Raw genomic sequence first — 441,933 nt, forward strand, 5'->3', positions numbered from 1 at the left:
CCGACCCAACGAAAAGATCGCCACGGGCCGCACCCTTGATTGCCGACCCGCTGTCGTCTGCAATGAGTGTTCGCGCAAGGGAGGCGATGACGTCATTCCGATCAGTGCCTTCTTGCAGCTTTAGCGCAGGGGCAGAAACGAAAACCGGCAAACCGAAGGGGACAAACCCTGGGTCCGCTGCCAGACTGCGCCCTGCAACAAGCTGCAAGTTTGCAGAGCCTATCGGCCCATCCTCAGGCCGCTCCTTTTCAACTTCACGAAAGAAAATGAAAGAGCGGTTCTCACGAAACAGATCGTCTCGCTGGTCCGGGTTCTCGTGCAACCAATCCCGCAAACCCGACATTGTCAGCTGTTCAGGCGTTCCCTCTCCACGCTTCACCAATACACGGGCAATGGAGGTGTAGGGGTGCCCGGTTTTGCCTGCATAGCCAACACGCATCACAGAACCATCTGGCAAGCGTAACCTGGAAGATCCCTGAACATGCACAAAAAAGGCATCAACCGGATCTTTCAGCCACACCAATTCCAGCTTTTCATCATCCAGCGCCCCATCCATAATTGCGGAGCGATCAGGCATCGGAACAAGACCATTCGCGGTTTTACGCCCATGACTGATGTCTTCAGGCCAACCCTTCGGGCGGTTGCCGTCGTTCACGGCGACCACGCCATCCGGCTTTGCCAAAAGTGGGGCAGGGTAATCGGGGTGCGGGTCACGCGAGGCAAGGAGTTCAGGTTCGAAGTAGCCGGTCAAAAATCCAGAGCGCTTGAACCTGTAGGGCATAAAAGACTGTTCAAAAAACTGGCGCGCTGCCCTTTTCGAACCAACCTGTTTCAGTGCTGCGTGGGCTTGCTGGCATACGGCTTTGGTCGGCAACAGAAACCGCTCGTCGAACGTTGGCTCTCTCTCACAAAAGCGCACAAATGCGGAAAGGGCGGCGACATGATCGTCGTCCGCCCAGCCGTTAATGTCAGCAAAGGTGATTTTTTTTACGGAGCCCTTTACCGCCATTGCCTCTCCGGTCCCGGACAAGACTGCCGCCAAGAGTGAAACTGCGGCCGAAACAACTCGGCCCCAACGGATCATTCAGCAGATTCAGTTGCCACAAGTTTCCAGTTCGGATCTCGGGACCCTGTGTCACGTGCAAAGGTCCAGATGTCGATGACTTCGGAGACCTTGTTCGGGTCCCCATCAACGACTTCGCCGTCCTTGTCGCACGTTGCGGAAATCAGCTGGCTTTGGACCTTGACGGTGACCTGTGCCGTACCGTCCTTCAGGGCAGCTTCGACGATTTCCGCCTTGTCGATGCCAACAAATGTGGATTCGATGACTTCGTCGCGCTTTTCACGTTCATCTATCGCCATGATGAACCCGTCAAAGACATCCTTCGACAAAAGCTGCTTAAGCGTTTTCCGGTCACCTTCCGCGAAGGCTGTCACAATCATCTCGTAGGCTGCGCTTGCGCCCTCAATAAACTCACGAGGTTCAAAAGTACGATCCACAGACAGGATCTGCTTCAGGGCCTCATTAAGCGCTGTACCTTGAGGGGCCAGCTTGTCGATGACGACTTCGCCATTTTCTTCTGGCTCACGAATGCCTGTCTCTTGATAGGATTCTTGACCGGGCATCGGGATGACGTTGTCAGACTGGCTTTTGCCGCCCTGTGAGGACTGTCCGGCATCGTCTTGCTTGGAGTAGGGATCAAACGGTGGCCGCTCGTTTCCGGTTCGTTTTCCAAGCACCGATTTCAATCGGAAGAGGATGAACACTGCCAAGCCTAGGAAAATGATGTTGTAGACGTCGAAAATTTCATTCATTTCGTGTTACCGGCTCGATGATGGTGGCAGTTTGCGGTGGCGGTCGACAAGTCTGCCGAAACCATAGCCCCGCACTGCAAACATTGCTAGGTATGTAGGCGTTCTTCAACCAGTATCCAGCGCCAAGAGCAAGCAGGTTTTTGCGTCTACGCCCATTTCCCGACACTCTCGGGCCTCGAAATCGCGTCCAGAACCACCTAGGTTAGGACCATCATACCAGACGACGGAGTCACTGTGGGACTTTATATACTCGGTGCCATCATCCTTTTGCCCTTGCTGGAGATTGCGGTTTTCATAGCAGTCGGACAAGCGATTGGCATTTTGCCAACCGTTTTGCTGACAGTTTTTACCGCTGTGACCGGAACCTTGATGTTGCGCCAGCAAGGACTGTCCCTGGTTATGCGCATGCAGGCCGAGCTGGGCGAGGGGCGGGCGCCGGAAGCCGAAATCATGCACGGTGCATTGGTTGTCATGGCAAGCATTTTGTTGCTGCTTCCCGGTTTTGTAACTGACGGCATAGGTTTGTTGCTGTTCGTGCCGCCAATTCGCGAAGCTCTAATCCGCTTTATCCTGTCCCGCTCCAACGTCACCATCATTAATGGAGGCAATCAGCGAAACTCATACCCGGTCGTTGACCTCGACGAAGCGGACTGGTCGACCAAGGATGCTCCAAATACAGAAGAAGCTGGCCCAAAACCGGGGCAGGAGAGGATCAGCCCGTGGTCTGCGCCAGATGGCGGCTCCAAAAACTGATCGCTTAACGTGCGCAGCATTAAATAAGACAACCATTCCGTATTTTTTGGGATAATTAACCATCCCGCTTAACGGTTCCCAATGAATATGTAGGTTAGTTTCCCCATCTGAGCGTTCATAGGATGGGCAATGAACCAGAGATCAACACGGATAGACTGGGTCGATACGGCAAAGGGCATATGCATTGTCTTTGTCGTGATGATGCATTCTGTTCTCGGTGTTGAGGCAGACGCTGGAACAACAGGCTGGATGCACGCCATTGTGGCATTTGCCGCCCCCTTCCGTATGCCGGATTTCTTTCTGATCTCCGGACTTTTCCTTTCCAATGTCATCAAGAGGGACTGGACCCTCTATCTGGACAGGAAAGTCATCCACTTCGCTTATTTTTATGTTCTTTGGATGAGCATTCAATTTGCTGTGAAAGCGCCGGTTTTTGCCGCTGACATGGGGTGGGCAGGGGCCCTTCAGTTTTATCTGGCCAGTTTCATTCAGCCATTCGGCACGCTTTGGTTCATCTATATGCTGCCGATCTTCTTTGTTGTGTGCAAATTCGCCCATGACAAAGGCGTGCCCTGGCAAATCATGTTGGCTGGTGGTGCGGTGCTTCAAATTGCGCCAATTCACACAGGCTATCTTCTGGTCGACGAATTTGCCTCCCGCTTTGTCTACTTCTACGCCGGTTACATCTTTGCGCCGCACATCTTCAAGCTCGCGGATTGGGCGCGCGAACGGCTTACGCTGAGCCTTGGCCTGCTCGGCCTTTGGGGCCTCATCAACGGCGGGTTGGTTTTTGCCGGACTGTCAGGTCTACCCGTAATCTCATTGGCATTGGGTGCTGCAGGCGCGGGCGCAATCATTCTGGCCAGCACGTTGATTGTGCAATCCGGGACAATGGGTTTCCTGCGCCACTTTGGAGAAAACTCCATCGTGATCTATCTGGCGTTCTTTTTCCCGATGGCCGTGTCGCGCATCGTTCTTCTCAAGCTCGGCATTCTGGATATCGGGACCACATCCCTGATCGTGACAATCACTGCTGTTGTAAGCCCCATGATCCTGCTCTGGCTCATCAACAAGGTGGGCTTTGGCCAGTTCTTGTTCACTCGCCCCAGATGGGCTTATCTCAAGGGCACATTCACCCGAAAACACAGCCCGGCTTCTTCCCGATGACGTTACCGCCACTTTTCAAGCCTCTCCTTTCAAGTGATTGAGAATGAATGATGTGATTGAAAAAATTGAGAGCTTTCGCGGCCAGGCCGAGCAGGGGCGTGTGGATGCCCATGCTATTTCCTGGTTTGCGACCCAGCTGCTCAGTCGGGCGGATGTCGCTGCCAACGCAAACTTGCGGTTTGACCTTATCGCTCTGGCCAATATGGCCGTGGACAGTGGGCAAGTGCTGGACCGGTTTGAGCTTATTTTGACGCTCAACAGACTTGCCTTTTGGTACGCTGCTGAAGCCGTAGCCGCACCGGACCTGCAGTTTGCCAAATAAATTTGCTCACGCCGCCTAAACCCTCTTCCAAAGCGCGGACACTGCGGGCATGATCCGCGCCATGTCGACACAAAACGCTTCCCCCGCTCTCACTGAAAATGACCATCTGATCCTCGTCGATGGCTCCACTTTCATTTTCCGCGCCTACCACGCTTTGCCGCCGCTGACACGTAAATCGGACGGGCTTCCGGTTGGTGCCGTTTCCGGCTTTTGCAACATGCTTTGGAAGCTGTTGCAGGAAGGCCTCACGCCGGAAAAGGGGGACGAGCCAACGCATTTTGCGGTGATTTTTGATCACTCGTCAAAAACCTTTCGATCTGACATTTATCCAGAATACAAGGCACAGCGCCCGGAACCGCCAGAAGATCTGGTTCCCCAGTTTGGCCTGATCCGGCAAGCAACACGCTCCTTTTCTGTCCATTGTATTGAGCAAGAAGGCTTTGAGGCCGACGACCTCATTGCCACCTATGCGCGGCAAGCCTCCGACATGGGGGCCCGTGTGACCATTGTGTCCGGCGACAAGGACTTGATGCAGCTGATCAATTCCAAGGTTGGAATGATCGATACGATGAAAACAAGACCTTTGGCGAGGCCGAGGTCTTTGAAAAATTCGGTGTTGGACCGGACAAGGTCATCGAGGTGCAATCGCTTGCAGGTGACAGTGTCGACAACGTGCCGGGCGTTCCAGGCATTGGCCTCAAAACCGCAGCGCTGCTCATCAACGAATTTGGCGATCTGGAAACCCTGCTGGAAAAGGCTGAAACCATCAAGCAAAAGAAGCGCCGGGAAAACCTGATCGAATTTGCCGAGCAGGCTCGTGTTTCAAAACAGCTGGTCACCCTCAAGCAGGACGTGCCGGTGGAACTGCCGGTTACTGATCTGCAGGTTTCCGACATCGATGGCCCCAAGGCTGTGGGTTTCCTAAAGGCCATGGGGTTCACAACGCTGACCAAACGGGTGGCCGAGACAACGGACGCTGAAGCCGCCAACATCGAGCCGGACGACTTCGAGGTTCCGGGCTGGGATGTTCCGGACCACAAGGGGCGCATGGCTGAAAAGGCGGCGCCCAGCACACCAGCCCAGTCAACTGAAGGCGCTGCCGACACTGGCGATATGATGACCCCGCAAGCGCTTGCCGACGCCCGTGCGGAAAAAGCCGCAACGTCTGCAATCGATACGAGTGCTTATGAACAGGTCTTGTCGGCGGACCGTTTGAAGGAGTGGGTCGCCGAGGCCTATGAAGTTGGCTATGTGGCTTTTGACACCGAAACAACGTCCCTTAATGCCATGCAGGCCGAGCTGGTTGGCATCTCGCTTTCCACCTCAACCGGTAAGGCCTGTTACATTCCTTTAGCGCATATTGATGGTGAAGGGGACCTGTTAGGCGGCGGTGCCTTGATTGAAGGGCAAATCCCGCTCAAAGACGCGCTGGCCATTCTCAAACCGATGCTGGAAGACCCGGCAGTTCTGAAGATTGCCCAGAACCTGAAATATGATTGGCTGGTCATGACCCACTATGGGGTCAATGTCACTTCTTATGATGACACGATGCTCCTTTCCTACACCGTGGATGCGGGCAAGGGCGGCAATGGTATGGACGAGCTCTCAGAGCGATGGCTTGGCCACAAGCCGATCCCCTTCAAGGAAGTATGTGGATCGGGCAAGTCGATGATCACCTTTGACAAGGTGCCTCTCGATAAGGCAACTGCCTATGCTGCGGAAGACGCCGATGTCACATTGCGGCTCTGGCAGGTCTTGAAACCACGGCTAGCCTCTGACCGTATGGCGACGGTTTATGAGACGCTGGAACGCCCTATGGTACCGGTTCTGGCGCGCATGGAACAACGCGGGATTGCCGTTGACCGGCAAATGCTCTCTCGCCTTTCCGGGGACTTTGCCCAAGGTATGGCTGGGCTGGAAGCGGAAATCCACGAGCTTGCCGGTGAAAGCTTCAACATCGGCTCTCCAAAGCAGCTCGGCGACATCCTGTTTGGCAAAATGGGGCTTCCCGGCGGCAAGAAAACCAAAACCGGGGCCTGGTCAACATCAGCCTCGGTTTTGGAAGATCTGGCTGCCGAAGGTCACACGCTGCCTTCCAAGATCGTGGAGTGGCGACAGCTTTCCAAACTGAAGTCGACCTATTCCGACGCATTGCCCGGCTACATCCACCCGGACACCAAGCGTGTGCACACCTCATACGCCTTGGCCGCCACCACAACGGGCCGGCTGTCTTCATCTGAGCCGAACTTGCAGAACATTCCGGTTCGCACCGCTGCCGGGCGCAAGATCCGGCAGGCGTTTGTGGCCGAAAAGGGCATGAAGCTGATTTCGGCTGACTACAGCCAAATTGAACTGCGCGTACTGGCGCATATGGCAGATATTCCGCAGCTCAAGAAAGCGTTTGAAGAGGGCCTCGACATTCACGCGATGACGGCGAGCGAGATGTTTGGCACTCCGATTGAGGGCATGGACCCGATGGTCCGTCGTCAGGCCAAGGCAATCAATTTCGGCATTATCTACGGTATTTCCGCGTTTGGCCTTGCAGCCCAGCTCGGCATATCGCGTGGTGAGGCCAGCGACTACATCAAAACCTATTTTGAGCGTTTTCCGGGTATCAAGGAGTATATGGAAGCGACCAAGAAGCAGGTTCACGCGACCGGATATGTGACGACCATTTTTGGCCGCAAGGCGCATTATCCGGATGTGAACACCAAGAACCCGAATATGCGCAACTTTTACGAGCGCGCAGCCATCAACGCTCCCATTCAGGGGTCAGCCGCCGATATCCTGCGCCGAGCCATGGTGCGGATGGAGGATCGCCTGTTGTCCTCAAAGCTTGATGCACAAATGCTGCTGCAAGTGCACGACGAGCTTATTTTTGAAGTACCGGAAGTTCAGGTGGACGCCACAATCCCGCTCATCAAGGACGTCATGGAAAACGCATGCGACCCGGTGCTGAAACTCTCCGTTCCCTTGCAAGTGGACGCCAGAGCCGCCGACAATTGGGACGAAGCGCACTAATAGAAAAGAGCGCTGGTGAAGCGCTCTGATCATTCGCTTGTTTCGGAAAAGCGCGACTAGCTACCCTGCTGTCGTGCCACCGCATCAGATTGCTCTTTCTTTTTAGCCTCAATTTCCGCCCGAACTGAGGACAAATCACCCTTCGGCGTCTTCGGATCTTTCGGGTTGGTCGGTACAAGCTCGATCAAGACCGGGTTAGGATAATGATCTCGTGATGCGCCCGAAATTGCATCGACACCTATACCGATCACACCACCTACCAATACGTTTCCAGCCATGCCCGCCGCTCCCTTGCCAGAAACGCTGCTTGTGACCGCGACGACCTTCTTCACGTAACCAGTCTTGCTAGCAATGACGTCAAAAGACTCTTTACGCGGCATTTTCAGAATGCACGGTGATTGAGTGCAGGTTCGACCGTTTGATGTAATCACCTGAGCATCTTCAGGCGAATAATAGATCTTCACATCGTCTTGAGTGCCCCGAGTTACGGTTGCGCACCCGACCAGTGCCATTGCGGTACCAATTGACAAAACTAACTTGAGCAAAACGCCCCCCTTAAAAAGTGCAGCTGCTGCTGCCTGCCAAGCATTAACGTTGAGTTAAGCTCAATGGACTTGCTCCAAAACGAGTAGATTTGACAATAAATCAAACCGTGTAACTCTACTTACATGCACGCAATTTTCCGGAATCAAAAAGTGAATTTGTTCCATATTTGTTCTTGACATAAGGCGGTGGCATGTTAACGTTTTTGCAACTTTTACGGGAGCTGCAGGGATGGTAAGCCGGGTAACGACTGTCGCCTTTCAAGGCATTGAAGCTGTGCCTGTTGATGTACAGGTTCAGGTCGGGCCGGGGATGGTTGCCTTTACGATTGTCGGTTTGCCGGACAAAGCTGTCGGAGAAAGCCGGGAACGGGTACGCGGCGCACTCCATGCGTCCGGGCTGGCTCTGCCTGCCAAAAGGGTGACCGTGAACTTAGCCCCGGCAGACTTGCCGAAGGAAGGTTCGCATTATGACCTTCCCATCGCTCTCGGCGTCATGGCTGCCATTGGCGCGATTCCTGCCGATCAGCTGAGTCAATATGTTGTCTTGGGCGAACTGGGCCTCGATGGCGATCTTGCTCCAGTGACAGGCGTTCTTCCCGCCGCAATGGGCGCCAACGGCCTTGGCAAGAGTCTTATTTGTCCGAAGGCGTGTGGCAGCGAGGCAGCATGGGCCGACCCGGATATGGATATTCTGGCACCACAATCGCTCATTCAACTCGCCAATCATTTTCAGGGAACACAGGTCTTGTCCCGCCCAAGCGCCAAATTGCGCGGCCCGGCGACCGATTTGCCGGATCTCGGCGATGTTAAGGGACAGGAAAGTGCCAAACGGGCGTTGGAGATCGCTGCAGCTGGCGGCCACAATCTTCTGATGGTGGGACCATCGGGAGCCGGAAAATCGATGTTGGCCAGCCGCCTTCCCTCCATACTTCAACCGTTGGAGCCGAGAGAATTGCTTGAGGTTTCCATGATTACCTCACTGGCGGGAGAGCTTGCAGACGGGCGTTTGACGGATCGTCGCCCCTTTCGCGCACCGCATCATTCTGCGTCCATGGCAGCTCTTGTCGGCGGCGGAATAAAAGCCAAACCCGGTGAGGTTTCCCTTGCCCATAACGGCGTTCTTTTCCTGGACGAGTTGCCCGAGTTTAATCCGCAAGTTCTGGACAGTTTGCGACAGCCACTGGAAACAGGAGAAGCTGTTATTGCGCGGGCCAATCACCGGGTCAGCTATCCGGCCCGCATCCAATTGATCGCCGCCATGAACCCCTGCCGCTGTGGCCATGCAGGCGAGCCCGGCCATCAGTGTCGCCGCGGCCATAAGTGTCAGTCCGACTATCAAGCGCGCCTGTCCGGCCCATTGCTCGATCGGATTGATCTTCGCATTGAAGTGCCAGCGGTTACCGCGCGGGATTTGATCAATCCGGGTTCACAAGAAACATCGAAAAGTGTCGCAGCGCGGGTTGCAAGGGCAAGACGCATACAGGAAGACCGGTTTCGGGAACGAGGGCTTTCGGGGCGAACGAATGCCCATACACCGGCTGGGCATCTGGAAGACCTCGTCCCTCTCGATCAACCAGCCCGCGCCTTTCTTTCCGATGCAGCAGATACTTTGGCCTTGAGTGCCCGCGGATATCACCGGGTTTTAAAACTGGCGCGCACCCTTGCCGATCTGGATGACGTTGAAACTGTCGGCCGGATCCATATCGCTGAGGCGCTCAGTTTGCGCGGCGAAACCCTTTTCCGACAGGCGGCATGACCAAATAAACTTGGCGAACCACAAGCGGAAAGCACACCTTGTGGGTTTCTGACCGTGGCTCTTTTTCAAAGTGCAACGGTTTTTCAAAGATTTAAGCGCACAATCACAGCAGTATCGACTGTTGTGAGTAACGGAATTGAGTCTTCAGTCCAAAAAGTCGCCACCGCAAATGGATGCGGATCACAGCTCTGCGCGTCCTTCGGACGCCGAATTGTCGAGCCCGTCACAATCGTCACCTGGTCCATCTGAATTCCCGATCCAGATTGACCCGATCGGCTCATCAGAAGCACCAGATGCATTTGCCGAGCGCGAAACTGTCTCACCAAAACTGATCAACGTTTTGGCCATTGTCGGCATGATTGGAGGTACAATTGCCGCTTTTCTCCTCCTGAGCGCACCCTCTCCCTTGCGGCTTATGGCCGTCACCGCTGCCTTTTTTGCCGGCGGTCTCGCTGTTTGGCGCTTGATGGATGATGACCTTTTGCGCAAATCACGGGACCGCGAGGCGGATCAGGAAAAAATAAAACGGCTTTTGGACCGCTGCGAGGAATTGGAAGACCGTTTGTGGGAACGCCGCGAATCCGATGAACGGCAAGCCAGCATTCTTTCGACACTCGGCGATGTTATCATCCGCCGCGACACGTTGGGAAAGGTTGTCTATGCAAACGCAGCCGCCCGCGAGATCTTCGGAGAAAAAGACTCACCCAAAATAGGTGAAGCCTTTTCTTTGAGCGGATTGGCGGTTTTTGACGACTTCTCCTTTAATGAGGACCAACAACCTTCTGCGGCTATGGGTTTCGGCGACCTTCACCTGACCACCGTCGAAGGAGAACGCTGGTTCTCGCGCTTTGATAGCCCGGTTCGCGATGCCATTTCACAGGAACCGCTGGTTCAAACGGTCCTTCGGGATGTGACCGACAGGCGAATCATTGAAGAGGAACTGCTGGCGGCCCGCCATTCGGCAGAAAGTTCAAACGAAGCCAAATCACGTTTCCTTGCAACGGTCAGCCACGAAATCCGCACACCCCTGAATGGCATTCTGGGCATGGCTGCCTTACTGCGTGATACACGCCTGACCAAGGAACAGATCGCCTATATCGAAGCCCTTGAAACGTCCGGCGAAACATTGTTGTTCCTGATTGATGAAGTTCTTGACTTCTCCAAGGTGGAAGCTGGCAAGCTGGATATCCAAACAGCGCCGACGCGTTTGTCCTCGCTCGCCGATAGCGTCGTTGAACTCCTTGCGCCAAAAGCTCACGCCAAATCCCTTGAAATCGGCACACGGATCGACCCTCGTCTGCCGGAAACCGTTACTCTGGATGCAACGCGCGTTCGACAGATCCTATTTAATCTGGCAGGAAACGGGGTCAAATTCACCGACACAGGCGGTGTTTCGATTGAAGTTGACGGTGTCGAAAACGGATCGGACGGCAGTCTTCTGGTCATTCAGGTCCGTGATACCGGCATTGGCTTCAATGATGCGGAAGCCGAGCGCCTGTTTGAAGAGTTTGAACAGGTGGATCATGGTCCGGCCCGCAAGTTTGGTGGAACCGGACTTGGTCTGGCAATTGCCCAACGCCTGACGCAGCTGATGGGCGGCCAGATTCGCGCTGCAGCGGTTGCAGGAGGCGGAGCGCTTTTTGAAGTGGTGTTGCCTATCCCGGAAATGCTAGCGGAAGGCCCACTTGAAACGCTGTTGCCCTATTGCGGAAAACACATTCTCCTGATCGGCTCAAAAGGTGTCGAATACCAACTGCTTGAGGACCGTTTGACACAAGAAGGTGCGGATGTGGACATTCGGGCACCTGGGGCGGGCGACCTTGAGGAATTGTTGGCGCGGACGGATCTGGTTTTGGTGAGCAACGCCAGCGTTGATGACAGCGGGGCGTGGATTGCAACAGCACGGCTGGCCGGGTGCACAGCACCAGCTGTGGTCATGATCTCCCCGCCTGAGCGTGAACGTCTCAATCGGCTGCGTGAAGCGGGGTATGGTGCCTATCTGATCCGCCCTGTCAGAACGGATACGCTCAGCCATGTCGTCGTTGGTCTTCTGGACGATCCGGAGGCTGATCGCCTTTGGGATACAGATGCGCAGTATCACAGCAAGAACAAGTCTGACGCGTCAGACCGTTTGCCTCAACGCCCCCTAAAAATGCTCGTTGCCGAAGACAATGACATCAATCGGCTCCTGTGTGAGGCGCTCCTGCGCAAACTTGGCCATGAAGCGGTCATGGTCGCTGATGGTGAAGCCGCAGTAGTCGCTGCTGCAAAGGAAGACTTTGATTTGATCCTGACGGACCTTCACATGCCCGGCCTTGATGGCCTTGAGGCTGTTCGCCAAATCCGCCGTCAGGAGCAGGAAAACGGCAAAGCCCCGGTTCCCTTCGTGATTGTCTCTGCTGATGTGATGGAAGATGCGCGGGAAAAGGCCCTAGAGGTTGGTGCGCTTGGTTACATTACTAAGCCGCTCACGGAACACGCCATACAGACCACGCTTTCCAAGGTTGCAGCAGCTCGGTCTGCTTAGGGTCAGGATCCTAAATCCACGGCCAATTCGTTCATTTCCAAGGTCGCGCGAATACGCACTGAGGCTTTGATGACTGTCATTGTTCTGTCGGAATTTTATGGTTTACAGATCTTTAATCTGAAAGCTGTCGTGGCTATGTGTTGTGGCAAATCAGATCTTTCCGGGCTATCAAGAGCCCCGATGCTTTTGAATGTGAAGCGACTGAGAAAAGGAACCGGTTGTCATGATGCGGTCGGGTATGTTTTCACCTAGAAAATTGGTTCAAAAACTCTCCCCCACAGCACGTTTCAAGACTGCGGCATCACATGCCCTTGAGGATCAAACACAATCCGTTTCAAAACCTGGCTTGAGCTTTGGACGTATTGGTTCGCTGGAAGTACGCCTCGCCAAAAACACCAAGGAAATCCGGAAAGCCCAACGCCTTCGCTATCAGGTGTTTTATGAGGAAATGTCCGCGATTGCCGATGCACAAACATTGGCAACACAGCGGGACACCGATCCATATGACGCGTTTTGCGACCATATGCTGGTTGTGGATCACTCATCCATGAAGCGGAACAAACTGGGCCGCCTCAAGCCTGAGATCGTTGGAACCTATCGCTTGCTCAGACAGGACGTCGCCGACCGCCATGGGGGGTTTTACACTGCCAGTGAATTTGACATTCAACCCCTGATCGACGCCAACCCGGGCAAGCGCATTCTGGAACTAGGACGCTCTTGTGTGCTGAAGCCCTACCGGAACAAGAAAACCGTAGAATTGCTCTGGCATGGTATCTGGTCGTATGTCCTAACCCACAATATCGACGTGATGCTGGGCTGTGCTTCCATTGAAGGCACAGATCCGCAAACTCTGGCGACACAACTTTCCTTCCTGCATCACAATGCCAGCGCACCTGACATGTGGCAGGTTTCTGCCTTGCCGGAAAAATATGTAGACATGAACCTGCTACCAGCTGATCAGCTGAACCCGAAAGAAGCGCTGAGGGCCCTTCCGCCGCTGGTAAAGGGCTATCTTCGTCTAGGCGCCTTCATCGGTGACGGAGCTGTGATCGACCATCAGTTTGGTACCACCGATGTTCTGATTATCCTGCCGGTCTCAGAGCTCAATTCACGCTATGTAAATTACTATGGTGCTGACGCCAGCCGGTACACGAGTTGACGGCAAGCGGCGGCCTTTCGCGAAAACCGGCTCATACCAGATGTTTAGGCCTGATCTGTAGGTTGCGGGCCGTCATAGCCTTCCACAATGATCAGGTCGGCCACGGACACGGGTTGGCGCAAGGCAAGCGCCTTGGCGTATTCCGGTGATTTGTAACACGCCAATGCCTTCTCATAGCTTTCGAACTCAATCACAACATTGCGTTGCCGCGGCGACCCTTCCATTGACGTGAAATCTCCGCCGCGCACCACAAAACGTGCACCATATTTGGCGAAAGCTTCAGCATTGGCCGACACGTAGGCCTTGTAGCCTTCGGCATCCGACACATCGACCCGTCCGATCCAATATCCTTTGGCCATTTTTTCTCCCATCTTGAAGTTGCCTAACAGGCGTCAAGACATCACCCTTAACGCCCCGTTAAATCGCCGTATTCTATTGTCACATTCGGGGACACCGGCAATTTTGCTGATTTCTTGGTATTGGGTAAATCGGAACATCGATGGCTAGCAAGAGGAAACGGGGTCAAAAGATCGAACCGTCCTTTGACGGCTCGGGAAAAGGCGCATTAAACCTGCGCCCGACCGCACGCGACCGCGCCACAAGCGATCCTAAAACGCCAAAGAAGTCTGCGAACAAATCGCCAAAATCCGCGAAATCAAAAAGGACGGCGACCTCGGCCAAAGGGCGAGGCGGAGCCAAGGGCAGATCGGGTGCCAATCGCCGCCAGAAAAAGAAAACCTCTCAGCGGTCTTCTGGCTTTTTCGGCAAGCTTATTCGCAAGAGTGTTTATTGGGGCGCTGTTCTTGGAATTTGGGCCGGCATCTTCGTGGTTGGCCTTGTTGGCTATTATGCAGCCTATTTGCCGCCGAAATCCGAGTGGGCCGTTCCAGATCGCCCCCCCAATATCAAGATCGTTTCAGCCAGCGGTGAGTTGATTGGAAACCGCGGCGATACAGGCGGCGAAGCCGTTCGCCTTGAACAACTTCCCCCTTATCTACCCAATGCCGTGATTGCCATTGAGGATCGCCGCTTCCGCTCTCACTTTGGGCTAGACCCGGTTGGCCTTGCGCGCGCGCTCTATACGAACCTGACCTCCGGCAGATTGGTGCAAGGGGGGTCGACCCTAACCCAACAGCTCGCCAAGAACCTGTTTTTGGAGCCTGACCGCACCCTCAAACGGAAAATTCAGGAGCTGGTTTTGGCGTTTTGGCTAGAAGCAGAATTTTCCAAAGACGAGATTATGGAGATGTATCTGAACCGGGTTTATCTCGGCGCGGGTGCCTATGGGGTCGATGCAGCGTCACGGCGCTATTTCGGCAAATCGGCTCGTCTTGTCACGGTTTCAGAAGCTGCCATTCTGGCCGGGCTGCTGAAAGCCCCTTCACGTTTTTCGCCTGCACGTAACCCGGATCTTGCCGAGGAGCGGGCGCAACTGGTTCTCGCAGCCATGAGTCAGGAGGGCTATGTCACTCCCTCCGAGGCGCAGACCGCCATTGCCTCGCCTGCAACTGTAGTGACCCGCCACACAACAGCGGCCAAGAATTATGCCGCTGACTGGGTGATGGATGTGCTGCCGAAATATATTGGCGCCATCGACACGGACATCATCGTGGACACCACGATCGACCTGAACCTTCAAAAAGCAGCCGAAACAGCGCTTCGCAACGGAATTGCGACGAACCGAGAGAAGCTTGGGGTCTCGCAAGGCGCGATTGTTACTCTGGACACGGCGGGCGCTGTCAAAGCTCTTGTTGGCGGCGTTGATTATGGCCGAAGCCAATTCAACCGTGCCATTCAGGCAAAACGTCAACCCGGCTCGGCCTTCAAACCGTTTGTGTATCTGACGGCCCTTGAGCATGGGATGACGCCCCAAACTGTTCGCCAAGACCGTCCGGTCAAGTTCGGCAATTGGTCGCCAAAGAACTACACGAAAGAGTATTATGGCGATGTCAGCCTGACGCGCGCTCTGGCTCTTTCCCTGAATACAGTGGCAGCACGACTTGCCTATGAGGTTGGAACAGACAGCGTCATTGAGACCGCCAAGCGACTTGGGGTCAACTCCGAGATGACCCGAAACCTGTCACTGTCCCTCGGCACCTCAGAAGTTACACCGCTGGAAATCGCCAGCGCCTATGTTCCGTTTTCAAACGGCGGCTATGGCGTCATCCCGCATGTCATTCGCCAGATTCGGACAATCGACGGCAAAGTCCTCTATGCGCGAACCGGAGACGGGCGCGGACGCGTCATTTCCCGTGAACATGTCGGGCAAATGAACGTCATGATGAGCCAGACGCTTACGACAGGCACAGCCCAAAAGGCAAAGCTTGCCAGCGGGCGGGCAGCCGGTGGCAAGACCGGCACTAGCCAAAACTTCCGCGATGCCTGGTTCATTGGCTACACTGGCAATCTGACAACGGCCGTGTGGCTTGGAAACGACGATAACTCTCCAACGAAGAAGGCAACAGGCGGAAGCCTTCCAGCTGAAATCTGGAGAGAGACCATGGACAGGGCACATGAAGGCTTGCCCGTTGCAGATCTTCCGGGCGTTGGAAGCACCGGCATGGTGGTGGCAACGCCCAAACCGCGTGCACCGCGCCCAACAGCGTCAGTTGGCGCGCGCGGCGACTGGGTGCCCCCGCAAGCTGGTGACGGCTCAGGCGGACCAATGAACCTCTTTAAAAGCCTGTTCGGCGGTTAGAAAAACGTCCATCTTGGTTGCAACGTCGGTGATCAGCCGTAAGCGTGCAGATGTGCACCGTTGGTTTTCAGCCACTCACGAGCATGGCGTGTGTGCGGGGCAAGCTCTTCGCAAATCCGCCAGAACCGGGCCGAGTGGTTCATTTCCGCCAGATGCGCGACCTCATGAGCGGCCACATAATCCAAAATTTCAGGCGGCGCCAGAACAAGCCGCCACGAGAAGGATAGCCGTCCATTTGAAGCACAGGAACCCCAGCGGCTTTTTGTATCGCGAATGCTGATCGCAGAGAATTTTCGCCCCAGGGTCTCAGAATGCTGCGTGCAAGCGAGAGTCAGATCCTTGCGCGCTTCTTCTTTGAGATAGTTGGTCAGTTTCCGCGAAATATGCTCCGGCGCACCCGGAACATGAAGCTCGGGCATTGGTCCGTTTTCAGAGGACCTCACCGAAATCAATCCTCTTAAACCACCCAAAGCAATGATCTGATGACCTTCGCCGCGCAATGGAATAATGCTGCCGTCTTCAAAAGGAACGGAGTCCGGTTTCTGGTTTAATCGGCTGACCAACCACTCCAGATGTTGACGGGCAAATTGTTCGGCACGTTTCAAGTCACCAGACTTGGGAACCGTCATGATGGGGCCGGACTGGTCTGTCGGGATACGCAGAAGATACCGCCGCGCTCTTGCATCTTTGCGCAATCGGATATGCACATCTCCGTCGTCAGATGACAGCGTCAGCCGCTCCGGCAATGGTGTGCGTTTGGCCCTCATTCGCATGGATGTCTGACTTTCGAATCCCCGTCTATGTTTTCAAGATACAAGTGAGTTTTAAAATTTCAGCCCCAAAACGGACGAAAGCGGCGCTAAAGCGCCGCTTTCGGTCCAAGTTCACTGATTTTTCAATCAGATCACGAGTCTTCTGGAGCCGGGCCGCGTCCACGGTTGTTCATGAACCGATCAAATTCCTCTTGATCGCGCGCACGGCGCAAGTCTTTCAGGAAGTCGTCGAATTCATTGCGCATGGCTTCCAGACGGGCACGCTCTTCTTCAAGGCGTTTGATTTCCTTATCACGGTACTCGTCAAAAGCGGCGTTTCCAGTCCGCGCATAGGCACCACTTGCCATCTGATCTACTGCTCCCTTGAATGGGCTGCTCCGCCACTGAGACTTGGCATCACGTGCCATGTCCTGAAAACGATCGCCCCACAAAATATAAGCCAACATGGCAAGGCCGAGCGGCCAGAACACCACGAAACCAAGGACCATCAGACCAATGGTCATCGGGGTCCATGCAGGCTTGATCATGCAACTTGCTGACGTTGTCATAGTCCTATCCGTAAGTTGACATCTACAGCTATCACGTGGGGGTTCACGGCTTCGTGTTCAAGTTTAAGTCGGAAATATTTTGAACGCTCTGGCTGTTCTGCGCGCAATAAAAAACCCCGCCAGACCGGCGGAGGTTTGTTTTATCAGCAGCAAATTTTGGCTGTTCAAGCCGTTTCGCCGGAGAGCTTTTTCGCTTGATCCAGCCAATTGTCCCGCATCATGCGGCCCCGGAAATCCAGCTTGGTATCAAGGGCTTCAATCTGCTTGTCCGTCAGACCCGCGATCTGCCAATAATGAAATATGCCTGCTTCATTGAGGGATTTTTCCAGCTTCGGACCAACGCCCGAAATTGCCTTCAAATCATCTACCGCACCCTGCGGTTTATCGAGCATAATTTTCTCAATCGGATCAGCCGTTTTTTTGGCTAACGGCGCTTTGGCCTTCACTGTGGCCGCTTTTTTTGCGGGCGCTGGCTTGGCACCGGAGGCTGTTTTCGCTGGCTCAGATTTGGGCGGGCTGCTTTTTGCAGGAGCGGCTTTTGCTGCAACAGCGGGTTTCGCAGTTTTCGGCTTTTTGGCAATCTCACGATGCGTCTTGATGAAATCAAGAACTCGAGGTGCGATCTCCGAGCGCCAACGTGAACCGTTAAACACGCCGTAGTGACCAACACCTGGTTGCGTGTAATGCGCCTTTTTGTCGTCCGACAAATTGCTACAGAGCTTGTGCGCGGCCTCTGTTTGACCACCACCGGTGATGTCGTCCTTCTCACCTTCCACCGTCAAAAGCGCTGTTCGGGTGATCTTGGAGCAATCGACCAGTTGGTCGTGATGTTTCATCGTTCCCTTTGGCAAGGAATGCTCAATGAACACCGTTCGCACCGTTTGCAGGTAAAATTCAGCCGTCAGATCCATGACAGCCAGATATTCATCATAGAAATCGCGATGCTTTTCTGCACTGTCGCCATCACCTTCAATGAGGTGCTGGAAGAACTCACGGTGTGCCGATACGTGCCGGTCAAGGTTCATGCCCATGAACCCGGACAGCTGCAGGAAGCCGGGATACACATCTCGCATGAACCCCGGATGCGGGAACGGCACCTTCATGATGACGTTGCTCTCGAACCAGTCCATACCCTTGGATACAGCGAGATTGTTCACAGCCGTTGGCGCTACACGCGTGTCAATCGGTCCGCCCATCAGCGTCATTGTGGCTGGAATGTAAGGATCGTTGCGTCCTTCCATGGCCGCAACAGCTGCAAGCACCGGAACGGAGGGCTGACACACGCCAATGACGTGCGAGTTCGGGCCGAGGAATTGCAGCATCCCGATGACGTAATCGATATAGTCATCCAGATCGAATTTGCCGTCCTGCAACGGCACCATGCGCGCATCCACCCAATCGGTGATGTAAACCTCGGCATGGGGCAGGAGCGTTTCCACGGTTCCCCGCAACAGAGTTGCATAGTGGCCCGACATTGGGGCAACGACCAGAATTTTCGGATCATTCCGGTCCCCGACCGACCCACGTTCAAAATGAATCAGATCGCAGAACGGGCGTTTCCAGACGACGTTCTCGCTGACAGGAACTGTCTGTCCGCCAACCACAGTCTCATTGAGACCGAACTCAGGTTTGCCGTATCGCCGAGTAACCCTCTCCAGCACCTCACAGCTTGCTGCAATGGAGCGACCATAGCCGGTGTGGCTCAGTGGGTTGAGCGGATTTTGAAAGTAAAGCCGTGTCATATCCGCAGCAGCCCGCACCGGGCCCATGGCGGCATGATTTAATTCGTAAAGGTGATAATACGGCACGCGTCTTGCTCCTTAGCACCTGTCCCGAACGCTTTCTGATCACTCGCCGTGATGTATCCGCGACCGATCAGGAAACGTTTTGCATTGCACCAGCATAGGCAAATGTTTGAGTGCGCTGCAATACCGCTTATTGGCTAAGACGAAACAATATGCTGTTCCCAAGCAAACTTAGCTAAGATCATGCAGATATTCGGGAAACTTATGCACTCTACCTATTGTTATTTCTCTATATATAACAACAAGGTAAAGAATTTTCTCTCATGAGTGCAACTTTGTCAGGCAGCGAGGTCAGCAACAACTGCATCCAGAACCATAAACCCATCTCTGGTTGCACGAACGCGAGTTTCGTCGATTTTTTCTACCATACCGTGCTCGATCAATGCCGAGAGCCGACGCGGATCTATTGCTCTGCAGGCGATTTTTTCATAACGCTGCAGATCAATACCCTCAGTCAGACGCAAGCCCATCAGCAGGAACTCATCGCCTTGTTCCTCCTCCGACAGACCCTGGTCTTCAACCTTGCCATGACCATGCGTCTCAACATTTTCCAGCCATGTTTCCGGATGGCGTTCGATGGCGGTTGCCAGTTTGCTGGCCCCAACCGTGATGCGACCATGGGCGCCAGGGCCTACCCCAACATAGTCCCCATATCGCCAGTAGACCTGATTGTGCCGACATTCAGCACCAGGCCGGGCATGATTTGATACCTCATAAGCTGGAAGCCCATGCGCGGTGGTGATGTCCTGCGTCAGAGCATAAAACTCTGCCCCGACATCTGGTTCCGGCACGACAAGCTTTCCGGCATGGTAGAGCGTGTAGAATGGAGTGCCTGGCTCAATTGTCAGCTGGTAGAGCGACAAATGATCGGCGGCCAGATCAAGGGCCTGTTGCAGTTCGGCCCGCCAATCCTCTAACGACTGGTCCGGACGGGCATAAATCAGATCAAACGAGAGGCGCGGGAACGTGCTTCGGGCTGTTTCAATTGCCTTTAACGCTGTTTTGACGTCATGAAGGCGGCCCAGCAGCTTCAAATCACGGTCATGGAGCGATTGCACGCCCAAAGAGACCCGGTTGACGCCAGCAGCGCGATAGCCACGAAATCTCTCAGATTCCACACTCGACGGATTAGCCTCAAGGGAGATCTCAACCTCATCATCAATCGACCAAAGCCCGGAGACTTTGCTCAAGATGCGCTCAACGGTTTGTGGTTTCATCAGGGATGGTGTGCCACCCCCAAAGAAAATCGACTGGACCGTCTTGCCTTTGGTGAGGTCTGCAAAATGCGTCAGCTCGCGCTCAAACGCTGCTGCAAAACGGTCCTGATCGACGGCCTGGTGCCGCACATGGGAGTTGAAGTCACAATAAGGGCACTTGGCTGCACAAAACGGCCAATGAATATAGATCCCGAACCCGCCATCCGGCGCAGTGCCCTTTGTGTTCATTACCCCTCCAGACACGCCTTGGCGAACATCTGGAATGCGCGGGCGCGGTGAGAAAGTGCCGGCTCGGTTCTGGACCAGCCATGTTTTTCTTCACTCGTCATCTCGCCAAATGTGCGCTCATGGCCATCGGGTCGGAAAACCGGATCGTAGCCAAACCCCTTGTCGCCGCGCGGGGGCCACACGATTTCGCCCTCTACTTCACCGCGGAACTGTTCCATATGCCCATCCGGCCAGACAAGCGCCAGAACAGCCACAAATGATGACCGGCGTTGTTCTGGTGAGGTTGCACCCTTTTCCTGCAGCTTTTCTTCCACATTGCGCATTGCCATGGAAAAGTCCTTATCCGGACCGGCCCAGCGCGCTGAGTAGATGCCCGGCGCCCCATCGAGTGCAGCAACGCAGAACCCGCTGTCATCGGCAAGCGCGGGCAGATTTGCGACCTCAGCAGCAGCGCGTGCCTTCAGTTCGGCATTTGCTTCAAACGTCGTTCCGGTTTCTTCCGGTTCCGGCAGGTCTAGATCTCCCGCCGAGACCACATCAAACCCGAAAGGTGCAAGCAGTTCGTTGATTTCGCGGATTTTGCCCTTGTTGTGACTGGCCACAACAAGGCGCCCCGGTTCAAGTTTGCGATGGCTCATGCGGGAATGCCTTTTGAACGCGCCTTACAGGATTGACATTTTTTGAAGGTCAACCAGACGACCGATGCCTGCCTTGGCCAGACCCATCAATTGGCCGAATTCTTCTTCAGAGAATGGCGCACCTTCAGCTGTGCCCTGAATTTCGACAATCCCGCCAGAACCCGTCATCACAAAGTTGGCATCGGTTTCAGCGGTGCTGTCTTCTGCATAGTCCAGATCGAGCACCGGCGTGCCGTCATGAATGCCGCAGGAAATTGCTGCGATGTGGTCTTTGAGGACATCCTTTTTGACCATATCCCGCGCTTTCATCCACTCGATGCAGTCGCGTAGGGCGACCCAAGAGCCGGTGATTGCCGCTGTGCGTGTTCCGCCATCAGCTTGAATGACATCACAATCCACGCTTATTTGGCACTCACCCAAGGCTTCAAGATCTACAACAGCCCGCAGGGAGCGACCGATCAGACGCTGAATTTCCTGTGTGCGGCCTGATTGCTTGCCAGCGCTTGCTTCCCGGCGCATACGGTCACCGGTTGCCCGTGGCAGCATGCCGTATTCAGCGGTCACCCAGCCACGCTGCTGACCACGCAACCACGGCGGCACGCGCTCTTCCAAACTGGCGGTACAAAGGACATGTGTATCCCCAAACTTGACCAGGCAGGAGCCTTCTGCATGCTTCGAAACTCCTCGCTCAAGAGTTACGGCACGGAGTTCATCGTTGGCGCGTTTAGAAGGACGCATGATCTGTTTCCTGATTTGGACTGGTCAAAACGGCAACGCAAATTCGCTGCCCTGTGGACGCGTTGTAGCCTTGTGACCCCTGCAACGTAAAGCGCCGCTTGCATGCTACGGAGAAATTGTCCCTATATCTTATAAGGTCAGCTATCACGCGGAGTGTCCAAAGGTGAGTCTCGTAGACCTCGACAAACGTTCCCGGGAGATTTTCCGGTCAATTGTAGAATCTTACATGGAAACCGGAGAGCCGGTCGGATCCAGAAATGTGTCTCGAAACCTCGGCGTTACCCTGTCACCGGCTTCGGTTCGCAATGTCATGTCCGATCTGGAGCATATGGGCCTTTTGCACTCGCCCCACACAAGCGCAGGGCGCCTGCCAACAGAAATTGGGCTCAGGTTCTTTGTCGATTCCCTTCTTGAAGTGGGCGATTTGTCCCCGGATGAGCGCACACAAATTGAAGCACAGGTCCGCGCTTCCCAGGAGGCAAGTACGGTTGAACAGGTTCTGACAGAAGCAAGCCAAATGCTCTCAGGCTTATCTGCCGGGGCCGGCGTTGTTCTAACCCACAAAACCGATATGCGCCTGAAACACATAGAGTTCGTTCGAATTGAACCGCTCAAAGCGCTGGCGGTGCTCGTTGGCGAAGATGGAACCGTTGAAAACCGGATCATTGATCTTCCGCCCGGCCTTCCCGCATCTGCTCTTGTGGAAGCGAGCAATTATCTGAACGCCCATTTGCAGGGACGGTCAATCAATGATGTGAAGCTTGAACTGGAAAAGGTAAAGGCTGCGGGTGAGGCCGAGCTTGATCAACTCAGCCGCAAGGTTGTCGATGCGGGACTTGCCGTTTGGAGCGGAGACAACGGAGATGATGCGGGGACATTGATTGTCCGGGGACGCTCTAACCTTTTAACGGATGTGGAAGCCGCCGAAGATCTGGAGCGCATTCGGCTGTTGTTTGATGATCTGGAAAGCAAGCGCGACTTTATCCAACTGCTTGGTCTGGCTGAAAGTGGAGAAGGGGTGCGGATTTTCATTGGCTCGGAAAACAACCTGTTTTCGCTGTCGGGTTCGTCTTTGGTGGTGTCACCTTACCGGGATCAAAATCAGCGGATTGTCGGTGTTCTGGGTGTTATCGGCCCAACCCGGTTAAACTATGCCCGCGTGATCCCGATGGTGGACTACACGGCGCGCATGGTCAGTCGCATATTGCGGTGATATGACTGCGGTTTATTTTCGCTCCCAAAGCTCAGACAACACATGGAGTTTTCATGCTCTCACCAGCTGAACTGGAACGTTATGCACGCCACATCATCATGCAAGATATTGGTGGGGCAGGGCAGCAAAAACTCAAACAGGCCCGTGTTCTAGTTATTGGCGCCGGAGGGTTGGGCGCGCCAGTCTTGCAATATCTGGCAGCAGCAGGGGTTGGAACTCTTGGCATTGTGGATGACGACACGGTGTCACTCTCGAACCTTCAGCGACAGGTCATTCATGACACGGACCAGTTGAGCGAACCCAAGGTGGCGAGCGCCGCGGAGGCTATTGCCCGTCTTAATCCGAATGTGAAGGTGGAACCACACCTCACGCGCATTGCAGGCCACAATGCGATGTCGCTAATCTCAGACTATGACATCGTTGCCGACGGGTCTGACAATTTCGACACCCGTTACCTTGTTTCTGATGCTTGCTATTTTGCCAAAAAGCCACTGGTAACGGCGGCTGTCGGCCAGTTTGACGGATCAATCACAACCTTGCGCCCGTTTGAGGCAACGACGGACGGCACTCCTAATCCCACCTACCGGTGCCTTTTTCCGAACAAACCCAAGGATGGTCACCTGCCAACTTGTGCAGAAGCAGGCGTTCTGGGTGCGCTGACGGGAATTTTGGGCACCATGCAGGCCATGGAAATCATCAAGGAAATCGTCGGATTTGGCGAAAATCTGGTTGGCCGCTTCATCATGTTTGACGCCAAAAGCTTTCGAATGGAAACCATCCGCTACAAGCATTCGAAAAAGAACCCGCTGAGTGGCGATGCGCCGAAGTCCTGGCCTGAAATGCTGGAACTGGAGAGTTCGTAGATCGACCTTCTGAACCACTGAATACGACGCGCACATTGGCGCGCCGCATAAGCATTGAATATCTAGCGAATTCTGGCATGACCCATAGTCACAGAATGACGCTTGCACCAAATCAGAACATGGGATGCGCCTTTGAAGCCTCTCGGCTTCTTGATCCGGTAGGTTTGCCCACCCTTGTTTCTCTTCAGCTTGCCACCCACCACAATTGGTTTTCTCGTCCCGTTTGCCAGTGCAATAAACGGATCCGGCCCGCCACTGAACGAGAAATTTCGACCAAGCGTCACGGTGATCGTGTTCCCGTTATCCTTGATCGAAACACTTCCAGACGTCCTGTATCGATTGGCACCCTTGAAAGATCCGCGAACAGATTCACTGGCGCTGGAACGATTGCTTTCCGTGGAACCGGGGCGGACCCAGTGCCCTAAAGCGGGCTGAACTGCCATTGCTGCAATGAGCGCTGCCAACAGGAAAAGCTTTTTCATGCTTATGTCCTCCAAAAACTAACGTCAGGACATTTGCAATCGGCGATCAGGCAAAACAAGGACCACAGCGCTCTTTGCCAAACACTTCTGTTAACAGTGCCGTGATCAAAAAGAAAAGGGCTGCAAACCCGCTGGGTTGCAGCCCTTTTTGTCGATAACCAAACAGCTTAGTTCGGCTTTTGCTCGCCTTCGCCAGCTGCAGCTTGTTGCGCCATGTTCTGGCGGTAGAGTTGCGCAAAATCGATCGGGTCCAGCAGAAGCGGCGGGAAGCCACCATTGCGTGTTGCTTCGGCCAGAATATTCCGTGCAAACGGGAAAATCATGCGTGGGCACTCGATCATCACAAACGGATGCATATGTTCGGTCGGCACACCAGTGATGCGGAAGAGACCTGCGTAAACCAGCTCAACGTTGAACATGACCATGTCCGGACGCTCGGCCTTGGCAGTCAAGGTCAGCGTTACTTCAAACTGACCTTCACCAATCTGCTGCGCACCAACATTGACATTGATGTCAAGCTTCGGTTGCTCGCCTTGCTGCAGGGAGCGCGGTGCATTCGGATTTTCGAAAGACAGATCCTTGATGTACTGGCCAAGGATGTGCATGCCCGGTGCTGCGCCTTCGCCTTCCTGCGCTGCTGCGCCCGTCTCGTTCGTGTCAGTCATGGTGTCCCATTTCATTTCGCGGTCCAATATTGAGCGACCCGGCCAATATCACGTTCGGGTCCTCGGCCAGCAGCCCGCAGACACTGCCAACCCCTTGTGACGAGGTGGCTAGCATTTAGCGGCTCCCGACACAAGACAAACAGCCTTGCCAGCCGTTCCATAGAACGCCAAAACTACCGATATGTTACAAAGAACAGCTTCCAACAGCTTCCTGGAGAACAGGCGGCTAAAACTCGACACATTGGTTCGCTTGCGTTGGCTTGCCGTTGCGGGACAAACGGCGGCCCTTCTGGTGGTCAATGTCGGCCTCGGGTACCCTTTGCCGATTGCGTTTGCCTTTTCGCTGATTGCGCTTTCAGCATGGATCAATGTGATCCTGAAATTACGATGGCCGTCGTCTTTGCGCCTGTCTGAGAGGGCAGCAACCGCCCAGCTGGCTTACGACATTGTGCAAATGAGCGGCCTGTTGTTCCTGACCGGCGGGCTGGGCAATCCGTTTGCCTTCTTGTTGCTGGCCCCGGTTATGGTGTCAGCCACCGCCCTTTCTGCGCAAAAGACAATCATGCTCGGCTCCTTGGCGACGGCTTTTGCCAGCTTTTTGGCTGTTTATCACTTACCACTGCCTTGGCCGAGCGGGTCAGAATTCCAGCTGCACCCGGTCTATTCCATCGGGATCTGGATTGCACTTGTTTCCTCTCTGGCCTTTATGGCGTCCTATGCCTTTCGTGTAGCGGAGGAAGCACGGCAACTTGCGGACGCGCTGGCCGCAACAGAACTGGTACTGGCACGCGAACAACACCTGAACGCTCTCGATGGCCTCGCGACCGCCGCAGCTCATGAGCTTGGAACGCCTTTGGCGACCATCTATCTGGCCTCCAAGGAACTGCGGGATGAGTTTGAAAGCGGCGACCACCGGGGAGAGGATATCGAGCTTATCCACTCACAAGCCGAACGTTGCCGAAAGATCCTCAAGCAGCTGACCTCGCTTTCAAGCGACGAAGACCAGACCTACCAGCGCATGCCTGTTTCCCAATTGGTGGAGGAAGTTGTGGCTCCCCATAGGATGTTATCGTCCGGCATAGTCATCCAATCCTCAGGACAGGGCCATGAGCCTATCGGAACCCGCAATGCGGCCATTCAATATGGACTGGGCAACATACTGGAAAATGCAGTCGATTTCGCTCGCCACACGGTCAAGGTCACTGCGGTTTGGGATGAAAGGAACGTTGCAATCTCCATTATCGATGACGGGCCCGGTTTTGCCCAGGAGGTCATTGGCAAAATCGGAGACCCGTATGTCTCCAACCGCGGCGGAAAATTGTCCAAGATAAAGGCCTCTGGCGGGCTGGGGCTCGGATTTTTCATTGCCAAAACCTTGCTGGAGCGAACAGGTGCGAAAGTTGGCCTGCAAAACAGGCCAGCGCCTGAGCGTGGAGCGCATGTGCGTGTCACTTGGCCGCGCTCCGCCTTTGAAATGACCATTGGTGTGGACGAAACTGATCCTGCGGCCCTATAAGTACGTAGAAACATGCACAGGCAAAGTTTCGCCGGTTTTGGCGGGACGTCTACCTATCAAACATGAAAATCGGAACGACCGGCATGACTGACGCAAATCCGGCCCTGAGCGAGATGGACGAGAAGAGCCTTTTGATCGTCGATGACGACAAGCCTTTTCAACAGCGCCTGGCTCGGGCGATGGAAAAACGCGGATTTGAAGTGAGCACCGCTGATGGTGTTCGCGAAGCTGTTTCGGTCGTCAACGCCGCCTCTCCTGCCTTTGCTGTGGTCGACATGCGGCTGGAAGATGGCAATGGTCTGGATGTGATTGAAGCAATCCGCCAGCGCCGCCCCGAGTGTCGGGCTGTTATCCTGACGGGATACGGAAACATCGCCACTGCCGTCACAGCTGTTAAGCTCGGTGCTGTTGACTATCTCGCCAAGCCAGCTGACCCGGATGACATCATCGCTGCGCTGGCCCGAAAGCCGGAAGACAAGGCTCCCCCCCCGGAAAACCCCATGTCAGCCGACAGAGTTCGCTGGGAGCACATTCAACGGGTTTTCGAACTGTGTGATCGCAATGTTTCTGAAACAGCCCGCCGTTTGAACATGCATCGGCGGACCCTTCAACGCATTCTTGCCAAAAGAGCCCCGCGTTAGCACGCTTGGCCCTTGCCCTTTCTTCGCCATTTTGCGTAGGTACGGGCTAGGGAATCAGGTTTGCATAAATGGGCGACGTTTGGATGAAGGCTGGAAACGAGATCGTACGTTCTGCGAGACGATTTGTTCCGATTGCATTATTGGCCACTGCCGGATGCCTGAGCGCTCCCATCGCCAATGCTCAAACTGCACCAGAAACAGTTCGGATCAATGTCGATCCGCCTTCTCCCGGTATACGATCGGTTTTGATCGACAAGAAATATCGCCCGATTATCAATCGGGACAAGGACGGCGTCATCATCGACACGCTCGGCAGCAGTGACAAACTGCCTCCTTGCGATGTGAAACTGGAAGTGACGCTTGAAAACAGCCGCGTCCTGCACCGAAACGCTCATCTATGCAGTGGAGATACGCTGACAGTTGACGTGGAACTGGACGGAAAACCCGGGCAAGCGCGCGTTATCCGCGGCACCGGCGGCGTAGTTTCTGGAAGCCAAACACCGGATACGCCCACAACGCAGGCCGAGACAAGCAGCACTCCCTCTAGCCAGCAAAGCGAAACATCCGCACTCACTCCTGTCACACCGGATCAGGAAAACAGCACGCTCAAGCCACTGGAACGGGCTGAAACACCTATAGACGCTCCCGGTCCACTGATCAAACCGGGTTGTCTTCATTGGATCCTGCCCAGACCGGCGTCGCCGTCACATCCGGTTTCTTGCCCTCAACCCCATCTGACGCGCGGACTTGGGATGCCACAACCGGTACAGGGCCAGGATCTCCGTCCAAACTTTTTCATTCAGGCGCCGGCACAAACGACATAGATTTTGCAGCCCAATGCGACACGCAGTCCGGGGTCGCCACCATTACCCTGCGCCGGACATCGAACGACATTCGGTCAGGGCTTTCCCACCCGGTCCGCATTTCGACTGAAACCTCGACATGGAGCCATTCGGCGATTGGATCGACGGCCAACAACCCTTATGGCCTCTCATTTCCGGAAATCGTCCTCACCATGACCGATCCACTTTGGCAGGGCTTGATCAAGGACTCGACGGTCCGCGTCGAAGTGGAGGGGCTACCGGCCTATGTCATTTCACTAAAGGGCAGCGCGACACCGGTTCGGCTCTTCGTCGCCGCATGTTCTGAAGCGCAAACAATTGTCGGGGAAGAGAACACCCTTCCAGGAGCCACCGCTGATGCCGGTGATCTCGCCTGCTCGCAAGCCGGAAATGTGTTCTCAGCCGAAGGGACGCGTCCGGGTCAAATCATCTTCCGAAACAGCTCAAACTCTGCCGTTGATGTGAACTGGGTCGACTATTATGGCGGCGAACGGCCTTATGCCCGGCTTGAGCCGGGCCAAATTCTCGAACAGCAAACCTATGTGTCTCATGCCTGGATCGTACGTGGAACACAAGGACAGTGCCGCGGGATCTATGTGAGCCGGACACCGTATCGGGAAGTGGTCATTCAAGATGCTGCCCAATCTGCGCCATCGCAATGGGATACGCCTGCGCCATCCGGCTTTGGAAATCCGGTCCCACCTGCCGATGTTGGAGGCTCTGTGAGCCAATCCACCGCCACCGGCCGCCGGACTGTCGCCAACTACCTCTGCACGGCCGGAGTTGATCTCAATGTCGTTTATGAGGCAGATGGAACGACAGCAACGGTGGCTGAAATCGGCTACCGCGCCATCACCTTGCAAAATCTGAATGCTGCTTCCGGATTTCACTATTCTGGCGAAGGCCACACATTAAAGGGGCAGGTGAATAATCTGACTTGGAGCCGTCCTGGATTGCGTGAAGTGTTTTGCTCCCGTCGCTGATAAGGTCACACAAAGGATTTGCTACCAAATTCGCCGCCCAAATGTTACAGCGTCAAAAAACGCCATGTAACTCTAACTAACGTGAATTATTCACCCTTGTGACTTTTCACTTGTTACTATGTTTTTTATCAAGGCAACTTTTTGCTAGAAGCGAAATTTTTTATTTTTACTGTATTTATTAAGCTCTAAGTTTAATACTCACGTAACCGCACAAAGTTTAGTTCCCCATCAGGGTTTCACCGGGGACTAAACATGACCTATAAAAACTGGCCATTGTCGTGGAAGATCTGCCTTCCAGTCATCACCATTCTGTTTTTCACCGTATCGCTGTCCGTCTTCAGCTTGAACACGCTTCACGGATCTATGCATCAGGAACGGCTGAACCAGATCAAACACGTTTCGGATAGCGCAAAGTCGATTGCGGCACACTATCAGCGTCTGGAAGCGTCTGGAGACATGACGAAATCGGAGGCGCAAAATGCCGCTTTGGCCACGATCAAGGCCATGCGCTATGAGGGCTCGAACTATGTATATGTTCTTGCCTATGATGGGACTGTGCTTGCACATGCCAAAGATGATGTCATCGGCAAAAACCTGATGGGCGCCAAGGACCCTGACGGTATTACGTTCATCAAATCCCTCATCGAAAAGGCCCAAACGCAAAGTGAAACGGCCATCGTCTACAAATGGCCGCGAGCTGGAGACAGCCAACCTGTTGAGAAAAACGGTTGGGGCACGAACTTCAAGCCATGGGGCTGGGTGCTTGGCACCGGTGTTTATGTTGATGACATTCATGCCGCCTACTGGAACGAGGCACTTGTGCTTCTCATACTCATGGTGACCGGCACAGTTATCGCACTTTCAATTGCCCTATGGGCTGTGCGCAGCACCGTGAAGCCTTTGAAGACCTTTGTTCGGAACATCAATGCACTCGCCAATGGCAACGTCGAGATTGTGCTTGAAGACGACACCAGGACCGACGAAATCGGCCAAATGGCAGCGTCCATGAAGGTCTTCCATGCAAATGAACTGAAGCGCAAGGAACTGGAACAAGAGCAGGAATCCCTTCGAAACCGGGACATCGAAAAAGCCAACTACATTCGCCAGCTTGGCGCGGATTTTGACCTGCAAATCGTTAATCTGGTCTCCGAGTTCGAAACCTCTGTTTCCACCTTGCGCGAAGCCTCCACCGACATGGTCAATGGTGCGCAAAACACAAACGCGGAGAGCAACAAAGTATCTGCGGCCTCCCTTAAGGCGTCCGGTAACGCTGAGGCTGTTGCTGCTGCCGCAGAAGAGCTTTCCTCTTCGGTTCTGGAAATCGGTCGTCAGGTTCAATCCTCCAGCGAGATTGCAGAACAGGCAACTCAAGACGCACGTTCAACAAGTGAACGGATGGCAAGCCTGTCTCAGGCGGCAGAGCGCATTGGAGAGGTTGTCATTCTCATTCAAACGATCGCCGAGCAGACCAACCTGTTGGCACTCAACGCAACCATAGAGGCAGCCCGTGCAGGAGAGGCTGGCAAAGGGTTCGCCGTTGTGGCTGCGGAAGTAAAGGAGCTGGCGACACAGACCTCCAAGGCGACGGAAGAAATCTCCAGCCAGATCAATGCGATCCAGAGTGAAACCCGCGACACTGTACAAGCCATTTCATCAGTCGAAAGCATTGTCGAGAAGATGAACGAAATCGCTCGGTCCATCGCGGATTCTGTCGAAGAACAGAAACTGGCGACACAGGAAATTGCAGAAAATGCAACGCTAGCCTCACAAGGCACCAGCCAAGTTACGGAAAGCATCCAGTCGGTCTCGAGCGTGACGGAAGACACGCAAAAAACCGCGCTCGACTTGAGCGACTCAGCCCGCCAGCTGGATGATATCGCCAACACCCTGAAGGCTCAGGTGCATCACTTCAGCGGTGAGATCCGCTCAAGCTCGGCAGCCTAAACTTTCCGGAGAGCCACCTTTGCAATCCGGTGGCTCCGATCCTTTGTCAGGATCAGATCAGCCCGTGGCCGGGTCGGGAGAATGTTTTCCCGAAGGTTCAACAGGTTGATTTCACGCCAAATCCGGAGCGCTGTTTCCAGCGCTTCGGCATCATCAATCCGGGAGTACCGGTGAAAATAGGAACTGGGATCGCGGAATGCCGTTTCGCGCAGGCGCATGAAGCGCTCGACATACCAGTCTTCCAAAAGCTGTTCATCCGCATCAATATAGACTGAAAAGTCAAAGAAATCGGAGACAAAAGGCACGGCACGGCCATCTTTCGGCAGCTCGCGGGTCTGCAGGACATTCAGCCCTTCAACAATCAAAATATCCGGCTTGTCGACGGTGACCGTATGCCCCGGCATCACATCATAATAAAAATGCGAATAGACCGGCGCCTTCACATAGCGCTTGCCAGCTTTGATGTCGGACAAGAACTTCAAAAGGCGTGGGCGATCAAAACTCTCCGGAAAGCCCTTTTTGCCCATCAAGCCTTCTTGTTCCAAAACTAAATTTGGATGCAGAAAGCCATCCGTGGTGATCAAATCAACCTTGGGGCTGGCAGGCCAACGGGCCAGAAGCTCTCGCAAGACACGAGAGGTTGTTGATTTGCCGACCGACACAGACCCAGCAACACCAATGATGAACGGGATCTTGCCACCCTTGGCGTTCAGGAATTTTTGTGTTGCCCGATGGAGCCCAAAGGTGGACTCCGCATAAAAGGCCAAAAGTCGGGACAAGGGCAGGTAGATTTTCTCGACCTGATCCATGGACATGGGATCGTTGAGACCCTGAAGCTGCGTCACCTCGGATGCCGACAAGGTCATCGGCGTGTCAGCACGCAGACGAGACCACTGCTTGTCGTCAAAGACGCGGTACGGCGACAGGTCCATATCCTGCTTCATGGCAACTGCTTGATCCATGACGGCTTTACCCCGTGGCACGCACAGGCCGCTCCCTAATCGGTTGGCCTTTGCGCCTTTTCTTCCAATCCGGTTTGCGCTGTTCGCCGCTCCAACTCCGCCATGACATTGGCAAGCGGAACATTCGTTGCTTTCAGCACGACCAACAAGTGATAGAGAACATCCGCCGCTTCACCTGTCAGCTCTTCTTTATCGTCCTGCACGGCGGCAATGGCAGCTTCCACAGCTTCCTCACCCAGCTTTTGGGCGCATTTGGCAACACCCTTGCCGATCAGCTTGCGCGTGTAGGACTTTTCATCATCGCTGACAGCACGCGTGGCAATAATGGCGTCGAGATCGGACAGTGTGAAGTTCGTCATTGGTCGAGTGCCCCCTGAGCTGCGGCCCTAAAAAGTGAACTTAAGGGTCGAGCCGCACGGGCAAACCAGCCTCGCGCATATGCTGTTTGGTTTCCTGGATCGAATATTCCCCAAAGTGGAATATCGACGCGGCCAGAACAGCCGTTGCATGTCCGTCACGGATCCCTTCGACCATGTGATCGAGGGTTCCGACACCGCCGGACGCGATAACCGGCACTGGAACAGCGTCTGCAATTGCCTGTGTCAGTGCCAGATTATACCCGGACTTGGTGCCGTCGCGGTCCATCGAGGTTACCAGCAACTCGCCAGCACCGAGGTCCACAACCTTTTTGGCAAATTCTACAGCATCAATTCCGGTCGGCGTGCGGCCACCATGTGTGAAAATTTCAAACTTATCCGGCTCACCCGGTGCATTGACCTGCTTGGCATCAATGGACACGACGATGCACTGGGACCCGAATTTTTCAGCCGCTTCGCGCACAAAATCAGGATTTTTGACCGCAGCTGTGTTGATGGACACCTTGTCCGCCCCAGCCAACAATAGCTTGCGAATATCCTCAACGGCTCGAACACCCCCGCCAACGGTGACAGGCATGAAGCAGGCTTCCGCCGTCCGTCGCACGACGTCATAGATTGTGTCGCGGCCTTCATGGCTGGCCGTGATATCCAGAAAACACAGCTCGTCTGCGCCTGCTGCGTCATAGGCCTTGGCAGCTTCCACCGGGTCACCGGCATCAACCAGATCGACGAAATTGACGCCCTTGACGACACGGCCATCCTTGACATCAAGACAGGGAATAATGCGGGCTTTGAGGCTCATGATGCTGCCTTTCGCGCTTGGCGGATCAGATCCATGGCTTCAGCCGGATCAAGACGTCCATCATAAAGCGCTCGACCTGAAATCGCACCTTCGAGGATCGCACAGTCCGGTTCCAGGAGGCGTTTAACGTCGTCAATGGAGGCAAGACCGCCAGAGGCGATCACCGGAATGGATACAGCGTTGGCGAGTTCCAGCGTTGAAGGAATGTTTAAGCCTTTCAAGACGCCATCACGATCAATGTCGGTGTAGATAATCGCCGAAACGCCCGCGTCTTCAAACTTCTTGGCAAGATCAATAGCCGTCAACTCGGAAGTTTCCGCCCAGCCTTCCACCGCGACATACCCGCCTTTGGCGTCGATGCCGACAGCAACTTTGCCCGGAAATTTCTTGCAGGCTTCTTTGACGAGTTCCGGATCACGCACGGCCACAGTTCCAAGGATCACTCGCGTGATGCCCTTGTTGAGCCAGGCCTCGATATGGTCCAGCGTGCGGATGCCGCCGCCCAGTTGGACTGGGTTCTTCCTGGCCGACAGGATTGCCTCAACTGCTGCGCCATTGACGCTTTCACCGGCAAAAGCTCCGTTCAGATCCACCACATGGAGCCATTCAAAGCCCTGATCTTCAAAGGTCTTTGCCTGAGCACCCGGGTCATCGTTGAATACGGTCGCCTGGTCCATATCGCCCAATTTCAGGCGGACGCACTGGCCATCCTTGAGATCAATTGCCGGAAACAGGATCATGCTTTTTTCTTTTCTACTCATGGTGCCCAGTCAAGGAAATTTGCAATCAGGGCAAGGCCCAGACGCTGGCTTTTTTCCGGGTGGAACTGGGTGCCCACCATGTTGTCTTTCGCCACCATTGCGGTGAAGGTGCCGCCGTAGTCAAAACGCGCCAGCCGGTCTTCCTCATTCGTGCAGGCAAAGTGATAGGAATGCACGAAATAGGCATGCAGGCCCTTGTCTCCGGTCTCAATGCCTTTGAGGATCGGATGCGCTGCATTGGACACGTTGATCGTGTTCCACCCCATATGCGGAATTTTCAAGTCCGGATTGTCAGGGGTCATGGCCGTGACATCGCCAGCAATCCAGCCAAGGCCATCGCTTGTTTCAAACTCCAACCCGCGTTCAGCCATCAACTGCATGCCAACGCAGATGCCTAGAAACGGTTTGCCCTGGCGGCGAACCGTTTCCTCAAGCGCATCCGCCATGCCATCAACTGCCCACAGACCGCGCTTGCAATCTGCAAAGGCGCCGACGCCCGGAAGGACAATTCTGTCTGCTCTGGCAACGCGGTCGGGGTCGGATGTGACCACAACATCCGGAGAACTGGCATGAGAACGGGCCGCCCGTTCGAACGCCTTGGCTGCAGAGCGCAAATTGCCCGAGCCATAATCGATGATTGCTACTGTCATTGACGTCTATCCGGCCCAAGGGAGAGGCCGACAACCTTTTCTGTTCCAACACGTGGAATTATCGGATTGGGTTTTGTAGGAGTGGCCTGCTCAGGAACCCGCATCGGCTGAGGCGATGCCATGCCCAGCGCTGCATGTTGCAGCACGCGCGCTTCGGCCTCTTCAGCACTGGCAGCGACCACATGGTGCACCACTTTCCAGCCCTGACGCTCAAGGGACCAGCGGCGCAGATTTTGCGCTTCAAAGCCCAAAAACAGTGAGATGACAAAGGTAACGGCGACTGTGGCAGCGCCGCCTACCTGAATTGCGATGACTTCAAGCACCAGTGTCACCGCCAGATAGCCCAAAAACAGCATCCAAAGGCGGTGATACAAAATCCAGAGGATCGAAAAGGCGAACGCGCAAAAACTGAACTTGTCTGGCACCAGAACGAGACGGTCCACATCCGAACCTGTTCGGACTTTTCCTCCCGCTTCCGGAGGAACCATGGCGAGGAATGTTGTCATCGGCCTAGCCGCCCAATTGCCCTTTTGTCGTCGGTATCCGGTCTGCCTGACGCGGGTCGATCTCCACAGCCGTGCGCAAGGTCCGCGCCACAGCCTTGAAGCAGGTCTCTGCAATATGGTGGCAGTTTGACCCGTAAAGATTGGCAATGTGAAGGGTAATTCCTGCGTTCATTGTGAATGCGCGGAAAAACTCTTCAAAAAGCTCGGTGTCGAAGTCACCAATCTTGTCGCGATCAAAAGTCACATCCCACACAAGAAAGGGGCGCCCGGAGACATCAACTGCGCAGCGGGTGAGCGCCTCATCCATTGCAAGGTGTGTGTCCGCATAGCGTGTGATCCCGGCCATATCACCCAGCGCCTCGCGCAAGGCTTGACCAAGCGCAATGCCGGTGTCTTCAACGGTGTGGTGGAAGTCAATATGGGTGTCCCCATCCGCCCGAACCTTGATGTCGATCAGGGAATGGCGTGCCAGCTGGTCGAGCATATGATCGAAGAAGCCGACACCGGTCTGGATGTCATATGTCCCCGTTCCGTCAAGGTTCACCTCGACAGAAATTTTGGTTTCCTTCGTATTGCGCTCAACGGATGCTGTCCGCATGCCAAATAACCTCCAGCCTTGGCTGCTTCGAACCATAAGCAGTCCCTGCAGCGGCGACGTTGTAGCAGGCCGGTTCGGTTATGGGAATAGGTCGCAACGTCAATGAGTTCGCCAAAGACTTGGCCGCTCTAGGCCTTGGCCACTGGCTCTTGCTGCGTTCCTTTGCTATGTCGGCTTGGATTTTTCGTGAAAAGGGTGTCCCCATGTCCAGCAGTCGCTTCGCTCCGACCTCTGCCGTAGATCGGCTTGTCCTTCCTCTGGACGTCCCAACGGTCGATGACGCCCGTGCCCTTGTGAGCGCAACAAAAGGCACGGTTGGCGTTTATAAGATTGGCATGGAACTGCAATTTGCCGGTGGACTTGAGTTTGCCCGCGAATTGGCCGCAGACGGACACAAGATCTTTTTGGACGTCAAACTGCACGACATTGACAACACCATCACGCAGGCTGTGCGCAACGTTGCCAAAATGGGCATGACCTTCATGACTATTCACGCCTATCCGAAAACCATGCGGGCGGCGGTTAAGGCGATCACAGAAGATGGCGTTGAGGACCTTTGCCTCTTGGGTGTGACCGTTCTGACCTCCATGAGCGAAGGTGATCTGCTTGATGCAGGCTACAAGGGACCGATTTCCGATGTGGTGGAGGACCGTGCCAAGGATGCCCGGGCGTGTGGTATGGGCGGCATTGTCTGCGCGGCAACGGAATCTGCTTCAATGCGCAAGGTGCTTGGCGATGAGCTCGTGATTGTGACGCCGGGAATTCGGCCAACAGGAAGCGCGGCCGGAGACCAACAACGGATCATGACACCAGCAGATGCGATCATCGCGGGCAGTGATTATCTCGTCGTCGGGCGCCCAATCTCCAAGGCGGACAATCCCCGTAAAGCCGCAGAAGCGATTGTTCAGGAGATCGAGGCAGCGCTTTAACGCTGCCCCTTTTACTTAAAGCGAAATTGCCGCAGATCAGGCTGCAGCGCCCGTTCCATCATTCTTGGATCGCAGCACCATACCGAACAGATCGCGTGGATCATCCGGATCGGCCAGCATGTCCAGTTTCTCAAAATGGCCGGTTTTCGGCAGAAGATCGCGCACAAACCGCAGGGCCGAGAAATCCTCGATGGCAAAGCCGACGCTGTCGAACAGGGTGATCTGGTCGTCTGATGTGCGACCCGCAGCCTTTCCTGCATAAACTTCCCAAAGCTCTGTCACCGGATGATCCCGGTCAAGCTGCTGAACTTCCCCTTCAATGAAGGTTTGTTCCAGAAATTCTACGAAAATGTCAGAGCGCAAAAGGATGTCCTTGTGCAGCTCTGTCTTGCCCGGACAATCTCCGCCCACTGCATTGATGTGAATGCCGGAGCCAACCATGTTGTCAGTCAAAATGGTCGCGTATTTCTTGTCTGCCGTCACCGTGGTGACAATTTGCGCGCCTTCGATAGCATCTTCCGGCGTTTTGCAGATGGTTACATCAAGGCCGGTGTTTGCGAGATTGCGGGCCAGACGCACACTTGCATCGGGATCAATGTCATAGGCGCGAATGTCCGTAATACCGAGCATGGACTTGAACGCGAGACATTGGAAATCCGATTGAGCGCCATTTCCGATAATGGCCATCGTCTTGGAACCTTTCGGAGCCAGATACTTGGCTGCAAGAGCGGAGTTGGCTGCCGTTCGGAGAGCAGTAAGAATGGTCATCTCGGTGAACAGAACCGGATATCCGGTTGAGAGCTCGGACAGAACACCGAAACCAGTGACTGTCTGACGACCGTCCTTGGTGTTGTCCGGATGGCCGTTGACGTATTTAAAGCCAAAGGTCTCACCGTCGCTTGTTGGCATCAACTCGATGACACCCTGCGGGGCATGGGCCGGGATGCGGGGCTTCTTGTCGAAGCTCTCCCATCTGAGGAAATCTTCTTCGATGTATTCGGCAATTCCGGTCATGAACGGCTCAACCCCGTAGGAGTGAACGTTCTTCATCATGTTGTCGACGCTGACAAATGGCACATAGGCGAGTTCAGATGGCTCAAGGGCCTTGGACTTGGTTGTCATGATCAAAAGCTCCGTGTCGGGCGGTCGAAAACCTTGCGGCCAAAGAGGCTGGCGGTCAGATCCACCATCAGGCGGGCAGTCTTGCCGCGGTCATCGAGAAATGGATTGAGTTCAACAAGGTCGAGGGATGTGACGAGGCCACTGTCATGAAGCATTTCCATGACCAGATGCGCCTCACGGAACGTTGCACCGCCAGGAACCGTTGTTCCGACCGCCGGTGCAATCGACGGATCAAGGAAATCAACGTCCAAACTGACGTGCAGAAGACCGTTGTTTCTGGCTACGCGATCAAGAAACGGTTGCAGCAGGGCCGCGATGCCGTGTTCATCAATGCGGCGCATATCGTCAACACCCGCCCCAGCCTCCAGCAGGAACTTGTGCTCCTGCGGGTCAATTGACCTAACACCGAGAATTTCCACATGGCTCGGGTCAACAACATGTTCCAACGGCTTGCCGAGCAGCACATCGAACCCCTTCAAACCGCAAGCATAGGCCAGCGGTGTCCCATGGAGGTTCCCGCTTTCAGTTGTCTCAAGGCTGTGAAAGTCCGAGTGAGCATCCAGCCACAGGACATAGAGCGGACGGTCGAGCTCGGCTGCAGCTGCGGCCTGTCCGGGCACAGTTCCAAGGGCCAGAGCGTGATCGCCGCCCATATAAATCGGGAACTCTCCGCTCACACCGATTTTCCGGGCTGTTTCAAAGAGAACTCGCGTCCAACCTGCGATTTCTTCCAGATGATGAACAGCCGGGTTTTTACATGTCAGTGGGCCAGTTTGCGGGCAAACGAGGTTCCCGTCGTCATGAACCGTGTGGCCCAAGTCTTCGAGATTCTTTTCCAGACCAGCGGTCCGATAGGCATCCGGCCCCATAAGGCATCCACGCCGGCCCGCGCCTTCATCGACCGGTGCCCCAACCAGCCGTACCGTCCGTTTTGTCACCAGGTGACCTCCTTGGGAGAACAAAGAAGTCTATGATCTCTTTCAAAACTGGCGGTGTAAATCGGCAGACTTGACCAATCAGACAGTCCTTTTTATCATTTCGGGCAGGCATAACTGACAATTTGGTCAACATGGACGATCTGGACTACCAACTCCTCGCTCTTTTGCGCACCGATGGACGCCGGTCGATTTCTGATTTGGCAAAGGACCTGAATGCGGCGAGAGCCACTGTCAGAAGCCGGATGGAGCGGCTGATTGAGTCGGGTGAAATTCTGGGTTTCACTGCCATTTTGCGAGACGATTGGCGGGATCTCCCGATCCGCGCTGTGACGCTTGTCGAAGTCGCCGGACGAAATACAGAACCCGTCACCAAGATGTTGAGCGCCATGACGGAGGTCAGGGCCATTCATTCCACGAATGGCAAGTGGGATCTCGTGCTTGATATCGCGACCCGGGACCTCAGCGCTTTTGATGAAGCACTGAACCGCATTCGCCTGATTGAAGGCATCGCCAACACCGAAACCAATTTGTTGCTGAACACGCGCAAAAGTCCAGTTGGTGCAGTAAACCATTTCACTGATCTGCGCGCTTGAGCCTGTCGCTCGCAAATCGGGTAGCACCTTGCCGCCGCTGCGTTTAGGGTCTTAAAAGAGCAAAACAGCAGGCTGGCATGACCAAAGCAATCAACCCCGAAACGCTGGACAATGGTCCGACCAAAATCTCTGTCGGGCCGGAAGCAGAAGCAGACTACAAGATTGTTCGGCAAACGCTGGAACGGATCACCAGAGACTGGCGCGCCCAACCAAGCCTTGAAGAGCTTGCCGGGGAGGTAGGCCTGCAGCCAATCCAGTTGCAACGCGTGTTTTCGCGCTGGGCGGGGCTTACACCAAAGCAATTTCTGCAAGCCATTACACTCGACTATGCCAAATCGCTTTTACGTGACTCAGCTAGTGTCTTGGATACGAGTTTTGAGGTCGGGCTTTCAGGGCCAGCACGCCTTCATGACCTATTTGTAACTCATGAAGCCATGACACCAGGTGCTTATCGCACGCGCGGTTCCGGCCTGACGGTTTTTTATGGCTTTCATCCGTGCCCGTTTGGCTCCGTCCTCATTATGGCGACTGACAAGGGCCTTGCAGGTCTCGCCTTTGCTGATCTCGGCGAGGAAACGGATGCTTTTGAAGACATGGCCTCCAGATGGCCAGCTGCAGCATATGTTGAAGATATGGCCCAGACAGCACCCTATGCCAAACGCGTGTTTGAACCGGGAAACTGGCAGCAAGACCAGCCGTTGAACGTTGTTTTGATCGGAACCGACTTCGAAATCCGGGTCTGGCAGACCCTGTTACGCATTCCCATGGGCCGGGTAACCACCTATTCGGACATTGCGGAGCATATTGGCAAGCCGTCCGCCTCTCGAGCGGTTGGAACTGCGGTCGGGAAAAACCCGATATCCTTTGTGGTTCCCTGTCATCGGGTTCTTGGGCGACAGGGAGACTTGTGCGGGTATCACTGGGGTCTGACCCGCAAACGGGCTATTCTTGGATGGGAGGCGGGTCTGTCTGCGCCTGTTCTGGAAACCGTTTAGAAGACAGGACGCTAGTGAATTGGTCCGGGCGGCATTGGGTACTCGGACATCACCGTCCAGCCAAAGGATACCATGTTTTGACCTGCAAGGTCCGTCACCGTACCTGTGCTGAGAAAGTCCACGGTTTTCGGCGGAAACGGTTGACCGGTCAAACCAGTATGGAGCCCTGACATCACCTTTGCGGTTGTCTCGGTCCAGGCAATCATGTCGAGCGGAACTACAAGCGCTGCACCACCGTCAAAGCGAAGGGCAACCGGAAAACCAGCGACCATGCGAAATTGGCTCAACTGTGCCTCTGTCCGGTTATAGGTCTCTGTCAGGACAATCCGCCGCAACTGAATGTAGGCGTCTTCACGGGTTTGAGCTGCTGCAGCCTGAGCCACAAGCAGTTCACGCCCCTTGACGTTTGCAATGGCCTGCAGGCGGTAGGCAAAGACGATCCGTTCGGTTGGTGTGTAGTTTCGGTTCGACAAAAATCCGCTAATATCTCCTTCGTTTGCACCAGCGTGTCTCAGCGCGGGCGCTGCCCGTTCGTGCAGTTCGCTCGGCGTGCTGTCGACAATCAAAGTCCGTAAGCTTTCCGCTGTTCCGACAAACGAGGAAATCGCACCACCGGGGATCAACGCGGTAATCGCTGTCACTGTCCATTTTCCGATGGTCGTCACGCTGGCGGTTTCCGTCAATTTCGCAGAAAGCGGAGCGTAGGTCGTGTAAGGATCAACACCGATCTCGACAGCCAGCTCACGGCGTGTGCGATCTGTCCCCGTCACTGCCTTGGCCAGATCTTCCGGCGATCCACCCTTTCCTGTGACCGTGTTTTCAACCCCCTGTGCCAGTCGCCCAAACACGCGCCCAACACCGGTTACCGTGCTTTTGGCCGTTCCAATCGGATCTTCAACAGTGCTTTTGACAAAATCAGCTGGCCGTTTTGCTGCTTCCTTTAACCCTTCTAGGAAGGACTGATCTGCCTTCAATCCATCAAGCGCCGTCAGAGCCTTGACCTCGGACAGGCGCAGCTTCAACAACCCATCCCCAACCACACGCTCTATGCCTTGGACGGTCTGAACCTCAAAAACCCTTAAAAATCCCTCGCTATGGACTTTGGATTCCACGAGGTAACCTGGCCCGACTTCCTTGCCATGGAGGATTGCGGCGGCAGTTTGTACCGGCGGGCGCTCATAATCCTGACCCGTTGCAGGCACCGCCAAAGCCAGTGACACAGCACAAAATCCAGCGGTAATACGAGGTAAGGACATGAAAACACTCCGCAACATCACTCAACCAATGCTGCGAAGATAGGCATTTAGGCCGTGATTAGCGAGGGGGCATGTCATTCATTTTCAGAATATCGCCAGCCAGATAAAGCGACCCACAAATCAGCACCCTTGGGCTTTCTCCATCTCGCTCTGCACAGCTTCGAATGTCGGCAAATGCATCATCCAACGACGGAAACGGTGTTGCCTCCAACCCTGCCGTTCTGGCGTGATCTGCCAAGAGAAGCGGATCAACTCCATTGGATGATGAACGGATAGGAACCGTTGCAACATGGCGTGCAAGGCCCTCGTAGGGGCGGAAATAGCCGACCGGATCCTTCGTATTGAGCATTCCGGACACCAGATAAAGCGGCTTCGGGCTTTGTTCTTCGCGATCGCCCATAAATGCCGAAATAGAAACGGCAGCATCCGGATTGTGACCACCATCCAGCCAGACTTCTGCACCTTCCGGCAACAGGTCAAGCACCCGCCCGCTCGTCAGGGATTGCAGACGACCGGGCCATTCGATTGACCGCAGTGCCTTGGCCGCAGCCTCTTCACCAGGCCAAAATCCAGCGGCTTTCAGCGCTGCGATTGCCATGGCTGCATTGGAAACCTGATGCGCGCCGACCAAATTGGGCAAGGGGAGATCGAACAGGCCGTCTTCATCCTGAAATGCCAGTCGCCCCTGATCGGCATAGGCCATGTAATCCTGACCATATAGTTTCAGAGGGATCCTCAAGCGCGCCACTGCCATTTCCATGATTGGCAAGGCTTCATCTTGCTGCGGACCAATCACAGCTGGGCAAGCGGGTTTTAATATTCCAGCCTTTTCAAGCGCAATTCCAGCCAGTGTGGGGCCGAGATAATCCTGATGGTCCATTGAGACCGGCGTGATGACACAAGCCGCAGGATTTTCGATCACGTTGGTGGCATCAAGCCGCCCGCCCAATCCAACTTCAAGCAAAACCACATCCGCCGGATTTTCTGAAAAGAGCAGGAGTGCGGCAGCGGTGGTGACCTCGAAAAAGGTGATTTCCTCTCCCGCATTGGCTGTTTCGCAGCGCAGGAGGGCATCTTTCAGCTTTTCATCGGAGACGATCTGACCATCCGTGCCAAGACGGATGCGTTCGTTGAATTTAACGAGGTGAGGGGAGGTGTAGACATGACATCGCTTGCCGCCTGCCTCCAGAAGCGCTCGCATTATGGCAGTCACAGAGCCCTTGCCGTTGGTTCCGGCAATATGAATGACCGGGGGCAAGGACTTTTCCGGAGAGCCCAGCGCCAATAACAGACGCTCCATTCGCTCTAGGGTCAGATCAATTTCGCTTGGATGAAGGGAAAGCAGGCGATCAAGTATCTCGGAGACCTGGTCCATACGCTCTCACTCTACTCAATCACGCGGGTTGCAGGACGATGCCCCGTCCTGCGCCTCTTGTTGGGCTCGGCCTTTGGGGAGATCAGGCCTTTTCTTTGTTATCTTCGCTTTCGGCCGGTTCCGCTGATGCTTCAGGTGCGTCTTCAGCTGTATCCGTTACGCCCTCGTCCGCTGCTTCCACCTCTTCGGCTTCTTCTTCGACAACGCTCGGCAGCTCAATCTCACGCTTCAACAGTATGCCGCAGATTTTTGTAATCGTGTCTTTGAGTTCATGACGGCTGACCACCATGTCGACCATGCCATGATCCAGCAGATACTCAGCGCTTTGAAAGCCTTCTGGAAGCTTTTCACGAATGGTCTGCTCAATCACACGGCGACCGGCAAAGCCGATCTGCGCGCCCGGCTCAGCAATATGAACATCGCCCAGCATCGCATAGGAGGCCGAAACGCCGCCAGTTGTCGGATTGGTCAGAACAACGATGTAGGGCAGGCCTGCTTCGCGAAGCATCTGAACGCCGACAGTCGTGCGCGGCATTTGCATCAGGGACAAAATCCCTTCCTGCATGCGGGCACCGCCTGATGCGGCAAACAGGACAAAGGGCGTTTGATGCTCAGCGGCCTTCTGCATGCCGGTCAGGATCGCTTCTCCGGCTGCCATGCCTAGAGACCCGCCCATGAATGCAAAATCCTGAACGGCGGCTGTCATCGCCATGCCATTTACATTGCCCTTGGCAACAAGCACAGCGTCCGTCTCTCCAGTCTTGGAGCGGTTTTCTTTCAAACGGTCCGTGTAGCGCTTTGTGTCCCGGAACTTGAGCGGATCTGCATGGGCTTCCGGTGTTTCAATCCGCTCATAAGCTGCATCATCAAAGAACGTGTCCAACCGCTTCTTGGCCGGGATCTTCATGTGATGTCCAGAGTTCGGCACAACCCAATGATTGGCTTCCAGATCGCGATGGAAAACCATCTCGCCCGTTTCCGGGCATTTGATCCAGAGGTTTTCCGGAACTTCACGCTTCTTCAGAAGATCGCGAATTTTCGGCCGAACGAGGGAGTTGATCCAGTTCACGGGGAGCCTGTCCGTTTATTGAGTTCGAGTATACGGGTTCAAATAGAAGTGGCGTTGTCTCACGAGCTGCGCGCGCGAGCAACACCCCCTGCCAAATCGGAAACCAATGTGGTTACCGCAGAAACAGTCTTATCCGTTGCAATTCCGGCATCATCAAGGCTGTCCTTGATCGCATTGACCAAGACGGAGCCAACAACCACGCCGTCAGCACCCTTGCCGATTTCAGCGGCTTGATCAGCGGTCTTCACACCAAAGCCGACAGCCACCGGAAGGTCTGTGTGGCCCTTGATGCGATTTACAGCCGTCGCCACGCGCGATGTGTCGGCAATGGCAGAACCCGTAATGCCGGTCACAGAAACGTAATAGACAAAGCCGGATGTATTGGCGAGAACTGCAGGAAGGCGCTTGTCGTCCGTCGTCGGCGTGGCAAGGCGAATGAAATTGATGCCAGCTTCCAGCGCGGGAATGCAGAGCTCGTCGTCTGCCTCCGGCGGGATATCAACGATGATCAGGCCGTCAACGCCTGCGTCCTTGGCTTCCTTCACGAAAACCTTCGGGTCGCGAACGTAGATTGGATTATAATATCCCATCAGCACGATAGGGGTGTCGTTGTCCTTCTTGCGAAAGTCACGCACCATCTGAAGCGTTTTGGCCATTGTCTGACCCGCTTTGAGCGCACGCTGCGTGGCAAGCTGGATCGGCACACCTTCGGCCATGGGATCGGAAAACGGCATGCCAAGTTCAATGACATCAGCGCCAGCTGCCGGAAGGGCGTCAAGCACATCCTGAGAGGTCTTGAGATCCGGATCACCTGCCGTGATAAAGGTCACAAGCGCTGGCCGTCCAGCTTCTGCACAGGCCTTGAACCGGCGATCAATCCGCGTTTCCGTCATTCCAATCCACCCTTGAGAGATCAGGAACTGTCCGTTCCATGCTGCAAGGGATGTAGGGGGCCAGTGTTCCTGCTGTCAATGCGCCTTTGACGGCTGCATGTAATTTTCAGCAAGATCAATCCCTGCATTGCGCATTTTTTGACCAATCAGGCGTCGAAAACGCGCTGATAAACGGTTCGGGCGATGTGATCGCGTTCAAGGCCCATTTCAGCAAGCTGTTCGTCGTTCAATGCCGAAAGTTCTTCATAAAGGGCGCTGGCAGCGCGGGCGCGGCCATAATCTTCAATTATGCGGTGAAGGGAATGGCCGAAGGAGACCGCTGCGTTCGAGAAGACCTCGAACAGCGAAACGCTATGTGTCGCAGCCATTTTATTAGCTCCAGTTCTGTCAAAAAGGTCGATGACCGTCTTTGTCATCTGCACTCAGAAAATAAGCTTCCTTGTGCACCGCAACAACTCACGGGTTCAGGTGGCTGTGTTGCGTCTTCGACATACCTGTTGCCTGCGCGGCCTTGAGAGAATGAACCTCTGGCCCAACAAAAAAGGCCGCCACGTGCACATGGCGACCTTTCAAATTCAGTGTGATCCACACCTTACAAATCAAACCCAAGCATGTTGCCAACGGCGAAGACATCCTTGTCGCCACGGCCACACAGATTCATGACAATGATCTGGTCTTTGTCCATTTTAGGCGCAAGTTTTGCGACATGAGCCAATGCATGGGACGGCTCAAGAGCCGGAATGATACCTTCCACCTTGGTGAGCATCTGGAACGCTTCCAGTGCTTCATCGTCCATGATCGGCACATAATTCACACGGCCAATATCTTTCAGCCAAGAGTGTTCAGGTCCAATGCCCGGGTAATCAAGGCCGGCCGAAATGGAGTGGCCTTCGAGAATTTGCCCGTCGTCATCCTGCAAAAGAAAGGTGCGGTTACCATGCAAGACGCCAGGCTTTCCAGCTGCAAGTGAGGCACAGTGTTCGTCGCCGTCCAGGCCGTGACCACCAGCTTCGACACCATAAATCTCAACGCCCTTGTCATCGAGGAATGGATGGAACATGCCAATAGCGTTGGAACCGCCGCCAACAGCGGCAACAAGTGCATCCGGAAGACGTCCTTCAGCTTCCATAATCTGTTCGCGCAGTTCTTGCCCAATGACGGACTGGAAGTCGCGGACCATTTCCGGGTAGGGGTGCGGGCCAGCTGCAGTGCCGATCAGGTAGTAGGTGCTATCAACATTAGTCACCCAGTCACGCAGAGCTTCGTTCATCGCATCCTTGAGCGTGCCAGCCCCGGCGGTGACAGGCACAATCTCAGCTCCCAGCAATTTCATGCGGAAGACGTTTGGCTTTTGCCGCTCAACATCCGTTGCGCCCATATAGACTACGCACGGAAGCCCGAAGCGGGCACACACTGTAGCGGTCGCAACCCCATGCTGCCCAGCGCCAGTTTCTGCAATAATCCGTGTCTTGCCCATGCGCTTGGCAAGAAGAATCTGCCCAAGGCAGTTGTTGATCTTGTGTGATCCGGTGTGGTTCAGCTCATCGCGCTTGAAGTAGATTTTCGCGCCGCCGAGATGCTCAGTCAGGCGTTCGGCGAAATAAAGCGGAGACGGGCGTCCGGTATAATGGGTGTTGAGGTTTTCAACTTCCGCATGGAACGCCGGATCCTTCTTGGAGTCGTCATAGGCCTTTTCAAGATCCAGAATAAGCGGCATGAGCGTCTCGGCGACATACCGGCCACCAAAAATGCCGAAATGTCCCCGTTCGTCCGGACCAGTCCGAATGCTGTTTGCCATCGTGGTCATCGCCACTCAACTCCCTGACATATCAGCGTCTCTGACCGCAGCCATGAACGCCTTGATTAATTTCTCGTCCTTCACGCCAGGTTCGCGTTCGACCCCGGAGGACACATCCACCGCCTTGGCACCACTTTGCCGGATTGCCTCAACGACGTTATCCGGGTTTAGCCCCCCCGAAAGCATGAAGGGCTTCTTGAGGTCAAGGTCTTTCAGCAGGGTCCAGTCATAGGAAACGCCGTTTCCGCCCGGAAGCTCCGACCCTATTGGTGGTTTGGCATCAAAGAGAAGCCAGTCTGCAACAATAGCGTAGTAATCGCCTTGTTCCAGATCTGCCCTTTCGGAAACGGCCACAGCCTTCATGATTTTTGTATCATGCATCACCTTGACGGCAGCGCAGGCTTCCGGCGGTTCCGAGCCGTGCAGCTGAATAATGTCCGGGCCAACCAATTCCTTGATCCGCGACAATCCGTCCAGATCCATGTTGACGGTAACAGCTACAATTTCCGCCTTGCCGCGGGCCATGTCGGCCAATTTGCAGGCTTCTGTCAGGCTGACATGGCGAGGGCTTTTTGGAAAGAACATCAAGCCGATCATGTTGGCCCCCGCTTCGAGGGCCGCTTCCATGGTTGCTTCGGTTTTCAGTCCGCAGATTTTTACCTTGGTATGGGTCATATCAAGTCACGTTGTAAGCAGCGATGGCGGCCATGTTGACGATGTCGCTGTCCTTGGCGCCCATGGGAATGATCTGCACCGGTTTGTCGAGACCCACCAGAAGCGGTCCGATGACGGTCGATCCACCAAGTTCCTGCAGCATCTTGGTGGAAATAGATGCAGAGTGGAATGCTGGCATCACCAAAACGTTTGCCGGCCCTGAGAGACGGCAAAACGGATAAACCGACATCTTATCGAGGTTGAGGGCAACATCGGCTGCCATTTCGCCATCATATTCAAAGTCTACGCGGCGGCGATCCAGAATACGAACAGCTTCCTGAACCTTTTCCGAGCGCTCGCCCTTTGGATGCCCAAAGGTGGAATAGGCCAGCATCGCGACTCGTGGCTCGTAACCAAGACGGCGTGCAACGTGGGCTGCTTCCTCGGCAATGTCAGCCAGCTCCTCAGAGGTTGGCATATCGATGACAGCCGTGTCGGCAATCAGAACCGTCCGGCCACGCGATAGGGCCAGCGATACACCAATCATCCGGTGACCTGGCTTCACATCAAGACAGGCGCGCACCGTGTCGAGGGCCACGGAATAGTTTCGTGTAAGACCGGTGACCATCGCATCTGCATCACCGCGGGCCACCATAATGGCCGCCCAGTAGTTCCGGTCATTATTGACCATGCGCTGACAGTCACGCTGGAGATAGCCCCGGCGCTGCAAACGCCCATAGAGATAGGCTGCATAATCCTTGCTTCGATCCGACAAGCGCGCATTTTGGATAGATATGCCCGGACGGTCGACATCAACACCAGCATGTTGAGCAGCTTCACGCACTTCATCTTCGCGGCCAATCAGAATGGCCTCGCCAAGGCTCTGGTTCACAAAGCTCGCTGCTGCGCGAATAACCGCTTCTTCCTCGCCTTCGGCAAAGACAACACGTTTTGGCTGCTGGCGCACCTTTGAGAAAATGCGCTGGAGGGTTCCAGCCACGGGGTCTCGGCGGGCCGACAATTCATGGCGATATTGATCCATATCGACAATCGGGCGCTGGGCCACACCGCTGTCCATGGCCGCTTGGGCTACAGCTGGCGGAATGGCGTGGATGAGGCGCGGATCAAACGGAACCGGGATAATATATTCTGGCCCGAATTTCGGACGTTTTCCGCGATAGGCTGCGGCCACTTCATCCGGAACTTCTTCACGCGCCAACTGGGCCAGAGCCTCGGCGCAAGCGACCTTCATCGCGTCATTGATCGTGGTTGCCCGAACATCCAGCGCGCCGCGGAAGATGTAGGGAAACCCGAGAACGTTGTTGACCTGGTTCGGATAATCGGACCGCCCCGTTGCGACGATGGCATCATCGCGCACTTCAGCTGCTTCTTCCGGGGTAATTTCAGGGTCCGGGTTTGCCATGGCAAAAATAATCGGGTTCGGAGCCATTGCCCGGAGCATGTCTGGTGTGAGTGCCCCCTTGACTGACACGCCGAAGAAGACATCCGCCCCCTTCACCGCATCATAAAGCGAGCGGTCATCGGTCTCGATGGCATGAGCCGACTTCCACTGGTTCATGCCTTCCGGGCGGCCTTTGTAAATCACGCCCTTTGTGTCGCACAAAGTAACGTTTTCATGCGGAACACCCATCGCCTTGACCAGTTCGATACAGGCGATGCCGGCCGCACCCGCGCCATTACAGACAATCTTGGTGTCTTTCATGTCGCGGCCCGTCAGGTGAAGGGCATTGATCAATCCGGCTGCTGCAATAATGGCTGTTCCATGCTGATCGTCATGAAAAACCGGAATATCCATCAACTCACGCAGACGCTGTTCGATGATGAAGCAATCTGGTGCTTTGATGTCTTCCAGATTGATGCCACCGAAGGATGGGCCGAGATAGCGGACGGAATTGATGAACTCTTCGACTTCCTGGGTATCGACTTCCAGATCAATGGAATCCACGTCAGCAAAACGTTTGAAGAGAACCGACTTGCCTTCCATCACAGGTTTGGAGGCCAGAGCGCCCAGATTGCCAAGCCCCAAAATGGCCGATCCGTTGGAAATCACGGCGACCAGATTGCCACGAGTTGTGTAATCGAATGCGCGGCTAGGGTCTTCAGCAATGGCCCGTACCGGCACCGCCACCCCCGGCGAATAGGCGAGCGACAGATCCCGCTGCGTTGCCATGGGTTTGGTCGGGGTGATTTCCAGCTTACCGGGACGCCCGTCCTGGTGGAAATTCAAGGCTTCCTGATCAGTGAAGCTAACGGCGGTTTTCGAGGTGTCCTTGGAGGCCATGGATGCAGCGATTCCTTGCTTGGCATTATTTGCGACAGGAGGGCCGACCTTATCCCCTGAAAATTCGGCACTCAAGCAATGATCTCTCATACCTAATGTGAAAGCTGTCGCATCGTTTGCTAGGTTCGCGCCATGTCACAGGCGAGCGTCAAGAAAGCCCAGCCGGCGGACTCCAAAGTCACGCCGATGATGGCTCAATACATTGAGATTAAAACTGCCAACCCGGACAGCTTGCTGTTCTACCGGATGGGCGACTTTTATGAACTCTTCTTTCATGATGCGGAGGTTGCGGCGCAAGCGCTTGGCATCACGCTGACCAAACGCGGCAAGCATCAGGGCGCGGATATCCCGATGTGTGGTGTGCCGGTACACGCTGCTGACGATTACTTGCAAAAACTGATTTCGCTGGGCCACCGGGTTTCCGTATGCGAGCAAACCGAAGATCCGGCTGAGGCGAAAAAACGCGGATCCAAATCGGTGGTTCGCCGCGATGTCGTGCGCCTTGTTACTCCCGGAACCCTGACTGAGGACCGACTTCTGGATGCTGGTGCCAATAACTTTCTGGCAGCGCTCTCCAGATTGAAAGCAGGCTCGCAAGAAGGGGATGCCATTTACGGCCTTGCCTGGATCGACATGTCCACCGGCAGCTTTCAGGTGTCTGAAACCGATCATCAACGCTTATCTGCCGATCTGGCCCAAATTGCTCCCCGTGAACTGATCCTTGCTGACAATCTGCTTCAGGAAACAGAACTTCGCCAATTGGTGGAGCTGACCGGCAGTGCGTTGTCTCCAGTTCCTCGGGCCTTTTTTGACGGTTCCACCGCGGCGGATCGACTGGCGCATTATTTCGGTGTGAAGACGCTCGACGGTTTCGGAACGTTTTCGCGTGCAGAACTGACAGCAGCCTCCGGCATCCTTGCGTATATCGAAAAGACCCAGCTTGGCGAACGCCCGCCCCTGGACCCGCCAACACGAGAAGCCGGGTCTGGCAGAATGCTGATCGATCCGGCGACACGGGCCAATCTGGAACTGTCCCGGACCCTTTCTGGTGAAAAACAAGGCAGTCTGCTCACCACGATCGACAGAACGGTCACTGGTGGCGGTGCCCGCCTTTTGGCCAGCAGATTGGCCGGGCCACTCATCCGACCTGACATTATCAATCAACGCCATGATTCCGTGGATTTCTTTTTGAACAACGAAATCATGCGCGAGCACTTGCGCCAAACTCTTAAAGGCGCACCGGATATGGCTCGCGCCCTGTCCCGCATTGCCCTTCAAAGGGGCGGGCCCCGTGATATCCTTTCCATTGCACAAGGTCTGGAAGCTGCTCAGTCTCTTTTAGACATGACCGGGCAGGGTGGGAACATCCCGACCGAGCTGGCCGCAGCACGCACCAGTTTGGAAAAGGCTCCGCATGCGCTGGGCGCAGAGCTTATGGTTGCCATCAAAGAAGACCCGCCGCTATTAAAGCGGGATGGCGGATTTGTCGCCAGCGGCTATGACGCAAACCTTGATGAATTACGGGCTTTGCGTGATGAGAGCCGAAAGGTCATTGCGCAGCTCCAGGCAAACTATTCTGAGCAACTCGGCCTTCGTTCGCTCAAGATCAAGCACAACAACGTGCTTGGCTGGTTCATCGAAACCCCGACCGCTCAGGCTGACAAACTGCAGGATGACCCAGCGCGGTTCATTCACCGGCAAACCATGGCCGGAGCAATGCGGTTCACAACAACCGAATTGGCCGACCTTGAATCCAAAATTGCGAGCGCCGGTGAACGGTCCATGGCAATCGAGCTGGAGGTCTTTGACCGGCTCACGTCTGAAATTGTGTCCGCAGGTGATGCGATCAAGGCTGCTGCCCACGGCCTCAGCGTGCTCGATGTTTCTGCAGCCCTTGCAAAATTGGCGCAGGATGAGAACCACTCCCGCCCCCTCATCGATGAAAGCCGCGCCTTTGACATCAAAGGCGGTCGCCACCCCGTGGTGGAGCGCGCCCTCAAACACTCTGGCGGCGACAGCTTCGTTGCCAATGACGCGAACCTTGGTCCGCAGGCCGATAGGGAAAGCGGCTGCATCTGGCTGATTACCGGGCCCAACATGGCCGGTAAGTCCACATTCTTGCGTCAAAACGCCTTGATTGCTGTGATGGCTCAGATGGGTGCATTTGTGCCAGCAACCTCAGCTCATATCGGTATTGTCGACCGGCTGTTTTCCCGTGTTGGGGCAGCTGACGATCTGGCGCGCGGGCGCTCGACCTTTATGGTTGAGATGGTCGAAACGGCTGCAATCCTCAATCAGGCAGGGGATCGATCCCTAGTCATTCTGGACGAAATTGGGCGGGGCACGGCAACCTTTGACGGGCTTTCAATCGCTTGGGCCACAATTGAGCACCTGCATGAGGTCAACAAATCCCGAGCCTTGTTTGCCACCCACTATCATGAACTAACGGCACTGTCTCAAAAGTTGGACCGGCTCACAAATGCGACAGTCTCGGTCAAAGAATGGGACGGAGAGGTGATTTTTCTGCACGAGATTGTTCCAGGTGCAGCGGACCGGTCTTATGGCATTCAGGTCGCCAAACTTGCGGGGCTGCCGGCAAGCGTGGTCGAGCGCTCCCAACAGGTTCTCAGCCAGTTGGAAGAACAGGACCGACAATCGCCCTCACAAAGCCTAATTGACGAACTGCCACTCTTTGCTGCTGTTCCAACACCTCAAACGGCGAAAAGCCCTGAGCAGCCGGATCCCTTGTCTGAAGAGCTTTCGATCCTTGATCCCGATGATATGACACCGCGCGAAGCGTTAGATGCCCTTTACCGGCTCAAGGCAATTAGAGCAAAGGCGTCCGCTATTTAAACAGATGACAAGATGGGATTAGCAACGTAGGGTTTATGCCTATTCCATTTTCAGGCGATTTCCATGCGTGTTTTGACCGGGCTTCCAAAGCAGGTTGCCCTTATTTGTTGTCTTCAGCTTTTCTATAGCGCTTGTCTTTCCATGCTTGTCCCCTTGATGAGCTTTTTCATCGTGGAAGGCTTAGGGTCAGAGCCATGGCAAGCCGGGCTTTATCCCGGCATCTTGTTGCCGCTGACGCTTGTTGCAAACCGATGGATTGGGGAGAAGCTGGATCAAAATGCCCTCGTTCGTCGCTTTCTCCTCCTTTCCGCTTTTGCCATTCTAGTTGCCGCGCTGTCGCTGACCCAGGTCTCCAGTTTGCTTGCCCTCATTCTGGTGGTTATCCCGTTCATGGTTCTGGCGAACACCGGAGCAGGCACGGTCTTCACCTTTGCCCGGTTCTTTGCCGAAAGCCGATCGTTCGATATAGACAAGACAAATGCCTGGGTTCGAATGACCGTTTCTCTTGGCTGGATGATCGGACCGGCGCTCTCCTACATAATCGTTGATCAGTCAGGATTTGACGCAGCATTTCTCACAGCCTTTGGGCTGGGGCTGGTCTATCTGGTGTTGTGCTGGATTGTTGTTCCAGGTGATTTTCACAAGGCACAAAACCAGTCACAGAAAAAAGATAAGGGCGGGGTCAATATAGGCCTGCTTGTTGCTGGCCTGGCGTGTGTTGGTTTCACAGCAACAAACTCACTGTTTGTGTCGTCCATGCCGCTGTTTTTTGTCACGGAAACCGGTCTGCCAACCTCTACACCTGGTCTGGCCCTTGCCGTAAAGTGTTTTATGGAAGTGGTCGTGATTTTCGTATCGGTACCACTTGCCAGAAGAATTGGCCCGAGACCGGTCCTGATGATTTCAGCAGCAATGGCCAGCGGCAGCATGTTTCTGTTTGCGCAGGTAGAAACCGTCTTTCAGGTCGTCTTGGTCTCAATCGTAGAGGGCGTTTATTACGGCCTGTTTGCCGGGGTCGCCATTACATTTGTCCAAAGTTTTGCGCCGGACCGGCCTGGGCGAGCAACGGCTGTTTACATGAACAGCCTGTTTTTGGGAGGCCTGATTGGAAGTGTCTCAATGGGATTTATCGCCAGTGCAACAGACTACAAGACTGTTCTTTATGTAGCCAGTATCTCTTCTTTGTTCGCTCTGGTCATTTTGGTTGGGACCAAACGGGTCACGCTAAAACCAGCGTGATTTCATACTCCTCCGGCCTTTGCTGTGGCCAGCGCATTTGCGATAGCGCCGGCAAAGCTTGTGCGGTCATCCGGGTTCAGGAAGCTTCCGATATCGACGGCCTGTCCTCGGTTCATCAATGAGATTTTTGTCACACCCTCATCTTCCAGCTTGGTGATGGAAAGGCGAACCCAGGCTGGATTAAACCTGTACTCTTGCCGGCGCTTGCCCGGCCCAACCTTGCGGATCAAAATTTCGGTCCGCGAGACACAAACTTCCTCGAAACTGCGTCCAGACGCATAGTTCCAGCGAAACGCCAGATAAATCAGCAGCATATCCAGCCCGAAGAAACCCAGAACCGGCCATGCGCCAACCATCAAAAACAGCATTCCCGATACAAAACTGATGGCCCCAAGGCATAACATCAGGATCAGAAAGCCGTTTTGGTCAAGGGATCGGTAAGGCGTCAGGATCGCAGAAAAGAAGGGCGTATCCGGATCTACTCCCAATCCGTCAATATGTTTCGCATTGTCCTCGTTCATGGAGACGGATTATAGAGTGGGTATGGAGAAAACAAAGACCCCACCTCGCACAAACGCTGCGGCAAAAAAGGCTGGCAAGCCCAAACCTCGCAAGAAGGCGCCCTCGGTTGATAATCCCGGGAAGGTTTTGAAACGGTCGCGCTACTCCAAAGCGGAAACTGCAGAGATCTTCCAGCGTTTTCACGCGGACAACCCTGAGCCGGAAGGTGAGCTGGACTATGTGAACGCCTATACGCTTCTGGTTGCTGTGGTTTTATCGGCTCAGGCAACAGATGTGGGGGTGAACCGGGCAACAAAAAACCTGTTCCAGATCGCTGATACACCAGCGAAGATGGTCGCACTGGGCGAAGACCGGGTTCGCGAAGAAATACGGACCATCGGTCTCTTCAAGACGAAAGCCAAAAACGTCATTTTGCTGTCAGAGCAACTCATACGTGATCATGGAGGCGAGGTTCCAGAAGATCGTGAGGCGCTGGAAAAACTCCCCGGTGTCGGACGAAAAACGGCAAATGTGGTGCTAAACATCTTCTTTGGGTATCCAACCATAGCCGTCGACACTCACCTGTTCAGGCTTTCAAACCGGATTGGCATGGCTCCTGGAAAAACACCGCTGGATGTTGAAAAAGCGCTAGAAAAAGTCATTCCCCAAGAGTTCAGCCAGCATGCGCACCATTGGCTGATCCTGCATGGTCGTTACATCTGCAAAGCCCGCAAACCGGAATGTCGTCGCTGCGTTATTTACGATCTCTGCCGCAGCCCCGAACGTGAGCCATTTGACTCCATCCCGGAAGTTGCTGCGAAAACCGCTGCCAAAGTTACACGGGCTACAGGGTGAGTTTGGGATGATCGCAACGCCATCAGACACAGATCGGCTGCGTTTCCGCGAGCCGGAAACCGACGATGCACCCTTTTATCTGAGACTGATGAATGACCCGGCCTATCACCACTTTATCGGTGACAAAGGCATTCGCGATGAAGCGGCGATGCGGGCCTACATCCTTGAAACCTTGCGGCCGAGCTTTGAAACACACGGGTTTGGGCTCTGGCTGATCGAGCGGCTTGATACGGGCAAGCCTTGCGGGATGTGCGGGCTTGTCAACCGTGAGGGTTTCTCTCAGTCAGACCTTGGTTATGCATTATTGGAAGATGCCCGCGGGCAGGGCCTTGGGCTGGAAGCGGCCTGATCCGTGCTTGCATTTGCGGCGGAGAAGCTGAAGCTCACCGCTGTTCCAGCCTATACGCATCCTGAAAACAATCGGTCCGGGCAGCTGCTCAAAAAACTTGGATTTCTCCATGTGGGCCAAATTGCATGGACATCAACAGGTGATACCGCCGAACGCTATGAATGGCACGCGGCATAAGCCTAGATTGAGAAGGCCACGAATGTGAGAGTCAGGACTTCGGTCGGACGCGCACGACAACATCTACACGCACAACTTCCATGCCTTCAGGAGCTTGCGGAACGCGGTCAATTCCAACACCTTCACCTGGAATATCGACCACCTTGTTTTCCCCTTCTATAAAGAAGTGGTGGTGATCGGTGACATTCGTGTCGAAATAGGTTTTGGTTCCGTCAATCGCGACTTCGCGCAAAAGACCAGCCTGAGTGAACTGGTGCAACGTGTTGTAGACCGTTGCCAAAGACACGGGCACATTCGCACCAACCGCTTCTTCATGAAGATGTTCGGCGGAGATGTGACGATCTCCCTTGGAGTAAAGAAGTTCAGCCAATGACATCCGTTGGCGCGTCGGGCGCAAACCGGCATTTCGCAACATGTTGGATACGTCGGTATACTGAACGTGTATCGGCGTAGATGCTGTCATGTCAGGCCTTTATTGGTCTTCGGATCAGGTTGAGCAATCATCAGAGGCAAATTCCCCTGCAGGTTGTCCCAGCCGTCTAGTCTATAAATGCCATTTCTTGCATGCAAAATGCAAGTTTTTCGTCGAAACCCCACCCCAACTGCGCTGAAATGCCGTATTTAGCCATCGCAATTGTGATTAGAACGCACAAACGGAGCGTGATCAGCGCCGCTAACACTTTCAGTGACGTTTCCCCTGTGGTAGGAAGTCGGCCAGTCACAAGGATCAAAAACACGGACTGTCGCGCCTTTGAGCAAAACAGGCTCCTGAGACAAAACGGATATTGAATGACCGAGCGTCGCTCCAGCTACGATTACGAGGATCTCCTCTCTTGCGCCCGCGGTGAATTGTTTGGCCCGGGAAATGCCCAGCTTCCACTTCCGCCCATGCTGATGTTCGACCGGATAACGGACATTTCAGAAACCGGTGGCGAATACGACAAGGGTTATGCGCGCGCTGAATTTGAAATCAAGCCGGATCACTGGTTCTTCCCGTGCCACTTTCAGGGCAATCCGATTATGCCGGGCTGCCTTGGATTGGATGCACTGTGGCAGCTGACCGGTTTCCATCTCGGTTGGCAGGGGTTGCCGGGTAAAGGCATGGCGCTTTCGACCGGAGAAGTGAAGTTCAAGGGCATGGTCACTCCAGAGACCAAACTCGTTGAATACGGCATCGACTTTAAACGGGTCATGAAAGGACGCCTGGTTCTCGGGATTGCCGACGGTTGGATGAAGGCTGACGGCGAACAGATTTATAAGGCCACAGACCTGCGCGTTGGCCTTTCGACCGGCTGAACCATTTCGTTTCAGACAGAGAATTCTGCCGGCGCTTCCTTCAAAAGCGCCGGTTTGTCTATTATTTGAGCTTGGCCGCATACGAAAAGTTCGGCTCAAACCAACATATGGGAGACCGCAATGAGACGCGTTGTCGTCACCGGGATCGGGATCGTTTCCTCCATCGGCGCAAATGCAGACGAAGTTCTGACCAGCCTGAAAGAAGGCAAGTCGGGCATCAGTTTTGCGCCGGATTATGCAGAACATGGCTTCCGAAGCCAGGTTCACGGCATGCCAAATGTTGACATTGCCTCCCTCGTTGACAAACGCCAACTGCGTTTCATGGGTGACGGTGCTGCCTATAATTACATCGCCATGGAACAGGCGCTCAAGGACAGTGGTCTTGAAGACAAGGACGTCTCCAACGAGCGGACCGGTCTGATCATGGGCTCTGGCGGCCCGTCCACCAAAAACCTGTTTCAGGCGCATAAAATCGTCGTGGAGAAGGGCTCACCAAAGCGCATGGGGCCATTCATGGTCACACGCGGCATGAGCTCGACCAACTCTGCGTGTCTGGCGACCCCTTTCAAGATCAAGGGGATCAACTACTCCATTACGTCGGCTTGCTCCACATCTGCACATTGTATAGGTGCAGCCACTGAACAAATCCAGTTCGGCAAACAAGACGTGATGTTTGCCGGTGGCGGTGAAGAACTTGATTGGACACTGTCCTGCCTGTTCGATGCCATGGGCGCCATGTCTTCCAAATATAATGGCACTCCAGAGACAGCATCCCGCGCTTATGATGCAACGCGCGATGGTTTTGTGATTGCCGGCGGCGGCGGTGTGGTTGTTCTGGAGGAGCTGGAACACGCCAAGGCGCGCGGGGCAAAAATCTACGCGGAAGTCACCGGATATGCAGCCAACTCTGATGGCTACGATATGGTGGCCCCGTCCGGTGAAGGCGGCGAACGCTGCATGCGCCTTGCCACCAGCACACTGGGTGATCGCAAAGTCAGCTACATCAACACCCACGGCACATCGACGCCAGTTGGCGATGTTGGCGAAATTGAAGCCATTCGCCGGGTGTTTGGGGAAGACCAGCCTAAAGCCTCTTCAACAAAGTCGCTGACCGGTCACAGCCTTGGCGCGACCGGTGTTCAGGAAGCAATCTACTGCCTCCTAATGCTCGAAAACGACTTCATGACCGCTTCTGCAAACATCAATGAGCTTGATCCTGCCATCAAGCCGGAAGAAATCGTAACGGAGCGGATTGATAACGCCGGTCTCGACTCGGTGCTTTCCAACAGCTTCGGTTTCGGCGGAACGAATGCGTCCCTCGTTCTGTCGCGATACCTGGGCTAAGGAGACCTAAATGTCAGACTTGATGAAGGGCAAACGCGGCCTGATCATGGGCGTGGCGAACAATCACTCCATCGCATGGGGAATTGCCGATACGCTGGCAAGCCAAGGCGCAGAACTTGCCTTTACCTATCAAGGTGAAGCCTTTGGCAAGCGGGTTAAACCGCTTGCTGAATCCGTTGGCTCAGACATCTTGCTGCCTTGCGATGTTGAGGACGAAGCTTCTCTTGATGACGTGTTTGATACACTGAAATCAAAGTGGGGCTCAATCGACTTTCTGGTTCACGCCATTGCGTTTTCCGACAAGACAGAGCTTCGCGGAAAATATGCGGAAACGTCGAAAGACAACTTCGTCCGCACCATGCTGATTTCCTGTTACTCGTTCACCGATATTGCGCGCCGCGCCGCGGAAATCATGCCGAATGGCGGGTCCTTGATTACCCTGACCTATGGTGGGTCCACGCGGGTTATGCCGAACTACAATGTCATGGGTGTTGCCAAGGCCGCTCTTGAAAGCTCTGTTCGCTACCTGGCCGTCGACTATGGGGATCAGAACATTCGCGTAAACGCTCTGTCAGCTGGCCCGGTTCGCACTTTGGCTGGTTCTGGCGTTTCCGATGCGCGCCTCATGTTCAACTTCCAGAAGCGCAATTCTCCGCTTTGCCGCACCGTCTCTCTGGAAGAGATCGGAGGCACAGGCCTTTATCTTCTTTCAGACCTCTCCGGCGGTGTGACCGGTGAAGTTCATTTCGTAGATAGCGGTTACAACATTATGTCGATGCCGCGCATCGAAGAACTCAAAGCTCAAGAAGGGGCATCCGATTAAGGATTGTCTTCTTGGGGTCAAAAGCAAAGGGCGGCCCATCAGGACCGCCCTTTTTTCAGGTCTGGAGGAATATTCGATAACTTATTCGAACAACTCATCCGGATAGACGCCAAAAAGCCGCGTTTGATCGAGCCAGCCTTCGAATCCCTCGCCCTGCACCTTGCACCAACCGCCGGAACACTCGGTCACTGTAGCCAATACAAACGGATCAAGTTCTGCAACGATGATGGCATCAGACTTCGACCGTTGCCGCAAAGGTGTCCGATTGCTCTTTTCCCATGGCGTGACAAGGGCAGTGCGCCGTCCGGACAGGAGGGAGTGAAACACCCAACCTTCCTTGCCTTCCCAATCTCGAATACGACGCCAGTTGTCAAATTCCTGAATAATTTCAACCGGCAATCCGGATTTTACAAATGTCCAGGCAATGTCATGTTCCCGTGACGGACCAAGCCGAACATTCACCCGATCCGACTTCAAACTGACAAAGCGAGGAAGCGGATACCCGGAGGGGCCGGTCTTTGTTGCTTGTGCCTGTGCGAGTTCGGGAACAAACAAAAGCAGGGACAAACACAGCCCGGCGAGGAGTTTCATGACTGACTTAGAGGTCGACCCAATCATATTATTCGCTTGTCCAATTGTTCTGCAGGCGTTTCTCTTGCACAAAGCTTTATTGAAAGCCGTCTCAAAAAACCAGCATGCACTCTGCAGGTCCTCGTGACCAGCCAGGTAATCCCAAGCGTCCACTTGTTTCTACGCGCTCATCTGGTAAGGAAAAGCAACGATCCGTGTTTGGCGGGCCGGTGATTGAAATCATGGCGGGGCCAGCCCCGAGAGAAGACAAAGGCGTGAAGCATGGTGAAAAAGAAGCCCGTCGTCGTCGTCACTCGTAAACTACCCGATGTCGTTGAAACGCGCATGCGGGAGTTGTTCGAGACCCGGCTCAATGAAACCGACCGGCCCTTTACACAGGCTGAATTGGTGGAAGCCGTGCGGACAGCCGATGTGCTAGTGCCAACTGTGACTGACCGGATTGATTCTTCGGTCCTCGCGCAGGCAGGCCCGAACCTGAAACTGATTTCAAACTTCGGCAACGGTGTCGACAACATTGACGTTGTCACTGCGAACAATCGTGGCATTAACGTAACCAACACGCCGGGTGTGTTGACCGAAGATACAGCCGACATGACCATGGCTCTGATCCTCTCGGTGCCGCGTCGTTTGGCCGCCGGTATCAAGGCCCTTGAAACAGACGAATGGTCCGGCTGGTCGCCGACATGGATGCTGGGGCACCGGATCTGGGGCAAACGTCTTGGGGTCATTGGCATGGGCCGGATCGGTCAGGCTGTTGCCCGCCGGGCGAAGGCCTTCGGAATGTCGATCCACTATCACAACCGCCGCCGGGTTCCATCCGACATCGAAGAGTCTCTCGAGGCCACTTACTGGGAGAGCCTCGACCAAATGTTGGCGCGGATGGACGTGGTGTCCATCCACTGTCCGCATACGCCGGGAACATTCCACCTGCTATCTGCGCGACGCTTGAAGCTCCTGAAAAAAGACGCCTATGTCGTGAACACAGCTCGTGGTGAAGTCATTGATGAAAATGCCTTGATCCGCATGCTTGAAAGCGGTGACCTGGCAGGGGCCGGGCTGGATGTTTTTGAACACGAGCCGGCGGTTAATCCAAAGCTTACAAAGCTCGAAAACGTTGTGCTTCTGCCTCACATGGGGTCTGCCACGATTGAGGGCCGTATCGAAATGGGCGAGAAGGTTATCATTAATATCAAGACCTTCATGGACGGGCACCGTCCACCAGACCGTGTTCTGCCATCCATGCTGTGACCAATAAATCACAGTCGATAATCCGAAGCCGTGGGTCTGAGCCTCGCGGCTTTTTTTTCAAGAGCCGTATTTGTTCCAGATGGCGTTCTCACCCATGCCTTCGATAAAGGCTTTGTGAGCTGCAAATTCTGCCTCAGAAATCGGACGGGTGAGGGGCGACGGGCGCTGCTTTGCGTTGAAATTACCCAATTCTCCCGGTTCTGCAGCAGAACCGCCGGAAGACGCAGTCTGGGCATCCTCGTCGGCAGTCAATCCAAGTGCGGTCTGGCGCCCGCCGATCAGCTCCAGATAAACTTCGGCGAGGATTTCCGCATCCAGCAACGCGCCGTGTTTGACACGTTTAGAGTTATCGATGCCATAACGCGAACATAGCGCATCGAGGGAATTGGGCCCGGTCGGATGTTTGCGGCGTGCAAGGTCGAGCGTATCGAGGACCTGGTCATTGGAAATGATGCGACGACCAGAACGCTCGAGTTCCATATTAATGAAACCCATATCAAACGCAGCGTTGTGAATGACGAGGGTGGCATCTCCGACAAAATCCAGAAATTCATCTGCGACTTGATCAAAAAGCTGTTTGTCGGACAAAAACTCTTCTGAAAGGCCGTGAACGCGGAAGGCTTCCTCCGGCATGTCCCGCTGGGGGTTGATATAGACGTGATAGGACTTGCCTGTTGGAATGTGGTTCCACAGCTCGACGCCACCTATTTCAACCAACCGGTCGCCGCCGCGCGGGTTCAGTCCTGTCGTTTCCGTATCGAAGGAAATCTCACGCATTCTTTGCCTCGCTTGTCTGTTCTCCCACTTTGCCGTGTTGGTTTGGAGAAGCAAGACTGCACCCGCGTTTTCCAGAATCGGATTGACCAGTGGATGCTAACCCATCCCTGCAATCGCTCGGACAACGGAGGCGACGCTGCGGCGGGTCATGTCCAGACTATACCCGGTCTCAATTACAAAATGCGCCCGTGCACGCTTTTCACTATCTGGCATCTGCTTGGAGCAAATGGCTTCAAACCGCTCTTCACTCATGCCCGGCCGTTCCAGAACCCGTTGTCTTTGAACATCTTTTGGAGCCGAGACGACAACACACACATCGACGCGGACCCCACCGCCCGTTTCGAACAACAATGGAATGTCCAAAAGAACAGCTCTCCGCCGATCCTGTTTGGCAACTTCTAGAAAAGCCTGTTCTTCTTCCCGCACAAGCGGATGGACAATGACCTCAAGTTTTTTCATCGCCTCGGGTTTCCCCAGAACATTTGGGGACAACAATGTCCGATCTACTTTCCCATCTCGGGTGGTTCCGGGGAAGGCGTCTTCAATCATCGGTGCCGCACGACCTGAATAGAGTTTGTGGACCGTGGCATCTGCATCGTGTCCGGGTATTCCGTGATCGGCGAACATCCGGGCGACCGTCGATTTTCCCATACCGATAGATCCAGTGAGGCCAATGCGGATCATGCGGACACACCGAGGTCCTTGAGAATAATCCGGCGGAGTTCATCATCGACCACCGGACGAACACCAAACCATTTTTCAAATCCGGGAACAGCTTGATGGAGCAGCATGCCCAACCCGTCAACCACCGGATTACCCCGTTCTTTGGCAATGCGAAGGAGATCCGTTTCCAATGGAGCGTAGACGATATCAGTAACCAAGGCGGTCGTCGGTAAATTCCCAAGATCAATTTCAAGCGGTGCCTTACCGGTCATTCCCAATGCAGTGGTGTTGACCAAGACATCCGCTTTTCCAAGAGTTTCCCCCAACTGATCCCATGGATGTGCGATTGAACCGGCTCCGAATTCAGACACTATTTTTGAGGCTTTTTCATAGGTCCGATTGAAGATATGCACTTCTGTGAAGTTTCGAGATAAAAGGGCCCAGACAATGGCACGCGTAGCCCCACCAGCCCCCAAAACGATGGCTGTCTTTGCCTGTGTATCCCAACCGGGCTGCATTTGGTCCAGATTGCCCAAGAAGCCAAGACCATCAGTATTGGCACCACAAAGTTCGCCGTTTTCATTCAGCCAAAGTGTATTCGCAGCTCCCATAGCCTTTGCTGCGTCATCGAGATGAACACAGGCCTTTGCGGCGACTTCCTTATGGGGAACAGTCACATTGCAACCAACCAGACCGTTTTTGCCGAAATTTTTGTAAAAGTCTTCAGCTTGCTCCGGCTCAACGCCGCATTTGCCGTAATGCCCTGCTAAACCGTGCTTCTTCAACCAATAGCCATGAATCAGCGGTGACCTGGAATGGGTCACTGGCCATCCGGTGACTGCTGCTTTCGCTTCACTGGTCATCGATCTATAACCTTTTGATTGCGCAACTCTTCAAGAAGCGGAAGAAGCGGAAGTCCAAGAATGGTGAAATAGTCACCTTCAATTTTTTCAAACAGTTGGATTCCCCGGCTTTCCAGCTGATATGCTCCGACACTTGTCAGCGCCACATCGCCGACAGCTGCAAGGTAGCGACCAACAAATTCTGGTCCAAAGGACCGTATGGTCAACCGGGCTACCGATAAATGGCGCCACACTGTTTCGCCGTTTTTGGCGATAACGACAGCAGATAGGAGTTCATGGGTTTTCCCTGAAAACTCAATCAGTTGCCGTCTGGCCACTTCCATATTCTCTGGTTTGGTGTAACGCTCACCTTCATAGGCCAAGATCTGATCTGCCCCGATGACAAGATCATCCGGCCGGCGCTCGCTGACGTCTTGGGCTTTGGCTTCTGCGAGAACCGTGGCCAGATCCTCAGGACAGAATCCTGCCTCCAAAAGAGGTGCTTCAACAGCGCGCTCGTCAACTTGTGCTGGGTCGATATCAAAAGTCAGCCCTGCATTATGCAGGAGATCAGCGCGCACGCGGCTCCCGCTTGCCAGCACCAGGGTCATGCATCACCTCACGTTTTCAAAATTTTAGATCATTCATCCAAGGGCCTGCGCGCTTGGAAGACCTTGAACAAGGTCAGGATTTCTGCAGCTGTTTCTTCAACAGACCGCCGGGTTACGTCAATCAAGGGCCAATTGTTTTCTGAACAGAGCCGCCGAGCCATGGTTATTTCCCGTGCAATTTCCTTCCGATCAATATAGGCTTCATTATAACCTTCTGAATTCAATGATAGAATTCTGTTCTTTCGGATTTGTTGAATCCTCTCAGCCGATGCCACAAGTCCTACGATCAGCGGCTTTTTCAGCTCTTTAACATGGGAAGGCAGTGGAATTTGCGGAACCAATGGAATGTTCGCCGCCTTGATGCCACGGTTTGCGAGGTAGATGCATGTTGGTGTCTTTGAGGTTCTGGATATTCCCAGAAGAACAATATCTGCAGATTCCAGATCATCCCAAATCTGACCATCGTCATGCATCATTGTGTAGTTCAAGGCTTCCATGCGCTTGAAATACTCCGCGTCCAACTCATGCTGCCCGCCGATGCGATGTGTTTGCGTTACGTTGAGATAGGACTGGAAGACCGCGAAGACCGGATCAAGAATGTTGACGAAAGGAACACCCAGTTCCCGGCATTTTTGCTCCAGACGACCGGAAATCTCCTCATCAACAAGGGTGTAGAGCACAATGCCCGGCGCAGCCTCAACTTCCGAGATCACCCGATCTAGCTGTTTATGCGCCCGAACGAGCGGATAAACATGCTCAATCGCCTGCACATTTTCGTATTGCGCGGTGGCTGCGCGCGACACTGTCATCAGCGTTTCACCGGTGGAATCTGACACGAGATGAAGGTGAAAATAGTGTCTCGATTTGCTCACACTCTCATCCCCAGTCCTGTTGATGAATTGGGTCTATCTCGTTCAACACCGCAAAGCCTGCTCAAGATATGCCCGATAACTGAATCTTATGAACAGCATGGGGTTTTCCGATGACTCCACCCGTAACGAATATGGTTGGTTGTTGATTAACATGCAGGTCGAAATATTTCGACAGTTGATCCACACCGAACAAATTCGTTAATGAATGGTTAACACCTCAGCAACCCGTTGCGACAAGATGCTTTTTTGAGTTATCGACTCTTGGGGAGTATATGTTGTCCAGAACTTCAGGAAACTTGTTCTGAGGCGAAGTTGGACGGGAGAGTTTGTGGACAACAATTGATCCCGGCTATTCACGCACAATAAGAATAAACAGACTCAAGAAAGACTCTTTTTGGGTTTGAAGTTGGAAAAGGCAGAGATCTCATGAAATCGGAAGACCGTGCACTCATGCGCGTTTTGGCGGGTGAAAAACTGTGGCCGCCACCAATCTGGATGATGCGCCAAGCCGGTCGATATCTCCCTGAATATCGGGAAGTTCGGAAGAAGGCAGCCAACTTCCTCGAGTTCTGCTATTCACCCGATTTGGCAACAGAAGTCACACTTCAACCTATTCGAAGATACGGCTTTGATGCATCCATCCTGTTCTCGGACATCTTCGTTGTTCCAGATGCAATCGGTTATCCAGTTCGCTTTGAAGAAAGACGTGGTCCTGTTCTTGAACCTCTTTGCACTGAACTCGTCGACAGGCTCGACCAGGAGAGGGCAGAGAAGCATCTGGAACCGGTCATAGAGACGGTTTCCCGTCTTCGGGCGGAGCTTCCCCCTGAGACCACTCTCTTGGGCTTCTGTGGCGCTCCTTGGACCGTTGCATGCTATTCTGTTGCTGGACACACAACCCAAGATCAAGTGGCTGCCCGTGTAGGCGCTTATCGAGATCCTGAGTTGATGGCGAGATTTATCGATCAGCTTGTAACAGCATCTATCCGGTATCTTGTTCGACAGCTTGATGCGGGCGCGGACGCGGTTCAGATTTTCGATACCTGGGCCGGTGTGCTCGATGATGCCGGGTTTGAGCGCTGGTCCATTCAGCCAACACGTGCGATCGTAGATGGCGTCAAGGCGCAGCGCCCGAATGCAAAGATCATCGGGTTCCCGAAAGCATCATCAGCCCGGATGGCAACATACATTGCCCGGACGGGTGTTGATGCGGTTGGATTTGATTGGACGGCTCCGGATCATCTTGCGCTGGAGATCCAAAAGAAAGTTCCAATTCAGGGTAATCTTGACCCCATGCGTTTGGTCGCTGGAGGCAAGGCATTGGACGAAGGGATTGATCATATTCTGCAAACGTTCAATGAGGGTCCGTTCATTTTCAACCTCGGCCACGGTGTAACGCCTGATGCTGATCCTGAGAATGTGGCCCGTATGGTTGAACGCGTGAAGCGGGGGTAAGACGTGGATCTTTACAGTTGGGTCAAGTCTTTGCATGTCATTTCGATCATCGCGTGGATGGCCGGAATGCTCTACCTGCCGCGTCTTTTCGTTTATCACGTGGATGCAGCTGTCGGCTCTGACAAGTCTGAGACCTTCAAGATCATGGAACGCCGGTTGTTGAAGGCAATCATCAATCCGGCGATGATCTCCTCCTGGATATTTGGACTATGGGCGGCCTATGAAATCGGTGCATTTTCACAAGGCTGGTTTCACGCAAAGCTGACTCTGGTTCTCTTGATGTCGGCAGCTCACGGGTATCTCGCTCGGTGCGTGAAGGTTTTTGCGCGAGATGAAAATGAAAAGTCTACCAAGTTTTACCGTATCTTGAATGAAGTTCCGACAGTACTGATGATTGTTATTGTCATACTTGTCATCGGAAAGCCGTTTTAGGCGCTGGTAAAAACACACCTTGTCAAAAACATGCCCCGGATGAACCTTTTCTCCGGGGCTGTTTATTATTCTTTTTACGGACTTGCGAAGAAAACAAAATACGCTTATCGTCGCGACAACTTCCATATGGCGTGCGCTCAGTTTGTCATTGCGCCCCGCCGCTGTCCGAATACAGATCTGACTGGTAGTTCCCTCAGTACACTTTTGTCGGCCAAACCGGTTCCAGGCAGAAGTCCTCCCTAGATACATTATAGATAGAGACGATCCCAACTTGATGCGGGAAATGAAACTCAAAGATCTCAAAGAGAAATCTCCGACCGAGCTGCTTCAATTTGCTGAAGAGCTGGAGGTCGAAAACGCCAGCACAATGCGCAAACAAGAGCTTATGTTTGCCATTTTGAAGAACCTGGCTGCCCAGGATGTGGAAATTATCGGCGAAGGTGTTGTCGAGGTTCTGCAGGACGGGTTCGGGTTCCTGCGGTCACCAGATGCAAACTACCTACCGGGTCCGGATGACATTTATGTTTCTCCGTCTCAAATCCGGCGGTTTTCGCTTCGAACCGGTGACACGGTTGAAGGTCAGATCAGAAGCCCGAAAGATGGCGAACGCTATTTCGCGCTTTTGAAGGTCAACACGATCAATTTCGAAGACCCGGACAAGGCTCGGCACAAAGTTCACTTTGATAACCTGACCCCGCTTTATCCGGATGAACGCTTCAAGATGGAAATTGAAGATCCGACGCGGAAAGACATGTCTGCACGGGTCATCGATATGGTTGCGCCTCTTGGTAAAGGTCAGCGTGGTTTGATTACCGCGCCGCCGCGGACTGGTAAGACCGTCTTTTTGCAGAATGTTGCCCAATCCATCACGACCAACCATCCGGAATGCTATTTGATCGTTTTGCTGATCGATGAACGACCGGAAGAAGTGACAGACATGCAGCGGACAGTGAACGGGGAGGTGGTGTCTTCAACGTTTGATGAACCTGCTGCCCGTCACGTTCAGGTTGCTGAAATGGTCATCGAAAAAGCCAAGCGCCTGGTTGAGCATGGCCGTGATGTTGTGATCCTGCTGGATTCCATCACTCGTCTGGGCCGGGCCTACAACACGGTTGTTCCGTCCTCCGGTAAGGTTTTGACCGGTGGTGTGGATGCAAATGCCCTGCAGCGCCCGAAGCGTTTCTTTGGTGCTGCTCGTAACATTGAAGAAGGTGGCTCGCTCACCATTATTGCGACAGCCTTGATTGATACCGGCAGCCGTATGGACGAAGTCATCTTCGAAGAGTTCAAGGGCACCGGTAACTCCGAAATCATCCTTGATCGTAAGATCTCTGATAAACGGGTCTATCCGGCGATTGATATTCAGCGCTCCGGTACACGTAAGGAAGAGCTGCTGGTTGATCCGGAGAAACTGAAGAAGACCTTTGTTCTACGCCGGATTCTCAATCCGATGGGCACAGTCGATGCAATCGAGTTCCTGCTGGACAAACTGAGGCAGACCAAGTCGAACGACGATTTCTTCGACAGCATGAACACCTGATTAGATTCGGGTCTGTATCAAAAAATTGGTCAGAAAGGCGCAGTACAGACTGCGCCTTTCTTCTTTTCAGTCCGACTGTTTCACGTGAATCGCATTTTCTTTTAATCGGGAGCAAAACAATGATTTCGGCCCCAACAATGGAAACGGATCGATTGATCCTTCGTCCCTGGCAAGAAGATGACTTGGATGATCTGGCTGCTCTCTGCTCAGATCCCGATGTCATGAGACACTTCCCAATGATTATGTCGTATGACCAGTCAAAAGCCTATCTTGAGAAGATTCTGAAAAAGCGAGTTTCGGAGGGATTTTGCATGGATCCTATCATCGTTAAGGAAACGGGAGAATTTGCCGGGTTCGTTGGATTGAACATTCCAGCCTATAAGGAGCCTTTGCCATTTGACCCCTGTGTTGAAATCGGATGGCGCCTGCATAAGAAGGTATGGGGGAAGGGATACGCAACAGAGGCCGCAAATGCCTGGCTTAGATTCGGGTTCGAAACTCTGAACCTTCCCGAAATTGTTGCTTTCACCATTCCCGCGAATACAAGCTCTCAAAGGGTTATGGAGAGGCTTGGAATGATCCGGGATATCGACGGTGATTTTCAACATCCCAATCTGGCATTGGATCACCCGATGTCTCAACATGTGCTCTACCGGTTGTCGGAAAAGGCTTGGCGAACCTCAATGCAGAATGATAGCTGAGATCCTGGAGCGGATTGATTCACGTGAAACACGGCGAAACGGAATCGGATCCGGAATGGTTGAATTCAGCAGACTGAATGATAACGGGCCAAATCATGACTGATACGATTTACGCTTTGTCGAGTGGTGTTGTCCCGTCGGGCGTGGCGGTTATTCGCGTATCTGGGCCGGAAACTCAAGCTGTTGTTCGGTCGCTGTGTGGTGACGTCCCGCCCGTCCGTAAGGCCTCTGTGAGGGTTCTGCGAGATGGGGAAGGGACAGCACTGGACGAAGCGCTTGTGCTTTACTTTGAAGGGCCCGCCAGCTTTACGGGGGAAGATGTTGCGGAGCTTCATTGCCACGGGGGTCGTGCAGTAGTCGCTGCTGTCTTGAATACCCTGGCTGGTTTTCAAGGATGTCGCCCCGCAGAGCCTGGAGAGTTCACGCGTCGTGCATTTGAGAAAGGCCGGTTGGATCTGACAGAGGTCGAAGGCTTGTCGGATTTGATTGCGGCAGAAACCGAGCAGCAGCGCCGTCAGGCACTGCGACAAATGGGTGGAGCGTTGGGTGCGCTCTATGAAGATTGGCGCAAGCGGCTCATCCATATGAGGGCCTTGATCGAGGCAGACTTTGATTTTGCTGATGAAGAAGACGTGCCGGGCAGCGTCGCCGATGAAGTTTGGGCTGAGGCTGACCAATTGGCACGTGATATTGCGGGTCATCTGGAAACATCGAAGAGCGGGGAACGGCTTCGCTCAGGCCTTCAGGTGGTCCTCATGGGTGCCCCCAATGCTGGCAAGTCCAGCCTGCTAAATGCGCTGGCGGGGCGAGACGTTGCTATCGTAACGGAGGAAGCAGGTACAACACGGGATGTGATTGAGGTTCATCTGGATTTGGGCGGTTATCCTGTGACCCTCATTGATACGGCTGGGCTAAGACAGACCGATGGGATAGTCGAGCGCGAGGGTATTCGCCGGGCAGAAGAGCGGGGACGGGGAGCTGATTTGATTTTGTGGGCAGTTGAACCGGAGGGGGTGAAGCCGTCGGATCCTGATAGTGGATTGGATGACAGCATCCGGTCGTCTGTTCCAGTGAGATCTGTGCGAACAAAGCAGGATGAAATTCGTTTCGATATCCGACTCGATCAGTCTGCTGAAGAGATTTTATGCTCCACCAAGGTGGAAGGTGGGATGCGTGATCTCTTGGATTTCCTCACTCGATTCGCACAAGAAACCATTTCGATTTCTGAAGCGCCTTTGGCGACACGAGCGCGTCATCGATATTTTTTGAATGAGGCGCATGCCTGCTTGATCAAGGCAGTGGAATTAAAGCACCTTCCAGAGGAACTAAGGGCGGAAGATCTGCGCCAGGCAGCTGACGCTCTCGGGCGCATCACTGGCCGGATTGATGTTGAAGATTTACTGGATGTGATCTTTCGGGATTTTTGCATCGGAAAATAATCGTTTCTGTTTCACGTGAATCATTGCGATCTCTCGGTCGATTCAGATTCGAAACATGTTTCACGTGAATCATTTTTTGACCATACGGTACCCACGTTCACTGTGTAGGCCGGTTATCTTTGACCAACGGGCTCTCCCATATTATAAGCTTGGTGCAGATAAACCGGTTGCGCTTGTGATTTGGCGCTTAGATCAGAATGATCATTCTTTAGGGCTGGTTTTTATTTTCTGAGATACAGATGATGTCATAGTCGACGAATTGTCGGCAGACTGTTTCTTGTTAAGGGGTGTGGTCTCTTGTTGGATGTGGACCTGTCTTTCGATGTGATCGTGATTGGAGGTGGTCATGCCGGCTGTGAGGCCGCTGCCGCGTCTGCTCGCGTTGGGGCGAAGACTGCCCTGGTCACACACAAGTTTGAAACTATCGGCGTGATGTCTTGCAATCCAGCGATTGGTGGATTGGGGAAGGGGCATCTTGTTCGGGAAATCGATGCCCTTGATGGCTTGATGGGACGGGTCGCCGATAAAGCGGGTATCCAGTTTCGGATGCTCAATCGGCGCAAGGGGCCTGCAGTCCGCGGACCTCGGACGCAGGCAGATCGAAAACTCTATCGCGATGCCATGCAAGCTGAAATCGCTGCACTTGAAAATCTCTCAGTGGTGGAGGGGCAAGCCAATCGGTTCCTTTTCGACGAGGGCAAGGTTGTGGGCTTGCTGCTGTCTGATGGGCGCAAGGTTGAAGCCAAGAGTGTCGTCCTCACCTCTGGAACCTTTTTGCGCGGGCTGATCCATATTGGTGATCAGAAAATCCCGGCGGGTCGATCCGGAGAGGCTCCAGCCTTGGGGTTATCGGAATCGCTCGAAGAAATTGGATTTGATCTCGGCCGTTTGAAGACCGGGACGCCAGCCCGTCTTGATGGTCGAACCATTAAGTGGGAAAAACTTGATGCTCAGCTTGCCGATGAGAACCCGGTTCCGTTCTCAACATTGACAGAGAAGATCACGACCCCGCAGATCGAGTGCCATATCACTCGGACAACGCCCGAAACGCATCGCATTATTCGGGAGAACTTGTCCCGGTCTGCGATGTATTCCGGTGAGATCAAGGGACGGGGGCCTCGCTATTGCCCATCGATTGAAGACAAGATTGTACGGTTTGGTGATCGTGATGGGCATCAGATCTTCCTTGAGCCTGAAGGCTTGGATGATCACACGGTCTATCCGAATGGTATATCCACGTCGCTTCCCGAAGATGCGCAGCTTGCGTTCTTGCGTACGATACCCGGTCTTGAAGAAGTGGAAGTTTTCCAACCAGGCTACGCCATTGAATATGATCACGTTGATCCGCGAGAGTTAAATCCAACTCTGGAAGCTCGGATATGTTCCGGGCTATTTCTGGCAGGTCAGATCAATGGCACCACTGGTTATGAAGAAGCAGGGGCTCAAGGGCTTGTGGCAGGACTTAACGCTGGTTTGAAGGCGCAGGGAATGGAGCCATTTACTGTCGATCGGTCCGAAGGGTATATCGGCGTGATGATTGACGATTTGGTGACGCGAGGCATCACGGAGCCGTATCGGATGTTTACATCTCGTGCGGAGTACAGATTGTCTCTGCGGGCCGACAATGCGGATCAAAGGTTGACGCCGTTGGGGATGAAGATCGGCTGCATAAGTGAAGCGCGTCGAGTCGCTTTCGAAACAAAGATGAAGTCGCTCACCGAGGTGGCTGACCTTTTGAAACGGCTGACAATTACACCTGCCGAAGCCCAACGAAAAGGATTGCCAGTAAATCAAGATGGCATACGGCGCTCGGCGTTTGATCTCCTGTCCTATCCGGACATGAGCTTTGAACAGCTTGCCTCCGTTTGGCCAGAACTGGAAGACATTGACCCTTCGATAGTGGAGCAGGTGTCGAGTGATGCGCTCTATGCTGTTTATCTTGAACGTCAGGCAGCTGACATTGCAGCATTGAAAAAGGACGAGGCTTTAGCCATTCCGGCGGATTTCGATTTCAATGCGCTCACGGGTCTTTCCAACGAAGTGAAGCAAAAGCTTGAAGCGGTTCGACCGGCGACATTGGGTCAGGCTTCGCGCATGGATGGCATAACGCCTGCGGCTTTGACCTTGATTCTTTCGCATTTGAAACGCCTGAAGAACTCGGGAGCAGCGGCCTGATCGTGTCTGTGGAGAATTTGAACAGTCGTGCACAGGATGTGCATAAGTTTGGGGATGTTTCACGTGAAACGTTGGATCGTTTGCAGATCTACGTCGACCTTCTGTTGAAGTGGCAAAAGGCGCAGAACCTTATTGCCCCTTCGACCATCCCCGATGTTTGGGTGCGCCATGTCGCTGACAGTCTGCAGACTCACTGGTCTCTTCCTGGCGCAAAAGTCTGGGTTGATATCGGCAGTGGGGGAGGTTTTCCCGGTGTGGTGACAGCCATCATGCTCGCTGACGTTAAGGATGCCCATGTCCACATGATTGAGAGCAATCAAAAGAAGGCAACCTTCTTGAGAACGGCTCTGCGAGAAACGGGAAGCAATGGAACGGTTCACGCAGGCCGGATCGAATCGGTTGCGAAATCGTGGAAGCATGGGCCAGTTGACGCTGTTTCTGCGCGTGCTCTGGCGTCTTTGAGTAGTCTGCTCTCATTGTCGGAACCATTTTTACAAACAGGAATCCCGGCTGTTTTCCACAAAGGTCAAGATTTCCAACGTGAAGTTGACGAAGCGTCTCACACTTGGAATTTCGATCTGGTAGAAAAGAAGAGTGTCATTGACCCTACCAGCCGGATGCTCGTTCTTTCGAATATTTCGTCCCGGCCAAGTTAGGAAGGTATCGCCAACATGAGCCTGCTTCCCGAAAGCCCAAGAGTATTGGCGCTTGCAAACCAAAAGGGTGGCGTCGGCAAGACGACGACAGCTATCAATCTTGGAACAGCGCTGGCCGCTATTGGCGAGAAAGTCCTGGTTATCGATCTGGACCCGCAGGGCAACGCGTCGACAGGCCTTGGTATTGAGCGCCGGGATCGTGGTCTGTCTACCTATGATGTTCTGAGCGGGGATTGCTCATTGGATGAGGCTGTCAAGGAAACAGCCGTCAACCGGCTCTGGGTAGCGCCTTCGACAATGGACCTTCTTGGTCTTGAGTTGGAAATCGCGTCCAGTTCAGACCGGGCGTTTCGACTGCGCAATGCGGTTCAGCAGTTGACCCGATCCAGATTGTTTCAAGAGGTTGGATTCACTTATGTGTTGGTGGACTGCCCACCGTCTTTGAACTTGCTGACGATCAATGCTCTGGCAGCATCACACTCCATTCTTGTACCGCTGCAGTGTGAGTTCTTCGCGCTTGAAGGTCTTAGCCAGTTGCTCAGCACAGTTGAGCAGGTTCGCAATGCGTTGAACGGCGAGCTGACCATTCATGGCATTGTTCTGACCATGTATGACAGCCGTAACAATCTTTCCAGTCAGGTGGTTACAGATGTGCGCGAGACAATGGGGGATGCTGTCTATGAAACGGTCATTCCTCGAAACGTCCGCATCTCCGAAGCGCCGTCCTATGGAAAACCGGCGCTGCTCTACGATCTGAAATGTGCAGGTAGTCAGGCGTATCTGAAACTGGCATCTGAAATCATACAGCGCGAGCGAGATTTGCGACGGGTTGCAGCCTGATAAGCTGGAAAGTGCAAAATCGATTCGGACCCGAAGCGGATGGAATCTATCCGCTTGAGGGATGACTGTCTTAAGTATCTGAATTAGAAGAATAAAAAGAGTTGAGGTGTGTGATGGCTGACGAAGGTGGAAAGCAGAAACGTCTTGGACGAGGCCTTGCGGCTCTCATTGGGGATGCTTCGACAACGCCAGCAGCACCAGAGACCTCGGACCGGATTCAAAAAGACACTCGGCAAGTGCCAATTGAACACTTGTCGCCGAATCCGCGAAATCCTCGCAAGACATTTACCGAGAAGGACCTGGCAGATCTGTCTGAATCCCTGCGCGCCAAAGGGATTGTCCAACCTATCTTGGTTCGTCCGGCGGCGGGCAAAACAGATCGGTATGAGATCATTGCTGGTGAGCGTCGGTGGCGGGCCGCACAACGTGCAGGGTTGCACGAGGCCCCGATCATCATTCGTGATGTCACCGATCAGGAAGCCCTCGAACTTGCGATTATCGAAAACGTTCAGCGTGCGGACCTGAACCCGATTGAAGAAGCGATGGGTTATGAGCAGCTGACGGCTGAGTTCAAATACAGTCAGGGTGAATTGGCCAAAGTGATCGGTAAAAGCCGCAGTCACGTTGCCAATACGATGCGGCTTTTGAAACTGCCGAACTCGGTTAAAGACTATCTCGCTGAAGGACTTTTGACCGCTGGCCACGCGCGGGCGTTGATCACGGTTGATGATCCGGCGGCATTGGCGGAAATTCTCGTTGAAAAGGGCCTGACGGTCCGCGACGCGGAAAAGCTGGCTCAAGACCCCGAAGCCCTTGCCCGATTGATGGGGAAGGGCAAGGAGGCATCTCCGCGTCCTGAGAAAGATGCCGATACAAAATCGTTGGAAAAGCGGCTGACAGATACGCTCGGTTTGAAAGTGACGCTTGGCCATAAGGCTGGCAAGGAATCCGGCGACTTGAAGATCAAATACACATCGCTCGAGCAGCTTGATGAGATTTGTAAAAAACTGGGCGTTGAAGTCCGGTAACAATTTCGGAAGCGAAAATTTCTAAAAGGGTTGGGTGCTGCCCAGCCCATTTTTTATTGGGGTTCTATCTGCGTCTGGTTGAACGGGCTTTTGCCGCGCGCGCGACGGTCAACAAAGCTTCTGACAAAACGGGTACGCCAAGATTATCGTTCAAACGGGATATTCGCGTTGCATCAGCTAAAATAGACAGGCCTTTTTCAAGATCCTTGGTGGCCCAGATTTGCAGCTGCCGGTCAATTCCCGGCCTGCGGGCAAAGAATATTGGTGGTCGTTGACCGTCGACCACCTGAGATGCTGGCCGGCCTTGATCTACATCAGCGCGCATTCTGTGAAGCAGTTGGAAGTGTTTCAGCGCCTGATTGGCAATGACGGAGGCATTGGCACCAGCTTCCGACAAGCGTTCAAGCCCATGGTCGAGGGTTGCCAGATCTCCAAGGGCTGCTGCATCAATCAGTTCCGATGTTTCAAAAGCTGATGCATCGCCAATGACCGCGGCAATATCGTCGGTCTCTATTCGCTCCTTCCCGAGTGTGTAGAGGCAGAGCTTTTTAAGTTCGCCGCGGCTTGCCATCCGATCACCGCCCAAAAGCGAATGCAGAGCTGCCCGGGCTTCGCGGGAAATTGTGATGTTGGCGGCGCGGGTTTCCTCATCAATCAGCTGATCAATGGTGCGATCCCCGTCGGAATAGCAGGGAATTGCGACGGCACGCTTGTGGCTCTCCACCAGCTTGCGCAACCCGACGCCTTTTTTGACATCTCCCCCTTCTATGACAATCAGCGAAGGCCAATCATCAAGTTTGAGAACGGGATCCAAAGCAGGAGAGAGGTTTTTGCCGCTTGTTTCCTTGATCCAGATAATCCGTCGTCCACCAAACAGGGGTATGGTCAGAAATTCATCGATCAATCGAGTCGGATCAGAAACAATCTCTGATGCGTCAATTTTTGCCAGATTAAATGGATCGCTGTCGCCTTCAGACGCCTTTTTAACGAGCTGTGTAGCGCGTTCTGAGACAAGACCAGTATCCGGGCCGAAGATGAAAATAACGCCACCCCCAGTTGGGGGATTGGCGACAAATCTATCGGCTTCGGAGGCTTTTAGGGCGGTCACAGGTGCTCCCGGGATATTGCGTTACGTCTGCTGCGCGAAAAATCCAGCGAGACGCGCATGAATGTCTTCGGCAACGGATCGCGCAACACGCTCTTCTGCATCTCGGCTGGCGCGCTCATTGGCAAAACGCTGACTGGAGAAGTCAAAAGCGGCGGTTGAGAATGATTTGCCGGTTAGAAGAACCTTGTCGGCGGACATATCTGTCAGAATGAAATGCGCGTTCATTGTCATTGTGTAGGACGCAGGAACGTCTGACAGCTGCTGAACACCAACAGATGCAGTTGAAATGTTGGCTTGAACACGAAGCCGATACTTTTTCTCAGGCGCAGATGTTCCCCGCTCTAACTTGAATGTCAGCTCATTGTAGAGTTCGCGTGCAGCTGGACGGCGTGAAATCCCGCCAATCGAATCCAGCGAAATTGCAGCCAATTCATCTGCAACACCAGCACTTTGGCCTGTCAGGCCACCTCCGGCAGAGCCGTAAAGAGGTCTGATCTGGCAGCTGCCAAGAAGCCCTGCTGTTGCAATGTATCCAAGGACGAGGCCAGTGAAGTGTCGGCGGGAGACAGGTTTAGACGACGACATTGACAATCCTTTGTGGCACCACGATCAGTTTCTCGGGCGCGCGGCCCTCGAGCGATTTTTGAACGAAATCAAGTGCCAAGGTAGCTGCTTCGACCTCGTCTTTGGAAGCCTCTTTTGCAATTGTCAGCTCACCGCGCCGTTTTCCGTTGATCTGGATCGGATATGTGACGCTGTCATCCACAAGCAGAGCTGCTTCCGGGGTTGGCCAGCTCGTTTCGCAGATCAAACCATCTGCACCCAATGCCTGCCAGCACTCTTCGGCCAGGTGCGGCATAACCGGCGCGATGATCTGTACAAGAAAACGAGCGGCTTCATGCAGGGCAGCGCTTCGTCCTGCGTCATTATCCTTGCCGTTCAAAACCTTGCTGATCTGATTAACTAGATCGTAGGAGCGGGCGATGACGCGGTTAAATCCAAGCATCTCCAGATCATGCGTGACAGCATCAAGCGTCTTGTGCGTTGCTTTGCGCAGGTCCAGAGCTGCGCCTGAAGCGTCAGCAGGAGTTCCGGTTTGCTCAATTTCGGAGATGTCGCCGATCAGCCTCCAAACGCGCTGAACGAAGCGCCAAGCGCCCTGAACACCTTCTTCTGTCCAGATGACATCCCGCTCGGGTGGGGAGTCGGACAGCATGAACCAGCGGGCAGTGTCTGCGCCATAGGTGTCGATGATGTCGGTCGGGTCGATTGTGTTCTTTTTCGACTTCGACATCTTTTCAATCGAGCCGATGGCGACAGGCTTTCCAGTTTCGCTGTGAACAGCGGATCGTGCCCCATCAGCTTCTGAGATTGTGATGTCTGCCGGGCTTAGCCACGCGCCATCTTCTGACTTGTAGGTTTCGTGAACCACCATGCCTTGTGTGAACAGACCCTTGAAGGGTTCTTTCAGATCAAGGGCACCGACCTCTTGCATCGCACGGGTAAAGAACCGCGAATACAGGAGGTGAAGGATCGCGTGTTCAATTCCGCCGATGTATTGATCGACAGGGAGCCAGTCGGTCGCTGTTTGTGGCTCGGTTGGCTGGCTACAACGCGGGGCGGTGAAGCGGGCGAAATACCACGAGGAATCAACGAACGTGTCCATGGTATCGGTTTCGCGTTTGGCTGGCTTGCCGCAGTTCGGGCAGGCTACGTCACGCCAGGTCGGATGACGATCCAGCGGGTTACCCGGTTTTTCAAAATCGATGTCGGATGGCAGTTCGACTGGAAGGTTCTCTTCCTTTTCTGGCACCACACCACAGTCGTCACAGTGAACAACCGGGATCGGACACCCCCAATAGCGCTGTCGGGAAATACCCCAATCGCGCAGGCGGTAATTGACCTGACGCTCGCCTTGCGGCGCGTCATCAATAGAGATGGCTTCAAGCTTAGCAGCAACGGCTTCCTTCGCGTCTGCGATCGACAACCCGTTCAGGAAGTCAGAATTGAAGATCGTGCCGTCGTCGGTGTAGGCCTCGTCAGCCACGTCAAAGGTTGCCGGGTCAGCGTCTTTCGGCAAGACAACCGGACGGACCGGCAGACCATACTTGCGGGCAAAGTCCAGATCGCGTTGATCGTGGGCCGGGCAGGCGAAGATTGCGCCGGTGCCGTAATCCATCAGGATGAAATTGGCGACGTAAACCGGCAACTCGATGCTGTCATCCAGAGGGTGTTTGACACGAAGACCAGTGTCTACGCCCTTTTTTTCTGCCTTTTCAATGGCTTCCTCAGATGTGCCGACGCGTCGACATTCATCGATGAAGTCTTTGAGGGCCGGATTGGTTTCAGCCAGTTTGACGGAAATCGGGTGATCCGGAGAGAGGCCCATGAACGATGCACCGAATAAAGTGTCCGGACGGGTCGTGAAGATTTCCAGCGAGGTGTCGCCCGTTGGTGCAGCTTCGGTAAAGGCAAAGCGAACGCGTAGACCTTCTGATCGTCCGATCCAGTTTTTCTGCATCAGGCGAACTTTGTCCGGCCAGCGGTCGAGAGTTTCAATTGCTTCCAAAAGGTCTTCAGAATAATCGGAGATCTTGAAAAACCATTGGGTCAGTTCGCGCTGCTCAACCAAAGCACCAGAGCGCCAGCCGCGTCCGTCGATCACCTGTTCATTCGCCAGAACGGTCATATCGACCGGGTCCCAGTTGACCTTGGACTTTTTCCGGTAAACGAGACCTGCCTCCAAACATTTCAGGAAGAGGTTTTGCTGCTGGGTGTAGTATTCAACATCGCATGTGGCGAACTCCCGGCTCCAATCTAGGGATAGACCCATGGACTTGAGTTGGTCGCGCATGGTTGCGATGTTTTCATAAGTCCAGTCGCGCGGGTGAACCTTGTTTTGCATGGCCGCGTTTTCCGCCGGCATGCCGAACGCGTCCCAACCCATCGGGTGGAGAACGTTGAAACCTTTTGCGCGTTTGTACCGCGCCACAACGTCGCCCATCGCGTAATTGCGCACATGGCCCATATGAATGCGGCCGGACGGGTAGGGGAACATCTCTAGGACATAGTATTTGTCGCGTGGGTCATCGTTGTGCGTAACGAAGACGTCCTTGTCGTTCCAAACCTTCTGCCAGCGCGCTTCCACTTCGCGCGCGTTATACCGTTCCGTTGCCATCAAAAATTGCCGTTTTTCTTGCGCATCACATCCGGGATCTGATGCATTTTTTCCTTTGGTGAGTGACTGTCGGACAGTCACCAGAAATTTGCGTTCCGGTCAACCGAGTTAAGCCGGTCTGACCCATAAAAAGGCCGGAATATCAGGAAGACGGGTCGGGTCTTGCTTTTTTGGCGTGCGCGCCCCAATCAAAGGGAAGACTAACCAACCGAACCCGAGGCACAAGATGAGTGACACAGCAACCGACCGATTGGCCAGCGTTCAAGCAGAGCTTCGCCGCGCAGAAAGTGACGGCAATCGGGAGAATGGCTCTGTGACGTTGATTGCCGTATCTAAAACCTTTGAGGCGAATGATATTCGCCCTGTTTTGGGTGCCGGACAGCGGGTGTTTGGCGAAAACCGTGTCCAAGAGGCCATGGGCAAGTGGCCGGGGCTTCGTGAAGAGTTTGAGGGAGTGGAACTTCATTTGATCGGTCCGCTTCAGTCCAACAAGGCAAAGGAAGCTGTTCAAACCTTCGATGTCATTCACACGGTTGATCGGCAAAAGATCGCGAAGGCACTTAAGGCTGAAATGGATAAGCAGGGCAGGGACCTGCCGTGTTTTGTTCAGGTCAATACCGGTGAAGAGCCGCAAAAAGCCGGGATTTCGCCGAAAGAAACGGATGCTTTTGTAACCTTTTGCCAGAACGACATTCGATTGAACATCGTCGGCTTGATGTGCATTCCGCCGGTTGAAGAGGCTCCGGGGCCGCATTTTGCGCTTCTGGAAGAGATTGCCAAACGCAACAGTTTGAAACAGCTTTCCATGGGAATGTCGTCGGACTACGAGATAGCCGTTGGTTTCGGTGCAACCCATGTACGCGTCGGCTCGGCGATCTTTGGAGCTCGGGACTACCCTTGAGGCAAAAAGGGAGCCTTTTCCTTGACTCTCTGGCCTTCTTGTGGCATCTCGCGCCCACTCCATATGAGTGAGTAGATACATTCGATTGCCGACTGGGACCCGAAAAGGTGTAAAGAGTTCCCGGAGGTTCACACCCGACAGCGCGATGCGCCCTCGGGTGCGATACTGCTTTGTGCATTCGTTTGCGCCAAAGGTGATTTGCTGCTCAAGGAAACCGGGCGTGCCCGGACAACGTTAGGAAGTGTTGATGTTTGAAAGCCTGTCCGATCGATTAAGCGGAATTTTCGACAAGCTCACCGGCCGTGGTGCCTTGTCAGAAAACGACGTGAATGAAGCGCTGCGCGAAATTCGCCGCGCGTTGATCGAGGCGGACGTGGCGCTTCCGGTTGTTCGGTCTTTCACGGACAAGGTGAAACACCGGGCTGTTGGCGCGGAAGTCGTCAAATCAGTAACGCCGGGCCAGATGGTTGTGAAAATTGTTCATGACCAGCTGATCGAAATGCTCGGTGTGGACGGTCAGGCGATTGATCTGAATGCACCGGCGCCTGTTGCCATCATGATGGTGGGTCTTCAGGGCTCTGGTAAGACAACCACAACATCAAAGATTGCTCGTCGCTTAACCCAGCGCGACAAGCGCAAGGTCTTGATGGCCTCGCTTGATACGCGCCGTCCTGCTGCGCAAGAGCAGCTCAAGGTTCTTGGTGAGCAGAACGAGATCGACACGCTGCCAATCATTGAGGGACAGGGGCCGGTTGAGATTGCCAATCGGGCCATGTCTGCGGCCAAGCTCGGTGGATATGATGTTGTCATGCTTGATACGGCGGGTCGGATCCACATCGACGAGCCGTTGATGGTGGAAATGGCTGAGGTCAAGAAGGCCGCTCAGCCTCACGAAATTCTACTGGTTGCCGACGCTCTCACCGGTCAGGACGCAGTGAACCTCGCCAAGAGCTTTGACGAGCGGGTCGGGATTACCGGTATTGCACTCACCCGTATGGATGGTGACGGGCGCGGTGGTGCGGCTCTCTCCATGCAGGCCGTCACAGGTAAACCGGTGAAGTTGATCGGTACCGGCGAAAAATCCGATGCGCTTGAAGATTTCTACCCGAAGCGGATCGCAGACCGCATTTTGGGCATGGGCGACATTGTTTCGCTCGTTGAAAAGGCGTCCGAGGCTATTGATGCGGAAAAAGCCGCAAAGATTGCCAAACGGATGCAAAAGGGTCACTTCGACCTTGATGATCTGGCTGAACAACTCAAACAGATGGAAAAGCTGGGCGGTATGTCTGGCATGATGGGCATGTTGCCGGGTGTCGGCAAGATGAAGAAGCAAATCGACGCGGCTGGCGTTGATGACAAGATGTTCAAGCGGCAGGTTGCCATCATCCAGTCTATGACACCGAGCGAGCGCCGCAAACCTGAGCTTTTGAAGGCCAGCCGCAAAAAACGCGTTGCTGCCGGCTCTGGAGTACAGGTTGCCGAGGTCAACAAGCTTTTGAAAATGCACCGCCAGATGGCGGACATGATGAAAAAAATGGGCAAGGGCAAAGGCATGCTCGGCAAGCTGATGGGCGGCTTGGGCGGTGGAATGCCGGATGTCGATCCGAAGGCTTTGGAAGAAATGGCCAAATCCAGCCAGCTGCCCGGGGGAGGGGAGTTGCCAAAAGGATTGCCTGGTGGACTACCGGGCGGTCTTGGAGGTGCTGGTTTGCCACCTGGGATGCCAGGCCTTCCGGGCCTTGGTGGACCGAAAATGCCAGGAGGGCTCGGTGGTTTGCCGGGCATGGGTAAAGGCAAGAAAAAATGAGTGATGCTGAACAGCGGCTTGGAAGCAGCGCAGCGCTGGAAGAGCTGAAATGTTTGCGCGGCTCTATCGACAATATCGATGCCGCATTGGTGCACATGCTGGCTGAACGCTTCAAGTGCACTCAAAAGGTTGGCCACCTGAAGGCCCAACATGATTTGCCGCCGGCAGACCCGGCGCGCGAGAGGATCCAGATCGAACGGCTTCGCCAATTGGCAAGCGATGCCAATCTCGATCCTGATTTTGCCGAGAAATTTTTGAACTTCATCGTTCGGGAAGTCATCCGGCACCATGAAGCCATTGCTGCGGAAAGCGGCAACTAGAAAACTGGAGAAGACATAATGGCTACGAAAATTCGCCTGGCACGTGGCGGTTCCAAAAAGCGCCCTTACTACCGCATCGTTGTTGCTGACATTCGCGCACCGCGTGATGGCCGTTTCATCGAAAAGGTTGGTTCCTACAACCCGATGCTGCCGAAGGATTCCGAAGACCGCGTCAAGCTGGACGTTGAGCGGATTCAATACTGGCTCGGCAATGGCGCGCAGCCGACCGACCGTGTTCACCGTTTTCTGGACGCCGCTGGCCTCTTGAAGCGTGAGCCGCGCAACAACCCGAAAAAAGCTCAGCTTGGCCGTAAGGCGCAAGAGCGTCTGGATGAGAAAAAAGCAGCTGAAGAAGAAGCTGCAGCAGCAGAATAAGGCCGCAATGTCTGTGGCGATAAACGATTAAGGTCCGCGCAATGAGTGAAACAGACAATTCTCTGGTGCTCATGGCGCGGATCGGCGCAGCGCATGGCATTCGTGGGGAGGTGCGGGTCAAAGCCTTTGGTGATGACCCCCTCTCCTTCACGGACTACGGTGAACTGATTACCAAGTCGGGTGATACAACGTTTGAAGTTGAACGGGCCCGGATTCAAAAAACGGTTGTTGTGACCAAATTCAAGGGCATCAATGATCGCAACGCTGCGGAAGAGCTCAACGGCGTTGAACTCTTTGTCCATCGTGACCAGCTGCCCGAGTTGGAAGATGACGAGTTTTACCACGACGATCTGGTTGGCATGGCGGTCACGGACCTTGAAGGGACTGACCTTGGCAAGGTTGTGATGGTTCAAGATTTCGGTGCAGGTGATCTGCTGGAAGTCAGACCGAAACGCGGACCAACATTTTACATGCCTTTTTCAAAGGCATTCGTGCCGGAAATCGACATCGAGAACCGGGTGGTCAAGGCAGATCTACCGGATGATTATTTTTCTGTTTCGTCGTCGGATGAAGAGCGCTGAACTTCAGAGCGAACCGGCTGAAGGCCCATATTCTCTAGATTGAGTGAAATTGGATCAGACGCCATCGCTTGTCTGACTTCAGAACGCTTCAACGCAATGCCAACGACCACCAGTGCAATCCCGATTGCATTGGCAATCGCGTCATCAACTGATGCGTAATGGTGCGGCAAAAATCCCTGAATAATCTCTCCCCCGACGCCAAGGCCAAAAGAAACGATTGCTGATATGCGCAAACGGCAGCAGAACAGCGTGTGAATGGAGAGCGTCAATAGACCGAAAAAGCCAACATGGACGATCTTGTCATAGGGATGGTCAATTCCGGTGTTGAACACCAGTCCGACCAACACACCAAACGTCATGAGGCTTGCCAGCGGGATCAGGCGAGTGAGCGAAATGTCCAGATAATGTTGATCCACGCGAGACTGGATAAATCTTGGCAATTTGATGCTGATTGCCTTATTCCGGAACAAGAGCACGACACCCTCCTTGGTTGGGTCATGGTGTCATAGCCTGTCATTGATTAACAACTTGTCTTGACGTCCCGGTTTGCGAGGAAATTTGGAGCGTCAATCGTTGCGTTAGTTAATCAAATACAGAGTTTTGGCAAAAATTGCAGGTATAGGAAAGCAGCGGCGATATGGCCTTTCATGCGACCATCTTGACCTTGTATCCGGATATGTTCCCAGGGCCTTTGGGGCACAGTCTGGCCGGTCGTGGGCTTGAGAAGGACTTGTGGTCGCTTGAGGCCCGTCAAATTCGAGATCATGCGACGGATAAACACCGATCTGTCGATGACACGCCTGCTGGGGGTGGTGCTGGAATGGTGCTGCGGGCCGACGTGTTGTCCAAAGCCATCGATGCGTGTAGCGAGGATGCGGATGAGCGCCCCCGCCTCCTGATGAGCCCGCGGGGTCGTCCCTTCACCCAAAAACGGGCTTATGAGCTCGCAAGAGGACCTGGAGCAATCATTGTTTGTGGCCGGTTCGAAGGGATTGATCAGCGGGTGATCGACAGCCGCCAACTGGAAGAAGTTTCGGTTGGAGATTACATTCTCTCAGGTGGAGAAATGGCCGCGCTGACTATGCTTGATGCTATTGTGAGGTTGATCCCCGGCGTTATGGGAAATATGGAAAGCGCCAATACAGAGAGCTTCGAAAATGGGCTGCTGGAACATCCACACTACACACGGCCCACCGTTTTTGAGGATATGGCCATTCCGGATGTCTTGACGTCTGGCAATCATAAGAAAATTGCTGAATGGCGATTGGAACAGTCTGAGCGGTTAACCTGTCAGCGTCGCCCTGATCTTTGGGACGCTTATCTTGATCAGGAAAGCTGAGTCTAGAGCACGTCCAATCAACCTTAAACGTGGTCTGCGCTTCAGCTTGCCGGACAGCGTTCGAATGCCCGAGCTACAGTGAGGTCGATCGGTAGAATGCGTCCAACACTATAAACCCGACCGGATCCATCAGGTAGGCCCTCATCTAGGGAGATGAGCGTCTGAGCGCTTTGTTGATTGATTTCGTTCCGGGAATTTGAACCTTTTCAGGCCCTTAAAGCAAAAGTGGCAGCTGCCAGAGACAGCTGCCACGAAACCGTTGAAAAGTGCTAAAATATAACTTTAACAACAAGTCTCCCAAGCCTGCGATACAACCAACCCTCAGGAGGAAGGGGTTAGTATTCGCGGCTACCGAAATTATTATGCAGGTGTTTTCCTGAATGTCTTCATTAAATAGCGTGAAAAATACTGATCAAATTTCACGCTTGTGCGGGTTTATGCCCGTGTCTACCGCACCAGCAATATCAATTAGCAACCAAAATTCAGTTCTTTGATGAAGCGTGGTCGACGAAATTGAACATCTTCAAGCGTAATTGTTCCGATCAGATCGTTGACCAACAATGGTTTGTAGGTTGATTTGATGGAGACGAGAACAACGGAATCCCCCTCGGGAACGTAAGGCAAACTCAAGCCACCAAGCTGGTCTTTTGTCAGTTCCTTGCCCGACTTATTACTTTGGCTGCACACCAATTGGAGATCTGGCTTATTGTCAAAAGGGTTCCGGATACTCGCCATCACAATGACTGGGTCCGTCTTGTCAGCATATTGGCCCATAATAGCAGAGGTTGTCGCAAGCACGTTTTGGATGTCTTTGCTGGAGAGGTTCTCCTGGAACCGACTAAGGAGATCTGATCCTGCATGAGAAGCTACAGACAGTGCTCTGTTGGCTCGGAAGCCGTCAAACATCACAATTACATTGATAAAAAATACCAGCATTAACGGGAACATGATGGCAAACTCGACGGCCGTTGCTCCACCTTCCCTTAAGATTAGATTTCGGAATGCCCGCAGCATCTCTTAAAACGGCTCGTTCATAAAGGTTGTACTTGAAATAAGCTGGTGCCGGTCACTGTTAGTTTTGGGTAATGCAAGTCCCAATCCGAAACCGGGGGTCAGGATACTGACTGTCATGCAGGCGCGCATGAAAATGATTGTGCTTCCGCCGCCGGGGTTGAAGTCGACTGCTGGCTTAATTGGAACATCCTTGTCATGGCAAACAGCATCAGATGCTGGAAGATCAGTATAACTTGCAACCGGTGTGAGTTCGATCGTCAAATTTGATTGGCAACTCGGAAAGAGCAAAGATACTTTATCACAAATGGACTTCTCAAAATCGCTTGCGGAGAGTGTTCCCTCCCCGAGACCTTCTGAGAATGTTCCGATTTAGATTAGTTTTGATGTTTTCGTTAGCGTGTCGTCCAACAACACCATTCGAGTATAAAGGAGACCAACCTCAAAGGCTAAGAACAATAGCGCAAAAAATACCGGTCCTAGTATCGCGAATTCAATCGCGCTAAAACCTCTTGCGTCAGATCTCAGATCCGGAAGTGTGTTGGCAAGACGGCAAAAGTGCATTGCTTGCCGCTCAGCCAACGATGCGCAAACTTTTGATCGAAGATGCAATAGCCTTGAAGGCAGCACTTAGATCCGAAGACTCAACAAAGTAGTAGTGAGAAGGCGACGTTGCGCAATAGCTTAGCGAAAGATCTGGAAGCGTATTCCGCCTGATTTGGAAGCCGACAGTATAGATTATGATGCCTTTTGCTTTGGCTTGATCACACATTGTTTTCATGTATGCGACAGAATTATGCTTGCTGTTGGCTGGTGAGTTCATATTTCCGCGCGTAGTGACGTATTGAACGTTTCTGCGGGCATTCACTATCCCTCGCCGCATATCCTTCGGATTCAAACCCTTCCAAGGATCTTTCGGGCGGTATTGAGCGGTGATGCCTCCATCTGTCATTAGGACAATGACTTTCTGAGTTTGTTTGTCACTCCAGTCAGTTGGATGGCCCGGCAAAAGGCCGCCGTCCAGGGCTGCAGCCGTTCTCAATTTTGGTGAAAGTGCTTTTGCCTCCCACAATAGACCTATATCCATTCCGGTCCCATCAGACAGTGTCAGGCGATCAACTGCTGCTTTTAACCCGCCCAAATTATTTCTGTTCAGATACATTCGGCTGGCAAAGTTTTCAGGGCACCAAGGATTGGTTTTTCGCCAATAATATAAATGCGGCAGTTGTGCTCTTGAATTTAAGGGAATGTCGTTGAGGTCGAAATCTTCTGGCTTGTATTCGATGCAATGCTTGGCACCAAGAAAACGGTAAAGTTTGCTGGTGATCTGGCTACCTGATCCGTATTCTGACGCTGGTTGACCGTCCATATATCCGCGCGTGGGAAAGTACCGAGACAAGAGCCTAGGACCGGTATTTACGGTGCCGCCGAAGGGAATAAGATTTATTGAAGTATATTTCTTCAAGTCTCCTTCAAGCATCAGATCAAGAAAGTCATGTGACGCCGTCTTCAGCTGTTTAATTCGGTTGCCAGCCATGGAGGAGGAAATGTCGATTACAAGCGATACTTCAGTAAATTTGGCTTCTTGAGCGGCTTCGGCCGACGCTTGAATTGTTGATTGCCGTTGACCGATCAGCGCGAGAAAAGGTGTTTCGACTGTGACGGATGCAGTTACTTCTATGACGCGTGAATCATCAGAGTTTTCAATAACATTGGGCTCGATATCGAGTGATGCCCAATCGCTTCCTTCTGGAACATTCTTTGAAATATAGTCATTGAGCGTTGCATTGAGATCGCCCTTGTTAGACAGGGAGGCTGCTGCAAGTGGAGCAGATTCAACTGCTCGATTTAGTTGTAGTTATGCATTTGAAATGCGAATAAGGTCAACTGTACCACCAGCGAATACAATTAATGGTAGTAGTATAAAGGCTATAATTATGGCAATGTTTCCATTTTTGTCTTTGGGAAAAGAGTTGAAACTTTTTAGTGCTTGTATACGCATCATTCACACCATTTTTTCTTGCTTTTATCTTTCCCGCAACTCGTACTCAATATAAATTTGAAATATTAACGTAGAGGAAATTGAGCCTCGTGGAGGTTTGGGAAATCGGAGATCGGTCCCCTGACAGGGGCAATAAGCTTGCGTACGTTCAAATAAACGCATGACAATTGCTTGAATTTCGCGTAAGAGATCGCCCGGAATGAACGGGATCGGATCTCAATCTGGTCAACACATTCTCCATACATTGATCGACATGGCCCAAGGTCAGCCTGGAATCGACGGTTCTCCGGTTCGGGAAAAGGCTGCTTTGTAATTAAAAAGGGAAATTTGCCATGAATATCATCGAAGAACTCAATGCAGCCGAAATGGCTCGCATCGAAGAACAGCGCAAGCTGCCGGAATTTTCACCAGGTGACACCGTTCGCGTGAACGTTCGTGTTACGGAAGGCAACCGCACACGTACGCAGGCTTACGAAGGCGTTTGCATCGCCCGCTCTGGTGGCGGCATCAATGAGAGCTTCACAGTTCGCAAGATTTCTTACGGCGAAGGTGTTGAGCGTGTGTTCCCGATCTACTCGCCGATGCTGGAAGGTGTTGAAGTGGTCCGTCGCGGTAAGGTTCGCCGCGCGAAGCTTTACTACCTCCGTGACCGCCGTGGTAAGTCTGCTCGTATCGTTGAAGCAACCAACGCTCGTGCAAAGCGCCTGAACGACGAAGTTCGTGCTGATGCAGCGGCTGCAAAAGCTGCCAAGGCTGCTGCCAAAGCGGCTGAAGCAGAAGCTGCTGCTGAGTAAGAATTAAGCGTTTGACGTTTTAAAGGCGGCCTTGGGCCGCCTTTTTCATATGCGTATCAAAGATCATTGATAAAAGCTCAACTGGAAACGCTTGACCAAACGGCTCAGCTTGGGCATTTCATAATCTGACAATAATCAGGCTGTTTGTCAGCCAACAAGGCCCAACCGGACAAGGTTGCAAATGCGCGGGGGAGCTGCATTTGCATTTTTCTAGAAGGGGCACCCGGTTTCAGGAGAGAACCATGGCAACCGCTCGCACGCTTTATGACAAAATTTGGGACGATCATCTGGTTGATATGCAGGAAGACGGCACTGGCCTTCTCTATATTGACCGGCATCTTGTTCATGAAGTGACGAGCCCGCAGGCCTTCGAAGGTTTGCGGATGACCAATCGAAAGGTTCGCCAACCTTCCCGCACCCTTGCCGTTGTGGATCACAATGTTCCGACCACCGACCGATCGAATGGCATTGATGATCCAGAATCTGCCTTGCAGGTTGATACGCTTGCCAAAAACGCAGCCGAGTTCGGGATCGAGTACTACTCTGAACTCGACAACCGCCAAGGTGTTGTTCACATCGTTGGTCCGGAGCAAGGGTTCACCTTGCCCGGCATGACCATCGTCTGCGGTGACAGCCACACGTCTACGCATGGCGCGTTCGGCTCCCTCGCTCATGGCATTGGTACATCTGAGGTTGAGCATGTTCTGGCCACCCAGACCCTGATCCAGAAAAAAGCCAAGAACATGCTGGTTCAGGTGGATGGCGAGCTGCCGGAAGGGGTCAGCGCCAAGGATATTGTGCTGGCAATCATTGGCGAGATTGGAACGGCTGGCGGCACTGGCTACGTGATTGAATATGCAGGTGAAGCTATTCGTGCGCTGTCCATGGAAGGCCGGATGACGGTCTGTAACATGTCGATTGAAGGCGGAGCGCGTGCTGGCTTGATCGCACCGGATGAAAAGACGTTCGAGTATATCAAAGGCCGTCCGAAAGCTCCGACCGGCGAAGCATGGGATCGGGCTGTTGAATACTGGAAGACCCTTCATACTGATGAAGGTGCCGAGTATGACAAGGTCGTACGTCTCGATGCAGCCAATCTGCCGCCGATCGTCAGCTGGGGATCATCTCCGGAGGATGTTGCGTCTGTTCAGGGCGTGGTGCCGAACCCGTCTGACATTTCGGATGAAAACCGTCGCAGCTCCAAGACCCGAGCTCTTGAGTATATGGGGCTAGAGCCTGGGACCAAGATCACAGATATAGCCGTTGACCGCGTATTCATCGGATCTTGCACAAACGGTCGTATTGAAGACCTGCGCGCTGCAGCAGCCATGATCGGTAGCGGCAAGGTGAAGGATAGCGTCAGCGCGATGGTTGTTCCTGGTTCCGGTCTGGTTAAGGAGCAGGCAGAGGCTGAAGGCCTGGATGCTGTCTTCAAGAATGCCGGGTTTGAATGGCGCGAGCCGGGCTGCTCCATGTGTCTTGCCATGAACGCTGACAAGCTGCAGCCAGGCGAGCGTTGTGCCTCAACATCGAACCGGAACTTTGAAGGGCGTCAGGGCTTCAAGGGCCGTACCCACCTTGTGTCTCCGGCAATGGCTGCCGCCGCTGCTATTGCAGGTCACTTCGTTGATATCCGCGAGTGGCAGGTGAACTGATTCGCCTAAAGCGCGAAGTGTTTGGGACGGGCATCTTCTGGGTGCCCGTTTTTTGTTGTGTGCAAGCAATGAAACATCGGAGACTGTGTGAGGGCTCCTTGAGATAAAACAAAGGTTTGCACTGTCTTGACGGCTTTTCCCTGCGGGAGAAGATGAACTGTTGCCTAATATATTTCCGGGCTTCACAAGAGTGTCATCAGACCACTACAATAGTTACGTCACATAAGGGCATAGGGTGTCCATGTGGAAGCCTTATCCCCTACGGTCATGACGTAAGGAGTGGAAGGTGACGATTGCAGTTTCGTCGGGTGCCCATCCCGCATTGGTGCTCAATGCTGACTATCGGCCATTAAGTTACTACCCCCTATCGCTTTGGTCCTGGCAGGACACGATCAAGGCAGTCTTTCTGGACAGGGTCAACATCGTGTCCGAGTATGATGCTGCGGTCCGAAGTCCGAGCTTCGAGTTCCGAATACCCAGTGTCGTATCCCTCAAAACATACGTAAAGCCCAACAGATTTCCTGCCTTCACGCGCTTCAACGTTTTCCTTCGCGACAAATTTCAGTGCCAGTATTGTGGATCAAAGGAAGAGCTGACGTTTGATCACCTCATTCCTCGCTCCAAAGGTGGCCAGACCACTTGGGACAATGTCATTACCGCCTGCTCCCCCTGCAATTTGCGAAAAGCCAATAAATCCTGCAAGCAACTGAATATGTGGCCAATGCATATGCCCTTTCAGCCGACCATTCAGGATTTGCATAATAATGGTCGGGCCTTCCCACCGAATTATCTACACGATAGCTGGCTCGATTTTCTCTATTGGGATACGGAGCTGGAACCGTAGGTACTTGGCATACACCGCCTATGCCGATAGATGTCTCCAATTTGCCGACATATAACCAAATGTGCCTGGCTTAAGCAGCGCGCACTGTGTGTTTGCATCGGGTGTCAGCGATAGCGGCATGAGCACTTTCATTTTTGGTAAACAAAAGAATAAGCTGTAAACGGCAAAAGTGACGTAGCGGGTTCACTCCCTTAAGGGTTGTTTTAAAAGGGTTGGGCTCTTTGAGCCAATTGACAGCTTTTTCAATGTAAAACTGCCATCGCATTATTAACAACTGGAAGAGTAAATTCCGATAGCACGCATAGGTCTCTTGAAGGAGCCCTGTGTCGTGTTCGAAAGCAAAAACTCTTCGTATTTTCATAAGTTTGGTAGTGATGAGCGCGGTTCGCTCCTGCCCCTGGTTGCTGGTGTGTGTCTTATTCTTTTGGTGGTAGCAGGGTCGGCCGTCGACTATGGAAGAGCACTGGGCTATCGCCATAAAATTGCTAATGCGGTCGACGCAGCTGCACTTACCGTGGCAAAGCAGCTTTCAACAACGGTTCTGACTGAAAATCAAATACGGACCGGTCTGAAGAATGCGTTCCGTGCCAATTTGAACGCAGCCGGGATCAATTCACAAGGTATAGACAATCTGGACTTCAAAGTTGATCCGGGTGAAGGGACACTGGATGTTTGGTCTAGCGTAGATATTCAAACCAACTTTATCAAACTCGGCGGAATAGGCCCTGAGAAACTGGAAGTTGGCGCAGCTTCGCAAGTCAATTACTCCCGGTTTGACGTTGAACTGGCACTCGTATTGGACGTCACCGGCTCTATGAGGCCGGACATGAATGCTCTCAAGGAAGCATCAAAATCGATTGTCAATATTCTACTTCCAGACGACAGCAATAGTCGTGAATCAAAAGTAAGAATTTCTTTGGTTCCGTACTCTCAAGGCGTAAATCTTGGAAGTTATGCAACTCGGGTAACAAATGGCGGATCTACTTGGCGCAACTGCGTGAATGAACGGTCCGGGCCACAAAAATTCACAGATGCACCGTATAATTATGCTGGGAGCAGATCAGATTTTTTTCATGGAAAACCAAAGCAATTTGTTTGGGATTATGGGTGGACAGAACAATGGCAAACTCGGCCAGAGGCTTGTCCCAAAACAGCGGTTGAGCCACTAACAGCAGACCGTACGAAACTGCTTCGCGCTATCAGCGGTTTAAAGGACGGCGGTGGAACTGGCGGGCAAACCGGGATTGCGTGGGGTTGGTATACCTTATCACCAAAGTGGAAAAACCTTTGGCCCAGGGACAGTGCACCTGCTACCTACGGAACGGGTTCCCATACGGACGACACCAAGAAATTTGCTCTCATCATGACGGATGGTGACTTCAATGCGGCGTATGGGTGGGACTGCGGTTGTAGAAAAATTCGTGACAAACCACTATACTGTCGTAAAAAATCAAATAAAAAGTCATGGATTGAAAGATACTTTTCTCCTTCAAAAATTAGCCACGCACCTGCACAACGAGCAAAGAAACTGTGCGATGAAATGAAATCCAAAAATATCGAGATATTTACAGTTTACTTCGATACGGGGGGGGCGACTTTTGGTGATGATCTGATGTCTTATTGTGCTAGTGGCTCAAGGAACTACTATAGAGCTGACAACTCAAATGAATTGATACAAGCTTTCTCGAATATTGCTAATGAAATACAGTCTATCTATATCGCTAAATAGTCCTGGTCCACAACAGTGGGGAAACTCTGGAGGTTATTAGGGATCGGTAACTGTAGTTCCTGCATAAAAATATACCTTCTGTTTTTTAACAACTTTTAATTTGTGCTCGGCTATCTCGAGTTTAGAGATTGTGAGATTAGCCGTGAAAATATCGAAATATTTCAATGTATTACGTAAGGTTAAAGAGTGCAGTGCGGGATCGATAATTCCCCTCATTCCGCTCTGGTTTTGCTTGTTGTCGTGGTTGTTGGATCAGGAATTGATCTAACAAGCGCGTTGAATGCAAGAAGCAAGATGGCCAATGCCTTGGACGCTTCTGCCTTAAAACTCGCTGGAAAGTTATCGGTTGCAAAGCTATCGGATGACGAGATCCAAGCTGGCCTTGAGAAGATGTTCACAGCCAACCTTTCGCGGTTTGATCTGAAAGCATCTGCCCTTTCCGAGCTTGAGTTTGAGGTTGATTGGACAAAAGGCATACTTGATGTGTGGTCAGATGTTTCTGTTAAGACACACTTTATCGGGCTGGGGGGCTTAGGGCCTGAAAAGCTTGATGTTGGTGTGACATCCCGCGTTTCCTTTGCCTCTCAGGCATTGGAGTTAGCCCTTGTTCTCGATGTCACCGGTTCCATGGACGGGGACATCTCCAGTCTTAAAGAAGCCAGCCAGCTCTTGTTTGAAGCCCTGGTTCCCGAAAACGCTGGTCGACACGATCAACGGATACGCGTTTCGATTGTGCCCTATTCTCAAGGGGTCAATCTTGGGGCCAAGGCTTGGAAGGTTACAAACCGTCAGTCGGACAGTTCCAATTGTGTTGCGACGAGAGGCGGCCCAAATGCCTTCACCGATGCTTATTACAACTACCGTGGAGCGCGGTCGAACTTCTTCGTTGCACCTGGTGCGCTTGATTATTTTGTAATTCGTCGCGGTTCGAATGTGTCGTGGTATCCGCCGCGGAACAATTGTCCTGAGTCTGAAATCCTTCCGCTGACAAACAGTCGCAAAACGCTTCTGGCTGCTGTTGATGCATTGGAAGCCCAAGGTGGAACAGCAGGCCAAGCTGGCATTGCCTGGGGCTGGAAGGCGTTGTCCTGGACTTGGCATCCATTTTGGCCAAGCGGAAGTGACCCAGCCAAATCTTTTTCATCCCAAGTCGGAAAAGCGGCCGTCATCATGACGGACGGGGATTTCAACGTTCATTACACAGAGCGGTTTAACGCCGGGTGCGCGCCGGTAGAAGAAACTGATGGCGAAGATTCGACCCATGGTGGGAAACGGAACCGCCGGGATAATGACGACGACGATGATGATGATGATGATGATAAAAAAAGAGAACGTGGTGGCCGGTGTTCTGGCGGGACTTACAGCATAGAGGAGTATCTGCCCGGCGCGACAAAGCGTGATGCACCTGCAACCCAAGCCCTCGCGTTGTGTGAAGCAATGAAGGAACAGGACGTCGTTATTTACACCGTCTATTTCGAGACAACTGGCGCCAAGTTTGGCAAGGATCTCATGAAATCTTGTGCAAGTGATCCAGATAAATTCTATCTTGCGGAAGACAGGGATGGTCTAAAAGCGGCGTTTTCAGCAATCGCGATAGACAATCTCTCAATTTATCTCGCCAAATAAAAAGGCGCGGTGTGATCCGCGCCTTTTAGCATTTAGGTATTTGAACTGATTACGCCCGATTCTGCCGGTTATCGATCAAATCGTCGACCACAGCCGGGTCAGCCAGTGTCGAGGTATCGCCGAGGCTGTCAAAGCTGTCTTCCGCGATTTTGCGCAGGATCCGGCGCATAATCTTGCCGGATCGTGTCTTTGGCAGACCCGGAGCAAACTGGATAAGATCCGGTGATGCAATTGGGCCAATTTCAGAGCGGACATGCGTGACGAGCTCTTTTTTCAGCGCGTCGTTTGGTTCTTCACCTTCCATCAGGGTGACATAGGCGTAGATGCCCTGCCCCTTGATATCGTGCGGATAACCAACAACCGCTGCTTCGGAAACCTTTGTATGGGCAACAAGCGCGCTTTCAATTTCCGCAGTTCCCATCCGGTGACCAGAGACGTTGATAACATCGTCAACGCGGCCGGTAATCCAGTAATAGCCGTCTTCATCGCGGCGACAGCCGTCACCGGTGAAGTAATAACCCTTGTAGGTGGAGAAGTAGGTCTGAACGAACCGCTCATGGTCGCCATAAACGGTGCGCATCTGGCCCGGCCAACTGTCGGTCATGACAAGGTTGCCTTCCGTGGCTCCTTCGAGGATCTTGCCTTCCGCATCCACGATTGCCGGCTGTACACCAAAGAACGGACGGGTAGCTGAGCCCGGTTTCAGGTCGGTTGCGCCGGGTAGCGGGGTAATCAGGATGCCGCCTGTTTCGGTCTGCCACCAGGTATCGACAATCGGACACCGGCCTTTGCCAACTACGTTGTAATACCAGGTCCATGCCTCTGGGTTGATCGGCTCGCCCACTGAACCCAATAGACGAAGTGAGTCCAGAGAGCATTTTTCGACATGCTCGTTACCAGCGCCCATCAGCGCACGGATTGCAGTCGGTGCAGTGTAGAAAATGCTGACTTTGTGCTTGTCGCAGACATCCCAGAACCGGCCCGGGGTTGGGTAGGTTGGCACGCCCTCAAACATCAGGGTTGTTGCGCCGTTGGCAAGCGGGCCATAAACGATGTAGCTGTGGCCAGTGACCCAACCCACATCCGCCGTACACCAGTAGACGTCCCCGTCTTGATAATCGAAGACATACTGATGGGTCATGGAGGCATAGACGAGGTAACCACCAGTGGTGTGCAGAACACCCTTCGGTTGGCCGGTTGACCCGGAGGTGTAGAGAATGAACAGCGGATCTTCAGCGTTCATCTCGACCGGTTCGCAGTGATCGGAAACCCGATCTGCTTCTTCGTGGTACCAAACATCACGGCCATCAGCCATGGAGATGTCGCCGCCTGTGCGCTTCACCACGATGACAGTGTCTACGGATACTTTTTCAACTGCCTTGTCGACATTGGCTTTCAACGGCACTTTTCGGCCACCGCGGAGACCTTCGTCCGCAGTAATGACGCACTTGCTTTCACAGCCTTCGAGGCGCTGGGCCAGGCTATCTGGTGAAAACCCGCCAAAGACGATGGAGTGGACAGCGCCGATGCGTGCACAGGCCAGCATCGCGTAGGCTGCTTCGGGGATCATCGGCAAGTAGATGGTGACGCGATCACCCTTCTTGACGCCTTGCGCGTGAAGAACGTTGGCAAAGACATTCACTTCATGATGAAGCTGCTTATAGGTGATAACCTTGCTTTCAGAAGGGTCATCGCCTTCCCAGATAATTGCTGGCTGATCGCCGCGTTTTTCAAGATGGCGATCTACGCAGTTTGCAGAGACGTTCAAGGTCCCATCTTCGAACCACTTAATGTCGACGTTGTGGTAGTCGTAGGAGGTGTTCTTGACCTTGGTGTAAGGCTTGATCCAGTCGACCCGCTTGCCGTGCTCACCCCAAAATGCTTCAGGGTTGTCGACGGACTGCTTGTACATTTCAAGATACTTGGCGTTATCGACGTGTGCTTTCGCAGCAATGTCTGCCGGGACAGGGAATACATTGTCTGACATTAATAAAACCTCCCAGACGGAAAAGACTTGGGCGAGATATCCCGCGATTGTGAAGACAACCGACTACCTCCCAGATTGTCGGCGCCATTATGCGTATGAGGCCTGTCACCGTCCACAAGCCTTTGATCGTACTTTCGTAGTCTTAGTCGTTGGTTGTACGGGACTGCGCGTAAGTGCTTGAATTACTGCACTGTCGGCCAGCTGCCGACCGCTCCGATCACGACCCCCTGAATAAGGAGCACACCAAACCAGTGACCACTGTCAATAATCGTGAGGCTCCAAGGGCGCTTCTGGAACCGGTAGTTGACGACTTGGGTTGCAAGGATGAATCCGGCCCAGACCAGAGTGGCGGAAATCAATCCTGAATGAATTGATGTGCCTCCGGTATGGTAGATCACACCGGCTAGTATGAAGGCCATCAGAAACTGGCAACTGAAGGTCAAGACCATCGTGAATGCTGAGGGTTGAGCGTCATCGGGGCCGAGGCTTGCTGCGCGCATCCAAGCCTTGCTGAAAATCGTGTACCACAGCGCGCCGAACAAGGTGCTGGCTATCGCTCCAAAAAGAGCACCCAGAAGGTTGATACCGTCAAACATCATGAGACAAGAATCCTGAAACTGTGTGTACATATGACACTTATCAGGCATGGGTACGGCTTGTCATGATCCAAGCGAAAGCAGATGAAAAAAGGCCCGCCTAAAGTTCAGACGGGCCTGCTTGCGAACTCGCAACGAAGGAGTTCAAAAGCGGAATGATTAGTTCTTCTTGCGAACAACACCGCCGCGGTCGTTGCCTTTGTTCTCATACTGAGAGTCGGCAGACGCTGAAGAACCGGACGGACGAACGTTGACTTCACAGCCCGGCTTAATGGTGATGCGGCCACCACGGTCAGTACCTGCATTTACGATGCAGTCGTTGTCCATGATGATCTTCGGGTTGGATTTTACTTCGCCGTGCTGGATGATAACGCCACCACGGTCAGTGCCGATGTTGGTGGAATTTTGAGCAGAAGCGGCGGTTGCGAAAGCCATAGAAGATGTGGCGATTGCAGCGATAGCGATTGTTTTAAGTGCAGACATCTGTTTTCCCTGTTTTTCTTCCTTAAACTGCCTTAGTTGCACGGACTCAAATTCCGTAGGGTAGTTCGATAGTTACAAGGCAGTTTGGGTGTGATTCATCTATGATCTTCAACGTTAGGTGAATGGCATTATTATCAATGGTTTTAATAGGTATTGATTATGTGGGTTGATTACTGGGGTGAACTGCTAGTCAAAGCGAGTACGAACAGGGGCTGAAAAGCCCCCATCGTAGAAGGCGCGCCTTTTACTAGCGAAGTCGGATGACACCGCCGCGGTCGGTTCCGGCATTCCGATAATTCGGGTCAGAAACCACCTCGGTTCCGAAAGATGGCGACTTTTCGACTTGCGTCAAAAGTGTGTGCCATTGGCTGCCGTGGTCAGCGTAGATTTTGGATTTGGAATAAGTGTTTTGTGTGCTGGCAGCTTTTGGTGCCGGGATCGAATTGCCTGAAAGGTCGACAATTACGCCGCCGCGGTCAGTTCCAAGATTCACAAGGCCTGCAGCTTGGGTAGCAGTGCCAATTGTTGCCAAAGCGAATGCCAAACCGGCAACTTTCAAAGTGGATTTGATGGTCATGATCTTTTCCTTTCCTCATTGTCCCAGGAGGTCTGCCCCCGGTACCAAATGAGTTGGGAATTGGTCAGAACACGTTCAAATCAACTGGCAGCGAGCCATAATCTCTTTTTCCTCACGTAGCGGTGAGTTGGTCGTGTACTTAGGTTTTGAACACACTTGCTCTTTAATCGTTCGTGAGGGTTGCCACCATTTTTTCATAGGCGGGCCGGTCACGCAGGCGTTTGAAATAGTCATAGACTGCACCTGACTTTGGAAGGTCAAACTTCGCGAACACCGCCCAACCGCCGCAATGTCCGATGATAATGTCAGCGATGGTCATTTGCTCGCCCATGACATAAGGGCCGTCACCGAGCCGAATTTCCAGAACTTCCAGTCCCTTCTGAAACTCATATTTGCAGACTTCCTTTATCTCGGGCACACGAAGGGTTTCGGGGTGGACAAAAGTGTTCTTTGCTGCGGTCCACAGCGCTCCTTCAAGCACATCAACGGCTAATTGGGTGAAGCTATCTTGAAGAGCGCGCTCGCCGGTTCCTGCCGGATAGGTAAACTGCTGATGTTTGTCTGCCAGATAGGTGCAAATTGCAACAGACTCACTCACCACAAACTTGCCGTCCATGAGAACGGGAACCCGCCCCGACGGATTGAGCGAGCGAATGGTCTCAGATTGCGGCATTTGTGGATCGATCTCATATGGCAGACCAAGCTCCTCCAAAAGCCAAATGACCCGCATGGCGCGTGTGCGCGGAAACCCGACGATCTTGTACACTTTACCCTCCCAGTCCTTCTTTACGGAAAATGCTACACTTGATGTGCTGAGATGTCAGGCCGTCATTGGCATGCCTTATTCTCATGTTTCGTAATTGCCACAAAATCAGGTGCTGAGTGCTTGGCAAGGGCAACTGACAACGTTAGCTGGGCCGTGGTTTACGAGAACAAGGTCTGATAGATTCAGATCGTGCTGGTCAGCATGCGCCGGTAGTTCCTTTGCAATTTCGGGTCGTAATCTGCTAGGTTGCTGCAATTGGTTCCAAGTGTTCGATGCCGCGTTTTCCGTTGGGGACAGAGAGTGACATATTTCAGAGTTCAGTCGCCGAAGGCCGTTTTGTTTGCCAGTTTGTTCGGTTTGTTTTGTTTTTTTCTGTCTTCTCCAACAAAGGCGGAGATTGGCGCTCATATCCTCATTGACGCCAAGAGCGGCGATGTCCTTTACGAACGTCAATCAACCCGAAAATGGTACCCGGCATCCCTGACAAAAATCATGACGGCTTATGTCACCTTGAAAGCCGTTCGGGACGAACGGATCACGATGACTTCGCCGGTGGTCCAGTCTAAAAATTCGATTTCTGAGCCCCCCAGCAAGATGGGATTCAAGGTTGGAACACAGCTGACGGTGGATGCGGCGCTAAAGATCATCATGATTAAATCTGCAAATGATGTGGCTGTCGCATTGGGTGAGGCCGTATCAGGCTCGGAAGCGGCTTTCATTGCGGAGATGAACCGCGAGGCCAAGCGTTTGGGTATGAGGAATACGCGGTTTGTTAATCCGCATGGTCTGCCGGACAATGCTCAGGTTTCAACGGCTCGTGACATGGCCCTTTTGGCGCGGGCCTTCTGGTATGACTTTCCTGAAGCAAGGCAGATCTACAAGTATCCGGGGATTAAATTTGGCAGGAAACCACTGCGCTCGGCCAACCGGTTTTTCCTTCAGAGGGTGCCCGGGGCCAACGGTATGAAAACCGGTTACATCTGCAATTCGGGTTACAATGTTGCGGCGACGGTTACACGCCGGGGGCGGACATTGATTGCTGTGGTGCTTGGCGCACGGTCTGGGCTTGAACGTACAGCTTTAACTCGTGAACTGATGGACAAAGGCTTCAAGAAGCGCGGGTCTCGGACAAATGTGGCGTCGCTCACCGGGTCTAGCGGAAATCCGCCAGCTGATGGATATTGTCGCCGGAACAAAAAGCCGGGTGTTGAAGCCATGATGGCGCGGTTTGACATGCAGCCGAAGGCAAAGCGCGGATTTTTGTCGGCGCTGGCGCCCACGGATGATCCGGGGTCCGTTTTAAGGCCGGGAACAGCCGCAGTTAGCAAGAAGAGTCCCGCCAGTGCCATGGATTCAGTGACCCTGCCAAACGGCAAAACAGATTGGAATGCTGTTCTTGACCGAACAATAGGCCCAGAACGACTGGAATACCGACCGATCACTGTGACAACGGGGGTTCCACGGGGCGCTGCTGTTGTCGCACGTTTGCCCGCTGACGATGTTCCGTTGCCGACAACAAAGCCCCGGTTGGCGCAAGCTGCCGTTGTTGCTGATCAGGCTGCTCAAGTTCAGGCCGAAGAAGTAAATCCGCAGGCGGCAGCGCAACCTGCATACGGTTCGTTGTTCAGAAAAGGCAAGGGATTCGCCGTTCCGGTGCCCACACCAAGTCCGCGATAGTCTCCGTAAAACAACCTATGAGATTAAGTTTCAGCTCATCGAAACTAAAAGTATTCTTTTTTGACTTTAAATATATTTTAACTGTTAAAATTAAGAGTGCTTTTACGGAAAAGTATTGTGTCCCGTTCAAAATTTGAGATCAAATCGTATTAATCTCGAAATTCGGTTTATTACCGGGAACAATTCAATACCTGCTGCCAGAAGAGCTGCGATATGCCAGAACCGAAATCTACGGCTACGATTGTTGCCCTTGCTGACCTTGCAGACTTTTCTGCCGATCAGCTCGAGAATGGTCACTCTGTTGATAATGTCATCGCCTTGTTGCGCCGGGCTGCGATAGCTGTCCGTGAAACAGTAGACCTGCCACCGGAAGAATCCGAGTTGGTGGCTGCATTTGAACCGGTTGTTATCAGCAATACGGATGAGATCGAAGAAAGTGCTGCCTCGGCTGAGGATGGCGAAGAGGCGGCAGAAGACGTGACGAAGGAAGCAGAGCCGGTTTCTGCCTGACACGAAGACCACTGGATTTCACGTTCAACAGGCCTTAGGTGAAGACCAATCGTTTTTGGTTCCAGCCGGGATGTGAGTCCATGACCTCCTCAAATACCAACGCGCCGAAAAAACGTGGTCCCAAGCCGCTCATCCCGCTGTCCGTCATTACAGGATTTCTGGGATCTGGCAAAACCACGTTGCTCAATCAAATCCTGCAAGACCCTGAAATGGCCGACACGGCGGTCATTATCAACGAGTTTGGCGAAATCGGGCTGGATCACCTTTTGGTAGATCAGGCGAGCGATGGTGTTCTGGAGCTGTCATCCGGCTGCTTGTGTTGCACCATTCGCGGAGACTTGGTCACAACCCTTGAGGACCTGTTGCGGCGTCTGGACAATGGCCGCATGGAAAAGCTCTCTCGCGTGGTGATTGAGACCACAGGTCTGGCTGACCCTGCGCCAATCCTACATACGATCATGCTGCACCCGTATTTGGCGCTTCGCTATCGTCTGGAAAGTGTTGTGACGCTTGTGGATGCCGTCAATGGTCTGGAGACTCTCTCAGCGCATGAGGAAGCTCGCCGACAAGTGGCAGTCGCTGACCGTTTGGTCCTCACCAAAACCGATTTGCTGGAGGGCAAGCCGATTAACGAAATGCGGCCTCTGTTTGACAGGCTTGCCGGTTTGAATCCGGGCGCTCTTCGTCTTGATGCCCAGCAGGGTGAGGCCACGCCGAAGCGTTTGTTTGATGCCGGTCTGTATGATCCGACAAGCAAAATTCCCGACGTTGCCAAATGGTTGAATGCGGAGGCGTTCGAAGACGGGCATTCTCATGATCACCATCATGGACATCATCACGACCATCATCATGATGTTAATCGGCATGACGATAAGATCCGCGCCTTCACCCTTTCAACGGAACGGCCGATCCCCGCTTCTGGGCTGGAAATGTTTCTGGATTTGCTGAGGTCGGCGCATGGTCCAAAGCTCTTGCGAATGAAAGGGGTCGTTCAGATCTCCGAAGACCCGGACCGTCCGGTTGTCATCCACGGCGTTCAGCATGTGTTTCATCCGCCCGCAACGTTGGAACACTGGCCGGACGGAGATCGCCGCACCCGTATGGTGTTCATTACTTATGATTTGCCGGAAGGCTTTATTCGTCGGTTGTTTGATTCGTTCTCTAACGCTCTTCAACCCGATCTGCCTGATGCCAAGGCGATGACAGACAATCCGTTGGCGATTTCCGGCTTTAAGGGACCGTGAAACTCACGCGTCCGGTTTTTTGCGCAGACGGATCAAGCCTTCCTGTGCCGTGGAGGCTACAAGCTCGCCACTTTCAGTGAACAACATGCCCCGGTTCAGGCCCCTTGAGCCGCCGGACAATGTGCTGTCCGTGGCATAAAGCAGCCACTCATCCGCTTTGATCGGTTTGTGGAACCACATGGAATGATCAAGGCTGGCGGCCTGTATCTTCGGGCTGAAAACGGATGTGCCGTGGGGAAAGAGAGATGTGTCGAGCAAGGTCATGTCCGACGCATAGGCCAGGACACATTGGTGAATGCGCTCATCTGCAGGCAATTCGCCGGTTGCCCGCACCCAGACATACTGCTGGGGGGGGAAGTTTTTCCTTGCTGAAATAGTGCGTGAGATCAATCGGTCTCAATTCAATGGGGCGCTCCCTCTCCCAGTACTTTCGGACATTTTCCGGCGCGACAGACAGGAATTTTTCCTTGAGGTCTGCCTCTGATGGCAGTTGGTCCGGCTTGGGGACGTCCGGCATGTCGATTTGATGCTCCAGCCCTTCCTCGCGCAGCTGGAAGGAGGCGGACATCGAAAAAATCGCCTGGCCGTGCTGAATGGCTACAACCCGACGTGTTGTGAAACTGCCGCCATCGCGGATACGATCCACATCGTAGATGATCGGGACGGACGGATCGCCCGGTCGGAGAAAATATCCGTGCAGGGAGTGAACTTGTCGCTCTTCGACGACGGTTCGGGATGCGGCAACCAAAGCCTGCCCGATCACCTGTCCTCCGAAAACCCGCTGCCAACCCACCTGCGGACTGCGACCACGAAACAGGTTTTCTTCCAGCTTTTCCAGATCCAGAATTTCCAGAAGTGTATCGATGGCTGTGTTCATCTTCGCAATCCCTGCTACATAGACATGAAAGGCAGCGTGTATAACTGATTTGCAATTGGTGCTGCAGTCTTGGACGGGAGTTGACGTTAAAGTCAAGCGCCCATCGGAAAAGGGCTAATTCGCCCGGGAGTTGAGACATGGCGAAACCGAATACCCCTCAACGGGTCTTTGATGTGGTGATTGCCGGCGGCGGATATGTGGGAATGTCCCTGTCGCTCGCGCTCAAAACGGCTGACCGGGAAATGTCTGTTGCTGTTATTGATCCCAAGCCGATGTCCATTCTTGACAAGGATCCGCGCGCTTCTGCCATAGCGGCGGCGGCCAGCCGTCTTCTGGACCAATTGGGGATTTGGGAAGGAATTTACTCAAGTGCGCAACCAGTCAACGAGATGATTGTGACAGACAGTCGCCTTCGTGATGTGGTGCGTCCGGTTTTCCTGACCTTCGATGGTGAAGTGACCGATGGAGAACCCTTCGCGCATATGGTTCCAAATGGCGTGATGCTGCCTGCGCTATATGAAAAGGCGGCTGCTTTGGGTGTCGACTTCATCGCACCAGATAGCGCCACCACATTCAAATCATCCCCTGACGATGTGTCTATCACCTTGTCGAATGGCGAGAGCGTAACGGCAAAGCTGCTCGTCGCCGCTGATGGTGTTCGTTCAAGGCTTCGAGATCTGGCTGGCATCAAAACCGTGCACTGGGACTACGGCCAATCCGGGATTGTAACAACAGTCCGCCATGAACGCCCGCATGGCGGCCGTGCTGAAGAGCATTTCCTGCCAGCAGGTCCATTTGCTGTGCTGCCATTGGCGGGAAACCGGTCGTCGCTGGTCTGGACGGAAAAGACCCTTGATGCCGAGCGCTTGGTTCGGGGTGATGAATTTACCTTCGAGATTGAACTGGAGCGGCGCTTCGGACACCATTTGGGCAAGGTGGAGTTGGATGGTGCGCGCCACGCATATCCTTTGGGCCTGCGACTTGCGCGGGATTTTGTCAAACACCGGTTTGCGCTTGTGGGCGATGCGGCACATGGCATCCATCCAATTGCAGGTCAGGGCTTGAATCTTGGCTTCAAGGATATCGCCGCGTTGGCCGAAGTTCTTGTCGAGGCTCGACGGCTGGGGCAAGACCTTGGCACGTTGGATGTGCTTGAGCGCTATGAGAAGTGGCGGCGGTTTGATACCTTCCAGATGGGTGTCGTTACCGATGTGCTTAATCGGCTGTTTTCAAACGACCTTTCAGTGGTTCGTGCGGTGCGTGATTTCGGTCTTGGGCTGGTTGACCGTATGCCGTCTTTGAAGTCACGCTTCATATCCGAGGCGGCTGGGTTGGCCGGGCCGACACCGCGCCTGTTGTTGGGCGAAGCCATTTAAGGTCGATGCGATGAGGAGCGACATGGCCAAGCAAAATCGCACGATCCTGATCACAGGATGTTCGTCCGGGATTGGGCTTGAAGCTGCGCGATTGCTCCGTGGTCGAAACTGGAGGGTCTTTGCGTCAGCGCGTAAAGAGAGTGATGTTGAGGTCTTGAAAGAGCAAGGCTTTGAAGCGTTTCTTCTCGACTATGAAGATCCGGACAGCATTCGCGAGACAGCTGAGGCGGTTTTGTCCCTTTGTGACGGCAAGCTGGATGCGCTCTTCAACAACGGGGCATATGCTGTTCCCGGCGCGTTGGAGGACATGCCCGTCGACGCGCTGCGGACTCTGTTTGAAGCCAATTTCATTGGTTGGCACGATCTCACCCAACGGGTCATCCCCGCGATGAGAACCGCTGGTGGGGGACGCATCGCTCAGTGCTCATCCGTTTTGGGATTTGTGGCGCTGAAATATCGCGGTGCCTATACGGCATCAAAATTTGCGCTTGAAGGCTACACCGACACGCTCCGGCAGGAGCTGAAGGGATCCGGTATTCATGTCAGTCTGATTGAACCTGGTCCGATAGACACGCGATTTACCCCAAATGCATTGGCCCAGTTTGATAAATGGATCGGTCCGGAAGGTCTGGAACGCTCCGAGCATCGTAAGACTTACGAGAAGCGCCGCATTCGCATGGAGGCTGGAGAGCCGGGGCCGTTTAAACTGCCCTCCTCCGCCGTCGTTAAACGGTTGATTCATGCAGTTGAGGCGAAACGACCTAAGGCGCGCTATTTTGTCACTGTCCCCACAAGTGTGATGGCTGTGGCAAAACGGGTGCTGCCAACGTCGCTCATGGACAGGTTATGTATCCGTGCTGCGGACGCTGAAGAATAAACTCAAGTGGAGCTGCTGATTTTGCACGCTGTGCAGGATCGAAAGCTGAACCAGGAATAAAAATGGCTGCACTCTTCGATATTCTCGTCCCTGTTGGAATGGCTGCTGTTGCCATTGTTCTTATAATGGGCATTTGGAACATGATGCGCGGTGGGTCTGCCAACCGGTCCCAGTCGCTGATGCGCTGGCGCGTCGGTTTGCAGTTTCTGGTGGTTGTCCTTGTCATGTCCGGGCTCTATTTCTTCGGCGGACAATAAACAAACACAACAAATCGACCGTTGAAACGGTGTTTGGATTTCTGGGGGCAGCATGGTCGTTCTGAACAAGATTTATACAAAAACCGGTGATGACGGCACGACGGCTCTCGGGACCGGAGAGCGTCGGCCGAAAAATGATCTTCGGGTGGAAACCTATGGAACGGTTGATGAAACAAACTCAGTCGTTGGGCTGGTCCGCCTCCACACCACTGGACACCTTCACGAAGTCGATGCAGTTTTGAACCGTGTTCAAAATGATCTTTTCGACTTGGGGGCAGATCTGGCAACTCCTGAATCCGATAAGGACCTTGGATACGAGCCTTTGCGGATGACACCTCAGCAAGTCAACGCACTTGAGGAGGCTATTGATACGTTCAACGCTGATCTTGAGCCACTGAGGTCATTCGTTCTGCCCGGTGGAAGTGCAGCATCTGCACATCTTCACTTGGCGCGCACGGTTGCGCGGCGGGCTGAGCGTTTGATGGTCCATTTATCCGAGGTCGAAAAGATCAACTCTTGCGCTGTTCAATACATGAACCGCTTGTCGGACCTCTTTTTCGTGTTGTCGCGTTTTCTGAATGCCAAGGGCGAAGACGACGTGCTATGGGTTCCTGGTAAAAACCGCTAGGGTGACGGCGGTTTCCTGAACCGCTTCTATCCTGGCCTCATGTTTGTTCCATTATACGATCACAATCGTCTTGATCACGTTACACGCCCTTACGTGAATTATGCGTTCATTGGCGTAAATGTGATCATTTTTGCTGTTCTGCAACGCTTTGGTTTGGGTGAAACGGCCACCGCTTCAGCCTATTCTCACGGCTTGGTGCCAAGTGTGTTTTTCGAGATCAAGGAGCTGCCAGCTGAGCTGCAGGTCCTGCCGGATTATGTCTCGATTTTCACCTATGCCTTTCTTCATGGCGATGTCTGGCATTTGGGCGGGAATATGTTGTTCCTCTGGGTGTTCGGCGACAACATCGAAGACGCGCTGGGCCATGTCCGTTACTTTTTCTTCTACCTGCTGTGCGCTGCCGCTGGCGGGTTGTTTTATACCCTCGCCAATTTCGGGTCTGATGTTCCTCTGGTTGGCGCGTCGGGTGCGGTGGCCGGGGTTGTTGGGGCTTATCTCGTCCTGCATCCCAAGGTGATGATTTGGGTGCTTGCCCTTGGTCGTTTCCCTGTGCCAATTCCTGCCGGATTGGTTCTTGGCTTCTGGGTCGGTTATCAGGTTTTCAATGCCGTTTTCGGGCCAGAAAGCCACATTGCTTGGTCGGCACATATTGGAGGAATTCTGGCTGGCTGTTTGCTGGTGGTTTTCATGCGTCGACGGGGCGTTCAATTGTTTGACTGAGGCCAGTTTTGCACTCACTCATACTTCAAGCTTCGGGCTTCTTGGGAGGCGCGATAAAATGAAGCGTTTCCGTTAGGCGATCATTGACACATGCTGCGAGGGTGATTACCGTCCCGCGGCATGCGCTATATTTGGCCGAAAACTGCCGTTTATAACAAGTTGAACTTGTTGAGGTTTCGCCAAATGACGCGGTGCGGCAGGCCCGCCCGACCATCGAAAGGTTGAGACGTAATGAAGATCCTCGTGCCCGTGAAGCGGGTGATTGACTATAACGTAAAGGTCCGTGTGAAGGCGGACGGTTCCGGTGTCGATCTTGCCAATGTCAAGATGTCCATGAACCCGTTTGACGAAATTTCCGTCGAAGAAGCTCTGCGGCTGAAAGAAGCTGGCAAGGCTACGGAAGTGGTTGTGGTTTCCATCGGGCCGAAAAAAGCGACGGAAACGCTGCGCACAGGTCTTGCCATGGGTGCAGATCGGGGCATCTTGGTTGAGACGGATGAAACGGTTGAGCCGCTTGCTGTTGCCAAAATCCTGAAGAGCATTGTTGAAGCGGAAGAGCCGGGTCTTGTCATTGTCGGCAAGCAGGCGATTGATGACGACAGCAATCAGACTGGTCAGATGCTGGCTGCGCTTCTGGGATGGGCTCAAGGTACCTTTGCGTCCAAGGTTGATCTTGGTGATGGCACCGTTGATGTGACCCGCGAAGTTGATGGCGGTCTGCAGACCATCAAGCTCAAGATGCCGGCCATCGTCACCACTGATCTGCGTTTGAACGAGCCGCGTTTTGCGTCTCTACCGAATATCATGAAGGCGAAGAAAAAGCCGATTGATGAAAAAACTCCGGCTGATTTCGGGGTAGATATCACGCCGCGCCTCAGTGTCGTGAAAACGGAAGAGCCGCCGGTCCGTCAGGCTGGTGTGAAGGTTGAGTCCGTTGCCGAGCTGGTTGACAAACTCAAGAACGAGGCTGGCGTCCTTTAAGGGCCCGTCACAGGAGGATAGAACATGACAACACTTCTTGTGGCCGAGCATGCTGGTGGTGCGCTGAATGAGGCAACCGCCAAGGCCCTGACCGCCGCCGTAGCGCTTGGATCTGATGTCCATATTCTGGTTGCTGGCAAAGACGTAAAGCCGGTTGCCGAAGCTGCTGCAAAACTTGACGGCGCTTCCAAGGTTCTGGTTGCCGAAAGTGATGCTCTGGAGCATCAACTCGCCGAACCAATGGCATCGCTGATCGTTGAACTTGCCGCCAATTACGACGCTGTGGTTGCTGCTGCAACTGCGAACGGGAAGAACACGCTACCACGCGTTGCTGCTCTTCTTGATGTGATGCAAGTCTCTGATATCACCGCTGTTGTCGATGGTGAGACATTTGAGCGTCCGATTTACGCCGGTAACGCACTCCAGACTGTGAAGTCCTCTGACCCCAAGAAGGTCATCACCGTTCGTACAGCTAGCTTTGCCGCTGCCGGTGATGGTGGATCGGCTGCGATTGAAGATGTTTCAGCTGGCAGCGGATCAGATCTTTCCTCCTTCGTGGGCGAAGAACTGTCCAAGTCCGACCGTCCGGAACTGGCGTCGGCCAAGATCATCATCTCTGGTGGTCGTGCGCTGGGCTCGGAAGAAAAGTTCCAGGAAGTCATCATGCCGGTCGCGGATGCGCTCGGTGCAGCTGTTGGCGCGTCCCGTGCGGCAGTTGATGCCGGCTATGCTCCGAACGACTGGCAGGTTGGCCAGACCGGTAAGGTTGTAGCTCCTGATCTTTATATTGCTTGCGGCATTTCCGGTGCCATCCAGCACCTTGCAGGCATGAAGGATTCCAAGGTGATCGTTGCGATCAACAAGGACGAGGAAGCCCCGATTTTTCAAGTGGCGGATTATGGCCTTGTGGCGGATCTCTTTGAGGTGCTTCCGGACCTGAAAGCGGCTGTCGAATAAACTGTTCGACGGAGTTATTGAAAATTTTCCTGCAGGCGGACCGGTTTTCGCCTGCAGGTTCTTGTCGTGATGGCAAAGACTTGCCAAAAATACCACGACGGTGATGGTCGTTGGGGCCATCCATCAAGGATCGGATTATGTGGATATGGTGATGGAGATCAAAAAAGTCGGCATTATTGGTGCGGGTCAGATGGGCAATGGTATTGCTCATGTGTGTGCTCTTGCCGGCTATGATGTGGGATTGGGTGACCTGTCCATTGATCGGATTGAATCCGGTCTGGCCTCCATCAATGGCAACATGGCACGTCAGGTGCAAAAGGGCTTGATTACAGAAGAGCAGCGCACCGGCGCTCTGGATCGGATCAAACCGGCCCAGGATCTTGATCTTCTGAGTGATGCAGATTTGGTGATTGAATCTGCGGTCGAGAATGAGTCCGTTAAACGGAAGATTTTCTCTCAGTTGTGCCCGATCCTGAAGCCGGAAGCCATTTTGGCAACCAACACCTCGTCCATCTCCATTACTCGGTTGGCCGCGTCCACGGACCGGCCAGAGCGCTTTATCGGTATTCACTTCATGAACCCGGTTCCGATCATGGAGCTGGTTGAACTGGTGCGCGGAATTGCGACAGAAGATGAAACGTTTGAAGCTTCCAAACAGTTTTGCGACCGTTTGGGCAAGCAAATTGCTGTTGCCGAAGATTTCCCGGCCTTCATGGTCAATCGCATTCTGCTGCCGATGATCAACGAAGCGATCTACACGCTTTACGAAGGTGTGGGATCCGTTGACTCCATCGACAAGGCCATGAAACTGGGTGCAAACCACCCGATGGGCCCGCTGCAACTGGCCGATTTCATAGGCCTCGACACCTGTTTGTCGATCATGCAGGTGCTGTATGAAGGTTTGGCGGATACCAAGTATCGTCCATGCCCGCTTCTGGTGAAATATGTTGAAGCTGGATGGCTTGGCCGGAAGACACAACGCGGTTTCTACGATTATCGCGGCGAAGAGCCGGTTCCGACCCGCTGATCATTTCCTGATGAATCTGGCCCGATACTGCCTGGAAAATGCCTCACCGGCTCCTGATCGGACCGCGTTGGAGGTGGTTGGGCCAGAGGGAATATCGCTTGAAAGCTGGTCTTATGGAGATCTTACGCGAACTATATTGAGCATTGCTCGTGGATTGGAAATGCATGGCTTGTCGCGCGGTGATAGGGTTTTGCTGCGTCTGGGTCATTCAAGCGATTTTCCGCTGATGTTTTTCGGGGCCATTGCTGGTGGTTTTGTCCCGGTTCCGACGTCCGACATGCTGACGTCTCAAGAAGCTGAGCAAATTTATTACGACAGTGGTGCCGCGCTTGTGGTTCACGACGGCAAGACGGCTTTGCCGACAAGCGCATCAGCCCTTTTGGGGCCCGACGACCTTGTAGCGCTTAAATCAGGTGAACCGGATGCATTTGCGGACACTGGTCCGGATGACCCGGCCTTTCTGATTTACACATCTGGTACCAGCGGAACACCGAAAGGCGTTCTTCACGCGCAGCGGGCAGCAGCAGCGCGAGCGCCAATGTATCAGGGATGGTACGGCATAAGCCCATCTGACAGGCTTTTGCATGCCGGTGCGTTCAACTGGACTACACGATGGGTGTGGGGTTGATGGACCCCTGGGCGAATGGGGCGACCAGCCTTGTCTATTCCGGACCCCGCGATCCGGATATCTGGCCTTCCCTGCTTGAAAGACCAAGCAACATTATTTGCTGCCGTCCAAGTCTTTATCGGCGCATCATGAAATATGGCGATGTCAATCGGGACTCCTTTCCAGCGCTGCGTCATGGACTGACCGCCGGTGAAGCGTTGCCCGGTCTTTTGTTTGTGCAATGGCAAGACCGAACGGGCCGTCCGCTTTTTGAAGCGCTCGGCATGAGCGAGATTTCAACTTACATCTCAAGCAGCCCCTCTACACCGCCACGTGCCGGATCGCCCGGGCGACCTCAAGAAGGTCGTAAGGTGGCCATCTTGCGCGAAGAGACGGAGCAGCCGGAAGAGGCTGAAGATGAAGAAATCGGCTTGCTTGCCGTTCATCGGAGTGAGCCGGGTCTCATGCTTTCCTATTGGGAGCGGCCGGATGAAACCAGGAGAGCCTTTTGGGGCGACTGGTTTTTAACTGGCGACAGAGCAACCCGGGATGGCGATGGCTATTACTGGTATGAAGGGCGGACAGATGATGTCATGAACGCCTTTGGATACCGTGTTGCGCCGGAAGAGGTGGAGCGTGTTCTGGCCTCCCATCCCGCGGTCTCTGAAGTGGCAGTGGTAGCGCGTCCTGTTCGGGACGGGGTATCATTGATCACCGCATTTGTGGTGCGAGTCAGGCCGGAATTTGATGATGAAACCGCACTTGCAGAGTTTGCGGTAAAGCATCTGGCCGAATACAAGCGCCCCAAGGTCTATGAGTTCGTTGACGCGCTCCCGCGCACCCCGTCCGGAAAGCTCAAGCGACGGGCGCTTCTTGACCAAGCGTGAGGCGTTAACAGGGAATTAAGATCAGTATGGCAATCTTAAATGGTTCGCTGGAGGGATCGATGTCCGTTGAAAGCCTAGCACTTTCTTATGTCGCTACGCAGCAAGCCCAAACGGGACAGGCGCTGCAGACAGCCATGTTGAAGCAATCTGCTCAACAGGACGCGAACCTTGTTGCCATGCTAGAGGCAGGTGCTCAGAGCCTCGAAGCCACGCAAGCTGCCCCTCCTCCGGGCCTTGGGACGCAAGTGGCTGTAACCGCCTGACACTCGTTTAGATTTACTCACTTGGTGCCTGCGTTTTAATCGGTATTTTTCCCGCAAATACGACCAGCAAGACGCCAATTGTTGCAAACAGACCTCCCAATCCGAAAAAGATGTAAAGGAAGAAACTGGAAATTTCGGGATCGAGATAGGCTTCGGTTGGATCCTTTGGATTCGCATAGGCTAGCACCTTAGACCCGACTTGGTATTGATTGACAATGCTCTGCGCCCAAATTGGACTGTTCGAACTGGTTTGAAACCGGCTGACCGTATCCCGCAGTACTTTTTGTCCGTATACTCTGTAGGAGAATGTAATCAGGGGTCGATACATGACGTCGTTATCAGAGTCGCGAAATCGAATAACTTCGGCGTTCTCGATCATCACTTCTTGTCTGGGCCATTCAGCGACCTTCTTTGTTTCACTGTCGAGAAACCAGGCAACGCCGAATAAGATTGATCCAACGATTGTAAAAATGGCTCCGACAAGGCGAAGGACAAATTTTGGGTCCCCACCATTTTGTGTCGAAACAGACCAGCGTTTTTTAATACGCACGAAAACAGCTCGTAAAAAATAAAAAGAACATGTCGCAACGTAAAGACTGTCACTCTCTGCCCGTCAATCTCTTTTGCTCAACGCCTAAATAATCCAACGACCGCAGCAAGTCCGATCATCACCATGCCGATGCCAATAAAAATATTGTAGGTCAGGCGGCTGCCATAAACCCTTAGATAGGCGTCAGCTGGGTCATCGGGGTTGACATAGGCCTTGTGGGAGGAGCCCGGAGCAAAGCTCTCCCTTTCCTTGTCGGCAACGGGTCTGGAATTTGTCTGGAAGCCGTATGGGGAAAGCCGGGTGCTTTTGTAGCTTTTGCTGTCAACCTGATAGCTGAAACTGACATGCAGCCGGAAGAGATCGGCTCGGTCAGTGTTTCTGATTTCTTCAATTTCAGCCGTCAGGACCTTTGCGTCCACTCGGGGCCAATTCACGATTTTGGTTTCAGTCTGCTGGACTCCAAACGTAAACAGAATGACGAATATGCCGCCAAAGAAAAGGATGAGGCGGGGGATGAGATGCGATTTGGAGGAAGGGGTCCCACGCCGACGGTTGGATGTTGGCATTTGGTGATTGTCCCGGCGGCGGGGTTCGGTGTCTTTGTTGGTTTTTGTCCGACGATGCCAAGGCATTTGGAATCTCTATGGAGTATTTGGGTTTCGTGAGCTGTAGGTGAGTTAGATCACATCTACCCAAGCTTGGATCAGTTTGATGGAGCAGATTTTTCCGGCCAACAAGAAGAAGACCACAGAATGATGCCCGTGCATCATTCGAGGATTTCGACGCAGATGGCCTGGAGAAGGTGCCCAAGCATGCCAGAAGTAACACTCTTCCAGAGATGGAACCATTTGAACTTGGTTTTGTTCGCCCTGACGATGGCGCCTTTGCCTTGTGGTGGGACGCACCACGGCGTCAAACGCGCCATCGTCAGCCCGAACACTCCCAGCGTTCAAACGGCTCAAGGTTGAGTGGAGGTGCTCTAGCCTAAACAACAAGCAAAACAATACGAAAGCCAAATATAGATAAAATTTTATTCAATTATTTTGTATTTGGTATATAAGCAAAAAACTATCAATCTAAATATACGTTACGTCATCATTGTTATTTACGATTCCCCTGAGACACTTAGGTCTAGTAGTATCCAAGAATTGGAGCTCTAAATGACCGAAGCGGTGTCAGGAAACAGAAGTTTCGCCGTTGATTACTCGTCGAGCCGCGAACGAAATTCGAATCCGATCGAACAGATAGAACGATTTCGGACGGAGAGAAAAGAAAATGTCGCAGAAACTGTCGGGCGTCAGGCCGACTTCAGCACGAGCCGGGCAGAAGCCCTCTCCCGTCAGGCTGAGCAGCTGGAAGAGCGCGCGCAGCGTCGCCTCGAGAGCAAAGGTCTCGGACGCAACCTCGATATCACGGTCTGATCGAGGTTTTGCAGCAATGCCATAGGAGTGAAGAGTTATGGCAGGTATTGAAGGAACTGGATCAGCGGCCCAAAGCGCCGCCAATGTTCGCAGCGAACTGGCTACGAATGCAATCCGAGAGCAAAATCAACAGGAGCGTCAAGTCGCATCCCTGCTGGAGAAAGCTCAAGATACAAATGAACAGCAAAAACGCGAGACCCGCGAAATTCCGGGCCTCGGGCGAGCGGTCGATATTTCTGTTTAGTCTTCGGCGCCTCTTGCGAAGACGTTATGGGACTGCTCCGATGGTCCCCTCCAAAACTTTTGCCCTGCATGTCGAACATGCAGGGTTTTTTTAGTTTTCCCGCTGCACGGTCATCGCAGCGGTAATGAGGTCTTTTGCCTCATTGGATGCCCATTCCGCCGGACCGTACATCGTCCCGACTTCACATCCGCTTGGGCCGACCAGAATTGTGGTTGGTAGGCCTGTTGCCCTTGCCTTCGCGCGAAGGTCTTTCAAAATCCCGTTTGAGGAATCGTGATAGTAGGTGAGATCTGTTGCCCCAACTTCTTTCAGAAAGGCTTTTGGCTTTTCCGGCCCGCCCCGGTCCAGATTGATGGCTACAACTTCAAAATCATCACTTCCCATTTCGACTTGAAGCTCATTGAGGGCGGGCATTTCCTTTCGGCATGGCGCGCACCAGGTGGCCCATAAATTGACAAGAACAGTGCGATTGGCAAAGTCAGCCATCCGCACCGGTTCGTCGTTCGCCCCTTTAAAAACCAGTTCATCGAGCTTAAGTGGGTTCTGTGCCGGCAAAAATGCGGCCACTTCGCCCTTGGAAAATGGTTTGGCCGCTTTGGCAGCTGCCAGTTCAACCGTACAGCTTTGCGCATTGCTGATATTGCCACCAGGGGCCGCTATCACGTATACCGCCGCAGCGGCGACAGCAGCACCGGCAAGGCCAGCGATAATCGTTCTGCGTTTTGTGCCAGATCCGGTTTCAGTCGGCTTCGTCATTCTATTTCGTCCTCGCAAGGGGCAGAGGTTAAGGGACAGGGCATGAGCAATCGCATGTGGGGCGGCCGGTTCGCCGAAGGACCAGATGCTATCATGGAGGAGATTAACGCCTCCATCGATTACGATCGCAAATTATATAAGCAAGACATTGACGGCTCGAAAGCCCATGTTCGCATGCTCGCAGACCGGCAAATTGTCGCGTCCGACGATGCCGATAAGATCGTTCAAGGTCTAGACACGATCCTGTCAGAGATCGAAGGCGGCGATTTCAAGTTTTCGCGTGCGCTTGAAGACATTCACATGAATGTTGAAGCACGTCTGGCGGAGCTGATCGGCCCGGCTGCCGGTCGTCTTCACACGGCTCGGTCTCGGAATGACCAGGTGGCCACAGATTTCCGCCTTTGGGTGCGTGATACGCTGGACACACTGGACGAGCAGCTGACCGATCTCATGCAGGCATTGGCTGAAAAGGCCGAAGCGCATGCAGGCGATGTTATGCCAGGCTTCACGCATCTGCAGTCTGCCCAGCCGGTGACTTTTGGTCATCACCTTCTGGCCTATGTGGAAATGTTTGCACGGGACCGCGGCCGCGTGCGCGACGCTCGCAAGCGAATGAATGAGTGTCCGCTTGGTTCGGCTGCGCTTGCTGGAACGTCTTTCCCGATTGACCGCAAAATGACCGCAGAAGCGCTGGGCTTTGATCGCCCGACGGCCAATTCGTTGGACGCGGTATCTGATCGTGATTTCGTTATCGAAGCCTTGTCTGCGGCTTCACTGGTTGCCATGCATTTGTCACGGTTGGCAGAAGAAATCGTCATCTGGTGTTCCGCGCAGTTCGGTTTCGTGAAGCTGTCGGACAAGTTCTCGACTGGCTCATCGATCATGCCGCAGAAGAAAAATCCGGATGCCGCTGAACTCGTTCGGGCAAAAACAGGCCGGATTTATGGTTCGCTGCAGGCACTTCTTGTGATGATGAAGGGTCTGCCGCTGGCCTATTCCAAGGACATGCAGGAAGACAAGGAGCAGGCTTTTGACGGGCTTGCCAGCACGTCTTTGGCTCTCGCTGCCATGACGGGTATGGTCAAGGATCTTGAGCCGGTGACCAAAGCCATGAAGAAAGCTGCCGGGTCCGGTTACTCCACGGCTACGGATCTTGCTGATTGGCTGGTGCGGGTTCTTGGTCTTCCCTTCCGCGATGCCCACCATGTGACGGGAAAGATTGTTGGGCTTGCAGTTGAAAAGGGTGTTGAACTCCACAAGGTCTCATTGGAAGAGATGCAAGAGGTCGAGCCAAAGATCACGCAAGATATCTTTACGGTCTTGTCCGTGGATAAATCTGTTCGCAGCCGGACGAGCTACGGCGGCACATCCCCGGTTAATGTCCGCAAACAGGCGCGCAAGTGGCTCAAGGAGCTGGAAAAGGCCAACAAGGCCTGAGGATGTCAACTTGCAGGCTTGTCGTAACCGGCAAGCCATGCGAGGAGTTGAGCCAAGACATCGGGTTGATCTGTTGAGGAAGTGGCATGTCGGAAAAATTTGGAACGCGGATCGTGTTGGCCTGCGCAGTTGTGGCGGCTTTGGCTGTCTCGGGCTGCGGTCGAAAGGCCCCGCTGGATGTTCCGACAGCCAAGCCGGTTGAAACGGCCCCTGCCACGAACGATGGCCCGGTAACAGCAGAAAGTCAGGTTAATACGCCAGAAGAGCCTGTGACCTCTTCCAACGGCTTTATTCTGGACGCTCTGATCCGCTGAATTTCTGGCGAAGTTAAGCCAAGCCAAGCAGGACACTCTCCGTGCATCATTTCCAATACAAGAACGGCACACTTTTCGCCGAAGACGTCTCGGTTGAGGCAATTGCCGAAGAAGTTGGCACACCGTTCTATTGCTATTCGACCGCTACGCTGACCCGGCACTATGAGGTCTTTTCCTCTGCCTTTGTCGGGATTGATACGCTGGTTTGCTATGCCATGAAGGCAAACTCAAATCAGGCTGTGCTTCGCACCTTGTCCGATCTTGGGGCGGGCATGGATGTTGTCTCTGAAGGGGAACTCCGGCGGGCGCGTGCAGCTGGTGTTCCAGCAGACCGGATCCTGTTTTCCGGTGTCGGCAAGACAGAGGCTGAACAGGCGTATGCGCTGGATGAGGATATCCTGTGCTTCAACGTTGAATCCGAACCGGAACTCGACCAGCTTTCTCGTGTCGCAAGCCAGATAGGCAAGACAGCGCGTGTGTCGCTGCGGATCAATCCAGATGTTGATGCCAAAACGCATGCGAAGATTTCAACGGGCAAGGCCGAGAACAAGTTTGGCATCTCCTGGCGTCGTGCGCGGGAGGTCTATGCCCATGCTGCAAAACTGCCGGGTATTCAGGTGTCCGGCATCGACATGCATATTGGTTCCCAAATCACCGAATTGCAGCCCTTTGATGATGCGTTCGGACGTTTGGGTGAGTTGATTGCCGATCTTCGCTCCGATGGTCATGCAATTGATCACATCGATCTGGGAGGCGGTCTCGGAATTCCTTATGTGGCGGATAATGATCCGCCACCGCATCCGGATGCCTATGCGCAAGTGGTCAAGAAGCATGTCGACAAGCTCGACTGCAAGATCGTCTTCGAACCGGGCCGGTTGATTGCTGGCAATGCGGGCATACTGGTTTCCAAGGTCATTTACCTCAAAGAAGGCGACGACAAGCACTTCTTGATCGTCGATGCCGGGATGAACGACCTCATTCGTCCAACGCTTTATGATGCTTATCATGAGGTTCGCCCCGTTCGCGAACCGGCGGATGATACTCCGCGCATGACAGCCGATGTTGTGGGTCCAGTTTGTGAAACCGGTGATTATCTTGCCCAATTGCGTGAGTTGCCGCGCCTTCAATCGGGTGATTTGATCGCCGTTTATTCCGCTGGTGCTTACGGTGCGGTTCAATCGGGCACCTATAATTCGCGCCCATTGATTCCAGAGGTCCTTGTCAATAAGGACGAGTTTGCGGTCATTCGCCCCCGGCCTTCCCTTGATGAAATGATCGGAATTGACCGGATTCCGGACTGGCTTACGCGATCTTGACTGAATATGAGGGCACTTTTGCTCTCCTTTGCCTTGCCCCCGGCGGCATCATGCCTCACCTTATTGGGTGTGACCGGTGCCGCTGGCCCTTGCGTGTTTCTTGAGGGCTCAGCCCTGACACGTGAGATGGAGACGGTTTTTGACCCGCGAAGCCAACGACCCAGAGATGTCCAAGCCGCGCCTTGATGCGCAATCCATTACGCAGCGCTTGAACCGTATTATCGGCCAAAGCCGGTTGGCATTGTTCGTGGAGCGGCTGTGGCGCGGTGTGTTTCCCGGAATTGTTGTTCTCTCCTTCTTTGTTGGTTTGTCTTGGTTGGGTGTCTGGACCCTTCTGCCGGGATGGCTGCGTGTTCCGATCCTTCTGGCGTTCCTGGTGGGGTTAGTCTGGTCTTTGAAAGGGGTGCGAAGCCTAGCTTGGCCAACCCGCGAAGAGGCACTTGCCCGCATTGAAACAGACAGTGGTGTCGACCACCGGCCCTTGACGTCTTACGAGGACGATTTGTCCTTTGGCGGGAATGATCCGGCCAGCCGCGCGTTGTGGTCACTTCACAAGAAGCGCCTGGAAAACAAACTCGATCAGATGCGGGCCCGTGCTCCGAATCCGAAGGCCTATCGGCTTGACCCGTTTGCGATGAGAACAGTTGCCACAATGCTCTTGGTGGTTGGTTTTTTTGCCGCAGGTAACCAGCATTGGAGCCGTTTGGGAACAGCCTTTGAAAATCCATTCAAAGAGGAAAGCATCCCAACGCGTCTGGATGCATGGGTTACTCCGCCGCTCTATACAGGCGAGCCGCCGGTTTACCTTACAGGCGAAAGCGCAGCCTTGCGTAAGCCGGGCGTGCCAGTCTCCGTGCCTGAAGGGTCCGTTGTTACAGTACGGGCTCAGGGTTATAGCGATCTTCTGGTTGAATTTGCTGATGCTGCGAGTGGTGGTCGCTCTCCGGTGCTTCCGCCGGAGGCAGAAGGTGTCGATGTTGACCGTCCGGATCTTCCCTATGAGGTGGAAGTGACACTTGATGCGTCGGGAACTGTCGATCTGGTTCGGGGAACTGAAATCTACAAGCAGTTTGCGTTTTCTGTTCGCGCTGATGACGCGCCGGAAATCCGCCTGACGGACGATCCGGAAGAACAGCTCAGCGGGGCTTTGAAGTTCTCTTATCTGGTAAAAGACGACTATGGCGTTGTTTCTGCAGAGGGAAAACTCTCACCTGCTCCAGAAGCTCTGCGTAGCGGCAAAACACCGCTTCCACTGGTTGAAGCCCCTCAGTTTCCACTGTCCCTTCCTCCTGTGACCGGGACTGCGAAAACAGGCGAGACCATTCGAGACCTGACATCGCACCCATGGGCTGGGCTTGAAGTTGATCTCGTGTTGTCGGCCCGCGATGAAGCGGATCAGGAAGGAACATCTCCAGCTTATCGCCTGACCTTGCCACAACGTCTCTTTCGAAAGCCGCTTGCCCGGGCCATTGTGGAGCAGCGCCGGGATCTTGCGCTAGATGCAAACAATCATCTTCAGGTGATTACCGCCTTTGATGCCTTGATGCTGGCACCGGAAAGCTTCGGTGTAGAGCCACGTGTCTATCTCGGGATGGATTTTGCCTATCGGCAGGTCATCGCTGCTTCCACGGACGACGAGTTGAAAAACCTGTTGCCCGTTCTGTGGGATTTGGCACTGACAATCGAAGATGGTGACCTTTCAATGGCTGAGCGGGCGCTGCGAGATGCTCAGGAAGCCCTCCGCAAGGCGTTGGAAGAAGGGGCGAGCGACGAGGAGATTGCCCGTCTTACTCAGGAGCTGCGCGAAGCGCTTAATGAGTATATGCAGGCTCTTGCGGAGCAGATGAAGCGCAACCCTCAAGCCATGCAGCCGTTTAACTCCAATCAGCAGTCCATGTCTCAGCAAGATCTGTCGGAAATGTTGGATCGGATTGAGGAACTGGCGCGCACCGGCTCGCGGGACGCTGCGCGGGAGCTGCTTGCCCAGATGCAGCAGATGCTGGAAAATCTGCAGGCTGGCCGTCCGCAGATGATGCCGCCGGACGGCATGGACGGTGAAATGATGGAAATGCTGAATGAACTCAGCGAAATGATCCAGAAGCAACAGCAGCTTATGGATCAGACCCATCAGTTCAATCAGCAACAATCTCCCAATGGGCAGCAACAACAGGGCCAGAACCGCCCGGGCCAGCAAGGTCAGCAGCAACCCGGCCAAGGCAATCAAATGACCGCCGAGCAACTTCAGCAGATGTTGGACCAGCTCCGTCAGGGGCAGGGCAATCTTGCGCAGCAGTTGCAAGAGCTGATGGATCAACTTGGCCAAAATGGTGTCGGTGAAAATCAGGCATTGGGTGAAGCGGGTAAGTCAATGGGTGATGCCCAGCAATCGCTTGGTGACGGCCAAGGCGAGCAGGCGCTTGGTCAGCAGGGGCAGGCATTAGAATCGCTTCGTCAGGGCGCGCAGGGTCTTGCAGAGCAGATGATGGGTCAAGGCAATGGGCCCGGAATGGCCCAAGGCCCGTCTCCACGCGATGAGGATCCACTGGGCCGGCCACGTCGCTCGGAAGGACCGGACTTTGGCAATCGTGTAAAGGTGCCTGATGAGATTGATGTGCAGCGGGCCCGTCGAATTCTAGAAGAGTTGCGCCGCCGGTTCTCTGATCCGAGCCGCCCTCAGATCGAATTGGACTATCTTGAGCGGTTGCTGAAACGTTATTGATGCAGACCGACTTTCCAAGGTCCAGCCAACAAAAAACCCGGCCATTGGCCGGGTGAACCTCTTACCCATCACCGATTGGTGACGGTTCAGGCGTAACGCCGTGTCTCTTCTGGCATATTGCCAGCAAGGGCGACGCGAACTGCCTTGCGAATGTCTGCCAGAGAAAACGGCTTGGTGATGATGTCCTGAACAAGACTGTCCAAACCATTGGCCCGTTCTCTTTGATCGGCAAACCCGGTCATGAGAAGGATTGGAAGATCGGGAAAATCCCGCGCTGAATGCAGAGCCAGCGCAATACCGTCCATCACCGGCATCTTGATGTCAGACAAGAGCAGGTCGAAATTGCCTTTGTTGCGGGTGAGTGCTTCCACGGCCTCGCCGCCGTCCTCGACAGCTTCGACCTGATGGCCATCCAGCTCCAACGCCCGTTTTACAAAGCTGCGAACGGCTTCGTCATCTTCAGTCAGAAGAATGCGTGCCACATTCACTCTCCCTTACTTTCCTCGGCTCCGTCCGTTTCCGGTTGGACCACATACCCGATAAAGGGCAACTGTCTCCAGGCGTGACCCATGTCCATGCCGTATCCAACGACAAACTTGTCCGGACAGGCAAAGCCAACGAAATCGGCAGATATCGCGGCTTTTCGGCGTTCCGGTTTATCCAGCAAGGCTGCGACTTGCACGGACCGGGCACCACGTCCCAACAAACGGTCACGAGCGAACTTGAGTGTTCTGCCTGATTCGAGGATATCATCGACCAAAATGATATCTCTCCCGTTAACATCACTCTCTACATCGCGAAGGACCCGGACTTCTTCGGATCCCACAGTTCCCGCACCGTAACTGGAAAGATGGATAAACTCCATCTCCGGCGCAAGACCTGCACGGTGCATTTCGCGCACCAAATCGGCTGCGAAAATAAAACTGCCCTTCAATACAGCCACAACAAGGAGATTTTGTGGTTCTGTTCGGGCGATTTCTTGAGCAAGGTCAGAAATTCTGGTTGCGATGGTCTGTTCGTCGAAGAGAATATTGATGTTTGGTGTCATGTCACTCGAGTGCGAGTTGGCGTTTGTCGCGATCAATAAATCGGACCTGGATATCGGCGGCACCCGGTGGCGGGTCACTTAAAATAGTTCGAAACCGAGTTTGATCCAATGGGTCAAGTGTCCGTGTCCGTGGTTCTACGGTCCAGGCATAGATCTCCTGTAAATCGGTTCCGCGAATAGACAAGCGAATGGCCGGCAACTGATTGCGTTCGCTCAACAAGTTGCGAATTGTGCCCTCAACAACAAGCACTGGCCTGCCGCCTTCCTGATCGGAAAAGGTTCTCAAGTCTCCAAATTCTAGACCACGAAGATTGATGTCCATGCCAATCATTTCAAAAAAACTGGCAAGATCAGGCGCCTGTTTGACAACCGACCCCCTCATGACGAACACGAGGGCACACAAGACAACGCAACCCACGAGAACAGAAACGCTGCCGATACGCCCGAAATTGATTGCTGCCAGAACCCTTCGCGTTCGCGCAAAACTTTGCTTCTTGAATTTGTCGGGATTGATCTTGATTTTGGGCCGATGGGCGCTGGCTTCTATGTCTTGCCCATCACCTTCTTCCTCGTCATCGGCGTCAAATGCAGCCTCGTCGGCATCCGCATTGGCCGCTTCATTGAAAGCGCCATCATTGGCCGCATCCTCAAATCCGTCATCGGGCGCAGACTGTTCAGCGGCATTGTCCTCCTCCCACGCTGTTTCATCAGCTGATGAGGCGTCTTGCGCGGGCGGATTGGGCTCTGTGTCCTCAACAGGCGGGTCATTTGGAGAGACGAACCAGCGATTGCTGCAGCGCGCGCACTTCACACTCCGCCCTTCGGCTCCGAGGGCTTCAGCCTTGATGTCGTAGGATGTCCCGCATTCCGGACATTTGATCTTCATGTTGAGAAGACCCTTTCCAATTCATCCATTCGGCCCTGGCAATCTTGCCAGTCGGCACGGCTGTCGTCATCAATTTCCGGCATGGTATATGGGCGCAGCTTCAATTGCCATTTGCAGGCTGCCTATAGAAGGACATTTATATGATTAATGAAGCGTTAACGCGAGCGGTTTAGCTTGGCCGCAAATCCAATGGAGAAGAGACGTGATCCGCTTTGAAAATGTCGGATTGAGATATGGAATGGGGCCTGAAATCCTGCGGGATCTCTCGTTTGAGATCGGGCCGCAGTCTTTTCAGTTCCTGACCGGGCCGTCGGGGGCTGGAAAAACCAGTCTGATCCGTCTCTTGTTCATGTCTCTCAAGCCGACACGCGGTTTGATCAAGGTCTTCAACAAGGATCTTAGCCAGATTACCAAGCAGGATATCCAGCCGCTGCGCCGCAAGATTGGTGTGGTTTTTCAGGATTTTCGATTGCTGGATCACCTGACAACTTATGAGAACGTTGCCTTGCCGTTCCGTGTGCTCGGCAAGGAAGAGCATGAATACCGTGCGGATGTGGTTGAGCTATTGAAGTGGGTTGGTCTTGGAGATCGAATGCATGCCATGCCGCCGGTTTTATCTGGCGGAGAAAAACAGCGCGCGGCTATTGCGCGCGCGCTGATTACGCGTCCCGAAGTGTTGTTGGCAGATGAGCCGACCGGTAACGTGGACCCACCACTTGCCAGACGTTTGCTCCGGCTGTTCATTGAGTTGAATAAACTGGGGACATCGGTGGTTATCGCCACGCACGATATCGCATTGTTGGAGCAGGTAAACGCCCGGCGCATGGTTTTGGCCGATGGCCGACTGTCCGTTTTTGATTAGGTTTTAAATGTCAGGCACAAAGCGCACCCCTCCTCCCAAGGGCTCAAAAGGCCCCGCGCGGAAAACGCCCGTGGGCAGCCGATTGGCGTCCGGGGTTCGGCGTGTTGTGCCAAAGAGACACGTTGCAGATGACACAAAGCTGCGCCCGTCTGCCCCCATTGTCCCGCCGCAATCCGTAGCCGGACGCGCCCTGACACTCGTTGTTGCCATCATGTCGTTTTTGGCCTGCCTGACAGTTGGCGCGGTGTCTATTGTCTGGGAGGCTGCGGATGCTTGGCAAAACGATCTGGTCCGGGAAGTGACCATTCAGATTCGCCCGATCGAGGGCGTTGATATGCTCAAGGAAATCGATAAGGCTGTCGCACTGACGCAGGAGTTTCCCGGGATTGGCAGTGTGCATGCGCTTTCCGATGACGAGACGAATGCGCTTCTGCAGCCTTGGTTGGGAGAGGGGCTGGATCTTGACAGTTTGCCAGTTCCTCGCCTCATTCAAATTCAGGTGGATGATCCGGCAGCGCTTGACTTGATCCAACTGCGCGCTGCGCTGTCTGAAAGTGTTATCGGGGCGAGCATTGACGATCACTCTGTTTGGACTTCTCGCCTGTCTGCCATGGCAGGGGCTGTCGTTCTGGGTGGGTTCGGTATTCTGGCCCTCGTCATGGCCTCTATGGTGCTCAGCGTCGTCTTTGCCACGCAGTCGGCCATGGCTGGCAATAAGGACGTGATTTCCGTGCTGCATCTTGTGGGGGCGGAAGACGCGTTTATCGCTCGCGAATTTCAGCGCCACTTTCTTGTACTTGGACTGTTGGGCGGTATATCCGGCGGAATATGTGCGATATTCGGGTTCGTTGTTCTGGATGTTCTGACGCGCGAGAGCATCGGCAACGCCGGATCAGATCAGCTGTCAGCCCTCTTTGGATCGGTATCCGTTTCACTGCCGGGGTATCTCGGGGTTATCGGCGTTGTGTTTGTGGTTGCGGTTCTGACGGCCTTGACGTCTGGCCTCGCAGTTCGCGCAACACTGGCAAAGGCGGATTAGCGGTAAAACTACGACTTGACTCAAATTCCGAACAATCGGGTATCATAGAGCACCATGATTCGAGCGGAGCCTCCCGGGTCTGACGAGTTCAGAACCGACCCCGACCCAAATCACAGCGGTGTCTGCGCCAGCCCTTATGAAGACGCAAGCGGAGCGGCCGCAGCCGGGAAGACCGGCGGCCTGCGAAAAGGATATGTTCCGGGCAGAAAATGCCTTGCGTGCGTGCTTGGATTTATTGTCGTGGTTGGGCTTGTCGTTGGAAGTTTTGCATCATTTGCTGAACGGGTTGCAACGATTGAGACCCCGAGAGACCCTCGGGCGGATGCCATTGTCGTTCTGACAGGTGGCAAGGAACGGATTTCCAAGGCGATGCGGTTGCTTGAGGAAGGCCGCGCGGAGCGGTTGTTGATCTCTGGTGTCCATCCGGGCTCAAGTGCTCGGCAAATTGCGCAGGCAACCTCTTCGGACCTGCCGCTTTTCACCTGTTGTGTTGATCTGGACCGGGCGGCGCTCAACACATTGGGAAATGCAACGGAAACGGCCTCCTGGGTCGCCGAGCACGAGTTTGAGACGCTCTTGGTGGTTACCAGCGCCTATCATTTGCCGAGAGCCGAGCTGGAATTGGCGGAGGTTCTTCCAAATGCAGGGCTTCTGCCCTATCCCGTTTTCTCTTCAGAGCGGGATTTGACTGCTTGGTACAGCAGCTTTGATACGTTGAAGCTTCTCATGCGCGAATATGTGAAGTATACCCTCGCCCGGTTACGCATCACCTATGATCGGTTGATTGGCTAAAGGTCATCACGGGCATATTGGATGTGAGGATGCCACAAGGTTGCCGATAGGCCGAGGTCTCATGCTTCTTCTGCGCTCAGCTCTGTTTCAGGTCCTGTTCTATTCGATCACGCTCATTTACATGATCGTGCTCTCTCCGGTGATGTTGCTTCCTCAGCGCTGGGGCTGGTGGATCCTGCCGTTTTGGATGAACACAATGTTGTTCTTGATGCGCGTTGTGGCGGGGCTCAAGGTCGAGTTTTGCGGTAAGGAGCATGTGACGAACGGTGGTTACATTGTGGCGATGAAGCACCAGTCAGCGTGGGAAACGGTGACTTTGGCGCAGTTCTTCCGGCGGCCAACCTTCATTTTGAAGCGTGAGCTACAGTGGATCCCGCTCTTTGGGTGGTACACTTGGAAGTTCGGTCAGATCCCGATCAATCGCGGCAAAAAATCCGAGGCACTGGCTGCCATGATGGTGTCGGCGAAGAATGCGATTGCGCACAATCGTCAGATCATGATTTTCCCGGAAGGTACGCGCCGGCCTGTGGGGGCTGAGCCGAAGTACAAATACGGTATTGCGCACCTTTACAAGGAACTGAAATGTCCTGTTTTGCCTGTCGCGCATAATGCCGGCGTTTATTGGCCGCGCGCCTCGTTTCTTGTTTATCCGGGAACGGTAGTTGTCGAGTTCTTACCGCCAATTGAGCCCGGTCTTGCAATGGATGAGTTTCATCCAAAGCTTGTCGATATTATTGAGACAGCCAGTGACCGCTTGGTTGAAGAAGCCCGCGCTGCCGGGGCTACTTCCCCGGTGTTGGATCGTGTGCCCACTCCAACTAAACCGACAGAAAGCGCCGCGGGATAATCAGGTCGTTGAATTCTCGGCATTCAGTTTGCGCGCCAACCACGAGACACCTGCATCATCAATGCCCAACTCTTCCAGATGGGCGGCGGTGTTTTGAACGTATTCAGGGTTTTCACCTGATTGTCCGACAGCGCCGCTTACGATTTCCAGCTGGGTTTCGAGCGCCAATGCGCCAGCATATTGGGCATGCTTCCGATCAACGATGTAGGTGAGTGCCTCTACCGTTTCACCCGTATCGAGGCGAACCTTGCGCCATTTCTCAAGGTAAACCATCGTCGCCTGCTCACGCTCGCGCAGATAGGTAATGGTTTCTTCGCGGTCATTAGCGGTGACTTCGAAAGCCATACCGCGGCAGGCCCCTCCCCGATCAAGACCGAAGACGAGGCCGGGGCGTTCCTGTGTGCCACGATGGACCCAAGAATAAACGCACAAGGACCGATGGGCACCGCGTAAAAGGGCTGGCCGCGCATTCACATGCTGAAAACCGGGCTTCCACATCAAAGACCCGTAGCCAAATACCCAAAAATTGCTCATATCACCCCATTCGCTTCCATTCCCTGCGGGACATAGCAACGCCATATTCAAGATGCAATGCCAGTCCCGATGTGTCGCTGATTAGAAAGCAATTTGTCATGACATCCGCTTCCGAGACCCCGATCAAGAAAACCGCCCCACGGATCATGATGCTTGGGATCATTGTCATTATAGGTGTCGGGCTCTGGTCCGGGGCGTGGATGTATGGGCGGACTGTGGTGGCCAACCAGATGGATCAGCAATTGGCTCAGATGGCTGAAAATAATCTGCAAGTTACCTACCGGGAGCGCACAATCAGCGGCTACCCGTTTCGTTATGAAGTTCGGTGCGAAAACGTTGAACTCATAAACGCTTCTGGTCAGCTGATCCAACTTGGCAAGGGACGTGGTGTGGCGCTTGTCTACAATCCATGGCATGTGATTGTGGAAATTGACGGCCCGCTGACCGTTCAAAATGCGGAAGACTCCTCCACCGGTGCCTGGATTTCCGGTTCTTGGGAGTTGGCACAAACCAGCATTCGTTTGGGAAATGACGGACTGCGGCAGTTGGACGTGGTGGTTAGTAAACCTGCTTTTCAAGCTGCCAACCTTGAGGCTCCGGCTGATGTTCGTTCGGACGAGCTGACGTTACATATGCGCAAGGTTCCGGAAACAGACGCTGATCTCGATCTCTATGTGTCTACGAAGCAGTTATCGGGTCAGCTCTTGCCGGACACTCTTCCGCTTTTCGACACTGTGTTTCAGCTTCGTATCGCCAATGGATTTCAGCTGATTGAGGGTGGGAGCGTTGCTGATCTGCCGCGTCTGGAAGATGGCAGCATTCCGTTCCAACTCTCGCGTGTGTCTCTGGCTGATGGGGATAGCAGCCAGATATCGGTGTCTGGCGAGATGCGCCTTCACCGCAATGGCACCTTGTCCGGTGATCTGGAACTGGAAATTCTGGGGCTTGATCAGATCTCGAGCTTGGTCGAGCAGCATGCTCCGGAAGCTGCATCCGTGCCAGCTATCTTAAAGGGAGCGTCTGATGCACTGGGGACTGCGGAAACAGCTGAAAACGGAGTTGAAATCGTTCGGTTGCCGATCACATTGAAAAACGGCAACGCCCGGATCGGGTTTCTTCCGTTAGGGCGATTGCCTGTAATTTCCATTCCGGGACTTTAAGGCCGGGTCGCTTTCCGGCTTACTCCGAAGCAACCCGGTCAATCGGGATCAGGTAACTCTTGCAGTGATCAGGCTCTGCGATTTTCTCATAGAGAGCGACCGCTGGCATGTTCTTGCCCGGAACCAGCCAGCGTAGATGCAGCCAGCCTCGTTTATGCCCCTCGTCGACCAGTGATTCGATCATTTTGCGGCCAATGCCTTGCTGGCGTTGATCCGGGTGAACATAGATGTCGTCCAGCTGGCCGATGCGTAACCCGGTGATCAGCTCTGGCATGTCAAAATAAACCGCAAACCCGATCAAGGCATCGCCCGCAAATGCGCCGATCACTTCGGCATTCTTGTCGTTCAAGATCCGCTCTGCGTAAAACTCGTCCGGCCGGCGGGGTGCACCGCGCTTCAACGCCTGCGCGTTTTCCGCAATAAGTGGCGCGAGCTGATGGGCGTCGTTCATGCCAAGCGTGCGGATATCAATCGTGCTCATGAAAACTCCGAAAGTGTTCGGTCAAACTGTTGGTGTGCAAGATGTCCCAAAAACACCCCGACAATCAAGCCGATAACAAAAGAGCCCTTGCGGAAACCGACTTGGCCCGGCTATGCCGCTTGGGTTCAACAATTTATGAACGCCAAGAGGTGAGCCGCAAATGACCCACGAAGCAGCGCGCTTGCGCGCGACATTGATTGGCCTTACCGCCGTGTTGATGTGGGCCACCTTGGGCTTGTTTGGTGCCGGGTCTGGTGCTGTTCCACCCTTTTTGCTGAATGCATTGTGTTTCGGGTTCTCCGGTATCCTTGCAACGCTTTGGTTGGCCTTTACCGGCAAGTTGCGCCTCATGAAACAGCCGATTGGTGTGATTGCCTTCGGAACAATTGGGCTCTTTGGGTTTCACTTCTTCTATTTCACGGCTATTCGCAACGCGCCACCGGTGGATGCAAACCTGATCAACTACATGTGGCCGCTATTGATCGTTGTATTTTCAGCGTTGCTCCCGGACGAATCTTTGCGGGTTCACCATGTGATTGGAGCTTTATTGGGCCTTGGGGGCGCTGTTCTTTTGATCACCGGTGGTGAAGGTGTGTCGTTTCAAAGCGGAGCTGGTCTGGGGTACGCAGCAGCGGTGACATCCTGTCTGTTCTGGTCCACTTATTCAGTCCTCTCACGGCGGCTTGGGGCGGTTCCAACCGAAGCTGTTGCCGGGTTCTGCCTAATCACGGCAGTCCTCTCAAGTGTTTGCCATTTGGCACTGGAGGAGACGATTTGGCCGAGTGGGTTGGTTGAATGGGGGTCGGTTCTGGCCTTGGCGGCGTTCCCCGTAGGGCTAGCGTTTTTCACCTGGGATGTTGGCATGAAGCGGGGTGATATTCAGGTTCTGGGTGCTGCGGCCTATTCTGCGCCCCTGCTCTCTACGCTTTTGTTGATTGTCTTCGGGTTTGGAGCGTTCACTTGGGTGATTGCAGTGGCCTGCCTCGCAATCACGCTTGGCGCTGTAATCGCAGCCAAGGACATGAATTTCCGAGCAAGAAAAAACAACATGCGCCCGTGAGGCTTGTTTTCGCCCTTCGAATGATTTCGCATTGCAAAAACTTCCTCTAGGGTGCGATTGAGTTTGTTAATCGCAGGACATCCCATGACTGAATTGCTTCGCCCGCGCCGGTCCGCCCTCTATATGCCCGGTTCCAATTCTCGCGCTTTGGAAAAGGCCAAGATGCTGGATGTGGACTGTTTGATCCTTGATCTGGAAGATGCTGTGGCTCCGGATGTGAAGGCAGAAGCCAGGTCGCAAATCAAGGATGCGGTTTCTGCAGGCGGGTACGGCGACCGGGAAGTGGTGATCCGGATCAACGGTCTGGACACAGACTGGGCGGATGATGATCTGAAAATGGCGGTTGAAGCCAATCCGGATGCGATTTTGATCCCGAAAGTTAACGCGCCGTCTGACCTTGAACATGTTTCGCAGAAGCTGAAAGTGCTCGGGCGGAAAGAGGGCCTGAAACTCTGGGCGATGATGGAAACACCCCAGGCCATGCTGAATGCTGCCGCTATCGGTGCATGTGGGCGTGATCCAGCCGTGGGCCTGTCATGCTTTGTGATGGGCACCAATGATTTGGCCAAGGAAACCCGCGCGCAGCTGACACCTGGCCGTGCTGCGATGATGCCTTGGCTGATGACATGTGTAGCAGCCGCGCGTGCCGGTGGGATCGATATTCTGGATGGCGTTTACAACAATTTTCAGGACCTGGACGGGTTTGCGGCTGAATGCGTGCAAGGCGCGGAAATGGGGATGGACGGCAAGACCTTGATCCACCCCAAACAGATTGAAGCTTGCCATACGGCGTTCTCGCCCTCTGAGGCTGAGGTTGAGTGGGCGCGCAAGATCAACGCGATCTTTGATCAACCGGAAAACGCCAGCAAAGGTGCAATTCAGGTGGACGGCAAGATGGTTGAGCGCCTACATGCGGATATGGGATTGCGGGCAATCGCGATTGCAGATGCCATCGCTGCTCGCCAAAGCGCATGACTTAAGAGAGACAGATGAAACTGTACCGGTTCATTACGGGTGTTGATGACAGCGAATTCTGTCACCGGGTCACTCAGGCCCTCAACAAAGGATGGGAGCTCCAAGGCTCTCCTTCCCTTACCTATGATGCCACCCAAGGTCGGACCATTTGCGGTCAGGCCGTGACCAAAGAGGTCGATGGCGCGTATTCGCGGGACATCAAGCTCGGCGATTATTGACGGAAAGAAACCGTGAACGCGTCGAAAACGCGTTCATAAAACTGTGCAGCCACTGCACGGTCACTCGGCCCTTGGGCTGCAAACCGCGCAAGGCCCGGTGCTGCGTTGATCTCCAGCAGAATTGGTTGCCCATCGGCCTTTACGATCATGTCGACACCGGCATAACGCAAGCCAAGGCTGTTTGCAGCTCGTATTGCAGCGTCTTTGATGGTCAGCGGTGTGGGGCCGTCCAGAAGGTGCCCCTTGCCTCCCGAGGACAGATTGGCATTGGAAAGCAGAGCAATGACCTGACCTTTTTCCGGGACGCAATCCAATGACAGGTTCTGGCTAGCAAGGCATGCTGCGCATCTTGGATCGGCCAAAAGGCCCGCATCCAGCTGCTCAATCATGGTTTTGAGACTGTTCACGCCGTCGCCAGTACCTATGGGCGCGGAGCGCTTGATCACACCCAGCACCTCATCCTTCAGAACCAAAACGCGGAAATCTTCGCCGGGTATGGCCTTTTGCAGAAGAAGCAAGCGGTGGCGTTGCAGCAGGCGTGTGCAGGCCGTCTTCAGCTGTTCCGGTGTCTCCAGTCGTTCGACATCCTGGCCTTCCTGCCCAGTGTTGGGCTTCAGGAAAACCGGAAACCCAACCCTTTCGGAGAACTGGATGGCAGAGTTTGATGCGTTCTTTCCGCTTAAAACGACGCCTTCGGGAATGATCAAACCGTCTGATTGAAACAGTTTGAGGCTTGCCGCCTTGTCATCGGCTATTTCTGAAGCGCCGAGGGGGTTCAGGTCAAAATGCGTGCCACGAAAGAACCGTCGCTGACCCGCAGGGTTTTCCACGAGCCCGCTATGGCCATAGTCATCTAGTCTGGTCAGCTTTAAGTCGCGACGGGCGCAATACGCCTCCAACAAAGTCCAGACGAGGGATTGTGGGCGTGGCGGGGTGTTGTCCACTTGCGGCTTAGTTGCCCTGACGCTGGCGCGTGTTGGCCAGATAGTCGATGCGGAAGAGGTCCGGGTTGGTCGGACCGTTGGACACAACGTTATAGACAGCGACAGAAGTGTCGAAACCTTGGGCGTCTGTTACGGTCCATTGCTTGAGTTCGTAGGTATCCGCCTCGAAAATTAGCGTCAGAATGCCGGAATTGAAGGTTGTTTTGTCTTCCAGAACAACGGTGACAAGATCGGATTCCACGATGACATTCTGGATCGTGGCTTCGCTTTGCAGATTGATGTTTTCAGCCAGCAGGAACCGAAGCGGTGTCTGACCGAGTGGCCAGATGTCCTGTGTTGCAAGCTTCCGGTCTTTGACCGAGACTGACTTGCCGTCGGCGATAATGTCCAGTTTGGCAGGAGGACTGTAGTAGAACCGCACCTTACCCGGACGCGCCAGATAAAACTTGCCTTCCGACTGTGATCCGTCGGGTCCAAACTGCACGAAGTCGCCGTGCATTGTCTTCACTGAGTTAAAATAGGTGTTCACGTCGTTGAGGGTTTTTTTCTGCGCGTCCGTCAGGGCAAAGGCCTGAGCGGATAATGCAAGGCAGAGCCCGGCAACAGCAGAAATTTTCGTGGCGGCTTTTGCAAGTGTGCGAAGAGGCATCATTCACCCTGTGATTCGATCCGGTGCCAACGGCTCCTTCATACAGAAGCCGTGTGGCAAAGCTTTGGCAAAATCAAGCAGGTTTGGTTCAGAAATCTTCCTCAACACCGTTTTGAACCAGGATTTCCCGTTTTCCGGCATGATTGGCTGCACTGATGAGGCCTTCCTGCTCCATCCGCTCAATCAGGGAAGCTGCCCGATTGTAGCCAATGGACAGTCGGCGCTGGATGTAAGAGGTAGACGCCTTCTTGTCACGCAGCACAATGGCAACCGCCTTGTCGTATAGGTCGTTGCCGTCGCCACTGCCGCCAGCGGCCGCGCCGCCATCATAGGGGCTTTCGCCGCCGTCTTCCTCTTCCGTCACCGCTTCAAGATATTGCGGCGTGCCCTGCCCCTTCAGGTGTTTGACGATTTCTTCCACTTCATCATCGGAGACAAACGGGCCGTGGACACGCTGGATGCGACCACCACCAGCCATGAACAGCATGTCACCCATTCCAAGAAGCTGTTCAGCGCCCATCTCGCCAAGGATGGTGCGGCTGTCGATCTTGGAGGTCACCTGGAAGGAAATCCGGGTCGGGAAGTTGGCCTTGATTGTACCGGTGATGACGTCAACGGATGGACGTTGAGTTGCCATGATGAGGTGAATACCGGCGGCGCGAGCCATCTGCGCAAGGCGCTGGATGGCCCCTTCAATATCCTTGCCGGCCACCATCATGAGATCAGCCATCTCGTCGACGATCACGACGATATATGGCATTTGCTCAAGCGGCAGTTCCTCTTCCTCGTAAATCGGCTCCCCGGTATCGCGGTCAAATCCGGTCTGCACAGTCCGGGTGAAGTTCTCACCCTTTTCCAGCGCCTGTTTGATGCGCGTGTTGTAACCGTCGATGTTCCGAACGCCCATCTTGGACATTTTCTTGTAGCGCTCTTCCATCTCGCGGACGGTCCATTTCAGCGCAACAACAGCCTTTTTCGGATCAGTAACAACTGGAGTTAGCAGATGCGGAATGCCGTCATAGATCGACAGTTCCAGCATCTTCGGATCAATCATGATCATTTTACACTGGTCCGGATTGAGCCGGTACAGCAGTGACAGGATCATGGTGTTGATGGCAACCGACTTACCAGAACCGGTCGTACCGGCCACCAGCAAGTGGGGCATGCGGGCCAGATCAGCCACTACACCTTCGCCATTGATGGTCTTGCCGAGGCCAAGGGCTAGCTTGGACTTTGATTTCTCAAAATCATGAGAGGCGAGCATCTCACGTAAGTAAACTGTCTCCCGGCGCGCGTTAGGCAGCTCAATCCCGATCGCGTTTTTGCCCGGAATAACTGCCACACGAGCGGAAATTGCGCTCATGGACCGAGCGATATCGTCAGCAAGGCCGATGACGCGGGACGACTTGATGCCTGGGGCCGGTTCCAATTCATAGAGGGTGACAACCGGGCCTGGGCGTACTTCCAGAATTTCGCCACGAACGCCGAAATCTTCCAGAACACCCTCCAGAATGCGAGCATTTTGTTCCAACGCATCTGCCGAAAGTCCGGGTGTTTTGCTACCGGGTTTGGGCTCTGCCAAGAGGCGGAGCGGAGGAAGCTCGTAGTCTTCAGGGGCGCCCAGAAGTGACGGCTGGGCTTCCTGAACGGCCCGCTTGCCTTCCTTTGGACGGGGCGCAGGCGGTACAACCCGGCCTTTTTGCTCAATGTCCGGCTTTGGTCCGGCAATGCCAACCGGGATAGGTGGCTGATTGGCAGCGGCTGGTTGACCCGACACGTGCCCCTTGTCGATCAATAGCTCGTCCGGGTGGAAGGTCTCGCCTTCTTCACCGTAAGGCTCTGTCTCCTGATAGTCTTCTTCATAATCGCCCTGATGGGCTGTACGACGATCTGCTGTTGGTTCTTCGTAATAGTCGCCGAGCCCATCATCTTCTTCCGGCGGCATCAAACGAGCGGCGATGGCGCGTCGAATGGCGTTCAGGCGACCGCCTTTTTTCGGGGCTGGATCGTCTTCGAACTCTTCCTCATAGGTTTCATCCGCGTGATCGTAATCATCTTCATGGTGCGCTTGATCTGTTGTCGGTTGGCCCATCATCCGACGGAAGAATGCCACGATCATCAGGCTCCAGTGGCCAATCCAGCCGATGGTGGCACTGATCAACAAGCCGATACGAGACTCGCCGTCGTCTTCGTCTTCATCAAGGCCGAGATCTTCTTCCAGAGACCGGCCATGACCTTTGGGGGTGGAACGAGAGGATTTGGCAGGTGCATCCACGATGTCACCACTCATCCATCCCGCAGATTTTAAAAGCAGGAAGGCGGCAGGTACACCGAGGCCAAGCACACCCACTATGGTGGCGGCCCCTTCTGTCAGGTTTTGGGTCAGCGCACCGGGTAGCATATGAACGGCGTCGCCGAGGAAGCCGCCAAGGCCTGTCGGCAATGGCCAGCTTTCGGGCACGGGAAGCGCTGCCAGTGCACCGCCGGTTAGGGCTGTGCCAAGGACCCAGAAGAACAGTCGTTTGCTGCGAATGCCGGTTTCCAGACCGGCCAGTAACCGCCAGCCCCAAAAAACAACTGGGACCAGAAAGACCGCCGTTGCAAGACCAATGGTCTGCATCAAAATGTCAGCGACCATCGCACCGGGTGTGCCAAGGGCGTTTTGGGCTGGGTGGCCAGTGGCGTGATTGAGGCTTGGGTCATTCACGGACCAAGTGGCCAGTGCCGCTGCCAGCGCAGCTGCCAGTGCAATAACGCTCAAGCCAGCTGCGCCGACAAGATTTCGGCGCATGAACCGCTTGAGCGGACTTTCAGTATCCATCAGGTCGACGCTGGAGCGTCGGTTTGCTGTGCGTACGGTGCCCGCGCGCTTCATGCTGCACCTCCCAGCCAATCGGCAAGTCGTTCCAAGGCGATAACTGTTTCGTCATAGGGGGCAACGAGGCCCACTCGGATATAATTTCTTCCCGGATTTCTGCCATCCGCCTGATCTAAGGCGAGATAGCTCCCGGGCAGCACTTTCACGCCCTTTTCAGCCCAAAGGGCTTCGGTCACCTTGACCCCGTCTCCCCATTTGGAAACGTTCAGCCAAAGGAAAAAACCGGCTTCCGGAGTGACCGGTCCCAAAATGGGGCCAAGAATACGTTCGGCTGCCTCGAATTTCTCATTATAGAGGCGGCGATTTTCCTCAACATGCGTTTCGTCACCATAGGCGCGCACCGCGATTGCCTGGTGCGGCATGGGTACTTGAGGTGCAGCAAGTCCGCGAAATCTAGACCAGTTGGAGAGAAAATCGGGGTCTCCTGCTGCAAAGCCGCAGCGCAGCCCGGCAAGGTTGGAGCGTTTGGACAGAGAATTCAGAACAATAATGTTTGCAAAACCCTCACCCATGGCCTTGGCTGCCTCAAGAACACCCGGTGGCGGAGTTTTGCGATAGATTTCCGAATAGCATTCGTCTGCGAAGATATAAAAGCGATGCTTGCGTGCGAGTTTGATTAGTCTTTGCCAGTATTTGAGGTTGGCGACCGAGCCTTCCGGATTGGTTGGAGAGGCGATGTAAAAAGCAACGCAGCGGTCAAGAAGGTCTTCGTTCAGGCTGTCGAGGTCGGGCAGAAACCGCCCGTTTGGCGTGGCATCCAAAAACACTGCTGCTGCATCGGCAACATGGGCTGCTGCAGCATAGGTCTGGTAAAACGGGTTGGGGAGAATCACCACCGGGTGATCCATCGGTTTGGCCAATTGATCGCGGGCGGCGATGGCACCGAAGGACAAGCCTTCGCGGGAGCCGTTGAGTGGCAAAACCCCACGCTCGGGGTCAATCATCCCGTCGAGATTATAACGTTTGTCGAGCCAGCCCGCGATCGCCTGCCGAAACTCAGGTGTTCCTGTAATCGCTGGATAGCGGCTGAAATCTGCCAGATTTTCTGCCAAAACCTCACCCAGAAACGACGGCATGGCGTGTTTCGGCTCGCCAATGGTCATGGCGATAGGGGACAGGGCAGGCTCACGCCCGGCCAAAAGGCTTGCAAGGCGCTGAAAGGGATTTGAACTCGGCAGGGCAGCACCGCGCCGATAGGCAATCGAAGTCTGGTCCATGAACTCAGCTTTTACTCAACAACATGCGTACGCGAAGCAAAGAATACCCGGCGTTTGGTTAAATGCTCTTTAACCATGGGGGTGAGCGTGCCGTTTGTTTTGTAAAAGTTGGATCGTCTTTTTTAGCAGGACATACCGTGTCGGCGTCTGCGATCAGAAGTCAACCGTCAGGCCCTTGATTTCCCAATCATCATAACGGGTTGGTTCCAGTCCGCCGCGGCCATCGACTTCCTTTTCCATGGCATTGTGCCGGGCGTCGATGTCCTTGCGCCGAGCTTCAGCTTCTTTCAAGGCGCGCTGGGCAGCAGGTGGTAAATCGTCAAATTTTTTCTTTGGGGCCGCTGATACATCATTCGCAAGGCTCGGTGCGGTTTGAGAATATGCACTGGTCTCGGGAGATTTTGTCTCATCCATCGCGATGGTTCCTCTGCCATATTTTCCTAATCTTGCGAAATGCACCAAACGTCACCAAATTTGGTGTGACATTGCGTTATATAGAGCGCGAACCAGTGAAACGAAACAGGGCACTCGGACACATCCATGAATTACATTCGCACAGGCATGCTTCTTGCCGCGATGACGGCGCTCTTCATGGGAATTGGTTTCATGCTCGGCGGGACTGGCGGCATGATGATCGCGTTTGCCGTGGCAGCCGCGATGAACGTGTTCAGTTACTGGAATTCCGACAAGATGGTGCTGCGTATGCACCATGCGAAGGAGGTGGACGCTCGCACGGCACCCGAGCTTTACGGTATGGTGGAGCATATGGCACGAGGCGCCAACATGCCTATGCCGAAGGTCTACATCATCGACAATCCGCAGCCGAATGCGTTTGCGACTGGCCGAAACCCGGAAAATGCAGCTGTTGCGGCCACTACCGGGCTCTTGAACATGCTATCGCGCGAGGAGGTGGCGGGCGTGATGGCGCACGAACTGGCGCATATCAAGAACCATGACACCTTGATCATGACGATCACGGCTACGATTGCAGGTGCGATCTCCATGTTGGCCAATTTTGCGCTGTTCTTTGGCGGGAGTGACAATCGCAACAATCCGCTTGGGTTTGTAGGTCTTATCTTGATGATGTTCCTTGCGCCGATGGCCGCCGGGATTGTGCAAATGGCGATTTCGAGAACCCGTGAATATGCGGCGGATCGGATGGGGGCAGAAATTTGTGGGAACCCGATTTGGCTGGCGTCTGCGCTTGCCAAGATTTCTGGCGGCGTTGCGCGCATTCACAATCAGGATGCTGAACACAATCCTGCAACTGCGCATATGTTCATTATCAATCCGCTTTCGGGCGAGCGCATGGACAATCTGTTTTCCACGCACCCGAACACACAAAACCGGATCAACGAGCTGCAAAAAATGGCTCAGTCGGGTATGCGCGGCAGTGCAGACCCGTTTCGCCAAACATCCTATCACTCTGCCCCAGCGTCGTCCGTGCAACAGCCGGGGCCTTGGGGTGGGCGTGTTGGTGGTGATGAGCGGTCATCTGAACCGCCTCGCCGATCTGGTTCTGGTCGTGGGTCTGTGCCACCAACGGGCGGCAACCGTCAGAAAGGGCCTTGGGGCTGATGCTTCTGACACGCTTGCGGAAAGGCAGCGTGTGACGTTAAAGACCTTAACTATGGCACCGCGCCGTGGATGTGTTCGTCTGCGGCGCTTGTCTTTTGCAGATTAAAACGCCGATTGGGGATCTCCTTGGCTCGTCCGTTCAAACCAAAGCAGAACAAAAAACCGCAAACGGACGCTCAGCGCCCGCAGGACAAGCCGGGCTTTGCCGCCCGCAAAGTGGCTGCCGACATTCTTGGCAATGTGGTTCACAAACACCGCCCGCTGGATGGTGAGCTTGAATTGAAGTCCGGACATTCAGGATTTCGGGCGTTGGAGCCAAAAGACCGCGCGCTGGTGCGGGCCATTTTAGGGGCAGCCTTACGCCACCGGGGTGAAATCTCGGAAATTCTGACGCGGTTGCTGGATCGCGATATCCCGGAAAAAACCGGCCGTGTGCTTGATATTCTTCACGTTGCGATTGCCCAGATGCTTTATCTGGATATTCCCGACCGGGCGGCGGTATCGCTTGCTGTCGATCATGCATCTGCGGACAGCCGATCCCGCGTTTACAAGGGGCTGGTCAATGGCGTCTTGCGCCGTTTGGGCCGTGAGCGGGACATGATGACGGAAGATCTCGATGGTGAGGTTTTAAATACACCGGAGTGGCTGTTCACGCGCTGGGTCGAGACTTACGGGGAGGAGACAGCCCGCAAGATTGCCGCTGCCCACCAGCATGAAGCTGCGCTGGATATCTCAGTAAAGTCTAACCCCAAAGTGTGGGCAGAGCGTCTTGAGGGTGTTTTGCTTGCCGGAAAGACCATTCGTTTGTCCCGAAAAGGCGCCGTTGATGGCCTTGTGGGATTTGAAGAAGGGGCATGGTGGGTTCAGGATTTGGCAGCTTCTCTACCCGCGCGACTTTTAGGCGATGTCTCCGGGCAAACCGTCGCTGATCTTTGTGCGGCACCTGGTGGCAAAACTGCGCAATTGGCGGCGAGTAGCGGCAAGGTGACAGCTGTTGACATTTCCAAGGGTCGATTAAAGCGCCTCTCCCAGAATATGGACCGGCTGGGTCTTCCCGTTGAAACGGTGGTTGCTGACTTAAGGAAATATGACCCGCCAGAGCTGTTTGATGCGATCCTTCTGGATGTGCCGTGTAGTGCGACGGGCACGATCCGCCGCCACCCTGATGTGCCGTGGTTGAAGGGGGAACGCGATATCGAAACTCTGGCAGAGATCCAAAAGGAATTGCTTGAGCGGGTTGCAGGTTGGCTGAAGCCGGGTGGTCAGATGGTCTACTGCACGTGTTCGATGGAGCGGGACGAAGGCGAAGCGCAGATTGAAGCGTTTTTGAAGGCGCATCTGGATTTTCGGCTTGTGCCGGTTGCAGGTGATGAGATTGGCGGGCTTAACGCCTGTATATCCCCGGAAGGTTATGTGCGGACTTTGCCGTTTCACAGTGTTGATCCAAATTCGGAACTCACTGGTCTCGATGGCTTTTTTGCTGCTCGCTTGCAACGCTCTTAACGCCGCATAAACTCTATTTTCGCAATACTTGATTAAAGGGAGTCCTCCCTTTGATTTTAGTTAATCGCGTCATAATGAGGGCAAGCGCTATTTTTCGTCTGGGACATTTCTTTTACCGGCTGGTGTTGTGACAATGGGAACGGCGTCAGAGAAGAGCCAGATTTGGCGACTTCTTGCCTCCCACATGTGGCAGCAGGCATCGCGCTGGGTGCATGGTGGAATGGTCTTCCGTATGCGGCCCTCGTCAAGCGTGCCGACCCGGTTGATGATTTCCCCGCAGGATTTGCGCACGGCTGACGTCATGAACGCCGCTGATATATATGGCGGGCGTTTTCTCTTTTCCGGGCACTTGGTGGAAACACAGGGGCACTCGCCGTTTGAAGAAGCTGGTGAAGCGCTTGACTGGCAACGGGAGCTGCACGGTTTTGGCTGGCTTCGTGATTTGCGTGCAGCCGACAGCAAGATTGCACAGAAAAATGCTCGCGTCTTGATCGATGATTGGATCAAGCTATGCGGCAGCCGTCACCCGGTTGGCTGGGAAACGCCGGTCGTGGCCCGGCGGATTATGTCCTGGCTGGCGCATTCCCCCTTTATTCTGACAGAAGGGGATCACGAGTTTTACCGTCGTTTCCTGAAGTCGCTGGTCAAGCAGGTTGGGTATCTCCGGCGTACCATCAATGAAACGAAAGATGGTGTAGAGCGTTTGCAGGCGGCAATTGCCATTGCAGCTGCCTGTGTCTCCATGGCTGGCCAGGGGCGTTTTGCTCGCAGCAGCATGCGCCGCCTTGATCAGGAGTTGTCGCGCCAGATCCTGCCAGATGGCGGGCATGTGTCGCGCAATCCCGGTGCCATGATCGAAATTCTGGCCGATCTCCTGCCGGTTCGGCAGGCATTTGTCATGCAAGGTCTGGAATTGCCGCAAGGCATGTTGCAGTCTGTTGATCGTATGATGCCGATGATGCGGTTCTTCCGCCATGGCGATGGGGCCTTTGCCCATTTCAACGGTATGGGTTCTACCCCGAATGATCTTGTTGCCACCATCATGGCCTATGATGATGCCCGAGGTGCGCCGCCAACCAATGCGCCGCATGTCGGATATCAGCGCCTGACCGGTGAAAACTCCATTGTCCTAATGGATGCAGGCAAACCGCCGCGACCGGAACTGTCCGAAGAAGCGCATGCTGGGTGTCTGTCATTTGAGTTCTCGTCCGGGATACACCGACTAATCGTCAATTGCGGCGTGTCTTACTTGTCTAATGAGGTCTGGCGGCAGGTCAGCCGGTCCACTGCGGCTCATTCAACGGTTACCATCGAGGATACGTCATCCTGTCGGTTCCTCTCCGAGCAGCCGTTTGGCAAATGGTTGGGCAGTCCAATTATATCTGGTCCAACGCATGTTGATGTTGAGCGCACCGATACATCCACTAGCTCACGTGTGACGGCCTCCCACGACGGCTATCTGTCTTCCTTTAACGTCATCCACGAGCGTGATCTTCGCTTGTCTGCGGATGGAACGATGCTGGATGGTTTGGACAAATTCTTGCCCAAAGGGCCAATTGGGGCTGAGCCGTTCTATGCCATCCGGTTTCACGTTCATCCGCAAATCAAATGCAGCTTGTTGAACAGCGGTTCGACGGTGGTGCTGCTGTGTCCGGACGGGGAAGCTTGGGAGTTCGATGCGCCAGGCAATGAGCTGAATTTGGATGAATCCATCTATCTGTCAGATGTTTACGGGCATCGGAAGACGTCGCAAATCGTCATCTATGGTGTTTTGCAGGAAACCCCATCTGTTGCCTGGCAGCTGCGGCGAACCGCGGTTGCCCGTTTGAGCCGACGCGGGATCAGTGCTTTCGATGAGACGGAACTGCCGCTCGAGGCACCTGCTGATCTGCCGAGTGAGAGCGAAGACAAACCTGATTAACGCGGTGTCAGACCGCAAACAGTGCGTTTTGCCATCTTTTGATTTGTTCGTCTTCGTGATAGGGCGAGGCCAACTCCCAACCTCCCAGCTCGCGAGGCATGTTGATGGCGATCTCTTCCAAGGCCGTTCCTGTTCCCGATTTTGTTCCTGTTAAACGCGCCCTTTTGTCTGTTTTTGACAAGACGGGCTTGGTCGAGTTCGCAAAGGCGCTTTCCGAGCGCGGCGTTGAGCTTGTGTCGACCGGTGGGTCTTACAAGGCGCTCAAGGATGCAGGCCTTGCGGTCATGGATATTTCGGAAGTGACCAAGTTTCCGGAGATTATGGATGGCCGCGTCAAAACGCTCCATCCGATGGTGCATGGCGGTCTTTTGTCGATCCGGGATGATGAAGATCACCAAAAGGCCATGGCAGATCATGGCATCACAGGCATCGATCTGTTCTGCGGCAACCTTTATCCATTTGAAGATGTTGTTGCCGAGGGCGCAGATTATGCGACCGGCATTGAGAACATTGATATTGGCGGACCGGCGATGACCCGGGCGGCTGCCAAGAACCATGCTTATGTCAGTGTTGTGACCGATCCGGCGGACTATGACACGGTCATATCAGAGCTGGATGCCAATGGCGGCAAGGCCCCGATCGCCCTTCGTAAAAAATTGGCCTTGAAGGCATTTGCCCGGACCGCTGCTTATGATGCGGCAGTCTCCAACTGGATGGCGGACCAACTGGATGAGGACACCCCGGCGCACCGCGCAGTTGGTGGCGCTTTGGCAGAGGTGATGCGCTATGGCGAAAACCCGCATCAGTCTGCCGGTTTTTATGTGACAGGTGAAAAACGTCCGGGTGTTGCAACGGCGCGCCAATTGCAGGGCAAGACGCTTTCTTACAACAACATCAATGATACAGACGCTGCCTTTGAGTTGGTGTCCGAGTTTGATCCAGCCTGGACAAGCGCGGTGGCTATCATCAAGCATGCCAATCCGTGTGGTGTTGCAGAAGCTGCGACACTCGAAGAGGCTTACAAATTGGCGCTGCGTTGTGATCCGGTGTCCGCCTTCGGCGGCATTGTTGCCCTCAACCAAAAACTCGATGCCAAAACGGCAGAAGAGATGGTGAAGGTGTTCACAGAGGTGATCATTGCGCCGGATGCAGATGAAGCTGCACAAGAAATAATTGCGGCGAAAAAGAACCTGCGCCTGCTTTTGACCGGTGGTTTGGCTGACGCGCGGTCTAAGGGGCTTGCTGTAAAGTCTGTGGCGGGCGGCCTTTTGGTTCAGTCACGCGACAATGGCGTGATTGATGATCTGGCTCTCAAGGTTGTTACCAAACGGGCGCCAAGCGAACAGGAACTCAGCGATCTGAAATTCGCATTCCGTGTTGCAAAACACGTCAAGTCCAACGCCATTGTTTATGCCAAGGATGGAGCAACTGTTGGTGTTGGGGCAGGCCAGATGAGCCGAGTGGATTCAGCCCGCATTGCGGCCCGCAAGGCGCTTGATGCGACAGAAGCTGCGGGTTTGAGCGATCCGCTGACCAAAGGCTGCGTTGTTGCCTCCGATGCATTCTTCCCTTTCGCGGACGGATTGTTGTCTGCAGCAGAAGCTGGGGCGACAGCGGTCATTCAGCCGGGTGGCTCCATGCGGGACGAGGATGTGATCGCAGCGGCCGACGAAGCAGGTCTTGCCATGGTCTTGACTGGTATGCGTCACTTCCGTCACTAAGCCGGGTCAAGGCCCTACTTTCGGCTGACGAACGCGGGTCAGCACGAGGCAGCCGAAGATGAAAAAGGCCAGGATGGCGGACATGCCCGCCGCCTGACTGTTTGTGAGATAGGTCACGAGGCTGACGGTCAATGGGGCCAGAAAGCTGGTTACCTTGCCGGAAAGGGCGAGCAGCCCGAAAAACTGCGCCAGTTGTTCGCGTGGTGCGAGACGTACCAACAAGCTGCGAGAGGCTGATTGAAGCGGACCGGCAGCAACGCCGATCAGTCCACCTAGCACCAGAAACATTTGCTCTGGTAGTGAGCCGAAGAGCGTTCCGTCCGTAGCTGGCGGCGCTGGGACGATGAACAAAATGGTGTTCCGGTCCACGGACACAAGCCCCAGACCGCAGACGATCAGCAGACTGAGGGCTCCCATCAGAACGAGTTTGGGTCCAAACCTGTCGTCCAACCGCCCTCCGATGATCGCGCCAAAGGTCCCGGTGATGGTGAGCAATATTCCGAAAATTCCGATTTGGATTGTGCCCCATCCCAATTGCCCGGCGGAGTAAATGCCGCCAAAGGCGAACAGCGCCACAAGTCCATCCTTGTAGATCATGTTTGCAAGCAGAAAGAAAAAGACAGGCCTGTTTTGCCGCGCGTGGGCAATGCTGTCTTTCAGGTTTGCAAGGCCGTTGCGGATGGCTGGACCGAGAGAGGACTTCTTTGGAACGTCCGGAACGAACAGGAATAGGGGCAGCAAAAAGACAATATACCAAATCGCCGAAAATGGGCCGGAGGCCCTGTCGCCTTCTCGTGTTGCGGCGTCCAACCCGAAAATTGGGTCCAAACCCAGGAGTGTGAGACCCGATTCAGGATTGGCGGCCATGAAGCCAAGCGCAATCACCAGGCTAACCAACCCGCCTGCATAGCCCGTCGCCCATCCAGCGCCGGAAAGGCATCCGATCCGGTTCGGCGGAACAAGATCTGGCATCATGGCGTTGTTGAAGACGGTGGCGAACTCAATCGCAAGAGTGGCAAGCCCGAAGGCGACAAGGGCGATCAGGATTGCATTCTCACTGTCCGGTATCGCAAACCACAAAGCAAAACACGCCAGCACGAAGGGGATGGAGAAGACGAGGATCCAAGGTTTTCTGTGTCCAGTCGCATCAGCCACCGCGCCTAAAATCGGAGCCAGAAGGGCAATGGCGAGCCCGGCGGCCGCAGTCGCATATCCCCACAAGGTTTGCCCTTCAGCCGGTGTGGCTGCGAGACTGGAGGCAAAGTAGGGGGCGAAAACAAAGGTGGTGACGAGCGTGGAAAAGGGTTGGGCTGCCCAATCAAACAGCGCCCAGGACACAAGTGCCTTGCGGGATATATTTGGATGTCCATCATCTGAAGGCGCTGAAGAGGTCGTCACGAAAAACTCCAAAAAGAAAACCGGCCCGAAGCGCGAGGCTGCAGGCCGGTTCTTAGCACAGTTTCAGATGGTCGCATGGACCCTTAATTTATCGTCCGCTTGCTGCTTCGGATAGAAGGCTCGCTGCAACAGAGAACTTGGAGACGCTGAGATCACCGTCCAAGATATCTGCCATGGAGCGTGTGGTGCGCTCGACAGCTTGCTCGTTTACTTTCAACCAGGCACCAAAGCTGCCTTCCTTGATGGCTTTTGCGCAAAGGCTGCGATGCGCTGCCGCTAAGGTGGCGCGTGAGCGATCAAGCGCCAGTCCATCATAGTAGTCGTTGATGTCGAAGCTGCTGGCTAGCTCTTGCATGGCTCCAATCCTGAAGTGGGCGGCCACCTCGAAGTAGGCCTTGCCAGCTTTCATAAGATCCGCGCCGGTTTCTTCCGAAATCAGGACAATATCCGGAATGGAGGCTTCCGCCGGGAGCCAGGCAATCCGGTGTGCGAGCGGCTTAGGCAGACCTGCTGCCGTCAGCTCTTCACCGGTCTTGACGAGATCATCCCGCTGGCTCTCGGTTACGATGGTGTCCAGCTTGCCTTTCAGCTTGCTGATACCGGACATGAACCGCTCAACAACAGCGGAAATGCCTTTTTCGAAAGAGACATTCCGCTTGAACCAGACAACGCGCTCCAGAAGCAGATCCTGCACCCGGCTGTAGAGGCCAAGCTGCACTGTGCCATCGATCTTGGTGTCGAGAGCGTCGATCTCTTCATAGAGTTCTGTCAGGCCAAAGCTGTTGCGTGTTGCCACGAAACACTGAGCGATTTCGCTGGTTGTTGCACCGGTCTGATCTAAAAGGCGGGTCATGAAGGTTGGGCCGCCACGGTTGATCATCGAGTTTGCAAGCATTGTCGCGATGATTTCGCGGCGCAGACGGTGTCCGGTGATTTCTTCCTCGTAATCCTTGGCCATTTGGTCCGGGAAGTAGCGGAAGAGTTCGCGGGCGAGATAGCTGTCATCTGGAACTGTGCTTGCCAAAAGCGCGTCATACAGCGTGAGCTTGGCATAGGCTAGAAGTACCCCGACTTCCGCACGTGTTAGGTGTTGATTGTTGACCCGCATGTCGGCAAGAGTGACTTCATCAGGCAGTTGTTCGACCCGGCGGTCCAGAAGGTCCGCCTGTTCCAGCTGCCGCATCATGCGGATTTGATAACCGAAGTCTTCCATGCCCCTGCGCTCGCTCATGGAGATGGCGAGGGTCTGGAGGTAGTTGTTACGAAGCACCAAATCTGCCACTTCGTCGGTCATCGCCGCCAGAAGGATGTTGCGGTTCTCCAGTGTCAACTTTTGCGCTTTCATGGCTGCGCCAAGGGCGATCTTGATGTTGACCTCCATATCCGAGGAGTTCACCCCGGCGGAGTTGTCGATCGCGTCTGAGTTACAGCGGCCACCATTGCGGTGGAACTCGATGCGGGCCAGTTGGGTGAGACCAAGGTTCGCCCCTTCACCGATGACCTTTGCGCCGACTTCCGGAGTGGTGATACGGATCATGTCGTTGGCGCGGTCACCTGCATCGGCATCTGTTTCGGTTGTGGCGCGAATGTAGGTGCCGATGCCACCGAACCACAAAAGATCAATATTCATGCGCAGGATGGCCATCATGATTTCCTGCGGAGTGGCCTTTGCTGCTGTGAGGCCCAAAAGCTTCTTCATTTCCGCAGAAACCGGAATGGACTTGGCCTGACGGGAGAACACGCCGCCGCCCTTGGAGATCAGCTTGGTGTTGTAGTCTTTCCAGGACGAGCGCCCCAGATCGAACATCCGCTTGCGTTCTTTCCAGGTTTTGGCCGGATCGGGATCCGGATCGATAAAGATGTCCCGGTGATCAAAGGCTGCGACCAGTTTTGTGGCCTTGGAAAGCAGCATGCCATTGCCGAACACATCGCCGGACATGTCGCCGACACCGGCGGCTGTAAATGGTTCGGTTTGAATGTCGCGGTTCATTTCGCGGAAGTGACGTTTAACCGCTTCCCATGCCCCGCGTGCCGTGATGCCCATCTTCTTGTGGTCGTACCCGGCAGAGCCGCCGGATGCAAAAGCATCGCCAAGCCAGAAGTCACGTCCTTCAGAGATGCCGTTGGCGGTGTCGGAGAAAGTTGCCGTGCCTTTGTCGGCTGCGACGACGAGATATGGATCGTCGCCATCGTAGCGCTGAACCTTTTTCGGTGGAACGACGATGTCCTCGTCCAGATTGTCCGTCACATCCAGCAGGGAGTTGATGAACACCTTGTAGCTTTCAGTGCCTTCCTTGAACCAGGCATCCCGGTCGCTCATGTCCGGAAGCTGTTTCGGCACAAACCCACCTTTTGCTCCAACCGGAACAATCACGGCGTTTTTGACCTGTTGGGCTTTCACAAGGCCCAGAACTTCTGTTCTGAAATCTTGCGGGCGGTCAGACCAGCGCAGGCCTCCGCGTGCGACCATGCCAAAGCGCAGATGCACGCCTTCGACACGTGGGCTGTAGACGAAGATTTCGCGGAAGGGTTTCGGGTCCGGCAAATCCTCGATTTTGCGGGATTCGATCTTGAACGCGATGGTCGGCTTTGGCTGCCCTTTCTTCTCCTCCTGGAAGAAGTTGGTGCGCAGGATCGACTCGATTGCGTTCTGGAAGCGGCGCACGATGCGGTCATCATCAAGACTGGCAACTTCATCCAGTTGCGCCATCAACTCGCCGTTCAGCTTCTCAATCGCCTTGTCGCGTCCCTTGGACTTGGACGGATCAAAGCGAAGGTGGAACAGCTCGACCAGTTTGCTGGCAATGGCCGGATAGTTGTTGAGCGCGGTCCACATATAGTCTTCTGAGAAGCGGATGCCTGCTTGACGCAGATATTTGGACAGCGCGCGAATGGCGGCAATGTCCCGCCAGGAAAGACCAGCGCTCATGACGAGCTGATTGTAGCCGTCATTTTCAGCCTGACCCAGCCATATCGCCATGTAGAGATCTTCCAGACGCTCTTTCAGATCGTCCGTGAATTCAAAGGTGCCGTTTGAGCGCTGTTCCAACGACATTTCATGGAGATAGCTGAGCGGGCGCGCTTCCGGAGTGATGCGATAGGTGCGCTCGTTGATGACGCGGAAGCCCATATTCTCCAAAAGCGGCACACGGGCTGACAGCGGGATTGGCGCAGCGTGATTATAGACCTTCAGCGACAGGCGCTCCTGTTGGGCGTCACTTGTGCGGAAGAAAGTGATGGCGGTGCGGGTCTTGTCTGAAAGGGTTTCGACCTTTTGCAGGTCAGATAGCGCAGTTGCTGCGTTGTAGACTTCCTTGTAGCCGCCGTGGAAGGCCAGCGCATAGCGGTCGGACAGTTCGCGAGCCTTCGCAGGATCAAATTTTTCTTTAAGCGCGTCGCGCAAGCTGTCCGGCCAAGTACGGATCATCTCCGCAACGGCCTTTTCCAGTTCGTCCTGATCGGGCTTGGGGGTTGGACCCTTGTCGCGGCCAACAATGTAATGCACGCGGGCCAACGGGCCTTCCATATACGTCACGTACCATGCGGACAGCCGACCATCATAAATGTTGGCGAGATAGGTGCCGATATTGAGCCGGACCTCGGTGGTGTACCGATCGCGGGGAACGAAACACAGGATCGAGACGTAGCGATCAAATCGGTCCAGGCGCGGCAACACCCGGATTCGCGGACGCTCATCAAGCTGCAGGATGGCGAGGGCAAAGTCGTAGAGAGTGTCTTTGTCGATCTGGAACAGCTCGTCGCGGGGGAATGCTTCCATGACATTGGAGAGCGCGCGTCCGGAATAGCTTTCCTGACTGTAACCTGCCTTGGCAAGCACGCTTGCTGTCTTGCGGCGCAAGAACGGGATCGTGTTGGTTGGTTCGGTGTAGGCTGTGGAGGCATAAAGGCCGACGATCCGAAGTTCACCGATCATCTTGCCGTCGTCGTCAAATAGTTTAGCGCCGACATAATCCATATGAACGCGGCGGTGGACCCGGCTTTTGACGTTGGCTTTGGCGATGATCAAAGGTTCTGGATTTTGCAGGAATTCCCGGATTTCCGGGGTGATCTGAACAAACTCTTTTCCCCGGCGCAGCACGCGAACTTCCGGATCATTCAGCAGCCCAAGGCCAGTTCCATCATTTGGGGAAAGTTCCCCATCGACCACGCCGCCGTCGAATTTATATTCGCGCATTCCAAGGAAGATGAAGTTGTCCTTCGTCATCCACTCCAGAAAATGAATGGCTTCCCAGAGTTCGTCGCTGCTGCCGTCAAGCTGGGCAGTCTTGTAGCTGTCAATGGCTTCTTGCAGGCGTTCGCGCATGGGCAAGAAGTCGTTCACCACAGAGCGGACATCCTGAAGCACGGCATTCAACCGTTCTTCGAGAACCTTGCGTGCTTCCGGATTGTCGATCCGGTTAACGTGAATGTGGATCAGGCTTTCCTGGCGGTCCTTATGCTTGGGTGTGCGCTTGCGTTCTTTTGCGGACTTGAGTTTTCCTTTTGCATCACGCTCAACGATGAAAATCGGGTGCAGAACGAGGTGTACCTCAAGTTTGCTCTCCTGAATCTCGTCCATGACCGAATCAACCAGGAACGGCATGTTGTCATTGACGACCTCAATGACAGTTAGTTCAGAAGCGCGGGCATCTTTGATCTTCAGATCCGGGTTGGTGATGCTCACCCGGTGTGTGCCGTGTTCGTGAACCTGAAAGTCATCCCACGCAATTTTTGCAAATTCGATAAGTTCTTCAACGCTGTAGCTGACAAGGTCCTCTGCTGCTCCACGCGTGTAAAAAGCCGTAGCGAACTCAGCGAGCGCTTCGTTTTCTTTCTTGAGCTTGGCGATTGTTGCGGCAATCAATTTGGCTTTGGCGGGCTCGCGTTTGTCCGGCATTTGTTTTCCCCTTGACCCCTTGTGTCGTGTGCGGTGGGATTTCCTTAGCGTCATCGTCAGCCGTATATGTGACTATGATGTTTACGCTGATACCTTGAACTGGGTTTTCCGGTGTTTTTGTGAATGGAGAGATAATTTGTCCAAGAAAATCACGGCTTTGGATATTAACAGTGCGGAACCTTTGAGCTCTGAGACCAAAGCCTATTTCGACCTCTGCCAGGAAAAGCTCGGTCTGGTTCCTCATGTTCTTCTTGCGTACTCCTTCGATGAAACGAAACTGCGCACGTTCACGGAAATGTACAACGATCTGATGTTGGCCGAGAGCGGCCTCAGTAAACTTGACCGTGAAATGATTGCCGTAGCAGTCTCTGCCGTCAATCGTTGTTTTTATTGCCTCACAGCTCATGGTGCTGCAGTGCGTCAACTTTCCGGCGATCCTATGTTGGGTGAAATGCTGGTCATGAACTATAGGGCAGCCGACCTCGACACGCGTCAACGCGCCATGCTGGACTTTTCCGTGAAGCTGACCGAGCGTCCGGCCGAGATTGAAGAAGGTGACCGTCAGGCTTTGCGTGATGCTGGCTTTTCGAATCGAGATATTTGGGACATTTCTTCGGTTGCCGCCTTTTACAACATGACCAACCGGGTGGCGGCCGCGAGCGACATGCGTCCGAATGATGAGTATCATTCAATGGCGCGTTGAGCTTTCAACGCATTGAAGCCGGTGACAGAACGGACAAGAAGGTGTAAATCCACCCTTCGAACAATTCTGAACGGACAAATGGAGAGGGAGCCGGGCGATGGTTGCGCGCGTGTTCATTGATGGTGAAGCAGGAACAACGGGTCTACAAATCCGTGAGCGCCTCGCCGTCCGCCGCGACATCGAGCTGCTGTCGATCCCTGATGAGCTGCGCAAGGACACATCGGCGCGGGCGGATTACCTGAACAAGTCCGATATCGCTATTTTGTGCCTGCCGGATGACGCGGCGCGGGAAAGCGTGTCTCTCATTGAAAACGACACGACGCGGGTGATCGATGCGTCTTCGGCTCATCGGGTGGCGGATGGCTGGACGTATGGATTTGCGGAAATGGACCGCACTCAAGAAGAAGCTATCCGGACCTCCAAACGGGTGACCAATCCGGGATGTTGGCCGCAGGGCATGATTGCAGGTCTTCGGCCGCTGATTTCTGCGGGCCTTTTGCCCGCTGATTTCGCTGTGACAGTCAATGGCATTTCCGGGTATTCCGGTGGCGGCAAGGGACTTATTGCCGATTATGAGGCAAATGAGAGTTCGGCCAACATGTTCGCGCCTTATGCGCTTGGATTGAGCCACAAACACTTGCCAGAGATGACCCATTACACGGGCCTGACGTCTGCACCGCTCTTCACCCCAGCAGTTGGGAACTACTACAAGGGCATGTTGACAATGGTGCCTCTGTGCTTTGGCGGTTTGGATAAGGTACCAAGTGGCGCCGACATTCATGCAGCGGTCAGTGATCACTTTGCAGCGGCCAATGGCTTCGTGGAAGTGGCTCCGCTGACGGACATTCAGAAGAGTGATGAGCTGGACCCGCAAGCGCTCAATGACACCAACCGCTTGCGGCTTCATGTATTTGCAAATGACCAACGGGCACAGGCGGTCCTGATCGCTGTTTACGACAATCTGGGCAAGGGCGCGTCCGGAGCAGCGGTTCAGAACCTGAACCTTATGCTCGGGGTGGAGCAGTCCACCAGCCTTGCCGCCTGACACAGAATAACAACGGGAACCAATCGCCATGGATAAATTCACCACGCTGACCGGAGTGGCTGCTCCGTTGCCGATCGTCAACATCGACACGGACATGATCATCCCGAAACAGTTTTTGAAGACTATCAAGCGCACAGGCCTTGGTACGGCTCTCTTTCACGAAATGCGTACAAATGATGATGGCTCGGTCAATGCCGATTTCATTCTTAATCAACCAGCTTATAAGGATGCTAAGATCCTCGTTGCTGGTGATAATTTCGGCTGCGGCTCTTCCCGTGAGCACGCACCTTGGGCGCTTCTGGACTTTGGTATTCGCTGTGTGATTTCCACCAGCTTTGCCGATATCTTCTACAACAACTGCTTCAAGAACGGCATTTTGCCGATTCAGGTTTCGGAAGAGCAGCTTGAAAAGCTTCTGGATGATGCATCGCGTGGTGCCAACGCGACCTTGACCGTTGATCTGGAAGCCCAGGTGATCAAGGGACCGGATGGCGGGGAGATTTCCTTTGAAATCGATCCCTTCCGTAAGCATTGCCTGCTGAACGGACTTGATGACATCGGATTGACGCTTGCCAAAAGCGCTTCCATTGACAGCTTTGAAGGTCAAATCGCAGACAGTCGTCCGTGGGCCTGAGTGATCGCTTGAAAGGTCAAGTCAAGAAAGCCGGCGGAAACGTCGGCTTTTTTTAGCGGATATTTCCCAAGTAACTGTGTGTTGCGACGAGGTTGACCGTTTTCACGGACGTTTGCAACTCTGACGGCAGCGTTGTCGGGGCGATTATCGATTTTGACGGTTACGTAAGCGCGGTTTTTGAGCTTTTCGTGGACTTTATCCCGTTTGGGCTGCGACAAGACACAGCTGTGGAGCCGCATTTGTGTTGGTTTCGTTGTTTGGAGCGTCATGCAGGCCTCGGCGGGGGCTTGAGGGCGCGGATTGCGGCGAGGATTCGTCCGAAGACGTAGCCTGATACAGCCACCTCTGCCAGTTGGAACGTGATTTTGCGCGCATGGCGTACGACCTTTGCCCCGATTTTGATGAGGCGGCTCTGGATACTTGTCAGCGACCAGTCGGCGACCTCTTCCGGGAGGTCTAGCCCTTGCAGGAAGACACCAAGGTTATACGCCAATGCGTGAAGCTGAAGCCGGACCTCATTGTCACAGAACCGCTTGCAGGACAGGCGGGTCCAAGTGATGGCGTTCTTGCCTTCTTTGATGTGCTGTTCGGCTGTGCCGCGCTGATTGTAGAAGCGGATGATCCATTCCGGCTCCATCGGCAAGTTGGTGACGACAAAACCCACGCGAGGGAATAGATCACCGGGATACCATTCGATCTTGGCAACCACCTGACGGGGCTTGCTCCATGAAGCAGCCTGATACTCAAAAACCTCATAGAAGCGCTTGATCTTTGTCTTTGAGGGACGTCCCACGGGGCGGGTCAGCTGATGGCTGATCTTCTCTTCCAGCACAGCGTTCTTTTTGAGGCGGATGGCGTAGCGGTACCCTTCAGCCTCTAAAGTCTCGTAAAGTTCCGGAATGGCAAAGGCGGCATCAGCGCGAAAGAAGCGCATGATGTCGCGCTCTGCATAGCGCGCAATGACGGGTATCAGAAGAGCCTTCCAGTCATCCGCGCTGTGGACGCTGCCATTGCGCAGGGCACAGCGTTCCAAGTGGCCAAACTGATTGAAGATGAACAATGGGTGATAGCAGTTGCAGCCGAAATGCCCGTTCCATGCGGTTCCCTCCTGAGCGCCATGGGTGGGGCTGACAGAGCTATCCATGTCCAAGGTGATGTAGTTCAGTCCTTGGCGACCATGCACCGCATCAATCCATTGACCGGGCATATCGGCCAAGGCTTCCCTGTTGGCGGCAGTCGCGAGCACCTCAGTCTCAAAGCGGCCCATCTGGGAGGAGGATGCCGCCTGAGTGTCAACGGCACGGCCCCCGATAATCTGGCGCATTACCGGGTCACGCGACAGACGCACGGCATCATTCACATCTTCATAGCCCGCAAGGCGACCAAATATCGATTGGCGCAGCAGGCCCATCAAGGTGTGAACGCCATTCTTACCTTTGCGGGTATCCCGAAGGAACCGAACCGCTTTGCCGAAAAGGCCAAGGGCGTCATCAAGCTCCCGGTAAAGCAGAAGACCGCCATCAGAACTGATCTTTGAACCGTGGAATTCCAACCGCACCCGAGGGTCAAAATCCAGCCGAAAATCGCTCTCAGAACCCGCACCCGTTGGGTGTGCCATTTTTCAGCCCTCCGTCATCAAGTAACACGCTGTAATATAAAGAGAAAAATAGGATAGAAGAAGCTAAATCAGCTGACTACTTGGGAAATCCGGGTTTAGAAACTTACGGCGAATTAGGAAGGTTCAGGACCCCAAACCTTCTGGATGCGGCGGTTTTCAGTTTGGGTGCCTTCCCGCCGAAACCTCCGCCTCCTGATAATATCAACGGGCTCCAAGCCGAGTTTCCAACAGCAAGTTCCAGACTTCCATTTCCATCCACATCTCCGATGGCAAGTGAGGTGATATACTGTCGGTTCGATAGTGGGTAAAAACCAAAGCCGAACTCTCGCCAAAGGGTGGGGTCTCGAAAAGAGTTGTTTTCGACAAATCTCAAGCGATCTTCTTCACTGTTAAAATTCTTTCTCGGACGGCGGATGACTATAAGATCGTCGTCAAGGTCTCCGTCATAATCCACGAATTTGACCCTGTGGGCGTAGTGATTTTTGCCCCACTTCAGCCCCTGCTTCCCCTTGAAGATATAGTCTTTTGCCAATGGGTCGAATTGGTAGATTGAAACCCGGTTGTTTACAAAGGAACGTCGGCTTATCGCGATCCATGGGTGTATCCATTGACCCGCTATAGGTGTCGGATTGCTGACACTAATATCCGTCGCATAATTTTCGTCGCCCCAGCCGTGGCCACCTTCAAAGACTTTAGTCAGATTTTTGGTTTTGCCGATCTCTGGTGTATCTGGCATTTCGAAAATCGCAAATCGCGGCGTACCGGTCTTTTTTGCGTCTGTGGTCACCAGAAACTCAAGTTTGCCATTGCGGTTCGTGTCGCCCAAGGAGACGCGCGTTACCTTTGTGCCGGGGAGCAATTGCCCGTTTATATCGAAGACTTGCTCAAACTGCCTGCTTGCCGGGTTGCGCTTCATTACGAGAAGAGGGCCAACGGTTGCCGTTTCCGATGTTCTTCCAGAAGGCAAACTGGCCGCATTGGTTACTAAAATGAGTTCGTCTCTTTGATCTGCGTCTAGGTCTTTGAACAGGACTTGTCGTACATGAAGGTTTTTCGGCCAAGTATCGCCAAAGGTTTGAGCGACTTTGACCTCACCCCTGTTCGGCTCAAGATTGGGATCGTCATTGATATAGTCGTACAAAGCGGCACGCATATTGACGGACTGGCGCCGGGAGACTGCAAACTCCAACTCCGGGTCGTCATCTATATTGCCGACCGAGACCGACAATCCAATGGCTCCGTCTCCCCATCCACGACCGTCATCATATTTGCCGCGTAGGTTTTTCCAGTCGTTCCATGATTCAACAATCTGGATGCGCGCAAGGCCTTCTTTGTCTGCATTTCGAACGGTTATGATTTCTGCTTGCCCGTCTCCAGTGATATCCCCGATCGCAATGTCGATCGTCGAAATCCGTGGCTCCCACTCCAGCCCTCCGAGATGGTTCAAAAAACCTGGATACATTTCAAGAAGGCCGAGGATGTCAGTACGGCTTAGTTCGTTTCCGCCCATCTCCTCCGTTTTGCAACCAGATTTGCAGGTCAGAGTGTTCCTGCCTTCAATGGCAAAGGCGTCGGACCGGTAATGCATGATGGAACTTGCGTCATAATCTCCATGAGTATGAGCGAGTGTTTTTTGATTGAAGTTATGTGCTTTGTCTAAATGCTGGAGATGCTCTTCATGAAAATCAACATGAAGGTGCCGATCTGGTCGATTGTGTTCATGATAGACACCCAGAGCATGTAGAAACTCGTGTTTTACGGTCCTATCTCCTGGTTTGATGCAGCTTTTCTTTAGTTCGAGCTGCTGCATTCGCCCCTGCATGCCGATAGATGACGAGCCACAAGCACTTGGATCTGTACCCTCGACAATTCGGACAAAGTTTTGCTTTTCCGGTGACGCGAACTGATCATGAGGAGAGGGTGTATGTTCAATAAAGCGGACATTTGTGACGGCCTCGATTTCCCGAAGTTCACTTCGGATGAAGTCCTTTTGCTTTCCATTGAAGGTTGCGGTTGGATCAAAGTCATAGCGCAGCACACCGTTCGGCCAGAGCATCGTAGGGTCATTTACCCAAGCGAGAGGTTGTCTTTTGGTCTGGAAGCTGGCGATTTGGTTTGGATTGGACCGGGATAATTGCGGTGATTTGGGTGCGCGTCCGGCAAACTGTGGCAAGCCTTTATAATAACTCTTGGGACTTTCACTTGTATTATGTCGCAGAAGCTCGTCCAACGGGCCGAGAGCTATGTCCCCAAAAGCGTAGGCTTTTCCGTTTTTTACCCGTAGAGTTATTTTTTGTTTCTTGCCGGTGAATGGCAACCGGATGTTTGCTTCGATCAATTTTCCAGATTTGACATTTAGAGTGTGGGAATAGCGTCGTTGTGATTGGCTGTCTGAGCAGGTGTGATTGATCGACTTGAAAAGCCGTTCGTGTCCGGGTGATGCGATGGCTACAATGTACTGTCCAGCTTCAGTGTTCCGGATCACACTTTGAGAGAATGTGCCCTTGTGAACCGTTGTTTGAACGCCTTTTAACTTCACAGGGATGATCCGAGTTGTGACCTTCCAGTCATCAAGCTCATCATAATTGGTCCGCCCTGAACAACGTCTAAGCCATTGATGTTGCGCGTGGCCGAAGCAATACGCAAATATTCGATTTGACCGGTTTGGGGATGGGGTTTGTGATCCAGAGCAGCAAAATGATCAGTGCATTGAGGATCAGACGCAGGTTATGACCGGCTGCGGCCAGCAGGGCGTTGATGGCATCGCCATTTTTGCCATTGAGGAAGTTCCGGTCAAGTCGTCCATCTGTTTTCATGTGGCCGATGGTGGCCTCGATCGCTGATCGTCGTTTCAGCTCACGCTTCATCTGTGCCGTCAGCCCGCGCTTCTGGCCGGAGATCATGACCTTGGCGTCGCCCTCATAATCATGCCCCCGATAGCCACGGTCCACATAGACACGCTCAGCTTTGGTGCCGCAGACTTTCTCAGCCTGACTGATGGTGTCATTCAAGGTGTGCCCATCATAGGGATTGCCCTCAAAAGCCCTCGCCGCAAGAACCAATCCTTCCCGATTGGTCGTGGCAATGCCAACCTTGGCCCCGAACTCGTAAGGTGTTCGCGCCTTGCCCTTGGCAATACAGGCCACTTCCGGCGCATGCATGGAATAAATCTTGTTTTTGTCCTTGGGGGTCTGGGCCAGAAGCCGCTCCACCAGTCCCAGCAGACGGGAGAACCGGTGCTCAAGACCTTCGTTGCCTGCGATCTTGCGGGAGATGTCGCGATAGACCCGGCCCAGATAGGTCTTCAGCTTTTTGAGTTCCCGGCGCATCCGCTTGAACTGTTTGGCATGGGCATAACGGCCCGCCATCAAGGCCGCCTTTTTGGCAACTCTGGTATGGCTGCGACGCAAGATGATGCCGGCCCTCTTGGCCTGGCGCACCAGAAGCTGCAAGGCCTTGTGATAAAGACGGCTATCGGTGGGATGGGCAATGGCTTTGGGTTGAACGGTCGTATCAACCAAGACCCGCTCAAGGCTGCTCTTCTTGATCGTCCCGCTCTCAATCGCAACACCTACCGTAGCAGAAAGAAGCTTTTCCATTCCCTCAGGACCAATCCGTTTGCGCCAGCGGGTCATGGTTGAGGGATCAATGGGGAATTGGTGCTGGAAAAACTCAAAACCGCAGAAAGACTGCCAGTAGGGGTTTTCAACCCAACGCTCAACCGTCTCTTCATCGGAAAGATCGTACATGTGCTTGAGAAAGTGCAGCCCGGCCATCAGACGCGTTGGTTTGGCCGGTCGTCCCAAGGGGCGATAATGCCTGCCGAACTCCGCATCAAATTCATCCCAAGGCATCAGACCAGACAGCCGCACCAACGAATGGTTCATATCGATGATTGCGGCCAGGCGTTCCTTGAACAGATCGCCACACCGTTTGTTGCGTTTTGAAGGTCTCATGAGAATATGCCAGAAAATGCGTGCTTCGGATCAACTAACCGGCATATTCACACATCCAAAACCCAATGGGTATCCATACTCTTCAATCAGTTAAGGGGTTTTTCAGCGCGAACTAATTGCTCCCGACAGTATGTATCATGCTACATGCAGCAATTGCTGGCTGTATTAGCCACGTTGAAAATATAGTTACTGACGAGAAGAAAAGTGTTTTGCTGAGTATGCTTTTGAAGTTCATTTCTTATCCAAAATTCAATCTATATCAAAATTTTGGATGCAGATTAATTACTATGTGATGTAGAGTAAAGCAGTAGTTGGTAAATGGTAATGTTGTGATCTTCTAGTCGGTTTCTTTATTTCGAGATTTGATATGGGACGATACATCGTCCAGCTCGACCATTTTCGCACCAATTGGACGCAAGGCATTTACGGTTTTCTGATACCGTGCAGCATGCATGTCGAACAGTTGTTGGGCTAGTTCCGGATATTCCTGGATCATCCGTTTGAACAGGGCCCGGCGGATGCGGATTACCCGCACGTTGCCAATCGCGATGGCACGGCAGGGGCGCCGCGTTTCGATTAAAAGTGCGCTTTCGCCGAGAAGGCTGCCCTTTGGAGCCTTATCCGTTTCTGAAAAGCCCTTTTCGCCGCGTTTTTGCAAGGAGACCTCGCCGTCGGCGATGACAAGACCGCCATCGGCACGTTCCCCTTCGTCGAAAAGGGTCTGTCCGTCCAGATACTCAAGAGCCTCTGCACTGAACGCCAAAAGCCGAAGCTGGTCATCCTGAAAATCGGCCAGCATTGGGATTTGACGTAAAACGGCTATGTCTTGTGCGAGACTCATAGGCAAAGGTTTCGCCTATTTCGCCTTATGGCACAAGCTTGTATCCACCAGCTTCTGTGACCAAAAGCTCTGCATTGGATGGATCACGCTCGATTTTTTGCCGCAGACGATAGATGTGGGTCTCGAGAGTGTGGGTGGTGACACCTGAATTGTAGCCCCAGACTTCATGGAGAAGCACATCTCGGGTGACGGGCTTTTCGCCGTTGCGATAGAGGAACTTCAGGATTGACGTTTCTTTTTCGGTCAGGCGGATTTTGCCGCCGCCGTCTTCCTCCATAACCTTTCCGGCCGGTTTGAAGGAATAACGCCCAATGACGAAAGTTGCGTCTTCGCTTTGCTCGTGCTGGCGCAGATGGGCGCGAATGCGTGCCAGAAGAACTGCAAACTTGAAGGGCTTGGTGACATAGTCATTTGCCCCGGCTTCAAGACCTAAAATAGTGTCGCTGTCGCCGTCTTGCCCGGTCAGCATGATAATGGGCGCTTTGAACCCATTTTTGCGCAACAGCTTCACGGCTTCTCGGCCATCGATATCCGGCAAGCCAACATCCATCAGCACCAGATCGACGTGCTCTTCCTTCGCCATGCCAATGCCATTGGTCGCAGTGTCGGCTTGGTAGGTTTCAAACTCGTCATAAAGAGACAGCTGTTCAACCAGCGCTTCGCGCAACTCGGTATCGTCGTCGACAATCAATATTGTGCGGGCAGTCATTGGCTTGCTCCTCGCGGTCCTTGAAACTCTGGCTGTTCAACTACAGCCCTATCTTGTTCATTCTTCAACACTTTGTGTGAACGAAAGTCTCCGCACACAAGTCTCATCCCCGTCAAATCTACTTCACGCAGCTTTTAACAATGGTTTATCTGTGATTGTTAATGACAAAGTGGTGTGAATTGCGAAGCAGCAGGTGAAATTTGGAAACTGGCGGGATCATTGATGTTCGGGCGCTGCCGTCCGATAAACGCAAAGGCCTCTTGCGGTTTGGCGGGTTCACGTTTCCGTGTGCGCTGGGACGATCCGGGATTACCCGGTTCAAACGCGAAGGCGATGGTGCGACACCATCTGGCACGTTTGAATTGCTGAATATCTATTTTCGGGCAGACAAGGGGCCGCGCCCGCGTGCTCATTTGCCTCTGGACGTGATCCAACAGAGCGATGGCTGGTGTGATGATCCGGCCCACTCACGCTATAATCGACCTGTGCAACTCCCCTTTTCCAGGAGCCATGAGAAAATGTGGCGCCAGGACCGGCTTTACGACATTGTGGTGGTTCTGGATTGCAATATGCACCCGCCTATTCGCGGTAAAGGCAGCGCCATCTTCTTTCACATTGCGCGGGAAGACTATCGCCCGACAGAGGGCTGTGTCGCCATTGATCCAATGCATATGAGAACGCTGCTTGCCGAGGTCCGTCCCGGTACGGTGATGCGGATCGGCTAACCAATCGGTTTATTGCAAGGCTGCTTTGCGCCGATGTACTGGTATTTTGTCAAGTTTTCCGCCATATAAGGCTCAAGTTTGCTGCGCGATGGCAGCCACCCTTTCAACCCGGATTGATGAGAAGAGCGACATGGCGTCCGCCCGCGTGCCCTTTTTGAAGATGAATGGTCTTGGCAATGATTTTGTTGTCTGGGACGCGCGTAGCTCTGCGTTCAACCTTCCGAAAGAGAAAATTGCGGCGCTGGGCAATCGCGACACGGGCATCGGGTTCGACCAGATGATCACCGTTGAGCGCTCTCCGCTTGGGGTCGATGCGTTTATGCGCATCCATAATTGCGATGGAAGTCAGGTGGATGCCTGCGGAAATGCAACGCGGTGCGTGGGTCGGCTTTTGATGGAAGAAAAGAGCACGGACCGGGCCACCATTGAGACCAAGGCCGGGCTGTTGAACGCTTTTGCGACCGCAGTTCCACGGACCGTAACCGTTGACATGGGAAAGCCGCGCCTGAACTGGGATGAAATTCCGCTGGCTGAAGAGTTTTATGATACACGGGCGATTGAGCTGCAAATCGGCCCGATTGATGCGCCATATTTGCATACACCGGCAGCCATTTCCATGGGCAATCCTCATGCAATTTTCTGGGTGAAGGATGTCGAGGCGCATGACTTGGGCACGATTGGCCCCCTGCTGGAACACCATCCGGTCTTTCCGGAAGGCGCGAACATTTCGCTCGCTCATGTGTTTGCCGAAAACCAGATCCGACTGAAAGTGTGGGAACGCGGTGCAGGTCTGACGCAGGCGTGTGGAACAGCTGCCTGTGCGGCGGCTGTTGCGGCCGCGCGAGACGACAAGGCTGGGCGCAAGTCCACCATTCATCTTCCCGGCGGCCCTATTGAAATCGAATGGCGCGAAGGCGACGATCATGTTCTCATGACCGGGCTCACGGAAGTCGAGTTCGAGGGTGAAGTTGACCTTGATACGCTTGAGTGGCAGCGAACCGGACCTGGAGATGATGCGCAAGATGCCGTGACCGGTGCAGGGGCGGCGGAATGACCATTGATGTCGTTACATTTGGTTGCCGCTTGAACGCTTATGAATCGGAAGTCATGAAGCGGGAGGCCGATGCTGCTGGTCTGAAGGATGCAATTCTGATCAACACCTGTGCGGTGACGGGTGAGGCTGTTCGTCAGGCGCGCCAAGCGGTGCGCAAGGCAAAGCGAGACAATCCCAACGCCAAGGTGATTGTCACCGGCTGCGCCGCCCAGACCGAAACCGCGACTTTTTCCGAAATGGAAGAGGTGGATCTCGTGCTCGGCAATACGGAAAAGCTGGAGCGCAAAGCCTATGAAGAGGTGGCAGCGTTCGGTGTTTCCGAGACGGAAAAGGTGCGTGTCAACGACATCATGAGTGTGACGGAGACCGCTGGTCATCTGATCGACGGTCTGGAAGGGCGCGCTCGTGCGTTTGTTCAGGTGCAAAATGGGTGTGACCATCGCTGCACCTTCTGTATCATTCCTTATGGCCGAGGGAATTCCCGTTCCGTACCGATGGGCGTTGTGGTTGACCAGATCAAGCGACTGGTTGGCAATGGATACAACGAGATTGTCATCACCGGCGTCGACATAACCTCCTATGGGGCGGATCTTCCGGGCAGCCCGAAATTGGGCACTTTGATTGCCAAGATTTTGACGCTTGTGCCGGATTTGAAGCGATTGCGCCTGTCGTCCATCGATTCCATTGAGGCTGATGAAGAGCTGATGCATGTTATCGCCAATGATCATCGGCTGATGCCCCATTTCCATCTGTCGCTTCAGGCCGGTGATGACATGATCCTCAAGCGGATGAAGCGCCGTCACCTTCGCGCCGATACGATCCGCTTTTGCGAAGACGTTCGAGCCATGCGCCCGGACGTTGTTTTTGGCGCGGATATCATTGCCGGGTTTCCCACCGAGACCGAGGCGATGTTCGAAAATTCTCTGAAGATTGTCGATGAATGCGGGCTAACGCATTTGCATGTGTTTCCATTCTCACCGCGTCCGGGAACACCGGCAGCACGTATGCCGCAGCTTGAGCGTAAGATCGTCAAGGAGCGCGGCGCGCGTTTGCGGGCCAAGGGCGAAGAAGCGTTGCTGAAACACCTGCAGGCAGAAGTCGGCGGCGTGCGCAAGGTCCTCATTGAGAAGGAAGGCTTGGGTCGAACGGAGCAGTTTACCCAGGTCGAAGTCGATGGCGGAGCCGCCGGAGATATTGTAGAGACACGCATTAAAGGGCAAACCGGCCGCCACCTTCTGGGTGACATTCTTTCCAACGCGGCAAAGCGCCCGGTCAAATCGGATTCAGGACAGGTTCATGAGCGAAAAAAAGCGCGGATTTTTCGGGCGTCTCTTCAAGGGGAAGGAAGCCGAAACGGACGACGCGGTTCGCGATGAGCAGCCAGTTGAAGCAGATGTCGCGCAAACGACGGAACACCCGGCTGAAGATGTTGCAGCAGAGATCTCTGTAGAACCGGTTGCGTCTCTGGAAACCGTTGATCCGGTTCTGCAGGCGAGTGAAACGCCGGACTTGGTGGAACCTGACTTTGTTGAACCTGCTCTGGGCGCGCCTGATGCAGCGCCTTCAGATGTCGAACCACCAGCTCCCGAAGCGCCTGAAGTCATCAGTGAGCCGGTCGATATACCGCAGAGCGAACCCGTTTCTGTTGAGGTGCCAGCGGAAATGACACCTGCCGAGCCTATTGTCGCTGATTCCTCTGAGGCCGAACCGAAGCTCAGCTGGTTTCAAAAGCTGAAAAAAGGCCTGTCCCGGTCGTCTTCAGCGCTGACGGACGGCATTTCCTCCATTTTCACCAAGCGCAAGCTGGATGCCTCCATGCTGGAGGAGCTGGAGGATATTCTCATTCAGGCCGATCTTGGGGTGGATACAGCGATGGCCATCACGGATCGTTTGTCCGATGGGCGCTATGACAAGGAAATTGCGCCGGACGAGGTCCGGGCCATCCTGTCTGAAGAGGTTGAAAAGGTGCTGGCTCCTGTCGCGCAACCACTCAATCTGGAGACCGGCAAAAAACCTCATGTGGTCTTGATGGTTGGTGTCAATGGCACTGGCAAGACAACCACCATCGGCAAACTGTCCCAGAAACTTGCGGCAGAGGGCAAGAAGGTCATGCTGGCGGCGGGAGATACATTCCGTGCAGCGGCTGTTGAACAGCTCAAGATCTGGGGTGAACGCACCGGGGCTGAGGTAATTGCGCGTGATACGGGCGCAGATGCTGCCGGTCTCGCCTTCGATGCCATGAAGGAAGCGATGGCCAAGGATGTGGATGTCCTGCTGATCGACACGGCAGGCCGCCTTCAGAACAAGGCGGAATTAATGGATGAGCTTGAAAAGGTCATCCGCGTGATCAAGAAGCATGATCCGGAAGCCCCGCACACAGTGCTCCTGACACTGGACGCCACCACCGGTCAAAACGCGCTCAATCAGGTTGAGATATTCGGCAAAGTGGCCGGGGTAACCGGTTTGGTCATGACAAAGTTGGACGGCACCGCGCGTGGCGGCATTTTGGTCGCCATTGCTGCAAAACACCAAATGCCGGTGCACTTTATCGGCGTTGGCGAAGGTGTCGACGATCTGGAGCCCTTCTCCGCCAAGGATTTTGCGTCTGCCATTGCTGGACTGGCTTAAAATTCTCAGATGAATCCCGTCCGGGACCTGATGATCATAAAGGTCCCGGCTCATGGCCGGGACGGTTGTTTCTTAGTTCTTGTCGCCCGGTTCCCAGCCCTCTGTGGCCAATTCAAATCCATCGAACTGAAACCCCGGCGCGACAGTGCAGCCGACGAGGGTCCAATCGCCGAGAGAGCGGGCCTGTTGCCAGGCATCGCGTGGGACGATGCCTTGCGGTCGCTCTCCAGCCAGAAGATCCGGTCCAAGGGTCAAAACGTCTTTCGATTGGCCGTTTGCGCTGATTGAGAGTTCCAGCGGTGCGCCTGCATAATAGTGCCACGTCTCTACCGCATCCACTTTGTGCCAGCGGGATAAAACACCTTCCGGAAGCAGGAAATAGATCAGTGTTGACGCAGCACGTTCTGCTTTATCGGCGATTTCATCGCGAAAGGTCTCGGCATAGAACCCGCCCTCTGGATGCGGCTGCATATCCAAAATCTTGATGATCTGATCGGCAGAAAGTGTGTTTGAGATGGTCATTTATCGTCTTCAAAGAATGGGCCGGGAATACTTGGCAGGCCGGCCCTGAGATTACAGGGCCAGCCTTTGCCAATGCGCTTAACGGCCTGCCGGATAATGGGCCAGGTCGTCAATCATTTCTCTAAAAGCGCCCAAAACTTCGCAATGTAAGGTCTGAACGTCCAGTTTATGGCCTCCGCCTTGGTCATGCGGGATGCATTCAGCTTGTTGAAGCACCCGGTTCACCACGGCCTCGGCCCGTTGTTCCGCAGACGGCGCGCTGGGGGCGCAGTCCTGGAGTTTGCTCATCACTCTCTGCCCTATTCAGATTGAGACCTTCCACATATGGGGAGGGACATTTGTGATAGGAAGTCAGGTGTAGCCTGTTTTTTCAATAATTTGCGGTTGAGAGGTGGTTTCCGCTTCACGCGTTGTCTTTCCGGGTTCTGATTTCCGTAAATACGGCTGCATCGCTTTTGCCTGTCATGCCAAGTGCCGCCTTGAGGGATGGCTGGTCGGCGCGGAGGAACGGATTGGTTGCCTTTTCCAGTTTCATCGTTGTTGGCAAGGTCGGCAGTTGATCAGACCGAAGCGCTTCGATCACGGCAGCGCGGGCCCTCAGGTCCTGATTTTCTGGTTCTACGCGTAGCGCAAACAATGCGTTGGCTAGGGTGTATTCGTGGCCGCAGTAAATCGTTGTTTGATCTGGCAGCATGCGCTTCAGCTTGGAGAGCGAGGACCACATCATTTCCTTGTCCCCTTCGAAAACGCGTCCGCAGCCAAGGGCAAACAGAGTGTCGCCGGTATGTGCCATGTTCAGTTGCGGAAAATACCAGGAGATCTGGTCCAGCGTGTGGCCCGGTGTGCCAATGGCCTGAACCTCCAGCGGACCGCACAGCACCTTGTCTCCATCTTCCACGCCCTTGGACATGCCTTCGATCTTGTCGCGGGAGAGCTCTGGCCCAATGACAACCGCGTTGGTTCCGGTTTTCAGATCGCCGATACCCTGAACATGGTCCCAGTGATGGTGGGTGACCAGAATATGCGTCAGGGTCCAGCCCCGGTCTTGCAGTTCCTTTTTGTATGGCATGGCATCCGGCACATCGATGGCAATGGTCGTCTTGGATTGCGGTTCGTGGATCAGCAGGCCGAAATTGTCATTCAGGCAAGGAAATTGGTGTATCTGAACGCTGTCTGCGAGAGGCATCCGGTTTCTCCTCGGTCGGGCCATATCTATTTTCACAAGACTGTGGCAAAGCATGGCAGATTGGACAAGGGTGGTCTTGCCTTGTCTGCTAGTTCAGGTTTCATTTGTATCAACCTGTAGACCGGAATTTGCATGTATCTCGACGTTGCCGATCTGAGAACGTTTTATGAATTGCCCATGGGACAGCTGCTGCGCGGCTTGATCGGGCAGCATATTCGCAATTTCTGGCCGGACCTTGAAAAGCAGCGGCTGATCGGCATCGGGTATGCAGGACCGTTCATGCGTCCGTATCTTGGCAATGCTGAACGCTGTATTGCGGCCATGCCTGCCCAACAGGGCGCTGTTCCCTGGCCGCGTGAGGCCGATACTGCCTCCAGTCTTGTTCTCGATGGATGTTTGCCGTTTTCCGATGCAGCGTTTGATCGGGCAATGATGGTGCATGTGCTGGACCACAGCAAGGATGCTGCGGAGGTTTTGCGCGAGGCTTGGCGGGTGCTTGCGCCTGGAGGCCGGGTTATCGTGATCGTCCCCAATCGACGCGGCCTTTGGGCGCGCTCAGAGCTTTCCCCGTTTGGATATGGGCGACCATATTCGCGCAGTCAGTTGAAGGAACTGATGCAGACATGCCAGTTTGAGGTTCTGCGCGATGAAGAGGCGCTTTTCATGCCGCCGACACGCGCCGGCTATATTCTGCGTTCTGCTACCACCTGGGAGGCCATTGGCCGCAAGTTGTGGCCGGCTTTTGGCGGGCTATTGATCATGGAAGCGGAGAAAAAGGTGTTCCGGCCGGTGCCTATTGACGGCAAAAAGAACCCGTTGCGCGTGCTGCGTCCGGTTTTTGTTCCCGATGGAGCTCCCGCCGGATTGAAGCCGATACGCCGGTCCGGTGCTGATGCAGTCAGGGTTATGCGCACCTCTCGCTAAGCGAGCTGATTTCCGGTCAGTGTTGAATTCTTTTGCGTTTGCCGTGCTGCCCGCCTATGACTATGCGCCGCACAAGGATTGCAAAAAGGCTTTCGTTCCGATGACTCAAGCACCGGACAGTGGAACCTCCCTGACCACGCTGCGCCAAAAAATCGATGATCTTGATACCCAGTTGCATGACCTATTGATGGAGCGGGCACGGGCTGTATCCGGTATGGCAGCCGCTGCAAAAGCGGCAGGTCAGGACGTAATTGCCTTTTTTCCGGACCGGGAAGCTGATGTGGTGCGTCAGCGGGTAGAAGCCCATGAGGGGGCTTTACCGCTTGCGACCATCGAGCATATCTGGCGTGATCTGATTACGTCTTGCAACGGACTTGATCAGCCTTTCACCGTCCATCTGGATGGTAGCGGAGACCTTTTAGGTCTGCTTGACCTCGCGCGGTTCAATTTCGGGTTCTCAACCGGTGTGGAAGTGACCGGAGACCCTGCGGATGTGGTCGGCATTGTTGCCGCGTCTGAAAACGATCTTGGCATTGTGGCCTTGATTGAGCGCGCTGAAATGCCTTGGTGGCGCGGACTATCGGACAATGGCGCGCAGATTATTGCGCGCCTGCCTTATCTGGTCCACGACGAACGCCCGGCAGATACGCCCGGCTTTGTGATTGCGCGTATGGTTTCCAGTGCGTCAGTTCCTGAGATCCATACTTATGATGCCCGCTGGAGCGGGGTTCTTCCCGGACGGTTGATGGATCAGGGAATTGAAGTGGTCAGTTTCCATCGCTCCGCGCAAGGGGTGGATGCGCTTCTGGCTGTGGCAGCAGATTTAAGTGAAGAGGCCGTCTTGACGGCGTGTCAAAATGCAGGCGCAGAACCGGATGTGTTGCGCCGTGTGGGCGGATATGCCGCTCCGATTGATGTTGAGGGAGAAGCAGATGGGGAGTTTGGTTTTGCTCCCGATGATCTGCAGGAAAGCTGATGAGTGTTGTTGACATGAGCGAAGCTGTGTTGAGCCGACCGGTACCACGCCCAGGTGTGTTGGATATTGCTCCTTACGTTCCGGGTAAGTCCAAGGTGGATAGCGGCCAGACCCTTCACAAGCTTTCGTCCAACGAAACGCCTTTGGGCGCGAGCCCGGCTGCCAAGGAGGCCTTTGCCAGCATTGGGGCCAAACTGGAGCTTTATCCAGATGGCAGTGCTTCGGAACTTCGCTCTGCAATTGCTGAAGTTTACGGGATCAATGCGGACCGGGTCATTTGCGGAGCCGGATCTGATGAAATCCTCAGCCTGATTGCCTATGCGTATCTGGGGTCAGGCGATGAAGCGATTTATTGCGAGCATGGGTTCTTGGTCTATCAAATTGCCATTCGCGCGGCCGGGGCGACACCTGTGGTGGCGCCAGAAAAAGACCTGACGACCGATGTCGATGCCATTTTGGAGCGAGTAAGCGACCGCACCAAGGTGGTGTTTCTCGCCAACCCGAACAATCCGACGGGCACGTATCTGCCATTTTCTGAAATTCGCCGTCTTCATGAGGGCCTGCCATCTCATGTGCTGCTGGTACTTGATGCAGCGTATGGCGAGTATGTGCGCCGAAACGATTACGAGAGCGGCATTGAGCTGGCGGCGACCGCTGAAAATGTGATCATGACACGGACGTTTTCGAAAATTTACGGCCTTGCGAACCTGCGGCTTGGCTGGGGCTTCGGTCCGGCGTCCGTTATAGATGCGCTGAACCGTATTCGCGGTCCATTCAATGTCTCTGGTGCTGCGATTGCTGCAGGCGTTGCGGCGGTCAAAGACCGGGCTTTCATTGAGGCAGCCGTTGCCCATAACGATGAATGGCTCGGCTGGGTTACTCGCGAACTGACACAACTCGGCCTGAGCGTGACACCAAGCGTTGGCAACTTCATCCTCATTCACTTCCCGGATGAAGATGGCAAGCGCGCGGTAGATGCTGAAGCGCATCTGGCGTCGAATGGCTGTGTGTTGCGCCTTGTCGGGAACTATGGCTTACCCAATGCCATCCGCATGTCGATTGGGACGGAAGAGGCCAACAGGGCAGTTGTATCAGCCCTTACTTCGTTCATGAGCAAATAAAACCATCAAACCAAACTGCACGGGATTATGACTGCACCACTTTTTGACCGGCTGGCCCTCATCGGGATCGGTCTCATCGGTTCTTCACTGGCTCAGGTTGTCCGCCAAAAGGGGCTGGCCAAACACGTCGCTATTTCAACCCGGTCTGAAGACACACTTCGCCGGGCCGAAGAACTGGGACTGGGAGACAGCTATTCTCAAGATGCTGCAGTTGCCGCTGACGGTGCTGATCTGGTGATCTTGTGCGTGCCTGTTGGAGCTTATGAGGCGGTGGCTAAATGGATTGCGCCAGTCCTTCAATCCGGTGCAATTCTAACCGATGTGGGGTCCACCAAAACCTCTGTGATTGAAGCGGTTGGTCCTTATGTGCCGGATGGTGTACATTTCATTCCTGGCCACCCGATTGCCGGTACAGAGCAATCCGGCCCGGATGCTGGATTTGCGAGCCTTTTTGAAAACCGGTGGTGCATTTTCACGCCCCCTCCGGGCACTGATGAAGCGGCAATCGCCAAGCTCACCGAGTTTTGGCAGGAATGCGGGTCCTATGTAGACCAAATGGATCCGGAGCATCATGATAAGGTTCTGGCGATCGTCTCTCACCTGCCGCATATCATTGCCTATAATATCGTTGGCACGGCGGATGATCTGGAAACGGTCACCAAATCTGAAGTGATCAAATACTCGGCTTCCGGTTTTCGTGATTTCACTCGTCTGGCCGCCTCAGACCCGACCATGTGGCGGGATGTGTGCCTGAACAACAAAGACGCCATTTTGGAAATGCTGTCGCGCTTCTCAGAAGATTTGTCGGCTCTTCAGCGAGCGATCCGTTGGGGCGATGGCGACAAGTTGTTTGAGCTGTTCACGCGCACGCGCAGCGTTCGCCGATCCATTATTGAGGCCGGGCAGGAAATTGACATGCCAGACTTCGGACGTGTCAAACCTGATTGATCTGCTTGCTAGGGGATCTGCCGTTAGATTTTGATATCAACCGGATTGCCCGGGCCTGAGACTGGCAAGCTGTCTGCGGTTGGGCCAGATTCATTGCCGGACGACACTGGTGTGTCTAGCTCAACTTTGGCTTTATCTGATTGTGCAGTAAGGTTTTGGGCAATGTCGCTAACGGGATTGACCTGCGGCAAAACCGGTTTGCTCACGGTTACCGGCCTTTGGCCCTCATTCCCCTCTGCAGACTTTGCGACCTGCTTATATTCTTGTCCCAGCTTTTCCAACTCGCGGGCGATCTGTTGTGCTTGATCTGGAGAAGCGAACATCGCCAGTTGTTTGAGCTGAGAGATGTTGTCCTTGATCCGTTGAACCTGATCACGGCGCAGGGATGTGGGTTCATTTTCAGCCGCACGCGCCGTGTTGCTGAATTGTTCTTGTTCCTCTGCCAGTTTTTTCAAAACAGACCGCGTGAGGGAAGAAACAGTTTGCCCGATATCCGACTCGCGGATGTCCGCAGCGCTGGGCGCACGGGCGCCTTGCTGACTTGTTGGTGCATACGGCGAGAGAGTGTCGCGGTTCGAAGTAGCGTTAAGTCTCTCAGCCAGCTGCGCGGCATATTGCGCTGTACTCGATACTGACATGGCGCTTGCTTTCACTTACACTATAATTCAATTTAAAATTGTAATTGTTAAGAATAAATTAAATTTTGATATGTGTTTGGCTTAGTCATGCAATCTGTCGTAGCGTTGATAAACCTTCTGGTTATATTATTTGGATGTCTGAAGTTATTTGTGGCCCATTTCGGCTAATAGTTTTGAGCCTACTCAAGATTCTATCCTGGTTTGTTTGGAGCCCTATTTCTCGCTATGCCCAAAGGCGCTCCAAAGGTCAGGTGAGTAGTCTGTTACGGGGGATGCACCTTTGGCTTTGAGGTATTCATTAACGCCTTTGAGAGTGCCTGGTCCCCAAAGTCCATCGATTTGACCCGAATAATGGTTGTTTTCAGCAAGAATTGTCTGAATGGCGGCAACACCAACCTTGTCGACTTTTTTCAAGGTTTTGCCGCGTCTTACTTCATCGTAATAGACGATCTGTTTTGGCGGTTTTGCACCGTTGTTTGAATTGGAATAGCGAGAAATAAAGGAGCGATAGATACCAAATTTAAAATAACTGCGGTCCTTTTGAGCGATAGTTTGCCCCTTCCAATCATATTTGAGATCATGATTTGCATAGACTCGGAAAAAACCGTCAGTGTCATGAGACCATTTTACATGGACAAGGATATCCAGCCAACGTCCCTTGATGTCGGTATTGGCTTTCATGTCGTTTGACGGAACCACAGCTCTCATTTCTCTGGTTCGACCATAACCGGGAACTTGGTTATCGATGCTGTAGCCGCTCCGGTTCCAGCTCATCAGCCAGAGAACGTTGTTTTTCCTTTGCTGGAACTGCCCGAGATGCACCTTGGTTGGTGCAAGTAACGGGGTGTCATTGGGAATATAAATCGACCAGGCGTACCAATAAGTGTCGCCGTGTCGTTGAAGTGAATTGATTTGAGAAAGCTCATGCCGTTCCCGGTCATTTGAGCAGTCATCCCAGTCACCGCTGTTCCCGCAATCTCCGGGCCTGACTTCGAATCTAATCGCTTGTTTTCCGAAGCGAACCGGCTCCGGTGCCGTCACGATTTTGAAGCCGTGCTTCTTGAAACCGTAAGGCATGCTTTTCAGCCAGGACTTTCCAAAACCGCTTGCCACATCATTTGGCAAAGTCGTGCGGTCCGATGCCAAAAGTTGGGCCGGGCTCAACAAAAATAGCAGAACAAGAATAAGCCGAGCCATGATTGCGCCCTCCCGTGCGACCCTATCGCATCATATCCTGAGCCTACATAAATTGAAGGGACAGTCTAATGAGACGCTGCGTAATTTAGTTTTCGCGCTCCACAATATAGGCAGCAAGCGATTTGAGGATGCCAGCCCTTTCGCCAAAGGGAGCCAAGACGGTTTCGGCCTTCTCCAAAAGAGCCGCCAGTTCTGCCTTGGTCTGTTCAATCCCAAGAACCCCCACCAACGTTGCCTTGCCGGCGTCTGCATCCTTTCCGGATGCCTTGCCCAGTTGCTCCGGGCTGGCCTCGACATCCAGAAGATCGTCGGCCAGTTGAAAAGCAAGGCCTATGATTTCACCGAAATGGGTGACACGCTCCACATCTTCTTCTCTGGCATTTGAGAAAATTGCTCCGCCACGGCACCCAAAGCGGAGCAGGGCGCCCGTTTTCATGGATTGCAGCTTGCGGATTTCTGCCTCGGATCGGTCTCGGTGTTCTGACTCTAAATCGAGCATTTGACCGCCTGCCATGCCGCCAAGACCTGCAGCTTGGGCCAACTCACGCACAAGACGGAGCTGGATGCGAGCGTCCTGATGCAGGCCGGGATTGGCGACGACATCAAAGGCAAGCGTTAAAAGTGCATCGCCCGCCAGAATGGCCGTTGCTTCGTCATAGGCAATGTGAACCGTTGGCTGACCGCGCCGCAGATCATCATCATCCATAGCCGGAAGATCATCATGAACCAGAGAGTAGCAGTGAATGAACTCAAGTGCGCAGGCAATGTCGAGGGCTTGGGTGTCGTCCTGATCGAACAACCTTACTGTTTCCAGAAGCAAGACGGGCCGGATCCGCTTGCCGCCATTGAGGGCTCCATGGCGCATAGCGGCCAAAAGGCGTTCTGGCCTCGCGACTTCGTTCTCCAGCGGTGTGGCCGCGAGCATTTCATCTAACCGGGCTTCAACCTTTGCTGCTTGTGTCGTCAATCGCGTTTTGAGGTCACTCATGGAAAGTCCGGATTGTTTTATCGATTTCATTGATGTGTTTGAGGTTTCCCTCTCCTGAAAACTATGTAACGTCAAGGCATATTGACAAACTGACCCATAGTGATGGGACGAGAACACCCGTTTTGGGTGTGGAGGGATAATTAAATGCGCTTGTTGTCGACCTTGCTTCGTAAATTTGTTCAGCGGGGCAAAATGCGTGTGTTCGATCTGGAAGGGACAGTCCACGAGTTTGGATCAGGGGAGGATGGGCCAACTGTTGCGATCCGTTTGCACGACAAGAAGCTCTACCGCGATCTTTTCGTCAATCCAGAGCTGGCTGCCGGTGAGGCCTACATGGATGGCACGATGACCATGGAGGAAGGATCGACGATCTACGACTTCATGTTTCTGTTTTCGATCAACCGTGCACCGCTTGGAGCGAACCCGGTTCAGGGCGCATTGCGTAAATTCTGGAAGGCGTTTCGCCGCCGGCAGCAGCAAAACTCTGTTGAACGGGCGAAAGAGCAAGCGCGGCATCACTATGATCTTTCAACTGAGCTCTACCGACTGTTTTTGGATGACGGGTTGAATTACAGCTGTGCCTATTACCGCACGCCTGAGGACAGCCTTGAAGAGGCTCAGGATGCCAAGCTGACCCACCTTGTGGCCAAGTTGAATTTGAAGCCGGGTATGGAGGTGCTGGAAATTGGCGGCGGCTGGGGTTCGCTGGCAATCCGTATGGCGCAGGCCGGCGCAAAGGTCAGGTCTCTCAATGTGTCACCTGAGCAGGTGAAGATTGCAGAAGAGCGAGTCAAGGCAGCCGGTGTTGCCGACCAGGTCACTTTTGTTCTGAAAGACTACCGCGAGTTTGAAGGTCAGTTCGATCGTGTCATTTCGGTCGGCATGATGGAACATGTCGGCATTGGCCATCTGGACGAGTATTTCGGAAAGATCAGGGACGTTCTGACCGATGAAGGGTTTGCTGTCATTCACTCCATTGGCCGCATGACCCCTCCGGGCACCACGGGTCCCTTCATTCGCAAGTATATCTTCCCCGGAGGATATGTTCCGGCCTTGTCAGAGGTTTTTGCCTCCACTGAGCGACTTGGGCTTTGGGTCTGTGATAGTGAAATCCTGCGGTTGCACTATTATTACACGATCCGGGATTGGCGCATTCGCTTTGAAGAAAAGCGTGAGGACGCCAAGGCGCTTTATGACGAGAAGTTCTGCCGCATGTGGGAGTTTTATCTCTGTGCGGTCGAGCTGGGCTTCCTTCACGGTTCAAACATGGTATTCCAGTTGCTCCTGTCGAAGGAGCGGGATGCTGTTCCGATCCTGCGCGACTTCATTCATGAAAACGAACAGGCTCTGACGAAACGAGAGTATGCCGACGCCTAGAGCGCAATCCGCCAAAAAATCCAAATCGGACCGATCCGCCAAGCCGCGCTCGTTCAAGGCGCGGTTACGGCGTTGGGTGACTGGTTTGGTGGTTTTTATCCTTGTGCTGCCTCCCGTTCTCACCCTGATTTACTCCATTGTTCCGCCGGTCAGCACCTTGATGTTGGGCCGTTATGCCCAATTGCTTTGGGTAGATCGCCAATGGGTGCCGCTTGAGGAAATCTCCCCACACCTGATCCGCTCCGTCATCACATCGGAAGATTCCAAGTTTTGTGAAATCGGCGGCGTTGACTGGGATGCGCTGGGCAAGCAGATTGAAGTGCTGCAAGAGGGAGAGAGGCCACGCGGTGCATCCACATTGACCATGCAAACCGCAAAGAACCTGTTTCTTTGGAATGACCGGTCGTTTGTGCGGAAAGGTTTGGAGATTCCCCTTGCGGTCATGCTTGATGCGATGCTGACCAAGCACCGTGTTCTGGAAATTTATCTGAACATTGCCGAATGGGGTGAGGGGATTTTTGGTGCAGAAGCTGCCGCACAGGCCTGGTTCGGCAAATCGGCAAAGGACCTTTCCCGCGTTGAAGCCGCGCGCCTTGCCACGAGCCTTCCCAACCCATTCCTTCGTAACCCTGCCAAACCGTCCCGCGGACATCGGACGCTGGCGGCCACCAATTTATCTCGCGTGAAAGTCGCGGGTAATATTTTTGAATGCGTGGGCGAGTGACGTGATGATTGAAGCAGATGTTCTGGTCGTTGGAGGAGGAACCGCTGGGTTTGGTGCCGCGGTCGCTGCCGGGTGGCAGGGGTTGCGTGTTGTCTTGATAGAGGCAACCTCCAAGATTGGCGGTGTGATGGCGTTTTGTCCGGGCATGCCCTGGGGCGCGGCCTATCCGGTTGGGGTCATGATCGGAGGGATCATGGAAGAGTTGACAGAACGGCTTGCTGCCATGTCTCCCCCTGCTGCGGAAAAGCGCGATTGTACGCTGGAGAATTTCGGGCCTGAAATCCAGTACGACCATGACATTGCGACCTTGACCATGTTTCAAATGCTGGAAGAGGCGGGTGTGGAAGTGCTGCTCAATGCAGCGGCCTTGTCTCCAATCATGGAAGGGCAACAAATTGCCGCCGTATCTTGTTACGATCGGCGGGGACCTTTTGAAGTGGTGCCGAGAATTGTGCTCGATTGTTCGGGCGATGGAGACCTTTCTGCAAAGGCTGGCGTTCCGTTTACCCTTGGAGATGCATCCGGCAACATGATGGGCGTGACGTTGTCCTTTCATATGTTAGATGCGGACTGGTCGCGGGTCTTTGCCGAGGAAGATCCCTATTTTACCCGTTTTGCGGCCAGGGGGATCGTTGACGGATGTCTGCATCCAGATTTGCAGAAACTCTACCTGATGCGCGGATTTCACGAAAACACCGTGTTTTGCAATTCCGTTGTTATCCGGGGCGTAGATGGGACCGATCCGCGAGACGTGAGCCGAGCTACACAGGAAGGTCGTAGACGGTGTCTGCAGCTTTCTGAGTTTCTTCGGTCGGATGTGCCGGGGTTTGAAAATGCTCGGATGGCCCATCTTGGTCCAACTGTCGGCGTTCGGGAGACCCGGAAACTGGAGGGGATGTATCGGGTGAGCGGTGATGATTTGCGGAAGGCCACCAAATTCCCTGATGGAATTGTTTGCTGTGACAACCCGATTGACGATGTGATGCGGGCGGACAGTTCCATGACCCATGACGCAATTGTCGGACTTGGCGCCTATTACAGCATTCCGTTTCGGGCGTTGGTGCCAAATGACATTCGAAATCTGATGTTTGCAGGCCGAATTCTCAGCGCAGACGCAGAAGCCTTTGCCTCAGTACGCGGTATGCCGCAATGTATGGCTATGGGGCAGGCCGTGGGAACCGCCGCTGCCATGGCCCTTGCCAACAGTATCACTGTGCAAGAGATCGATACTAGCAAACTTGTTTCCAGCTTGAGCGCGCAAGGCGTTCGCGGACTTGGAGATACTGCGCTGGGGGAAGCAAAAAATGGCTGAAACCCAATCGCTTCTGGACATCCTTCAGCCCATGGTATAGGCCGTGGTCATAAATCGGCGCACCCTGAGCAAAAAGTTTTGTTGATGGGGTGGAAAATACAGGTCTTTGCCTGTATAACGCCGAGCATTCCAACACGCTGCGTGATGCTACGCCCCGGGCTAACCCGGTCCGGGCCGCGCGACTATGGACCACGGAGAAGAACAAGATGGCAGTCCCAAAGAGAAAAACTTCGCGCATGAAGCGCGGTTTTCGCCGTTCCACGGACGCCCTGAAGCAGCCGACATACGTCGAAGACAAGGATTCGGGCGAACTGCGTCGTCCGCATCACGTTGATCTGAAGACCGGCATGTACCGGGGCCGTCAGATCCTGACACCGAAAGACGACGTCTAAGGTCAGGGTCGCCGACAGGCGAAATGAGATCAGGGCTGGCCTTTTGGGTCGGCCTTTTTCTTTGGCTTTTGACTGTTTCTTGCCTTGCTTTGGCCAATCACTTGGTGTCACTTCGCGTCAGGTTTGACGCTGATTTGGACGGAGCATCCCATGCGCGTTTTTACTGCCGTTCCCTTCACCCTGTTCACCTTGCTGATTTACAACGGCTTTGCGTTTACGACAGCTGCTGCTGTTCCCGACTTCTGGGGCCAGCCGGTCATCACTTGGGGAATGGTGTCAGGTGCGTCGTTCGAATTGCTGGCCAGTGACCTGCTGATCGCTGTTGGCCTGTTTTTCCTCTTTATCGAGATCATGAAGGCTACGCGCATCGGCACCACCGCCCTGCTCGACCATATGTTCTCCGTATTTGTCTTTGTGGCTTACCTGGTGGAGTTTCTGATTGTCTCGCAAGCTGCGACGTCAGTGTTCTTCATTTTGACGATGATCGCGCTGATCGACGTAATCGCAGGCTTTTCCATTTCCATCACCGGCGCGCGTCGTGATGTGTCATTTGGTCAAGCTGAACTGCGGTAGGAGCGGGCTTCTTCTCTTCAAACCGGCCGTCATTTCGGACAAGTGCTGCGAAGCTGCACGATGATCCGGAATCCAGCGCTTCTGTATGAGCGCAAGCGAATGCAAAACCAGTTTATTTACCCACGCTACGCGTGAATGATGTCGCGATTCCAGATCATCGCTTCACATGCGTTCAGCTTGCCTGGAAGGACGCAGTAGCGTCTATCCCTTCTAGCTCAGCCCTCTTTCTCGCTCTCGTCCATGATCGCGTGTTTCTGGATCAGGGGAAGCTGGGTCATGGTGAAAATGAGTGTGATGGGCATCACACCGAACACTTTGAAATTCACCCAGAAATCGGTCGAAAAATTGCGCCAGACGATCTCATTGATGGCGGCCAGCACGAAAAAGAAAAGGCCCCATCTGAAGGTGAGCTTGCGCCAGCCTTCATCGGTTAGTTTGAAGGCGCTGTCAAAAACATAGCCCAAAAGGGATTTGCCGAAGAACAGCCCGCCCAGCAGGATCGCGCCGAACAGGCAGTTCACGATGGTTGGTTTCAGCTTGATGAACAGCTCGTCATGCAGCCACAGCGTCAGGGCACCAAACACCAGAACGACAACACCGGACACCAGCGGCATGATCGGCAGGCGCTTGGTGAGCCAGAGAGAAACAGTCAGCGAGATGGTGATTGCGACCATAAAGGCAGCGGTTGCCAGAAAGATCGGCTCTCCGACTTTCTGCAAGATCGGAAAGCTCTCCGCGATCTGTTCGCCGCGGGAATTGAATAGGAAGAAAACACCCAGCGGCCCAAGCTCCAGCGCCAATTTGAGCAGTGGCGCCATTTCCTTGCGGGTCGGTTCGTTCGGGGCGTGTTCAAGTTCCATGAGATCTCCGGGGCCTGTGTGCTCCGAGGAGATAGGGGCTTTGGACCTTCCGGGTCAAGGGCGGGGCGATTGACTTTGGGGTGAAGGGCAATTTCCCAATGAAAAAAGGCGCCCCGGTTGAAGCGCCTTTTGTAATCGGTAAACGCCGGACAGTTTAGCCGTTGGCGATGTACTGGCCGCCGTTGATGGTCATGACCGCGCCGGTCATGAAGGCCGCTGCATCAGACGCTAGGTAGACGACTGTCTGGGCGATTTCCTCCGGATGGCCGAGACGACCGACCGGAATGCCGGAGATGATGGAATCCAGTACTTTTTGCGGCATGGCGGCAACCATGTCGGTGTTGATGTAGCCCGGGCATACGCAGTTGACGGTGATGCCCTTGAAAGCGTTTTCCTGAGCCAGCGCCTTGGTGAAGCCGATGACGCCAGCTTTGGCTGCGGAATAGTTGGTCTGACCCATCTGGCCCTTTTGGCCGTTGATGGAGGAGATATTGATGATCCGGCCTGATCCGCGCGACCGCATGCCGTTGATGATCGGCTGGGTCATTGTAAACATGGAATCAAGGTTGGTGGATATGACTTCACGCCACTGCTCGAAGGACATCTTGTGGAACATGCCGTCGCGGGTGATGCCAGCGTTGTTGACCAGAACCTCAACCGGTCCAAGCTCGGCTTCGACTTGAGCGATACCAGCGACGCAGGCTTCTGCGTTAGAGACGTCCCATTTGAAGACGTGGATTCCGGTTTCTGCCTCGAAAGCCTCCGCTTTTTCCGTGTTGCCGGCATAGGTGGCAGCAACGGTGTATCCGGCGTCCTTCAATCCACGGGAGATCGCTTCTCCGATGCCGCGGGTTCCGCCCGTAACCAGTGCGACCTTACTCATGTATACCCTCCACTTTCCGCTAATTCCAGTACCGGTATTCTTGTAAAAACTACCGGTAGCAATTCCTCAAAAGTCATGGCGGGTAGATAGTCCATTCGCCATGACTAAAATCAAAAGTTGTCTTCGCCTTTGGGCTAATGTGCCGCTAAGGCTATGCCTTAACGTTCAAGGCACATGGCAACGCCCATGCCGCCGCCAATGCAAAGGGTGGCGAGGCCTTTCTTTGCGTCACGACGCTGCATTTCATGCAGCAGGGTGCAAAGGATACGTGCACCAGAAGCGCCAATCGGGTGGCCGATCGCAATCGCGCCGCCATTGACGTTCACCTTGTCGAGATCCCAGCCCATGTCCTTGTTGACGGCACAGGCCTGAGCAGCAAAGGCTTCGTTTGCTTCTACCAGATCCAGGTCCTCTGCTTTCCAGCCAGCTTTTTCCAGCGCCTTTTGGGAAGCTGGGATCGGGCCGGAACCCATGATCGCCGGATCAACGCCCGCTGTGGACCAAGAGGCAATGCGTGCAAGCGGGGTCAGGCCGCGCTTTTCTGCTTCCGCTGCGCTCATGACAACAAGAGCCGCCGCACCATCGTTGATGCCAGAGGCGTTGCCGGCAGTCACAGAACCTTCCTTGGTGAAGGCCGGGCGCAGCTTGGTCACACTGTCCAGCGTTGCGCCATGGCGAATGTACTCGTCATCTTCAACGACGATGTCGCCCTTGCGGGTCTTGATGGTGAACGGTGTGATCTCGTCCTTGAACTTGCCAGCCTTTTGGGCAGCTTCAGCCTTGTTCTGAGAGGCAACAGCAAATGCATCCTGCTCATCGCGGGTGATCTGCCACTTCTCGGCAACATTTTCTGCGGTCTGACCCATGTGGTAGCCGTTGAAGGCATCCCACAGACCGTCCTTGATCATTGTGTCGATCATCTTGTAGTCGCCCATTTTGTAGCCTGCGCGCATTGGGGCGCAGTGGGGCGACATGGACATGTTTTCCTGACCGCCAGCAACCATGATGGTGGCATCGCCGGTCTGGATTTGTTGCGCGGCAATAGCAACGGTGCGAAGGCCTGATCCGCAGACCTGATTCAAGGTCCATGCAGATGCAGATTCAGCGATGCCCGCCCCAATGGCAGCCTGGCGGGCCGGGTTCTGGCCTTGGCCAGCTGTCAGAACCTGACCGAAGACGACTTCGTTCACATCCGCGCCGTCGACCTTGGCTTGGTCGAGGGCTGCCTTGATCACGTGGGAGCCGAGCTCATGGGCCGGAACATTGGCAAAAGAACCATTGAAGGAGCCAACCGGCGTGCGGGTGGCACTGACAATTACAACATCATTGGAAGCGCTCATAAAATTCTCCGGCGTTTGAACCTGACTGACCGATGTGTCTACACCCGTTTCGTCACGGTGTTGGATCATCAGTCTTCGGATCGGACTAGAAACCCTGCTTGCCGGAGTGTCAACACTCCATAAGACGTGAACTTGGCAGTTTTCGCACCTGCAGCATTCCCCTTTGGTCTTAGTGCATAAAAAGGCTGGTCACATCTTGTGCTATTGGCTTAGTCTGAAAGATGGAGGGGGCGGCGCAGCAATCGAAGACGCCGTCATTTGCGACCGGGCCCATGGCCCCACGAATGCGGAAGACAGGATGGCAAAAACCAACGAGCCGACAGTTATCAAGAAGTATGCGAACCGCCGACTTTATAACACCGGCACGAGCACGTATGTGACGCTCGAAGATCTGGCTGTCATGGTCAAGGGTGAAGAAGACTTTGTGGTTTTTGATGCAAAGTCGGGAGATGACATCACCCGCTCGGTTCTCACGCAAATCATCTTTGAGCAGGAAGGCAAGGGTCAGAACCTCCTTCCCGTCACGTTCTTGCGGCAGCTTATTCGCTTTTATGGCGACAGCATGCAGGGTGTCGTTCCAAGCTTCCTTGAATACTCCATGACGTCACTGACGAGGGAGCAGGAAAAAATGCGCTCGCAAATGAGCGAGACTTTCGGGGCGACGGCATTTGAGGCGATTGAGGATCAAGTCAAACGCAACACGGAAATGTTCGAACGGGCCATGAAAATGTTCATGCCGTTTCCGGCTGGCGAAAGCGGCAGCGGAGCAACGGCCGACAGTGAGACTGCCGAAAAGCCGTCATCCGATCTGGATGAAATGAAACAGCAGCTTGCGGCCATGCAGGCGAAAATCGACGCGCTTGGCGATAAATCCTGACTTTTTTGATCGCGCAGATTGCGTTTCAGCAGCTGCGCGATCCAGATAGCCCGAAAGGGTTTACCCGCAATCGGCTGTGAAGCCGATGGCTTCAATTCCGGCAACCGCCGCAGCTTCATCGTTGTCGGAGGTGTCGCCAGTTACGCCAACGGCCCCCAGCGTTTCGCCGTCTGCGTCCCTCACGAGAACTCCGCCAGGAACTGGAATGATGGCTCCGCCTGATGCGCCATTGAGGGCTTGCACGAAATGCGGCCGGGTTTCCGCGTTCGCTTGCAGCCATCTTGTTCCGGTGCCAACGGAAAGCGCTCCGATGGCCTTGCCAGTTGCGATTTGGGGACGCAAAATCGAGGAACCATCCTGTCGGGCGAGTGCAATCGTGTGACCGCCTGCATCCAAAACGGCTACCGTGAGCGGTTTGAGCTCAAGCTGCTCTGCTTTTTCCAATGCGGAAGAAATGATGTTCTGTGCGTTCACAAGTGTCAGTTTGCCCATTGGTGGGAACCTCCGTTAATGTCCGAACTGCGTCGGGGAGACTGCTAACAGATCATATGGTGTTCAACCACTGGAAAAGGTGGTTTAAGATATGTGCCAAAATAGAAATAGTGACGGTCGGACTGCACCGTCAATTCAGGTGAGGGAATACTCTTGAAACGCAATTTCGAAGCGCCCGGCCGGTCTCCGGTCTATGCGAGGCAGGCCGCTGTTGCGACATCCCATCCGCTTTCAACCAGCGCTGCGCTGGATGTTTTGCGCGAGGGTGGCAATGCGGTGGATGCTGCAATTGCAGCTGTTGCGGTTCAAGGTGTTGTTGAACCTCAAATGACGGGTATTGGCGGCGATTGTTTTGCCATCGTGACAGAGCCTGATGGGCGCATGGCCGGGTTCAATGGCTCCGGAGCTGCGCCAATGGGCGCATCCCCGGAGGCACTTGAAAATGCGGGTATCGATGAAATCGATCCCATGTCCCCGCATTCGGTCACAGTGCCGGGAGCGATCCGGGCTTGGGAAACGCTGTTGCAAGCTCACGGCACCCGGGATTTCAAAACACTCTTCAAGCACGCTATTTCCTATGCGCGCGATGGGTTTCCGGTTGCGCCGCGAGTGCAATACGACTGGGCGAAAAATCTGGAAAAGCTCTCTGCACACAAGGCCACCGCTGCAAGTTACCTTGTTGGCGGGCGTATTCCCGAAGTGGGCGATATCCTGAAATATCCGCACTTGGCCGACACATTGGAAGCAATTGCGGAAGGTGGCGCTGAAGCCTTTTATACCGGCGCGATTGCCGAGGACATTGTCGAGACCTTAAAAGATCTTGGCGGGTTCATGACCCCAGAAGATCTGGCGGCGTGTCATACTACAACGGTTTCTCCAGTTGTTCGGGACTACAAGGGCTATGGAATCGCCGAGTTGCCGCCCAACGGGCAAGGCATCATTGCGTTGATTATTCTGGGCATTCTCGAACGCTTTGAAATTGAGCGGCTCGATCCTATCGGACCGGAGCGCTTGCACCTTGAAATGGAAGCGGCACGGCTTGCCTATGCGGTTCGTGATCAGTTTGTCACCGATCCGGGCTTTATGGATGTCTGTCCAACCAGTCTGTTCTCGGAGGAATATATCGACCGATTGGCCGCGCGGATCACGCCAAACCAGCGAATTGCCGAGGTTCCGGAAAACAGTTTGGCCCCCCAAACGGACACGGTTTATCTCAGTGTGGTTGATAAGGATGGTTTGTCGATCTCGTTGATCAATTCCATCTTTAACGAGTTTGGCAGCGGTATTGTTGCGCCAAAGTCCGGGGTTCTTTTGCACAATCGCGGGGCAGTGTTCAGCGCAAAGCCGGGGCTTGCAAAGTCCATTGCGGGTGGCAAGCGCCCGATGCATACGATTATTCCAGCAATGGGTTTGAAGGACGGTCTACCGTGGTTGTCTTTTGGTGTGATGGGTGGCCATTATCAGGCATGCGGACACGCGCACCTTCTTACCAACATCATTGACTATGGTATGGACGTGCAGGCGGCAATCGACTTCCCACGGATGTTCTTCAATATGGACGATCATAGTCTGGAAGCGGAAGCCGGTATTCCGACGTCCACACGTCAGGCGTTGGCATCCTTTGGGCACAAGGTCAGCCCTGCCTCTGCGGCTATCGGTGGTAGCCAAGCAATCATGATTGATCGGGAGAAAGGGTTGCTGATTGCCGGTTCGGACCCACGCAAGGATGGTCACGCGGTCGGTTACTAGAGCACATCCACCCAAGCTTGGGCCAGTTTGATGGAGCAGATTTTTCTGTCCAACAAGGAGAAGACCGCAGAATGATGCCCGTGCATCATTCGAGGATTTCGACGCAGATGGCCTAGAGAAGGTGCCCAAGCATGCCAGAAGTAACACTCTTCCAGAGATGGAACCATTTGAACTTGGTTTTGTCCGCCCTGACGGTGTTGCCTTTGCCTTGTGGTGTGACGGCACCACGGCGCCAAACGCGCCTTGTCAGCGCGAACACTCCCGGCGTTCAAACGATTCAAGGTTGGGTGGACGTGCTCTAACCAGCTCTTAAGGGGGCAAGCCTGCGGCGTGTCCCTGGTTTATTAATTAAAGTTCCGTTGAAAGAACGTGCCCGACATCCCGCAGGCGCGGCAGGGCTGCCGTTGCGCGATAAACATTGGCGCCATGCTCTGGCTCCCGCCGACGCTTGAAGCGGGTTTGGGGAAATTCGTCACGCGTTGCGATCAAATGTGCGAGAAACACCGAATTCGGGCGATAACGGCTGTTTAACTCGGTCCGTTCTGTTTGTTCCGGAGCTTGTGTGATCGCAGGAAGGGTTTGCGGTGCCTTTGGCACAAAACGTTCGTTTTCAGTTTCCTCAACTGAACGACGCTTCTGTCTCTCTCTGAACCGCCCAACGGCGGCAACAGGTTCAACTCGCAAGGACACTACCTTCGCCTGCGCCAGACTTGGCGCGTCTTGGATGCGCGCCTGAGCCGACTGAATGCAATCTTCTAAATATATTTAATGCCTTGTTAACTTTTTTGCATTGTTTCTTTTGAAGAAAATGCTGAAATGGTTAACAAGTTGACCTGATTGTGAACAGTTTTCGGGGAAAATGGGGAAAAGCTGCTGTCCCAACCGCTAACGCTCCGGTTCCTGCGGAACCAGAGTTCAGTGCGGGTAATGCAGTTTGTGTCCTTGATCAGGACAAGGGGTAAGGGATCGGTACGACGTCTGTTCGGGCGCGACTCTCAAAGACCGATGCCATGTCTGATGCCGACATGGGTTTAGCGATAAAGTAACCCTGCACTTCCCGGCAGCCTGCCTGGCTGAGAATTTCCGCGTGTTCCGGTGTTTCCACCCCGACAGCACCAACATGTGAGCAAAATGAACTGCAGATTTCGATCAAGGAGGCGACGCGTTGCCGGCTCTTGTTTGAATGCACGATCTGGCGCACCAATTTTGCATCCAGTTTAACCTGATCGGGTTTGATGTTCAGGAGGTTGGATACAGAGCACGGAGCTCCGCCGAACCCGTCAAGGATGATTTTGGCACCGAGCGCACGCAACTTGGCGACTGAGGCGAGTGTGTCATCGATTTTACGCTCAAACAAAACAGTGTCTGAGAGCTCGAACGCAAACCGGATAGGTAAATCCCGCGCCTTGGACAACCAGTTTGGATGGTGAGACTTGATCCCGCCAAGATTAAATGAGAGTTCCGGGACATTGTGCAGAGGCGTCCGCTATTGCCGACAGTCGCTTGACGCTTTTTCAAAAATCGTCTGCTCCAAGCGGTCTAGTATTTTGGGGCTGAGGGCAAGGTTCAAGAATTGGCGTGGTTCCAAAAGTCCATGCTCAGGGTGCTGCCAGCGGGCCAGCACTTCAATCCCAGTCATCGCCCGTGTCAGCGCATCATGCCGGGGTTGATAGTGTGGAACGATTTCGCCGCGTTCAAGTGCTTGTACCAAATCATCGCAATCAAGGGGACGTGGGGATGGGTTCGGCTCATCGGGCAAGGTCAATGCCAGTTTGTAGCGCTGTCCGCTTTGCTTTGCCTGATGACTGGCAAGATTTGCCCCAATAAGCGCTTTCCATGCGTTCCACGCCGGTTGCCGCGCAATTCCGATGCGCGCCGAAATACAATATTCGGTGCGATCAACATAAATCGGATTGTTCAATGTATTGGCGAGCCGATGGGCGAGCCCTTGTAATTCCTGCGTACCAGGGGTCTTGACCGGCCAGACGACAATTGCGTCTGGACCAACCCGCGCGATCATGTCCCGTGTGCGGCAGCGGTTTGAAATCACGCGGGTGATTTGGACCAGCACCCGGTTTGCCGTGCGTTGGCCTGCTTCCTCAGCGATGCGTTGCAGCGCGCCGAGGCTGATATGTAACAAGGCGACCTCGGTATTATCTCTTGCTTTTGCCACTTGTTCCAGTTTTTGCAGCAGCAGCTTCTGGTTCGGCAGACCGGTGACCCGATCATGCAAGCGGGTGCCTAATGTGTTGCTTTTTTCGGGTACGGTAACCGCCGGCTTTACGTCTTTTGATGCGCGGATCAGGCCTGGGCCGAGAGCGCTTACCAAGATTGCTGTGAGCGCGAGAAGGACGACGCCTTTTTCAGCAAGCACAATCATCCAAAGTTCACTGGGTTGAACCAGTGTTTCGACCCAGTTGGTGGATTCGGGAGAGGCCGTCTCAGCGGCAAGAGCGCCATCTGGAAAAAGCAGCAAGATAAGTGCGAAAACAGGCAGCGAGCTGAGGGTTGCATGAACCCATGAACCTGAAGCGGGGGCGGTGTGAGTTTTGGATGTCGAACACAATCTGAAGGCCGAACGGTCAAACACACACCCCATAATGTCCCCCCAAGAGCAGCTGCCTGGATTTTGAAGCGTCAAAATTTAGGGCGGATAGGAACCCGATCATTTTGATATCAAAAAACCTAAGCTACCCTTGCGGAGGGTGCCAAGATTGGTGATTCATCCGATTGATTGAACCGCGTCTACTTGCAAAATGGAGCATTGCGGAGAGTCCGGCTGACAGGACTCAGTGTAACGTGCCCAGTGATTGCCTCGTTCGCATCGTCAATTTTGTCTGGTTTTTTGAAAATGGAGCTGAGAATGATCATCGCTCTAAAACAGCAGGTGGGGCAGTTGCTCATTGGAATATGAAATGAGGGCAACAAAAAAGGCGCATCCCCTGTGGAATGCGCCAATTTAATTTTTCGATGACCTGTTTAGAGGCCGTCAGATCAGGCGAGAGCGCCTTGAGCCTTTTCAACCAGAGCCTTGAAGGCGTCCGGCTGGTTGATGGCAAGATCGGACAGAACTTTACGGTCAACTTCAACACCAGCCTTGTTCAGACCATCGATGAAGCGGCCATAGGTCATGCCGTGTTGGCGAGTCGCTGCGTTGATACGCTGGATCCAGAGCGAACGGAAATTGCGCTTTTTGGCTTTCCGGTCGCGGTAAGCGTATTGAGCGGCCTTCTCGACGGCCTGCTTGGCAACGCGAATGGTGTTCTTGCGACGACCGTAATAACCTTTGGCGGCCTTCAGAACTTTTTTATGGCGAGCATGGGCTGTAACGCCCCGTTTCACGCGTGACATGGTGAATTCTCCTTAAGGGGCGTTGTTATGCGTAAGGCAGGAACTGCTTGACGATCTTTGCATCCTGATCGCTCAGCGTGGTGGTGCCACGAGCGTTCCGGATGAACTTGTTCGTCCGCTTGATCATGCCGTGACGCTTGCCGGCCTGTGCGGTTTTCACCTTGCCAGATGCTGTCACCTTGAAGCGCTTCTTGGCGCCGGATTTGGTCTTCAGCTTGGGCATTTTGCATCCTTTCCTTGGCGTGCCTGCAAGCAGACACTTCATTTATTGGTGCATTCAGAGCCGACACGGCATGCCCTGGTTATTGAGATGGATTTATACATTGCGGGAAAACGCAAGAAACCGCCCCAAAGAGCCGGACGACTCTGGACCGGGCGCTTATACGGGAGCATGCCCCAAAGCGCAACGGGATTCTGTCGGGTTTTTAAGGCAAACAACCGGCGCATGCCTGCTGTTTGCCTTAATACTCGGTGATCAGGCGTTGACGTCGACGACAACGCGGCCTTTGACCTGACCTTTCAGGATGGCCTTGCCGAGGTCCGGCAGATCAGACAGCGTGGCTGGCTGAATCATTTCATGAAGCTTGTCGAGCGGCAGGTCGGTTGCCAAACGGTTCCATGCGCGCACACGGGCATCATAGGGCTTCATGACGCTGTCAATGCCAAGAAGGTTTACCCCGCGCAGCAGGAACGGGATGACTGTTGCTGGCAAATCCGCACCACCTGCAAGGCCAACCGCCGCGACAGAAGAGCCGTATTTCATCTGTCCGAGAACGCGGGCAAGCATGGCTCCGCCAACAGCGTCCACACATCCGGCCCAGGTTTCTGCTTCCAGTGGGCGTTTGACGGTCTCATTGATTTCATCACGGGCGATGACACGATCAGCACCAAGGCCTCGAATGTAATCTGTTGTTTCAGGGCGGCCCGTCACGCCGACCACTTCATACCCCAGCTTGGCAAGAATGGCGGTGGCGACAGACCCGACGCCACCTGCTGCACCGGTCACCAGAACTGGGCCGTTTTCCGGTTTCAGGCCATGATCTTCCAATGCCATGACGGCGAGCATTGCAGTGAAGCCGGCTGTGCCAATGGCCATAGCATCGCGCGTGGTCAACCCGTCTGGAAGCGGAACCAGCCATTCGCCTTTTACGGATGCCTTTTGGGAGTAGCCGCCCCACCAAGCCTCACCAACGCGCCAACCAGTGAGCACTACCTTGTCACCTGGCTTGTACCATTCGTCTTCAGAACCCTCGACGGTTCCCGCAAAGTCGATACCCGGAACATGTGGGTAATTGCGCACCAAGCCACCGCCCGGCCCAACGCACAATCCGTCCTTGTAGTTGACGGTCGAATATTCGACAGCCACCTTCACATTCGCATCCGGAAGCTGGTTGTCTTCCAGATCAGTGACAGCCGCGCTGGTCTTGCCGTCCTCGTTCCTGGTGACGAGCAATGCTTTGAAAGTCATGGTGACATTTCCTCAATATTGGCCTTCAGTTCAGGCTAGGTATCATCTGCGCCTTGGGCAGCATCTTGTGCGCGCTGGCGCAGGACAAACTTTTGAATTTTTCCGGTGGCCGTTTTCGGCAACTCGCCAAAAACAACCTCTTTGGGGCGTTTGAAGCCCGCCATGTTCTGGCGACTGAAGTCGATCAACTCTTCCGCGCTGATGTCTGCATCCGGTTTTAGCTCCACGAAGGCGCAAGGCACTTCGCCCCATTTCTCATCCGGTTTGGCGACAACCGCGGCGGCAGCCACGGCCGGGTGCTTATAAAGTACACCTTCCACCTCAACGGACGAGATGTTTTCGCCGCCAGAGATGATCACGTCCTTGAGGCGATCCTTGATCTGAATATAGCCATTGGGATGGCGCACAGCCGCATCACCACTCTTGAAACGTCCACCTGCAAATGCCTGGGCAGTGGCGTTCGGGTCTTTGTAATAGCCCTTCATCACGGTGTTGCCCTGCAGGACAATCTCACCTTGTGTTTCTCCGTCCCATGGCACTGGTTGGCCGGTTTCCCGGTCAAGGACATCGGCCTCTTCGGTCATGGGGAATGCAACACCCTGCCAGCTTTGGACCTCTGCCTGCTCAGAAGCACTGAGGTCGTCCCATTCCTCGCGCCACAGGCATTGGGTGACATGGCCATAGGTTTCGGTCAGCCCATAAACCTGCATGACTTCAAAGCCGAGGGCTTTGGTGGCCTCCAGCACGGCAGCCGGCGGCGGAGCTCCTGCCGTCATGACTTTTACCGGATGTTGGAGCGGACGTTTATCTTCGTCGGCTGCGTTGATCAGCATGGACAAAACGATTGGCGCGCCGCCCAGATGGGTAACCCCATGTTCTTCAATGGCAGCGAAAATGTTCTTGGCCGTGACGGCCCGCAGGCAGACAAATGTTCCTGCCAGCAGGGTCATAGTCCAGGCATGTCCCCATCCGTTGCAGTGAAACATTGGAACGGAATACAGATAGACCGGGTGGCGGGGCAATTCCCATGCGATCGGTGTTCCGAGCGACATCAAATATGAGCCACGGTGATGATAGACCACGCCTTTCGGCCTGCCTGAAGTCCCAGATGTGTAGTTCAGGGACAGGGCCTGCCATTCATCGGTCGGTCCCTGCCAAGCGAAACCGGCGTCCCCGTTTTCAATCAGGTCCTCATAGGTCTGAGTGCCCAAACGTTTTCCGCCAGGTCCTGCCGCATCCACGATATCTATGACCAGAAGCGGCCGGTTGGCACTTTGAATGGCCGGTCCCATCACTTTGTGAAACGCGGTGTCAGTTACGATGGCTTTTGCGTCCCCGTGATCAAGAATGTAGGCGACCGTATCCACCTCCAGCCGGGTGTTGATGGTGTTTAATACGGCCCCGATCATTGGCACGGCGAAGTGGAGTTCGAACAACTCGGGTGTGTTAGCGGCCATGACGGCCACCGTATCGCCTTGACCTACGCCGAGCCTTTGCAAGGACGAAGCGAGCTTGCAGATCCTCTCATAGGTTTCTCGCCAGCTCGCCTGATAGTCGCCGTAGATCACGGCGACGCGGTCCGGGAAAATCGAGACTGTCCGTTTCAAAAATGAAAGTGGCGACAGGGCAACATGGTTTGCGTCGGTCTTCTCGAACGCCTCGAAATTCTCGCGCATCTCAGTCCTCCTGATCGGAAAACGGCTTTTCCCAGACAGTCGCCGTGCGAATGCCGTCCGGTGTTTCCACTTCCACCCGCGTACCATTGTCCCAATGGGTCATGCGGACCATGCCGATGGCGACATTGGTTCGAAAGTCGGGTGACCAGGCTGCCGAGCTGACGTTGCCGACCTTTTTGCCACCGGCAAAGATGGGCCAGAGGTCTTTGCAGGGCGGAACGGGGTCGCCATCAATCGCCAGATGCCGGATTTGGCGCACCGGGCCTTCAACAGCAACACGCAACAAGGCGTCACGGCCCACACAGCCAATGGCCTTTTGGGTCTGACAGAATTTGCCGAGGCCACACTCGTGTGGTGTGTTGTTGCGGGTCATGTCGTTGCCGTAAGACAGCAGCCCGCTTTCAATCCGCTCGATCAGATTGGGGCAGCCTGCGCGAACGTTGAGGTCTTCGCCTGCCTTCATGAAGGCATCCCAAAGCGGCTCGCCGTTGTGGCTACCGTCGACATAGAACTCAAATCCGCCCTGCTTGGAATAGCCAGACCGCGCCAGCACCATGTGTTGACCCTGGAACTGGACATACTCATAGCGAAAGAATCCGATCGAGCGGATTTGATCGCCAAAGACGCGTGCAACCAGATCTTCAGCCTTCGGGCCCTGGATGGCGAGCGGAGACACATCTGGCTCATCCACATCCACCTCAAGACGCAAGGCGTAGGCCAGCCCCTTGATCCAGTAGAGCAAATCGCTGTCGGCAATGGACACCCAATACCGGTCTTCGGCCAGCTTCAAGGCTACGGGGTCATTCAGCATGCCGCCGGTTTCATCCACCATTGGGGTGTAGAAACAACGACCAACCGTAAGGTTGCTGAGATCGCGCGGCGTCAGCATCTGGGCCAGACGGCCGGCATCCGGACCGACCAGTTCCACCTGTCGCTCACACGACACGTCCCACAGTTGGACGTGTTTCTTCAGGTGATGATAATCTGCCTCCACCGACTCAAAAACAGTCGGCAGAAGCATGTGGTTATAGACCGTGTACGCCTTTACCCCCGCCTCGGTAACTCGGCGGGTGAACGGAGTGGAACGGGTGCGGCGGGATACCGCGAGAAAGGGAAGCTGAACCGCTTGCTGCATGTCCCCGAACCTTGTCTTTATGCTGCGTCAGCTGCGGCTGGTCCGGACCAGTCGATTTGACAGATTTCAGCGCTGCGCCCATCAAAGTCCCACACGCGCCCGTAAGCACGCACGCGGCCCTGTGTGGCTGTGGCAACAGTGATGTCGGATCCCATCCAGTATTCGGTGTTGGTGACGACAATGTCTTCGTCAGGATTCGACCCGGTGACCGGGACAACTTCACCCTTGATGGCCTTGCCGACGATCAAACGGCGCTTTTTACCTTCGTTTTCGTAAGTCACCGGCGCGCGTTCGGCACCGAGGAATTCGCTGACGAGTACGCGGAACAGGCCGGTTGTGCCCTTGGCTTCGCCGGAGAAGATCTTGACCAATGCGTCAAAGGCTTCATCGCTGGCGCGCTCATCAATGTAAGCGGCCGCTTTCCAGTTCCCACGTGCCATCAGGCCCGGAATTTCCAGAACCAGGCCCACATTCAGGCCGGACAGGTCGATGCCTTCATAGTGGCCCTCGTCGATGCGAACACCGGACCAAGCCTGACAATATCCTTCCGTGGGCGGGTGCTTGCCAAGCGAAACAACACACGGACAGAAGACCGTGCAGTTGCAGTTCAAAATCAGTTCGCCCTTGATCGACCATCCGGTCATGGCGTGCTCTCCCTATGTCAGAGGTCCGTATTCGATAAAGAGTGTGAGCGCGGCTGCAAAAAGCAGGGCCGCGCCAAGTGGCGCGCTTACCCGCGCGCCGATTTGTGGAAGTTTTTCCAGAACCATCAGAACTGTAGCCAGTCCCATGAAGGCCAGATTCATCGTGCCAGCAACAAACGCGAGCAGCATGAGCGCCCAGCAGCAGGCAAGGCAAATCGCGCCGAGACGCAGGCCCATCATGAAGGCGCCACTCACCCCCTCGCGCCAATTGGCCATGAAGAACATCAGCGGACTGCGGCAGCTGTTAAGGCAGGCTTCTTTCAATGAACTGAATTGGTAAGCTCCAGCCAGCGCGAGCAAAAACGCATTGAACAACGGAAGCAGGCTCCGTCCTTCCATGTCGAGAATATTCGCGCTCGCCAGCAGGATTTGCGCTCCGGCGGCGAGTAGGGAAAAGCCAAACCAGATCAAGAGGTATCCGCCAAACAGAGAAACGAACCCGCGACTTCCAAGATGCGCGGCGGACGGCAGCTCGCTGTAAGTTTTCAGAGCTGGAAGGGAGGTTGGTGCCATCATGGCGAAGGACATCAAAGCCCACATCGCAAAGGCGACCGGATATCCGGCAGTGCTTGCACTGGTCTGGCATAGGGCGAGAAGGGCCTGCATAGCTCCGCCCTGCCAAACCGGGCCGGACAGCTCCAGACCTGGTTGCATGGCAAACAGGATCGCCCAAGCAAGCAAAATGCTGCTGAAAAACAGCAGCCAGCCTGCCTGCCGATCAACATATTGGCGCAGCCAGAAGTGCACACGTTCCTCCCGTAACGTCTTTGCAGTTACGCTGTCCTGCTTAAGACTAAATGTCAAACATTTAATTGTCAGACATTTATACTTTTACGTTGACCCATGTCGCGTGTAGGCCTAAATTTGGCGGAATTCCAGAGGACTTGTGTGGAGAGATCTGTTGGTGATTGAATTCAGTTCCATTCGAAAAGAAGGCCTGTCGGTTCAAATCGCCAATGCCATTCGCACTGCTATCATCGATGGTCATCTGGTTGTCGAAGAGCGGCTGCCGAGTGAAGCCGAGCTGTCTGAGAGGTTCGAGGTCAGCCGGTCAACGGTTCGTGAAGCGCTCAAGCGGCTTGCGGCTCAAAATCTTATTCGAAGTGAAAGAGGGTCGTCCGGTGGAGCTTTCGTGAACCGGATCACCCATGATGAGGCACAAGAAAGCCTCGTTACAACCTTGCGCTTGATGATTGGCATGAACAACATCGCGTTTGAAGAGGCAATTGAATCTCGCTTTACGCTTGAATCAGCGTGTCTCGGATTGGCGGCCAATCGGCGCAGTGATGACGATTTGGCTGACCTTCGGGCAGAACTGCAGCACCAGAGGTCCGGGTCTATCAGTGATGAAGATTTCTGCGCTTCTGATGTTGCCTTTCACAGCATTATTGGGCGGTCGACCGGGAACCCATTGCTCGCCTTTCAAATGGCTGGGGCGGTTGAGGCGATGCAGCCTTTGATGAATATGCTTGTCTATCGCTTGCGGGATCGCCAGCGAATTACGGACCTCCATGCGGCAATAGCTGATGCACTTGAAGCCAAGGATGCAGATGCAGCGTGGCAGCACCTGGAGGCATTGGCGTCTTATACCCGCGAATTGGCTGATCAACGACGGGCCCCTCGGCTCAACGGCCCCAAAGTGGGAAATGGTGCCGCTCCTGAACCGGCGAGCGTCTAGCCGCCGGCTTCCGAACTAGGTTCGACTAAACCGGACGACAAAAATCGCCGTATACCCCGCGAAAGCGAGGTAAGCGTGATTACGGTTTATTATGACGGGAAATGTGGATTGTGTTCGCGGGAAATTGGCTATTTCCGAAAGCGGACACCCAAGCGGCCAATCGTTTTTCATGACATTGCCAAGCAGCCGGATGTGTTGGAACGTCTCGGGATCTCGCAAGCAGATGCGCTATTGTATTTTCATGTTGAGGACGAAGACGGGCAGCTTCAGTCCGGTGTCAGAGCATTCGCGTTGATGTGGGGCCAATATCGGGGATGGCGTGTGTTGGCCAAACTTGTTGTCTTGCCTGGCGTGCGACCTTTCGTTGACATGATTTATCGAAAGTTCGCGCATATGCGCTTCGCGCGCTACCCGCATTGCAAAGCCTCTCTGGCTTTGGACGCGCAAAACTGAGAGCTGCAGACAGACCCATGAGATATTAATTGCCCATGGGTCGTCACAAACTCGTCACACCGGTATAGTACGAGCAGCCTTCCTTGATGCGGAGAGGCGTGCCTCCGGCATCGCTTACCCTTCGCTGAGCGCTTCATCATGCGGTATGCCATCTATTTTGCCGGCCCGACCGGTGATCCTTTGATGGACTTGGGAAACCAATGGCTTGGTCGGAATGTTTTTTCCGGTGCGCCCTTGGTACAGCCCACTGTGTCGGATGTTCTGCCCACCCGTCTTGCAGAGCTGACTGCTGATCCTCGTCGCTATGGCTTCCATGGAACGTTGAAAGCGCCCTTTGCGCTCGCAAACGACAAAACCGAAGCGGATCTTGTTGCTGCCTGTCAGGTCTTTGCCGGCTCGGTTGCACCCTTTGAAACTACGGGGCTTCATGTCAGCAAGCTTGGCAAGTTTTTGGCACTTACCCCAATCGGGGAAGATGAGGAATTACAATCTTTTGCTGGCTTGTGCGTGCGAACATTTGAACAGTTTCGCGCGCCGCTGCCTGCCAATGATTTGGCACGTCGACGCCAATCTGGCCTGAGCCATCGACAGGATCGGCATCTCGTCGCTTGGGGATATCCGTACATTTTCGACGAGTTCCGGTTTCACATGACTTTGACCGGCAAACTGCAGGACAGTGATGAAGCTGACGCATTGGAGCGGGCTGCGAAGATCCACTTCTGCGAAGTGGTCGGATTGCGCCGCACTTGCTCCACGGTTGGCCTTTATGTCGAACCAGAACGCGGTGCCCCGTTTCAGGTTCACACCATTTTCGACTTAACCGGGACAGTGCCGCCTGAGCAGTTGGCTGTCCGATCCGAGGAGGTCCAATGAGCGTCCCAGCTGCCGTCTTTAAAAATGCCCTATTGATCCTTTCTGATGAGGTTCACGAAGGAAGCCTGAGAGCTGATGCTGAGGGCCGGATCACTGATATAGACGGGCCGACAGCGACCGCCGGATATGACTGTGAAGGCGATTACTTGTTGCCTGGTTTGGTGGAGCTTCATACCGATCATTTGGAATGCCACTACGCGCCGCGCCCGAAGGTGCGATGGAATCCGGTTTCTGCGGTTCAGGCCCATGACGCTCAAATCGCCTGTTCCGGCATAACGACCGTATTCGATGCCCTTCGGGTTGGCATGGACGATGATGCTGACCTTCGAGCTCCGGATATGCGCGCCCTTGCTGATGCGATTGAAACGGGATTGGCCGAACATCGGTTGCGCGCAGACCACTTCCTGCATCTGCGCTGCGAAGTGTCTGCCCCGGATGTGTTGGATGCTTTCACCTTTTTTGAAGGTGATGATCGCGTTCGCCTGATTTCCCTGATGGACCATACGCCCGGTCAACGTCAGTTTGTGTCTCTGGATTCTTTCCGCGCTTATTACATGGGTAAGAAGGGCTACAATGATGCGCAAATGGATGCGTTCATTGAAGAGCGCAAAGCCCGTGCAGACAAAAACGCCCCGGAAAACCGGAAGAAAATTGCAAGGTATGCGCAGGCGCGAAATATCTCCATTGCCAGCCACGATGATGCAACGATGGATCACGTGGATGAGGCCGTTGATCTGAAAACGGCGATTGCAGAATTTCCAACGACAGTTGAAGCTGCCAAGGCCTCCAAGGCCAACAATATGGCGGTGTTGATGGGTGCTCCGAATGTGGTGCGTGGCGGGTCGCACTCCGGCAATGTATCTGCGAGAGAGTTGGCGGAAGAGGGGTGTCTGGACGTTCTGTCTTCTGATTATGTTCCAATTTCACTTGTGCAGGCTGCCTTCCAGTTGGCAGAGGAAGTTGACGCCATCACGCTGCCAAAGGCCATCGCAACTGTTACCTCCACCCCAGCAGAAGCCATTGGATTGACGGACCGGGGGCGTCTTGAAGTGGGCCGCCGAGCCGACCTTGTTCAGGTGCGGGTCGTTGGCAATGTGCCTATTATTCGCGGCGTGTGGCGCGAAGGGCGGCGTGTGGCCTGATTGATGGACAAGGGTGCAGGCACGTCCGGCAAGTTGGGACCGGGAGCTCTTGTTTTGGTGGTTGGTCCCAGTGGCGTTGGCAAGGACACGCTTCTGACCGCTTTGAAGGAGCGCCTTCAGGGCAATGACGAGGTTGTGTTCGCCCGGCGGGCCATCACGCGTGAGGCGGACGAAAACAGCGAAGATCATGCCACCTTGAGCATGGACGCGTTTTCAGACCTTGTGGCGTTGGGGGAAGTGGCCTTGTCCTGGGAAGCGCACGGGCTTGGGTATGTACTGCCAAAAACATATGATGCTGATATTCAGGCGGGAAAGACCGTGATTGCCAACGGGTCCCGACGAGCTCTGCGAACGGCGCAAGAAAAATACGCGCATTTCAAGGTTTTGTTGATTACTGCGCCGATCCCGGTTTTGGCAGAGCGTTTGGCTGCTCGTGGCCGAGAGACCCGCTCTGAAATTGAACAGCGTCTATCTCATGCGGATATGAGTGTTGAGCCGGAATTTGATCTGGTGGAGATCGAAAACACCGGCCCGATTGAGGCCGGTGTGGATCGAATTTTATCCGCTTTGAAGATTGGCTGATCAGTTTTTCGGCTTCCTGCCAAAGCCTTGCAACAGGCCACTTGGTAGACCAAAGCCATCTTCAACGGATTTCAGGATTTCCTGATCATTCACTTCACCATCAATGACCTTTTGAATGTCGATCTGGGCCTTGCCGCCCGTGGCGCGTTCGATCACCTTGTTTGCTTGCTCAACCAGGGCTTCTTCCGGCTTTTTGTTGAGGTCCTTGAAGAGGTCGCCACCCAGCGCCTGAAGCTGTTTGTAAGCAGCTTGTGGGTTTTCCAAGATGCCCTTAATGTCTGGATAGATCTGGGGATTGTCCCAATCACCTCTGATCATGACCGGAACACCCAATCCTGCAAGTTGCTCGTTCGACCCGCCTTCAAGGGAGGGGACGACTTTCGGGTCAACGCGCCAATCCAGTGTCTTGTTGGGTAGGTTGGTGACACCTTGACCGGTCGCCTGCACCAGAGGGCCGATCAATGACAGATCCTGATTGGTCGCAACGCCGTTCTGAATCTGGAAACTGGCTTTCAGCGAGCTGAAATCGGTTTTGGCCTCCGGATTTTCCTGCCATCCCAGTAACGTGTCGACGGACAGACCTCGAACCATACGCGGGATGTTCATGCCCCGGATTGCACCATCTTCAAATGTGAACCCAGCGGCTCCATTCAGCGCGCTAACCAGCTCATTCTGACTGCGTCCGCGCGTGCTGACGTTCAAGTTGATCGCCGCTCCCCCGTCGAGCCATTCGAAGTCGGCCGAGTCCCGCAACAGCGGATAGGCGCGAACGCCATTTAACGCAAAGCGCGCAGAGGCTTCCGGAGTGGCGCTCGCTCCGTTCAAGGTGACACTGCCCGTGCCGCTGCCTTGATAAAGATTGAGCTCCTCAAGATTTGCGGTCAGCACGCCATTTTTGATGGTCGCGGCAAGTTGGCTGCGGCCTATCTTGATGTCGTTAATCTTGATCGATTGCGTGGAGATGCGGAAGTCGACATCGGCTGCTTTCAAGCCGCCAAAGTCAATTGGTGCCGTGCTCCATTTGGCCCCTGTCCGCGGCGCAGGTGCGGCAACGGTGGTGTCGGCTGTGCCCGAGCTGCTTGAAGAAGAAGTGCTGCCTTGGGAATTGTTGCTACTAGCACCGTCGCTCAAATATGGGTCCAGGACGAGGGCATCCAGCACCATATTAGCCTGAATGTTCGGGCGTCCGCCAAGAGTCACTTTGCCGCTGGCCCGGCCTGATGAGCCATCCAGCATGAAGCTCGTTTCATCAAAGGAAACCGTGTTGCCGGTTTTGGCGAAGAGACCGGAAGCCTTGAAAGCCTGCAAACCGCTGCCTGCTTCCACGGTTTGCCCAATCCAGGCGAGCAGGCCGCGAAGATTTGGCGTGTCGACCGAGACAGCACCTTCGACGTTTCCACCAGCACTGGCTTGACCGTCAAAGCCCAAAGCCACCTTGCCGCTTTTGATCTTTGCAGATACAGGGGCCGAGAGTCCGGCCAAAATGGGAGCAACCGAGGCGCTTCCGGTCACGGTAAAGCCATCGCCTTTCCACGAAAGCCCACCGGTTAGGCGCAGGGGATCATCAAGACCGTTTACATCCACCCGCAAGGTGACGTCCTTGATCCTGTCCGCTTCCGGGTCACCGCTAAAGGAACTGGCCAGACCGAGGCCACCGACTTCGCCGTTGTCCAGGGTGAGCGAACCGTTGGCGTTTAATGTTGCCAGGATGGTTGGCGCGCCAGTGCCTTGAAGTCCAAAGGCGAGATCTGCGCCGAGCGTGCCTTGGGCTGGGCGGTCCTGTCCTGCGAGTGCCAATAGGTCGCTGAGTGCTGCCTGTTGAATGGTAATCCGTCCAGTTGTTTGTGGCACAGCGAGTGAGAGGTCCGTGTCACTAGAACCAGAAACAGAGAGTGACCCAAGCGTGGCGGCCAAGTCTGCCACCGTGATCCGTGTCGGGTCGCCGGTGACTTTTGCTCCCAGTTCAAATGCACCAAGGTCTCGATTGGGTGTCACGTCCGCGAGCGCCAAGAGGTCGTTTGCGGACGGTGCAGAACCTTGAACCACAAGGTCAATTTGCAATGGCTTCAAGCCCGCAGAGCCTTCCAATCCGATCTTGACTTCGTTGCTTGCGATATTCAACAAAAGCGGGCGAACCTCTCCGGCGGCAAAGGCCAGTGGGTTGTCAATCTGGCCTGAGACCGACAAGGGCTTTTCTTGAAACTGGAAATCACTTTCCAGCTCGACAACACCGGTTAGGCTGGAGGCGGAAAGGGACAGATTGAGGGCTGCAACGCGGAAATCCGTACCGGAGCGATGGTCTGTATATCGCACCATTCCGTCGCTGATCGTCAGTTGGTCGATCCCGATCCGTTCCAGAAAGGCGGTGCTGCTGCTCTGATCTTGAGAAGGTGCTGGTGCTGCACTTTCGTTCGCTGTTTCAATCTCGCGAGCGGGCGCATCCGGCGTGTTCGTGCCAAAACGACGACGTGGCTCCCAGCTGGTTAGCCCGCTCGGTCCGATATCCATCAAGATACCGGGCTTTTCCAGATGAACCCCCGTGATACGGATATCTCCGCCCAGAAGCCCGCCCCAAGCCAGACCAACTTTCAGACCCTCAGCCTTTGCAAATTCGATCCCGTCTGCGCCCGCTTCACCGGATAGACCGATTTGCTCGGCATTCAGAGCAAAACCGGGAAACAGGGAGAGACTGACTGGACCATCAAGGCGTAAGCGCCAGCCGAACTGCTGGTCAACCTGAGCGATAACCTGGTTCTTGATCAGGTCTTTTGGCAGGAAAAAGGGAATGACCAGCGCTGCCGTGACGAGCAGGAACAACAGGCTTGCGAGCCCTAGCAATAAGCGCCGCATGACAGTCTCCTTCGTCCGAATCACAAAATGTCTTTTGGCAATGGTTCGCCGGACCCTAACGTCAAGGGAGGGCTGAAAACAACCTTCACCACAAAGAGCGGCGAAATAAGGGAAAGCTGGCGAAAATTAAAATTAGAAGGTTAGATCGCCGTCATGTGATTGTCCCAGGAGGTTCCGGGTGTACGAGCCAGAACAAGGGGCGGGCCCGTTGTGTCGTCTAGGTATGACAGGCCGCCATTTCCGTCTGAAATCAGGAAGCCTTGCTGGTCAATCGGGGCAATGCCGCATCCGTCCGGGATCGATTGGGCGCCAATGAAGTTCATTGTGTCAGCTTTCCAGAACAACACTTTACCCCCACGGGGTGCGGATGTGGCAATCACGCTGCCATCCTTGTTGGCGGTCACAGAGCCAATGTAGTTTTGCAGGCCTGAAGTGATTTTCGCTGGAATGTCGTGAAGGCGGAGAGGCGTATCCTTTCCGCAGGTTGCCACGAGCGGAGGGGTTTCGGTTTCAGGTCCCTCAAATTGACCGCCAATCCAGACACGGCCTGTTGCATCCTGCGTCATGTGGCGAAGCGACAGTTGATGAAGGTGCAGCGCGATTTGGTGCTGCGTAATGAGGTCGCCAGTTGCTGCATCCAGAAAAACAATGGACGGGGCCATGGTCTCAAGATTGAGTTTTTCACGCGGTTTGGCTGGATGGGTGAGGATGCCGCCATTTGCGACCATCAGGGTTTTCTGATCGGTGGAGAGTAGTATTTCGTGCGGTCCTATCCCGAAGGTTTCAAACTCCCCAATCCGTGTGGCTTGCTGTCCGCTCAGATCATAAATCCCGATAGTCCCACGGCGAGCCTCATAGTTGTTTTCAACGGCATACATCAGTCGCCCGTCGCCCGAAAAACACCCGTGGCCGTAGAAATGGCGACCTTTGATCGCCGAGATGAGCTTGGGCTCACTTCCGTCAAACGGGCGAATTATCAGCGCAAAGGTTCCCGGACGACGTGCAAATGCGACAAGTGTCTGACGATCGGGTGAAACGGCGATCCCGTGGCCGCGACCCGGTAAGCCCACTTGCGCCAATTCCTGTCCGGCATCGTCCAAAACGGAAATCGCATAGCGGCCATCTGGCTTCTTTTGCGCACTGGCAAAGAATTGCTGAGCGAGGTCGAAAAGCGCGGACTGAACGGGCCGCGCCGCCAAATAAGGGGAGCCGACTGCTACGCCAGCCGTAGTACCAGCCAGTCCGGTCAAGAATGCGCGTCGGTCTATGGGCCTGACCCTAGTCGCCATCAAGTGCATTGAACCCGGCTGAAAGATTAAGGGCTGCTGCGATTTCTTCGCCGACAGTGAGGTTGATCGAGGTCAGGGTCAGGGCCAGGGTGGTGAATGACTCAAATCCATTGTTGGCTTTGAAGTGGTTTCGCATGGGTTGGCCGATTTTTCCCGCGAGATCGATGGCATTGTTGAGCTCAAAAACCGCAGTACCCGGAAGCCATTTATAATCTTCCGGAAGACTTGGTTCCAGATCCATGGCAGTCAAGGCATCGCGAATGCCAGCCATGTTTGCGGTCATGAACCGGATGCCATTGGCCGAGCGAGAAAAGGGCAACCGGCGTGGCCTGCTTTTCTCCTTCCCCTTTGCAATCACCGGCAAGACATGTTGATCTTTCAAGATCGTCAGGGCTGTTGGAAGGGCGTAGAATACGGTTTCCATCGCCTCTTGTTCTGTTCGATGGACGGGATTGTTCTGCCCAACAGCCCACAAGGTTTCTGTGTATCCGGTTGGATCAGACCAACTGGTGACCAATTCGCGGGATATGTTGGCGATGTTGTCAGCGATGGCTTGGGCATAAGGGCAGTCTTCAGAGTGCTCTCCCTGGCCGAGGATCGGTTCGGTTGTCTTGGAAAAGGCAATCAGTTCCAGGGCCGTCAGGCCTTGCAGGGCCACGCTTTTTTCAGTGAGAGCTGCGGCGGTGATTGTCTGATAATCGGAGCTTGCTTTGAAACGGTTGATCTGGCGCTGGGCAATCCCTCTTGGGTCGGGCAGAAAGGCGAGCCGCTTCAAGCGATCATCTTCCAGCATGGGACCGTAGGCCAAAAAGCTTACAGCGCCAAAAGCAGAGACAACATCGCTGAATTTGTTCGAAAACTCTGTAAGCTTTTCCGGTGTTGGGTCTGAACACACAGTTGCGACTGCTGAGGGTAGTTCTTCGGCTGTCTCATTGAAGTTTGCCATTGCCGGGCGAACATACTTCTCAACTGACTTTTGGACATGCGGCAGGAAGTTTGTTGTTTCCGCATTAGCGGGCCCAATGGCCAGAACCGCAAGAGAAACGATCAGCAATCGACGCATCTTATAGGGACTCCAAAAAGGCGATCAGGGCTTTTCGATCGGTTGGTTCAAGGTCAATGACAGCGTTCTTGGCTTTCTCAGCTTCTCCGCCATGCCAAAGAACGGCTTCAAGCAGGTTGCGGGCGCGGCCATCATGCAAAAAGCGAGTGTGGTTGTTGACGGTTTCCGTCAACCCGATGCCCCAGAGCGGCGGTGTGCGCCACTCGCGCCCATTCGCGTCCCCCACCGGGCGGTGATCGGCAAGGCCTTCCCCCATGTCATGCAGAAGGAGGTCGGTGTAAGGCCAAATGAGCTGGAAGCGATGCGCGGGGTTTTCGGCTTCGCGACTGGTGACAAACTTGGGTTGATGACAGCTGGCACAGCCAATGTCGTTGAAGAGCTCCTTGCCGCGCAAAACGGTCGGGTCGCTCACCTTCCGACGAAGGGGAACGGCGAGGTTTTCAGAATAAAAGGTGACCAGTTCTAGCACCGGATCGGGCGCTTCTGTCGGGCCAAGGTTTTTCTGTTCGCCATGGGGCATGTTTCGGCATTCGGGCTGTCGGTCTGTGCAGTCCCCCCAGTTTGCGGGCTTGTCGGGTGAGCTGATGCCGATGTCACCTGCGAAAGCTCCTGCAGTTTGGGCGCGGATGGTGGGATTGGAGGCTTTCCAGCCGAAACGGCCAAGGGAAAGCTCACCGGTTTGCGGGTCCATGACGCGGCTGATTTTGCCGGAAATTCCGTCTCCATCGGCATCATCAGGATCAGTAAGCGCTTCGATATCTCCCGGGTGGATCGCCTGGAGCAGGCCGAGACCGATCATTGGCGGGGCGACACGGGGCGAAGTCAGTGTATCCGGGTGCATTTCTCCATAGCCAAGATCGCGGATTTTGTATGTCGGTTTTTGTAGGACTGCGACCTCTCCGCCGCGCAGCGGGATTTCAATTTCTTCCAGCGCGATATCAAATCGGCCTTCTGCCGCAAGGCCGGGGACGGCAAAGGATTGAAACTGCCCGCCGTAAGTTGGCTCCGGAATGCTCAGTAAAGCCTTTTTCGTCAGTGGCTCGCGCTGGGCTTCTGTTTGCGGAGGAATGGACAGGCGCAGGAACAAGGAAACGGCTTTATCGCCGGGGCGCGGCGGGCGTCCACGTCCGTCCTTCAGGTGGCATCCTTGACAGGAGCGGGCATTAAACAGCGGACCGAGGCCATCGGAAGCGCGGGTTGAAGAGGGCGAAGACGCCCAGAGCTTCTTGAAAAGGCCGTTGCCAACCTTGAACTCCTGCTGCTCTTCAAAGGTCAGGTTGGCGTTGGAATGGGAAAAGGCATCGCGATTGATGCGCTTGCGCGATGTTCCCGCGCCGCCCTGCATGGCTTCAAACGGTTCTGCTTTTGAAAAGTCTGTTGGGGGGTGGAGAACGGCTTGTACCTTTTGCCTGTCTTCCGGGTTTAAATCTTCCCGGTGGGGCAGGAGTGTTTCGGCCAATGTGGCAGAAGCTGCAAGCAGGCTGGCAGCCATGGCAACAGAGTGAGCAATGATGCCCAGACCAGTTCTCTTCATGATGGGTCGCAGGTGGTTCGCATCCAGACTATGTGCAGCGCCCCCTCCTGGCACTTCACGTTGAAAGGACCGGCGATGGTGCGCCGGTCCTGAGATTTGTCAGCGTTTATTGGAAAACGGCTGTCGGGTTGTCGAGGCTGTCTGACCCTTCGAAGGCAATGTCATCAAGGCCGAGAACCTTCACAACACGCTCAATGGATGTGGTTTGGTCCACAAGGGCGTCAATGGCGGCTTGAACCAAAGCGTTTCCTTCTGCGTTTCCTTCGCCAATCAGCTGATCATAGGCTTCGCCTTGGGCGACGCGGGCGTTGACGGCCTCAAAGGCTGCAAGGGTTGCATCCAGCTTGGTTTTCATTTCAGCGGCGAGCGCTGGATCTTTGTCTTCCACCATATGAGCGAGAGAAGCGCCGGAAACGTCACGACCAAAATCACTCTTGTAGGTGCCGAAATAAACGTTCCGGATGCCAACCACGTCGTTGTAGTGCGACATATGCGTGTTGTCAGAAAAGCAATCATGCTCTTCTTCCGGATCGTGGAGCATCAGGCCGAGTTTCATGCGCTCGCCTGCCAGTTCGCCATAAGAGAGAGAGCCCATGCCGGTCAGGATCGTGGCCAGACCACCAGTATCGCCCTTGCTTCCAAGGTCTTCGCGTGCTGCTCCACCCGGCGCCCATGCTGCAACCATTTCTTCAAGATCGGAAATCAGGAGATCCGTTGCGGCTTTAAGGTACTGGGACCGGCGTTCGCAGTTTCCGCCCGTGCAGTTTGCAGTGTCAAAATCAGTTGTCGGGCGGTTCCCTGCGCCCGGCCCCGTGCCATTCAAATCCTGGCCCCAAAGCAGGAATTCAATGGCATGGTATCCAGTGGCAACGTTCGCCTCGACTTCACCGGCTTCCTGAAGTGTGTCTTGCAGCAGGCTGGCGTTGATGACGGTCGCGTCAATTGTTTCGCCGCCAACCTTGAGGGTTGGGTTTGCAATGACGTTGGCAACGTAAAAATCGTTTTCTTCTGCTTCCGTTCCATAGGATGCATCAACATAGTCGATCAGGCCTTCATCCAGCGGCCAAGCGTTCACACGGCCTTCCCAATTATCGACGATTGCATTGCCGAAGCGGTAGACCTCGGTTTGTTGATACGGATTGCGGGCAGCAACCCAAGCAGAACGTGCTGTGGCCAGATTGGCTTCAGTTGGTTCCGCAATCAGGGTGTCGATGGCGGATTGAAGCAGTTTGGCGCTTTCAAGAGAATCGGCATAGCCGGCCTGAGCGATATCGCCGTAAGTGCCCAGCACCTCTTTCGGGCTTTCATGGGCAAGAGCAGGGGCGGCGGCAAAAGCTGTGGCAGCCAGCAAGGCAATGCGAAGGCGTTTCATTTCAAGTCCTCTAGGTATGGCTCGCGCGCCGATGGGATAGGCACGCGTTTAATGCTGCGACTCGCCTGAGCCGCGCTGAAGCGGGCATCCAACCAGTTGCAAGTTGGAAATTTCAATTTCGGATAGGTTCAGGTCGCACTCGGTGAGTGCTTGGGCAAAAGACTGTGCCGCGAAACAGGTTTCTTCTTGCCCAGCCTCTGTCACCAGTGCTGAAGCGATGCGCCCTTCGAGGTCTTCCTGACCCAGTTGGGCTGCCGCAACGAGGGCTGCAGCAAGGCATTCATCTTGGCATAGCTTTGGGCATCCATAGGGGAAAATGCAGAGCTTTCGTGTGCCGTGGGCGTTCAAGGCGCGGGCATAAAAGCTGAGGTCTGACACGGTTCTGCGAGCTTGAGCCGGACCCAACTCGGTTTCATAGAGTTTCAGAGCCATATCCCAGCACTTGTGATCGCCTGTTGCGTAAGCTGCCAGCGACCGGCGCACACCCTCCACGACAAGGCGATCGGCCTTGTTGGATATGGTCAGAGAGGATTGCGTAAATTGCATAGGGATTGAGCTTGTTTAAACTTGAGTGTTGGATGTAGGAATAAATTTCTGACTCTAATTGTCAAGTTTTAAAATCCAAGATCACATCTTTTTAGATGTGTTGATTGCATAGTCCGATTCATCGCACGCACTTAGGATGTGAGTTGCCTCATCAAAAGTGTGTTGCTGCAAAAGGGCTAAGCCCTTAGATTTGCTGGAAAGAGTGGTGGCGGGGATGGAACATGCTCAAGGCGTTCAAGCATTTTATTCAAGAACTAACACTCGGTGAGAGTGACAAGATCAAATTTGCCGAAGACGACAAGCGTCTGGCGGCAGCAGCTCTGTTGTTCCATCTGGTTGATATTGACGGCGTGATTGAGGAAAGCGAAAGCCGCAAGCTTCGTGAAATCCTGAAGGACCATTTCCAGCTCAGCGATGAAGAGACGACAGAACTCATCAAGGCCGCGCGTCGTAAGGATGACGAAGCCGTTGATCTTTACGGGTTTACCTCCGTGCTCAAACGTACGGCAGATGCTGACGAACGTCTTCAGATCGTCGAGATGATGTGGGAAATTGTCTATGCCGACGGGCATGTCCACGAGTTCGAAGACAATACCATCTGGCGCGTTGCCGAACTTCTGGGGGTATCCAGCAGAGATCGAATGATCCTGCGCCGCAAAGTTGCCAGTCACGCTCCGGAGGAGAGTTGAGGGGGGAGAGAAGAGTTTGGCGGAAAATCGCCGAACAGGCCTCGAAATTTTAAGTGGTTTCCCTCATATTCCAAGAATGATGCTTTCCAACGGCCCTGATAGTTCCAAACCGCGTATTCTGATTGTCCTGCACCAGGAACATTCCTCTCCCGGCCGAGTTGGTCAGGAACTGGTCAAACGCGGTTTTACACTGGATATTCGCAAGCCCCGGTTTGGCGATGCCCTTCCAACCACTCTTGAAGGCCATGCAGGAGCCGTCATATTTGGCGGCCCGATGAGCGCCAACGATCCGGATGCTTTCGTCAAGAAGGAAATAGACTGGATCAAGGTACCGCTTCGCGAACAAAAACCATTTTTCGGTATCTGTCTTGGTGGCCAGATGATGGTCAAGCAGCTTGGTGGTACGGTGGAAGGCCACAAGGATGGTCTGGTTGAAATCGGATACTATCCGCTAGAGGCGACCGGGGCAGGGTCGTCTTTGATGGATTGGCCGCAAAAGGTTTATCAGTGGCACCGTGAAGGGTTCAGTCTACCAGCGGGCTGTGATCTGTTGGCACAAGGGGCACCCGCCTATCCCAATCAGGCGATCCGCTATGGACCTGCGGCGTATGGTATTCAGTTCCATCCGGAATTGACCCATTTGATGATGGTTCGCTGGACAACCAAGGCTGTCGAACGCATGACGCTGCCGGGCGCGCAGCAACGGCGAGACCACTTCGCCGGTCGCTTCATCCACGATGCAGCTGTGAGGTCATGGCTCGATAATTTCTTGGATTTGTGGATCAGGACGGCCAAAAACCCGGTTAAATACTGCCAGCTGAATGCAGCGGAATAAGCCTCTCCTGCCCGAATGCATTTGTATTCACGCAGGAGAGATAAGCGCTGAGGTCAGCGTGTCCCTTTACTGGATCAGCTCAATTTCACCCGGACGCCAAGTTTGATCGAACCAAGGCTCAAGCGGGCCGTAGAGACGCATAATTGTGTTCCATCCTTTGCCCGGCACAGTCTGCAACCAGTTTGTTTCTTTGCCTTTGGGGGCTTCGGGCCCAAAGTAGATATCCGTAGAACCGTCGTCATTTTGAACCAACCCAACGTCATTGCTGCCGAGAGCCGGGAACTGTTTGTCTGTCTGCAACATGGAACGGGTTTGATTGTCATACAGCGTGAATGACCAAAAATCCTTGGCAGGCACGTTGGCGGGTACGTTCAATTTATAGGTTTTTGACCCGTCCAGCGGGTTGCCATTCGAATCTCGATAGGTGAAAGCGTATTGGGAACCATTCCCCGGCGATTTGAATGCCATTGCAGGTGTGATGCCGGTTGCATAGAAGTGGAACGCTGACCGAATATCATGCTTTAACGCACCATCAATGGTGAAAGTGTATGCGCCGCCGGGGAATGCGTTTTGCCAGTTGCTTTCGCCGGGATACCAGTAGGCCTCCTTGGCTCTCGGTTTGGAGATGAGCGTCTTGACGGTTACTGAACTGGCGGCCGCAGCTCGTTCCAAGATTGCACGCATGCGATCGTCGGGAGCAAACTCCTTGCCTTTAATGGTTCCTATAGTGGCCAAATACCCAAGAAGTTCAGGGCTTTCGCCTTTTAGCGGTTCGGACTGGATCACATTGTTGATCTCGTCGAACATCCGGGCATCCATCAGATGAATGGTATTAAACTCTTCACCAGAAACGTTGACGAAGGTCATCTCTGGAGGGTTATCAGCTTGAGATAATGGGTATATCCGAAACTGTTTCTGAGTTTGCGATACTGCCGTGTTCGGTGAGCCGTCTTCGTCGAGATATCCGCGCCAGAGGACCCAATGGCCGAACGTTTCAGCTTGCACGATCTCGGTGTAGCCGTCAGTTGGAACTTTGCCTTCATATCCCGGGGGTAGGATCAGGAATTTTCCACCCCTGCCCTCATCTGGTCCGAGATTTCCGAAATCCATGACGTATTTAAACCAGGCATTGTTGATGAAACCCAGCACATTTGGTGGGGTCTCAACAACCATCGGTTCATCGCTTAGGCGCAAAACCGCAGTTTGATAAATGCTTGTTGTGTTTGGAGTCAGGAACAGCGCCTTTGAATCCATCAACTCGGCAAATTGAACGACGGTGGTGTTTGCGGGTCCCCAGTCTTCAATTCCGCGCAACATCGCGTCCATTGAAGCGATCTTGAGGCCATTCAAGTATGCCTGATATGCTTGGGAAAAGTCGTATAGATTGTAGACTTTTTCTGCAATAGCTGCGTCTGGGACGCCGTCGAAAAAGTTCAAATCCCCAAGTTGGGTCTCAATGTTGTCGGGCGTCACGATCCCATATGGGATCGGGGTAGCCATTTTCATGGAATTCTGGTCACTCGCAGCCGCCGAATTGGTCAGCAGCCCGAAGGACGTGAGTGCCAAAATACACACACTTGGAAGATCCAGTTTTAGCGACATTTAATGACTACCCTGTTGTTAAATTCTACAATCAATACGATCTATTTTCCGAATACTCTCGACATAGATGTATAGAGATGCTGCTTGAAGACGTAAACAATCGTCGTGCATGGTCCTTCGAAAACAAGGAGTATTCCGGGTGGGCACACATCAAACCTTGGGCCAACGGTTGCGGTCGCTGCCGTGGCAGTTTTTCATCGCAATTTTGAATGCAACCTCGATTTTGGTCATTATGGCCTGCATTTTGGTGCTTTTGACCTTGAGCCGGGTTGATGGCATCGCGACAAGTCTGGCAGAAACGGTTTCCGGTACTGCAATGGAGACCTTGAATGTCACTCCGGAGGGGTTTCAGGCGCGGCTTGATCGGCTTGAAGAGAAAATGGATCGCCTATCCGGTCAGCTTCAACAGTCTGACGACATCAAGGTCGCCGGACTGAAGTCTGAACTTGAAGACCTAAATGTATCTTTGGGAAAAATATCGTCGGCAGTCGAGACCGTTATCGCGTCTGCACCGGACTTGCAGAAAACTGCTTTCCAGCAAGCTGGGCAGATGGTGACTGATGTCTTGCTGGACTTTGCCGGATGCGAACGTCCTGCCCATGAGGCAGAAGGCTCCGTGAGATAGTGGGTCACGGAGCCTTATCGTTTTTAGCTTTCGAACACTACCAGAAGGTCCTTGGCATCAATTTGGGAGCCCGGAGTGACCAGAACTTCTTTGACCTTGCCGTCCCGGTCAGCGTGAAGAGCGGTTTCCATTTTCATGGCTTCAATGGAGACCAGCACATCGCCTGATTTCACGTCCTGCCCGGCCTGAACGGCCACGGTTGAGATAACGCCGGGCATTGGCGCACCAACATGGGCGTCGTTTCCATCTTCTGCCTTGCGCAAGGTGTTAGCGCCTGCAGCGCCGTGCGCACGGTCCGGAACCTTGATGATCCGCGGCTGGCCGTTCAATTCGAAAAAGACCTTTTTCTCGCCCTTTTCGTCGGTTTCACCCATGGCCTGACAGCGAATGACCAGCGTCTTTCCAGCTTCCAGATCGACCATAATCTCGTCGCCTACTTCCAATCCGTAGAAATAGACCGGGGTCGGCAAGACAGATGTTGGGCCGTAATGCTGTTGGGCCTTGTCAAAGTCGGTGAAGACCTTCGGATACATCAGATATGAGGCGAGGTCTGCATCGGCGATCTCGCGGTCGCAGAGTTTGGCCGCCTCTGCACGCTCTGCTTCCAGATCAGCATCTTCAAGCAAGGACCCAGGGCGAACGGTGATTGGTTCGGCCGTTTTCAGCACTTTGTCCTGAAGGGCTTTGGGCCAACCGCCCGGAGACTGACCAAGATCTCCATGCAGCATCTTCACAACGCTGTCCGGAAAGGCGACATCCTTGCTCGGGTCTTCCACGTCAGCAACAGTCAGCCCTTGCGAGACCATCATCAGGGCCATGTCACCAACAACCTTGGAGGATGGCGTTACCTTGACGATGTCGCCGAACATCATGTTCGCATCGGCATAGGCTTGTGCGACTTCGTGCCACCGGGTTTCAAGCCCCAGCGACCGAGCCTGTTCTTTGAGGTTCGTGAACTGTCCGCCCGGCATCTCGTGCAGGTAAACCTCAGATGCACCAAAGCGAAGGTCGCTTTCAAAGGCACGATATTTGGTGCGGACCGCTTCCCAATAGAAGGAAATTTCCCGGATGGTTTTGCCGTCCAGTCCTGTGTCCCGCTTGCTGCCCCTCAAAGCCTCGACAATTGACCCAAGGCAGGGCTGTGATGTCAGGCCGGAAAGGGCGTCCATTGCTGCATCCACTGCATCAACACCGGTGTCTACAGCTGCCAAAATAGTGGAGGCGGCAATGCCCGACGTGTTATGGGTGTGGAAATGGATCGGCAGGTCGGTTTCCTGCTTCAAGGTGGAAATCAAAACCTTGGCTGCTTCCGGCTTCAGAAGCCCGGCCATGTCCTTGATGCCGAGGATGTGCGCGCCAGCAGCTTCCAGTTCTTTGGCTAGAGCGACATAATATTTCAGATCATATTTCGGACGGGCGCTGTCCAGCATATCGCCGGTGTAGCAGAGCACCCCTTCGCAAAGCTTGCCGGATTCATTCACCGCATCCATGGACACGCGCATGTTTTCGACCCAGTTCAGACAGTCGAAGACCCGGAAGAGATCCACACCATTTGACGCGGCCTGTTCGACGAAGAACCTCACCACATTGTCTGGGTAGTTGGTATAGCCTACGCCGTTGGAACCTCGCAGCAGCATTTGCAGGAGGATGTTGGGTGCCCGTTCGCGTACTTGACGCAAGCGTTCCCAAGGGCACTCGGTGAGGAAGCGCATGGCCACATCAAAGGTCGCCCCGCCCCAGCATTCAAGAGAGAACAGGGTTGGCAGACCCGTGGCATAGGCATCTGCGATGCGCACGATGTCGTAGCTGCGCATGCGCGTTGCCAGCAACGATTGGTGCCCATCGCGCATGGTCGTATCTGTGACGAGGACCTGCGGCTGCTCCTTCATCCAGTTGGCAAAGCCCTTGGCGCCCAATTGGTCCAGCAACTGGCGCGTTCCCGCCGCTTTCTCGTCGCCGAAATCAGGAACCTGAGGAGATGGCGCATCTTTGGGTGGTCGTATCCGGTCGCGGGTTTCCGGGTGGCCGTTTACTGAGACGTCTGCGATGTAGGTCAGCAGTTTTGTCGCCCGGTCCTGACGGCGGGTTTGCTCAAACAGAGCCGGAGTGTCGTCGATAAAGCGTGTTGTATAGTTGTTGGCCCGGAAATCGGGGTGATCGATGATGTTTTCCAAAAATACCAGATTGGTTGCCACACCGCGAATTCGGAACTCGCGTAGCGCACGGTCCATGCGTTTGCAGGCTTCTTCTGCGCTTGGCGCCCAGGCCGTGACTTTTTCTAGGAGTGGATCATAAAAGCGTGTGATCACCGCACCTGAATACGCCGTTCCCCCATCAAGACGGATGCCGAAACCGGTGGCTCCGCGATAGGCTGTGATGCGGCCATAGTCGGGAATGAAGTTTTGCTCTGGGTCTTCGGTCGTGATCCGGCATTGAAGGGCATGGCCGTTGAGGCGGATCTTGTCCTGAACCGGGACGCCGCTTGCTTCTGACCCAATGGTTGCGCCGCCGGAAATCTGGATTTGTGCCTTAACGATGTCGATGCCGGTGACCTCTTCGGTCACCGTGTGTTCCACCTGCACGCGCGGGTTCACTTCGATGAAATAGATCGAGCCTGTATCGGCATCCATTAGGAACTCGATGGTGCCGGCACCGCGATAATTCACCGCTTTACCGATCTGCAGACCGTATTGGCAGAGTTCGGTTCGCTTGGCTTCACCCAGATAAGGGGCCGGAGCACGCTCTACCACTTTTTGGTGACGACGCTGAATGGAACAGTCGCGTTCAAACAGGTGAACGAGGCCGCCCTGTCCGTCGCCCAGAATTTGCACCTCAACGTGACGCGCGCGCTGAACCAGCTTTTCGAGATAAATTTCGTCCTTGCCAAAAGCGGCCTTGGCCTCGCGTTTTGCGGCAATGACTTCCTTTTCCAAAGTGGCTTCATCGGGCAAAACGCGCATTCCGCGCCCGCCCCCGCCCCAGGACGCCTTGAGCATGACCGGATAACCGATCTCAAGGGCAAGACGCTTGATTTCGTCAATGTCATCCGGCAGCGGTTCGGTAGCTGGCATCACCGGGACACCGGCTTCAATTGCCAAATTGCGTGCGGCAACCTTGTTGCCAAGGCGGCGCATGGTTTCTGATTTCGGACCAATGAAAGTGATGCCCGCAGCCTCACACGCATCCACAAATTCCGGGCTTTCGGACAATAGGCCGTAGCCAGGGTGAATGGCATCTGCACCGGAGAGTTTGGCGACCCGGATGATCTCGTCAATGGACAGGTAGGCTTCAATCGGGCCTAGCCCCTTGCCGACCTGATAAGCTTCGTCAGCCTTGAAGCGATGCAGGGCCAGTTTGTCCTGTTCTGCAAAGATTGCGACTGTTTTCAGACCCAGTTCGTTTGCCGCGCGAAACACGCGAATTGCAATTTCCGACCGGTTTGCGACGAGAATTTTACGAATTGCCAAATGCATACCCCCCAAAAGATCATGCTGAGAAATCAGGTTGTGAGGGGTGTTCTACTTGGCAATTCTGTAGAAGGAAAGAGGCAAGCCGAAGAGAGGCGAATAGTTTCACGCGCAACCATGAAGCTGTCTTGGCTTATTATATGATCAAACCTTTTCGGTAAGCGATCATGACTGCATGAGTACGATTTTGAGCGCCAAGTTTTTGAGTTGCTTCTTTTAAATACCAATCGGCAGTGTGACGAGAGATACCGAGTTTTTCTGCAATTTCTGAACTGGTCAGCCCGTTTGAGCTCCATTTGAGGCACTCAACTTCTCTTGGTGTTAAGTCGGTTGGGTTTGTGGCTTCCTCAAAGAGCAATGCCGCAAAGCGGGAGCTTGTATACAGTCCAGCGAGGTGAAGGAGATTTATAATGACTCCGGAAAGATCCGAAGGAATGCCGATGAACGCGATCAGGCCAGACAATCCGCATCTGTCGAAGGTTGGTACAAAAACCGTGGAAGCTGAGGTCTGATCATCAGTCGGATTATTTGTCCTTCCCGCAGCGCAGTCATGTTTTGTGAACGCGGTTTTCTGGCGAGCAGCATTCTCGATCAGTTCATCACTGAATATTGGGCTACTGCGACCGACCTGAAGTTGCCAGCCTGCATCGCGGTGGGCCGAAACGAACCGGTAGGACGTTTTCGAGTTTTCTCGCCGAACATGCAAAGCCTTCAGTGCGGAAAACCCGATGGTGGCCGACAAATTGGTCAATTGCGCTTCCAGCGAGGGGACGTCCGGGCAATTTAAAACAGCTTCGCAAATCTCCAGAACAGACAGTGTGCGACTATCCATCATTTGTCGGATTCGCCGTTAACGTGCTTGGAGAGAGGACAACCGGGAGGCGTCATATGTTGATCCATTTTGGGTCAGTAGCTTAATTCGGGCGGTAAAGGGATATCTCTTACCCAGGTCAAGGTGCCTGCATATGGGGTCATAGGGCGGTTAAAACTCGATATCTGGCCAGAACAGATCAACAACACTGCTGAATCAGCGATTCGTGCAGTATCTGTTCACGGTCCGTCCAGCGAGTAACTTTTATAACTTTATTGTCAACCAGAGGTTTAGTAAATGATTTGCTTGACTCGTCTTTTGTCGGATTCCGCAAGGAGAGCGGTAAACGATTCATAAGATTCAAGATTTTGAGCCCCTCAATGCATGAGTTACTACACCTCGTAGGGAACGAAGGGTGAATCACCTAAAGTCAGCGATTCGGTCAGTGTTTGTTCCAGACTCGTTCTACTTGCAGCGAATCGGTCGCATGTCGGCAGCTGCTGTGAAAGAAATCTTCGCAGGACAGGGCGGCCTGTGTGTGCTAGACACCCGCTGTCGATAACCAGAGCGATCCGGTCGCTTCGAAATCATTCCATTTATCTGAGCATGTCCCGTCCCCATCCAATGCAACTTCCTCCCGCGGCCAGATCGCGGACAGTGACTGCCGTTCTCGGGCCGACCAACACGGGAAAAACCCACCTCGCGATCGAGCGTATGTTGGCGCAAAAGTCTGGTCTGATTGGCCTGCCCCTGCGTTTGCTGGCCCGCGAGGTCTATGCCAAGGTGGTGGACCGAGCCGGAGTTGACGCCGTTGCGCTGATCACTGGCGAAGAGAAGGTGATCCCCAAAGCGCCGCGCTATTGGGTGTCGACGGTCGAGGCCATGCCGCTGGACCTTCAGACCGGCTTTGTCGCGATCGATGAAGTGCAGCTGGCCGGAAATCTGGATCGTGGCCATGTTTTCACAGACCGGGTTCTGAACCTTCGGGGTCAATCGGAAACGCTGCTGCTCGGGTCGATGACCGTGCGCCCGCTTCTTGAAAAGCTGATCCCCGGTTTGAATGTGGTGACGCGTCCGCGCATGTCTGTTTTGACCTATGCTGGCTCAAAGAAGGTTTCCCGTCTTCCGGCGCGTTCTGCCATTGTCGCGTTCTCATCAGATGAGGTTTACGGCATCGCCGAGCTTATTCGCCGCCAACGCGGTGGGGCGGCAGTCGTTCTTGGATCGCTGAGCCCGCGTACGAGAAACGCGCAGGTCGAACTCTTCCAAAATGGCGATGTTGACCACCTTGTTGCGACGGACGCAATCGGGATGGGGTTGAACCTTGATGTCGATCACATCGCCTTTGCCGGTACACGCAAATATGACGGTTATCAGTACCGTCAGTTGACGCCTGCAGAGATGGGGCAGATTGCCGGCCGGGCTGGTCGCCATACCCGCGACGGCACTTTTGGTGTTACCGGCCGGGTGGATCCACCGGATGATGAACTGGTGGAACGGATTGAAAGTCACCAGTTTAACGGGCTTAAAGTGCTGCAATGGCGCAACAGCGCGCTGGATTTTTCATCAATTTCCGCCCTGAAACGCACATTGGACAGTGCTCCGCGTGAAGATGGACTTGCACGGGCGCCTATAAGTGATGATGTATCTGCATTGGAACATTTGACGCGACAAGCAGATATTGTTGACATGGCGCGAGGGCGCAGGGAGGTCGAGCTTTTGTGGGACGTTTGTCAGGTCCCAGATTATCGCAAGATCGCTCCTGCCAACCATGGTGACCTGCTTTGTTCGATTTTCAGTCATCTGATTCAGGATGGAAATATTGATGAGGACTGGTTTACGCGGCAATTGGCCTTCGCAGATCGTGTAGATGGTGATATCGACACGCTTGCAAATCGCATCGCTCATGTCCGCACATGGACGTTTGTTGCAAACCGGCAAGATTGGCTTGCCGACCCAGACCATTGGCAAGGGGTCACTCGCGGCATAGAAGACCGGCTGTCGGACGCCTTGCATGACCGCCTGACCCAAAGGTTCGTCGACCGGCGAACCAGTGTATTGATGAGACGCTTGAGAGAGAACGCAATGCTGGAAGCGGAAATTACATCGAGCGGTGATGTGCTCGTTGAAGGACAGCACATCGGGAACCTGCTTGGCTTCCGGTTTGCCCCAGATGCAGGGGCGGATGGTCCGGATGCAAAAACGGTGCGCGCTGCTGCCCAAATAGCTCTGGCAACTGAAATAGAAAGCCGTGCGGATAAGTTATCCCGGTCCGAGAATCCAGACTTCATTCTGACTGCAGACGGCAGCATCCGTTGGCGCGGTGAGGCTGTCGCAAAACTGGTTGCAAGCGACGATGTACTTGCCCCTTCTGCCTTGCTTCTGGCGGATGAAAACCTCTCGGGTCCGGCGCGAGAGAAGGTTCAGGAGCGGATTGACCTCTGGGTGAAAGCCCAAATTGAATTGCTGCTCAAGCCTTTGGTCGATCTGAAGGCAGGGGAAGGTCTTGATGGTTTGGCCCGCGGTGTTGCGTTTCAGATCGTTGAAGGACTTGGCATTCTTGAGCGTCAGGATGCCGCTGAAGACATTCGCCAGCTGGATCAGGACATGCGGGCGTCATTGCGGAAGTATGGTGTGCGCTTTGGGGCCTACACAATCTTTGTGCCGAGCCTCTTGAAGCCAGCGCCAAGTCAGCTTTTGGCTCAACTTTGGGCGTTGAAGAACGATTCCCTGGATATGAACGGCCTTGCCGAGCTGCCGCAGCTCAGTGCTTCGGGCCGAACATCCATTCCGGTAGACACGTCCATTTCGCCGGCCCTTTACAAGGTTGTCGGTTTCCGGGTGTGTGGTGGTCGTGCCGTTCGTGTCGATATTCTGGAGCGATTGGCTGATCTTATTCGTCCATTGATTTCCTGGAAGCCGCTGGACAAAGAGGTGGCTCCGCCGGAAGGTGCGATTGAACAAGGTGGCGGGTTCACTGTCACTGTTGCCATGACGTCTCTGCTTGGGTGCGCGGGTGAAGACTTTGCTGAGGTTTTGACGTCTCTCGGCTATCGCTTTGAGACGAAGGAAGTTCAGCGTCCGGTTGTGAAAAAGGCGAGTGACTCTGCTGAGGCGCCTGCCACGGAGAGCGCTGCAGCGCCTGCGGATGCATCTGGCGAAAAAACTGATGCACCTGCTGAACAGGTGGCTGGCTCCGAGCCAGAGGCAAATGCAGACGGGTCAGCAGATGATGTGGCTCCGTCTGAGGCAGCAGAAGATCCGGCCCCCGAAGCAAGCGTTGCGGCTGATAATGAGGCTCCGGCAGCAGAAGGTGGTGCCAGCGAAACTGAATCTGCTGCTGAGCTTGCTGAAGGGGAAATGGAAACCGTTGAAATCCAGATCTGGCGTCCGGGTCGTTCCGATCGCCGACCGCGTAATCGGGGTCAGGACAATCGTCGTGGCGATAACCGCAAAGGTGCTGGCCGCGGTGACAAGCGCGCCCATGGCGGCAAGGGCGGTCCCGGCGGTAAACCTCACAAGGGTAAGGGTGGCGCTGGTGGTGGACCACGGCGTGACAAGGCGCCTGCCAAAGACAAGCCGATTGATCCGGATTCTCCGTTCGCGGCGCTGATGGCGCTGAAAGAAAACATGAACTCCAAGGACAAGTCCTGATAGCGTCTGAAAAGGTTGAGGCCGGGCCGGTGTCTGCTGGCCTGCGTATCGACAAGTGGCTCTGGTACGCCAGAGTCACCAAATCCCGCTCACCTGCCCAAAAGCTGGCGACCGGCGGTCATGTCCGATTGAACAAGGACAAGATCTCCTCTGCCAGCAAGACGGTTCGTGTCGGGGATGTGTTGACCATCGCACTGGAGCGGCGTGTTCTGGTTTTGAAGGTCAAGCAACTGGGATCGAGGCGCGGACCATTTTCAGAAGCGCAAACCCTATACGAAGATTTGTCTCCACCACCTGCTCCCAAAACAAACGAAATAAACCCCTCGGTTCCGCGCCGAGATCAGGGGGCAGGGCGTCCGACAAAACGGGAAAGACGCCAGCTGGATGCCTTTCGGAAGGCTGATTGAAATAGCTTTTTGCAAAGTGGGCGCAATTGGGTGCGGTTTTTCGCCACCGACCGCCGGGAAGGTTTTTGCAAAGCTTGCGTGGGCTGCCCAAACACGATACCTCAATCGCCCAAATGAAAAGGTTGGCGCACAAGGGGCGTCTTCCAGGTTTCCTTATGACCATTGGTGAGCCGGTCATTCCGCGCTGCCGCTTGTAAACTTGAGGATCGCGATGACATACGTCGTCACCGACAACTGCATCAAATGCAAGTACACTGACTGTGTAGAAGTTTGCCCCGTTGATTGCTTCTACGAGGGTGAGAATATGCTCGTCATCAATCCGGATGAGTGCATTGACTGCGGTGTGTGTGAACCGGAATGCCCCGCTGAGGCCATTTTACCAGATACTGAGCCGGGTCTGGAAAAATGGATTGAGCTCAACGCCGAATACTCGGAAAAGTGGCCGAACATCACCGAGAAAAAGGATGAGTTGCCTGAAGCCAAGGAATTTGACGGCAAAAAAGACAAGCTCGAAAAGTATTTCTCGCCGAACGGTCCGGCGTGACACTGAAGTAAGTCATTGAAAACGCTGCGGGATGTTTGGGTTTTGCAGCGTATTTCGTCAAATTCTGGAGGCCATTAGCATTTCGCATGGCAGCAAAGCGTGTTGCACCATAGCATCACGCTTTAATTTTTGACAAAGCTGTGTTATTGTCATGAGATAGTCGTTCACTGACGACATGTCCCCTGAATGGAGGTCATCAGCACCTATGGCTGATCCAACGGTAGAAAAATACTCCCGGCTGAATCGCCTATGTCACTTTCAGGGTTTTAGAGTGGATTTTAACGGCTGACTACCTACACGCGCCAGATTTCAACAGGCGTTCCGCTTCAGGGATCGCCTGTTTGGTTTGCGCGTTGCAACGATAACCAGGTCCGAACACGATCGGTCCGCACCGGCCGCCCAAGCCGGTTTCTGCGCAGGAGAAGACATTAGAATGGCAAGCACGACTAAAAAGACCGCGCAGCGTCAGGGTTTTAAAACAGGTGAGTACATTGTTTATCCGGCACATGGTGTAGGTCAAATTACTGCCATTGAAGAGCAAAATGTCGCAGGTCACTCCTTGGAACTTCTGGTCATCGTCTTTGAAAAAGACAAAATGACTCTTCGCGTCCCAGTCGCAAAAATCGCTTCTGTTGGAATGCGTAAGCTCGGTGACCCGGATGCCGTGAAGAAGGCTCTGGAGACTGTGCGTGGCCGCCCGCGTGTCAAGCGCACGATGTGGAGCCGCCGTGCTCAGGAATATGAAGCAAAGATCAATTCTGGCGATCTGATCTCCATCTCCGAGGTTGTTCGTGACCTCTATCGGTCTGACAGCCAGCCTGAACAGTCCTATTCCGAGCGTCAGCTCTACGAAGCTGCGCTTGACCGGCTTGCGCGTGAAATTGCGGCCGTCAACAAGTGCTCGGAAACGGAAGCGACCAAGCAGATCGAACAAACGCTTGAAAAGTCGCCAAACCGTCCGAAGGCACCAGCAGAAGCTGATTCAACTGGTTCTGACGGTCAAGAAGAAGCTGCCTGATCAGACAGGTAGATCTCAATTTGAAAAGGGTCCGGTTTGCCGGGCCCTTTTTGCATTTGTGGCTTAAATGGAAAAACATCTTCAATTTGGAGTGGCCTACTCAAATTGATCCAGTCTTCGTGTTCCTACGTAAAGTTGTCGAATATGCAGGAGATTGGCAGATGTCTGCTTCGACGACAGAGCGCCGTGAACTGGTGCGTAAGGCAATGAAAGCGCCCTACCTGACCCGCGAAGAGGAGCATGACCTCGCGGTGAGATGGCGGGACAACCGCGATGAAAAGGCGTTGGAGAAATTGTCTCTCTCCCATACACGCCTCGTCATATCCGTTGCTTCAAAATTCCGGAATTTCGGTTTGCCTCTCGGGGACCTCATCCAAGAAGGCCATGTTGGTCTTCTTGAAGCTGCTGCCCGGTTTGAGCCGGAGCGGGAAGTACGATTTTCGACCTATGCCACCTGGTGGATCAGGGCGTCGATCCAGGACTATATTCTTCGGAACTGGTCGATTGTTCGGGGCGGCACGTCTTCTTCCCAAAAGGCCCTGTTCTTCAATCTTCGGCGCTTACGCGCAAAGCTGTCCGGAAACCAACAGAATTTGACCGACAGCGAACTGCACCAAAAAATTGCGGATGCCATTGGTGTCAAGCCAGCCGATGTTGCGACCATGAATGCACGTCTGTCCGGGCCGGATACCTCGTTGAATGCTCCGGTAACAGATTCCGAAGGGTCAAGCTCGGATCGGCAGGACTTTCTCGTGTCTGACGCTCCGCAGCCCGATGATATTGTATCAGAAAGCATCGACACGGAGCGCCGCCGCAAATGGTTGGCCTCGGCCATGACGGTTTTAACCGACCGGGAGTTGAAAATCGTTCGGGAGAGGCGGTTGACCGAAGAAGGGGCGACACTTGAGTCCCTTGGGCAAAAGCTTGGTATTTCCAAGGAGCGCGTGCGTCAGATCGAAAGTCGCGCAATGGAGAAGCTCAAAACGGCATTGATGGATGCAAACCGATCTGGTTCGCTTGTGCCAGCAGCCGTTTGACGGATACTTCTGCAGAGCTTTGCAATCAAATGACGCGGGTACGGAAAGCTGGCTATCTTGCCAGCTTTTCTATTTTTAGTCGGTTACGATTTTGAGCGCTGTTCCCGGTGGAATGGCCCTGTTCGGATCTAGTCCGTTGAGGACGGAGAAGAACTTCAAACGTCGGGAAGCTTCAACCCCTTGCATGTTCACCGCGACCTTACGCGGGGTGTCGCCGGGTTTAGATGTGACAATCTTAATCCGGAGAGGCTGCAACCGGGCTCTGTCGGTTGGGCTTAGCTGCCTGAAGCTGCGAATGGTTTCTTGAAACTGCTGTTCAAAAGCAGCGTTTGGTGCGCGGCTGGCGAAAATGAACCGATAACCTGTTTTTCCTATCCGAAGAACCGCTATGCGAAACGACCAGCCTTGGGTCGCGGCAGACCCGACAATGCCGGGCAAACCGTTGACTGTTGTCTCCTGGATGCTTTGGGGGAGCAAACCATTGATCCAGCCGGAGGTCATGTAGTCGCGCAAACTTTTGAACTTGCTCAGGTTTGCACCGTCAAAGCGAATGGCTGTACCAGCACTGTTGCTTGCCAGAACGGCTTCTGGCGAGTTTTCAAGAATGTACCCGCTTGGGACCGTGTAGCCGATGCCGAGAGATTTGTGCAGGAACGTACGACCGCGAATAAAGCCCTCTGCTGGATCATCTCCATAGAGCATGCCGTCAAGGGACGTGAGGTACCGTTTGCGGTCCCGTTCACCCACGCCCGGTGTGCCGATCTTTCTTGCAGACTGGGTTGCAATAGCGAGGCGTTCGGGAGTCGAAGGATGCGAGGATAGAAAGTCTGGAGCACTCGAAGAAGCATCTTGAGCACGCTGATAGGCCGCAAAGGTTGCCATGGATTTCAAAAACCGGGCAGCGGCATATGGGTCAAATCCTGCCTTTGCCAACGTTCTGACACCAATCTCGTCAGCTTCCAGTTCCTGAACTTGCGAGAAGCGGGCAAAAGACAATTCGGATGAGGCGATCGCAGCTCTGGCCTGCTCGTCATCTCTCACCACATTGGTCAGGATTTTGTCCGCCAGTTCCCGGGCTTCGGCCCGTTGCTGGCGTTTGATCGCGTGATTGGCTGTGACATGCGCCATTTCATGGGCAAGGACGGCGGCAAGTTCGGACGTATCATTTGCAAGGGCCAGCAGCCCTCGGGTGACATAGAGATACCCGCCGGGCAAGGCAAATGCATTGATGGCTGGCGAGTTCAGGATGGTGATCCGATAACTCTGGGACGGATCTTCAGACGCTTCGACAAGACGGCCGACGACGCTGGCTACAGCGCGTTCGGCGCCAGGGTCTTTGTAAACACCACCATAGGTGGCCACAACACGGGGATGTTCGCGCGCTCCAATGTCGGCAGCAAGGTTTGGACGCAGTGTGCCCGGCGCAACAGTTCCGACATTGGGGCCATTGCCCATTAACTGGCATGCCGTCAACGCACCACAAAGCAAGACAGCAATTCCGATTTTCAATCGGCGTCGAAGCGCGGTTTTATCTCCACTTTTGGCCAGCGCACTCACGGTTTGGCATTCCTTTTGTCCAGCACAACCAATTGGCCCGGGTGGGTCAATTCAAAGTGTGGGCCGTCATCGTTCGAAATATAGCCGCGAACCTCAACCACCCGCCCTTCAAGGTCTGGCCAGTCCAGTCCTTGTTTTTCCAGATATTGGGAAAATATGACGTCGCGTTTGGTTGAAATTGTGGCCGTGACGTCGTGTTTCCACGAACGCCCGAAATTGAGATAACGGGTTCGCGCTGTTTTTCCAAGTGAGAGAAGACGCCCGCGCGCAATTACATATTGCCCAGCCTTTCCAATGAGTACGTCTGGCTGTGCGGATGAGTATATGTGTGTTTCCTTCCAAAGGCCGCGTTTGGCTGAACGCGCGTTGGCTTCGGCCTTATAAAGCAGGTGCGCGCAGTCAGAAGTGGCATGTTTGGGAGCAAAGATTGCCCGCCCTTCTTCCAGCCGTTTTACTTGTTCCAAAACAGGAGATCGTGGGGAGGGGTCTTGCAGTGCCCAGATCGGAATTTCGCCCCAGCGATTGGCTGATGCTGCTGGAAGGGCGTGGACGTTCAAAGAGTGGTCTTCCGATGTTTGCGGATCAAAATGTAGGGCAGGTATCAATATGTCTGTGAGAATATAGGTTTGACCCAGCTGATTTTGATAGCGTTCGCAACACGGGAGGCTGGGCTTTAGCAACTCCGGCGGAGTTTCAATCTGCAAAGTCACACAAGCGCCTATTTCATCTGCCGCAACTGAATGCGTGGTGAAACCGCCCGTCAGCACCTCGCCCCAGATGAGGACACAAGCGAGTTGCCAAATCCTTTTTTCGGGCCGGGTCACACGAAACTCCCATGGTATTCAATCGCTCAGATTACGGCCTTTCACAATACCAATATCGAATAGGAAACAAAGTGTTGAGCTATTCGGTAATCCGTTTTTGCATAAGCACAAGTGGTGAGAGTTGTGGTTTGTGAGTGCCTGACCCGTGAGTGCTCGCGTATTTAATCAGGTGCACGCTTAGGCTCGCCCATCGTACAAAAACATGCTAATTGCACTTCTGAGGCCCCGTAGCTCAGCAGGATAGAGCATCAGATTCCTAACTGCTGGAAGTGACTTTTCCTGAGCATGATGGCGTTTGAATGCGCTGACTAACTGTCTATTTTCATTGTATTATTTTGAGATTGCGCCGTACGTAGCTTCGTAGAGCTTCCAGAAAGCTGCTACGAATTTGCTACGAGGAACCATGACTGCACCTTACGAAGCGCCACGGCGCATCAAATTCACCAATGCCAACATCGCGAAACACCTTACTGCTCCAACGGGAAAAGTGAAACAAACGTCCTTGTACGACACCGAGATTCCGGGCTTCGGCGTCTATCGGAATGCGACTGGGCCTGCTCGCTACTTCGTGCATTTTCGTGTTGGTACTCGCCAACGCAAGAAAATGATTGGTCTCGTCACAGAGATGAGCCTATCGGATGCAAGAGCAGAGGCGGGCGCGTTGAAGGTTGCTGCTCGCCAAGGACGGGACGTCATTCAGGAGCGTAAAGAAGAGCTTCAACGAGGTATCACCCTGAGTGAGGCCTATCTAGCCTTCTTGGATGCGCTCGAACGCAAGGGTGGGTCACCTCGCACGGTGAAGGGTTACAGCCAGAACTGGAGAACGCGTCTCTCAAAACACTCAAGCACTCCTCTTGGTGACATCTCCAAAGCCGACATTCGTGCGTGGCACAAGAAATGGGGTGAGTGTGGTCCAACTGCTGCTAATCAATCATTGCGCTTGTTTCGCGCCATCTACAATCACGCAATCCGCACATCAGACGGCCTGCCGCCAAACCCGTCAAATGCTGTCGATCAGTTTCGCGAACGTGGCGAACGCAAGTGGCTAGAATGGGAAGCGCTGCCCGCGTGGATGGCTGACGTTGAAAGGTTGGAGAACCCGATCCGTCGGGCGTTATGGCCGTTTCTGCTTTACTCAGGTTTACGCCGCAGTGATGCGGCAAGCATTCGCTGGGACGAGGTTGGCGAGACCAGCATTCATCGCCCGAGTCCCAAGGGTGGTCGCCTGAGGGCTTTCGACCTTCCTCTATCTTCGAAGTTGTCTGAAATCCTCGAAGACGCGCGCGAGGCACATACGTTGCTGTTTCCCATGTCGCCCTATGTCTTTCCTGCAAACAGTGCCTATGGCCATGTCGAGACGCTCAAAGAGAAAACGATCCCGCATGTCTCGCCTCATATGCTCAGACGGACCTTTGCCACGGCTTGTGTCGAAGCTGGTCTTGACCCATACACCACGAAGCGTCTCCTCAATCACACTGTCGCGAGGGGCGACGTAACGGCGCTTTATGTGAGGCAGTCGGGCGACTTTCTGGCCAAAGAAATGCAGCGGGTTTCAACCTTTATATCAGACAAGGTGTTGCCCGTTTCTGGCACCCAGCCATCCGATAAACACGGTAACGTCTCGTCCAAGATAATTGTTGGATCCTAGATGAATGCTGCTCGGATAGACAAAAATGAAAGGCAAAGCTTCTGCTTTGGCTGACGCAGGTCTTACGATTCTAAGCTATTGAGGTGAGAACAGCCTCTTGCTATAGAATCTGCAAAAATTAACAAAAATGCAGATTTGTCATGAAACAGCGCCTTGTGTTGGAGACTACAGAACAGCGGAAAGCGGCTCTCGCGGAACGCCTTGATCTGCGAGGTGAAAGCTTTGCCGACTGGATTGAGGGTCAGATTGAGAATGCCGTTGCCCCTCCATTTGCAGGCGAGATTGATGAGCCGGTCACGATTGGCGAACTGCTAGAAGGCCAAGTTGTCGAGAAGCTCACCCACGCTGACTGGGCATTCACATCAGCAAACACGAGATACCTAACCCACGATCTACACCCATATCCTGCAAAATTTCCTCCGCAGATTCCCGGCCAACTCATCGCGGCGCTCTCATTCCCCGGCGATCTGGTGTTTGATCCTTTTGGCGGAAGTGGAACTACCGCTGTTGAAGCCGTCCGTCTTGGAAGACGCACTGTTTCACTGGATGCCAACCCTCTTTCGGCCCTTCTAGGCCGCGCGAAGACGGCTTATCTGGACGCAGATATGGCCGCACAATTGCATTCCTTAGAGGGGGTGGTCGAGAGTCATATCGCTGCGGCCTGCGGTAAAGGATCGGACTGGTCAGAGGGCCTGCTAGCGACGCATTCTAAATACGTCCCACAGATACCGAACTTCGAAAAGTGGTTCTGCGATGCAGCTGGCGGCGAACTTGCGCTATTACGACACCTGATTTCAAAGGTAACTGAGGGCGCAGCCAAAGATGCTGCGCTTGTGGCGCTTTCGCGCATCGTGACTCGCGTATCGAATCAGGATTCAGAGACCCGGTACGTTTCTGTTGCTAAGGAAATTCCGCCCGGCTTCACGCTGCGTGCCTATGTCGAATCACTTCGATTTGTCTCCAAGAAAATGGAATCGGCACGAAGACCGATGCTAGGTGCCTCAGCAGAATTTGTCGAAGGAGATGCTAGAACCGACATCGGTCACACGGTGGCACCTGCGTCTGTCGACTTGATAGTAACTTCGCCCCCTTACCCCAACGCGACTGACTATCATCTTTATCATCGATTCCGGTTGTTCTGGCTCGGCTGGGATCCACGCGAATTGGGTGCGGTAGAAATTGGTTCTCATCTTAAGCACCAGCGCAACGGAACGGATTTTGCTGAATACGAAACCGAGATGGCTAAAGTGCTGACGGACTGCTTTGAAGCTCTTCAACCCGGACGTCATGCAGTCTTCATCGTCGGCGACGCCGTTTTCAAGGGCGAACAGTTTTCCACCTCCGGCGCATTAGCTGACGCGGCCGCAAAGTGCGGATTTGAAGTGCTGGGGACTGTCAACAGGCCAATCCATGCCACGAAGCGTTCGTTCTCAAAAGCTGCAAGGCGCGCACGCAGCGAAGAGCTTTTGATTCTACGCCGACCAAATGCCCCTGTTGCAGTCGCTATCGATGCGCCAGCATACAAGATGTGGCCCTTCGAGCGCACGTTGCGAGCGAAAGAGTTGAGCGCACTTGGCGTTGCAGACCTTAAAGCCCCTAAAGCCGCCAAGACAATTGAGACCGAGTTGGCTCAGCCTGCGCTTTGGAACTTGAGGCGCTCGACTTTTTCGGCCCAGTTCTGTGCGGAGAAAGACCCTCGGCCTCAAACCGTATGGCAGAAGGTCTTGGAGAATGGCGACGCAGACGCCGCCACGCGTAAGGACCCGAAATACGCTACACATGGGCTTCATGCTTACAAAGGGAAGTTCTACCCGCAGCTCGCCAAGAGCCTGTTGAACACGTCCGGCGTCGAATGCGGCGCTAAGGTTCTCGACCCATACTGCGGTAGTGGCACAGTCCCACTCGAGTGTCTTTTGAACGGTTATCAGGCATTCGGTTTCGACATGAATCCACTTGCGGCCAAGATTGCCAAAGCCAAATCGGGCATCTTGCTGCGTGACCAAGAGTTGATCGAACTGTCGGCAGCATCAATCACCGACATGTTGAAAACCGGCGTGGGATCAGATGAGTTAGACCAGTTTCCTGAAAATGTTCACGGCGAACTGCTGAGCTGGTTTCCGAAGCCAGTGCTCAGCAAGCTCAATGCCATTCTTGCCCGGATTCGCCTGCTAGGCGATGAAACACTGGTCGACTATTTTGAAGTTGTGCTGAGCAGCATCATTCGCGAAGTCTCTCAGCAAGAACCGAGCGACCTGAGAATTCGGCGGCGGAAAGAACCGCTTACCGACGCGCCTGTTTTTGAGTTGTTTTCCGAACGCTTGGCTGCGCAGATGCTTAGACTACAGAAATATCGCTCGGTTCAAGCCCGACAGCCCGGAAGGCGCTATCTCCCAAGAATTGAAGAAGGCGACTCACGCAACAGCGAATGCTTCCTAAAGGCTTGCGTTGGGAGTGCTTCGATAGATTGCGTCGTGACTAGCCCACCCTACGCGACCGCTCTGCCTTATATCGACACCGACCGGCTTTCTATTCTGGCGCTTATGGGAACCCCATCCAACGAGCGTGCGGTCGTCGAAGGTAGCCTAACCGGATCACGCGAAATCAAGAGGAAAGAACGCGAGGAACTTGAAGAGCAATTGAACGACGGCAGCGTGAACTTACCCCATCCAATCGTGAGAACACTAAAAGGCATTCTGGACGGCAACCGAGGCAGCGATGCCGGCTTCCGCCGCCAAAACATGCCAGCACTATTATCGCGATACTTTACCGACATTCAGAAGACGCTCGCTCAGGTGCACCGCGTTATGAAGCCGGGAGCCAAGGCCTTCTACGTAGTTGGCGACAGCAGAACCAAAGTTGGCGACAATTGGTTCGCAATTCCAACATGTCAGCACACCCGTGAGATTGCAGCTGACGTTGGCTTCAAGGTCCATCCTTCTATTTCAATTGACGTGACGACCGAGAGGATGCTGCATTTGAAGAATGCTATAACCGAAAACGATATACTGGTGTTTGAGAGAGCCTAGAACCAGCCGAACTTGCGAGGTACTTGCCCACCACCAGGCATCTGTTGATTGCAGGCAGCGACCCAAGCTGGGTAATCAGGACTTTGTGGCGTATGGACCTCCATCTCGTAATCCACTCCCGCTATCTGACTGGGTGTAATGACCATCACTGAGTAATCCGGCACAACCCCGACAAGCGGGGATGCAGTCACTCGAATTTCCGAATTCGGTTCGTAAAAGACGGTGTTCAGGTCGTAAGCAGGCAGATTGAGAAGCAAAGCACGGCCTGTGCCGTAGACCTGAATGTTTACGACTGGATCGGGCAACCTTTGGGGATACGGTGTCCCGCCCGCAGTCTTTGGTGTGGTCATTCCGGTAAAGGGAAATCCAAAGAACGCTGGATTTTGGTTCACCGCCAACTTGCTTAGGAAGATTTCCCCGTTGTGGTGTGGCTTGATCTGGATCGCCAATCCCCCAGCTGACGCGGTCGATGGAGTATTTGCCACAGGCGCTGGCTGAGCTACGTGGGTTGGTGCTGGCGTTGTGCCCTTAGGTAGCGGAGACGGCGGCTTGAGTTTCAGACCTGCCTTTGGCTTCGAGGATTTATTGGTTTTCGTCGCCTTCTTCCGGCTATTGCGGAGAGCCGATTCATCCAGCACATCGCCTGCTGCCACGAGCTGATCGAGAAGCGCTTGATCCAAGGGGCGCGTTGCAACACATTGAGCGGGGAGCAATTGGTCCCACATATCATCCAAGTCGGTCTTCACCGCATTATCAGCTGGAAGTGCCGCATCGACGACGACCGCAGCTTCAAAATTTGTCTCTGTGCCGCCGACCGTCATATTGTTTGAGCCGAGAAAAGCCCGGACCTTATTGGCCCCTGAAAAGATGTAGGCTTTCGGATGGAAAGTGATCCCGCGCTCTTGGGTAATGTAGACCTCGTCGCAAAGGGCGAGAGCAAGGTCTAACGCCTCTTTGCTGGTGCCTTGCTGATCAATCCCAAAAATCGCTCTGAAGGATTTCCCGTCGGCCTTCCATTTCTCAAGTTGGACCTTGAGGCGGTGCAGAGGGCCAGCCTTTGCGTATGCGACGATCAGCCGGAAATCATTGAATTCTGCAGATTCCAGATCATTCTTCAGCTCGCCGAGCAAACGGCGATTACCTACAGCGGCATCGAACGGCTTCAAAATTTCAATGGTTGGCATAGTTTAGCTTCGACGATTCCGCGCCGAGTGTATCTGTTTCAAGTCATAAGTGTGGGGGGACCTGTCAAAGTGCACAGACGGAATGCACGGTGAAATGATGGTAAGGTGTTGAGAGAACGAAGAAATCGGGGGTTTTCGTGTGGTGCGCAGTTTTGCACGACTTGAAGGAAAAACCGGCCAAATATTCCCTATATTCTGCACATCTGCAGCTGAAAAGCGGTCATTGTTGCGCGGCTTTCCCGGTGGAACGGGCTATTGATGCCGAGAACTGTAGAGGAAAACGGTCAGCGGGCGAAGTGGTGGCCGCACCAAACAACCTTACCAATGATATTCAGGTCGTTAAGCTGTTCTTTTTGTAGGACTTCAGGCGGGTATAGTGGGTTGTCGCTCCGAATTTCCAGATCGCCATTCGCAAGTGTTCTAAACCGTTTCACCTTTGCCAGATCATCGAAAACAAAGGCGAAAATGCCGTCTTCCAGGCGTTTTTTGGACTGATCAACCATTACTATGTCGTCATCGTTGATAAGCGGCTCCATGCTGTCGCCATTGACCATCAGGATAACCAGATCGCGTGGTTTTGACTTGTGCAGACGTTTTGCCAGAAACTCCCGTGTAAACGGAATATGGTCCAAGGGCCGTTCCTTGTCGGCATTCCAGGTACCTCCACCTGCCGACAAATGCGCGTCATAGCGCGGTATCCCAATAAAATCAGCGGCATGTACTTCTGACGCTTGCCTCGGATGCTTTGGACCTTGGCCAGTAGCGAGCCATTCCAAGGATACATTGCAGGCTCTCGCTATCTGTGTCGCTTTGTCGAGGCTAGGGATAGACCCATCCAGATATTTTCTAACGGTACTACCGGGTAACTCACACTTTGAGGCGAAAGCCAGCACGCTAGATGTTCCTATTAGCGCTTTTAGGCGATCTGGAAACTCTTCTAGGTTCGTATTTGTTAAGTTGGAAGACGTTTCCATGTTCACACCAATCAAAAAAGCCGTTTGTATTCAGTGTTATACACTGTGCTTGCCTAAAAAGGCGTACCTCCAAACATGGAAGCAGAGTAATTCGCGCCATAAGGCTTGACAGTAAGCCTAATAGCGCGCATATTACGCATATCAGCGACCCGCCAAAGCGGGCCACTGATCTACACAGAAGTTCAAATAAAAGCGGGCTGCGCCAACAGACCGCTTCTACCTTGAGAGGTTGATATGCCCAGACGGACTGTCCAGGAGTGGGATGTCCCCGCCATCAAAGCCGAGATATCCCGCCGTGGATTTAATCAGGCCCAACTCGCCTTGCACCTCGGGTTTACCCCAAGCCGCTTTCGGCATGTGTGGAACCGGACAGACCGGCCAGTTGAACAGAAGCTCTGTGACTGGATCAATGAAGAGATCAAGGTCTCAATCAAAGAACTCTGGCCAGATCGATATCCCATTTCAACCACTCGCGGTTACGATAGCAAAAGAAACGGGCCGCCGAGAAGTCAAAAGTGCCTTGAACGCTCTGACGCTGAACGTGCTGCCTGATGGCGCGCGCGTCAGATCGCGCACATTTGCCTGATGCCGCTGCGATATGCAGTGGCAGGGGTGTGCAAAATAAAAGCGGTGGACTTTCACCACGCCTAGCCGGTGCCTTGCGTCTGGCTGGCGAAGCTGCTGCCCTGATCCTCTTTCTCAGCGCTTTCTTTCTCTGGTCGTTTGCAGCGACCGAGACCGTTCTTTTGTGGAGATTGACCCAATGAATACAGCCTTGGCCTTTGAGCCTGCAGGCGGAGTGGCTGCCCCGCTGTCACAGCCGGAACAGTTCCGTCTGGTAAAGACCAGCAAGCAAGGTGTCCGTTATTACTTCATGGGCAAAAGAGACCCTGTTGAGGCTCAAAGTGGAGACTGTGTTTTGGTCGCTCAGACCAGACCGTTTGCCGGTGACGCTTGCGTATTCTTGAATGAAGCCGAAGCTCGCACTGCGATGCGGGCTTTAAATTCCAGCCGGATCAGCGATGCGTTTTGGGAGATGGAGCCGGTTCATGACTGACATCCTTCCCAATGACATCGACATGGCCCTGTCTTTTGTCGAGAGCGAAGTCGAAGCTCTGCGGGAACTTGGCTTTGATGACTATGACGCGGCGAATGCGATCAATGAGTTTCGCCGGATTGAAGTTCTGCTGATGAAGCTTCGGCGGCTGACCGCAGATACCCCAGATTTGGCGGACCGTGCGGTCAGAGCCGGACGGCCTTACGTCGAGGCTCAACCAAGCGACCTGTCCCTACCGTAATTTACAGAACCAGCCCCGCGCTTTCCTGCTGCGTGGGGTGACAGGTCGCGGGGCTGTGCGGGGGCAGCCCTGCGACCGAGCTAACCAGACCAATCCCTATTCCAGTCAACCTGCCGGAACAGTTCCGGCGGAAAGGAGAACTTATGTCTGAATTGAACAAGGCCTTTGCCCTTATCAGCAAACAAATCGATGCAGCCAAAACCTTTGAAGATGATGAAGCTGTCCGGGAATGGCGCGGTGTAATTGATCTGTTGGGGGAGTTGCAGCTCCACCGCGACGTTGCAGCGGGCAAGCGCCGCCCTGTCATCCCGTCAGATGATGCTTCTCCGCGCAATTGGGACATTCTGGATTTCGAGAGCGCCAGACGTTGCATCAAGGAACTGATTGAGCTGACCAGTGGTGAGGGCGCGGACTGGATCGAAAGCAAGTTGGAAGATCTGGTCAATATCGAAAACTGCCTCGCCTATCTGGAGGATCTGGCTGCCCTGATTGTTTCAATGGAAAGTCAGGCAAGCCTCACGGCCTTCGGCGTTCATGCCATGTCAAAGAGGCTTTACGAGAAGGTGGATACCAGGCTCGATCAGCTCTCAAAACAGATAGCAGACCAACGTGAACTCGGGAGACTGGAAGCCTGAGATGGCCAAGGCGCGGCGCGACACACTCACGGGCGACCTGTTGAGCTGGGAACCTCCCAAGGTGGAGGCCCGGTATGAGGAGACCCGCGTTCGCGCCGCAACCCTTCGCGGCAAGGTTTGCCGCGTTGTTACTGAGGCCATGGACAAGGACGGGCGCAGCCGGGACGAGATCGCAGGGGAACTGTCTGCCTATCTCCGCGAACCGATCAGCGCCGATACGACCTACCAGTGGACCTCGGAGGCCAATGAGAACCGCAACATACCGGGCTATGCGCTGATTGGTTTGGCCGAAATTCTGAACGCGCCGGAGATCCTGAACGAGCTTCTGGCAAATAGTGGATTTGTCGTTGTTGACCGCAAGTACATCCCCCTGATCGAGCGGGAGATTGCGATTGAGCAACGTGAGCGAATGGACCGGTTCATAGCTGCCAGCGATGCCGAATGGAAAACGCGCAAATGAAGCCGGGACCAAAGCAGGAAGATCAAGCGATGAATGCCATGGGAACACAGCCAAAACCGGACACGAGTGTTGCCTTTGTCTCAAAGGCCAGGGCATTGCAGGAGTGGTATTCGGCAGCGGAATTGGCGGCGTTGGAACTGCCAGAGCTGCCCGGAACCACTCGCGGTGTTCATGATTATTCGCAGAGATCATTTTAGCAGTCTACCCCCCACGCCCGTAAACGTCAGGGGCGCGGCGGTGGTTGGGAGTATCACATCGACCTCCTGCCGGAAGCTGCCCGCAAGGAGCTGATCAGCCGCGCGAAACTGCAGGAGTTGTCTGCACAATCCGCCCTTGTGCAGAAACAGGCGGAAAAACCGTTAGCAACCGATGGCGAAAAGACAACCCCTAACGCTCGTCAATCCGCCATGATGCAGGCACGGCTCGCCATTTTGAGCGAAATCGAACGACGCGTCATCGTTCATGAGCTTTCCCGCCGTCAGGCCTGCCTTCAGCTGATCTCTGATCTGAGCCTTTACGGCAAAGGGCTTGCCACGAGCGATGCAGGGCACATGCATGAGGCGGATTACTCGGCTCTGGCCCAGATGGCCGCAACCGCCGTTGACCGGCCCAAAATGGGAATGTCGCTGCGAACCCTCTATAACTGGTTTGAGGCCCGAGAGCAGCGCGGGGCGCAGAACCTTGCCCCGAAACTGAAAAAGAAGAAAACACCGGTCAACGAACTGCCCTGGTTCGCCGGTTTTCTGAAGTTCTATGCCCGTCCTTCCAAACCAACCATTACGGATGCGCTGGAGAATTACCGGGCGAGCCTGTCCAATCCGGATGACGCGCCAAACTACAAGCAGGTTCGCACAGCAATAGCCAAGCTTGGGGCTGTCGAGCGGCACAAAGGCCGGGAGGGTGCCTTGACCCTCAAGGCCCGCCTTGCCTATGTCAGCCGTTGCACGGACGATCTTATGCCGGGATCCGTTTACACGGCGGACGGCAAGACGTTCGAGGCGGAAATCGCACATTTGTTGACCGGGCATCCCTTCCGCCCGGAACTGACCCCGGTTCTGGATGTTGCGACCCGCAAATGTGTCGGGTTTTCAGTTTCCCTGAAGGAAAACTGCATCGCCGTTGCCGACGCTCTTCGGGTTGCTGCCTGCGAGAGCGGTATTCCGGCGATTTTCTATGTCGATAACGGGCCGGGTTACAAGAACAAGACCCATGATGCCGATGTAACTGGCATGATGGGGCGGCTTGGCATCACGAAGATGCACTCAATTGCCTATAACTCTCAGGCGCGGGGCATCATCGAACGGTTCCACCGGAGCGTCTGGACGCCACTTGCCAAGTCGCTGCCGACCTATATCGGTGAAGACATGGATCGCGAAGCCCGCAAGCGGTCCTATCAGAAAACGCGCAAGGAAATTGCCGAGTTCGGCTCCAGTTCATCCCTGATGGAATGGGATGATTTCGTGCATCTCTGCAAAGAGGCTGTCGAGCGCTACAACAACCAGCCGCATTCCGGTTTGCCGAAGTTTCGGGATCCCGAGAGCGGGCGCAAGCGTCATATGTCGCCCAACGAATGCTGGCAAAGCCATGTTGCGCAAGGCTTTGAACCTGTCACGGTGACGCCAGATGAAGCCGATGAACTATTCCGCCCGCATGTAATCCGTACGGTCCAGCGTTGTCTGATCAACTGGAACACCAACACCTACTTCCATATGGGGCTGGAGCAATACAACGGCATCAAGGTCGCGGTCGGTGTTGATGTCAAGGACGGCTCACGGGTCTGGGTCCGCGAGATCGACAAGTTCGACGGCAATGAACTGCCGGGCCGGTTGATCTGTGTTGCCGAATTTGCCGGTAACGAAACCCGTTATGTTCCGAAATCTTATGAAGATGCCGCCATTGAAAACCGCGCCAAGGCTCAGCTGCGCCTGATCGGCAAGAAGGTCGAGCGGGTTGAAGACCAGCTTCGGGGCAGCCGGTTGCTGGAAGCCACCAGCGAGCCGGTCATCGATGTTCTGGCCAAGCCGGTTATCGAGCCGGAGGTCCTTGAGCTTGAAGCCACCCCGGTCGCCGTACCGCAAAAGCCAAAACGGCGGGTGTTCGGGACAGATGTCGAGCTGGCTGCCTTTGCTCTGGAGCAGCCTGACCAACTTACCGAGAACCAGAAGAAGATCCTGCGAGGGTGTTTGGCCCGCAAGACGGATCTGGATCTCTTCCGCTTGTCAAACATCGACGTGGACGCGCTGAGAGACACTCTTCGTTCGGACATTAGCACCCACAAGAACCAGTAGAAGGAATTTTTGCAGATGCGGAATGTTTTTGTCGAGACCAGCAACGTCACGCGGTTCTTGTCCGCACTGACGGCCTTACAACAGCGGGGAGCCGAAGAAGCCTGCCTTGTTGTTGTCGATGGTCTTCCAGGGTTGGGCAAGACCACGACCTTGAAGAACTGGGTCTCGCAGACGGGTAGCGTTTATCTGCGGGCAAAGAAGGAATGGACGCCAAGCTGGTTCATGAACGAGTTGCTTGGGGTGTTGAAGGTCCATCCCCCTCATGCGTTTCAAAAGAAATATGCCAAGGCGCTGGAGGAACTCGGTCAGCGTCAGCTTTCTGCCCAATATGACCGGCGCACATTTGGTTTGGTTATTGATGAGGCAGACCATGTGTCATCAAAGTCGGCCATTCTTGAGACCATTCGGGACATTTCCGACATTATCGAACTGCCCACCATTCTGGTCGGCATGGGGCGGGTGAATGATAATCTCAACCGGTTTCCGCAGGTTGCCAGCCGCGTCTCGCAAAAGGTTCGTTTTGACAAGGCGACCCTTGATGATGTGAAGGCCCTTGTGGGGGCTCGCTGCGAGGTGCCGGTTGCCGATGATCTTCTGAACTTTGTCCTGAAGGCCTCGGACGGCTTTAACCGGGAGATCCTTGAAGCCATCGCCAATATCGAGCGCTTTGGTCTACGCAACGAACCGGAAGACGGGGGACTGACCTGCCATGACATGGCTGGGCAAGTTCTTCTTAAAAGCCGTGTCTCCGGCAATCCCATCCATGTTCCGGAGATGGTGTGATGCAGCCCGGAACAGTTCCAACCACCTTGTTGAACGCGCTTGCCGATGGCTCTTGCCGGACGATGGATGAGCTGGACGGCTGCGTTGATCTGACACGCCGCCAAATCTCCGATGGGGCCGGTAGCCTCATTATGCGCGGACTTCTGGAAAGGGTTGAAGTCGGATGTTACCGGTTGACGCCGAATGGTCAGCAAGCAGCTATGGAAGGCCGGATTATCAGTTCAGGCCCATATCGCCCGGATCGGGGCAGGTGCCGGGCTGCCCAGCCAAATACACTGCGCCAGCGCGCATGGAATGCCATGCGAATGAGCGGAGCCTTCACCATTGGTGACCTTGTGATGGCCGCAGCCTGCGGGGTGGAGAAGGATCCGGAAGGCAACCTGCGCCGATACCTGAAGGCACTCGTCAATGCAGGATACCTCGTTGAACTTCCTGTTCGTGCCGCCAGCAGCAAGCTGACATCCAACGGGTTCAAACGGTTTCGGCTGGTCCGGGACACCGGTCCTGTTGCCCCTGTGTGGAGGCACCGGAGTAAGGGCTTGTTCGACCACAATTTGGGAGATAGCGGGGAGATTGTTCTGTGTCCGTGAATATTCATCAGATGTTGGTCGAGCAGGTCAACGTGCTCGGTACAAAGCAGGCGGTTGCCGACAAAATGGGCGTGAGCCGGGCTGCGGTCAGCCTCTACCTTTCCGGGCGGTACGGGACAATTGGCGGGCGAAATGATCACTTTGAAGCCAAGGCGCTGGCGGCGTTTTCTGATCGTGTGAATTGTCCCCATCTGGGCTTTGACATCGAAAAGGAAGCTTGTGCTGAACACGCAAGTGCGGCCCAGCCCATGTCGGATGCAGGAGCCTTGAGGCTCTGGATTGCCTGCCGGGCCTGCCCGTTAAACCCTCATGCAAAATCAAAGGGAGAAGCGTCATGACCCGCGTTGAAATCGGGCCACGGGAAGTCAGCGGCATGGTGCAGACCCTTCATGACCGCTTTGCCGAGATGGCGGAGCAGCCCTGCACAGAGAACGATGTCGAGCTGTTCCTGAAACAGTTGCGCGGCCTGAAGTCCTTCGTGGAGACGCTGGAGGATATTTCCGAAACCCGCCGCCAGCACCTTGAGAACCTCAAACCACGTCTGGTCGATGTGCCGAAGCTGACAGTCGAGGCATTGTGCGACCCCAAGGTCTACCAGTTTCCGGTAGTCGCTGCTTCGCCACCCCTAGAGACCAAGAACAAAGAGTGAATCGAGATGATTTGCACACTCACATATCAGCAGGCGGCACTTGCTATCGGCTATCGGGCACTTGGTGAAAGCCCGACCTATATTGCCGCTCAGCTTAAGAGAGACGAGGCGGAGATCCGCAAGCTGCTCAACGGTGTTGCTGCCAGCTTTGAGCCGATGCTTTTTGCCGAGGATCTTCTTTATTGCAAGGAACCACGCCTGCCGATTGCGCGGCCCCGGATATCGGCCAAGCCGAAACCGGCAGCAGCGTCTCCTCCAGCACCACAGCGCAGGCCAACCCGTGCGGAACTGTTCCGTAAGTGGAAGCCGGTGCCGGTTGTATCTTTGTCACGTCCTCAAGCCGATGTGACAGCCGAGTTGATGGGCGATCCACCGCCTGGTCGATCCGCCGCCAGCCGATCCGCCCATGACCAATCCATCCCATACTATTGAAGGACAATTCAGATGACACAAGAATTTACAATACCGGAAGGCATGAAACTCAATGCAAGTGGCAGCTACGTGCCGATCAGCAACATCAAGGCCAAGGATCTTCTTCAGGACGAAATGGTTCAGGAGCTGCATGATGAAATGCAGCAGGTTCTCAAGGTAATCGAGCAGTTCCATGCAAAGTGTGAGAGCAGGCTTGATGGCATGCGGGAACTTTTGGACCAGGAACATGGTGTGCGGGTCGGTGGACCGGGCGGAAACGTGTCGTTTCGGACTTTTGATGGTGAATTATCGGTTGGCATCCGCGTCAATGAACGGCAGGAGTTCGGACCTGAACTGGAGCAGGCCAAGAAGCTGATTGATGAATGCCTGCTGAAGTGGGCAGATGGTTCCAATCCTCACCTTGTAACGGTCGTCAATCAGGTTTTTGCGGTCAACAAGGCCGGAAAGCTGGATATGGACCGGATCCGGGGTCTGAAAAACTACGAGATCGAAGACGAAACATGGCAGCGCGCCATGGCTGCCATTGAGGATGCTGTTCGATCAGTCGGCTCCAAGCGCAACATCCGCTTTATGCGCCGGGATCCGGTTTCCAAAAAGCCGGTCGGCATCTCCCTTGATTTTTCCAGAATGTAGGGAGGTTAGTCAATGACCGCAAAGTCCGCTCGCCATTCCCAAATCGCCCGGATCCACATCGCCAAGAAGGCGCTTGGGCTGGATGACGACAGCTATTCTGCCATTCTTGCTCGTGTCACGGGCAAAGCGTCATCGGGTGACATGACCGAGCGCGAGCGGCTGGCCGTCATTGAGGAGATGAAGCGTCTGGGCTGGAAGGAACCAGTCAATCAAGGCCGGTTCCGCCAGTCTTCCAACAAACCCTATGTGCGCAAGATGTTTGCCATCGCAAAGTCGCTGGAGACATCCGGCTATTGGCGGCAGCCCTACAAACAGGCGCTTCGATCCCTCGTGAAGAAATTGACGGACCGGGACGATCCGGAGTGGCTTTCCTATCAGGAGGCCGCACCTGTAATCGAAGCCTTGAAGCAGATGGAACGGAGGGCCGCGCAATGACCAAGGCTCCTGTTGCCGTCACCGATCATGCCGTTGTCCGGTTTCTGGAACGTGTCATGGGCATGGACCTGTCGCCGGTGCGCGAGCTGATCCGCCATGAAGCGGAAATTGGTGTGCGCTACAGCGCAAGCGGCGTTCGGCTTCAGGGGATCCGCTACATCTTGCAGGACGGGTCTGTCGTCACCGTTGTCTGCCGCAAACCCAAATCCCAGGAAGAGCTGGACAGGAGGATGGAAGATGTCCGGTAGTTCCCTGTTCCATACGGAAGACATGGCCGACATTGCCGCGATCTGCGGTGATGATGTTGCCCTTGAGCTTCTGGAAAAGCTGCCCGGTGTTGAGGTGAAGATCCCGACACAATGGACAGAAGACAACCCCTTGTCGCGCCTATCGCGCGAAACCGCTGAAACGCTGATTGCGACGTTTCCGGGCGACAAGTTCTACATCCCGACCAAGAAGGGCCGCGCCAGCATTGCCACCGCCAAGCGCATGAAGAAGGAAGGCTTCAAGAACTGCGATATCGCCTTCGAACTCCATGTGTCGGAACGCTATGTCCGCGATCTGGTTCGTGAAGGTCGTGGTGGGCGTAGAGCGCGGGCACGTGTGGTCGATGACCGGCAGATTGATCTGGAAGATTTACTGAACAGGAGCGAAGGCTAATGACTGCCCAACCCCACCGAAAGCCGATCACCGGCCCGTTCATCCTGACGGTCAGTGGCAATTACTTTGACTATGACAATCCGGATCAGTCTGATTTCGGCATTCGTGATATTGCACACGCCTTGTCAAATATCTGCCGGTTCGGCGGTCACTCTCTACGGTTTTACTCCGTTGCCGAGCATTCGGTTCATGTGTCGCGTCTGGTTCCCAAAGAGGATCAGCTTGCCGCTCTTTTGCATGATGCGCCAGAAGCCTTTATCGGCGATATGCCCAAGCCGCTCAAGGAAACCTTGAGCGATTACCAGCGTCTGGAAGAGCGGATTGAAAAGGCCGTCATGGCGCGGTTCGGCATCCCGCTCCCCTTGCCGCAATCGGTCAAGCGGGCTGATGTTCAAATGCTGCGCACCGAGCAGCTTCACATCATGAATAACAATGACGACTGGCATTTCACCTATGGCGAGGAACCTGTCGATCTCGCTGACCTTGGTATCACCGGGCTGGGATTGTCTCCAGATGAGGCCGCGAACCTGTTCATCTGCCGTTACGCGGAGCTGCGTCTGGAGGCAAACGAATACCAGGAGCATTCTGAATGAACCAGTCGATCATCAAGCGTATTCGGGCTCTTCTGGCAAAAGCCTCCAGCACGTCGAGTATTCATGAGGCAGAGGCTTGTTCGGCCAAGGCTCATGAGCTGCTTGCCAAACACAATCTGGCGCTTGCCGATATGGCAGAGGAAGAGGCACCTGACCGGATGGTTTGGGAGACGCCGACCGGTATGCCGGATGCATGGGTTCGGTCTGTATGGTCAGCTGTAGCTGTCGCGTATTTCTGCAAACCGCTTCAGCGCACTGTTGGCAGCAAGAAGACCATCGAGCTGGTCGGCGCACCACACAATGTCGCGGTCAGCATCGAGATGAGCAAGTACCTTGTGACGACAGTCCGCAAGCTTGCGAGAAACTTCTCCAGCAATAGTCGCAGGCAGCGTCAATTTTGCAATGGAGCTGCCGCCAAACTCAGTGTGCGTCTCCATGACATTGCACAGGCCAAGCGCGCTCCGGCAGACGGAGCCAGGACAACATTGCCAGCGGTCTATGACACCGAGAAACGGCTCAATGAAGAACATGTCGCACGGCTGTATGGTGAGCTGACGAGTTCCAGAGCATGGATACCGCGCACAACCTATGCATTCACGGCTGGCGCAATCGCTGCCGGTGAAATCGGCCTAAATGAGCAGGTTTCGAAGCCCGAAGCTGCCTTGCAGCTGACATGAACTGATAACGGCAGAAAGGAAACCACCTTGACCGTACTCAAAAAAGACCCGTCTTGGGCCTGCAGTTATCTTCACAATGGCGGAAGATACAGCGTCACCATCTGCCACAATGATCCTGACCAGCTTTTTGCGCAAATGAGCGCCGTTCTGGACGAGTTTTCGATAGACGGCTGGGCTGCTGGATATGTCACATCCGCTGCTGACCTCGAACAGGGGGTGGAGGAAGCTCAAGCCGAACCAGTTCCTGAAGCATATCGGGAATGGGTTGAGCGCCACCGTCGGAAAGTCAATTGAGGCCGGGTTATGACAGTCGAACCAGACTTGCCATTCATGGCATATGCCCCCGAGCCTGAGCTGATCCCTTATGACGATGATGTCAATTGGACTGGCCTGTTTGATCGGTACGGGCGCAAAATCACACGGCAGCCGGAACCGGTCGGGTTTGTCCCAGCTGGATTCAGGGCGAAAGGAACAAACGCATGACCTTGCCACCTGAACGACTTGGCGACAAAGGCCAGCGCTACGAGGTTCACTGCGTTGGATATCCAGAACGGGCTGACAACATCATCGGCTGGACCGGAACCCGCGAAGGGGCGATTGAGCTGGGTCTTTCGACCCTGAAAGCGCCAAGCGCCTCGATTGTCTACACGCTGGATAGGGAGACCGACGCGATCTTGGATAGAAACATGCGTGGGTAGAGGAACTCAAATGCAAGAAACCGTTTCGATGAATGCCTATCGCTCTGTTCGGGATGAGCGTGACGAGCTTGAATGCAGGGTCCAAGAACTTGAAGCTATTCTGAAAGCCAATTTTTCATTTCCGACGGATTGGAAATTAGGTAGCCTTCAGGCTGATTTGTTGAGGCATTTGATAAGCTGCAATGTGGCCTCTTTTGATAGTATCTCCAGCATTGTTTGCTCGGCTGCAGATGACGTTCCTTGCGAGCGCGCAATCCGCAGTTTGATCGGATTGTTGCGGAAAAGACTGGCACCACTTGGAATACGCATTAAGAACAATCGTGGCGTGGGATGGTGGCTTTCTGATGCCGATAAAGCGAAAATTCGCTCGCTGTCCTCCAAATAGCGGTCGGTACTGAAGAGAACGCAGATCCATCTGATTGGATCTACGGCCGTCAGACATCTGCACCGGAACAGTTCCGGCGCATTTTCCGAGTAAATTCAGCATCCTCGCCTCAACATTTTAATTTGTTGAGGCGTTTTCATGTCGATTGTCCAAACCTTGCGCCAAGGCGGCGGTGAGACCCTTGATATCCAGCCAGCGATTGATGCAGCTGCGCTCAGGATCAGTTGTAGTGCGCTGGTTCTTGGGGCGATAATTCAGGTGGAAAGCGGCGGCAAGGCATATGACAGTCAGGGCCGCCTGATCATCCTTCCCGAACGGCATATCTTCTATCGCAAGCTCCCGAAGGGTCTGCGCGGTCAGGCCATGCGCATGGGGCTGGCCGTCAAGCGCTGGTCTCGTGCGAACTATCGCGGTCTCGGCAAGGCTGGCTCTGATGCCCGCTGGGAGCTGATGGAGGACTTCGCCAAGGTCAATGAGGAGGCTGCGCTGCAATCTGCCAGCTATGGCGGCCCGCAGATCATGGGGTTCAACTACAAGGTCTGCGGGTATGCCAGCGTTACGGATTTCGTGCTGGCCTTTGCTGAAAACAATCTTAACCAGATCGACGCCTTCATCCGGTTTCTGGAACGCTCCGGCCTGTCTCAGGATTTGAGAGAGGCAGATTTCGAGGCGATTGCCCGCCGCTACAATGGTCCGGGTCAGGTCAAACACTATGCGGCATTGATGCGCCGTGCCTATGCCAAACTGGGCGGAGATCAGTCCGACACCCACAAGGATGTCAACCTGCTCAAGCTCGGTTCGGAAGGGTATCGGGTCGAAGCACTGCAAAAGCGGCTTGCCAGCCTTGGCTATACACTGCGCCCCGATGGTGACTTTGGCCCGGCGACCAAACGGGCCGTTGTCGGATTTCAGGTGGATCACGGTTTGACGCCCGATGGTGTTGTCGGACCCAAAACCCAAGAGGCGTTGGAAGCCGCCGTGCCGGTCAACCAGCAGCCGGGATCCAGCCGCGAGGGTTTGACTGTGAAGGATCTGCGCAAGAGCGGGTCGCAGACCGTTAAAAACGCGGACCGTCTAACGCAGATTGGCGCGGCTGTTATCGGAACCAGCGCTGCTGCAACCGGCCTTGAAGAAACCGGCAACGGGGTTTTGGGCGGGCTTGGCGAAGTGACCAACACCCTGCAGGCGATCCGTGCCCAGGTCGAACCACTCCTTGAACTGATTTCCCAGAACCGCTGGATGGCGTTTGCCGCAATTGGTCTGGCTGTTGTGATCATCGCCAATCGGATCAAAGCGCGCCGTCTTGAAGATGCGCGGAACTGGAGGCATCTGGGATGAGCATTCTGGTGAGCCTTGGTGCCCGATTGCTCGGGTTTTTGGGAGGCAGTGCAGCTGATAGGTTTCTGTCTCATCTGGAGCGGCGGGCAGAACTTCAAAATGGGCGCGAACGTCTGAAGACGGAAGTGACGCTGGAGACTATCCGCGCTGAGCTTGCTGCCCGCCAAGCTGCCCGTGACATTGTTCTTGCCGAACAGGGATGGTGGGTCACGGCTTTGATCCGTCCCGCCTTTGCATGGCCGATTGTCATTTGGTCCGGAGCTGTTGTTGCTGACAGCCTGTTTCAGTTTTCGTGGAATGTGGCAGCGCTGCCGTCTCCCTTGTCTGAATGGGCGGGATGGATTGTAGGTGCCTATTTTCTGACCCGTCCGTTTGAAAAGGCTGCGCGCGGGTTTGTAACCAAGGGACAAAAGACCAATGGATGAGGGTCTGAGCTGGGATGCCTTGAAGGGGCTTGCTGTTGCTTTTGCGTTTTTGGTGTCTGTTGGCACCATTGCCATGGGCTACGGCAAATTGCGCTCGCGTGTCGAGGCCAATGAACGCCGGGCGGAGATTGCCGAACGACGGGCCGAGCGGGCGTGTGAGAAAGTCGATGTGGAAGCTGCCAAGCTTGCTGCCTTCCGTGAGCAGGCCGTTCGCGAATTCGTCTCCATAGAAACCCTTGGAGCATTGGAACAGCGGATCATCAGCGCCGTTGACCGCCTTGCTGACCGGCTGGATCGTCTCTTTGAGACCAAGAGTGACGGGTGAGAGCTGAATGGCAAGCGGCGAAGACAAAAAGCGCGAGGCCCGCAAGCAGTTTGTGTTTGAGCGCAAATCGGTTCCGGCTGTCGCGCTCTCCCTCAAACTCTCTGAAAGCACTGTCCGCCGCTGGAAACGGGAGGCCAAGGAAAAAGGCGATGACTGGATGGTCGCCCGGTCCGTTCACACGATTGCCGGTGAAGGGCTCAACAAGATCGTTGCCATGGTGATTGAGGATTTCGTGATCCTTACGCAGGCAACGATTGAGGAGCTGAAACAGGACGGGACCATTGAACCGAAGGACAAGGCAAAGGCGCTTGTCCTTCTGTCCGACAGCATGTCCAAGGCGGTTGCGGCTGCTGGCCGTCTTGCGCCTGATCTCAGTGAACGCGGCATTGCCCTTAGGGTCATGCAGGATCTGATGAGCTTCGTGGCTTCGGAGTTTCCCGAGCATGCGCCCGCCATTCAGGATATTTTTGAACCGTTCAAGGCTTTTCTGATGGAGGCTTATGAATGAGCTTTTTGAAGATCCGCCCGACGCGGAAGATTTCCGACCGGGAATTCAAGGAAGAGCTGGCAAAGGTCTATGAAACCTTCAGCCAGCAGATTGCCCTACAGGTTGATGCCTTCCCGGTAGATGATCAGGCGCGGCGGGAACGCCTGAAGTGTGTTCGCGACCCTGAGACCGGCTACCGGTATTTTGCAGAAACCTACTTCCCGCATTATCTGACTTCTGCCCCGAGCCGCCTTCACCAGACCCTATATGAGGTTCTGCCCGAGATCGTTCGAAGCAAGCAAGGCAAACGGGAGCTGGTGATTGCCCCGCGCGGATCGGCCAAGTCCACGCACTGTTCGCTGATGTTCCCGCTCTGGTGCATTGTCACCGGGCGCAAACATTACATCACGCTGTTCATGGATGCCTTTGAACAGGCTGCTGTCATGATTGAGGCGCTGAAGGCGGAACTGACGGCCAACCCGCGTCTTCGGTATGACTTCCCGGACGTGTTTGGCGAGGGGCGCATGTGGCGCGAGGGCGTCATTGTCACCCGCAACAACGTCAAGGTGGAAGGCTTTGGCACGGGCAAGAAGGTCCGTGGCCGTCGCCACGGGGCACACCGGCCTGATCTTGCCATCTTTGATGATGTGGAGAACGACGAAAACGTCCAGAACCCCAAACAGCGCAACAAGCTGGAAAACTGGATCCTGAAGGCCGCGCTCAAGCTTGGCCCGCCGGATGGCTCCATGGATGTGTTCTTTGCCGGAACGGTTCTGCACCATGATGCGGTGATTGTCCGTTTTGCAAAACGTCCCGGCTGGAGCGTTCGCGAGTTCCGCGCCATTCTGACATGGCCAGACCGGATGGACCTTTGGGATCGCTGGGAAGAAGCCTATCTCAATGATGGCGAGGTGGAAGCGGAGGCCTTTTATTCTGCACACCGATCAGAAATGGATGCGGGCGCAGTTCTGAACTGGCCGGAAGTGCATTCGCTTTACCGGCTGATGCTTGAAAGAGCGGCAAGCCATGCCGCCTTTGAAAGCGAATATCAGAACAACCCGATTGACGAGGATAATCCGTTCCAGGACTTGATCTGGTGGGTACAGGTCAAACGGGAGTGGTTGTTCTTCGGGGCGATTGACCCCTCGCTCGGCAAGAAGAACCGCAACCGGGACCCGTCCGCCATCCTGATCGGTGGGTATGACCGGGCGAATAATGTCCTTGACGTGGTAGAGGCGTCGATCCGCCGCCGTCTGCCTGACATGATCATAGCGGATGCAATTGCCTTCCAGCGTGATTACCGCTGCCAGCTCTGGTTTGTCGAAGCGGTCCAGTTCCAGGAGCTTTTGCGCACGGACCTCATGAAGGAAGCGGCACGGCTGGGACTGGCCATGCCCTGTATCCCGATCAGTCCGATTGCCGACAAGGAGCTGCGGATCGAGCGGCTGCAGCCTCCGGTCCATGCTGGCCTGATCCGCTTCCACCGATCCCAAAAGGTTTTGCTCGATCAGCTGCAGCAATGGCCGAACGGCGATCACGATGATGGGCCGGACTGTCTGGAAATGCTCTGGACGCACACGCTCGAAAAGGCAGGCAGTTCCTTGTTGTCATCCACGGTTTCTGCCGGGCCGCTCCGGGGCCAGTCCTTTGAAGGATACAGGTTATGAGTTCGAAAAAAGGAAAGAAAAAAGGTCGCACGATCAATCCGACTTCGGACAGCAAGCTGATTGCCACGGTCGAAAACGACATCACCATTCCAAAATACTCGGATGCCCTGAAGCTTGGGGATCCAACAATTACCGCCAAGGGCGAAGATAAGGGTCTGAAGCTTTATGACGAAGTATTGCGTGATGGCCGAATTCGATCTGTGTTCAACAAGCGCCTTGGAAAGGTTACACGACGGGAATGGGTGGTCCGCCCTGGTGGGGAACGTCCCGTTGACATCAAGGCTGCGGAAGAAATCGAGCGGATCCTGAAAGGCCTGCCTTTTGACGCGATTTGCAAGTCGTTGCTCGGAGCGATCATGAAGGGGTTCGCTATCTCCGAGATCCTGTGGGATCGCACGGAGGATGGTTTGATCGCGCCGGTAGGTATCAAATCCCACAATCCCTCCCGTTTTGTCTTCGACAAGGACTGGAATCCGCGTCTTCTCACGCAAGACGACATGAAGGAAGGGGTGCAGCTCCCTGTGCGGAAGTTCATTGTTCACCGCTTTGATGCAGAAGGGAACAATGCTTACGGGCTGGGCCTTGGCTCAACCTTGTTCTGGCACGTACTCTTCAAGCGGGAAGGTGTTGCGTTCTGGATGAAGTTCATGGACAAGTTCGCAGCTCCCATTCCCTTTGCCCGTTATCCGTCCGGCACACCAAAGCCGGAGCAGGATGCGCTTTACAATCTTCTGGTCAATATGGTGCAGCGCGGTGCGATCATTGCGCCTCTTGGCACGGAGATTGAGTTTTTGGAGGCAACGCGCGCCGGAGACGCTGGCTTTGAGAGCTGGTGTCGGTATTGGGATGAGCAAAGCGCTGAAGTTGTTCTTGGCGGCAATCTGACAACCGGAGCGAAGGGACAGGGCTCGCGGGCAGCTTCCCAGACCCATGCCGATGAGGCGGATGCAATTGTTGATGATGATGCAGACCAGCTGTCGGCCACATTGAATGACACGTTGATCCGTTGGATCTGCGATGCGAACTGGAGCGATGCAGTGCCGCCAACCGTTTGGCGGCCCCGCCCAAGGAATGAAGCTGAAGAAGTAGAGCTTGGGCGAAAGCGTTACTGGAAACAGCAGTCGGCAATCAGGGTGCTTGAAGCTGTTCGGCTTCAGGGATATGAGCCGGAAAATCTGGAAGAATGGCTTGGAGAGGCGCTGGAAACCCCTGTTGTGCAGGCCAAGCTTCCGTTGCCAGCGGCAACACCTGCCAAATCCGGTGCGGAAGATGCAAGTTTTGCAGAAAGCTCGGGCCCGGTAGATTTTCTAACGGACCAACTGGCCGAGCTTGCCAGTGATCCAACTGAAGACTGGCTTGAGCAAATCCGTCAAAAGCTGTCGGGTGCATCCAGTTTTGCAGAAGCCTCCAAGGGGCTGCTGGAGCTTTATCCGGATCTTGATATCGACCCGATGGGCAATGTGCTTGGCGATGCCTTTGCGCTTTCGGAGCTGATCGGCAGGTCCGATGTTTTTGACGAGACAGGCATCTATCCCGCACAGCCAAAAGGCTCAAAAAAAAAGACCTGAAGCGGGCAGCTAGCGATTTTGCAGACGATAGCGGTTCGCTTGCCGATGCCATTTCTTTCCATCGCCAGAAAATCCGCCTGCCGACCGAGACCTGGGCGGACCTTCTTCATCATGCCCATGATCGCGGATTTGTGGTTGCGGGGGCAAAGAAAGACGCTCTACTGGAAGATTTCCAGAAGGCGATAGATGATGCGATTGCCAAAGGCATGCCGTTTAAAGGCTGGCTGGACAAGAACGATGTCTATCATCCGGGATTTCTGGATCGCTTTGACGAGATCGTCAAACGCCATGGCTGGTCCTACAAGGGAGGCCGCGAATGGCGGGCACGGGTCATCTACGAGACCAACCTGAAATCAGCCTATGCCGCTGGCCGTTACAAGCAGATGACGGACCCGGATGTCCTGAAGGTCTATCCCTATTGGCAGTATGTCCACGGGCTTCGACGTGTTCCTGATAGCCCCCGCGAAGAACATGAAGCATGGGACGGCTTGATCCTTCGGGCCGATGATCCGTGGTGGGAGACCTATTATCCTCCCAATGGCTGGAAGTGTGGCTGTGGTGTCAGGCCGATCTCAAAACGCAAACTTAAAAAACTCGGCAAATCGGAACCTGATCCGTCTCCTGTGATCGAGACTGAAGAGCGCCGGGATCCGGGCACGGATGAATGGATCCGCTATCCCAAGGGTGTCGATATGGGCTGGGCCTATGCGCCGGGCCGCACATGGGCTGACGGGCTTGTGCCACGGGAGCTACAAAAGCCGCTGGGTCAGCAGATGGAGTTGCCGGGATTGGAGCGGCTGCCAGCCTTGCGAAACTTTGCCAAGCCGGTCACGGCTCCTCTTCTCGACAAGGGGTTGCCGGAAGAGGGCTATGTCCGGGCGTTCCTGACCAGGTTCGATGCCGACATTGACGACCCGGCCCTGTTCCGCGACAAGGCGGGTCATGTGATCGTGGTGTCGGATGATCTCTTCAAGACACCGGCAGGCAAGTCCAAGCTTCTGGTTGATGATCCACGTGGAGAGCGTGTCAACACAAGCCGGGCAGCTGCACTGGCGCAGTTGGCAGAGGCGTTAAAGGATCCCGACGAGATCTGGATTGACTGGGAATGGCATAAGGACCGGAAAAGATGGTTCCTGAAACGTCGCTACCTACGGGCCTCTCCTGACCTTGCCGGTTTGGTTGTCTTTGAATGGTCACAGGCCGGATGGCGCGGCACAACGGCCTATAACGCCGAGACAGGCAAAAAGGCCAAACGCAAACCGAACTTCAATCAGCTGGAAACGTGGCGACATGGAGCGTTGCTTTATCGTCGCCGAGTAGAGGAACCTGAAAATGAAAAAGGCAGCTGATGCGACGCTGCCTTGTTGGGCACCAAGTGGAGGCCTCGCACCGGCCCGGCAACCCAACGTCATTAATATAGGCCCTGTGAGAGGAAAATTCAAATGCTGAGCTTCCGCTTTGATGGCAGTCATATGGACAAGGAGCTGCGGGCGCTGATCGACAAGTTCGAAGATACGGCGACTGCCCACAAGATCATTGGCCTGACGCTCTATGACCAGACGGTGGACCGGTTTGAGAACGAGACGGCTCCAGATGGGTCAAAATGGGAGCCGCTCAGCGCGCTCACCTTGTCGCTTCGCCGCAACGCACAAGGTATCTTGCGGGACAAGGGAGATCTCTTTGCCAGCATCCACCACACCCATAATGCGTCCCGTGCCGAAGTCGGTACCAATCTCAATCACCCGAAGGTCTGGGTCATGCAGAACGGGGCAACCATCCGGCCAAGGCGGGCAAAGGCGCTTCGGGTTCCAAATCCGGGTGGGCCGGTCTTCCTTCAAGTCGCGGTTATACCGGCGCGGCCCTATATCGGGATTGGCATCGGAGATGAAGAGGCTGTTCGCGATGCGTTGATCGAATGGCTTTCGCATGAAAATTAATTAATTTGCACGATATTTCTATTTTATGCATATTATGAACATAACGTGTTTTGAAGGGGGTTCGATATGGCTTTCCGAGCTGATGAAGCTGCAAATCATGGATTTGAGCGCGTAAAAAAATATTTGATACCGAGGTCGCTTACTGCTTCGGAGCGTTCTGAGCTTGAGATTGCGCTATTGGATATAGTCGATAAGGTCGGGCCAGTTGTTGACGGCTACCCGACATGGCATCCGCTGGTTTCAAATCATAATGATCGGCAGCCAGAAACATGGCCCAATGAGAGGTGTGGCTACCGCGGACTCGACCACACCGTTTGCTTTATGAACGGATTTCTCACTTGTCCCTATGGCAACGGTCAGCAAGTGCTCGATAGCGTTTTAAGTTTACCTGCTCATCCGCGTGCTGAAATTACAGCCGAGCGATTGGAAGTTCCATTCTACAACGAAGGAGTGACGCCGATATTGGTTCGATGTGAATGGCTATCCCCCCTCACGAGAGACAACATGATACCGAAGCCACTGGCAGTACCATTGATGCTTGAAAAAGAGTTGCCAGTTTGGAGGTGGGCAGATCGAGCGGAGCGGTGGGAGGTTATGCGCCCTTATTTACTTGGGTCGCCCCATGGTGCGAGGTCTTCTCTTTTTGTGGATCAGGAAACGGCGCTGGCAATAAAAAAATGTTATCTCAGCATGGTTGAAAGCGGGATGTTCGGCCCGCTGAAAATGAGTTAAAATCGCATCTTCCAAAAAACGCCCACAGGCGTGATTTACCCCTTGTCTGGTATGTTGCCCCTGAAATTTCCGGCACGGGGCGTTAAGGGCGCGTTAGAAACCGTTTGCGCGCCGGTTTGATCCCGTGCTTGATATGTCCTGCTCGCTCTGGCAGTGATTCCACCGTGGTTGATGCAATACCAACCATCTTGCAGTCAGGTGTGAGCTGGACATATCGATCATCGCCTTGACCGCGTCGGAACAGTTCCGGCGCGTTTTTTTGTTTGCCGCGCCATGGTGGCTTCAACATTGATCTTGTTGGAGCGCCAGCGTGCCGAAACCAGCTGCCCAAAAACCGAAGAAAAGCGAGAGCGAACCGACCACGCGCCGGATCGAGGTGTTCCGTCCAGGAACATTCACAGCAATGAATGGTGTGTCATTTACGGCAACGGATGAGGATCTGGCCGGGCTGGCTGCGCGCTATGATGCAACGTCCAGCCCGGCTCCGGTTGTCATTGGTCACCCCAAAACGGACACGCCTGCCTATGGCTGGGTGGAGTCCTTTTCATGGGACGAGGATAGTGAGCGCCTGATTGCCGAGATTGGTGAGCTGGAACCGCAGTTTGCCGAAGCGGTGTCTGAAGGGCGCTACAAGAAGATTTCCATGTCCTTCCATATGCCGGGGTCAACGTCAAACCCGGCAGGCGATGCGCTTTACCCAAAGCATGTCGGTTTTCTGGGAGGGGCGGCTCCTGCGGTTCCCGGTTTGCAGCCGGTCTCCTTTGAGGGTTCGGACGATGACACTGTCACGGTGGAGCTGTCGGAATTTGCCGAACCGGCCTTGAAAGATGTTGCAACGCTGTTTCGCAAGTTCCGCGAATGGCTGATTGACGAGCGCGGTGTTGAGACCGCCGACCAGGTCGTTCCCGATTTTTACATCCGCTGGATCGATGACGCGGGCGATGAGCCTGCTGCCCTGGACCCATCATCCAGTTTTTCTGATCCAATTTCTTCAAACGAGGACCCAATCATGCCCCGTTCCCTTCTGCGCGGCAAACGTTCCAAACCGCAGCCTGCCCAGTCTCCATCTGAACTCCCGGAAGATGATGCCGCCTTTGCCGACCGGGAAGCGCAGCTGTCTGCCCGCGAACAGGAGCTGGCGGATCGCGAGGCGGCCCTTGCCCATGCCGACCATGTGGCCTTCGCTGAAACTCTGGTGAGTGATGCGAAAATGCCAAGTGGCAATGTCCCGCGTGTTGTGGCGCTTCTCGACTGTCTGTCGGCCATGGAACCAGAAGAGGTCTCTTTTGCCGATGGCGATAAGAAGATCGTCACCGAGCCGCTGCAGCTGATGAAGGATCTGCTCAAGTCCCAGCCCAAGCTGGTTGAGTTTGGCGAGACGGAACTGGGCGAGGAACCGGCTGGCGAGGCCGATCCATCAACCCTTGCCGCTGAAGCGCTCGCCTTCCAGGCATCGCAGAAGGAGGCGGGGGTTGAGATCTCCATTTCCGATGCGGTCACGCATGTCGAACAAAAGCGCGGGATCGGCAAGTAGCCCTCCATCTGGGTCAAGGCGCGCGGGTTTGAGGTTCTGCGTACCGCGCTTCCCTTGATCCTTGGTACCGCAGTTATTCACGAGGAAGATTTGCCATGCAGCATGTTGGCCTGATCAAGAACTTCACCGCCGAAGGGCTGATTGAAAAACGCCGCCTTGTCACTTTTGGCGTCAAGGAAGGCCATGTGGCCCGTGCGGGCGCTGGAGCCAAGCTCCTTGGCACCACGGCCATTCGCGGTGCCTCCGGCGCGGATGTTCGTGTTGATGTCTGTCTCGATGGCATCCGGGAGATCGAATTCGGCGGGGTGGTTGCCTATGGCGATCCGCTGACCAGCGATGCTGAAGGGCGCGCCATCAAGGCGGAACCTGCGGGCGGCGTCACCGTTCCTGTCATCGGTACGGCGCTGGATGCGGGCGGTGTCGGTGTCATTGGCCATGTGCTGATCCGGCCCGGTCACATCACCGGCTAACGGCTAAACCGGTTCCATTTCCCTTTTCTTCAAGGACACGTTTTCCATGTCTACTGCAACTGACCAGTTTACCGAGAGTGCCAGCCTGAGTGCGGTGGCGATTGCCTATCGCAATCCGGATTACAGCCTGATTGCCGATGAGGTTCTGCCACGTGTTCCGGTTCCAGGCGAAGCCTTCAAGTACAATGTGTATGACGAGGCCGAAGCCTTCACCTTGCCCGATACACGGGTTGGCCGTCGCTCTGCTCCCAACCAGGTCGAACTGGAAGGAACCCAGAAGGACGGTTCTACGGAAGAGTTCGGGATTGATATCCCGCTCGACAACAAGACGATCTCGGAAGCCAAGCGCAACAAGTATGACCCGGAAAAGCGGGCAACGGAGCGGGCGACCGACATTGTTCTTCTCGACCGGGAGAAGCGTACCGCCGATCTCGTTAAGAACCCGGCCAACTATCATCCGGATCATGTGGAGACACTTTCGGGAACGGATTTGTTCGATGATCCCGATAGCGACCCGATCACGATCATTGAAGACCTGATGGCGACCTGCTGGCAGCGTCCGAACCAGATCACGTTTGGATTTGCGGCTTGGCGCAGCCTTCGCAAACACCCGAAAGTAATGAAGGCCATTCACGCCAATTCCGGCGATCAGGGCCGGGCGACCCGTGATCAGATTGCCGAGCTTCTGGAGGTCAAACGGGTTCTTGTCGGGGAGAGCCGGGTCAACATCAAGCGACCGGGCGAGAATGCGGTTCTGGCACGGGTCTGGGACAACATTGTTGCAGGCCAGTTCATCAACCGCTCTGCAGACACCAATGGCGGCATCACGTTCGGCTTTACGGCCCAAAACGGCACCAAGGTGGCCGGAACACTTCCCGCCAATATGGGCCTTCGCGGCGGCAAGCTGGTGCGCTCTGGCGAAGAGGTGAAGGAGTTCATCGTTGCCCGCCGGGCCGGGTTCCTGATCCAGAACGCCACGAGCGGCTAACACCCGCCCGATTGATCACTTCTAACGGGCAGTGATGCTTGCTGCCCGGTCACCCTAAATCCTTGGTGGAGTTCAACAATGCCAGAGAATGTCCCTGAGAAAAAGACTTACCCGGTCATCGCCGCTGTTCGCCATGACGGTGTTCGCTATGCGCCGGATGATCCTGATCGCAACACGATCTCGCTGAGTGCAAAGGAAGCCGAGGTGCTTTTGAAGCTGAAGGCGATTGGTCCGGAAAAGGCTGATGAGGCTAAAGACGCCAGTACAGCTGATCCGGATGCTGATGATGACAACGGCAACGACACGAACCCGCCTGCGCCGGAAGGCGACGAGCGGAAAGCCACCATCAAGGCCGCATTCGAGAAGCTCGATCCGGATCGCGACTTTACCCAAGCGGGCAAACCGAAGGTGAAGGCCATTGAGAGCGCGGTCGGCTTTGACGTGAACGGCGATGAGGTTGCGGCTCTCTGGGAAGAGGCACGGCCAACCCCAACGGACGCCTGATCTGACTTGATCCGTCATCCGACCTGAGTACGTCGCAAAAAGGCTTTTCTCGAACTGGAGTTTGAAGGTTTTCATGACTGACCCTGCCATCCTTCCTGCCAGCAGCATCCTTGGCCGCTATCTGACGATTGCAGGTCTTGTTGCGCTCTTTGGCGAAGAGAACCTTCTCAAGCTGGCTGGCATTGGCGGGTTCAACAGCGCGTCCGGCCGGGTTCTGGATGAGACCAAGCTGCAGGCGCAGATTGACCGGGCACAAAGCCTGATTGATGGCTATGTGCTGGGCCGTTTTCCGGGGCTTAGATCCCTGACCTGTGAGACCATGCCTGCAAGCCTGAAAGGCGCTGCCGGAGATCTGGTCATCTATTGGCTTCGCGACCGGGTGGGCGACAAGGGCAATGTCGATGACGTTGTGCAGACCCGCTACCGGGAGGCCATCCGCTGGCTGGAAGGCATTCGTGACGGCAAGACGGATTTTGGGGCATCGGTTCCGGCCCTGACGCCAGAAACAGGTGTGGCCAACAGCATTCAGGGTTCTTTCCCGGAAAGCCGTGCCGAGACCATTTTGGAGGGGTACTGATGCCAAATTCTTCCAGTACATCTGGTCCCTCAAACCTTCCAGATACCAATATCATCCGGGCCATTGAGGATGGGCTTGTCGAGCAGCTGAAGCGGTATCTTCCGTCCGAGTTCTACATCAGTCCGTTTCCAGCCGAGATCAAAAACTTTGATCAGGCTCAGATGAACGCGGCAGCGCTCGTTCATTTTGCCGGATCGCGATATGCGGCAACCTCGGAGATGAACCATGCGCGCCAGACGCGGGAGCTGCGCTATGCGGTGATCCTTTATCTCTCCGGGGAGTTTGGCGGCACGCAAGGCTACCGGATTTTGGAGAAGGTTCGCCTTGCCCTTCAAAACTACATGGTTGCCGGGGCAACGCCCATTCGCCTGATCAGCGATCAGCTGGCAGAGCAGCAGGCAGGCCAATGGGTCTGGCAGGTGGATATTGCCTGTTCGGTTCCATCTGTTGCCGGGCATCAATCGCCGCCGCGCCCGATGATTGGTCAAAACCATCCCTTTAACCGGTTCAAACAGGAAGAGGCTTGATCTGATGCCAGAGTCTGCACCAGCGCCAGAGCTGCATATTCGCACCTTCAAATACACAGGCCCTGTCCAGTCCATTGCCCTTCAGGCAAAGGGTGCGGATGGCGAGTTGGTCGTGTTTTTTGAAGAAACGCTCCATCCGGGGAAGTCCTATCCACTTGCCTGCGGACACCCGATTGTCGAGGGCCTCAAAGCCCTCAAGCTCCTGACTGTGGAGGATTGAGCCAATGACAAGTTCAGAGCGCTATTTTGGGCCAGAGGTCGTTGATGTCGATGAGGGCGGCGCGTTTGTCCGTGAGCTGAAGGCGGCAACAGCCTTCATCATCGGTACGGCTCCCATTCATGAAATTCATGAGGGGGCGGATGCGCAGGCTCCTTACATCAACACCAGGGTGCTGATCCGTCGCCGGTCGGACATCACAAAATTCTTCGGCCCTCACCGGGACGGCTATACGTTGCCGCAGAAACTGGACGCCATGTTCAAGAAGGCCAAGACAAAGGGCATCGGCACGGTCTGCGTTGTGAATGTGTTCAATCCGCAGGTTCACAAGGATGGCGACGGCAATCCCGATCCGTCACAGGTGACGGCCCTTGATATCATCGGGGTCTTTGATGCTGCCGGTCGCCCGTCCGGCCTCAAACATGCCTATGCCTGTTATCAGTCCTTTGGCTGGTTCCCGAAGATCATGCTGGCACCGGGCTTTGATGCCATGACGGGCGTTCGCGCGGAAATGGAAGTCATCGCCAATCGGATCCGCGCCCGTTATCTTCTGGATGCCCCGTTTGGCGTCACGCCGCAGCAGGTGGTCGAGGCACGTGGCCCGAATGGCAGCTTCAACTTCCAGACCAATCACACGCGGGCGGTTGGATGCTGGCCGCATATGGAAATGGTCAATCTGGATGAGACATCCGACAATGCGGGCAAAGCGGTTCCCGATCAATATTCGGCGCATTTAGCCGGGATTTGGCTGATGACGGTGATGGAGTATGGCTATCACCATTCTCCGTCCAACCGCCCGATTACCGGTATCGAAGATGCCGCGCAGGATGTTCTCTATATTCCCGGCGATGCAACATCCGATGTTCAGCAGCTGCGCAGTGTCGGTGTGGTGACGTGCGAAGAGCGGTTTGGCAAGGGGCCTCATACGTCTGGCAACCGCGCGCTTGCCTATCCGACTGTCACCGACATGCGCAACTTCCTGCATGTGCAGTTCATTGAGGACGTGATGGATGAAGCCATCCTTCATTATCTCGATGAATGGAAGGACCGCAACGCCAATCCAGCTTCGCTGGAGAAGGTTGAGGATGGCATTAATGCTTGGGGTCTGGGCAAGACAACAGGCCGCGACCCTGTGCTTTATGACTTCCGCTTCAAGTTCAATCGCAAAAAGACCACCAGCCAGAGCGTTGCCGATGGCTGGCTCTACTGGACGCTGGATTATGCGCCGGTTGGCCTCATGGAGCGGCTGACGGTTGAGCGGTCGATCAACATCAACATGATCGGCAATGCCCTTGGTCTGGCAACATTAGAAGACCCGAACGCCGGTTGATTTTTCTAACGCACTGGCCGGGCCTGATGGTCCGGCATCTAACGGAGTGACCCCAAATGGCTGACTACAAGCGCTACGGTCAGATCGTGAATGCCGAATGTTACCTTGAGGACAACAGCCTTGTGGGTATCGTGAAGGAGTTCAAGATCCCGAAGATCGAATGGAAGACGGTCGATATCGAAACCCTTGGTCAGGTTGCTGTCTACAAGGCACCGACACGGGTGATGGAAGCCTTGACCGGGTCCATGACGTTCCAGTTTATCGAGCCGGAGATCGCCGCGCAGGTTTATAACCCGGCCAAGGCGCTTCGCTTCCAGCTCCATCAGTATGTGGATGTAAACGGGCCGGACGGTTTTGATCTGGAAAATTCCTACACGTTGATCACTCTTGTGTCGCTTAGGTTCTTCGGAGCCGAGTTTGGCGGAACGAAGCTTGGTGATCTGGAAGAGCAGGAAACCGAGTTCACCTGCCACCGGCTGCTTCAGCGTGTTCATGATAGTGACAAGACGCTTTTGGAAGTTGATGTGTTTGCCAACACGGTTCGGAACTCTTCCGGCGAGTTCTGGCGTCGGTAAGGCAATACTTCAGACCAGCGATGAATGGCCCTGTGAGCTGAAACTCGCAGGGTTTTCTTTTTTGGTTTGATGGAGCCTCGACATGCCGAATGAATTTCCGACTTCTGCCCCCGTTCAACCTGCCAATCCGGTCCCGGCGGATCCGGGTTCTGCCCCGCAGCCCGCTATCGGACACTCTGCCGATATCAGTCAGCCAGCCCGATCCGTTCCGTCTGTCGCAGCTGCTCAGGAACCGTCTGAACCGCCTGCACAAGCGGGTGTGGTCAATCGGCTTAAAGCCTATCGCGATCAGCATTCCGGCTCTGACACTTTCCCGCTTCCTGAAACCGGTGTTGTCGTTTCCCTGCCAAAGTTCCGCAGTCATGGTGCGTGGTCGTCCTGTTTGCGGATGGCGAAAAACAACATCCAGAAGGCGCAGGTCCTTTATATCTGCAAGGTGGTCACCTTCGACGGCGAAAAGCTGACCGCCGCCGATTATGACAAATACATTCCGCTTGAAGACAGCATGGAGCTGCTATCGCGCATGTTCGGCGGGACTGGCGATGAAGAAGATCATATCGAGGGAGATCAGCTTGAGGGGGAGCTTCAGGAGACGGCGTAACCGTCTCCACCCTTGAATGCCACACCTACCTCGTGAACCGGGGCTGGTCGTCTGACTGGCTCGACCAGCTCCCGGAAGTCGAATTCCTCGTCATTTATGAGCAGCAGATCGCCTTTGACGAGGCGCGGGCTGAAGCCAAGCGCAAGGCGTATGAAAAGGCGGGTCGATGAGCGATTTTACTGTTTCCGGCGATGTGACCGTTACGCATGTTAGACCCAAGTCGAAACCGGCTCCATTCTGGTTCGGAGTATTTGTCGGCCTGACCGTCAGCGCAGTTGCCGATTTGACCGATCTTCACATCTGCTTTGGTCAGTGCGACGGCAAGGACTGGTCGCTCCTTGGTCTCTATGAGACGCCACTTCCCAAAAAGACCGACCGTCTGCCCCTTCAAAAAGTCCCAGAAAAATGACCATGCGCCTTGGTGTTGTTGCGGAGTTTACCGACCGTGCGTCAAAGCGCATGGCGAAGATGCTGCGCTTCAACAAGAAAATGGAGAAGATCCAGAAAGGTCAGGAACGCCTTGTCAAAACCCAAGTCAAGGATTGGGACAAGGTAACGCGGGCAACCGGGCGAAGCTCCCGATCCATGGGCAGCCTTCAGCGAATGATGCAAGGCGTTGCAAATGCCGGTCAAAGCATGTCTCGCGGTGTTGTGACCTTCATCGGTCACATTGGCCGGGCCATAGCCCGCGTTAATTCCTTGCGAAAGTCTCTCGATCTTGCAGGCCGTTCACGGGCGCTCGTCAATCGCGGTGCCGGGCTGGCTGCAGGCGGTGCTGGCAAGATTGCACGCGGCGCTGTTGTTACAGGCGGAATTGCTGCCGGGGTGACGGCGACAGCTGGGGCGGCGGCCAGTACCGTGATTGGTCCCGCAGCCCAAGTCGAAAACTACATGGTTCAGCTGGAAAGTCTGGAAGGATCTTCGGCCAAGGCTGAAAAGGCCATGGCGTGGATTACGGATTTTGCCACCCGCACCCCTTTGGAATTGCCGGATGTCATTGAGAGTTACCGCCAACTCAAGACATTTGGCATTGATCCGACCAATGGCTCCATGCAGGCCCTTGTTGATACCATGGCCATGTCAGGTGGCGGGGCAGAACAGCTAAGCGGCATTGTTCTGGCTGTCGGACAGGCATGGACCAAGGGCAAGCTTCAGGGCGAAGAGGCTTTGCAGCTTCTGGAACGCGGCGTTCCGGTTTGGGATTTGCTTACAAAAGCCACCGGGAAATCAGCGGCCCAGCTTCAGGAACTTGGGTCCAAGGGCAAGCTTGGCCGGGACGTGATTGCCAAGCTCGTGGAGCTGATGGGCGAGCGGGCTGTCGGGGCTTCGGAGAAGATGTCCCAAACATGGGGCGGCATGATGTCGAACCTGTCGGATCACTGGTTCCAGTTCCGATTGATGATTGCAGATGCTGGCGTTTTTGACTGGGCAAAGGACAAGCTTCAGGGGTTTTTGGAGACAATCAACCAGATGAAGGCTGATGGCAGCCTTTTGAAACTGGCTGAAGAAATCTCCCAAAATATCATCACCACCTTGTCGGCCATGTGGGAATTCGGTAAGGGGCTCTGGGGTGTCCTTCAGGAACTTGGCGGCTGGCTCAAGTTTGCGGCAGATGCTCTTGGTGGCTGGAATAATCTGGCCATGGTGTTCGTGGCTCTTCCCTTTATCTCGACTTTGGCCGGTATTGTGACCGGGATCGCCCAGCTGGGGGCAGGTCTTGCGATGATTGCGACCGGGCTGGCGGGATTGTCCTTACCCGTTCTTGCCGTGATTGCTGTGGTGATGGCGCTTGGGGCAGCAGCATGGTGGATTTACAACAATTGGGATCAGGTTGTCAGCTGGCTGGCAAGCGCTTGGGACTGGATTGTGCAAAAGGCACAAGCTGCCTGGGAGACGCTCAAAACCGTATTTGCATGGCATCCCCTGGTGATGATCATCAACAACTGGTCGGAGATTTCTGATTGGTTCTCGAATTATTGGACCAAGCTGAAGGCTGAGGTGCTTGCCGGGTGGGAGGCCGTGAAGGGTGTCTTTGGCGGTGATATTGAATGGCCATCTTTGCCGGAAATCTCGCTCCCGGATTTTGAGACCGTAAAACAGGTGGTCAAGGCCTTCTTTGGCTTTGGTTGGATCCCGACTGTGAGCTGGCCATCCTTGCCGAAGGTGTCTGTGCCGGACTTTGCCGACATCAAACAGGCGGCCACCGTATTCTTTTCGTATAGCTGGTTGCCTGCCTTGAAATGGCCGGGCCTGCCGAAACTGGAGTTCCCTGATCTCACCACGATCAAACAGACCCTGATCGACTTCTTCTCGCTGGACTGGCTGCCGGATTGGGAATGGCCGGAAATCCCACTGCCGGATCTGCCCGACATTGGCGGTTTGATCTCTGAGACGGCTGCAACGGCAAGCAATGCCTGGAACAGTTTGACGGGTATTTTCTCCGATGAGGATCCGATCAGCATTGCTGCGCGTGATCCGGCCTCCATTGAGCGGGCGACGCATGCGACCAACCAGCTACAGAAGGCAATTGGCAATCTGGCAACTGCCGATGCCTCGCCCGCGCTTGGCAAACTGAATGCCATTCGCGAAGTTGCCACTGGTCTGCCCGATCTGATGTCCAATGTGGTGAACCGTGTAAGTCACATTCTGGCCGGGATCGACTTCACCTATCACGGTCAGCGCATGATTGAGACGATAGCAGCTGGCATGCGGGCACGGGCGCACCGGCTGGTGGAAGAAATCCGAAACGTGACACAGGCGGTTCGCGATCATCTGCCGTCTTCGCCTGCCAAGGTCGGCCCGCTCTCCGATATTCACCGGCTCAAATTCTCCGAGACCATGGCGCAGTCGATCCGGCCAGCCCCGCTGGTCCGGGCCATGAAACGGGCCGCAGCGGCAACGTTGGCGGCAGCCACCTTGGCCGGGCCTATGGTCGCCGGGCCATCTCTGGCGGCAGCAGCTCCGAAAGAGCTTCGCCCGAGCAGTGCTCTTGTGGGTAGGCCTTCTGGAGTTTCCGCATCCAGTTCGGCTTCGAAGACAGGTAGCGGTACCACGATCCATTTTGCGCCGGTCATCACGATTGGAGTTGGCGGTGAAAACCTGAAAGAGCAGGTCATGGAAGCCCTGGAAGAGTTCCTTCCCGAGCTTGCTGCCAAGTTGCAATCGGTGCAGGGCGAAAACGAACGGCTGGAGTTCTAACGATGTTGTTTGCACATTTGGGCGATCTTCAGCTTGGGGTCTCAAACGTCATGTCCGGCCCGACAGAGTCTGACGAGCAGCTGGAGAACTCCCTTCAGGAACATAAAGTCGTGCGGGGCAAGCCGATCCCGCAGGACGGTGGTGAAGAACTGGACCGGCGCTCCTTCTCGTTTTTCTTCGATGAGTGCTTTTGTGATCCGCAAGTTGAATACACCAAGCTGCTGGCCGCGCGTTCCAGCAGGTCTGCCTTGCCGCTTGTCTTCGGCAATGGGGCCTATCTCGGCAAACGCTACTGGGTGAAATCAGTTAGCGTCTCTCACAAGAAGACCACGGAAAGCGGACGGCTGGTTCGCCTTGAAGCCTCCATTGATCTCATTGAGGTGCCGGGCGGCGCGCTCTCCATCGGCGGTGTTGGCCTTGCCTCCGCTGCCCGCGCCTTGATTAATCCGTTTACGAGGAAGAGCTGAATAAAAAAAGAGGCTCCGAGCAGTCCACTTGCCCGAAGCCTTACGAAGTTAGTTCCCGAGTGTTTCGGACTAGGAATGCCCAGTCCGCCGCTATCAAGTGTACTTATAGTGTTCTTGTAATCGGCGCAATTCTGTGAATTTAACCGCTGTAAATATACGAAACTGTCAATATCGACCATGTTTTTACTGATGAGAGAAGATGGAGCAAGGAAGTTCTCAAATGCAACGATCTGAATTTCTTGAGCACATCACCGGGCCGGGCGAACGGTGGGATACGATTGCCTATCGCTATTACAATGACGCGGAGAAGATGAACATCCTCATTGAGGCGAACCGGGATCTGTTTCTGGATGATCTCGCTCCTATTCCCGCCATTCTACCGTCCGGCCTGACGTTGCGCATTCCGGTGATCGAACAGACCGGCGTGGATGAGGCCTTGCTGCCGCCATGGAAACGCGGCAAGACGGGAGCGTAATCTCATGACCGGGTTGCCGAAGCCTTTCGTCTCACTTCTCGTCAACGGCGTTGATGTAGGGTCTGCACTTGCGCCGTTCCTTCTGGACTTCACCTGGACGGATAATCTCCATGGCAAGGCCGATGAGGTTTGCGGGCGCATGCGCGATGACCTTGGTCTTTGGCGCGGAGCATGGCGACCGGAACAGGGCGACATTATCGAAGTGCCGGCACTTGGCTACGAGGGCGGGCTTTTTGTGCCGGTCGGCTCGTTCCAAGTTGATATTCCAAAGGCTTCCGGATCTAGGGCTAAAGAGATCATCGAGTTCAAAGCAACGTCTGCCTTCCCGGAAAAGGATCAGCGCACCCAAAAATCCAAAAGCTATCAGGAGACGGATCTCAAGAAGATCATCAATGAGGTGGCCGGGCGACTTGGGTACTCGGTCTCGGGCGAGATCGAGCCGGTTTCCTTCAAGGTCAAGAAACAGCGCCGGGAGCGGGATCTTGCCTTCATCAAGCGCCTTGCCGAGGACTACGGCTACTTCGTCTCTGTGAAAGATAGAGAGATTGTTTTCTACAAGCGCGAGGATCTGGAGGCCCAAGGCCCGGTTCGGACCATCGACATTGTGGATGGCTCCACGCTGATCTCCTGGTCGGCTGAAGAAAACAACAAGCAGGTCTATTCGAAGGCGAAGGTCTCCTATCTCGATCCGGACAAGAAAGCGCTCATTGAAGGTGAAGTCCAGGACCTTGGCGCAAAGTCCGGCGATACCCTGAAAATTGATGAGCGGGTTGAAGATGAGGGGCAGGCCAAAAAGCTCGCCAAGTGCCGCCTTGCCAAGGCCAATGAAAACCGCGCCACCGCAAAGCTCACTCTGGTGGGCGATCCGCTTTTGATGGCCGGTCAGGTCATTCAGCTCGGCCTCACATTCGGGAAATACGCGGGCAAGTACCTTGTTCATGTGGCGACCCACAAGATTGCCCGTGCCAGTTACACAACATCGCTGGAGCTGAAACGTGTCGAATAGGACCATTGATAGCGGCAAGAACTCGCCCTACCGGCGGGGGACGGTGATCGAGCGCGATCCTGCGCGGGGCAAGGTGAAGGTCAAGCTACATGAAGAGGATGGCGACACATCCTTCTGGCAACATGTCAACCAGCTGGGTACGGGCAAGAACAAGTTCTACCGGATGCCAGATATTGGCGATCAGGTCACCTGTCTCATGGACTGGGACGGGGAAGACGGCGTCGTCATAGGAGCCATCTGGTCAGAAGGTGATGCGCCGCCGACCGGAGATGGCGACACGCTTCACATCAGCCTTGCGTCCGGTGTGACCATCATCGCTAATCAAGCCACCGGCGATGTCAGTGTCGCCGGTGCGAAGACCGTTTCCGTGCAGGCAACGGCCATCACGCTGGAAGCCGCTGATATCTCAATCAAGGGCAAGGTCGCGATTGAAGGGGCAACGCTCACGCACAATGGCAAGAATGTGGGTGATACCCATGGGCATGTGACTGCCCCACCGGGGCCTCCCGGGCCGCCGGTGGGGTAAACCGTATAAGGATTAGGCTCTCTTCTTGCCCGTATATTCACATCCATATTTGGATGTGTACTCCTTAGACAGTGCCATCATGTTGATGGGACCAGTTCGATCAAACGGGTAGGTTGAAAGTATAATCTTGTCCATATCGAATTCATTTCGCGTGTCCAGCGCACTGAAAACATGCTGGCAAACGGTATCTTGGGAAGTTCCCCTTTGGTAAGGATAACTGGGTTTGAAAAGCTGTATCGGAGGATCAATTAATTTCATGTCCGAGAACTGTAGGAACTCTGCGGAGTACAATGAGGACATGAATTCATCGCTGTGCACCCAATTTTTCATTATTGACCATGTGCACTCAGTAATCGGGGTCCCGTATTCAATGCAATGCTTCCAGTCACACAGAAAACCCACTCCGAGAATTCGCTTCGCATTCAAACTTCTGAATGCCAGAAAATGAGAGGTGATAGCTTCAATTAGAAGCCTTGTCTTTGAACTGTTCGTCATAAACCTATGTCCTTGGCTGTGCGAAGATTCGGCTCCATAAACGCAAACTGGCTCAAGAGGTTTTCAATTTCTTCCCGCTTACCATTGTCAAAAAACGCATGTAATTTTTTATCATTAAGGCTCTCCCGCTTAGTTGATTCTACAATAATTACAGCAAAAGGAATATCTTTTTCGTCGGATAGGCGGTAGCCCCACAAGCAAGTTGATTGCATCGTGAGGTTTTTGCAAGTCTCAGGAGAGATTCCGTACTTTGTTTCATTTTCCTCATAGTACTTCTTCAAACTCGTTCTGGGACTCGGTAATTTTTTCTCAAAACACTTTCCATCTGTCCAAGCCTTGCCGATTACACCATCGTTTACAGGATAAAGGTAACGACTTCGCTTACGAAAGCTGGGGTTTTCGGCATGTCTACCTAGGAGACGAAACTCGTCTTCTTGCTTGTCATATTTATATATGGAAATTCTGTCGAGATTTGTAAGCTGACATTCTTTGAAAAGGATTTGCGCGCACCCATCCCAAACGTCATAAAAATTGCGGCTACCATCTGCAATTACTCGTTTCAGGTTGGTAATTTCATCATCCAGCTGGGCTCGGGACTTTTTCCCGCGAACATCCAGAATGAGTGAGGCTATGTAACAGACCAAAAACAACCAGAACGGCCACCACAACGGGCGGTCGAATATATCAAGAAAGGATATTCCAGCGAATGCAACAGCGTTCAGGCCGAGGTGGAAATGCTCCTGAAACCAGCCGCCTACTTTTTCACCAAGACTTCTACTATTCATTTTGCATCCGATGGATGTGGTAAAATCCAGAAAAGGCGCAGTGGCCTTTGCAATATGATTCTGTGCTCAATTAATCTTAATACAGTTCTGTAGCGACCAAGCAACAGCGATTGACCGTTTCCACCGGAACAGTTCCGTAACCTTCCCCTCGCGCCCGCGCTACCTTCCCGACAGTTGTTCTCACTTCCCGAACCCTGTCGGATCAAATGCCCATTCCCGATCACCTTCACTGGCAGCACCGTGTTTTCCCCGGTCCCAAGGCGGATTGGGGAGCTGCTGTTGTCGGGATCGCGGATCTTGAGCAGTCGATGCGGATTATCTGCCTGACGCCCAAACTCTCCGTGCCAACCGAGCCGGAGAAGTTCTGCAATGCGCTGGACTATATCGACCGCCCGCCTGCGATTGCCATTCCAAGGATTTCTCAGGAAATCTGGGACGCGCTTGCCAAATGGGAGCCACGCATTGTCGTGGAACGGGTCGAGGTTGAGGCTGTCGGCTTCCATCATTTTCGTACACCTGTCTTCTGGCGGCCACGAGAAGATGTGATTGGCGAACTGCTGCAGACCGACATCGAGCTTCGGGAGGCAGCGTGATGGTGGATCTCGTCAAAGCCTTGAGCCCAGCCGAGCTGATTGCGCGCGGTGCGCCAAAAATGTTCACCACGTCAGCGAAGGCGTGGAAGGACAAGCTGATTGAATGGTTCGAAAGTGATCCGAACGGCCCGCAGCGAAAACTCTATCCGGGGCAGCTGGAGCAGGTTTTGATCGACATGCTGGCCTACGGGTTTTCCCTGCTGGGTCAGGAAGCCCAGATGGCAAGCGAACAGCGCTGGCTTCTCTTTGCCAAGCGGAACCATCTGAATGTTGTTGCTGCCAATAATTCCACCTTTCGCCTTAAGGCAGCGCCTGCCACTTGCCAGATTGAGCTGCGAAGGGAAGAGGGCGCGGCAGGCAGCGAACTGATCGTGCCCGCCGGAACCCATTTGAATTCTGGCGGTGAGAATAGTCTCGGCTTTGTCCTGGACGAGGCGGTTGTTCTTGGCGTGGGGCAGAGCGTTGCCACAGTGGGCACAACAGCGAGTATCGCGGGAACGGCTGGCAACAGTTTTCTGGCTGGTCAGATCATGGGAACAGTGCCGGGCTTTCCGGGGCTGACGTTTTCCAATCTCTCTGAGACCAAGGGTGGGGCGGATGAGGAAAGCGATGCGGCCCTGATTGAACGGGCCGCTCATGCCCATGACCGGATCTCAAAGGCCGGTCCACGGGAAAGCTATCGCCAGCAGGCCCGGGCCTTTTCTCCTGCCATCATTGATGTGGCTGTCATTCGGCCAGAGCCGGGGCACATAGAGGTCTATCCGCTTCTGGATACGGGGCTGCCGTCTGCTGAGTTCTGCAGCCGCCTTTATGACTGGCTCGACTATGAGGTCAAACGCCCGCAAGGCGATGAACTGACGGTGCCTTTCCCAGAAGCCGTGACCTTCTCAATCTCTGGCATTTGCCGTGGTGTAGGAGATCTAGAGGATCTGCGCAATCAGGTGGAGGCCAAGCTTGATCTGGCAGCGTCTATCTGGTCCCGCCGTCTTGGCGACTATATGGCGTTGTCAGCCCTGACCTGCGCGGCCCGCTCGGTTACGGGCCTTGTGGACATCGAGCTTGTGTATGAGGGGCTTTCCTCGCGCCAGCTTGAAGACCACCAGTTCGCGGTGCTGACAAGCATCAGCCTCACGATGGAGGCGGCATGATGGCAGACAACGGCATCAGGGATCGTATCTTCCCCGAGAAGCTGATCCCGCCCGGTATCAATGACGAGCGCACCCGCGCCATTCTTGCCACCTTTGAAGCGATGGCGAACGAGCTCGATTTTAGGGCGTTGCTCATGCGCAACTCGTCAGAAATCCCGGATGAGGCCTTGCCGCTCGCCATTCATGATTTTTCTCTGGGAGAGTTTATTCCAGCTGATGGTCTGCCCCCACGGGTCATTGGTCGTCTGATCGACCGGGCGTGGGAGTTGCACGAGGCACAAGGAACGGATGGCGGTGTTCGGCTCGGGTTGGAGTTGCTGGGTTGTCATGCGGACATTCGTCAATGGTGGCAGCAGGAGCCTCCTGCTCATCATGACACCCACGAGATCGATATCTTCTTTGATGAGGTGCTGTTTGAAGAGGCAGCTCTTGGTGACCCCAAACATCGCAATGCCGCTGACAATATCGTGGATGCCACCAAACGCTGGAGCCAGAGCACGGCCATTCGTTATGGGGTGTTGACCCGATCCGAAGGCTATGTCGGAGCCTATGCGCAAACGGGATCCCGGTATACGGCAGCGCTTCCAATCGATGATCCGGAACCAGTTCCAGCCGTTCTTCTTCCCGCAATTGCCTGCCTTTATGGCGGCACCTTTACAGCCAGCCTTGAGGGGTAATTCATGGCCGCCCGTCATTCCATTGTCACTGTTGCCGGACGCAACAAGGAAGCTGCCCAAAAGGCGGCCAACCTGCCGGTGCGCTTTACCGAGATTGCCCTTGGGTCCGGGGACCGGTATCCAGCTGGCGGCGAAACCACGCTTTATGCAGAAGTCCACCGGGGTCAGATTACCGGTTCGGGTGTCATGGCAGGCGAACCGAATGCGGTCTGGTTCGATCTCTATGTGGTAGCCGATGTTGCGACCTTCTATGCGCAGGAGATTGGTCTCTTTGATGAGGACGGCGTTCTTTATGCGCTTTCCCGGTTTGACCAGGCGGTCCCGAAGTTCGGGCCGGACAGCGCGTCCCTCTCCGATAATACCTTCCGCATCGTGGTGGTTTTTTCCGATACCGAGAATGTGGTGGTTGAAACATCGCCGGTCACAGGGCTGACGCCAGAAACCTTGTCTCAGCACCTTCCCTGGGCGCAGGATAAGCACTTTGCAGATCCAGCCAATGAAACCAACATCCCCCGCATTCGCCAGATCCATGAAGAGTTTGGACCACAAAGCGATGCGCTGATCGCTGGCTTTGCCCGCGTTACCGAAATCCTTACCCATCAGGTTGTTCTCGACAATCGCCAACGCCGATTGATGGGGCTTAACACGGGAGGCACTTCCTTATGAGTGATGTAGCAACACAGCTGGCGCGCTTGACAACTGCTGCCGATGCCCACCAGACCGCCACGGATCAGTGGCTAAAGCTGATGGCGCAAATGCAGGACCTTCCGGCGCTCGGTACTAAAGAACAGGTCGAGCAGGGTGAAAATGTTCTGGTGACTGCCGATGTTCTGCCTGACAGGGTTTGGGCTGAATTGCCGGAGCTCGGAACCGCCGAACAGATTGCAGTACGTGAAAACGTTCTTGTCTGTGCTGACAAGCTGCCTGCACACCTGTTCGATGAACTGCCAGATGTTGGAACCGCCGAGCAAGTTGCAAACGGCGATGAAGTGCTGGTGACAGCCGACAGGCTTATTCCAGTTATCAAGGCCAATGCAGGGGTGGCGGGCGATCTGGTTCTGTGCGCAGGATCGACACCATCGCCGGGAACTCTTGAGTGTGACGGATCGGCCTTGTCTCGGACCGCCTATGCAGATTTGTTCGCAGCCATCGGCACGACTTATGGCGCAGGGGACGGTGCCGATACGTTCGACATCCCTGATTTGCGCGGCGAGTTCCTCAGAGGCTGGGATCATGGCCGGGGCGTTGATCCAGACCGGGTGTTGGGGGCACCTCAAAGCCACATGATCGAGGCACATACCCCCCCCTACGGCTATCCGCATTCCTCTACTTACGGCATGTCCAGTTTACCAACGCCGGGTGTTCGACCAGGCAACAACACCGGTCACGCCACTGGTGGATTTGGCGGTTCGGAAACCCGGCCGCGCAATATCGCTGTGATGATCTGCATCAAATACTGAGGGAACTTTCACGCAAGTGGGCGCGAATTTTGTGTCTGCAACGAAGTGAATGGAACAAGAGAGCTGCAATGACCCAGATCCATAACTATCATCCAGAAACTGGTGAGTTCGTTCATACTTCCAATGCGCGTCAAAACCCACTGGAACCGGACAAGGTTCTGGTTCCACAACATGCGACCACCTTGAAGCCACCTGCTATTAAGGAGGGTTTTGCCCGTGTTTTTACCGGCACACAATGGAAAGAGGTTCCCGATCATCGGGGAGAGACGTGGTTCGACCTTGAACGCAATCCGGTTGTTATCAAACAATTGGGCTCTCCTGTTGAAAAGGACCTGATGGCCGAACTTCCTCCAGTTCCACTGGCTGACCTGAAACTGGATGCCATTCAATCTGTTCTGGCAGAGGCAGATCGGCTGGCAGCGCAATTCGTCGCCGGATACACAGAGGCTGAACAGAGCACGTTTGTGAAACGGGAGAATGAAGCGCGCGCAATTCAGAGCGGTGCCATTTTGCCCAAAGATGCCACCTATCTCATGAAACTGGCCGGAGGGGATGCTGCTCTGGTGGCGGGGCTGAAGGACGTTATTCTATCTCGCTCTGATCTCTTTGAAGATGTGACCGTTGCCGTCACACATATGCGTCAGCAAGCGCAAGAGCGTATTGAAGCGGCTTCTGATGCGGATGCGCTGGCAGAGGTCTTGAACGCGCTCAAACAACAGGCGGTAGAAACAGCAGCCGGTTTGTTGGCTCGCAAGGCCGCTCTGGATAACGGGTAACGGCCATGCGCTATTGCGACGCCCGTCCTTTAATCAAGTCAGGAGACCTCATGGCCTTCAGGGGCGAAGGGTTTGTTTCGCGGATCATTCGTCATGTAACGGGCGGGCGTCACACCCATGTCGGTATTGCCTGGGTGTTCCGGGAGCGGGTGTTCTTGCTGGAAGCGCGGGAAGGACGCGGCGTTCAGATCCGGGCGCTTTCAACCTGTCTGCCATGTGACTGGCTTCACTGTGATCTCACCTGGACGGAGAGAGCAGAAACCGCCGCTCTGTCAAAGCTTGGAAAGCCTTATTCCTACGTGGATGCACTTCGTGTCGGGATGGGGATAGCTCCCGCCAATAGCGGTTACATCTGCTCTGAATTTGCAGCCCGTGTTCAGGCACACATAACCGCCCGGATCCCGTACTTCCCCGCTCACACACCAACCAGCCTCGTCCAGTCCTGGCTTGATCAGGATGTTCCCCTTGTTGCCCTGAAAGAGGACTGATGAATACCGGAAGTGTTCCGGCGAATTGATGGCTATGCAGCCCTAAACTCGAAAGTGTCCAGACCAGTGTTGATAGCTGCGCTGGTCCTTCAAAACGGAATTCATCGAACCTTACGGAGATCCCGATGAAGCGATTTTTGCTTTCCTGTCTACTCGTCCCGCTATTGAGCCTGACTGCTCTCGCCCATTCTGAAACTTCCCCCGGCTTCATCTTCAATGGCTTTAATGATCCTGCCGCCATCGCTGTGATCGATGAGCATGAACAATTCATCATGGAGACTGCCATGTATGAGTACAAGGCTCATGTCACATCTGTTTATGATGCTGACACCATCACCGCCGATATTGACCTTGGCTTCAAGGCTGCCCTCAAGGGCGTGAAGCTACGCCTCTACAGCATCGATGCCCCGGAAATGCGCGGTCAGGAAAAGGAGCAGGGTCGAATATCCCGCGATTGGCTCCGGGAGCGCATTCTTGGCAAGGACGTGTTTGTGCGCACCTACAAGGATCAAACGGGCAAGTATGGCCGGTGGCTTGCCGAGATTTATCCACTTGACGATCAGCGCCAAAGCTACAATGCGATGCTTGTGGCAGAGGGCCTCGCAAAGCCCGCCTTCTATACCTGACCACTAGAGCTAAATGGGGCGACTGATCTCTTTGGATCAGTCGTTCTTGACTCTCGATGAAGACGGGAGGCCTTGAGCGCTGAGAACGCTCAAAACACCGGGGATATGATTGGCGTCACTCCCGGCCAATGACAGCAAAAGACAATCATCGCTCCCGTCACCACCATCGATGGATGACCAGTATGGGCGATTCTTTTTGAAGTGAACAGAGCAAGAACATGCAAATGTTAGAAGCTGTCTCTCCGGTCAAACCTGTCGCTGCCTATATCGGCGGAAAGCTGCAACTCGCCAAGCATATTGCCGGGCGTATCAGCGCGGTGGACCATGCCACTTATGTTGAGCCGTTTATTGGCATGGGCGGGATCTTCTTCCGCCGGTCCCTCAAACCGAAATGCGAAGTCATCAATGACATCTCCAAAGATGTCGCCACCCTGTTCCGCATTCTTCAGCGTCACTATCCGCAGTTCCTCGACACGCTGAAGTTCCAGCTCACCAGCAGGTCGGAATTCCAGCGGCTCCTCAAGACCGACCCGGATACCTTGACCGATCTGGAGCGGGCAGCCCGCTTCCTTTACCTCCAGCGGATCTCGTTTGCGGGCAAGGTCCAGGGGCGGACCTTTGGTGTCTCCCTGCGTGGTGCCCGGTTTGATCTGACCAAGGTGGAACCGCTTCTGGAAGATGTCCATGAACGGCTGTCCGGCGTCATCATCGAGCACTTGGCCTATGCTGACTGCATCAAACGCTACGACCGGCCAGACACTCTCTTCTACATCGACCCGCCTTACTGGGACTGCGAGACCTACTACGGCAAGGGTGTCTTTTCGAAAGACGACTTCCAGGCTCTTGCCGGTCAGCTGAAGGATATCAAGGGCCGCTTCCTGATGTCGATCAACGATGTTCCGGAGATCCGCGAAATCTTCGCTGACTTCGACATCGAACAAGTCACCCTCAAATACACAGCCAATGCCAAGGGTGTAAAGCAGGCAAAGGAGCTGGTGATTGGGAACTAAATTGGGAAGCAATTTTGCCCGTTAGAAGGGCCGGATTTGTGCTGGGGTGTGTGCAATCAGAAATGTCGTTGTGTGCAGAATGAAAAAGCGCGCCACAATAAGACAAGCATCAATTGAAGTTTCAATAACGGCCTATAGCTCCGCTCACTATCAAGCATGGTAATGATGGTGACCCCGGCGCGATTCGAACGCGCGACCTACGGATTAGGAATCCGTTGCTCTATCCTGCTGAGCTACGGGGCCAAGCCATTTTCTGATACAATATGGAACTATCAAAATCCACGCAAAATGCGGGGTGGGAACGACTTGGGGTGAACCGCACTATGGAATGGAATGAACTTCAACATGCGATGGATCAAGCGCAAGCTAACAGAAAACGCGCCGCAAATGATCTCCACTTTGCTCGGCAAATGGCTGCCGGTGCCATTCGCACGGAGGACGATTGGAACAAACGTGGTGATAAATTACGGAAACCACTCAGGCGATTGCTGAAGACAATCCGAGCACAACCGCCAGAATGCTGCGAGCATCTCAGGATGCTCGGTCAGAGCTTCGGTCGCCCTGTCGATCTGCATGACATCGGCTTTGTCGCGAATGAAGCGCTTGATCTACTTCGTCAAGACGGGCGAAAGCCCTTGCCAATTCGCGGCGCGGTTCAATGGCTGCTGATACACTATCGCGGACAGGGACATCGCGTTAGCAACACGCTCTATGGACCCGATGGCGTCCCAAATAGGCCAAGTGAATGCGTTTTATGGCTGACGTCCGAACTGACGAACCTCGGTCACAAGACCGATGAGGGGGAAGTGTACGACATTCTTCGCAGCCCGAAGATGCGGACTTTTGTAGCAGACTTACAAAAACCCCCAGCAAATGATGCTGAGTTTCCGACAAGTGCTCTGACACCATAACTTCCTCAAGCTTGCTTCAGTTTCAACAAACTGGAGCAGTAAAATGCATCACCAACTTCAAAGTGCCGCAAGGCCCTCGACTTTTGACCCCGACCGAGCTGCGGTAACTGACAGCGATTGGCTCACAACCAATCAAGTCGGTCGGCTACTGCAGATTTCGCCATCGTCGCTGGAGAAGGCTCGCTCTGTCGGATCGGGCCCTTTCTCCAAGTTGCCCTATCACAAGATTGGTCGATCCGTTCGATATCACAGACGCGATGTCCTAGCGTTTCTGCAGGATAGGAAGATCGCTGGTTCCAGTCTGGTACAAAAGGAGACTGGACGATGACACGTGGCATTATCTCGCAAGTCAAAGAAGCTATACGCGATAGAGGCATCTCCGATGTAGTTCTTGCCTTATTTCCAGATGCGGTTCGTTCTGCGAGCGGTATCCACATGGGTTCGGTCAAAGGCGAAAAGGGTCAAAGCCTTTCTGTCGAGAGAACCAAGGGGTATTGGAAAGACCATGCAACCGGCGACAAAGGCGCGGACCTGATCGCGCTCTGGAAACAGCATCGTCAGCTTTCATCAAAAACGGAAGCGGCGATTGAACTGGCTGAACGTCTAAGCATCGAAATCGCAGAATCCAAAGCGGACGTTCCTCGGAAACCCACACCAGTACCGGCTGATGCGCCATTACACAACTTGAAGCTTGGCATGCCCTTTCCCGGCAACGAAGAATACCGGCTTACGCAAATTTTTGAGTACCGAGATGAGACAGACGCGCTCCTCAGTTTCGTTCTGAGATATGAGAAACTCGCCGCTTTGTCTGACCAAAAACAACTGAAAAAGGTCGTGCCATACAGCTTTGATCATGACGCGAATTGCTGGAAAATGAGGGCGCCTAAAACAGCCTACTCCTCACTTTATGGGTTACAAAAGCTGCGGAGATCACCTGACCGTCCAGTGCTCCTCGTCGAGGGTGAAAAAACTGCTGATGCTGCGGCTGAGCAATTCCCAGACCATGTTGCAGTGACTTGGCCCGGTGGTACTGGTGCCATCGGAAAGGTCGATGCTGCGCCATTGAGGGGGCGGGACGTGGTGATCTGGCCTGACAATGATGAGCCGGGCAGGAAGGTTGTTCCGGTTTGGCAGATGAAGCTGGCGGAAATCGGCGCGGCTAGCTTCAAGGTGGTTGATCCTTCAGACGTCAAGATCGAAAAATGGGATCTGGCAGATGCCATTCCTGACGGAATTGACGTTTGCCAGATGTTAGCTCGCGCGGAGCCGATTGATCTGCGCGAATTACGAACCTTCAACCGGCTTGACATGTCGGAACTCGTCAAGCGTCTGATCTATGTTGGAAAGCTGGCCATTCTGGTCGACGAGTGTTGATTTTCACTGAGAACTGACCCGGTGGCCCCATAAATTGTCACTGAGAACTGACCCATGTGAACACACTACCCCGACGTTTTTGGCTCGGGGGATATGGAGTGATCGACATGGGATTTTTGAGTGTCATTCGACGCTGGGCATTGCGTGACAAAATGCCAATCAGAGAGATTTCCCGTCGCACGGGTTTATCTCGCAACACGGTGAAGAAGTATCTGCGCGAGGGCATTGTTGAGCCGAAGTTCAAAACCCCGCCGCGACCAACCAAACTTGATCCGTATGCGGACCGTTTGTCTTCTTGGTTTGTGGCCCAGACGCGCAAGTCGCGCAAAGAGCGTCGAACCGTCAAACAGATGCACGTGGATCTGGTGCAGTTAGGGTATGATGGCTCCTATGAACGTGTGGCGGCCTTTGTCCGTGCGTGGCGTGCGGACCGGCAGCGGGCGGAACAGACGACAGGGCGCGGCACATTTGTGCCTCTGATCTTCCAGCCCGGCGAAGCTTTCCAGTTTGATTGGAGTGAAGACTGGGCCAATATTGGCGGCGAGCGACTGAAGCTTCAGGTCGCGCATATCAAGTTGTCACACAGTCGGGCGTTTTTGGTCCGGGCTTACCTGCTGCAAACGCACGAGATGCTGTTTGACGCCCATTGGCACGCGTTCCGCGTGTTTGGCGGCGTTCCTGGCCGAGGGATCTATGACAATATGAAGACAGCGGTTGATCGCGTCGGCAAAGGCAAGCAGCGGGACATCAACGTCCGTTTCAAGGCGATGGCTAGCCACTACGTCTTTGAGCCTGAGTTCTGCAATCCGGCTTCAGGTTGGGAGAAAGGCCAGGTCGAGAAGAACGTCCAGGACGCGCGCAATCGGCTTTGGCAGGTCATGCCCGTCCTTGCAGATCTGGCTGAACTGAACCAATGGCTTGAAGATCGGTGCATCGCCCTTTGGGCGGAGACGCCGCACAAAGCCTTGCCGGGGTCTCTCGCCGATGTGTGGAAAGCTGAGAAGCCAATGCTGATGGCTCTGCCGCCGGCCTTCGATGGATTTATCGAACATAGCAAGCGAGTGTCTCCCACATGCCTGATCACATTCGAACGCAACAGGTATAGCGTGCCCGCCAGCTTTGCGAACCGCCGTGTCAGCCTGCATGTCTACCCTGACCGACTGGTCGTTGTGGCCGAAGGGCAAACAGTTTGTGAACATGCACGGCTCATTGATCGGTCCTGCCGCAAATCAGGCAAGGTTGTTTATGACTGGCGGCACTATCTTGCTGTCATTCAGCGCAAACCTGGCGCCCTTCGCAATGGCGCGCCCTTCACCGAGATGCCGGAAGCCTTCCAACGGCTGCAGGAACGCATGTTACGCAAGGAGGGGGGTGACAGGGAAATGGTCGACATCCTCTCATTGGTTCTGCAGCATAACGAAGAGGACGTGTTACGCGCCGTGGACAAGGCGCTGGAAGCGGGTGTGCCAACCAAGACGCATATCCTGAACCTTCTACACCGGTTGATCGACCGTAAGCCGACGGAACATCCAGAAGTCGACCCACCGGACGCCTTGGCATTGCAAACCACGCCCGAGGCAAATCTAAATCGTTACGATGGCCTGAGACAGGCTGGGGAGAAGCGCCATGCGTCATGACCCAGCCGGAGCCTCTATCGTCATCATGCTGCGCAGCCTCAAGCTCTATGGCATGGCAAATGCCGTCGAAGACCTGGTCGCCCAAGGTGCCCCAGCCTTTGAAGCCGCGACCCCGATGTTATCACAGCTGCTCAAGGCTGAAATGGCGGAACGAGAGGTTCGATCCATCGCTTACCACACAAAGGTCGCCCGCTTCCCTGCATACAAAGACCTCACCGGCTTTGATTTTGCGTCCAGTGAAATTAACGAAGCGAAAGTCCGGCAGTTACACCGGTGTGAGTTCATCGAAAACACCGAGAATGTCGTTCTGATCGGTGGGCCCGGCACGGGCAAAAGCCACACCGCCACAGCAATCGGCGTTCAGGCGATCGAACACCACAGGCGCAAGGTTCGGTTCTTCTCAACAGTGGAGCTGGTCAATGCACTGGAGCAAGAAAAAGCGATTGGCAAGGCTGGGAAAATCGCTGATATGCTGACCAAAGTCGACTTGGTCATCCTGGATGAGCTCGGTTACCTGCCGTTCAGTTCATCAGGTGGGGCACTGCTCTTTCACCTGCTCAGCAAGCTCTACGAGCGCACAAGCGTCATCATCACAACCAACCGTAGCTTCTCAGAATGGGCGCAGGTCTTCACAGATGCAAAGATGACCACCGCTCTCTTAGACCGCCTCACGCACCGCTGCCACATCTTGGAAACAGGCAACGACAGCTACCGCTTCAAAGCCAGTTCCAAGGATACAAAGAAAACTAGAAAGGAGACCCCAACATTGACCGCGTCATAGACCACGACGCATAACTAAAGGTGGGTCAATTCTCGGTGAAAATACCGGGTCAGTTCTCAGTGAAAATCAACAGCTTGCGCTCAAAGTAGAGCTCCTTGACGACGTTGCTTGGAGTTCGTGAGGCGTACACGACGGCGACCACGTGCCCGTCATGAATGACCGGCATGGCTGCAAATATGCGAACCCGGGTTCCGCGGCTGATGGAATAGATCGGCTGGGAATTGTCGACGGGGCGTTCCCTCAAGGCGCTGGCGTAAGCCCCTTGCAGGGCTGGACCGACCTCATCGACATGGGCCAGCGACAGACCCACTTCCGAGCGCCCCGCAATTACGGTTCCGTTGAAATCGAGGATCCGAAAACCGGCGAGGGTCGTCTGTTGAATGTCCATGATCATTGGAGCAACGAAGTCTGCGAGCCCCAGATAGGCGCTTGCCACCGGTTTCAGGGCGTGCCGGGCGTCCGGCCTTTTGGGCTGGATGGGCGTGGTGCTTATATCCAGCTGGGGAAGCGTTGGTGACCACTTTTCACCTTTCGCCAGTTTGGGAGGGGCGACTGGTTGTCCGCGTGGAAAATCACCAAGGGCGACGTCGGAAAGATATTGGATAATGGCCGCGCGAAGTCCGGCCGACTGGGCGATCAGTTCTGCCTCGGTGCTGCGAACCAGCTGGTTTTCGTAAAGGCGAAAGAAGAATATTCCGGTCAGGGGCAGAAGCAAGGCGACCGCGACCATCGCGCTTGCAATCATTGAGTCCGCCCTGAACAACGTCTAAGCCATTGATGTTGCGCGTGGCCGAAGCAATACGCAAATATTCGATTTGACCGGTTTGGGGATGGGGTTTGTGATCCAGAGCAGCAAAATGATCAGTGCATTGAGGATCAGACGCAGGTTATGACCGGCTGCGGCCAGCAGGGCGTTGATGGCATCGCCATTTTTGCCATTGAGGAAGTTCCGGTCAAGTCGTCCATCTGTTTTCATGTGGCCGATGGTGGCCTCGATCGCTGATCGTCGTTTCAGCTCACGCTTCATCTGTGCCGTCAGCCCGCGCTTCTGGCCGGAGATCATGACCTTGGCGTCGCCCTCATAATCATGCCCCCGATAGCCACGGTCCACATAGACACGCTCAGCTTTGGTGCCGCAGACTTTCTCAGCCTGACTGATGGTGTCATTCAAGGTGTGCCCATCATAGGGATTGCCCTCAAAAGCCCTCGCCGCAAGAACCAATCCTTCCCGATTGGTCGTGGCAATGCCAACCTTGGCCCCGAACTCGTAAGGTGTTCGCGCCTTGCCCTTGGCAATACAGGCCACTTCCGGCGCATGCATGGAATAAATCTTGTTTTTGTCCTTGGGGGTCTGGGCCAGAAGCCGCTCCACCAGTCCCAGCAGACGGGAGAACCGGTGCTCAAGACCTTCGTTGCCTGCGATCTTGCGGGAGATGTCGCGATAGACCCGGCCCAGATAGGTCTTCAGCTTTTTGAGTTCCCGGCGCATCCGCTTGAACTGTTTGGCATGGGCATAACGGCCCGCCATCAAGGCCGCCTTTTTGGCAACTCTGGTATGGCTGCGACGCAAGATGATGCCGGCCCTCTTGGCCTGGCGCACCAGAAGCTGCAAGGCCTTGTGATAAAGACGGCTATCGGTGGGATGGGCAATGGCTTTGGGTTGAACGGTCGTATCAACCAAGACCCGCTCAAGGCTGCTCTTCTTGATCGTCCCGCTCTCAATCGCAACACCTACCGTAGCAGAAAGAAGCTTTTCCATTCCCTCAGGACCAATCCGTTTGCGCCAGCGGGTCATGGTTGAGGGATCAATGGGGAATTGGTGCTGGAAAAACTCAAAACCGCAGAAAGACTGCCAGTAGGGGTTTTCAACCCAACGCTCAACCGTCTCTTCATCGGAAAGATCGTACATGTGCTTGAGAAAGTGCAGCCCGGCCATCAGACGCGTTGGTTTGGCCGGTCGTCCCAAGGGGCGATAATGCCTGCCGAACTCCGCATCAAATTCATCCCAAGGCATCAGACCAGACAGCCGCACCAACGAATGGTTCATATCGATGATTGCGGCCAGGCGTTCCTTGAACAGATCGCCACACCGTTTGTTGCGTTTTGAAGGTCTCATGAGAATATGCCAGAAAATGCGTGCTTCGGATCAACTAACCGGCATATTCACACATCCAAAACCCAATGGGTATCCATACTCTTCAATCAGTTAAGGGGTTTTTCAGCGCGAACCATTGACAATGACGGGCGCCATTTTGTCCGCATCAGGCCCGGTTCCCCGCGTGACTGCAAGCCCCGATTCGAAAGCCCACGCCGTGCACGGTCTCTATCACGTCCTCGCAGCCGACCTTGGCGAATTTGGCCCTGAGATTGCGGATATGGCTGTCGATGGTTCGGTCCGACACATGAATGTTGTCGGGATAGGCAAGGTCCAGAATCCGTGACCGTTCGAACACCATGGTCGGCCGTTTCACGAGGATGTGGAGGATCGAAAATTCCAGTTTTGTCAGACCGAGTGCTGTCTGGTTTATCCGCGCTGTGAAAGCCTCTGGTTTCAGGACCAGATCACCATGGTGCAGGCAGTCATCCTCTTCCCCTTCTCTTGCCATTCCGAGCTTTCCGCGCCGCAGAATGGCACTGACCCTGGCCACAAGTTCGCGTGGGCTGAAGGGCTTGGTGACATAGTCATCGCCGCCGATTTCCAGTCCGAGTATCCTGTCAATCTCCTCATCGCGCGCAGATAGGAAAAGAATAGGCACTTCTGACATGCACCGGATCTGGCGGCAGACCTCAAGCCCGTCCAGTTCCGGCAATCCCACGTCCAGAACAATGAAGTCGAACGACGAGCCCTTGAAGGTGGTTACCGCAGCCAGTCCGTCTGGCGCCACGACCGCACGGTAACCTGCCTTTTCCAGAGCAAAGCAAATCACGTCTGAGATGTTGCGGTCATCTTCAACCACAAGGATCGATTTCACGATTTGCCGGTCCTTCTATCGTTGGGGCGTTTCCAGCCACCAACCATCTTTAGCAATCCGGTCGGGAACATTAAATGGCCGGTTTGTTTTTCCGTCTTCTGGAGCGGAGCACTGGCGCTTTATCCACCTTTGCAGCCGCGTCCGGTAACGGGCCATCAGCATAAACAGCGCGCCAAGGAGCGCAGCCCAACCTTCCGGCTCGGGAGTGGAAGACCCGGAAAGGTTCAGTTTTGGATAGGCCGCTTTCGAAATGCCCGAAACCTTTGGAAGCGGCACAGACGTCTTTGCATTGGCGGACGGATCGGGATTTTGAATCTTCTGAGAAACCGCAATGAAGGACGTGAACGCGCTTTGCAGCGAGTATTCCAGGCCCAGCCGAATGATCTCCGCTTTTGCTTTCGCATCGGTTCCGCCCGATAGCGTCAGGGCCCGCTCTTTTTCAAAAATCTGCTCACGCGCCCAGATGAGTGGCAAAGGGCTGTCTGCCTTCGGCTCAGTATCGGATTTGGTGTCCTTGAGAGTAAGTGAGACCGGAATTTCGGCTCGCCTGCCGTTCACGAGCCCCTTGACCGTAATTTGGTGAGCGCCTTCGCCCTTGTAGCGCGCCATGACATCTATCGCGTTGCCCGCAAAAAGGTCAGGCAGACGGGCGGTCGTTTGATCTGAAACATCCAGACCGTTCCAGTCGATTTCGATATCGGTCAGCAGTGGTGCATCAATGCTCGAAGCAAGGGCGGCTGCTGCTTCCTGTCCGGTTTCCCCCGGCTCAATGTAGCGAACCCGGCCACGCCCTTCCCGGGCAAGTCCTTCAAGCAAATACCGGTTGATCGCCTTTCCAATGCCAAAGGCGTGGATGCGAGCGTTACCAATCCGGTCGTATACCGTCTGAATGACCTCCCGGTCACCGCCAATATACCCATCGGTCAGGAAAACAACGATCCGCATTGTCCCGGGGACTGGCGGCAAATCGAACGCAGCGTTGATGGCATTGTTCATTTCTGTGCCGCCGCGTGCCGACAATCCGGTCACGAAATTTTTGCCTGCCTTGATATTTGCCCTTGTTGCGGGCATGGCGGACTTGGCGAATGCAGACGTGTTGTTTGCAAAGCGCAGGATGCGGAACTGATCATTTTCGCGCAGGCCGTCGAGGGCAGCATGCATGAAGGACTTGCTGGCATCCATCGGCTGGCCGCCCATGGAGCCTGATGTATCAAGGACAAAAACAAGTTCGCGGGGGGTGACAAGATCTTCCGGAGCCAATTTTGGCGGTTCGATATGCAATGACAGAAAGCCGCCGCGTGTCTCGTCAAAATGTGTCAGTGCGCCCGTAGCCATGCGCTTTTCTGCGGCCATGGAATACCGCAGGACGAAGTCGCGATTATCGATCTCCCGCCCCTCCGCGAAGTGGAAACTCGTTCCGCTGTCATTGGTTTTTGTTTCGATTTCATGGGTGGACGAGGCGAGCGAGAGAAACCTGGTTGCAGATCTCAAGGCGGCGTTCAGCTCGACCCGCCGGGGATCAATCTTGTCCGGTGCCGTCAAGCCGATGACCGGCGGATACTCGGGCAGGCGCTCGACCAGCCATCCGCTCCCATCTTGAACAGGAAGGGTCCGCTGTCGCTGGTGGTCCACGGGCAGATAGTCATCATCTGTATCCAGCGCCATCGCCGTTGCAATTGTCTTTGGAAGGACGCCTTCATAGCGCGGGCCGACCACCATCGGCACGACCAGCTCGTAGGCATCGTCAATGCGTGGAACTTTCTGAACGTAGTTCAGTGTAATGAGGACCTGCTCACCCGGCATGAGGTTCGCAATGTTTTGCGTAAACATGTTCGGACGAGGTTGTTCGAGCAGGGCTGCAGCCTTGCCGTCCGCCTTGGCCGTCTCGAAAGTCGCCTTGGCGTCTTCCTTTTTCTTCATGACCGCCTCGATGGTCTCATCACCGACGGTCATCGTCATGCGGTAAACGGCGGCTTTCTGAACGAGGGGAAACAGATAGGTCGCATCAACGGGAACAGTGCTGGGATTGAAAAAGCTCTGCGTCACGGAAACCGTGGCGAACGGTCCGTCAATGGCAATGTCGTAGGTCGTTTTCAGCATGGGAAGTTCGACTTTTTTGCTGCCTTCCATTGCAAAGAGTTGCCCTGCCTGCTGGCCGCGAAGATCAGGATCTTCGCGCGTATGCCCACCCGCGGGGAGCAGGATCATCACGGCCATGAGCCCACTATGGACAATGCGTGAGGAGAAGAATGTCATTTTCGTTTCCTTTCAATTGCTTGGGGGTGTCAGATCGAGGGCTGCGAGGGTGGCGGCTTCAAAATGTTCGCGGTCTGTATCTGCAAGGTGCCAAGGCGTGATCCGCATGACGCTTTGCCATGAGCTTTCCGGTGCCTGGAGCCACTGCCAGATTGCTTCCGCGACATTGGACGTGACGGTGCCGTCGTCTCGCCGGAAACTGACCGAGACCTTCCAGTCGTTGCCCTGAAGATCTTCGGCGCGATAAATCGCGGTCGGTACCGGTTCAAACCGTGTTCCAAGGAAACGAACGGAATAGCCAAGGCCGCGCAGGCACTCGTCCGGGGAATGCAGATGGCGTAGCGGCGAAGTCGTGTTGACAACTGTCACAGCCATCGGGCCGTAGACCATCTTGCGCGTCGTGCCGCCATAGGCTTCGAAATAGCCACGCTCGCGATCCGTCAGCGCAAGGGGATGTCCGATCTTGCCGTTAAGCGAGGTCGGAAGCGGCGCTGTTTCGATAACTCGCGAGACATCGAGGGCTTTTCTGGGGGCGCTGGTGATGAGAATGGCTGCCAGAATGGCGAGGAAGGACACAGCGGTCAGGGCTGGCTTTGACCGCTCCGTTCCGGGCCGCGCAGGCAGGCTTGGGCTGGAGGCGCTAGGCGGCCTGTCTTTGCTCTTGAAGCAGAGGATTGGTGCTAGAAAGGTCAGTGTCGTCGCCAGTCCGATCACGTCGTGGAGTGGCCGGGCGAGCACATCGACGCCGAGGTCGGGGCCGTGCACAATTCCCACAGCCAGCAGGCTAACGCGGACTGCATTTCCAATGACTGCCAGTGCAAGCCCTGCAATGAGATGCAAGCTTCCTTGATAAGGGGTTCGGCACTGTGCCGCGTTGAGTGCGACGACCGTTGCTGCAGCCAGCATGAGTCCACTTGTTCCCGAGCAGGGCAAGTCCACCAGAACGTCAAATCCTGAAACCTGCAGGCGAACCCCGCTACAGATCAGGTCCGGGTAAAATGGCTTCAAAATGGAGCAGGCAAGGTTCGCCGACCCTTCCTGAAGCGGATATCCAAGAACCCGTTGCGCAATCCGCTCAAACGGCAGGGAGAAAAGGAACAGGACGGAAAGCCAGAAGCCAGACAGGGGTCTTGGTCGTTCGCGCAGCCGCAACAGGATTGCAATCGCATAGACATCGATAGCCAGTGCGACGCCGCCGATCACGTTGATTGCCGCGACCTGACCCAGAAGGCGAAGGGCTGCTGCAAGGACCAGCATCCAAAGGGCGGGAACAAGCGTGTTCGACCTAGCGCAGACCGCCTGGCCACTTTTCAACGACCAGATCACAAGGGCGCACAGGGCTACGAGGTAGAGAAATCCGACGGACCGGTAGGACGGATCGAGCCACGTCGCCACCAGCCAACGGATCGGCTCAACCGCGAGGATGAGCGAAGCGACGGCGAAACCTGCATAGGCAAGTCTGGCGTTATGGGTTGTTATCTGTCTGGTGATGGCTGTTGAGGACATGCCAGCAAGAGTGCCGACAGACCCGAGCAGTCCTTAGGGATGTATTGTGCAGATCTTTAGCAGATATTTCTCGCGAACCTAGATTTATAGCTGCTGCAATTTGATTGTTGCCTAAGGAGCTGAAACCAAGATAACGCAAAGGTAATTCTTTTATTGTTATGATTATCAATCAAACTGAGGGTTCAGCCATTTGGTGCATTTGGGCCTGAAAAAAATTTCAGAGTTTTAAAGATCGTTTCGGATGTACGCGGCTTTTAAAAAGACCTTTTCAAAAGATCATCTCGATCTTGTTCTTCAAACATCCGAAGATCACGAAACGCGGATAGTCGAGTTTCCCGGTAGGTGGATGACACAAGATGAGCTTCAGGAACTGCGCGAGGCTCTGATTTCCATTGCTTCAAAGACGTTGGCACGCGGTTCTTTGACCTATGGCGTGTTCAAGGCTGACGGGAGTGGACTGAGAGATACCGTCATTACATTGATCCGAGATAGGTATTCCGGGCAGCCGATTGCCTTTAATGCTTTGGCGGTCATGGAAGTGGCGCACGGTAGTGCGACCGCAACCGTACTGCATCTAGGTCTGGTAATGGTCGATCCCGGGCAGCGGTCGCGTGGTTTGTCATGGGTGCTCTATGGTCTGACTTGCCTTTTATTCTTCCTTCGCAATCAATTGAGGCCGTTCTGGATATCGAATGTGACGCAGGTTCCGGCAATTGTCGGAATGGTCGCTGAGACTTTTTCAGCAGTTTATCCGCAACCCGATGATCGAAGTCGAAGAAGCATCGAACACCTTTTGCTGGCTCGGGAAATCATGGCCAATCATCGGCATGTCTTTGGAGTGGGGGCGGAAGCGGAGTTTGATGAAGCGTGTTTTGTAATCGGCAACGCTTACACGGGCGGATCTGATGACCTGAAGAAATCCTTTGACGTTGCGCAGAAGCACCGGGACGAGAAATACAACTCCTTCTGCAAGGACAGTCTCGATTACGAACGCGGGGATGATTTTCTGCAAATCGGCAGAATGGATATTTTCGCTTCTAAAGACTATCTGATGAAGTCTGTCCCGCGTCGGTCTGTTTTGGCCATTGTCGCCGCCGCGTTTTTCATATCGCTGCAGCGAGTTCTTCTTCCCATCATTTACTGGTTTGATACTTCCCGGCCATGGCGCAGATTGCGTGCGAGAAACACATGACAGGTTTTGATTATTCAGAGTTCACAACCCGCAATATTGGCTTTGTTAGCGCCGAGGAGCAGCAAAACCTTCGCGACGCTACAGTGTTCGTATGTGGAACGGGAGGCATGGGTGGGGCCTGTGTCTTTGCGTTGGTGCGCGCGGGCATCGGCAGGTTGATTCTGGCGGATATTGATGACTTTGAAATCTCCAATATGAACCGCCAGGCATTCGCCTTCTTGGACACAGTTGGTCAACACAAGGCGCATGCGACGGCAGAGATCTGTCGCCGGATCAATCCTGAGGTCGAACTCAAGGTGCTCGATGAAGGCTGGACCAGTGCCGTAGAAGAGTGCGTGTCTGAAAGTGTGATCATCGTCAATGGAACCGATGATCTGGCTGCATCCCTTCTTCTGTATCGCACCGCAAAGGCGCACGGAAAGACGGTTATTGACGCATATGCATCACCACTTCCATCCATCTATGTAACGCGGCCAAGCGATCCTGCCCCTGAACAGCGTCTAGGCTACCCAACTCTCGACACGCCTTGGAATGCAATAACAGCTGACCAGCGATCTGAAGCGTTTTTGCGTGAGCTCGAATATGTGGTAATTCACTCTTCGTCCAGAAATCACGTCGATCTGAATGTCGCTGGCGAAGTCGCTGCAGGAAAAAGAAGCCGCATGTCTTTTGCACCCATGGTGCTAACGACTGGCATGTTGATGGCCTATGAAGTGATCAACGGTGTGCTTGGAAACAAGCACGGTGCGGACTGTCGCGGCTGGTTCCTAAATCCCTATTCCGGTCGCATCGAACGTCCTCGCAGTGCAATTGCTGCAAGTTTACTTCGTCCTCTGGTGCGCAGGTTCTTGTCGAACATGATGGGCACCCGATGATGCCAGCCACCCTCGTTGCGGACAGTTTCGTTTCTGTGGCGGCCATTGCCGGGCTTTTGATCCTGTACTTCAGCATGCGAAAGGCCGAGCGCGCGGAATGGATCAACCGTCGGTTTGGTTTCGTCATTCAGGTTCTGATCTGCCTGATGGCGACCCGTGTGCTCTATTGGGTTACCGATTCGAGCCTTTTCCGAATTCTCAACATGGCCTCTGCTGGGCTGGTGCCCTTGTCCATGCTGATGCTCAGCGAAGGCTTGATGCGTCGGCATGCACCTCTCGTCTTCAAAATTTTTGCAACCGCTGGTGCCGTGGTTTTCGTCCTTGGGGCCCCCTTTGAAGCCCTCTATCTGAACTCCAGCATCATGATTGGCCTGCTGGTCTTTCAGGTTGTTTCCTTCATCGCAATTGGTGCCTGGGTCGTCATCCGCGACAGGTCTGAACTCGAAGCTGGTGAGAACCGGATCATTGATCGCCTGTCCTGGGCTCTTTTGTTGATCATCCCCTTTGCAATCAGTGACTTTCGGATCGGTATTCTTGATTTTCCCGTTCGTCTCTCGGGAGTTGCCATTCTTTTCCTTTGCTGGCTGTCGCTCAGCCTCAACAGGGTCCGCGTTCACCACATTCAGATTGTCTATTCTATGCTCCTTTTTGTTGTCGGGAGCGGAGTTGCCATTGCGACGATTGGCGTTATTGCCGGATTAGATTGGCCCCAAATGCTCCAGTCTGGTGCAATTATTCTAAGTACGGGGCTTCTTCTTCAGGTGCGCGCGGAAGCAAAGGCGCATGTCGAGGATGATGAGAGAAGCAGTCTTATGCGGTACATGGCCCGTCATGATGGGGCTGATGTAAAGCTGTTCCTTCAAGGTTTACAGGAACATCGGCTGGTAGCCCATCCGCTTTTGCTGGAAGAGGGCGACCTTGGTGATTTTGATGCAAGCCTTCGTGATCACCTTCGCCGGACCAAGATCGTGACAGCTTCAAGATCTATGAACGGGGCTGATGGCAGTGTTGCCGAGCAGGTGAATTGGTTGCTCGGGAAGTACAACGCCACACACGCTATTTTTGCAGGAAACACGCCCTTTCGGCTGGTGGTGTTGAACTTGCCGAGTTTGACCGGAGAGCCCGATACGGATGTGGAACTCTCTGTCGTCCAACGTCTCCTTGAATTGATGTCCAAGGTTGGAAAAGCAAATGATTGAAGTACGCGAGCGTGATTTCGAGGGCTTCTTTTCGGTGCCTTTCAATGTTTATGGACAAAAGGAGCATTACGTTTCGCCCATGAAGGCAGACTTGCGGAAAATGCTGTCTGAGCAAAATCCGCTCTTTTCGGGCGCTGAGGATTTTACCTATCTGACCGCTTCTGAAAACGGAACGGCAGTTGGCCGGATCGTGGTGCATATTCATCATGCATCTAATGCTAGGCACCTGATAGAGCAGGCAAGTTTTGGTTTCTTTGACTGTCGAAACTGCAATGAGACGGCGCGTCTTTTGCTCCAGAGTGCGGAAACTTGGGCTCGCGAGCAGGGAATGAGCGAGATTGCCGGAAACTTCAATTTGACCGCCATGCAGCAGTGCGGGGTGCAGACAGACGGTTTCGAGAAACCCGGTTACACCGACATGGTTCAGAACCCGCAGCACATACCGCAGCTGCTTCAAGAAAATGGCTTTGAGCCCTACTTCCCGATGACGACCTTCGAGGTTGATCTTGCAGAGGCTACATTCACAGGTAAGGAATTGCCGGATGCCTCTCGCTACACCTTTCAGGAAGTCGAAAAGAAGGGGTTCAAACAGCGGATGGAAGAAGCGCGGGCCGTATTGAATGACGGTTTCGAACAAAACCCGATGTTCGTCCCGCTGACTGCGGAAGAGTTCATCTTTCAAGCGGGCGAAATGATGACAATTCTGGATCCACGTCTGTCGTCCGTGGTCAAACTGGATGGAAGGCCGGTGGGCGTTGTGATCTGCATTCCGGACTTAAATGGATTTTTGAAAGCTACACGTTCAAGATTTGGTATTTCGACGCCTTTTCACTACCTGAAGTATCGTCTTGGCCGTCACCGGGCAGTGATCATTTTCTATTCCGTTGCCTCCGCTCAGCATGGGCTCGGAATCATGGGAGCAATACTGGATCAAACGGTGTCTGCCTTGAAGGGGGCAGGGTACCGCCAGCTCGGTGTCACGTGGATTGCGGACGCGAACAAGCCAAGCTTGAGGCAGGTGGAAAAACTCGGCGCCAAAGCACTGCACCGTCTTCACCTCTTCAAGAAGTCTCTGTCATGACGACCCTGCCACTGCACGACTTAATACGCGAGGCAAGCCTTGCTCCGAGTGTGCACAACGTGCAGCCTGTGCGGTGGAAGATCGAAGAGCACGGTCTTCAGATGTTTTTGGACATGCGGTGCCGACTGCCTCACGGCGATCCGGAGAATCATGATGCTTTAATGAGCGCTGGAGCTGCTCTGGAGGGCATCAACCTCGCGGCATCAAAATATGGGAAGTCGGTCAAATTTCACCCAGCTTCAACACTTATCGAGGTGCCAGGCCTTCACTATCTTGGACTGATCGAGTTCGAAGATGGAGACGCAGAAGACCCTCTTTCGTCGTTTGTCGAAAGCCGGTTTTCCTGGCGTGGAAAATTTCAAACTTCAACGCGAAAAATGCGAGATTCAGCTGCCCGACTGGCAGGGGCTGATTGTCATGTGTTCAACGACCCAGCGGATTTGGGTGAGCTTGCTGAGCTGTCCGATCAGGCGAGCCTCAACTTCATGTCGCGTCGAGGCTTTAGGGGCGAGTTGGTTTCGTGGATGCGACTTTCCCGACGCCACCCCCGATGGTCACTTGATGGCCTCAACGCTGACGCGATGCAGATGAATCGGCTTGAGGCGTTTGCGGCATCAATTCTGCTCAGGCGTCCGTTCGATTGGCTGCAGACGCTCGGGTTGGCACGAGCTCTGGTCTCCGACGCTAACCGGTTCGAAAACACAGTAGGCCTCATGGTCCTGCATAGGTCGGTCGGAGAAAACCCGATATCAAGTGGCAGACGTTTTTACCGTCATTGGCTGGAGGTCGAAAAGGCCGGGTTTGTTGCCAACGTGTTCGCAGCACTGGCGGATGATCTCAACTCCCGAAAGACGCTCCATCGGAAAATGGAATTGCCAGATGATCGAGAGATCTATTCAGCATTGTTGTTCGGGCATCTGCCTCAAGGAGTCGCTCGCCCCGCGAGAGCCCGATTGTCGCTTGATCAGTTCGTATTGTAAATAATTGGGGCTTGGGTGACCAAAGCTACAACAGTTTGAGGAACTCAATCAGGTCCAGCTTGTCGTCGGCTTTCAGGTTTATACCTTGATTGTGACCACCATTACTCTGACCGGAGCGATGGGTTTCATACCAGACAGGCTCGGAAAATGGAGCGTACGCTTCAGGGTAGTCGCCATTTTCGGTGTGTCTTACTCCAACTTTTGAAAAATCCAAAGCATGACCACCAATCTTGAAGCTCTCAAGACGGTCTGATGGCGTCAGCAGCTGCCAAAGCGAAGGCACAGAACCATTGTGAAGATACGGAGCGGATGCCCAGATGCCTGTCAATGGCGGGGCGGCATAATGACCAGTCGGTTTTGCTGAGACAATTTTTCCATACGGTGTCGAGGCGACTGCATCAGCGAGCTGTTTTGTAAAAGACTGGGCTCTCAAAGGATCTGTTCCGACGTCACCCAGCCAATTTGGAAAAAGTGAAAGTTCGGGGCGTTGGTTTGTCCAGTCATATGAGCCGTGACAACTGGCGCAATCCCTTTCATACGTGGCATGTCCAAGCCTTGCCCTGGTGAGGTTAATTGGCCCAGGAAAACCTTGTGGTTTGTAGGTGCGCGCCAGAAAAGTGAATATTGCTTCCGCATCCTTTCGGTATTTATGGGCTTTTGAGGGAGAGACGCCCATACTCGGAATTGTGAAGAACGTCGTGATATCAGCCAAGGATCCTAGATGGCGTTCGTCGATGTCAGTTTTTTTAAATGGCCGTTGTCGGTCGCGGCCCTGCGGAGCATAAGCGCCATCCGCTAATAAGCTTGAGCGCCAAACATGACCTCCAAGTTCAGGAACAGAAACTATTCCGTTGTCGCCAATGCCCCCTGCAAGCAAAGGCACCCCAAGCTGATGTTTAAGAGCTGCAACACCATTAGTTGCCCCAGGTAACCCATTTGGAAAGGGAAGCGGGGATGTCTTTTCTTCGAAGGTTGAGATTTTGTCTCGCACAGCGGGAATGGCTAGCCAACGTAAGGTAAGTTCCTCGCGCCAATCCATGTCAGCGAAGAGTAATCTGGCCGTGGCGAGAAGTTCAGTCGGTTTGTTGACTTGCCCCCTAATGGCGACAAACACTTCCTCACCAAAACCCTCAATGTTTATGGAGGTGTTTGGCATGCCAAGCCATGCTTTATCTGGCCTTGGATCGCCGTGTTGATCATAGGTGACCCCACCATGACATGCAGGGCAGCCGAGATTCGAAACAAGAAGTTTCGATCCGCCAATCGGAGAGAGGTAGCCATAAGTGAAGCCCAGCGGTAACTGGCGATTGTTTGGTTTGACCCCATCAGGGCGATTGATGGGTTCTGCTGTGGTCAGAAATCCAAACCGCGATAGAATGGTATTTAGGGTGTCTGGCGAAACTGCAGCCAAAGGCGCTCGATCTTTTTCCTCCAGCACCAGCGCTGCTGCTACAAGTCGCCACGGCAAGGCATGGCTTTCGAGCGTATCCATGTTCAGCCCACCGAAGTCCGAACCTTCGAATGCCGCAGCGCCAAGAGCGACAGTAGATGCGAGGTGGGATGTTTCAGGTTGGGCTAAAGAGCGGGTTTCGGACGATGACGCCCCCCAGACAATTGCGCAGATTGCAGTCAAACCAATCAAGCAAGCTGCAAGCCAACCGGAATAATGTGACAACCTGAAATTCCTCTCAAAAATCAACGCTCTACCCCATAAGTAGAACTTTGATATATCGTTACGGTAGTTGTTTTCATTTCGCCAATGCCCTCTTGGGCCTGCATCAAGTTTTCAAACATGACCCTGACACCTGCTTGAATGCAGCGCGTCTTGATGCCCTAAGCTCGCGAATATCCCCGTGGGACAGGTCAATCCTTCTGAAAGGACCCGTGTTAGGCACTTGCCGCGAGTTGACACAGCTGCCCAAGGATAAACTCCATTCCGCCGCCGGGCTTTGCCAGTTCGGCTTCTGTAGCCTGCTCCATTCTTTCAAGTGTCAACCAATCAACGATCATCTCAGTTTTAAGACTCCGCTGTCGCATGATGTCGTTTTCCCAGCGTTGCTGCGCTTTAGCTCTGGCAACCTCCGAACGTTTTTGTGTTCCGCCACCTTGTAGGGGAAGTAGGAAGGAGGTTTGCTTTCGCCGTTCGCTTCTCTTCCAAAGCCCATTTGGCCTAAGCGGCTGGCTCGGAGTTTTGGTTTTTTCTTCCTTTGCTTCCACTTGGGTCTCTTCGAAGGGTTTTTTCTATGGGTTTGGGTCTCATTTTTGAGACCGGAACGGTCGCAGGTTTGAGATGTTGATGGTCTCAATTCTGAGGCCTTAGGTACTCCTTCTGATGGGCCGTCGCCGGACTTCATTCCCTGATCCCAGTCCTCAACAAACGCGCGAAACATTTGCCAGTTCGGAAGGTAAGCCGTGCGGTGAGACTTACCGCCATGGCTCAGCTTCTGAATAAGGCCAAGTTCGTCGAGCTCTTTCGTTGCTCTTAGAACAGCAGCGCGACTGATACGAAGGAGCTTTGTCAGTCTGCCAACGCTTGGATCGCATTGCCCGGTCTTCTTATTGAAGTGATCGATTATGGCACCTGCTACCCTCCGCGATGCAACGGACAGGTCTGGCATAATCGCCAGAGCCTTGAAGGCGAAGAGGACATCATTCTGCCGCAGGAGGGGCATTTACACCTCCTGGAAAGTCAGGATTGACTGGTTTGCAAACGCACTGCTAACATATTGATATCGTTGACCGCAAACGAGCCTGTTTTGCAAAAATACCCAGCTAGATCAATAAACTGAGCTCGCTTCCTGATCTGAGGGTTTCGCGTTCGAATCGCGCCGGGGTCACTAATTTCTCTACTTCAAATTGCAGATTTTTTTGGGTCGCCGTCTTTTTGCGCTTGGCAAGATCGGTTGCTGTTCATTGCTGCACCAAAAGCCGACAAAACCCTTCATTTTGATCTTTGATCTAACAGCGCTCGTTAATTAGTGGCCTGTGTTTCTTGCCGGAGAGGCTGCTTTCCCTAGAGGTTCCTACGTGCTCTTCGTGCTATATCTGGCGGTGGTGATTCTGGAGAGGAAAGACGGTTGGTTATGGGGGCAGTTGCATCATGTTGGCGCGCCTGAAGTCCCATCTTGAAGCGCCTATCAGCATTCAGTCACTGGTCGTTGTCCGGGTTGCTTTCGGATTGATCCTGGCTTGGGACTGTTGGCGCTACATCGATAACACACGCATTTATCGGTACTATGTCGAGCCGGAGATGCTGTTTCCGTTTTTGCAGTTTGTTCAACCGCTGCCAGAACCCTGGATTCATATTGTCTGGGGCGGGGTGGGGCTCTTCGGTGTCATGGTGGCGCTTGGTCTCTTTTACCGCTTTTCCATCATCGCCCTGACCTTGATATTCGCCTATTTTTTCCTGCTCGATCGGGCGCAGTATCTCAATCACAATTATATGGTGATCCTTTACGGCGCGCTTTTGTGTTTCATGCCGGCTGGACGAGCCTATTCGCTGGATGCGTTCCTGTTTCCGCGCATTAAGTCTCTGGTGATCCCCCGATGGCCGGTTGCCGCGATCAAATTTCAAACCGAGATCATCCTGATCTACGCTGGCTGGGTGAAAATCGCAGATGATTGGCTGCGGGGCGAGCCGCTGCGGATCTGGCTGAGCGGCGATGCCGACAAAATCTTCTATGGGTTTTTGTTTCAGTACGACATGGCCTTTGTTCTTGCCGCATGGGGCACGATTGCGCTGCACATGCTGGGCGCACCATTGCTGCTTTGGCGTCGAACCCGACTTCCGGTTTTCCTGATTTATGCTTTTTTTCACTGGTCAAATGCCCAGCTCTTTAACATCGGCATTTTTCCATGGATAACGTTGGCATTGACCACGATCTTCTTTGAGCCGGATTGGCCGCAACGGCTCGTTTCCCGATTTTTGGGCGTGTTTAAGCCGGTGGAAAAACCCCAGCCTGTAGAACAGGTGAAATTCCGACTACACCCGCTTCTGGCCAGCGGGTTGGCGCTCTGGTTTGCGATTCAAATCTATCTGCCAGAACGCCAACTCAGATTTGACAACAATGTTGCCTGGACCGGTGATGGGCATCGGTTTTCCTGGCGCATGTGCATTTACACCCGAGATCGAGAGGGTGTGTTCCGCGTTGTTTCGGCAGATGGGTTGGAATCGTGGGACATCGATCCTAACGATTTCATGGCGCGCAGACAGGCGCGCAATGTACTCGCCCGGCCAGATATTGTCTGGATGTATGCGCAGCGGCTGGAAGAATTATGGGCACTTGGCGGCTATGAGAATGTCAGGGTGTATGCCGATGTGCGCGTGGCGCTGAATGGGCGGCCCATGCAGCAGTTTACGGATCCATATGTCGATTTGACGGAAGTGCCATGGGACTGGTTGGGGCCGACCACCTGGATACTTCCTCTTGAAAGCCGGGTGTCTGAAACATGGCTACCAGACACCTATCCGCCAGAGTTCATGCGCCGTTAGGTCTTGTATTCATTTAGGCAATTTGTCTTGGAGGCTTTATGCGCTTGCGTAGAAATAGGCGGGGATTTCCTGAAGGTCTGATGTGCCGTAAGGTAATTGGTGTTTTTGGAAGAAGCTAACGTTCACATATTTGATTTATTGGAGGAGAAAATGCGTTCGACTTTTACTTTCCTTTTATTACTCCTGTCCTCGCCAATAGTGTTCGCCGGAGGCAGTTTTCCGCAAGATCTTAAATTCACAAATGCCAATTGCGCTAGCTCTGGTATTTGCATTCTAGCTACTGATTTCGTTTTCATCGGTCCGAACCTTGTTTGGCAAGCCGATAAGGGCAATAAAACGGATGGGGCCTCCATACCCAGTTTGCTGCAAGGCGGGATCATTGGCAATTCATTTGATGAGGACTTGATAAAGGCAGCCGTGATTCATGATCATTATTGTGATCGGCGCGTGCGAAGCTGGTACAAAACGCATCGGGTTTTTTATGATGCTTTGGTCGCTGATGGGATGAGCAAGGCGCGCGCCAAGTTGCTCTATACCGGTGTCCTTGTCGGTGGTCCAAAATGGCTAACTGTCATTCAGGGAAAGAGCTGCGGATACGGGCAAGCCTGTATCAACAACACGGTTGGCGTGCCAACAACGTTCATCAAGGGAACTGACCATAGTGATGAAGCCAAAGAGCGATTTGAAAAAATCGCAGAACAGGTGGAGCAGAACGATGATATCAGCCTTGAGGAAATCTTTGAGCTGGTGAAACAGGAGGTTGGTCCGGACAGTTTTCTGGATGCGGGAGATACGCTTGAGCTTCGCAAGGGGTTTCCCAGTCAGATTAAGCAATAGAACCTTGCCTTTTTTGACTTGGTAGAATGCAATCTGGTTCCTTTTGGCGGGCGGGTATTTGGTCGTTGATGCCTTATGTCCGCCAGCCATCATCAATTCCTGAAACTAGCCAGATTGGGCCCTGCTTTCAAACTGGGGTGCAATCGCATTAAAGTCGGTTCCACTTTGAGACGGTAAACGCGAGGACGGAATGGCAAGTGGCTGGGCTGTCGGTCTGATGACCGGTACGGTTCTGGACGGCAACATTGATATTGCCATGTTGCGCACAGATGGTGAGCGGATCGAGGAATTCGGCCCGTTCGAGCTTGTGCCTTATGAACAAGACCTCAGGCCCTTGCTGCGTGAGACCATGCAAGACGCGCGCGACTGGAATTTTACAGGTCCGGAACCGGAGATTTTTGCCCGCGCCGAAAAAGCGGTCTCGGAAGCTCAGGCTGATGCGGTCGTGAATTTCCTGGAGCGCCATAGCTTTAAGGCAGAAGATATTGCCGCCGTTGGGTTTCACGGCCAAACCGTTTTGCATCGGGCGCCAGACGGAACACAAAAGGGTGCAACCCGGCAGCTCGGCGACGGGGCCTTGATGGCCGAGATTGTCGGGACAAGCGTTGGTTTTGATTTTCGCTCACAAGACGTTGCTGCGGGCGGGCAAGGTGCGCCGCTGGCTCCCATTTATCATCGCGCAATGCTTGAACGGGTCGGGCTTTTGGAGCAGGCGGCCATTCTCAATCTGGGTGGGGTCGGCAATCTGACATTTTGCGAAGGTGACACAATGATTGCCTTTGACACAGGTCCGGCCAATGCCCCGGTGAACGACTGGGTGCGGGACCATTTGGGTTATGAAATGGACCGGGACGGCGCAACCGCTGCAACTGGGAGAGTGGATGAAACACGCCTTGCCCGATTGTTGTCTCATCCATATCTCACGAAGGCCTATCCCAAATCATTGGACCGCTTCGACTTTATGTCCTCTATGGCAGACGGTTTAAGTGTTGCGGACGGGGCGGCCACCCTGACGGCGTTTTCGGCCGGATGTGTGGCCAAGGGTCTGGCGCTGTTGCCGCATAAACCGTCAAAGATTGTGGTGTGCGGTGGTGGGCGAAGAAACCCGGTTTTGATGAAGGAAATTAAGACGAGAGCAGGCGTTGAGGTGCTTGACGCTGATACTTTAGGCCTGCGGGGGGATGCCGTCGAGGCGGAGTGTTTTGCTTATCTGGCCATGCGGACCTTACGCGGGTTGCCAATCAGTTTTCCTGAAGCAACGGGAGCCCCGCGACCAATGACGGGAGGACGAGTGGCACGCCCTGCCAAGGGAACCTGATTGGCTGCGACGGTGTGTGAAGTATGAACTTCAGCGTTCTGCTGACTTCCAGAATTTGGGCGTCGCCTTGGTGTCTAGCCAGAAGGATTTGGCAGAAGGCCACATGCTTGTGCATTTTGCCTCATGCCACCCAATGACAAACCCGATTGACTGGGCGCGGGCGACCGCTTCCTTGGGTGGCCCCGCGTTCAGGTCCAGCAGTTTCTCTGCCATGGCAACATCATTCAGATATCCGAAGATATCCTGTAGACGCCGCATGCGTTTGGAAAATGGTTTCACCGTTTGTTTGGTGTAAAGACCGCCAAAGAAGTCGACGCCATAGCGGAGTTTTTTGAGCGCCTTGCGCATCTCGTGGCGTTCGGGAACCGTCAGGTCATCCAGTCTCGCGCCGTATTTGGCGACTTTCTTCCACTGGCGAGACAAAGCATTGGAGGCGTGGGCTGTTATCGGCTGTGCCAACAGCTCCGTCTGATCCATGTTGCTGGTGTCCAGCCAGCCGCGCTCTTCCGTGTAGGCGGTCAGGTCGAAGAGAAACGCATTGACATCCGCAGCAGATAGACGCTCGCACAAATCATTGTGGGACGCGGTTCTGGTCGCTGCAAGAAAGTGCGTCAGTATTTGAAGGTTGAGCGCGTCAGGCGCTTCGTTTTCTAGCGGTTCGACAAACTCTTTTCCTAAAACATCGAGATCGCGCACTGCGCCTGCCGCCGTTGCAAGTTCCCGGGCCTTTGCATTGAGCGCATGGTGGCTGGTGGGGTGGAGGGTCGGTTTGAAAAGTTTGAAAGCGCTGCGCAAACGGCGCAGCCCAACGCGGAACTGATGCGGTCCCTTTGGCGAGTCAGAGTGCAAGATGACCAGCCGATTATGACTTATCTGATCGAGGCACGAGCGCAAGATGATTTGAAACGCCCGCTCCACGTTGTCGGCAGGATCCAGTGAGACTTTGCCCGCCAGTTTCGGGACACAAAAGCTATTCACTTCGCCTGATGTGAGCCGATAGCCGCGTTCGGCCTTGTTGTATGGCGATAACCGGAAGGGCTGATCTTGGGTGACTGTGCGGGCGGCCCGGATCAGTGAAGCTGGGGCGCCCGATTTCAGTTCAAGTTCAACCTCTGCAAGTGGAGCTGTTTTGTCTTCGGCAACAATGTTACCAAGATCAAAGGCTGCTTCAACAACACTACCATCGGTTTTGTCCGTCAGATTGCGGGTCGTGCGCGTCATCACGGTTTTGAAGCAGGGGGCAAGGGGTTTTTCGCCAATCAGCGCTGTGAGAATTGCCTTGGCTCGCGGATCTTCAAGTGCATCCAGCTCAAGGGCCTCCCCAGCAACCCTTTGTTCAATCTCAATGGGGGAAGACAGGCCGCCGCTGACACCCGTTCCAATCTTGACCGTTTGAAGCCAGGTTCGACCAACTTTGCGAATTCTCAGGGAAATCTTGGCCCTTCTCAAATCCAAATCGGGCGTGTCGAAGTAGATGGAATGCAAGTTTTTGGTGGTCGCACGACTTGCCGAAAATCCGGCTGGTACACCGGCTTTCTTGAGTATGGCAATCGTTTCTTCGGTAACTTCGAGCTTTAGCTCGATTTCTTTCGTTGATTTGCTCATGGGCAAAATTTAATTGTGCTGGAAAAGTGCGTCCACCTAAAAAGCGCAAAATTTGCACTTTCAGGCACAATTTTAAATTTAGCTGGCGAAACATCGCGTCATGCTGTCGATGCTTTTTGGTTTGATCCGATCGCATGTCGCAGATTGTTATCAATGTCAGCACCAAAATTGAGCGAGGCGTGGATTTTTTTGTAAACCGGCACATACCCGCTTGCACCTTTTTAAGTACCCATGATATGCAGCTGCCTCGGTGTCAGTTGCCCCTCTGGCGGAACTGGTAGACGCGCGGGATTCAAAATCCCGTTCCTTCGGGAGTGCCGGTTCGATTCCGGCGGGGGGCACCATTTCAGATTTTTCCATGGTTAGGTCCTCTAACATATTGAATATGTTAGAGGTTTTTGCGGTTCGATAACCCTCATTTCTCTTGTATCTAAGGGTGTCCGCAAATACGAGTTTAGCTACCGCTCTCTTGTCTTCCAATTTGTCAGAAGCCCAAAGATTACAAGGGTTTGCGAGGAAGGCGAATGCGGTTCGATAAATTTCCTTGAAGCTGCCGTTTGGCTTATGAGATCTGTTCATTTGATCTGTCAGACGGGCTTTCTTTCGATCCAGTTCTTCAATGCGATTCTCATAGGCTGCTATGACTGACTGATTGCTGGTATCGACGATACGATCCAGAAACTGCTCTTGCTGCTTGTCCAGTTGGCGTATTTCGCTCTGCATGCTTTTCTTTTTGCTGGCTGCCCGTTCTTCGTGGTGGCTCCAGATTTTCTGGAAGATCGCGAAGGACAGTTCAAACAATTCACGGCTTGGCTGCATGGTTTGCAACATGGCTTCAAACCCGCCTTCGATCTTATCCCGTTGAATTGACTTGCGATAACTGGCACATCCCTTTGTATCGCAGAGGTAATAGGGATAATGCTTGTGACGACCTTTGGACCAACCTGCTGTATAGGGTTCGCCACAATCATCGCAGCAGACAAAGCCTCGTAATGGAAAATCTCGATTGATGTCCTTTCTGGCTGGCGCGTTAGCACGCCTCTCGCGTTTGTCCTGAACCGCTTCCCAGATTTCGAGCGATATGAGTGGATCGTGCTTTCCTTGGATCAGATGTAGTCCCCAAGGCTCATAGTCGATGTATCCTGCATATATGGCCCGATCCAACATCTCTTGAATGCGTGATAGATGGATTTCGCCATGCCTGTCTTTGGGAAAGACATCAGTTTGTTCAAAGAAGCGCTTGAGTTCAGACGCGCTGGCAAAACGACCTGATGCATAGCCTTCAAATGCTTCACGAATGTAAGTGGCATCAGGCTCATGTGGGACGAGCAGTTTTCCGTGACCATCCACTTTTTCATAGTGGTAACCAACAGGCGGATAGAACGACCAATAGCCATTCATCATCCGACCGCGCATGCGGTTGATGGTTTGCTGTCCGTTTTTTTCTCGTTGATGCTGCGCAACAGTGGCAAGCAGGTTTTCAACCATGATGGAATCTGGATCATCGCCAAATTCAATCGATGGGCTTTCCAACTGCCCGCCAGCCTTGGATATGGACGCGCGCAATTGCAAGTGCGCCTCCAGACCACGGGCAAGCCTGGAGATATCATCAATGATCACGACAGGATTTCGTGCCCTGTTTTTGCGCAGGAAAGAGAGCATGGCGTCCATTTGAGGACGTTTTGCGTACTTGCCCGACATATCGTCGGCAAAGACGCGCATGACTTCATATCGTTTGTAGGAGGCAAATTCGCGGCAACGGCTTTCCTGTGAGGCAAGACCGTCGCCTTCACGAACCTGCTTAGTGCCGGAAACGCGGGCATAAATGACAGCGATTTGTTTTGAACACTTATTGTTTAATCCAGCCACCATTTCGCACTACGCTCCCTTGTCTTGATTGAATGATTTTGACACCCCCAAATCTTGGTATTCGCCTTCCTGTAATTCTATCACAGGCCTGCAATCCTTTGCATTTTTTGGGACGGAGTTATCCCGAACCGCGCATGCCATTTGAACCGGGTCTTTCATCCACGCCCGATCCACAGCGTTTTCCATAACGCGCCAAACAGTTCGGATAAGTTCATCCTGTTCTACGGGGGAAAGATCAAGCTGTTCGACGAGATGTCGAAATTCATCCGGGTTACATTGCATGGAAATATCCTCTGAGCCTGACAGCACGAATGGACGTGCCTTTAAGCCGGGTGGTTACTTTGGGGTGTTATTGGGAAAAAGGCGGAGCAAATCGCTCAACGCTTACCAGGTGTGGCAATTGCACACGCACTTTATATGGTGGTCCGGTGGTCCAGTCGCAAGCGATACACTTGGGTGGAGGCGTCGAAAACAATCCCGAACTTTCTGCGCGGAAATATCGATAGTGTTTCTGAGATGCGGGCGAGAAGGGTAAATTGTTCCTTGCAGCGGGTGTTCCGCTGTCCGGCTTCAAATCCGGTAAACGAGCTGTCTCGATGTGAGGCCGGATTCTCCTGAACTAAGGCATTCTGCACGAATAAGGGAGGCGCATGCTCGTATGTGATTTGAATGTCCGGCCACCAGGACAAAAAGGAATATGCCTATGAGCAATAAAGATTGTAATATTGGTTCGTACTATGATGAAAAGTTTAATCGCCTCAGCGAACGCACAAAGGCGGCTTTGAGAAATATCGAGCTTGAATGTGAAGCCATCAATGACCTGTTGGAAGGTCATGCAAGTTCATCCGAAGACGCAGAATAAATTCAACATTCAAATGGTTTTACAGCCCTGTTGGCTGCAAGATGTGTGCAGGTGTATGACACTGCACCCCTTGCGAAGGGAGATGGCTAGCGCTCTCCCGTTCGATCCCTCTTGCATCCGGCTCACGGTCTGAACCGAATTTCAAGCTGCCGCCAACTAGCTTGGCGACAGTTATGGTGTTAGATCTGGACGTCAAGGTCAGGCCGTCTCGCAATTGGAGTTGCTGCCTTTCAGAGCGTCTCGGCGGTGTTTTTCGGCGCGGATTTTGGGCTGATAAAAACGATCCTCGAATTGCTTGCCTTCTTCATAAAAGTCACGGCCTTCAAGCGTCTTGAATTCCTCACTGATGATCTTCTTGGCAGCAACGTCGGTGATAGATAATTGCGTTGCCATCACGGCGGCCTGATGCGCGTATGCGCGATGGAAAGGCATCGGATCAGGGTCATTGCCCGGTTCTGGATCACCTTCAATCATTTGAAGTACCTCATAGGCATAAGGTACACCCATCGCTATGCTTTCATCGTCAAGCTCTTCAGCCGTTTTCAAAAGGCGTTGGCGCAGCTGGTCGAGAGTTTGGCCAAATAAGGCCTTGAACAAATCACGTATGATGGTCTCGGCGCGGTTTGCACTTATACCTTTCTGTGTCAGGGAAATAACAAATGCATAAATGCCGAGTTTCTCGATAAAACTCCCGGTCCGATGGATTTCGCGATTGAGAATGGCACAGATTGAGACGAATTCCTCAAATTGCGGGTCAGTCAGCAATCTTGCGCTGTAAATGTTCCTGGCGTCGGCAACCATACCAACATCAATGGGTTCAAAAATTGAGTTCATGGAAATATCCTTTCATAAAAATTGAGTTTTGAAAAAGGATCGATTCCAGATGACATACGTCCGTATTTGAAGGAACGGGCAAGTCTCAAAAGTTTGCGGAAAACTGGCGTGGCTTTTTCCATTCCTGCAACAGCTTCAATGCTGAGGGATGCAGGATCATAGGGAAACGATCAAAGTGGAAAAGCCGACAATTATGGCTGAGAGAATTTCAGTTCAACACTCAATTAAGGCAAAAAAGGCGCATTCAAATGGCAATTTGATGGCGCGTGACAAGTGATGCAATTGAGATGTGAGTTGCTGTTACCGGCGATAGCAAAATCGAGATGATGCACCGTGTCACATTTTTGAGATCGGTTTCATCACCGCGTTCTCCGAACCGGACGAGCAAGTTTCCCCGCATCCAGCTCTCCGTGAAAAGACTTTTGCTCCGGGTCGCTTATAGCATGGTCTGCATAGCCCAATCATAAATCAATTCTAGCGCAGTCTTATTTATCTTATCTTATTGAAATGGGGAAGCCGAGAGGCACTGCCTCTTCTCTCCCCAAAAGAAAAATAGCACCTGACCGAGTGGTGATCAAAGATCACTGGCCCGCACCACAGGGGCGATTTTTCTTTTCCCCTCCCATCTCCGTTCTCGCCGAAGGGCAAGGTTGCATGAGCAACCCACACCCAATTTATGGAGGAAAGAATGGAGATACTTTTACACGCGCAGCCCTATGACATCAGTGCAACGGGCTTTTATTTCAAAACGGCTGAGGAATACGACCGCAAAGTCAGGGGCTTGAAAAATGCCTATGGCGATCCCGTTGAGGAATTTGAAATTCAGTTCATTGACGGAGAAGAGATCGATTGCGAATTAGCCAAGGCCATTGGGCTCAATCAGGCGAATTTTCGGGATTACCTGATTTGCGTAGAGGACTGGGAGGACTGGCATAAGATCAACACAATCATTGCTATTGGTGAATTGGGTTATGATTTTGATGCTCAGTGCGATCCTGATCACCATGGCATAGATATCTACTATGTCGAGACCATGCGGGAATTGGCGGAGCAATTTGTCGATGAAGGCTTGTTTGGCGAAGTGCCTGAGAGTTTTCAGTTCTATATCGACTTTGATGCCATCGCTCGTGATTTAGCGGTTGAATATAGCGAAATCTCTATTGCAGGCGAACGCCTGATTTACCGAGCAAGCTGAGGGGGGATGACAATGACATTACCTCTCAAAAAGCACTGCGGCTATCACGCTGGCCATCCTTGGTATTATTTGCTGGGCGGCAATAGTCTGAGGCCAAGGCAAATTCTGAGTCTTGTCAGGCATGGGGATTATCGCGGCTATGCTGAAGCTGATATCAAGGAAGCTGACAATAGATCCGAACCCAAACGATCAGCAGAATTACGGAAGTTTCAAAAGAAATTTACAGCTGACTTGAAACGGGATTTAGCAATCTACCGCAAGGTTGTCAGGAAATTGCGCGAGGAGCGGGAACAAAATCCACCGCGCGAGCCGTTTCACTGTTGCGAGGATATTCACACCGCTATGAGCCTCAAGTTTTCGCATCTGGTCAACGACTTTGCCCACTTGGTGTATCTGGATGAGCTGCTAACACGGCAGAGCGATTTATTCGATTTTTGAGTTTCAGCTGGAGCAGGCAACACTCACTTGTGATCTTCCAAACGCCGCAATGACCTCGTCACCGTCCAAGGGTGAATGCCGAATTGGTTTGCGATCTCAGATATTGTGCATTCACCATTGTCGAGTTTGCGTTTGGCAATACGAATGTCACAAGGCGTCATGACAGGAGGCCTGCCAATATGAACGCCTTTTGCCTTGGCTATGGCTTGCCCTTGTTGTACCCGCTCAGAAATCCGTTCCCGTTCATGTTGGGCAACCGCCGCAATAACAGTGTAAGCCAATCTTCCATCGGCATTGCTGGTATCAATCGCCAAATTGAGAATTTGAAAATGGACGCCACGAGCGCGGAGTTTGTCCGCCTCTGACAAAGCATCCATGGTATTGCGGAAAGCACGGTCAATGGAGCTGATGACCAGCGTATCGCCCTCGTTCAACAGGTCGATGGTTTCTTGATAGACGGGGCGTTGTATATCCTTCGCGCTGATGGTTTCGGCCATGATGCGGTCACAACTATCGACCAGAAGCTTAAATTGCCTGTCAGTTATCTGCTCATTTGAACTTACGCGAACATACCCGATTTTCATTGTGTTTCAGGCCTTTAGGGATTCACTTCTGCATGAGGTCATGCTACAAAAGTCATCCCTTTCGTGGTTCGGTGTATTCTGCTTGTCCGAAGATTTACTCATCTGTCTAACGTGTTGATATTTATTCATTTCAAGGTTTATTTTATCAAATCTGGACAATCACATGCAAACTTCCGCAAAACCCATGACTTATGTTGAGTAGGGTTTCGTTAACTTTAAGAAAATCTAAACTTTTCTGTGCCATACTACTGGCAATAATGATAAGCGGCATACAGATACATGATGCGAGTGCCTTAACCGGCGATGAGATACTCAAAACGCTCAAACCCAACGAACAATTCCACTACATATCAGGGGCAATTGGCGGCATTGCCTATGCTCGTTTTGTCAGAGACAAGCCCTCTGAAACCGGCATGAAATGCATGCTGAACTGGTGGTACAGGCCAAACAGCGCGACAGCTTGGGATACGGTCAAACAATGGTTGGAACATCATAAAGAAAAGACCGCCGAGATTGTTCTCTACGCTCTATTGTCAAAGGAGTGTGGTCAATAATGTTGAGGATGATGGACGATTTTGAACTTCGTGCGCTGCGGCAAGAGCAGCGTGATTATGAGCGGGCAAAATGGTTCATCGCCTCTAAACGACGCGAACAGGAAAAGGAAGTTCGCGAAGAGCGGGCGGAACAGAATGTTGGCGATCTAGCCGCAAGCCTTGTTATTGCTGATCCAATTGAAGTGAAATCGTTTCGGGCTGATCTGGATACCTATGACGTCGCTACAATCGAAGCCATCATGGAAAATCGTGAGATACTGGAACGGCTTTACCGCGAACGAGACCTACTGCTTGAACGCGCCTACAAACAAGATGATGGCACGCGTGTCTTCAAGTCGGAAGATGGCGTTCGGGTATTTGATGACCATGGCAATCTTGTATCGCCTGATCGTGTTGATCCAGACGAAATCGCAGATCATTATCCATGTGCGGAATCCTACCTGGAACAATTGCGCCTGATCGAACAGCATGAAGCAATTGATCAAAATCTGATAGGCTATCAAACTCAATTGGATGACGCACGGGACCGGTTGGACAGTGGTGAACTTTCCCAATCGGAATTTGATGACCTCAGATCATCCATAGAAAACAACATGCCAGCCGAAGTGCGCCGCAAATTGCCAGACTATGACCCAACGCAGGAAGCAGAATTGAAAACTGATTTCTCCGCGTCTGCGACCCATACCACAAAACTCAGCCCCGCAGACATGGCAATTGATCCATCCATGGTGCCGGGACTGGGATAGGCAAACCATTTCGGTCCGCTCAGTTGAACGAATTGAACATGCTGTTCGCCTCCGAGATGACTTCAAATGAGGGGAAAGTGCCACAGGGCAATAAGCGCATTGAAGGTGCATTTTCCGCACGCATGAACAGCGCAATGAACCTCTCCTTGATCTTAAAAAGCGCGCGGTGATCCTCTCTCAGAAAAGTGGCCCTCCGTTGAATTGGGAAATGGAGGAAACACATAGCAAACAGGCGTTCATAGCCGGAAGAGATTATTACGAAATTACGGCAGGTTGAGGTTGTCACGGGGCAGGGGGGCGTGTCTGCATTGATCGTTTCGTGCTGATCTGGATACCTCGGAGTGTCGAGCCTGGAAGTGGTGATAACGGCTTAGACAATCTGGAGTTTCTTGTGGTGGAGAACTAATTTATTAAGCTTTGGCTTTAGCTGATTTGCCATCGACGATATTTTTATTCGAAAAAGCGAAACTATCAGGTTCGCTGTATTTATTTTGAGGGTAGATAATGGATCTTGCTGCAGGAGATCAGGAAAGTGTCAAAAGCGGCTTTTCTGATGAAGGCCAAAACCCAACAAATGCCAAACAACCAATCGGGGTCCGGGTTCGTCTGTTCGAGGAACGGGATATTCCGATCATCCGCAACATCATGCGCCAGCACCACGCGGCCACGGTGTTCCGTAATCAGCCGTTCTCCGACTGGAAGCTGGACAGGCATTTTGAAAAAATCCTCGCCCGTCCACCCCGGATGCTGTGCGCCGTCGCTGAATGGCAGGGTGTTCCCATAGGGGTCACGTGGGCCAATGCGGATGCCTACATGCTGTCGGACGGGCCTCTCTTCGTCACGGTTCATGTCATTGCCGTTGATCTTGAGCAAAAGCCACTTCGGCGAGCAAAGGCATTCCTGTCGCTCATTGCCGGTCTCAAGACCTGGGCTGCATCCCTTAATGCAAGCCATTGCGTTGTGCATGTCACAACCGGCTCAAATCTCAAGGCAACTGATCGTCTGATGAAGTCAGCAGGGGCGCAGTTCATCGGTGGGGCGTATGTGGTGTAACGCTAATTGCGCCGTATGGTCTGTGTAACCCTCTGATAGCGATAACGGTAGAGATAGAGGCGGGAAATGTTTGGACCACTAAAGCATGGGAAAGTAGCAGATACTGCTGCCATTTGTGTTCTGGCTCTCTTTGTAGGAATAGTTGCGAGCGCTGTGTTTCCGGGCGAATTCGGGAAATGGCTAGCAGGGGCAATTATCTTTTTGGGGCTGCTTTGCTCTCTGAATTTCATTCTTAAAGATAAATCGCTACCTCAAAAGGAAATGAAATGAAGGGCAAAGTATTAGATTTTTTTATAGAGAATCTATATGCGACAATAATATATTTAGTGTTAGTTATATTGTATATAATATCTTTATTTATTGGTTGGGAGTCAAATTATTTAAATAAGGGATGGATATTTATAATAATAGTAGCGCTATATTATGTATATAGCTGTATAGTATACATAAATAGAAAATAAGTGACGAGATTTATAATGATGTCTGCGTAATTTATTACTGTAATGGATTGAATGGACGAATATTCTTTGAGCGGGAGATGGAAGATGCCTCGGGAATCTTATTACAATACCTTTGATGGCGGGATTACTGTTCGAGATCTCGCTACCGGGCAAGAAAGAACTTATTATCCAAATCAGGGAAATGGAGGGCAAATAAATGATGCGGCACAACAAAAACCTTTTTTCGAATCTGCGTTTGGAAGTGCTCTTTCTGGTTTCGGGGAAACGGCGGCGCAACTAGCGGAAAAGCTCTCGACCCAAGGAGGCCCAACATATGGAGAGGCCTTGGCCCTAAAGCACGCAGAAACTGCGGCGCTCGGTGGAATGAAAACGGCTGGAAAGGCCATGGGTGCTTTCGGAACAGGTTTCGATCTGGCTGTTCGTTACAATGACAAGGATGGAATTACGGTAGTTGATGCAGCCGCAGTGAGTGCGGGTGTGGGAACCGCTGCGGCTGTTGGATTCGCTGTTGGTGGCCCTTTCGGGGCAGGTATCGGCGCAGTTGCTGGATTTTTTGCGTCATCAAGTGTTGATGCTCTAGGGCAGAAATTGCAGCAACCTCATTATTTAAATCCATTCCCCCACAACCACCCTCTTCGGGAAGCTACCATAAACCCGAGCACTGCATATGTTCCATTCAATAAATGCTTCCCCTCTGACACTTCCATTTTGACGCTTTCTGGCTCAAGCAGCATTTCTTCTATTGTTCCTGCTGATATTGTTCTTTCTTTTGATCCTTTTGCAAATGATGGCCGTGGGGCATTGGTGCCGAAGCGGGTTGTTCGCACCTTTACGAACATTACGGAAGAATGGCTACGCCTGTCGTGGGTCGAGAATGGCGAAGAACGTGAGCTTGTCACGACACCGGGCCACGAGTTTCTGAGTGCTCATGGTGGTTTCCGCCAGATCGAGCAGCTGGTTGCAGGGGGCAGAGGAACGCTTGTTCTGTCCGACGGGTCAGAAGTTGAAGTGGCTTCGGAGCGTCTGATTTATTCCGCCGAGACGGCTGATATGTTTGAACAGGCGGAAGGCTATGTCTATCCGGAGAATGGCAATCTGGCGCTCAAGCCGGAGTGGAAGAAGGGCTGGAAGACCTACAATTTTGAGGTCGAAGACTTCCACACCTATGTGGCTGGCGGTGTCCGGGTTCACAACGATTCCTATAACGATGGCAAAGGCTTTGAATATTCTGGCTTTGAGGCCGGAGTTGACAACGCTCATTACAAACTCGCGAGTGGCCGGGTTGTAGAGGCGAATGGCGATGTATTTGTCGCGCATCAACTTTCCTCAGGATGGGGGTCTGCAAGCCCATCCGGCAAGGCAACATCAGCGGCCTTTGAGCGGGCAGTTGCCGGTGCGAGCACCAATGATGTCATTGGTGCGGCCCATTCCGAGTTGGAAGCGCAGGGAATTGACACCAATAGCCAGATTGGTTTTGCGCATTTGAGCGCATCGGTGATGCGAGGAACCAAGCAGGCAAAGGCTTCCGGTCTTACCCCGAATGACACCGACACAGGTTCGAGCGGCAAGTCGGGGGGCGGAAGCGGCGGTGAGTCACCTGTCACGGCACCGCCCCCTAGTTCCGGTTCGAATTCATCTAGCGGAAGCTCCAGTTCCGGGTCTAGCGGAAAAAGTGGCGGTGGCGGCGGAAGTTCCGCGTCTTCCGGTGGGTCTTCGGGCAGCAGCAGCTCATCGTCCGGCTCTTCCGGCAAGTCAGGCGGCGGTGGCGGTCGTGAGGATTCCGGTAGCAGTGGCGGTGGAGGTGGGGGCGGTAAGCCTATCCTCATGGATCTGGATGACAATGGCATCCAGCTTACCGAACAACATAATTCGACTGTTTATCTCGATATTGGAGAAGATGGATACGAGCACCGCACGGCCTGGGTTGCCACGGGTGACGGCGTTCTGATTATTGACGCTGATGGCGACAATCAGATTTCAGATCGGAAAGAAGTGATCTTCACGGACTGGGATCCGTCAGCCGATACGGACGCACAAGCGCTGCGCCAGATTTTCGATACCAACAACAATGGCATGCTGGATGCCGGTGATGATCGTTGGTCTGAGTTCAAGGTGATGGTGACCAATCCGGATGGGACCATCACGGCCAAGACGCTTACCGAATTGGGCATCGTGTCTATCAACCTCGATGTTGACCAGACCAGGATCGAATATTCCGACGGATCTTCGATAGATGGCGAGAGCACATTCACCAGGTCGGATGGCAGCACGGGCCGCGCAGCAACAGCGACATTGGCTTATGATACGGCTGGCTACTCGGTGGAAGAAACCGCGACAACCGATGCAGCGGGGAATACGGTCACAGTACAGGAGCTGCACAACAAGGCCGGTGAACTGGCCGCGATTTATACGCGGACAACCTCTCCTGACGGCCAAACGATTGAGACCGAGTTTGACTATGACGCAGATGGTGTTGTGGATCGGGTCCTGACAGACGTCACGACGACAAATGCGGATGGCAGCCGGGTTCGCACCGAGACGAACCGCGATGGCGGGGGAACCTTGCTTGACCGGACGGTGGCAACCACCAGTGCGGATCAATCGACAGTAACCATCGACCGGGATCAACTTGGCGGCGGTTTTGTTACCCAACGCGAAATCCAGCAGAAGAATGCTGACAACAGTTTCTCTGTGACGCTTGAGAACCTTGCTCCGGACGGGACTGTCCTGAGCCGGAACGAAGACGTTCACTCGCAGGACCGACTGACCCGAACAAACAATTCGGATGCAGACGGCAACTCCGTCACGGAACGCAGTTCAGTTCATCAGACAGTCAAGAATGCGGACGGCAGCCGCGTTGAAACCGATAGCGTTTCTGGCGGTGATGGGTCGCTTTTGAATTCGCGCGAAGTCGTCATCAGCGCCGATCAAAAAATGCGGACAGAGAGCATAGACCTTGACGGGGACGGGGTTGTTGATGCGGTGACGACCTCGACAACCAGCAGCGTAACCGGTGGGGCGACTGCGACAACAATCAGCAATGCTGCTGGTAATGGTACGGTCTATTCAACGTCAAAAACGACTGTTTCTTCTGACGGTCGCACGACGAGCGTTGAAAATGATATTGATGGCGATGGAACGGTAGACCAAACCGAAACTGAGCAATCCGTCATTGGATTGGATGGATCGGAAACGCGCACGGTTACTCGGGGTAGCGAAGACGGGACGAAGCTGTTTGAAGAAACCGACTTCCGGATGGCGGATGGTCTCGTTGGAACACGTGAGGTCGATCAAAACGGCGATGGAGCCATTGATAAGCGTGTTGAGGTTTCGAAGAATTCGCTTGGTATCGTAACGGAAGAAGCAGTCTATCTGAACCGCGATGGAAGTCTCGCTTCCAAATCCTTGAGCGTAACATCTGACGATGGTCTGATAACGACGACAAAGCTGGACCGTTTTGGTCAGGGAGCCTTTGACCAGGTTCTCAAAGAAATCACGATCAAAAACCTTGATGGCAGCGCCACGGAAATCAGTGAGGCCAGAAGTGCGTCCGGTCAGCTGTTCAGTCGCACTGTGACCGATACAAGCGCTGACGGGATGCAGGTCACGGTCGAGACAGATCTTGACGGGGATGGTCTGATTGATCAGTCAAGGTCGAGCGTTCGAACATTACATGTTGATGATGCCCAAACTGAAGTCCAGGAAATCAGAAGTGGTGACGGTTCCCTGTTGTCTCAAGTCACCACAACAACCAGTGCGGATCGTCGGACCATATCCGAGGCACAAGACGGCGACGGTGACGGCCTGACGGATTCCTCGAAGCTGGTAACAACGGCTTCCGATGGCAGTCGCACGGTTGATGTTCAGGAGACGTCCAACACCGGTGTCCTTTTGGCGCGAACGACCCAGACAACCAGTGGAAACGGACTTACCACGACGGTGTCGAATGACTACGACGGGGACGGTGATGTTGATCTGACAACGACAGACGCCACAGTCCTCAACTTGAACGGAAGTACAACCCGAACGGTTTCGAACACGGCGCAAAACGGATCGTTGCTGTCCATGGAGACAACACGCACCTCCGGCAATGGTCTTGAGGTTTCGGTAGAGACGGACATTGATGGGGATGGTGATGTTGACCACACGGTCAGCACCGGCATTTCCACGTCCAGTGATGGTATGAGTGTTACAGAAACGGGAGTTCTGAAAGGGACTACTCTTGTTTCCAAAACGGTTCGCTCTTCATCGGCAGACGGGCTTCAGGAAACGGTCACAACAGATGTGGACGGGAATGGTGTCGTTGATCGAAGCACGACAACAGTCCAACAGTTCAATGCTAACGGATCAACAACGGTTCAGACGACTACACATTCGGCAAATGGGACGTTGATCGGCAGCTCAACGACAACGACGGATGCTCATGGTTTGGTTTCGACCACGATGGTTGACCGTGACGGGAATGGCGTCAACGACGTCGTTCAGCAAAGCGAAACCCTGCTCGATGGAACAGTGCGGCAAACTGTCGAGGAACAAGGACCTACCGGCCAACTCTTGAGCAAGTCCATAACGGAAGTCTCCGACAATGGACTGACCACCACGCAAACCGTCGATACGGACGGCGATGGTCTAGTGGACTTCACTCGTTCAGCGGTCTTGTCGGTTGCCGACAACGGCGATGAAGTCACGGTCTTGTCCAGACTTGATGCGTCGTCTCAACTGGTAGAGCAGGAAACTCGAACGGTAAGTGCCGACGGTCTTTCGTCAACAGCTACATATGAGGATGGTCAGGGGAATACGCTTCGCTCACGCTCGCAAACCGTAACGCTCAATCAGGACGGTTCGAAGGATACAGAAACACAGTTCCGGAAGTCGGACGGAAGCCTGGAAAGCTCAACTGTCACCAGCAACTCCGGCAATGGCCGTCTCGTCACGACGACGACGGATATTGATGGGGACGGTATTGCCGACCAGTATTCTGAAACCCGGCGGATGGATGATGGCAGCCTTCAACAGTCCTTCGTTGAATATACCGACGACGGGGTTGGTGTTGCTCGCCAAAAGAGTGTTGTCGAAAGCGCGAATGGCCTGACAACGACCACGACCTATACGGTCGCAGGATCTGGTGAGGATCAGGTCCAGGTTATGCAGAATACAGTGCTGAATAATGATGGCGGCCAGACCACAACCAAGGAGGTTTCTACAAGGCCCGGAGACAGTGGAAGTGCAGGCACCTGGTCACTGGCAGGCCAGGAGGTTCACACCGTTAGTGGAAATGGTCTGGTCGAGAGCTACTCGTGGGATGAAAATGGCGATGGTCAAACTGACCGTAGTCTTGCACGGACCACCAGTTACTCAACCAACGGCGACACGGTTTACTCTGAAACCCTTTCGTCTGGCTCAACTCTTGAGCGTTCCTATCAGGAAACGACGTCTGCAAATGGCTTGAGCATATCAAGACAGATTGATCTTGATGGAAACGGTGTGGTTGACCAAACAAGCCAAGAGACCAGCCTTCTGGGAGCAGACGGCAGTGTCACACGTTCTGTGGTCTCGACGGATGCGAATGGCGTAAATCTGTCAACAGTGTCGAGCCATACGTCTGCGGATCAGCGCACTACCCTTCTAACGGAAAGCTCTAACGTTCAGGGCTATGACACCAGAATAACCGAGATAACCACGAGAGACCGGGCCGATGGCGGCTCAGTTGATACCGCAGTTATCCGGAATTTGACTGACACCGTCCTTGGTTCGACGACAACAACAATCTCTGACGACGAAAGACAAACGCTCATCGAGCGAGACGTCGATGGGGATGGCGATATTGATCAGGTAGAACAGCGGTCAGTTTCCATTGATGGCAGCGTCACAAGCGTTGTATCGGATTATTCTGATACAGGTGCTTTGCTGAGCCAGCTCACCATAGTGGAATCTGCTGACAACCGGACGGTCACGACAGAGACCGATTCCAATGGGGACGGGATCGTTGATACATCCAGAGAGAAAACCATCTCCCGTAACGGAGACGGCAGCCTGAATGTTGAAATCACCGAAACAAACCTGAATAAGGGTGGTGTTCGCTCAACATCTTCTTCTTATACAAGCGCGGATGGGCGTATTTACGAAGAAGAGCGGGATGTCAATAACGACGGTACGGCTGACAAGGTGATCGCGAGAACCACGCTGATCTCCGGGGCGGTTGTTACCACGGTCGAAAACAATGAGGCTGCAAGAAATGAAGGTCAGATAGATTTCGGTGAAATCTACTGGAATGACCAGATTGCGGCAAAAATGGAGACGACAAAAACCGCTGACGGACGGTTCGAGACAACCCAATCCGACTACGACGGGGATGGGTATTACGAAGTTTCGATTCAGACGACTTTCAACATCGATGGCAGCACCAAGTCCCAGATCACCGAAACCAACACCGGTGGTGCCGTTGTTGCAACGGGTCTTCTGTCAACCAGCCATGACGGCATGCTTAAGGTCTTGCAGAAAGATGCGAACAATGACGGTGTCTTTGAGCATGTCGAGACATCTGAAACGCTTTCAAGTGGCGAAACAGACAAGACCACAGTGATCACAGATGCAAACGGCGTGTTGCAAACGACCTCTCACGTGGTTTCTGATCAGTTTGGCAATACACTTGAAAGCTCTACCATCGACGCAAATGGTCAGCTGCTGACTGAGCAGGTGCGGCAAGTCGATGGCACATCGATCCGAACCAACTATTCGGCAACGTCCGGTATTGTGACATCTATTGAAACACTTGATCGATTTGGGGTGTTGTCTGAGGCAACGCTGTTCGATGCAGACAATGCACAGGACTGGTCAACCGTCCAATTAACCCTCAACTCAGTTGGCTTCAAGACACTGGAAGTCCAGTTCCTTGACAGCGGAACTGGTGTTCATGTTGCAACCTATGCCGACCAGGAAGAAACAGGTCTCTACGGGAACCTGTCATATCTTTCCGGAGGTGTAACTGGAACATCGGGAGCCGACTATCTGCTTGGTGGTGCCGGTGCTGATTTGCTGACAGGTAATGCTGGCAATGACGTTCTGGATGCTGGCGGGTCAACAAGCGGGACAACTCAGATCCTGCGCGGTGGAAGCGGGGACGACGTTTATGTTTACAAGAAAGACAGCGGCATTGTTCTAATTGATGCTGCAGCCGAGACGGCTTCAAGTGGCTCTGCAGATAAGGTGGTGTTTGCCGATCTGGATTTTGCTGATCTTACGATTGACTATTTCGGCAACAGTTTGCGGTTCTCTTGGTCTCATACCGACCGTTCCGGAGAGCTGCGCATCGACAATCTGGGACAGCACATAGAGAAGTTTGAATTTGCCGATGGCACGGTGTTTGGCCGTCTCGAACTTCTCCCAGGCGTTGGCGCCGAGGTTAAAGGGACCGGCCACAATGACTTTATCTTGGGTACTGAAGCAGATGAAATCATTTATGGGCTGGCCGGAAGCGACCACATTAACGCCCGCGGCGGTAATGATACTGTTTATGCCGATAGTAGTGATATCTGGTTCGGAGGTGGAGACGGCATTGACACGCTGATCTATCAGGGAACGGATAACTTCGAGTATTCGATGACTTCGGGTTCCTTCGAAATCATGAAAGCTGGGTCCGGCAATAACAAGATCTGGGGATCTGAGACTGACAACGACATTGATGGCGAGGCAGGCAACGATCACATTCAAGCCGGTGGTGGCGATGATATTGTTCGAGGCGGTGCAGGTGCCGATATTCTTCAGGGCCAGGCCGGGAATGACATCATTTACGGAGGCCTTGATGACGATGCATTCCTCTGGAGTAAAGGAGATGGTAATGACACCATCAGTTCTGAAGAAATTCTTTATGGACACGGCATAGATACATTGTACTTGAATGATGTTCTGTCTGATGAAATCCAGGTGGAGAGATTAGATGAGCATATTATTATAACGGTTACTGAAACCGGGGAGAAAATAAACCTTCTCTACAGCTATCGCCTTTTAGGCCATTTATCTCCGCAAACTCATAATTTGCCGGTTGATTTCATTGAGTTCGCGGATGGCGAGAAATGGTCATTTTACGATTTGCAAAAGCTGGCGATCGTGCGGGGCCAAGAGGGTGGAGATACCATCTTTGGTACATATTATGCTGAGACGTTCATAGCAGGCAGCGGCGACGATATCATTTTTCCAAATGGGGGAGATGACTTCATAGATGGTGGTTTGGGATACGATACAGCCATCTTTGATGGGGCGTTTTCTGACTATACGGTCATAAATACCGGAGGTATGGACTACAGCATATCTCACACGCCAAGTGGTAGCGCTTACTCGGTGCAAAACGTCGAGAAGTTTGTGATCGGGGGGCAGGAATATCTTGCAAATACGGCCCCTAGCGCAGGGGATGTAGTCTTGGGAGCCTTTGAGGAGGATACGCCGTTTACCATTACGGCTGCGCATTTGCTGGAAAATAGCAATGACGTGGACGGCGAAAACTTATCCATCTCGGAAGTGTCCATTGACCCGGAAATTGGGACAGTCACCAAGGCTGACGAGGGCAGTTGGATAATTAGTCCAGCACAAGACCTTAATGGTTCCAATTTCGAGCTTTCTTTCAGCGTCTCGGACGGCAGGGATGAAGCCAATGCGGTAGCGCGCTTCAGTGTAACTCCGGAAAATGATGCGCCTTGTGTTGATAACAGTTTGGATGACGTTCTTTTTGATATCGAACGACCCTTTAGTTATGAGTTGCCTGAAAATACTTTTTCAGATGTCGATGGTGACGAACTTTCCTTTAGCGCTGTCCTAAGCGACGGATCTGAGTTGCCCAGCTGGATTAGTATCGATTCAGAAACCGGGGTGTTTTCTGGGTTGCCGCCTGTTGGATTTGCAGGAATGCTCGATATCAGCGTCATTGCATCGGATGGAATGCAAAGTGCTCAAACGCCGTTGAAATTAGAGATAAGAGATATCAATAATGCTCCTGTTGTTAGCGGAGCGCTTGATCTGGGAACACTTGAAAAGAATGCAGCCTTAACCGTTACAGCGGCGCAGTTACTTCAGAATATTTCTGATATTGAAGGGGAAGCGCTTTCTATCAGTCAGGTTTCTGTCGATGAAGCGGTTGGAGTGATCCACGATAACAATGACGGGAGTTGGACACTAATACCTGCAGATACGCCAACGTCTTCTGATCTGGATGTAACGTATTCTGTTTCTGACGGTACCAATTCCGTATCTGCGACGGCAAAAATTGAATTGATATCACCAGATAACCAAGCTCCGACAATTGATCCCGGTAAGATATTCATAAACTCCGGCAGTTCAATTATTTACCGGCCGAACGTTGAAGATTCAGACGGTGACCATGTCACTGTCGAATTAACTAGTGCTCCACAACATGGTGAATGGGAGATCCCCGTTGATAATTGGCTTTGGTATCAACCTAGCGAAGGTTTTGAAGGAACGGACTCTTTCTCCCTCAAAGTTACAGACATATTTGGAGCAAGTTTCGAGCAGCATTTCGCAATTCACGTTGGCAAATCTGCATTTGAAGTGGCTGCAGGCGAGTACACATCAAATGGCAACGACGTTGTGCTGATACAAGCTGACGAAGGCCTCGTGTTGAATGGTTTGGACGGTGATGATGTACTTAAGAACCTCGGCCAGGGTGGATCAGTTCTAAATGGCGGAAGCGGTGATGACTGGCTACACGGGAACACAGGAAATGACACCTATAAATTCGGCCTTGGTTTTGGAAATGATGTGATCCAGAGTTTAAGTTACCCACGTGATTACGAGGGCGATGTACTAGAGTTGGATATAGGACATCTTTCTATTGATGACGTAGTTTTTTCGAAAAAACCGACTGGTTTGCGTATTGAGTTGTCCGATACGGATAGTGTGACAATCATTGACTATTTCGAACATGAAAACTTGTCGATTGTTCTTTCAGATGGAACACCTGTCGTTGTTCCCAATCTGGATGTATCTGCGGAAACGTCTGAAAATGAAATCACCGGAGACGATGACGATAATAGCATCGTTGGAACAGATGAGGCTGACGTAATTCGTGGTTTGGGTGGATGGGACTACCTTCAAGGCGGTGATGGCGATGATGAGCTCTATGGCGGGGACGATGACGACGATATTGATGGTGGGGCGGGAGCCGATCTCATTTTTGGTGGCAGTGAAGATGATTTCGTTTTTGGAGAAGGAGGAAACGATCTAATTTACGGCGAAACCGGCGATGACTATCTGTCGGGTGATGAAGGGGATGATACAATTTATGGCGGAGAAGGATACGACTATCTCACCGGCGGTGACGGCGCGGATTATATGGATGGCGGCCTGGGAGATGACTATCTTACCGGTGGCGCTGGAAGCGACACTTTCCATTTTAAGGCAGTTGAGGCGGGTTCTGATGTTATTTCGGACTTCTCGGCAGATGACGTTATTAGCTTGGAAGGGTTTGGCATTGACACCTTTGAAGTGCTCATGACTAAGGTAGAAGTTGTAAACTCCAATACACTCATCACTGTTTCCGATACGCAAAGCATCAGTCTGAATGGAATTGACCCCACGCAGCTACAGCAGGATGATTTTCAGTTTCTTTAAGGTACAACATTCGGAAGCGCCGGGGCTTGGTCTCCGGCGTTTTGGAATCTAATGGCGTGCCAGATTGGATTCGTTTTATTCCGCTGTGGCGTAGGAGCGCACGGAACCAGCCTAATGGCATGCCTACCTTGTTATGCACCGCGTCGCGCTCTACTCCCCACCGTTTTGAATGATTACATTCTCAGTTTCGTTCTCCATGTTATTTCTGGCTCGTGCGATGGCCATGCGGACGTTTTGGACTGTCCAGATTGTATGCCAGAAGATTGTTCGTTCCTGCATATATTGGCCTACGCGCAGCGCGGCGATGGAATAGCCGCCGACTAAGATGAGCGCACCGATACAAGCGATCAGGAACATTTCCGACCAGTACAAAAGATCGCCGAATTGAAAACAGAACAGGATCAACCCCAAACCCAATATTCCTCCTATGATAAGCGGCTCACGGCCTACAATGACGGATTGATTGGCAAGAATAGCTTCGTCTTTGTAGCGGGTTGAGAGGGTTTTGTTCGTGACTTTGATGCCTTGGGCATTTTCAAAATAGGTTTTGGTTTTTGGGGTAGCTTTTTCCATGATTAAATTCTCCATAGTTCGCCATTTGATGATTTGTTACGTGACTATTTCCAGGGCAGCGCACCGCACTGACCATTGCTGGCGATTGCCATGATGTTTTGATCGATGGAACCTAAGCTTTTTGGCGTATGCGTTCTCAGACTTGCCACATGCAGTGTCATTTTGAGGCCCATGCCATCAAAGGCGATATCAACTGCGCAGCCACAGATGCTGGAGCGATCAATCTTTGACATGCGGAATTTTTGTGGGCGCATTTGCTCCACCATGCGCTTTGCAGCTTCCAGACTTTCTTTGACCCCTGGCATACTGCCAAGTGGGGAGTTTTCGTACATTTGGATGACGATTTGCGCTTGGCGGAATTTTTCGTTGTTTGGCGGCGGTGTGGTCTTTTCTGCATATTGCAAACTGGCTTCGCATTGCGGGATGAGACGCTTTTCAGCGAGGCGTTTTTCGACGATTGGCTGAAGCCAGAGCATGGTGACAGCACCGTAAACAATGAGGCCAGCCAGAAGCGCAGGCGGAAACAGGCGTGCGGGAAGTTCCATCATGATTGATGTCCTCTTATTCAGGTCAGATTTTTGAGGGAAGGGGAGGCCGTTGCTTTCGAGTGGCGAAACGGCCTACTGAAACCGACAGTGAGATTTGACGAATGGGTTCAGCGATTGAGGGGTAAGGTCAAAGGACGCCAGAACCTCGCTGCTGAAGGTGTTGATTTTGGGCAAATCAGCGCCATCAACATCGGCAATGTGTAAGGTTTGGTTGGAAGCGGTTACGCTGCCTTTTTTGCTGACATAGCACCATTGTTTTTCAATGGTACGATTGCGGCTTGACGCAAATTGAACACCGGTGACGACCTCGAACCCTTGATGCTTGTGCTTGCTGAAGAGCACGTATTTCTTGATATCACCGGGATCATTGCCAGGAAGGAAATCCTCAAAGCGCCATAGCTCATCGAGAATGTCTGTGAGTATCAGAAACAGGGCTACGCTAGCAAAAGCGGATGCAATTAGAATTCTCAGTGACCGGATGAACCGTTGAAGGAATGTCATTCCTTGCATCCATCACCCAATTGGCCGCGATTGTTGGTGTCAATCGATCCGGGATTGAAATCAATATAGTCAGGAACATCAAGTCCGCGATTTCCGGGCTTTTGCGGAAAGTCATCAATCATTTTCAATTGTTTTGCCGCATCAATCAGTTCAACGGCAGTCCAGTGATTGCGTGGATCGTCTTTGGAATCGCGTTCATCGCGTAAAAGCGTTTTGAACATCAAAATTATAAGGGGAAGCAAATCCAGCCCCAAGGCCGTTGCAATGGCGGGAAGGATTGATTGCCAATACTCTAAGACCCCACGCATGATATTTGGGCGCTCAAGGGTCAGCGGTTCAGGCAACTTACCCTGTTCGATCTGACCTACGGATTTGGCAATTTTGTTCGCCTTTTCTTGGCTTTCAGTGATGAACCCATCAATGATGTCGCGCTGGCTTTTGGTTTTGATATTTGCGGGCAGAACGATACCAGCGGTTAAGTTTTCCAAACCGCGAACCGTTGATGTCAAGACATCCTGCCCAGCCATTTGCGCAATAACGCCATTGACACAGGAGAGGTGTTCACCAGCTTTATCAATGTTGCCGGAGGTGATTGTTACGCGTAATAGATCGAGACATTGATCTCCTTTTGATTGAAGCTGATCAACTTTATTCGTTGAGGCTTGCAATGCCTTGACAACGGAATGGACGCGGCCAGCCACTTGGCCCATTGTGTTGGAGATTGCGCCTTCGCCCGCAGAGGCGGACGTGCCACCAGAGCTGACTTCCATTTCCTGCAAAGTCAGAGTGTCGCTATGCAGGGAGGATATGTCGGACGCAACGGAACGTGATTTTTGAATGCTTCTGACGGCAAGATTATACTGATATTCCACGCGCTCAACGGCGGCTCGTTCAGCAAGTCGATCAATTTCACTGCGCGTGAGTGAAGCCACATTCCAATAGCTTGAGAGTGAGACAATAAGGCTCAAACCGGTCCAGACCACAAGCCAGCCGACAATACGTTTCGATCGGCTTTTTAAATCAGGCAAGGTTTCAAAGGCCCAGTTCCAGAACAGGGATAATGAAAGGGCAACGGCAACGCCTGTCATTGCACAGACGGACTTGAGCCACCAATCATCTGGGGCGACCAGGGAAGACAGGCCATCATAGTTCAATACGCCGGAAACGACCGCGACAATGAAGATGACAGTTTGTGTCCATTTTTTTGTCATGGATATTTTCCTTTCATATGGAGCATGTTCTGGACGCAAAACCGTTTGCCTGCAGGCAGGCTGGTGAACATGCGGATCAAAATTTATGAAAAAAGCAGTTTGGACAGATCGAGCGGGACCAATCCGATCACTGGACAGTAAGTGCCGCCGCGATTTTCAATATGTCGCCAGCCATCGAGCAAGGTGAGGTAGTCGCACTTGAAATAAACCGGAAAGAGCTCGTTACCATTCCACGTATATTGCATGCGCAGAGCAGGTTGCCCGCAGAGTGAGAGGAGAATGAGTGGAACACCGATCACTGCGCCAATCTTGGCAAAGGGCAACCAGTAGGGCATGCGCAATTTGTAATCCGCATTGGGCGTGGTGGATTGTGGAGCGGGAAGTTTTGGTTTCTTGCTACGTTGAAACGCACCAAGTCCATTGAAGGGTGACACAAGCGCCTCCTGTCTTTGGCTGCATGAATTTTGAAGGAAAGGAAGGGAGGGGAACCTGGAGCGGCTACGCTCGGTATTCTATCGGGAAATGGCCTTCGGCAGGGCTGCCTGGAACATCGTCGATCCGATAGATCCACGGATCGATTTGTTTGTAATGAACCAGATCAAGCATCAGAGGCGGATTTTGTTCCTTGAACAATATTGCGGTGAACTTGGGCATTCGTGTCAGTTCATCAAGCCGAATGAGAGGAATACCCTCTTCATTGACGCTCACATCAAACTCACCGCCTTGTTTTGGAATAGTCGCGCTGTCGGTCACGATGGAACGTTGGCCTGCACGTTTGGAGTATTCTTCTGCTTCTTCCACATTGCGAATATCCATCGCCATGAAGACGGCTGCCTGTGTCCAGAACATGGAGGATAGTTGCCCGTAGCGTGCTTTCAGGCTTTCCTGATCCTGAATAAAGGCAAACAGGCGCACGCCTCTCGTGCGTCCTATTTTCAAAACACGTTCAATAACGGGGATTGGCGCGGTTGATAAGTTCTCAAACTCATCTGCAATTATAGTGACTTGGGGATGGAAGCTGTCTGCTTCAATAGCAGTTGTGCAAATCGAGTTTAGGGCAAGTCCGGCAAATGTGTCATTAATGCCGGACTTTTCAGGGGGCAGGATAATATGGAATGTTACGTTCTTGTTTGGGTTTTTGATGTCCGATAATTTAAAGGTGGAATATTCGCAGGATTTGCCAATCGGGGTGGCGGGTTCAAAGATTGTCAGCCCTTCCTGAGTTTCGGTGATAAAGCTCTGTGCGGATTTTGGATTGTTCTTGAACTGACTCAAAAAACGTTTGCCTGCCCGTGCAACAGCTCCATCAAAATGGGGAATGATTGCCATGCGGGAAAATATCTCCAGCAGATCTTCTGTGCCGGAGTTTAGCAGGCGATTGAGATAGGCGAGATTGCAGCATAGCTCACCTGTTTCTGCTTGCTCGATTGCCAGATAAATCAAAACGTTGGAAATAAACTGCCTGCCAACGCTGCGGAAGATTTTATTCTCGCCTGATGCTTCAAGCCCTTCGGGAATAAGACACAAGGCGATTTCGCGCGCCTTGTCGAAAATATCTGCAGACTCTTTCTCAGCAAGATCAACCAGAATATCGCACGGGTTGAAGTCATCGCTTTGAATGCCGTGTGCTGCCATCAATCGATAAGGATCAATGCAAACCACATGGTGTTTCAGCTCTTGTGTCAAAAATCGATAGGTGGCAACGGCAATATCGACGCCTTTGGAGGTGATGATACGGTTATGGTGTTTGCCAAGTCCGACAGTCCAACCTTTGGAAAGGCTGGATGTCTTGCCTGCACCAGTGCCTGCTGCAATCAATCCGTGACCGTCACCCTTGTAATAAATCAGTTCAGGGGCGGGTGAACCCATCAAATGACCCAGCATGAGGCCATTGCCGTCCTCGTTGTCGGTGTGCAGGCCGAGTGAACGTGGATCATAGCCATTGAGCTGTTCTACTCGTCCATGAATGCCGCCGGGTTTGAGCAGGCGTTTCAAAGCAATGCCAACTTGAACATCGCGAACCAATCGAAAGCTTGTCAAAAGCGCACAAAAAAGTGCGCCCCCACCAAAGAGATATAAGAGAACATCATGGGCCTCCATGGCCTTGAGCCCTTTATAGAGCCCAAAGCAGATGACAGCCGGTATGGCAGCAGCAAGCGCGCTGTCACTATTGGGGTTTTGTGACATGATCTACCGCCCACCATGTTCCTGATCGTGAGATTGATCATGGGAAGGCACAATGCCCTGCTGATCCATTTTCACAACTTCCCGGATATTTTGATCAGTCTGTCTGGTAATCTGATCGCGGTAATATTGTTCGCGTTCACTTACCATTCGCTCAGCGGAGTTGCTGATTTCGTCATAGACAACTTGTTTAGCTTGAGGATCAGACGGGATCGGTTGCGGCGATGAGAAGTAGTCCTGCATCAACCGGTCTTTTTCTTTCAGCACACGAAACTCGTGGCTGCGTTCCTGATTTCTGGTCTCAGTTTGGAGACGGCTTTCCTCAAGCTTTAGAAGATCGTTGACGGTTTTTTGAGCTTCGGGGGATGCTTTGGCGATGTCTGCGCCAAGCTTTGCATCCTGATTGAAGCGAGCCTCAATTTTGGCAGTTCCATCAAGCCCTTGGCGCTTGAAGTTGGCATCCTGTTTCTGGAATTTGGTATCATTCTTGTCAGACATGAAATGGCTCCATTCATTTGAAGAGAAAGGATTTGAGATGCTTGATGAGAAAAACCAAACGGGTGCATCCCGTGATAACCCGAATGATCAATTGAAAGAGGAGGTCCTGGATCACCTTGCCAACTGGCGGCAGAATTGTGATCTGGAAGGACAGGATTTTGGGGGTGTGGTGTTATCTGCTGTATTGCAACACATTCATCAGACAGATGGTGTTGAGAGCCGTATTCAGTTCAGCCAATATCTGGCGGGAAACGCCCATGACACACTGCTGGATATTGTTGATGCTCTGAGACGGGATGCGAAATCCAATAAACGGCTGCATTAGTGCATGCGTGGCTGAAGTGGAGACCGCTTTGTCTTCCGAACACCCGATTTACGTCCCGCCCAACGAGCGGGACATAAAAATTCGCGGGTCAACCTTTAAGCTGCTCCAGTTCTTCCAGAACACTTGCGTGTTTGTGGAGAAGGTCGAAATAAAGATGTTTCCAGTACCCGGCGGTCTTTCGAGGTGCTGGCAAAATGACTTCAACGAGAGGGGTGTTCTTGCCAGTTTTCTTTACGTGGAGTGCAGCAGCTTCTCGCGCCAGTTCCCCCAAAGGGCACTTGGCGCAATGGCTTACGCCATTGCCTAAATCTATGATGTCTCCATGAGCGCCGTGGCATTCCCCGCCACAGATCAATCGTTTTTTTGCTGCTTTTCGGTTGGCGCTTTCCTCAAAGCCATGCGAGGAATTTGTGTGATGATCATTGTTCTTCATGCGCTGTCTCCATCGAATGTGTGATGGGAAAACGCTCTCAAATCCAATCTGGGTAAATCGAGCCTCCGAAACCGGGTAGAAAACCCTAATATATGGGTAATTAATTGAATTAATTACGTAAAGTACAATATTTTTGCGCCCGGCGGAGTAAAATGATATATTAATGAGGTGAATTTAAATCGTAACGAGACTGAACTGGAAGCTCTTGAGCTTCGCGTAAAAATCGAAATTGACCCAAAATCAAATCAGGTTGTTTCAGAGCGTTACCTATTGGGCGAGCTCCTTCATCGACCCGGCGGATTGCCAGCCTTGATCAAATATGATCCGTTATCAGGCAAAACCATTCAAGAAGAGTATCGTGAATACGGCGAACTGCACCGAGTTGGTGGCCCAGCCCTCATTGAGATAAATTCACAATCTGATATTCGCTCCAGGGAAGTGTATTACATTCACGGTTCCATGCATCGTGATGGGGATCAAAATCCAGCATATATTGCGCGGCATCCAACAAAAGGGCATTCGATATCAAAATGGTATGTGTGGGATGGGCGATGGCATCGAGAAAATGGTCCCGCCAAAATATTCTATGACTATGAGACAGGCGTGGAAATCCAAAGTTCCTATTTCGTCAACGGCAAAGAGTTGCCCGAAAATAAAGTAAAACATACTGTTCAAGACGTAACGCCGTAACGTTTAGGTGCTTTCCAGCCCCAAGAAGTTGGCAACTTCGAGACGCTGATCTTTATGCACGCTACGTCATGGATTAAAACGATAATCAAATGGAAGTGCCATGCATTATGTGGATTTTTCCAGCGAAGTTGAGCCGTTCGTCATAGTTAAGAAGGATCAGTTCAGGAAAGAAATTTACCAGCAAATCCTCCATTTGAACATCAAGCCGAAGCAATATGACGATTTCTTTCGCTTTGACGACTATAAAACAAACCTTGATTGGGGCAGTGCAGGGTTAAAGAGCCTGGTCGACAATTTTCGGAGCAATAAAGGCGACATCAATAAGGCAATAGCCTTTTATTTCATGTTTCATCATGTCGAGCCTTATTTTCCTGCAGCCCGCAATCTTGATTTTTACCTGTTTGGTGATGGAGCTCATATCGGTTCCAAATTCTTCGACAAGGGCTTTGGAAATTTACCCAGCCAAAGAGCCCTTATGCAGGGCTCTTCAATAACGTCCAATCAGGAAAACCCTTCCTTCGCTAAGGACAATCTTCACCAAAGCGATTTAAGCGAACACAAGGAGGCCTCTGCCGCTACTGCCGAAGCGGGCAGGGGGAAGCGTTTTCGACTGCATAGGTTTTTCAAAGGCGTTTTTATTGCCTCGCCTTCATGGGTTTCAGCATTTATTGTTCTAATTGCCATCATCGGATCTTTTGCGGCCTTCAAGTCCCTCTCAAGAGTTTCGCCAAACGAGCTGGGTGACAGCAACGGCTTGTCCGAGAGAGTACAGCTCAAGATTGATGTGAAGGCCACAACTGTCCAGGTTGGCGATGACCTCAAATTTGCGATCTCATCAAACCGGAAGTGCGAAGTTCAGATATTCTATATTACATCTGAATTTGGTGTCCGATCATTTCCGCCCAAGCTGATTGGTGGGTCTTATTTAGAGCCCAATAAGGAAAGAAGCATACCGCGTTCCGGGTGGGGAACCGTTCAATTCACGAAACCTGGCAATGAGGAAGTGCTGGTTGTGATTTGTCGAGTTGGCGGTTTGCGCGGGGCCAGACTATCCGTGGAACGAGCCAAACAACTCTTGAACGAGTATCAGGCCATAACTTCAGCGGGCATGTCCCAATATCTGGTTGAGGGCACATATTTGGATATTGACCCTTCTAAGGACATCCAATTTCTGGAGCTTGATGATGAGGTGCAATCAGACCTTCTTGGAAGCATTGCTATCGAGACTGTACGCTTTAAAGTTTTGCCATGGCAAAAAGGCAGGGAATGATTACTCATGCTAAGAGGCTGGATTGATTTAGAGGCCGTTCGCAAGGCCATTTTGATCTCAACTATGATCCTGACCTTCCAGTTTCTTGCTGATCTGGCACATGCAGAGCGCCATGCGCTCGTTATCGGTAATGACGCCTATCTGAATGTCACACCACTCACACGTGCGGTTAAAGATGCTGAGGAAGTCACCAAAGCTCTTGAATTTTGGGAATTTGAGGTACTTTTTGAGAAAAATCTGACCCGTATTCAATTTTATCAGACGTTACAGAAGTTCGTTGATCGGGTGGAAACGGGTGATGAAGTTGTCTTTTTCTTTTCAGGGCATGGCGTTGGGATTGACCAGAAGAATTACCTTCTGCCAATCGATGTTCCCGATCTTGGTCACAAATACAGTCTTGCCCTTGAAGATGAAGCGCGGACCGTCTCCAGTATTTTAAAGCGCATTCGCGATAAGGGCACCCGCATCAATATTTTCATCATCGATGCGTGTCGGAACAATCCGTTTTCTTCTGAAGGATCAAAGGGTGGCAACTTGCCTTTTGGTTTGATCGGCAATGACCCACCGCACGGATCAGTGATTATTCATTCTGCTGCACCGGGTAAACTGGCCTATGAGAAAATCACTGGCAAAGATGATAACGACAAGAACTCCTTATTTGTTCGCTCACTCGTTCCCCTTTTAAAAAATCCCCAACTGTCAATTCTGGACATTGGGGAGTATGTCAAAGGCTTTACCAACTCCCATGCCAACGAAATGGGTTTAAGTCAGGTTCCGGAGGTGCGGAATCGTCTTTTGGGGCATTATTTTTTTAATCCCGATTTGGACCAAGAATATAGAAGCATCATCGCAAAAGGAAAAATTCCGGAATTCAGAGGCCCGACCATCGAAGAGTTTTCTGCTGCCAGCCGCAATATTGCACGCGCCCAGCCAAAGGCTACTGAGGAAACTGTTACACCAAAAAAGAGAATCAAGACCCCGGAGCAGCCCCTTGATCATTCGCCAACGTCAGACGATGTCAGCAAACTTCAAGCAACATTGATGAGTTTGGTTTATCCAAGATTGGCTATTGACGGGAAATATGGGCCAAAATCAGAAAAAGCACTTCAGCGCTATCTGGATGCTAGAAAGCTGACCGCCCTGAAATGGGCTGACAATCACTCAGAAATCTTGACTGATCTGGAAGCCAATCAGGATATCGTGGCCAAACTATTTCAAAAAGCACCACCAAAGACATCATCTCTGACTTCCGGCGCAAGCTCCAAATCCAGAAGGCCGACAAATAAATCATGTTCGTATTCAGGCTTCAGCTTGAACGGGAAACCAGTTTGCTGATCTGCTCAAATTCAAGGATTGTTGGTGCGATGGTAACAGGCTGGGCAAGAGGAGATTTCATGTTTCGGAGACTTTCACCTTTCAGAACAGGCGTTCAAATCCTCGCGGCAATCGTATTGCTCGTCACAAGTACTGTTTCTGATGCGCAAGCCAGAACCTTCAAACAGACCGTTGCATCGGGAAAAACAACTTTGGTGAATTGGCATCACCGCATTCGTCAAGACTGCAAAATCCAGCCAATCTCGCTCGATATTGTCAAACAACCCCAAAACGGTGTCGTCACCGCCAAATTGTCAAGAAGGAAACTGGACAGGAAAACGGCAGGAAACTTGCGACACTGTTATGGTAAAACAGCTGTGTTCATCGAGGTTTATTACAAGTCCAACAAGGGGTTTAAAGGCAAAGACAGCTTTAGTTACAAGAGGGTCAGCCCGCAAAGCAACGACAAGTGGAACCGCCATGTTGTGAAAATGAATATTACTGTCAAATGAGGCTATGACATTCTACCAATGTGGCTCACCTCAAAAAGGGTGCATCAAAGGGCAGGTGACAACAACAAAAAGTTGTGACGGAAGAGTGCGCATATTTGAAGAATATTGAGATCGATGCCGATTTGAAGGTTCAATGTTCCAGTTCGCGCTCATAAAAGGGGCTGGGTTTATTGTCTGGCCCGTGCCCGGATCTGGGGCCGTCTGAATGAGCATAAATTCGCAGATCCTGTCTGTGCCTTGTCATGGCGACATAGGAAAGATGCTGATCCATCGTGCGGGATTTGAGTACAAAAGCATGATCAACGGTTGCACCTTGAGATTTATGGACAGTGGTTGCATAGCCGTGATCGAAAGATGAAAACCGCTTTGTATCAAAGGTGACTGAGCGGGGTGATTTGGTGTTCTCTGCATTGTCCAACTGGACTGTGATTTTGTCACCATCAATTTCAGTGACCAGACCAAGCATACCGTTTTTGACATTGAGATCATAATCATTGCGTGTGATCAGGACCCGGTCGCCTTTGGCAAAGACGCGTTTGCCAAAATCCGTATCAAACACACGCTCATTTTCTAGCTCACCTGCCGAGTGCCGCGCGGAGCGAATGGCATTGTTGATCGCAAAAACATCCTGCCTACGATGGGCTAAAGCCATCCGGGATTTACCTTCGCCATGGAGTTCCCAGTCAATCATGTAATCTTCCACCAGAGCAGATATAGCATCATGCTCAGATTGGGCATGTTCTACCTTGCCCTGGTCTTCATAGGATTTGATGGCCTTTTCGGTCTCACCATGCGCCAGATCAAGCGTAGCGGCTTTTTGCCAAGCTGACTTTTGACGCCGGATTTCAGTGAGTTCTACAAAACCGGTTTTCCCTGCAATGTCCTTGAAGGGTGTTCCCGCTTGGATAGGTTGGAGTTGTTCAGGATCACCAACCAGAACAAGTTTAGCTTTTTGCGCCCGCACATGTTTGGCAATTCGTGCTAATTGCGCGGTCCCAACCATACCGGCTTCATCAATGACAAGAATGTCTCCGGCTTTAAGGTGGTTGTTGCCATTTTTCCAACCATGCTCCCAGGAATGCAAGGTTCGGCTGGCAATGCCAGAAGATGATTGTAAGCTATCTGCAGCCTTGCCCGCCAAAGCCCCACCGATAACGCGATAGCCTTGGCGTTCCCACGCATCCCGCGCCGCGTTGAGCATCGTCGATTTACCCGCACCCGCCAGACCAACAACACAAGCGATTTGCCTGCGATTGAGCACATGCTCAATTGCGGCACATTGTTCATCACTGAGATTTACGCCAGCCATTTTTTGCAATTGCTTATTCTGTCTATTGACACCCGCCTGCATATGCTTGCGTTCCACTCCATAGGCTTTGTTCGATGAAAGGAATGAAGCCGTATCCATCAATTGCCTGTCTTGTTGCTGATAGCTCCGCGTTGTGAATCTGAGATCGGTTTCTGCTTTTCCGTTCACGAGGATCAATTCTGACGAAGCCAGGGCGCTGTCAACAGCACAGCGAAGCTGTTCAGGACCGCAAATATATTCAGACAATTTGCGAAGGATATCATTGCGTGAGAATTCAGCGTGGGTTTCACAGAGCAAGCGCAGCACATAATCAGGTGATCGCTCAATCTGGGACTTGTGAAATGCAAAATTAGGGTCAGCGAGGCGTTTGAATTCGTCCTTTGCAACGGGTGAATAAACCAATGGCTGGATCGAATTGCGTTGGCGTTTTAATTCGGCGATCTGTGAGCGGAGCTTCCGCAGTTCCAAGCGCTGCTCTTCACTCTGGTATTGGCGTTCTGCCGTAAATTGATCTTCGAGCACCTGAAGTGCTTCTTGACGTGCTCGCAGCAGTTTCTTGCGATTGCCAACTGCCCATTGCCATAAACGACGAAGTGGAGATTGAGACCGCTTAAATGTCTCGATTTCCTCTTTCCGCTGTTTTTGCTGCTGCTCTCGTAAATCAACACGGGCTTTTCTGTGAGATTGGATCAGATCATTTTTGGCCGCTTCCAGATCAGTAATTTGCTGATCAAGATGAATGATGAGAGGATCAGGCTTTGCTGATACGTTTTTGAATTCCGAGAATGGCGAAACATCATTATTCCGAGGCGCATTTTCAGAGTTTAACCGCGACAGAGCCTCTTCTATCGAAGGCAAAAGCTCAGGATCGCCCAGACGCAGTTTCAAGAGTTTTGGCTTTACATTCAGCCAACGACTTAGGGAATAAATCTTGCCGTCCTTGTCGATGGCGACGAAGCCCCGGCGGTCCCCGCGGCAGAGCTGAAAGTCATACTCCTTCAATGCCGCTTCAAAGGAGGCTTTGTTATCAGATTTCGCCCAGCATTCCTTCAAGACGGCCTTGATTTCTTGCGGGCAGCGCTTGGCGCGCTTGGCAACCTGATATTCTTCCAGGGAATAATTGAGGGGATCGGAGAGTTTGCGGTCAACGTGGCCTTGAGGTAACTCCCAACCATGTTGCAAAAACAACTCCCGTGACAAATCACAGAGCCGGTCCTTGAAGAAGGATAGATTAATCGCTGTCATTGAACCCGCATGAATGCGTGACACGACCAAATGAGCATGACGTCTTGCATGCTTTTCATGAAAAATCACGACGTGAGGCTGGTCTGCCAGCCCCAAACGCTTCATGGCCTGTGCAATAGCTACCTCAAAATCGGCATTGCTGACATTTGCTTCTTCTGGCGGTGATAAGGACAATGAGAACAAATATTGCTTACAATTGGTCGCCTGAGCAGCTGCCCTGATTTCCTGGAAAGCGCCAGCGACATCATTGGAAATAAATCCATTGATGGCATGCACTTCAATATGGTCATTGTCATCAGCGTTCGTGAGGTGAGCAGCCAACGCTGCATCACCTCCACGCTGGGAAGCTTTCAAGATCATAGGCGTTTCATTGGGTGGTTGAGTTTAACGTCGGAGGCCCAGAGCCTTCAGAAGATCTGAACGCAATAAGCTGAGTTCAGCTTGAACTGCATTCAAAGAACCCATCAGTTCAGGGGAGGCGTCGATCAGACCTGATTGCAGCGCCGACAGAAGATCATTCAAAGTGCTGAATGCATCCCGCTGACCCAATTGAGTCAAAATCTGCACCAGCAATTTTTGACGGTTTAACGGCGATAGGCGATCATTGTGACATTGAGTGGCAGCGATCTCGGCTCTATTGACCGAAAACAATTGCCGTCTCACATATTCGCTAACTGAAAGACCACCAGCGGCACTTTTGAGTTCACAGAGTTCCTCTTCTGTGAATCTGATGCTGATAGGTTTTGTGAGCGCTGAGCGTTTTTGACCCCGCGCTGTCTCGATATTGATTTCCATGATTTCCGTTACGAATTCGCGGCAAGTTCACACGCGTCTGCAAACTGTTGCCAAGTTGAAGAAATATGGAAAAATCTGATAAGTCAGACGCACAAATCTCATCAAGGTGATGGTGGTTTTTGCCCCAAACTGGTGCCCTTTAACACCTTTTCCCAACGTGAAAGTTCATCAAAAACCTCTTCAAACCGGTTCGAACTTTCTCCGAAGGAGCGCACCATCATTTTTTCAGACAAAGAACAATAACCTATATATTTCGCGCACATACGGCGAGTTATGTAGGTTGTTGCATTCGGAACATTCCATAAACAAACATAGCTTTTTGACATTGCGTTACGAACAAATTACGAATTCGTCGTATGGCAACATTCAAGAAATTAGCATCAGGAAAGTGGCAGGCGCAGGTTGCTCGTAAGGGGATTCGTAAATCCGCGAGCTTTGCGACAAAGCGCGAAGCGCAGGACTGGGCTGCACGGCAAGAATTTTTAGCAACAAATGTTGAAACGTCAAAGTCGAATTTGACGCTCGGCGACGTCTTTGATCGCTATGCGAAGGAGGAGTCGCCGAAACGGCGCGGGGAACGTTGGGAGGCAATCCGGCTTACAAGTCTCGGGCAGTATCCGATTGCATCAAAATTGATTTCCGATCTGAAGCCGCAGGACTTGGCCGAGTGGCGAGACAGTCGTCTGAAGGAAGTATCAGCCGGAACGGTACGGCGGGAAATGGTGCTTATGTCTTCGGTGCTGACAACCGCTCGTAAGGAATGGGGTTTACTCTCTAGCAATCCCATGTCGGATATTCGTAAGCCAAGCTCTCCTCCTGCCAGAGACCGGCGTGTTTCCGATGGTGAAATTGAAAGACTAATGACTGCGGCCGGGACGGATCTGTTACAGGCGACTGCCAGGGCAGTACATGCTTTTCGATTTGCAATTGAGACGGCGATGAGAGCGGGTGAGGTTGTCGGCCTGACAGAGGATAGTGTCGACCGAAAGTCGCGCGTAGCTTCTCTGCCAATTACCAAGAATGGTACAGCTCGACAGGTTCCACTGTCCTCAAGGGCGCTGGCGCTCTTGGAAGAGTTGCCGGACAGTGATGTTGGGGTATTTGGTCTAAACAGTCGGCAGATTGATGTCCTGTTTAGGAAAGCAAGGGACAAGGCGGGTATTGAAGACCTGCGGTTTCATGACAGCCGTCACGAGGCGATAACTCGCCTGTCGAAGAAGCTGGATGTTCTAAGTCTGGCTCGCATGGTCGGTCACAAGGATATCCGAATGCTGCAGATTTACTACAATGAAACTGCTGAGGAACTCGCTCAGCGTTTGGATTGATCGAGGACAGTTTCCCGGCTGAGCAGCAGTTTCTTTCCATCCCTACGCGTATCGAAATAACCGCGCTTTACCTTATGGCGGATTGTGGCCTCGCTCAGGCGCAGGAGCTTGGCAGTTTCCTTGACCGTAAACCACTCCGGCAATTCGGATTTCTTTTGAGCTTCAATTGCTCGGATAAGGGAATCGACTTTCTCTTCCATCCGCTCCATGAATTGTTTGATTTCGCCAACGTCTTCGGCCGTCGCTATTTCAATAGCCATGACTAGATTACTCCAATTCACCGGGTTCTGTCGCAAACTTCTCGAAGGCTTCGCGGTCGCCAGCGCAGCATCTGAACTCCAGTCTGACCGGACCAATGAGCATTTGCCCATGATTTCCATAATGCTCGTACACAATTGAAGCAGGTCCGATTTTCATGCCGGGAAATGAGAAGTGGACCATGGCTTGCTGTACGACAATTGGGCGCGATATCGGTACGTACACATGATGCCGGTGGGATCCGAAATCGAATTCAGTTCCGGGGAACCGATTGCGTAACCGATCCTTCATCATGTCCAGAAAGCCTTCGCCAAAAGCCTTTCTGGCGGCGTTGCCAGCCATGCTGTTTCTGCGGCAGTGGTGGCAACAGTAGATTCTCGACGGCTCAAAGCCGACAACTCCATCCGCGCTTAGTCCGGTCTCTTCGAGGTTATCTTCATCGACAGTCATTCCGCATCCGTGGCATTCGAAGTGCCAGCCATCAGCTATGAGCAACCTCGCTGGCACGCCAGTCTGTTCGAATTTGTCGTATTGCTTGGCCCTGTTCACGTGCAACCCGGAGAAATCTCCGCCATTGAAGGCATTCGCACCAAACCTGCGCGCTTCGACGTTTGATTTCGCGTATATGATGCCACCCGTGTACTCTTGCGTTTCCTGAACTATGAATGCCTTATTCATCGCCTTGGAATCTTTCTGACTGATTGCGCGGATCGCCGAAGATACGGCGCATCTCGCATTGGTAGTTGCCCTGGTATTCCCAAGGTGTAGCAGTTGCCTTCCCTTCGGAAATCAACTCATCGACCGCTGATATCTCGGCGCTGTCGGCCCACTCTTCTTGTATGAGTGTGCGCCCTTGGCTTAGGCCGATTTCCAACTCTTCTTTGGTCATGGGGGGGGCTCACTTGCCACCTGTTCTATCTCTGTGTTCTCTTTGTTCTCGTATTTTGGAGCGCATTTAATGCAAGTTGTAAGATGTTACTGAATATGAAGAATTTCGATTCACCTTCGTAGAAATCATCTGTCGGGCCTTCCTGAATACGGATTGATACCGAGTGCGTTGCGGATTTCATCTTGCATTTCGCGCCTCGCGTTTTTCTCTCGCCAACGTACGAGCGGAGTAATCCAAAGCGGCAGCAGGTATACGTCAACCGATAGATCATCATGCACGTGTTGGATGGCCCACTGGCCATAGTCCATGTGCTTGCCGCCGCAGCTAAAGCCCCAATTCTTCGGCATGCCGTGCGACTCTAACTTCATATCCTTGAAGTCGGGCAGCTCTGACAGTTCTTTCACTCTGGTTTCCATCTACCGGCTCTTTCTTATCACTGCTGAGGTCCAAGCGGATCGTACTCGCTAGTCCAGTTGATATTCCACGCTTCCATGACGTGTGGCGGCTGGCCTTCAACCGTCAAAAGCTCATGCATAAGTTCGGCGCAAATGAAGGCCATCGCCGCGGCCTGATCCTTGAAGGAAATAAGGCTGGAGTTTTGGCCTTTACCTTCGCGCTCGTCGATTACATCCCATTGGCTGGGCCCGCCGCGAAGACGGAACAACCGCCCGTGCTCGCGGGAGGAAACATCCCAATGCCCGAAGTTGCGACGGTAAACAGAAAATCCCTTAATCATCATGGCGGCCTTTCTTCTTCAATTTGTGTGCCGGGCTCCCACCGGCTGCGTCACCCCTCCGGGCTTCTCTGATGGTTCCACTAGTTCAACCCAACAAGACTGCTGCTGCGTCCGCCTGCCCGACCCGGATTGCGTCACCTGCAATGCAGGGCCGTGGTACCCCCCGGCGAGGATAGCTTGGGCCCAAACGGGCCATTCCGCGTCTTTCGTTGAGGTGGCGGGGCGCTAGTGCGTCCCGTCCTTTCCTGAAAACAGGCCTTTGACGTAGTTGATCGGGTTGGCCTTACCCGCAGCACCGCGCAGGTACCAACCAAGCGCGATGCCACTGATCAAAATGAGGAAAGAGAACACGATCAGGCGTCGTAGTTCGCCGGGTTCAAGCCGAGCTTGGCGGCGATCTTCTCAAGGACCGCCTTTTCTTCAGGCTCGATCTGGCCGTCGCTTTCGGAGATGTCGAGCGCTGTCAGATAAACCGTTTCCGCCATATCAGCGTCATTGGCGATGTCATTGATTTCGCCATAAAGCCCCATACGGCCAGCACGGCCCTTGGTCCGTTCGAACATATTCTCCAGGGTTTGCTCGATCTGACGGGAGGGAAACGCCCCTGCCAAATTCGGATTGGAGGAAATGCCTTGGATTGTCGCCTTGATTTCCGCGTCCTCAATCTCGCCATCGGCGGCGGCGACAAGTGCGGCTGCTGCACATACCGCTTCCAGAAAGTCCGTCTTGCCCTTGAACCGGTTCATCGATCCTTCGAGCTTTTGTTTCAATTTCCCAAGCATGTTAGCTTCCTTAGGTTGGTGATGGCCGATCATGGCCGTTGCCCCCTGTCCATGGTTTAGCGGTCGTGGGCAGGGGGATTTGATTAGGAGGCGACGGGTTCTGAGTGATACTCAGAGACAGTCCGGATCCTGCGCTTTTCCCAGCATCTCAGAGCGTGCGCGCTCCGTTCGGAATGAGCATCGTGCATGGCCTTCTCTGACAGCCAGACGCAGTAGTTTTTGCGGGTGAGACACCGGTCTTTCGCGCAGACTCTTTCGAAGCGAATATAACCGCTTTCCGACCATCTGGCCGCTGTTTGCATGTCGTCGCTGTTCATGTGTTGCGTATCCAGCAACCCGCCATGATCAACAAAGGCGCATTCGAAAAACAGCAATAGGGAACGTTCATCTCGGGTCATTTCATGCTCCGTTCAGTAGGTGCTTACGACCTAGCCACAATTCGGATGCTTGCAGCGTTGTGGGTGGCGTTGGCGACGGCGCGAATATCTTTGGCGAGTTTCTGATCACCGCTATCCTCAGCTGAGAGGGCTTCCTGTTCCATGTCTCCTAGGAAGTCCCTGATGTACTTGGAAACGCGCTTTCGATTTGTGAGGTTAAGCTCAGTCACTGTGCTTCTCCGATTTCGAAATCAACCAGACCCTTGGTGCGGGCGAGGCGCATGGCTTCGCTTGTGTTTCGCACTTTCCACCATTCGCCGGTTTTGCAGCATGAGAGGATGAGGCGGGCGTCATGCATGGGTCCGATCCCTTTGGCTCTTGCGTTTGGTTCTGAAACTCAGGCTTGAGAAAGGGACCGGTGCCCGGTGTTAAAACGGGAAATCAGGCGGCTTCCAGCGCATCCTCAGACCACCAGCTTTCGATGCCGCGACCGTCCGCGGACTTGTAACGAACGTGGTATTGGTCTCTTGCGTCCAAATGTTCGGCGCGGCCGGTGACAATGCCTGTTTCACCGGAGATGGAAATCTTGACCTCATCGTTCAGTTCAAATTTGAAGTTGTTCATTTCAAAGTCCTTTCTTTACAGGGGCGATCAGCGCATCAATTTCATTTCTTGATTGATGTGCGTGATTTGGGGATCACAATTCCGGTTGGTCAGATGCCGCGTTCGATGATGAAAACCAGCGCCATCAGGCAAACCAAATAGGCCGTTGCCGGATTTCGGTATTGGCGTTGTGGGCTGCAGCCCAAATAGACAGGCCGGTTCAAAAGAGCGTCGAGAAACTCAGTCATGCGGCGATCCTTGTGATTTGCTCCAAAGGTCGGCGCGTCATGGACAAGGTGTGTCCCACCTTGCGTTCCAGTCTGACAACTTCCCTGTAGAGGCTCGGATTGAGAGTAGCTGCTGTTTTCAGATCAGCTTCACTTGCCATGATGCAGAAGCAGCATGAGTAGCGGGTCATGCCTGCAAAGTACGGCCATGCCGGTGACTGGCCTGCATCTCTTATGGTGGAGTAGACCTGAACCTCTGTCAGATCATGGATAGGTAGCCAATCGTACCATTCTCGGCCCGCCTTGGAGTTTCGGGCATTGAAGCGAAACTTCTCGGCTTTGGCGCGGTTATGGCTTTCCTGCGCCCGCATACCCATGCAGTTGACGACAAGCCCGCGATAGTGAGGGTTTGCCTTGAGGTGTCGACGGATTTCACGCTCAATCGGCCCGCGCTTCAAATCACTGGTGCATTGGCGCTGCTGAGGCGAAGGCCACATGCCGCGCTCTTCCACCATCTGGAGCAATGTGCGGCGAGCCTTGGCAACGACCAGCGGCAATCCAAAGGATGTACGTTTGATGTGCTCTTGACTGCCAGCCCATTCGACCTTCCCGAGATCAGCATGGATGATCAGAAGCTGATCGTCGGGAACACCAAACTCGCGTAGCTTGATCAACATCGCCTGACTGTCTTTTCCGCCAGAATGATTGACCACGAATAAAGCGCCCTGGCTGATCAGCTGAATGATCTGAAGTGAAACCGGGAGCGCAGAACTTCCCTGCAACACGTCGCGTGGGCAAGTCATGATTTTGCCTCGCGCATTGCGGTGGAAAGTGCCGCCATGCCGGGAGGTGTGGCATGGCGGCAAGGGGCAGCTCGTGTGTCCTCATCAGCCCGGGAGGAAAGGAAGGCTGTTTCAGAAGTCGAGCTGCAAGGTTCTTCGGACCTGAGTGGCAGGCCGAAAGGATGCGTGCCAGCTGCCTGAGGTTTTTGCATCGCCAAAGCGATCAGCACGAACAGCAAAATCAATACAACCAATGTGATCACGAAAGCTGCCGCACCAGCGGATAGCGGGTAGAATACGGTGTCCATTTCGGCTCCTTTTCCGGTGCACGGCGTGGGCTTCGTCATCAGACGTAATCGTATAAAAACAATACGAAACGTATCATGTCAATACAAAATGTCCCAAATGTAGGCGCTGCAGTGGCGTCTCTGTTATTGAATTTGGAGGGTTGAAATTATGATTAGTAGTATTTTTGAACCAAACGTGCTGCAGCTATCGCGAGCAATAACAACGCTCTCCGATAGGTTATTGGAGCTGGGGCTCGCGGATGTCGTTATATCAAACGAAGTAAATGACTTAGAGATTGCGGCCCGTGAGTCGGGAAAAGCCAACCAAGTGGGGCAACACTTCAATAAGTCACTTAATACACTCCCACCCAACAGTGTGCTATGGGCTGGTGTTTATGATGTCGATGGTAATTGTGTTGGTACAGTTGCGGCAAAATACTTGGATGTACGAGGGAAGAGTCTGGAGAGGCATCTGGTTGAATACTTGGAGAGGGTGTTTAAATCGGAGAACGGTGAGCAAGTATCGTTAAATCGAGGTTCTATATCTTTCCTAGAATTGGTGGAAGGTCCGTTTGTTTATGTGGGCGAGGGGCATGTTAAGAAAGAATGGCGGGGCAAGAATATTCTCGGGCTTTTGCAAAGGCTGCTGATTCTAGCTGCTTACTCACGCTGGCAGCCAAATTTACTCTATGGATTTATGCGCCCAGAAAAGATCAGAGGTAGTTACCACACAAAGTGGGGTTACACATTGGCGCGCCCTAGTGGATTCAATTGGAGGAGCGGGCCAGCCGAGAAGGACTGGTTTGACCCATATTTCGTCGGGGTAGGGACTGAGGGGATTTGCCGTTTGGTTTGGGATCCGTTAGGCGAGGATGCGTTCCGACGTCGTGAGAATAACTAAGTAAAAACGGAGCACCAAGACTTGTCTGAAATGGCAAAATCAATCTCTGATAACGTAGTTTGAGGTCGGTGGTCTGGGAGTGTTGTAGGCTGGTCGAAACTAGTTCAAATGTTGGCCGGTTTGTCTGCAGGGTGCGTTTGTATCCTTGCTCAATAAGGTTGATATACTGTTTGTTTAAAGTAGAAACCGCGCTTTCAGGCTGCTCCGCCCACTCGTTTCCCAGTAGTTGAGCCGCAAGTGATTGTTCACCACACAGCAACATTTCTGGTTTGCTGGCAGTCGTCATGCTTCCATCGAAAATCAGTAGTAATGGCGCTAAGGAAATTAACTCATCACAGAGAATGCCGTTGTTGGCATACCAAACCTCAAGAAGCCTTCTCGCTTCTTCATCAGCCCCACCGGACAAAACGTCGGTGATATTCAATTCTTGGACAAAGTTTTTTGTCATTGTTTACGAGCGGCATTATGGAGCGCAGCTGAAACAATGGGGTCAAGCCAATTGTAAAATCTATCTATTTGATGAACTTTGAGCTCTCTTGGATTGGAGTGCCCGTAGAATCTGATGCAAATGATAACTGCGAAAATGTAACATCCTGAAATCTCGGCGGCGTCGAGCAAGTCGTGCAGCTGCTCATGTCTATTAAGCGCACGCTCGCCCACATACAGGTGCTTGTATTTCAAGTAATGCGGGCAATTGTCCATAATCTACTATCCCAAACATACGATGCGTGAGGTATGCGAGCCAGATTACGCAGCGTGAGCGTGAAATTGTCGTGAAATTTAACTGGAGCCTTTTTTATTGGCCAATTTTTCCGCGTAGATCATCCAATGCATTTTAGAAAATTTGATCCTTGGTCCAGGGCCGCCCAGATACTCTTCTTCTAGCTCCTTTGCCTCTCTATATGCTTCCATAAATAGTTCTTCGTCTTCGATCCCGCTCTCAAGTAATTGGGCGGTAAAGGTAGAGTCCTTCGTAGGGCGCGTTCCAAAAATAAGCCAAGTGACGTCAACCGAGAATCTTCTGGCATATTTTGCCGCTATTTCCTCGTTAAAATCCCGGTTGCCATTCTCATGCGAGATGTAAGTCGACAGGTTCACGCCTAGGGATTCTGCCGCGGCTGTTGCCGAGGCGAAACCTGCATCTTTCCTCGCTTTTCTCAATCGATCATTTTTGTCCATGAATACGCCGACAGTCGTTGGTGCTGAGTTACAGCGGAGAGCTAAGCGCATTTTTTCATACCATTGGTGTTGACATAAATGATACGATACGTATCAATCGTACGAACGATTGGGGGTGCTAGGTGCCTTATACGAAACTTCGTTCGATAAGAACTGCTCTTGGACTGTCTCAGGAGGCTGTGGCTCAACAGCTTGGTACCACTCAGGCTACAATCAGCCGCTTGGAATCCGGTGTACATTCGCCCCGCGGGATGGTGCAGCGCGCAATTGAGCAATGGATAGCTGCCAAGGCGCCACTCCTGCATTCAGGTGATGGTGTTTCATCCGAGAAACAATCTTCCAATCTGCCCAATGTGTCACCCCGTAATTCCGAAGGAGCTACGGGATGATGGTCCGGCCTACCACAGAGCATGATCGGCGCGCGCTGAAGACAAGTGTCCGGAGCACACTTCGCGCGGCGGGGAGCCAGACCGAGGCTGAACAGGCGACGCGGGTTAGCCAGCAAACCCTTTCGACCTATGGCTCAACCAACCCGCGTCATGCCGATTGTCACATGCCGATTGATATCGTGATGGACCTTGTCATGGACACGCATGACACATCGATCCTGAACACGATGTGCCGCCTTGCCCATGGTGTTTTTGTTCCGTTTCAGAACTGCACCAAACGCCCGACCGCCTGGACGCAAGGATTAAGCGAGGTGGTTCGCAAGGGGGCCGAGGTTTCCGAGCGGGTGCTGAAAGCGCTTGAGGATGACGGCGAGATTTCGCCCGAGGAAGTGCGCGACTACAAAATGATCGATGCCATCGACGGCAATATTCAAGCGCTCTTGATGATCCGCGCCCGCCTTCTGGAAGTTTCCGAGAAGGGGGGCGGGCAATGAGTATTGTTTTACGCGACGGGCATTCCAAGCAACTCCTCGGAGAGTTGGTTAATCAGCTCTACTTCTTCTTGGTGTCGAGCGCCATCTGCATCCATAACGGCAACAGCTGCCGTAATGAGGCTGCTTATCTGATGGGGCGGGCAACTCCTGAGGTCGTCGCAGGTTCTCAAAAGCGATTTTTCAGTAGGTCTTACTCTTTTGAAAAACGCACGAATCTTTTTGGTGTCCGGCTTCAGTCCGTTTTCCTCGGCGATTGCGAGGCAATGTGCGGTGCCGACAGATATCTCGCACTCCTGCATGACGTGATCACTAAGACTAACGGCGGCCAAAATCTGAACGTGAGGACGGATTATGTCGCGGGCATCGTCCCAAGCCTCTTTGGGGGATTGCTTCAGTTCAAAAGACGCGGGCATTCCGAAGGTGTCTTTGAGAAACTGTTCAACGTTTTCATGCACTTCACCGTCGTAATCGAAGCAGGTCAGGATACGGTCTGCCCTAAAACTCCGGTCTGCTTTGCGTTCATGGCATTTGCCGTAAAGGAGAACGTGGTTGGCGGTGTTCCGTTTAATCCCCCAAACAGTGATACGGCGTGTGGATATTCGTCCTTTGCTGTCTTTGTATTCAATCATGAAGGACTGCCCTTCGGCAGTGCCGACATCGTTTTGCTCGTATGGTTCTTCTTCAGGCAGGTCATCGCAGGGAAGAACGATATCTCTCGGTGGTGGTGGTGTGATATCTCCCCGAATATCAAGAAGCGTACGGGCCGCGTTGAGAAACGACATTTCAAAATCCTCCAAATCAAACGAGGCGATAGCACCAAATACCGCCGTGAAAGTCGAGTCCGTTCTCATGTAGAGAGACTGGCAGCATGATCGGCCTGTTTCTCACATTCTGTGACCGGTTTTTCGATCTGCTGTCTGTGGCGGCTGCTGAGCGCAATGCCGATGAGGTGCGCTGGCGTCGCCAGATCGGGCGTGACTTCGGACCTTTGCCGGAAAGTGGAGGGCGCTGGTGATGGGGGCTGGCAAATCAAACAAAGGTAATTGGGCCGCGCTTTGGTTTGAAGAAAAAATGCGGCTCGGTCTTGCACACAAAGCACTGTTTAAAATCCAAACCGCCCTGCAGAATGCTTATTCGACCGTCCGCATAGCAATATGGGCAGGCGTAGTGCAGGGGCTCTTCGTTGGTATGCGCCTCTTTGAGGCGATACACCGTGTAACCGCCTGGCGTTTCACAAAGCTCATAGCGACCAAGCTTGGACTGCGCGTTATCTGCGTTCAGTATCGCCTCTTTGAGCTCAATCAGCTGCTCCTTGAGCGCAAGATTGGCCAGCTTTGCGTCTGCGACCTCATTGGCGAGGGAGGTGACGAGGCTCTCAAGTTCCGGATCAGGCGTCGCCTTCGACTTGCGCGCGAGTGTCTTCAGTTTTCCAACAATGTCGAGGGCGCTGTTGGTGTGCCGAAGTCCGGTGCCAATCGTGTGCGCATTTTGACTAACGAGATCAAGAATATCGACCATAGCCTGCTCCAAAGGCTGCAATTTGAAGGTGTGTTTTCTCTATATCACACAAGGATCGAATCCGTTCGGTTGGAGCGGAGACCGTCTATCGACCCTGTGGGTAAGGCTGCTGAGGCTAGGCCTACCAGCGGTTCGCTTTTGCCAGAGAATGAGGTGCGCTCATGAGCTTGTCTGACACCCAAGACCTGAGCTGGGCGGCCTTGAGTGATGAGCAGAAGCGCGATGCCGTTTTTGATCAGCTGGTGCTCGGGCTGGATTTGGCCGGTGCAGCTGATGCCTTGGCCGTGATTTACGGCTCCGTTGGCCTGCAGCATGTGCGGTTGATCGTTCGCCGGTTTTCTCTTTCGACAAACCCGGCAGTTGTGGCGGCGCGCGCGGGCGCGGGCCGCGCTGCGAAAAGCAAAGCGCCTCGTGCACGGGCACGTGAGGCGGGTGCTGGCAAGGTGGTGAAGCTACGGCCTGTGCCACGCCTTACACCTTCTGTTGAGCCTGCAGCGCCGGTGAAACATCCGAACATTTTTCAAGTCAAGGCGCAGCAATGCCGGTTTCCGCTTTGGGGGTCGGGTGTTGTTGCCCCGACTGAAAAGCGGTTTTGCGGCAACCAAACGGAGCAGGGAGAGACCTATTGCTCGGCCTGTGCTGAGCGGGTTTTCCGCAATGACGAGCAGGGTGAGCCGGAGGGCGGGGCATGAGTAACGTTTTGCAGTTTGTTGAGGGCAAGGTCGCTCTGCATGTGGGAGATGTGCTGGAAATGCTGGCAACGCTTCCCGACGAGAGTGTCGACTGTGTTGTTACCTCGCCACCATATTGGGGTTTGCGGGACTACGGCGTTGAAGGCCAGATCGGGTTGGAGCCGACGCTCGCCGAACATATTGCGCTCATGGTTGCGGTTTTCGAAGAAGTTCGGCGCGTCCTGAAACCAACGGGCACCCTCTGGCTGAACTACGGCGATTGCTACGCATCCAGTCCGAACGGGCGCAGTGCCGCTGACACAAAAGCGGAAGGCAACGACAACCGGACATTCCGGGATAAGCCGTTTTCTACTGTTCAGGGTGTATTAAAGCCAAAAGACCTCTGCATGATCCCGAACCGACTGGCGATAGCGCTGCAGGAAGCTGGTTGGTGGGTGCGCTCCGAGATCATTTGGGCCAAACCGAACCCGATGCCTGAAAGCATCCGCGATAGGCCGGCCACAGCGCATGAAAAGATTTTCCTGCTGTCAAAATCCGCGAAGTATTTCTACGACGCCAATGCCGTGCGCCAAGGGCAGCACAAGGTCTCGAAACACACTGTGGCAGGTTGGGCATCTGGGCCAGGTGCGCACGATACAATCAAACACAATCGTGGTAGCCGGAGCAAAGACACCAACAGCAGTGCCAGCCCGCCAAATTCTCGCCCTCACTCGCTTTCCGAATTTGAGGCTAGGCATAACGCAGACTATCCGGGTCGCAATCTTCGCAATTGGGAACCTGAGGCAGCACAGCCAGATGTCTGGAAAATAGCCACCTCTCCATTCCCCGGCGCGCATTTCGCTACCTTCCCTCTCGCATTGGCGCAACGTTGTGTCAAAGCAGGCTGTCCGAAGGGTGGAGTTGTTCTCGATCCTTTTGGAGGGGCCGGCACCACGGCAATCGCTGCGCTGGCGCATGGATGCCAGGCGCAACTGATCGAGATTAATCCGGAATACGCACGGATCGCAGGGGAGCGCATAGAGCAGTGCTTTATGGGGCCCGATGAGCGTGCGCGCAGAAATGCCAAAACGGACCTTAGCGCTGGTCCGCTGTTTTCAGACCAAGTCATCGGAGCCTGAGTATGAGTAGCAACGGAGTTGTGGGCGAACGCCTTCGCGCATTTGTAGAGCGCGTCCAACGGCTGGAAGAAGAGATCAGGGTGATCAATGACGACAAGGCCGACATTTACAAGGAAGCCAAGGGCGAGGGCTTTGACACAAAAATTCTGAAAATGGTGATCCGCGATCTGCGCAAGCAACCGCATGAGCGTGAGGAACAGGCGGCGGTCTACGACCTCTACATGGATGCGCTGACGGGCGGGGGAGGTGTTTGATGAACGTCCGCAATATCCGTTTCTCGGGGCCGATGGTCCGCGCCTTGCTTGACGGCAGGAAGACACAAACGCGGAGAGTTCTAACCATTCCGAGAGATTACAGCCACGCTGTCGTTTCAAGGCGCGGATCAGACGGCCCGCGTTATGTTCAGTTGACCCCTTCCAGCGACTACGTGTCAGCGCGCCAAGCACCACGGACATGCGCGACCGGCGACTTGCTTTGGGTTCGCGAGGCGTGGCGCACCCCTGAAAGCCTTGACCATCTGTCTCCGAAGCAGATCGAGGCGCGGTGCAAGGAACTTGGATACCACGGCCCTTGGTGCCCACGGGTAACCGAAGCTGACAACCACGCGCATCAATGGTTAGGGGGAGACGGATTTCGTGAAGGTGAACCCGTTGGCAGGTTTCGAGCTTCTATGCACATGCCCCGTTGGGCGTCACGCATCACCTTGAACGTGACCGATGTCAGGGTGCAGCGATTGCAGGAAATCAGTGAGGCTGATGCGAAGGCTGAGGGTATCCGTCCGCTACCAATGCAGTCAGAAACGGATTCTAGTGCGTGGTGGGAAAGTGACTATGGAGAAAACCAGGCGCGAACACCAGTAGCGTCGTTCCGCAAGCTCTGGAATAGCCTCAACGATAAGCGCGACAACGGATGGGATACTAATCCTTTGGTAATCGCAGTCTCCTTCGAAGTCATCAAGGCCAATGTCGATACCGTATTGAGCGAGGTGGCCGCATGACCAATCACGAAGCCGAGCGCCGGTTTAATGAAGAATGCGCGGTGCATATTCGTGCCTATTGGGCGCGGCGCGGACGGGCGGTGAAAATCGACATTGTGGATGCGGCTGCCAGCTCGCGTGAAGGCGGGCGGGTGCGTGTGATGGCCGTTCGTTCGGACCTGCGCTTTACCATGCCGACGCGCCTGCAGGGCGCGGGAGGTGGCGCATGAGCGTTGAGGCTGTCATTTGGGCAGAGCGGCAGGGCTTGACGCCGGGAGGTTTGCGGGAGCGCGTGCTGCGGGCGGTCGCGGGCTGCCGAGGCGACAAGAAGGCCATAGCGCTGGAGCTGGAGCATCTGGCGAATGAACTCGAACTCCCGCTTATGCTAGTCACCTCGGCTCTGATCTGGCTTGTGTCCAATGGTTTTTTGCGCGCGCCGCATGGGCTGGGGCGCTACTGCACGGTGGTGCTGGCCATGGATGCGGAGGGCTGCTCATGAGTGAGGGGTTGTGCTTGCTTGTTTCTGATGTCGCCTCCAAAATACGGTGTTTACATCAAAAATGTGGAGTCTCTCTTGGAAGACCAATTGCCGTTAAAGCACCGATACTATTTCGACCTCATTACCGATCTGCAGGACCGCTTGATTTTTGCGTTGTTGCTAGACGATGCGAAAGCTGGTCACGCGGACGCGCCATGCTGTGGTGTGGCCGAGATCGATTTAGTAGAGGTCTCGGAAGCTATCGACATCCCTCCCGGAGAGACCTTAAGGCGAATGAAGGCGATAGCAAAACTCATCGATGGGGTGTGCGTAGAACACGACAACTTGGTGTTATTTGCTATGCCTGGTGCAGTACAAATGTTCTTTTCGCGCCTTTATGTCTCCCGCGGTTTCATTGGGGAGGCTCCGAATTTGCCTTCGGTACGCTTCCGGTACCTGCCGATTTAAAAGCGTTTGCCTTTTCATTGTTGGAAGGGTGTTGGCAGGGGAGGTGTGCATGAACTCTCCCCGCCTTTCCATTATCCCTGCAAGAGCGGCGACGGACACAAGTTTAAAGCCGCGTGACTTGCAGGTTTTGTGTGTGTTGGGTCGCCATACAGATGATTGTGGATGGTGTCGCCGTAGCCAAGTGAAGATGGCGAACGAGATGGGGTGCGCGCGCTCAACTGTGCAGGCTGCCATCGATCGTTTGATCAAGGCTGGCTATCTAGAGCGACACATACAGGAAACCGAAAACGGGCGGGATAGCGCGCATATGTTCCGCGTTATTCTGGATCCGGTCCACCCGGACATGGGGGCAATTCCAGGGCCCGAAAACGACCTCGGAGCAGGTGAGGGAGATGCCTTTTCATCCGTAAAATTACCGTGCCGATCAGTCGGCACCCCTGCCGGTATATCGGCACCCCCTGCCGACTCTGGGTCGGCACCTATGTTAACGACCCCACTTAACGACCCCATTGAACGGAAGAGAGAGCGCGAGGGCGAGCGGGCAAGTGCGGGCGCAAGCGGTGAGGCTGTGCCGGAAACGGCGACACGGAAAACGTGGAAAGCAAGGCTTCGTCGTGTCCATGCCGGCTGGCCAACCCATGCGGACGATAGCGAGGTGACTGCAGAGCGGGCTTGGTTTGATCTTTCGGAAGCAGATCGGGATGCGGCGGCCAAGGCGGTGCCAGCCTATCTGGCACACATGAAGGAGATCGGGCGAAAGCACTGCGTTGCGTTTTCGAAATACCTTTCCGAGAGGCGTTGGGAACGGCTTCCGGAACAAGCGGCAAGTGCCAGCGCAGCGCCAAGCACGGCAAAGCCCTTTGGCAAGGAATGGGGGGCGGTTCGCTTCGCCGATTTGATGCGGTCCCCTTATGGCCGGATCAGCGGGTTTACCCGGCTTCAAGCCGCGATGATTGAGGCCGGGACGCTGGATCGGGAAACCGAATTGCGACGCAAGCAGGCCGCTGGTGGCTGGCCTAGCGTGAACACCATGCACGAGCGGGCCATTCGGCGGCGGCTCGGTGTTCCAGTGCAAGCGGCCTTGGCTGGTCTGGCCGAAGGGTTCACCCAAGTGAAGGTTGGCGGCGAGGTGTGGCAAGCGTGGAAGCGGCTGCACGAAGAGCGCGGCTGGCCGTGGCTGGGTGCAGACCGCGAGCTGCCCGAATGGGTCTACATGCCCGCCTTGCCGGATGGGCACGCAGACGTGCGCGCGGCTGTTGCGGCGGCATTGGCGATTTTTGAAGCGAACTATCATCAACTGAACGCAGAAGAGGCCGCGCAATGAGCAAGATGGACGTAAGGGTGCAAAACCGGGCGCTTGCCAATGACTACGACTTCCTGCGTGCGCTCGTGCGCGTGAGCGCGGGGGGCTGGCTGGTTGCTTGTTGCCACCCAACAAAGGAGCAGCACGCGCTGCGTCAACTGACCGAGCGCGGGCTTTTGGCCTATCTGCCGATGAGGCCGGGGAGACGCAGACAGCCACGCTGCAAGAAGATGATTGACAATTCGCAGCCGCTTATTCGTGGATACTTGTTCGTCTGTACAGACTTTTCCACGGGAAGTGTTGTTGATGAAATCCTGTCTTGCGGATGTGTTTCCGGTCTTCTGTCATTCCGGGCTGACAAGTATCCGCACAGGGTGCCATCGGCGCGTGTGGTGGATATCATTGATCATTGTGAACAGCTTCAAACAGGCGGAAAACCGCAGAAAGCAATCGGTTTTGATATTGGCTCCAAGGTGCGTTTGATCGCTGGCCCGATGGAAGGATTTTCTGCTGTGGTGACGGGATATGATCTTGCGAAAGCACGGGTGCAGGCCGAAGTGAAAGGCGAGTGTGTTTCCATGCCTGTGAATGTCCCGGTTGACATATGCCGGGAAGCCTGAGAGTTTTTACGGCAGGACAACTCGTTGAATCCCCGTCACCTGGGCTTGACCCTCTGGTCGCTACACCAAACAGACGTGAGACGGGCGGCGAACCCAGCCAACAATAAACGCCGGAGCGGCGGAGTTGGTGCGGTGGGTTTTTATGGAAAATTTCAAGACATATCGCAACTGGCCCGCGTCATGCGGGCCTTTTTTGGTTCAGGTGATGGGCAGTGCGTTACGATAGGCGCAGCGCGGAGGCTGAAGAATACCGCAAGCGTTATAAGACCGCGCGTTGGCGCAAGCGTCGGGCAGCTCATTTGCAACAGGAGCCGTTGTGCCGGATGTGTTCGGCGGCTGGATTGGTCAATGATGGCTCTCGTAAGATGGACGGAAGCTTGCAAGACAATCCGCGTCGGCGGTTTCTCGTTGCGGATCACATAAACCCGCACAAAGGCGACGCCTACAAGTTTTACCTTGGCAAGCTGCAAACGCTCTGCCCGGATCATCACGACATCGTCAAGCAGGCGGAAGAGCGCAGAGGTTTTGTCTGCGATGCCGGTGAAGATGGATGGCCAACGGACCCAATGCACCCTGCCAACAGGTAGGGGGGCGGGTCGAAAGTTCACAACCCTCCCGCCAAGGACCGGTGGGTGAGGGTTTTTGTACAAAAAGTCGAAATTGGAGACAAAAAGCCACCTTTGTTGAAGGTGCGCTGAAGAGCCATGCGCGGACGTAAATCTGAAAATGAAAACGTCGTTCCTCTGACCGGTGCCGAAGCGCATCAAAATGTGCAGGAGCGCGGGAAGCAGCTTGCGGCTGATCTCAAGCCGGATTGGCTGACCCCAGCCGGTTCGAAGGTTTACGACCGGATTGCGCCGCATGTTGCCGCCCCAACAGTCGCGCGGCTTGCATGGCACAATCTGGAAGCCTTTGTGCTGATGTGCGAGGCGCTTGCGCGTCATGAGCAATTGCGGAAATACATCAACACCCCCGGTGTTGGTGAGACTTACGTCAGCGAAACGCGCAATGGCGAGCAAATAAAAAACCGGCCAGAAGTTGGGCAACTCAATGAAACGTTTCGGCAATTTCTGACCTTGGCGCGAGATTTCGGGTTAACGCCTGCAGCTGAACGCGGTCTGCGGTCTGTTGCTCCGCAGGGCGACCTTCCATTTGACGATGGCGATTTTGCGTGACACGAACTGACCCAGAAAAGGATCCGGTGACCGCATGGGCCGAAGATGTTCATGCTGGACGGATTCTGGCCGGACCACATGTGCGAAATGCAGCTGAGCGGCATTTGAAGGATCTGGACACCGCCTGTGACCGAGGTTTTGTTTGGGACGTTGATGCTGCAAAGGACGTGATCGGTTTTTTTCATCGCCGGTTGCGCCTGAACGGCGGAGACTTTGAGGGCAAGCCTTTTCATTTACATCCATCGCAGCAATTTCGGGTCGGGTCGCTCTTTGGTTGGAAAAATGTTGAAACAGGCTTGCGACGGTTTCGCAGGTTCTATGACGAAGAGGGAAAGGGCAACGGCAAATCTCCGATGCTGGCCGGGATAGGCATCGTTGGTCTGGTGAAAGAGCGTGAGCCGCGCGCAGAAGTTTATGCGGCAGCGTCTAAAAAAGATCAGGCGCAGATCCTGTTTAAGGATGCCGTCGCCATGGTGGACCAGTCGCCAAGCTTGAAAAGCCGGATCAAGCAACTTGGGATCGATCCGGTTTACAGTCTTGTCTACCGTGCGGGCGATGGTGGTAAGCGAGAGTTCAAACCCATTTCGAAAGACAGCGGGCAATCCGGTCCGCGCCCCAGCATGGCGCTTTGCGATGAGGTGCATGAGCACCGTGATCGATCAACGATTGAAATGCTTGAGCGCGGCTTCAAATTCCGCAAACAGCCCCTCCTTTGCATGGCGACCAATTCCGGTACAGACCGCAACTCCATTTGCTATGAGGAACATACACACGCGATCAATGTCGCAGCTGGCTTGGTTGAGGATGACACGACTTTTGCTTTCGTCTGCTCGCTTGATGAGGACGATGATTGGGAAAACGATCCAAGTTGTTGGGGTAAGCCGAATCCACTTCTTGGAAGCATTCTTACTGAGAAGTATTTGGCGCTTCAGGTAGATCAGGCAAAAAAAATGCCTGGCAAGCGAAATGGCATTGCGCGTCTGCATTTCTGCGAGTGGACGGATGCGGAAACAGCGGCGTTTTCACGGGCAACCTGGATGGGTTGCCTTGGTGAAGTTGAAATGGCTTCTCTGGTCGAGGCTGGTTATCGCTGTTTTGGTGGGTTGGATCTGTCACGTGTACGGGATTTCACGGCCTTCACCCTGACATGGGTGTTGGATGAAGCCCGTGACAGCCAAGTTTTTGCATCAAAGACATGGTTTTGGACGCCAAAGAATACGCTCCGCCAAAGGGCGGCAGAAGATCGTGTTCCATATGACCGGTGGGTGGATGACGGGCATATCGAGGCGGTTAAGGGTGACAGGATTTCCTATCGCTGGGTGGCTGAGGCTCTGCAGGAAATTTGCGCTATCGCCCATCCGGTTGAAATCGGCTGTGACCAATACGGTCTTGAAAATCTCCAGGACCATTTGAACGACATCGGTGCAGATTTGCCGATGACGATCCATCCTCAGGGGTTTCAAAAGCGGATCATCGAGAAAGATGATACCCAGCCGGAAGGTGCGCAGGAAGTCTATTTGTGGATGCCGGATTCCATCAACAAGTTTGAAAACGCGATCTATGAAGGGCGCATTCGCATCCACCCCAATCCAATGATGAACCACTGCGCATCTTCGGTCACCTATGCGGAAAACCGGACTGGTCATCGCATGTTCGACAAGTCCAAGGCTCTTGGACGTATTGATGGGATGGTGAGCCAGGCAATGTCCATCGGTGTTGCGACTTGCCGGGAAAAACGCGTGGTAGAGCCTTCCGTCTATAAGCGCCGTGGTTTGTTGAAGGTTTAACGCGATGGGTTTGATGTCAGCTCTCAAACGGTTTGGCGCATCCAAGGATAGCTCCAAACCGCGAAATGCGATGCAGTCTGATGGCGGCGGGAAGCTCATTAGAACCATCCAGGAGCTGGAAGAGGTGATCTCAGGTGGCGCTGAAACCAAATCAGGTGCGCGCGTAACACCTGAAACGGCTATGCGGGTTGCCGCCGTTTTTGCCTGCGTGCGGATTCGGTCCAGTGTTGTGGCAAACCTGCCGTTGCAAATAAAGCGACGTGTTGATGATGACACCCGTAAGAACGCATTTGATCATCCATTGTGGACAATCTTTACAAAACGGCCAAACCGGTGGCAGACGCCATCCCAATTCAAAAGAATGCTCGAAGCACACTTGCTATTGCGCGGGAATGCCTTTGCGAAAATTATTCGTGGGGTCAGAGGTGACGTTCAGGAGCTTATTCCATTGCACCCGGATAGGGTGACAACCAGGCAGTTGGATGATCTTTCGATTGTGTATGAGTATCAGCGGCGCGATGGTCGTACCATTCCTTTCGGGCAATCAGATGTTTTCCATCTTGTCGGACTTTCTCTGGATGGCGTCACAGGTGTTTCGGTTATTAAATACGCGCGCGAAACCATTGGTCTTGCCATCGCCCAGGAAGAGCATGGTGCTTCTGTATTCAAGAATGGAGCACGGGTCAGCTTTGTTCTAAAGCACCCGCAATCACTTGGTGAGGAAGGCGTTGAGACGCTCCGCAAGAGCCTGAATGCCTTTCGCGCGGGTGGGGAAAATGAAGGTGAAGCGCTCATTCTCGAAGAGGGCATGTCAACCGAAGCGCTTGCAATGACGGCGGAAGATGCGCAGTGGCTGGAAAGCCGCAAATTCTCGCGAACAGATATTGCGATGTTTTTCGGCGTACCGCCTCACATGATTGGCGACACAGAAAAATCGACCAGCTGGGGAACGGGTCTTGAGCAACAGACCCAAGGGTTCAAGACTTTCAGTGCTGAAGACGATTTCACCACTTGGGAAGAAACAGTCAATCGAGATTTGATTTCAGATGATGAGCCTGACCTTTACGCGCGCTTCAATCGAAACGCCTTGGTTCAGGGCGATATGAAGGCTCGCAAAGAGTATTTCACATCCATGCTCCAGTGGGGTGTTTTCTCGCCAAATGAGGTTCGCAAACTGGAAGATATGAACCCGCGCGAGGATGGCAACATATACTACCCGCCGCCCAATACCGCTGGAACTCTTGCAAACAAAGAAGGAGAAGGCCGTGAGTCTGCGGACGCTACCTGAATTGAGCGGTTTCACCAAGCCAAACGCTTATCAATGGGACGCTCCGTCTGATGTTTTGGCAAGTTGGGCTGAAGCCCCCATGGCATCCGGGAGCCTTGAGAACACAATCGCCATTTTCGACGTGATCGGAGAAGATCCCTGGACCGGCGAAGGTTTCACAGCCAAGCGGGCTCGCGCGGCCTTGCGCGCAATTGGTGACGAGGATGTCACAGTTCAAATCAACTCCCCTGGTGGTGATTTGTTTGAAGGGACGGCCATCTATAACCTGCTGCGTGAGCACCCGGCCAAGGTAACGGTTGAGGTTGTTGGCTGGGCGGCGTCGGCGGGATCAATCATCGCAATGGGAAGCGATGAAATCCGCATGGGTCCGGGTACTAAAATGATGGTCCACAATGCCTGGGGGGCTGTTGTCGGGAACCGTCATGACTTCAAGGCCGGAATGGAGCTGTTTGAAAAGTTTGATGCTGGTATCGTCGATATATATGAGGCCAGAACTGGCGCGGATCGGGCTGATATTGTTCGTTTGATGGACGAAGAGACTTTTTTATCACCGGAGGATGCCAAGAAGCTTGGGTTCGCGGATGTTGTCGACAACGGTTTGTCAATCCCGGAAGCCAATGTGCATGACGGCAAGGCTTCTCTGATTGCCAAGAGGCGAACCGAAGCGGCTCTGGCGAAGGCCGGATACACCCGCCAACAACGAACAGAATTGATTTCAGCAATGGAATCGAGTGCGGCCCTGCGAGATGCAAGCCGTCACCCCGCCGCGCGAGATGCAGGCATTAATGAAGCTTCCGTTCGGGAGCTTATCGAGATGATGAAAGCCTAACGAGGTTCCCATGAAAACTGGAATTTTTGCCGAGGTGCTCAGCGCCCTGATGCTTCTTGTCGTGCCTGCTCTCAGTTTTGCTGGTGGCGATGGCATATTTGTCTTTGCGTCTTATGACCAACTTGGTGTTGCATTGGCAATGACTGTGATGCCTGGTCTGAACAATCGTGCACGGGGGCTTATTGGAGCGCCTTTGGCAGATGCTTCAAATTCCGTCGAAATCCTGAATGAGCTAAAGCGCACGTTTCAGGCATTCAAGGAAGAGAACGATGCGGCGCTGAAGGGCCTTGATAATCGGTTTGCGGACGTTGTCCAAACTGAGAAGGTTGAGCGAATTAACGCTGAAATCACGTCGCTTCAAAATGCCCTTGATGAAACAAACCGGATGCTTGAGGCGCTGAATGTTGGTGGTTCGGGATCTGGTCCGGGTGATCCAGCCATCCGCGAACATGCAGACGCTTTCAATCGCTATTTCAGGCGGGGTGCAGAAAATGGCCTTCACGAGCTGGAGGTGTCTGCGCAGTTGACAACGCAGTCTGACCCAGACGGCGGTTATGTTGTTCCAACGGAAACAGAAGGGACAATTGACAGGGTTCTTGGTACGGTTTCCGCAGTTCGCAGTCTTGCGCGGGTCATGAATGTCTCGACCGGTGAATACAAGAAACTGGTTAATGTCGGCGGTGCGAAGTCTGGTTGGGTTGGTGAAGAACAGTCGCGTGATGAAACAGACACGCCCAAGCTGCGCGAATTGCTTTTCACGATCATGGAGATCTATGCCAATCCGTGGACAACGCAAACCATACTCGATGACGCGTCCATCGACATTGCGGCATGGTTGGCGGATGAAGTTGTGACCGAGTTCGCCGAACAGGAAGCACTGGCGTTTGTGAGCGGAGACGGGAACAAGAAACCGCGCGGGCTTCTTGGATACCAGACCGTCAAGAACGATAACTACTCAGTTGCTGGCAGTTGGGGCAAGCTGGGTCATGTTGTGACGGGCAAGGCGGATGGATTTGCAGGAACAGCGCCTGCAGATGCTTTGATCGACTTGTATTACGCGCTCAAGCAAGGATATCGCAGTGGCGCGACCTGGCTGATGAGTGATCGCGTGATGGGGACTGTCCGCAAGATGAAGGATGCGGACGGAAATTACCTTTGGGCTCCGCCAACTGGAGCCGACATGCCAGCAACAATCCTTCAAAAACCTGTTGCCACTGATGACAACATGCCGGGGCTTAAAGCCAACTCTCTGCCGATTGCGTTTGGTGATTTCAAACGCGGCTATCTGATCCTTGATCGGATCGGTATTCGGGTCTTGCGTGATCCATTGACGCAAAAGGGTAAGATTGGCTTCTACACAACCAAGCGTGTCGGTGGCGGCGTTTCCAACTTTGAAGCCATCAAGCTTTTGAAGTGTTCGACCTGATCCGGGTCAGATAGCGCGACCGGTCGGCCTTCTGACCGGTTGTTCTCTTCCATACAAAATTGAAAGGTGTGACCGATGAAAGACATTCATTCGGAATTGACGCGCAAAGTGGCTATTGGGGCCGCTGTTCACTCTGCGTCTTTGGTGGGCGCGATTGTGGATCTGCAGGATCACAATGCGGCAGAAATCCTGGTTGATATCGGCGTTGGCGGCATCGTCTTCAGCGATGCAAACAAGATCGAACTCAAACTCGAGCATTCCCAAGACGGTTCAGAATTCAATGCTGTCACCGATACGGATGTGCTCGGTATTGAGAGTGTTGAGGAAGGCGGCGTTATTAAAGCATTCTCAGCTGAGCACGCTGCTGCTGGCGTGTATCGGTGCGGCTATAAAGGCGGCGAGCGATATTTGCGTTTGTCTGCAGACTTTAGCGGTTCGCACGGAGCTGGAACGCCGTTCTCTGCCAGCATTTTGCTGGGGCATGGCTACAGCCAGCCAGAAGATAACCAGGCTTAAGGGTCGGGTTCACTATCATGCTGCGCCCAAAGCTCATTACCGCACCTTCCGAAAAGCCGGTCAGCCTTGCTGAGGCCAAGGCACATTTGCGGGTGGACTTTCCTGATGAGGATATCCTGATCGAAGGTCTCATTGATGCTGCAACCGACAGGTTTGACGGCTGGAACGGTTTTCTCAGACGGTGTCTTGTCTCCCAAATTTGGGAGGTCAGGCTGGATGCTTTCCCGCATTGTGGGCGTATCGAGCTTCCTTTCCCGGATATCGACGAGGCCAGCGTTGCTGTTGCCTACGTCGATTTGAGCGGTTCAGAACAGGTTTTGGGCGCAGCTTGCTATCATGTTGTCAATGAAGTCACGGGCGCTGCAGTTTTGAAATCCGCCTGGGCGAATTGGCCTGAAACGGATAAGCGTCCTGACGCGGTACGTGTCCAGTTTACTGCCGGTTTCGGCGGGGCAGAAAAAGTGCCGGCTTCTATTAAGGCGGCAATCCTCTTGACGGTTGGGCATCTTTACGAACATCGCGAAGATGCTGTGCAGGGGGCAGAAGTTCGCCAAATTCCAAACGGTGCGGAATCTCTTGCCCGCCAGTATCGGCGCATTGCAGTGTAATTCTTTGCCCTGGATCAAATTCACCAAGGATTTTGACTGGCAACCATCCAGTCAGACCATCATCACTTATTTGGCAGGCCATACGCTCTTTGTCCCGCGCGCATGCGCGGATCTGGCATTGAAGGCGGATGCTGCGGTCAAAACCCGGAGGCCGGAAGGTGTCAGCGGGAAATTTACGCGAAAAACTTGAGTTTCAGCGCCGAAAGGCGAGCGATGACGGTTTCGGCAGTCAGGCCACAGGCGACTATGAAACCATTTTCACCACGGCTGCGGAAATGATCCCGCGCTTGGGCGGCGAGGCATATGTGAATGCCCGGCTTCAAGGTGTGCAGCCGATGACGGTAAGGGTTCGTCGGCAAGCGCGTCTTGATCAGGTTGGAACGGACTGGCGGGTCAAGAATGCCCGAACGGGTGTGACCTACGACATTGTGTCCCCCCCGACCAATGTTATGCCGAGAGGGGCCTATGTCGAGTTTCTGGCAAAAACGGGCGGACCGGGTCAGTGACCATCAAGGGATTGGGGCGGCTCAAGCGCAAACTTGACCGCTTCCCCAAGCTTGCCGAGGCTCGCGTCAAGGCTGCGATGGAAAAGGGCGCGAATGAGGTTGTCGCGCTCATGAAGCACCTAGCGCCTTCCGATAGCGGAGACTTGCGGGAGTCCATCGGCTGGACGTGGGGAGAGGCTCCCAAAGGGGCGATGACAATCGGCGAAATTGCGTCATCGGACGGGAAGCTTTCCCTGAAAATCTATGCCGGTGATGAGAAGACTTTCTATGCGCGGTTTGTGGAATTTGGCACGGCTGCGCACAAAGCGGGCGGCAAGTTTGAGGGGGCAACGATCCCGGCCATCCCCGCCCAGCCATTCTTCTTCGTTTCGTGGCGCGCCATGAAAAAGCGGACAGTCTCCAGAATATCGCGAGCGGTTCGCATGGCTGCGAAAGAAATTGCGGCAAAGGGCTGATCCATGGATGCGACTTATGAGCTTGTTGCGGCCCTGATTGCGCACATGAAAGCGGATGCTGCTGTGTCTGGGATGGTTGCTGATCGGATCTACGAGCGACCGCCAGATACCCCGCCGACCTATCCCTACATCTCCTTCGGTCCAACGGATGCCGTGACTGTGGATGCCGAGTGCATCGATGCGCTGGAGATTGGGTTTCAGATCGATTGCTACAGCAACGGGTCGGGGGCGGCCTTTTCCCGACAGGAAGTCATGGAGCTGGCCGGGTCCGTGCGCAGGGCGCTGCATGAGGCGGAGATCGATCTGCCGACAAACGCCTTGGCGCTCTTGAGGCACAGGCTGCACAGGACGTTCCGGGAGCGGGACGGGGTGACAAACAGGGCGGTTCTCACCTTCGAGGCCGTGATTGAGACAGGAGACACATAAAATGGCACAGTCTACTACGCTAAGGTTTGGCAAATTCGATGTGATGCTTGGAGTAGAAAATGAGGGGGCTATTACCTACACGGCTCCCTGTGGTTTTCTTTCCAAGGCGCTCAATTTAAGCAAATCGCTCTCCGAGGTGCTAATCCCCGATTGTGATGATCCGGATGCCCCAATTGCAGTTGGCCGGGATGTGGAATCCATTTCCTGGTCGGTGTCGGGTGAGGGCGTCCTTGCCGAGGAAAGCGTCGAGACCTGGCTGGATGCATTTGGTGGCGTTACTTCTGTGCCGGTAAAAGTGGTGCAGAAATTTCCCGGCAAAACCATCACTTTTACTGGCAATGCTCATCTTGAATCGCTTGAAACCGCGGTTGAGCGGGGCGGACGGGCGACAGCAAATGTCTCGATACAAGGGGACGGGCCAATCACCTGGGCTATCGTCTGATGAGCCGCGACGGGTCCCTTCAGCTGAAATGGGCGGATGGTGAATACAGCTTCCGCCTTGGCTGGGGGGAAATCGAGCAGCTGCAGGAGACAATGGACTGCGGCCCGCAGGTTATGCTTTCGAGGCTTCTTGATGGCAGCTGGCGCATTGGCGACATTGCTCATGTGATCCGCCTTGGGCTTATGGGAGGCGGTATGCCTGCTTCCGAAGCGGCTTCCAAGGTGGACTACTACGTCAAGCAGAGGCCGATTGCAGAAAACGTTACGCATGCGGTTGCCATCTTGCAGGTAGCGCTCTTTGGCGTGCCGGATGAAGAAGTTGGTGGTGATACGCCGGGAAATCTGGACGCGCCGAGCGCGTAGATGATCTGCCGAATGGCAAAATTCGTTTTTCGGAAATCTACGGGTTTGGCGCGGTAATGGGATTTTCTCCCCAACAGGTGCGAGCCATGTCCATGTGGCAATTCATTGCGGCTGTTGAAGGCTGGGTTCGGTTTCATGCACCGCCATCCGATAAGGACGGGGCGCTCAGTGAAGCGGACAAGCAAATGCTCTTTGAACAAATCAAGTCAGGTGCGTGATGGCAACAGACCTTGAAAGGCTGGTTGTGCAGTTGTCGGCTGATGTCAAGAAATTCGAAAAGGCGATGAATAAGGCGCAAGGCATTACCAGCAAGAGCATGAAGGCCGTCGAGACACGGGTGAAGCGGACTGAAGGGAGACTTTCGAAGTTCGGTCGTGAGAGCTTTGTTGCCATTCGCGCTGGCACTGCAGCCTTTGCCGCTGTCGGTGTTGCAGCTGGCGGCGCTGCGGTTGCCTTCAAGCGGTTCTCCGATGCTGCCACGCGGATCGACAACACTCTAAAGGTTGCCGGACTTGAAGGCGAGCAGCTGGAGACGGTCTATAAGTCGCTGAGAGATTCTGCGATCAAGTATCAGGCTCCGCTTGAAACGCTGGCAACGCTCTATGGTTCGTTGTCCCTTGCTCAAAAAGAACTTGGCGTATCCAGCACTGAAATCGTCTCCTTTACAGACAATGTTGCAGCGGCGCTGAAGGTGTCCGGGAAAACCGCTCAGGAGGCCAGCGGTGCCTTGCTGCAATTGGGGCAGGCTCTTGGCGGCGGTGTTGTTCGCGCTGAAGAGTTCAATTCGATATTGGAAGGTGCTCCGGCTATTGCGCAAGCAGCGGCGAGAGGCATTAAGGAAGCGGGCGGCTCTGTCTCCAAGCTTCGTGGGCTGGTCATAGATGGCAAAGTGTCGTCTGAAGCGTTTTTCCGGGGTTTTGAAGCCGGTGCAGTCACGCTGGATGAGCGTCTTTCGCAGACAACGGTGACCATTGACCAGGCGTTCTCAAATCTGGGAACTGCTTTGACGGATAGTGTTCGTGAGTTCAACAAGGCGACAGGGGCTTCGGAGAACTTTGCCACTGGCATCGACAGTGTCGCCAAGGCCATTAACGACATTGATTTTGAAGCCTTCATTTCCAACATTCAGGAGGCATACAGAGCTGTTGAAAAAACACTCAATGCCATCTTGAATGAGGCGTTGGGAGTTACCGAGGGCGGTGTTGCGATCAATTTGGAAAAAGAAGAGGCTGAAACGGACATTCGCCATCTAGAGCGTGAAGTTCGACTGCTTGAAGATTCTATTGAGCGCAACAAGACACTCGGATTTGATAATACTTTGGCGTTGCAAAGGTTGGCAGATGTAAAGGAGGAACTGCAGGCAATTCGAGCGCTTGCTGCGACTATGCCAGACCTTGCAACTGGCTTTGGTTCAGATGGCAAGCTCTTGCCAAATGTGCCGGTGTACAAGTCGGGCCGTGGGGCGGCTGGCGAGGTTTCTGTACCTTTCCCGACTATTACGAAAGCGGACGGGGCCACAAATGGGCCTGTTCCGCGAACCAAGCCGAAGCAGGTCTCGTTGGATGACTTCGATCCTCCCGCAAAGCGTGGTTCGGGCCGTGGTCGCAAGCGCGAATCCGATTACGAGCAGGAAACCCGCTCCATCCGTGAACGCATTGCAGCTCTTCAGGCCGAACATGAAGCGCAGGCGGCGGTTAATCCGCTGCTGGATGATTACGGTCACGCCAGTACGCGCGCGTCCGCAGCCCATGAGTTGCTGACATCTGCGCAAAGATCAGGTCTTGCTGCGGGCAAGGAATTACAGAACGTCCAACAGCTGCTGAGCGGGAATTTTGACGGGTTGTCGCCAAAGGCGCGCGAGCAGGCGGTTGCCATGCTGGAACTGGCAAACAGCTATGCGTCGGCATCGTCAAATGTTGAGCAATTGCGGGACAAACAGGAACAGGCGCGGCAAACCGCTGAAGGGCTGAAGTCTTCTGCCAAGAATATTTTGGGTGGTTTTGTTTCTGATCTGCGTCAGGGAAAATCGGCGGCAGAAGCGCTTGCCAATGCACTCGACAAGGTTCTCGACAAACTACTCGACATGGCACTGAATGCCGTATTCGATGGCTTTGGAGCAAGTGCTAGCGGCGGTGGGTTTGGAAGCTTTCTCGGGTTTTCGCGCGGAGGTGTTGTCCCGCATGATGGCCGGGTTCTGCATGCGGCAACGGGCGGGCATGTCACTGGGCCCGGCAGCGGAACAAGCGACAGTATTCCAGCACGGTTGTCCAACGGTGAATATGTGGTCAACGCGGCAGCTACGGCCAAGCACCGGCAGCTTCTTGATGCGATCAATTCAGGTGCCAGCATCCCCGGTTTTGCAAAGGGTGGGCCGGTTGGCGGAATTTATCTGCCCAAGCCGGGTTCCTCGGGTGGGGGTAAGTCCGTGCCTGTGCAGGTCAATGTCATCAATAACGCCAATGCCAGTGTTCGCAAGGAAGAGCGAAAGACTGCGGGCGGCAAAACCATTGATGTGATTGTCGATGAATTAACCGGTCAAAATTCCAGCAGGCCGGGTACGGCGACATACCGTGCATTGCAATCCAGATCCAGCCATGCGGGGGTTGCCAGCCGATGAGCGCACCTCAGTGGCCACAAACCTTGCCGCAGTGTTTTACGGTTGATTCATATAGCTTTGAGGGGCCTGACAATGTCATTGCGTCAGAGACTTCGATTGGCCCGCACAAGGTAAGGCGGCGAAGCACGTCAGCGCCGTCCACTCTTTCCGGTGATCTGATCATGACAGGCGCGCAGTCGCTTGTGTTTTTGGAGTTTGTAAGAGGCGGACTTGCTGACCGGTCAAGGGCGTTTGTTTTTCCGGACCAGCGCGGGGGCACTGTGCTTGTGCGTATGACAAAGCCTTATGTGGAAGCCCGTACCGGGCCCCGGTGGGTTTATCGGATCGAGTTGGAGATTTTGCCCTAATGTCCCGTGATGTTTCCAATGCAATGCGCTCGGCCATGTTCGCTCAGGAGGCCGATGAGGTTCCGATTTGCCTGTTGACCATCACACATGACGATCTGGTCGAACCGTTCTATTTCTCAAGCGATCCGACGCGGCGCATTTCCGTTGATCCTTTGCTTTATGCGACAGCCAGTCGGGGGCGTGATTATCTCTTTCTGCCGTTTGATTTCATCTTGCCGCAAGATGAGGCCGATGCACCCCAGCGGGTAAAGCTGACCATGAGCAATGCGGACAGGGAGATGGTGTCCGTTGTCCGATCTGTCTCTACGCCTCCAAAGGCGTTGGTTGAAGTGATTTTGGCAGAAACGCCTGACCTTGTTGAGATTGCAATTCCTGATCTTTTGATGAGTGAAGCTGTCATGAGCGAAAGCGATATCGTGATCGAGCTGACGGCTGATCCCTTGATCAATGAGCCCTATCCGGGCCGCTCCTTTACACCTGGTTCCTTTCCCGGACTGTTTTGATGGATCGTCTGGTCGGTGTTCCCTATGTCGCTCATGGCCGTAGCTATGAGGCGGCTGATTGCTGGGGCCTTGTTTGGCTCTATTACCGGGATGTCCTGCAGGTCGCAATTCCAGACTACCTGGATGCGATGTCGGATGTCACCTTTGTGCGCTCCGAGATATCCAAGGTCGTTAAAGGCGGGCGCTTGGCAGATTGGGAAAGCGTGTCAGAGCCGAAAACTGGCGATGTGGTTCTGATGCGCGTTGGTCGCTCGGAAAGTCATGTTGGCATCTACCTCGATGCGGGACGGGTGCTCCACTCGGAAGCTCCGGGCGATATTTCCAAAATTGAGCGCCTTGACGGTGTGCGTTTGCGAAACCGGGTGTGCGGTTTTTTTCGGCTGAAATCACGAACATGAACCAAATTACAAAAGGCACTGCGGCATCCGAGGTCTTGGGCCCGGAAGCGCGCATTGACGTGTTTTTCCGGCCCAGCCCCTTTCGGCAGGGGCGTTTGGCGGTTTGCGTGCCTGTGGGTGTTTCCGTTTTCGAGATTGTTGACGCATGCCGCGCCGCGACAAAGACCGGTCATGACAGCCCACTATCGGTTAGAATTGGCGGTGAGCCAGTGCCCCGGCGCTTTTGGGGCAGGGTGCGGGTTCGTCCCGGCGTGTCTGTTGAAGTGGTAAGGGTTCCCGGCAAAGGAGCTGTCAGGAAAATCATTGGCGCTGTTGTTGCCATCGTTGCACTCATTGTTGCGCCTTACATAGCAGCGCCTTTGATTGGTGCTCTCGGCTTGGCGGGCGTTGCCGCAACCGCTGTGACAGGGGCTATTGCTGCCGGTTTGACCCTTGTGGGATCGATGGCCGTCAATGCGCTGTTTCCGGTAACTGGACGGAAGGAACTCTCAAAAGCGTCGCAGTCAGCTGACCAGACAACGCCGCTTTATTCCATCGGGGGGGCTCAAAACACTGCCCGCCAGTTTGAAGCTATTCCGGTCATCTTCGGCACACATCGGATATCGCCGCCTTATGCCGCTGCCGCCTACACCGAAATTGTTGGCGATGAGCAATATCTTCGCATGTTGTTTTGCGCAGGTTATGGCCCGCTTGCGATCTCGGACATTAGAATCGGGGAAACCCCGCTCAGCGCCTTTGAGGGTGTGAGCCATGAGGTGATTGAAGATCACACGCAATCATCGCCAACGCTGTACACACAGCCTGTTTATGAAGAACAGGGCTCCATGGAGCTGGATGGTCCAAGCGGCTGGGTCCAAAGAACCACTGCCGATGATGTCACGGAAATCAGTGTTGATGTGAGCTGGCCGTCTGGCGTCCTGCGATACCGCAAATCTGACGGAAACCGGGTCTCTTATTCCGTGACAGTTGCTGTCCAATATGCAGTGGCTGGATCACAGAACTGGATTGATGCGGGCGCGATTTCCGTATCTGCCAGCTCATCCCAAGCCTTGCGCCGGTCCCGTGCGTGGTCGGTGGCCAGTGGCAAATACGATGTGCGTCTGCGCAAAACATCAGCTGACTATTCCGGTGCTGACACCGTGCAGGAAACAACTTACTGGACGGCGCTGCGCGGGCGTCGGCCTGTGTCTGTTGTCAATTTCGAAAGGCCACTGACCCTGATTGCCCTGCGCATCAAGGCGTCTAATGAGCTGAATGGTGTTGTAAACACCTTGAATTGCATTGCCTCAACCAAAATGAAAGCCTTCGACGGGGCAGTATGGCAAGACGGCCAAATCTCCCGAAACCCTGCTGACCACTTCCGCCATGTATTGCAAGGCGTCGCAAATGAGCGCGGGGTAGGGGACGGGCAAATCGACATTGCCGGTCTTGAGCGTTGGTGGGCCTATTGCAACACCAAGGGTTTCACATTCGATTATGTAGCTGGAAGCCGGTTATCTGTGCCAGCCATGCTGGAAACGATTGCTGCCAGTGGTCGGGCGTCCCTGTCGAGGCTTGACGGCAAGTGGGGTGTTGTTTGGGATGTTCCCGACAGTCCCATTGTCCAGCATTTTTCCCCGCGCAACAGTTCCGATTTTTCCTCAGCGCGGGTTTTTGCAGATTTGCCCCATGCGTTTCGCGTCGGGTTCATCAATCGCGATGGCGGCTACACCAATGACGAACGCATTGTCTATGACGACGGCTACTCCAAGACCAATGCGATCAAGTTTGAAGGGATTGAGTTTCAGGGGGTAACCTCGCCTGATCTTGTCTGGAAACATGCTCGCTATCATATCGCTCAAACGCGCCTGCGCAGGGAAGGTTATGAGCTTTCGACGGATTGGGAAAATCTGGTTTGCACACGCGGTGACCGGGTAAGGGTCAATCATGATGTGATCAAGGTTGGTGTCGGGTCCGCCCGGGTAAAGCTGGTTGAGGAAGAGCAGCAAGTCATCCACCTTGATAGTTCACCTGCCTTTGTCGACGGCAAAACCTACGCGATCCGGTTTCGGCTTGCTGATGGACAGTCCTTGTTGCGACAGGTGCAGGGCATCTCCGATGACGGGATGCGTCTGACCCTATCCGGCAGCGGGGGATTGCCACATATCGGCGATCTCGCACTTGTCGGTGAGGCTGGCGTTGAAAGTCTTGTCTTGCGTGTCAAGTCGGTGCGGCCGGGAAAGGATCTGACTGCCCGGCTTGAGCTGGTGGACGATGCGCCGGAAATCGCCAATGCGGATCAGGGGGCTATCCCTGCCTTTGTCACGAACATTCCGGGCCCCATTGATCCTCGTGCGTTTCCACCACGCAATGTATCTGTTTCGGAGCGCGTGGACAGTCTTGTCAATGCTACGTCTCAGTTTGATGTGACCTGGCAACCGCCTGCGGAAGGCGCAGTGACCGGATACATCATTCGCTACCGGTTGCAGGGTGAATCTGATTGGCTCCATGTTTCATCACGTGATCCGCTTGTAACCATCCGGGATCTTGCAGCGGGCTCATATGATATTGGTGTGCGAGCAGTTTTTGATGGCTCTCAGATGTCTGCCTGGGAGACTATCTCAGCGTCTGCAAGCCTCTTTCAAACTCCTCCTGCGAGCGTTGAAAACCTGCGCGGTGATGTAAACGGCGAGCGCATGACGCTGTCGTGGAGCCCGGTAAACAGTGAAGTTGTTCGTGGATATGAAATCAGGTTCTCGCCCGGTACAGAGAATATCAGCTGGTCTTCGGCAGGCGTTGTCGCGGAAAACGTCAACTCGGAAGTGTTTCAAGTGGCAGCGCGCACCGGAACCTATCTTGTCAGGGCCGTTTCCTATTCAAATCTGTGGTCGAGAAACGACGCAGTTCTCGTCAATACGGTTTCCCAGATCAACGCTAATAACGTCGTCGAAGAAATTGTCGATGAGGGCGTGTTTTCGGGAGGCAAGCACAATGTCACTCAGGTTGGTGACGGTCTCAGGCTTGAGCTAACTGGCGACCTTTATTCACTCGAAGACGTTTATGCTGCTTCTGATATCTATGCGATTGGGGACTTTGAAGAAACCGGCTACTACATGCTTTCCGACATTGTAGATCTCGGTCAGGTTCTAACGAGCCGCGTAAGCGCTGAAGTTGTTGCACACGGTCTGCGTCCGTTAGCTGATTTTTATGCCATTGGAAATCTCTATGATGGCCGTGACATATATGATGCGGTCTCAGAAGCGCTTTGGCGGGCGTGGGCCGAAGTTTCGATAACATCAGGTGACCCTGCCGATCCAGCTTCATGGGGAGACTGGACACCCATTGCAGCAGCGGATTTGACCGCAAGAGCACTGCGTTTCCGCTGCCGCATGGAAACCCGGCAGGCGGATGTTACTCCCATTGTGACACGATTTTCCGCGTTGGTGGATATGCCGGACCGGCTTGAAACGGGTAGCGACATTCATGTTCCAGTTGGCGGGACGGCAATTACCTTTGCCAAGCCGTTTCAAAAGCTGAAAGGCGTCGGCGTCCTCATGCAGGACATGGCTTCCGGTGACAGATACAAAGTGGCTCCCAAATCCGAGACGGGGTTCACGGTGCAGTTTTTCAATTCCGAAGATGAAAGCGTAGCAAGGTCATTTGACTTTGTTGCCAGTGGCTATGGCGAGGTGATTTGATGAGCCAACCAGATGAATGGGGTATGGCACTTGAAGGGCCTGCAACGGCTCGGCAGGTGGCTGAGCGGTTAAATCAGACGTTTGATGCTCTTTTGACGTGGAACTCCGGGGCGGTAAGGCCACCCTACATGAAAGAGGGGGGTGTTTGGCCGGATACATCGATTGCGGGCAAGGTAACCTACAAGTTTGCCGGGGCTGACCAAAGCGGTGCGGGTGACATTCCATTCGGCGTTCTGGATAAGGGGCGCGGACAATTCATTCCGAATCTGAGCCATGTTGGGCCTCAAGAGCAAATAGCCTCCGCCGCCACGATGGATATCGGGGCGAAGTCTGCCTATCGCCTGGTTGTCACGGGAAATGAGGGTATTCAGAGTCTGGGCGGAAAACAGAATGTCCGCAAACAGCTCAGATTCGAGGGCGAACTTACGCTCACACATGATGATGCGGTACTTGCGCTACCAGGCGAAAAGGATCTCACTGTTAAAGCGGGCGATGTGCTTGAGTTTTCGTCAGATGATGCGGGTAAGTTCCGTTGTGACGTTTCTCCTGCTGCGGGGGCGGATGGCGGTTCAACCTCCAGTTCCGGCGTTCCTGTCGGCTTTATCGCTCCTGACCCTTCTGGCACTGGTTTTGGTCCCGGCTGGCTGAAGCTTGGGAATGGTGCGACCTTTGATGTCACGATCTACAAAAAACTGGCGCTGAAATACCCGGATGGCGTGCTGCCTGATCCTGATGATCGGGTTTTGCGCGGGGCAGGTCCCTTGGCAGGTGCTGCCGGAACGGTGCTTGAAGATGCGTTCCAAGACCACCCGCACGAAGACGCTTACGCCTCCAATGTGTCTGATGGAACCGCGCGCACTTCTGTCCGCACATTCGGTTCCGGTCGTACAGTCGCCGAAACTGGTGAAAGTCAAGAATTGCCTCAGGGTAATGCGGCAGAAGGTAATGAAACTCACCCTCTGACAGGACCTGCATCAGCGGTCCCCGGCGTTCGTACAGCCTCAGAGACCCGCGTCAAATCCCTCACAGTCGATTGGTACATCAAGGCAGCAGATACAGTTAATGATCCGGAAGTCATCCAAGCGCTAGCCCATGTTGCATCGCTGAATGCTGTAGTGTCACAAACGGGCGAACTGGAGCGTGTTGCGAAAAACCGGGTGGTGAACCGGTTCAATACCCGCGCTCAGTACACGGCTCCCGTCTACACGGCGGTGGATGGGGTGGAAATCGCCATTTTCCAAACGACCATAGACAACATCAAATCCGGTAACGCTGTGCGGATTGACCTTGGTGTATTTTTCGAGAGTGAGAACAACCTTGTATTCTGGTTACGCAGAGGGGATGTGGACCTAGATCGAGGAGGCTCGGCGGGCGGGGCCCAGCCTGGCACGCGCGGGATTTTTGCTCCAATCTACGACAACCACAACGGCGGTACGCCAAATTTTAAATCCCTTTCACTGACCGACGAGAACCCTCCTGCGGGGTCATCTACATACAAACTCATGGCCCAGAGTAGTTCCGCTGTCTCAAAAAGTTTCAGGATCAATGAACCAACCGATGGAGCGGTAGGTGAAAATCGTGAAAGAGGCGTGTCTTGGATGGAATTGCAGGAGCTACAGGCATGACAGGCTTTGTTAATGTAGACCAAGACGGAGTAGTGGTCGCTTGGTGTGAAGAACGGCGTGGTCTTGCGGATAAGGCAAGCGCTTATGCGGTGCCAGACGGCATATCTCTCGGGTGGATCTTGTTGCCAGACGGTAGTTTTGCGCCGCCGTCTATTCCTGAAAGATCGCTGGATGAGGTTAAATCCGAAGCTGTGAAGGCGGTAAAGCAGCGCCATGCGGAAACACTGAACGCTCTAACGGGCGGCGAAACCATCGAAGAGCGCGACACCTGGGATCTCAAGGCTTCAGCCGCGGAGTTGTATCTCGTTGTATTTCCGGAAGTCATCGAGCGAAACGAAGACGGGACTGCAAAGGATGCGAGGTTTCTGATGATAGAAACTGAGGCGCTATTTCGTGGGGATGACCCGACCGTGTTCGCAAAAACGATCAAGAAAAAGGCGGATGAATACGCTCGTTTGATTGGTGTGGCTGGTGGCATCAAAAGCAAGGCACTGAGAGCTATCAAAGCGGCAGAAACAGCGGAAGAGGTGGTCGCTCTCCTCGAAGCCTCTGAGGCAGAAGCGGCGGCTGCGTTGCAGCAATGGCTTGCCGCAGCCTGACAAATGACTGGAATAGCCCGGTTTGATGGATTTGAGCGGGTTCCCGGCACCCGGAAACGCTACCGGCTAACCGCGCCGCTTCTATGGGATGTCAGCAAGAAGGGCTCTAACTGGACGCTTATTTTACCGCCCGGTACCGAGTTTGATATTTCGGTACCAAAGTGTCTGGAATGGGTGCTTGATCCTCGCGACCGGGCTGTCCTTCCTGCTGCTGCCATTCATGATGAACTCTTGATACGCGGTCATGATCCGTCTGTTTCATCGGCAGAGTTTAGACGAGCTGCTGTTGCTCGTGGATGTTCCAGGCGATGGGGCTGGGTGCTCTTCTTCTCAACCCTCCTTTGGACGGCGTTCGGCAAATAGCGCCGGCTGATCCCCTTTTTCAAAAATCCAACTGTCATCAGGCTCACGCACGTGGGCCTTTTCGTGTTTTGCCCTGAACAAGGAAGCCAATCATGCGCCCACTCACAGAAATCATTGTCCATTGTACGGCAACGCCTGAAGGGCGGGCTGTGTCGGTCAAGGAAATCGACACATGGCACCGCGCCCGTGGCTGGTCCGGTATTGGCTATCACCGCGTGATCGATCTGAATGGCGACAGTTGGCAGGGCAGGGATTTGGCAAGTGTGGGCGCGCATTGCGCGGGCCACAATCTCCGTACTATTGGCGTGGTCTATGTTGGCGGGCTTTCCAAGGATGGCAAGACTGCGAAGGACACCCGCACCCTTTCCCAGAAAGAGGGATTGATTGCCGAGCTGACCAATTTGCGTGACCGATTCAACATTCAAAAAGTGTCTGGCCATAATGAATATGCGGCTAAAGCCTGTCCGTGTTTCAACGCCTCCGCCGAGTATGATCATCTCTTCCCGGAAGGGCGCGGCATCGTGGTTTCCAAAAACCCGGACGGGCTGTTGAGGCGAGGGGATGCAGGTCCGGATGTCCATCGGTGGCGTGAGGATCTGGATTTTTACCGTGACAAGATCGGCCATCCGTATCCTGTTCCTTTAACAGGCCCGTTTGATCACACGCTAGAGCTGGTGACCATGTGGTTCCAGAAGGAACGTGGCATTCAGGTGGATGGCATTGTCGGTCCGCAGGTCCTCGAGGAAATGAAACTGGCCCTGCAAGGCAAGCCACCATTCCTTGCCATGCCTGACAATGACGAAAAGCCTGATACGGCAACCGCGCTCTACCACGCAGAAATGATCGTCAAACTTCTCAAGACGGCTTGAACCAATAGCCGCTTGATTCGCTGAACATTCAGCAAACCCTCACTACCTCAAAAAATCGGAGTATTTTGAAATGATCCGCTTCGCATTCGCGGCGCTGATAGCGCTCGTTCTGTGTCCCGCCTCAGCCTTTGCCGGGACTAGCCTGGACCTTTCCCCCTTTGCGGTTCCTGTCTTTGAGACCGTGATGACGGTTCTGGCAGGTGTTGTTGTCTGGTTTGGCCGCAAGGCCGTGAACACCTTTGAGGCCAAGACCGGTATCCAGCTCAATGAGCAGATGCGAGCCGGGCTTGATGATGCGCTCTACAACGGTATCGCTTACGCGAGAGAGCGAATTGGGGAACGGCTCGGAAACCAAATGGGAGACCGTCTCTCGGGTTCCCTTGAGGTCGATGTCAAAAACGAAACCCTTGCCATGGCAGCTGACTATGTTCTCAAGGCCATGCCAGAAACTCTGGACTATTTCGGGATAAACCGGCAGGGCGTGATTGACCGCCTTGAGGCGCGGCTTGGTATGGACCTCAACCGGGATGGCCGGATCGGGTTTGTGACGAGCCATTCCTCATGAACCTTCTCGTCTCATTTGTGACAAAGCTGCTCGCGGACCTTGTTCGCGGGCTTGTCTTAGACTGGAAACAGGACCGGCTTATCCGACAGAACACTGTTTTGAAGGCGCAGCTGAAGTCCCGAAAGGCTATTTCCCGTGCACGTCAAACATCTGATCGCCGCGCTCTTGATGATATCCGCAACCGGCTGCGTCAGCGCACCAATCGGCCCAGATAGCGGCATTTGTGCCGCCTTGTCCGAGATCAAGTGGGAAGCACACGACGCCGATGTTGTGTCAGAGCGACTGGCTCGCTCACTCGATACTGTTCTGGAGCTTGAGAAAGAGCAGGGGTGCCACCCATGAAACCTGTCCTCGACTGGCTCTGGCAACTCCCACTGACCAAGCTTGCTGTGGTCGCCATATTTGCAGCCATTGGGGCCGCCCTCCCCAAAGACCTGTCACCACGAGACCGGCTAATGACTTTCTTTGTAGGATTTATGGCGGCTGTTGTCTTTGGAGAGCCACTTCGGGAAATCCTCTCCATGAGCGATACTTGGGCCTTTGGCATGGCGGGCATTCTTGCGATGACAGGCAGGAACATTGCCGTCTTTGTTATCAGGGCAAGCAGAGACCCGGCTGGCTTTGCGAAAACCTGTCTGGAAATCTGGAGGGGAAAGTAGTGGACTTCGTCCCAATAACCGAACAGTTTCACTATTGACCCTATGCGGCCATTTTCCAAGTCATATTGTTGGGAAATATCCGATCAGAAAGAGCTTCCTTTCAGTCTCCAATTCAGAAAGTGCCCCCATAGCTTATATTCCACGACGCAGCATCATGATGGCTTCGGCCTTCGACTCTACCCGTTCGATCTCTGCCAGTCTGGCGCGGGCCTCAGTCCAATCGGCCTCCGTTTCCGCCCGGTTCGCAATTCTCTCGCGCAAGAGAGACTTGGTCCGAGGAATATCTTCCTGTTCTATTGCGGCCATGACCATGTACTGATAGTAAATATCTTGTTGAGCATGACTGGCTCCCAAGTCTGGAAGTTCAAATCGCAGACGCGCAAACTTGTCGAGCGCATCGGAAAACCGCCCCAAATGAAAGTCAGCAATCGCTTCGGCCACTTTAGCGGCAAGCAACGATTGCCCGTTAGCGTTTGACCCGGCGCTCATCCATTGGTCTAACGCATTGGCAATGTGAGTTTCTTCTCCCGAGCGAGCCAAGGCCATTGCTTGATGAGGAACAGTAAATAGCACTGTATGGTCGGACAGTGTTTCTCTGGATGCTTTAGCAATCCGATCCCATCGGTCGCCGACATTCACACCCTGGAACTCAAGCCGAGACAACATGGATGCGGCGTTCTGAATATCCAGGTAAAAATTGCTGGTTCCCGGGTATATCTCCTTGTCTACGAGCCCCAAGACTTCGTCTAGTTTACCCTGAGCCATCTTGAACAGGGCCAAATGCCACCAGATGTGGCCCCGAAACAGATTATAGTCGTTCAACTTATCTGCCACGCTCTCGATGTGTGCCTCGCCTTCCGTGCTGCGCCCCTGCATTTCAAACACATGCGCAAGGGCATGAAGCGACCAGAGATCTGTCGAATTTATCTCGAGGGCTTCTCGCGCATACCTTTCTGCCAGGCCAAAGCGACCCGCTTCTTCCAGAGCGAAGGCGAGAGGCCCTAGAAACAAGCCATATCCCGGTATTTCTGCTGACCAATAGGGCAGTGTCTGAACAGCAGCGGCTAGTTGTCTTTTCTTATCGCCATTCCAGAACAACGCGCCGGTCAACTGCCTGTAGGCAAGAAGGTCGGCCGGCCATTTTCCAATGATGTCCTCCCAGACAGCATTGCGGGCCTCGTGTTCACCAGAGATCCAATGGCCGAGCGCTGCAATGTGCAGTCGCTCGCGTGGCGTTGCACCAGAGGTCAGTTTTGTTGCATTTTCTAGATAACCTTGAGCTACAGTTTTGCCCGACACCGATCCATCAGTCATAGTGGAATATCCGCGAAGTACATTGCCTAGGACAAATTCTGGGGCTTCTTCCAAAAGCGATTTGAGTTCATCGGCGGTGCCAGGCACATAGTGATAAGTGTCGAGCAAGATTTGATCATATGTTTTGATTTGGGTGTCAGAGAGGCCGGTAACCGAAAGTCCTCTTGCATCCGTTACAGAAAAGAGCTGCTTAGACATTAAACTGATGTTTTCCAAGTATTTTGATGTTGGGGTGAAGATGACGGATTTTACCGTTGTTTTCAAGCCCGTCATTGGCCTTATCCGGCCATGTTGCGCGCCAATTGAGATCCATACTTGAGCCTAGCCTCGTTCATCCGTTCTTTTTATGTTCTCATGAACTGATTGCCGGAACGTGTCCAGAACGCGGCTTGTCGCATCCTCAAAATTCCTGAAATTTCCCGCCTTAATTGACGCGGGAGATCCGGAGCGCGCCAACGCTCCGGAAATCGGCAGTCCGACAAGACTTAACGCCGATCGATGTCACACAAGCATTCCATCGCCCCCGCGATCAGACCCGAAGGTCTGATTCTGCGCTGCTGCAGATTGCGGGTGTTTAGGATTGCGAAACCTATCATGTCAACAAACCTGTTTGGCGAGCGCGAGAGCGCTGGCATAAGCCCTGTTGCACCCTGGATCGGAGGAAAGAGAAATCTTGCCAAGCGTCTCATCCGACTGATTTCTGCAGTCAAACATGACCTCTATGCCGAAGCCTTTGTCGGCATGGGTGGTGTCTTTCTCCGTCGCAAGTTTGCGCCAAGTGCGGAGGTCATCAACGACTATTCGGGCGAGGTGGCGAACCTGTTCCGGATTCTGCAGCGGCATTATCCGCAATTTCTGGACTGCCTGAAGTACCAGATCACCAGTCGGCGCGAGTTCGACCGGCTTCAGCGTGTTGATCCGTCGACGCTTACTGACCTGGAGCGGGCTGCGCGGTTTTTGTACCTGCAGCGCACGGCATTTGGTGGAAAGGTTGCAGGGCAGAACTTTGGCGTCTGCGCAGAAAGGGGAGGCCGGTTTAACCTCACCAGTCTAGTGCCAATGCTGGAAGATGTTCACGAACGGCTCGCGGGTGTTGTGATCGAGAACCTGAGCTTTCAGGACTTCATTCCGCGTTACGATCGGCCAGAGGCGCTGATCTACTGCGACCCGCCATACTTTGGCTGCGAGGATGACTACGGCAAGGAGATGTTTGAACGGTCTGACTTCGAAGTCCTTGCGGACCTGATGCGCGGTGCTGCAGGAAAAGTCATCGTCTCGATCAATGATACGCCGGAAATAAGAGAGACGTTTGAAGGCCAACCAATGTTGCCGGTTAACGTGACTTATTCGATTTCAGAAAGTGCGCCAAAGGAATTTGGCGAGTTGATCATCACGAACTTCAATCATCCATTGATAATTGGAGATGCCACGCTGTGAGCGTGGTGTGCGCCATTAGGCTGATTGAAACGTGAGTGTTTTTGGAGCTAAAACGAAAAAATTACGAAATGCCCTCCTAAATATCTGGAAATAATAGACTTAAGATTCCGGCGGGGGGCACCACTTTTTCCATCCACCACAATTCAGCTTGTTCGGCTACCTGCTGCAAGGTTGCGTAGAGCCATTTGCAATTCCTGCGCCTGCTCTCTTAATGAGTTTGTGTAGTTATCGCTCCATGATTTCGATCTTCTGAGGTTGCCAGGGGCGTGCTTTCGTGATGGCTAATGTGCTCAGTGAGGGGTGCGTTAAGCTCTCATTAAGTAACAATGCATGGTTGTTGATTTATTTCTCTGCATCTAATTATTGTTTATAGTTTTAATGAGAACCTTACGTCAGTTTGGGTTGGTGGGTCGCATGTTAAGTATTCAGGGCAAGTTGACGATTATTTCGGTGGCGCTAATGACGCCGCTTATTGCTGTGTCTTTGTTCAGTGAGCAATTGATCCGCCAACAACTTTCGCGAATTGAGTTTGCGCTCCAAGGTGGCGATGCAATTGTCGATATCTGGGATTACACGATAGAAACGACGCTGAGCCCAAAAGAACTTCCAAAGCCTGTCAATTTGTCACCGTCAGTGTTGAGCATGGATGGGCGGCTTTCCGGTCTTCAAGAGAAATTGCACGACCCAGAACTGGCGACACATAAGCGAATCCAAGCGGCCCATGATGCCATTTTGACTATTTCGGGTAAGTCAGAACTTAGCAACATCCTGTCATCCAAGAGCCCGGAACTCGCAATGGTGCTGTTCGACCGAGGGGCGGAGCTTGTTTTCCGGTTGGAAAGGCTTGCCAGCATTGGCATAAGATTGAGCAAAAAGAATGAGCTTAATCAATATGATATAATGAATGTGATGGTTGCCGGTGGGCAGTTCAAGAATGTTGCTGACAATGTGGGCCGGGTGACACGAATAGAACCGTATGTTTTTCCTGAAACAGCAAGGGCCCTTATCAGTCACGTTGGTGCTGACTATCGGAAGTTAAACAGCAAGTTTCAGGGGCAAGCGGCCAAAATCGTGATGGGTGCTGACAAGCACCGGGACGGCCAAATGCTGGTGGTCGAGCCACTTGTTGAGGCTGAAGTCGCTTTTGAACACGGAATAAACGCCTATTGGCGGGCGGTCATGACAGCATCGGTTGATCTGATCCATCAGGACCGTGCTGAGCTAACACAGCTCTATTTTCTTGTAATTGGCGGGCTTGCGGTCTTTACGGTCATTTGTGCTGGGGCTGCAATCGTTCTGCGCCGGTCCATCATTTTGCAAACGCAGGAAATAGAGGCGGCCTATCGTGCGACGGATCAGCAAAATCAGGAGCTGGAAGCGCTAAGAAGGCAAGCTGAGCATGAATCCCACCATGATGCTCTAACCGGGCTAGCGAACCGGCGTTACCTAGAGCGTGAGTTGGACATTCGAGTGCGCAATGCTCGTCAGGCTGCTGGTGGTATCGCGGTTCTGCATATCGATCTGGACCGGTTCAAGATGATCAATGATACCCTCGGCCACGCCGCAGGCGACTTTGTCCTTGAGCATGTAGCGGATGTTCTTCACCGCGAGACGCGATCAGATGATGTTGTCGCTCGTATCGGTGGTGACGAGTTTCTGATCTTGAGCTACTCCAAAGGAGAGCACGAGCCGTTGAGCCGGATGGTCAATCGGATCATCGAGAGCCTGTCAAAGCCGGTCGAGTTCGACGGCAACCTTTGCCAGTTTGGTGCCAGCATTGGCGTCAACACTGCGACAGGCAAGGAACTGGAAGACTTCGATTCCGGCCGCTTTCTGTCAAATGCAGATATCGCCCTCTACAGTGCCAAGGAAGGAGGGCGTGGTCGTTATGTCTTCTTCAACAAGGCCCTACGCGCGGAGACAGAAGCCAGTAAGTCGTTGTCAGACGAGCTGATCCTTGGATTGGAGAACGGTGAGTTCTATCCTGTCTATCAGCCTCAGGTGGATGCGCAGACCGGCGAGTGGATCGGTGTTGAGGCCTTGGCCCGATGGGAGCACCCCGAAAAGGGCGGACTGAGCCCATCTGTATTCATTCCGATTGCCCGTCGGTTGGGGATGCTCGCCCGTTTGGATGAGGCGATTATGGAGCAAGGTCTTAAAGACCTAACTCATTGGGATGCGGTGGGAATTCATGTGCCAAAACTGTCACTCAACCTGTCCGAACATCGGCTTGCCGATCCAGCGTTTCTGGATTGGCTTGAGACACATGATCTTCCGGTTGGGCGTTTGTCTTTTGAAGTCCTTGAAACAGTGTTCTCTGATGATTTCGACGATGTCCGCCGGTTTGCGGTCGATCGCCTTCAGGAATTGAATATTGCCTTGGAGATGGACGATTTTGGAACAGGGCATGCCTCGCTTGCCGGGTTGCTCTCCTTCTCGCCGCAACGGCTAAAGATCGCTCGCGAGTTGGCAGGGCCGGTGGATACATCCGAACGCCACGCTCGTCTGGTGTCCGGTACTGTCGACGTTGCTGCTGCGTTGGAAATCGAAGTTCTGGCGGAGGGCGTGGAGCGCAAGGAACAGGCGGATGTGTTGCGCGATCTGGGATGCCAGTCTTTGCAGGGGTTTTATTTTGCCCGGCCAATGCCAGCCAATGAATTGGTCAAATGGTGGCGTGGCAATATGGTTGCCAAGCCTTCTCGGAGCAGTCACGCAGTCTGATCGCGCTGACCATATCGGGGCTCACTGACAAGTTGGCGCATTCTCGTATCATTCAACCCGATTTCAGGTGACAATTGCCCGTCTGCCGGGTATTGACGCGGGCATGTTAAGACGCCTTTACGACTGGACCTTGTCCCTTGCCACTGGACCGCGTGCGCCTGCCGCGCTCGGAAGCGTATCCTTCGTTGAAAGTTCCTTCTTTCCGATCCCGCCAGATATCCTGCTTATTCCCATGGTGATCGCCAAACGGGAAAAAGCCTGGTGGTATGCAGCGCTTTGTACTGTCACCTCGGTTCTGGGCGGTGTTCTTGGGTATCTCATCGGAATGTTCCTGCTTCAGCAAGTGGCTGAGCCGATCCTGACATTTTATGGCAAGATGGATTATTTCCATGAATTCAGCGGGATATTCAATGAGTGGGGCTGGTGGTTCGTCTTTATCGCTGGCGTGACCCCGTTCCCATATAAGGTCATCACCATTGCTTCGGGCGCTGCCGGGCTTAGCTTGCCGATTTTCATTATGGCAAGCCTTGTGTCGCGTGGGCTTCGGTTCTTTATCGTCGCGGCGCTGCTTTATTTCTTCGGCCCGCCGATCAAAGACTTCATCGAAAAACGGCTTGGTCTTATGTTCACCATATTCGTCGTCTTGTTGGTCGGTGGATTTGCCGTTTTGAAGTTTATCTAGCGTTCTGGAACCGATCATGCACAAACCAGAGACCTTGGCGTTCAACGCAGCAGCGTTGCTCCTTGTGACAGGGGCAATCGTGATTGCCACGGCTTGGGGATTCCAGCTAATCGGTGGCTATGTTCCGTGCAAACTGTGCCTTGAACAACGCGTTCCGTATTATGTCGGGCTGCCCTTGGCACTTGTTGCGCTGGTCCTGTTCAAGGTTCAAAAGCCACGACTTGCGGGTTTTCTCCTATTGGCGACGGGATTGGTGTTTGCCTATGGCGCGGGATTGGGGATCTATCAGGCCGGGGCAGAGTGGGCCTTCTGGGACGGACCCAATGATTGCGGAGGTGGAACAGCAACACCGACATCTGCCGCTGACATGTTGTCAGCGCTTCAAAGCGTCAAAGTGGTCAGCTGCACAGAGGCCAGTTGGCGCATGCTCGGCCTGTCCTTTGCCGGGTGGAATGCGGTCGCTTCTGCCGGTCTTACCTTACTCGGGTTTCTTGGTGCAGGCTTGACGCTGCTTTCAAATGCGAAACGGGATGCGCTACAGGCATGAACGAAAGTGCAGAAAAACGGGAAGAAAAACGTCAGGACGCCCTGAGAGCCCTCGACCGTGTGCAGGCGGAAAGCGAGACGATTGGTACATCCAGCTTTGCCCGGATGGCAGACCGTGCTCAAAAACACCTGTCAGCAGCTGACAAGGATGAAGAAGACCCGATAGAAGTCTGGGGGACCCGCATTGGCCGGGCTGCCGGGGTCATTTTTGCAATCGGACTCGTAATTTACCTGTTTGTCACCTACTTCTGAGCATCTTGGCCGCGTGAATGTGCGGCTTGTCCGCAGTCAAAGCCAAATCGCGTACGGAGAGTTTTCATTGGCTTCGCAGCATCCCTATCGCAGAACGCCATGGACCAATGCCAAAGCGCCTGACCTTGCAACGTTTGAGGCGTTGGCGAGCGAAACGTTTGCGCAGCTTCCAAATGAAGTGTTGATGCAATGCGGCCACGTGCAGATCAGTCTTGCGGAATATGCTGATGATGATGTTCTGAATGCGCTCGGAATTGAAGACCCGTCGGAATTGCTTGGACTGTTTGAAGGCAGTGGTCTGGCGCAGGACGGAGGGTCTAACTTTACCGGCAAGCTCCCAAATCGCATTTGGCTGTTCCGTCGGCCCATTCTGGATTACTGGGCATCGGGCGAAGAAACGCTTGGCGATATTGTCGCTCATGTGCTGATCCACGAAATCGGGCACCATTTTGGTCTTTCCGATGAAGACATGGAACGCATCGAAGAAGCTGCTGACGTTCAAATGTTATAAAAAACGCGGCCTCATGGAAGCCGCGTCAATTGCTGTTCGATGATGTCAGGTCCGAAGTTTATTCGGCAGCTTCCTGATTGGCGCGCTGAATAGATTCAGTGATCATCCGCTTGGCTGTTTCAACACCTTCAACACCGGTAACCTTGACCCATTTGCCGGGCTCCAGATCCTTGTAGTGTTCAAAGAAGTGCTTGACCTGCGCAACGGTGATTTCCGGAAGGTCGGAAATGTCGTTGATGTTGTCATAGCGTTTGGAAAGCTTGTGGGTCGGAACAGCGATGATCTTCTCGTCGATACCGGACTCGTCTTCCATGATCAGAACGCCGATTGGACGGCAATTCATGATGGCGCCTGGAACAATCGGGCGCTGGTTGACGACCACGACGTCAATCGGGTCGCCGTCGCCGCACAGGGTATGCGGTACGAAACCGTAGTTGCCCGGGTAACGCATCGGTGTGTAGAGAAAGCGGTCGACATACATCGCGCCAGCTTCTTTATCCATCTCGTATTTGATCGGTTCGCCGCCGACAGACACTTCAATGATCACATTGATATCTTCTGGCGGATTGTTTCCGATCGGCACCGCGTCAATACGCATAGGGAGGCTCCTGTTGAGTTGTTGCGCCGTCTATCGCAATCCCGAGCGACAAGTTCAAGCCCCTTCATGCTGCATTGCGTCTAATTGATGAAGCTGGTTGACGGGATCTTGGTCGAATGGTGGAGGTGGCAGATGGTTCGGACTTTCATTCGTATTTTCAGAATTGGCCTTGGGGCAGTGTTTTGCAGCCTTGGGATGGTTGGGATCGCCAATGCACAATCCATTACCAGCGCCTATACAAAGATTGACCTCGCACAGTGCCCTATGCTGCAAGGCGCATCCGATGAGAGCACGCTTGGTGGATCATGGTTGTGTCGTGGGTATGAGGGACTTCCCGTTTATGTTGCTGAGGTAGACCTTCGGATGTTTGTTTCCTTCGGCCCGAATGCCCGAAGCGAGCCAGCCGCTCGCCAAACACTGCCCAACTTCAACACTATCAATGAGACGCTGGAGTGGCGCCTGCGCAACGGAAAACCATTTGCCACTATTCTGCGCTGGTTTCCCAGCCTTGATGTTGGGCAGAAAACCGGAAGCGTTCTCATTGTCAGCCAATATTTGCCGGGCGGCAGGACGTGTCAGATTGCCCGAATTGATGCGCGTGCAAACAAGAATGCGAATGTTTTGGCGCGCCAAGCTGCAGATACTCTGGCTGGACGCTTTGACTGCAATACTCCGCCCCAAGTGATCGGTAACCCGGGAATGCTGCGCTGGTAGGCTTTGAGTTCTATTCCGACGACCAGGTGAAGACAGAAAGCGAAAGTGTTTTGCCAGCGCTTTTATAGGAGGCGTGTGCTGTCAGTTTTCCGCCAACTGCCTCATAAAAGGAACTGGCCAGTTCGTTGTCGCTCAAGACCTGTACGGCGAGGCCATTCAGTCCATAGGCTGACAATTCTGATCGCACGACTTCAAAAAGGTGCCGACCGAAGCCGAGCCCTTGATACTCCGGGCGTAGATAAAGCTCATAGATTTCGCCCTCGCAAGGAACGGTATCTAGACGGCATGTGCCGAACGTTGCGTAGCCTGCGGGTTGGTCGGAAATTTCCAGAAGCTTGATTTGTACGCCCCGTTCCAAGGCCTTGCGCCACCAGTCCGGCGTTCTGCGGGAGATCAGCCTTTGCAGTTCAATGCCATCGAGAAGGCCGCGATAGGCCGCAAGCCAAGCCTCGCTGTGGATGGCAGCGAGCGCCTCACAATCCCTTGGAGCCGCTGCTCGCAAATCAATCATGTGCGTTGACATGAGAGAAGTGTACAGCAGCGAAAGGGATTTGGAAGCGGGAAACAGTTGGTACCCAAAGCGAATGGCCACTAGACCAAATGAAAAGGGCCGGTAAGAACCGGCCCTTCAGTTGCCCTGATGTTTGATACTAAACGCCAGCATGTCCGTTCCGATCTGTGGGGGGCTGGGGGGCTAATGCGATCCACAGCTCGTTCCGGTCATGCCCATCAGGGTATGCTCTTAATATGGGCACTCTTTTCGGCTTACCAAGGGCTGGAATGAGGCAAAAAGGTGATTTTTTGAGTTCAAAATTGCGCCATTTCAACATCCGATATCCCAGCGGGTTTCATGCCCAAAACATGTAGCCGGGTCAGCAATTTGCACTGCTCCTCTTGCCAAATGGAAACTGGTCAGCGCATGATGACGTAACGGGCCATTTTGGTTCGCCCAACGTTGTTGAAGGAGGCGGGATGAGCGACACCGAAGACAGCGCGGCACAGCCCTCCGCCGGGAGCGCGCTCGGAAGCAGTTCGAGCAAAGCTCACGGCAATTCGAATGCTCAACGCCCTTCAGTTGTTTCTTTTCACCGTCGAGAACTCGATACGATTCTGCGGCTATATGGACGCAAGGTGGCGGAAGGTGAATGGCGTGATTACGCCATTGATATCATGAAGGATCGGGCGGTCTTTTCTGTTTTCCGGCGGAGCTCTGAAATGCCGCTTTACCGGATTGAAAAGAACCCGAAGCTGGCGCGCAAGCAAGGGGCTTATTCGGTTGTTGCGACTGGGGGGACAATCCTGAAACGCGGCCATGACTTGGCACAGGTGATCAAGGTTCTGGATAAGCAAAAGCGTCACCTCAGACTGGTGGATGCCTGACACCAAATCGGTTTATCGCCGCTCTTCGCATAAAAAAACCCGGCGCAATGGCCGGGTTTCTTCGTTCTGTGGAGTCCCGCGCGCTTATTCGCGGTTGCCGAACAGCTGCAGCAGCATCAGGAACAGGTTGATGAAGTCGAGGTAGAGGCGCAGGGCACCCATCACGGACTTCTTGGTCGCAACCTCGTGGCCGTCACCTTCGTAGTACATCTCCTTGATCTGCTGTGTGTCGTAAGCCGTCAGGCCTGCGAACACGAGAACACCGATAACGGAGATCGCGAACTGCAATGCCGAAGATTCTAGGAAGAGCATGTTCACTAAGGACGCGATGAAGATGCCGATCAGACCCATGACCAGGAACGAGCCCAAGCCGGACAGGTCCTTTTTCGTCGTGTAACCAAAGAGGCTCAAACCGCCGAAGGCTGCTGCTGTGATGAAGAAAACGCGTGCAATCGAGCCACCTGTATAAACGAGGAAGATCGAGGACAGCGAAACGCCCATAACAGCGGCGTAAACGAGGAACATGGTGCGGGCACCAGATGCGCTCATGGATTGGATGCGGAATGAAAGCCACAGAACCATGCCAAGCGGTGCGAGCATGACGACCCACTTCAGCGGGCTGCCGTAAAGCGTCGCGCCCAATTGCGTTAGAAGCTGACCGTTGCCCAGCTGTGCAACGGCTGCGCTCGGGTCGCTGGTTGTTGCCAGCATTGCTGTACCCAGCGCGAAAAAGCCTGTGAGAGCCAGACCAAAGGTCATGTAGTTGTAGACGCCCAGCATGTAGGCGCGCAGGCCCTCATCAATGCCGGCCTCGGCGTGGCTGCCGGCAACCTGATACGGAGCCTGAGTGTTCCGGTCGAAGGTCGACATAATGTATTGCTTCCCCTTTGTTTTGAGACAAAAGCCACAGGGCTCTTGATGGTTTTCTCGTATAATATGGTATGTGTCAGTTCGTACAACAAGCGGAAAAGTACGAAAAAATCATTACAGAATTTTCATGTTATGCGCGATTATAGCGCATATTACACGTCAGTTCTGCAGAATTATAGATTTCTCAGAACCGGAGCCGGTTTTTCGCCAAGCACTTTCCATGTTCCGATAAGGCCGAAACCAACAGTCAGTATAAGTGCTGCAATTGCTGCGCTAATCGCTGTCATTGGCATGATGGCAAAAGTTCCGCCCATGATCTGGACAATGACAAACCAGGCTGCAAGGCCACCGGCCACAAGCGCAAACAGTGCGGTGGACAGACCGAGCATGGCGTATTCCAGTCCGTAAGCCATGATAAGCCGCGGCCGCGTCGCGCCAATGGTCTTCAGGATCACTGCATCATAAATGCGGCTGCGGTGGCCGGCGGCAAGTGCCCCGGCCAACACAAGAACACTGGCTATCAGCGTAACCGACGATGCACCGCGAATGGCCCATGCGAGTTGTTCAATCAGTGAATTGACCTGCGAAATTGCATCTTTCACACGCACGGTTGTCACGGTTGGAAAGGCGTTTGAGACAGAGCGCAAAACGTCCATTTCTGTTTCAAAGCTCGGCTCATTTTCCCATCCAAGGGTCATGAGGTGGGCATGCGGGGCACCGGCAAAGGTGTTGGGCGAGAACACCAGCACGAAGTTGATGGACATGGTTTGCCATTCAATCTCGCGGGTGTTGGCAATTTCCGCCGTAATTTCCCGGCCCAAAACATTGACGGTCAATTCATCGCCGAGGCTGAGTCCCAATTCTCGGAACGCTTCGTCTTCGATGGAAACAAGTGGTTTTCCGGAATAGTTTTCATCCCACCATTCACCTTCAACGATTTTGGCGTTTTCAGGGGCTGTGGCCTGATAGGTGATGCCTCGGTCTCCGCGCAGGATCCATCCGGAGCCACCGGACGTGTCGTAGTCCTCAGACGGAATACCTCTCAAGCGGGTTACCCGTCCGCGCAGCATGGGAACGCTCTCAATTGTTCCACCAGCGGCTTCGGTATTCAGATGAGCTTGAAATGCATCTTTCTCGTGGTTTTGAATATCAATGAAAAAGAAGCTTGGGGCTTCTCCGGCGACGTTTGAACTCAGTTCCTTGCGCAAATTGCCGTCGATCAGGGCCAGCGCGACAAGAAGGGACAGACCAAGCCCGAGTGAGAGAACCACAGAGGGAGTCAGAGCACCGGGGCGGTAAATGTTTGCGATTGCCAACCGCAGCTCGGTTGAACGAACTTTCGGCGCGCGGCGGGCCAGTAACATGATGGCGCGGGCAACAATGGCCAGCAAAACGAAGGCAGCGGCTGAAGCAGATACATAAACAAGTGCCAGATTGCGCTCATGCGACATGAAGATCGCAAGCCCGCCGAGCACCAAGACCATCAATGTGGTGCCAATGAGATACCGCTTGCGCGGCCAACGGCGTTGGCCGGATACCTGATCGCGAAAAAGCGCGGTTGGCGGGACATCATGTGCACGGCCCAAAGGCCAAAGTGCAAAAGTGAGTGCGGTCAGGAAACCGTACAGGAGCCCGAGACCCAGCTCCAATGGGTAAATGCCAACAGCTAGTTCGACAGGCAAAACGCTGCCCAAAACAAGCCCGGCAGCAAATGGAATAATGGCTCCAAAGATCAGGCCGATGCCGATGCCAATGCCAGCAAGCAACATCATTTGCACTAGATAGACTTGGAAAACGAACCCGCCTGTCGCGCCCAGACATTTGAAGCTGGCGATGACTTCACGCTTTGTTTCCAGGAAGGCGCGAATAGCGTTTGCCACCCCAACCCCGCCGACGACCAGTGCGGTCAGTCCAACCAGTGTCAGGAACTGCGCAAACCGGCCAATGCTGCGCTGGAGGCCGGGTGATGCATTGGCGCGCGAGCGCACGCGCCATCCAGATTCAGATTCCGTTTTTTCTGCCGCCTCGGCGATGGATGCAAACTCGGCCTCGCTGGTGCCTGCCGGAAGCCGGAGGCGGTAATGCCAACGGACCAGACTTCCCGGTTGGACGAGACCGGTATTTTCCAGGGCTGCATCCGACACCATCAGCCTTGGCCCGAATTCGAGACCGCTTGCCAGTTTATCTGGTTCGTTCTCAATCAGGTCGGTGATGACAACACGCGCCTTGCCAAGATTGAGTGTGTCGCCGACCGACACATTCAGGCGAGCCAACAAAGAGGCATCTGCGACAACGCCCCAGGCACCACTCTCTTGTTTGCTCAACGCGCTGTTTGAAGCTGTCCCGTTTTGCAGCAAAAGATCGCCGTAGAGCGGGTAGGCCGTATCGATGGCTTTCAGCTCCACTAGCGCTTGATCAACGCCGTTTTCTAGCCGTGCCATGGCTCGCAGGGTGGCGACGCGGGAAATATCTCCAAGGCCGTTCAGATACTTCAGTTCATCATCGCTGGCCTGACGGTGTACGATTGAAACAGAGAGGTCGCCACCCAGAATGGATTGACCTTCGGCGGAAATGCCTTCGGTCAGGGATCGCGATAGAGAACTGACGCCTGAAATGGCAGCCACACCCAGCGCAATGCAGGCAATGAAGATGTAAAAGCCCTTCAAGCCACCGCGTAATTCGCGCAAGGCAAAACGAACAGCAAGCCGGAGGCTGGCCGGATTGGAAGTGCTGGTGGTCATGCCCGGATGCTTTCCTTTGCAGGATGTACATCTGAGGCGGCTTCTTCGATTTCTCCGGATCGCACACGGATGGTTCGGTCGCATTGGTCTGCAAGCGCCGGGTCATGGGTGACGAGCACAAGCGTTGTCTTCCGCTCTCTTTGGACAGAAAACATCAAATCAACGATTTGCGCGCCGGTTGTCTCATCAAGGTTTCCGGTTGGCTCATCCGCGATCAGGATCTTGGGTTCCACAACGAGCGCGCGGGCAACGGCCACCCGTTGCTGTTCGCCCCCAGACATTTGGGCCGGGTAGTGGTGAAGGCGATGGCCGAGACCGACGGCCTCAAGTTCTGCTTCGGCTTTTTCGAACGCATCAGATCGTCCGGCCAGTTCCAAGGGAACTGCAACGTTTTCAAGTGCGGTCATGTTTGGAACGAGATGGAAGGACTGAAAGATAATTCCGACATTTTGACCACGGAATTGGGCAAGGGCATCTTCGGATAAGGGGCCAAGTTCAGAACCTGCCACATGAACGCTGCCTTCATCCGCTCGTTCCAGTCCGGCCATGACCATCAACAGGGTCGACTTTCCGGACCCGGAGGGGCCGACAAGACCAACAGATTGTCCTGCTTCAATGTCGAGCGTCACGCCCTTTAAGATGTGGACCCGCCCCGCGCCGTCTCCGAGTGTCAAATGCACATCCTTGAGCGCGATTGCCGGTTCGTTCGCCATATTCCAACCTGTAAAATTTCCAAACGTGAACTTTGATGGTTGCTTATGCCACCAACTGCCACGATATGGTGCCATAATCAGGGCTTTCCAGACCGATTGAGAACAATAAAATGTATCGATTTGTAATCGCTTTCATCGCAGCCATTTTGCTTCCTGTCGCAGCGGTAGCAAAAGATGAGCCTCTTCAAGTGGTTGTGCTTGGAGACAGCCTGTCTGCCGGCTATCAATTGCCTCCCGAAGAGGCGTTTCCCGCCCAACTTCAAAAAGCGCTGAGAGATCGTGGGCATGCAGTGACTGTGGTCAATGCGGGCGTGTCGGGAGATACGAGCTCGGGCGGACTGTCGCGATTGGACTGGTCAGTAGGGGCCAAGGCTAGTGCTGTGATCCTGGAATTGGGCGCAAATGATGCCTTGCGGGGTATTTCGCCAGAGGTAACGCGAAAGAATATTGATGCCATGGTCAACCGCTTATCGGAGCGCGGTGTGGACGTTCTAGTGGCTGGAATGTTGGCCCCACGCAATCTTGGCGACGAGTATGCGGCGGCATTTGATCCAATTTTTGCCGATGTTGCCGAGGCGCATGGGGCGCTTCATTATCCTTTTTTTCTGGAAGGGGTTGCTCTTGATCCGAAGCTGAACCTTGCTGATGGAATGCATCCGAATGGAGAGGGTGTTTCCGTGATTGTTTCAAATATGCTACCGGTTGTCGAAGAGTTACTGGCCCGCGCTGCTGCGCGATAATGCGCTTTCCTGCCAATCCGTTTCAAACTTCCAAAAGGACTGCCTGATGGACTATCGCCGTCTCGGACGAACCGACCTTGATGTGAGCAGCATCTGTCTGGGGACAATGACCTATGGCGAGCAGAATACCGAAAAGGAAGGCCATGCCCAGATGGACGTTTCCGTCGGTCATGGTGTGAATTTTTTTGATACGGCCGAGCTTTATCCGATCATGCCAAACCGGGAAACGCAAGGGCGGACCGAGCGAATCATTGGCAGCTGGTTCAAGGCTCGCGGCAATCGCGACAAGATTGTTCTGGCGACCAAGGTGGTTGGGCGCACGGAAATGGACTGGTTTCGCGAAGATGGCTCATTGGGGCGTCTGACCCGCAATCAAATTGAAGAAGCCGTAAATCGCAGTCTGAAGAACCTGCAGACTGACTATATCGACCTCTACCAGCTTCATTGGCCGGACCGAAATGTTTCAGGGTTTGGCTCCAACCTGACCCGCTGGGCCGATGTCGATCCGGCAGAGGATGAAAACTCTATCGAGAGCACCTTGGAAGTGCTGCAGGATTTAGTGAAGGCTGGGAAAATTCGCCATGTCGGTCTTTCCAACGAAAGCGCTTGGGGCACAATGCGCTATGTCGCAGCTGCCGAGCGCTATGGATTGCCTCGTGTGGTGTCCATTCAAAATGCCTACTCGCTGCTGAACCGTACCTTTGAAGTTAATCTGGCGGAAATCGCTTTGCGTGAAAATGTTGGCCTTTTGGCTTATTCAGCACTTGCTCAGGGGTATTTGACCGGAAAATACAAGGACGGTGCGCGCCCAGCGGGTGCGCGTAAGACTTTGTTTGACCGACTGCAACGCTATGAAAAGCCGGGTGCGGCTGAGGCAATCAATGACTATCTGGAAATTGCAAAGGGAGCGGGGCTTGATCCGTCGCAGATGGCCATTTCTTTTGCTCTGTCAAAGAGCTTCATGACGTCCGTGATCATCGGGGCGACGAGCCAGAAGCAGCTTGTCGCCGATCTCGAGGCCGTTGATGTGAAACTGGATGCGGATGTTCTGGAGAAGATTGACCTGGTGCATCAAATGCGTGGAAACCCGTCTCCTTGAGGCGGGTCTTGTGTTGGAGAAAGCGTGTTGAGCGCCGATTTGTCTCAGGCGCAAAATACGAGTGAACTTCGAGAATCAGCTGGCTTAGAAATAGGGCAGCTGATCTGACGCTTTTCACACAAGCAGTGCATTACGGTTGTGGGAAAAGCCTTATAAATTCAAAGAAATACGTTTTGGACTTGCGCTTTGTCTGAAGTTGATTCCTCATAGAGTTATCAGCGACTGGCGGAGGAGTGTCCGATGCCGAGATTGTTTACAGGTCTTGAGATCCCGGCTCAAACGGGTCTCATGCTCTCCATGCTCCGGGGCGGTCTCAGGGGCGCGCGCTGGATTGATCCCGAAAACTATCACATTACCTTGCGCTTCATCGGGGATATCGATGATCGCACGGCTGATGAAGTGGCCAACGCGCTGGAAAAAATCCGACGTGCTCCCATCGAAATCTGCCTTGATGGTCTTGGGTCTTTTGGAAATGGCAAACCTCATGCTGTCTGGGCAAGGGTCAACCCCAGCCCTGAGCTGAAAGAGTTGCAGGCTGAACAAGAGCGTATTTTGCAGCGGCTGCATTTACCGCCAGAGCGCCGAAAGTACACGCCTCATGTAACGGTTGCCCGTTGTCGTACCTCGACAAACGAAGATGTTGCCAAGTGGCTGTCTGAACGCGGAGGTTTCGAGGCGCCTCCCTTTTTGGCTGGTCGGTTTGTATTGTTTTCGGCCAAGGCGAGTGTGGGAGGTGGTCCATATCTCGTTGAAGAAGCGTATCCGCTTGCGGCTTGATGAATATGTCGGTGTTATTAGTGCCTATGTATGTAGTTGTAATGTAAAAACTAATCGTACTATTTCTCGATTTCTCATAAATTCATTGTCGTTATTGCTTGGTAAAAATAGTTATATTTGGGTTCAATTTTTAATTATCGAATTCGCTCCAGTTTTCGAAAACGCTTCTGAATGGGAAGGCGTGATTGGCGAATATGGAGCGAAGCCTTGAACAGTGTTATTTCAAAAACCCCCATAGCCGTGCGTGTCGGTGCAATTTCCATTTTGGCTCTGCTCTCGATTTTTACATTGGCAGCGGCCTATCTCTTCAGTGCGACGATTGTTGATCGGGAAATCGAGCGTCAGGTTTCTTACACGACTATGAACGAGCTTGCGTCTGAAGCGTATTCTCATGCTGTTGAAATGCGGCGCACCAGCAAATCGTTTTTGTTAATCCGCGATAGAGAATTGCTTGATGCGTATCATCAGCATGTAGAAAGCGCCAAAACGCGCCTTTCTGAGTTGGCCACGCAGCCTGGCATCCAGTTAATTGAAAAAGACGTCACGGTCGTTCGTGAAGGTTTGGACGCTCACGCAGCGGTGTTCCAAGAGTTGACGGATGCGAATTTGACCATGGGCCTTACCGAGAAAGAAGGGCTGCGCGGTTCCCTTCGTTCAGCGGTTCATGCTGTCGAGAAACAATTGAATGAAGCCAATTTGGAAAACCTGACCATCAAGATGCTGATGATGCGCCGGCACGAAAAAGACTTCATGTTGCGGGGAGATGCGAAATATGTTGGCCGGGTCGATAAACGTCGTTCTGAATTTGACGAATTGTTGAGGATCTCTTCCCTTTCAACCGCTGACAAACAAAAAATTACCAGTTTGATGGATGCCTATCAAAAAGGTTTTCAGAACTACGCCAAACTTGCGCAGGACATTCACGCAGAAGTATCGGCCCTCAATGCCACGTTTGAGGGGATTGTTCCCAGTTTTGAGCATATCCAACAGGTCGCCTACGAAGGTAAACGAGCAGCCCAACAGAACGTCGTCGAAACACAGGCGTTTTCCGGAAAATTGTTTTTGTTTGTCGCGGGTTTGTCAGCAGTTATCGCGTTGTTGGCAGCCTGGTGGATCGGGCGAAGTATAACGCGGCCGGTTCGATCACTCACCGATACGATGAGCAAGTTGGCCGATGGTGTGCTGGACATTGAGGTGCCTTATGCAAAGACAGGTAGCGAGATCGGTGCAATTGCGCGTGCAATTCAGGTATTCCAGAAAAATGCCTTGAGAACCAGTCAGCTGGAAGCTGAACAAAAAGAACAAGAAGCCAGAGCTGCAGATGAAAAGCGGGAGCTCATGGACAAGATTGCAGGGCAGTTTGAGGAAACGGTCTGCTCCCTTGTTTCCAGTGTCAGTGGATCGGCGGGTAAACTCGTGAACGCGGCAGAGTCGTTGTCGTCAGCAACAGGTACCACGGCGAACCGCGCTGAGGCAGCCTCAGAGGCCTCGATTGCGACCAGTGATAATGTGCAACAGCTATCTGATGCCGCTGAGCAGATGACTGCGTCCATCAACCAGATTAGCGGGCAGGTAAACGTTGCCTCTCGCTCTTCCGAGCAGGTTTCGGAAGAAGTCGAAACCGCTTCACGGCAAATGGACAATTTGGCTGAAATTGTTGGAACGATTGGCGAAGTTGTCTCGATGATTTCCGACATTGCCGAACAAACCAACCTGCTCGCACTCAATGCGACCATTGAATCTGCTCGTGCAGGAGAGGCTGGCAAAGGGTTCGCGGTTGTTGCTGCAGAGGTCAAGGCTCTGTCTCATGAAACAGCAAAGGCAACCGAAAGCATCAGTGGCTTGATCAAGCAAATTCAAGATGAAACGTCGACTGCGGTCGGATCAATGAACCGTATCGATGAAGTCGTCGGTGGATTGAAGGCAACCTCGAATACAATTGCGGAGCAAATGCGCGAGCAGGAAGAAAGCACTCGTTCAGTTGCTCAAAACGTTCAGGAAGCGGTAAGCGGGACGTCAAGCGTTTCGGACAGTGTGGCGGTTCTACAGACGGCGACCAGTGATGCTCGCGCAGCCTCTGAATAGGTCATGGTGACAGCTGATGAATTGTCACGGCAATCCGAGACGATGAAGACAGAAGTTGAGCGGTTCCTGGAGCAAATCCGGGCGGCCTAAACGAATTTCTGACCTGGAAGCAGTGTCTCATAGACATCCAGTGTTTTCCGGGTCATGGCCTTTACCGAAAAGTTCTTTTGAATATGGGCGCGGGCACGATCAACAAGTGCGTCGCGCTCTTCGTTTGCAAGGTCCAAAATATGACGCATGGCTTTCGCCAGCGCTTCTGCATCTCCTGCGCGAATATGCCAACCGGTTCTTTCGTTGTCTGGAACAACGGGCGGGGCCAGAACGGTTTCTGGAACCGCACCCAGCTTAGAAACGATCACAGGCACACCAGCTGCCTGCGCTTCCACGGCAGCCCGTCCAAAAGCTTCCGGGGCAGTTGAGGCAACGACAGAGAGCGCTCCAAGCGCAAGCGCTGCCGGAACATCTGAGCAGTGCCCTACCAGGCGCACTTGGTCGTTCACGTTCAGCTCATCAATCCGTGTTTTCAGGCTCGCAAGATATCCCTCGCGGCCTTGCGCGTCTCCCGCCAATACAGCGATGGGTACTGTCATGCCTTCTTGTTTCAGCTGGCCCATGGCTTCGATGATCACCATCTGCCCCTTCCAGCTTGTCAGCCGGGCCAGATTGATGATGAGCGGTCGGTCGTTTGGAAGATCCCAGCTTGCCCTTAGGGCCTGAAGACGTTCACTCGACACTGAAGCCGGGTCGAGCGCGGTAAGGTCAGACCCGCGATGAACTGTGACAATGCGCGATTTGCTGTTCGGATGGCGCTCGGCAATCAGGTTGGCCGTGTAGTGGGAGTTAGCGATCACCTTGTCACCGCGTGCCATCACCGAATTATAAAACGCCTTGAGGCGTGTCTTTTGATTGTAGAAGCCGTGATATGTCGTCACAAAAGGAATGTTGGTACGCCGGGCTGCCCAGAGGGCTGACCATGCTGGTGCGCGGCTTCTTGCATGGACAAGCTGAACATTATTGTCCCGAATGATACGAGCCAAGCGACCCGCATTATGCCAAATGGTCAGCGGATTCTTGGATTTGACCGGCAAATTGATGTGCCGGGCACCTGCCTTTTCCAGTTCGGCGACCATGCGTCCGCCCTGGCTGACAACCAGAGCGGTTCCGCCACCATCCACGATCGCCTTTGCCACATCCAATGTGGTTTGCTCCGCTCCCCCGGTTTCAAGATCCGGGATCACTTGCAGGATTGTTGGGCCATGCGTTTCAATTGGTTTTGAAGACACTACAGAGACTTCTTTTTTGAACCGGGTTATGCCATTTGGAGCAGGTGTCGGTCGTTCGCACCGCCAAATGCGCATATTCTGGGGAGAGCCATAGTATGACCAGCGCTGAACCGCAATTCCAGACTGTTGGATCAGGGGCGGCTGCGCGCCAGATCGCAGTGCGTTCAGAACATGCTGACACTGCCAAGACTGGGCTTTTCTGGCTCTCAGGTTTCAAGTCGGACATGTCCGGGTCCAAAGCTGTCGCTGTTGCCAATTGGGCGCGCGTGAAGGGGTATTCAGTTACACGGTTCGACTATTCCGGGCATGGAATGTCCGGTGGGGACTTTGAAGAAGCTTGCCTGTCGGATTGGTTGGAAGAAACGCAGGCTGTGTTTGATGCCTGCTGTGGTGACAACACGATTGTGATCGGTTCTTCCATGGGAGGATGGCTGGCCATGCTCTTGGCACTTGCCCGCAAAGACAGCCGCAAGATCAAAGGTCTGGTGTTGATCGCACCTGCTGCAGATTTCACCGAAGAGCTTATGTGGAAACACCGGTTTACCGATGAAATACGCAAGACAATCATGGAAACTGGGCGGTTTGAGCAACCTTCCGCTTATTCCGATGATCCTTATGTCATCACGCGAAAGCTGATTGAGGATGGACGCAACCACCTTATTTTGAACCGGTCCTTGCAGACGGGGTGCCCTGTGGCGATCCTGCAAGGAGCAAAGGATCCTGACGTGCCATGGCAGCATTCACAGCGACTGGTCGAAGCCTTGCCGCTGGATAATGTGACCTTCACGATCGTACCAGATGGGGACCATCGGCTTTCCTGGCCAGAGGATATTGACCTGCTACTGTGCACAATTGACCGAATGATTTCTCACAGACCCTAAAGCGGCATTGTGGCCTTGCCATTTTTTTGGGTCTTGTACCAGGCCCACAAAACACGTGCGGCGACAGAGCGCCATGGCGCCCATTGGCTGGCCAGTGCATCCATTTCCTTCACACCTGGCCGGTCTGGCAGACCAAATGCATCGCGTGCTGCCGTTTGAAGGGCAAGGTCCCCGCCAGGAAAGATGTCAGGATGGCCCGCGCAAAAGAGCAGGAAAATGTCTGCAGTCCAGCGTCCAATCCCCTTGATGGCACACAGGCGCTTGTGCGCGTCTTCAGCGGGGGCGGCTGCTAGGGCCGCCAGATCGAGACCTCGACGACATTCTTCGGTTATGGCTCTGAGTGTGCGAATTTTTGGCATGGACAGGCCAGCCGATTTCAAGACCTCGTCGGGTGTGTTGTCGATTTCTTTTGCCGTCAGCGGAGACACGGCTGCTTCCAGTCGTTGAAAGATAGCGGCTGCCGCTGCAACCGAGACAAGCTGTCCGGTGACAATCTGCGCCAATCCGGCAAAATCAGGCGGACGGCGACGTAGGGGGATGTTTCCCGCGCTTTCCATGACCGGCCTCAGTTTTGGATCCAGGCCCCGCAACTCGGCCATGGCAAAGGAAATGTCTTCAAGGCTGGAGATGATCTGCATGGGTTGATGTCTGGATCTCGACTGACGCCAATTTCTTGCGCCTCAGGGTTTTCTTGCGTATCCGGTTTGGCATGAGCACTCAGCCTTCCCCGATTTTTCGCTTTGCTCCGTCTCCTAACGGGCATCTGCATTTGGGTCACGCCCTTTCTGCCCTATTGAACGCCAGAGCCGCAGAGCTGCTCGGAGGAAAAGCGCTCCTGCGCATCGAGAATATTGACCTCGCCCGCTGCACTCCGGTTCTTGAACAGGAGATGCTTGAGGATCTTGAGTGGCTCGGATACCCGCTGGACACTCCCGTATTGCGCCAAAGTGAACGGTTTGAGGCCTATCAGACAGCGCTTGGCAAGCTGGAGGCGCTAGGGCTGGTCTATCGGGCCACCTTAACCCGGGCAGAGATCAAGCGTTTTGTTGAAGAACAAGAGGTGCTCGGTCAGAGGTGGCCGCGCGATCCGGATGGTGCACCACTCTATCCGGGTGACAGAATTGTTCTCAGTGAAGATGAGTTGAATGCCCGGTTGATTGGGGATGCACCCTACGCCCTGCGTCTCAACATGAAAGCCGCACTGGAGCAGGTGAACCAGCCGCTAAGTTGGCAGGAGGCGGGACCGGAAGGACCTTCGCTAACCGAAACGCCAACACCTATTGCCGCTTCTCCAGAGGACTGGGGTGACATTATTTTGACCCGCAAGGACACGCCCACCAGCTATCACCTGTCCGTCGTTGTGGATGATGCAGCGCAAGGAATAACGGATGTTCTTCGTGGTACGGACCTTTATCAGGCAACGTCTGTCCATCGGCTGCTACAGGTTTTGTTGGATCTGCCAGAGCCAGTGTATCGCCATCATCGGCTAGTTTTGGATGAAGATGGGCAAAAGCTCTCCAAGTCGTCACAATCGACTAGTCTGCGCGCGCTACGCCATGCCGGGTGGACGCGAGCTGCGGTTTTGGAGCGTATCGGTTTAGAACGGTGAGACTTTTGCTGTGGCACGCCTATAGCGCTGCGCGCCAGAGCTCCAGTGCATAGACCCACAGACCGCATGTCAGAACAGCTGCCGCCGTGGTGACTGTAATGGCATTGGTGGACATGGCGTGGCCGGTTCCGAATTTGTTGGCGAATATGAAAGCGTTGACACCTGTAGGACATGCGGCGGTCAACGTGGCAACACACGTCCAAAGTGGCGGCAACTGGATGACATAGGCACCAAGCACAAAGACGCTTGCCGGCATCACCAGCATTTTCACTACGCTCAAGCACAGACCGGGCACAAGATTGCCGCGCAGGCCGTAAAGCACCATGCTCATGCCAAGAGAGAGCAACGCAACGGGCAGAGCCGTTGCGGCGATCCGGTCAAGAACATCTGCAAAAATGCCTGTGACAGGGAGGCCAGACATTCGCCACAAGACCGAAGAAACGATGGCAATGGCGAGCGGATTGGTGGCAAGGCTCTTGCCGATTGTCCGCAATTGGTCTTTGAGCTGGGCAGGGGAAGCATTGTTGTCTGTAGCTGCTGCACGCTCCATCAAGATGGCAGCAACAATCGTCATGATCGGTAAGTGAACTGAAATGATGACCAGGAGGGCCGCCAATCCGTCGTCACCATAGACCTGCGCGACCAGCGGAATGCCGACCATAACCGTGTTGGCAAAGCCAGCTGAAATTCCGCCGATGACACCAGCGCGGGCCTCGCGGCCAAACCCTTTGCGAATGATCACTGTGCCGAGGGTCCAAGCAACCAGAATGCCGCTAAAATAAGTCGCCCAAAGCGCCCAGGGAGAATGTCCACCAAGGCTGACTCCAGACAGGGTTTTGAAGATCAGGACAGGAATGGCGATGACATAAACATATTGCCCGAGCGCTTCGCCTGCTGATCTGGATAAAAGCTCGAAACGAGCCACTCCATACCCAATGCCAATAAGGATGAAGACAGGCAAGGTGATGGACAAAATGGCGTTCAGCATCTGGTTGGGTGTCCGGAAAACAGGAAATGCGTGGATTTATCGCAAGTTAGTCTTTTCCAACGGCCAACTGAATTGTTTTTTTCGTGCCACTATGCGGTGATGATTGTCGAACGGCGTCGCCAAATTCAGGAGTGGATGCGAATACGAAATGCCGGACCCTTCAGACGTTGAAAGCAAGCTCGCTCTTCTGGCGCATGATTTGCGCACGCCTTTAACGGCGATGCGCCTCACGGCTGATCTGATTGGAACCGAGGCTCTTTCCACCACTCAGCAGGATCACCTTCAGGTTTTAACCCGTGCGATTGACGCGCTCACACGGATGACAAGCGAATTGGTGGATGCTGCGGCCCGTGTGCAAATCGACCGGGATACGAACCGGGTGTCCGTGAGTGACATTCTTCAGGATCAAGCAGATTTATTTCGGGCAGCCGCTCGGCAAAAAGGACTTGAGCTAAAGGCTGAGCTTGAAGACATGGGACCGGGTTGGCATGTGGAGCGCGCTGGCAACCTGTCGAGGGCTGTGGCCACGCTGTTGGACAATGCGATCAAGTATACCGAGCACGGCAGTGTTACGCTTCGCGCAACGCCGTGTGTCAGCGGGGCAAATGTCAATCGCACTCTGTTTCAGATTTCTGTTCAGGATACCGGACCCGGGATTGATGATGGCGAAGCGGAACGGATATTCCGTGCATTTGAACGCGGGAGTGCTGGACAGAGCGGGGCAGCGGGAACCGGGCTTGGTCTTTGGGGGGCTTCCGATCTGCTCCGTGAGATGGGCGGTGAACTTAGAGTTTTTCCCGGCGCTGATGGTGGCAGCCGATTTGTGATCACGCTGCCGGTTCAACGCGATATTGACCAATTGCCAGAGGGAGATGCTGAGGAGACGGATCCTGCTCTAAAGGCGCTTCCGACCGGACCACTTTCTGCCCGGGTTCTGGTTGTTGATGACAATCATACGAACCGGCATCTATTGGCTGCCTTGCTTGAGTCTTTTGGTGTTACCTCCGTTGAGGCGAGTAGTGGAGAAGAGGCGTTTGGAATTCTGAAAACGGATCGTTTCGATGCTGTCTTGCTGGATTTGTATATGCCGGGCATGGATGGCACGGAGTGTGCCGAAGCGTGGCAATCCTCATTTGGCATCGACCTGCCTCCAATTGTCGCCGTGACAGCTGGTGTTGAAACTATTGATGCGGCTGAACTCAAAGCGGGCGGTATTCACGAGATTTTGGCCAAACCACTTTCTCCGGTTGAGCTTTATCGGGTGTTGTCGGAGGTTGCACCTGAACGCTCCTGATTTGGTGAGAAACCCGATTGTCATGGTATTGAAAAATCCTTTGCGCTAAACAGCCGCCATGAGTGAAGATCAGGCAACCATCCGGCCGACGGAGCCATCCAGCCAAGACCCTTGGGCTTGGTTAAAACGCCACCCGATGTTGGCTCTGTGGGGCTATGTCATTTTGGTGTCAGCCGTCTTTCTTGTCTTTCCCAGGATCGATCTTTGGGTGAGCAGCCTGTTCTATTGGCAAGATGGCGGCTTTATCGCCGAACAAGACCCGTTTTTGCGCAAAGTGCGCCATCTGGGGCCGCATCTCGTCAAATGGATCGCTGTTGGAGCAGTCGGCGTTCTGCTTTTGAAAGTGCTTTTGCCCGGACACAGGCCATTGTTGCCGCTGCGCATTCCAACCTTCCTGATTTCTACGCTGATCCTTGGTCCGGGCGTGTTGGTCAACACCATCTTGAAGGACAATTGGGGGCGTCCCCGCCCACGGTCTGTCGAAGAGTTCGGTGGTGATCTGCCTCATCAACTGGTCTGGGTGCCGACGGACTACTGCGACAGGAATTGTTCCTTCGTCTCTGGTGAAGCATCAGCCAGCATCTGGCTGGTTGGAACGGCGTTGATTGTCCCGAAAACCTGGAGATTTGCGGTTCTGGTGTTCACCGTGCCGCTTTGTGTTGCGCTGTCTGCGAACCGAATTGCCTTTGGTGGTCATTTCTTTTCCGACACGCTGCTGTCATGGGGATTGACGCTTATCCTGATGTTGTCCATTCACTGGCTGCTCTACAAGGCACCGTTTCATCCAACAGACGCAAAATTTGATCTGGCCTTCACGCGATTTGGCCGGAGGCTCCACATCGCCCTCGGGCGGCTGATGCGCTGGCTTGGCCGATCCCTTTCCGCATTTTGGAAGAAATTTCAGGACCTGGCCTGATTGTTTGATCGCCTCTTAAGGTGACGGCGAATAACGGTCGTTTTTTGATCGTGGTTGCTGCGTGGACGGGTGCGTTTCAGGATGCGGGCGAGTTTTGTAGGTGCCCTGTTTTCCAGCCAAAGGAATGCCGAATTCAGCCGGTGCTCGCTCTTGCGCTGCTTGCGCACAAGACGTGCCGCGGCCCGGCTGGTCGCGATGATCAAAATGGCCCCTAACGCCAAGAGGGGCACGCCGGTTGGAATGGGCAGCAGGACCGTTGCCAACCCCAAGGTGATCAGGACGGCAGCCAGCGCCCAAAGAACGAGTTTCATGAAGAGCGCCTTCCTTCAAAACGCTCTCCATTAACGTGCTTTTCGAGACAGTTTTATGAAGCCGGTTCCCTTTGGGAAGCGAGTGGATCAACCACGTCCACGATAAGGGGCGACGCCTTGCTCGGGGATCCAGACACCTTCCGGGGCCGGGCCGGTCTGGTAGAAGACGTCGATCGGAATGCCGCCGCGCGGATACCAGTAGCCGCCGATCCGAAGCCACTGGGGATCCAGAAGGTCTACGAGCCGTTTCCCGATGGAAACCGTGCAATCCTCGTGAAAGGCTCCGTGATTTCGGAAGGAGCCGAGAAACAGTTTCAGCGACTTGCTCTCCACCAGAAAATCACGTGGGACATAGTCGATCACCAGATGTGCAAAATCCGGAGCGCTTGTGATCGGGCAAAGCGAGGTGAATTCCGGTGCGACGAACCGCACCATATAACCGGTCCCGGCTTGCGGGTTTGGGACTTTTTCAAGAACTGCGTCTTCCGGGCGCCGGGGGAGTTCAGTTGATGTGCCCAGCTGGGTGAGGTTCTCATAAATGGTTTTGTCGCTCATGGGTCAAACTCCGCGAAGGTTGCCCCAGATCAGCACATGCAGCTGAGGCAGAAGGGTTGCTGAATACCAGCGGTCAGACATCGTGCGCTCTACGAGCCAGCGCATACGGTCCATAATGCCGCTCATGTCGATGTCCGCATCTTCGGTATCGGGCGGCGGCGGCGTGTGGTTGACCGGCTGCAGATAAACGGGCAGAGCTGGATGGCGGGTGGAAATCTGACGTGCAAAGGCATAGTCAGCTTCATCCATCACGGCGAATTTCAGCGCGATCTGGGTAGCGACACCACCTGCCGAGACACAGGCATCGAGAGCAGCCAAATCCGTTTTCATTCCACTGGATGGTGGCTTGGGGCTGAGGGTTAGAACATCCAGCTCGGCAAACCAGTCCTTGACGACGCTGCCTTGTGTTTCCAATGCAAATGCATAGCCTTTCGCTTTGCCAAGTGTGATCAAGGAGGCAAGCGGCTGGATCGCTGGATTGCCGCCGGAGAGAGAAACCGTCAGCGGGATGCCGCCGGACAGTTCTTCCACTTTTGTAAATATCTCTGCAGCCGACATCGGCGTCCAGTCGTGGCGATATTCGGCGTCAACCGCATGGAGTGTGTCGCACCACGAGCAGCGATAGTCGCAGCCTCCGGTACGAACGAAAACGGTCGGTTTGCCAACCAGCGCGCCTTCGCCCTGAATGGTCGGGCCAAAAATTTCACTGATCCGGATCGACTTTTCTGATTGGTGTCCGTCAGCCATGGGTGCATCGCATCGGGCGGTATTCCGCACATGTTTTCGGGGTCTCGCGGACGCGGACAGCCACCACTTCCGGCCAGCGGGCCTTGCACCAGTCATGAAAGTGCTGGGCCATCCGCTCTGCCGTTACGCCATCATCGCCGAGAATATCGTTGAGGTGCAGGTGGTCCAGCGTGTCATCGATATAGCTCTTGAAAGCTCCGAGCTCTCGGTAGTCACGCACAAAACCGACGCTGTCGAGCTCTTCAGAGGCAAGTTCCACCTCAACGACGTAATTGTGTCCGTGCAGGCGGGCACACGGATGGTCTTCCGGCAAACCGAACAACTGATGGGATGCGGAGAAATGAAACTCCTTCCAGATCCTAAACATTGCAGGTCTCCTTCCAGAAGTCCGGGTCTTCATAAGGTGTCGGATCGGGAACCTGGGCCAGATGAAAGGCTTCGCGACGTTCCACGCATGTGCCGCAGCGCCCGCAATGAAGGTTCTCGCCCTTGTAGCAAGACCAGCTTGTGCGGTGGTCGACGCCCAGCCTCGCGCTTTCAGCGGCAATGTCCCCCTTGGAGAGATGGACAAAGGGCGTGTAGAGCCGGATGTCGTTCATCCCCTCCAGCGCATGACGCTGCATGGTTTCAAAGGCCTCTACGAAACCGGGGCGGCAATCGGGATAAATGAAGTGATCCCCGCCATGGACCGCAGCAGCAACTGCATTAGCGCCGCGAGCCGCCGCAATCCCGAAGGCAATTGTTAGCATGATGGCATTGCGGTTCGGCACCACGGTGATTTTCATGGTGTCTTCCGCATAGTGGCCGTCAGGCACATCAATATCGTCGGTCAAGGCTGACCCGCTCAGCTTGGCGCCGATACCGGAGATGTCGATAAGGATGTGTTCAACGCCAAGGTCGTCGGCGCATTGTTTCGCGCAGTCCAGCTCCTTCCGATGGCGCTGGCCATAGTCGAAGGAGAGGAGAGCGATGAGTTGGTTTTCCCTCTGCACCTTGTGCGCAAGGGTGACGGAATCCATTCCGCCGGAACAGACAACGAGTGTTTTCAAGTTTTTGACCCTTGTTTTGGCTAGAACCGGGTAGGCTGCGACCGGTTTCCGCTGGATGGCGGACGGAGGTTTTCTAAAGATCAGTCCTCAAAATGCAATTGAAATCTCTACTGACCGTCAGTTCTGACAATGCTTTGAACCAAACTGCTCTTGCCAATTCCGCCTTTCCCGCACTAACACAAGGCAAAACACTGGCTGCCGGGAGCATGTTCTGGAACTCATTGCTGAAAACCTGACCGTTGATCGGGGAGATCGACGTGTGTTCGAGGGATTGTCGTTTTCGCTGGAGGGCGGCGTGGCGCTTGTGGTGACCGGTCCAAACGGAGTGGGCAAGTCCTCGCTCCTGCGCACCTTGGCCGGGCTTGTTGCGTTGGCTGAAGGGCATTTGACTCTATCGGGCGGCGTTGATGACCACACGCCATATGAGCACGCGCATTATTTCGGCCATCAGGATGCAGTCAAACCGGCTTTGAGCGTTTTGGAAAATCTGGTGTTCTGGCAAGACTTTTCCGATGCTGCTGTTCCTCACGGTTTTGCTGGCGACGGTATGTCGCCTCATGAGGCGCTGGAATTGCTGGGCATCGGTCACACAGCCCGACTGCCTGCTGCCTACTTGTCTGCTGGGCAAAAACGCCGCCTCTCCTTGTCCCGCCTTTTGGTCACGCCTCGCCCGATCTGGTTGATGGATGAACCAACTTCGGCGCTTGATACGGCATCAGAGCAAACATTGCTTGATCTTATGAATGGTCACTTGGCGAAGGGCGGGATGATCGTGACAGCGACTCATACGCCACTGGCACTCACCCCTATGCGCAAACTCCACTTGGAGACAGCGCAGGCTGGCGAGGGAGAGGCGGTATGACCGGTTGGGCCAAAGCGCTATTTCTGCGTGAGCTGCGCATTGCCGTCCGGATCGGGGGGAGTGGTGTCGTTGGTGTTCTGTTTTTCCTTGCCGTGGTCACCGTTATTCCCTTTGGCGTTGGGCCAGACCTGAACCTCTTGGCGCGAATTGGACCTGCGTTTTTGTGGATCGGTGCTTTGCTCGCCACTCTTTTAGGGCTGGATCGACTGTTTCAGGCTGATCGGGAAGACGGCGCTCTGGATCTTATCTTAATGTCCGGGCGTTCACTGGAACTGGTTGTGCTGGTCAAGTGTTTGGCGCATTGGATGGCAACGGGCCTTCCCCTTGTTCTTGCAGCTCCCGTGCTTGCAATCTTCCTTAACCTTGAGCCACTTGCCATCGGCGCTGTGACATTGACGCTTCTTGTCGGCACACCAGCTTTGACGCTCATTGGGGCGATTGGGGCATCCTTGACGGTAACATTGCGGCGCGGAGGTCTGCTCATGGCTGTTCTCGTCGTGCCGCTTGCCATCCCGGTTCTGATTTTCGGGGTCAGCTCGGCAGATGCGGCCATTCATGATCCGGTACCGTTTATGACGCCGTTTTTGATCATGTGCGCCTTGTCGCTGATTGCAGCTGTTGTGGGGCCATTGGCATCCGCAGTGGCCCTACGTTTTGCGGCTGATTAGGTTTTAAACCCTACGTTTCTTGGCGATCTATCGAAATCATCACGCGAAATTATTGCCTTGTGAATGCAAGATCGGGTAGGCGCTCAGGTTAACGATGCGACGTTGATGTCCATTGAATGACATCCAAGCGTGGATTAGAACAATTCTATGGCAATTTGGGACTACGCAAATCCGACACGCTTCATGCGCCTGGCAGATCGCATTCTGCCGTGGCTCATTGGTATATGCGTGATCGCGTTCGCCATTGGGCTCTACAAGAGCTTTTTCATGGCACCGGAAGACTATCAGCAAGGGGACACAGTCCGGATCATGTTCATTCATGTTCCTGCGGCCTGGCTTGCTATGATGTGTTATTCGGTCATGGCACTTTCCTCAATTGGGACACTGGTTTGGAAGCATCCGTTGGCGGATGTCTCGGCCAAATGCGCGGCGCTAATTGGAGCTGCCTTCACCTTCATCTCGTTGGTGACAGGATCGCTCTGGGGTAAGCCGATGTGGGGAACTTATTGGGTGTGGGATGCGCGCCTGACCTCCGTGTTGGTGCTGTTCATCATGTATTTGGGGCTCATGGCGCTCTGGCGGACCATGGAAGACCCGATCAAAGCAGGCAAAGCCGCGGCCGTTCTGACCCTTGTCGGGGCGTTGAACCTTCCGATCATCAAGTTCTCGGTTGACTGGTGGAACACCTTGCATCAGCCAGCCAGCGTCATGCGGCTGGATGGTCCGACCATTCATCCCGATATGCTGGTCCCGCTGCTTGTCATGGCGTTTGCGTTCAGCGTGCTCTTTTTCGTGCTCCATTTGCGGGCTATGCAAAATGAGGTGCTGCGCCGCCGCGTGCGGACCATGCGCCAGAAGGCGGCTGCAAGCGCGCGGCCAGCTGCTGCCACAGCAACCACCCAACCGGCGGAGTAAGCGGACATGGATCCTTTCGACCTCGGCCCCCACGCCGGTTTCATCATTGCCTGCTATTTCATCACCATTTCTGTGGTTGCCGGACTGATTGCCTGGGTGGTTTTGGACCGCCGTCAGTTGAACAAGGCTCTGAATGAGCTGGAAGAGCAGGGCATTAAGCGCGCCAGAGGCAATCAAGCACAGTCATGAGTGAGCAATCAGAGCAGAATCCGGCCGAGCAAGACCCTGCTGAGCAGCTGTCTTCCGCGTCCAAACCGCAACGACGCCGGATCCCGATTCTGGTTCTGCTTCCGGTCATTATTTTTGCCGCTTTGGCTGCGCTGTTCCTGTTTCAGCTGACCATGGGCAATGATCCGAGCAAGATTCCGTCGGTTCTGATTGGGCGGCCTGCGCCTGATGCATCTCTTCCTGCTGTTGAGGGACTGGCACCTGAAGGTGTTCAGCTGGAGGGATTTTCCAAGGCTGACATGATCGGGAAAGTGTCCATCGTGAACGTCTTTGCATCCTGGTGTGGCCCTTGTCGTCGGGAACATCCTCTTCTCGAAGAGCTTGCAAAGCAGGATGGGTTCCAGATGATCGGGATCAACTACAAGGACAAGCCGGAAAACGCTCGCCGGTTTTTAGGCAGTCTCGGCAATCCCTACGACAGGGTTGGCTCTGATCCAAACGGCCGCGCCGCGATTGATTGGGGTGTTTACGGCATTCCTGAAACGTTCATTGTCGATGCGACGGGAACGATCCGCTACAAATATATCGGCCCGCTGAGCCCGACCAGCTATCGCGACGAATTTCTGCCGCAGCTTGAGGTCATCTTGCAGACACCAAACGGCCCGCAATCGAATTGAATTGCAATCACAAACAGGTGTGATTGGCTTCCGTCACCTCCTCGTTACTCGCACTTGAAGGGGCAGTTGCCTATGTTCTTCGCAGATTGATGCGGAACATAGAGCCATGACCTTGAGATATGCGACACTTCGAAATCTGCTTTTTGCCGGGGTATGCGCTGCGGCAACGTTTGGTAGCCCGCTGATGACATCGTCTGCCTCTGGCACTGAGCCTCGCGTCGTGGCTGAGCTTTTCACCAGCCAAGGGTGTTCGTCCTGCCCGCCTGCTGACCGTTTGCTGCACGATTTGGCGAAAGACAGTTCCATTTTGCCGCTGACTATGGCGGTCGACTATTGGGATTACCTCGGTTGGCCGGACACGCTGGCCAGCAGTGCACATTCGGATCGCCAGCGTTCCTATGCGGTCAAACGGGGTGACCGATCCGTTTATACACCTCAATTGGTGGTCAATGGTCTGAGCCACGTTGTTGGCAGCCGCCGAAACGATGTGGTTCAGGCGTTGAAAACAGCTCCGGCCTTCACCGCGAAGGTTGCCATGAGCCGGTCCGACATGGCGCTTGAGGTCATCATTGACGGCGCGCTTCCATCGGGTGCGGACAAGGCCAATGTCTATTTTCTTCGCGTGAGTTCTGCCGAAGAGGTGGAGATCCGCCGCGGTGAAAATGCTGGCCGGACCATCACCTATCGAAACGTCGTTCGGAGCCTGCAGCCGATAGGCGTTTGGACCGGGGAGCCTGCCAAGATCCGCTTGCCGAAATCGGAAATGCGCAAGGGCGCAAATGACAAATGCGCGATCCTTGTACAGGTCGATACTGACGATGGTCCCGGCGAAATTATCGGGGCAAACATCATGAATCTGCAGATGGCTTCAGCCGCCCAATAGTTTCTGATTTTTGGGAAGGAGCCGGGCAAATTGATCCCGGCCCCTTGCCTTCACCCTCAAACCTGCTACCCAAGTGCGCGAACCTGACCGACGTTTAACGGAGTTCGCTGCATGAACCTGAGATTGCAGATCGCCTTAGCCAGCATTGGCGTTGGTGTGTTGGTTCTTGCGCTCAAGTTTGCAGCTTATTGGCTGACAGGTTCCGTTGCTCTTTATTCGGATGCATTGGAAACCACGGTCAACATTGCGTCCTCGCTGGCAACGGTTTTCGCGGTTTGGTTTTCCTCAAAGCCAGCTGATTCCAACCATCCTTATGGTCATGACAAGGCAGAGTATTTCGCTGCCGTTCTCGTGGGCGTCATGATTGTTCTGGCTGCAATTTCCATTTTTGCAGCTGCCTGGCAGGGCTATGTCTCAAACGCACCCGTCACATGGTCGCCGGTCGGGCTTGGTGTGAACGTGCTGGCTGCTGCTATTAACGGTGGCTGGGCCTGGTTCTTGATCAAGTATGGGCGTAGCCACAAGTCTCCCGCCCTTGTTGCAGACGGCAAACATTTATCTTCCGATGTCATCACCTCTCTCGGTGTTCTGGTAGGGGTCATTTTGGTGTTTGTCACCGGGTGGCAGGTTCTCGATTCCCTTTTGGCGGCTTGTGTTGGCATTGCGGTGCTCTGGACCGGGTGGGAGGTGATGAAGGAATCTGTCAGTGGTTTGATGGATGAAGCAGCTTCAGCCGATGTGCTTCAGACGATCCGGGATCTGATTTCCGAACATGGGGAAGGAGCGCTGGAAGCGCATGATCTTTTGACCCGAATTGCCGGGCGCTCCACCTTTGTTGAGTTTCATCTGGTTGTGCCGGGGGCAATGTCTGTTGAAAAGGCGCATGCGATCTGCGACCGGATCGAAGAGGCCATTCAGGAAGATATTCCCGGTGCTCGCGTTACCATTCATGTTGAGCCGGAGCATAAAGCCAAACACTCGGGGATTGTGGTTCTGTGAGCGTGCAGCGCGCCACTTTGCGGCAGGTCTTTGATCATCTGATTTTGTTGATCGGGTCGGTCCTTATGTGTGGACCCATGGTGGCGCTGCTTTTAACAACCACACATCCAGCTGGCTCTTTGCCCCGCGGAGGCCTGACCTTGTTACCCGGTGAGGCCGGACTACAGAACTATTCCGGTTTGATTGATACCGCCCTCGGGGCAAGCGGAGAGGCGACTGTTTTACTTCTGGCGTGGAATTCCTTCGTTCTGGGGGCCGGATTTGCGGCCTTGAAGGTACTCCTGTCATTGATGGCGGCATACGCGTTGACCTATTTTCGCGTTCGCTGTGCCCCACTGATTTTCGCCGTTTTGCTGCTGTCCATCATGCTGCCGCTCGAATCTCGTTTCCTGCCAACATATGGTGTGGTGGCATCGCTTGAACTGACAAATACCCATTCCGGTATGATCCTGCCCTTGCTTGCGACAGGCATTGGCACATTCTTTTTCGTGCAGTATCTCAAGACCGTTCCGGAAACGCTGGTTGAGGCTGCCCGCATGGATGGCGCCGGACCGATCCGGTATTTCATCGACATTTTGGTGCCCATGTCGATGCCAATGATGGGTGCGCTTTTTATTGTCGCTTTTGTGACTGGCTGGAACCAGTATCTATGGCCGGTGCTGATTGCCTCGGATGAAACACGCTATACGCTGGTGCGGGGCCTACAGTTTTTTGGCCCTTCCAGTCTGACAGGCATGATGCTGGCCTGCCTGTCCGTTCTTCCTCCCGCTCTTTTGGTCATCTTGTTCCAGCGCCAAGTTGTGAAAGGTCTTTTTGATGGCAGCCACTAAGCCGGACTTCGCGGCGATTGTTTTCGACTGCGACGGAGTAATGGTCGATTCTGAAGCGATTTATGTCGAGGTGGAAATGCGGCGATTGGCGGATATTGGTCTCGCCTACGCGGTAAGTGATTATTAACAGCGCTTTAACGGCCTAAGGCCAGACGATTTCGTGTCAGAGGTTGCGGTGGAATATGCCAAGCTCGGCAAAGGGTCTTTGCCCGAGGCGTTTGGTCCAGATCTTGCCGCTGAAGTCTATGAGCGGATGGAGACAGAACTTCAGCCAATTGCAGGTATTCATGATCTTCTGGATCAGGTCACTGGTCCAAGGGCGGTTGCCTCGTCCAGCGCAGCTCACCGGCTGGTTCGCAAGTTGGAAATGACTGGTCTTTCCAAATATTTCGATGAGCACGTCTATTCGGGTGATTTTGTCGAAAACGGAAAGCCTGCCCCCGATTTATTTCTGTATTCCGCCGAGAAATTATCCGTTGATCCTGCCGAGTGTCTGGTGATCGAGGACAGTGCCAATGGCGTTCTGGCGGGAATAGCTGCCGGAATGACAACATGGGGCTTTATCGGCGGCGGGCATGCGACCTCAGAGCTGGGTGAGCGGTTGAAAGACGCAGGCGCGGAGCGTGTTTTTGAAAGCCATGCGGAGATTGCCGTAGCTTTGCGGTAACTCTCCGATTGGCCGGGACTTATCCTCTTGCGTCGGCGAAGGACACGAGCCGCTTGGAATTTTCATCCCACAGGTGCAGCCGGGCAGTGGAGATGCTTTCGGAAATCGTTAGCCGATTGCTGTGAGCCAGTTCTTCATGATCGCGCAGGACTTCCGGCAGACGGTAGAACGGAATTCGGCTGCACAGGTGATGGACATGGTGGATGCCGATATTGGCTGACAGCCATTGCAGGGCTGGCGGCAGAATGTAGTGAGAGCTGCCTTTCAGGGCCGCTTCATGCAGTTGCCAGTCTTCTTCCTGTTCCCAGTGCGTGGTTTCGAACTGATGTTGCACATAGAAGAGCCAGACACCGGCTGTTGCCGCAAACAGGGTGGTTGGCAGGAAGATAAAGACAAGAGGCATCCAGCCGCCGAGCAGGTAGATAGCGGTTAATCCGGCAATGATAGCGAGATTGGTGACCATCGCGCTGATCCAGTAAATCGCATGATTGGTCAGCCCGAGCGGTAGACGGTATTCCAGTAAGAAAATGTAACCCGGTCCAAGGCCGAACAGCACCAATGGATGGCGATAAAGACGGTAGAGAAACCTCTTGAGCGGGGACCGCGCCTGATACTCGGCAACTGTCAAGGTGTTGATGTCCCCCAGACCGCGTCGGTCCAGATTTCCTGCCGCGCCGTGATGAATGGCATGCGCGCGTTTCCACACGTCGTATGGCGTGAGTGTCAAAACGCCGAGTGCACGTCCAACCCAGTCACTCAAAACCTTGTTTTTGAAGAAGGCTCCGTGGCCACAATCATGTTGGATGGCAAAGAGCCGCAACAAGAAACCGGCATTGACCACTGAAATGGCAACACTGATCCACGGACTGACTGAAAGCGCGGCCCATGCCAGGGCCCAAAGCCCGAGAAAGGCGCCGAGTGTGATCGCCAGCTCCCACGTGCTGCGCAAGGGGTTCGGTTCCCGATAGGCCGACAGGATCTTCACCCAATCCCGGGGATCACGGGTTTCGGTGGTGTTGAGAGTCGAGCCAACTGTGTCGAGCATATTTTCGAATTACCGTCAGTTTTAGCGGACTTCGAAGACACCATGCCCTTGCCGCAGCCTGTAACGACTTAATATTATTGAGTGCTTTAGCAAATATAGCTTAAAGACGCACCAACGAATTCTGATTAATTAAGCTATTAATGCTGATTTTGAGGCATTTGTGATGCTGAAATCAACCAGAATTCGGTTTCGTTACAGACTTCTGTTGTCGAGTTCTACCGTCCCAAGAGGTCTTGTTCCGGGGTGGAGCTGATCTTGTGGATGGCAAGGTCTGCGCCCATGAACTCCTCTTCTTCTGTGAGGCGGAGGCCAAGCATGGTCTTCAGCGCACCGTAGACGGCGTAACCAACGGCGAAGGCGTAGACGATCCCCACTCCCGTGCCGATGATCTGGGCCATGAGGGAGACGCCACCGAGGCCTCCCATGGCTTCCTGACCGAAGACGCCTGCAGCAATGGCACCCCATGCGCCGCAGATGCCGTGGAGCGGCCAAACGCCGAGAACATCATCGATCTTGAGGCGGTTTTGGCAGATTTCGAAGCCCTTGATGAAGATTGCCCCGGCTACGCCGCCGACAATAAGGCTGCCAATTGGATGCATAATGTCAGAGCCTGCGCAGACCGCGACCAGTCCGGCGAGCGCCCCGTTGTGCACGAAGCCGGGGTCGTTTTTCCCGACCACGAGAGCGGCCAGAATACCGCCAACCATGGCCATCAGCGAGTTGATGGCCACCAGCCCGGAGGCTGATTCAAGCGAGGCGGCTGTCATGACATTAAAGCCGAACCAGCCCACGCAGAGCATCCACGACCCCATGGCAAGCCATGGAAGGGAAGAGGGCGGAATGCCAATTGGTTGGCCTTGCTTGTTGTAGCGGCCCTTGCGCGCACCCAGAAGCAAGACCGCAGCAAGAGCAATCCAGCCGCCAACGCCATGAACCACGATAGAGCCTGCGAAGTCGTGGAACCCCGCGCCAAACGTGCTTTCGAGCATGGCTTGGAAGCCAAAATTGCCGTTCCAGATCAGACCTTCAAACAGCGGATAGGCGATGCCGACAAGCGCCACTGTTGCCAGACATTGCGGCAGGAACTTCATGCGCTCTGCAATGCCGCCGGAGATAATCGCGGGAATGGCCGCTGCAAAGGTGGTCAGGAAGAAGAATTTGACGAGGGTCAGGCCCTGCAACTCGAAACCTTCCCCGCCGCCGGACAGTGTGGCCGCATTGACGAAGAATGTTGTCCCATAAGCAACCGCATAGCCAACGAAGAAATAGGCGACGGTCGATAAGGCGAAATCGACCAGAATCTTCACCAGCGCGTTGACCTGGTTTTTCTGGCGAACGGTACCGACCTCCAGAAAGGCAAAGCCACCGTGCATGGCGAACACCAGAATGGCGCCGACCAGAACAAAAAAGACGTCTCCGCCCACGGACGTATCAGACATTCAAACCGCTCCCCCAAATTTGCCCAGTTTGCAGGCATGTGTTGGCAAGCGCTTAATCAAACTGCATGCCAAATTGGCAGAGGTTTGAAATCATGTCGGTTTTTCCGGTGTGTCTAAGAGCCTGATGTCGGAGTGTTCATGAAACGGGCAGAAATCGACCTATGAATGAAATTTCCGCCTACTTTTTCATCAAATGGGCGGAAATTAGCTTTGTGCGGAGTATATCTTGATAGATGATTTATACTTTTCTATTGAAATTATTGACGAATATGGATTGCACAAAAAATGCCCAGGGCAATGCCCCGGGCAGAAGTTGCAGCGCAGGCTCCTACGCTGAGCGGATGTTTGAACCGGGTCTTAGTAGCGCTGCGACCCTGTTCCGAATTCCGGGTAGGCTTCAATGCCGATTTCGACCTTGTCCAGACCCAGTGCTTCTTCTTCGGCGCTGACCCGAATGCCCATTGTGGACTTCAGGATGAACCAGAACACGGTGCTGGCGATCAAAGTGAACGCGCCGTAGGCAACGATGCCGGTCAGTTGCACGCCATAAGATGCGTCAGAGTTGGACAGCGGAACGATCAAGGTGCCCCAGATGCCGGCAACAAGGTGAACCGGGATTGCGCCAACCACATCATCGATCTTCAGCTTGTCGAGCAGCGGAACAACAAACACCACGATGGCACCACCAACGCCGCCGATGAGGACGGACTGGAAGACGCTCGGTGCCAGCGGTTCAGCTGTGATGGAGACGAGACCAGCCAATGCGCCGTTGAGGGCCATGGTCACATCAACCTTCTTGTACATGATTTGCGTCAGGATAATTGTGACGACCACACCGGCGGCTGCTGCCATGTTGGTGTTGGCGAAGATGCGGGAGATGTCGGAAACGTCGCCAATTGTGCCCATGGCAAGCTGAGATGCGCCGTTGAAGCCGAACCAGCCGAGCCACAGGATGAAGGTGCCGAGCGTTGCCAGCGGCATAGAGGAGCCTGGAAGCGGGGTCACCTGACCATCCGGTCCGAATTTGCCTGTGCGTGCGCCGAGGATGATTGCGCCAGACAGAGCGGCCCAGCCACCGACGGAGTGAACGAGCGTAGAGCCTGCGAAGTCGGCAAAGCCCATTTCGGAGAGCCAGCCTGCGCCCCACTGCCAAGAGCCGGCGATCGGGTAAATGAAGCCAGTCAGGACAATCGTGAAGATCAGGAACGGCCACAGCTTGATGCGCTCGGCCAAGGTGCCGGAGACGATTGAAGCTGTGGTTGCGCAGAACACCATCTGGAAGAGCCAGTCGGAGGCCGTGGAGTAGCCGGTGTCGAGCGCGTCGCCGCCAACCGGGTCGAAGCTGTATGGGCCGAGGGAGCCGATGAAGCCGCCGTCAACGCCGGTGTACATCAGGTTGTAGCCGGTGATCCAGAACATCAGACCCGCAATGGAATAGAGCGAGATGTTCTTCAGGCATTGCATGGAGACGTTTTTGGTGCGGACAAGGCCCGCTTCCAGCATGGCAAAGCCAGCTGCCATCCACATGACCAGGAAGCCGCCGATGAGGAACAGCAGCGTGTTGAAGATGTACTGCACTTCCGGGGAAACTGCCGGGGCTGCGTCTTGCGCCATGGCCGGGCCTGCCATCAGTGCGAGGGAGGTGAGCAGTGCTGCACCCTTTATGGTCCGTTTGATCAACATTGGGGGTCTCACCTTTCTCAAAGAGCTTCGACGTCGGTCTCGCCGGTGCGAATGCGCATAACGCGGTCGACCGAGTGAACGAAGATTTTGCCGTCGCCGATCTGGCCGGTTTGTGCGGCGCCTGCGATTGTCTCGACAACCTGATCGGCAATGTCGCTTGAAACGACGACTTCAATTTTCAGTTTCGGGAGGAAGCTGACCGCGTATTCGGTGCCGCGGTAAATCTCGGTATGACCCTTCTGGCGGCCGTACCCTTTTACTTCAGTTACTGTCAGGCCCTGGACGCCGATGCCGGTGAGGGCATCCCGCACTTCGTCGAGCTTGAACGGCTTGATTATGGCCATCACGATTTTCATTGCTCGTTCCATTCCTTTCCTCAAATCCACCTCAAAGGTGGATCGCACCCTTGACCCCTTTTCAGGGTCCCGAAGCCGACGTCAGCGGTTCGGTTCGCCACCTTCCTTTCAAGTGGCGTGCCAAGTTGGAATGGAGGAGCGAAATCCCGCAGAAATCTGCGGGAATTGCCAATGTTTGATGAAGTGCGCGTCGGATAGTCAGTTACAGAAATGACTAATTATTGTGCAATAAATCGTATTGCGCTGCACAATGACTAATAATTGTGCAGGTAAAAAATCAGGCAGAAAACCCTCCGTCCGCCAGATACGCTTCTTCTTCCGGGGTCGACGTGCGGCCCAATACCTTGTTCCTGTGCGGAAAACGGCCAAAGCGGCGGATCGCGTCCATATGAATGAGGGCGTAGAGATAAAACTCCTGATGACCGAGGCGCCGAGCCAGGTCGACGCATTTCTCCTGCAAGGCCATGTCTTCAGCGTGTTCAAACGGCAAATAGAAGAATGAGCGCACATCTTTTGGAAACGCGCGGTCAAAGCCTTTTTCGATGGCCAGTTCTGCCAGCTTCTGCGCTTTTGGATCGCCCTCAAAGGCGCGCGGTGACCCGCGGAAAATGTTGCGTGGAAACTGGTCAAGCAACAGGATCAGGGCAAACATGCTGGTCGGCTCATTGGCCCAAGCATCCAGCTCGCCTTTGAGCGCCTGTTCGATACGCTCGGCAAACCGGGTTTGGCATTCCTTGTCGAACTTGTCGTTCTTGGTAAACCACTTTGAAGGGCCGGCGCTCCACCAGAAATCCAGAATATCGAGTGCAGAAGGCAGTGAATGAGCCATGACGAGACCTTGACCTGAGGGTGTTTCGTTTCCAATTCTCTCCTTAGAGTGGGCTGCCGCCAAAGCTGTTTCAATAGACTGAGGACATTTCCCCCGTGAGCGTGACGAAAACACTCGATCTCAAAGGTCTGAAATGTCCATTGCCGGTTTTGAAAACCCGCAAGGCGCTGACAACATTGCAACCGGGCGACCGGCTTGAAGTACTGACGACAGACCCGATGGCGGCCATCGATATTCCGCATTTTTGCAATGAGGCCGGGCATCACCTCATTGAAAGCTCGACCAGCGATACGGAAGGCACGTTTCTTTTAGAAAAAGGTGACCGCTGACAAATCTGCGAAAACCCGACTGTTACGCGCCCTTTACCTCCGCTTCCAGCCGGTCCATTTCCTGTGCCAGCTTAAAGTCCAGCTCGCTCAAGCCGCCCACATCATGGGTGGCCAGTGTGACCTCGACCGTACGATAGACATTGAACCATTCCGGATGGTGGTTGAGGCTTTCTGCGACCGGCGCAACCCGGCTCATGAAGTCAAAGGCTGCCAGAAAGTTCTTGAACTGAAACGTCTTTGATATGGCCTCGCGCGCGTCATGGCGCGCCCAGTCCGGCACATTCTCCTGCTGTTTGGTGATTTCGTCTGCCGACAACCGGTCCACCATGTGGCTCTCTCCCGTTTCAAGTGATTGTTTACCCGATAAGATGGGCGTTTGGCAGGATATGTCGAGTGGGGCAGCAGGTGAAGCGCCGCAAGGAGGGCCTCCGGCGTTTTGGCTGCTGTCCCCTTGAAAACCCAAGGGAGTGGCAAGACGCGAAGGCGTTGCCCGCGCGTTGCAAAAAACAATGTTCGGCTCGGCCTTCACGCCTTGCCCGGGTTGTTTCTCATGGTGTCCCGACCCGATCCATTGAACAGACATTTGGGTTTTCTTCAAAACCCCCGCAACATGCCCTTCATGGCCGCGTTCTCCCCGCGGGTCTGCGGTTCCCGCGATCAACACCACCGGACCTGACAGAAGAGCTTCGTTACCTCTCTTCCCCAGCCCCACCCGGCCTGCCCCGCCTCAAAGGTCGGTCCTTCAAGGGCCCTTGCGAGCAGGCACACGCTCTATATGGGATCAAATTCCTATCTGCGCATAAGTTTTTTGAAGGCGCAAAAAGGTGAGTGTTTTCAAGGAGAGGGGGGTGCGGGGTGGAGGATAAGGTGATGAGAAGTTGCAAAACAACGATGCCGGCTTTGGAATACGAAAGTCAGATAAACGAATTGATTGAATTTAATAAAACTGCAATTTACAGAAGGTGTATTGTGTATGGTAAATTTAGGCGTTGGTCATGAAGAGATATAAAAGTTATATAGATAAAAGTGATATTTTCACTAAAATAAAAAACAGGGAAATTCATCACCCTACTAATTCAGTATTTGATCCAGAGTTGTTGGCGAAAGTAGTTTTGGAAAATCCAGACCTATCTATTCGTGATTCATGCCTTTTTCAGTTGGCTTTGGTGGTTTTTTCAGAGCTCAAGGTTGCTCGTGAAAAGTTAAGTGTTATTCAAAAGTCTCTTGCTTTGGCGGATGCCGTTGATTTCAGTCTAGCGTTAGTAAATTTCCAGTGTGTAAATGTCATTAAGGATTGCGAAAAGCAACTCAGATTATTGCCTAAAGACAAACCAATTGATTTGGCGAAATTTAATGATGCTCATGTCCGAAATATTGGAGGCCAAGTTGTAAATATCGATGAAGCTGCTGAAGGGCTTGCCGATAATTTGCCGCAATTGGTTTTTCATTTAGCGTCTAATTGTCAAGCAAAAGACATGTGCGGTCGCGATCAAGTGCTTGCACAGTCTCGGTATATTCAAGCCTACGCTTCTATTGAGAAAGCGTTGTCCGAGATATGGAATATGGGATTGTGGGAGGGGTACTCATTAGGGGCTGATGGAAATCAGTTCATTCTTAAGCCTTGTGATGTTGATTTTACTGCGCAATGGGATATTTGGCGGAAAAGAGATCAGTTGGTTTTAATGAGTAATCGCAATTTGGATTACGGGGACGCGGTCGCGGACGACGCTGAGGTTCCGTCGCCTCCAATTCTAGCGAAGACAGTGATCAGGATAGATCAAAAATCAGGAAAGAAAGCAGAGTATCGGTTAGGACGGCCGGTGTCGTCTAGAGAGCATGTCGATTTTGTAAGTTATTTAGAATCTAGCTACCTTTCGGTTTTTCTCGATGAACCCCTTAATCTTCAAGGTGGCAAGTTGACATTTATGGACCTTGTAAAAGCTTTTTTGATTGTACGCGATTTCACTAAGCTGAAGTCAAAAGCAATCGGAGGGGAGTTTAGTAGTTGGGTAGATGTTAGGCGAAATCTTATTTGTTTAGATGTTCAAAGACATAAAAATATATTTTGTATTTGCCTTAATATTAGTAGATCCGAATCAGAGACTTTAATTAATATATTGAGCTCTGATATTGTCAAGGGAGATGATTTATTTGCGAAAAATATTTGGGGTGCTCCATTAATAAAAATCGGCAGCGACTCTTTGTTACGAATTGCACTTCCGTCTGTAATAAATCCCAATCCAGTCTATGTTTTTGAAAATTGGCTCAGAGTTACAAACGCGATTGATAAGAAAGGGAAGTCAAAGGGGCGGACGTTTGAGGCCTTTGTTAAGGAAATGGCAAAAGATCTGGGTTCAAAAAACCGCCATTTTAGTGACTTTTCTGTATTCGATACATCCCAGAAAGACGGGGAGGAAATTGATTTAGTGATTGCTGTTGGCAATTTGATAATTGTTTGTGAGGTTAAATGCTTTGTGGGGCCATATAGTTCTCAAGAAAAATATAATAGAAATAGAAAGCTCGTTGAAGCTACTGAGCAGGTTGAAAGAAAAAGAATTTGGCTTAAAAAAAATATTTCAAAATATACTGATTTCGAAAACGATCAAAATTTAAAGTTTTACTCGTTGGTGGTGCTCAATGACGCGTTCGGTTGCGGCCAGATGGCAGGTCACACGACCATTGTAGATTTGAATTGGTTTAAAACCGTTCTTTCTTCAAATGCGGTTGTGACGCAGGGAAGGTATGAAAGGCAGCTTGGAAAGTCGTTTTCCACGGTCGAAATATATGGAAGTTGTGAAGATTTTGAACAAAGGGTAGGTGAAATTATGGCAGAACCTCCTATGCTCAAAATGATTAAAAAAGAAATTCGGTCATTAGATCGAAAGTTCCCATTGAGCTATGGCGGGAATTTAATTATCCGCCAACCGGTTGTGTCATGACCAGAGGAAATAAGCTGAATTAAACTTTCAATTACTAGGCAGGCACCTCTCGGCGCCCGCTCTTGTTCTTCTCAAAATTCCAAAAACCTCACCCTGCCACGAGGTTTCTCAGCACGTAGTGCAGGATGCCGCCGGCTTTGATGTATTCCAGTTCGTCTTCAGTATCGACGCGGCAGAGGCATTCGATGGTTTTGGTTGAGCCGTCCGCATAGGTGACTTCAACATTCATTATCTGGCGTGGCTGGATGTCGGCGATGCCCTTGATGGTGACGCGTTCGGTGCCCTCAATGCCATGGGACTGCCAGCTTTCGCCATCCTTGAAGGTGAGCGGGATGACGCCCATGCCGACGAGGTTAGAGCGGTGGATGCGTTCAAAGGACTGGGCGATGACGGCGCGCACGCCCAAGAGCTTCGTGCCCTTGGCTGCCCAGTCACGCGAGGAACCGGTGCCGTATTCCTTGCCGGCAAAGACGACCAGCGGCGTGCCTTCGGCCTGATATTCCATGCAGGCATCAAAAATCCACTTTTTCTCGCCGTCCTTCATGGTGACGCCGCCTTCCACGCCCGGAACCATCTGGTTCTTGATGCGGATATTGGCGAAGGTGCCGCGCATCATGACCTGGTGGTTGCCGCGCCGTGCGCCATAGGAGTTGAAGTCCTTTTGCACCACCTGATGTTCGGCAAGATAGGTGCCTGCCGGGCTGTCGGCCTTGATGTTGCCTGCCGGGGAAATGTGGTCGGTGGTGATCGAGTCCAGAAACAGGCCCATGACCGCCGCATTTTCAATGTCCGTGAGCGGCGTCGGCTCCATGGTCATGCCCTCGAAATAGGGCGGGTTCTGGACGTAAGTTGACGAGACCGGCCAATTGTAGGTCAGGCCACCTTCGACCTTGATCTGTTGCCATTTTTCATCGCCCTTGAAGACGTCGCCATAACGGGTGCGGAACATCTCTTCGGTGATGGAGGAGCGAATGAGGCTGGTGATCTCGTCCGCCGTTGGCCAGATGTCTTTCAGATAAACCGGATTGCCGTCGTTGTCCGTACCAAGCGCATCTTCGGTGATGTTGATGTTGAGGTTTCCGGCGAGCGCATAGGCGACCACCAGCGGCGGAGAGGCGAGGTAGTTGGCGCGCACATCCGGGTTGACGCGACCTTCAAAGTTCCGGTTGCCGGAAAGAACCGAGCAGGCGATCAGGTCATTGTCGTTAATCGCCTTGGAAATGGCGGGGTCCAGCGGGCCGGAATTGCCGATACAGGTGGTGCAGCCATAGCCTGCCAGCGTGAAGCCCAGCGCGTCGAGATCATCCTGAACGCCTGCCTTTTCCAGATAGTCGGTGACGACCTGCGAGCCGGGGGCCAGTGAGGTTTTGACCCATGGCTTGACCGAAAGCCCCTTAGCCAGCGCGTTTCTGGCCAAAAGACCGGCACCGATCAGAACCGACGGGTTGGAGGTGTTGGTGCAGGAGGTGATGGCAGCAATCACCACATCGCCATTGCCGAGATCATGCTCCTTACCCTCAACGGAAACCCGCTTGGCAAGTTCCCCCGCCTTCTTGAACTCGGTTTCCATGGTCTTGGCAAAACCGGTCGCTGCCTCCGCCAGGTCGATGCGGTCTTGCGGGCGTTTCGGGCCGGAAATGGACGGAACGACCGTGGAAATGTCGAGTTCCAGAGTGTCGGTGAACTCCGGCTCTTCATTGCCTGAGCGGTACATGCCCTGTGCCTTGGCATAGGCTTCCACAAGAGCGACGCGGTCCTTGTCGCGGCCAGTGGCGTCCAGATATTTTAAGGTGTCGCTATCAACGGGGAAGAAGCCGCAGGTCGCGCCATATTCAGGGGCCATGTTGGCGATGGTGGCTTCATCTTCCAGGCTGAGATTGTCGAGGCCGGGGCCGTAAAACTCAACAAATTTGCCGACCACACCCTTTTGGCGCAGCATTTCAACAACGCGCAGCACAAGGTCGGTGGCGGTGATGCCTTCGTTCAGCTTGCCGGTTAGCCTGAAGCCGATGACCTCGGGGATGAGCATGGATATCGGTTGGCCGAGCATGGCCGCTTCCGCCTCAATGCCGCCAACACCCCAGCCGAGAACCGCAAGGCCATTGACCATGGTTGTGTGGCTGTCGGTGCCAACCAGCGTGTCCAGATAGGCAATGGTTTCGCCGTTTTCTTCTTTCGTCCAGACCGTTTGGGCGAGATATTCCAGATTGACCTGATGGCAAATGCCCGTTCCGGGAGGAACAGCGCTGAAATTGTCAAAGGCTGACTGGCCCCAGCGCAAGAACTCATAACGCTCCTGATTGCGCTCATATTCCTTGTCGACGTTCTTCTTGAATGCGTCCTGCGTACCGAAATAGTCGATCATCACCGAGTGGTCGATGACGAGGTCAACGGGCACCTGCGGGTTTACCTTCTTCGGATCGCCGCCGAGTTTAACCGCCGCATCGCGCATGGCAGCCAGATCAACTACTGCCGGAACGCCGGTGAAATCCTGCATCAAGACGCGGGCCGGGCGATAGGCGATCTCGTGGGTGGAGGTTTTTGTCTTCAGCCACGCGGCACAGGCGATGATGTCGTCCTTCGTGACCGTCCGCCCGTCTTCAAAGCGCAGAAGGTTTTCCAGCACCACTTTCAGGGATGTGGGAAGTTTGGATACGCCCTCAAGGCCGTTCTTCTCAGCTTCGGGAATGGAAAAATAGGTGTAGCTCTTGTCCCCAACGGTGAGGGTTTGTTTGCAGTTGAAGCTGTTAAGAGACTGGGTCACGGCGCGTGATCTCCTCAAGGTTCCTTGGTTGCCGGGTGTGAAGGGCGCCGGCTGCCTGGGTCATCAAAAAATCTCTGGGTGCACCGTGTGGTTTGGTGCTGAAAACCGGCCCGCTGACGGAGCTTACATCCATATGGGTTGTCTGTTGCCATGCGCCAGTGGTGCGTGGCAAATCACGGAGCGTTTATCCGCTTATGTCATAGCGAATTTGGCCCGCAATCTCCAGCAGGTGACGCAGAGAGTTGCTAACCGGCAACGCAGTCAATGGATGGTGTTGGAAGCCCTCAGCCGCGCCAGCCGGGGTCTTCTGTGTCCAGAACGGATTTGAGATAGTCAAAATGCCGGTCGCCTTGCCCGAGATAGGCTTTCCAGCCATCTGCCGTGTTCTGGGCGACTTCATCGGACAGGACGTTCAGCGCCTGACCGGTTGAGCGGGCAAGGATCAGGGTTTGGGCCGCGCGCTCAAAATAATAAAGGTCCTCAAAAGCCTCTGCCACGGTGTTTCCGGCAATGGTGACACCGTGATTGGCCATCAGCAGAACTGAATTTGTGCCAAAGGCGCGCGCAAGATGCGCGCCTTCCTCGTTTGTGTCGGAAATGCCGCCAAATTCCAGATCATAGCCAATGCGGCCAAAGAAGCGGGCTGTGTTGTTGTCGATGGGAAGAAGTTTCGGGTCTTTTAGGCAGGCGAGCGCCGTAGCGTAAGGCGAATGACAGTGCAGCAGCACGCGCGCTTGCGGCAATTCGCGGTGCAGGGTGGCATGCACGGCCCATGCGGAGGGGTCGGGTGCGTCCGGGCGCTCCATAACGGTTGGATCATCTGCGTCCAGTACCTGAAGATCATCCGGGGTGATGGTGGCAAAATGTTGCCAGCGCGGATTGATCAAAAAAGTGCGCCCATCATCTGACACTGCCGCGCTGAAATGATTGGCAACCGACTCGCTCCAGCCAAAGCGATGGCACAGGCGAAAGGCAGCTGCCAGATCTTCGCGAAGCTGGGGTGTATCGCCGCTTGTTGCGGTCGGGTGGGGATGCGCAGCAATGTTCATGCCTTGAACCGTCCTTCTGACACCAGCGCCCGATAAGTGGAGCGCATTTCTGCCCGGTCGGCATAGGTGCCGCGCAAATAGCGGTCACCGCTGGTGGCGCTGTAGGCCGCCCGGCCATGCACGATCCGGTGATTGTCAAAGACGATACATTCTCCCGCGTGAAGGGTGAAGCGCATGATGTATTTGTCGTCCTGCAGCAGTTTTCCAAAACTGCAGAAAGCCGGATACCACGTGTCCAGAAGTTCCTGTGGCAGGTCGATCAAGTCCAGCATGTGCTGGCTGATGGTCAGGCCTTCCACCTCGCCATGCTGATCTAGCTCGATGATGCGTTGATAGGAGCGCATGTCGTAGCCGTCATGCTCGCAATAAAACGGCACATCGGTCTCTGCCAGAATGCGGAAACCCTCCGGGTCAAGGGTGCGAAAGTCATTGGCTGCGGCAACGCCATCACCGAATAGATTACGTCCCCCTTCCACGGAGTTGGCCCGCATGTGAAGGAACTGGACGCCGGGGGCATGTTCTTCTGCCGGGGTGTCGGTGTGTAATTCCAGCGCAGACGCGGTGTAGGCCGTGTTGGTGGGGTTGATGTGGGTGCGTACATCAAAATAAAGGCCGAAGAAGGTTGGGCGCACCTGTCCCATCAATTGCACCAGATCGGTCAATGCCTGATCCGTGTCCGGCATGTCATCGACAATGCTGACGCCTTCGACAATGACGGCCTCCAGCCAGCGGCGCAGCGCCTCCTTGTTGGAGGAGAGTTCTGAAAAGGAAAATCGGGCCACATCTGGATAATGGTCGCCGTACCACGCCTTGCGGGGCAGGTCTGCCGGGTCCGGACGACGCTTACCTTCTGCGTAGGTTTCCAGCCACGCCAATGACATGCGGGTTGTGTGGTCTTCTTCGGCCCAGTTGATCACCAGATGGCCGTCTTCAATCTGGGCGCTGGCCGCTCTGGGTGGCTGATCAAGATGAAAGATGTCAAAGGAGCGTTCGCGGGTCACGGAACTGAAGCTGGAGGGGCAATTATCGCGTAACCAGAAGTAGTTGAAGTATTTTGTGCCCGATGCCAGTGGCACGCTCAATCCCGTATCGCTAAGGCTGATCTCGGCAAATCCAGCCGCTGGATGCATGATGTTCATCAGAAAGCTCCCAATGCATTTTCTAACGCTAGGGAAGCGTATTTGGCGAAGCGAAAAAAGCACGATAATACTATCGCTATGTTAAGTCATAGGTTTACTTATTTCTGTCGGGGTGCTCATGGATCGGCTGCCACCGCTTCGCCTTTTGATTATCTTTGATGCCGTTCAGCGGCTTGGCTCCATGCAACGGGCTGCGTCCGAACTGAACGTGACCCGGCCTGCGGTTTCTCAGGCCATTCGGGCGCTGGAAGATTATGTCGGCGTTCAGCTGGTGGATCGGAGTGTCAAACCGGCTGCAGCAACAGAAGCTGGGGAGCGGCTTGCTTTTGCCACCCGGCGCGGGTTGGAACAGATTTCTGAAGCGATAGATGATATTCGCCAGACAATTGGACTGGCAGAACGGCAGGTGACCGTCTGCTGTACGCTTGGCATGGCTACCTATTGGCTGATGCCGCGTCTTGCCGGGTTTTATGCCGCTTATCCGGATATCATGGTCAATGTACAGGCGCCGCCCTCTGACCTGCCGGTTATGTCTGCAGGCATTGATGTGGCGCTGCGTTACAGCGCCAAGCCTTGGAAGGACGGGGCCACGGAACGCCTGTTTTCTGAAAGTGTGTGCCCGGTTGCAAGCCCAAAGGTTATGGCAGACCTTGTCGAGACACCGGATCTTTTAAGCCGTGTGACACTCAATCACGTGCGTGTGCCCGAGCGATATGGCTGGGCGGGGTGGCGCGATTACTTGAAGGCGCGTGGGTTGCCCCGGTCGCAAAGAACAGGGCAGGTGTTTGACAATTACATTCAGGCCGTTCAAGCCACGCTGGATGGCCGAGGTGTGATGCTGGGTTGGCGGTCCATCACATCTGCGCTGGTGGATGAGGGTCGGTTGGTGGCCTTGCCGGGCGGGGTTCATGATTTTGGCACCGCATATTGGGCGACTTGTGCACCGGAAAGCGAACATAAGCCCGCGGCGCAGGCTTTCATGATATGGGTTCAGAACGCTGCCCTTCAGACCCGAGATGCCCCATCCGCCCCGCTGCCGTGATTGAGGGGAATTAATGGTTCATCAATTGGTCGAAGGATATTGCATACCGTTGTATACTGAATTAGAAGAGCAGCCAGCAAGCTTACGCCCGGCTCGTCTGTGTGTCCTGCGAGCCGTCGGTTAAGCTCAAAAAAGATCAACATCCAATCGCCGGGATCATCATCATGAGCTTGTATCAAGACTATCTGAAAGAGATCGAAACCCGAAAAACACAAGGGTTGAGCCCCAAGCCAATTGATGACGGTGCGCTCATCAAGGAGATTGTCGCTCAGATCAAGGATGCGGGCAACGAACACCGCGCAGATTCCCTCAAATATTTCATCTACAACACACTGCCGGGCACAACCAGTGCGGCGGGTGAAAAGGCCAAGTTCCTGAAAGAGATCATTCTCGGCCAGTTCGTTGTTGAGGAAATCACTCCAGACTTTGCCTTTGAGCTTCTGTCTCACATGAAGGGTGGCCCGTCTGTTGAAGTGCTTTTGGATCTGGCGCTGGGCGATGATGCAGCGATTGCCAAGCAGGCTGCTGACGTTCTGAAGACGCAGGTTTTCTTGTACGACGCCGACACAGACCGCCTGAAAGAGGCTTTCAAGGCTGGTAATGCGATTGCCAAGGACATTCTGGAAAGCTACGCAAAGGCAGAGTTCTTCACCAAGCTTCCGGATCTGGATGAAGAGATCAAGGTCGTTACCTACATTGCTGCGGAAGGCGATATCTCCACTGACCTTCTGTCCCCGGGCAATCAGGCGCACTCGCGTGCCGACCGTGAGCTGCACGGCAAGTGCATGATTTCCGAAGCCGCACAAAAGGAAATCGAAGCGCTGAAGCTTCAGCATCCGGACAAGCGCGTGATGCTGATTGCCGAAAAGGGTACCATGGGCGTTGGTTCGTCCCGCATGTCCGGCGTCAACAACGTGGCGCTGTGGACCGGCAAACAGGCCAGCCCTTATGTGCCGTTCGTCAACTTTGCGCCAATCGTTGCGGGTACCAACGGCATTTCGCCGATCTTCCTGACTACCGTTGGTGTGACCGGCGGGATTGGCCTTGATCTGAAAAACTGGGTCAAGAAACTGGATGAAGACGGCAAGCCGATCCTGAACAATGATGGCAACCCGGTTCTGGAGCAGAAATACTCCGTGGAAACCGGTACTGTTTTGACCATCAACACCAAGTCTCACAAGCTCTTCAACGATGCCGGTGACGAAGAGCTGGTTGACATTTCGTCTTCCTTCACACCGCAGAAGATGGAGTTCATGAAGGCGGGTAGCTCCTACGCAATTGTTTTCGGCAAGAAGCTGCAGACGCTGGCTGCCGAAACGCTTGGTATTGAGGCGCCGCAGGTGTTTGCACCGTCCCGCGAAATCTCCCATGACGGTCAGGGCCTCACCGCTGTTGAAAAGATCTTCAACAAGAACGCTGTTGGCGTTACTCCGGGCAAGACCCTTCATGCAGGCTCCGACGTGCGCGTTCGCGTCAACATCGTGGGCTCGCAGGACACCACCGGCCTGATGACGTCTCAGGAGCTGGAAGCGATGGCCGCAACGGTGATTTCACCGCTCGTGGATGGCGCTTACCAGTCCGGCTGTCACACAGCGTCGGTTTGGGATCTGAAGGCACAGGCCAACACGCCGCGCCTGATGGCATTCATGCACAAGTTCGGCCTCATCACAGGTCGTGACCCGAAAGATGTCTATCATCCGATGACAGACGTCATTCACAAGGTGCTCAATGACATCACCGTAGATGACTGGGATGTCATCATCGGCGGCGACAGCCACACCCGCATGTCCAAGGGCGTTGCCTTTGGTGCTGACTCCGGCACCGTGGCGCTGGCTCTTGCAACCGGTGAAGTCTCCATGCCGATCCCTGAAAGCGTGAAGGTCACCTTCAAGGGCTCCATGAAGGACCACATGGACTTCCGTGATGTGGTGCATGCCACACAGGCTCAGATGCTGGCTCAGCATGGCGATAACATTTTCCAGGGCCGCGTGATTGAAGTTCATATTGGTACACTGCTGGCGGATCAGGCCTTCACCTTCACTGACTGGACGGCAGAGATGAAGGCAAAAGCCTCCATCTGTATCTCCAACGACGAGACATTGATCGGGTCTTTGGAGCTGGCCAAGCACCGCATCCAGATCATGATCGACAAGGGTATGGATAATGATGCTGGCGTCCTTCAGGGCCTGATCGACAAGGCGAACAAGCGCATTGCCGAAATCCAGTCTGGTGAAAAACCGGCTCTGACCCCGGACAACAATGCCAAGTACTTTGCCGAAGTTGTTGTTGATCTGGACCAGATCGACGAGCCGATGATCGCTGATCCGGACGTCAACAATGCAGACGTTTCCAAGCGCTACACCCACGACACCATCCGTCCTGTCTCTTACTATAATGCGGAGAAGAAGGTGGATCTTGGCTTTGTGGGCTCCTGCATGGTGCACAAGGGCGATGTGAAGATCGTGGCGCAAATGCTGCGCAACCTTGAAAAGGAAACCGGCAAGGTGGAATTCAAGGCTCCGCTTGTTGTGGCAGCTCCGACCTACAACATCGTCGATGAGTTGAAGGAAGAGGGCGACTGGGAAATCCTCCAGAAGTACTCCGGCTTTGAGTTTAACGACAATGCGCCGAAGACCACAGCTCGCACCGAGTACGAGAATATTCTCTATCTGGAGCGTCCGGGCTGTAACCTTTGCATGGGCAACCAGGAAAAGGCCGCCAAGGGCGACACGGTTCTGGCAACCTCCACCCGCCTCTTCCAGGGCCGCGTTGTGGCGGATTCTGAAACCAAGAAGGGTGAGTCCCTGCTGGCCTCCACGCCGGTCGTGGTTCTCTCTGCCATTCTTGGCCGGACCCCGACACTGGATGAGTACAAGCAGGCGGTTGAAGGCATCAACCTGACCAAGTTTGCCCCGCCGCTGCAAAAGCCGCTCGACGCAAAGTCCGTCCACTTCTAAGAGCGGGCAAGGTTCTGAATTCAAAGGCCGCTGAGGGTTCTCAGCGGCCTTTTTGTTGAGATTTTGGATGACAGGTTTCCCGGAAAAATCCAGCGGTTTCGCTAGTGAATTCGCCTGATCGAACGGCGCGTCCCTTCTGTAACTTGATCCAACTCGCGGATAAGAAAATATGAGTATTTAGTTCAACAAATATTCAATATATAGGTATTTCAATCATCTGGCAGGTTTTCCTGCCCGCATCTATCCTTATTGGTCCCCATGTCTATATCCGAATTGCCTGCGCCCATCCGGGTTTCGCGGGAAGGGCAGGTTTTCGCTGTCTTCAGTCTTCTTTTGTGTGTTGGTGCTGCGTTAAGTCTGGCCTATGGCGGGACAGAGATTTCGCTTGCCAAGCTTTGGTCCGCTGCAACGTGGGAGGGTGGTCGGTTTGAAACCATCGTCCTTTGGAAGTTGCGTATCCCGCGCACATTTGTGGCTTTGCTAGCAGGCGGTGCCTTGGGCCTTGCAGGCCTCATCATGCAGACCGTCTTGCGCAATCCTCTGGCGTCTCCTGAATTGACAGGAGTGACCATGGGCGGCGCGCTGGCCGTGGTCGCCACAATCGTGTTTCTGCCCTGGGTCGGGATCATCTATCACGCGTGGGTGGCGTTGCTCGGCGGCTTAGTTGCAGGTGGTCTGGTGATATCCATTTCGCTCAACAAACAGGCAGGCAGTCTTGGTCTGATCCTGGCCGGGGTCGCCATTTCATCCCTATGTGCCGCAGGGATCATGATAATCCTCACGGGCATCGCGCCGGCATCACAGCCAGCCTATCTTTGGTTGATCGGATCGATGGCTGGGCGGGGTGCTTTACACCTGCAGACGATGTTGCCCTGTATCGTTCTCGGGCTTGCCATAACAGTAATTGCCCACCGGCCGCTTGCATTGCTGAGACTTGGAGATGAGGCTGCGCAAGCAGCGGGCGTCAACATTCCACTTTGGCGAACGGCTCTGCTCTTTGCAGCGCTCAGTCTCACAGCTGGGGTGGTCGCCGTTGCAGGTCCGGTTGCCTTTGTTGGATTGATCGCGCCGCACCTAGCCCGATTTGCCCTGAAATCGCACCAAGGGCTGCTGATTGCTGCGCCATTGCTCGGAAGTGTTTTGATGGTGTTCGCGGACCTCCTGGCCAAAACCGTCGCAACGCCACGCGAAGTTCCCCTCGGCCTGTTTTTGTCCTTGATCGGTGCCCCGATCCTCATCCACTTGATCCGCTCTTCAAGTGCCTTCTCGTCTCCAACATCAGGAGCCATAGAATGAGGCTCATCAACTTGATTGCTGTTCTGGTCGCAGCGCTTCTACTGGTCATTGTGGTTGGTCTTGGATGGGGAGCAATATCAATCGACTTTGCAGGGCTGGTGGCTGGTGTCGATAGCCCTGATCAGCACATCTTTTGGAATATCAGGCTGCCACGGGTCGTGCTGGCGATCATCATCGGTATCCATTTTGCCGCTTCCGGTGCCATTCTTCAGACGGTCACCCGCAATGCTCTCGCAGACCCCGGTATTCTCGGCATTTCCGGCGGCGAAATCCTGTTCATGACCGCTCTTGTCCTGTTTGATGTGATATTCGTCACATTGCAGATCAGCGACTACCAGCTTCCCCTTGAGTATCTCCCATTCGCGGCGTTGCTTGGCGGGATTTGCGGTGCGGCACTGGTGTTCCTTTTGTCCTGGAATAACGGGATTTCACCCAAACGCTTCATCCTGATTGGCGTTGCTGTTGGCAGCATGTGCCAAGCGATTGCCATGGGCTTGGTGTTTGGTTGGGGGCCTACCAAAACTGAACTGCTGTGGATCTGGATTTCCGGCAGTCTCTATGGTGCCACATGGGACGCAATCGCGTTTTTGTTGCCCTGGACAATCCTAGCCACCCTAGGCTTGGTCTTGTGCTTCCGCAAACTCGCCATGTTGCGACTGGATGATGACAGTGGATCTGCGCGCGGTGTTTCCGTTCAGCGCTGGAGACTAGTCTGCTTGCTGATTGCTTGTCTTTACGCCGGGACGGCAGTGGGTGTTGTCGGCCCAGTCGGTTTCATCGGGCTCGTTGTCCCTCATCTGGCGCGCCGTGTCGTGCGGGATGATCTCCGACTTCAGTTCATTGCTGTGTTCTTTATTGGTGCCATCCTGACGGTCGGAGCCGACGTGTTTGGCCGTACCGCCTTTGCGCCAGCTGAAATTCCGGTCGGTGTCCTCACATCGCTCATCGGTGCTCCCTTCCTATTCTTCCTGCTGTTCCCAGTTCGTCTGTTTTCAATGCCAAAGGTCTTGTCCCATGTCCGACGTTAAACTGACCAACTTTTCCATGGGCTATGACCGCCGTCTCTTGTTTGATGACGTTTGTCTGGATGTACCTGCCGGTCGATTGACTGCGTTGATCGGACCGAATGGCTCTGGCAAAAGCAGTCTACTGCGGGCCATGTGTGGGCTTCAGGCTGCAAGTTCGGGGTCCGTTCAGCTCAAGGGCAGGGAGGTCAGCACCTATCGTGCATCGGATCTTGCCAAAGTGCGGGCCTTCATGCCGCAGCACACCATCACACCCGAAGCCATGACGGCGAAACAGCTCGTTGGTTGTGGTCGTTATGCCTATCAGGGCCTTTTTGGCGCCGTGTCCAGAGAGGACAAAGAGGCAATTGATTGGGCTATGGAAGTCTGCGGCGTTGCCATTTTTAAATCCAAGCAGCTTCAGGACCTATCGGGTGGCGAGCGGCAGCGGGTCTGGCTCGCAAGTGCGCTTGCTCAAAAGGCCCCGATCCTGATGCTCGACGAGCCGTGCTCCTATCTTGATATCAGCTATCAGATCGACCTGATGGAGTTGTTGAGGGACCTCGTTGATTCCGAACAACTGACCGTCATTCTGTCGTCGCATGATCTCAATCACGCGGCCCAGTTTGCAGACAATCTCATTGCGCTGAAATCCGGCCGCGTCCAATCCACGGGTGACGTAGCTGATGCGCTGACCGGTGATCTGGTTCGAGACCTGTTCAATGTCCGAACAGAGTTTCAGACCAGCGCCGTTTCCGGAAAATCATTCTGCATGTTCCACGCAGTTTGATCCAATAGCAGACCAGCCGCCGCCATCTGCGTCTTCGACCTAAAATGACAGGTATTTCAAATGATGAAACACGTATTGCCCGTGTTGGGACTATCCGTGCTGCTGACAGCCCCCGTTGCAGTGCAGGCTGAACCTCTTACCATTATGGATGAGAGCGGTGCTGTCGTGACCGTGCCGAAACAGGCTGATCGAATTGCAGCCGTTTCTCTGTTCGGCGCTGATCTGGCCGTCGCATTGGACGAGGAAGTGGTTGCGACCACCTACCTCACAAAAGATACGGTTCCGGCATTTCTTGAGGCTGAGTTGAAAGACGTGCCAAAGCTTGGCAGCCGGTCCGCGGCCAATCTCGAAGTGCTGGCTCAGCAAAAGCCAGACCTGATCATCGCGCTTCGCCGGTACACAGAAGGGTGGTCTGACGAATTCAACGCAATTGCGCCTTATCTTGCTGTGCACACTGAAAGCTTCAACGAAAGCTTGTCCGCTGTCGCGCTGGCAAGTTACATGATGGGGCGTCAGGAAGACGGTCTGTCTTTGAACGATCAATTCCTGTACGACATCGACGCGATTGCGGAAAAAGTTCCTCAGGAAAAAGACAAGAAGACCTTCTTGTTCCTGTGGGGTTCAGGCACATCGCCATGGGCCTATTATGATGACTACGCAACTGTCTCCATCATGAACGCCCTTGGTGTTCGTAACCCGCTGGGCAGCAACCCAACCCCGCATGATCGCAACAACTTTGCGTTTGAAATGAATCTCGAAAAAATGATCGAAATCGATCCTGATTTCATCGTGGTTTATGACCGGGGTCCAGAACAGCCGTTCCTGACCAATCCGATTTGGGAAGAACTCAAAGCCGTCAAGAACAACAAGGTGTTCTTCGTGAAGGATCACTGGATGGCTTCTCATGGCCCGATCGCGCGTCAGGTGGTGCTGCGCGAAGCGGCTCACATGTTCTATCCTGAGATCTTTGAAGAAGTGTCCTTCGATGCGGTCAAGGCTCACGTCAAACAGGCGTGGCAGTAAACCAAAATGAGGTCAGCGCTTGCCAAACAGACGCTGACCCTAATTAAGTTTTGCCGAGCTCCGGCGGCCCGGATTTATATGATGGGCAGCATAACGTTTGTTTTGTAGGCGCTGCGTTCAGCGAGCCGTTTCCACCAGGCTTCCAAATTGGGAAGGCTTGGGCGCTCAAACTCCATGTTGTGCCAACGATAGGCGGAGCAACCGACAGGAATGTCAGCCATGCTGATGTTGTCGCCCAAGACATAAGAGCGATCTGTCAGATGGTTCTCCAGCATCTGCCAGAAATTGGCGCATGTCTTGATTGCGGTTTGGATGGCGTCGTGGTCTTGCTCTTCTTTTTGGGTGCGGACCAATTGCCAGAAAAGCGTTGTCATGGGTGGGTGCAGCTGGGTGAGATACCAGTCCATCCATTGGCTGGTATGACCATGAAGTTTGGCCGTTTCCGGCTGCCAATTCTGTTTTCCATACTGGTCACAGAGATAACGGACAATGGCATTGGATTCCCACAGTACATAGTCTCCGTCGATCAGGGTCGGGATGCGCCCATTCGGGTTTTTGGCCAGATAATCTGCAGTTCCATTGCCACCAAATGCGCCGCCGATATCCTGCCGTTCCACTTGCAGGCCCAGTTCAGCTGCGCACCACATGACTTTTTGAACATTGACCGAATTTGGGCGTCCGAGCACCTGAATCATTTAAGGATCACTTTTCGCAGAAGAAATGGGGAATGGTGTCGTCCTTATCCCGGTTGAAGCGACTTTTCAAAGGCCAATTTCTGATTGCGTGATGTGTATGGTCATCGCTGCCCATTCGGGAGAAACAGAAGCGCGGCAGGCTTTCGCTTGGTGCAAGCGACAATGTCCATTCGTTCTATTGCGCTGCAACAGGGTGGGGGATAGGGTCCGGGTCTTGTTTTTTGTAGAGAGCTGAGTGATTGATGCTGCAGGTTGCTGATAGCATTGCGAAAATTCGGTCGAGTTTTTCCTGGTCGATCCCGGAGCGCTATAACATTGCGGCCAGCGTCAGTGACCGGTGGGCGCAGGAAGACCCGCAGCGTCTTGCTATTCGCCACGTCCATGAAGATGGCGCAGCCGAGGTCTGGTCTCATCTTGAGCTGAACCGGGCAGCCAACCGGTTTGCCAATGTTTTGAAGGCGCATGGCGTACAAGTGACGGACCGGGTTGGCATCTTGTTGCCGCAAAGCCCGCGTGTCGCGATCTGTCATATCGGCATATACAAATGCGGCGGGGTCGCCGTGTCTCTGGCCAGCCTGTTTGGGCTGGAAGCGCTGAAATATCGCCTCTTGGATGCGGGTGTGAAGGTGCTTGTGACCGATGCCGCCGGGCTGGAAAAGCTGTCTCAGGTGCAGGACGCCTTGCCGGGGCTAGAACAGGTGATCTCTGTCGACGGACGGGGAGCTGGAGTTTTCGGGTTCGACGATCTGATGGCCTCTGCCAGAGACACGTTTGAAACGGTGCTATCTTCACCGCATGATCCGGCCTTGATGATCTACACTTCGGGCACAACCGGCCAACCCAAGGGCGTTTTGCACGGTCACCGGGTGCTACTTGGGCATATGCCGGGGATTGAGCTTTCGCAGAATTTTTTAGGGCAAGAGGGTGACCGGCTCTGGACGCCTGCCGATTGGGCTTGGGCGGGCGGATTGCTCAATGCCCTGTTTCCTGCACTTCATCTGGGTGTTCCGGTGGTGTCTTTCGGGTTTCGCAAATTTGATCCTGAACGGGCGTTTCAGCTGTTGCGCGATGAAGGGGTGCGCAATGCCTTTGTTCCACCAACGGCGCTGAAAATCCTGCGTTCTGCCGCTTCTGACAGCGTGATCCGGGGTCTTCACCTGCGCTCAGTCGGCTCTGCCGGGGAAGCGCTGGGCCGGGAGACTTTTGACTGGTTTCACGATGCGTTCGGCTTTTCGGTCAACGAGTTTTACGGCCAGACAGAATGCAATGCAGTTTTGGGCTCCAGTGCGGCAGCAGGCATTTCGCGCTCAGGGGCCATTGGCATGGCCATTCCTGGTCATACCGTTGCGATTGTTGATGCCGAGGGCAACGAGCTGCCGCCCGAAACGCAAGGCCAAATTGCCATCAAGCGACCGGACCCGGTGATGTTTCTGGAATATTGGAACAAGCCGGAGGCAACACAGGAAAAGTTTGTCGGCGACTGGATGCTGACCGGGGATCAGGGCGTTCAGGATGCAGATGGCTATGTGCATTTTGTCGGGCGGGATGATGACATTATTACCTCTGCCAGCTATCGGATTGGCCCCGGCGAGATTGAAGACTGTCTTTTGATGCATCCGGCGGTGGCCTTGTCGGCTGCCGTTGGTAAGCCAGACCCGCTCAGAACCGAGATCGTCAAGGCCTATGTGGTCTTGAATGAAGAGTATCAGGACAGCCCTGAACTTGCCGATGAGATTAGCCGTTTTGTTCGCGGGCGGTTGTCTGCGCATGAATATCCGCGCGAAATTGAGTTTGTGTCTGAGTTGCCTTTGACAACAACAGGTAAGGTGATCCGACGTCAATTGCGCGAAAAGGCGAGAGCTTAAAGCCGTTTGACCTTTTGATCTTATCTCGAGCGCTTGAGCAGCTTCCGGGCAAAGCTCTTGGCGGTTTGTTCCAGATCTGTGTCGGTTTGGGCGGCAGACAGGAGCAGGCGTCCGGCGGTGGATTTGGCCAGCAGCAGCGTCGCAGTGCGGATCCTGCCCCGCCAAAGAGGCTCGATCATTGCATGGCCGGGAACCGCGAGCGAATCAGCTGCCCAAATGTCCGGGTCCTTGAGGTTGGCCTGCATTGTGTAGAGCGCCAATTGGCCCCCGGGCGAATAACGGGCATAGGCCTCGTCATAGGCGATCTTCCAGGAAAAGATCGTATGCCCTTCGCGAAATAAGACCAGTATGGCAATCGGCCTTCCGGCGACGGTTAAACGGTCAATCCGCACTCCATTTGTCAGCGCGCGCGCTGTTATCATTTCCTGCGAAAAGGCATGTGTTGCGGGGGTAGAGGCAAGCGCGGTGCCTTCCTTGCCCTTCCAGCCAGCTGCTTCAAGCTTCAGAAAGACATCAAAGGCGGCAATCGCCTCTTGTCCTGTCAGGCTGTCGAACTGGACCTCACCTTCGTCGCTGAGGCGGCGCAGCAGGCGTTTGAATTCTTTGCGTCTCTTGCCGCTGTAACTTTCGGCAAATTGTTCTTCGCCCTTGACCCCATGGCTGTGTCCAGCGCGATTTGCCTCGTGCGCCAGTTTCCAGTTCCAGCCGCTCTCAATTGTCAAAAGCTGGGCGGCAATGGTTGTGTCCATCGGCAAATAGGGGATCGCAATCAGGGGGGAGCCGGTTTCCTTTGCCGCAAGTTCCAGAAACAGGGTGATTGCGGATTTGGGCGTGTAACTGACGAGCAATGGGGTGCCAAGCGGGGCGTATTCGGTTGTCCATATCGTGGCCGCTGGAACGGCAAAGCCAAGTCGCCGACTGCCAACGGGAGCTGCAATCAGCCATTCGCCGGTTTGGGTGTGCCGGACAACAATCAGTTTGACCGGGTCTGAGGTCATGTTTTTCAAAAAGGGAACAAGGAACTCAGGCCTGAAAAACGGGTTCGCATCGCTGGCTGTTTCGGCAAGTTGTCGCCAAGCGGGAATGTCGATGTTTGAGGCCAATGGATCCAGCACCAGGGCTTCAAGTGTGTCTGCCGTCTGGGTGTCCAGATGCGTCATGCCTTGCCGGGTCTGTTCAAAAGAATGGGAAGAATGAAAGTATGCACTTTGAATCTCTGATAAACTGAAATGGACAGGAAAGCGGCCTCAAATGTGATGGCCAAACTTGTGGCAAGGGCAGCGCCCATAAGCCCGAGCCATGGGATCAAGATAATGTTGAGAAGGATATTTAGACAGAAGGTTGTACCGTAGATCAAGGCTGATCTTTGCTGGTATCCGGACATGGACAAAAGCGCATCTGCCGGGCCAACGGAGGCGCGGGCCAAAACGCCGATCATCAATATGGCGACCAGAACATAGCCATCTTCAAACTCTGGTCCAAACAATGCCAGTAGGAAGGGGGTAATTAAAAGCAGGCCGCACCCACCTGCCAGTGACGGCCAGAAGGTCCATTGGGAAGCCTGCCGGATATAGGCTGCAAGGCCGTCTGTGTCGCCGGAATGTACGAACCCGGAAAACCGGTGGGCTGAAGCAGCCCGCACGGCAAAATAGACAAAATGCACCAGAGCGAGGGTTTTCGAGGCGGCGAAATACACTGCAACATCTTCCGGCGGGTGCCAGAAGCTGACCATGATCGTGTCTGCGCTGGTGATCAGCTGCATGAAGCCTTCGACCAGCAGCATGGGCATGGAAACGAGGATCCACGTTTTGAGCTGCATCCTGCGGGGGGCCTTGGGAACCTCCGGTTTCAGGCGTTTTTTCACCTGCCTATATTGCAAGGCCGCGATGAGGCCAGTTGCCAGAACTGCTGCAATGACTGCCGTTTTGGCTGTGGCCGGTTCTCCGAACAAGGTGAGAAGGGCAAGCAGGGTCAAGATGGCAAGGGGGCGCCAGATATAGGTTGGCTGCATGGCCAACATGGTCCAGTCGTGGCTGCGGGCAATGCCATCCTGAACGGCGCCAAAGGCAAACAGGGGGATGGCCAGAAGGATAATGGCCATGGGCTCGACGTAGTAGCTTGCCACCAGTCCTGGAACCGCCAGAATGGCCACGATGCCAACAAGGCTGAGCACAGAAGCAAGGAGAACGGCTACAAGTTTGCTGGTCGTCAAAAACCCGCGTAAGTGCCCCCAGTCCTTGCTTTGGCGATATTGTGGAATGAAGCGGCTGACCGACGTTGAAAAGCCGCCGCAGGCCATGACACCAAGAACAACAACCCACGTCCACGCCAATGAAAAAATGCCGTATTCATGGGCGCCCATCCAGCGGGCCAGTAGAATTTGGGAGAGGAAGGCAAGCGCCGCGCCAGCAACACGCACGAAAAAGGTTTTGATGGCCATGCGCCCGGCTGCAGATGCTTCCTGGCTCTGCTTTCCCAACAGCTCTTTCAGCCCGTTAACAAACGGGGTGAAGAGGGGCCTTGCCAGCACATTTTGAAGGCGCTGAGCCCAAAAGCCATCGATTGAACGCACGTCGAGGTCCCAAAACCTTTGTTCTTCTCTGCGTATTTATGACATGTCACTCTTAAGAATTTACCTGCAAGCGCGTTTTGTCCGGGCATGGCGATCACAGGTGTGTGAGCCTAATGGTTTTGCCGGTTTTGCACGGAGTGGTCAGATGCCTCTTGACTCTGACGGCGAAGTTCGGAATCAATAAGAACAAATAGAGAACATTTATGCTGATTGGAGCTGACGTGCACCAGACTTCCCCAAAAGGGGCTCATCAGCGTGACCGACTTGCTGAACTGCGCCGCCGCATTGCGGATCTTGAGGGTCGCCTCCCCTTGGATGCACAGTTGGCCCCGGCCCCTGTTTCTGCCGCCGCAAAACAGGGGCCGGCCTCTTTGGGAGACGGGCAAGGGATACCGGACGGGACACGAGATCATGTGCCTCTAAGGCTGCGCCTTGATCTGCCGGTTTTGGACGCGGTGTTTCAGAGGGAAGGTCTGCGTCTGGACAGCCTCCATGAGGTGGTGGGCCGTGAAAGCCGGGATTGTGGGGCCGTGTCCGGGTTTGCCCTTGCGCTTCTGGCCCGGGTGATGCGGGCCCGCTCCGGGGCCGTGCTTTGGGTTTCGAGCCCGCAAGCGGGCCGCGAAAACGGGCGGCTTTACGGTCCGGGATTGCAGCAGTTTGGTATTGATCCGGCACGTCTGATTGTCGTGTTTCCCCGCCGTATGGAAGAGCTTTTGTGGGGGCTGGAAGAAGGGGCGAGGTGCTCTGGCCTGTGCGCTGTTTTTGGCGAGGTGCAGGGCGTCAGTCGTGCGCTTGATCTGACGGCCACCCGCCGGCTTTTGCTGCGGGCACAAACAAGCCGGGTGCCGGTGATCTTGATGCGCAACGGTGTTGCCGATGAACCGACAGCGGCCCTGACGCGATGGTGTGTGACACCGCACACCTCAAGGCCGCCTGATCTGGAGCACCGGGGACCGCATGAGGCGGTTGGACGCTCTGGCTGGAGAGTAACGTTGACACGCAACCGGGATGGTCGTCCGGGCAATGCATGTGTGGAATGGAACCATGAGACGGGACAATTTGATGCGCCAGCGCGTTCTCTCGCTCTGGTTTCCGGATCTGCCGGTGGACAGGATCTTGCGCCGGTTGAACGCGGCCGCACCGCACAAGGCTGGGGACGTTGAGCCGCCCTTTGCCGTTGCCAGCCGAACAGGCAATGTCCATCGGCTTGTTTCGCTCAACCGAACGGCGCGTGCACTTGGCCTGAAGCGGCAAGACAATCTGGCGGATGCCAGAGCACGTGTCCCGCACCTTCTTGTCGAAGATGTCGCACCTTCCCAAGACGCCGCCCTGTTGGAGCGTCTGGCAGACTGGTGTGACCGGTATACGCCGCTCGTGGCGCTTGACGGGACAGATGGTCTGCTTCTGGACATTACCGGCTGCGCACATCTGTTTGACGGGGAAGAGGCTCTTCTGGTTGATGCGCTTAGCCGTTTGAAACAGCAGGGTTTTGTCGTTCAAGGCGCTGTGGCCGACACTCCGGTTGCCGCGTTTGCCGTCGCTCGTTTTGGAGAGGGGCGCTGCGTGGCAAGTGGCGCGGAACGTGCAGCCCTTTCTCCTTTGCCGATTGAGGCGCTGCGGGTGGACGTGGATGTGGTGCGGGCCTTAAACCGGGTCGGTCTGCCGACAATCGGAGCGCTTTTGGATCGGCCGCGTGCACCTCTTGCCAATCGATTTGGTCTGGAGTTGGTGCGCCGTCTTGATCTGGCGCTGGGTCATGAAAAGGAACCGATTTCCCCGCGTTTTGCAGCCCCTCTTGTGGTGGCCGAGCGGCGGTTTTTTGAACCTATCGGGCTTGTGGAAGATGTCGAGGCTGTTGTCTTTTCTCTGGCCGGTCAGGTGCGAGAGGCGTTGGAACGACGCTGCGAAGGGGGGCGAGCCTTTGAGCTGGCTCTGTTTCGTGTCGATGGGGCGGTGCAACGTGTCGTGGTGGGCACCAGTCGCCCTTTAAGGGATGCCAAACGGATCAAGGCGTTGTTTGCCGAAAAACTGAAGGTGGATGAAAGCGTTCTGGATGCCGGATATGGCTATGACCTGATCCGGCTGGCTGTGGTGGAGGCGCAGGAAGCAACCGGGCAACAACTGGTTTTGAGTGAAGAGGGCGCTGCGCAGGCGGACGCTGATCTAAGCGGCCTGATTGACCGGCTTGGCGCGCGGCTTGGCCTCGACAGGATTACCCGGCTTTTGCCGATGGATCGTCATTTGCCCGAACGACAGACAGAGTTCGTACCTGCTGCGCTGGTGCGCGAGGATGCGGTGTCCTGGGTCGGATTTGGCGGGGCTGATTTCGGGTTGGGCAGATCAGAACATGAGACGTCTCCTTCGCTTGAAGCAGCTTGGCAGGAATTGCCTTTAGAGCTTCCGCTTGAACGGCCTTTGCGGCTCATTGATCCGGCGGAGCCTGTCGACGCGGTGGCGATGGTGCCGGATGGTCCGCCCTTGCGGTTTCGCTGGCGGCGGGTTCTTTACAAAGTGGTCCGCTCAGAAGGGCCAGAGCGGATTGCTCCGCCGTGGTGGGCTGGAAACATCGACGCGGATGTGAGCGGGGAACGCGCGACCACGCGCGACTATTTCCGCATTGAAGACGAGGATGGCCGCCGCTTCTGGCTGTATCGCGAGGGCCTTTATGCTCGCGAGACAACGACCCCGCGCTGGTATTTGCAAGGGGTGTTTGCATGATGGCCCCCGGCCAACAGTCCGGCCTTTTACGCTCAAGGTTCAGGGCTGATTCTGGGTTTGCCGAACTGTGTGCGGCCAGTAATTTCTCGTTTTTGCATGGGGCCTCGCATCCGGAAGAACTGGCGATGAGGGCGGCAGATCTCGGGCTGAAAGCGCTCGCGATATGCGACCGCAATTCTGTGGCAGGGGTCGTGCGGGCGCATATGGCGGCCAAGGAGGCGGGCCTTCGCTTTGTACCCGGCTGTCGCCTGGGGTTTCTGGATGGCACGCCGGATCTTCTGGTCTGGCCAAAGCATCGGCAGGGGTATGGCCGTTTGAGTCGGCTCTTAACCATTGGCAACCGGCGAGCGGAAAAGGGCTGCTGCCATCTGTTGCCCGACGACCTGACCCATCTGGACCAAGGCTCCGTGACGGCGCTGGTTTTGCCCCCCGGCTTGCCGTCTCCAGATGAGATGATCGCCGATTTGCAGGGGTTGAAAGCGGTTTTGGGATCGGACTTGCGGCTTGCGGTTTCCTTGTCCAAGGGGCCAGCAGACCGGCGGCGTCTGGATTTAGCAGTGAGACTGGCGCAGCTGTCTGATGTGAAACTTCTGGCGACCAATGATGTTCTTTATCATGTGCTGGAGCGGCGCCCCTTGCAGGATGTTTTGACCTGCATCCGCCTGCATGAGCGGTTGGAAACGGCGGGGCGCCAGCTGGAGGCCAATGCCGAGCGCTACTTGAAAGACGCCGAAGACATGGCCCGGCTTTTCGATGGGGCCGAAGATGCCCTCTACGAAAGTCTCCGGATTTTGGAAGAGCTCAGCTTTTCGCTGGATGATCTGGCCTATGAATATCCCGAAGAACCATGTGGCGACAGCGCGTCTCCGCAAGCCGAGCTGGAGCGATTGGCTGAAGAGGGCGCAAAGCGGCGGTATCCGAACGGTGTGCCGGACAAGGTTACAAAAGCGATCAATCATGAGCTGAAACTGGTCGCAGAACTGGATTACGCGCCGTATTTTCTCACCGTTTATGACATTGTCCGCTTTGCGCGCAGTCGGGGTATCCTGTGTCAGGGGCGCGGGTCGGCGGCCAATTCCGTTGTCTGTTTTTGCCTCGGGATCACCGAGGTAGACCCGGCCCGTGCAGATCTTTTGTTTGAGCGCTTCATCTCGCCGGAACGCCGGGAGTCGCCGGATATTGACGTCGATTTTGAGCATGAGCGGCGCGAAGAGGTCATCCAGTATATCTATGAAAAATACGGGCGGGAGCGGTCCGGCCTTGCTGCAACGGTGATTACCTATCGAACCCGCTCGGCCTTGCGGGAGGTGGGCAAGGTGTTTGGACTTTCCGAAGATGCAATCGGGGCCTTGTCCGGCACAATCTGGGGGCACTCCAGTTCCGAAGCCAGCGAGGGGCAGGTGGTTGAGGCCGGGATGGACCCGAAAGACCCCATGCTGGGGCAAATGATGGAGCTGGTGGACACGCTGATCGGGTTTCCGCGCCATTTGTCCCAGCATGTGGGCGGATTTGTCATCACCAAGGGGCGGCTGGATGAGGTGGTGCCAATTCAAAATGCGGCGATGGAAGACCGGACGGTCATTGAATGGGACAAGGATGATCTGGACGCGCTGGGCATCCTGAAGATCGATATTCTGGCGCTTGGCATGCTGTCGGCTATCCGCAAGGCGCTGGATATGCTGTCTGAAAATTATGGCTGTGATTATACGGTGGCGACCATTCCTCCAGAGGAGCCGGAAGTCTATGACATGCTGTGCCGGGCCGATTCCATCGGCGTGTTTCAGGTGGAAAGCCGGGCGCAAATGACCATGTTGCCGCGCCTGAAGCCGCAGGCCTTTTATGATCTGGTCATTGAAGTTGCCATTGTCCGGCCCGGCCCTATTCAGGGCGATATGGTGCATCCTTATTTGCGCCGCCGGCAGGGGCTGGAAAAGGTCACCTATCCCAGCCGCGAGCTGGAAGAGGTGCTGGGCAAGACCATGGGAGTGCCGCTGTTTCAGGAACAGGCGATGAAGATTGCCATTGTTGCAGCCGGGTTCACACCGGGCGAAGCGGATCGCCTGCGCCGGGCCATGGCCACGTTCCGGCGCGTTGGTACCATAGGCACGTTTCAGACCAAGATGATCGAGGGCATGGCGAAAAACGGCTATGATCGGGACTTTGCTGAGCGGTGCTTTCGTCAGATCGAAGGTTTTGGTGAATATGGATTTCCGGAAAGCCATGCGGCCAGTTTTGCGCTTCTGGTTTATGCGTCCTCCTGGATCAAGGCGCGTTACCCAGATGTGTTTTGCGCTGCGCTTTTAAATTCCCAGCCCATGGGCTTTTACGCCCCGGCGCAGCTGGTGCGCGATGCCCGCGAGCATGGCGTTGAGGTGCGTGAGGTTGATATCAACATGTCTGATTGGGATGCCGGTTTAGAGCCGGGTAATTGCGCAGCAGACCGCCTCCATCGCAAGCATGCCGACATGCGCGGTACCATCCAGTCCAACAAGGCGGTTCGGCTTGGCTTTCGTTCCATAAAGGGTGTTCGACAAGATGACATGGAAATTTTGGTGGCCATGCGCGGGGAGGGGTATGATTCCGTGCGCGATCTGTGGCTGCGCACCGGGCTTGGCCGTCCTGTCATCATGCGCTTGGCCGAGGCGGACGCCTTTCGCTCTCTCGGGTTGGATCGGCGAACAGCCCTTTGGGCGGCGCAAGGTCTGGAGCGTGGCAAGGTGCAGGACCGACTGCCTTTGTTTGATACGGCAGATGCCGGGGACCTGCGCCCGGAGCCGAATGCAGACTTGCCGTCCATGCCGCCGGGCGCGCATGTAATGGCTGATTATCAGACCCTCAGTCTGTCTCTTAAAGCCCATCCGGTTGCCTTTGCCCGGCCTGCCCTGCAGCGCCAGCGTGTGGTGCCTTGCATGGAGTTGGATCGTTTACGGTCAGGGTGCCATGTAACTGTCGCCGGTCTTGTTCTCGTCCGCCAAAGGCCGGGATCGGCCAAAGGCGTGATTTTTGTCACGCTCGAAGATGAAGGCGGGATCGCCAATGTGATTGTCTGGCCGAAGGTGTTTGAAACCTACCGTCTTCTCGTTCTGGGCGCGAGGTTTTTGAAGGTGCGTGGGCGCTTGCAGTCAGAAGCAGATGTTATTCATGTGGTGGCTGATCATGTGGAAGATGTAACGCCGCTGCTGGCCCACTTGAACGATCTTTCTCTGCATGGCGAGGGTGTGGCAGACGCAGCTCTTGCCCGCGCGGATGAAGTGAAACGCCCGGTGGTCGAGCTTTCCGAAAAGATCAAACCGGCCGGTCGTCTCGTCCGCTTGGTCAAGGATGTCCCGGAACTCAGGCAAGATGTCGCCCAACTAAAACCGGAAAAACTCAAAGCGCTCCCCGGTGGGCGAAATTTCCATTGAGCCAGTGCCCAAAGGAAATGCGCTATTCTTCCGGCAGCGCTTCGACATAATACCAGCGGCCCGATTTCTTGCGAAAATGGCTTAGTTCGCGGTGGGTTTTTAAGGCACCGCCTGCCAGATATTTTGCCTCAAAGAGAACCGTTCCATCTCGATCAGTTGGCTCGCCCCTTTCACATTTCATCACCGAAAGGCCCGTCCAGTGATTGTCCGCAGCCCATTTGGCGGTGGTTGCGAAATCAAATTCCGGCTGGAATTTTGGCCACAGCGTCTCCTTCAGATAGGAAATCTTGCCCTTTGCAAAGGCCGAGTAACGCGAGCGCATCAGTTGTTCAGCCGTTTGCGGCATGGCACTGCCAGTTAAAAACGGCTCGCAACACGCCCCAAAGGGCAGGCCGGATTTGCAGGGGCATGGAGAACTGGACATGACGCATCAACCTTGTTTGGAAAAGATGCGGTAGCATGTCTGATATAATCTCAGCCAGAGCGTTATTTAAGTGAGCTGATATAGCGGGCCAAATCGCCGGTCTCAAAAGTCGTCAGATTCAGGTTTGGCATTTTGGGGTGGGGATCCATCAGGAACGTTTTCAGCTTGTCCTCTGACCAGCTGCCATCCTTGGCGAGATCATAAAAACTTGGAAGGCTGGCACCGGAAACCACCGCTTGATCCTCGGCGATGAGATGACATTCCGCACACCATTGAAGAGCGAGTTTCTTGCCGTTGTTGGAGTCCGCAGCAAGCGCGGTGTGGGGTTGGAACAGGCTCCCTGCCAGAAGTGTCAGACACATGGCTGCAATGGGACGCAAACTGTTCATATCGCCTCTCCTCGATGGAAATCCTTGCCCGCGAAGCAAAGATCAATCCCGACAAGCTTAAGCGCCGGTTGCGGTAAATGAAATCCGCAATTCAACAGATATGCACAAACCCGCATATACCTTCTGGATATTGCCAGCGAGACACGCTTGAGCCACATTAGACCTGCAAAAATTTTCAATATGAAATGATAGAAAGAACGCAGGGTCATGTTGTCACGACGCGCATTTTCAATTCGCTCGCTCTGTTTGGCTGGTGTTATCAGTCTCGCGCTGCCACTCACCTCGAATGCTCAAACGGCGATTATCTCCGGAAAGGATCGTTTTCATCCAGTCGTGGCTGAAAACGGAATGGTGGCCAGCCAGGAAGCGGTGGCGACTGAAGTGGGCGTTGAGATTTTGCAAAAAGGCGGCAACGCCGTTGATGCAGCCATTGCGACCGGGTTTGCGCTGGCCGTGACCTTGCCGCGGGCCGGCAATCTCGGCGGTGGTGGGTTCATGATGATCCACCGCAGCGAAACCGGTGAAACGGATGCGCTCGACTACCGTGAAAAAGCGCCCGCTGGTGCCTTTCGGGACATGTTCTTGGGCGATGATGGTGAGCCGGACAAGGCCAAGTCGCGGTTCTCAGGTCTGGCCGTGGGTGTTCCGGGCACAGTGGCGGGTTTTGAGGCTGCTTTTGAAAAGCACGGCAGTGGCAATCTGACGTGGGCGGAGTTGGTTGACCCGGCGATCAAGCTTGCTGAAGACGGGATTGTGGTTACGCAAGATCTTTCTGCCTCCCTGATTGCCCGGCTCGAACGCCTTAGTAAGGATGAAGCGACAGCGAAGATTTTCTTCAAGCCGGGGCTGGTGCCGTATCAGCCCGGTGAAATCCTGAAACAGCCGGACCTTGCCAACACCTTGCGCAAGATTGCCGAAAACGGCGCTGCCGGTTTTTATGCAGGCGAGGTTGCGGAGAAAATTGCAGCCAAGGTGCAGGTAACTGGCGGAAGCATGACGGTTGAGGATCTGGCCTCTTATGATGCGGTCTGGCGTGCCCCTGTATTTGGTGATTATCGAGGCCATCAGATTGCCTCCATGCCTCCCCCTTCATCTGGCGGAGCGCATATTGTTCAGATCCTGAATATTCTCGAAGGCTACCCGATCGGCGAATTCGGTCTCAATTCCGCAGACACCACGCATTATTCCGTTGTCGACAAGGGCGGGAATGCGGTTTCCAACACCTACACGCTGAACTTCTCCTATGGTGCTGGCATGACGGCTGATGGCACCGGCGTGTTGTTGAACAATGAACTGGATGATTTTTCCGCAAAGCCGGGTGTGCCGAATGCCTATGGTTTGATCGGCGGGGATGCCAATGCGGTGGAGCCCAACAAGCGCCCGCTGTCTTCCATGAGCCCGACGTTGGTGTTCAAAGATGGCAAGGTGTTGCTGGTGACCGGGTCTCCGGGAGGCAGCCGGATCATTACGACCACGCTGCAAATCATCATGAATGTCATCGATCACCAGATGAACATTGCCGAGGCAAGTGCGGCCCCAAGGGTGCATCATCAATGGTATCCCGATGAAATTCGGATCGAGGAAGGGCTTTCACCTGACACGATCCGCCTTCTGGAAGCGCGCGGGCATACGCTTGCTGTGAAGAATGTGATGGGATCCACCCAGTCAATCATGCAAATTGACGGGGTTTTGGCCGGAGCATCCGACCCACGCCGGCGCGGGGCGCTGACGGCCGGGTATTAAATCGCCCGTCCATTGCTGTCCCCACTTAAGGTCTATTTGTGGCCGTTCCGGTTTTCCATCGGGACGGCCTTTTCAACAAGCCACATGAAGCGCCGTGCAAGCGCGAGGGACATGTCATTTGAAAGCTCCGGCCAGACAATTTGACTGCCGACGAATGCGGCATATTCGATCTGGGCTATTTCCATTGCAAGGTCTGGCGACAAGCCCTGCTGCAAGTAAAGGTTTGCAACAAAATCTGTACGTAGTTGATCTACCTCGCGTACGGTTTTCGCTGCGGTTTCATTGTTTTGGGCAAATTGGCGAATGGCGCGTTCGAGATCCTGATCCAGACCGGTGGCAAGGGCAGACAGGCAAAGTGCTTGATCTGATGCGGGTTGGCGAAGCGTCTCTTCGGCAACGTCTATCGTATTGCTTTTCTTCCAGCTTTCCATCAGCGCGCCAACAAAGGCGGCGTGGTCGGAAAAGTGATGATAGAACGAGCCTCTGGTTTTGCCGGAGACTTCGCATAGTGCTTCAATGCCTAAGCCACGGTTTCCATTTCTGGCCAGCTGGGAAAGCCCAAGACGAAGCCAATCTTCTTTGCCAAAGCGCTTTTTTTTCATCAAGTAACCCCGCCGATAATCCCAAGAATAAGGATCGGCAAAAACAGCCAGCCCTGAGGCATGTTCTTATAACTTTGACGGTTCCAAACAGGAAGAACTAGCCCGAACGCGCAAAAGGCGCCAGCCAATATCGTGGCAAACCAGGCGACATCAATGCTTGAGGGTTCAAGAGCTGCGAGGCCATACATGGTGCCAATCACGAAAAGAACGATTGTCACCAGATGCCAACAATAATAGCTCACCAGTTTGGGCACGATTGCCAAGTCAGTTGATGCAAGCAGGGGGCGGGCGATCACCCGGCCGCCAGCAAATGTGTGTAGCAAGAAAACTGCCAATGACAAAATGGCAGCAACAAGAAAATAGACGTTCATTTCAGCCTCCATTACATACCATACTTTTTAGTATGTTTTTGATATGAATGCAAGAGCGGAGAGTTGTGGAATAGGTGAGGTTGGAAGTGAGGGAATTGTTTTGCTTACAATCCTCGTTGTTACGTCACTCGGTGTTCTATTAAGAAACCTGATTGGCCCTATGAACTCACCAGAAGACATTGACAGGTTTAAAAAACGCATGATACCGCTATTCAAAGCGCTTTGAATGACGATTGTTCGAGGCGGCCTTCTGATCCTCAAATCCAATGAGACTAGCCATGCCAATCAGAGCGGTTGTTTGGGGCGAAAACGTCCATGAGCAAAAAAACAAAATCGTTTCGGACCTTTATCCGAAGGGCATGCATCAGTGCATTGCAGACGCCCTGAACGAAGATGAGGGGATTTCCGCCACAACCGCCACGCTGCAGGAGCCTGATCACGGCTTGAGTGAAGAGCGGCTGAAGGAAACCGATGTTTTGCTTTGGTGGGGGCACGCCGCTCACGGCGATGTTGAAGACCACGTTGTTGAGCGCGTTTGTGATGCAGTGTGGTCCGGCATGGGCGTGGTCTTTTTGCATTCGGCGCATTTTGCCAAGCCGTTCAAGCGGCTGATGGGCGCGCCGTGTAATTTGACCTGGCGTGAAGCAGGGGAAAAGGAACGGCTATGGGTCACTAGCCGCAATCACCCGATCACCAACGGCATTTCCGACAGTTTCGAGCTGGAAATGGAGGAAATGTATGGCGAGCCATTTGGTGTGCCGGAGCCATTGGAGACCGTGTTCATCAGCTGGTTTGAAGGTGGTGAAGTGTTTCGCTCGGGCCTCACCTACAAGCGCGGGGCTGGCAACATCTTCTATTTCCGCCCGGGGCACGAGACCTACCCGACCTACTATAACGAAGATGTTCGCACCGTTATTCGCAACGGGGTGAAATGGGCGTTCAATCCGCAGGCGCGTGTTGAAGACCCGAATGCAGCTCCGAATGTGCCGGTCGATCAAGCACCGGAAAAAATCGTTGAGCGTGGACCAAAACTCCATGCCGAAGGAGAAGAGGGCTACCGGTAGCCCTGCGCTGCTGATTTCTCGCCCCCTCCCAGTCTCATCAGGAGCAAGCCATGACATTTGACACACAACCCGTTCGGGTTCTCGTCCTTGGAACTGGCAACATGGCCAAGGCGCACGTGGAAGCCTACAAGGCGATGGGCGGCGTTGAGCTGGTGGCAGCTGTTGACCGCCGCGCAGATGTGCTGGCGGCCTTCTGTCAGGAGCACAGCATTCCGAACGCCTTTGAAACGCTTGAGGCGGCGTTGGAGTGGGGCACGTTTGATGCGGTGTCCAATGTGACGCCGGACGGAGCGCACCATCCCACCACGCTGCCGCTTTTGGCCGCGGGCAAGCATGTCCTTTGCGAAAAACCTTTGGCCACCAATGCGGTAGACGCGCGGGAAATGGCGGACGCTGCCCGCAAAAGCGGTACAGTAGCCATGGTCAATCTCAGCTATCGGAACGTTGCTGTCTTGCAAAGGGCGGCTGAAATCGTGGCAGAGGGGCGCTTGGGTGCGCTTCGGCACTTTGAAGCGTCCTACCTTCAAAGCTGGCTGACCCAGCCCGCTTGGGGAGACTGGAAAACCGAGAGCCAATGGCTGTGGCGTTTGTCCAGCGCGCATGGCTCAAAAGGCGTTTTGGGCGATGTTGGCATTCACATTCTCGACTACGCGACCTTTGTAGCCGGAAGTCCGGTGGAGGCGCTGTCAGCGCGGTTGAAAACCTTTCACAAGGCGGAAGGGGATCAGATCGGGGACTACCAACTCGATGCCAATGACAGCTTCACGCTTCAGGCTGAACTGCAAAATGGCGCGCTCGGCACGGTCACCGCAACACGGTTTGCCTCTGGCCACTTGAACGACCTGCGCTTACGGCTTTATGGCGACAAAGGCGGGCTGGAAGTGCCGTTTGAAAAGGGGACAGAACTTTTGCGGATTTGCGAAGGGGACGGGCTGACAACCGGAACCTGGCGCACGCTCGATGTTCCGCTGGTGGAAACCGTCTATCAGCGCTTCATCCGCGCCATTCGGGGCGAGGCGACCGCCAACCCCGATTTTGATCATGGTGCCCGCCTTCAAGCCGCGCTGGACCTTGCCGAACAATCTGATGCAGAAGGCGGACGGTTTTTATCGCTCACCTAACGGCTCAATCAGGCAACACAACTTTTCCTCAAAAGGCCCGGTTCACGCCGGGCTTTTTTGTTTGGGCTAGACTTGGCGTTTCGAGTATGGCCCCCAAAAACCAAAAAAGCCGACGATCTTGCGATCATCGGCTTATGGCTCATTCGAGCGAATTGGAGCGGGCGATGGGATTCGAACCCACGACCCCAACCTTGGCAAGGTTGTGCTCTACCCCTGAGCTACACCCGCATATTGTTCCGAGGAGTTGGTTTGTGACCCCCTCCGTCGGTGAGGTGCGCAGTATATGAACCAACGCGCAGAAGATTGCAACAGGGAAATTACAAGAATTCAATTATGCCTAATTTTGGGGATTCCTTGTGGATGAATTGGTGCGTTTTGACAGCCCCCAGAGCTGGTAAGGCCTGAAAATCCCTTGTGAAATCGCGCTGCCTTACGTTAAGGGTGGTGTCAGAAAAATGAATGCCAGAGGGGGGCGTCATGCCTGAAGATCGTGCCGAACTGATGAATTTTTTTCAAAGCGAGGGGATTGAGGTCTCCACCGTGGATCATGAGCCGGTCTTCACCGTGGCTGAATCCGGGGACCTTCATGACCGCATTCCGGGCGGTCATACGAAAAACCTCTTTGTGAAAGACAAAAAGGGCCGCTTGTTTCTGGTGGTTCTGCTGCACGATGCCAATGTGGATTTGAAAAAGCTTCATCAGGTCGTCGGTGGTCAGGGTCGGGTATCCTTTGGCAATGCTGACCTTCTTATGGAGGCGCTCGGCGTTACGCCGGGATCGGTCACGCCGTTTTCCCTGATTAATGACCGGGACGCTCAGCGGGTCACGCCGGTCTTTGATGCCGCCATGATGGAACATGAGATCCTGAACTTCCACCCGCTCCTGAATGACGCGACAACGTCAATCAAGTCTGGAGATCTCCTGAATTTTGCAAAAGCCTGTGGTCATGAGCCTCAAGTTCTGGCAGTCAGCGATGAGGCTAAAGAAAAGGCGGGCGCATCCGATTTGTAAAATTGGTGATGCAACGCCATGTTAGCCACGAGATTTGAATGAGGCGGTGTGTCGGGGTGGTTACTCTGGCGAGCGGTTTCATTGACGACTTTGGGCCCGATACAACGAGGCAGATGTGATGAGCGCAGGCAATTTCTCCATGGGCGGCCAAATCGGCGGCGGATTCGGTGGCAGCCTTGGTGGGGGCGGCTATGGTGGCGGCAACGCTGGAGGCGGGTCAGGTGGCAATACTGGTGGCGGCGATGATCTGATCTTTGACGTGACCACGCAAACCTTCATGCAGGACGTGATGGAAGCGTCTCGCACGCAGCCGATTCTGGTTGATTTCTGGGCACCGTGGTGCGGGCCGTGCAAGCAGCTGACGCCGATTATCGAAAATGCGGTGAAAGCGGCAGGCGGGGCTGTGAAGCTTGCCAAAATGAATATTGATGAAAACCCGGAAATTCCTGGCCAGATGGGTATTCAGTCCATTCCGGCGGTGATTGCGTTTAAGGACGGACAGCCCGTGGATGGGTTCATGGGCGCGCAGCCGGAAAGCCAGATCAAAGCGTTTATTGAAAAGCTGGGCGGCACGCCGGCGGTCAGCCAGGCAGAGCAGTTTATCGAGCAGGCTGAAGCCCTTTTGGCTGAGGAAAACTACCAAGATGCCGTGCAGCTCTTCGGAGCGGCCATGCAGATGGAGCCGGATAATGCGAAGGCCTTGGGTGGTCTGGCGCAGTGCATGATTGCGGCAGGTGAAATCGACCGAGCCAAGCAGGCGCTGGAGATGGTGCCGGAAGACAAGCAGTCTGATCCGGCTTTTGTTGCGGCCAAAGCTGCGCTTGATCTGGCAGAACAGGCTGAGGACTTGGGCGATTTGGCCGAGCTTCAAAACCGGATTGCCAAGGATCCGTTGGATTTTCAGGCCCGGTTTGATCTGGCTGTTGGCCTCAATGCCAAGGGTGACAAGGAAGCGGCGGTAGATCAGCTGATTGAAATTGTTCGCCGGGATCGGGACTGGAACGAAGACGGTGCGCGCACCCAGCTGCTGCAGTTTTTTGAAGCCTGGGGCTTCAAGGATCCGGCCAGTGCTTATGGTCGCCGGAAATTGTCTTCCGTTCTGTTTGCTTGACCCGAACACTTCAGGACACACATAGAGGGGACGATACGTTAAAGCCGATCTTGGTGTAGACTATCGTCCACCATGTGTATCTATGGGAGAGACGCGAATATGCAGGCAGGGAACGCAATTTATGAAACCATCGCGGACTTGCCGCCGCTCATTCCTGTCTTTCCCTTGTCCGGAGCCCTTTTGCTGCCGCGCACTCAGTTACCGCTGAACATTTTCGAGCCGCGCTACATTGACATGATCGACCATGCTCTCTCAGGCAACCGCTTGATCGGCATGGTGCAGCCATCTCCCGATCTGGAGCTGAATGATCCGGACTTGCCGATCCTTGCAGATGTGGGCTGCGTTGGCCGCCTGACCTCGTTTCAGGAAACCGGTGATGGTCGCTATCTGATCACGCTGCAGGGTGTCACCCGGTTTGCTGTGGGCGAAGAACTGGATACCTACACCTCGTTCCGTCAGGTAGAGTGCGATTTCGCGCCCTTTGCTCACGACCTCCAGTCAGGTGTCGGCGAAGAAGATGTTGACAGAGCGGGTCTCTTGAAAACCTTACGCGATTATCTGGATGCCAACGATCTTGAGGCGGATTGGGACAGCGTTTCGGAAGCGGAAACGGAAGTTCTCGTCAATGCGCTGTGTATGATGAGCCCTTATGGCGCTCAGGAAAAACAGGCTCTTCTGGAAGCAAAAGACCTCAGAACGCGCTCGGAAACCTTGATCGCGATCACGGAAATGGATATGGCCCGCTCCCAGAACGGGGACGGCGGGACCACCCTGCAGTAAACGGTGCCACTGTAAACGCGGCTCCAGTAACACGAGACACTCATGACCGACGACAGCACTCAAACTGAAACTGAGGACACACCGCGCAAGCTGGACCGCAAGTTGCTGGAGTTGCTCGTGTGCCCGGTGACCAAGACGACCCTGCACTATGATGCAGAGGGGCAGGAACTGGTGTCACGAGCGGCCAAACTGGCCTATCCGATCCGCAATGGCATTCCGATCATGCTGCCGGAAGAAGCGCGGGCGCTGGACGAATAAAAAAAGCCGGGCTCAGCCCGGCTTAATTGTTTTTTGGAACGGTGATTAAAACACATTCGGATAAATGTACCGGATGATCACGTTCTGCAGGAAGAAGATCCCCAACAGCAGAACGATGGGCGACAGATCAATTCCGCCGAGATTGGGCATGACCCGCCGGATCGGTCTCAATGCCGGTTCGGTCAGATTGTAAAGCGTCTGGCCGATGGTGGAGATAATCTGATTGCTGGAATTGATGATATTAAACGCATAGAGCCAGGAAAAAATGGCGCTTGCGATAATCACATAGACATAGAGGTTGAGCACCAACAAGACGACGTCAAGAACTGCGCGCATGAAGCACCATCCATTTGATAGAAACTGATTATCATCTCATGTAGCGGTCCTGCACGCCCCCTGCAAGGCGGCAGGCCTGCTCTCAGCTATTTTATCGCAAGCGGAGTTGCAAAGTTTGCGGTGCGGAAATACAACAACCCGAAGAATTGTTGGCCGGAATTTGGTTTGTCACATCGAGATTAA

At 54.0% G+C, this 441,933-nt stretch carries 449 protein-coding genes, 3 tRNA genes and 6 pseudogenes (1 of these 458 only partly in view); 282 read left to right on the plus strand and 176 right to left on the minus strand.

The window, feature by feature from the left end; genetic code table 11:
• Positions 1–1,009: the 5' portion of a murein transglycosylase A gene (locus TRICHSKD4_RS08790; protein WP_009467151.1), read on the minus strand. 113 nt of this gene lie to the left of the window's left edge; only the first 1,009 of its 1,122 coding nucleotides appear in the window; the start codon lies at positions 1,007–1,009; the stop codon falls past the left edge of the window.
• A gap of 71 nt (positions 1,010–1,080) precedes the next feature.
• Positions 1,081–1,815, minus strand: coding sequence for a Tim44/TimA family putative adaptor protein (locus tag TRICHSKD4_RS08795; RefSeq protein WP_009467152.1), 735 nt, complete (start codon positions 1,813–1,815; stop codon positions 1,081–1,083).
• Positions 1,816–2,049: 234 nt separating this feature from the next.
• Here TRICHSKD4_RS08795 and TRICHSKD4_RS08800 point away from each other — a divergent pair, with 234 nt between their 5' ends.
• The 4 genes and pseudogenes from TRICHSKD4_RS08800 (at position 2,050) to polA (ending at position 7,078) form a co-directional block, all read left to right on the plus strand.
• Positions 2,050–2,568 carry an FxsA family protein gene (locus TRICHSKD4_RS08800; protein WP_009467153.1) on the plus strand — a complete coding sequence of 173 codons (519 nt, stop codon included), beginning with the start codon at positions 2,050–2,052 and terminating at the stop codon, positions 2,566–2,568.
• 129 nt (positions 2,569–2,697) lie between these two features.
• Entirely contained in the window at positions 2,698–3,735 is a 1,038-nt protein-coding gene (locus TRICHSKD4_RS08805; protein WP_009467154.1) for an acyltransferase family protein, read from the plus strand.
• Between the two features lie 43 nt (positions 3,736–3,778).
• Complete coding sequence (locus tag TRICHSKD4_RS08810; RefSeq protein WP_009467155.1) at positions 3,779–4,057, plus strand: hypothetical protein; 279 nt, start codon at positions 3,779–3,781, stop codon at positions 4,055–4,057.
• A 49-nt stretch (positions 4,058–4,106) separates the two neighbouring features.
• Positions 4,107–7,078, plus strand: a pseudogene (polA, locus tag TRICHSKD4_RS08815) (DNA polymerase I).
• A gap of 56 nt (positions 7,079–7,134) precedes the next feature.
• On the opposite strand, the gene TRICHSKD4_RS08820 reads toward polA, so the two are convergent.
• Positions 7,135–7,542 carry a translation initiation factor 2 gene (locus tag TRICHSKD4_RS08820; protein ID WP_208993049.1) on the minus strand — a complete coding sequence of 136 codons (408 nt, stop codon included), beginning with the start codon at positions 7,540–7,542 and terminating at the stop codon, positions 7,135–7,137.
• A gap of 310 nt (positions 7,543–7,852) precedes the next feature.
• Between TRICHSKD4_RS08820 and TRICHSKD4_RS08825 the strand changes: the two genes are divergently transcribed.
• The 3 genes from TRICHSKD4_RS08825 (at position 7,853) to TRICHSKD4_RS08835 (ending at position 13,065) form a co-directional block, all read left to right on the plus strand.
• Positions 7,853–9,379: a YifB family Mg chelatase-like AAA ATPase gene (locus tag TRICHSKD4_RS08825; RefSeq protein ID WP_009467158.1), complete on the plus strand. Its 1,527-nt coding sequence runs from the start codon at positions 7,853–7,855 to the stop codon at positions 9,377–9,379.
• Positions 9,380–9,515: 136 nt separating this feature from the next.
• Entirely contained in the window at positions 9,516–11,906 is a 2,391-nt protein-coding gene (locus TRICHSKD4_RS08830) for a PAS domain-containing hybrid sensor histidine kinase/response regulator (RefSeq protein WP_009467160.1), read from the plus strand.
• 226 nt (positions 11,907–12,132) lie between these two features.
• Positions 12,133–13,065 (plus strand): GNAT family N-acetyltransferase, encoded by a 933-nt coding sequence (locus TRICHSKD4_RS08835; protein WP_139052065.1) that lies wholly within the window; start codon positions 12,133–12,135, stop codon positions 13,063–13,065.
• Between the two features lie 44 nt (positions 13,066–13,109).
• Here TRICHSKD4_RS08835 and TRICHSKD4_RS08840 read toward each other — a convergent pair whose 3' ends face one another.
• Positions 13,110–13,424: a DUF1330 domain-containing protein gene (locus TRICHSKD4_RS08840; RefSeq protein ID WP_009467163.1), complete on the minus strand. Its 315-nt coding sequence runs from the start codon at positions 13,422–13,424 to the stop codon at positions 13,110–13,112.
• A 140-nt stretch (positions 13,425–13,564) separates the two neighbouring features.
• Here TRICHSKD4_RS08840 and TRICHSKD4_RS08845 point away from each other — a divergent pair, with 140 nt between their 5' ends.
• Positions 13,565–15,763, plus strand: a complete 2,199-nt coding sequence (locus TRICHSKD4_RS08845; protein WP_009467164.1) for a transglycosylase domain-containing protein — start codon at positions 13,565–13,567, stop codon at positions 15,761–15,763.
• A 32-nt stretch (positions 15,764–15,795) separates the two neighbouring features.
• On the opposite strand, the gene TRICHSKD4_RS08850 is transcribed toward TRICHSKD4_RS08845, so the two are convergent.
• The 6 genes from TRICHSKD4_RS08850 to rph all read right to left on the minus strand — a co-directional run bounded on the left by TRICHSKD4_RS08850 (position 15,796) and on the right by rph (position 21,710).
• The gene (locus TRICHSKD4_RS08850; protein ID WP_009467165.1) at positions 15,796–16,530 is read right to left on the minus strand and encodes a M48 family metallopeptidase; all 735 of its coding nucleotides are present in this window, start codon (positions 16,528–16,530) and stop codon (positions 15,796–15,798) included.
• Between the two features lie 137 nt (positions 16,531–16,667).
• Positions 16,668–17,084 carry a DUF2852 domain-containing protein gene (locus TRICHSKD4_RS08855; protein ID WP_040616597.1) on the minus strand — a complete coding sequence of 139 codons (417 nt, stop codon included), beginning with the start codon at positions 17,082–17,084 and terminating at the stop codon, positions 16,668–16,670.
• A 164-nt stretch (positions 17,085–17,248) separates the two neighbouring features.
• On the minus strand, positions 17,249–18,892 hold the full coding sequence (gene phaZ, locus TRICHSKD4_RS08860; protein ID WP_009467168.1) for a polyhydroxyalkanoate depolymerase: 1,644 nt from the start codon (positions 18,890–18,892) through the stop codon (positions 17,249–17,251).
• 275 nt (positions 18,893–19,167) lie between these two features.
• Positions 19,168–20,334, minus strand: a complete 1,167-nt coding sequence (gene hemW / locus TRICHSKD4_RS08865) for a radical SAM family heme chaperone HemW (RefSeq protein ID WP_009467169.1) — start codon at positions 20,332–20,334, stop codon at positions 19,168–19,170.
• Positions 20,334–20,972 (minus strand): RdgB/HAM1 family non-canonical purine NTP pyrophosphatase, encoded by a 639-nt coding sequence (rdgB, locus tag TRICHSKD4_RS08870; protein WP_009467170.1) that lies wholly within the window; start codon positions 20,970–20,972, stop codon positions 20,334–20,336. Before rdgB ends, hemW begins: the two co-directional genes overlap by 1 nt.
• A gap of 24 nt (positions 20,973–20,996) precedes the next feature.
• On the minus strand, positions 20,997–21,710 hold the full coding sequence (gene rph / locus TRICHSKD4_RS08875) for a ribonuclease PH (RefSeq protein ID WP_009467171.1): 714 nt from the start codon (positions 21,708–21,710) through the stop codon (positions 20,997–20,999).
• 163 nt (positions 21,711–21,873) lie between these two features.
• On the opposite strand from rph, the gene hrcA reads away from it, so the two are divergent.
• Entirely contained in the window at positions 21,874–22,923 is a 1,050-nt protein-coding gene (hrcA, locus tag TRICHSKD4_RS08880) for a heat-inducible transcriptional repressor HrcA (RefSeq protein ID WP_009467172.1), read from the plus strand.
• A 53-nt stretch (positions 22,924–22,976) separates the two neighbouring features.
• Entirely contained in the window at positions 22,977–23,786 is an 810-nt protein-coding gene (locus TRICHSKD4_RS08885; RefSeq protein WP_009467173.1) for a molybdopterin-synthase adenylyltransferase MoeB, read from the plus strand.
• A 62-nt stretch (positions 23,787–23,848) separates the two neighbouring features.
• Here the strand turns inward: TRICHSKD4_RS08885 and TRICHSKD4_RS08890 are convergent, their stop codons facing one another.
• Both TRICHSKD4_RS08890 and secB read right to left on the minus strand, forming a co-directional pair.
• Positions 23,849–24,268 (minus strand): DM13 domain-containing protein, encoded by a 420-nt coding sequence (locus TRICHSKD4_RS08890; RefSeq protein WP_009467174.1) that lies wholly within the window; start codon positions 24,266–24,268, stop codon positions 23,849–23,851.
• Positions 24,269–24,435: 167 nt separating this feature from the next.
• On the minus strand, positions 24,436–24,933 hold the full coding sequence (secB, locus tag TRICHSKD4_RS08895; protein WP_009467175.1) for a protein-export chaperone SecB: 498 nt from the start codon (positions 24,931–24,933) through the stop codon (positions 24,436–24,438).
• Positions 24,934–25,114: 181 nt separating this feature from the next.
• Here secB and TRICHSKD4_RS08900 point away from each other — a divergent pair, with 181 nt between their 5' ends.
• The 5 genes from TRICHSKD4_RS08900 to TRICHSKD4_RS08920 all read left to right on the plus strand — a co-directional run bounded on the left by TRICHSKD4_RS08900 (position 25,115) and on the right by TRICHSKD4_RS08920 (position 30,859).
• Positions 25,115–26,449, plus strand: coding sequence for an ActS/PrrB/RegB family redox-sensitive histidine kinase (locus tag TRICHSKD4_RS08900; protein ID WP_009467177.1), 1,335 nt, complete (start codon positions 25,115–25,117; stop codon positions 26,447–26,449).
• Between the two features lie 83 nt (positions 26,450–26,532).
• A complete protein-coding gene (locus TRICHSKD4_RS08905; RefSeq protein ID WP_040616665.1) occupies positions 26,533–27,090 on the plus strand; it encodes an ActR/PrrA/RegA family redox response regulator transcription factor in 558 nt (185 codons plus the stop codon).
• Between the two features lie 68 nt (positions 27,091–27,158).
• Positions 27,159–27,914: a hypothetical protein gene (locus TRICHSKD4_RS30020; protein ID WP_009467179.1), complete on the plus strand. Its 756-nt coding sequence runs from the start codon at positions 27,159–27,161 to the stop codon at positions 27,912–27,914.
• Between the two features lie 191 nt (positions 27,915–28,105).
• The gene (locus tag TRICHSKD4_RS30025) at positions 28,106–28,915 is read left to right on the plus strand and encodes a hypothetical protein (RefSeq protein ID WP_009467181.1); all 810 of its coding nucleotides are present in this window, start codon (positions 28,106–28,108) and stop codon (positions 28,913–28,915) included.
• A 252-nt stretch (positions 28,916–29,167) separates the two neighbouring features.
• Entirely contained in the window at positions 29,168–30,859 is a 1,692-nt protein-coding gene (locus tag TRICHSKD4_RS08920) for a methyl-accepting chemotaxis protein (protein ID WP_009467182.1), read from the plus strand.
• Here the strand turns inward: TRICHSKD4_RS08920 and coaA are convergent.
• From coaA to hisB, 7 genes are read right to left on the minus strand one after another with little or no spacing between them, the layout of a single operon-like run.
• Positions 30,856–31,821 carry a type I pantothenate kinase gene (coaA, locus tag TRICHSKD4_RS08925; RefSeq protein ID WP_040616598.1) on the minus strand — a complete coding sequence of 322 codons (966 nt, stop codon included), beginning with the start codon at positions 31,819–31,821 and terminating at the stop codon, positions 30,856–30,858. The genes TRICHSKD4_RS08920 and coaA overlap by 4 nt on opposite strands.
• Before the next feature lie 35 nt (positions 31,822–31,856).
• Positions 31,857–32,180, minus strand: a complete 324-nt coding sequence (locus TRICHSKD4_RS08930; protein ID WP_009467184.1) for a phosphoribosyl-ATP diphosphatase — start codon at positions 32,178–32,180, stop codon at positions 31,857–31,859.
• A 40-nt stretch (positions 32,181–32,220) separates the two neighbouring features.
• On the minus strand, positions 32,221–33,000 hold the full coding sequence (gene hisF / locus TRICHSKD4_RS08935) for an imidazole glycerol phosphate synthase subunit HisF (protein WP_009467185.1): 780 nt from the start codon (positions 32,998–33,000) through the stop codon (positions 32,221–32,223).
• Complete coding sequence (gene hisA, locus TRICHSKD4_RS08940; protein WP_009467186.1) at positions 32,997–33,740, minus strand: 1-(5-phosphoribosyl)-5-[(5-phosphoribosylamino)methylideneamino]imidazole-4-carboxamide isomerase; 744 nt, start codon at positions 33,738–33,740, stop codon at positions 32,997–32,999. The genes hisF and hisA overlap by 4 nt, the downstream gene beginning before the upstream one ends.
• Positions 33,741–33,757: 17 nt before the next feature.
• The gene (gene hisH, locus TRICHSKD4_RS08945; protein ID WP_009467187.1) at positions 33,758–34,411 is read right to left on the minus strand and encodes an imidazole glycerol phosphate synthase subunit HisH; all 654 of its coding nucleotides are present in this window, start codon (positions 34,409–34,411) and stop codon (positions 33,758–33,760) included.
• Positions 34,408–34,917 (minus strand): DUF2628 domain-containing protein, encoded by a 510-nt coding sequence (locus TRICHSKD4_RS08950; protein WP_009467188.1) that lies wholly within the window; start codon positions 34,915–34,917, stop codon positions 34,408–34,410. Before TRICHSKD4_RS08950 ends, hisH begins: the two co-directional genes overlap by 4 nt.
• 4 nt (positions 34,918–34,921) lie before the next feature.
• Positions 34,922–35,515: an imidazoleglycerol-phosphate dehydratase HisB gene (hisB, locus tag TRICHSKD4_RS08955; protein WP_009467189.1), complete on the minus strand. Its 594-nt coding sequence runs from the start codon at positions 35,513–35,515 to the stop codon at positions 34,922–34,924.
• Between the two features lie 203 nt (positions 35,516–35,718).
• On the opposite strand from hisB, the gene pyrF reads away from it, so the two are divergent.
• On the plus strand, positions 35,719–36,444 hold the full coding sequence (pyrF, locus tag TRICHSKD4_RS08960) for an orotidine-5'-phosphate decarboxylase (RefSeq protein WP_040616667.1): 726 nt from the start codon (positions 35,719–35,721) through the stop codon (positions 36,442–36,444).
• A gap of 36 nt (positions 36,445–36,480) precedes the next feature.
• Here pyrF and TRICHSKD4_RS08965 read toward each other — a convergent pair whose 3' ends face one another.
• Entirely contained in the window at positions 36,481–37,566 is a 1,086-nt protein-coding gene (locus TRICHSKD4_RS08965; RefSeq protein WP_009467191.1) for an ornithine cyclodeaminase, read from the minus strand.
• A 2-nt stretch (positions 37,567–37,568) separates the two neighbouring features.
• A complete protein-coding gene (gene rocF, locus TRICHSKD4_RS08970; RefSeq protein ID WP_040616668.1) occupies positions 37,569–38,504 on the minus strand; it encodes an arginase in 936 nt (311 codons plus the stop codon).
• 131 nt (positions 38,505–38,635) lie between these two features.
• Here rocF and TRICHSKD4_RS08975 point away from each other — a divergent pair, with 131 nt between their 5' ends.
• Both TRICHSKD4_RS08975 and TRICHSKD4_RS08980 read left to right on the plus strand, forming a co-directional pair.
• On the plus strand, positions 38,636–39,097 hold the full coding sequence (locus TRICHSKD4_RS08975) for an Lrp/AsnC family transcriptional regulator (RefSeq protein ID WP_040616599.1): 462 nt from the start codon (positions 38,636–38,638) through the stop codon (positions 39,095–39,097).
• Between the two features lie 77 nt (positions 39,098–39,174).
• Positions 39,175–40,092: a bifunctional helix-turn-helix domain-containing protein/methylated-DNA--[protein]-cysteine S-methyltransferase gene (locus TRICHSKD4_RS08980; protein WP_009467194.1), complete on the plus strand. Its 918-nt coding sequence runs from the start codon at positions 39,175–39,177 to the stop codon at positions 40,090–40,092.
• An 11-nt stretch (positions 40,093–40,103) separates the two neighbouring features.
• Here the strand turns inward: TRICHSKD4_RS08980 and TRICHSKD4_RS08985 are convergent, their stop codons facing one another.
• The 8 genes from TRICHSKD4_RS08985 to TRICHSKD4_RS09020 form a co-directional block, all read right to left on the minus strand.
• Positions 40,104–41,348 carry a hypothetical protein gene (locus TRICHSKD4_RS08985; RefSeq protein ID WP_009467195.1) on the minus strand — a complete coding sequence of 415 codons (1,245 nt, stop codon included), beginning with the start codon at positions 41,346–41,348 and terminating at the stop codon, positions 40,104–40,106.
• Between the two features lie 58 nt (positions 41,349–41,406).
• Complete coding sequence (locus tag TRICHSKD4_RS08990; RefSeq protein WP_009467196.1) at positions 41,407–42,723, minus strand: folylpolyglutamate synthase/dihydrofolate synthase family protein; 1,317 nt, start codon at positions 42,721–42,723, stop codon at positions 41,407–41,409.
• A gap of 82 nt (positions 42,724–42,805) precedes the next feature.
• Positions 42,806–43,792, minus strand: a complete 987-nt coding sequence (gene accD / locus TRICHSKD4_RS08995; RefSeq protein WP_009467197.1) for an acetyl-CoA carboxylase, carboxyltransferase subunit beta — start codon at positions 43,790–43,792, stop codon at positions 42,806–42,808.
• Positions 43,793–43,851: 59 nt separating this feature from the next.
• Positions 43,852–44,685 (minus strand): tryptophan synthase subunit alpha, encoded by an 834-nt coding sequence (gene trpA, locus TRICHSKD4_RS09000; RefSeq protein WP_009467198.1) that lies wholly within the window; start codon positions 44,683–44,685, stop codon positions 43,852–43,854.
• Positions 44,686–44,831: 146 nt separating this feature from the next.
• Positions 44,832–45,053 carry a hypothetical protein gene (locus tag TRICHSKD4_RS09005; RefSeq protein ID WP_168156998.1) on the minus strand — a complete coding sequence of 74 codons (222 nt, stop codon included), beginning with the start codon at positions 45,051–45,053 and terminating at the stop codon, positions 44,832–44,834.
• Between the two features lie 224 nt (positions 45,054–45,277).
• Positions 45,278–46,492: a tryptophan synthase subunit beta gene (gene trpB, locus TRICHSKD4_RS09010; protein ID WP_009467201.1), complete on the minus strand. Its 1,215-nt coding sequence runs from the start codon at positions 46,490–46,492 to the stop codon at positions 45,278–45,280.
• A 6-nt stretch (positions 46,493–46,498) separates the two neighbouring features.
• Positions 46,499–47,158, minus strand: coding sequence for a phosphoribosylanthranilate isomerase (locus tag TRICHSKD4_RS09015; protein WP_009467202.1), 660 nt, complete (start codon positions 47,156–47,158; stop codon positions 46,499–46,501).
• 1 nt (position 47,159) lies between these two features.
• On the minus strand, positions 47,160–49,439 hold the full coding sequence (locus TRICHSKD4_RS09020) for an NADP-dependent malic enzyme (RefSeq protein WP_040616669.1): 2,280 nt from the start codon (positions 49,437–49,439) through the stop codon (positions 47,160–47,162).
• A 132-nt stretch (positions 49,440–49,571) separates the two neighbouring features.
• Between TRICHSKD4_RS09020 and mutS the strand changes: the two genes are divergently transcribed.
• Positions 49,572–52,292, plus strand: coding sequence for a DNA mismatch repair protein MutS (gene mutS / locus TRICHSKD4_RS09025; protein ID WP_009467204.1), 2,721 nt, complete (start codon positions 49,572–49,574; stop codon positions 52,290–52,292).
• 63 nt (positions 52,293–52,355) lie between these two features.
• Positions 52,356–53,531: an MFS transporter gene (locus tag TRICHSKD4_RS09030; protein WP_009467205.1), complete on the plus strand. Its 1,176-nt coding sequence runs from the start codon at positions 52,356–52,358 to the stop codon at positions 53,529–53,531.
• A 2-nt stretch (positions 53,532–53,533) separates the two neighbouring features.
• Here TRICHSKD4_RS09030 and TRICHSKD4_RS09035 read toward each other — a convergent pair whose 3' ends face one another.
• Positions 53,534–54,052 (minus strand): DUF2244 domain-containing protein, encoded by a 519-nt coding sequence (locus TRICHSKD4_RS09035; protein WP_009467206.1) that lies wholly within the window; start codon positions 54,050–54,052, stop codon positions 53,534–53,536.
• Positions 54,053–54,074: 22 nt separating this feature from the next.
• On the opposite strand from TRICHSKD4_RS09035, the gene nth reads away from it, so the two are divergent.
• From nth to TRICHSKD4_RS30030, 3 genes are read left to right on the plus strand one after another with little or no spacing between them, the layout of a single operon-like run.
• A complete protein-coding gene (gene nth, locus TRICHSKD4_RS09040; RefSeq protein WP_040616670.1) occupies positions 54,075–54,887 on the plus strand; it encodes an endonuclease III in 813 nt (270 codons plus the stop codon).
• A gap of 7 nt (positions 54,888–54,894) precedes the next feature.
• Positions 54,895–55,236, plus strand: coding sequence for a GNAT family N-acetyltransferase (locus tag TRICHSKD4_RS09045; RefSeq protein WP_009467208.1), 342 nt, complete (start codon positions 54,895–54,897; stop codon positions 55,234–55,236).
• Positions 55,237–55,239: 3 nt separating this feature from the next.
• Positions 55,240–55,413 (plus strand): GNAT family N-acetyltransferase, encoded by a 174-nt coding sequence (locus TRICHSKD4_RS30030; protein ID WP_009467209.1) that lies wholly within the window; start codon positions 55,240–55,242, stop codon positions 55,411–55,413.
• 31 nt (positions 55,414–55,444) lie between these two features.
• Here TRICHSKD4_RS30030 and irrA read toward each other — a convergent pair whose 3' ends face one another.
• Entirely contained in the window at positions 55,445–55,876 is a 432-nt protein-coding gene (gene irrA, locus TRICHSKD4_RS09050) for an iron response transcriptional regulator IrrA (protein WP_050763378.1), read from the minus strand.
• A gap of 326 nt (positions 55,877–56,202) precedes the next feature.
• On the opposite strand from irrA, the gene fabA reads away from it, so the two are divergent.
• The 3 genes from fabA (at position 56,203) to fabI (ending at position 58,876) form a co-directional block, all read left to right on the plus strand.
• Entirely contained in the window at positions 56,203–56,709 is a 507-nt protein-coding gene (fabA, locus tag TRICHSKD4_RS09060; RefSeq protein WP_009467212.1) for a 3-hydroxyacyl-[acyl-carrier-protein] dehydratase FabA, read from the plus strand.
• A 120-nt stretch (positions 56,710–56,829) separates the two neighbouring features.
• The gene (gene fabB / locus TRICHSKD4_RS09065; protein WP_009467213.1) at positions 56,830–58,053 is read left to right on the plus strand and encodes a beta-ketoacyl-ACP synthase I; all 1,224 of its coding nucleotides are present in this window, start codon (positions 56,830–56,832) and stop codon (positions 58,051–58,053) included.
• A 10-nt stretch (positions 58,054–58,063) separates the two neighbouring features.
• On the plus strand, positions 58,064–58,876 hold the full coding sequence (gene fabI / locus TRICHSKD4_RS09070) for an enoyl-ACP reductase FabI (RefSeq protein ID WP_009467214.1): 813 nt from the start codon (positions 58,064–58,066) through the stop codon (positions 58,874–58,876).
• 81 nt (positions 58,877–58,957) lie between these two features.
• Here fabI and TRICHSKD4_RS09075 read toward each other — a convergent pair whose 3' ends face one another.
• Positions 58,958–59,467, minus strand: coding sequence for an SH3 domain-containing protein (locus TRICHSKD4_RS09075; protein ID WP_009467215.1), 510 nt, complete (start codon positions 59,465–59,467; stop codon positions 58,958–58,960).
• A gap of 261 nt (positions 59,468–59,728) precedes the next feature.
• Between TRICHSKD4_RS09075 and TRICHSKD4_RS09080 the strand changes: the two genes are divergently transcribed.
• Complete coding sequence (locus TRICHSKD4_RS09080; RefSeq protein ID WP_009467217.1) at positions 59,729–60,715, plus strand: D-glycerate dehydrogenase; 987 nt, start codon at positions 59,729–59,731, stop codon at positions 60,713–60,715.
• 57 nt (positions 60,716–60,772) lie between these two features.
• Here TRICHSKD4_RS09080 and dnaQ read toward each other — a convergent pair whose 3' ends face one another.
• From dnaQ to TRICHSKD4_RS09105, 5 genes are all read right to left on the minus strand, one after another.
• Positions 60,773–61,492 (minus strand): DNA polymerase III subunit epsilon, encoded by a 720-nt coding sequence (dnaQ, locus tag TRICHSKD4_RS09085; protein ID WP_009467218.1) that lies wholly within the window; start codon positions 61,490–61,492, stop codon positions 60,773–60,775.
• 96 nt (positions 61,493–61,588) lie between these two features.
• Positions 61,589–62,176 carry a dephospho-CoA kinase gene (coaE, locus tag TRICHSKD4_RS09090; RefSeq protein WP_009467219.1) on the minus strand — a complete coding sequence of 196 codons (588 nt, stop codon included), beginning with the start codon at positions 62,174–62,176 and terminating at the stop codon, positions 61,589–61,591.
• Positions 62,173–63,018, minus strand: a complete 846-nt coding sequence (locus TRICHSKD4_RS09095; RefSeq protein ID WP_009467220.1) for a shikimate dehydrogenase — start codon at positions 63,016–63,018, stop codon at positions 62,173–62,175. The genes coaE and TRICHSKD4_RS09095 overlap by 4 nt, the downstream gene beginning before the upstream one ends.
• Positions 63,015–63,608 carry a Maf-like protein gene (locus tag TRICHSKD4_RS09100; RefSeq protein WP_009467221.1) on the minus strand — a complete coding sequence of 198 codons (594 nt, stop codon included), beginning with the start codon at positions 63,606–63,608 and terminating at the stop codon, positions 63,015–63,017. Before TRICHSKD4_RS09100 ends, TRICHSKD4_RS09095 begins: the two co-directional genes overlap by 4 nt.
• Before the next feature lie 29 nt (positions 63,609–63,637).
• Entirely contained in the window at positions 63,638–64,480 is an 843-nt protein-coding gene (locus tag TRICHSKD4_RS09105) for a pyruvate, water dikinase regulatory protein (protein WP_009467222.1), read from the minus strand.
• A 426-nt stretch (positions 64,481–64,906) separates the two neighbouring features.
• Here TRICHSKD4_RS09105 and hemE point away from each other — a divergent pair, with 426 nt between their 5' ends.
• The 9 genes from hemE to TRICHSKD4_RS09150 all read left to right on the plus strand — a co-directional run bounded on the left by hemE (position 64,907) and on the right by TRICHSKD4_RS09150 (position 74,746).
• Positions 64,907–65,935 carry a uroporphyrinogen decarboxylase gene (hemE, locus tag TRICHSKD4_RS09110; RefSeq protein ID WP_040616601.1) on the plus strand — a complete coding sequence of 343 codons (1,029 nt, stop codon included), beginning with the start codon at positions 64,907–64,909 and terminating at the stop codon, positions 65,933–65,935.
• A gap of 3 nt (positions 65,936–65,938) precedes the next feature.
• Complete coding sequence (gene hemJ, locus TRICHSKD4_RS09115; RefSeq protein ID WP_009467225.1) at positions 65,939–66,367, plus strand: protoporphyrinogen oxidase HemJ; 429 nt, start codon at positions 65,939–65,941, stop codon at positions 66,365–66,367.
• 274 nt (positions 66,368–66,641) lie between these two features.
• Positions 66,642–67,907: a transcription termination factor Rho gene (gene rho / locus TRICHSKD4_RS09120; protein ID WP_040616602.1), complete on the plus strand. Its 1,266-nt coding sequence runs from the start codon at positions 66,642–66,644 to the stop codon at positions 67,905–67,907.
• A gap of 137 nt (positions 67,908–68,044) precedes the next feature.
• A complete protein-coding gene (locus tag TRICHSKD4_RS09125; protein ID WP_371256749.1) occupies positions 68,045–68,608 on the plus strand; it encodes a GNAT family N-acetyltransferase in 564 nt (187 codons plus the stop codon).
• A 77-nt stretch (positions 68,609–68,685) separates the two neighbouring features.
• Entirely contained in the window at positions 68,686–70,047 is a 1,362-nt protein-coding gene (mnmE, locus tag TRICHSKD4_RS09130; protein WP_009467228.1) for a tRNA uridine-5-carboxymethylaminomethyl(34) synthesis GTPase MnmE, read from the plus strand.
• Positions 70,048–70,344: 297 nt separating this feature from the next.
• Positions 70,345–72,222, plus strand: a complete 1,878-nt coding sequence (gene mnmG, locus TRICHSKD4_RS09135; protein WP_009467229.1) for a tRNA uridine-5-carboxymethylaminomethyl(34) synthesis enzyme MnmG — start codon at positions 70,345–70,347, stop codon at positions 72,220–72,222.
• A gap of 2 nt (positions 72,223–72,224) precedes the next feature.
• Positions 72,225–72,878 carry a 16S rRNA (guanine(527)-N(7))-methyltransferase RsmG gene (rsmG, locus tag TRICHSKD4_RS09140; RefSeq protein ID WP_009467230.1) on the plus strand — a complete coding sequence of 218 codons (654 nt, stop codon included), beginning with the start codon at positions 72,225–72,227 and terminating at the stop codon, positions 72,876–72,878.
• A 15-nt stretch (positions 72,879–72,893) separates the two neighbouring features.
• Positions 72,894–73,718: a ParA family protein gene (locus TRICHSKD4_RS09145; RefSeq protein WP_009467231.1), complete on the plus strand. Its 825-nt coding sequence runs from the start codon at positions 72,894–72,896 to the stop codon at positions 73,716–73,718.
• 113 nt (positions 73,719–73,831) lie between these two features.
• Positions 73,832–74,746, plus strand: a complete 915-nt coding sequence (locus tag TRICHSKD4_RS09150) for a ParB/RepB/Spo0J family partition protein (RefSeq protein ID WP_009467232.1) — start codon at positions 73,832–73,834, stop codon at positions 74,744–74,746.
• Between the two features lie 64 nt (positions 74,747–74,810).
• On the opposite strand, the gene holA is transcribed toward TRICHSKD4_RS09150, so the two are convergent.
• The 3 genes from holA to leuS are packed head-to-tail and all read right to left on the minus strand — an operon-like array spanning position 74,811 to position 79,032.
• Positions 74,811–75,854 carry a DNA polymerase III subunit delta gene (gene holA / locus TRICHSKD4_RS09155; RefSeq protein ID WP_009467233.1) on the minus strand — a complete coding sequence of 348 codons (1,044 nt, stop codon included), beginning with the start codon at positions 75,852–75,854 and terminating at the stop codon, positions 74,811–74,813.
• A 21-nt stretch (positions 75,855–75,875) separates the two neighbouring features.
• Positions 75,876–76,439: an LPS assembly lipoprotein LptE gene (lptE, locus tag TRICHSKD4_RS09160; protein WP_009467234.1), complete on the minus strand. Its 564-nt coding sequence runs from the start codon at positions 76,437–76,439 to the stop codon at positions 75,876–75,878.
• Positions 76,426–79,032: a leucine--tRNA ligase gene (gene leuS / locus TRICHSKD4_RS09165; RefSeq protein WP_040616673.1), complete on the minus strand. Its 2,607-nt coding sequence runs from the start codon at positions 79,030–79,032 to the stop codon at positions 76,426–76,428. The genes lptE and leuS overlap by 14 nt, the downstream gene beginning before the upstream one ends.
• Before the next feature lie 226 nt (positions 79,033–79,258).
• On the opposite strand from leuS, the gene TRICHSKD4_RS09170 reads away from it, so the two are divergent.
• From TRICHSKD4_RS09170 to rimM, 5 genes are all read left to right on the plus strand, one after another.
• Positions 79,259–79,933, plus strand: a complete 675-nt coding sequence (locus TRICHSKD4_RS09170) for a YggS family pyridoxal phosphate-dependent enzyme (protein WP_009467237.1) — start codon at positions 79,259–79,261, stop codon at positions 79,931–79,933.
• Between the two features lie 247 nt (positions 79,934–80,180).
• Positions 80,181–81,740, plus strand: coding sequence for a signal recognition particle protein (gene ffh, locus TRICHSKD4_RS09175; protein WP_009467238.1), 1,560 nt, complete (start codon positions 80,181–80,183; stop codon positions 81,738–81,740).
• A complete protein-coding gene (locus tag TRICHSKD4_RS09180) occupies positions 81,737–82,060 on the plus strand; it encodes a chorismate mutase (protein ID WP_009467239.1) in 324 nt (107 codons plus the stop codon). The genes ffh and TRICHSKD4_RS09180 overlap by 4 nt, the downstream gene beginning before the upstream one ends.
• 18 nt (positions 82,061–82,078) lie before the next feature.
• Complete coding sequence (gene rpsP / locus TRICHSKD4_RS09185; protein ID WP_009467240.1) at positions 82,079–82,435, plus strand: 30S ribosomal protein S16; 357 nt, start codon at positions 82,079–82,081, stop codon at positions 82,433–82,435.
• 41 nt (positions 82,436–82,476) lie between these two features.
• On the plus strand, positions 82,477–83,016 hold the full coding sequence (gene rimM, locus TRICHSKD4_RS09190; protein WP_009467241.1) for a ribosome maturation factor RimM: 540 nt from the start codon (positions 82,477–82,479) through the stop codon (positions 83,014–83,016).
• On the opposite strand, the gene TRICHSKD4_RS09195 is transcribed toward rimM, so the two are convergent.
• Positions 82,980–83,492: a VanZ family protein gene (locus TRICHSKD4_RS09195; RefSeq protein WP_009467242.1), complete on the minus strand. Its 513-nt coding sequence runs from the start codon at positions 83,490–83,492 to the stop codon at positions 82,980–82,982. The genes rimM and TRICHSKD4_RS09195 overlap by 37 nt on opposite strands.
• Positions 83,493–83,653: 161 nt before the next feature.
• Here TRICHSKD4_RS09195 and trmD point away from each other — a divergent pair, with 161 nt between their 5' ends.
• Positions 83,654–84,355, plus strand: a complete 702-nt coding sequence (gene trmD, locus TRICHSKD4_RS09200; protein ID WP_009467243.1) for a tRNA (guanosine(37)-N1)-methyltransferase TrmD — start codon at positions 83,654–83,656, stop codon at positions 84,353–84,355.
• A gap of 468 nt (positions 84,356–84,823) precedes the next feature.
• Here the strand turns inward: trmD and TRICHSKD4_RS09205 are convergent, their stop codons facing one another.
• The 3 genes from TRICHSKD4_RS09205 to TRICHSKD4_RS09220 form a co-directional block, all read right to left on the minus strand.
• Positions 84,824–85,369, minus strand: coding sequence for a TadE/TadG family type IV pilus assembly protein (locus tag TRICHSKD4_RS09205; RefSeq protein WP_009467244.1), 546 nt, complete (start codon positions 85,367–85,369; stop codon positions 84,824–84,826).
• A 369-nt stretch (positions 85,370–85,738) separates the two neighbouring features.
• Positions 85,739–85,930, minus strand: a complete 192-nt coding sequence (locus TRICHSKD4_RS32275) for a TadE/TadG family type IV pilus assembly protein (protein ID WP_040616603.1) — start codon at positions 85,928–85,930, stop codon at positions 85,739–85,741.
• A gap of 10 nt (positions 85,931–85,940) precedes the next feature.
• Positions 85,941–86,903 carry a hypothetical protein gene (locus TRICHSKD4_RS09220; RefSeq protein WP_009467246.1) on the minus strand — a complete coding sequence of 321 codons (963 nt, stop codon included), beginning with the start codon at positions 86,901–86,903 and terminating at the stop codon, positions 85,941–85,943.
• A 797-nt stretch (positions 86,904–87,700) separates the two neighbouring features.
• Between TRICHSKD4_RS09220 and rplS the strand changes: the two genes are divergently transcribed.
• The 5 genes from rplS (at position 87,701) to TRICHSKD4_RS09250 (ending at position 94,016) form a co-directional block, all read left to right on the plus strand.
• A complete protein-coding gene (gene rplS, locus TRICHSKD4_RS09225; RefSeq protein ID WP_009467248.1) occupies positions 87,701–88,162 on the plus strand; it encodes a 50S ribosomal protein L19 in 462 nt (153 codons plus the stop codon).
• A 242-nt stretch (positions 88,163–88,404) separates the two neighbouring features.
• Complete coding sequence (gene leuC, locus TRICHSKD4_RS09230) at positions 88,405–89,817, plus strand: 3-isopropylmalate dehydratase large subunit (protein WP_009467250.1); 1,413 nt, start codon at positions 88,405–88,407, stop codon at positions 89,815–89,817.
• A gap of 286 nt (positions 89,818–90,103) precedes the next feature.
• Positions 90,104–90,661: an HNH endonuclease gene (locus tag TRICHSKD4_RS09235; protein WP_009467252.1), complete on the plus strand. Its 558-nt coding sequence runs from the start codon at positions 90,104–90,106 to the stop codon at positions 90,659–90,661.
• A 328-nt stretch (positions 90,662–90,989) separates the two neighbouring features.
• A complete protein-coding gene (locus tag TRICHSKD4_RS09245; RefSeq protein WP_009467253.1) occupies positions 90,990–92,390 on the plus strand; it encodes a pilus assembly protein in 1,401 nt (466 codons plus the stop codon).
• Between the two features lie 186 nt (positions 92,391–92,576).
• Complete coding sequence (locus TRICHSKD4_RS09250; RefSeq protein ID WP_009467254.1) at positions 92,577–94,016, plus strand: pilus assembly protein TadG-related protein; 1,440 nt, start codon at positions 92,577–92,579, stop codon at positions 94,014–94,016.
• A gap of 49 nt (positions 94,017–94,065) precedes the next feature.
• Here the strand turns inward: TRICHSKD4_RS09250 and acs are convergent, their stop codons facing one another.
• The 5 genes from acs to TRICHSKD4_RS09275 form a co-directional block, all read right to left on the minus strand.
• Positions 94,066–96,003, minus strand: a complete 1,938-nt coding sequence (gene acs, locus TRICHSKD4_RS09255; protein WP_009467255.1) for an acetate--CoA ligase — start codon at positions 96,001–96,003, stop codon at positions 94,066–94,068.
• A 182-nt stretch (positions 96,004–96,185) separates the two neighbouring features.
• Entirely contained in the window at positions 96,186–96,602 is a 417-nt protein-coding gene (locus TRICHSKD4_RS09260; RefSeq protein WP_009467256.1) for a DUF1761 domain-containing protein, read from the minus strand.
• 156 nt (positions 96,603–96,758) lie between these two features.
• Positions 96,759–97,082, minus strand: coding sequence for a hypothetical protein (locus TRICHSKD4_RS09265; RefSeq protein ID WP_009467257.1), 324 nt, complete (start codon positions 97,080–97,082; stop codon positions 96,759–96,761).
• Between the two features lie 247 nt (positions 97,083–97,329).
• Complete coding sequence (locus TRICHSKD4_RS09270) at positions 97,330–97,659, minus strand: hypothetical protein (RefSeq protein ID WP_009467258.1); 330 nt, start codon at positions 97,657–97,659, stop codon at positions 97,330–97,332.
• A 163-nt stretch (positions 97,660–97,822) separates the two neighbouring features.
• Positions 97,823–98,425 carry a glutathione S-transferase family protein gene (locus tag TRICHSKD4_RS09275; protein WP_009467259.1) on the minus strand — a complete coding sequence of 201 codons (603 nt, stop codon included), beginning with the start codon at positions 98,423–98,425 and terminating at the stop codon, positions 97,823–97,825.
• 300 nt (positions 98,426–98,725) lie between these two features.
• Between TRICHSKD4_RS09275 and TRICHSKD4_RS09280 the strand changes: the two genes are divergently transcribed.
• The 3 genes from TRICHSKD4_RS09280 (at position 98,726) to TRICHSKD4_RS09290 (ending at position 101,856) form a co-directional block, all read left to right on the plus strand.
• Complete coding sequence (locus tag TRICHSKD4_RS09280; protein WP_208993053.1) at positions 98,726–100,102, plus strand: D-alanyl-D-alanine carboxypeptidase family protein; 1,377 nt, start codon at positions 98,726–98,728, stop codon at positions 100,100–100,102.
• Between the two features lie 213 nt (positions 100,103–100,315).
• The gene (locus TRICHSKD4_RS09285) at positions 100,316–100,612 is read left to right on the plus strand and encodes a hypothetical protein (RefSeq protein WP_009467261.1); all 297 of its coding nucleotides are present in this window, start codon (positions 100,316–100,318) and stop codon (positions 100,610–100,612) included.
• 80 nt (positions 100,613–100,692) lie between these two features.
• On the plus strand, positions 100,693–101,856 hold the full coding sequence (locus TRICHSKD4_RS09290) for a GTP-binding protein (RefSeq protein ID WP_009467262.1): 1,164 nt from the start codon (positions 100,693–100,695) through the stop codon (positions 101,854–101,856).
• A gap of 3 nt (positions 101,857–101,859) precedes the next feature.
• Here the strand turns inward: TRICHSKD4_RS09290 and tesB are convergent.
• Positions 101,860–102,733 (minus strand): annotated as a pseudogene (tesB, locus tag TRICHSKD4_RS09295) (acyl-CoA thioesterase II).
• A gap of 137 nt (positions 102,734–102,870) precedes the next feature.
• Between tesB and TRICHSKD4_RS09300 the strand changes: the two are divergent.
• From TRICHSKD4_RS09300 to TRICHSKD4_RS09345, 11 genes and pseudogenes are all read left to right on the plus strand, one after another.
• A complete protein-coding gene (locus TRICHSKD4_RS09300; RefSeq protein ID WP_009467265.1) occupies positions 102,871–104,109 on the plus strand; it encodes a ubiquinone biosynthesis hydroxylase in 1,239 nt (412 codons plus the stop codon).
• Between the two features lie 22 nt (positions 104,110–104,131).
• Entirely contained in the window at positions 104,132–104,986 is an 855-nt protein-coding gene (locus tag TRICHSKD4_RS09305; protein WP_009467266.1) for an SDR family oxidoreductase, read from the plus strand.
• Positions 104,987–105,048: 62 nt separating this feature from the next.
• Positions 105,049–105,243 carry a twin transmembrane helix small protein gene (locus TRICHSKD4_RS09310; RefSeq protein WP_009467267.1) on the plus strand — a complete coding sequence of 65 codons (195 nt, stop codon included), beginning with the start codon at positions 105,049–105,051 and terminating at the stop codon, positions 105,241–105,243.
• Between the two features lie 52 nt (positions 105,244–105,295).
• The gene (locus TRICHSKD4_RS09315) at positions 105,296–105,871 is read left to right on the plus strand and encodes a cob(I)yrinic acid a,c-diamide adenosyltransferase (protein WP_009467268.1); all 576 of its coding nucleotides are present in this window, start codon (positions 105,296–105,298) and stop codon (positions 105,869–105,871) included.
• A 39-nt stretch (positions 105,872–105,910) separates the two neighbouring features.
• Positions 105,911–106,591 (plus strand): rhomboid family intramembrane serine protease, encoded by a 681-nt coding sequence (locus TRICHSKD4_RS09320; protein WP_009467269.1) that lies wholly within the window; start codon positions 105,911–105,913, stop codon positions 106,589–106,591.
• A 231-nt stretch (positions 106,592–106,822) separates the two neighbouring features.
• On the plus strand, positions 106,823–107,572 hold the full coding sequence (locus TRICHSKD4_RS09325; RefSeq protein WP_009467270.1) for an electron transfer flavoprotein subunit beta/FixA family protein: 750 nt from the start codon (positions 106,823–106,825) through the stop codon (positions 107,570–107,572).
• 24 nt (positions 107,573–107,596) lie between these two features.
• A complete protein-coding gene (locus TRICHSKD4_RS09330; RefSeq protein WP_009467271.1) occupies positions 107,597–108,529 on the plus strand; it encodes an electron transfer flavoprotein subunit alpha/FixB family protein in 933 nt (310 codons plus the stop codon).
• 145 nt (positions 108,530–108,674) lie between these two features.
• The gene (locus TRICHSKD4_RS09335; RefSeq protein WP_040616675.1) at positions 108,675–109,556 is read left to right on the plus strand and encodes a 3-hydroxybutyryl-CoA dehydrogenase; all 882 of its coding nucleotides are present in this window, start codon (positions 108,675–108,677) and stop codon (positions 109,554–109,556) included.
• Between the two features lie 10 nt (positions 109,557–109,566).
• Positions 109,567–110,582, plus strand: a pseudogene (locus TRICHSKD4_RS09340) (AMP-binding protein); the annotation flags it as partial.
• 174 nt (positions 110,583–110,756) lie between these two features.
• Positions 110,757–111,050, plus strand: a complete 294-nt coding sequence (locus TRICHSKD4_RS32280) for a hypothetical protein (protein WP_371256751.1) — start codon at positions 110,757–110,759, stop codon at positions 111,048–111,050.
• A 59-nt stretch (positions 111,051–111,109) separates the two neighbouring features.
• Positions 111,110–111,313, plus strand: coding sequence for a hypothetical protein (locus tag TRICHSKD4_RS09345; RefSeq protein ID WP_009467275.1), 204 nt, complete (start codon positions 111,110–111,112; stop codon positions 111,311–111,313).
• A 13-nt stretch (positions 111,314–111,326) separates the two neighbouring features.
• Here the strand turns inward: TRICHSKD4_RS09345 and TRICHSKD4_RS09350 are convergent, their stop codons facing one another.
• Both TRICHSKD4_RS09350 and TRICHSKD4_RS09355 read right to left on the minus strand, forming a co-directional pair.
• Positions 111,327–111,863, minus strand: coding sequence for a DUF3592 domain-containing protein (locus tag TRICHSKD4_RS09350; RefSeq protein ID WP_009467276.1), 537 nt, complete (start codon positions 111,861–111,863; stop codon positions 111,327–111,329).
• Between the two features lie 77 nt (positions 111,864–111,940).
• The gene (locus tag TRICHSKD4_RS09355) at positions 111,941–112,495 is read right to left on the minus strand and encodes a DUF3592 domain-containing protein (RefSeq protein WP_009467277.1); all 555 of its coding nucleotides are present in this window, start codon (positions 112,493–112,495) and stop codon (positions 111,941–111,943) included.
• Positions 112,496–113,023: 528 nt separating this feature from the next.
• On the opposite strand from TRICHSKD4_RS09355, the gene TRICHSKD4_RS09360 reads away from it, so the two are divergent.
• Both TRICHSKD4_RS09360 and TRICHSKD4_RS09365 read left to right on the plus strand, forming a co-directional pair.
• Positions 113,024–113,284: a hypothetical protein gene (locus tag TRICHSKD4_RS09360; protein ID WP_009467279.1), complete on the plus strand. Its 261-nt coding sequence runs from the start codon at positions 113,024–113,026 to the stop codon at positions 113,282–113,284.
• 37 nt (positions 113,285–113,321) lie between these two features.
• On the plus strand, positions 113,322–113,528 hold the full coding sequence (locus tag TRICHSKD4_RS09365) for a hypothetical protein (protein ID WP_009467280.1): 207 nt from the start codon (positions 113,322–113,324) through the stop codon (positions 113,526–113,528).
• Positions 113,529–113,618: 90 nt separating this feature from the next.
• Here TRICHSKD4_RS09365 and TRICHSKD4_RS09370 read toward each other — a convergent pair whose 3' ends face one another.
• The gene (locus TRICHSKD4_RS09370; protein WP_009467281.1) at positions 113,619–114,284 is read right to left on the minus strand and encodes a TlpA disulfide reductase family protein; all 666 of its coding nucleotides are present in this window, start codon (positions 114,282–114,284) and stop codon (positions 113,619–113,621) included.
• Between the two features lie 42 nt (positions 114,285–114,326).
• On the opposite strand from TRICHSKD4_RS09370, the gene argH reads away from it, so the two are divergent.
• The 4 genes from argH (at position 114,327) to TRICHSKD4_RS09390 (ending at position 120,070) form a co-directional block, all read left to right on the plus strand.
• Positions 114,327–115,721 carry an argininosuccinate lyase gene (gene argH, locus TRICHSKD4_RS09375; RefSeq protein WP_040616605.1) on the plus strand — a complete coding sequence of 465 codons (1,395 nt, stop codon included), beginning with the start codon at positions 114,327–114,329 and terminating at the stop codon, positions 115,719–115,721.
• 86 nt (positions 115,722–115,807) lie between these two features.
• Positions 115,808–116,035 (plus strand): lipoprotein, encoded by a 228-nt coding sequence (locus TRICHSKD4_RS09380; protein ID WP_009467283.1) that lies wholly within the window; start codon positions 115,808–115,810, stop codon positions 116,033–116,035.
• Positions 116,036–116,076: 41 nt separating this feature from the next.
• On the plus strand, positions 116,077–117,351 hold the full coding sequence (gene lysA / locus TRICHSKD4_RS09385) for a diaminopimelate decarboxylase (protein ID WP_009467284.1): 1,275 nt from the start codon (positions 116,077–116,079) through the stop codon (positions 117,349–117,351).
• 139 nt (positions 117,352–117,490) lie between these two features.
• Positions 117,491–120,070, plus strand: a complete 2,580-nt coding sequence (locus tag TRICHSKD4_RS09390) for a TIGR02302 family protein (RefSeq protein WP_009467285.1) — start codon at positions 117,491–117,493, stop codon at positions 120,068–120,070.
• Positions 120,071–120,156: 86 nt separating this feature from the next.
• On the opposite strand, the gene TRICHSKD4_RS09395 is transcribed toward TRICHSKD4_RS09390, so the two are convergent.
• The 3 genes from TRICHSKD4_RS09395 to TRICHSKD4_RS09405 are packed head-to-tail and all read right to left on the minus strand — an operon-like array spanning position 120,157 to position 122,004.
• Positions 120,157–120,552, minus strand: a complete 396-nt coding sequence (locus tag TRICHSKD4_RS09395) for a response regulator (protein ID WP_009467286.1) — start codon at positions 120,550–120,552, stop codon at positions 120,157–120,159.
• Between the two features lie 2 nt (positions 120,553–120,554).
• On the minus strand, positions 120,555–121,118 hold the full coding sequence (gene hpt / locus TRICHSKD4_RS09400) for a hypoxanthine phosphoribosyltransferase (protein ID WP_009467287.1): 564 nt from the start codon (positions 121,116–121,118) through the stop codon (positions 120,555–120,557).
• 1 nt (position 121,119) lies between these two features.
• Positions 121,120–122,004: an MJ0042-type zinc finger domain-containing protein gene (locus TRICHSKD4_RS09405; RefSeq protein ID WP_009467288.1), complete on the minus strand. Its 885-nt coding sequence runs from the start codon at positions 122,002–122,004 to the stop codon at positions 121,120–121,122.
• Between the two features lie 202 nt (positions 122,005–122,206).
• On the opposite strand from TRICHSKD4_RS09405, the gene ftsE reads away from it, so the two are divergent.
• From ftsE to TRICHSKD4_RS09425, 4 genes are all read left to right on the plus strand, one after another.
• Complete coding sequence (gene ftsE, locus TRICHSKD4_RS09410) at positions 122,207–122,866, plus strand: cell division ATP-binding protein FtsE (RefSeq protein WP_009467289.1); 660 nt, start codon at positions 122,207–122,209, stop codon at positions 122,864–122,866.
• 70 nt (positions 122,867–122,936) lie between these two features.
• A complete protein-coding gene (locus TRICHSKD4_RS09415; RefSeq protein WP_009467290.1) occupies positions 122,937–123,905 on the plus strand; it encodes an ABC transporter permease in 969 nt (322 codons plus the stop codon).
• A gap of 54 nt (positions 123,906–123,959) precedes the next feature.
• Entirely contained in the window at positions 123,960–124,697 is a 738-nt protein-coding gene (locus TRICHSKD4_RS09420; protein WP_009467291.1) for a YdcF family protein, read from the plus strand.
• 61 nt (positions 124,698–124,758) lie between these two features.
• Positions 124,759–125,544, plus strand: a complete 786-nt coding sequence (locus TRICHSKD4_RS09425) for a 1-acyl-sn-glycerol-3-phosphate acyltransferase (RefSeq protein WP_009467292.1) — start codon at positions 124,759–124,761, stop codon at positions 125,542–125,544.
• Here TRICHSKD4_RS09425 and TRICHSKD4_RS09430 read toward each other — a convergent pair whose 3' ends face one another.
• Positions 125,545–126,078 (minus strand): gamma-glutamylcyclotransferase, encoded by a 534-nt coding sequence (locus TRICHSKD4_RS09430; protein WP_085979615.1) that lies wholly within the window; start codon positions 126,076–126,078, stop codon positions 125,545–125,547.
• Positions 126,079–126,176: 98 nt separating this feature from the next.
• Between TRICHSKD4_RS09430 and TRICHSKD4_RS09435 the strand changes: the two genes are divergently transcribed.
• Positions 126,177–127,238, plus strand: coding sequence for a DUF2125 domain-containing protein (locus TRICHSKD4_RS09435; protein WP_040616607.1), 1,062 nt, complete (start codon positions 126,177–126,179; stop codon positions 127,236–127,238).
• 19 nt (positions 127,239–127,257) lie between these two features.
• Here TRICHSKD4_RS09435 and TRICHSKD4_RS09440 read toward each other — a convergent pair whose 3' ends face one another.
• Positions 127,258–127,719, minus strand: coding sequence for a GNAT family N-acetyltransferase (locus tag TRICHSKD4_RS09440; protein WP_009467296.1), 462 nt, complete (start codon positions 127,717–127,719; stop codon positions 127,258–127,260).
• 160 nt (positions 127,720–127,879) lie between these two features.
• Between TRICHSKD4_RS09440 and TRICHSKD4_RS09445 the strand changes: the two genes are divergently transcribed.
• The 3 genes from TRICHSKD4_RS09445 to TRICHSKD4_RS09455 all read left to right on the plus strand — a co-directional run bounded on the left by TRICHSKD4_RS09445 (position 127,880) and on the right by TRICHSKD4_RS09455 (position 129,972).
• Complete coding sequence (locus tag TRICHSKD4_RS09445) at positions 127,880–128,779, plus strand: DMT family transporter (RefSeq protein ID WP_009467298.1); 900 nt, start codon at positions 127,880–127,882, stop codon at positions 128,777–128,779.
• Positions 128,780–128,863: 84 nt separating this feature from the next.
• On the plus strand, positions 128,864–129,754 hold the full coding sequence (locus TRICHSKD4_RS09450) for a CoA ester lyase (RefSeq protein ID WP_009467299.1): 891 nt from the start codon (positions 128,864–128,866) through the stop codon (positions 129,752–129,754).
• 14 nt (positions 129,755–129,768) lie between these two features.
• Positions 129,769–129,972, plus strand: coding sequence for a DUF1737 domain-containing protein (locus TRICHSKD4_RS09455; protein ID WP_009467300.1), 204 nt, complete (start codon positions 129,769–129,771; stop codon positions 129,970–129,972).
• Here TRICHSKD4_RS09455 and TRICHSKD4_RS09460 read toward each other — a convergent pair.
• From TRICHSKD4_RS09460 to TRICHSKD4_RS09480, 5 genes are all read right to left on the minus strand, one after another.
• Positions 129,966–130,916, minus strand: a complete 951-nt coding sequence (locus TRICHSKD4_RS09460; protein ID WP_139052035.1) for a hypothetical protein — start codon at positions 130,914–130,916, stop codon at positions 129,966–129,968. The genes TRICHSKD4_RS09455 and TRICHSKD4_RS09460 overlap by 7 nt on opposite strands.
• A gap of 7 nt (positions 130,917–130,923) precedes the next feature.
• Positions 130,924–131,568 (minus strand): outer-membrane lipoprotein carrier protein LolA, encoded by a 645-nt coding sequence (locus TRICHSKD4_RS09465; RefSeq protein WP_009467302.1) that lies wholly within the window; start codon positions 131,566–131,568, stop codon positions 130,924–130,926.
• 85 nt (positions 131,569–131,653) lie between these two features.
• Positions 131,654–134,440, minus strand: a complete 2,787-nt coding sequence (locus TRICHSKD4_RS09470; RefSeq protein WP_009467303.1) for a DNA translocase FtsK — start codon at positions 134,438–134,440, stop codon at positions 131,654–131,656.
• The gene (locus TRICHSKD4_RS09475; protein ID WP_009467304.1) at positions 134,437–135,660 is read right to left on the minus strand and encodes an aminotransferase class I/II-fold pyridoxal phosphate-dependent enzyme; all 1,224 of its coding nucleotides are present in this window, start codon (positions 135,658–135,660) and stop codon (positions 134,437–134,439) included. The genes TRICHSKD4_RS09470 and TRICHSKD4_RS09475 overlap by 4 nt, the downstream gene beginning before the upstream one ends.
• A 153-nt stretch (positions 135,661–135,813) precedes the next feature.
• Positions 135,814–136,074 (minus strand): DUF1674 domain-containing protein, encoded by a 261-nt coding sequence (locus TRICHSKD4_RS09480; RefSeq protein WP_009467305.1) that lies wholly within the window; start codon positions 136,072–136,074, stop codon positions 135,814–135,816.
• 126 nt (positions 136,075–136,200) lie between these two features.
• Between TRICHSKD4_RS09480 and htpX the strand changes: the two genes are divergently transcribed.
• The 4 genes from htpX (at position 136,201) to purH (ending at position 142,383) form a co-directional block, all read left to right on the plus strand.
• Positions 136,201–137,238 (plus strand): zinc metalloprotease HtpX, encoded by a 1,038-nt coding sequence (gene htpX / locus TRICHSKD4_RS09485; RefSeq protein WP_009467306.1) that lies wholly within the window; start codon positions 136,201–136,203, stop codon positions 137,236–137,238.
• A gap of 114 nt (positions 137,239–137,352) precedes the next feature.
• On the plus strand, positions 137,353–138,741 hold the full coding sequence (rsmB, locus tag TRICHSKD4_RS09490; protein WP_009467307.1) for a 16S rRNA (cytosine(967)-C(5))-methyltransferase RsmB: 1,389 nt from the start codon (positions 137,353–137,355) through the stop codon (positions 138,739–138,741).
• 133 nt (positions 138,742–138,874) lie between these two features.
• Complete coding sequence (locus TRICHSKD4_RS09495; RefSeq protein WP_208993054.1) at positions 138,875–140,662, plus strand: heparinase II/III family protein; 1,788 nt, start codon at positions 138,875–138,877, stop codon at positions 140,660–140,662.
• 104 nt (positions 140,663–140,766) lie between these two features.
• On the plus strand, positions 140,767–142,383 hold the full coding sequence (gene purH / locus TRICHSKD4_RS09500; RefSeq protein ID WP_009467311.1) for a bifunctional phosphoribosylaminoimidazolecarboxamide formyltransferase/IMP cyclohydrolase: 1,617 nt from the start codon (positions 140,767–140,769) through the stop codon (positions 142,381–142,383).
• 6 nt (positions 142,384–142,389) lie between these two features.
• On the opposite strand, the gene TRICHSKD4_RS09505 is transcribed toward purH, so the two are convergent.
• Positions 142,390–143,781, minus strand: a complete 1,392-nt coding sequence (locus TRICHSKD4_RS09505) for an MFS transporter (protein ID WP_168157001.1) — start codon at positions 143,779–143,781, stop codon at positions 142,390–142,392.
• Positions 143,782–143,869: 88 nt separating this feature from the next.
• The gene (locus tag TRICHSKD4_RS09510; protein WP_009467314.1) at positions 143,870–148,678 is read right to left on the minus strand and encodes an NAD-glutamate dehydrogenase; all 4,809 of its coding nucleotides are present in this window, start codon (positions 148,676–148,678) and stop codon (positions 143,870–143,872) included.
• A 136-nt stretch (positions 148,679–148,814) separates the two neighbouring features.
• On the opposite strand from TRICHSKD4_RS09510, the gene TRICHSKD4_RS09515 reads away from it, so the two are divergent.
• The 3 genes from TRICHSKD4_RS09515 to leuD all read left to right on the plus strand — a co-directional run bounded on the left by TRICHSKD4_RS09515 (position 148,815) and on the right by leuD (position 151,060).
• Complete coding sequence (locus TRICHSKD4_RS09515) at positions 148,815–149,381, plus strand: peroxidase-related enzyme (protein ID WP_009467315.1); 567 nt, start codon at positions 148,815–148,817, stop codon at positions 149,379–149,381.
• 97 nt (positions 149,382–149,478) lie between these two features.
• A complete protein-coding gene (gene argC / locus TRICHSKD4_RS09520) occupies positions 149,479–150,426 on the plus strand; it encodes an N-acetyl-gamma-glutamyl-phosphate reductase (RefSeq protein WP_009467316.1) in 948 nt (315 codons plus the stop codon).
• A gap of 28 nt (positions 150,427–150,454) precedes the next feature.
• The gene (gene leuD / locus TRICHSKD4_RS09525; protein WP_009467317.1) at positions 150,455–151,060 is read left to right on the plus strand and encodes a 3-isopropylmalate dehydratase small subunit; all 606 of its coding nucleotides are present in this window, start codon (positions 150,455–150,457) and stop codon (positions 151,058–151,060) included.
• On the opposite strand, the gene TRICHSKD4_RS32285 is transcribed toward leuD, so the two are convergent.
• From TRICHSKD4_RS32285 to TRICHSKD4_RS09555, 6 genes are all read right to left on the minus strand, one after another.
• The gene (locus tag TRICHSKD4_RS32285) at positions 151,030–151,329 is read right to left on the minus strand and encodes a hypothetical protein (protein ID WP_009467318.1); all 300 of its coding nucleotides are present in this window, start codon (positions 151,327–151,329) and stop codon (positions 151,030–151,032) included. The two genes, leuD and TRICHSKD4_RS32285, sit on opposite strands and share 31 nt — an antisense overlap.
• On the minus strand, positions 151,326–152,678 hold the full coding sequence (locus TRICHSKD4_RS09535) for an IS1380 family transposase (protein WP_009466009.1): 1,353 nt from the start codon (positions 152,676–152,678) through the stop codon (positions 151,326–151,328). Before TRICHSKD4_RS09535 ends, TRICHSKD4_RS32285 begins: the two co-directional genes overlap by 4 nt.
• A gap of 103 nt (positions 152,679–152,781) precedes the next feature.
• A complete protein-coding gene (locus TRICHSKD4_RS09540; RefSeq protein ID WP_139052036.1) occupies positions 152,782–154,734 on the minus strand; it encodes a M12 family metallopeptidase in 1,953 nt (650 codons plus the stop codon).
• A 550-nt stretch (positions 154,735–155,284) separates the two neighbouring features.
• Positions 155,285–156,634 carry an IS5 family transposase gene (locus tag TRICHSKD4_RS09545; RefSeq protein ID WP_009465529.1) on the minus strand — a complete coding sequence of 450 codons (1,350 nt, stop codon included), beginning with the start codon at positions 156,632–156,634 and terminating at the stop codon, positions 155,285–155,287.
• A gap of 337 nt (positions 156,635–156,971) precedes the next feature.
• A complete protein-coding gene (locus TRICHSKD4_RS09550) occupies positions 156,972–157,475 on the minus strand; it encodes a cyclic nucleotide-binding domain-containing protein (protein ID WP_040616608.1) in 504 nt (167 codons plus the stop codon).
• 25 nt (positions 157,476–157,500) lie between these two features.
• On the minus strand, positions 157,501–158,184 hold the full coding sequence (locus tag TRICHSKD4_RS09555; protein WP_009467321.1) for a response regulator transcription factor: 684 nt from the start codon (positions 158,182–158,184) through the stop codon (positions 157,501–157,503).
• Between the two features lie 200 nt (positions 158,185–158,384).
• Between TRICHSKD4_RS09555 and TRICHSKD4_RS09560 the strand changes: the two genes are divergently transcribed.
• The 4 genes from TRICHSKD4_RS09560 to ftsY all read left to right on the plus strand — a co-directional run bounded on the left by TRICHSKD4_RS09560 (position 158,385) and on the right by ftsY (position 162,591).
• Entirely contained in the window at positions 158,385–158,909 is a 525-nt protein-coding gene (locus TRICHSKD4_RS09560) for a L,D-transpeptidase (RefSeq protein ID WP_009467322.1), read from the plus strand.
• A gap of 88 nt (positions 158,910–158,997) precedes the next feature.
• Complete coding sequence (dapF, locus tag TRICHSKD4_RS09565) at positions 158,998–159,963, plus strand: diaminopimelate epimerase (protein ID WP_009467323.1); 966 nt, start codon at positions 158,998–159,000, stop codon at positions 159,961–159,963.
• A complete protein-coding gene (mtaB, locus tag TRICHSKD4_RS09570) occupies positions 159,960–161,339 on the plus strand; it encodes a tRNA (N(6)-L-threonylcarbamoyladenosine(37)-C(2))-methylthiotransferase MtaB (RefSeq protein WP_009467324.1) in 1,380 nt (459 codons plus the stop codon). The genes dapF and mtaB overlap by 4 nt, the downstream gene beginning before the upstream one ends.
• Complete coding sequence (gene ftsY, locus TRICHSKD4_RS09575; RefSeq protein ID WP_040616609.1) at positions 161,260–162,591, plus strand: signal recognition particle-docking protein FtsY; 1,332 nt, start codon at positions 161,260–161,262, stop codon at positions 162,589–162,591. The genes mtaB and ftsY overlap by 80 nt, the downstream gene beginning before the upstream one ends.
• 72 nt (positions 162,592–162,663) lie before the next feature.
• On the opposite strand, the gene TRICHSKD4_RS09580 is transcribed toward ftsY, so the two are convergent.
• The 3 genes from TRICHSKD4_RS09580 to gloB all read right to left on the minus strand — a co-directional run bounded on the left by TRICHSKD4_RS09580 (position 162,664) and on the right by gloB (position 164,299).
• On the minus strand, positions 162,664–163,113 hold the full coding sequence (locus TRICHSKD4_RS09580; protein ID WP_009467326.1) for a cupin domain-containing protein: 450 nt from the start codon (positions 163,111–163,113) through the stop codon (positions 162,664–162,666).
• 78 nt (positions 163,114–163,191) lie between these two features.
• The gene (locus TRICHSKD4_RS09585; protein ID WP_040616610.1) at positions 163,192–163,401 is read right to left on the minus strand and encodes a hypothetical protein; all 210 of its coding nucleotides are present in this window, start codon (positions 163,399–163,401) and stop codon (positions 163,192–163,194) included.
• Between the two features lie 115 nt (positions 163,402–163,516).
• Complete coding sequence (gene gloB, locus TRICHSKD4_RS09590; RefSeq protein WP_009467329.1) at positions 163,517–164,299, minus strand: hydroxyacylglutathione hydrolase; 783 nt, start codon at positions 164,297–164,299, stop codon at positions 163,517–163,519.
• Between the two features lie 132 nt (positions 164,300–164,431).
• On the opposite strand from gloB, the gene TRICHSKD4_RS09595 reads away from it, so the two are divergent.
• From TRICHSKD4_RS09595 to TRICHSKD4_RS09610, 4 genes are read left to right on the plus strand one after another with little or no spacing between them, the layout of a single operon-like run.
• On the plus strand, positions 164,432–165,223 hold the full coding sequence (locus tag TRICHSKD4_RS09595; protein ID WP_009467330.1) for a class I SAM-dependent methyltransferase: 792 nt from the start codon (positions 164,432–164,434) through the stop codon (positions 165,221–165,223).
• 19 nt (positions 165,224–165,242) lie between these two features.
• A complete protein-coding gene (locus TRICHSKD4_RS09600; protein WP_009467331.1) occupies positions 165,243–166,199 on the plus strand; it encodes a chorismate mutase in 957 nt (318 codons plus the stop codon).
• Positions 166,199–167,320, plus strand: a complete 1,122-nt coding sequence (gene hisC / locus TRICHSKD4_RS09605) for a histidinol-phosphate transaminase (protein ID WP_009467332.1) — start codon at positions 166,199–166,201, stop codon at positions 167,318–167,320. The genes TRICHSKD4_RS09600 and hisC overlap by 1 nt, the downstream gene beginning before the upstream one ends.
• Before the next feature lie 27 nt (positions 167,321–167,347).
• Complete coding sequence (locus tag TRICHSKD4_RS09610) at positions 167,348–168,268, plus strand: prephenate/arogenate dehydrogenase family protein (RefSeq protein WP_009467333.1); 921 nt, start codon at positions 167,348–167,350, stop codon at positions 168,266–168,268.
• 23 nt (positions 168,269–168,291) lie between these two features.
• Here the strand turns inward: TRICHSKD4_RS09610 and TRICHSKD4_RS09615 are convergent, their stop codons facing one another.
• From TRICHSKD4_RS09615 to TRICHSKD4_RS09625, 3 genes are all read right to left on the minus strand, one after another.
• Positions 168,292–168,906, minus strand: coding sequence for a hypothetical protein (locus TRICHSKD4_RS09615; RefSeq protein WP_009467334.1), 615 nt, complete (start codon positions 168,904–168,906; stop codon positions 168,292–168,294).
• A 213-nt stretch (positions 168,907–169,119) separates the two neighbouring features.
• Positions 169,120–170,103, minus strand: coding sequence for a heparin lyase I family protein (locus tag TRICHSKD4_RS09620; protein WP_009467335.1), 984 nt, complete (start codon positions 170,101–170,103; stop codon positions 169,120–169,122).
• A gap of 85 nt (positions 170,104–170,188) precedes the next feature.
• The gene (locus TRICHSKD4_RS09625; RefSeq protein WP_040616681.1) at positions 170,189–171,091 is read right to left on the minus strand and encodes a polyprenyl synthetase family protein; all 903 of its coding nucleotides are present in this window, start codon (positions 171,089–171,091) and stop codon (positions 170,189–170,191) included.
• Between the two features lie 144 nt (positions 171,092–171,235).
• Between TRICHSKD4_RS09625 and TRICHSKD4_RS09630 the strand changes: the two genes are divergently transcribed.
• The 5 genes from TRICHSKD4_RS09630 to TRICHSKD4_RS09650 all read left to right on the plus strand — a co-directional run bounded on the left by TRICHSKD4_RS09630 (position 171,236) and on the right by TRICHSKD4_RS09650 (position 175,469).
• Positions 171,236–172,468 (plus strand): cyclopropane-fatty-acyl-phospholipid synthase family protein, encoded by a 1,233-nt coding sequence (locus TRICHSKD4_RS09630; RefSeq protein ID WP_009467337.1) that lies wholly within the window; start codon positions 171,236–171,238, stop codon positions 172,466–172,468.
• Positions 172,455–173,192 carry a monofunctional biosynthetic peptidoglycan transglycosylase gene (gene mtgA / locus TRICHSKD4_RS09635; protein WP_009467338.1) on the plus strand — a complete coding sequence of 246 codons (738 nt, stop codon included), beginning with the start codon at positions 172,455–172,457 and terminating at the stop codon, positions 173,190–173,192. The genes TRICHSKD4_RS09630 and mtgA overlap by 14 nt, the downstream gene beginning before the upstream one ends.
• 4 nt (positions 173,193–173,196) lie before the next feature.
• On the plus strand, positions 173,197–174,504 hold the full coding sequence (locus tag TRICHSKD4_RS09640; protein WP_040616682.1) for an FAD-dependent oxidoreductase: 1,308 nt from the start codon (positions 173,197–173,199) through the stop codon (positions 174,502–174,504).
• 206 nt (positions 174,505–174,710) lie between these two features.
• On the plus strand, positions 174,711–174,896 hold the full coding sequence (gene rpmF, locus TRICHSKD4_RS09645; protein ID WP_009467340.1) for a 50S ribosomal protein L32: 186 nt from the start codon (positions 174,711–174,713) through the stop codon (positions 174,894–174,896).
• Positions 174,897–175,046: 150 nt separating this feature from the next.
• Complete coding sequence (locus TRICHSKD4_RS09650) at positions 175,047–175,469, plus strand: hypothetical protein (RefSeq protein WP_009467341.1); 423 nt, start codon at positions 175,047–175,049, stop codon at positions 175,467–175,469.
• Between the two features lie 215 nt (positions 175,470–175,684).
• On the opposite strand, the gene TRICHSKD4_RS09655 is transcribed toward TRICHSKD4_RS09650, so the two are convergent.
• From TRICHSKD4_RS09655 to TRICHSKD4_RS09665, 3 genes are all read right to left on the minus strand, one after another.
• Entirely contained in the window at positions 175,685–176,329 is a 645-nt protein-coding gene (locus tag TRICHSKD4_RS09655) for a septation protein A (RefSeq protein ID WP_009758987.1), read from the minus strand.
• 154 nt (positions 176,330–176,483) lie between these two features.
• On the minus strand, positions 176,484–177,212 hold the full coding sequence (gene phbB / locus TRICHSKD4_RS09660; protein WP_009758988.1) for an acetoacetyl-CoA reductase: 729 nt from the start codon (positions 177,210–177,212) through the stop codon (positions 176,484–176,486).
• 158 nt (positions 177,213–177,370) lie between these two features.
• A complete protein-coding gene (locus TRICHSKD4_RS09665) occupies positions 177,371–178,552 on the minus strand; it encodes an acetyl-CoA C-acetyltransferase (RefSeq protein ID WP_040616683.1) in 1,182 nt (393 codons plus the stop codon).
• Between the two features lie 298 nt (positions 178,553–178,850).
• Between TRICHSKD4_RS09665 and phaR the strand changes: the two genes are divergently transcribed.
• Positions 178,851–179,429 (plus strand): polyhydroxyalkanoate synthesis repressor PhaR, encoded by a 579-nt coding sequence (gene phaR, locus TRICHSKD4_RS09670; protein ID WP_009758990.1) that lies wholly within the window; start codon positions 178,851–178,853, stop codon positions 179,427–179,429.
• A 60-nt stretch (positions 179,430–179,489) separates the two neighbouring features.
• On the opposite strand, the gene TRICHSKD4_RS09675 is transcribed toward phaR, so the two are convergent.
• Positions 179,490–179,921, minus strand: a complete 432-nt coding sequence (locus TRICHSKD4_RS09675; RefSeq protein ID WP_009758991.1) for a heme-binding protein — start codon at positions 179,919–179,921, stop codon at positions 179,490–179,492.
• Positions 179,922–180,074: 153 nt separating this feature from the next.
• Here TRICHSKD4_RS09675 and ggt point away from each other — a divergent pair, with 153 nt between their 5' ends.
• Positions 180,075–181,670: a gamma-glutamyltransferase gene (gene ggt / locus TRICHSKD4_RS09680; protein WP_009758992.1), complete on the plus strand. Its 1,596-nt coding sequence runs from the start codon at positions 180,075–180,077 to the stop codon at positions 181,668–181,670.
• Between the two features lie 348 nt (positions 181,671–182,018).
• On the opposite strand, the gene TRICHSKD4_RS09685 is transcribed toward ggt, so the two are convergent.
• From TRICHSKD4_RS09685 to TRICHSKD4_RS09730, 9 genes and pseudogenes are all read right to left on the minus strand, one after another.
• Positions 182,019–182,360: a hypothetical protein gene (locus TRICHSKD4_RS09685; protein WP_009758995.1), complete on the minus strand. Its 342-nt coding sequence runs from the start codon at positions 182,358–182,360 to the stop codon at positions 182,019–182,021.
• A gap of 256 nt (positions 182,361–182,616) precedes the next feature.
• A pseudogene (locus tag TRICHSKD4_RS31640) lies at positions 182,617–184,269 on the minus strand (EAL domain-containing protein).
• A 395-nt stretch (positions 184,270–184,664) separates the two neighbouring features.
• Positions 184,665–185,021, minus strand: a complete 357-nt coding sequence (gene rplT / locus TRICHSKD4_RS09700; protein ID WP_009758999.1) for a 50S ribosomal protein L20 — start codon at positions 185,019–185,021, stop codon at positions 184,665–184,667.
• 25 nt (positions 185,022–185,046) lie between these two features.
• Positions 185,047–185,244 (minus strand): 50S ribosomal protein L35, encoded by a 198-nt coding sequence (rpmI, locus tag TRICHSKD4_RS09705; RefSeq protein ID WP_009759000.1) that lies wholly within the window; start codon positions 185,242–185,244, stop codon positions 185,047–185,049.
• 252 nt (positions 185,245–185,496) lie between these two features.
• Positions 185,497–186,489 carry an acryloyl-CoA reductase gene (acuI, locus tag TRICHSKD4_RS09710; protein WP_009759001.1) on the minus strand — a complete coding sequence of 331 codons (993 nt, stop codon included), beginning with the start codon at positions 186,487–186,489 and terminating at the stop codon, positions 185,497–185,499.
• 35 nt (positions 186,490–186,524) lie between these two features.
• Positions 186,525–188,165, minus strand: a complete 1,641-nt coding sequence (locus TRICHSKD4_RS09715) for an acyl-CoA synthetase (RefSeq protein WP_009759002.1) — start codon at positions 188,163–188,165, stop codon at positions 186,525–186,527.
• A gap of 1 nt (position 188,166) precedes the next feature.
• Positions 188,167–189,300, minus strand: coding sequence for a dimethylsulfoniopropionate demethylase (locus TRICHSKD4_RS09720; RefSeq protein WP_009759003.1), 1,134 nt, complete (start codon positions 189,298–189,300; stop codon positions 188,167–188,169).
• Between the two features lie 17 nt (positions 189,301–189,317).
• A complete protein-coding gene (locus TRICHSKD4_RS09725; RefSeq protein ID WP_009759005.1) occupies positions 189,318–189,944 on the minus strand; it encodes a DUF1326 domain-containing protein in 627 nt (208 codons plus the stop codon).
• Between the two features lie 12 nt (positions 189,945–189,956).
• Positions 189,957–190,751 (minus strand): DUF2182 domain-containing protein, encoded by a 795-nt coding sequence (locus tag TRICHSKD4_RS09730; RefSeq protein WP_009759006.1) that lies wholly within the window; start codon positions 190,749–190,751, stop codon positions 189,957–189,959.
• A gap of 157 nt (positions 190,752–190,908) precedes the next feature.
• On the opposite strand from TRICHSKD4_RS09730, the gene TRICHSKD4_RS32000 reads away from it, so the two are divergent.
• From TRICHSKD4_RS32000 to phnN, 5 genes are all read left to right on the plus strand, one after another.
• On the plus strand, positions 190,909–191,682 hold the full coding sequence (locus TRICHSKD4_RS32000; RefSeq protein WP_009759007.1) for a FadR/GntR family transcriptional regulator: 774 nt from the start codon (positions 190,909–190,911) through the stop codon (positions 191,680–191,682).
• Positions 191,683–191,757: 75 nt separating this feature from the next.
• Positions 191,758–192,135, plus strand: coding sequence for a thiol-disulfide oxidoreductase DCC family protein (locus TRICHSKD4_RS09740; RefSeq protein WP_009759008.1), 378 nt, complete (start codon positions 191,758–191,760; stop codon positions 192,133–192,135).
• 138 nt (positions 192,136–192,273) lie between these two features.
• Complete coding sequence (locus TRICHSKD4_RS09745; protein ID WP_009759009.1) at positions 192,274–193,008, plus strand: DUF1045 domain-containing protein; 735 nt, start codon at positions 192,274–192,276, stop codon at positions 193,006–193,008.
• Positions 193,005–194,150, plus strand: coding sequence for an alpha-D-ribose 1-methylphosphonate 5-triphosphate diphosphatase (locus TRICHSKD4_RS09750; protein ID WP_009759010.1), 1,146 nt, complete (start codon positions 193,005–193,007; stop codon positions 194,148–194,150). Before TRICHSKD4_RS09745 ends, TRICHSKD4_RS09750 begins: the two co-directional genes overlap by 4 nt.
• Positions 194,151–194,153: 3 nt before the next feature.
• Positions 194,154–194,732 carry a phosphonate metabolism protein/1,5-bisphosphokinase (PRPP-forming) PhnN gene (phnN, locus tag TRICHSKD4_RS09755; protein WP_009759011.1) on the plus strand — a complete coding sequence of 193 codons (579 nt, stop codon included), beginning with the start codon at positions 194,154–194,156 and terminating at the stop codon, positions 194,730–194,732.
• Here phnN and TRICHSKD4_RS09760 read toward each other — a convergent pair whose 3' ends face one another.
• The 6 genes from TRICHSKD4_RS09760 to TRICHSKD4_RS28040 all read right to left on the minus strand — a co-directional run bounded on the left by TRICHSKD4_RS09760 (position 194,733) and on the right by TRICHSKD4_RS28040 (position 203,386).
• Entirely contained in the window at positions 194,733–197,582 is a 2,850-nt protein-coding gene (locus TRICHSKD4_RS09760) for an AsmA family protein (RefSeq protein WP_009759012.1), read from the minus strand.
• A gap of 140 nt (positions 197,583–197,722) precedes the next feature.
• Positions 197,723–198,832, minus strand: coding sequence for a DUF1513 domain-containing protein (locus TRICHSKD4_RS09765; protein WP_208993056.1), 1,110 nt, complete (start codon positions 198,830–198,832; stop codon positions 197,723–197,725).
• Between the two features lie 28 nt (positions 198,833–198,860).
• Complete coding sequence (locus TRICHSKD4_RS09770) at positions 198,861–199,934, minus strand: imelysin family protein (protein WP_009759015.1); 1,074 nt, start codon at positions 199,932–199,934, stop codon at positions 198,861–198,863.
• 1 nt (position 199,935) lies between these two features.
• The gene (locus tag TRICHSKD4_RS09775; RefSeq protein WP_009759016.1) at positions 199,936–201,468 is read right to left on the minus strand and encodes a di-heme oxidoredictase family protein; all 1,533 of its coding nucleotides are present in this window, start codon (positions 201,466–201,468) and stop codon (positions 199,936–199,938) included.
• A gap of 106 nt (positions 201,469–201,574) precedes the next feature.
• Positions 201,575–202,840, minus strand: a complete 1,266-nt coding sequence (locus tag TRICHSKD4_RS09780) for an imelysin family protein (RefSeq protein WP_009759017.1) — start codon at positions 202,838–202,840, stop codon at positions 201,575–201,577.
• 48 nt (positions 202,841–202,888) lie between these two features.
• Entirely contained in the window at positions 202,889–203,386 is a 498-nt protein-coding gene (locus TRICHSKD4_RS28040) for a hypothetical protein (RefSeq protein WP_009759018.1), read from the minus strand.
• Between the two features lie 221 nt (positions 203,387–203,607).
• Here TRICHSKD4_RS28040 and TRICHSKD4_RS09790 point away from each other — a divergent pair, with 221 nt between their 5' ends.
• Together TRICHSKD4_RS09790 and TRICHSKD4_RS09795 are read left to right on the plus strand one after the other, a co-directional pair.
• The gene (locus TRICHSKD4_RS09790; RefSeq protein ID WP_009759019.1) at positions 203,608–204,075 is read left to right on the plus strand and encodes a TerB family tellurite resistance protein; all 468 of its coding nucleotides are present in this window, start codon (positions 203,608–203,610) and stop codon (positions 204,073–204,075) included.
• 76 nt (positions 204,076–204,151) lie between these two features.
• The gene (locus tag TRICHSKD4_RS09795; protein ID WP_050763379.1) at positions 204,152–204,910 is read left to right on the plus strand and encodes a glutamine amidotransferase; all 759 of its coding nucleotides are present in this window, start codon (positions 204,152–204,154) and stop codon (positions 204,908–204,910) included.
• A 66-nt stretch (positions 204,911–204,976) separates the two neighbouring features.
• Here TRICHSKD4_RS09795 and TRICHSKD4_RS09800 read toward each other — a convergent pair whose 3' ends face one another.
• Positions 204,977–206,512, minus strand: a complete 1,536-nt coding sequence (locus TRICHSKD4_RS09800; protein WP_009759021.1) for a DUF1254 domain-containing protein — start codon at positions 206,510–206,512, stop codon at positions 204,977–204,979.
• Between the two features lie 139 nt (positions 206,513–206,651).
• On the opposite strand from TRICHSKD4_RS09800, the gene TRICHSKD4_RS09805 reads away from it, so the two are divergent.
• Complete coding sequence (locus tag TRICHSKD4_RS09805) at positions 206,652–207,137, plus strand: hypothetical protein (protein WP_009759022.1); 486 nt, start codon at positions 206,652–206,654, stop codon at positions 207,135–207,137.
• A gap of 23 nt (positions 207,138–207,160) precedes the next feature.
• Here the strand turns inward: TRICHSKD4_RS09805 and pyc are convergent, their stop codons facing one another.
• Together pyc and TRICHSKD4_RS28045 are read right to left on the minus strand one after the other, a co-directional pair.
• Entirely contained in the window at positions 207,161–210,610 is a 3,450-nt protein-coding gene (pyc, locus tag TRICHSKD4_RS09810; RefSeq protein WP_009759023.1) for a pyruvate carboxylase, read from the minus strand.
• A 130-nt stretch (positions 210,611–210,740) separates the two neighbouring features.
• Positions 210,741–211,439, minus strand: a complete 699-nt coding sequence (locus TRICHSKD4_RS28045) for a response regulator transcription factor (RefSeq protein WP_009759024.1) — start codon at positions 211,437–211,439, stop codon at positions 210,741–210,743.
• Between the two features lie 582 nt (positions 211,440–212,021).
• On the opposite strand from TRICHSKD4_RS28045, the gene TRICHSKD4_RS09820 reads away from it, so the two are divergent.
• From TRICHSKD4_RS09820 to TRICHSKD4_RS09840, 5 genes are all read left to right on the plus strand, one after another.
• The gene (locus TRICHSKD4_RS09820) at positions 212,022–215,069 is read left to right on the plus strand and encodes a helicase-related protein (RefSeq protein WP_050763380.1); all 3,048 of its coding nucleotides are present in this window, start codon (positions 212,022–212,024) and stop codon (positions 215,067–215,069) included.
• Positions 215,070–215,098: 29 nt separating this feature from the next.
• On the plus strand, positions 215,099–215,476 hold the full coding sequence (locus TRICHSKD4_RS09825; RefSeq protein ID WP_009759026.1) for an RNA-binding S4 domain-containing protein: 378 nt from the start codon (positions 215,099–215,101) through the stop codon (positions 215,474–215,476).
• 211 nt (positions 215,477–215,687) lie between these two features.
• Positions 215,688–216,020, plus strand: coding sequence for a ferredoxin FdxA (gene fdxA, locus TRICHSKD4_RS09830; protein ID WP_040616614.1), 333 nt, complete (start codon positions 215,688–215,690; stop codon positions 216,018–216,020).
• A 433-nt stretch (positions 216,021–216,453) separates the two neighbouring features.
• Entirely contained in the window at positions 216,454–217,038 is a 585-nt protein-coding gene (locus TRICHSKD4_RS09835; protein ID WP_009759030.1) for a CarD family transcriptional regulator, read from the plus strand.
• Between the two features lie 161 nt (positions 217,039–217,199).
• Positions 217,200–218,075 (plus strand): RNA polymerase factor sigma-32, encoded by an 876-nt coding sequence (locus TRICHSKD4_RS09840; protein WP_009759031.1) that lies wholly within the window; start codon positions 217,200–217,202, stop codon positions 218,073–218,075.
• A gap of 75 nt (positions 218,076–218,150) precedes the next feature.
• Here the strand turns inward: TRICHSKD4_RS09840 and TRICHSKD4_RS09845 are convergent, their stop codons facing one another.
• Together TRICHSKD4_RS09845 and TRICHSKD4_RS28050 are read right to left on the minus strand one after the other, a co-directional pair.
• Positions 218,151–219,632 (minus strand): M48 family metalloprotease, encoded by a 1,482-nt coding sequence (locus tag TRICHSKD4_RS09845; RefSeq protein ID WP_009759032.1) that lies wholly within the window; start codon positions 219,630–219,632, stop codon positions 218,151–218,153.
• A complete protein-coding gene (locus TRICHSKD4_RS28050) occupies positions 219,629–220,456 on the minus strand; it encodes a hypothetical protein (protein ID WP_050763382.1) in 828 nt (275 codons plus the stop codon). Before TRICHSKD4_RS28050 ends, TRICHSKD4_RS09845 begins: the two co-directional genes overlap by 4 nt.
• A gap of 403 nt (positions 220,457–220,859) precedes the next feature.
• Here TRICHSKD4_RS28050 and TRICHSKD4_RS28055 point away from each other — a divergent pair, with 403 nt between their 5' ends.
• Both TRICHSKD4_RS28055 and TRICHSKD4_RS09860 read left to right on the plus strand, forming a co-directional pair.
• Positions 220,860–222,104 (plus strand): tyrosine-type recombinase/integrase, encoded by a 1,245-nt coding sequence (locus TRICHSKD4_RS28055; RefSeq protein ID WP_009759035.1) that lies wholly within the window; start codon positions 220,860–220,862, stop codon positions 222,102–222,104.
• Between the two features lie 140 nt (positions 222,105–222,244).
• Positions 222,245–225,130 carry a DNA methyltransferase gene (locus TRICHSKD4_RS09860; RefSeq protein WP_009759036.1) on the plus strand — a complete coding sequence of 962 codons (2,886 nt, stop codon included), beginning with the start codon at positions 222,245–222,247 and terminating at the stop codon, positions 225,128–225,130.
• On the opposite strand, the gene TRICHSKD4_RS09865 is transcribed toward TRICHSKD4_RS09860, so the two are convergent.
• A complete protein-coding gene (locus TRICHSKD4_RS09865) occupies positions 225,127–226,314 on the minus strand; it encodes a phospholipase D family protein (RefSeq protein WP_009759037.1) in 1,188 nt (395 codons plus the stop codon). The genes TRICHSKD4_RS09860 and TRICHSKD4_RS09865 overlap by 4 nt on opposite strands.
• Before the next feature lie 284 nt (positions 226,315–226,598).
• The gene (locus tag TRICHSKD4_RS29200) at positions 226,599–227,288 is read right to left on the minus strand and encodes a helix-turn-helix transcriptional regulator (protein WP_040616615.1); all 690 of its coding nucleotides are present in this window, start codon (positions 227,286–227,288) and stop codon (positions 226,599–226,601) included.
• 234 nt (positions 227,289–227,522) lie between these two features.
• On the opposite strand from TRICHSKD4_RS29200, the gene TRICHSKD4_RS29205 reads away from it, so the two are divergent.
• The 49 genes and pseudogenes from TRICHSKD4_RS29205 to TRICHSKD4_RS28080 all read left to right on the plus strand — a co-directional run bounded on the left by TRICHSKD4_RS29205 (position 227,523) and on the right by TRICHSKD4_RS28080 (position 259,978).
• Entirely contained in the window at positions 227,523–227,840 is a 318-nt protein-coding gene (locus TRICHSKD4_RS29205; protein ID WP_083782762.1) for a helix-turn-helix domain-containing protein, read from the plus strand.
• 211 nt (positions 227,841–228,051) lie between these two features.
• Complete coding sequence (locus TRICHSKD4_RS09885; protein WP_009759043.1) at positions 228,052–228,345, plus strand: hypothetical protein; 294 nt, start codon at positions 228,052–228,054, stop codon at positions 228,343–228,345.
• Complete coding sequence (locus tag TRICHSKD4_RS09890; RefSeq protein WP_009759044.1) at positions 228,338–228,586, plus strand: hypothetical protein; 249 nt, start codon at positions 228,338–228,340, stop codon at positions 228,584–228,586. Before TRICHSKD4_RS09885 ends, TRICHSKD4_RS09890 begins: the two co-directional genes overlap by 8 nt.
• Before the next feature lie 143 nt (positions 228,587–228,729).
• Positions 228,730–229,221, plus strand: coding sequence for a hypothetical protein (locus TRICHSKD4_RS09895; protein WP_009759045.1), 492 nt, complete (start codon positions 228,730–228,732; stop codon positions 229,219–229,221).
• 1 nt (position 229,222) lies between these two features.
• Positions 229,223–229,681 (plus strand): hypothetical protein, encoded by a 459-nt coding sequence (locus TRICHSKD4_RS09900; protein ID WP_009759046.1) that lies wholly within the window; start codon positions 229,223–229,225, stop codon positions 229,679–229,681.
• Positions 229,678–229,878: a hypothetical protein gene (locus tag TRICHSKD4_RS09905; protein WP_009759047.1), complete on the plus strand. Its 201-nt coding sequence runs from the start codon at positions 229,678–229,680 to the stop codon at positions 229,876–229,878. Before TRICHSKD4_RS09900 ends, TRICHSKD4_RS09905 begins: the two co-directional genes overlap by 4 nt.
• Before the next feature lie 27 nt (positions 229,879–229,905).
• Positions 229,906–230,109: pseudogene (locus tag TRICHSKD4_RS32005) on the plus strand (DNA-binding protein); the annotation flags it as partial.
• 1,128 nt (positions 230,110–231,237) lie between these two features.
• On the plus strand, positions 231,238–231,969 hold the full coding sequence (locus TRICHSKD4_RS32010) for a Mu transposase C-terminal domain-containing protein (RefSeq protein WP_256377398.1): 732 nt from the start codon (positions 231,238–231,240) through the stop codon (positions 231,967–231,969).
• A gap of 15 nt (positions 231,970–231,984) precedes the next feature.
• Positions 231,985–232,752 carry an AAA family ATPase gene (locus TRICHSKD4_RS09915; RefSeq protein WP_009759049.1) on the plus strand — a complete coding sequence of 256 codons (768 nt, stop codon included), beginning with the start codon at positions 231,985–231,987 and terminating at the stop codon, positions 232,750–232,752.
• Entirely contained in the window at positions 232,752–233,342 is a 591-nt protein-coding gene (locus TRICHSKD4_RS09920) for a hypothetical protein (protein ID WP_009759050.1), read from the plus strand. Before TRICHSKD4_RS09915 ends, TRICHSKD4_RS09920 begins: the two co-directional genes overlap by 1 nt.
• Positions 233,333–233,680, plus strand: a complete 348-nt coding sequence (locus TRICHSKD4_RS09925) for a LacI family transcriptional regulator (RefSeq protein WP_139052038.1) — start codon at positions 233,333–233,335, stop codon at positions 233,678–233,680. Before TRICHSKD4_RS09920 ends, TRICHSKD4_RS09925 begins: the two co-directional genes overlap by 10 nt.
• Complete coding sequence (locus tag TRICHSKD4_RS09930) at positions 233,677–233,991, plus strand: hypothetical protein (protein ID WP_009759052.1); 315 nt, start codon at positions 233,677–233,679, stop codon at positions 233,989–233,991. Before TRICHSKD4_RS09925 ends, TRICHSKD4_RS09930 begins: the two co-directional genes overlap by 4 nt.
• A 6-nt stretch (positions 233,992–233,997) precedes the next feature.
• Positions 233,998–234,423 (plus strand): hypothetical protein, encoded by a 426-nt coding sequence (locus TRICHSKD4_RS09935; RefSeq protein WP_009759053.1) that lies wholly within the window; start codon positions 233,998–234,000, stop codon positions 234,421–234,423.
• Positions 234,424–234,435: 12 nt separating this feature from the next.
• Entirely contained in the window at positions 234,436–235,056 is a 621-nt protein-coding gene (locus TRICHSKD4_RS09940; protein ID WP_009759054.1) for a DUF3164 family protein, read from the plus strand.
• Positions 235,057–235,068: 12 nt separating this feature from the next.
• Positions 235,069–235,491, plus strand: coding sequence for a regulatory protein GemA (locus tag TRICHSKD4_RS09945; RefSeq protein WP_009759055.1), 423 nt, complete (start codon positions 235,069–235,071; stop codon positions 235,489–235,491).
• Complete coding sequence (locus tag TRICHSKD4_RS09950) at positions 235,488–235,739, plus strand: hypothetical protein (RefSeq protein WP_009759056.1); 252 nt, start codon at positions 235,488–235,490, stop codon at positions 235,737–235,739. Before TRICHSKD4_RS09945 ends, TRICHSKD4_RS09950 begins: the two co-directional genes overlap by 4 nt.
• Positions 235,729–236,151, plus strand: a complete 423-nt coding sequence (locus TRICHSKD4_RS09955; protein ID WP_009759057.1) for a hypothetical protein — start codon at positions 235,729–235,731, stop codon at positions 236,149–236,151. Before TRICHSKD4_RS09950 ends, TRICHSKD4_RS09955 begins: the two co-directional genes overlap by 11 nt.
• On the plus strand, positions 236,151–236,744 hold the full coding sequence (locus tag TRICHSKD4_RS09960; RefSeq protein WP_009759058.1) for a YfbR-like 5'-deoxynucleotidase: 594 nt from the start codon (positions 236,151–236,153) through the stop codon (positions 236,742–236,744). The genes TRICHSKD4_RS09955 and TRICHSKD4_RS09960 overlap by 1 nt, the downstream gene beginning before the upstream one ends.
• Complete coding sequence (locus TRICHSKD4_RS09965) at positions 236,741–237,421, plus strand: DUF2786 domain-containing protein (RefSeq protein WP_009759059.1); 681 nt, start codon at positions 236,741–236,743, stop codon at positions 237,419–237,421. Before TRICHSKD4_RS09960 ends, TRICHSKD4_RS09965 begins: the two co-directional genes overlap by 4 nt.
• Before the next feature lie 27 nt (positions 237,422–237,448).
• A complete protein-coding gene (locus tag TRICHSKD4_RS09970; protein WP_009759060.1) occupies positions 237,449–237,715 on the plus strand; it encodes a hypothetical protein in 267 nt (88 codons plus the stop codon).
• 9 nt (positions 237,716–237,724) lie between these two features.
• The gene (locus TRICHSKD4_RS09975; protein WP_009759061.1) at positions 237,725–237,904 is read left to right on the plus strand and encodes a hypothetical protein; all 180 of its coding nucleotides are present in this window, start codon (positions 237,725–237,727) and stop codon (positions 237,902–237,904) included.
• Entirely contained in the window at positions 237,901–238,119 is a 219-nt protein-coding gene (locus TRICHSKD4_RS09980) for a hypothetical protein (protein ID WP_009759062.1), read from the plus strand. Before TRICHSKD4_RS09975 ends, TRICHSKD4_RS09980 begins: the two co-directional genes overlap by 4 nt.
• A 10-nt stretch (positions 238,120–238,129) precedes the next feature.
• Positions 238,130–238,504 carry a helix-turn-helix domain-containing protein gene (locus TRICHSKD4_RS09985; protein ID WP_009759063.1) on the plus strand — a complete coding sequence of 125 codons (375 nt, stop codon included), beginning with the start codon at positions 238,130–238,132 and terminating at the stop codon, positions 238,502–238,504.
• Between the two features lie 138 nt (positions 238,505–238,642).
• Positions 238,643–239,842, plus strand: coding sequence for an N-acetylmuramidase domain-containing protein (locus tag TRICHSKD4_RS09990; RefSeq protein ID WP_009759064.1), 1,200 nt, complete (start codon positions 238,643–238,645; stop codon positions 239,840–239,842).
• Positions 239,839–240,267 (plus strand): hypothetical protein, encoded by a 429-nt coding sequence (locus TRICHSKD4_RS09995; protein ID WP_009759065.1) that lies wholly within the window; start codon positions 239,839–239,841, stop codon positions 240,265–240,267. Before TRICHSKD4_RS09990 ends, TRICHSKD4_RS09995 begins: the two co-directional genes overlap by 4 nt.
• Entirely contained in the window at positions 240,260–240,592 is a 333-nt protein-coding gene (locus TRICHSKD4_RS10000) for a hypothetical protein (RefSeq protein WP_009759066.1), read from the plus strand. Before TRICHSKD4_RS09995 ends, TRICHSKD4_RS10000 begins: the two co-directional genes overlap by 8 nt.
• 7 nt (positions 240,593–240,599) lie before the next feature.
• Complete coding sequence (locus TRICHSKD4_RS10005; RefSeq protein WP_009759067.1) at positions 240,600–241,100, plus strand: DUF1804 family protein; 501 nt, start codon at positions 240,600–240,602, stop codon at positions 241,098–241,100.
• Entirely contained in the window at positions 241,097–242,746 is a 1,650-nt protein-coding gene (gene terL, locus TRICHSKD4_RS10010) for a phage terminase large subunit (RefSeq protein WP_009759068.1), read from the plus strand. Before TRICHSKD4_RS10005 ends, terL begins: the two co-directional genes overlap by 4 nt.
• Complete coding sequence (locus TRICHSKD4_RS10015) at positions 242,743–244,314, plus strand: DUF935 domain-containing protein (RefSeq protein WP_009759069.1); 1,572 nt, start codon at positions 242,743–242,745, stop codon at positions 244,312–244,314. The genes terL and TRICHSKD4_RS10015 overlap by 4 nt, the downstream gene beginning before the upstream one ends.
• A gap of 131 nt (positions 244,315–244,445) precedes the next feature.
• The gene (locus TRICHSKD4_RS10020; protein ID WP_009759070.1) at positions 244,446–245,663 is read left to right on the plus strand and encodes a PBECR2 nuclease fold domain-containing protein; all 1,218 of its coding nucleotides are present in this window, start codon (positions 244,446–244,448) and stop codon (positions 245,661–245,663) included.
• A 93-nt stretch (positions 245,664–245,756) separates the two neighbouring features.
• On the plus strand, positions 245,757–246,251 hold the full coding sequence (locus tag TRICHSKD4_RS10025) for a phage virion morphogenesis protein (protein WP_009759071.1): 495 nt from the start codon (positions 245,757–245,759) through the stop codon (positions 246,249–246,251).
• 66 nt (positions 246,252–246,317) lie between these two features.
• Positions 246,318–246,983, plus strand: a complete 666-nt coding sequence (locus TRICHSKD4_RS10030; RefSeq protein ID WP_009759072.1) for a hypothetical protein — start codon at positions 246,318–246,320, stop codon at positions 246,981–246,983.
• Positions 246,984–247,293: 310 nt separating this feature from the next.
• Positions 247,294–248,517 (plus strand): hypothetical protein, encoded by a 1,224-nt coding sequence (locus tag TRICHSKD4_RS10040; RefSeq protein ID WP_009759074.1) that lies wholly within the window; start codon positions 247,294–247,296, stop codon positions 248,515–248,517.
• Between the two features lie 95 nt (positions 248,518–248,612).
• Positions 248,613–248,987: a capsid cement protein gene (locus TRICHSKD4_RS10045; protein WP_009759075.1), complete on the plus strand. Its 375-nt coding sequence runs from the start codon at positions 248,613–248,615 to the stop codon at positions 248,985–248,987.
• A gap of 46 nt (positions 248,988–249,033) precedes the next feature.
• Positions 249,034–249,975, plus strand: a complete 942-nt coding sequence (locus tag TRICHSKD4_RS10050) for a hypothetical protein (RefSeq protein WP_009759076.1) — start codon at positions 249,034–249,036, stop codon at positions 249,973–249,975.
• Between the two features lie 78 nt (positions 249,976–250,053).
• On the plus strand, positions 250,054–250,479 hold the full coding sequence (locus TRICHSKD4_RS10055; RefSeq protein ID WP_009759077.1) for a hypothetical protein: 426 nt from the start codon (positions 250,054–250,056) through the stop codon (positions 250,477–250,479).
• 73 nt (positions 250,480–250,552) lie between these two features.
• Entirely contained in the window at positions 250,553–251,056 is a 504-nt protein-coding gene (locus TRICHSKD4_RS10060) for a DUF1320 domain-containing protein (protein WP_009759078.1), read from the plus strand.
• Positions 251,056–251,583: a Gp37 family protein gene (locus TRICHSKD4_RS10065; RefSeq protein ID WP_009759079.1), complete on the plus strand. Its 528-nt coding sequence runs from the start codon at positions 251,056–251,058 to the stop codon at positions 251,581–251,583. The genes TRICHSKD4_RS10060 and TRICHSKD4_RS10065 overlap by 1 nt, the downstream gene beginning before the upstream one ends.
• 4 nt (positions 251,584–251,587) lie before the next feature.
• Positions 251,588–251,803, plus strand: coding sequence for a hypothetical protein (locus TRICHSKD4_RS10070; protein WP_009759080.1), 216 nt, complete (start codon positions 251,588–251,590; stop codon positions 251,801–251,803).
• Between the two features lie 4 nt (positions 251,804–251,807).
• Entirely contained in the window at positions 251,808–253,130 is a 1,323-nt protein-coding gene (locus TRICHSKD4_RS10075; protein ID WP_009759081.1) for a tail protein, read from the plus strand.
• A gap of 56 nt (positions 253,131–253,186) precedes the next feature.
• Positions 253,187–253,705, plus strand: a complete 519-nt coding sequence (locus tag TRICHSKD4_RS10080; protein WP_009759082.1) for a phage major tail tube protein — start codon at positions 253,187–253,189, stop codon at positions 253,703–253,705.
• 82 nt (positions 253,706–253,787) lie between these two features.
• Positions 253,788–254,306 (plus strand): hypothetical protein, encoded by a 519-nt coding sequence (locus TRICHSKD4_RS28070; protein WP_009759083.1) that lies wholly within the window; start codon positions 253,788–253,790, stop codon positions 254,304–254,306.
• Between the two features lie 32 nt (positions 254,307–254,338).
• The gene (locus tag TRICHSKD4_RS30695) at positions 254,339–254,476 is read left to right on the plus strand and encodes a hypothetical protein (RefSeq protein WP_009759084.1); all 138 of its coding nucleotides are present in this window, start codon (positions 254,339–254,341) and stop codon (positions 254,474–254,476) included.
• The gene (locus TRICHSKD4_RS10090; RefSeq protein ID WP_040616619.1) at positions 254,473–254,715 is read left to right on the plus strand and encodes a hypothetical protein; all 243 of its coding nucleotides are present in this window, start codon (positions 254,473–254,475) and stop codon (positions 254,713–254,715) included. Before TRICHSKD4_RS30695 ends, TRICHSKD4_RS10090 begins: the two co-directional genes overlap by 4 nt.
• Positions 254,712–257,504 carry a tape measure protein gene (locus TRICHSKD4_RS28075; RefSeq protein ID WP_009759085.1) on the plus strand — a complete coding sequence of 931 codons (2,793 nt, stop codon included), beginning with the start codon at positions 254,712–254,714 and terminating at the stop codon, positions 257,502–257,504. Before TRICHSKD4_RS10090 ends, TRICHSKD4_RS28075 begins: the two co-directional genes overlap by 4 nt.
• A gap of 2 nt (positions 257,505–257,506) precedes the next feature.
• On the plus strand, positions 257,507–257,971 hold the full coding sequence (locus tag TRICHSKD4_RS10100; RefSeq protein WP_009759086.1) for a phage tail protein: 465 nt from the start codon (positions 257,507–257,509) through the stop codon (positions 257,969–257,971).
• A gap of 220 nt (positions 257,972–258,191) precedes the next feature.
• Entirely contained in the window at positions 258,192–258,446 is a 255-nt protein-coding gene (locus TRICHSKD4_RS10105) for a tail protein X (protein WP_040616706.1), read from the plus strand.
• 4 nt (positions 258,447–258,450) lie between these two features.
• On the plus strand, positions 258,451–259,452 hold the full coding sequence (locus TRICHSKD4_RS10110; protein ID WP_009759088.1) for a phage late control D family protein: 1,002 nt from the start codon (positions 258,451–258,453) through the stop codon (positions 259,450–259,452).
• Positions 259,442–259,978, plus strand: a complete 537-nt coding sequence (locus TRICHSKD4_RS28080; RefSeq protein ID WP_009759089.1) for a phage baseplate assembly protein V — start codon at positions 259,442–259,444, stop codon at positions 259,976–259,978. Before TRICHSKD4_RS10110 ends, TRICHSKD4_RS28080 begins: the two co-directional genes overlap by 11 nt.
• Positions 259,979–260,469: 491 nt before the next feature.
• On the opposite strand, the gene TRICHSKD4_RS10125 is transcribed toward TRICHSKD4_RS28080, so the two are convergent.
• Entirely contained in the window at positions 260,470–261,258 is a 789-nt protein-coding gene (locus tag TRICHSKD4_RS10125) for a hypothetical protein (RefSeq protein ID WP_009759091.1), read from the minus strand.
• Positions 261,259–261,464: 206 nt separating this feature from the next.
• On the opposite strand from TRICHSKD4_RS10125, the gene TRICHSKD4_RS10130 reads away from it, so the two are divergent.
• The 9 genes from TRICHSKD4_RS10130 to TRICHSKD4_RS10170 all read left to right on the plus strand — a co-directional run bounded on the left by TRICHSKD4_RS10130 (position 261,465) and on the right by TRICHSKD4_RS10170 (position 268,036).
• Positions 261,465–261,851 carry a phage baseplate assembly protein gene (locus tag TRICHSKD4_RS10130; RefSeq protein ID WP_009759092.1) on the plus strand — a complete coding sequence of 129 codons (387 nt, stop codon included), beginning with the start codon at positions 261,465–261,467 and terminating at the stop codon, positions 261,849–261,851.
• Positions 261,851–262,999 carry a baseplate J/gp47 family protein gene (locus TRICHSKD4_RS10135; RefSeq protein ID WP_009759093.1) on the plus strand — a complete coding sequence of 383 codons (1,149 nt, stop codon included), beginning with the start codon at positions 261,851–261,853 and terminating at the stop codon, positions 262,997–262,999. Before TRICHSKD4_RS10130 ends, TRICHSKD4_RS10135 begins: the two co-directional genes overlap by 1 nt.
• Entirely contained in the window at positions 262,996–263,676 is a 681-nt protein-coding gene (locus tag TRICHSKD4_RS10140; protein WP_040616621.1) for a phage tail protein I, read from the plus strand. Before TRICHSKD4_RS10135 ends, TRICHSKD4_RS10140 begins: the two co-directional genes overlap by 4 nt.
• A gap of 3 nt (positions 263,677–263,679) precedes the next feature.
• Positions 263,680–264,342, plus strand: a complete 663-nt coding sequence (locus tag TRICHSKD4_RS10145) for a phage tail protein (RefSeq protein WP_009759095.1) — start codon at positions 263,680–263,682, stop codon at positions 264,340–264,342.
• Positions 264,339–265,136, plus strand: a complete 798-nt coding sequence (locus tag TRICHSKD4_RS28085) for a phage tail protein (protein ID WP_009759096.1) — start codon at positions 264,339–264,341, stop codon at positions 265,134–265,136. The genes TRICHSKD4_RS10145 and TRICHSKD4_RS28085 overlap by 4 nt, the downstream gene beginning before the upstream one ends.
• Before the next feature lie 68 nt (positions 265,137–265,204).
• The gene (locus TRICHSKD4_RS28090) at positions 265,205–265,912 is read left to right on the plus strand and encodes a hypothetical protein (protein WP_009759097.1); all 708 of its coding nucleotides are present in this window, start codon (positions 265,205–265,207) and stop codon (positions 265,910–265,912) included.
• A 50-nt stretch (positions 265,913–265,962) separates the two neighbouring features.
• Complete coding sequence (locus TRICHSKD4_RS10160; RefSeq protein WP_009759098.1) at positions 265,963–266,400, plus strand: hypothetical protein; 438 nt, start codon at positions 265,963–265,965, stop codon at positions 266,398–266,400.
• A 125-nt stretch (positions 266,401–266,525) separates the two neighbouring features.
• Positions 266,526–267,026, plus strand: a complete 501-nt coding sequence (locus TRICHSKD4_RS31180; protein ID WP_208993058.1) for a thermonuclease family protein — start codon at positions 266,526–266,528, stop codon at positions 267,024–267,026.
• Positions 267,027–267,244: 218 nt separating this feature from the next.
• Positions 267,245–268,036, plus strand: a complete 792-nt coding sequence (locus tag TRICHSKD4_RS10170) for a DNA adenine methylase (RefSeq protein ID WP_009759101.1) — start codon at positions 267,245–267,247, stop codon at positions 268,034–268,036.
• A 166-nt stretch (positions 268,037–268,202) separates the two neighbouring features.
• Here the strand turns inward: TRICHSKD4_RS10170 and TRICHSKD4_RS10175 are convergent.
• Positions 268,203–268,279: transfer RNA gene (locus TRICHSKD4_RS10175), tRNA-Arg, on the minus strand.
• Between the two features lie 20 nt (positions 268,280–268,299).
• Here TRICHSKD4_RS10175 and TRICHSKD4_RS10180 point away from each other — a divergent pair.
• The 5 genes from TRICHSKD4_RS10180 (at position 268,300) to istB (ending at position 272,739) form a co-directional block, all read left to right on the plus strand.
• Positions 268,300–268,947, plus strand: coding sequence for a hypothetical protein (locus TRICHSKD4_RS10180; RefSeq protein ID WP_040616622.1), 648 nt, complete (start codon positions 268,300–268,302; stop codon positions 268,945–268,947).
• A gap of 43 nt (positions 268,948–268,990) precedes the next feature.
• Complete coding sequence (locus tag TRICHSKD4_RS32290) at positions 268,991–269,275, plus strand: helix-turn-helix domain-containing protein (protein ID WP_083782763.1); 285 nt, start codon at positions 268,991–268,993, stop codon at positions 269,273–269,275.
• On the plus strand, positions 269,272–270,321 hold the full coding sequence (locus tag TRICHSKD4_RS10185) for a DUF6371 domain-containing protein (protein ID WP_009759103.1): 1,050 nt from the start codon (positions 269,272–269,274) through the stop codon (positions 270,319–270,321). Before TRICHSKD4_RS32290 ends, TRICHSKD4_RS10185 begins: the two co-directional genes overlap by 4 nt.
• A gap of 107 nt (positions 270,322–270,428) precedes the next feature.
• Positions 270,429–271,958, plus strand: coding sequence for an IS21 family transposase (istA, locus tag TRICHSKD4_RS10190; RefSeq protein ID WP_139052042.1), 1,530 nt, complete (start codon positions 270,429–270,431; stop codon positions 271,956–271,958).
• Positions 271,948–272,739, plus strand: coding sequence for an IS21-like element helper ATPase IstB (gene istB, locus TRICHSKD4_RS10195; RefSeq protein WP_009465782.1), 792 nt, complete (start codon positions 271,948–271,950; stop codon positions 272,737–272,739). Before istA ends, istB begins: the two co-directional genes overlap by 11 nt.
• A gap of 49 nt (positions 272,740–272,788) precedes the next feature.
• On the opposite strand, the gene TRICHSKD4_RS10200 is transcribed toward istB, so the two are convergent.
• The 5 genes from TRICHSKD4_RS10200 to xrtT form a co-directional block, all read right to left on the minus strand.
• On the minus strand, positions 272,789–273,484 hold the full coding sequence (locus tag TRICHSKD4_RS10200; RefSeq protein WP_009759104.1) for a hypothetical protein: 696 nt from the start codon (positions 273,482–273,484) through the stop codon (positions 272,789–272,791).
• A gap of 21 nt (positions 273,485–273,505) precedes the next feature.
• Positions 273,506–274,855 (minus strand): IS5 family transposase, encoded by a 1,350-nt coding sequence (locus TRICHSKD4_RS10205; protein ID WP_009465529.1) that lies wholly within the window; start codon positions 274,853–274,855, stop codon positions 273,506–273,508.
• 145 nt (positions 274,856–275,000) lie between these two features.
• Complete coding sequence (locus tag TRICHSKD4_RS10210; protein WP_009759105.1) at positions 275,001–275,711, minus strand: response regulator transcription factor; 711 nt, start codon at positions 275,709–275,711, stop codon at positions 275,001–275,003.
• Positions 275,712–275,726: 15 nt separating this feature from the next.
• On the minus strand, positions 275,727–277,967 hold the full coding sequence (locus TRICHSKD4_RS10215) for a VIT and VWA domain-containing protein (RefSeq protein ID WP_009759106.1): 2,241 nt from the start codon (positions 277,965–277,967) through the stop codon (positions 275,727–275,729).
• Between the two features lie 12 nt (positions 277,968–277,979).
• Positions 277,980–279,473 (minus strand): exosortase T, encoded by a 1,494-nt coding sequence (xrtT, locus tag TRICHSKD4_RS10220; protein WP_009759107.1) that lies wholly within the window; start codon positions 279,471–279,473, stop codon positions 277,980–277,982.
• 241 nt (positions 279,474–279,714) lie between these two features.
• Here xrtT and TRICHSKD4_RS10225 point away from each other — a divergent pair, with 241 nt between their 5' ends.
• The 5 genes from TRICHSKD4_RS10225 to TRICHSKD4_RS10245 are packed head-to-tail and all read left to right on the plus strand — an operon-like array spanning position 279,715 to position 284,800.
• Positions 279,715–280,665 (plus strand): hypothetical protein, encoded by a 951-nt coding sequence (locus TRICHSKD4_RS10225; protein WP_009759108.1) that lies wholly within the window; start codon positions 279,715–279,717, stop codon positions 280,663–280,665.
• Positions 280,662–281,540, plus strand: coding sequence for a ThiF family adenylyltransferase (locus tag TRICHSKD4_RS10230; protein ID WP_009759109.1), 879 nt, complete (start codon positions 280,662–280,664; stop codon positions 281,538–281,540). The genes TRICHSKD4_RS10225 and TRICHSKD4_RS10230 overlap by 4 nt, the downstream gene beginning before the upstream one ends.
• On the plus strand, positions 281,537–282,739 hold the full coding sequence (locus TRICHSKD4_RS10235; protein ID WP_009759110.1) for a hypothetical protein: 1,203 nt from the start codon (positions 281,537–281,539) through the stop codon (positions 282,737–282,739). Before TRICHSKD4_RS10230 ends, TRICHSKD4_RS10235 begins: the two co-directional genes overlap by 4 nt.
• Positions 282,732–283,820, plus strand: coding sequence for a GNAT family N-acetyltransferase (locus TRICHSKD4_RS10240; RefSeq protein WP_009759111.1), 1,089 nt, complete (start codon positions 282,732–282,734; stop codon positions 283,818–283,820). Before TRICHSKD4_RS10235 ends, TRICHSKD4_RS10240 begins: the two co-directional genes overlap by 8 nt.
• Entirely contained in the window at positions 283,817–284,800 is a 984-nt protein-coding gene (locus TRICHSKD4_RS10245; RefSeq protein ID WP_009759112.1) for a hypothetical protein, read from the plus strand. Before TRICHSKD4_RS10240 ends, TRICHSKD4_RS10245 begins: the two co-directional genes overlap by 4 nt.
• Positions 284,801–284,825: 25 nt before the next feature.
• Here the strand turns inward: TRICHSKD4_RS10245 and TRICHSKD4_RS10250 are convergent, their stop codons facing one another.
• A complete protein-coding gene (locus TRICHSKD4_RS10250; protein WP_139052044.1) occupies positions 284,826–286,292 on the minus strand; it encodes a hypothetical protein in 1,467 nt (488 codons plus the stop codon).
• Here TRICHSKD4_RS10250 and TRICHSKD4_RS30700 point away from each other — a divergent pair.
• The gene (locus TRICHSKD4_RS30700; protein WP_168157006.1) at positions 286,291–286,467 is read left to right on the plus strand and encodes a hypothetical protein; all 177 of its coding nucleotides are present in this window, start codon (positions 286,291–286,293) and stop codon (positions 286,465–286,467) included. The two genes, TRICHSKD4_RS10250 and TRICHSKD4_RS30700, sit on opposite strands and share 2 nt — an antisense overlap.
• Before the next feature lie 339 nt (positions 286,468–286,806).
• On the opposite strand, the gene TRICHSKD4_RS31185 is transcribed toward TRICHSKD4_RS30700, so the two are convergent.
• The gene (locus tag TRICHSKD4_RS31185) at positions 286,807–287,472 is read right to left on the minus strand and encodes a helix-turn-helix domain-containing protein (RefSeq protein WP_040616626.1); all 666 of its coding nucleotides are present in this window, start codon (positions 287,470–287,472) and stop codon (positions 286,807–286,809) included.
• A 428-nt stretch (positions 287,473–287,900) separates the two neighbouring features.
• Here TRICHSKD4_RS31185 and TRICHSKD4_RS10260 point away from each other — a divergent pair, with 428 nt between their 5' ends.
• The 3 genes from TRICHSKD4_RS10260 (at position 287,901) to TRICHSKD4_RS10270 (ending at position 291,447) form a co-directional block, all read left to right on the plus strand.
• Positions 287,901–289,292 carry an HTTM domain-containing protein gene (locus tag TRICHSKD4_RS10260; protein ID WP_009759117.1) on the plus strand — a complete coding sequence of 464 codons (1,392 nt, stop codon included), beginning with the start codon at positions 287,901–287,903 and terminating at the stop codon, positions 289,290–289,292.
• A gap of 99 nt (positions 289,293–289,391) precedes the next feature.
• Entirely contained in the window at positions 289,392–290,129 is a 738-nt protein-coding gene (locus tag TRICHSKD4_RS28095) for a DUF1353 domain-containing protein (protein ID WP_083782765.1), read from the plus strand.
• A 190-nt stretch (positions 290,130–290,319) separates the two neighbouring features.
• Positions 290,320–291,447 (plus strand): anhydro-N-acetylmuramic acid kinase, encoded by a 1,128-nt coding sequence (locus TRICHSKD4_RS10270; RefSeq protein ID WP_009759119.1) that lies wholly within the window; start codon positions 290,320–290,322, stop codon positions 291,445–291,447.
• 30 nt (positions 291,448–291,477) lie between these two features.
• On the opposite strand, the gene TRICHSKD4_RS10275 is transcribed toward TRICHSKD4_RS10270, so the two are convergent.
• Complete coding sequence (locus TRICHSKD4_RS10275) at positions 291,478–293,052, minus strand: CYTH and CHAD domain-containing protein (protein ID WP_009759120.1); 1,575 nt, start codon at positions 293,050–293,052, stop codon at positions 291,478–291,480.
• A gap of 259 nt (positions 293,053–293,311) precedes the next feature.
• Between TRICHSKD4_RS10275 and TRICHSKD4_RS10280 the strand changes: the two genes are divergently transcribed.
• Positions 293,312–293,396, plus strand: a tRNA-Leu gene (locus TRICHSKD4_RS10280).
• A gap of 493 nt (positions 293,397–293,889) precedes the next feature.
• Here TRICHSKD4_RS10280 and TRICHSKD4_RS32295 read toward each other — a convergent pair.
• Positions 293,890–294,924: pseudogene (locus tag TRICHSKD4_RS32295) on the minus strand (recombinase family protein); the annotation flags it as partial.
• A 700-nt stretch (positions 294,925–295,624) separates the two neighbouring features.
• On the opposite strand from TRICHSKD4_RS32295, the gene TRICHSKD4_RS29225 reads away from it, so the two are divergent.
• A complete protein-coding gene (locus TRICHSKD4_RS29225; protein ID WP_009759123.1) occupies positions 295,625–295,783 on the plus strand; it encodes a hypothetical protein in 159 nt (52 codons plus the stop codon).
• A gap of 198 nt (positions 295,784–295,981) precedes the next feature.
• On the opposite strand, the gene TRICHSKD4_RS10305 is transcribed toward TRICHSKD4_RS29225, so the two are convergent.
• Complete coding sequence (locus tag TRICHSKD4_RS10305) at positions 295,982–296,617, minus strand: hypothetical protein (protein WP_009759124.1); 636 nt, start codon at positions 296,615–296,617, stop codon at positions 295,982–295,984.
• 688 nt (positions 296,618–297,305) lie between these two features.
• Between TRICHSKD4_RS10305 and TRICHSKD4_RS10310 the strand changes: the two genes are divergently transcribed.
• Positions 297,306–297,812, plus strand: a complete 507-nt coding sequence (locus TRICHSKD4_RS10310) for an antirestriction protein ArdA (protein ID WP_009759127.1) — start codon at positions 297,306–297,308, stop codon at positions 297,810–297,812.
• 12 nt (positions 297,813–297,824) lie between these two features.
• Complete coding sequence (locus TRICHSKD4_RS10315; protein WP_009759128.1) at positions 297,825–298,250, plus strand: hypothetical protein; 426 nt, start codon at positions 297,825–297,827, stop codon at positions 298,248–298,250.
• A gap of 23 nt (positions 298,251–298,273) precedes the next feature.
• On the opposite strand, the gene TRICHSKD4_RS10320 is transcribed toward TRICHSKD4_RS10315, so the two are convergent.
• Positions 298,274–298,834 carry a recombinase family protein gene (locus TRICHSKD4_RS10320; RefSeq protein ID WP_009759129.1) on the minus strand — a complete coding sequence of 187 codons (561 nt, stop codon included), beginning with the start codon at positions 298,832–298,834 and terminating at the stop codon, positions 298,274–298,276.
• Positions 298,835–299,091: 257 nt separating this feature from the next.
• Here TRICHSKD4_RS10320 and TRICHSKD4_RS10325 point away from each other — a divergent pair, with 257 nt between their 5' ends.
• The 5 genes from TRICHSKD4_RS10325 (at position 299,092) to TRICHSKD4_RS10345 (ending at position 312,268) form a co-directional block, all read left to right on the plus strand.
• Complete coding sequence (locus TRICHSKD4_RS10325) at positions 299,092–299,388, plus strand: hypothetical protein (protein WP_009759130.1); 297 nt, start codon at positions 299,092–299,094, stop codon at positions 299,386–299,388.
• Complete coding sequence (locus TRICHSKD4_RS10330) at positions 299,388–300,134, plus strand: hypothetical protein (RefSeq protein ID WP_009759131.1); 747 nt, start codon at positions 299,388–299,390, stop codon at positions 300,132–300,134. The genes TRICHSKD4_RS10325 and TRICHSKD4_RS10330 overlap by 1 nt, the downstream gene beginning before the upstream one ends.
• Before the next feature lie 504 nt (positions 300,135–300,638).
• Positions 300,639–301,187: a GNAT family N-acetyltransferase gene (locus TRICHSKD4_RS10335; protein ID WP_009759133.1), complete on the plus strand. Its 549-nt coding sequence runs from the start codon at positions 300,639–300,641 to the stop codon at positions 301,185–301,187.
• Between the two features lie 66 nt (positions 301,188–301,253).
• Positions 301,254–301,457 carry a hypothetical protein gene (locus TRICHSKD4_RS10340; RefSeq protein WP_040616631.1) on the plus strand — a complete coding sequence of 68 codons (204 nt, stop codon included), beginning with the start codon at positions 301,254–301,256 and terminating at the stop codon, positions 301,455–301,457.
• Between the two features lie 515 nt (positions 301,458–301,972).
• Positions 301,973–312,268 carry a cadherin-like domain-containing protein gene (locus TRICHSKD4_RS10345; RefSeq protein WP_168157007.1) on the plus strand — a complete coding sequence of 3,432 codons (10,296 nt, stop codon included), beginning with the start codon at positions 301,973–301,975 and terminating at the stop codon, positions 312,266–312,268.
• 150 nt (positions 312,269–312,418) lie between these two features.
• Here the strand turns inward: TRICHSKD4_RS10345 and TRICHSKD4_RS10350 are convergent, their stop codons facing one another.
• The 7 genes from TRICHSKD4_RS10350 to TRICHSKD4_RS10380 form a co-directional block, all read right to left on the minus strand.
• A complete protein-coding gene (locus TRICHSKD4_RS10350; RefSeq protein ID WP_009759136.1) occupies positions 312,419–312,841 on the minus strand; it encodes a hypothetical protein in 423 nt (140 codons plus the stop codon).
• 44 nt (positions 312,842–312,885) lie between these two features.
• The gene (locus tag TRICHSKD4_RS10355) at positions 312,886–313,389 is read right to left on the minus strand and encodes a hypothetical protein (protein WP_009759137.1); all 504 of its coding nucleotides are present in this window, start codon (positions 313,387–313,389) and stop codon (positions 312,886–312,888) included.
• Positions 313,390–313,461: 72 nt separating this feature from the next.
• On the minus strand, positions 313,462–313,890 hold the full coding sequence (locus TRICHSKD4_RS10360) for a hypothetical protein (RefSeq protein WP_009759138.1): 429 nt from the start codon (positions 313,888–313,890) through the stop codon (positions 313,462–313,464).
• Entirely contained in the window at positions 313,887–315,101 is a 1,215-nt protein-coding gene (locus tag TRICHSKD4_RS10365) for a hypothetical protein (protein ID WP_009759139.1), read from the minus strand. The genes TRICHSKD4_RS10360 and TRICHSKD4_RS10365 overlap by 4 nt, the downstream gene beginning before the upstream one ends.
• Before the next feature lie 83 nt (positions 315,102–315,184).
• Positions 315,185–315,535 carry a hypothetical protein gene (locus TRICHSKD4_RS10370; protein WP_009759140.1) on the minus strand — a complete coding sequence of 117 codons (351 nt, stop codon included), beginning with the start codon at positions 315,533–315,535 and terminating at the stop codon, positions 315,185–315,187.
• A 64-nt stretch (positions 315,536–315,599) separates the two neighbouring features.
• Complete coding sequence (locus tag TRICHSKD4_RS10375) at positions 315,600–317,288, minus strand: type IV secretory system conjugative DNA transfer family protein (RefSeq protein WP_009759141.1); 1,689 nt, start codon at positions 317,286–317,288, stop codon at positions 315,600–315,602.
• A 3-nt stretch (positions 317,289–317,291) separates the two neighbouring features.
• Positions 317,292–317,783, minus strand: coding sequence for a hypothetical protein (locus TRICHSKD4_RS10380; RefSeq protein WP_009759142.1), 492 nt, complete (start codon positions 317,781–317,783; stop codon positions 317,292–317,294).
• A gap of 37 nt (positions 317,784–317,820) precedes the next feature.
• Here TRICHSKD4_RS10380 and TRICHSKD4_RS10385 point away from each other — a divergent pair, with 37 nt between their 5' ends.
• On the plus strand, positions 317,821–318,108 hold the full coding sequence (locus TRICHSKD4_RS10385; protein ID WP_168157008.1) for a hypothetical protein: 288 nt from the start codon (positions 317,821–317,823) through the stop codon (positions 318,106–318,108).
• Positions 318,109–318,196: 88 nt separating this feature from the next.
• Here the strand turns inward: TRICHSKD4_RS10385 and TRICHSKD4_RS10390 are convergent, their stop codons facing one another.
• Entirely contained in the window at positions 318,197–318,541 is a 345-nt protein-coding gene (locus TRICHSKD4_RS10390; protein WP_009759144.1) for a hypothetical protein, read from the minus strand.
• A 168-nt stretch (positions 318,542–318,709) separates the two neighbouring features.
• Between TRICHSKD4_RS10390 and TRICHSKD4_RS10395 the strand changes: the two genes are divergently transcribed.
• From TRICHSKD4_RS10395 to TRICHSKD4_RS10410, 4 genes are all read left to right on the plus strand, one after another.
• Positions 318,710–319,231, plus strand: a complete 522-nt coding sequence (locus TRICHSKD4_RS10395; RefSeq protein WP_009759145.1) for a hypothetical protein — start codon at positions 318,710–318,712, stop codon at positions 319,229–319,231.
• A gap of 100 nt (positions 319,232–319,331) precedes the next feature.
• Positions 319,332–320,501, plus strand: a complete 1,170-nt coding sequence (locus TRICHSKD4_RS10400; RefSeq protein WP_009759146.1) for a DUF4384 domain-containing protein — start codon at positions 319,332–319,334, stop codon at positions 320,499–320,501.
• Positions 320,502–320,507: 6 nt separating this feature from the next.
• Positions 320,508–321,836, plus strand: coding sequence for a caspase family protein (locus tag TRICHSKD4_RS28100; protein WP_009759147.1), 1,329 nt, complete (start codon positions 320,508–320,510; stop codon positions 321,834–321,836).
• On the plus strand, positions 321,830–322,327 hold the full coding sequence (locus TRICHSKD4_RS10410; protein WP_208993059.1) for a hypothetical protein: 498 nt from the start codon (positions 321,830–321,832) through the stop codon (positions 322,325–322,327). The genes TRICHSKD4_RS28100 and TRICHSKD4_RS10410 overlap by 7 nt, the downstream gene beginning before the upstream one ends.
• Before the next feature lie 130 nt (positions 322,328–322,457).
• On the opposite strand, the gene TRICHSKD4_RS28105 is transcribed toward TRICHSKD4_RS10410, so the two are convergent.
• Both TRICHSKD4_RS28105 and TRICHSKD4_RS30205 read right to left on the minus strand, forming a co-directional pair.
• Entirely contained in the window at positions 322,458–325,241 is a 2,784-nt protein-coding gene (locus tag TRICHSKD4_RS28105; protein WP_009759149.1) for an AAA family ATPase, read from the minus strand.
• 24 nt (positions 325,242–325,265) lie between these two features.
• Positions 325,266–325,676, minus strand: coding sequence for a hypothetical protein (locus TRICHSKD4_RS30205; protein ID WP_009759150.1), 411 nt, complete (start codon positions 325,674–325,676; stop codon positions 325,266–325,268).
• Positions 325,677–326,032: 356 nt separating this feature from the next.
• On the opposite strand from TRICHSKD4_RS30205, the gene TRICHSKD4_RS10430 reads away from it, so the two are divergent.
• Entirely contained in the window at positions 326,033–327,001 is a 969-nt protein-coding gene (locus TRICHSKD4_RS10430) for a site-specific integrase (RefSeq protein WP_009759152.1), read from the plus strand.
• Here TRICHSKD4_RS10430 and TRICHSKD4_RS10435 read toward each other — a convergent pair.
• The 16 genes from TRICHSKD4_RS10435 to TRICHSKD4_RS28110 form a co-directional block, all read right to left on the minus strand.
• Positions 326,986–327,261 carry a helix-turn-helix domain-containing protein gene (locus tag TRICHSKD4_RS10435; protein ID WP_009759153.1) on the minus strand — a complete coding sequence of 92 codons (276 nt, stop codon included), beginning with the start codon at positions 327,259–327,261 and terminating at the stop codon, positions 326,986–326,988. The genes TRICHSKD4_RS10430 and TRICHSKD4_RS10435 overlap by 16 nt on opposite strands.
• Before the next feature lie 7 nt (positions 327,262–327,268).
• Entirely contained in the window at positions 327,269–327,937 is a 669-nt protein-coding gene (locus TRICHSKD4_RS10440; protein ID WP_040616636.1) for a hypothetical protein, read from the minus strand.
• Positions 327,930–328,148, minus strand: a complete 219-nt coding sequence (locus TRICHSKD4_RS10445; protein WP_009759156.1) for a hypothetical protein — start codon at positions 328,146–328,148, stop codon at positions 327,930–327,932. The genes TRICHSKD4_RS10440 and TRICHSKD4_RS10445 overlap by 8 nt, the downstream gene beginning before the upstream one ends.
• Before the next feature lie 125 nt (positions 328,149–328,273).
• Positions 328,274–328,552 carry a hypothetical protein gene (locus tag TRICHSKD4_RS10450; RefSeq protein ID WP_009466292.1) on the minus strand — a complete coding sequence of 93 codons (279 nt, stop codon included), beginning with the start codon at positions 328,550–328,552 and terminating at the stop codon, positions 328,274–328,276.
• A gap of 29 nt (positions 328,553–328,581) precedes the next feature.
• Positions 328,582–328,887, minus strand: coding sequence for a hypothetical protein (locus TRICHSKD4_RS10455; RefSeq protein WP_009466291.1), 306 nt, complete (start codon positions 328,885–328,887; stop codon positions 328,582–328,584).
• Positions 328,888–329,109: 222 nt separating this feature from the next.
• On the minus strand, positions 329,110–329,235 hold the full coding sequence (locus TRICHSKD4_RS31660) for a hypothetical protein (protein ID WP_009466289.1): 126 nt from the start codon (positions 329,233–329,235) through the stop codon (positions 329,110–329,112).
• 2 nt (positions 329,236–329,237) lie between these two features.
• Positions 329,238–329,666, minus strand: coding sequence for a tellurite resistance TerB family protein (locus TRICHSKD4_RS10460; protein WP_009466288.1), 429 nt, complete (start codon positions 329,664–329,666; stop codon positions 329,238–329,240).
• A gap of 83 nt (positions 329,667–329,749) precedes the next feature.
• Positions 329,750–330,064, minus strand: coding sequence for a hypothetical protein (locus TRICHSKD4_RS10465; protein WP_009466287.1), 315 nt, complete (start codon positions 330,062–330,064; stop codon positions 329,750–329,752).
• Positions 330,065–330,087: 23 nt separating this feature from the next.
• Positions 330,088–330,273, minus strand: a complete 186-nt coding sequence (locus TRICHSKD4_RS10470; protein ID WP_009759157.1) for a hypothetical protein — start codon at positions 330,271–330,273, stop codon at positions 330,088–330,090.
• A complete protein-coding gene (locus TRICHSKD4_RS32015; RefSeq protein ID WP_009759158.1) occupies positions 330,270–330,401 on the minus strand; it encodes a hypothetical protein in 132 nt (43 codons plus the stop codon). Before TRICHSKD4_RS32015 ends, TRICHSKD4_RS10470 begins: the two co-directional genes overlap by 4 nt.
• An 83-nt stretch (positions 330,402–330,484) precedes the next feature.
• Complete coding sequence (locus TRICHSKD4_RS10475; RefSeq protein ID WP_009759159.1) at positions 330,485–330,667, minus strand: hypothetical protein; 183 nt, start codon at positions 330,665–330,667, stop codon at positions 330,485–330,487.
• Between the two features lie 89 nt (positions 330,668–330,756).
• Positions 330,757–330,894 (minus strand): hypothetical protein, encoded by a 138-nt coding sequence (locus TRICHSKD4_RS30710; protein ID WP_009759160.1) that lies wholly within the window; start codon positions 330,892–330,894, stop codon positions 330,757–330,759.
• The gene (locus tag TRICHSKD4_RS10480) at positions 330,891–331,676 is read right to left on the minus strand and encodes a phosphoadenosine phosphosulfate reductase family protein (RefSeq protein ID WP_009759161.1); all 786 of its coding nucleotides are present in this window, start codon (positions 331,674–331,676) and stop codon (positions 330,891–330,893) included. Before TRICHSKD4_RS10480 ends, TRICHSKD4_RS30710 begins: the two co-directional genes overlap by 4 nt.
• Positions 331,673–331,963, minus strand: a complete 291-nt coding sequence (locus TRICHSKD4_RS10485; RefSeq protein ID WP_009759162.1) for a hypothetical protein — start codon at positions 331,961–331,963, stop codon at positions 331,673–331,675. The genes TRICHSKD4_RS10480 and TRICHSKD4_RS10485 overlap by 4 nt, the downstream gene beginning before the upstream one ends.
• Before the next feature lie 746 nt (positions 331,964–332,709).
• Positions 332,710–333,291 carry a hypothetical protein gene (locus TRICHSKD4_RS30210; protein ID WP_139052052.1) on the minus strand — a complete coding sequence of 194 codons (582 nt, stop codon included), beginning with the start codon at positions 333,289–333,291 and terminating at the stop codon, positions 332,710–332,712.
• A gap of 332 nt (positions 333,292–333,623) precedes the next feature.
• The gene (locus tag TRICHSKD4_RS28110) at positions 333,624–334,022 is read right to left on the minus strand and encodes a helix-turn-helix domain-containing protein (protein ID WP_050763391.1); all 399 of its coding nucleotides are present in this window, start codon (positions 334,020–334,022) and stop codon (positions 333,624–333,626) included.
• Positions 334,023–334,144: 122 nt separating this feature from the next.
• Between TRICHSKD4_RS28110 and TRICHSKD4_RS32300 the strand changes: the two genes are divergently transcribed.
• Together TRICHSKD4_RS32300 and TRICHSKD4_RS10510 are read left to right on the plus strand one after the other, a co-directional pair.
• A complete protein-coding gene (locus TRICHSKD4_RS32300) occupies positions 334,145–334,411 on the plus strand; it encodes a helix-turn-helix transcriptional regulator (RefSeq protein ID WP_040616640.1) in 267 nt (88 codons plus the stop codon).
• Positions 334,408–334,905 (plus strand): phage regulatory CII family protein, encoded by a 498-nt coding sequence (locus TRICHSKD4_RS10510; RefSeq protein ID WP_009759165.1) that lies wholly within the window; start codon positions 334,408–334,410, stop codon positions 334,903–334,905. Before TRICHSKD4_RS32300 ends, TRICHSKD4_RS10510 begins: the two co-directional genes overlap by 4 nt.
• An 8-nt stretch (positions 334,906–334,913) precedes the next feature.
• Here the strand turns inward: TRICHSKD4_RS10510 and TRICHSKD4_RS32305 are convergent, their stop codons facing one another.
• Complete coding sequence (locus TRICHSKD4_RS32305) at positions 334,914–335,756, minus strand: WYL domain-containing protein (RefSeq protein WP_040616641.1); 843 nt, start codon at positions 335,754–335,756, stop codon at positions 334,914–334,916.
• 17 nt (positions 335,757–335,773) lie between these two features.
• Here TRICHSKD4_RS32305 and TRICHSKD4_RS30715 point away from each other — a divergent pair, with 17 nt between their 5' ends.
• Positions 335,774–335,920 carry a hypothetical protein gene (locus TRICHSKD4_RS30715; RefSeq protein WP_009759168.1) on the plus strand — a complete coding sequence of 49 codons (147 nt, stop codon included), beginning with the start codon at positions 335,774–335,776 and terminating at the stop codon, positions 335,918–335,920.
• A gap of 14 nt (positions 335,921–335,934) precedes the next feature.
• Here TRICHSKD4_RS30715 and TRICHSKD4_RS10520 read toward each other — a convergent pair whose 3' ends face one another.
• The gene (locus tag TRICHSKD4_RS10520; RefSeq protein WP_009759169.1) at positions 335,935–336,423 is read right to left on the minus strand and encodes a hypothetical protein; all 489 of its coding nucleotides are present in this window, start codon (positions 336,421–336,423) and stop codon (positions 335,935–335,937) included.
• Positions 336,424–336,584: 161 nt separating this feature from the next.
• Between TRICHSKD4_RS10520 and TRICHSKD4_RS10525 the strand changes: the two genes are divergently transcribed.
• The 35 genes from TRICHSKD4_RS10525 (at position 336,585) to TRICHSKD4_RS10685 (ending at position 364,120) form a co-directional block, all read left to right on the plus strand.
• The gene (locus tag TRICHSKD4_RS10525; RefSeq protein ID WP_009759170.1) at positions 336,585–337,115 is read left to right on the plus strand and encodes a GcrA family cell cycle regulator; all 531 of its coding nucleotides are present in this window, start codon (positions 336,585–336,587) and stop codon (positions 337,113–337,115) included.
• Positions 337,112–338,233: a site-specific DNA-methyltransferase gene (locus TRICHSKD4_RS10530; RefSeq protein WP_009759171.1), complete on the plus strand. Its 1,122-nt coding sequence runs from the start codon at positions 337,112–337,114 to the stop codon at positions 338,231–338,233. The genes TRICHSKD4_RS10525 and TRICHSKD4_RS10530 overlap by 4 nt, the downstream gene beginning before the upstream one ends.
• A gap of 2 nt (positions 338,234–338,235) precedes the next feature.
• A complete protein-coding gene (locus tag TRICHSKD4_RS10535) occupies positions 338,236–338,487 on the plus strand; it encodes a DUF2312 domain-containing protein (RefSeq protein ID WP_009759172.1) in 252 nt (83 codons plus the stop codon).
• Positions 338,487–339,230, plus strand: a complete 744-nt coding sequence (locus TRICHSKD4_RS10540) for a hypothetical protein (protein ID WP_050763392.1) — start codon at positions 338,487–338,489, stop codon at positions 339,228–339,230. Before TRICHSKD4_RS10535 ends, TRICHSKD4_RS10540 begins: the two co-directional genes overlap by 1 nt.
• Positions 339,227–339,439: a hypothetical protein gene (locus tag TRICHSKD4_RS10545; protein WP_009759174.1), complete on the plus strand. Its 213-nt coding sequence runs from the start codon at positions 339,227–339,229 to the stop codon at positions 339,437–339,439. The genes TRICHSKD4_RS10540 and TRICHSKD4_RS10545 overlap by 4 nt, the downstream gene beginning before the upstream one ends.
• Positions 339,436–339,708 carry a hypothetical protein gene (locus TRICHSKD4_RS10550; protein ID WP_009759175.1) on the plus strand — a complete coding sequence of 91 codons (273 nt, stop codon included), beginning with the start codon at positions 339,436–339,438 and terminating at the stop codon, positions 339,706–339,708. Before TRICHSKD4_RS10545 ends, TRICHSKD4_RS10550 begins: the two co-directional genes overlap by 4 nt.
• A gap of 75 nt (positions 339,709–339,783) precedes the next feature.
• Positions 339,784–340,155, plus strand: coding sequence for a hypothetical protein (locus TRICHSKD4_RS10555; protein ID WP_139052056.1), 372 nt, complete (start codon positions 339,784–339,786; stop codon positions 340,153–340,155).
• Positions 340,156–340,204: 49 nt separating this feature from the next.
• Positions 340,205–341,479, plus strand: coding sequence for a helix-turn-helix domain-containing protein (locus TRICHSKD4_RS10560; protein WP_009759176.1), 1,275 nt, complete (start codon positions 340,205–340,207; stop codon positions 341,477–341,479).
• Positions 341,476–342,078 carry a transcription termination/antitermination NusG family protein gene (locus TRICHSKD4_RS10565; RefSeq protein ID WP_009759177.1) on the plus strand — a complete coding sequence of 201 codons (603 nt, stop codon included), beginning with the start codon at positions 341,476–341,478 and terminating at the stop codon, positions 342,076–342,078. Before TRICHSKD4_RS10560 ends, TRICHSKD4_RS10565 begins: the two co-directional genes overlap by 4 nt.
• Before the next feature lie 212 nt (positions 342,079–342,290).
• Positions 342,291–342,665 carry a hypothetical protein gene (locus TRICHSKD4_RS10570; RefSeq protein ID WP_040616643.1) on the plus strand — a complete coding sequence of 125 codons (375 nt, stop codon included), beginning with the start codon at positions 342,291–342,293 and terminating at the stop codon, positions 342,663–342,665.
• A 117-nt stretch (positions 342,666–342,782) separates the two neighbouring features.
• Complete coding sequence (locus TRICHSKD4_RS10575) at positions 342,783–343,253, plus strand: P27 family phage terminase small subunit (protein ID WP_009759179.1); 471 nt, start codon at positions 342,783–342,785, stop codon at positions 343,251–343,253.
• A complete protein-coding gene (locus TRICHSKD4_RS10580) occupies positions 343,250–345,040 on the plus strand; it encodes a terminase large subunit (RefSeq protein ID WP_009759180.1) in 1,791 nt (596 codons plus the stop codon). The genes TRICHSKD4_RS10575 and TRICHSKD4_RS10580 overlap by 4 nt, the downstream gene beginning before the upstream one ends.
• Positions 345,041–345,053: 13 nt before the next feature.
• Positions 345,054–346,328: a phage portal protein gene (locus tag TRICHSKD4_RS10585; protein WP_247642801.1), complete on the plus strand. Its 1,275-nt coding sequence runs from the start codon at positions 345,054–345,056 to the stop codon at positions 346,326–346,328.
• Positions 346,306–347,157: a head maturation protease, ClpP-related gene (locus TRICHSKD4_RS10590; RefSeq protein ID WP_009759182.1), complete on the plus strand. Its 852-nt coding sequence runs from the start codon at positions 346,306–346,308 to the stop codon at positions 347,155–347,157. Before TRICHSKD4_RS10585 ends, TRICHSKD4_RS10590 begins: the two co-directional genes overlap by 23 nt.
• Before the next feature lie 10 nt (positions 347,158–347,167).
• Positions 347,168–348,583, plus strand: a complete 1,416-nt coding sequence (locus TRICHSKD4_RS10595) for a phage major capsid protein (RefSeq protein ID WP_009759183.1) — start codon at positions 347,168–347,170, stop codon at positions 348,581–348,583.
• A 75-nt stretch (positions 348,584–348,658) separates the two neighbouring features.
• Entirely contained in the window at positions 348,659–349,099 is a 441-nt protein-coding gene (locus TRICHSKD4_RS10600; RefSeq protein ID WP_009759184.1) for a hypothetical protein, read from the plus strand.
• A gap of 17 nt (positions 349,100–349,116) precedes the next feature.
• Complete coding sequence (locus tag TRICHSKD4_RS10605; RefSeq protein WP_009759185.1) at positions 349,117–349,707, plus strand: head-tail connector protein; 591 nt, start codon at positions 349,117–349,119, stop codon at positions 349,705–349,707.
• Between the two features lie 158 nt (positions 349,708–349,865).
• Positions 349,866–350,213 (plus strand): head-tail adaptor protein, encoded by a 348-nt coding sequence (locus TRICHSKD4_RS10610; protein ID WP_009759187.1) that lies wholly within the window; start codon positions 349,866–349,868, stop codon positions 350,211–350,213.
• Positions 350,210–350,668 (plus strand): HK97-gp10 family putative phage morphogenesis protein, encoded by a 459-nt coding sequence (locus TRICHSKD4_RS10615; RefSeq protein WP_009759188.1) that lies wholly within the window; start codon positions 350,210–350,212, stop codon positions 350,666–350,668. Before TRICHSKD4_RS10610 ends, TRICHSKD4_RS10615 begins: the two co-directional genes overlap by 4 nt.
• 3 nt (positions 350,669–350,671) lie before the next feature.
• Entirely contained in the window at positions 350,672–351,094 is a 423-nt protein-coding gene (locus TRICHSKD4_RS10620) for a DUF3168 domain-containing protein (RefSeq protein ID WP_009759189.1), read from the plus strand.
• A gap of 1 nt (position 351,095) precedes the next feature.
• A complete protein-coding gene (locus TRICHSKD4_RS10625; RefSeq protein WP_009759190.1) occupies positions 351,096–351,536 on the plus strand; it encodes a phage tail tube protein in 441 nt (146 codons plus the stop codon).
• Positions 351,536–351,898 carry a gene transfer agent family protein gene (locus TRICHSKD4_RS10630; protein ID WP_009759191.1) on the plus strand — a complete coding sequence of 121 codons (363 nt, stop codon included), beginning with the start codon at positions 351,536–351,538 and terminating at the stop codon, positions 351,896–351,898. Before TRICHSKD4_RS10625 ends, TRICHSKD4_RS10630 begins: the two co-directional genes overlap by 1 nt.
• A 56-nt stretch (positions 351,899–351,954) precedes the next feature.
• On the plus strand, positions 351,955–352,116 hold the full coding sequence (locus tag TRICHSKD4_RS30720; RefSeq protein WP_168156995.1) for a hypothetical protein: 162 nt from the start codon (positions 351,955–351,957) through the stop codon (positions 352,114–352,116).
• Positions 352,116–354,515, plus strand: coding sequence for a tape measure protein (locus TRICHSKD4_RS10635; protein ID WP_009759193.1), 2,400 nt, complete (start codon positions 352,116–352,118; stop codon positions 354,513–354,515). The genes TRICHSKD4_RS30720 and TRICHSKD4_RS10635 overlap by 1 nt, the downstream gene beginning before the upstream one ends.
• Positions 354,512–354,862 carry a hypothetical protein gene (locus TRICHSKD4_RS10640; protein WP_040616645.1) on the plus strand — a complete coding sequence of 117 codons (351 nt, stop codon included), beginning with the start codon at positions 354,512–354,514 and terminating at the stop codon, positions 354,860–354,862. Before TRICHSKD4_RS10635 ends, TRICHSKD4_RS10640 begins: the two co-directional genes overlap by 4 nt.
• Positions 354,862–355,365, plus strand: a complete 504-nt coding sequence (locus TRICHSKD4_RS10645) for a DUF1833 family protein (protein ID WP_009759195.1) — start codon at positions 354,862–354,864, stop codon at positions 355,363–355,365. The genes TRICHSKD4_RS10640 and TRICHSKD4_RS10645 overlap by 1 nt, the downstream gene beginning before the upstream one ends.
• Positions 355,365–355,763: a C40 family peptidase gene (locus TRICHSKD4_RS10650; protein WP_009759196.1), complete on the plus strand. Its 399-nt coding sequence runs from the start codon at positions 355,365–355,367 to the stop codon at positions 355,761–355,763. Before TRICHSKD4_RS10645 ends, TRICHSKD4_RS10650 begins: the two co-directional genes overlap by 1 nt.
• Positions 355,760–359,440 carry a host specificity factor TipJ family phage tail protein gene (locus TRICHSKD4_RS10655; RefSeq protein WP_009759197.1) on the plus strand — a complete coding sequence of 1,227 codons (3,681 nt, stop codon included), beginning with the start codon at positions 355,760–355,762 and terminating at the stop codon, positions 359,438–359,440. Before TRICHSKD4_RS10650 ends, TRICHSKD4_RS10655 begins: the two co-directional genes overlap by 4 nt.
• Positions 359,440–361,065, plus strand: coding sequence for a hypothetical protein (locus TRICHSKD4_RS31190; protein ID WP_009759198.1), 1,626 nt, complete (start codon positions 359,440–359,442; stop codon positions 361,063–361,065). Before TRICHSKD4_RS10655 ends, TRICHSKD4_RS31190 begins: the two co-directional genes overlap by 1 nt.
• Complete coding sequence (locus tag TRICHSKD4_RS10665; protein WP_009759199.1) at positions 361,062–361,664, plus strand: hypothetical protein; 603 nt, start codon at positions 361,062–361,064, stop codon at positions 361,662–361,664. Before TRICHSKD4_RS31190 ends, TRICHSKD4_RS10665 begins: the two co-directional genes overlap by 4 nt.
• 3 nt (positions 361,665–361,667) lie before the next feature.
• The gene (locus TRICHSKD4_RS29260) at positions 361,668–362,027 is read left to right on the plus strand and encodes a DUF1353 domain-containing protein (protein WP_009759200.1); all 360 of its coding nucleotides are present in this window, start codon (positions 361,668–361,670) and stop codon (positions 362,025–362,027) included.
• Positions 362,028–362,119: 92 nt separating this feature from the next.
• Positions 362,120–362,896, plus strand: a complete 777-nt coding sequence (locus tag TRICHSKD4_RS10670; protein ID WP_009759201.1) for a peptidoglycan-binding domain-containing protein — start codon at positions 362,120–362,122, stop codon at positions 362,894–362,896.
• Positions 362,897–362,966: 70 nt separating this feature from the next.
• Positions 362,967–363,461 carry a hypothetical protein gene (locus tag TRICHSKD4_RS10675; protein ID WP_009759202.1) on the plus strand — a complete coding sequence of 165 codons (495 nt, stop codon included), beginning with the start codon at positions 362,967–362,969 and terminating at the stop codon, positions 363,459–363,461.
• Positions 363,458–363,676, plus strand: a complete 219-nt coding sequence (locus TRICHSKD4_RS10680) for a hypothetical protein (protein ID WP_009759203.1) — start codon at positions 363,458–363,460, stop codon at positions 363,674–363,676. Before TRICHSKD4_RS10675 ends, TRICHSKD4_RS10680 begins: the two co-directional genes overlap by 4 nt.
• 123 nt (positions 363,677–363,799) lie before the next feature.
• Positions 363,800–364,120 carry a hypothetical protein gene (locus TRICHSKD4_RS10685; RefSeq protein WP_009759205.1) on the plus strand — a complete coding sequence of 107 codons (321 nt, stop codon included), beginning with the start codon at positions 363,800–363,802 and terminating at the stop codon, positions 364,118–364,120.
• Positions 364,121–364,252: 132 nt separating this feature from the next.
• Here TRICHSKD4_RS10685 and TRICHSKD4_RS10690 read toward each other — a convergent pair whose 3' ends face one another.
• Complete coding sequence (locus tag TRICHSKD4_RS10690) at positions 364,253–365,707, minus strand: tetratricopeptide repeat protein (protein WP_050763394.1); 1,455 nt, start codon at positions 365,705–365,707, stop codon at positions 364,253–364,255.
• A 321-nt stretch (positions 365,708–366,028) separates the two neighbouring features.
• Between TRICHSKD4_RS10690 and TRICHSKD4_RS10695 the strand changes: the two genes are divergently transcribed.
• From TRICHSKD4_RS10695 to TRICHSKD4_RS10720, 6 genes are all read left to right on the plus strand, one after another.
• Positions 366,029–366,871, plus strand: a complete 843-nt coding sequence (locus tag TRICHSKD4_RS10695; RefSeq protein ID WP_009759208.1) for a DNA adenine methylase — start codon at positions 366,029–366,031, stop codon at positions 366,869–366,871.
• 414 nt (positions 366,872–367,285) lie between these two features.
• Entirely contained in the window at positions 367,286–369,592 is a 2,307-nt protein-coding gene (locus TRICHSKD4_RS28115) for a bifunctional diguanylate cyclase/phosphodiesterase (RefSeq protein WP_050763395.1), read from the plus strand.
• A 103-nt stretch (positions 369,593–369,695) separates the two neighbouring features.
• The gene (locus TRICHSKD4_RS10705; RefSeq protein WP_040616729.1) at positions 369,696–370,274 is read left to right on the plus strand and encodes a YqaA family protein; all 579 of its coding nucleotides are present in this window, start codon (positions 369,696–369,698) and stop codon (positions 370,272–370,274) included.
• 16 nt (positions 370,275–370,290) lie between these two features.
• Entirely contained in the window at positions 370,291–370,821 is a 531-nt protein-coding gene (locus tag TRICHSKD4_RS10710; protein WP_009759211.1) for a disulfide bond formation protein B, read from the plus strand.
• The gene (locus TRICHSKD4_RS10715; RefSeq protein ID WP_009759212.1) at positions 370,818–371,072 is read left to right on the plus strand and encodes a hypothetical protein; all 255 of its coding nucleotides are present in this window, start codon (positions 370,818–370,820) and stop codon (positions 371,070–371,072) included. The genes TRICHSKD4_RS10710 and TRICHSKD4_RS10715 overlap by 4 nt, the downstream gene beginning before the upstream one ends.
• A 67-nt stretch (positions 371,073–371,139) precedes the next feature.
• Positions 371,140–371,583 carry a metallopeptidase family protein gene (locus TRICHSKD4_RS10720; RefSeq protein WP_040616730.1) on the plus strand — a complete coding sequence of 148 codons (444 nt, stop codon included), beginning with the start codon at positions 371,140–371,142 and terminating at the stop codon, positions 371,581–371,583.
• A gap of 58 nt (positions 371,584–371,641) precedes the next feature.
• On the opposite strand, the gene ppa is transcribed toward TRICHSKD4_RS10720, so the two are convergent.
• Positions 371,642–372,181, minus strand: coding sequence for an inorganic diphosphatase (ppa, locus tag TRICHSKD4_RS10725; RefSeq protein WP_009759214.1), 540 nt, complete (start codon positions 372,179–372,181; stop codon positions 371,642–371,644).
• A 132-nt stretch (positions 372,182–372,313) separates the two neighbouring features.
• Between ppa and TRICHSKD4_RS10730 the strand changes: the two genes are divergently transcribed.
• Positions 372,314–372,895, plus strand: a complete 582-nt coding sequence (locus tag TRICHSKD4_RS10730; protein WP_009759215.1) for a hypothetical protein — start codon at positions 372,314–372,316, stop codon at positions 372,893–372,895.
• A gap of 10 nt (positions 372,896–372,905) precedes the next feature.
• On the opposite strand, the gene TRICHSKD4_RS10735 is transcribed toward TRICHSKD4_RS10730, so the two are convergent.
• Positions 372,906–373,406 (minus strand): GNAT family N-acetyltransferase, encoded by a 501-nt coding sequence (locus tag TRICHSKD4_RS10735; protein WP_208993060.1) that lies wholly within the window; start codon positions 373,404–373,406, stop codon positions 372,906–372,908.
• 461 nt (positions 373,407–373,867) lie between these two features.
• Here TRICHSKD4_RS10735 and TRICHSKD4_RS10740 point away from each other — a divergent pair, with 461 nt between their 5' ends.
• The gene (locus TRICHSKD4_RS10740) at positions 373,868–374,275 is read left to right on the plus strand and encodes a DUF2794 domain-containing protein (RefSeq protein ID WP_040616732.1); all 408 of its coding nucleotides are present in this window, start codon (positions 373,868–373,870) and stop codon (positions 374,273–374,275) included.
• Positions 374,276–374,359: 84 nt separating this feature from the next.
• On the opposite strand, the gene TRICHSKD4_RS10745 is transcribed toward TRICHSKD4_RS10740, so the two are convergent.
• The 3 genes from TRICHSKD4_RS10745 to TRICHSKD4_RS10755 all read right to left on the minus strand — a co-directional run bounded on the left by TRICHSKD4_RS10745 (position 374,360) and on the right by TRICHSKD4_RS10755 (position 378,599).
• The gene (locus TRICHSKD4_RS10745) at positions 374,360–375,145 is read right to left on the minus strand and encodes a Bax inhibitor-1/YccA family protein (protein WP_009759219.1); all 786 of its coding nucleotides are present in this window, start codon (positions 375,143–375,145) and stop codon (positions 374,360–374,362) included.
• Between the two features lie 173 nt (positions 375,146–375,318).
• Positions 375,319–377,886, minus strand: a complete 2,568-nt coding sequence (locus tag TRICHSKD4_RS10750) for an ABC transporter permease (RefSeq protein WP_009759220.1) — start codon at positions 377,884–377,886, stop codon at positions 375,319–375,321.
• Positions 377,883–378,599, minus strand: a complete 717-nt coding sequence (locus tag TRICHSKD4_RS10755) for an ABC transporter ATP-binding protein (protein ID WP_040616646.1) — start codon at positions 378,597–378,599, stop codon at positions 377,883–377,885. The genes TRICHSKD4_RS10750 and TRICHSKD4_RS10755 overlap by 4 nt, the downstream gene beginning before the upstream one ends.
• Before the next feature lie 110 nt (positions 378,600–378,709).
• Between TRICHSKD4_RS10755 and TRICHSKD4_RS10760 the strand changes: the two genes are divergently transcribed.
• The 4 genes from TRICHSKD4_RS10760 to TRICHSKD4_RS10775 all read left to right on the plus strand — a co-directional run bounded on the left by TRICHSKD4_RS10760 (position 378,710) and on the right by TRICHSKD4_RS10775 (position 383,300).
• Positions 378,710–379,339: an arylesterase gene (locus tag TRICHSKD4_RS10760; protein WP_009759222.1), complete on the plus strand. Its 630-nt coding sequence runs from the start codon at positions 378,710–378,712 to the stop codon at positions 379,337–379,339.
• 46 nt (positions 379,340–379,385) lie between these two features.
• Positions 379,386–380,438 (plus strand): aldo/keto reductase, encoded by a 1,053-nt coding sequence (locus tag TRICHSKD4_RS10765; RefSeq protein WP_009759223.1) that lies wholly within the window; start codon positions 379,386–379,388, stop codon positions 380,436–380,438.
• 240 nt (positions 380,439–380,678) lie between these two features.
• A complete protein-coding gene (gene thpR / locus TRICHSKD4_RS10770) occupies positions 380,679–381,215 on the plus strand; it encodes an RNA 2',3'-cyclic phosphodiesterase (RefSeq protein WP_009759224.1) in 537 nt (178 codons plus the stop codon).
• Positions 381,216–381,422: 207 nt separating this feature from the next.
• Positions 381,423–383,300 carry a methyl-accepting chemotaxis protein gene (locus TRICHSKD4_RS10775; protein ID WP_208993061.1) on the plus strand — a complete coding sequence of 626 codons (1,878 nt, stop codon included), beginning with the start codon at positions 381,423–381,425 and terminating at the stop codon, positions 383,298–383,300.
• 86 nt (positions 383,301–383,386) lie between these two features.
• Here the strand turns inward: TRICHSKD4_RS10775 and TRICHSKD4_RS10780 are convergent, their stop codons facing one another.
• Positions 383,387–384,658, minus strand: a complete 1,272-nt coding sequence (locus TRICHSKD4_RS10780; RefSeq protein ID WP_009759227.1) for a glycosyltransferase family 4 protein — start codon at positions 384,656–384,658, stop codon at positions 383,387–383,389.
• 20 nt (positions 384,659–384,678) lie between these two features.
• Here TRICHSKD4_RS10780 and TRICHSKD4_RS10785 point away from each other — a divergent pair, with 20 nt between their 5' ends.
• Positions 384,679–385,464: a carboxylesterase gene (locus TRICHSKD4_RS10785; RefSeq protein WP_009759228.1), complete on the plus strand. Its 786-nt coding sequence runs from the start codon at positions 384,679–384,681 to the stop codon at positions 385,462–385,464.
• Here TRICHSKD4_RS10785 and TRICHSKD4_RS10790 read toward each other — a convergent pair.
• Positions 385,461–386,102 carry a DNA-3-methyladenine glycosylase gene (locus tag TRICHSKD4_RS10790; protein WP_009759229.1) on the minus strand — a complete coding sequence of 214 codons (642 nt, stop codon included), beginning with the start codon at positions 386,100–386,102 and terminating at the stop codon, positions 385,461–385,463. The two genes, TRICHSKD4_RS10785 and TRICHSKD4_RS10790, sit on opposite strands and share 4 nt — an antisense overlap.
• Positions 386,103–386,173: 71 nt before the next feature.
• Here TRICHSKD4_RS10790 and gluQRS point away from each other — a divergent pair, with 71 nt between their 5' ends.
• Positions 386,174–387,073: a tRNA glutamyl-Q(34) synthetase GluQRS gene (gene gluQRS, locus TRICHSKD4_RS10795; RefSeq protein ID WP_040616648.1), complete on the plus strand. Its 900-nt coding sequence runs from the start codon at positions 386,174–386,176 to the stop codon at positions 387,071–387,073.
• A gap of 19 nt (positions 387,074–387,092) precedes the next feature.
• On the opposite strand, the gene TRICHSKD4_RS10800 is transcribed toward gluQRS, so the two are convergent.
• Complete coding sequence (locus tag TRICHSKD4_RS10800; protein WP_009759231.1) at positions 387,093–388,061, minus strand: AEC family transporter; 969 nt, start codon at positions 388,059–388,061, stop codon at positions 387,093–387,095.
• Between the two features lie 148 nt (positions 388,062–388,209).
• On the opposite strand from TRICHSKD4_RS10800, the gene TRICHSKD4_RS10805 reads away from it, so the two are divergent.
• Positions 388,210–389,355, plus strand: a complete 1,146-nt coding sequence (locus TRICHSKD4_RS10805) for an ATP-binding protein (RefSeq protein ID WP_009759232.1) — start codon at positions 388,210–388,212, stop codon at positions 389,353–389,355.
• A 58-nt stretch (positions 389,356–389,413) separates the two neighbouring features.
• Positions 389,414–390,271: a phosphatase PAP2 family protein gene (locus TRICHSKD4_RS10810; RefSeq protein WP_009759233.1), complete on the plus strand. Its 858-nt coding sequence runs from the start codon at positions 389,414–389,416 to the stop codon at positions 390,269–390,271.
• Here the strand turns inward: TRICHSKD4_RS10810 and TRICHSKD4_RS10815 are convergent.
• From TRICHSKD4_RS10815 to queC, 5 genes are all read right to left on the minus strand, one after another.
• A complete protein-coding gene (locus tag TRICHSKD4_RS10815) occupies positions 390,256–390,582 on the minus strand; it encodes a hypothetical protein (RefSeq protein WP_009759234.1) in 327 nt (108 codons plus the stop codon). The genes TRICHSKD4_RS10810 and TRICHSKD4_RS10815 overlap by 16 nt on opposite strands.
• An 87-nt stretch (positions 390,583–390,669) precedes the next feature.
• Positions 390,670–391,137, minus strand: a complete 468-nt coding sequence (gene queF, locus TRICHSKD4_RS10820; RefSeq protein WP_009759235.1) for a preQ(1) synthase — start codon at positions 391,135–391,137, stop codon at positions 390,670–390,672.
• A gap of 3 nt (positions 391,138–391,140) precedes the next feature.
• Entirely contained in the window at positions 391,141–391,884 is a 744-nt protein-coding gene (gene queE, locus TRICHSKD4_RS10825) for a 7-carboxy-7-deazaguanine synthase QueE (RefSeq protein ID WP_009759236.1), read from the minus strand.
• Positions 391,877–392,251, minus strand: coding sequence for a 6-pyruvoyl tetrahydropterin synthase family protein (locus TRICHSKD4_RS10830; RefSeq protein ID WP_009759237.1), 375 nt, complete (start codon positions 392,249–392,251; stop codon positions 391,877–391,879). The genes queE and TRICHSKD4_RS10830 overlap by 8 nt, the downstream gene beginning before the upstream one ends.
• Complete coding sequence (queC, locus tag TRICHSKD4_RS10835; protein ID WP_009759238.1) at positions 392,244–392,933, minus strand: 7-cyano-7-deazaguanine synthase QueC; 690 nt, start codon at positions 392,931–392,933, stop codon at positions 392,244–392,246. The genes TRICHSKD4_RS10830 and queC overlap by 8 nt, the downstream gene beginning before the upstream one ends.
• Positions 392,934–393,144: 211 nt before the next feature.
• Here queC and ccmA point away from each other — a divergent pair, with 211 nt between their 5' ends.
• From ccmA to TRICHSKD4_RS10880, 10 genes are all read left to right on the plus strand, one after another.
• Entirely contained in the window at positions 393,145–393,795 is a 651-nt protein-coding gene (gene ccmA, locus TRICHSKD4_RS10840) for a heme ABC exporter ATP-binding protein CcmA (RefSeq protein ID WP_040616650.1), read from the plus strand.
• Complete coding sequence (gene ccmB / locus TRICHSKD4_RS10845) at positions 393,792–394,463, plus strand: heme exporter protein CcmB (RefSeq protein ID WP_009759241.1); 672 nt, start codon at positions 393,792–393,794, stop codon at positions 394,461–394,463. Before ccmA ends, ccmB begins: the two co-directional genes overlap by 4 nt.
• A 147-nt stretch (positions 394,464–394,610) precedes the next feature.
• Entirely contained in the window at positions 394,611–395,378 is a 768-nt protein-coding gene (locus TRICHSKD4_RS10850; protein ID WP_009759242.1) for a heme ABC transporter permease, read from the plus strand.
• A 6-nt stretch (positions 395,379–395,384) separates the two neighbouring features.
• The gene (ccmD, locus tag TRICHSKD4_RS10855; protein ID WP_009759243.1) at positions 395,385–395,567 is read left to right on the plus strand and encodes a heme exporter protein CcmD; all 183 of its coding nucleotides are present in this window, start codon (positions 395,385–395,387) and stop codon (positions 395,565–395,567) included.
• Positions 395,564–396,223, plus strand: a complete 660-nt coding sequence (locus TRICHSKD4_RS10860) for a DsbE family thiol:disulfide interchange protein (RefSeq protein WP_009759244.1) — start codon at positions 395,564–395,566, stop codon at positions 396,221–396,223. Before ccmD ends, TRICHSKD4_RS10860 begins: the two co-directional genes overlap by 4 nt.
• Positions 396,224–396,329: 106 nt before the next feature.
• The gene (locus tag TRICHSKD4_RS10865) at positions 396,330–397,106 is read left to right on the plus strand and encodes a thioredoxin family protein (RefSeq protein ID WP_009759245.1); all 777 of its coding nucleotides are present in this window, start codon (positions 396,330–396,332) and stop codon (positions 397,104–397,106) included.
• Between the two features lie 111 nt (positions 397,107–397,217).
• Complete coding sequence (locus tag TRICHSKD4_RS10870) at positions 397,218–398,105, plus strand: cation diffusion facilitator family transporter (protein ID WP_009759246.1); 888 nt, start codon at positions 397,218–397,220, stop codon at positions 398,103–398,105.
• The gene (locus tag TRICHSKD4_RS10875; protein WP_009759247.1) at positions 398,102–398,935 is read left to right on the plus strand and encodes a carbohydrate ABC transporter permease; all 834 of its coding nucleotides are present in this window, start codon (positions 398,102–398,104) and stop codon (positions 398,933–398,935) included. The genes TRICHSKD4_RS10870 and TRICHSKD4_RS10875 overlap by 4 nt, the downstream gene beginning before the upstream one ends.
• Complete coding sequence (locus TRICHSKD4_RS31195) at positions 398,922–399,062, plus strand: HAD family hydrolase (RefSeq protein ID WP_009759248.1); 141 nt, start codon at positions 398,922–398,924, stop codon at positions 399,060–399,062. The genes TRICHSKD4_RS10875 and TRICHSKD4_RS31195 overlap by 14 nt, the downstream gene beginning before the upstream one ends.
• Positions 399,063–399,095: 33 nt before the next feature.
• A complete protein-coding gene (locus TRICHSKD4_RS10880; protein WP_009759249.1) occupies positions 399,096–399,602 on the plus strand; it encodes an HAD-IA family hydrolase in 507 nt (168 codons plus the stop codon).
• Positions 399,603–399,621: 19 nt separating this feature from the next.
• On the opposite strand, the gene TRICHSKD4_RS10885 is transcribed toward TRICHSKD4_RS10880, so the two are convergent.
• The 5 genes from TRICHSKD4_RS10885 to TRICHSKD4_RS10905 all read right to left on the minus strand — a co-directional run bounded on the left by TRICHSKD4_RS10885 (position 399,622) and on the right by TRICHSKD4_RS10905 (position 404,954).
• Entirely contained in the window at positions 399,622–400,647 is a 1,026-nt protein-coding gene (locus TRICHSKD4_RS10885) for a fatty acid desaturase (protein ID WP_009759250.1), read from the minus strand.
• Between the two features lie 215 nt (positions 400,648–400,862).
• On the minus strand, positions 400,863–402,086 hold the full coding sequence (locus TRICHSKD4_RS10890) for an ammonium transporter (protein WP_009759251.1): 1,224 nt from the start codon (positions 402,084–402,086) through the stop codon (positions 400,863–400,865).
• A gap of 357 nt (positions 402,087–402,443) precedes the next feature.
• Positions 402,444–403,769: an ammonium transporter gene (locus TRICHSKD4_RS10895; RefSeq protein ID WP_009759252.1), complete on the minus strand. Its 1,326-nt coding sequence runs from the start codon at positions 403,767–403,769 to the stop codon at positions 402,444–402,446.
• A gap of 17 nt (positions 403,770–403,786) precedes the next feature.
• Positions 403,787–404,125, minus strand: a complete 339-nt coding sequence (locus TRICHSKD4_RS10900) for a P-II family nitrogen regulator (protein ID WP_040616738.1) — start codon at positions 404,123–404,125, stop codon at positions 403,787–403,789.
• 277 nt (positions 404,126–404,402) lie between these two features.
• Positions 404,403–404,954: a DUF924 family protein gene (locus TRICHSKD4_RS10905; protein WP_009759254.1), complete on the minus strand. Its 552-nt coding sequence runs from the start codon at positions 404,952–404,954 to the stop codon at positions 404,403–404,405.
• 95 nt (positions 404,955–405,049) lie between these two features.
• Between TRICHSKD4_RS10905 and TRICHSKD4_RS10910 the strand changes: the two genes are divergently transcribed.
• Positions 405,050–405,283 carry a sulfurtransferase TusA family protein gene (locus tag TRICHSKD4_RS10910; protein WP_009759255.1) on the plus strand — a complete coding sequence of 78 codons (234 nt, stop codon included), beginning with the start codon at positions 405,050–405,052 and terminating at the stop codon, positions 405,281–405,283.
• Between the two features lie 22 nt (positions 405,284–405,305).
• On the opposite strand, the gene TRICHSKD4_RS10915 is transcribed toward TRICHSKD4_RS10910, so the two are convergent.
• Positions 405,306–405,611 (minus strand): 4a-hydroxytetrahydrobiopterin dehydratase, encoded by a 306-nt coding sequence (locus tag TRICHSKD4_RS10915; RefSeq protein WP_009759256.1) that lies wholly within the window; start codon positions 405,609–405,611, stop codon positions 405,306–405,308.
• A gap of 667 nt (positions 405,612–406,278) precedes the next feature.
• Between TRICHSKD4_RS10915 and TRICHSKD4_RS10920 the strand changes: the two genes are divergently transcribed.
• Positions 406,279–408,222, plus strand: a complete 1,944-nt coding sequence (locus TRICHSKD4_RS10920) for a nuclease-related domain-containing protein (RefSeq protein WP_009759257.1) — start codon at positions 406,279–406,281, stop codon at positions 408,220–408,222.
• Positions 408,223–408,310: 88 nt separating this feature from the next.
• Here the strand turns inward: TRICHSKD4_RS10920 and acnA are convergent, their stop codons facing one another.
• The 3 genes from acnA to TRICHSKD4_RS10935 all read right to left on the minus strand — a co-directional run bounded on the left by acnA (position 408,311) and on the right by TRICHSKD4_RS10935 (position 413,174).
• Complete coding sequence (acnA, locus tag TRICHSKD4_RS10925; protein ID WP_009759258.1) at positions 408,311–410,986, minus strand: aconitate hydratase AcnA; 2,676 nt, start codon at positions 410,984–410,986, stop codon at positions 408,311–408,313.
• Between the two features lie 284 nt (positions 410,987–411,270).
• Entirely contained in the window at positions 411,271–412,035 is a 765-nt protein-coding gene (locus TRICHSKD4_RS10930; protein WP_009759259.1) for a class II aldolase/adducin family protein, read from the minus strand.
• Positions 412,032–413,174, minus strand: coding sequence for a TauD/TfdA family dioxygenase (locus tag TRICHSKD4_RS10935; RefSeq protein ID WP_009759260.1), 1,143 nt, complete (start codon positions 413,172–413,174; stop codon positions 412,032–412,034). Before TRICHSKD4_RS10935 ends, TRICHSKD4_RS10930 begins: the two co-directional genes overlap by 4 nt.
• A gap of 118 nt (positions 413,175–413,292) precedes the next feature.
• Between TRICHSKD4_RS10935 and TRICHSKD4_RS10940 the strand changes: the two genes are divergently transcribed.
• The 6 genes from TRICHSKD4_RS10940 to TRICHSKD4_RS10965 all read left to right on the plus strand — a co-directional run bounded on the left by TRICHSKD4_RS10940 (position 413,293) and on the right by TRICHSKD4_RS10965 (position 421,286).
• Complete coding sequence (locus TRICHSKD4_RS10940; protein ID WP_009759261.1) at positions 413,293–414,216, plus strand: LysR substrate-binding domain-containing protein; 924 nt, start codon at positions 413,293–413,295, stop codon at positions 414,214–414,216.
• 164 nt (positions 414,217–414,380) lie between these two features.
• Complete coding sequence (locus TRICHSKD4_RS10945; RefSeq protein ID WP_040616741.1) at positions 414,381–417,173, plus strand: bifunctional aconitate hydratase 2/2-methylisocitrate dehydratase; 2,793 nt, start codon at positions 414,381–414,383, stop codon at positions 417,171–417,173.
• A gap of 258 nt (positions 417,174–417,431) precedes the next feature.
• Entirely contained in the window at positions 417,432–418,469 is a 1,038-nt protein-coding gene (locus tag TRICHSKD4_RS10950) for an iron ABC transporter permease (protein WP_009759264.1), read from the plus strand.
• On the plus strand, positions 418,466–419,497 hold the full coding sequence (locus TRICHSKD4_RS10955) for an iron ABC transporter permease (RefSeq protein ID WP_009759265.1): 1,032 nt from the start codon (positions 418,466–418,468) through the stop codon (positions 419,495–419,497). The genes TRICHSKD4_RS10950 and TRICHSKD4_RS10955 overlap by 4 nt, the downstream gene beginning before the upstream one ends.
• Positions 419,484–420,263 carry an ABC transporter ATP-binding protein gene (locus TRICHSKD4_RS10960; RefSeq protein ID WP_009759266.1) on the plus strand — a complete coding sequence of 260 codons (780 nt, stop codon included), beginning with the start codon at positions 419,484–419,486 and terminating at the stop codon, positions 420,261–420,263. Before TRICHSKD4_RS10955 ends, TRICHSKD4_RS10960 begins: the two co-directional genes overlap by 14 nt.
• 60 nt (positions 420,264–420,323) lie before the next feature.
• Positions 420,324–421,286 carry an ABC transporter substrate-binding protein gene (locus TRICHSKD4_RS10965; RefSeq protein ID WP_009759267.1) on the plus strand — a complete coding sequence of 321 codons (963 nt, stop codon included), beginning with the start codon at positions 420,324–420,326 and terminating at the stop codon, positions 421,284–421,286.
• A 74-nt stretch (positions 421,287–421,360) separates the two neighbouring features.
• Here TRICHSKD4_RS10965 and TRICHSKD4_RS10970 read toward each other — a convergent pair whose 3' ends face one another.
• A complete protein-coding gene (locus tag TRICHSKD4_RS10970) occupies positions 421,361–421,981 on the minus strand; it encodes a glutathione S-transferase family protein (RefSeq protein ID WP_009759268.1) in 621 nt (206 codons plus the stop codon).
• A gap of 242 nt (positions 421,982–422,223) precedes the next feature.
• Here TRICHSKD4_RS10970 and TRICHSKD4_RS10975 point away from each other — a divergent pair, with 242 nt between their 5' ends.
• On the plus strand, positions 422,224–423,846 hold the full coding sequence (locus TRICHSKD4_RS10975) for an AMP-binding protein (RefSeq protein WP_009759270.1): 1,623 nt from the start codon (positions 422,224–422,226) through the stop codon (positions 423,844–423,846).
• 20 nt (positions 423,847–423,866) lie between these two features.
• On the opposite strand, the gene TRICHSKD4_RS10980 is transcribed toward TRICHSKD4_RS10975, so the two are convergent.
• The gene (locus tag TRICHSKD4_RS10980) at positions 423,867–425,006 is read right to left on the minus strand and encodes a GNAT family N-acetyltransferase (RefSeq protein ID WP_009759271.1); all 1,140 of its coding nucleotides are present in this window, start codon (positions 425,004–425,006) and stop codon (positions 423,867–423,869) included.
• Complete coding sequence (locus TRICHSKD4_RS10985; RefSeq protein ID WP_009759272.1) at positions 425,003–426,418, minus strand: lipopolysaccharide biosynthesis protein; 1,416 nt, start codon at positions 426,416–426,418, stop codon at positions 425,003–425,005. Before TRICHSKD4_RS10985 ends, TRICHSKD4_RS10980 begins: the two co-directional genes overlap by 4 nt.
• A gap of 221 nt (positions 426,419–426,639) precedes the next feature.
• Between TRICHSKD4_RS10985 and TRICHSKD4_RS31670 the strand changes: the two genes are divergently transcribed.
• Genes TRICHSKD4_RS31670 through TRICHSKD4_RS11000 form a run of 3 tightly spaced genes read left to right on the plus strand, consistent with a single transcriptional unit; the run spans position 426,640 to position 432,540 of the window.
• Entirely contained in the window at positions 426,640–427,581 is a 942-nt protein-coding gene (locus TRICHSKD4_RS31670) for an ImuA family protein (protein ID WP_247642803.1), read from the plus strand.
• Positions 427,463–429,136, plus strand: coding sequence for a DNA polymerase Y family protein (locus tag TRICHSKD4_RS10995; RefSeq protein WP_247642804.1), 1,674 nt, complete (start codon positions 427,463–427,465; stop codon positions 429,134–429,136). The genes TRICHSKD4_RS31670 and TRICHSKD4_RS10995 overlap by 119 nt, the downstream gene beginning before the upstream one ends.
• Entirely contained in the window at positions 429,133–432,540 is a 3,408-nt protein-coding gene (locus tag TRICHSKD4_RS11000; protein WP_009759275.1) for an error-prone DNA polymerase, read from the plus strand. The genes TRICHSKD4_RS10995 and TRICHSKD4_RS11000 overlap by 4 nt, the downstream gene beginning before the upstream one ends.
• A gap of 22 nt (positions 432,541–432,562) precedes the next feature.
• Here TRICHSKD4_RS11000 and TRICHSKD4_RS11005 read toward each other — a convergent pair whose 3' ends face one another.
• Both TRICHSKD4_RS11005 and TRICHSKD4_RS11010 read right to left on the minus strand, forming a co-directional pair.
• Positions 432,563–432,964, minus strand: a complete 402-nt coding sequence (locus tag TRICHSKD4_RS11005; protein WP_009759276.1) for a YchJ family protein — start codon at positions 432,962–432,964, stop codon at positions 432,563–432,565.
• 62 nt (positions 432,965–433,026) lie between these two features.
• Complete coding sequence (locus TRICHSKD4_RS11010) at positions 433,027–433,353, minus strand: cytochrome c552 (protein ID WP_009759277.1); 327 nt, start codon at positions 433,351–433,353, stop codon at positions 433,027–433,029.
• A gap of 207 nt (positions 433,354–433,560) precedes the next feature.
• On the opposite strand from TRICHSKD4_RS11010, the gene TRICHSKD4_RS11020 reads away from it, so the two are divergent.
• Complete coding sequence (locus tag TRICHSKD4_RS11020) at positions 433,561–435,096, plus strand: gamma-glutamyltransferase family protein (protein WP_009759279.1); 1,536 nt, start codon at positions 433,561–433,563, stop codon at positions 435,094–435,096.
• Between the two features lie 32 nt (positions 435,097–435,128).
• On the opposite strand, the gene TRICHSKD4_RS11025 is transcribed toward TRICHSKD4_RS11020, so the two are convergent.
• Positions 435,129–435,698: a TetR/AcrR family transcriptional regulator gene (locus TRICHSKD4_RS11025; protein WP_009759280.1), complete on the minus strand. Its 570-nt coding sequence runs from the start codon at positions 435,696–435,698 to the stop codon at positions 435,129–435,131.
• Entirely contained in the window at positions 435,698–436,069 is a 372-nt protein-coding gene (locus TRICHSKD4_RS11030; RefSeq protein WP_009759281.1) for a hypothetical protein, read from the minus strand. Before TRICHSKD4_RS11030 ends, TRICHSKD4_RS11025 begins: the two co-directional genes overlap by 1 nt.
• 278 nt (positions 436,070–436,347) lie before the next feature.
• Between TRICHSKD4_RS11030 and TRICHSKD4_RS11040 the strand changes: the two genes are divergently transcribed.
• On the plus strand, positions 436,348–437,133 hold the full coding sequence (locus TRICHSKD4_RS11040) for a ThuA domain-containing protein (RefSeq protein ID WP_009759283.1): 786 nt from the start codon (positions 436,348–436,350) through the stop codon (positions 437,131–437,133).
• A 50-nt stretch (positions 437,134–437,183) separates the two neighbouring features.
• On the plus strand, positions 437,184–438,254 hold the full coding sequence (locus TRICHSKD4_RS11045; protein ID WP_009759284.1) for a Gfo/Idh/MocA family protein: 1,071 nt from the start codon (positions 437,184–437,186) through the stop codon (positions 438,252–438,254).
• A gap of 153 nt (positions 438,255–438,407) precedes the next feature.
• On the opposite strand, the gene TRICHSKD4_RS11050 is transcribed toward TRICHSKD4_RS11045, so the two are convergent.
• Positions 438,408–438,482 (minus strand) — tRNA-Gly (locus TRICHSKD4_RS11050).
• Positions 438,483–438,731: 249 nt separating this feature from the next.
• Here TRICHSKD4_RS11050 and TRICHSKD4_RS11055 point away from each other — a divergent pair.
• The 4 genes from TRICHSKD4_RS11055 to TRICHSKD4_RS11070 all read left to right on the plus strand — a co-directional run bounded on the left by TRICHSKD4_RS11055 (position 438,732) and on the right by TRICHSKD4_RS11070 (position 441,414).
• A complete protein-coding gene (locus TRICHSKD4_RS11055; RefSeq protein WP_040616654.1) occupies positions 438,732–439,265 on the plus strand; it encodes a prolyl-tRNA synthetase associated domain-containing protein in 534 nt (177 codons plus the stop codon).
• Positions 439,266–439,383: 118 nt separating this feature from the next.
• Positions 439,384–440,376, plus strand: a complete 993-nt coding sequence (trxA, locus tag TRICHSKD4_RS11060) for a thioredoxin (protein WP_009759286.1) — start codon at positions 439,384–439,386, stop codon at positions 440,374–440,376.
• 99 nt (positions 440,377–440,475) lie between these two features.
• Complete coding sequence (locus TRICHSKD4_RS11065) at positions 440,476–441,156, plus strand: LON peptidase substrate-binding domain-containing protein (RefSeq protein WP_009759287.1); 681 nt, start codon at positions 440,476–440,478, stop codon at positions 441,154–441,156.
• A 42-nt stretch (positions 441,157–441,198) separates the two neighbouring features.
• Positions 441,199–441,414 carry a Trm112 family protein gene (locus TRICHSKD4_RS11070; protein ID WP_009759288.1) on the plus strand — a complete coding sequence of 72 codons (216 nt, stop codon included), beginning with the start codon at positions 441,199–441,201 and terminating at the stop codon, positions 441,412–441,414.
• Between the two features lie 45 nt (positions 441,415–441,459).
• Here the strand turns inward: TRICHSKD4_RS11070 and TRICHSKD4_RS11075 are convergent, their stop codons facing one another.
• Entirely contained in the window at positions 441,460–441,750 is a 291-nt protein-coding gene (locus tag TRICHSKD4_RS11075) for a YggT family protein (RefSeq protein ID WP_009759289.1), read from the minus strand.
• Positions 441,751–441,933 lie beyond the last annotated feature (183 nt).

Origin of the sequence: Roseibium sp. TrichSKD4 (assembly GCF_000148725.1) — a bacterium.
Classification (GTDB): Bacteria; Pseudomonadota; Alphaproteobacteria; order Rhizobiales; family Stappiaceae; genus Roseibium.

Coding starts and splice junctions, on each gene's coding strand:
- TRICHSKD4_RS08795 (WP_009467152.1), bottom strand. CDS start 1,815: ATGAATGAAATTTTCGACGTCTACAACATCATTTTCCTAGGCTTGGCA.
- TRICHSKD4_RS08805 (WP_009467154.1), top strand. CDS start 2,698: ATGAACCAGAGATCAACACGGATAGACTGGGTCGATACGGCAAAGGGC.
- TRICHSKD4_RS08810 (WP_009467155.1), top strand. CDS start 3,779: ATGAATGATGTGATTGAAAAAATTGAGAGCTTTCGCGGCCAGGCCGAG.
- TRICHSKD4_RS08825 (WP_009467158.1), top strand. CDS start 7,853: ATGGTAAGCCGGGTAACGACTGTCGCCTTTCAAGGCATTGAAGCTGTG.
- TRICHSKD4_RS08835 (WP_139052065.1), top strand. CDS start 12,133: ATGCGGTCGGGTATGTTTTCACCTAGAAAATTGGTTCAAAAACTCTCC.
- TRICHSKD4_RS08840 (WP_009467163.1), bottom strand. CDS start 13,424: ATGGCCAAAGGATATTGGATCGGACGGGTCGATGTGTCGGATGCCGAA.
- TRICHSKD4_RS08845 (WP_009467164.1), top strand. CDS start 13,565: ATGGCTAGCAAGAGGAAACGGGGTCAAAAGATCGAACCGTCCTTTGAC.
- TRICHSKD4_RS08850 (WP_009467165.1), bottom strand. CDS start 16,530: ATGAGGGCCAAACGCACACCATTGCCGGAGCGGCTGACGCTGTCATCT.
- TRICHSKD4_RS08855 (WP_040616597.1), bottom strand. CDS start 17,084: ATGACAACGTCAGCAAGTTGCATGATCAAGCCTGCATGGACCCCGATG.
- hemW (WP_009467169.1), bottom strand. CDS start 20,334: ATGAACACAAAGGGCACTGCGCCGGATGGCGGGTTCGGGATCTATATT.
- rdgB (WP_009467170.1), bottom strand. CDS start 20,972: ATGAGCCATCGCAAACTTGAACCGGGGCGCCTTGTTGTGGCCAGTCAC.
- rph (WP_009467171.1), bottom strand. CDS start 21,710: ATGCGTCCTTCTAAACGCGCCAACGATGAACTCCGTGCCGTAACTCTT.
- TRICHSKD4_RS08885 (WP_009467173.1), top strand. CDS start 22,977: ATGCTCTCACCAGCTGAACTGGAACGTTATGCACGCCACATCATCATG.
- TRICHSKD4_RS08890 (WP_009467174.1), bottom strand. CDS start 24,268: ATGAAAAAGCTTTTCCTGTTGGCAGCGCTCATTGCAGCAATGGCAGTT.
- secB (WP_009467175.1), bottom strand. CDS start 24,933: ATGACTGACACGAACGAGACGGGCGCAGCAGCGCAGGAAGGCGAAGGC.
- TRICHSKD4_RS08900 (WP_009467177.1), top strand. CDS start 25,115: ATGTTACAAAGAACAGCTTCCAACAGCTTCCTGGAGAACAGGCGGCTA.
- TRICHSKD4_RS08905 (WP_040616665.1), top strand. CDS start 26,533: ATGACTGACGCAAATCCGGCCCTGAGCGAGATGGACGAGAAGAGCCTT.
- TRICHSKD4_RS30020 (WP_009467179.1), top strand. CDS start 27,159: ATGGGCGACGTTTGGATGAAGGCTGGAAACGAGATCGTACGTTCTGCG.
- TRICHSKD4_RS30025 (WP_009467181.1), top strand. CDS start 28,106: ATGACCGATCCACTTTGGCAGGGCTTGATCAAGGACTCGACGGTCCGC.
- TRICHSKD4_RS08920 (WP_009467182.1), top strand. CDS start 29,168: ATGACCTATAAAAACTGGCCATTGTCGTGGAAGATCTGCCTTCCAGTC.
- coaA (WP_040616598.1), bottom strand. CDS start 31,821: ATGGATCAAGCAGTTGCCATGAAGCAGGATATGGACCTGTCGCCGTAC.
- TRICHSKD4_RS08930 (WP_009467184.1), bottom strand. CDS start 32,180: ATGACGAACTTCACACTGTCCGATCTCGACGCCATTATTGCCACGCGT.
- hisF (WP_009467185.1), bottom strand. CDS start 33,000: ATGAGCCTCAAAGCCCGCATTATTCCCTGTCTTGATGTCAAGGATGGC.
- hisA (WP_009467186.1), bottom strand. CDS start 33,740: ATGATCCTGTTTCCGGCAATTGATCTCAAGGATGGCCAGTGCGTCCGC.
- hisH (WP_009467187.1), bottom strand. CDS start 34,411: ATGACAGTAGCAATCATCGATTATGGCTCGGGCAATTTGCGCTCTGCA.
- TRICHSKD4_RS08950 (WP_009467188.1), bottom strand. CDS start 34,917: ATGACAACATTCCTCGCCATGGTTCCTCCGGAAGCGGGAGGAAAAGTC.
- hisB (WP_009467189.1), bottom strand. CDS start 35,515: ATGCGGACAGCATCCGTTGAGCGCAATACGAAGGAAACCAAAATTTCT.
- pyrF (WP_040616667.1), top strand. CDS start 35,719: ATGTCCAGCAGTCGCTTCGCTCCGACCTCTGCCGTAGATCGGCTTGTC.
- TRICHSKD4_RS08965 (WP_009467191.1), bottom strand. CDS start 37,566: ATGACAACCAAGTCCAAGGCCCTTGAGCCATCTGAACTCGCCTATGTG.
- TRICHSKD4_RS08975 (WP_040616599.1), top strand. CDS start 38,636: ATGGACGATCTGGACTACCAACTCCTCGCTCTTTTGCGCACCGATGGA.
- TRICHSKD4_RS08980 (WP_009467194.1), top strand. CDS start 39,175: ATGACCAAAGCAATCAACCCCGAAACGCTGGACAATGGTCCGACCAAA.
- TRICHSKD4_RS08985 (WP_009467195.1), bottom strand. CDS start 41,348: ATGTCCTTACCTCGTATTACCGCTGGATTTTGTGCTGTGTCACTGGCT.
- TRICHSKD4_RS08990 (WP_009467196.1), bottom strand. CDS start 42,723: ATGGACCAGGTCTCCGAGATACTTGATCGCCTGCTTTCCCTTCATCCA.
- trpA (WP_009467198.1), bottom strand. CDS start 44,685: ATGACGGAAACGCGGATTGATCGCCGGTTCAAGGCCTGTGCAGAAGCT.
- TRICHSKD4_RS09005 (WP_168156998.1), bottom strand. CDS start 45,053: ATGGCTGCGACACATAGCGTTTCGCTGTTCGAGGTCTTCTCGAACGCA.
- trpB (WP_009467201.1), bottom strand. CDS start 46,492: ATGACCACGATGGCAAACAGCATTCGGACTGGTCCGGACGAACGGGGA.
- TRICHSKD4_RS09015 (WP_009467202.1), bottom strand. CDS start 47,158: ATGACCCATACCAAGGTAAAAATCTGCGGACTGAAAACCGAAGCAACC.
- TRICHSKD4_RS09020 (WP_040616669.1), bottom strand. CDS start 49,439: ATGGCCTCCAAGGACACCTCGAAAACCGCCGTTAGCTTCACTGATCAG.
- mutS (WP_009467204.1), top strand. CDS start 49,572: ATGTCACAGGCGAGCGTCAAGAAAGCCCAGCCGGCGGACTCCAAAGTC.
- TRICHSKD4_RS09030 (WP_009467205.1), top strand. CDS start 52,356: ATGCGTGTTTTGACCGGGCTTCCAAAGCAGGTTGCCCTTATTTGTTGT.
- TRICHSKD4_RS09035 (WP_009467206.1), bottom strand. CDS start 54,052: ATGAACGAGGACAATGCGAAACATATTGACGGATTGGGAGTAGATCCG.
- nth (WP_040616670.1), top strand. CDS start 54,075: ATGGAGAAAACAAAGACCCCACCTCGCACAAACGCTGCGGCAAAAAAG.
- TRICHSKD4_RS09045 (WP_009467208.1), top strand. CDS start 54,895: ATGATCGCAACGCCATCAGACACAGATCGGCTGCGTTTCCGCGAGCCG.
- irrA (WP_050763378.1), bottom strand. CDS start 55,876: ATGACAGCATCTACGCCGATACACGTTCAGTATACCGACGTATCCAAC.
- fabA (WP_009467212.1), top strand. CDS start 56,203: ATGACCGAGCGTCGCTCCAGCTACGATTACGAGGATCTCCTCTCTTGC.
- fabB (WP_009467213.1), top strand. CDS start 56,830: ATGAGACGCGTTGTCGTCACCGGGATCGGGATCGTTTCCTCCATCGGC.
- fabI (WP_009467214.1), top strand. CDS start 58,064: ATGTCAGACTTGATGAAGGGCAAACGCGGCCTGATCATGGGCGTGGCG.
- TRICHSKD4_RS09075 (WP_009467215.1), bottom strand. CDS start 59,467: ATGAAACTCCTCGCCGGGCTGTGTTTGTCCCTGCTTTTGTTTGTTCCC.
- TRICHSKD4_RS09080 (WP_009467217.1), top strand. CDS start 59,729: ATGGTGAAAAAGAAGCCCGTCGTCGTCGTCACTCGTAAACTACCCGAT.
- dnaQ (WP_009467218.1), bottom strand. CDS start 61,492: ATGCGTGAGATTTCCTTCGATACGGAAACGACAGGACTGAACCCGCGC.
- coaE (WP_009467219.1), bottom strand. CDS start 62,176: ATGATCCGCATTGGCCTCACTGGATCTATCGGTATGGGAAAATCGACG.
- TRICHSKD4_RS09095 (WP_009467220.1), bottom strand. CDS start 63,018: ATGACCAGTGAAGCGAAAGCAGCAGTCACCGGATGGCCAGTGACCCAT.
- TRICHSKD4_RS09100 (WP_009467221.1), bottom strand. CDS start 63,608: ATGACCCTGGTGCTGGCAAGCGGGAGCCGCGTGCGCGCTGATCTCCTG.
- hemE (WP_040616601.1), top strand. CDS start 64,907: ATGAAATCGGAAGACCGTGCACTCATGCGCGTTTTGGCGGGTGAAAAA.
- rho (WP_040616602.1), top strand. CDS start 66,642: ATGCGGGAAATGAAACTCAAAGATCTCAAAGAGAAATCTCCGACCGAG.
- TRICHSKD4_RS09125 (WP_371256749.1), top strand. CDS start 68,045: ATGGAAACGGATCGATTGATCCTTCGTCCCTGGCAAGAAGATGACTTG.
- mnmE (WP_009467228.1), top strand. CDS start 68,686: ATGATAACGGGCCAAATCATGACTGATACGATTTACGCTTTGTCGAGT.
- TRICHSKD4_RS09145 (WP_009467231.1), top strand. CDS start 72,894: ATGAGCCTGCTTCCCGAAAGCCCAAGAGTATTGGCGCTTGCAAACCAA.
- TRICHSKD4_RS09150 (WP_009467232.1), top strand. CDS start 73,832: ATGGCTGACGAAGGTGGAAAGCAGAAACGTCTTGGACGAGGCCTTGCG.
- lptE (WP_009467234.1), bottom strand. CDS start 76,439: ATGTCGTCGTCTAAACCTGTCTCCCGCCGACACTTCACTGGCCTCGTC.
- leuS (WP_040616673.1), bottom strand. CDS start 79,032: ATGGCAACGGAACGGTATAACGCGCGCGAAGTGGAAGCGCGCTGGCAG.
- TRICHSKD4_RS09170 (WP_009467237.1), top strand. CDS start 79,259: ATGAGTGACACAGCAACCGACCGATTGGCCAGCGTTCAAGCAGAGCTT.
- ffh (WP_009467238.1), top strand. CDS start 80,181: ATGTTTGAAAGCCTGTCCGATCGATTAAGCGGAATTTTCGACAAGCTC.
- TRICHSKD4_RS09180 (WP_009467239.1), top strand. CDS start 81,737: ATGAGTGATGCTGAACAGCGGCTTGGAAGCAGCGCAGCGCTGGAAGAG.
- rpsP (WP_009467240.1), top strand. CDS start 82,079: ATGGCTACGAAAATTCGCCTGGCACGTGGCGGTTCCAAAAAGCGCCCT.
- rimM (WP_009467241.1), top strand. CDS start 82,477: ATGAGTGAAACAGACAATTCTCTGGTGCTCATGGCGCGGATCGGCGCA.
- trmD (WP_009467243.1), top strand. CDS start 83,654: ATGGCCTTTCATGCGACCATCTTGACCTTGTATCCGGATATGTTCCCA.
- TRICHSKD4_RS09205 (WP_009467244.1), bottom strand. CDS start 85,369: ATGCTGCGGGCATTCCGAAATCTAATCTTAAGGGAAGGTGGAGCAACG.
- TRICHSKD4_RS32275 (WP_040616603.1), bottom strand. CDS start 85,930: ATGCACTTTTGCCGTCTTGCCAACACACTTCCGGATCTGAGATCTGAC.
- TRICHSKD4_RS09220 (WP_009467246.1), bottom strand. CDS start 86,903: ATGGCTGGCAACCGAATTAAACAGCTGAAGACGGCGTCACATGACTTT.
- rplS (WP_009467248.1), top strand. CDS start 87,701: ATGAATATCATCGAAGAACTCAATGCAGCCGAAATGGCTCGCATCGAA.
- leuC (WP_009467250.1), top strand. CDS start 88,405: ATGGCAACCGCTCGCACGCTTTATGACAAAATTTGGGACGATCATCTG.
- acs (WP_009467255.1), bottom strand. CDS start 96,003: ATGTCAGACAATGTATTCCCTGTCCCGGCAGACATTGCTGCGAAAGCA.
- TRICHSKD4_RS09260 (WP_009467256.1), bottom strand. CDS start 96,602: ATGATGTTTGACGGTATCAACCTTCTGGGTGCTCTTTTTGGAGCGATA.
- TRICHSKD4_RS09265 (WP_009467257.1), bottom strand. CDS start 97,082: ATGTCTGCACTTAAAACAATCGCTATCGCTGCAATCGCCACATCTTCT.
- TRICHSKD4_RS09270 (WP_009467258.1), bottom strand. CDS start 97,659: ATGACCATCAAATCCACTTTGAAAGTTGCCGGTTTGGCATTCGCTTTG.
- TRICHSKD4_RS09285 (WP_009467261.1), top strand. CDS start 100,316: ATGCCAGAACCGAAATCTACGGCTACGATTGTTGCCCTTGCTGACCTT.
- TRICHSKD4_RS09290 (WP_009467262.1), top strand. CDS start 100,693: ATGACCTCCTCAAATACCAACGCGCCGAAAAAACGTGGTCCCAAGCCG.
- TRICHSKD4_RS09300 (WP_009467265.1), top strand. CDS start 102,871: ATGGCGAAACCGAATACCCCTCAACGGGTCTTTGATGTGGTGATTGCC.
- TRICHSKD4_RS09305 (WP_009467266.1), top strand. CDS start 104,132: ATGGCCAAGCAAAATCGCACGATCCTGATCACAGGATGTTCGTCCGGG.
- TRICHSKD4_RS09310 (WP_009467267.1), top strand. CDS start 105,049: ATGGCTGCACTCTTCGATATTCTCGTCCCTGTTGGAATGGCTGCTGTT.
- TRICHSKD4_RS09315 (WP_009467268.1), top strand. CDS start 105,296: ATGGTCGTTCTGAACAAGATTTATACAAAAACCGGTGATGACGGCACG.
- TRICHSKD4_RS09320 (WP_009467269.1), top strand. CDS start 105,911: ATGTTTGTTCCATTATACGATCACAATCGTCTTGATCACGTTACACGC.
- TRICHSKD4_RS09325 (WP_009467270.1), top strand. CDS start 106,823: ATGAAGATCCTCGTGCCCGTGAAGCGGGTGATTGACTATAACGTAAAG.
- TRICHSKD4_RS09330 (WP_009467271.1), top strand. CDS start 107,597: ATGACAACACTTCTTGTGGCCGAGCATGCTGGTGGTGCGCTGAATGAG.
- TRICHSKD4_RS09335 (WP_040616675.1), top strand. CDS start 108,675: ATGGTGATGGAGATCAAAAAAGTCGGCATTATTGGTGCGGGTCAGATG.
- TRICHSKD4_RS32280 (WP_371256751.1), top strand. CDS start 110,757: ATGAACGCCTTTGGATACCGTGTTGCGCCGGAAGAGGTGGAGCGTGTT.
- TRICHSKD4_RS09345 (WP_009467275.1), top strand. CDS start 111,110: ATGTCCGTTGAAAGCCTAGCACTTTCTTATGTCGCTACGCAGCAAGCC.
- TRICHSKD4_RS09355 (WP_009467277.1), bottom strand. CDS start 112,495: ATGCCTTGGCATCGTCGGACAAAAACCAACAAAGACACCGAACCCCGC.
- TRICHSKD4_RS09360 (WP_009467279.1), top strand. CDS start 113,024: ATGACCGAAGCGGTGTCAGGAAACAGAAGTTTCGCCGTTGATTACTCG.
- TRICHSKD4_RS09365 (WP_009467280.1), top strand. CDS start 113,322: ATGGCAGGTATTGAAGGAACTGGATCAGCGGCCCAAAGCGCCGCCAAT.
- TRICHSKD4_RS09370 (WP_009467281.1), bottom strand. CDS start 114,284: ATGACGAAGCCGACTGAAACCGGATCTGGCACAAAACGCAGAACGATT.
- argH (WP_040616605.1), top strand. CDS start 114,327: ATGAGCAATCGCATGTGGGGCGGCCGGTTCGCCGAAGGACCAGATGCT.
- TRICHSKD4_RS09380 (WP_009467283.1), top strand. CDS start 115,808: ATGTCGGAAAAATTTGGAACGCGGATCGTGTTGGCCTGCGCAGTTGTG.
- hpt (WP_009467287.1), bottom strand. CDS start 121,118: ATGACACCAAACATCAATATTCTCTTCGACGAACAGACCATCGCAACC.
- TRICHSKD4_RS09405 (WP_009467288.1), bottom strand. CDS start 122,004: ATGAAGATCAAATGTCCGGAATGCGGGACATCCTACGACATCAAGGCT.
- TRICHSKD4_RS09420 (WP_009467291.1), top strand. CDS start 123,960: ATGATTCGAGCGGAGCCTCCCGGGTCTGACGAGTTCAGAACCGACCCC.
- TRICHSKD4_RS09425 (WP_009467292.1), top strand. CDS start 124,759: ATGCTTCTTCTGCGCTCAGCTCTGTTTCAGGTCCTGTTCTATTCGATC.
- TRICHSKD4_RS09430 (WP_085979615.1), bottom strand. CDS start 126,078: ATGAGCAATTTTTGGGTATTTGGCTACGGGTCTTTGATGTGGAAGCCC.
- TRICHSKD4_RS09435 (WP_040616607.1), top strand. CDS start 126,177: ATGACATCCGCTTCCGAGACCCCGATCAAGAAAACCGCCCCACGGATC.
- TRICHSKD4_RS09440 (WP_009467296.1), bottom strand. CDS start 127,719: ATGAGCACGATTGATATCCGCACGCTTGGCATGAACGACGCCCATCAG.
- TRICHSKD4_RS09445 (WP_009467298.1), top strand. CDS start 127,880: ATGACCCACGAAGCAGCGCGCTTGCGCGCGACATTGATTGGCCTTACC.
- TRICHSKD4_RS09450 (WP_009467299.1), top strand. CDS start 128,864: ATGACTGAATTGCTTCGCCCGCGCCGGTCCGCCCTCTATATGCCCGGT.
- TRICHSKD4_RS09455 (WP_009467300.1), top strand. CDS start 129,769: ATGAAACTGTACCGGTTCATTACGGGTGTTGATGACAGCGAATTCTGT.
- TRICHSKD4_RS09465 (WP_009467302.1), bottom strand. CDS start 131,568: ATGATGCCTCTTCGCACACTTGCAAAAGCCGCCACGAAAATTTCTGCT.
- TRICHSKD4_RS09470 (WP_009467303.1), bottom strand. CDS start 134,440: ATGAAGCGCGCGGGCACCGTACGCACAGCAAACCGACGCTCCAGCGTC.
- TRICHSKD4_RS09475 (WP_009467304.1), bottom strand. CDS start 135,660: ATGGACCAGACTTCGATTGCCTATCGGCGCGGTGCTGCCCTGCCGAGT.
- TRICHSKD4_RS09480 (WP_009467305.1), bottom strand. CDS start 136,074: ATGGATGAGACAAAATCTCCCGAGACCAGTGCATATTCTCAAACCGCA.
- htpX (WP_009467306.1), top strand. CDS start 136,201: ATGAATTACATTCGCACAGGCATGCTTCTTGCCGCGATGACGGCGCTC.
- TRICHSKD4_RS09495 (WP_208993054.1), top strand. CDS start 138,875: ATGGGAACGGCGTCAGAGAAGAGCCAGATTTGGCGACTTCTTGCCTCC.
- purH (WP_009467311.1), top strand. CDS start 140,767: ATGGCGATCTCTTCCAAGGCCGTTCCTGTTCCCGATTTTGTTCCTGTT.
- TRICHSKD4_RS09510 (WP_009467314.1), bottom strand. CDS start 148,678: ATGCCGGACAAACGCGAGCCCGCCAAAGCCAAATTGATTGCCGCAACA.
- argC (WP_009467316.1), top strand. CDS start 149,479: ATGGTTGCGCGCGTGTTCATTGATGGTGAAGCAGGAACAACGGGTCTA.
- leuD (WP_009467317.1), top strand. CDS start 150,455: ATGGATAAATTCACCACGCTGACCGGAGTGGCTGCTCCGTTGCCGATC.
- TRICHSKD4_RS32285 (WP_009467318.1), bottom strand. CDS start 151,329: ATGACGCTCCAAACAACGAAACCAACACAAATGCGGCTCCACAGCTGT.
- TRICHSKD4_RS09535 (WP_009466009.1), bottom strand. CDS start 152,678: ATGGCACACCCAACGGGTGCGGGTTCTGAGAGCGATTTTCGGCTGGAT.
- TRICHSKD4_RS09540 (WP_139052036.1), bottom strand. CDS start 154,734: ATGCTCTGGCCGAACGGTGTGCTGCGCTATGACTTTGATCCAACCGCA.
- TRICHSKD4_RS09545 (WP_009465529.1), bottom strand. CDS start 156,634: ATGAGACCTTCAAAACGCAACAAACGGTGTGGCGATCTGTTCAAGGAA.
- TRICHSKD4_RS09550 (WP_040616608.1), bottom strand. CDS start 157,475: ATGAGTCTCGCACAAGACATAGCCGTTTTACGTCAAATCCCAATGCTG.
- TRICHSKD4_RS09555 (WP_009467321.1), bottom strand. CDS start 158,184: ATGACTGCCCGCACAATATTGATTGTCGACGACGATACCGAGTTGCGC.
- dapF (WP_009467323.1), top strand. CDS start 158,998: ATGGCAGCCACCCTTTCAACCCGGATTGATGAGAAGAGCGACATGGCG.
- mtaB (WP_009467324.1), top strand. CDS start 159,960: ATGACCATTGATGTCGTTACATTTGGTTGCCGCTTGAACGCTTATGAA.
- ftsY (WP_040616609.1), top strand. CDS start 161,260: ATGAGCGAAAAAAAGCGCGGATTTTTCGGGCGTCTCTTCAAGGGGAAG.
- TRICHSKD4_RS09580 (WP_009467326.1), bottom strand. CDS start 163,113: ATGACCATCTCAAACACACTTTCTGCCGATCAGATCATCAAGATTTTG.
- TRICHSKD4_RS09585 (WP_040616610.1), bottom strand. CDS start 163,401: ATGAGCAAACTCCAGGACTGCGCCCCCAGCGCGCCGTCTGCGGAACAA.
- gloB (WP_009467329.1), bottom strand. CDS start 164,299: ATGCCTCTCGCAGACAGCGTTCAGATACACCAATTTCCTTGCCTGAAT.
- TRICHSKD4_RS09595 (WP_009467330.1), top strand. CDS start 164,432: ATGTATCTCGACGTTGCCGATCTGAGAACGTTTTATGAATTGCCCATG.
- hisC (WP_009467332.1), top strand. CDS start 166,199: ATGAGTGTTGTTGACATGAGCGAAGCTGTGTTGAGCCGACCGGTACCA.
- TRICHSKD4_RS09610 (WP_009467333.1), top strand. CDS start 167,348: ATGACTGCACCACTTTTTGACCGGCTGGCCCTCATCGGGATCGGTCTC.
- TRICHSKD4_RS09615 (WP_009467334.1), bottom strand. CDS start 168,906: ATGTCAGTATCGAGTACAGCGCAATATGCCGCGCAGCTGGCTGAGAGA.
- TRICHSKD4_RS09620 (WP_009467335.1), bottom strand. CDS start 170,103: ATGGCTCGGCTTATTCTTGTTCTGCTATTTTTGTTGAGCCCGGCCCAA.
- TRICHSKD4_RS09625 (WP_040616681.1), bottom strand. CDS start 171,091: ATGAGTGACCTCAAAACGCGATTGACGACACAAGCAGCAAAGGTTGAA.
- TRICHSKD4_RS09630 (WP_009467337.1), top strand. CDS start 171,236: ATGCGCTTGTTGTCGACCTTGCTTCGTAAATTTGTTCAGCGGGGCAAA.
- mtgA (WP_009467338.1), top strand. CDS start 172,455: ATGCCGACGCCTAGAGCGCAATCCGCCAAAAAATCCAAATCGGACCGA.
- TRICHSKD4_RS09640 (WP_040616682.1), top strand. CDS start 173,197: ATGATTGAAGCAGATGTTCTGGTCGTTGGAGGAGGAACCGCTGGGTTT.
- rpmF (WP_009467340.1), top strand. CDS start 174,711: ATGGCAGTCCCAAAGAGAAAAACTTCGCGCATGAAGCGCGGTTTTCGC.
- TRICHSKD4_RS09650 (WP_009467341.1), top strand. CDS start 175,047: ATGCGCGTTTTTACTGCCGTTCCCTTCACCCTGTTCACCTTGCTGATT.
- TRICHSKD4_RS09655 (WP_009758987.1), bottom strand. CDS start 176,329: ATGGAACTTGAACACGCCCCGAACGAACCGACCCGCAAGGAAATGGCG.
- phbB (WP_009758988.1), bottom strand. CDS start 177,212: ATGAGTAAGGTCGCACTGGTTACGGGCGGAACCCGCGGCATCGGAGAA.
- TRICHSKD4_RS09665 (WP_040616683.1), bottom strand. CDS start 178,552: ATGAGCGCTTCCAATGATGTTGTAATTGTCAGTGCCACCCGCACGCCG.
- phaR (WP_009758990.1), top strand. CDS start 178,851: ATGGCAAAAACCAACGAGCCGACAGTTATCAAGAAGTATGCGAACCGC.
- TRICHSKD4_RS09675 (WP_009758991.1), bottom strand. CDS start 179,921: ATGGGCAAACTGACACTTGTGAACGCACAGAACATCATTTCTTCCGCA.
- rplT (WP_009758999.1), bottom strand. CDS start 185,021: ATGTCACGCGTGAAACGGGGCGTTACAGCCCATGCTCGCCATAAAAAA.
- rpmI (WP_009759000.1), bottom strand. CDS start 185,244: ATGCCCAAGCTGAAGACCAAATCCGGCGCCAAGAAGCGCTTCAAGGTG.
- acuI (WP_009759001.1), bottom strand. CDS start 186,489: ATGACTTTCAAAGCATTGCTCGTCACCAGGAACGAGGACGGCAAGACC.
- TRICHSKD4_RS09715 (WP_009759002.1), bottom strand. CDS start 188,165: ATGCGCGAGAATTTCGAGGCGTTCGAGAAGACCGACGCAAACCATGTT.
- TRICHSKD4_RS09720 (WP_009759003.1), bottom strand. CDS start 189,300: ATGCAGCAAGCGGTTCAGCTTCCCTTTCTCGCGGTATCCCGCCGCACC.
- TRICHSKD4_RS09725 (WP_009759005.1), bottom strand. CDS start 189,944: ATGACCGGATGGTCGATCAAGGGCGAACTGATTTTGAACTGCAACTGC.
- TRICHSKD4_RS09745 (WP_009759009.1), top strand. CDS start 192,274: ATGCGGTATGCCATCTATTTTGCCGGCCCGACCGGTGATCCTTTGATG.
- TRICHSKD4_RS09750 (WP_009759010.1), top strand. CDS start 193,005: ATGAGCGTCCCAGCTGCCGTCTTTAAAAATGCCCTATTGATCCTTTCT.
- phnN (WP_009759011.1), top strand. CDS start 194,154: ATGGACAAGGGTGCAGGCACGTCCGGCAAGTTGGGACCGGGAGCTCTT.
- TRICHSKD4_RS09760 (WP_009759012.1), bottom strand. CDS start 197,582: ATGCGGCGCTTATTGCTAGGGCTCGCAAGCCTGTTGTTCCTGCTCGTC.
- TRICHSKD4_RS09770 (WP_009759015.1), bottom strand. CDS start 199,934: ATGCGTCGATTGCTGATCGTTTCTCTTGCGGTTCTGGCCATTGGGCCC.
- TRICHSKD4_RS09775 (WP_009759016.1), bottom strand. CDS start 201,468: ATGAAGAGAACTGGTCTGGGCATCATTGCTCACTCTGTTGCCATGGCT.
- TRICHSKD4_RS09780 (WP_009759017.1), bottom strand. CDS start 202,840: ATGAAACGCCTTCGCATTGCCTTGCTGGCTGCCACAGCTTTTGCCGCC.
- TRICHSKD4_RS28040 (WP_009759018.1), bottom strand. CDS start 203,386: ATGCAATTTACGCAATCCTCTCTGACCATATCCAACAAGGCCGATCGC.
- TRICHSKD4_RS09790 (WP_009759019.1), top strand. CDS start 203,608: ATGCTCAAGGCGTTCAAGCATTTTATTCAAGAACTAACACTCGGTGAG.
- TRICHSKD4_RS09795 (WP_050763379.1), top strand. CDS start 204,152: ATGATGCTTTCCAACGGCCCTGATAGTTCCAAACCGCGTATTCTGATT.
- TRICHSKD4_RS09800 (WP_009759021.1), bottom strand. CDS start 206,512: ATGTCGCTAAAACTGGATCTTCCAAGTGTGTGTATTTTGGCACTCACG.
- pyc (WP_009759023.1), bottom strand. CDS start 210,610: ATGCATTTGGCAATTCGTAAAATTCTCGTCGCAAACCGGTCGGAAATT.
- TRICHSKD4_RS28045 (WP_009759024.1), bottom strand. CDS start 211,439: ATGATGGATAGTCGCACACTGTCTGTTCTGGAGATTTGCGAAGCTGTT.
- TRICHSKD4_RS09820 (WP_050763380.1), top strand. CDS start 212,022: ATGTCCCGTCCCCATCCAATGCAACTTCCTCCCGCGGCCAGATCGCGG.
- fdxA (WP_040616614.1), top strand. CDS start 215,688: ATGACATACGTCGTCACCGACAACTGCATCAAATGCAAGTACACTGAC.
- TRICHSKD4_RS09835 (WP_009759030.1), top strand. CDS start 216,454: ATGGCAAGCACGACTAAAAAGACCGCGCAGCGTCAGGGTTTTAAAACA.
- TRICHSKD4_RS09840 (WP_009759031.1), top strand. CDS start 217,200: ATGTCTGCTTCGACGACAGAGCGCCGTGAACTGGTGCGTAAGGCAATG.
- TRICHSKD4_RS28055 (WP_009759035.1), top strand. CDS start 220,860: ATGACTGCACCTTACGAAGCGCCACGGCGCATCAAATTCACCAATGCC.
- TRICHSKD4_RS09860 (WP_009759036.1), top strand. CDS start 222,245: ATGAAACAGCGCCTTGTGTTGGAGACTACAGAACAGCGGAAAGCGGCT.
- TRICHSKD4_RS09865 (WP_009759037.1), bottom strand. CDS start 226,314: ATGCCAACCATTGAAATTTTGAAGCCGTTCGATGCCGCTGTAGGTAAT.
- TRICHSKD4_RS29200 (WP_040616615.1), bottom strand. CDS start 227,288: ATGGAAACGTCTTCCAACTTAACAAATACGAACCTAGAAGAGTTTCCA.
- TRICHSKD4_RS29205 (WP_083782762.1), top strand. CDS start 227,523: ATGCCCAGACGGACTGTCCAGGAGTGGGATGTCCCCGCCATCAAAGCC.
- TRICHSKD4_RS09885 (WP_009759043.1), top strand. CDS start 228,052: ATGAATACAGCCTTGGCCTTTGAGCCTGCAGGCGGAGTGGCTGCCCCG.
- TRICHSKD4_RS09890 (WP_009759044.1), top strand. CDS start 228,338: ATGACTGACATCCTTCCCAATGACATCGACATGGCCCTGTCTTTTGTC.
- TRICHSKD4_RS09895 (WP_009759045.1), top strand. CDS start 228,730: ATGTCTGAATTGAACAAGGCCTTTGCCCTTATCAGCAAACAAATCGAT.
- TRICHSKD4_RS09900 (WP_009759046.1), top strand. CDS start 229,223: ATGGCCAAGGCGCGGCGCGACACACTCACGGGCGACCTGTTGAGCTGG.
- TRICHSKD4_RS09905 (WP_009759047.1), top strand. CDS start 229,678: ATGAAGCCGGGACCAAAGCAGGAAGATCAAGCGATGAATGCCATGGGA.
- TRICHSKD4_RS32010 (WP_256377398.1), top strand. CDS start 231,238: ATGTCGCCCAACGAATGCTGGCAAAGCCATGTTGCGCAAGGCTTTGAA.
- TRICHSKD4_RS09915 (WP_009759049.1), top strand. CDS start 231,985: ATGCGGAATGTTTTTGTCGAGACCAGCAACGTCACGCGGTTCTTGTCC.
- TRICHSKD4_RS09920 (WP_009759050.1), top strand. CDS start 232,752: ATGCAGCCCGGAACAGTTCCAACCACCTTGTTGAACGCGCTTGCCGAT.
- TRICHSKD4_RS09930 (WP_009759052.1), top strand. CDS start 233,677: ATGACCCGCGTTGAAATCGGGCCACGGGAAGTCAGCGGCATGGTGCAG.
- TRICHSKD4_RS09935 (WP_009759053.1), top strand. CDS start 233,998: ATGATTTGCACACTCACATATCAGCAGGCGGCACTTGCTATCGGCTAT.
- TRICHSKD4_RS09940 (WP_009759054.1), top strand. CDS start 234,436: ATGACACAAGAATTTACAATACCGGAAGGCATGAAACTCAATGCAAGT.
- TRICHSKD4_RS09945 (WP_009759055.1), top strand. CDS start 235,069: ATGACCGCAAAGTCCGCTCGCCATTCCCAAATCGCCCGGATCCACATC.
- TRICHSKD4_RS09950 (WP_009759056.1), top strand. CDS start 235,488: ATGACCAAGGCTCCTGTTGCCGTCACCGATCATGCCGTTGTCCGGTTT.
- TRICHSKD4_RS09955 (WP_009759057.1), top strand. CDS start 235,729: ATGTCCGGTAGTTCCCTGTTCCATACGGAAGACATGGCCGACATTGCC.
- TRICHSKD4_RS09960 (WP_009759058.1), top strand. CDS start 236,151: ATGACTGCCCAACCCCACCGAAAGCCGATCACCGGCCCGTTCATCCTG.
- TRICHSKD4_RS09965 (WP_009759059.1), top strand. CDS start 236,741: ATGAACCAGTCGATCATCAAGCGTATTCGGGCTCTTCTGGCAAAAGCC.
- TRICHSKD4_RS09975 (WP_009759061.1), top strand. CDS start 237,725: ATGACAGTCGAACCAGACTTGCCATTCATGGCATATGCCCCCGAGCCT.
- TRICHSKD4_RS09980 (WP_009759062.1), top strand. CDS start 237,901: ATGACCTTGCCACCTGAACGACTTGGCGACAAAGGCCAGCGCTACGAG.
- TRICHSKD4_RS09985 (WP_009759063.1), top strand. CDS start 238,130: ATGCAAGAAACCGTTTCGATGAATGCCTATCGCTCTGTTCGGGATGAG.
- TRICHSKD4_RS09990 (WP_009759064.1), top strand. CDS start 238,643: ATGTCGATTGTCCAAACCTTGCGCCAAGGCGGCGGTGAGACCCTTGAT.
- TRICHSKD4_RS09995 (WP_009759065.1), top strand. CDS start 239,839: ATGAGCATTCTGGTGAGCCTTGGTGCCCGATTGCTCGGGTTTTTGGGA.
- TRICHSKD4_RS10000 (WP_009759066.1), top strand. CDS start 240,260: ATGGATGAGGGTCTGAGCTGGGATGCCTTGAAGGGGCTTGCTGTTGCT.
- TRICHSKD4_RS10005 (WP_009759067.1), top strand. CDS start 240,600: ATGGCAAGCGGCGAAGACAAAAAGCGCGAGGCCCGCAAGCAGTTTGTG.
- terL (WP_009759068.1), top strand. CDS start 241,097: ATGAGCTTTTTGAAGATCCGCCCGACGCGGAAGATTTCCGACCGGGAA.
- TRICHSKD4_RS10015 (WP_009759069.1), top strand. CDS start 242,743: ATGAGTTCGAAAAAAGGAAAGAAAAAAGGTCGCACGATCAATCCGACT.
- TRICHSKD4_RS10025 (WP_009759071.1), top strand. CDS start 245,757: ATGCTGAGCTTCCGCTTTGATGGCAGTCATATGGACAAGGAGCTGCGG.
- TRICHSKD4_RS10030 (WP_009759072.1), top strand. CDS start 246,318: ATGGCTTTCCGAGCTGATGAAGCTGCAAATCATGGATTTGAGCGCGTA.
- TRICHSKD4_RS10045 (WP_009759075.1), top strand. CDS start 248,613: ATGCAGCATGTTGGCCTGATCAAGAACTTCACCGCCGAAGGGCTGATT.
- TRICHSKD4_RS10050 (WP_009759076.1), top strand. CDS start 249,034: ATGTCTACTGCAACTGACCAGTTTACCGAGAGTGCCAGCCTGAGTGCG.
- TRICHSKD4_RS10055 (WP_009759077.1), top strand. CDS start 250,054: ATGCCAGAGAATGTCCCTGAGAAAAAGACTTACCCGGTCATCGCCGCT.
- TRICHSKD4_RS10060 (WP_009759078.1), top strand. CDS start 250,553: ATGACTGACCCTGCCATCCTTCCTGCCAGCAGCATCCTTGGCCGCTAT.
- TRICHSKD4_RS10065 (WP_009759079.1), top strand. CDS start 251,056: ATGCCAAATTCTTCCAGTACATCTGGTCCCTCAAACCTTCCAGATACC.
- TRICHSKD4_RS10070 (WP_009759080.1), top strand. CDS start 251,588: ATGCCAGAGTCTGCACCAGCGCCAGAGCTGCATATTCGCACCTTCAAA.
- TRICHSKD4_RS10075 (WP_009759081.1), top strand. CDS start 251,808: ATGACAAGTTCAGAGCGCTATTTTGGGCCAGAGGTCGTTGATGTCGAT.
- TRICHSKD4_RS10080 (WP_009759082.1), top strand. CDS start 253,187: ATGGCTGACTACAAGCGCTACGGTCAGATCGTGAATGCCGAATGTTAC.
- TRICHSKD4_RS28070 (WP_009759083.1), top strand. CDS start 253,788: ATGCCGAATGAATTTCCGACTTCTGCCCCCGTTCAACCTGCCAATCCG.
- TRICHSKD4_RS10090 (WP_040616619.1), top strand. CDS start 254,473: ATGAGCGATTTTACTGTTTCCGGCGATGTGACCGTTACGCATGTTAGA.
- TRICHSKD4_RS28075 (WP_009759085.1), top strand. CDS start 254,712: ATGACCATGCGCCTTGGTGTTGTTGCGGAGTTTACCGACCGTGCGTCA.
- TRICHSKD4_RS10100 (WP_009759086.1), top strand. CDS start 257,507: ATGTTGTTTGCACATTTGGGCGATCTTCAGCTTGGGGTCTCAAACGTC.
- TRICHSKD4_RS10105 (WP_040616706.1), top strand. CDS start 258,192: ATGCAACGATCTGAATTTCTTGAGCACATCACCGGGCCGGGCGAACGG.
- TRICHSKD4_RS10110 (WP_009759088.1), top strand. CDS start 258,451: ATGACCGGGTTGCCGAAGCCTTTCGTCTCACTTCTCGTCAACGGCGTT.
- TRICHSKD4_RS10125 (WP_009759091.1), bottom strand. CDS start 261,258: ATGAATAGTAGAAGTCTTGGTGAAAAAGTAGGCGGCTGGTTTCAGGAG.
- TRICHSKD4_RS10130 (WP_009759092.1), top strand. CDS start 261,465: ATGCCCATTCCCGATCACCTTCACTGGCAGCACCGTGTTTTCCCCGGT.
- TRICHSKD4_RS10135 (WP_009759093.1), top strand. CDS start 261,851: ATGGTGGATCTCGTCAAAGCCTTGAGCCCAGCCGAGCTGATTGCGCGC.
- TRICHSKD4_RS10140 (WP_040616621.1), top strand. CDS start 262,996: ATGATGGCAGACAACGGCATCAGGGATCGTATCTTCCCCGAGAAGCTG.
- TRICHSKD4_RS10145 (WP_009759095.1), top strand. CDS start 263,680: ATGGCCGCCCGTCATTCCATTGTCACTGTTGCCGGACGCAACAAGGAA.
- TRICHSKD4_RS28085 (WP_009759096.1), top strand. CDS start 264,339: ATGAGTGATGTAGCAACACAGCTGGCGCGCTTGACAACTGCTGCCGAT.
- TRICHSKD4_RS28090 (WP_009759097.1), top strand. CDS start 265,205: ATGACCCAGATCCATAACTATCATCCAGAAACTGGTGAGTTCGTTCAT.
- TRICHSKD4_RS10160 (WP_009759098.1), top strand. CDS start 265,963: ATGGCCTTCAGGGGCGAAGGGTTTGTTTCGCGGATCATTCGTCATGTA.
- TRICHSKD4_RS31180 (WP_208993058.1), top strand. CDS start 266,526: ATGAAGCGATTTTTGCTTTCCTGTCTACTCGTCCCGCTATTGAGCCTG.
- TRICHSKD4_RS10170 (WP_009759101.1), top strand. CDS start 267,245: ATGCAAATGTTAGAAGCTGTCTCTCCGGTCAAACCTGTCGCTGCCTAT.
- TRICHSKD4_RS10180 (WP_040616622.1), top strand. CDS start 268,300: ATGGAACTATCAAAATCCACGCAAAATGCGGGGTGGGAACGACTTGGG.
- TRICHSKD4_RS32290 (WP_083782763.1), top strand. CDS start 268,991: ATGCATCACCAACTTCAAAGTGCCGCAAGGCCCTCGACTTTTGACCCC.
- TRICHSKD4_RS10185 (WP_009759103.1), top strand. CDS start 269,272: ATGACACGTGGCATTATCTCGCAAGTCAAAGAAGCTATACGCGATAGA.
- istA (WP_139052042.1), top strand. CDS start 270,429: ATGGGATTTTTGAGTGTCATTCGACGCTGGGCATTGCGTGACAAAATG.
- istB (WP_009465782.1), top strand. CDS start 271,948: ATGCGTCATGACCCAGCCGGAGCCTCTATCGTCATCATGCTGCGCAGC.
- TRICHSKD4_RS10200 (WP_009759104.1), bottom strand. CDS start 273,484: ATGATTGCAAGCGCGATGGTCGCGGTCGCCTTGCTTCTGCCCCTGACC.
- TRICHSKD4_RS10205 (WP_009465529.1), bottom strand. CDS start 274,855: ATGAGACCTTCAAAACGCAACAAACGGTGTGGCGATCTGTTCAAGGAA.
- TRICHSKD4_RS10215 (WP_009759106.1), bottom strand. CDS start 277,967: ATGACATTCTTCTCCTCACGCATTGTCCATAGTGGGCTCATGGCCGTG.
- xrtT (WP_009759107.1), bottom strand. CDS start 279,473: ATGTCCTCAACAGCCATCACCAGACAGATAACAACCCATAACGCCAGA.
- TRICHSKD4_RS10225 (WP_009759108.1), top strand. CDS start 279,715: ATGTACGCGGCTTTTAAAAAGACCTTTTCAAAAGATCATCTCGATCTT.
- TRICHSKD4_RS10230 (WP_009759109.1), top strand. CDS start 280,662: ATGACAGGTTTTGATTATTCAGAGTTCACAACCCGCAATATTGGCTTT.
- TRICHSKD4_RS10235 (WP_009759110.1), top strand. CDS start 281,537: ATGATGCCAGCCACCCTCGTTGCGGACAGTTTCGTTTCTGTGGCGGCC.
- TRICHSKD4_RS10240 (WP_009759111.1), top strand. CDS start 282,732: ATGATTGAAGTACGCGAGCGTGATTTCGAGGGCTTCTTTTCGGTGCCT.
- TRICHSKD4_RS10245 (WP_009759112.1), top strand. CDS start 283,817: ATGACGACCCTGCCACTGCACGACTTAATACGCGAGGCAAGCCTTGCT.
- TRICHSKD4_RS30700 (WP_168157006.1), top strand. CDS start 286,291: ATGTTCAGCCCACCGAAGTCCGAACCTTCGAATGCCGCAGCGCCAAGA.
- TRICHSKD4_RS10250 (WP_139052044.1), bottom strand. CDS start 286,292: ATGGATACGCTCGAAAGCCATGCCTTGCCGTGGCGACTTGTAGCAGCA.
- TRICHSKD4_RS31185 (WP_040616626.1), bottom strand. CDS start 287,472: ATGCCCCTCCTGCGGCAGAATGATGTCCTCTTCGCCTTCAAGGCTCTG.
- TRICHSKD4_RS10260 (WP_009759117.1), top strand. CDS start 287,901: ATGTTGGCGCGCCTGAAGTCCCATCTTGAAGCGCCTATCAGCATTCAG.
- TRICHSKD4_RS10270 (WP_009759119.1), top strand. CDS start 290,320: ATGGCAAGTGGCTGGGCTGTCGGTCTGATGACCGGTACGGTTCTGGAC.
- TRICHSKD4_RS10275 (WP_009759120.1), bottom strand. CDS start 293,052: ATGAGCAAATCAACGAAAGAAATCGAGCTAAAGCTCGAAGTTACCGAA.
- TRICHSKD4_RS29225 (WP_009759123.1), top strand. CDS start 295,625: ATGAGCAATAAAGATTGTAATATTGGTTCGTACTATGATGAAAAGTTT.
- TRICHSKD4_RS10305 (WP_009759124.1), bottom strand. CDS start 296,617: ATGAACTCAATTTTTGAACCCATTGATGTTGGTATGGTTGCCGACGCC.
- TRICHSKD4_RS10310 (WP_009759127.1), top strand. CDS start 297,306: ATGGAGATACTTTTACACGCGCAGCCCTATGACATCAGTGCAACGGGC.
- TRICHSKD4_RS10315 (WP_009759128.1), top strand. CDS start 297,825: ATGACATTACCTCTCAAAAAGCACTGCGGCTATCACGCTGGCCATCCT.
- TRICHSKD4_RS10320 (WP_009759129.1), bottom strand. CDS start 298,834: ATGAAAATCGGGTATGTTCGCGTAAGTTCAAATGAGCAGATAACTGAC.
- TRICHSKD4_RS10325 (WP_009759130.1), top strand. CDS start 299,092: ATGATAAGCGGCATACAGATACATGATGCGAGTGCCTTAACCGGCGAT.
- TRICHSKD4_RS10330 (WP_009759131.1), top strand. CDS start 299,388: ATGTTGAGGATGATGGACGATTTTGAACTTCGTGCGCTGCGGCAAGAG.
- TRICHSKD4_RS10335 (WP_009759133.1), top strand. CDS start 300,639: ATGGATCTTGCTGCAGGAGATCAGGAAAGTGTCAAAAGCGGCTTTTCT.
- TRICHSKD4_RS10340 (WP_040616631.1), top strand. CDS start 301,254: ATGTTTGGACCACTAAAGCATGGGAAAGTAGCAGATACTGCTGCCATT.
- TRICHSKD4_RS10350 (WP_009759136.1), bottom strand. CDS start 312,841: ATGGAAAAAGCTACCCCAAAAACCAAAACCTATTTTGAAAATGCCCAA.
- TRICHSKD4_RS10355 (WP_009759137.1), bottom strand. CDS start 313,389: ATGATGGAACTTCCCGCACGCCTGTTTCCGCCTGCGCTTCTGGCTGGC.
- TRICHSKD4_RS10360 (WP_009759138.1), bottom strand. CDS start 313,890: ATGACATTCCTTCAACGGTTCATCCGGTCACTGAGAATTCTAATTGCA.
- TRICHSKD4_RS10365 (WP_009759139.1), bottom strand. CDS start 315,101: ATGACAAAAAAATGGACACAAACTGTCATCTTCATTGTCGCGGTCGTT.
- TRICHSKD4_RS10375 (WP_009759141.1), bottom strand. CDS start 317,288: ATGTCACAAAACCCCAATAGTGACAGCGCGCTTGCTGCTGCCATACCG.
- TRICHSKD4_RS10380 (WP_009759142.1), bottom strand. CDS start 317,783: ATGTCTGACAAGAATGATACCAAATTCCAGAAACAGGATGCCAACTTC.
- TRICHSKD4_RS10385 (WP_168157008.1), top strand. CDS start 317,821: ATGCTTGATGAGAAAAACCAAACGGGTGCATCCCGTGATAACCCGAAT.
- TRICHSKD4_RS10390 (WP_009759144.1), bottom strand. CDS start 318,541: ATGAAGAACAATGATCATCACACAAATTCCTCGCATGGCTTTGAGGAA.
- TRICHSKD4_RS10400 (WP_009759146.1), top strand. CDS start 319,332: ATGCATTATGTGGATTTTTCCAGCGAAGTTGAGCCGTTCGTCATAGTT.
- TRICHSKD4_RS28100 (WP_009759147.1), top strand. CDS start 320,508: ATGCTAAGAGGCTGGATTGATTTAGAGGCCGTTCGCAAGGCCATTTTG.
- TRICHSKD4_RS28105 (WP_009759149.1), bottom strand. CDS start 325,241: ATGATCTTGAAAGCTTCCCAGCGTGGAGGTGATGCAGCGTTGGCTGCT.
- TRICHSKD4_RS30205 (WP_009759150.1), bottom strand. CDS start 325,676: ATGGAAATCAATATCGAGACAGCGCGGGGTCAAAAACGCTCAGCGCTC.
- TRICHSKD4_RS10430 (WP_009759152.1), top strand. CDS start 326,033: ATGGCAACATTCAAGAAATTAGCATCAGGAAAGTGGCAGGCGCAGGTT.
- TRICHSKD4_RS10435 (WP_009759153.1), bottom strand. CDS start 327,261: ATGGCTATTGAAATAGCGACGGCCGAAGACGTTGGCGAAATCAAACAA.
- TRICHSKD4_RS10440 (WP_040616636.1), bottom strand. CDS start 327,937: ATGAATAAGGCATTCATAGTTCAGGAAACGCAAGAGTACACGGGTGGC.
- TRICHSKD4_RS10445 (WP_009759156.1), bottom strand. CDS start 328,148: ATGACCAAAGAAGAGTTGGAAATCGGCCTAAGCCAAGGGCGCACACTC.
- TRICHSKD4_RS10455 (WP_009466291.1), bottom strand. CDS start 328,887: ATGATGATTAAGGGATTTTCTGTTTACCGTCGCAACTTCGGGCATTGG.
- TRICHSKD4_RS10460 (WP_009466288.1), bottom strand. CDS start 329,666: ATGCTTGGGAAATTGAAACAAAAGCTCGAAGGATCGATGAACCGGTTC.
- TRICHSKD4_RS10465 (WP_009466287.1), bottom strand. CDS start 330,064: ATGACCCGAGATGAACGTTCCCTATTGCTGTTTTTCGAATGCGCCTTT.
- TRICHSKD4_RS32015 (WP_009759158.1), bottom strand. CDS start 330,401: ATGCATGACGCCCGCCTCATCCTCTCATGCTGCAAAACCGGCGAATGG.
- TRICHSKD4_RS10475 (WP_009759159.1), bottom strand. CDS start 330,667: ATGAACAACTTCAAATTTGAACTGAACGATGAGGTCAAGATTTCCATC.
- TRICHSKD4_RS30710 (WP_009759160.1), bottom strand. CDS start 330,894: ATGACTGAGTTTCTCGACGCTCTTTTGAACCGGCCTGTCTATTTGGGC.
- TRICHSKD4_RS10480 (WP_009759161.1), bottom strand. CDS start 331,676: ATGACTTGCCCACGCGACGTGTTGCAGGGAAGTTCTGCGCTCCCGGTT.
- TRICHSKD4_RS10485 (WP_009759162.1), bottom strand. CDS start 331,963: ATGGACACCGTATTCTACCCGCTATCCGCTGGTGCGGCAGCTTTCGTG.
- TRICHSKD4_RS30210 (WP_139052052.1), bottom strand. CDS start 333,291: ATGACAAAAAACTTTGTCCAAGAATTGAATATCACCGACGTTTTGTCC.
- TRICHSKD4_RS28110 (WP_050763391.1), bottom strand. CDS start 334,022: ATGGACAAAAATGATCGATTGAGAAAAGCGAGGAAAGATGCAGGTTTC.
- TRICHSKD4_RS10510 (WP_009759165.1), top strand. CDS start 334,408: ATGATGGTCCGGCCTACCACAGAGCATGATCGGCGCGCGCTGAAGACA.
- TRICHSKD4_RS32305 (WP_040616641.1), bottom strand. CDS start 335,756: ATGAGAACGGACTCGACTTTCACGGCGGTATTTGGTGCTATCGCCTCG.
- TRICHSKD4_RS30715 (WP_009759168.1), top strand. CDS start 335,774: ATGATCGGCCTGTTTCTCACATTCTGTGACCGGTTTTTCGATCTGCTG.
- TRICHSKD4_RS10520 (WP_009759169.1), bottom strand. CDS start 336,423: ATGGTCGATATTCTTGATCTCGTTAGTCAAAATGCGCACACGATTGGC.
- TRICHSKD4_RS10525 (WP_009759170.1), top strand. CDS start 336,585: ATGAGCTTGTCTGACACCCAAGACCTGAGCTGGGCGGCCTTGAGTGAT.
- TRICHSKD4_RS10530 (WP_009759171.1), top strand. CDS start 337,112: ATGAGTAACGTTTTGCAGTTTGTTGAGGGCAAGGTCGCTCTGCATGTG.
- TRICHSKD4_RS10535 (WP_009759172.1), top strand. CDS start 338,236: ATGAGTAGCAACGGAGTTGTGGGCGAACGCCTTCGCGCATTTGTAGAG.
- TRICHSKD4_RS10540 (WP_050763392.1), top strand. CDS start 338,487: ATGAACGTCCGCAATATCCGTTTCTCGGGGCCGATGGTCCGCGCCTTG.
- TRICHSKD4_RS10545 (WP_009759174.1), top strand. CDS start 339,227: ATGACCAATCACGAAGCCGAGCGCCGGTTTAATGAAGAATGCGCGGTG.
- TRICHSKD4_RS10550 (WP_009759175.1), top strand. CDS start 339,436: ATGAGCGTTGAGGCTGTCATTTGGGCAGAGCGGCAGGGCTTGACGCCG.
- TRICHSKD4_RS10560 (WP_009759176.1), top strand. CDS start 340,205: ATGAACTCTCCCCGCCTTTCCATTATCCCTGCAAGAGCGGCGACGGAC.
- TRICHSKD4_RS10565 (WP_009759177.1), top strand. CDS start 341,476: ATGAGCAAGATGGACGTAAGGGTGCAAAACCGGGCGCTTGCCAATGAC.
- TRICHSKD4_RS10575 (WP_009759179.1), top strand. CDS start 342,783: ATGCGCGGACGTAAATCTGAAAATGAAAACGTCGTTCCTCTGACCGGT.
- TRICHSKD4_RS10585 (WP_247642801.1), top strand. CDS start 345,054: ATGTCAGCTCTCAAACGGTTTGGCGCATCCAAGGATAGCTCCAAACCG.
- TRICHSKD4_RS10595 (WP_009759183.1), top strand. CDS start 347,168: ATGAAAACTGGAATTTTTGCCGAGGTGCTCAGCGCCCTGATGCTTCTT.
- TRICHSKD4_RS10600 (WP_009759184.1), top strand. CDS start 348,659: ATGAAAGACATTCATTCGGAATTGACGCGCAAAGTGGCTATTGGGGCC.
- TRICHSKD4_RS10605 (WP_009759185.1), top strand. CDS start 349,117: ATGCTGCGCCCAAAGCTCATTACCGCACCTTCCGAAAAGCCGGTCAGC.
- TRICHSKD4_RS10620 (WP_009759189.1), top strand. CDS start 350,672: ATGGATGCGACTTATGAGCTTGTTGCGGCCCTGATTGCGCACATGAAA.
- TRICHSKD4_RS10625 (WP_009759190.1), top strand. CDS start 351,096: ATGGCACAGTCTACTACGCTAAGGTTTGGCAAATTCGATGTGATGCTT.
- TRICHSKD4_RS10630 (WP_009759191.1), top strand. CDS start 351,536: ATGAGCCGCGACGGGTCCCTTCAGCTGAAATGGGCGGATGGTGAATAC.
- TRICHSKD4_RS30720 (WP_168156995.1), top strand. CDS start 351,955: ATGGGATTTTCTCCCCAACAGGTGCGAGCCATGTCCATGTGGCAATTC.
- TRICHSKD4_RS10635 (WP_009759193.1), top strand. CDS start 352,116: ATGGCAACAGACCTTGAAAGGCTGGTTGTGCAGTTGTCGGCTGATGTC.
- TRICHSKD4_RS10640 (WP_040616645.1), top strand. CDS start 354,512: ATGAGCGCACCTCAGTGGCCACAAACCTTGCCGCAGTGTTTTACGGTT.
- TRICHSKD4_RS10645 (WP_009759195.1), top strand. CDS start 354,862: ATGTCCCGTGATGTTTCCAATGCAATGCGCTCGGCCATGTTCGCTCAG.
- TRICHSKD4_RS10650 (WP_009759196.1), top strand. CDS start 355,365: ATGGATCGTCTGGTCGGTGTTCCCTATGTCGCTCATGGCCGTAGCTAT.
- TRICHSKD4_RS10655 (WP_009759197.1), top strand. CDS start 355,760: ATGAACCAAATTACAAAAGGCACTGCGGCATCCGAGGTCTTGGGCCCG.
- TRICHSKD4_RS31190 (WP_009759198.1), top strand. CDS start 359,440: ATGAGCCAACCAGATGAATGGGGTATGGCACTTGAAGGGCCTGCAACG.
- TRICHSKD4_RS10665 (WP_009759199.1), top strand. CDS start 361,062: ATGACAGGCTTTGTTAATGTAGACCAAGACGGAGTAGTGGTCGCTTGG.
- TRICHSKD4_RS29260 (WP_009759200.1), top strand. CDS start 361,668: ATGACTGGAATAGCCCGGTTTGATGGATTTGAGCGGGTTCCCGGCACC.
- TRICHSKD4_RS10670 (WP_009759201.1), top strand. CDS start 362,120: ATGCGCCCACTCACAGAAATCATTGTCCATTGTACGGCAACGCCTGAA.
- TRICHSKD4_RS10675 (WP_009759202.1), top strand. CDS start 362,967: ATGATCCGCTTCGCATTCGCGGCGCTGATAGCGCTCGTTCTGTGTCCC.
- TRICHSKD4_RS10680 (WP_009759203.1), top strand. CDS start 363,458: ATGAACCTTCTCGTCTCATTTGTGACAAAGCTGCTCGCGGACCTTGTT.
- TRICHSKD4_RS10685 (WP_009759205.1), top strand. CDS start 363,800: ATGAAACCTGTCCTCGACTGGCTCTGGCAACTCCCACTGACCAAGCTT.
- TRICHSKD4_RS10690 (WP_050763394.1), bottom strand. CDS start 365,707: ATGACGGGCTTGAAAACAACGGTAAAATCCGTCATCTTCACCCCAACA.
- TRICHSKD4_RS10695 (WP_009759208.1), top strand. CDS start 366,029: ATGTCAACAAACCTGTTTGGCGAGCGCGAGAGCGCTGGCATAAGCCCT.
- TRICHSKD4_RS28115 (WP_050763395.1), top strand. CDS start 367,286: ATGTTAAGTATTCAGGGCAAGTTGACGATTATTTCGGTGGCGCTAATG.
- TRICHSKD4_RS10705 (WP_040616729.1), top strand. CDS start 369,696: ATGTTAAGACGCCTTTACGACTGGACCTTGTCCCTTGCCACTGGACCG.
- TRICHSKD4_RS10710 (WP_009759211.1), top strand. CDS start 370,291: ATGCACAAACCAGAGACCTTGGCGTTCAACGCAGCAGCGTTGCTCCTT.
- TRICHSKD4_RS10715 (WP_009759212.1), top strand. CDS start 370,818: ATGAACGAAAGTGCAGAAAAACGGGAAGAAAAACGTCAGGACGCCCTG.
- ppa (WP_009759214.1), bottom strand. CDS start 372,181: ATGCGTATTGACGCGGTGCCGATCGGAAACAATCCGCCAGAAGATATC.
- TRICHSKD4_RS10730 (WP_009759215.1), top strand. CDS start 372,314: ATGGTTCGGACTTTCATTCGTATTTTCAGAATTGGCCTTGGGGCAGTG.
- TRICHSKD4_RS10735 (WP_208993060.1), bottom strand. CDS start 373,406: ATGATTGATTTGCGAGCAGCGGCTCCAAGGGATTGTGAGGCGCTCGCT.
- TRICHSKD4_RS10740 (WP_040616732.1), top strand. CDS start 373,868: ATGAGCGACACCGAAGACAGCGCGGCACAGCCCTCCGCCGGGAGCGCG.
- TRICHSKD4_RS10745 (WP_009759219.1), bottom strand. CDS start 375,145: ATGTCGACCTTCGACCGGAACACTCAGGCTCCGTATCAGGTTGCCGGC.
- TRICHSKD4_RS10750 (WP_009759220.1), bottom strand. CDS start 377,886: ATGACCACCAGCACTTCCAATCCGGCCAGCCTCCGGCTTGCTGTTCGT.
- TRICHSKD4_RS10755 (WP_040616646.1), bottom strand. CDS start 378,599: ATGGCGAACGAACCGGCAATCGCGCTCAAGGATGTGCATTTGACACTC.
- TRICHSKD4_RS10760 (WP_009759222.1), top strand. CDS start 378,710: ATGTATCGATTTGTAATCGCTTTCATCGCAGCCATTTTGCTTCCTGTC.
- TRICHSKD4_RS10765 (WP_009759223.1), top strand. CDS start 379,386: ATGGACTATCGCCGTCTCGGACGAACCGACCTTGATGTGAGCAGCATC.
- thpR (WP_009759224.1), top strand. CDS start 380,679: ATGCCGAGATTGTTTACAGGTCTTGAGATCCCGGCTCAAACGGGTCTC.
- TRICHSKD4_RS10780 (WP_009759227.1), bottom strand. CDS start 384,658: ATGCGCATTTGGCGGTGCGAACGACCGACACCTGCTCCAAATGGCATA.
- TRICHSKD4_RS10785 (WP_009759228.1), top strand. CDS start 384,679: ATGACCAGCGCTGAACCGCAATTCCAGACTGTTGGATCAGGGGCGGCT.
- TRICHSKD4_RS10790 (WP_009759229.1), bottom strand. CDS start 386,102: ATGCAGATCATCTCCAGCCTTGAAGACATTTCCTTTGCCATGGCCGAG.
- gluQRS (WP_040616648.1), top strand. CDS start 386,174: ATGAGCACTCAGCCTTCCCCGATTTTTCGCTTTGCTCCGTCTCCTAAC.
- TRICHSKD4_RS10800 (WP_009759231.1), bottom strand. CDS start 388,061: ATGCTGAACGCCATTTTGTCCATCACCTTGCCTGTCTTCATCCTTATT.
- TRICHSKD4_RS10805 (WP_009759232.1), top strand. CDS start 388,210: ATGCCGGACCCTTCAGACGTTGAAAGCAAGCTCGCTCTTCTGGCGCAT.
- TRICHSKD4_RS10810 (WP_009759233.1), top strand. CDS start 389,414: ATGAGTGAAGATCAGGCAACCATCCGGCCGACGGAGCCATCCAGCCAA.
- TRICHSKD4_RS10815 (WP_009759234.1), bottom strand. CDS start 390,582: ATGAAACTCGTTCTTTGGGCGCTGGCTGCCGTCCTGATCACCTTGGGG.
- queF (WP_009759235.1), bottom strand. CDS start 391,137: ATGAGCGACAAAACCATTTATGAGAACCTCACCCAGCTGGGCACATCA.
- queE (WP_009759236.1), bottom strand. CDS start 391,884: ATGGCTGACGGACACCAATCAGAAAAGTCGATCCGGATCAGTGAAATT.
- TRICHSKD4_RS10830 (WP_009759237.1), bottom strand. CDS start 392,251: ATGTTTAGGATCTGGAAGGAGTTTCATTTCTCCGCATCCCATCAGTTG.
- ccmB (WP_009759241.1), top strand. CDS start 393,792: ATGACCGGTTGGGCCAAAGCGCTATTTCTGCGTGAGCTGCGCATTGCC.
- TRICHSKD4_RS10850 (WP_009759242.1), top strand. CDS start 394,611: ATGGCAATTTGGGACTACGCAAATCCGACACGCTTCATGCGCCTGGCA.
- ccmD (WP_009759243.1), top strand. CDS start 395,385: ATGGATCCTTTCGACCTCGGCCCCCACGCCGGTTTCATCATTGCCTGC.
- TRICHSKD4_RS10860 (WP_009759244.1), top strand. CDS start 395,564: ATGAGTGAGCAATCAGAGCAGAATCCGGCCGAGCAAGACCCTGCTGAG.
- TRICHSKD4_RS10865 (WP_009759245.1), top strand. CDS start 396,330: ATGACCTTGAGATATGCGACACTTCGAAATCTGCTTTTTGCCGGGGTA.
- TRICHSKD4_RS10870 (WP_009759246.1), top strand. CDS start 397,218: ATGAACCTGAGATTGCAGATCGCCTTAGCCAGCATTGGCGTTGGTGTG.
- TRICHSKD4_RS31195 (WP_009759248.1), top strand. CDS start 398,922: ATGGCAGCCACTAAGCCGGACTTCGCGGCGATTGTTTTCGACTGCGAC.
- TRICHSKD4_RS10885 (WP_009759250.1), bottom strand. CDS start 400,647: ATGCTCGACACAGTTGGCTCGACTCTCAACACCACCGAAACCCGTGAT.
- TRICHSKD4_RS10890 (WP_009759251.1), bottom strand. CDS start 402,086: ATGTCTGATACGTCCGTGGGCGGAGACGTCTTTTTTGTTCTGGTCGGC.
- TRICHSKD4_RS10895 (WP_009759252.1), bottom strand. CDS start 403,769: ATGTTGATCAAACGGACCATAAAGGGTGCAGCACTGCTCACCTCCCTC.
- TRICHSKD4_RS10900 (WP_040616738.1), bottom strand. CDS start 404,125: ATGAAAATCGTGATGGCCATAATCAAGCCGTTCAAGCTCGACGAAGTG.
- TRICHSKD4_RS10905 (WP_009759254.1), bottom strand. CDS start 404,954: ATGGCTCATTCACTGCCTTCTGCACTCGATATTCTGGATTTCTGGTGG.
- TRICHSKD4_RS10915 (WP_009759256.1), bottom strand. CDS start 405,611: ATGGTGGACCGGTTGTCGGCAGACGAAATCACCAAACAGCAGGAGAAT.
- TRICHSKD4_RS10920 (WP_009759257.1), top strand. CDS start 406,279: ATGAAGAGATATAAAAGTTATATAGATAAAAGTGATATTTTCACTAAA.
- TRICHSKD4_RS10930 (WP_009759259.1), bottom strand. CDS start 412,035: ATGAACATTGCTGCGCATCCCCACCCGACCGCAACAAGCGGCGATACA.
- TRICHSKD4_RS10935 (WP_009759260.1), bottom strand. CDS start 413,174: ATGAACATCATGCATCCAGCGGCTGGATTTGCCGAGATCAGCCTTAGC.
- TRICHSKD4_RS10940 (WP_009759261.1), top strand. CDS start 413,293: ATGGATCGGCTGCCACCGCTTCGCCTTTTGATTATCTTTGATGCCGTT.
- TRICHSKD4_RS10945 (WP_040616741.1), top strand. CDS start 414,381: ATGAGCTTGTATCAAGACTATCTGAAAGAGATCGAAACCCGAAAAACA.
- TRICHSKD4_RS10950 (WP_009759264.1), top strand. CDS start 417,432: ATGTCTATATCCGAATTGCCTGCGCCCATCCGGGTTTCGCGGGAAGGG.
- TRICHSKD4_RS10955 (WP_009759265.1), top strand. CDS start 418,466: ATGAGGCTCATCAACTTGATTGCTGTTCTGGTCGCAGCGCTTCTACTG.
- TRICHSKD4_RS10960 (WP_009759266.1), top strand. CDS start 419,484: ATGTCCGACGTTAAACTGACCAACTTTTCCATGGGCTATGACCGCCGT.
- TRICHSKD4_RS10965 (WP_009759267.1), top strand. CDS start 420,324: ATGATGAAACACGTATTGCCCGTGTTGGGACTATCCGTGCTGCTGACA.
- TRICHSKD4_RS10970 (WP_009759268.1), bottom strand. CDS start 421,981: ATGATTCAGGTGCTCGGACGCCCAAATTCGGTCAATGTTCAAAAAGTC.
- TRICHSKD4_RS10975 (WP_009759270.1), top strand. CDS start 422,224: ATGCTGCAGGTTGCTGATAGCATTGCGAAAATTCGGTCGAGTTTTTCC.
- TRICHSKD4_RS10980 (WP_009759271.1), bottom strand. CDS start 425,006: ATGACGCATCTGGACACCCAGACGGCAGACACACTTGAAGCCCTGGTG.
- TRICHSKD4_RS10995 (WP_247642804.1), top strand. CDS start 427,463: ATGAGACGGGACAATTTGATGCGCCAGCGCGTTCTCTCGCTCTGGTTT.
- TRICHSKD4_RS11000 (WP_009759275.1), top strand. CDS start 429,133: ATGATGGCCCCCGGCCAACAGTCCGGCCTTTTACGCTCAAGGTTCAGG.
- TRICHSKD4_RS11005 (WP_009759276.1), bottom strand. CDS start 432,964: ATGTCCAGTTCTCCATGCCCCTGCAAATCCGGCCTGCCCTTTGGGGCG.
- TRICHSKD4_RS11010 (WP_009759277.1), bottom strand. CDS start 433,353: ATGAACAGTTTGCGTCCCATTGCAGCCATGTGTCTGACACTTCTGGCA.
- TRICHSKD4_RS11020 (WP_009759279.1), top strand. CDS start 433,561: ATGTTGTCACGACGCGCATTTTCAATTCGCTCGCTCTGTTTGGCTGGT.
- TRICHSKD4_RS11025 (WP_009759280.1), bottom strand. CDS start 435,698: ATGAAAAAAAAGCGCTTTGGCAAAGAAGATTGGCTTCGTCTTGGGCTT.
- TRICHSKD4_RS11030 (WP_009759281.1), bottom strand. CDS start 436,069: ATGAACGTCTATTTTCTTGTTGCTGCCATTTTGTCATTGGCAGTTTTC.
- TRICHSKD4_RS11040 (WP_009759283.1), top strand. CDS start 436,348: ATGCCAATCAGAGCGGTTGTTTGGGGCGAAAACGTCCATGAGCAAAAA.
- TRICHSKD4_RS11045 (WP_009759284.1), top strand. CDS start 437,184: ATGACATTTGACACACAACCCGTTCGGGTTCTCGTCCTTGGAACTGGC.
- TRICHSKD4_RS11055 (WP_040616654.1), top strand. CDS start 438,732: ATGCCTGAAGATCGTGCCGAACTGATGAATTTTTTTCAAAGCGAGGGG.
- trxA (WP_009759286.1), top strand. CDS start 439,384: ATGAGCGCAGGCAATTTCTCCATGGGCGGCCAAATCGGCGGCGGATTC.
- TRICHSKD4_RS11065 (WP_009759287.1), top strand. CDS start 440,476: ATGCAGGCAGGGAACGCAATTTATGAAACCATCGCGGACTTGCCGCCG.
- TRICHSKD4_RS11070 (WP_009759288.1), top strand. CDS start 441,199: ATGACCGACGACAGCACTCAAACTGAAACTGAGGACACACCGCGCAAG.
- TRICHSKD4_RS11075 (WP_009759289.1), bottom strand. CDS start 441,750: ATGCGCGCAGTTCTTGACGTCGTCTTGTTGGTGCTCAACCTCTATGTC.